This is a genomic window from Streptomyces sp. NBC_00425 (genome assembly GCF_036030735.1).
In the GTDB taxonomy this organism is placed as follows: Bacteria; Actinomycetota; Actinomycetes; order Streptomycetales; family Streptomycetaceae; genus Streptomyces.
This window is the reverse complement of record NZ_CP107928.1, coordinates 2,237,298-2,698,670: the sequence shown is the minus strand read 5'-3', so window position 1 is coordinate 2,698,670 and position 461,373 is coordinate 2,237,298. Positions and strand designations below refer to the sequence as shown.

General features: G+C 71.3%; 377 protein-coding genes, 1 tRNA gene and 13 pseudogenes (2 of these 391 running past the window's edge). 209 read left to right on the top strand and 182 right to left on the bottom strand.

The annotated features are described in order from the left end of the window. Both OHS82_RS11255 and OHS82_RS11250 read left to right on the top strand, forming a co-directional pair. A protein-coding gene (locus tag OHS82_RS11255) for a M14 family zinc carboxypeptidase (protein WP_057576228.1) crosses the window boundary here: on the top strand, positions 1-497 show its 3' end. Its footprint begins 850 nt before the window's first position; only the last 497 of its 1,347 coding nucleotides appear in the window; its start codon lies beyond the left edge, outside the window; its stop codon occupies positions 495-497. After that, positions 494-952 carry an SSI family serine proteinase inhibitor gene (locus tag OHS82_RS11250; protein ID WP_328433801.1) on the top strand — a complete coding sequence of 153 codons (459 nt, stop codon included), beginning with the start codon at positions 494-496 and terminating at the stop codon, positions 950-952. The genes OHS82_RS11255 and OHS82_RS11250 overlap by 4 nt, the downstream gene beginning before the upstream one ends. A gap of 207 nt (positions 953-1,159) precedes the next feature. Here the strand turns inward: OHS82_RS11250 and OHS82_RS11245 are convergent, their stop codons facing one another. From OHS82_RS11245 to glgX, 3 genes are all read right to left on the bottom strand, one after another. Further along, positions 1,160-2,410, bottom strand: coding sequence for a M14 family zinc carboxypeptidase (locus OHS82_RS11245; protein ID WP_328433800.1), 1,251 nt, complete (start codon positions 2,408-2,410; stop codon positions 1,160-1,162). A gap of 284 nt (positions 2,411-2,694) precedes the next feature. Beyond that, positions 2,695-5,046, bottom strand: coding sequence for a malto-oligosyltrehalose synthase (treY, locus tag OHS82_RS11240; protein WP_057575868.1), 2,352 nt, complete (start codon positions 5,044-5,046; stop codon positions 2,695-2,697). A gap of 158 nt (positions 5,047-5,204) precedes the next feature. Next, the gene (gene glgX / locus OHS82_RS11235; RefSeq protein ID WP_057575870.1) at positions 5,205-7,313 is read right to left on the bottom strand and encodes a glycogen debranching protein GlgX; all 2,109 of its coding nucleotides are present in this window, start codon (positions 7,311-7,313) and stop codon (positions 5,205-5,207) included. A 193-nt stretch (positions 7,314-7,506) separates the two neighbouring features. Here glgX and OHS82_RS11230 point away from each other — a divergent pair, with 193 nt between their 5' ends. The 4 genes from OHS82_RS11230 (at position 7,507) to OHS82_RS11215 (ending at position 11,954) form a co-directional block, all read left to right on the top strand. Then, positions 7,507-8,325 carry a Tat pathway signal sequence domain protein gene (locus OHS82_RS11230; RefSeq protein ID WP_328433799.1) on the top strand — a complete coding sequence of 273 codons (819 nt, stop codon included), beginning with the start codon at positions 7,507-7,509 and terminating at the stop codon, positions 8,323-8,325. Between the two features lie 117 nt (positions 8,326-8,442). Beyond that, complete coding sequence (locus tag OHS82_RS11225; protein ID WP_057575874.1) at positions 8,443-9,780, top strand: copper amine oxidase; 1,338 nt, start codon at positions 8,443-8,445, stop codon at positions 9,778-9,780. Between the two features lie 102 nt (positions 9,781-9,882). Further along, positions 9,883-11,121, top strand: a complete 1,239-nt coding sequence (locus OHS82_RS11220; protein WP_328433798.1) for an SAV2148 family HEPN domain-containing protein — start codon at positions 9,883-9,885, stop codon at positions 11,119-11,121. A gap of 107 nt (positions 11,122-11,228) precedes the next feature. Then, on the top strand, positions 11,229-11,954 hold the full coding sequence (locus tag OHS82_RS11215) for a 3'-5' exonuclease (RefSeq protein WP_057575878.1): 726 nt from the start codon (positions 11,229-11,231) through the stop codon (positions 11,952-11,954). 133 nt (positions 11,955-12,087) lie between these two features. On the opposite strand, the gene OHS82_RS11210 is transcribed toward OHS82_RS11215, so the two are convergent. After that, positions 12,088-12,951, bottom strand: coding sequence for a phosphotransferase enzyme family protein (locus tag OHS82_RS11210; RefSeq protein WP_057575880.1), 864 nt, complete (start codon positions 12,949-12,951; stop codon positions 12,088-12,090). A gap of 100 nt (positions 12,952-13,051) precedes the next feature. Between OHS82_RS11210 and OHS82_RS11205 the strand changes: the two are divergent. Next, positions 13,052-13,360 (top strand): annotated as a pseudogene (locus OHS82_RS11205) (glycosyltransferase); the annotation flags it as partial. Positions 13,361-13,469: 109 nt separating this feature from the next. On the opposite strand, the gene OHS82_RS11200 reads toward OHS82_RS11205, so the two are convergent. Further along, positions 13,470-15,737, bottom strand: a complete 2,268-nt coding sequence (locus OHS82_RS11200; RefSeq protein WP_057575884.1) for an MMPL family transporter — start codon at positions 15,735-15,737, stop codon at positions 13,470-13,472. 393 nt (positions 15,738-16,130) lie between these two features. On the opposite strand from OHS82_RS11200, the gene OHS82_RS11195 reads away from it, so the two are divergent. From OHS82_RS11195 to OHS82_RS11185, 3 genes are all read left to right on the top strand, one after another. Beyond that, on the top strand, positions 16,131-16,679 hold the full coding sequence (locus tag OHS82_RS11195) for a DUF1697 domain-containing protein (protein WP_328433797.1): 549 nt from the start codon (positions 16,131-16,133) through the stop codon (positions 16,677-16,679). A gap of 518 nt (positions 16,680-17,197) precedes the next feature. After that, positions 17,198-18,241: a ketopantoate reductase family protein gene (locus OHS82_RS11190; RefSeq protein ID WP_328433796.1), complete on the top strand. Its 1,044-nt coding sequence runs from the start codon at positions 17,198-17,200 to the stop codon at positions 18,239-18,241. 5 nt (positions 18,242-18,246) lie between these two features. Beyond that, positions 18,247-18,846, top strand: coding sequence for a TIGR03086 family metal-binding protein (locus OHS82_RS11185; protein WP_328433795.1), 600 nt, complete (start codon positions 18,247-18,249; stop codon positions 18,844-18,846). Between the two features lie 152 nt (positions 18,847-18,998). Here the strand turns inward: OHS82_RS11185 and OHS82_RS11180 are convergent, their stop codons facing one another. From OHS82_RS11180 to OHS82_RS11115, 15 genes are all read right to left on the bottom strand, one after another. Then, complete coding sequence (locus OHS82_RS11180; protein WP_057575892.1) at positions 18,999-19,748, bottom strand: sirohydrochlorin chelatase; 750 nt, start codon at positions 19,746-19,748, stop codon at positions 18,999-19,001. Positions 19,749-19,754: 6 nt separating this feature from the next. Further along, positions 19,755-20,714: an ABC transporter permease gene (locus OHS82_RS11175; RefSeq protein ID WP_328433794.1), complete on the bottom strand. Its 960-nt coding sequence runs from the start codon at positions 20,712-20,714 to the stop codon at positions 19,755-19,757. After that, a complete protein-coding gene (locus tag OHS82_RS11170) occupies positions 20,701-21,513 on the bottom strand; it encodes an ABC transporter ATP-binding protein (protein ID WP_057575895.1) in 813 nt (270 codons plus the stop codon). Before OHS82_RS11170 ends, OHS82_RS11175 begins: the two co-directional genes overlap by 14 nt. Further along, a complete protein-coding gene (locus OHS82_RS11165; RefSeq protein ID WP_328433793.1) occupies positions 21,510-22,640 on the bottom strand; it encodes an aliphatic sulfonate ABC transporter substrate-binding protein in 1,131 nt (376 codons plus the stop codon). The genes OHS82_RS11170 and OHS82_RS11165 overlap by 4 nt, the downstream gene beginning before the upstream one ends. A gap of 236 nt (positions 22,641-22,876) precedes the next feature. Next, positions 22,877-24,211, bottom strand: a complete 1,335-nt coding sequence (locus OHS82_RS11160) for a sulfate adenylyltransferase subunit 1 (RefSeq protein ID WP_057575901.1) — start codon at positions 24,209-24,211, stop codon at positions 22,877-22,879. Positions 24,212-24,213: 2 nt separating this feature from the next. Continuing rightward, the gene (cysD, locus tag OHS82_RS11155; RefSeq protein ID WP_057575903.1) at positions 24,214-25,152 is read right to left on the bottom strand and encodes a sulfate adenylyltransferase subunit CysD; all 939 of its coding nucleotides are present in this window, start codon (positions 25,150-25,152) and stop codon (positions 24,214-24,216) included. After that, positions 25,149-25,757, bottom strand: coding sequence for an adenylyl-sulfate kinase (cysC, locus tag OHS82_RS11150; protein ID WP_057576232.1), 609 nt, complete (start codon positions 25,755-25,757; stop codon positions 25,149-25,151). Before cysC ends, cysD begins: the two co-directional genes overlap by 4 nt. A gap of 5 nt (positions 25,758-25,762) precedes the next feature. Beyond that, positions 25,763-26,473: a phosphoadenylyl-sulfate reductase gene (locus OHS82_RS11145; RefSeq protein WP_328433792.1), complete on the bottom strand. Its 711-nt coding sequence runs from the start codon at positions 26,471-26,473 to the stop codon at positions 25,763-25,765. Further along, positions 26,470-26,658 (bottom strand): hypothetical protein, encoded by a 189-nt coding sequence (locus OHS82_RS11140; RefSeq protein WP_057575907.1) that lies wholly within the window; start codon positions 26,656-26,658, stop codon positions 26,470-26,472. The genes OHS82_RS11145 and OHS82_RS11140 overlap by 4 nt, the downstream gene beginning before the upstream one ends. Continuing rightward, entirely contained in the window at positions 26,655-28,352 is a 1,698-nt protein-coding gene (locus OHS82_RS11135) for a nitrite/sulfite reductase (RefSeq protein WP_057575909.1), read from the bottom strand. The genes OHS82_RS11140 and OHS82_RS11135 overlap by 4 nt, the downstream gene beginning before the upstream one ends. A gap of 172 nt (positions 28,353-28,524) precedes the next feature. Next, positions 28,525-28,608, bottom strand: a complete 84-nt coding sequence (locus OHS82_RS43505; protein WP_351188065.1) for a putative leader peptide — start codon at positions 28,606-28,608, stop codon at positions 28,525-28,527. Positions 28,609-28,759: 151 nt separating this feature from the next. Then, entirely contained in the window at positions 28,760-29,332 is a 573-nt protein-coding gene (locus OHS82_RS11130; RefSeq protein ID WP_057575912.1) for a GNAT family N-acetyltransferase, read from the bottom strand. Between the two features lie 16 nt (positions 29,333-29,348). Beyond that, positions 29,349-30,686 (bottom strand): hypothetical protein, encoded by a 1,338-nt coding sequence (locus OHS82_RS11125; RefSeq protein WP_328433791.1) that lies wholly within the window; start codon positions 30,684-30,686, stop codon positions 29,349-29,351. A gap of 165 nt (positions 30,687-30,851) precedes the next feature. Further along, positions 30,852-32,138, bottom strand: a complete 1,287-nt coding sequence (locus OHS82_RS11120) for a GAF domain-containing protein (protein WP_328436052.1) — start codon at positions 32,136-32,138, stop codon at positions 30,852-30,854. A 329-nt stretch (positions 32,139-32,467) separates the two neighbouring features. After that, on the bottom strand, positions 32,468-34,117 hold the full coding sequence (locus OHS82_RS11115; RefSeq protein WP_057575916.1) for an acyl-CoA dehydrogenase family protein: 1,650 nt from the start codon (positions 34,115-34,117) through the stop codon (positions 32,468-32,470). Between the two features lie 123 nt (positions 34,118-34,240). Between OHS82_RS11115 and OHS82_RS11110 the strand changes: the two genes are divergently transcribed. Continuing rightward, complete coding sequence (locus OHS82_RS11110) at positions 34,241-35,584, top strand: YihY/virulence factor BrkB family protein (RefSeq protein WP_242433007.1); 1,344 nt, start codon at positions 34,241-34,243, stop codon at positions 35,582-35,584. 37 nt (positions 35,585-35,621) lie between these two features. Here the strand turns inward: OHS82_RS11110 and OHS82_RS11105 are convergent, their stop codons facing one another. Next, the gene (locus OHS82_RS11105) at positions 35,622-36,497 is read right to left on the bottom strand and encodes an NmrA family NAD(P)-binding protein (protein WP_057576235.1); all 876 of its coding nucleotides are present in this window, start codon (positions 36,495-36,497) and stop codon (positions 35,622-35,624) included. A 104-nt stretch (positions 36,498-36,601) separates the two neighbouring features. On the opposite strand from OHS82_RS11105, the gene OHS82_RS11100 reads away from it, so the two are divergent. Both OHS82_RS11100 and OHS82_RS11095 read left to right on the top strand, forming a co-directional pair. Then, positions 36,602-37,570: an AraC family transcriptional regulator gene (locus OHS82_RS11100; protein ID WP_057575918.1), complete on the top strand. Its 969-nt coding sequence runs from the start codon at positions 36,602-36,604 to the stop codon at positions 37,568-37,570. A gap of 42 nt (positions 37,571-37,612) precedes the next feature. Beyond that, entirely contained in the window at positions 37,613-38,389 is a 777-nt protein-coding gene (locus OHS82_RS11095) for a helix-turn-helix domain-containing protein (RefSeq protein ID WP_079041033.1), read from the top strand. Positions 38,390-38,598: 209 nt separating this feature from the next. Here OHS82_RS11095 and OHS82_RS11090 read toward each other — a convergent pair whose 3' ends face one another. Beyond that, complete coding sequence (locus OHS82_RS11090) at positions 38,599-38,994, bottom strand: VOC family protein (RefSeq protein ID WP_057575920.1); 396 nt, start codon at positions 38,992-38,994, stop codon at positions 38,599-38,601. 93 nt (positions 38,995-39,087) lie between these two features. Here OHS82_RS11090 and OHS82_RS11085 point away from each other — a divergent pair, with 93 nt between their 5' ends. Further along, positions 39,088-39,219 (top strand): hypothetical protein, encoded by a 132-nt coding sequence (locus OHS82_RS11085; protein WP_328433790.1) that lies wholly within the window; start codon positions 39,088-39,090, stop codon positions 39,217-39,219. Between the two features lie 92 nt (positions 39,220-39,311). On the opposite strand, the gene OHS82_RS11080 is transcribed toward OHS82_RS11085, so the two are convergent. Further along, positions 39,312-39,848, bottom strand: a complete 537-nt coding sequence (locus OHS82_RS11080) for a nuclear transport factor 2 family protein (RefSeq protein WP_328433789.1) — start codon at positions 39,846-39,848, stop codon at positions 39,312-39,314. A gap of 223 nt (positions 39,849-40,071) precedes the next feature. Between OHS82_RS11080 and OHS82_RS11075 the strand changes: the two genes are divergently transcribed. Beyond that, entirely contained in the window at positions 40,072-40,722 is a 651-nt protein-coding gene (locus OHS82_RS11075; protein ID WP_328433788.1) for a ThuA domain-containing protein, read from the top strand. 208 nt (positions 40,723-40,930) lie between these two features. Next, positions 40,931-41,854, top strand: a complete 924-nt coding sequence (locus OHS82_RS11070) for an isocitrate lyase/PEP mutase family protein (RefSeq protein WP_328433787.1) — start codon at positions 40,931-40,933, stop codon at positions 41,852-41,854. 206 nt (positions 41,855-42,060) lie between these two features. Here the strand turns inward: OHS82_RS11070 and OHS82_RS11065 are convergent, their stop codons facing one another. The 3 genes from OHS82_RS11065 to OHS82_RS11055 form a co-directional block, all read right to left on the bottom strand. Then, on the bottom strand, positions 42,061-43,116 hold the full coding sequence (locus OHS82_RS11065; protein WP_328433786.1) for a LacI family DNA-binding transcriptional regulator: 1,056 nt from the start codon (positions 43,114-43,116) through the stop codon (positions 42,061-42,063). 278 nt (positions 43,117-43,394) lie between these two features. Beyond that, entirely contained in the window at positions 43,395-44,489 is a 1,095-nt protein-coding gene (locus OHS82_RS11060; RefSeq protein WP_328433785.1) for a LacI family DNA-binding transcriptional regulator, read from the bottom strand. 224 nt (positions 44,490-44,713) lie between these two features. Then, the gene (locus tag OHS82_RS11055) at positions 44,714-45,727 is read right to left on the bottom strand and encodes a hydroxyacid dehydrogenase (RefSeq protein WP_328433784.1); all 1,014 of its coding nucleotides are present in this window, start codon (positions 45,725-45,727) and stop codon (positions 44,714-44,716) included. Positions 45,728-46,165: 438 nt separating this feature from the next. Here OHS82_RS11055 and OHS82_RS11050 point away from each other — a divergent pair, with 438 nt between their 5' ends. Then, positions 46,166-47,908, top strand: coding sequence for a carboxylesterase/lipase family protein (locus tag OHS82_RS11050; protein ID WP_328433783.1), 1,743 nt, complete (start codon positions 46,166-46,168; stop codon positions 47,906-47,908). Positions 47,909-48,373: 465 nt separating this feature from the next. Here the strand turns inward: OHS82_RS11050 and mmuM are convergent, their stop codons facing one another. Together mmuM and OHS82_RS11040 are read right to left on the bottom strand one after the other, a co-directional pair. Beyond that, positions 48,374-49,315 (bottom strand): homocysteine S-methyltransferase, encoded by a 942-nt coding sequence (gene mmuM, locus OHS82_RS11045; protein WP_057575933.1) that lies wholly within the window; start codon positions 49,313-49,315, stop codon positions 48,374-48,376. Positions 49,316-49,383: 68 nt separating this feature from the next. Next, positions 49,384-51,585 carry an autotransporter-associated beta strand repeat-containing protein gene (locus OHS82_RS11040; protein ID WP_328433782.1) on the bottom strand — a complete coding sequence of 734 codons (2,202 nt, stop codon included), beginning with the start codon at positions 51,583-51,585 and terminating at the stop codon, positions 49,384-49,386. A 364-nt stretch (positions 51,586-51,949) separates the two neighbouring features. Between OHS82_RS11040 and OHS82_RS11035 the strand changes: the two genes are divergently transcribed. Further along, entirely contained in the window at positions 51,950-53,362 is a 1,413-nt protein-coding gene (locus tag OHS82_RS11035; protein ID WP_057575936.1) for an RICIN domain-containing protein, read from the top strand. Positions 53,363-53,369: 7 nt separating this feature from the next. Here OHS82_RS11035 and OHS82_RS11030 read toward each other — a convergent pair whose 3' ends face one another. Further along, positions 53,370-55,049 carry a rhamnogalacturonan lyase B N-terminal domain-containing protein gene (locus tag OHS82_RS11030; protein ID WP_057575938.1) on the bottom strand — a complete coding sequence of 560 codons (1,680 nt, stop codon included), beginning with the start codon at positions 55,047-55,049 and terminating at the stop codon, positions 53,370-53,372. Positions 55,050-55,239: 190 nt separating this feature from the next. Between OHS82_RS11030 and OHS82_RS11025 the strand changes: the two genes are divergently transcribed. The 3 genes from OHS82_RS11025 to OHS82_RS11015 all read left to right on the top strand — a co-directional run bounded on the left by OHS82_RS11025 (position 55,240) and on the right by OHS82_RS11015 (position 59,155). After that, a complete protein-coding gene (locus OHS82_RS11025) occupies positions 55,240-56,286 on the top strand; it encodes a rhamnogalacturonan acetylesterase (protein WP_328433781.1) in 1,047 nt (348 codons plus the stop codon). A gap of 90 nt (positions 56,287-56,376) precedes the next feature. Then, positions 56,377-58,242, top strand: coding sequence for a DUF2264 domain-containing protein (locus OHS82_RS11020; protein ID WP_328433780.1), 1,866 nt, complete (start codon positions 56,377-56,379; stop codon positions 58,240-58,242). Between the two features lie 406 nt (positions 58,243-58,648). After that, positions 58,649-59,155, top strand: a complete 507-nt coding sequence (locus OHS82_RS11015; protein WP_057575942.1) for a hypothetical protein — start codon at positions 58,649-58,651, stop codon at positions 59,153-59,155. 40 nt (positions 59,156-59,195) lie between these two features. On the opposite strand, the gene OHS82_RS11010 is transcribed toward OHS82_RS11015, so the two are convergent. After that, entirely contained in the window at positions 59,196-59,939 is a 744-nt protein-coding gene (locus OHS82_RS11010; RefSeq protein WP_328433779.1) for an SDR family oxidoreductase, read from the bottom strand. A 103-nt stretch (positions 59,940-60,042) separates the two neighbouring features. Here OHS82_RS11010 and OHS82_RS11005 point away from each other — a divergent pair, with 103 nt between their 5' ends. The 3 genes from OHS82_RS11005 (at position 60,043) to OHS82_RS10995 (ending at position 62,820) form a co-directional block, all read left to right on the top strand. Then, on the top strand, positions 60,043-60,894 hold the full coding sequence (locus tag OHS82_RS11005; RefSeq protein WP_057575944.1) for a LysR family transcriptional regulator: 852 nt from the start codon (positions 60,043-60,045) through the stop codon (positions 60,892-60,894). A 357-nt stretch (positions 60,895-61,251) separates the two neighbouring features. Further along, on the top strand, positions 61,252-61,623 hold the full coding sequence (locus tag OHS82_RS11000; protein ID WP_057575945.1) for a VOC family protein: 372 nt from the start codon (positions 61,252-61,254) through the stop codon (positions 61,621-61,623). 309 nt (positions 61,624-61,932) lie between these two features. Further along, on the top strand, positions 61,933-62,820 hold the full coding sequence (locus OHS82_RS10995) for an isocitrate lyase/PEP mutase family protein (protein ID WP_079041035.1): 888 nt from the start codon (positions 61,933-61,935) through the stop codon (positions 62,818-62,820). 53 nt (positions 62,821-62,873) lie between these two features. On the opposite strand, the gene OHS82_RS10990 is transcribed toward OHS82_RS10995, so the two are convergent. Then, complete coding sequence (locus OHS82_RS10990; RefSeq protein ID WP_328433778.1) at positions 62,874-63,482, bottom strand: TetR/AcrR family transcriptional regulator; 609 nt, start codon at positions 63,480-63,482, stop codon at positions 62,874-62,876. A gap of 891 nt (positions 63,483-64,373) precedes the next feature. Between OHS82_RS10990 and OHS82_RS10985 the strand changes: the two genes are divergently transcribed. Beyond that, a complete protein-coding gene (locus OHS82_RS10985; RefSeq protein WP_328433777.1) occupies positions 64,374-65,507 on the top strand; it encodes a hypothetical protein in 1,134 nt (377 codons plus the stop codon). A 333-nt stretch (positions 65,508-65,840) separates the two neighbouring features. On the opposite strand, the gene OHS82_RS10980 is transcribed toward OHS82_RS10985, so the two are convergent. From OHS82_RS10980 to OHS82_RS10940, 9 genes are all read right to left on the bottom strand, one after another. After that, a complete protein-coding gene (locus OHS82_RS10980; RefSeq protein ID WP_107105135.1) occupies positions 65,841-66,641 on the bottom strand; it encodes an ABC transporter permease in 801 nt (266 codons plus the stop codon). Between the two features lie 5 nt (positions 66,642-66,646). Further along, positions 66,647-67,450 carry an ABC transporter permease gene (locus tag OHS82_RS10975; protein WP_057575954.1) on the bottom strand — a complete coding sequence of 268 codons (804 nt, stop codon included), beginning with the start codon at positions 67,448-67,450 and terminating at the stop codon, positions 66,647-66,649. Then, positions 67,450-68,445 (bottom strand): ABC transporter ATP-binding protein, encoded by a 996-nt coding sequence (locus OHS82_RS10970; protein ID WP_057575957.1) that lies wholly within the window; start codon positions 68,443-68,445, stop codon positions 67,450-67,452. Before OHS82_RS10970 ends, OHS82_RS10975 begins: the two co-directional genes overlap by 1 nt. A gap of 94 nt (positions 68,446-68,539) precedes the next feature. After that, complete coding sequence (locus tag OHS82_RS10965; RefSeq protein WP_057575958.1) at positions 68,540-71,416, bottom strand: glycoside hydrolase family 2 TIM barrel-domain containing protein; 2,877 nt, start codon at positions 71,414-71,416, stop codon at positions 68,540-68,542. A gap of 12 nt (positions 71,417-71,428) precedes the next feature. After that, the gene (locus OHS82_RS10960) at positions 71,429-72,325 is read right to left on the bottom strand and encodes a carbohydrate ABC transporter permease (RefSeq protein ID WP_057575961.1); all 897 of its coding nucleotides are present in this window, start codon (positions 72,323-72,325) and stop codon (positions 71,429-71,431) included. Then, a complete protein-coding gene (locus tag OHS82_RS10955; RefSeq protein ID WP_057575963.1) occupies positions 72,322-73,287 on the bottom strand; it encodes a carbohydrate ABC transporter permease in 966 nt (321 codons plus the stop codon). Before OHS82_RS10955 ends, OHS82_RS10960 begins: the two co-directional genes overlap by 4 nt. Positions 73,288-73,307: 20 nt before the next feature. Beyond that, a complete protein-coding gene (locus OHS82_RS10950) occupies positions 73,308-74,573 on the bottom strand; it encodes an ABC transporter substrate-binding protein (protein ID WP_057575965.1) in 1,266 nt (421 codons plus the stop codon). Positions 74,574-75,448: 875 nt separating this feature from the next. Beyond that, the gene (locus tag OHS82_RS10945) at positions 75,449-76,702 is read right to left on the bottom strand and encodes an ROK family protein (RefSeq protein ID WP_328433776.1); all 1,254 of its coding nucleotides are present in this window, start codon (positions 76,700-76,702) and stop codon (positions 75,449-75,451) included. A 172-nt stretch (positions 76,703-76,874) separates the two neighbouring features. Continuing rightward, positions 76,875-78,119 carry an FAD-binding protein gene (locus tag OHS82_RS10940; RefSeq protein WP_057575970.1) on the bottom strand — a complete coding sequence of 415 codons (1,245 nt, stop codon included), beginning with the start codon at positions 78,117-78,119 and terminating at the stop codon, positions 76,875-76,877. A gap of 149 nt (positions 78,120-78,268) precedes the next feature. Between OHS82_RS10940 and OHS82_RS10935 the strand changes: the two genes are divergently transcribed. From OHS82_RS10935 to OHS82_RS10915, 5 genes are all read left to right on the top strand, one after another. Further along, on the top strand, positions 78,269-79,588 hold the full coding sequence (locus OHS82_RS10935; RefSeq protein ID WP_057575971.1) for a radical SAM protein: 1,320 nt from the start codon (positions 78,269-78,271) through the stop codon (positions 79,586-79,588). A gap of 247 nt (positions 79,589-79,835) precedes the next feature. Next, positions 79,836-81,326 carry a cellulose-binding domain-containing protein gene (locus OHS82_RS10930; RefSeq protein WP_057575973.1) on the top strand — a complete coding sequence of 497 codons (1,491 nt, stop codon included), beginning with the start codon at positions 79,836-79,838 and terminating at the stop codon, positions 81,324-81,326. A 641-nt stretch (positions 81,327-81,967) separates the two neighbouring features. Beyond that, positions 81,968-83,215 carry a ribosome small subunit-dependent GTPase A gene (gene rsgA, locus OHS82_RS10925; protein ID WP_328436051.1) on the top strand — a complete coding sequence of 416 codons (1,248 nt, stop codon included), beginning with the start codon at positions 81,968-81,970 and terminating at the stop codon, positions 83,213-83,215. Positions 83,216-83,561: 346 nt separating this feature from the next. Beyond that, positions 83,562-84,974 carry a DNA-3-methyladenine glycosylase 2 family protein gene (locus OHS82_RS10920; RefSeq protein ID WP_057575980.1) on the top strand — a complete coding sequence of 471 codons (1,413 nt, stop codon included), beginning with the start codon at positions 83,562-83,564 and terminating at the stop codon, positions 84,972-84,974. Positions 84,975-85,258: 284 nt separating this feature from the next. Continuing rightward, positions 85,259-85,783: a methylated-DNA--[protein]-cysteine S-methyltransferase gene (locus tag OHS82_RS10915; protein WP_057575982.1), complete on the top strand. Its 525-nt coding sequence runs from the start codon at positions 85,259-85,261 to the stop codon at positions 85,781-85,783. Between the two features lie 290 nt (positions 85,784-86,073). Here OHS82_RS10915 and OHS82_RS10910 read toward each other — a convergent pair whose 3' ends face one another. Next, entirely contained in the window at positions 86,074-86,556 is a 483-nt protein-coding gene (locus tag OHS82_RS10910) for a DUF456 domain-containing protein (RefSeq protein ID WP_057575983.1), read from the bottom strand. Positions 86,557-86,623: 67 nt separating this feature from the next. Then, positions 86,624-87,607 carry a helix-turn-helix domain-containing protein gene (locus OHS82_RS10905; protein ID WP_328433775.1) on the bottom strand — a complete coding sequence of 328 codons (984 nt, stop codon included), beginning with the start codon at positions 87,605-87,607 and terminating at the stop codon, positions 86,624-86,626. Positions 87,608-89,306: 1,699 nt separating this feature from the next. Between OHS82_RS10905 and OHS82_RS10900 the strand changes: the two genes are divergently transcribed. Continuing rightward, positions 89,307-90,452, top strand: coding sequence for a protein phosphatase 2C domain-containing protein (locus tag OHS82_RS10900; RefSeq protein WP_443041098.1), 1,146 nt, complete (start codon positions 89,307-89,309; stop codon positions 90,450-90,452). Positions 90,453-90,514: 62 nt separating this feature from the next. Then, on the top strand, positions 90,515-92,257 hold the full coding sequence (locus OHS82_RS10895; RefSeq protein ID WP_057575987.1) for a pyruvate dehydrogenase: 1,743 nt from the start codon (positions 90,515-90,517) through the stop codon (positions 92,255-92,257). A 181-nt stretch (positions 92,258-92,438) separates the two neighbouring features. On the opposite strand, the gene OHS82_RS10890 is transcribed toward OHS82_RS10895, so the two are convergent. Both OHS82_RS10890 and OHS82_RS10885 read right to left on the bottom strand, forming a co-directional pair. Further along, the gene (locus tag OHS82_RS10890; RefSeq protein ID WP_328436050.1) at positions 92,439-93,428 is read right to left on the bottom strand and encodes a hypothetical protein; all 990 of its coding nucleotides are present in this window, start codon (positions 93,426-93,428) and stop codon (positions 92,439-92,441) included. 306 nt (positions 93,429-93,734) lie between these two features. Next, a pseudogene (locus OHS82_RS10885) lies at positions 93,735-93,872 on the bottom strand (helix-turn-helix domain-containing protein); the annotation flags it as partial. Positions 93,873-94,210: 338 nt separating this feature from the next. Here OHS82_RS10885 and OHS82_RS10880 point away from each other — a divergent pair. The 3 genes from OHS82_RS10880 (at position 94,211) to OHS82_RS10870 (ending at position 97,064) form a co-directional block, all read left to right on the top strand. After that, positions 94,211-94,843, top strand: a complete 633-nt coding sequence (locus OHS82_RS10880) for a hypothetical protein (protein WP_057575994.1) — start codon at positions 94,211-94,213, stop codon at positions 94,841-94,843. A 293-nt stretch (positions 94,844-95,136) separates the two neighbouring features. Further along, positions 95,137-95,658, top strand: coding sequence for a hypothetical protein (locus tag OHS82_RS10875; protein WP_370444076.1), 522 nt, complete (start codon positions 95,137-95,139; stop codon positions 95,656-95,658). Between the two features lie 890 nt (positions 95,659-96,548). Continuing rightward, positions 96,549-97,064, top strand: a complete 516-nt coding sequence (locus tag OHS82_RS10870; RefSeq protein ID WP_328433773.1) for an ATP-binding protein — start codon at positions 96,549-96,551, stop codon at positions 97,062-97,064. A 142-nt stretch (positions 97,065-97,206) separates the two neighbouring features. Here OHS82_RS10870 and OHS82_RS10865 read toward each other — a convergent pair whose 3' ends face one another. Together OHS82_RS10865 and OHS82_RS10860 are read right to left on the bottom strand one after the other, a co-directional pair. Continuing rightward, positions 97,207-98,271 carry a DUF2637 domain-containing protein gene (locus OHS82_RS10865; RefSeq protein ID WP_057575997.1) on the bottom strand — a complete coding sequence of 355 codons (1,065 nt, stop codon included), beginning with the start codon at positions 98,269-98,271 and terminating at the stop codon, positions 97,207-97,209. 323 nt (positions 98,272-98,594) lie between these two features. Further along, on the bottom strand, positions 98,595-99,443 hold the full coding sequence (locus tag OHS82_RS10860) for a (2Fe-2S)-binding protein (RefSeq protein WP_057575999.1): 849 nt from the start codon (positions 99,441-99,443) through the stop codon (positions 98,595-98,597). Between the two features lie 155 nt (positions 99,444-99,598). On the opposite strand from OHS82_RS10860, the gene OHS82_RS10855 reads away from it, so the two are divergent. Next, on the top strand, positions 99,599-100,636 hold the full coding sequence (locus tag OHS82_RS10855) for a GntR family transcriptional regulator (RefSeq protein ID WP_370444077.1): 1,038 nt from the start codon (positions 99,599-99,601) through the stop codon (positions 100,634-100,636). A 186-nt stretch (positions 100,637-100,822) separates the two neighbouring features. On the opposite strand, the gene OHS82_RS10850 is transcribed toward OHS82_RS10855, so the two are convergent. Continuing rightward, complete coding sequence (locus OHS82_RS10850) at positions 100,823-101,617, bottom strand: hypothetical protein (protein WP_328433772.1); 795 nt, start codon at positions 101,615-101,617, stop codon at positions 100,823-100,825. A gap of 172 nt (positions 101,618-101,789) precedes the next feature. After that, positions 101,790-103,499 (bottom strand): PucR family transcriptional regulator, encoded by a 1,710-nt coding sequence (locus OHS82_RS10845; RefSeq protein WP_057576001.1) that lies wholly within the window; start codon positions 103,497-103,499, stop codon positions 101,790-101,792. Positions 103,500-103,881: 382 nt separating this feature from the next. On the opposite strand from OHS82_RS10845, the gene OHS82_RS10840 reads away from it, so the two are divergent. The 5 genes from OHS82_RS10840 to OHS82_RS10820 all read left to right on the top strand — a co-directional run bounded on the left by OHS82_RS10840 (position 103,882) and on the right by OHS82_RS10820 (position 110,700). Beyond that, a complete protein-coding gene (locus tag OHS82_RS10840) occupies positions 103,882-104,772 on the top strand; it encodes an FAD binding domain-containing protein (protein ID WP_328433771.1) in 891 nt (296 codons plus the stop codon). After that, complete coding sequence (locus OHS82_RS10835) at positions 104,772-105,383, top strand: (2Fe-2S)-binding protein (RefSeq protein ID WP_057576005.1); 612 nt, start codon at positions 104,772-104,774, stop codon at positions 105,381-105,383. The genes OHS82_RS10840 and OHS82_RS10835 overlap by 1 nt, the downstream gene beginning before the upstream one ends. A gap of 1 nt (position 105,384) precedes the next feature. Beyond that, positions 105,385-107,805, top strand: coding sequence for a xanthine dehydrogenase family protein molybdopterin-binding subunit (locus OHS82_RS10830; protein WP_057576007.1), 2,421 nt, complete (start codon positions 105,385-105,387; stop codon positions 107,803-107,805). Positions 107,806-107,987: 182 nt separating this feature from the next. Beyond that, entirely contained in the window at positions 107,988-109,442 is a 1,455-nt protein-coding gene (locus tag OHS82_RS10825) for an NCS2 family permease (RefSeq protein ID WP_328433770.1), read from the top strand. A gap of 67 nt (positions 109,443-109,509) precedes the next feature. After that, positions 109,510-110,700 carry an XdhC family protein gene (locus OHS82_RS10820; protein ID WP_328433769.1) on the top strand — a complete coding sequence of 397 codons (1,191 nt, stop codon included), beginning with the start codon at positions 109,510-109,512 and terminating at the stop codon, positions 110,698-110,700. A gap of 423 nt (positions 110,701-111,123) precedes the next feature. On the opposite strand, the gene OHS82_RS10815 is transcribed toward OHS82_RS10820, so the two are convergent. From OHS82_RS10815 to OHS82_RS10775, 9 genes are all read right to left on the bottom strand, one after another. Continuing rightward, on the bottom strand, positions 111,124-111,564 hold the full coding sequence (locus OHS82_RS10815) for an SRPBCC family protein (RefSeq protein WP_328433768.1): 441 nt from the start codon (positions 111,562-111,564) through the stop codon (positions 111,124-111,126). A 208-nt stretch (positions 111,565-111,772) separates the two neighbouring features. Beyond that, a complete protein-coding gene (locus OHS82_RS10810; RefSeq protein ID WP_242433009.1) occupies positions 111,773-112,561 on the bottom strand; it encodes a polysaccharide deacetylase family protein in 789 nt (262 codons plus the stop codon). 261 nt (positions 112,562-112,822) lie between these two features. Further along, on the bottom strand, positions 112,823-114,271 hold the full coding sequence (locus tag OHS82_RS10805; RefSeq protein ID WP_328433767.1) for a family 43 glycosylhydrolase: 1,449 nt from the start codon (positions 114,269-114,271) through the stop codon (positions 112,823-112,825). Between the two features lie 40 nt (positions 114,272-114,311). Then, on the bottom strand, positions 114,312-115,823 hold the full coding sequence (locus OHS82_RS10800; protein WP_242433010.1) for a family 43 glycosylhydrolase: 1,512 nt from the start codon (positions 115,821-115,823) through the stop codon (positions 114,312-114,314). Between the two features lie 241 nt (positions 115,824-116,064). Beyond that, positions 116,065-118,287: a catalase/peroxidase HPI gene (gene katG / locus OHS82_RS10795; protein WP_057576023.1), complete on the bottom strand. Its 2,223-nt coding sequence runs from the start codon at positions 118,285-118,287 to the stop codon at positions 116,065-116,067. 119 nt (positions 118,288-118,406) lie between these two features. After that, positions 118,407-118,844, bottom strand: a complete 438-nt coding sequence (locus OHS82_RS10790; protein WP_057576024.1) for a Fur family transcriptional regulator — start codon at positions 118,842-118,844, stop codon at positions 118,407-118,409. Between the two features lie 90 nt (positions 118,845-118,934). After that, positions 118,935-120,143: a cysteine desulfurase-like protein gene (locus tag OHS82_RS10785; protein WP_328433766.1), complete on the bottom strand. Its 1,209-nt coding sequence runs from the start codon at positions 120,141-120,143 to the stop codon at positions 118,935-118,937. A gap of 308 nt (positions 120,144-120,451) precedes the next feature. Continuing rightward, the gene (locus tag OHS82_RS10780; protein ID WP_057576027.1) at positions 120,452-121,540 is read right to left on the bottom strand and encodes a maleylacetate reductase; all 1,089 of its coding nucleotides are present in this window, start codon (positions 121,538-121,540) and stop codon (positions 120,452-120,454) included. After that, entirely contained in the window at positions 121,537-122,409 is an 873-nt protein-coding gene (locus OHS82_RS10775) for a dioxygenase family protein (protein WP_057576030.1), read from the bottom strand. The genes OHS82_RS10780 and OHS82_RS10775 overlap by 4 nt, the downstream gene beginning before the upstream one ends. 467 nt (positions 122,410-122,876) lie before the next feature. On the opposite strand from OHS82_RS10775, the gene OHS82_RS10770 reads away from it, so the two are divergent. Both OHS82_RS10770 and OHS82_RS10765 read left to right on the top strand, forming a co-directional pair. Further along, the gene (locus OHS82_RS10770) at positions 122,877-124,016 is read left to right on the top strand and encodes an enoyl-CoA hydratase/isomerase family protein (protein WP_328433765.1); all 1,140 of its coding nucleotides are present in this window, start codon (positions 122,877-122,879) and stop codon (positions 124,014-124,016) included. A gap of 234 nt (positions 124,017-124,250) precedes the next feature. Then, positions 124,251-125,360 carry a winged helix DNA-binding domain-containing protein gene (locus tag OHS82_RS10765; RefSeq protein ID WP_057576031.1) on the top strand — a complete coding sequence of 370 codons (1,110 nt, stop codon included), beginning with the start codon at positions 124,251-124,253 and terminating at the stop codon, positions 125,358-125,360. A gap of 400 nt (positions 125,361-125,760) precedes the next feature. Here OHS82_RS10765 and OHS82_RS10760 read toward each other — a convergent pair whose 3' ends face one another. The 3 genes from OHS82_RS10760 to OHS82_RS10750 form a co-directional block, all read right to left on the bottom strand. After that, positions 125,761-126,552: a S1 family peptidase gene (locus tag OHS82_RS10760; RefSeq protein WP_057576033.1), complete on the bottom strand. Its 792-nt coding sequence runs from the start codon at positions 126,550-126,552 to the stop codon at positions 125,761-125,763. Between the two features lie 261 nt (positions 126,553-126,813). Continuing rightward, complete coding sequence (locus tag OHS82_RS10755; RefSeq protein ID WP_057576035.1) at positions 126,814-129,630, bottom strand: helix-turn-helix transcriptional regulator; 2,817 nt, start codon at positions 129,628-129,630, stop codon at positions 126,814-126,816. Between the two features lie 244 nt (positions 129,631-129,874). After that, on the bottom strand, positions 129,875-130,738 hold the full coding sequence (locus OHS82_RS10750; RefSeq protein ID WP_328433764.1) for a helix-turn-helix transcriptional regulator: 864 nt from the start codon (positions 130,736-130,738) through the stop codon (positions 129,875-129,877). Positions 130,739-130,862: 124 nt separating this feature from the next. On the opposite strand from OHS82_RS10750, the gene OHS82_RS10745 reads away from it, so the two are divergent. Together OHS82_RS10745 and OHS82_RS10740 are read left to right on the top strand one after the other, a co-directional pair. Further along, positions 130,863-132,530 carry an AMP-binding protein gene (locus tag OHS82_RS10745; protein ID WP_057576038.1) on the top strand — a complete coding sequence of 556 codons (1,668 nt, stop codon included), beginning with the start codon at positions 130,863-130,865 and terminating at the stop codon, positions 132,528-132,530. 245 nt (positions 132,531-132,775) lie between these two features. Beyond that, positions 132,776-134,341, top strand: coding sequence for an AMP-binding protein (locus OHS82_RS10740; RefSeq protein ID WP_057576256.1), 1,566 nt, complete (start codon positions 132,776-132,778; stop codon positions 134,339-134,341). A 40-nt stretch (positions 134,342-134,381) separates the two neighbouring features. Here OHS82_RS10740 and OHS82_RS10735 read toward each other — a convergent pair whose 3' ends face one another. Next, positions 134,382-135,248, bottom strand: a complete 867-nt coding sequence (locus OHS82_RS10735; RefSeq protein ID WP_443061775.1) for a hypothetical protein — start codon at positions 135,246-135,248, stop codon at positions 134,382-134,384. A gap of 236 nt (positions 135,249-135,484) precedes the next feature. Between OHS82_RS10735 and gcl the strand changes: the two genes are divergently transcribed. Continuing rightward, positions 135,485-137,269, top strand: coding sequence for a glyoxylate carboligase (gcl, locus tag OHS82_RS10730; RefSeq protein WP_328433762.1), 1,785 nt, complete (start codon positions 135,485-135,487; stop codon positions 137,267-137,269). A gap of 313 nt (positions 137,270-137,582) precedes the next feature. Here the strand turns inward: gcl and OHS82_RS10725 are convergent, their stop codons facing one another. The 3 genes from OHS82_RS10725 to OHS82_RS10715 form a co-directional block, all read right to left on the bottom strand. Continuing rightward, on the bottom strand, positions 137,583-137,822 hold the full coding sequence (locus OHS82_RS10725; protein WP_057576042.1) for a hypothetical protein: 240 nt from the start codon (positions 137,820-137,822) through the stop codon (positions 137,583-137,585). 650 nt (positions 137,823-138,472) lie between these two features. Further along, complete coding sequence (locus tag OHS82_RS10720) at positions 138,473-139,363, bottom strand: 2-hydroxy-3-oxopropionate reductase (protein WP_057576043.1); 891 nt, start codon at positions 139,361-139,363, stop codon at positions 138,473-138,475. A gap of 38 nt (positions 139,364-139,401) precedes the next feature. Continuing rightward, a complete protein-coding gene (locus tag OHS82_RS10715) occupies positions 139,402-140,232 on the bottom strand; it encodes a TIM barrel protein (protein WP_328433761.1) in 831 nt (276 codons plus the stop codon). Between the two features lie 261 nt (positions 140,233-140,493). On the opposite strand from OHS82_RS10715, the gene OHS82_RS10710 reads away from it, so the two are divergent. The 6 genes from OHS82_RS10710 to OHS82_RS10685 all read left to right on the top strand — a co-directional run bounded on the left by OHS82_RS10710 (position 140,494) and on the right by OHS82_RS10685 (position 144,805). Continuing rightward, positions 140,494-140,775: a hypothetical protein gene (locus OHS82_RS10710; protein ID WP_057576047.1), complete on the top strand. Its 282-nt coding sequence runs from the start codon at positions 140,494-140,496 to the stop codon at positions 140,773-140,775. Between the two features lie 56 nt (positions 140,776-140,831). Beyond that, on the top strand, positions 140,832-141,143 hold the full coding sequence (locus tag OHS82_RS10705; protein ID WP_057576260.1) for a helix-turn-helix domain-containing protein: 312 nt from the start codon (positions 140,832-140,834) through the stop codon (positions 141,141-141,143). Between the two features lie 289 nt (positions 141,144-141,432). Beyond that, the gene (gene uraD / locus OHS82_RS10700; protein WP_057576050.1) at positions 141,433-141,942 is read left to right on the top strand and encodes a 2-oxo-4-hydroxy-4-carboxy-5-ureidoimidazoline decarboxylase; all 510 of its coding nucleotides are present in this window, start codon (positions 141,433-141,435) and stop codon (positions 141,940-141,942) included. 8 nt (positions 141,943-141,950) lie between these two features. Beyond that, on the top strand, positions 141,951-142,349 hold the full coding sequence (gene uraH, locus OHS82_RS10695; RefSeq protein ID WP_266726168.1) for a hydroxyisourate hydrolase: 399 nt from the start codon (positions 141,951-141,953) through the stop codon (positions 142,347-142,349). Positions 142,350-142,354: 5 nt separating this feature from the next. Continuing rightward, on the top strand, positions 142,355-143,302 hold the full coding sequence (pucL, locus tag OHS82_RS10690; protein ID WP_057576054.1) for a factor-independent urate hydroxylase: 948 nt from the start codon (positions 142,355-142,357) through the stop codon (positions 143,300-143,302). A gap of 123 nt (positions 143,303-143,425) precedes the next feature. After that, entirely contained in the window at positions 143,426-144,805 is a 1,380-nt protein-coding gene (locus tag OHS82_RS10685) for an 8-oxoguanine deaminase (RefSeq protein ID WP_057576056.1), read from the top strand. 173 nt (positions 144,806-144,978) lie between these two features. Here the strand turns inward: OHS82_RS10685 and OHS82_RS10680 are convergent, their stop codons facing one another. Both OHS82_RS10680 and OHS82_RS10675 read right to left on the bottom strand, forming a co-directional pair. Next, complete coding sequence (locus OHS82_RS10680; protein WP_057576059.1) at positions 144,979-145,581, bottom strand: hypothetical protein; 603 nt, start codon at positions 145,579-145,581, stop codon at positions 144,979-144,981. Between the two features lie 44 nt (positions 145,582-145,625). Then, the gene (locus tag OHS82_RS10675; RefSeq protein WP_242433011.1) at positions 145,626-146,417 is read right to left on the bottom strand and encodes a helix-turn-helix domain-containing protein; all 792 of its coding nucleotides are present in this window, start codon (positions 146,415-146,417) and stop codon (positions 145,626-145,628) included. Positions 146,418-146,513: 96 nt separating this feature from the next. On the opposite strand from OHS82_RS10675, the gene OHS82_RS10670 reads away from it, so the two are divergent. Continuing rightward, positions 146,514-147,365, top strand: a complete 852-nt coding sequence (locus OHS82_RS10670; protein ID WP_057576063.1) for an NAD(P)H-binding protein — start codon at positions 146,514-146,516, stop codon at positions 147,363-147,365. Positions 147,366-147,450: 85 nt separating this feature from the next. Here the strand turns inward: OHS82_RS10670 and OHS82_RS10665 are convergent, their stop codons facing one another. From OHS82_RS10665 to OHS82_RS10655, 3 genes are all read right to left on the bottom strand, one after another. Next, positions 147,451-147,873: an acyl-CoA thioesterase gene (locus OHS82_RS10665; RefSeq protein ID WP_057576066.1), complete on the bottom strand. Its 423-nt coding sequence runs from the start codon at positions 147,871-147,873 to the stop codon at positions 147,451-147,453. A 73-nt stretch (positions 147,874-147,946) separates the two neighbouring features. Beyond that, entirely contained in the window at positions 147,947-148,585 is a 639-nt protein-coding gene (locus OHS82_RS10660; RefSeq protein ID WP_328433760.1) for a hypothetical protein, read from the bottom strand. A gap of 192 nt (positions 148,586-148,777) precedes the next feature. Beyond that, positions 148,778-149,986, bottom strand: a complete 1,209-nt coding sequence (locus OHS82_RS10655) for a pyridoxal phosphate-dependent aminotransferase (protein ID WP_057576074.1) — start codon at positions 149,984-149,986, stop codon at positions 148,778-148,780. Positions 149,987-150,072: 86 nt separating this feature from the next. Between OHS82_RS10655 and OHS82_RS10650 the strand changes: the two genes are divergently transcribed. Beyond that, complete coding sequence (locus OHS82_RS10650) at positions 150,073-150,711, top strand: winged helix-turn-helix transcriptional regulator (protein WP_057576076.1); 639 nt, start codon at positions 150,073-150,075, stop codon at positions 150,709-150,711. Positions 150,712-150,907: 196 nt separating this feature from the next. Here OHS82_RS10650 and OHS82_RS10645 read toward each other — a convergent pair whose 3' ends face one another. Genes OHS82_RS10645 through OHS82_RS10635 form a run of 3 tightly spaced genes read right to left on the bottom strand, consistent with a single transcriptional unit; the run spans position 150,908 to position 154,579 of the window. Beyond that, positions 150,908-151,735 (bottom strand): hypothetical protein, encoded by an 828-nt coding sequence (locus OHS82_RS10645; RefSeq protein WP_057576081.1) that lies wholly within the window; start codon positions 151,733-151,735, stop codon positions 150,908-150,910. Beyond that, a complete protein-coding gene (locus OHS82_RS10640; RefSeq protein ID WP_057576083.1) occupies positions 151,735-152,997 on the bottom strand; it encodes a VWA domain-containing protein in 1,263 nt (420 codons plus the stop codon). The genes OHS82_RS10645 and OHS82_RS10640 overlap by 1 nt, the downstream gene beginning before the upstream one ends. Before the next feature lie 43 nt (positions 152,998-153,040). Beyond that, positions 153,041-154,579: an IucA/IucC family siderophore biosynthesis protein gene (locus OHS82_RS10635; RefSeq protein WP_328433759.1), complete on the bottom strand. Its 1,539-nt coding sequence runs from the start codon at positions 154,577-154,579 to the stop codon at positions 153,041-153,043. Between the two features lie 103 nt (positions 154,580-154,682). Here OHS82_RS10635 and OHS82_RS10630 point away from each other — a divergent pair, with 103 nt between their 5' ends. The 3 genes from OHS82_RS10630 to OHS82_RS10620 are packed head-to-tail and all read left to right on the top strand — an operon-like array spanning position 154,683 to position 157,452. Next, the gene (locus tag OHS82_RS10630) at positions 154,683-156,248 is read left to right on the top strand and encodes an IucA/IucC family protein (protein ID WP_057576087.1); all 1,566 of its coding nucleotides are present in this window, start codon (positions 154,683-154,685) and stop codon (positions 156,246-156,248) included. A 20-nt stretch (positions 156,249-156,268) separates the two neighbouring features. Next, positions 156,269-157,183, top strand: coding sequence for a HipA family kinase (locus OHS82_RS10625; RefSeq protein WP_057576089.1), 915 nt, complete (start codon positions 156,269-156,271; stop codon positions 157,181-157,183). Beyond that, positions 157,180-157,452, top strand: a complete 273-nt coding sequence (locus OHS82_RS10620; protein ID WP_328433758.1) for a SelT/SelW/SelH family protein — start codon at positions 157,180-157,182, stop codon at positions 157,450-157,452. The genes OHS82_RS10625 and OHS82_RS10620 overlap by 4 nt, the downstream gene beginning before the upstream one ends. 1 nt (position 157,453) lies before the next feature. Here the strand turns inward: OHS82_RS10620 and aceB are convergent, their stop codons facing one another. Next, on the bottom strand, positions 157,454-159,079 hold the full coding sequence (aceB, locus tag OHS82_RS10615) for a malate synthase A (RefSeq protein ID WP_057576093.1): 1,626 nt from the start codon (positions 159,077-159,079) through the stop codon (positions 157,454-157,456). Positions 159,080-159,262: 183 nt separating this feature from the next. Next, positions 159,263-159,940 carry a nucleotidyltransferase family protein gene (locus tag OHS82_RS10610; protein ID WP_328433757.1) on the bottom strand — a complete coding sequence of 226 codons (678 nt, stop codon included), beginning with the start codon at positions 159,938-159,940 and terminating at the stop codon, positions 159,263-159,265. Between the two features lie 190 nt (positions 159,941-160,130). On the opposite strand from OHS82_RS10610, the gene OHS82_RS10605 reads away from it, so the two are divergent. Further along, a complete protein-coding gene (locus OHS82_RS10605) occupies positions 160,131-160,445 on the top strand; it encodes a DUF5955 family protein (RefSeq protein WP_057576097.1) in 315 nt (104 codons plus the stop codon). Between the two features lie 26 nt (positions 160,446-160,471). On the opposite strand, the gene OHS82_RS10600 is transcribed toward OHS82_RS10605, so the two are convergent. After that, positions 160,472-161,272 (bottom strand): IclR family transcriptional regulator, encoded by an 801-nt coding sequence (locus OHS82_RS10600; protein ID WP_057576099.1) that lies wholly within the window; start codon positions 161,270-161,272, stop codon positions 160,472-160,474. A gap of 276 nt (positions 161,273-161,548) precedes the next feature. Between OHS82_RS10600 and allB the strand changes: the two genes are divergently transcribed. The 5 genes from allB to OHS82_RS10575 all read left to right on the top strand — a co-directional run bounded on the left by allB (position 161,549) and on the right by OHS82_RS10575 (position 167,258). Beyond that, positions 161,549-162,886, top strand: a complete 1,338-nt coding sequence (allB, locus tag OHS82_RS10595) for an allantoinase AllB (protein WP_057576101.1) — start codon at positions 161,549-161,551, stop codon at positions 162,884-162,886. Positions 162,887-162,977: 91 nt separating this feature from the next. Further along, positions 162,978-164,093 carry an allantoicase gene (gene alc / locus OHS82_RS10590; protein ID WP_057576103.1) on the top strand — a complete coding sequence of 372 codons (1,116 nt, stop codon included), beginning with the start codon at positions 162,978-162,980 and terminating at the stop codon, positions 164,091-164,093. A 71-nt stretch (positions 164,094-164,164) separates the two neighbouring features. Next, complete coding sequence (locus OHS82_RS10585; protein ID WP_079041042.1) at positions 164,165-164,977, top strand: AIM24 family protein; 813 nt, start codon at positions 164,165-164,167, stop codon at positions 164,975-164,977. 162 nt (positions 164,978-165,139) lie between these two features. Then, a complete protein-coding gene (locus OHS82_RS10580; RefSeq protein WP_057576105.1) occupies positions 165,140-166,393 on the top strand; it encodes a sensor histidine kinase in 1,254 nt (417 codons plus the stop codon). Between the two features lie 169 nt (positions 166,394-166,562). After that, a complete protein-coding gene (locus OHS82_RS10575; protein WP_057576107.1) occupies positions 166,563-167,258 on the top strand; it encodes a response regulator in 696 nt (231 codons plus the stop codon). Positions 167,259-167,376: 118 nt separating this feature from the next. Here OHS82_RS10575 and OHS82_RS10570 read toward each other — a convergent pair whose 3' ends face one another. Continuing rightward, complete coding sequence (locus OHS82_RS10570) at positions 167,377-168,393, bottom strand: Gfo/Idh/MocA family protein (protein ID WP_057576109.1); 1,017 nt, start codon at positions 168,391-168,393, stop codon at positions 167,377-167,379. Positions 168,394-168,522: 129 nt separating this feature from the next. Here OHS82_RS10570 and OHS82_RS10565 point away from each other — a divergent pair, with 129 nt between their 5' ends. The 8 genes from OHS82_RS10565 (at position 168,523) to OHS82_RS10530 (ending at position 180,420) form a co-directional block, all read left to right on the top strand. Continuing rightward, entirely contained in the window at positions 168,523-169,260 is a 738-nt protein-coding gene (locus tag OHS82_RS10565) for a GntR family transcriptional regulator (RefSeq protein ID WP_107105136.1), read from the top strand. Positions 169,261-169,595: 335 nt separating this feature from the next. Then, the gene (locus tag OHS82_RS10560) at positions 169,596-170,744 is read left to right on the top strand and encodes an ROK family glucokinase (protein WP_057576113.1); all 1,149 of its coding nucleotides are present in this window, start codon (positions 169,596-169,598) and stop codon (positions 170,742-170,744) included. A gap of 142 nt (positions 170,745-170,886) precedes the next feature. Beyond that, positions 170,887-171,480, top strand: a complete 594-nt coding sequence (locus tag OHS82_RS10555) for a hypothetical protein (protein ID WP_057576115.1) — start codon at positions 170,887-170,889, stop codon at positions 171,478-171,480. Between the two features lie 148 nt (positions 171,481-171,628). Then, a complete protein-coding gene (locus tag OHS82_RS10550) occupies positions 171,629-174,481 on the top strand; it encodes a DEAD/DEAH box helicase (protein WP_328436049.1) in 2,853 nt (950 codons plus the stop codon). Beyond that, positions 174,481-177,204 (top strand): SWIM zinc finger family protein, encoded by a 2,724-nt coding sequence (locus OHS82_RS10545; RefSeq protein ID WP_328433756.1) that lies wholly within the window; start codon positions 174,481-174,483, stop codon positions 177,202-177,204. Before OHS82_RS10550 ends, OHS82_RS10545 begins: the two co-directional genes overlap by 1 nt. 176 nt (positions 177,205-177,380) lie before the next feature. Continuing rightward, on the top strand, positions 177,381-177,632 hold the full coding sequence (locus OHS82_RS10540; protein ID WP_328436048.1) for a hypothetical protein: 252 nt from the start codon (positions 177,381-177,383) through the stop codon (positions 177,630-177,632). After that, positions 177,632-179,899, top strand: a complete 2,268-nt coding sequence (locus OHS82_RS10535) for a heavy metal translocating P-type ATPase (protein WP_057576121.1) — start codon at positions 177,632-177,634, stop codon at positions 179,897-179,899. Before OHS82_RS10540 ends, OHS82_RS10535 begins: the two co-directional genes overlap by 1 nt. Next, positions 179,896-180,420, top strand: coding sequence for a copper chaperone PCu(A)C (locus tag OHS82_RS10530; protein WP_057576124.1), 525 nt, complete (start codon positions 179,896-179,898; stop codon positions 180,418-180,420). Before OHS82_RS10535 ends, OHS82_RS10530 begins: the two co-directional genes overlap by 4 nt. A 141-nt stretch (positions 180,421-180,561) precedes the next feature. Here the strand turns inward: OHS82_RS10530 and OHS82_RS10525 are convergent, their stop codons facing one another. From OHS82_RS10525 to OHS82_RS10510, 4 genes and pseudogenes are all read right to left on the bottom strand, one after another. Further along, the gene (locus OHS82_RS10525) at positions 180,562-181,365 is read right to left on the bottom strand and encodes an ABC transporter ATP-binding protein (protein ID WP_057576126.1); all 804 of its coding nucleotides are present in this window, start codon (positions 181,363-181,365) and stop codon (positions 180,562-180,564) included. Next, positions 181,362-182,327, bottom strand: coding sequence for a FecCD family ABC transporter permease (locus tag OHS82_RS10520; protein ID WP_057576269.1), 966 nt, complete (start codon positions 182,325-182,327; stop codon positions 181,362-181,364). The genes OHS82_RS10525 and OHS82_RS10520 overlap by 4 nt, the downstream gene beginning before the upstream one ends. Positions 182,328-182,392: 65 nt before the next feature. Further along, positions 182,393-183,421 carry an ABC transporter substrate-binding protein gene (locus OHS82_RS10515; protein WP_057576127.1) on the bottom strand — a complete coding sequence of 343 codons (1,029 nt, stop codon included), beginning with the start codon at positions 183,419-183,421 and terminating at the stop codon, positions 182,393-182,395. A gap of 444 nt (positions 183,422-183,865) precedes the next feature. Further along, positions 183,866-184,228, bottom strand: a pseudogene (locus tag OHS82_RS10510) (hypothetical protein); the annotation flags it as partial. Positions 184,229-184,408: 180 nt separating this feature from the next. Between OHS82_RS10510 and OHS82_RS10505 the strand changes: the two are divergent. Further along, positions 184,409-186,343: an ABC transporter ATP-binding protein gene (locus tag OHS82_RS10505; protein ID WP_057576129.1), complete on the top strand. Its 1,935-nt coding sequence runs from the start codon at positions 184,409-184,411 to the stop codon at positions 186,341-186,343. A gap of 226 nt (positions 186,344-186,569) precedes the next feature. Here OHS82_RS10505 and OHS82_RS10500 read toward each other — a convergent pair whose 3' ends face one another. From OHS82_RS10500 to OHS82_RS10490, 3 genes are all read right to left on the bottom strand, one after another. After that, a complete protein-coding gene (locus tag OHS82_RS10500; protein ID WP_107105128.1) occupies positions 186,570-188,882 on the bottom strand; it encodes an ABC transporter permease in 2,313 nt (770 codons plus the stop codon). 101 nt (positions 188,883-188,983) lie between these two features. Further along, positions 188,984-189,676: an ABC transporter ATP-binding protein gene (locus OHS82_RS10495; RefSeq protein ID WP_057576133.1), complete on the bottom strand. Its 693-nt coding sequence runs from the start codon at positions 189,674-189,676 to the stop codon at positions 188,984-188,986. Beyond that, complete coding sequence (locus tag OHS82_RS10490; RefSeq protein WP_328433755.1) at positions 189,673-190,197, bottom strand: PadR family transcriptional regulator; 525 nt, start codon at positions 190,195-190,197, stop codon at positions 189,673-189,675. The genes OHS82_RS10495 and OHS82_RS10490 overlap by 4 nt, the downstream gene beginning before the upstream one ends. Positions 190,198-190,719: 522 nt before the next feature. Between OHS82_RS10490 and OHS82_RS10485 the strand changes: the two genes are divergently transcribed. The 4 genes and pseudogenes from OHS82_RS10485 to OHS82_RS10470 all read left to right on the top strand — a co-directional run bounded on the left by OHS82_RS10485 (position 190,720) and on the right by OHS82_RS10470 (position 194,647). Beyond that, positions 190,720-191,418 carry a tectonin domain-containing protein gene (locus OHS82_RS10485; protein WP_328433754.1) on the top strand — a complete coding sequence of 233 codons (699 nt, stop codon included), beginning with the start codon at positions 190,720-190,722 and terminating at the stop codon, positions 191,416-191,418. Between the two features lie 702 nt (positions 191,419-192,120). Beyond that, positions 192,121-192,615, top strand: a complete 495-nt coding sequence (locus tag OHS82_RS10480) for a GNAT family N-acetyltransferase (protein WP_057576138.1) — start codon at positions 192,121-192,123, stop codon at positions 192,613-192,615. Further along, positions 192,597-192,959 (top strand): annotated as a pseudogene (locus OHS82_RS43500) (AI-2E family transporter); the annotation flags it as partial. The gene OHS82_RS10480 and the pseudogene OHS82_RS43500, both read left to right, overlap by 19 nt. Positions 192,960-193,336: 377 nt before the next feature. Beyond that, on the top strand, positions 193,337-194,647 hold the full coding sequence (locus OHS82_RS10470) for a diacylglycerol/lipid kinase family protein (RefSeq protein WP_328433752.1): 1,311 nt from the start codon (positions 193,337-193,339) through the stop codon (positions 194,645-194,647). Positions 194,648-194,913: 266 nt separating this feature from the next. On the opposite strand, the gene OHS82_RS10465 is transcribed toward OHS82_RS10470, so the two are convergent. Next, on the bottom strand, positions 194,914-195,282 hold the full coding sequence (locus OHS82_RS10465) for an amphi-Trp domain-containing protein (RefSeq protein ID WP_328433751.1): 369 nt from the start codon (positions 195,280-195,282) through the stop codon (positions 194,914-194,916). Between the two features lie 452 nt (positions 195,283-195,734). Further along, positions 195,735-195,944, bottom strand: coding sequence for a potassium channel family protein (locus OHS82_RS10460; protein ID WP_057576145.1), 210 nt, complete (start codon positions 195,942-195,944; stop codon positions 195,735-195,737). A gap of 59 nt (positions 195,945-196,003) precedes the next feature. Between OHS82_RS10460 and OHS82_RS10455 the strand changes: the two genes are divergently transcribed. From OHS82_RS10455 to OHS82_RS10440, 4 genes are all read left to right on the top strand, one after another. After that, the gene (locus OHS82_RS10455) at positions 196,004-196,546 is read left to right on the top strand and encodes a cation:proton antiporter domain-containing protein (RefSeq protein ID WP_107105130.1); all 543 of its coding nucleotides are present in this window, start codon (positions 196,004-196,006) and stop codon (positions 196,544-196,546) included. Positions 196,547-196,754: 208 nt separating this feature from the next. Continuing rightward, positions 196,755-197,081, top strand: coding sequence for a carboxymuconolactone decarboxylase family protein (locus tag OHS82_RS10450; protein WP_057576146.1), 327 nt, complete (start codon positions 196,755-196,757; stop codon positions 197,079-197,081). 132 nt (positions 197,082-197,213) lie between these two features. Further along, entirely contained in the window at positions 197,214-198,650 is a 1,437-nt protein-coding gene (locus OHS82_RS10445) for a DUF2252 domain-containing protein (protein WP_057576147.1), read from the top strand. Between the two features lie 1,183 nt (positions 198,651-199,833). Then, positions 199,834-200,769, top strand: a complete 936-nt coding sequence (locus OHS82_RS10440) for an NADP-dependent oxidoreductase (RefSeq protein ID WP_328433750.1) — start codon at positions 199,834-199,836, stop codon at positions 200,767-200,769. A gap of 154 nt (positions 200,770-200,923) precedes the next feature. Here OHS82_RS10440 and OHS82_RS10435 read toward each other — a convergent pair. The 4 genes and pseudogenes from OHS82_RS10435 to OHS82_RS10420 all read right to left on the bottom strand — a co-directional run. Next, positions 200,924-201,013: pseudogene (locus tag OHS82_RS10435) on the bottom strand (MerR family transcriptional regulator); the annotation flags it as partial. 627 nt (positions 201,014-201,640) lie between these two features. Beyond that, positions 201,641-204,910 carry a S8 family serine peptidase gene (locus OHS82_RS10430; RefSeq protein ID WP_328433749.1) on the bottom strand — a complete coding sequence of 1,090 codons (3,270 nt, stop codon included), beginning with the start codon at positions 204,908-204,910 and terminating at the stop codon, positions 201,641-201,643. Positions 204,911-205,570: 660 nt separating this feature from the next. Further along, positions 205,571-206,023, bottom strand: a complete 453-nt coding sequence (locus tag OHS82_RS10425) for a VOC family protein (RefSeq protein WP_328433748.1) — start codon at positions 206,021-206,023, stop codon at positions 205,571-205,573. Between the two features lie 772 nt (positions 206,024-206,795). Then, positions 206,796-207,569, bottom strand: coding sequence for an SDR family NAD(P)-dependent oxidoreductase (locus OHS82_RS10420; protein ID WP_319097266.1), 774 nt, complete (start codon positions 207,567-207,569; stop codon positions 206,796-206,798). Positions 207,570-207,755: 186 nt separating this feature from the next. Between OHS82_RS10420 and OHS82_RS10415 the strand changes: the two genes are divergently transcribed. Then, positions 207,756-208,385: a TetR/AcrR family transcriptional regulator gene (locus tag OHS82_RS10415; protein ID WP_328433747.1), complete on the top strand. Its 630-nt coding sequence runs from the start codon at positions 207,756-207,758 to the stop codon at positions 208,383-208,385. Positions 208,386-208,588: 203 nt separating this feature from the next. Then, positions 208,589-209,191 carry a HutD/Ves family protein gene (locus OHS82_RS10410; protein WP_328433746.1) on the top strand — a complete coding sequence of 201 codons (603 nt, stop codon included), beginning with the start codon at positions 208,589-208,591 and terminating at the stop codon, positions 209,189-209,191. A gap of 292 nt (positions 209,192-209,483) precedes the next feature. On the opposite strand, the gene OHS82_RS10405 is transcribed toward OHS82_RS10410, so the two are convergent. The 4 genes from OHS82_RS10405 to OHS82_RS10390 form a co-directional block, all read right to left on the bottom strand. Beyond that, complete coding sequence (locus tag OHS82_RS10405) at positions 209,484-209,879, bottom strand: MerR family transcriptional regulator (protein WP_086746773.1); 396 nt, start codon at positions 209,877-209,879, stop codon at positions 209,484-209,486. A gap of 178 nt (positions 209,880-210,057) precedes the next feature. Further along, positions 210,058-211,071, bottom strand: coding sequence for a DJ-1/PfpI family protein (locus tag OHS82_RS10400; RefSeq protein WP_328433745.1), 1,014 nt, complete (start codon positions 211,069-211,071; stop codon positions 210,058-210,060). A gap of 94 nt (positions 211,072-211,165) precedes the next feature. Beyond that, the gene (locus OHS82_RS10395; RefSeq protein WP_328433744.1) at positions 211,166-211,876 is read right to left on the bottom strand and encodes an SDR family oxidoreductase; all 711 of its coding nucleotides are present in this window, start codon (positions 211,874-211,876) and stop codon (positions 211,166-211,168) included. Between the two features lie 194 nt (positions 211,877-212,070). Then, complete coding sequence (locus OHS82_RS10390) at positions 212,071-213,078, bottom strand: LysR family transcriptional regulator (RefSeq protein WP_328433743.1); 1,008 nt, start codon at positions 213,076-213,078, stop codon at positions 212,071-212,073. A gap of 150 nt (positions 213,079-213,228) precedes the next feature. Here OHS82_RS10390 and OHS82_RS10385 point away from each other — a divergent pair, with 150 nt between their 5' ends. Together OHS82_RS10385 and OHS82_RS10380 are read left to right on the top strand one after the other, a co-directional pair. Next, complete coding sequence (locus OHS82_RS10385; protein WP_086746777.1) at positions 213,229-214,164, top strand: NADP-dependent oxidoreductase; 936 nt, start codon at positions 213,229-213,231, stop codon at positions 214,162-214,164. A gap of 5 nt (positions 214,165-214,169) precedes the next feature. Next, positions 214,170-214,613, top strand: a complete 444-nt coding sequence (locus OHS82_RS10380; protein ID WP_179200802.1) for an SRPBCC domain-containing protein — start codon at positions 214,170-214,172, stop codon at positions 214,611-214,613. Positions 214,614-214,923: 310 nt separating this feature from the next. On the opposite strand, the gene OHS82_RS10375 is transcribed toward OHS82_RS10380, so the two are convergent. Further along, the gene (locus OHS82_RS10375) at positions 214,924-215,871 is read right to left on the bottom strand and encodes a helix-turn-helix domain-containing protein (protein ID WP_086746779.1); all 948 of its coding nucleotides are present in this window, start codon (positions 215,869-215,871) and stop codon (positions 214,924-214,926) included. Positions 215,872-216,221: 350 nt separating this feature from the next. On the opposite strand from OHS82_RS10375, the gene OHS82_RS10370 reads away from it, so the two are divergent. From OHS82_RS10370 to OHS82_RS10360, 3 genes are all read left to right on the top strand, one after another. Next, complete coding sequence (locus tag OHS82_RS10370; RefSeq protein WP_328433742.1) at positions 216,222-216,548, top strand: hypothetical protein; 327 nt, start codon at positions 216,222-216,224, stop codon at positions 216,546-216,548. A gap of 140 nt (positions 216,549-216,688) precedes the next feature. Then, positions 216,689-217,711: a zinc-dependent alcohol dehydrogenase family protein gene (locus OHS82_RS10365; RefSeq protein ID WP_218779565.1), complete on the top strand. Its 1,023-nt coding sequence runs from the start codon at positions 216,689-216,691 to the stop codon at positions 217,709-217,711. 375 nt (positions 217,712-218,086) lie between these two features. Beyond that, on the top strand, positions 218,087-218,782 hold the full coding sequence (locus tag OHS82_RS10360; RefSeq protein WP_327723500.1) for a TetR/AcrR family transcriptional regulator: 696 nt from the start codon (positions 218,087-218,089) through the stop codon (positions 218,780-218,782). Between the two features lie 352 nt (positions 218,783-219,134). Here the strand turns inward: OHS82_RS10360 and OHS82_RS10355 are convergent, their stop codons facing one another. From OHS82_RS10355 to OHS82_RS10345, 3 genes are all read right to left on the bottom strand, one after another. After that, on the bottom strand, positions 219,135-219,572 hold the full coding sequence (locus OHS82_RS10355; RefSeq protein ID WP_086746784.1) for a nuclear transport factor 2 family protein: 438 nt from the start codon (positions 219,570-219,572) through the stop codon (positions 219,135-219,137). Further along, the gene (locus tag OHS82_RS10350; protein WP_086746785.1) at positions 219,569-220,456 is read right to left on the bottom strand and encodes a dioxygenase family protein; all 888 of its coding nucleotides are present in this window, start codon (positions 220,454-220,456) and stop codon (positions 219,569-219,571) included. The genes OHS82_RS10355 and OHS82_RS10350 overlap by 4 nt, the downstream gene beginning before the upstream one ends. A 240-nt stretch (positions 220,457-220,696) precedes the next feature. Further along, a complete protein-coding gene (locus OHS82_RS10345; protein ID WP_086746786.1) occupies positions 220,697-221,374 on the bottom strand; it encodes an SDR family NAD(P)-dependent oxidoreductase in 678 nt (225 codons plus the stop codon). Between the two features lie 611 nt (positions 221,375-221,985). On the opposite strand from OHS82_RS10345, the gene OHS82_RS10340 reads away from it, so the two are divergent. Continuing rightward, positions 221,986-222,366, top strand: coding sequence for a hypothetical protein (locus OHS82_RS10340; RefSeq protein WP_328433741.1), 381 nt, complete (start codon positions 221,986-221,988; stop codon positions 222,364-222,366). A gap of 341 nt (positions 222,367-222,707) precedes the next feature. Here the strand turns inward: OHS82_RS10340 and OHS82_RS10330 are convergent. Continuing rightward, a pseudogene (locus tag OHS82_RS10330) lies at positions 222,708-223,623 on the bottom strand (glycosyl hydrolase); the annotation flags it as partial. A 424-nt stretch (positions 223,624-224,047) separates the two neighbouring features. On the opposite strand from OHS82_RS10330, the gene OHS82_RS10325 reads away from it, so the two are divergent. After that, a complete protein-coding gene (locus tag OHS82_RS10325) occupies positions 224,048-225,145 on the top strand; it encodes an IS110 family transposase (RefSeq protein WP_256960205.1) in 1,098 nt (365 codons plus the stop codon). A gap of 127 nt (positions 225,146-225,272) precedes the next feature. Here OHS82_RS10325 and OHS82_RS10320 read toward each other — a convergent pair whose 3' ends face one another. After that, entirely contained in the window at positions 225,273-225,767 is a 495-nt protein-coding gene (locus tag OHS82_RS10320; protein WP_328433740.1) for a hypothetical protein, read from the bottom strand. A gap of 261 nt (positions 225,768-226,028) precedes the next feature. Here OHS82_RS10320 and OHS82_RS10315 point away from each other — a divergent pair, with 261 nt between their 5' ends. The 3 genes from OHS82_RS10315 to OHS82_RS10305 all read left to right on the top strand — a co-directional run bounded on the left by OHS82_RS10315 (position 226,029) and on the right by OHS82_RS10305 (position 230,135). Next, the gene (locus tag OHS82_RS10315) at positions 226,029-226,601 is read left to right on the top strand and encodes a hypothetical protein (protein ID WP_328433739.1); all 573 of its coding nucleotides are present in this window, start codon (positions 226,029-226,031) and stop codon (positions 226,599-226,601) included. Positions 226,602-226,734: 133 nt separating this feature from the next. Beyond that, the gene (locus tag OHS82_RS10310) at positions 226,735-227,184 is read left to right on the top strand and encodes a hypothetical protein (protein ID WP_328433738.1); all 450 of its coding nucleotides are present in this window, start codon (positions 226,735-226,737) and stop codon (positions 227,182-227,184) included. 272 nt (positions 227,185-227,456) lie between these two features. Next, on the top strand, positions 227,457-230,135 hold the full coding sequence (locus OHS82_RS10305; RefSeq protein ID WP_328433737.1) for an ATP-binding protein: 2,679 nt from the start codon (positions 227,457-227,459) through the stop codon (positions 230,133-230,135). A gap of 218 nt (positions 230,136-230,353) precedes the next feature. Here the strand turns inward: OHS82_RS10305 and OHS82_RS10300 are convergent, their stop codons facing one another. Beyond that, positions 230,354-230,758, bottom strand: a complete 405-nt coding sequence (locus tag OHS82_RS10300) for a hypothetical protein (protein ID WP_328433736.1) — start codon at positions 230,756-230,758, stop codon at positions 230,354-230,356. Between the two features lie 480 nt (positions 230,759-231,238). Between OHS82_RS10300 and OHS82_RS10295 the strand changes: the two genes are divergently transcribed. The 5 genes from OHS82_RS10295 (at position 231,239) to OHS82_RS10275 (ending at position 239,013) form a co-directional block, all read left to right on the top strand. After that, on the top strand, positions 231,239-231,733 hold the full coding sequence (locus tag OHS82_RS10295; protein ID WP_328433735.1) for a hypothetical protein: 495 nt from the start codon (positions 231,239-231,241) through the stop codon (positions 231,731-231,733). Positions 231,734-232,306: 573 nt separating this feature from the next. Beyond that, complete coding sequence (locus tag OHS82_RS10290; RefSeq protein WP_328433734.1) at positions 232,307-233,791, top strand: DUF3375 domain-containing protein; 1,485 nt, start codon at positions 232,307-232,309, stop codon at positions 233,789-233,791. Further along, on the top strand, positions 233,788-234,414 hold the full coding sequence (locus OHS82_RS10285) for a DUF4194 domain-containing protein (protein WP_328433733.1): 627 nt from the start codon (positions 233,788-233,790) through the stop codon (positions 234,412-234,414). The genes OHS82_RS10290 and OHS82_RS10285 overlap by 4 nt, the downstream gene beginning before the upstream one ends. Next, positions 234,411-237,827: an ATP-binding protein gene (locus tag OHS82_RS10280; RefSeq protein WP_328433732.1), complete on the top strand. Its 3,417-nt coding sequence runs from the start codon at positions 234,411-234,413 to the stop codon at positions 237,825-237,827. Before OHS82_RS10285 ends, OHS82_RS10280 begins: the two co-directional genes overlap by 4 nt. 1 nt (position 237,828) lies before the next feature. Further along, a complete protein-coding gene (locus tag OHS82_RS10275) occupies positions 237,829-239,013 on the top strand; it encodes a Wadjet anti-phage system protein JetD domain-containing protein (protein ID WP_328433731.1) in 1,185 nt (394 codons plus the stop codon). A gap of 46 nt (positions 239,014-239,059) precedes the next feature. Here OHS82_RS10275 and OHS82_RS10270 read toward each other — a convergent pair. Then, positions 239,060-239,281: pseudogene (locus OHS82_RS10270) on the bottom strand (transposase); the annotation flags it as partial. Positions 239,282-239,448: 167 nt separating this feature from the next. Here OHS82_RS10270 and OHS82_RS10265 point away from each other — a divergent pair. The 5 genes and pseudogenes from OHS82_RS10265 to OHS82_RS43495 form a co-directional block, all read left to right on the top strand. Continuing rightward, positions 239,449-239,853, top strand: a complete 405-nt coding sequence (locus OHS82_RS10265; RefSeq protein WP_143644684.1) for a type II toxin-antitoxin system PemK/MazF family toxin — start codon at positions 239,449-239,451, stop codon at positions 239,851-239,853. Between the two features lie 142 nt (positions 239,854-239,995). Next, positions 239,996-241,261 carry a hypothetical protein gene (locus OHS82_RS10260; RefSeq protein WP_328433730.1) on the top strand — a complete coding sequence of 422 codons (1,266 nt, stop codon included), beginning with the start codon at positions 239,996-239,998 and terminating at the stop codon, positions 241,259-241,261. A 111-nt stretch (positions 241,262-241,372) separates the two neighbouring features. After that, complete coding sequence (locus OHS82_RS10255) at positions 241,373-241,633, top strand: hypothetical protein (protein ID WP_443041893.1); 261 nt, start codon at positions 241,373-241,375, stop codon at positions 241,631-241,633. 312 nt (positions 241,634-241,945) lie between these two features. Further along, positions 241,946-242,614: a hypothetical protein gene (locus tag OHS82_RS10250; RefSeq protein WP_328433729.1), complete on the top strand. Its 669-nt coding sequence runs from the start codon at positions 241,946-241,948 to the stop codon at positions 242,612-242,614. Positions 242,615-242,655: 41 nt separating this feature from the next. Beyond that, positions 242,656-242,809, top strand: a pseudogene (locus tag OHS82_RS43495) (pentapeptide repeat-containing protein); the annotation flags it as partial. A gap of 562 nt (positions 242,810-243,371) precedes the next feature. Here the strand turns inward: OHS82_RS43495 and OHS82_RS10245 are convergent. Next, complete coding sequence (locus tag OHS82_RS10245) at positions 243,372-246,452, bottom strand: hypothetical protein (protein ID WP_328433728.1); 3,081 nt, start codon at positions 246,450-246,452, stop codon at positions 243,372-243,374. A 360-nt stretch (positions 246,453-246,812) separates the two neighbouring features. Between OHS82_RS10245 and OHS82_RS10240 the strand changes: the two genes are divergently transcribed. After that, entirely contained in the window at positions 246,813-246,935 is a 123-nt protein-coding gene (locus tag OHS82_RS10240; RefSeq protein ID WP_319290802.1) for a hypothetical protein, read from the top strand. Positions 246,936-247,342: 407 nt separating this feature from the next. On the opposite strand, the gene OHS82_RS10235 is transcribed toward OHS82_RS10240, so the two are convergent. Both OHS82_RS10235 and OHS82_RS10230 read right to left on the bottom strand, forming a co-directional pair. Beyond that, positions 247,343-247,510: a ferredoxin gene (locus tag OHS82_RS10235; protein ID WP_229878594.1), complete on the bottom strand. Its 168-nt coding sequence runs from the start codon at positions 247,508-247,510 to the stop codon at positions 247,343-247,345. 104 nt (positions 247,511-247,614) lie between these two features. Continuing rightward, entirely contained in the window at positions 247,615-248,262 is a 648-nt protein-coding gene (locus OHS82_RS10230; RefSeq protein WP_319290806.1) for a TetR/AcrR family transcriptional regulator, read from the bottom strand. A gap of 348 nt (positions 248,263-248,610) precedes the next feature. Here OHS82_RS10230 and OHS82_RS10225 point away from each other — a divergent pair, with 348 nt between their 5' ends. The 7 genes from OHS82_RS10225 to OHS82_RS10195 all read left to right on the top strand — a co-directional run bounded on the left by OHS82_RS10225 (position 248,611) and on the right by OHS82_RS10195 (position 253,185). Beyond that, positions 248,611-248,916, top strand: a complete 306-nt coding sequence (locus tag OHS82_RS10225; RefSeq protein ID WP_319290809.1) for a hypothetical protein — start codon at positions 248,611-248,613, stop codon at positions 248,914-248,916. A 278-nt stretch (positions 248,917-249,194) separates the two neighbouring features. Next, the gene (locus tag OHS82_RS10220) at positions 249,195-250,712 is read left to right on the top strand and encodes an MFS transporter (protein WP_319290811.1); all 1,518 of its coding nucleotides are present in this window, start codon (positions 249,195-249,197) and stop codon (positions 250,710-250,712) included. A 117-nt stretch (positions 250,713-250,829) separates the two neighbouring features. Next, positions 250,830-251,222 (top strand): SDR family NAD(P)-dependent oxidoreductase, encoded by a 393-nt coding sequence (locus tag OHS82_RS10215; protein WP_319290814.1) that lies wholly within the window; start codon positions 250,830-250,832, stop codon positions 251,220-251,222. Between the two features lie 195 nt (positions 251,223-251,417). Continuing rightward, positions 251,418-251,561, top strand: coding sequence for a hypothetical protein (locus OHS82_RS10210; protein ID WP_165269958.1), 144 nt, complete (start codon positions 251,418-251,420; stop codon positions 251,559-251,561). Positions 251,562-251,629: 68 nt separating this feature from the next. After that, a complete protein-coding gene (locus tag OHS82_RS10205; protein ID WP_319290819.1) occupies positions 251,630-252,145 on the top strand; it encodes a hypothetical protein in 516 nt (171 codons plus the stop codon). Positions 252,146-252,150: 5 nt separating this feature from the next. Next, entirely contained in the window at positions 252,151-252,384 is a 234-nt protein-coding gene (locus OHS82_RS10200; protein WP_328433727.1) for a hypothetical protein, read from the top strand. Between the two features lie 228 nt (positions 252,385-252,612). Then, on the top strand, positions 252,613-253,185 hold the full coding sequence (locus OHS82_RS10195; RefSeq protein ID WP_069757829.1) for a MarR family winged helix-turn-helix transcriptional regulator: 573 nt from the start codon (positions 252,613-252,615) through the stop codon (positions 253,183-253,185). A 72-nt stretch (positions 253,186-253,257) separates the two neighbouring features. On the opposite strand, the gene OHS82_RS10190 is transcribed toward OHS82_RS10195, so the two are convergent. Together OHS82_RS10190 and OHS82_RS10185 are read right to left on the bottom strand one after the other, a co-directional pair. Next, positions 253,258-255,687, bottom strand: coding sequence for a SpoIIE family protein phosphatase (locus OHS82_RS10190; RefSeq protein ID WP_319290826.1), 2,430 nt, complete (start codon positions 255,685-255,687; stop codon positions 253,258-253,260). Continuing rightward, the gene (locus OHS82_RS10185; protein WP_319290828.1) at positions 255,662-256,345 is read right to left on the bottom strand and encodes a TetR/AcrR family transcriptional regulator; all 684 of its coding nucleotides are present in this window, start codon (positions 256,343-256,345) and stop codon (positions 255,662-255,664) included. Before OHS82_RS10185 ends, OHS82_RS10190 begins: the two co-directional genes overlap by 26 nt. Before the next feature lie 110 nt (positions 256,346-256,455). On the opposite strand from OHS82_RS10185, the gene OHS82_RS10180 reads away from it, so the two are divergent. Genes OHS82_RS10180 through OHS82_RS10170 form a run of 3 tightly spaced genes read left to right on the top strand, consistent with a single transcriptional unit; the run spans position 256,456 to position 259,316 of the window. Continuing rightward, positions 256,456-257,577 (top strand): aminomethyltransferase family protein, encoded by a 1,122-nt coding sequence (locus tag OHS82_RS10180; protein ID WP_319290830.1) that lies wholly within the window; start codon positions 256,456-256,458, stop codon positions 257,575-257,577. Between the two features lie 18 nt (positions 257,578-257,595). After that, entirely contained in the window at positions 257,596-258,441 is an 846-nt protein-coding gene (purU, locus tag OHS82_RS10175) for a formyltetrahydrofolate deformylase (protein WP_319290833.1), read from the top strand. Between the two features lie 26 nt (positions 258,442-258,467). Then, a complete protein-coding gene (locus tag OHS82_RS10170) occupies positions 258,468-259,316 on the top strand; it encodes a bifunctional methylenetetrahydrofolate dehydrogenase/methenyltetrahydrofolate cyclohydrolase (RefSeq protein WP_210582061.1) in 849 nt (282 codons plus the stop codon). Between the two features lie 78 nt (positions 259,317-259,394). Here OHS82_RS10170 and OHS82_RS10165 read toward each other — a convergent pair whose 3' ends face one another. From OHS82_RS10165 to OHS82_RS10095, 15 genes and pseudogenes are all read right to left on the bottom strand, one after another. Next, positions 259,395-260,300: a hypothetical protein gene (locus tag OHS82_RS10165; protein ID WP_319290840.1), complete on the bottom strand. Its 906-nt coding sequence runs from the start codon at positions 260,298-260,300 to the stop codon at positions 259,395-259,397. A 7-nt stretch (positions 260,301-260,307) separates the two neighbouring features. Then, positions 260,308-261,030 (bottom strand): gamma-glutamyl-gamma-aminobutyrate hydrolase family protein, encoded by a 723-nt coding sequence (locus OHS82_RS10160; RefSeq protein ID WP_266928415.1) that lies wholly within the window; start codon positions 261,028-261,030, stop codon positions 260,308-260,310. Beyond that, positions 261,027-262,517 (bottom strand): aldehyde dehydrogenase, encoded by a 1,491-nt coding sequence (locus tag OHS82_RS10155; RefSeq protein ID WP_319290844.1) that lies wholly within the window; start codon positions 262,515-262,517, stop codon positions 261,027-261,029. The genes OHS82_RS10160 and OHS82_RS10155 overlap by 4 nt, the downstream gene beginning before the upstream one ends. Before the next feature lie 116 nt (positions 262,518-262,633). Then, positions 262,634-264,091, bottom strand: a complete 1,458-nt coding sequence (locus OHS82_RS10150) for an APC family permease (protein ID WP_210582057.1) — start codon at positions 264,089-264,091, stop codon at positions 262,634-262,636. A 169-nt stretch (positions 264,092-264,260) separates the two neighbouring features. Next, positions 264,261-265,184: a TIGR03619 family F420-dependent LLM class oxidoreductase gene (locus tag OHS82_RS10145; RefSeq protein ID WP_328436047.1), complete on the bottom strand. Its 924-nt coding sequence runs from the start codon at positions 265,182-265,184 to the stop codon at positions 264,261-264,263. 191 nt (positions 265,185-265,375) lie between these two features. Further along, on the bottom strand, positions 265,376-265,588 hold the full coding sequence (locus OHS82_RS10140) for a ferredoxin (RefSeq protein WP_069757840.1): 213 nt from the start codon (positions 265,586-265,588) through the stop codon (positions 265,376-265,378). A 41-nt stretch (positions 265,589-265,629) separates the two neighbouring features. Next, positions 265,630-266,826 carry a cytochrome P450 gene (locus OHS82_RS10135; RefSeq protein ID WP_319290848.1) on the bottom strand — a complete coding sequence of 399 codons (1,197 nt, stop codon included), beginning with the start codon at positions 266,824-266,826 and terminating at the stop codon, positions 265,630-265,632. A gap of 230 nt (positions 266,827-267,056) precedes the next feature. After that, a complete protein-coding gene (locus OHS82_RS10130) occupies positions 267,057-267,659 on the bottom strand; it encodes a TetR/AcrR family transcriptional regulator (RefSeq protein WP_266529753.1) in 603 nt (200 codons plus the stop codon). 48 nt (positions 267,660-267,707) lie between these two features. Next, entirely contained in the window at positions 267,708-268,553 is an 846-nt protein-coding gene (locus OHS82_RS10125; RefSeq protein WP_069757843.1) for a fumarylacetoacetate hydrolase family protein, read from the bottom strand. Positions 268,554-268,563: 10 nt separating this feature from the next. After that, entirely contained in the window at positions 268,564-269,508 is a 945-nt protein-coding gene (locus tag OHS82_RS10120; protein ID WP_266928318.1) for a 3,4-dihydroxyphenylacetate 2,3-dioxygenase, read from the bottom strand. Next, on the bottom strand, positions 269,501-270,964 hold the full coding sequence (locus OHS82_RS10115) for an aldehyde dehydrogenase (RefSeq protein WP_319290859.1): 1,464 nt from the start codon (positions 270,962-270,964) through the stop codon (positions 269,501-269,503). The genes OHS82_RS10120 and OHS82_RS10115 overlap by 8 nt, the downstream gene beginning before the upstream one ends. A 34-nt stretch (positions 270,965-270,998) precedes the next feature. Continuing rightward, complete coding sequence (locus OHS82_RS10110) at positions 270,999-271,805, bottom strand: acetoacetate decarboxylase family protein (protein WP_319290861.1); 807 nt, start codon at positions 271,803-271,805, stop codon at positions 270,999-271,001. A 2-nt stretch (positions 271,806-271,807) separates the two neighbouring features. Then, positions 271,808-273,037: an NAD(P)/FAD-dependent oxidoreductase gene (locus OHS82_RS10105; RefSeq protein WP_319290863.1), complete on the bottom strand. Its 1,230-nt coding sequence runs from the start codon at positions 273,035-273,037 to the stop codon at positions 271,808-271,810. Between the two features lie 2 nt (positions 273,038-273,039). Continuing rightward, positions 273,040-273,228 carry a ferredoxin gene (locus OHS82_RS10100; RefSeq protein ID WP_319290865.1) on the bottom strand — a complete coding sequence of 63 codons (189 nt, stop codon included), beginning with the start codon at positions 273,226-273,228 and terminating at the stop codon, positions 273,040-273,042. Positions 273,229-273,549: 321 nt separating this feature from the next. Beyond that, a pseudogene (locus OHS82_RS10095) lies at positions 273,550-274,379 on the bottom strand (IS5 family transposase). A 101-nt stretch (positions 274,380-274,480) separates the two neighbouring features. Between OHS82_RS10095 and OHS82_RS10090 the strand changes: the two are divergent. Beyond that, positions 274,481-275,812 carry a glutamine synthetase family protein gene (locus tag OHS82_RS10090; RefSeq protein ID WP_370743250.1) on the top strand — a complete coding sequence of 444 codons (1,332 nt, stop codon included), beginning with the start codon at positions 274,481-274,483 and terminating at the stop codon, positions 275,810-275,812. A gap of 17 nt (positions 275,813-275,829) precedes the next feature. Then, on the top strand, positions 275,830-277,116 hold the full coding sequence (locus OHS82_RS10085; protein WP_319289356.1) for a cytochrome P450: 1,287 nt from the start codon (positions 275,830-275,832) through the stop codon (positions 277,114-277,116). A gap of 73 nt (positions 277,117-277,189) precedes the next feature. On the opposite strand, the gene OHS82_RS10080 is transcribed toward OHS82_RS10085, so the two are convergent. From OHS82_RS10080 to OHS82_RS10060, 5 genes are all read right to left on the bottom strand, one after another. Then, positions 277,190-277,789, bottom strand: coding sequence for a transposase family protein (locus OHS82_RS10080; RefSeq protein ID WP_319289355.1), 600 nt, complete (start codon positions 277,787-277,789; stop codon positions 277,190-277,192). Between the two features lie 665 nt (positions 277,790-278,454). Further along, complete coding sequence (locus OHS82_RS10075) at positions 278,455-278,865, bottom strand: hypothetical protein (RefSeq protein ID WP_069757853.1); 411 nt, start codon at positions 278,863-278,865, stop codon at positions 278,455-278,457. Next, positions 278,862-281,009 (bottom strand): integrase, encoded by a 2,148-nt coding sequence (locus OHS82_RS10070; RefSeq protein WP_328433726.1) that lies wholly within the window; start codon positions 281,007-281,009, stop codon positions 278,862-278,864. Before OHS82_RS10070 ends, OHS82_RS10075 begins: the two co-directional genes overlap by 4 nt. Then, complete coding sequence (locus OHS82_RS10065; RefSeq protein ID WP_328433725.1) at positions 281,006-282,658, bottom strand: hypothetical protein; 1,653 nt, start codon at positions 282,656-282,658, stop codon at positions 281,006-281,008. The genes OHS82_RS10070 and OHS82_RS10065 overlap by 4 nt, the downstream gene beginning before the upstream one ends. 77 nt (positions 282,659-282,735) lie before the next feature. Further along, entirely contained in the window at positions 282,736-284,256 is a 1,521-nt protein-coding gene (locus tag OHS82_RS10060; RefSeq protein WP_319289351.1) for an integrase, read from the bottom strand. 1,173 nt (positions 284,257-285,429) lie between these two features. Between OHS82_RS10060 and OHS82_RS10055 the strand changes: the two genes are divergently transcribed. Both OHS82_RS10055 and OHS82_RS10050 read left to right on the top strand, forming a co-directional pair. Beyond that, positions 285,430-285,870 carry a hypothetical protein gene (locus tag OHS82_RS10055; RefSeq protein ID WP_328433724.1) on the top strand — a complete coding sequence of 147 codons (441 nt, stop codon included), beginning with the start codon at positions 285,430-285,432 and terminating at the stop codon, positions 285,868-285,870. 130 nt (positions 285,871-286,000) lie between these two features. After that, entirely contained in the window at positions 286,001-286,333 is a 333-nt protein-coding gene (locus OHS82_RS10050; RefSeq protein ID WP_328433723.1) for a hypothetical protein, read from the top strand. Between the two features lie 25 nt (positions 286,334-286,358). Here OHS82_RS10050 and OHS82_RS10045 read toward each other — a convergent pair whose 3' ends face one another. From OHS82_RS10045 to OHS82_RS10025, 5 genes and pseudogenes are all read right to left on the bottom strand, one after another. Beyond that, positions 286,359-289,616, bottom strand: a complete 3,258-nt coding sequence (locus OHS82_RS10045) for a tubulin-like doman-containing protein (RefSeq protein ID WP_443042361.1) — start codon at positions 289,614-289,616, stop codon at positions 286,359-286,361. 309 nt (positions 289,617-289,925) lie between these two features. Then, positions 289,926-291,410, bottom strand: a pseudogene (locus OHS82_RS43490) (SAV_2336 N-terminal domain-related protein); the annotation flags it as partial. Positions 291,411-291,439: 29 nt separating this feature from the next. Next, entirely contained in the window at positions 291,440-292,483 is a 1,044-nt protein-coding gene (locus tag OHS82_RS10035; protein WP_443042362.1) for an AAA family ATPase, read from the bottom strand. A 121-nt stretch (positions 292,484-292,604) separates the two neighbouring features. Then, positions 292,605-294,221, bottom strand: coding sequence for a VMAP-C domain-containing protein (locus tag OHS82_RS10030; RefSeq protein WP_328433719.1), 1,617 nt, complete (start codon positions 294,219-294,221; stop codon positions 292,605-292,607). A gap of 89 nt (positions 294,222-294,310) precedes the next feature. Further along, positions 294,311-295,474: an alpha/beta fold hydrolase gene (locus tag OHS82_RS10025; protein WP_328433718.1), complete on the bottom strand. Its 1,164-nt coding sequence runs from the start codon at positions 295,472-295,474 to the stop codon at positions 294,311-294,313. 629 nt (positions 295,475-296,103) lie between these two features. Here OHS82_RS10025 and OHS82_RS10020 point away from each other — a divergent pair. The 6 genes from OHS82_RS10020 (at position 296,104) to OHS82_RS09995 (ending at position 301,422) form a co-directional block, all read left to right on the top strand. Then, positions 296,104-297,201 carry an IS110 family transposase gene (locus OHS82_RS10020; RefSeq protein WP_328433717.1) on the top strand — a complete coding sequence of 366 codons (1,098 nt, stop codon included), beginning with the start codon at positions 296,104-296,106 and terminating at the stop codon, positions 297,199-297,201. 32 nt (positions 297,202-297,233) lie between these two features. Next, positions 297,234-298,553: a bifunctional 3-oxoadipate enol-lactonase/4-carboxymuconolactone decarboxylase PcaDC gene (gene pcaDC / locus OHS82_RS10015; protein ID WP_328433716.1), complete on the top strand. Its 1,320-nt coding sequence runs from the start codon at positions 297,234-297,236 to the stop codon at positions 298,551-298,553. A 42-nt stretch (positions 298,554-298,595) separates the two neighbouring features. Continuing rightward, entirely contained in the window at positions 298,596-299,231 is a 636-nt protein-coding gene (locus OHS82_RS10010) for an MBL fold metallo-hydrolase (RefSeq protein ID WP_057576273.1), read from the top strand. Between the two features lie 30 nt (positions 299,232-299,261). After that, complete coding sequence (locus OHS82_RS10005) at positions 299,262-300,041, top strand: exodeoxyribonuclease III (RefSeq protein WP_057576154.1); 780 nt, start codon at positions 299,262-299,264, stop codon at positions 300,039-300,041. Positions 300,042-300,118: 77 nt separating this feature from the next. After that, the gene (locus OHS82_RS10000) at positions 300,119-300,538 is read left to right on the top strand and encodes a DUF6278 family protein (RefSeq protein ID WP_057576155.1); all 420 of its coding nucleotides are present in this window, start codon (positions 300,119-300,121) and stop codon (positions 300,536-300,538) included. 140 nt (positions 300,539-300,678) lie between these two features. Next, on the top strand, positions 300,679-301,422 hold the full coding sequence (locus OHS82_RS09995; protein ID WP_057576157.1) for an amino acid ABC transporter ATP-binding protein: 744 nt from the start codon (positions 300,679-300,681) through the stop codon (positions 301,420-301,422). 51 nt (positions 301,423-301,473) lie between these two features. Here OHS82_RS09995 and OHS82_RS09990 read toward each other — a convergent pair whose 3' ends face one another. Together OHS82_RS09990 and OHS82_RS09985 are read right to left on the bottom strand one after the other, a co-directional pair. Further along, the gene (locus tag OHS82_RS09990) at positions 301,474-303,042 is read right to left on the bottom strand and encodes an alpha/beta fold hydrolase (protein WP_328433715.1); all 1,569 of its coding nucleotides are present in this window, start codon (positions 303,040-303,042) and stop codon (positions 301,474-301,476) included. A gap of 79 nt (positions 303,043-303,121) precedes the next feature. Then, the gene (locus OHS82_RS09985; RefSeq protein ID WP_199863699.1) at positions 303,122-303,868 is read right to left on the bottom strand and encodes a hypothetical protein; all 747 of its coding nucleotides are present in this window, start codon (positions 303,866-303,868) and stop codon (positions 303,122-303,124) included. A 143-nt stretch (positions 303,869-304,011) separates the two neighbouring features. On the opposite strand from OHS82_RS09985, the gene ggt reads away from it, so the two are divergent. Further along, positions 304,012-305,823 carry a gamma-glutamyltransferase gene (gene ggt / locus OHS82_RS09980; RefSeq protein ID WP_328433714.1) on the top strand — a complete coding sequence of 604 codons (1,812 nt, stop codon included), beginning with the start codon at positions 304,012-304,014 and terminating at the stop codon, positions 305,821-305,823. A 3-nt stretch (positions 305,824-305,826) separates the two neighbouring features. Here the strand turns inward: ggt and OHS82_RS09975 are convergent, their stop codons facing one another. Both OHS82_RS09975 and map read right to left on the bottom strand, forming a co-directional pair. Beyond that, positions 305,827-308,376, bottom strand: coding sequence for an ATP-dependent Clp protease ATP-binding subunit (locus OHS82_RS09975; RefSeq protein ID WP_328433713.1), 2,550 nt, complete (start codon positions 308,374-308,376; stop codon positions 305,827-305,829). Between the two features lie 369 nt (positions 308,377-308,745). Beyond that, positions 308,746-309,516 (bottom strand): type I methionyl aminopeptidase, encoded by a 771-nt coding sequence (map, locus tag OHS82_RS09970; RefSeq protein ID WP_057576165.1) that lies wholly within the window; start codon positions 309,514-309,516, stop codon positions 308,746-308,748. 32 nt (positions 309,517-309,548) lie between these two features. Between map and OHS82_RS09965 the strand changes: the two genes are divergently transcribed. The 9 genes from OHS82_RS09965 (at position 309,549) to OHS82_RS09925 (ending at position 320,695) form a co-directional block, all read left to right on the top strand. Beyond that, positions 309,549-309,800 (top strand): helix-turn-helix domain-containing protein, encoded by a 252-nt coding sequence (locus OHS82_RS09965; RefSeq protein ID WP_266726205.1) that lies wholly within the window; start codon positions 309,549-309,551, stop codon positions 309,798-309,800. A gap of 166 nt (positions 309,801-309,966) precedes the next feature. After that, positions 309,967-311,541 carry a hypothetical protein gene (locus tag OHS82_RS09960; protein ID WP_328433712.1) on the top strand — a complete coding sequence of 525 codons (1,575 nt, stop codon included), beginning with the start codon at positions 309,967-309,969 and terminating at the stop codon, positions 311,539-311,541. A gap of 181 nt (positions 311,542-311,722) precedes the next feature. Further along, positions 311,723-312,565 (top strand): nitrilase-related carbon-nitrogen hydrolase, encoded by an 843-nt coding sequence (locus OHS82_RS09955; RefSeq protein ID WP_328433711.1) that lies wholly within the window; start codon positions 311,723-311,725, stop codon positions 312,563-312,565. Continuing rightward, the gene (locus OHS82_RS09950) at positions 312,562-313,845 is read left to right on the top strand and encodes an aspartate aminotransferase family protein (RefSeq protein ID WP_057576173.1); all 1,284 of its coding nucleotides are present in this window, start codon (positions 312,562-312,564) and stop codon (positions 313,843-313,845) included. The genes OHS82_RS09955 and OHS82_RS09950 overlap by 4 nt, the downstream gene beginning before the upstream one ends. 30 nt (positions 313,846-313,875) lie before the next feature. Beyond that, positions 313,876-315,459, top strand: coding sequence for a PucR family transcriptional regulator (locus OHS82_RS09945; RefSeq protein ID WP_057576175.1), 1,584 nt, complete (start codon positions 313,876-313,878; stop codon positions 315,457-315,459). Between the two features lie 189 nt (positions 315,460-315,648). Then, positions 315,649-316,491 carry a nitrilase-related carbon-nitrogen hydrolase gene (locus tag OHS82_RS09940; protein WP_328433710.1) on the top strand — a complete coding sequence of 281 codons (843 nt, stop codon included), beginning with the start codon at positions 315,649-315,651 and terminating at the stop codon, positions 316,489-316,491. 94 nt (positions 316,492-316,585) lie between these two features. Further along, positions 316,586-317,989, top strand: coding sequence for a dihydropyrimidinase (gene hydA / locus OHS82_RS09935; protein WP_057576177.1), 1,404 nt, complete (start codon positions 316,586-316,588; stop codon positions 317,987-317,989). Between the two features lie 11 nt (positions 317,990-318,000). Beyond that, positions 318,001-319,020 (top strand): TIGR03842 family LLM class F420-dependent oxidoreductase, encoded by a 1,020-nt coding sequence (locus OHS82_RS09930; RefSeq protein WP_057576178.1) that lies wholly within the window; start codon positions 318,001-318,003, stop codon positions 319,018-319,020. A 145-nt stretch (positions 319,021-319,165) separates the two neighbouring features. Next, positions 319,166-320,695, top strand: a complete 1,530-nt coding sequence (locus OHS82_RS09925; RefSeq protein WP_057576179.1) for an NCS1 family nucleobase:cation symporter-1 — start codon at positions 319,166-319,168, stop codon at positions 320,693-320,695. A 79-nt stretch (positions 320,696-320,774) separates the two neighbouring features. Here the strand turns inward: OHS82_RS09925 and OHS82_RS09920 are convergent, their stop codons facing one another. After that, on the bottom strand, positions 320,775-321,443 hold the full coding sequence (locus OHS82_RS09920; RefSeq protein WP_057576180.1) for a hypothetical protein: 669 nt from the start codon (positions 321,441-321,443) through the stop codon (positions 320,775-320,777). 283 nt (positions 321,444-321,726) lie between these two features. Beyond that, positions 321,727-324,279: a GH32 C-terminal domain-containing protein gene (locus OHS82_RS09915; protein WP_328433709.1), complete on the bottom strand. Its 2,553-nt coding sequence runs from the start codon at positions 324,277-324,279 to the stop codon at positions 321,727-321,729. 344 nt (positions 324,280-324,623) lie between these two features. Between OHS82_RS09915 and OHS82_RS09910 the strand changes: the two genes are divergently transcribed. The 6 genes from OHS82_RS09910 (at position 324,624) to OHS82_RS09885 (ending at position 331,821) form a co-directional block, all read left to right on the top strand. Continuing rightward, positions 324,624-325,667 carry a LacI family DNA-binding transcriptional regulator gene (locus OHS82_RS09910; protein ID WP_328433708.1) on the top strand — a complete coding sequence of 348 codons (1,044 nt, stop codon included), beginning with the start codon at positions 324,624-324,626 and terminating at the stop codon, positions 325,665-325,667. Next, on the top strand, positions 325,664-326,146 hold the full coding sequence (locus tag OHS82_RS09905) for a LacI family DNA-binding transcriptional regulator (protein WP_328436046.1): 483 nt from the start codon (positions 325,664-325,666) through the stop codon (positions 326,144-326,146). The genes OHS82_RS09910 and OHS82_RS09905 overlap by 4 nt, the downstream gene beginning before the upstream one ends. 130 nt (positions 326,147-326,276) lie before the next feature. Then, positions 326,277-328,106, top strand: a complete 1,830-nt coding sequence (locus OHS82_RS09900) for a gamma-glutamyltransferase family protein (RefSeq protein WP_328433707.1) — start codon at positions 326,277-326,279, stop codon at positions 328,104-328,106. Between the two features lie 165 nt (positions 328,107-328,271). Beyond that, complete coding sequence (locus tag OHS82_RS09895; protein ID WP_057582249.1) at positions 328,272-329,159, top strand: inositol monophosphatase family protein; 888 nt, start codon at positions 328,272-328,274, stop codon at positions 329,157-329,159. A 705-nt stretch (positions 329,160-329,864) separates the two neighbouring features. Next, positions 329,865-331,277: a phytoene desaturase family protein gene (locus OHS82_RS09890; protein ID WP_057582274.1), complete on the top strand. Its 1,413-nt coding sequence runs from the start codon at positions 329,865-329,867 to the stop codon at positions 331,275-331,277. A 34-nt stretch (positions 331,278-331,311) separates the two neighbouring features. Beyond that, positions 331,312-331,821, top strand: coding sequence for an O-acetyl-ADP-ribose deacetylase (locus OHS82_RS09885; RefSeq protein WP_057582248.1), 510 nt, complete (start codon positions 331,312-331,314; stop codon positions 331,819-331,821). A 567-nt stretch (positions 331,822-332,388) separates the two neighbouring features. Here OHS82_RS09885 and OHS82_RS09880 read toward each other — a convergent pair. Then, positions 332,389-334,335 (bottom strand): M1 family aminopeptidase, encoded by a 1,947-nt coding sequence (locus OHS82_RS09880; RefSeq protein WP_057582247.1) that lies wholly within the window; start codon positions 334,333-334,335, stop codon positions 332,389-332,391. Between the two features lie 644 nt (positions 334,336-334,979). On the opposite strand from OHS82_RS09880, the gene OHS82_RS09875 reads away from it, so the two are divergent. Further along, positions 334,980-339,191, top strand: coding sequence for a molybdopterin-dependent oxidoreductase (locus tag OHS82_RS09875; RefSeq protein WP_242433338.1), 4,212 nt, complete (start codon positions 334,980-334,982; stop codon positions 339,189-339,191). A gap of 178 nt (positions 339,192-339,369) precedes the next feature. After that, positions 339,370-343,317 (top strand): glycoside hydrolase family 2 TIM barrel-domain containing protein, encoded by a 3,948-nt coding sequence (locus tag OHS82_RS09870; RefSeq protein WP_079041502.1) that lies wholly within the window; start codon positions 339,370-339,372, stop codon positions 343,315-343,317. 155 nt (positions 343,318-343,472) lie between these two features. Here the strand turns inward: OHS82_RS09870 and OHS82_RS09865 are convergent, their stop codons facing one another. Then, positions 343,473-343,811 (bottom strand): DUF6980 family protein, encoded by a 339-nt coding sequence (locus OHS82_RS09865; RefSeq protein WP_057582244.1) that lies wholly within the window; start codon positions 343,809-343,811, stop codon positions 343,473-343,475. A 90-nt stretch (positions 343,812-343,901) separates the two neighbouring features. Between OHS82_RS09865 and lpdA the strand changes: the two genes are divergently transcribed. The 5 genes from lpdA (at position 343,902) to OHS82_RS09840 (ending at position 349,265) form a co-directional block, all read left to right on the top strand. Further along, positions 343,902-345,314, top strand: coding sequence for a dihydrolipoyl dehydrogenase (gene lpdA, locus OHS82_RS09860; RefSeq protein ID WP_057582243.1), 1,413 nt, complete (start codon positions 343,902-343,904; stop codon positions 345,312-345,314). A 135-nt stretch (positions 345,315-345,449) separates the two neighbouring features. Further along, the gene (locus OHS82_RS09855; RefSeq protein WP_057582242.1) at positions 345,450-346,736 is read left to right on the top strand and encodes a hypothetical protein; all 1,287 of its coding nucleotides are present in this window, start codon (positions 345,450-345,452) and stop codon (positions 346,734-346,736) included. Beyond that, entirely contained in the window at positions 346,733-347,218 is a 486-nt protein-coding gene (locus OHS82_RS09850) for a DUF7144 family membrane protein (RefSeq protein WP_057582241.1), read from the top strand. The genes OHS82_RS09855 and OHS82_RS09850 overlap by 4 nt, the downstream gene beginning before the upstream one ends. Positions 347,219-347,267: 49 nt before the next feature. Then, positions 347,268-348,758: an AlkA N-terminal domain-containing protein gene (locus OHS82_RS09845; protein ID WP_328433706.1), complete on the top strand. Its 1,491-nt coding sequence runs from the start codon at positions 347,268-347,270 to the stop codon at positions 348,756-348,758. 9 nt (positions 348,759-348,767) lie between these two features. Then, positions 348,768-349,265: a methylated-DNA--[protein]-cysteine S-methyltransferase gene (locus OHS82_RS09840; RefSeq protein ID WP_328433705.1), complete on the top strand. Its 498-nt coding sequence runs from the start codon at positions 348,768-348,770 to the stop codon at positions 349,263-349,265. Positions 349,266-349,295: 30 nt separating this feature from the next. Here the strand turns inward: OHS82_RS09840 and OHS82_RS09835 are convergent, their stop codons facing one another. After that, entirely contained in the window at positions 349,296-350,030 is a 735-nt protein-coding gene (locus OHS82_RS09835) for an SIR2 family NAD-dependent protein deacylase (RefSeq protein ID WP_057582239.1), read from the bottom strand. Positions 350,031-350,112: 82 nt separating this feature from the next. Here OHS82_RS09835 and OHS82_RS09830 point away from each other — a divergent pair, with 82 nt between their 5' ends. Then, positions 350,113-350,313, top strand: a complete 201-nt coding sequence (locus OHS82_RS09830) for a type II toxin-antitoxin system VapB family antitoxin (RefSeq protein ID WP_057582238.1) — start codon at positions 350,113-350,115, stop codon at positions 350,311-350,313. 16 nt (positions 350,314-350,329) lie between these two features. Here the strand turns inward: OHS82_RS09830 and OHS82_RS09825 are convergent, their stop codons facing one another. Continuing rightward, positions 350,330-350,830, bottom strand: a complete 501-nt coding sequence (locus OHS82_RS09825) for an NUDIX domain-containing protein (protein ID WP_057582237.1) — start codon at positions 350,828-350,830, stop codon at positions 350,330-350,332. Between the two features lie 178 nt (positions 350,831-351,008). Between OHS82_RS09825 and OHS82_RS09820 the strand changes: the two genes are divergently transcribed. Then, entirely contained in the window at positions 351,009-352,127 is a 1,119-nt protein-coding gene (locus OHS82_RS09820) for a glycerate kinase (protein ID WP_328436045.1), read from the top strand. Between the two features lie 119 nt (positions 352,128-352,246). On the opposite strand, the gene pssA is transcribed toward OHS82_RS09820, so the two are convergent. The 9 genes from pssA to OHS82_RS09775 form a co-directional block, all read right to left on the bottom strand. Next, the gene (gene pssA, locus OHS82_RS09815) at positions 352,247-353,065 is read right to left on the bottom strand and encodes a CDP-diacylglycerol--serine O-phosphatidyltransferase (RefSeq protein ID WP_057582235.1); all 819 of its coding nucleotides are present in this window, start codon (positions 353,063-353,065) and stop codon (positions 352,247-352,249) included. A 22-nt stretch (positions 353,066-353,087) separates the two neighbouring features. Next, positions 353,088-353,744: a phosphatidylserine decarboxylase gene (locus tag OHS82_RS09810; RefSeq protein ID WP_057582234.1), complete on the bottom strand. Its 657-nt coding sequence runs from the start codon at positions 353,742-353,744 to the stop codon at positions 353,088-353,090. A gap of 170 nt (positions 353,745-353,914) precedes the next feature. After that, positions 353,915-355,120, bottom strand: a complete 1,206-nt coding sequence (locus OHS82_RS09805; RefSeq protein ID WP_057582233.1) for an acyl-CoA dehydrogenase family protein — start codon at positions 355,118-355,120, stop codon at positions 353,915-353,917. 2 nt (positions 355,121-355,122) lie between these two features. Beyond that, entirely contained in the window at positions 355,123-355,635 is a 513-nt protein-coding gene (locus tag OHS82_RS09800; RefSeq protein WP_057582232.1) for a MaoC family dehydratase, read from the bottom strand. Positions 355,636-355,640: 5 nt separating this feature from the next. Then, a complete protein-coding gene (locus tag OHS82_RS09795; protein WP_057582231.1) occupies positions 355,641-356,600 on the bottom strand; it encodes an HpcH/HpaI aldolase/citrate lyase family protein in 960 nt (319 codons plus the stop codon). Next, positions 356,597-358,645 (bottom strand): protein meaA, encoded by a 2,049-nt coding sequence (locus OHS82_RS09790; protein ID WP_328433704.1) that lies wholly within the window; start codon positions 358,643-358,645, stop codon positions 356,597-356,599. The genes OHS82_RS09795 and OHS82_RS09790 overlap by 4 nt, the downstream gene beginning before the upstream one ends. Positions 358,646-358,662: 17 nt before the next feature. After that, the gene (gene ccrA / locus OHS82_RS09785; RefSeq protein ID WP_057582272.1) at positions 358,663-360,000 is read right to left on the bottom strand and encodes a crotonyl-CoA carboxylase/reductase; all 1,338 of its coding nucleotides are present in this window, start codon (positions 359,998-360,000) and stop codon (positions 358,663-358,665) included. A gap of 426 nt (positions 360,001-360,426) precedes the next feature. Next, entirely contained in the window at positions 360,427-361,245 is an 819-nt protein-coding gene (locus tag OHS82_RS09780; RefSeq protein WP_057582271.1) for a TetR family transcriptional regulator, read from the bottom strand. Between the two features lie 136 nt (positions 361,246-361,381). Continuing rightward, positions 361,382-363,187 carry a 3-hydroxyacyl-CoA dehydrogenase family protein gene (locus tag OHS82_RS09775; RefSeq protein WP_328433703.1) on the bottom strand — a complete coding sequence of 602 codons (1,806 nt, stop codon included), beginning with the start codon at positions 363,185-363,187 and terminating at the stop codon, positions 361,382-361,384. A 385-nt stretch (positions 363,188-363,572) separates the two neighbouring features. On the opposite strand from OHS82_RS09775, the gene OHS82_RS09770 reads away from it, so the two are divergent. Next, the gene (locus OHS82_RS09770) at positions 363,573-364,148 is read left to right on the top strand and encodes an adenylosuccinate lyase (protein WP_057582228.1); all 576 of its coding nucleotides are present in this window, start codon (positions 363,573-363,575) and stop codon (positions 364,146-364,148) included. A 43-nt stretch (positions 364,149-364,191) separates the two neighbouring features. Here the strand turns inward: OHS82_RS09770 and OHS82_RS09765 are convergent, their stop codons facing one another. The 3 genes from OHS82_RS09765 to OHS82_RS09755 all read right to left on the bottom strand — a co-directional run bounded on the left by OHS82_RS09765 (position 364,192) and on the right by OHS82_RS09755 (position 367,582). After that, entirely contained in the window at positions 364,192-364,770 is a 579-nt protein-coding gene (locus tag OHS82_RS09765; RefSeq protein ID WP_328433702.1) for a GNAT family N-acetyltransferase, read from the bottom strand. Between the two features lie 55 nt (positions 364,771-364,825). Further along, complete coding sequence (locus OHS82_RS09760; RefSeq protein ID WP_057582226.1) at positions 364,826-366,403, bottom strand: alpha/beta hydrolase; 1,578 nt, start codon at positions 366,401-366,403, stop codon at positions 364,826-364,828. 135 nt (positions 366,404-366,538) lie between these two features. Then, on the bottom strand, positions 366,539-367,582 hold the full coding sequence (locus tag OHS82_RS09755; RefSeq protein ID WP_057582225.1) for an Rv2578c family radical SAM protein: 1,044 nt from the start codon (positions 367,580-367,582) through the stop codon (positions 366,539-366,541). Between the two features lie 200 nt (positions 367,583-367,782). On the opposite strand from OHS82_RS09755, the gene OHS82_RS09750 reads away from it, so the two are divergent. The 4 genes from OHS82_RS09750 (at position 367,783) to OHS82_RS09735 (ending at position 372,569) form a co-directional block, all read left to right on the top strand. After that, positions 367,783-368,226, top strand: coding sequence for an SRPBCC family protein (locus OHS82_RS09750; RefSeq protein WP_057582223.1), 444 nt, complete (start codon positions 367,783-367,785; stop codon positions 368,224-368,226). A gap of 503 nt (positions 368,227-368,729) precedes the next feature. After that, on the top strand, positions 368,730-371,252 hold the full coding sequence (locus tag OHS82_RS09745) for an ATP-binding SpoIIE family protein phosphatase (RefSeq protein ID WP_057582221.1): 2,523 nt from the start codon (positions 368,730-368,732) through the stop codon (positions 371,250-371,252). Positions 371,253-371,399: 147 nt separating this feature from the next. Continuing rightward, positions 371,400-372,125, top strand: a complete 726-nt coding sequence (locus OHS82_RS09740; RefSeq protein WP_057582219.1) for a class I SAM-dependent methyltransferase — start codon at positions 371,400-371,402, stop codon at positions 372,123-372,125. Between the two features lie 102 nt (positions 372,126-372,227). Then, entirely contained in the window at positions 372,228-372,569 is a 342-nt protein-coding gene (locus tag OHS82_RS09735) for a DoxX family protein (RefSeq protein WP_328433701.1), read from the top strand. A gap of 48 nt (positions 372,570-372,617) precedes the next feature. Here OHS82_RS09735 and OHS82_RS09730 read toward each other — a convergent pair whose 3' ends face one another. Continuing rightward, positions 372,618-373,541: a sigma-70 family RNA polymerase sigma factor gene (locus OHS82_RS09730; RefSeq protein WP_328433700.1), complete on the bottom strand. Its 924-nt coding sequence runs from the start codon at positions 373,539-373,541 to the stop codon at positions 372,618-372,620. Positions 373,542-373,831: 290 nt separating this feature from the next. Between OHS82_RS09730 and OHS82_RS09725 the strand changes: the two genes are divergently transcribed. From OHS82_RS09725 to OHS82_RS09700, 6 genes are all read left to right on the top strand, one after another. Continuing rightward, positions 373,832-374,665 carry a M55 family metallopeptidase gene (locus OHS82_RS09725; protein WP_057582213.1) on the top strand — a complete coding sequence of 278 codons (834 nt, stop codon included), beginning with the start codon at positions 373,832-373,834 and terminating at the stop codon, positions 374,663-374,665. Continuing rightward, positions 374,658-375,962 (top strand): M20/M25/M40 family metallo-hydrolase, encoded by a 1,305-nt coding sequence (locus OHS82_RS09720; protein WP_057582211.1) that lies wholly within the window; start codon positions 374,658-374,660, stop codon positions 375,960-375,962. Before OHS82_RS09725 ends, OHS82_RS09720 begins: the two co-directional genes overlap by 8 nt. Further along, on the top strand, positions 375,959-378,025 hold the full coding sequence (locus tag OHS82_RS09715; RefSeq protein WP_328433699.1) for a S9 family peptidase: 2,067 nt from the start codon (positions 375,959-375,961) through the stop codon (positions 378,023-378,025). Before OHS82_RS09720 ends, OHS82_RS09715 begins: the two co-directional genes overlap by 4 nt. Beyond that, positions 378,022-378,945: a S66 peptidase family protein gene (locus OHS82_RS09710; protein WP_057582209.1), complete on the top strand. Its 924-nt coding sequence runs from the start codon at positions 378,022-378,024 to the stop codon at positions 378,943-378,945. The genes OHS82_RS09715 and OHS82_RS09710 overlap by 4 nt, the downstream gene beginning before the upstream one ends. Positions 378,946-379,013: 68 nt before the next feature. Continuing rightward, entirely contained in the window at positions 379,014-379,268 is a 255-nt protein-coding gene (locus OHS82_RS09705; RefSeq protein WP_057582208.1) for a LapA family protein, read from the top strand. 20 nt (positions 379,269-379,288) lie between these two features. Continuing rightward, on the top strand, positions 379,289-379,852 hold the full coding sequence (locus OHS82_RS09700; protein ID WP_057582207.1) for a GNAT family N-acetyltransferase: 564 nt from the start codon (positions 379,289-379,291) through the stop codon (positions 379,850-379,852). Here OHS82_RS09700 and OHS82_RS09695 read toward each other — a convergent pair. Together OHS82_RS09695 and OHS82_RS09690 are read right to left on the bottom strand one after the other, a co-directional pair. Continuing rightward, positions 379,812-380,171 (bottom strand): DUF6204 family protein, encoded by a 360-nt coding sequence (locus OHS82_RS09695; RefSeq protein ID WP_328433698.1) that lies wholly within the window; start codon positions 380,169-380,171, stop codon positions 379,812-379,814. The genes OHS82_RS09700 and OHS82_RS09695 overlap by 41 nt on opposite strands. Positions 380,172-380,275: 104 nt before the next feature. Then, positions 380,276-381,229, bottom strand: a complete 954-nt coding sequence (locus tag OHS82_RS09690) for a TIGR03557 family F420-dependent LLM class oxidoreductase (protein ID WP_328433697.1) — start codon at positions 381,227-381,229, stop codon at positions 380,276-380,278. A 386-nt stretch (positions 381,230-381,615) separates the two neighbouring features. Here OHS82_RS09690 and OHS82_RS09685 point away from each other — a divergent pair, with 386 nt between their 5' ends. The 13 genes from OHS82_RS09685 (at position 381,616) to OHS82_RS09625 (ending at position 390,523) form a co-directional block, all read left to right on the top strand. Beyond that, positions 381,616-382,017 carry a hypothetical protein gene (locus OHS82_RS09685; protein ID WP_328433696.1) on the top strand — a complete coding sequence of 134 codons (402 nt, stop codon included), beginning with the start codon at positions 381,616-381,618 and terminating at the stop codon, positions 382,015-382,017. Between the two features lie 4 nt (positions 382,018-382,021). After that, positions 382,022-383,869, top strand: a complete 1,848-nt coding sequence (locus OHS82_RS09680; RefSeq protein WP_057582203.1) for a transketolase — start codon at positions 382,022-382,024, stop codon at positions 383,867-383,869. Then, positions 383,866-384,798: a non-homologous end-joining DNA ligase gene (ligD, locus tag OHS82_RS09675; RefSeq protein ID WP_199863929.1), complete on the top strand. Its 933-nt coding sequence runs from the start codon at positions 383,866-383,868 to the stop codon at positions 384,796-384,798. Before OHS82_RS09680 ends, ligD begins: the two co-directional genes overlap by 4 nt. 117 nt (positions 384,799-384,915) lie before the next feature. Further along, positions 384,916-385,335, top strand: coding sequence for a gas vesicle protein GvpO (locus tag OHS82_RS09670; protein WP_328436044.1), 420 nt, complete (start codon positions 384,916-384,918; stop codon positions 385,333-385,335). A gap of 139 nt (positions 385,336-385,474) precedes the next feature. Continuing rightward, a complete protein-coding gene (locus tag OHS82_RS09665) occupies positions 385,475-385,915 on the top strand; it encodes a gas vesicle structural protein GvpA (RefSeq protein WP_057582201.1) in 441 nt (146 codons plus the stop codon). Then, the gene (locus tag OHS82_RS09660; RefSeq protein ID WP_057582200.1) at positions 385,912-386,670 is read left to right on the top strand and encodes a GvpL/GvpF family gas vesicle protein; all 759 of its coding nucleotides are present in this window, start codon (positions 385,912-385,914) and stop codon (positions 386,668-386,670) included. The genes OHS82_RS09665 and OHS82_RS09660 overlap by 4 nt, the downstream gene beginning before the upstream one ends. A 7-nt stretch (positions 386,671-386,677) precedes the next feature. After that, positions 386,678-386,941 (top strand): gas vesicle protein GvpG, encoded by a 264-nt coding sequence (locus tag OHS82_RS09655; RefSeq protein WP_057582199.1) that lies wholly within the window; start codon positions 386,678-386,680, stop codon positions 386,939-386,941. Next, positions 386,938-387,636: a DNA primase gene (locus OHS82_RS09650; RefSeq protein ID WP_328433695.1), complete on the top strand. Its 699-nt coding sequence runs from the start codon at positions 386,938-386,940 to the stop codon at positions 387,634-387,636. Before OHS82_RS09655 ends, OHS82_RS09650 begins: the two co-directional genes overlap by 4 nt. Continuing rightward, positions 387,633-388,865, top strand: coding sequence for an SRPBCC family protein (locus tag OHS82_RS09645; RefSeq protein WP_057582197.1), 1,233 nt, complete (start codon positions 387,633-387,635; stop codon positions 388,863-388,865). The genes OHS82_RS09650 and OHS82_RS09645 overlap by 4 nt, the downstream gene beginning before the upstream one ends. After that, a complete protein-coding gene (locus OHS82_RS09640; RefSeq protein WP_057582196.1) occupies positions 388,862-389,272 on the top strand; it encodes a gas vesicle protein in 411 nt (136 codons plus the stop codon). The genes OHS82_RS09645 and OHS82_RS09640 overlap by 4 nt, the downstream gene beginning before the upstream one ends. Beyond that, positions 389,269-390,057, top strand: a complete 789-nt coding sequence (locus tag OHS82_RS09635; protein WP_328433694.1) for a GvpL/GvpF family gas vesicle protein — start codon at positions 389,269-389,271, stop codon at positions 390,055-390,057. The genes OHS82_RS09640 and OHS82_RS09635 overlap by 4 nt, the downstream gene beginning before the upstream one ends. Further along, a complete protein-coding gene (locus tag OHS82_RS09630; RefSeq protein WP_057582194.1) occupies positions 390,054-390,242 on the top strand; it encodes a gas vesicle protein in 189 nt (62 codons plus the stop codon). Before OHS82_RS09635 ends, OHS82_RS09630 begins: the two co-directional genes overlap by 4 nt. Then, positions 390,239-390,523 (top strand): gas vesicle protein K, encoded by a 285-nt coding sequence (locus OHS82_RS09625; protein ID WP_328433693.1) that lies wholly within the window; start codon positions 390,239-390,241, stop codon positions 390,521-390,523. The genes OHS82_RS09630 and OHS82_RS09625 overlap by 4 nt, the downstream gene beginning before the upstream one ends. A gap of 76 nt (positions 390,524-390,599) precedes the next feature. Here the strand turns inward: OHS82_RS09625 and OHS82_RS09620 are convergent, their stop codons facing one another. Then, on the bottom strand, positions 390,600-391,421 hold the full coding sequence (locus OHS82_RS09620) for a class I SAM-dependent methyltransferase (protein ID WP_057582192.1): 822 nt from the start codon (positions 391,419-391,421) through the stop codon (positions 390,600-390,602). 162 nt (positions 391,422-391,583) lie between these two features. Here OHS82_RS09620 and OHS82_RS09615 point away from each other — a divergent pair, with 162 nt between their 5' ends. Next, the gene (locus OHS82_RS09615; protein ID WP_328433692.1) at positions 391,584-393,203 is read left to right on the top strand and encodes an ABC-F family ATP-binding cassette domain-containing protein; all 1,620 of its coding nucleotides are present in this window, start codon (positions 391,584-391,586) and stop codon (positions 393,201-393,203) included. 157 nt (positions 393,204-393,360) lie between these two features. After that, a pseudogene (locus OHS82_RS09610) lies at positions 393,361-393,615 on the top strand (DUF6158 family protein); the annotation flags it as partial. Between the two features lie 245 nt (positions 393,616-393,860). Here the strand turns inward: OHS82_RS09610 and OHS82_RS09605 are convergent. Together OHS82_RS09605 and OHS82_RS09600 are read right to left on the bottom strand one after the other, a co-directional pair. Beyond that, positions 393,861-394,403 (bottom strand): type 1 glutamine amidotransferase domain-containing protein, encoded by a 543-nt coding sequence (locus OHS82_RS09605; protein ID WP_328433691.1) that lies wholly within the window; start codon positions 394,401-394,403, stop codon positions 393,861-393,863. A 135-nt stretch (positions 394,404-394,538) separates the two neighbouring features. After that, positions 394,539-395,405, bottom strand: a complete 867-nt coding sequence (locus OHS82_RS09600) for an NAD(P)-dependent oxidoreductase (RefSeq protein ID WP_443061831.1) — start codon at positions 395,403-395,405, stop codon at positions 394,539-394,541. Positions 395,406-395,616: 211 nt separating this feature from the next. Between OHS82_RS09600 and OHS82_RS09595 the strand changes: the two genes are divergently transcribed. The 5 genes from OHS82_RS09595 to OHS82_RS09575 all read left to right on the top strand — a co-directional run bounded on the left by OHS82_RS09595 (position 395,617) and on the right by OHS82_RS09575 (position 401,117). Continuing rightward, positions 395,617-396,234: a TetR/AcrR family transcriptional regulator gene (locus OHS82_RS09595; protein ID WP_057582189.1), complete on the top strand. Its 618-nt coding sequence runs from the start codon at positions 395,617-395,619 to the stop codon at positions 396,232-396,234. A gap of 295 nt (positions 396,235-396,529) precedes the next feature. Then, entirely contained in the window at positions 396,530-397,132 is a 603-nt protein-coding gene (locus OHS82_RS09590) for a hypothetical protein (RefSeq protein ID WP_057582188.1), read from the top strand. Positions 397,133-397,318: 186 nt separating this feature from the next. After that, positions 397,319-398,413, top strand: a complete 1,095-nt coding sequence (locus OHS82_RS09585) for a GNAT family N-acetyltransferase (protein WP_057582187.1) — start codon at positions 397,319-397,321, stop codon at positions 398,411-398,413. A 293-nt stretch (positions 398,414-398,706) separates the two neighbouring features. Continuing rightward, positions 398,707-400,101: a hemolysin family protein gene (locus OHS82_RS09580; RefSeq protein ID WP_328433689.1), complete on the top strand. Its 1,395-nt coding sequence runs from the start codon at positions 398,707-398,709 to the stop codon at positions 400,099-400,101. Further along, entirely contained in the window at positions 400,098-401,117 is a 1,020-nt protein-coding gene (locus tag OHS82_RS09575) for a hemolysin family protein (protein ID WP_057582185.1), read from the top strand. The genes OHS82_RS09580 and OHS82_RS09575 overlap by 4 nt, the downstream gene beginning before the upstream one ends. A 108-nt stretch (positions 401,118-401,225) precedes the next feature. On the opposite strand, the gene OHS82_RS09570 is transcribed toward OHS82_RS09575, so the two are convergent. Then, positions 401,226-403,130, bottom strand: a complete 1,905-nt coding sequence (locus OHS82_RS09570; RefSeq protein ID WP_328433688.1) for a thiamine pyrophosphate-requiring protein — start codon at positions 403,128-403,130, stop codon at positions 401,226-401,228. A 332-nt stretch (positions 403,131-403,462) separates the two neighbouring features. Between OHS82_RS09570 and OHS82_RS09565 the strand changes: the two genes are divergently transcribed. From OHS82_RS09565 to OHS82_RS09545, 5 genes and pseudogenes are all read left to right on the top strand, one after another. Continuing rightward, on the top strand, positions 403,463-404,260 hold the full coding sequence (locus OHS82_RS09565; protein WP_057582183.1) for an RNA polymerase sigma factor SigF: 798 nt from the start codon (positions 403,463-403,465) through the stop codon (positions 404,258-404,260). A gap of 400 nt (positions 404,261-404,660) precedes the next feature. Then, positions 404,661-405,401: a hypothetical protein gene (locus tag OHS82_RS09560; RefSeq protein ID WP_057582182.1), complete on the top strand. Its 741-nt coding sequence runs from the start codon at positions 404,661-404,663 to the stop codon at positions 405,399-405,401. A 325-nt stretch (positions 405,402-405,726) separates the two neighbouring features. Then, positions 405,727-406,974, top strand: a complete 1,248-nt coding sequence (locus OHS82_RS09555) for an aminotransferase class I/II-fold pyridoxal phosphate-dependent enzyme (protein WP_057582267.1) — start codon at positions 405,727-405,729, stop codon at positions 406,972-406,974. Next, on the top strand, positions 406,971-408,038 hold the full coding sequence (locus OHS82_RS09550; RefSeq protein WP_328433687.1) for an MBL fold metallo-hydrolase: 1,068 nt from the start codon (positions 406,971-406,973) through the stop codon (positions 408,036-408,038). Before OHS82_RS09555 ends, OHS82_RS09550 begins: the two co-directional genes overlap by 4 nt. A gap of 43 nt (positions 408,039-408,081) precedes the next feature. Continuing rightward, positions 408,082-408,955, top strand: a pseudogene (locus tag OHS82_RS09545) (IS5 family transposase). Positions 408,956-408,976: 21 nt separating this feature from the next. On the opposite strand, the gene OHS82_RS09540 reads toward OHS82_RS09545, so the two are convergent. Beyond that, positions 408,977-409,942, bottom strand: coding sequence for an NAD(P)-dependent alcohol dehydrogenase (locus OHS82_RS09540; protein ID WP_057582180.1), 966 nt, complete (start codon positions 409,940-409,942; stop codon positions 408,977-408,979). A 108-nt stretch (positions 409,943-410,050) separates the two neighbouring features. Between OHS82_RS09540 and OHS82_RS09535 the strand changes: the two genes are divergently transcribed. Then, entirely contained in the window at positions 410,051-410,731 is a 681-nt protein-coding gene (locus OHS82_RS09535; protein ID WP_057582266.1) for a TetR/AcrR family transcriptional regulator, read from the top strand. Between the two features lie 123 nt (positions 410,732-410,854). Here the strand turns inward: OHS82_RS09535 and OHS82_RS09530 are convergent, their stop codons facing one another. The 3 genes from OHS82_RS09530 to OHS82_RS09520 all read right to left on the bottom strand — a co-directional run bounded on the left by OHS82_RS09530 (position 410,855) and on the right by OHS82_RS09520 (position 413,142). After that, entirely contained in the window at positions 410,855-411,625 is a 771-nt protein-coding gene (locus OHS82_RS09530) for a transposase family protein (RefSeq protein ID WP_328433686.1), read from the bottom strand. 117 nt (positions 411,626-411,742) lie between these two features. Beyond that, positions 411,743-412,372, bottom strand: coding sequence for a DedA family protein (locus tag OHS82_RS09525; protein ID WP_328433685.1), 630 nt, complete (start codon positions 412,370-412,372; stop codon positions 411,743-411,745). Next, complete coding sequence (locus OHS82_RS09520) at positions 412,369-413,142, bottom strand: MBL fold metallo-hydrolase (protein WP_328433684.1); 774 nt, start codon at positions 413,140-413,142, stop codon at positions 412,369-412,371. Before OHS82_RS09520 ends, OHS82_RS09525 begins: the two co-directional genes overlap by 4 nt. An 84-nt stretch (positions 413,143-413,226) precedes the next feature. Between OHS82_RS09520 and OHS82_RS09515 the strand changes: the two genes are divergently transcribed. The 3 genes from OHS82_RS09515 to OHS82_RS09505 all read left to right on the top strand — a co-directional run bounded on the left by OHS82_RS09515 (position 413,227) and on the right by OHS82_RS09505 (position 416,612). Further along, positions 413,227-413,637, top strand: a complete 411-nt coding sequence (locus OHS82_RS09515) for a hypothetical protein (protein WP_057582176.1) — start codon at positions 413,227-413,229, stop codon at positions 413,635-413,637. A 25-nt stretch (positions 413,638-413,662) separates the two neighbouring features. Continuing rightward, positions 413,663-415,846 carry a phage holin family protein gene (locus OHS82_RS09510; RefSeq protein ID WP_242433330.1) on the top strand — a complete coding sequence of 728 codons (2,184 nt, stop codon included), beginning with the start codon at positions 413,663-413,665 and terminating at the stop codon, positions 415,844-415,846. A 337-nt stretch (positions 415,847-416,183) separates the two neighbouring features. Further along, positions 416,184-416,612, top strand: coding sequence for an OsmC family protein (locus OHS82_RS09505; RefSeq protein WP_057582174.1), 429 nt, complete (start codon positions 416,184-416,186; stop codon positions 416,610-416,612). Between the two features lie 112 nt (positions 416,613-416,724). Here the strand turns inward: OHS82_RS09505 and OHS82_RS09500 are convergent, their stop codons facing one another. The 4 genes from OHS82_RS09500 to OHS82_RS09485 all read right to left on the bottom strand — a co-directional run bounded on the left by OHS82_RS09500 (position 416,725) and on the right by OHS82_RS09485 (position 420,968). Next, entirely contained in the window at positions 416,725-417,171 is a 447-nt protein-coding gene (locus tag OHS82_RS09500; protein WP_328433683.1) for a hypothetical protein, read from the bottom strand. Then, positions 417,168-418,922, bottom strand: a complete 1,755-nt coding sequence (locus OHS82_RS09495) for a right-handed parallel beta-helix repeat-containing protein (RefSeq protein WP_328433682.1) — start codon at positions 418,920-418,922, stop codon at positions 417,168-417,170. The genes OHS82_RS09500 and OHS82_RS09495 overlap by 4 nt, the downstream gene beginning before the upstream one ends. 212 nt (positions 418,923-419,134) lie before the next feature. Continuing rightward, entirely contained in the window at positions 419,135-419,998 is an 864-nt protein-coding gene (locus tag OHS82_RS09490) for a helix-turn-helix domain-containing protein (RefSeq protein WP_057582173.1), read from the bottom strand. Between the two features lie 112 nt (positions 419,999-420,110). Then, positions 420,111-420,968, bottom strand: coding sequence for a helix-turn-helix domain-containing protein (locus tag OHS82_RS09485; protein WP_079041498.1), 858 nt, complete (start codon positions 420,966-420,968; stop codon positions 420,111-420,113). A gap of 244 nt (positions 420,969-421,212) precedes the next feature. Here OHS82_RS09485 and OHS82_RS09480 point away from each other — a divergent pair, with 244 nt between their 5' ends. From OHS82_RS09480 to OHS82_RS09470, 3 genes are all read left to right on the top strand, one after another. After that, entirely contained in the window at positions 421,213-421,515 is a 303-nt protein-coding gene (locus OHS82_RS09480; protein WP_057582172.1) for a 4a-hydroxytetrahydrobiopterin dehydratase, read from the top strand. 29 nt (positions 421,516-421,544) lie between these two features. Then, positions 421,545-422,333, top strand: coding sequence for a class I SAM-dependent methyltransferase (locus tag OHS82_RS09475; protein WP_057582171.1), 789 nt, complete (start codon positions 421,545-421,547; stop codon positions 422,331-422,333). Positions 422,334-422,419: 86 nt separating this feature from the next. Then, positions 422,420-424,411: a rhamnogalacturonan lyase gene (locus tag OHS82_RS09470; RefSeq protein ID WP_370444183.1), complete on the top strand. Its 1,992-nt coding sequence runs from the start codon at positions 422,420-422,422 to the stop codon at positions 424,409-424,411. A 66-nt stretch (positions 424,412-424,477) separates the two neighbouring features. On the opposite strand, the gene OHS82_RS09465 is transcribed toward OHS82_RS09470, so the two are convergent. The 3 genes from OHS82_RS09465 to OHS82_RS09455 all read right to left on the bottom strand — a co-directional run bounded on the left by OHS82_RS09465 (position 424,478) and on the right by OHS82_RS09455 (position 430,985). After that, positions 424,478-424,855 (bottom strand): hypothetical protein, encoded by a 378-nt coding sequence (locus OHS82_RS09465; RefSeq protein WP_328433681.1) that lies wholly within the window; start codon positions 424,853-424,855, stop codon positions 424,478-424,480. A gap of 107 nt (positions 424,856-424,962) precedes the next feature. Beyond that, positions 424,963-427,626, bottom strand: coding sequence for a cellulose binding domain-containing protein (locus tag OHS82_RS09460; RefSeq protein WP_057582169.1), 2,664 nt, complete (start codon positions 427,624-427,626; stop codon positions 424,963-424,965). A 443-nt stretch (positions 427,627-428,069) separates the two neighbouring features. Next, positions 428,070-430,985, bottom strand: a complete 2,916-nt coding sequence (locus OHS82_RS09455) for a glycoside hydrolase family 48 protein (RefSeq protein WP_057582168.1) — start codon at positions 430,983-430,985, stop codon at positions 428,070-428,072. 264 nt (positions 430,986-431,249) lie between these two features. On the opposite strand from OHS82_RS09455, the gene OHS82_RS09450 reads away from it, so the two are divergent. From OHS82_RS09450 to OHS82_RS09435, 4 genes are all read left to right on the top strand, one after another. After that, positions 431,250-432,767, top strand: a complete 1,518-nt coding sequence (locus OHS82_RS09450; RefSeq protein ID WP_328433680.1) for a cellulose binding domain-containing protein — start codon at positions 431,250-431,252, stop codon at positions 432,765-432,767. A 60-nt stretch (positions 432,768-432,827) separates the two neighbouring features. Beyond that, positions 432,828-434,561, top strand: coding sequence for a glycoside hydrolase family 6 protein (locus OHS82_RS09445; RefSeq protein ID WP_328433679.1), 1,734 nt, complete (start codon positions 432,828-432,830; stop codon positions 434,559-434,561). Between the two features lie 460 nt (positions 434,562-435,021). Beyond that, positions 435,022-435,960, top strand: coding sequence for a methyltransferase (locus OHS82_RS09440; RefSeq protein ID WP_328433678.1), 939 nt, complete (start codon positions 435,022-435,024; stop codon positions 435,958-435,960). A gap of 231 nt (positions 435,961-436,191) precedes the next feature. After that, positions 436,192-436,893: an SDR family oxidoreductase gene (locus OHS82_RS09435; RefSeq protein ID WP_328433677.1), complete on the top strand. Its 702-nt coding sequence runs from the start codon at positions 436,192-436,194 to the stop codon at positions 436,891-436,893. A 63-nt stretch (positions 436,894-436,956) separates the two neighbouring features. Here OHS82_RS09435 and OHS82_RS09430 read toward each other — a convergent pair whose 3' ends face one another. From OHS82_RS09430 to OHS82_RS09420, 3 genes are all read right to left on the bottom strand, one after another. After that, positions 436,957-437,793 (bottom strand): aldo/keto reductase, encoded by an 837-nt coding sequence (locus OHS82_RS09430; protein ID WP_057582164.1) that lies wholly within the window; start codon positions 437,791-437,793, stop codon positions 436,957-436,959. Positions 437,794-437,918: 125 nt separating this feature from the next. After that, positions 437,919-439,745, bottom strand: a complete 1,827-nt coding sequence (locus tag OHS82_RS09425) for an AMP-dependent synthetase/ligase (RefSeq protein ID WP_057582261.1) — start codon at positions 439,743-439,745, stop codon at positions 437,919-437,921. Between the two features lie 277 nt (positions 439,746-440,022). After that, positions 440,023-440,961 (bottom strand): LysR substrate-binding domain-containing protein, encoded by a 939-nt coding sequence (locus OHS82_RS09420; RefSeq protein WP_242433328.1) that lies wholly within the window; start codon positions 440,959-440,961, stop codon positions 440,023-440,025. Positions 440,962-441,303: 342 nt separating this feature from the next. Here OHS82_RS09420 and OHS82_RS09415 point away from each other — a divergent pair, with 342 nt between their 5' ends. Next, the gene (locus OHS82_RS09415) at positions 441,304-442,293 is read left to right on the top strand and encodes a bile acid:sodium symporter family protein (RefSeq protein ID WP_328436043.1); all 990 of its coding nucleotides are present in this window, start codon (positions 441,304-441,306) and stop codon (positions 442,291-442,293) included. Positions 442,294-442,322: 29 nt separating this feature from the next. On the opposite strand, the gene OHS82_RS09410 is transcribed toward OHS82_RS09415, so the two are convergent. After that, positions 442,323-443,240 (bottom strand): quinone oxidoreductase family protein, encoded by a 918-nt coding sequence (locus tag OHS82_RS09410; protein WP_057582162.1) that lies wholly within the window; start codon positions 443,238-443,240, stop codon positions 442,323-442,325. A gap of 83 nt (positions 443,241-443,323) precedes the next feature. On the opposite strand from OHS82_RS09410, the gene OHS82_RS09405 reads away from it, so the two are divergent. Together OHS82_RS09405 and OHS82_RS09400 are read left to right on the top strand one after the other, a co-directional pair. Further along, positions 443,324-443,761 carry a MarR family winged helix-turn-helix transcriptional regulator gene (locus OHS82_RS09405; RefSeq protein WP_328433676.1) on the top strand — a complete coding sequence of 146 codons (438 nt, stop codon included), beginning with the start codon at positions 443,324-443,326 and terminating at the stop codon, positions 443,759-443,761. A gap of 19 nt (positions 443,762-443,780) precedes the next feature. Then, a complete protein-coding gene (locus OHS82_RS09400) occupies positions 443,781-444,308 on the top strand; it encodes an isochorismatase family protein (protein WP_057582160.1) in 528 nt (175 codons plus the stop codon). Between the two features lie 484 nt (positions 444,309-444,792). Here the strand turns inward: OHS82_RS09400 and fdhD are convergent, their stop codons facing one another. Both fdhD and OHS82_RS43485 read right to left on the bottom strand, forming a co-directional pair. Then, positions 444,793-445,641, bottom strand: coding sequence for a formate dehydrogenase accessory sulfurtransferase FdhD (gene fdhD / locus OHS82_RS09395; RefSeq protein ID WP_057582159.1), 849 nt, complete (start codon positions 445,639-445,641; stop codon positions 444,793-444,795). A 7-nt stretch (positions 445,642-445,648) separates the two neighbouring features. Then, positions 445,649-445,807, bottom strand: a pseudogene (locus tag OHS82_RS43485) (2Fe-2S iron-sulfur cluster-binding protein); the annotation flags it as partial. 181 nt (positions 445,808-445,988) lie between these two features. On the opposite strand from OHS82_RS43485, the gene OHS82_RS09385 reads away from it, so the two are divergent. From OHS82_RS09385 to OHS82_RS09335, 11 genes are all read left to right on the top strand, one after another. Next, the gene (locus OHS82_RS09385) at positions 445,989-447,323 is read left to right on the top strand and encodes an OFA family MFS transporter (protein WP_328433674.1); all 1,335 of its coding nucleotides are present in this window, start codon (positions 445,989-445,991) and stop codon (positions 447,321-447,323) included. Then, complete coding sequence (locus tag OHS82_RS09380) at positions 447,289-447,426, top strand: MFS transporter small subunit (protein ID WP_173985788.1); 138 nt, start codon at positions 447,289-447,291, stop codon at positions 447,424-447,426. The genes OHS82_RS09385 and OHS82_RS09380 overlap by 35 nt, the downstream gene beginning before the upstream one ends. Before the next feature lie 181 nt (positions 447,427-447,607). Beyond that, positions 447,608-448,555 (top strand): beta-ketoacyl-ACP synthase III, encoded by a 948-nt coding sequence (locus OHS82_RS09375; RefSeq protein WP_057582157.1) that lies wholly within the window; start codon positions 447,608-447,610, stop codon positions 448,553-448,555. A 414-nt stretch (positions 448,556-448,969) separates the two neighbouring features. Continuing rightward, on the top strand, positions 448,970-449,662 hold the full coding sequence (locus tag OHS82_RS09370; RefSeq protein WP_057582156.1) for a GntR family transcriptional regulator: 693 nt from the start codon (positions 448,970-448,972) through the stop codon (positions 449,660-449,662). A gap of 195 nt (positions 449,663-449,857) precedes the next feature. Then, positions 449,858-449,942: transfer RNA gene (locus OHS82_RS09365), tRNA-Leu, on the top strand. Between the two features lie 431 nt (positions 449,943-450,373). Next, positions 450,374-451,543, top strand: coding sequence for an ATP-binding protein (locus OHS82_RS09360; protein WP_057582155.1), 1,170 nt, complete (start codon positions 450,374-450,376; stop codon positions 451,541-451,543). Next, positions 451,540-451,941 (top strand): roadblock/LC7 domain-containing protein, encoded by a 402-nt coding sequence (locus OHS82_RS09355; protein WP_057582154.1) that lies wholly within the window; start codon positions 451,540-451,542, stop codon positions 451,939-451,941. The genes OHS82_RS09360 and OHS82_RS09355 overlap by 4 nt, the downstream gene beginning before the upstream one ends. Then, positions 451,938-452,315 carry a DUF742 domain-containing protein gene (locus OHS82_RS09350; RefSeq protein ID WP_057582153.1) on the top strand — a complete coding sequence of 126 codons (378 nt, stop codon included), beginning with the start codon at positions 451,938-451,940 and terminating at the stop codon, positions 452,313-452,315. The genes OHS82_RS09355 and OHS82_RS09350 overlap by 4 nt, the downstream gene beginning before the upstream one ends. Further along, positions 452,290-452,883, top strand: coding sequence for a GTP-binding protein (locus OHS82_RS09345; protein ID WP_057582152.1), 594 nt, complete (start codon positions 452,290-452,292; stop codon positions 452,881-452,883). Before OHS82_RS09350 ends, OHS82_RS09345 begins: the two co-directional genes overlap by 26 nt. An 8-nt stretch (positions 452,884-452,891) precedes the next feature. Beyond that, positions 452,892-454,238: a cytochrome P450 gene (locus OHS82_RS09340; protein ID WP_328433673.1), complete on the top strand. Its 1,347-nt coding sequence runs from the start codon at positions 452,892-452,894 to the stop codon at positions 454,236-454,238. A 222-nt stretch (positions 454,239-454,460) separates the two neighbouring features. Further along, entirely contained in the window at positions 454,461-455,642 is a 1,182-nt protein-coding gene (locus OHS82_RS09335) for a tryptophan dimethylallyltransferase family protein (RefSeq protein WP_063894315.1), read from the top strand. 162 nt (positions 455,643-455,804) lie between these two features. On the opposite strand, the gene OHS82_RS09330 is transcribed toward OHS82_RS09335, so the two are convergent. From OHS82_RS09330 to OHS82_RS09310, 5 genes are all read right to left on the bottom strand, one after another. Next, the gene (locus tag OHS82_RS09330) at positions 455,805-457,091 is read right to left on the bottom strand and encodes a flavin-containing monooxygenase (RefSeq protein ID WP_057582150.1); all 1,287 of its coding nucleotides are present in this window, start codon (positions 457,089-457,091) and stop codon (positions 455,805-455,807) included. Between the two features lie 186 nt (positions 457,092-457,277). After that, positions 457,278-458,009, bottom strand: coding sequence for a GntR family transcriptional regulator (locus tag OHS82_RS09325; protein ID WP_057582149.1), 732 nt, complete (start codon positions 458,007-458,009; stop codon positions 457,278-457,280). A gap of 136 nt (positions 458,010-458,145) precedes the next feature. Then, entirely contained in the window at positions 458,146-459,147 is a 1,002-nt protein-coding gene (locus OHS82_RS09320) for a proline racemase family protein (protein WP_057582148.1), read from the bottom strand. A gap of 177 nt (positions 459,148-459,324) precedes the next feature. After that, positions 459,325-460,278, bottom strand: coding sequence for a dihydrodipicolinate synthase family protein (locus tag OHS82_RS09315; RefSeq protein WP_079041496.1), 954 nt, complete (start codon positions 460,276-460,278; stop codon positions 459,325-459,327). Between the two features lie 47 nt (positions 460,279-460,325). Then, a protein-coding gene (locus tag OHS82_RS09310; RefSeq protein WP_057582147.1) for an FAD/NAD(P)-dependent oxidoreductase crosses the window boundary here: on the bottom strand, positions 460,326-461,373 show its 3' portion. 359 nt of this gene lie beyond the right edge of the window; the window shows 1,048 of its 1,407 coding nt (coding positions 360-1,407); the start codon falls outside the window, past its right edge; the stop codon is at positions 460,326-460,328.

Here is a 461,373-nt window from a genome sequence, read left to right as displayed (position 1 = left end):
TCAGTCACGCCCTGCGCCGCGACGCGCGGGTGCTGGAAGGCATCCTCGCGCGCGTGCGGCCCCATCTCGAGGGCGTGCCCGACGCGGCCCGTCTGCTCGCCCCGGTCGACGACTACCTGCTGGTCTGCCCCGGTCTCGCGGACGCCTGGGACCCCGACACCGCCGATCCGCTGCGCCCGCTGCCACCGCTGAGCACCGCCCATCTGACGGCCCTGCGGATCGCCGGCGGCCGGATCGCCGTCCGCACGGCCGGCCTGCTCCACCAGCTCGTCACCGGCGCCGGACGCGACCCGGCCGGGGCGCTGCCGGAGCTGGACGCGCTCATCGACGGGTGGTGCGCCGGTTACCGGGACGACTGCGGGGCGCGCTGGATCCCGGTGGCGCGTCAGGCCGAGTACCAGGCACGGGTCGTCCTCGCCGCGTTCCATCTGGCCGGTGCCCGTTCGGGTGAGTCGGACTGGGGTTCCCAGCCCGTCGTGCCGATGCACCGGGAATGAAGCACTTCCTCACCGATCTCCGGCCGGCCCGGGCGGTACGGCGCGTCCTGCCGGCCGCGGCCGCCCTCCTCCTCGCCGCCGGCGCCGCCCCGGCGGCCCTGGCCGCCCCCCACGACGCCCTCCCCGGCAACTGGCTCCAGCTCACCGTCACCCGCGGCGACGCCCGCTCCAGCGACACGCGCGGCACCCTGCTGCTGTGCGACCCGCCGCAGGGGCACGCGCGGGCCGCGGAGGCCTGCGACGCCCTGGCCAGGTCCGGCGGCGACGTCGAGGCCGTCCCGCGCGACACCGGCCGCGTCTGCCCGCTGGTCTACGCCCCGGTGACGGTCCGCGCCCAGGGACGCTGGAACGGCCGCCCGGTCGACTACAGCCACACCTACAGCAACGACTGCGAGCGGGAGGCGCTGACCGGCCCGGTCTTCGCCCTGGACGACGAAGAGGTGCCCGAGGTCTGACCGTCGGCCCGTGTCTGCCGGCTCGGGCTGTGCCTGCCCGGCTCGGCCGTGTCTGCGCGGCTCGGGCCTGTCCGGCCCGCCTCGGCCCGGCCCCGGGAGCCCGCGCTCCCGGGGCCGCCCCGTCCGCGGGCCGCCCGCCGTCGGGACCGCACCGGCCCGCGGGGGGACCGCACCTGCCCTCTCCGGGTCCGGCGGCCGTCCGTGGGGCTACGCCGCGCGGTCCCGGGCGTGCAGGGCCGCCGCGACGACCGTCCGGGACTGGTGCTCGACCTGGTGCTCCAGGGGGACCCAGCGGGCGTGGAAACGGTCGGCGAAAGCGTCGCTCCAGGTCGCGACGAGGTGCTCCAGGCGCGGAGCCGCGTCGTCGTCGTACTCCTGCAGGACCCGCCACAGCATCGCGGCCGCCCGCAGCGGCAGCCGGCGGGCGAACGCGTCCACGCTGCCGACGTACGCCATCGTCGTGTCGGCCGGCGGGGTGTGGGTCCAGTCCGCGGCCAGCCCGGGCACCAGCTCCAGCGCCCATCTGGCCGCCCGCAGCAGCGGCCCGTCGACGCCCTCCAGCCGCGGCAGCACCTCGACGAGCACCCGCTCCACCTCCGTCGCGTCCCGCAGCAGCCGCCGCGCCAGGCGCCGGATGGCCGCGGCCGGGGCGGGATGCGGGGCGGGGTCGTCCACCAGATCGCTCGCCCACATCGGCACCTCCACCACCGCCGTCAGACCGCCGTAGCGGTGGGCGTGGTACCAGGTGCTGTGCCGGGCGTCGTCCGGCATGCTCGGGTAGGCGGCCTCCGCGCCGGCGGCGGGCATCACGTGCACGCCGGGCCCGGACGCCGGCCACCCCGCCGCGTCGGAGGCGCCCGTCTCGACCGGGATGTGCAGCTGTGCGGCGGACTTGGCGAACGGCTCGGCCAGCCCCGGGATGTCCTTCGTCAACTGCACCCAGCTGCCGCCCAGCTCGGTCCCGTGCAGGGTGACCTGGAGGTAGGGGCGCAACTCGTCGATGACCCGGGTCAGCGCGCGCGTCTCGGGCGGCAGCCGGTCCGGCGGCAGGACCGCCGGGGACCACTCCGGCTGCTCCGGGCCCGCCGGACGGAAGAAGCCGAGGTGGTACTCCAGCAGACTGCGGGGCGCGGGGGTGACGTGCAGATTCGCCCCGTCCGGGTCCGCGCACAGCAGGAAGTGCCAGGACGTGCCGTCGCGCAGCTCGCGTTCGTACAGCACCCGTTCGGCGAGCGCCAGCAGCGTGCACCCGCCGGTCGGCTCGTTGGCGTGGGCGCCCGCGACGACCAGCACGGCCCGCCGGGCGTGCCCCACGGACAGCAGGTGCAGCGGCCGGCCCGCACGGGAGACCCCCACCTGTCGCAGCGTGCACGTGCCGGGCTGGCGCGCGGCCAGAGCCCGGACAGAAGAGGTCAATTCGGTCACCGTGGGGTAGCGCAGCTCCGGCAGGAGACTCACCCCCGTATTCGTCCGCCCGGCCTTCGCCTCCGCAGTACCCCACGGTCTCTGAGAACTGTCAAGAACGCCCGCGGGCAGGCTCCAGGGGCGCTCGAAGCGCGTGTCGGCGGAGAGGGGCGGGCCGACGTCACGGCCGTGGGCGCGGGCGTCCGACGCCCGCACGGACGTCCGCGCCGTTCGCCGTCGCCCGGCTCCCGGTTGCGCCGTCGGGCAGCGCGCCCTCCCCGTCCGGCCGCCCGTCGCGAGAGCCGCCCGTGCCTGCGCCGGAGCCCCGGCTCGCCGCGTCAGCCGATCCGTTCCAGCAGCGCCACCGGCAGCCGTTCGAACAGGTCGGCCACGCGCGCGTGGCCGCTGAACTCCCGCTCCCCGGCCAGCGCGTCGACCCAGCGTCCCGGCGGCAGCGCCAGCCGCGTCTCCCGCCAGCCGCCCGCCTCCGCCAGCCGCAGCGACAGCCGGGTGACGGCCGTGACCGCCCGGCCGGAGCGTGCGAACGCGAGGCAGTGCTGCGCCGCCGCCCCTTCGGCGGGCAGCGGCTCGTACGTCGCCGACTCCCCGAAGACCTCCGGACGCCGCCGGCGCAGCCACAGCGCCGCCTCGGTCACGGCCGCCTTGGTGTCGGGGTCCTCGGGCGGGAAGTGCACCGGGCGCCGGTTGTCCGGGTCGACCAGCGTCCGGGACTCGCACTCGGCGCCCTGGTAGACGTCCGGCACGCCCGGCATCGTCAGATGCACCAGCGCCGTGCCGAGCACGTTCGCCCGGATGTGCGGCGCCAGCGCGCGGCGCAGCGCGGCCACCCGCTCGCCGGGCGGCCCGCACGGTCCCGCCGCCGTGAACGCGGCCACCGCGTCCTCGTACGGCGGCTCCTGCTCCGTCCAGCTCGTGTACAGGCCCGCCTCGCGCGCGTGCTTGAGCAGCGCCTCCCGGACGCGCTCCGGTGCCGCCGGGCCGAGCCCGAAGACCGTCTGCCAGGCCGCCCACGCCAGCTGCCCGTCCACCGCGCCCTCGTGCGCGCCGGAGACCTCCTCCAGGACGTCGGACCAGCGCTCCGGGCACTCGGTGAGCACGGCGAGCGCGGCGCGCACGTCGGCGCTGCGCTTGGTGTCGTGCGTCGACACGACCGTCCCGGTGGTCGGCCAGTCGCGCTGCACGCGCGCGCAGTACGCGTGGAAGGCGGCCGGCGACACGCCCGGGGAGCCGGGGTCGCCGCCCACCTCGTTCGCCGCGGGCAGCGGCACGTACCGGTAGAACGCCGTGTCCTCCACCGACTTGGCGCGCAGCGCGGACGACGTCTGCGCGAACCGCGCCCGCAACTCCGCCCCCGCCCCGTCCTCCCCGCCGAGCACCAGCCCCCGCACCACGTCGACGGCGCCCGCCTCCTGCGGCACCGCGAACGTCTGCCGGGCCTCCTGCGCCGCCGCCTCGGTGACGACGGCCGCCGGGTCGCCCGAGGCGTAGGGCCGGTAGACCTCCATACGGACCAGCAGCTCCACCAGCGCCTGGCGCAGCGCCCACGGCGCCCGGTCGCGCAGCGCGGGGTCGCAGGAGGCGGCGCACACCCGGGAGGCCGTCCGCGTCAGCCGGTCCGTCTCGGCCGCCAGCTCGTGCGCGAGCACCTGGTGGGCCGCCCGCCGCACGGTCGCCGCCCAGTCGCCGCCCCGGTCCGTCTGCGGGGCCGCGAAGCGCCGGTAGCGGGTCAGGAGCTCCCCGGCCCCTGCGGGGTCCGTGAACAGGCCGTCGACGCGGCGCAGGGCGTCGTAGCCGGTCGTGCCGGCGACGGGCCAGGAGTCCGGCAGCCGCTCCCCGTCCGCGAGGATCTTCTCGACGACCGTCCACCGGCCGCCGCTCGCCGCGTGCAGCCGCTCCAGGTAGCCGTCCGGGTCGGCGAGGCCGTCCGGATGGTCCACGCGCAGGCCGTCGAGCACGCCCTCGTGCAGCAGCCGCAGGATCGTGCCGTGGGTGGCCTCGAACACCACCGGGTCCTCCACCCGCACCCCGATGAGCTCCGAGATGCTGAAGAAGCGCCGGTAGTTCAGCTCGGTGCGGGCCAGCCGCCACCAGGCGAGGCGGTACCACTGGGCGTCCAGCAACTGCGGCAGCGGCAGCCCGCCGGTGCCCTCGCGCAGCGGGAAGACGTGGTCGTGGTAGCGCAGGACGTCGCCGTCCACCCGCAGGTGCTCCAGCTCCCCGCCGACGGGACCGCCGAGCACCGGCAGCAGGATCCGGCCGTCCTGCGCCTCGCGGTCGACGTCGAACCAGCGCGCGTACGGCGAGCCGGGGCCCTCCCGCAGCACCTCCCACAGGGGGCGGTTGTGGCGCGGCGACATCGCCATGTGGTTCGGCACGATGTCCACGACCAGGCCGAGACCGTGCTCCCGCGCGGTGTGCGCCAGCGCGCGCAGCCCCTCCTCCCCGCCGAGCTCCGCACGCACGCGCGTGGGATCCGTGACGTCGTAGCCGTGCAGGGAGCCCGGCACGGCTTCCAGGACGGGGGAGAGGTGCAGATGCGAGACGCCGAGCGAGGCCAGGTACGGCACGGCCGCCGCCGCGGCCCCGAAGGGGAACCCGGGCTGCAGCTGCAGCCGGTAGGTCGCCGTCGGCGGCACGGGGACGGGGGCGTCACGTCGCTCAGGGGTCATGACACCCTACGTACCCGCCCCGCCGCGTTTCGTGTCACCGCCTTCCCCCGACGGTGCGGATCGGGTCCGTCCTGCCGCCGCCCGGCGCCGCTCCCGTCGCCGGTCCCCATGCCGTCCCCTCGCCGGTCCCGAGCCGTCCCGGGCCGGCCGGGAGCGGCCTACGTCGGCCGCTGCAGCACCGTCATGCTCCGGTCGGGCAGCGTCAGCCGGGCGCCCGCCTGCACCTTCGCGCCCGCTCCCTCGGCCACGGACGCCGGGTCCGCCGTGTCCACGACCACCTGCCACTGCCGTCCGTGGTCGACCGGCACCACGAACTCCAGTGTCTTGGCGGTGGCGTTGAACATCAGCAGGAAGGAGTCGTCGGTGATCCGTTCGCCGCGCGGACCCGGCTCGGAGATCGCGTTGCCGTTGAGGAACACCGACAGCGCGGACGCCTGCGCCCGGTCCCAGTCCCGCTGCGCCATCTCCGTCCCGCCGGGCGTGAACCAGGCGATGTCCGACAGCTCGTCACGGGTGCCCTCCACCGGCCGGCCGTGGAAGAAGCGGCGCCGCCGGAAGACGGGATGCTCCCTGCGCAGCCGGACCAACGCGCGCGTGAAGTCCAGCAGCTCGCTGCCGTCCTGCGGCCACTCGACCCAGGCCAGCTCGCTGTCCTGGCAGTAGGCGTTGTTGTTGCCCTTCTGGGTGCGCCCGAACTCGTCCCCGTGGCTGAGCATCGGCACGCCCTGGGAGAGCATCAGCGTGGCGACGAAGTTGCGCATCTGCCGGGCTCGCAGCGCCAGCACCCCGGGGTCGTCGGTGTCGCCCTCCACGCCGCAGTTCCAGGACCGGTTGTGGCTCTCGCCGTCCCGGTTGTCCTCCCCGTTGGCCTCGTTGTGCTTGTCGTTGTAGGAGACCAGGTCGTGCAGGGTGAACCCGTCGTGGCAGGTCACGAAGTTGATGGAGGCCAGCGGGCGCCGTCCGTCGTCCTGGTAGAGATCGGACGAGCCGGTCAGCCGCGAGGCGAACTCGCCCACCGCGCGCGCCTCGCCCCGCCACACGTCCCGCACGGTGTCGCGGTACTTGCCGTTCCACTCGGTCCACAGCGGCGGGAAGTTCCCCACCTGGTAGCCGCCCTCGCCCACGTCCCACGGCTCCGCGATCAGCTTCACCTGGGACACCACCGGGTCCTGCTGGACCAGGTCGAAGAACGACGACAGCCGGTCCACCTCGTGGAACTGGCGTGCCAGGGTCGCCGCGAGGTCGAAGCGGAACCCGTCGACATGCATCTCCAGGACCCAGTACCGCAACGAGTCCATGATCATCTGCAGCACGTGCGGAGACCGCATGAGCAGCGAGTTCCCGGTGCCGGTGGTGTCCATGTAGTACCGGGGGTCGTCCGCCAGCCGGTAGTAGGACGGGTTGTCGATGCCCCGGAAGGACAGCGTCGGGCCCAGGTGGTTGCCCTCGGCGGTGTGGTTGTAGACCACGTCGAGGATGACCTCGATGCCCGCCTCGTGCAGCGCCCGCACCGCCGACTTGAACTCCAGCACCTGCTGGCCGCGGTCGCCCCAGGAGGCGTACGCGTTGTGCGGGGCGAAGAAGCCGATCGTGTTGTAGCCCCAGTAGTTGTTCAGCCCCATGTCGACGAGCCGGTGGTCGTTGACGAACTGGTGCACCGGCATCAGCTCCAGGGCCGTCACCCCGAGCTCCGTCAGGTGCTCGAGGACCGCCGGGTGGGCCAGCGCCGCATAGGTGCCGCGCAGCTCCTCCGGCAGCCCGGGGTGGCGCATCGTCAGGCCCTTGACGTGGGCCTCGTAGATCACCGTCTGGTGGTAGTCGGTGCGCGGCCTGCGGTCGTCGCCCCAGTCGAAGTACGGGTTGACCACCACCGACGTCATCGTGTGCGGCGCGGAGTCGAGGTCGTTGCGCCGCTCGGGCGCGCCGAAGTGGTAGCCGTACACCTCCTCGCCCCACCGGATCGCGCCGGCGACCGCCTTCGCGTAGGGGTCGAGCAGCAGCTTCGCCGAGTTGCAGCGCTGCCCGCGACCGGGGTCGTAGGGGCCGTGCACCCGGAAGCCGTACCGCTGCCCCGGCATGATGCCCGGCACGTACGCGTGCCGGACGAACGCGTCGCTCTCCCGTAGTTCCACCGCCGTCTCCGAGCCGTCGTCGTGCAGCAGACACAGCTCTACTCGGTCCGCGGCCTCCGTGAAGACCGCGAAGTTCGTGCCGGCGCCGTCGTACGTGGCACCGAGGGGATACGCCTCTCCAGGCCAGACCTGCATGGATACGACTCTTTCAGGTGTGCCGCCGCGGCGGGGTCGCCTTGCCGCCCGAGTCTCCCGGAATCTGAGGGAACCACCCGTGACTTACGCCCCTCTTACCCAATGACCGGTGCATGCGGAGACAAACGAACACCGCATGCCGAACCAGTGGGGCAGACGTACTCCCGGGCAACAGGGGGAGTAGGGGGAGATTGTGCGCACGACGGTGCGCCGCCACCTCGGCAAGGTGGTGGCGGGAACGGCCATAGCGGTGGCCGCGACAGCCGTGATGGTCGGGATCACCCTCCCGGGCACGGCGGGGGCGGACGACACGGGGGGCGGCAAGAACGCACAGAGCGCCGGGCAGGCGGCCGACGGACGGCAGGGGGACACGGCGGCGGTGCGGCCCGGCGTCGTCGAGGAGGCGCCCGCCGAGGGCGCGAAGGGCACCGGGCGCGACCCGCTGACCGACGACGAGATCGCGCGCGTCGAGAAGATCGCCCTCAACCAGCAGCCGCTCACCGCCGCGAAGGACGTGGACGGCGACCGCGGCCCCCAGCGCCTCGGCGTGGACCTCGCCGACCCCGAGGCCGCCGAGGTGGACGACCCCGACGCCCCCCGGCGCGCGGAGGTGTCGTTCTACGACTACGGAACCGACACGCTCGTCACCAAGACCGTCAACCTCGCCACCGGCAAGGTCGAGGCCACCGGCTCCCAGCACGGCGTCCAGCCGCCGCTCGGCACCGCCGAGCAGAACGAGGCGGCCGCCCTGCTGATCGCCGACCCGCTGGGCGCCGGCCTCAAGGCCGACTTCAAGGACGCCACCGGCAAGGCCCTCACCTCCCCCGACCAGCTGCAGCTCGCCGGCATGGTGTACCGGGCGACGCCGGGCGCGGGCCCGGCCGCCCTCGCCAAGTGCGGCGAACACCGCTGCGTACGGCTGCTGTCGAAGGTCAAGAACGGACCGTGGATCGACACCCGCAGCCTGGTGATCGACCTCAGCGCCCGCAAGGTGGCCCGCATCACCGGCTGAGCCGGCCCCGCACCGTCCCGAACCGACGCGTGGGCCTTTGCCGGTCCACGCCCTCCCGTCCGTCCGTTCGTCGCCCCGCCTGCCTCCTGCAGAGGGATGCAAAGGAGTCACGTCGTCATGCGCGTTCCGTTTCTGAAGCGCGGCCCACGGTCGCAGGGCGCCGCCCGCACCGGCGCGGCCGTCGGCCTCTGTGTGGCGACGCTCGCCGCCGGCGCGGTCGCCGGCGCCGGCCCGGCCGCCGCCCGGCCGAAGGCCGCCCCCGCGGCCGCCGCCGACTGCAGCGCCGCCTACCGCATCGAACAGAAGCTCTCCACCGGCACCACCTGGCGCATGTGCTGGCGCTTCGAGGCCAAGTCCGGGCTCGTCCTCGAGAAGGTCTCCTACCAGCCGCCCGGCGAGGCCAAGCCGATCCGCGTCCTCAACAGCGCCAAGATCGCCCAGATCCATGTGCCCTACGACGACGGCAAGAACGAGTACAACGACATCACCGACTACAACTTCGGCTCGGGCCTGGTCAACATGACCCCCGCCGAGTGCCCCGGCGGCACCATCCGCACGGTGAAGGTCCCCGACTCGTTCACCGGGAGCCCCAACGTCAAGGGCCTGTGCACGACGACCCGTTCGCGCGGCCACGCCTACCGCATGCAGGCCGACAACAACAAGGTCTTCCAGGCCCAGGGCAAGGACCTGCTCATCTACACCGTCAACAAGGTGGGCTGGTACGAGTACATCACCGAGTGGCGCTTCTCCGACGACGGCGCGATCAACATGAACGTCGGCGCCACGGGCAGCCTCTCGCCCTTCGACTACGACGCCGGCGACGGCCGCGGCTGGCCCCTGGGCAAGGGTGCCAAGGCTTACGCCACCAGCCACAACCACAACGTGTTCTGGCGGCTCGACTTCGGTCTCGACGGCTCCTCGACCGGCAAGGTGGAACAGTACGACTCGGTGGTCAGTCCGCCCGCCGGCGCACAGCAGGGCCCCACCACCAAGACCACCCGCACCGCCGTCACCAAGGAACTCGCGGGCGACGCGGCGAACCTGCGCTGGTGGCGGGTGGTCAGCGCGACCGGCAAGAACAAGGACGGCCACGCCCGCTCCTACGAGTTCGTCCCCGGCGCCACCTCCAAGTACTCGGGACGCCCGTTCACCCGGCACGACGTCTACTTCACGCAGTACAACAAGTGCGAGCAGTACGCCAGCAACAACGTGCGCGACTGCGGCAGCCCGCTGCACGGGTACTCGGTCGACAAGTGGGTGAACGGCCAGGCCCTCACCCACCCCGTGGCCTGGGTGAACGTGGGCTTCCACCATGTCGCCCGCGACGAGGACCAGCAGCCCATGCCGGTCCACTGGCAGGGCTTCTCGCTCGCCCCGAGGGACGTCACCGCCATGAATCCGCTCACTCCCTCCGCCCTCGCGGGACAGAACGGACAGCCGAACAACGGTAGTTGAGAAACGACCTGTCCATCCGGCTGCACCGCCCGCCGCTCGCGGAGTACCCTTCCTTGATCGTTGGGACGGGGAGTGCTCGGGGGAGCGGAAGGCGGTGCGCGGGTGGGCTCGGGAGGGCTGGAGCTGCCCCCTGGTGACGAGGGTCACGAGGGGGGCTCCGCAGACGTCCCGCCCGGCACGGTGTCCCTGGCCCGGCCGATGGAGACGAACGCCATCGGACCGGAGCTGGACTGGGACACCGAAGCCTGGCGGGAGGTGCGCACCCGAGCCCAGCGGGCCGGGCGGGCCTACATCTGGCTGAACCTCGTCGAGCAGCGGCTGCGCGCCGTCGTGGCCGCCGTGCTGCGCCCCATCTACGAACCCGTCCACGGCGACGAGTGGGTGGTCGCCGCGGCCGGTCCCGCCGGCCAGGAATGGGTGCAGCGCGCCGTCGCGGTACGCGAGGTCAGCCGCCGCAAGGGCTACTTGCTCGACCCGGCCGACGACAACGTGATCTCCTTCCTCACCCTGCCCCAGCTGCGCGAGCTGATGGTGCAGCACTGGCCCTGCTTCGAGCCGTACTTCGACGACCGCCGCGACGTCGAACTCGCCCTGGACGAGCTGGAGGTGACCCGTAACGTCGTCTCCCGCAACCGGGCGCTCTCCGAAGCCGTCCTGAACCAGGCCGAACGGGCCTCCGCGCGCCTGCTGGAGATGCTCGGCACCAGCGGCGACGTGCCCTCCGCGCGCCGGCTGCCCGTCGACGCCGTCGAGGACCTGGTCGGCGACCGGTACGCGGACGTGGTCGCCGTCCACTCCGACCGGGTGCGGCTGCTTCGCCAGTTCCCCGCCGAGGACATCTTCGACGGCTCCCGCCGGATCGACGCCATCGGCATCGGCCTCAACCTGCTCGTGCAGAACTTCTCCGGCCGCCGCCTGGTCCGCCTCGCCGAGGGCGGCGCCCGCATCCGGCTGCTCTTCCTCAATCCCGCCTCCAGCTCCGTCAAGCGCCGCGAACGCGAACTCGGGATGAGACGGGGCGAGTTGAGCCGGTCCGTGGAGATGAACATCCTGCACATGCGCCGCGTCCGGTCCCGGCTGCGCGATCCCGGCGCCTTCCAGATCCAGGTGTACGACGAGACGCCCCGCTTCACCGCCTACCTCGTCGACGGCGACGGCGCCGACGGCATCGCGGTGATCCAGTCCTATCTGCGGCGTATGCGCGGCATGGAGGCGCCGGTGCTGGTGCTGAGGGGCGGCAGCCGGGTGGTCAAGCCGGGCGAGGTGGACGAAGCCGGACTCTTCCCGGCATATCGCGAGGAGTTCGAGCTGGCCTGGGCGGACTCGCGGCCGGTGTCCTGAAACGTCCGGTTCTGCTTCCGGTAAGCGCAGTGCGCTCCTCTGATTGTCAGTGGGGCGTGGGAAGGTGGGGACCACTGGGGGAAGCACCACCGAGAAGGGGGGCCGACATGGCCTGGCACCAGGAGCTGCTGATCGGCTTCGACCTGGAGACCACCGGGACGGACCCGCGTGAGGCGCGCATCGTCACGGCAGCCGTGATCGAGGTCAGGGACGGGCAGGTCCTGGGGCATCGCGAGTGGCTGGCGGACCCGGGCGTCGAGATCCCGGCGGACGCGGTGGCGGTGCACGGGATCAGCAACGAGCGGGCGGCCGCCGACGGCGCTCCGGCCGACCGGGTCGCGGACGCGATAGCCGACGTCCTCGTGGGCTACTGGCGCACCGGGGTCCCGGTCGTCGCCTACAACGCCGCCTTCGACCTCACGCTGCTGTCGGCCGAACTGCGCCGCCACGGGCTGCCCTCGCTGCGCGAACGCCTCGGCGGCCTCGACCCCGCGCCGGTGGTCGACCCGTACACCATCGACCGCTCGGTCGACCGCTACCGGCGCGGCAAGCGCAACCTCGAAGCGGTCTGCGCCGAGTACGGCGTCCGCCTCGACTCCGCGCACGACGCCTCCGCCGACGCCCTCGCCGCCGCCCGGCTGGCCGGGGCGATAGCGGCCCGCCACCCCAAGGTCGCGGGCCTCGGCCCGGCGGAGCTGCACCGCCGTCAGATCGAGTGGTACGCCGAGTGGGCGGCGGACTTCCAGGGTTTCCTGCGCCGCAAGGGCGACGCGGAAGCCGTGGTGGACGGGTCCTGGCCGGTACGGGAGCCGGCCGACAGCCCCAGCGTGTGAGGCGGGGCCGGGCGGGGCCGGTCAGGCCGCGGCCCTCGCCTGGCGTCGGCGCCCCCGGTAGGCCCGGGCGCCCGGTGGCACCGGCGAGGGGAGTATCCCCGGCGGGGCCTCGTTCCCGGTGGTGCTGCCGTCCTCAGAACGGGTACCAGCGCACCGCCTCGTCCCCGTCGCGCAGTGACGCCACCCGGCGCCGGAACTCCGCCGCGGCCGCGGGGTTCGCCGGCGCGTGCTGGGCGACCCAGGCGCAGCTCGCGGTCTCGCGCGCGCCCCGCAGCACCGCACAGCCCTCCCACTCCCGCACGTCCCACCCGTAGGCCTCGGTGAACGCGTCGTAGGCCTCGGAGGGCAGACCGTACCGGTCGCGGGAGAGCGCCATGACGACGAGGTCGTGCTCGCGCAGATCGGCGGAGAAGGTCTCCAGGTCGACCAGGACCGGACCGTCGGGGCCGATGTGCACATTGCGCGCCAGCGCGTCGCCGTGGATCGGGCCGGGCCGCAGCCGCGGGGTGAGAGCGGAGGCGGCCTCGGCGAAGCCGTCGCGCCGCGCGCGCAGAAAGGCCGCGTCCGCCGGGTCGATCGCGTCGCCCGCGAGCCGCAGCCAGCGTTCGACTCCCGACAGCAGATCCCGCGGCGGCAGGGCGAAGGCGGGGGCGGGCAGGGCGTGCACCAGACGCAGCAGTGCGGCCAGGTCGCCCGGCCCGGCCGGCCGCACCGGGTCCGGCAGCCGGTGCCACACCGTCACCGGATGCCCCTCGACCAGCAGGGGTTTCGGCTCGGCCGCCCGCACCGCGGGCACGCCCGCCTCGGCCAGCCAGGCCGCGACGTCGAGCTCGCGCCGGGCCCGGTCGAGGAGCTCGGCGTCCCGGCCGACCTTCACCGCCAGGCAGCCGGCGGCGAACACCGCGTTCTCCCCCAGGGCGAGCAGCCGCGCGTCCTCCGCCGGTCCGGGCAGCACACCCGCCGCGGCCAGTACCTCCCGCGCCCGCGCCTCGTCCATCGTCCGCCTCCCTTTTGTTGCCCGCCCGGCCCGCCGACTGCCTGATCCGGCCGTCCGACGGTCAGCGCCGCATTCGTGCAGTGTCGCATTCGGGCAGCCGGCGGTGCTGCGGCAGGCGGACCTGTTCGTCACCCACGCGGGCGCCGGCGGCAGCCAGGAGGGTCTGGACACGGCCGCGCCGATGATCGCCGTACCGCAGGCCGTGGACCGGTTCGGCACCGCGGACGTCCTCCAGGGGCTCGGCGTGGCCCGGCGGATCGACGGGGCGGACGCCACGGCCGAGACCCTGTGCGAGGCCGCCCTCGCACTCGTCGACGATCTTGGGGTGGCCCGCCGGCTCGAGGAAGTCCAGGCGGAGATGGCGGCGGAAGGCGGCACACCGCGGGCGGCGGACCTCGTCGAGGCGTAACTCGACAGGACACGCCGCTGAACCAGGCACGAGGAAGGGCCCGTCGACTCCCTCGGAAGTCAACGGGCCCTCAGGGCTCACGCCCTGCGGGGACGCCGCAGGGCGTCGGTCAGACCCCCACCGGCCGGCCCTCGTCGTCCCGCGCCACCGGCGCGACCGCCTCCGGCGACTCGTCGTGCGTCATGTCCGGCAGCCAGTGCAGCCACTTCGGCAGATACCAGTTGCGCTCGCCGAGCAGCGCCATCACGGCAGGCAGCAGCACACCGCGGATGATCGTCGCGTCGATCAGGACCGCCGCCGCGAGGCCCACGCCCATCTGCTTCATCGACTGCATGGACAGCGTGCCGAAGATCGCGAACACGGCGACCATGATGACGGCGGCGCTGGTGACCACGCCCGCCGTGGTGACCACGCCGTGCTCGATGGCCTCGTTCGTCGTGCGCCCCCGCAGCCGCGCCTCGCGGATCCGGGAGACGACGAACACGTGGTAGTCCATCGACAGACCGAACAGGATCACGAACAGGAACAGCGGCAGCCAGGTGATGATCGCGCCGACGCCCTCCGCGCCCACCAACGACGCACCCCAGCCGTGCTGGAACACCGCGACGAGGATGCCGTAGGCCGCGCCCACCGACAGCAGGTTGAGCACGATCGAGGTGATCGCGACCGTCAGCGAGCGGAACGACAGCAGCATAAGCAGGAAGGCGAAGACGACGACGAACGCGAAGACCGGGGTGACCGCTCCGGCCAGCTGGTCGTTGAAGTCCTGCGAACCGGCCACCTGTCCGGTGATGGGCGCCTGGACGCCGTCCACCTTGCCGAGCGTGGCGGGACGCACCTCGTCGCGCAGCTTCGTCAGGCTCGCACCCGCCTTGTCCAGGTCGGAGCCGCCGACCAGCGGCACGTACACGTACGCGATGTTCTGCGCGTCGTGCAGCTTGATCTCGACCGGCCCCCGGGAGGCGCCCGAACTCACGGCCTGCTCCTTGAACGCCTGCAGCGCGCCCTTGACGTCGGCGGAGTTGATGTCGTCCGCCTTGACGATCACCTCGGCCGGCTCGGAGCCGCCCGGGAAGGCGTCGTTGACCCGGTTGTACGTCTGCACGATGGGCAGCGAGTCGCCGAACTCCTGGTCCAGGGTGAGGTTCTGGGTCTTCATGCCGACCGCCGGAGCGGCGATCGCGAGCAGCGCGCCGGCCGCGACGACCAGCGAGACGCCGGGCTTGGCGAGGACGACCTTCAGCACCGCGCTCCAGAACCGGCTGCCCTCCGCGGCACGACCGCCCTTGCCGTTCCTGCGGCGCTTGTCGGGGTGCAGGAACGGGATCCGGCCCTTCTCCACCCGATGGCCGAGCAGCGAGAGCAGCGCCGGCAGCACGGTCACCGAACCGACCATGGCGACCGCGACCACCATCAGAGAGGCCAGACCCATCGCCTCGAACGTGGCGAGCCCCGTGAACAGCATGCCCGCCATCGCCACGCACACGGTGACACCGGAGACGATCACGGCACGGCCGCTGGTCGCCGCGGCGATCCTGAGAGCGGTTTCCGGATCACGTCCCGCGGCCCGCTCCTCGCGCTCCCGACGGAGGTAGAACAGGCAGTAGTCGACGCCCACGGCCAGCCCGACCAGCAGCATCACCGAACTCGCGGTGTCGTCCATCGGCTGGAAGTGGCTGACGATGCTCATCAGGCCCATCGTCGCCATGATCGCGGTGACCGCGAGGGCCACCGGCAGCAGCGCCGCCACCAGCGCGCCGAAGGCGATCAGCAGGATGCCCAGCGCCACCGGCACCGCGGAGTACTCGGCCTGCTGGAAGTCGTCGCCGAACGCGTCGTCGAACGTCTTCATCATGCTGGCGCCGCCGATCTCCTCGATCCGCAGCGAGGAGTGCTCCTTCTGCACGCCCGCGACGGCGTCGAGAACCGGCTCGACCCGCTCGCCCGCGGTGTCGGAGTCGCCGCGCATGTCGAACTGCACCAGCGCGCTGCGGCCGTCCTTGGAGATCGTCTGGGTGTCGTAGGGCGAGGTCACGTCGGTGGCCGCACCGGTCTTGCCGACGGCGGCGACGACCGCGGTGACGGCGGCCTTGAACTCCGGGTCGGTGGCCTTGAGCGAGCCGCTCTTCGCCTGGATGAGCACGGTCTCGCTGGCCGGCTCCTCGATCCCGGCGTCCTCGATGATCTTGGCGGCGGTGTGGGTCTCGCCCCCGAGCTGGTCGCTCTCCTTCACCTCGACCGTGCCGGCCGCCGAGCCGATCCCCATGGCCAGGACGACGAACAGCACCCAGATGCCCACAGCGGCCCATCGATGCCGGGCGCTCCAGCCGCCGGCCCGCGCGGCGAAGCCCCGCACCCTTGTATCTCCGTTCCCCATGACGGGCCTGCCCTCTTGAGATGCGGTGGAAGCCCCCTGCCGCCACCTTCCGATTCGAAGGTATGGCCTGGATAAACCCCTCTCGTCGTGCTGCCCGGTGAAGTGCCGGGCACGCGAGTCCTCCCCTCGGACCGCGGCGTCTCACCGCTGAGTAGGACAGTGACCCCTTACACCTATCGGTCTGTCTCGGGGACGGCGATCAGGGTGCGGTCGCCGGTGAAGACCGCAATCGTCGTTTCGAAAGTTTGCTCAACACGTCACAGGCCTGTGGAGAAGTCCGTCAGAGGTTGCCCCGCCGGCCATCGATCGGCAAGAGTTTCGCCCGGCCCCTCGTCCGGGCCGCGACCGCCGTGCCCACCCCCACGGGGCACGGCGGCCGCATAGGCTGAGCGGATGACGACGACGTACGCGGCCCTGCTGCGCGGCATCAACGTGGGCGGCAACCGGAAGCTCCCCATGGCCGACCTGCGCGCCCTGCTCGAGGAGCTCGGCCACGGCGACGTGCGCACCTACCTCCAGAGCGGCCAGGCCGTCTTCTCCAGCACCCGCGGGGACGAGGAGAGCCTCGCCGCGGAGCTCACGACCGCGATCGAGAAGCGCTTCGGCTTCGCCGTGGACGTGCTCGTGCGCGCCCACGCCTATCTGCGGGCCGTCGCCGACGCCTGCCCCTTCCCGGCCGCCGAACTGGAGGCCAAGCAGCTCCACGCCACCTACTTCTCCGGGCCCGTCGACGAGGAGCGCTTCGCCGGCATCGACCGCGCCGCCCACCTTCCCGAGGAATTCCGGCTCGGCGACCGCGTTTTGTACCTGTACACCCCCGTCGGCCTCGGCCGCTCCAGACTCGCCGAGCAGCTCGCGAGGCCCCGCGTGAACAAGGGGCTGATCGCCACCACCCGCAACTGGAACACCGTCCTCAAGCTGGTGGAGATGACACGGCCCTGACCCGGGGGACGGGCGGCAGCCGTGACGCGGGGCCGACGGCGGTCGTGCTCGGACACCGACGGCCGTCGTGACGGGGCACCGACGACTGCCGTGACCGGGCATCGACAGCGGCCGTGGACCGGGCGCGTCAGGGACGGCGGGGGCTCCGCCTTCGTGGCGGCAGGGGCGCACTCGGCCCGCGCGGCCCGCATCCGGCTCGCGCGCGGCTCGCACCCGGCGTGGGCCGGGTCGCCGGTACGGCGGGGACACCGGGCGGTACGGCGTGGACACCGGGCAGCCGGCCGGGTCAGGACGATCGTGGCCGTGCCGTGGCCCTCGGGGTGGCAGTGGCCGTGGCCGTGGCTGGCGTCGTCGGGGGTGGCTACAGGCGTCTGTGGGTGTGCCGCTCGCCGGACCCTGCACCAACAGGCCCCGCACCATCAGGGCTTTCACCATCAGGCCCCTGACCAGCGGGAGTCGGCACACTCCCGTCGGCGAATCCCGCCCGCGCACCTGGACGGCTGTGCGAGGCTCGACCCATGCGCTACGTCATCATCGGGGCAGGGGCGGTCGGGGGCACGATCGCCGGAAGGCTGGCGGAGGCCGGGCAGCAGGTCGTGCTGGTGGCGCGCGGCCCGCACCGGGCGGCGCTCGCGGAGCAAGGACTGCGGCTGCGCGTCCCGGAGGGCCTGCTGACGTTCCGGCTGCCCGTGGTCGAGAGCCCGGCCGACCTCGGCACACTGCGCGCCGACGACGTCCTCGTCCTCGCCGTCAAGACCCAGGACGCCGAGTCCGCCCTGCGGACATGGGGCCCGGCCCCGGTCGAGGGCGGCGCCACCGCGGCCGAGCGACTGCCGCTGTTCTGCGCGCAGAACGGCGTGGAGAGCCCGCGACTGGCACTGCGCCGCTTCCGGCACGTCTACGGCGTGTGCGTCTGGCTGCCGTCCACCCATGTCGACCCCGGCGTCGTCGCCGCCGCGGGCAGCCCGCTCACCGGCATCCTGCACCTCGGCCGCCATCCGCACGGCGTCGACGACACCGTCCGCCGTGTCGCCGCCGACCTGGAGAAGGCGTGCTTCGAGGCGCCCGTCGTACCGGACGTCTCCCGCTGGCAGTACGCCAAACTCCTGTCGAACCTCGCCAACGCCCTGGAAGCGGTGAGCGGGCCGGTCGGCGACCCCCGTGCCGATGCGCTGTACGCGCGCGTGCGGGCCGAGGGCGAGAGCGTGCTGCGCGCCGCCGGCATCCCCTATGCGAGCACCGACGAGGAGCGGGCCGTACGCAGCGACAAGATCACCCTGGTCCCGCTCGACGGCGCCCCACGGGGCGGCGGCTCCTCCTGGCAGTCCCTCAGCCGCGGCACCGGGACCATCGAGGCCGACCACCTCAACGGCGAGATCGTGCTCCTCGGCCGCCTGCACGGCGTGCCCACCCCGCTGAACGAGTTGCTGCAACGGCTTGCGAACGAGTTCGCCCGGGAGCGGCGGGCGCCCGGTTCCCTGCCGCTGCCGGACCTGCTCGCGCTGGTCGACACAGCTGTCGCGTTTCTTCAAGATTCCCAGGGACCCCGCTCCGTAGCGTGAGCGGCATGAAGCACGACGAGACCCACCGGTACCTGTCCGAATGCGCCGCCGAGGCGTCCCGCGTCGCCCGAGGCGTGCCCGCGGAACGGCTGAACGACCCCACGCACTGCCCCGGCTGGACCCTGCGCGCCCTGGTCGACCACTGGGTCCTGTACACCTCCCACGGCCTGGAGCACCGTGCCCTGCGCAAGCCGCTGCCCGACGACCTGACCGGCCGCGACTTCACCGCCGACCCGCACTGGGCGACGGCGTACGCCGAGCAGCTCGACCGGGCCGTCGCCGCGTGGGCGCACCCGGCCGTGTGGGAGGGGGAGATCGACCTCGGGACGGCCGCGATGCCCGCCGCCGAGGTGGCCTCGCTGATCGTCAAGGAGACGGCGGTGCACGGGTGGGACGTGGCGGTCGCCACCGGCCAGGAGTTCCGGCTCTCCGACGACGCGGCCCGGTTCGTCCTCGACGTCGTCGAACGGCACGGCGACCTCTACCGCCGCTACGACGGCTTCGCGCAGGCGGTGCCGGTGGCGCAGGACGCGCCGGTGTTCGAACGGGCGCTCGCGGCGAGCGGCCGCGACCCGCGCCAGGGCACCGTCCGAACGCAAGGCTGACGGCCGGTCCGTCCCGTGGCGTGTGTGGCGGGGGCCTCGCCGAGCGCCAGGGGCCACACGCCCGCCGGCCCATGCAGCCGCCCGTCCGCCGGCTCGGACCGCCGCTTGCCCGTCGGCTGTGGCCGCGGCCCGTCAGCCGCGGCTCCGCCTCCTCACGCCCCCACAGCAGCCAGAGCCGGGGTCCGAGCTGTTTCGTAACGTTCCAGAAGCACCCGGGCCACCTCGGGCGCCGGGCCCAGCACGCCGGCCAGGACGTCCGCCTCGGTCGCTCCGCGCGCGATACGGTCCGGCAGGAACCCGGGGGCCAGGACGTACGGCGCGACGGCGACCCGCGCACACCCCAGCGCCCGCAGTTCGCGGACCGCGTCCTCGGTGCGCGGCAGAGAGGCGGAGGCGAACGCAGGCCGCACGGCACACCAACCGGTGCGCCGCCACTCCCGCGCGATATCTGCGATCACTGCGATCGCCTCCGGGTCGGAGGACCCCGCCGAGGCCAGCACGACCCCGGTCGAGGACTTGTCGGCGGGCGACAGCCCCGCCTCGTACAGCCGCCGGTCCAGCGCGGAGAGGAGCAACGGCGAGGGGCCGAGCACCTCGGCCTGCCTGATCCGCAACTGCGGCGGCGCGTCCCGCAGCACCGCCGGGACGTCCGCCTTCGCATGGAACGCGCGGGTCAGCAGCAGCGGCAGCGCCACGACGTCACGGACGCCGTCCGCCGCCAGCGATTCCAGCACCCCGTGCACGGACGGCACGTTGAAATCGAGGAAACCGGTCTCTACACGCAACCCGGGCCGCAGCGACCGCACCCGCCGCACCAGGGCGTGGACGGTCGCGGCATGCCGTGGATCACGGCTGCCGTGGGCGATGACCACCAGGGCGGGGAGAACCGGCTTCTTGTGCATGGGACGTCAGCTCTTCACCAGCAGGCCGCGGCTGCGCAGCACCCACCGCTCGAGCGGACTGAAGATCAGCAGGTCGATCGCGATGCCGACGAACAGGATGAGCAGGATCGCCTCGAAGACCATCGACATGTCACTGGCGTTGCGCCCGTTCTCCAGCAACTGTCCGAGACCGACGCCGAGGTCGGGGAACGAGGCGATGATCTCCGCCGCCATCAGCGAACGCCACGAGAACGCCCAGCCCTGCTTCAGACCCGCCACATACCCCGGCAACGCGGCCGGCAACGTGATGTACACGGTTCCCTTCAGCCCCGTCGCCCCCATCGTGCGGCCCGCCCGCAGGAACAGCGGCGACACCTGGTCGACCCCGGAGACCAGCCCGTTGGCGATGGACGGCACCGCGCCCAGCAGGATCACCGCGTACATCATCGAGTTGTTCAGACCCAGCCACAGCACCGCCGGCGGCACCCACGCCACCGACGGCAGCGACTGGAGGCCGGACAGGATCGGCCCGATCGCCGCCCGCACGAACTTCACCCGCGCCACCAGCAGACCCAGCGGGGTGCCGATCGTCAGGGCGAACGCGAAGCCGAGCAGTCCGCGGGAGACGCTCGTCCAGATGTAGCCGAGCAGCTCGCCCTGGAGCCATGCCTGGCGGAGCGTGTGCCAGACGTCCAGCGGGGACACCAGCTTGGTCGGGTCGTCGACCGTCTTGAAGGTGATCTGCCAGACGGCCAGCAGCAGCGCCGTCGCGACGACCGGCGGCAGGATCTTGTCGACGAAGGTCCGCCGCAAGGGCGTCCGCGCGGTGGGCGCGACGACGTCCAGCGCGTCGAGACCCGCCTCCACGCCGGCCAGCCCGGTGGCGTTCGCCTCCGTCGCCGTGCCCTCCGACACCGTCGGCCTCGTCCCGGTCGTCCCGCCCACGGTCGTCTTCGTTCCCGTCGTCTTCGTCTCAGTGCTGGCCATGACGGCGGATCTCCCCACGCAGGACTTCGGTGATCTCGAGGGACAGTTCCGCCACCGGGGCGTCCTCGATCCGGCGCGGCTGAGGGATGTCCACCGTCCACTCGCGCGCCACCCGGCCCGGCCGGGAGGACAGCAGGACGACGCGCTGTGCGAGCCGCACCGCCTCCCGCACGTTGTGCGTCACGAACAGGACGGACAGCCCCGTCTCCTCCCAGATCCGGGTGAGCTCGTCGTGCAGCACGTCCCGCGTGATGGCGTCCAGCGCCGCGAACGGCTCGTCCATCAGCAGGAGTTGGCTCTTCTGGGCCAGCGCGCGGGCCATCGCCACCCGCTGCCGCATACCGCCGGAAAGCTCGTGAACACGCTTTCCGTAAGCGCCCTTCAGCCGGACCAGCTCGAGCAGCTCCTCGGCCTTGCCGCGCCGCTCGGGCTTCGCGACCCCTCGCAGCTTCAGGGCGAGTTCGATGTTCTTGCCCGCGGTCAGCCACGGGAACAGCGCGTGCTCCTGGAACATCAGCGCCGGGCGGCCGTTCGTCGTGATGGACCCGACGGTGGGCCGGTCGAGGCCGGCCACCAGGTTCAGCAGGGTGGACTTGCCGCAGCCCGACGCCCCGAGCAGGGTGACGAACTCGCCGGGCGCGACGTCGAGGGTGATGTCGTCCAGGACGAGCTGCTGCCCGCCCGGACCCGCGAAGGACTTCGAGACGTGGTCGAGGCGTGCCGCGTACGTCACGGACTCGGTGGGCTCGGCGGCCTTGGCGAAGGTCGTGGCCATGGTCGTCACCTCCTGGGAACTCATCGGGACTTCGGTCGGTCGACACCCAGACCGGCGTCGTCGACAGCGGACTCGCCCTCGGCCTCGAGGACCTTGTTCAGGATCGTCAGGTCGTAGACGCCCTCGAGGTCGGGCTTTTCCAGCAGACCCGCGTCGACCGCGTGCGCCGCCTCGGCGCCGAGGGTGGCCGCCAGCGGGTCGTCGGTGAACCGGATAGACCGCCACGCCGGGTCCAGCACGTCGGCGGGCAGTGCCTTGCCGGAGTCCGTCTCCAGCTGCCTGTTCGCCGCGGCCTTCGCCTTCGCCGGGTTGGCGCCGATCCACCTGTTGGTCTCCACCGAGCCCTTCAGCACGGCCTCCACCACCTTCGGGTGCCGCTCGAGGAACTTCTGCGACACGATGACGTTCGTGATCACGAACTTCCTGTCGGGCCACAGCGACGCCTCGTCCAGCAGCACCTTGCCGCCCTCGGCGAGCAGCTTCGAGGCGGTCGGCTCCGGCACCCAGGCGCCGTCGACCGACCCCGACCGGAACGCGTCCGGCGTCACCTTGTTGTCGCTGCGGACGACGGTGACGTCACCCTTGCCGCTCTGCGCGTCCACCGTCCAGCCCTGCTTCGCGATCCAGTTCAGAAACGCCACATCCTGCGTGTTTCCGAGCTGAGGCGTCGCGATCCGCTTGCCCTTGACGTCCTCGAGCGAGGCGACCTTGTCCGGGTTCACCACCAGCTTCACCCCGCCGGACGCCGAACCCCCCACGATGCGCAGGCTCTTGCCGTGGGACTTGGCGTACCCGTTGATCGCCGGGGACGGACCGATCCAGCCGATGTCGAGAGAACCGGCGTTCAGCGCCTCGATCTCCGAGGGGCCCGCGTTGAACGTCGCGTACGACGCCTTGGTGGCGCCCAGTGCCTTCTGGAGGATGCCCTGCTCACGGCCGACCAGCGCGGTCGCATGCGTCAGGTTGCCGAAGTAACCGATCCGCACGGAGTCGAGCCCGTCGATCTTCTGCGCCCCGGCGGCGACCCGCTCGTCGGCGTTGCCGTCCTTGGCCTGCGAACCGTAGCCGCAGGCCGCGAGGGCGAGCAGGGGCAGGGCCGCTAGGGCCGCGACGCCGCGGCGAAGCCGTGACGTGGGGAGACTGGCAGGCACCGGGAGGGGTTCCTCTCGTCGGCCCGGCGGTCACGGTCTCTCAGGTCGTGGCCGGGAGCTCGGCAAAGGGTTCTCGTCGTTTCCACGACGGCGGGCGGGGCGGTCGGGCGCGCAGGCGGTGCGCGTACGTCAGCCCGCACATCGCGCGACTCCGCCCTGCCCGCTGCCGAGGGCGCCGCTGCCGATCCGGCCGCCCTCCTTCGCGAACGTCGCGTAGACGTCGGTCGCGGCCACGGTCAGAAGTCCCAGCCGTCGTCGTCGGCGGCGTCCTTGACCGGCTCCGGCGACGCGAACGACTCGCCGACCATGCCCGCGGTGAGCGTCGTGCCGTCGGCGGGGTCGATCAGGATGAACGAGCCGGTACGGCGCGAGTCGGCGTAGGAATCCACCGGCAGCGGTTGTGCCGTGCGGATCTTCACCCGGCCGATGTCGTTGGCGACGAGCTGTCCCGGGTGCGGGTGCAGGGACAGGTCGTCGAGCGTGAGACGGGACGGAATGTCCTTCACGATCGCCTTGACGGTGCGGGTGCCGTGCTTGATCAGCACCCGGTGCCCGACGGTCAGCGGCTGGTCGGCGACATGGCACACGGTCGCCTCGACGTCCTGGGTGGTGGCCGGCGCGTCCTTGGTGGGCACGATCAGGTCGCCGCGCGAGACGTCGACGTCGTCCGCGAGCAGCACGGTCACCGACTGCGTCGTCCACGCCACGTCCACCGGCTCGCCCAGCAGGTCGATGCCGGAGATCGTCGACGTGCGACCGGACGGCAGCACGGTCACCGCCTCGCCGACCCGGAAGGTGCCCGCCGCGATCTGGCCCGCGTAGCCCCGGTAGTCCGGGTGCTCGGCGGTCTGCGGCCGGATCACGTACTGGACGGGCAGCCGGGCGTGGCAGTGCGCGAGGTCGTGACTGACCGGAACCTTTTCCAGGTGTTCCAGGAACGTCGGGCCGCCGTACCAGTCCATGTTGGCCGACGGGTCCACCACGTTGTCGCCGGCCAGCGCCGAGATCGGGATCGCGGTCACCTCGGGCACGCCCAGCTCGCTCGCGTACGCCGTGAACTCCTCGGCGATCGCCGCGAACACCGGCTCCCGGTAGTCGACCAGGTCCATCTTGTTGACGGCGAGCACGACGTGCGGAACCCGGAGCAGGGCCGCGATGGCCGCGTGCCGGCGGGTCTGCTCGACGACGCCGTTGCGGGCGTCGACCAGGATCACCGTCAGCTCCGCAGTGGAGGCGCCCGTCACCATGTTGCGGGTGTACTGCACATGGCCCGGCGTGTCGGCCAGGATGAACCGCCGCCTGGGCGTGGCGAAGTAGCGGTAGGCCACGTCGATGGTGATGCCCTGCTCGCGCTCGGCGCGCAGCCCGTCGGTGAGGAGCGCCAGGTCGGGCGCTTCCTGCCCGCGGCTCGCCGAGGCGCGCTCGACGGCCTCCAGCTGGTCGCTCAGGATCGACTTGGAGTCGTGCAGCAGCCGGCCCACCAGGGTGGACTTGCCGTCGTCGACGGAGCCCGCGGTGGCGAACCGCAACAGGGTCGTGGCCGAGAGTTCCTCGGCGGTGATGGTGCTCATGCTTAGAAGTACCCCTCGCGCTTGCGGTCTTCCATCGCGGCCTCGGACATCTTGTCGTCGGCGCGGGTCGCGCCGCGCTCGGTCAGCCGGGAGGCGGCGATCTCGGCGATGACGTCGTCCAGCGTCACGGCGTCGGAGTCGACGGCACCGGTGCAGGACATGTCACCGACGGTGCGGTAACGCACGAGACGCTTTTCGACGGTTTCCCCGTCCTTGGGGCCGCCCCACTCGCCGGCGGTCAGCCACATGCCGGCCCGCCGGAACACCTCCCGCTCGTGCGCGAAGTAGATCTCCGGCAGTTCGATGCCCTCGCGGGCGATGTACTGCCAGACGTCCAGCTCGGTCCAGTTGGAGAGCGGGAAGACCCGGACGTGCTCGCCGGGGGCGTGGCGGCCGTTATACAGGTTCCACAGCTCGGGCCGCTGGCGGCGCGGGTCCCACTGCGAGAACTCGTCGCGCAGGGAGAACACGCGCTCCTTGGCGCGCGCCTTCTCCTCGTCGCGCCGGCCCCCGCCGAAGACCGCGTCGAACCTCTCGGCCTGGATCTTCTCCGTGAGCGGCAGCGTCTGGAGCGGGTTACGGGTCCCGTCCGGACGCTCCCGGAGCGCTCCGCGGTCGATGTACTCCTGCACGGAGGCCACATGGAGGCGCAGCCCGTGCTCGGCTACCACCCGGTCGCGGTACTCCAGGACCTCGGGGAAGTTGTGCCCGGTGTCCACGTGCAGCAGCGAGAAGGGGACGGCGGCCGGGGCGAACGCCTTCAGCGCCAGGTGCAGCATGACGATGGAGTCCTTGCCGCCGGAGAACAGGATCACCGGCCGCTCGAACTCACCCGCCACCTCACGGAAGATGTGCACCGCCTCGGACTCCAGCGAGTCCAGATGGCTGAGGGTGTACGGGCTGACCGTGCCCTCCTCGGTCTCGGCGACGGTCGTCGTCATGCCAGTCCCCTCTCGCTGAGCAGGGCGTACACCGACGCCGCGGACTCCTGCACGGTCTGGTCCTGGGACTCGATCCGCAGATCGGGCGACTCGGGCGCCTCGTAGGGGTCGTCGACCCCGGTGAGCCCGGTCAGCTCGCCCGCGGCCTGCTTGGCGTACAGGCCCTTCACGTCGCGGACCGAGCACACGTCGACCGGAGTCGCCACGTGCACCTCCAGGTAACCGGTTGCGCTCTCCTGGTGCCGCTTGCGCACGGCCTCACGGCTGTCCGCGTACGGCGCGATCACCGGGACGAGCACCTTGACTCCGTTACGGGCCAGCAGTTCGGCCAGGAAACCGATGCGCTGCACATTGGTGTGCCGGTCCTCACGGCTGAAACCGAGGCCCGCGGAGATGAACTCGCGGATCTCGTCGCCGTCGAGCACCTCTACGAGGTGGCCCTCCTCGCGCAGCCGGCCGGCCAGCTCGTACGCGATGGTGGTCTTGCCGGCACTCGGCAGACCCGTGAGCCAGACGGTGGCTCCGGTCGTCACGTGGTTCTCCCGGTTGGTAGGGGGATGGGGGGCGTTGCCGTGGGCGGCGCTGTTCGTGGAGGTCGCGGTCATGGCGGTCAGCCGTGCAGTCCGCACTCGGTCTTCCCGCGTCCGGCCCAGCGCCCGGCGCGCGCGTCCTCGCCCTCGAGGACCCGGCGGGTGCACGGGGCGCAGCCGACGGACGCGTAGCCGTCCATCAGAAGGGGGTTGGAGAGTACGCCGTGCTCCGTGATGTAGGCGTCGACGTCGGCCTGCGTCCAGCGGGCGATCGGCGAGATCTTGACCTTCTGCCGCTTCTCGTCCCAGCCGACGACCGCGGTGTTCGCCCGGGTCGGCGACTCGTCGCGCCGCAGGCCGGTGGCCCAGGCGCGGTACCCGCGGAGCCCCTCCTCCAACGGCTGCACCTTGCGCAGCTTGCAGCACAGGTCCGGATCGCGGTCGTGCAGCTTCGGCCCGAACTCGGCGTCCTGCTCGGTGACCGTCTGACGCGGGGTGAGCGTGATGACGTTGACGTCCATCACGGCCTCGACCGCGTCCCGGGTGCCGATGGTCTCGGGGAAGTGGTAACCGGTGTCGAGGAACACCACGTCCACGCCCTTGAGGACGCGGGACGCGAGGTGGGCGACCACGGCGTCCTCCATGGAGGAGGTCACACAGAACTGCCGGCCGAAGGTGTCCACCGCCCACTGCAGGATCTCGAGCGCCGAGGCGTCCTCGAGGTCGCGGCCCGCCTGCTCGGCCAGCGCCTTCAACTCGTCGGTGGTACGGCCTTCCTGAAGCGTCGTCATATCCGGTCCCCTCCCGTTTCGGTGCGCTGAACCCCCCGGGACAGCAGCCCGAGGAACTTCAGCTGGAATGCGCGATTGCACGCCGCGCATTCCCAGGCGCCGTGACCGCCCTCCAGGGCCTCGCTCGGACGCAGGTCCTCGTCGCCGCAGTAGGGGCAGTAGAAAGGGGCGGCCCGCTCGCTCATGAAAGGGCCTCCTCGCTGGCGCGCGAGGCCCAGGCGGCGAACCGCTCGCCGTCCTCGCGCTCTTCCTGGAACCGCTTGAGAACGCGTTCCACGTAGTCCGGCAGCTCGTCCGAGGTGACCTTCAGACCGCGGACCTTGCGGCCGAAACCGGCTTCGAGTCCGAGCGCGCCGCCCAGGTGCACCTGGTAGCCCTCGACCTGCTCGCCCCGTTCGTCGAGGACGAGCTGGCCCTTGAGACCGATGTCCGCGACCTGGATGCGGGCGCAGGCGTTCGGGCAGCCGTTGAGATTGATGGTGAGGGGCTCGTCGAAGTCCGGCAGGCGGCGCTCCAGCTCGTCGATCAGCTGGGAGCCGCGCTGCTTGGTCTCGACGATGGCCAGCTTGCAGAACTCGATGCCGGTGCACGCCATGGTGCCGCGCCGGAAGGTCGAGGGTCGGGCGGTCAGGTCCAGCGCCTCCAGGCCCTCGACGAGCGAGGCGACCTGCGCCTCCTCGACATCGAGGACGATCATCTTCTGCTCGACGGTGGTCCGGACGCGGCCCGAGCCGTGCGCCTCCGCGAGCTCCGCGATCTTCGTCAGGGTGGTGCCGTCCACCCGGCCGACACGTGGTGCGAAACCGACGTAGAAACGGCCGTCCTTCTGCCGGTGCACGCCGACGTGGTCGCGCCACCGGCCCACCGGCTGGTCCGGGGCCGGGCCGTCGACCAGCTTGCGCTGCAGGTACTCGTCCTCCAGCACCTGACGGAACTTCTCCGGTCCCCAGTCCGCGACCAGGAACTTCAGCCGGGCGCGGGTGCGCAGCCGCCGGTAACCGTAGTCACGGAAGATCGACAGCACGCCCTCGTAGACGTCCGGGACCTCGTCCAGCGGCACCCAGGCGCCCAGCCGCACGCCCAGCTTGGGGTTGGTGGACAGCCCGCCGCCGACCCACAGGTCGAAGCCCGGCCCGTGCTCGGGGTGGCGGACGCCGACGAACGCGACGTCGTTGATCTCGTGGACCACGTCCAGCACGGGGGAGCCCGAGATCGCCGTCTTGAATTTCCGCGGCAGGTTCGAGTACGCCTTGTTGCCGAGGACGCGGCGCTTGATCTCCTCCAGCGCCGGGGTGCCGTCGATGATCTCGTCCTCGGAGATGCCGGCGACGGGGGAGCCGATCATCACACGGGGGGTGTCGCCGCACGCGGTGACCGTGGACAGGCCCACCGCCTCCAGACGGTTCCAGATCTCGGGCACGTCCTCGATGCGGATCCAGTGGTACTGCACGTTCTGCCGGTCGGTGATGTCGGCGGTGCCTCGCGCGAACTCCTGCGAGATCTCGCCGACGACCCTCAGCTGCTGCGTGGTCAGCGCACCGCCGTCGATGCGCACGCGCAGCATGAAGTACTTGTCGTCCAGCTCCTCCGGCTCCAGGATCGCGGTCTTGCCGCCGTCGATCCCGGGCTTGCGCTGGGTGTACAGACCCCACCAGCGCATCCGGCCGCGAAGATCATTGGGGTCGATCGAGTCGAAGCCCCGCTTGGAGTAGATCGTCTCAATGCGTGTCCGCACATTGAGACCGTCGTCGTCCTTCTTGAACTGCTCGTTGCCGTTGAGCGGGGTGTGGTGCCCCGCGGCCCACTGGCCCTCGCCGCGGTGACGGCTCACCTTGCGGCGGGGAGTCGCGGCTGCAGGCTTCTGCGGGGTGGCGGCCATGGTTGATACGTCCTTCGGGACAGCAGCGGAAGGTGTCGGCGCGCAGCGCCGTCCGGCGGTGGTCGGGTGACGGGCGAGAGGCTCCGACCTGCGCGTACGGGCGCACAGGAGCCGTGCGCCTCGTTGCGCAGGCGGGAGGCTGTACTCAGATGTCGGGCGGAGCTGCGGCTCGTCAGCGCGCCGAACAGATGGCGCTGGACATGCGGCCGAGGTCGACGTGCCGCCGACTCACCAAGGCAATTCCAGTTCCGGACATGACGAAAGCGTGTCACGGCGATCTGGACACAGTCCAGCTTCGTCCGCGATGCGGACACCCTTGTCCCGGAATGCGAGACAAGGGTGTCATCTGTCACACGACGTGCGAGGTCTCTTGTCCGCGCAGGTCACCACGGGTAGGGGAAAGCGGTTCAGACGGGGAACGCGCCCGGCCAGGGGCCCGGCGCCGACACCTCTGCCTGTTCCTCGACCTTCGTGTCGAAAAGCGTGAAACCGCGCCGCTGATAGTTCTCCATCGCGTGCTCGCCGTCCAGGCTGCAGGTGTGCAACCACACCCGCTTGGTCTGCGGCAGCCCCGGCCAGCGGTCGGTCAGATCCCACGCCCGGGCGGCGCCGTACGACAGCAGGTGCCCGCCGATCCGCCGACCACGGAAGGCCGGCAGCAAACCGAAGTACACGATTTCGACGACCCCGTCGTCCTGCGGCTCCAGCTCTGCGTACCCGGCCGGCGTGCCCCGCTCGTAGGCGACCCACGTCTCGACCCCGGGACGCTCCAGGTGCTCCCGCCACTGCGCGTGTGTCCAGCGCAGCCGGTCGATCCAGCGAATGTCCCCGCCGACGGACGCGTACAGGAAACGGCTGAACTCGGGGGAGGGGACCTCGGAGCGGACGATCCGGACGTCGCCCTCGGGCGCGGCGGCCGGGAGGAGGTCGCCGGGATCGGTCTGCTCCAGAGACCAGGTGGTCACGGGGATGTTCGTCATGCCCGTCAGGGAATCATCACTGCGACATTCTGTCGATCGAGGCGAGCGGCAGCGCGAAGAGGGACCGGCCCGACTGCGTCCAGACCTCGCCGGTCGCCGCCCAGTAGGACAGGGACTCCGTCTGCGTGCTCCAACAGCTGTGCCGGTCCGCCGCGCCGCACACCGCTGCGCCCGAGCCGCCGTCCCCGCCGGCCGTGCTGCGTGCGTCGTCCGTCCCGCCGGGGCTCTGCCGCCACAGCGTCCCGTGGTCGTCGTCGTGCGGGCCGGCGGCGCGGGTCACGTACCACTGCGCGTCGTAGGAGAGCACGCCGCGCACCCCCGTGACCTTCGTCGAGTAGGCCTCGGACGCCGTCACCCGCCCGTTCGGACCGGCGGAGAGCAGACCCGCGTGGCCGGCCGCGGTGCTGAACGGGTAGCGCCACAGACGGGCGCCGCGGTCGCCGTCGTCGAGCGTCCACTCCCCGGCGACCAGACTGTCCGGCGCGGTGCTGCGGTCGAGGGACACGGTCGAGGGACGCGGTGCGCCGGGGCCGCCGCTCAGCTCGTAGGAGCCGACGGCCGGCAGCACGAACCCGTACCCGTGCGCCGACCAGCCGCCCGGCACCCGGCCCACCGCGTCGGCGGCGACCGTGGCGCGCTGCACGCGGTTCATGTCGTACACATACAGCGCGGACCGGTCCCCGTCGTCGGCGGTGACCAGCAGCTTGTCCTGGTACCAGACCATGCCGGAGACGTGCGAGACCAGCCCGCGATAGTCCCGGCCGCCGTCCACGGGGACGGCGAGCAGGGCCCAGGTGTAGGAGAGGTGGCCGAGATCGGCGGCGTTCACGAAGCCGACCCGGGCCAGGCCCCGGTCCGCCGCCGCGCCGCCGCTGCGCGACCAGCCGGAGAGGATCACCCGGTTCGAGCCCCACACGCCGTCGTCGTCCGCGTCCCCCGACGTGGTGACCGCGCCCGGCCGCCAGCCGGCCGTGTCGTCGGTGTTCCAGCAGTACGCGCGCGTGGCCGTGGGAGCGACCGGCAGGGCCCGGCGCTCTGCGGGCGAGCAGTCGACGGCGTCCCGCAGGGTGCGGTCGGCGCCGTCCAGCACCGCGCTGACGCCGACCGGGCGGCCCATCCCGGCCGCGAGCCGGTCCAGGGAGGCCTGCGGCACCATGTTCTCCGTCAGCCGCAGCTCAGCGACCTCGGACGCCGCGGAGAGCGGTTTCAGGTCCCCCGGGCCGTCGTGGGTGACCGTCGCCTGGGAAGCACTGATCACGGTGGCGGCAGCGGTGAGGGCGAGAGCGGTTCCGGACAGAAACGCCCGCAGTGCCCTGCCGCGCCTGCGCCGGCGGTGTCGGCCGCGCTGTCTCATTCGCCCTCCCGAGGCGGGCCAACTGCGCCTGATGATCCATACGTTGACAGAGGAGCAGGTGGGGTGACCCGTAGAGGGATGCTACGGCAGTCAGCCGCCCCGGAGGACGAAGTCCGCGCAAATATGCGGAAGGCGCTATCGAAAAAAGCGGATGAGTCATCGTTTTCACGGTGACGGCGTTCTGTTTCTGACCACCGCCGGCGCGGTCGAATGGGGCAACAGCCCCCCGGGTTCCGCAGGCAGAAGCACGTCGACCTCGGCGTCCTCGCAGAAACGATACGGCCGGTGTTCCAGAAACGCCCCCAGGTAACGCCGCACGCGGGACATCTCCGCCCGCACCGTCACCGTGCGGTCCGAGTCGCCGAACATGTCCAGCGCGAGCTCCGCAGCACTGCGCCCACCGCGCTGCGCCGCCAGCAGATACAGCAATTCCGCATGCCGGGGACTGAGTTCGTGCGACCACGAGCCCGCGTCCCCCGACACCGTCACCGACCAGCGCCGAGCTCTGGTCAGGTCCAGCACGATCCGGCTCGCACCGCTCGACGGCCGTCCGGCCGCCTCGTCCACCGACCGCACCAGCCAACCCCCGGCCAGCGGCTCGAGGGTGCACAGACCGAGCGTCGGCAGCCACCGACGCCCCGGGGACGGCGACTTGGCGAGCGCGATCCGGCTCGTGTACGGCATTCCGGTCACCGCGGCCGTCCAGCCCTCGCCGTCCACGGCCGCGGCCCGGCCGCCGATCCGGGCCAGCGCCGGCGCCGCCACCGCGCGCAACCGCTCCAGCGAACCGAGGTGCCTCTCGCGCAGCCTGGACTCGGCGAGCTTCGCCACCGAGTCGACCCACGCCAGGGTGGCCGGGTGCATCGTCTCCAGCGGCCCGCTGACGTCGACGACACCCAGCAGCCGGCCGTTGCGCGGGTCCGTGATCGGCGCGCCCGCGCAGGTCCAGGCGGCGTGCGAGCGGACGAAATGCTCGGCGGCGAACACCTGGACGGGCCGGCGCACCACCGCCGGCGTGCCCACGCCGTTGGTGCCCACCACCGCCTCGCCCCAGTCCGCGCCCAGCTCGAAGCCGAGCCCGTCGGCCTTGCGCAGCACCGGGCCACAGCCCTCGCGCCACAGCACCCGGCCCTCCCCGTCGGCCACCACCATGATGTGGTGAGCGACGTCCGCGACCGACAGCAACCCCTCCCTCAACACCGGCAGCACCTCGCGCAGCGGCGACTCCTCGCGCCGCCGCCGCACCTCGTCGGCGCTGAGCAGCCCCGCCCGGACATCACGCTCCGGATCGACGCCACTGCGCAGCAGGCGTTCCCAGGACTGCTCGATCACCGGACGCGGCGCGACGCGCACCCGCCGGCCGGCCAGCCGGGCGTCACGGACCTGGTTGAGCACCCGCGCCGCCCGCGCGGCGTCGACGGCCGCGAGCTGCGGCACGTTCATCGGTGGCATCGCCACTGGGCCTCCCGGGCTGGACACAGGCTGAGAAACAGATGTCAAGCGCCTGCGCCGACTGTTTCCGGTCTTACTGGGACCCCCATCTTGCCGTCCGCCCGTGACGGAGGGGCACACTCCGGTCACAACCACCGAGAAGTTGCAACCCCCTGCAACCCTGGTGAACGTCCACAGGCTGTTTGAAACTTGAGCCACGTCGTCCCGAGCGGCGATTCTGGCCTCGCAGGGCCATTGCGGCGGGGGTGGTGCCGTGTCGGCGCAGCACCACCCCCGCTTCCTGTTTCCACGGTTTCCTCAAAGGCGCGAGGCCGGGGCAGACCGGGACGTCACTCCCCGGGAGCGGCCCGCTCGACGAGCGCCGCCAGGTCCAGGCTGTGCGGCAACGTCCCGAAGCCGGCGCCCCCGTCCCCGCCCAGCCGCGAGGCGCAGAACGCGTCCGCCACGGCGGGCGGCGCGAAACGCACCAGCAGCGACCCCTGGAGCACCAGAGCGAACCGCTCGGCCAGCCGCCGGGCCCGCCCCTCGACCCCGTCCAGATCGGCCAGGTCCGTCAACAGGTCCTTGATCGCGCCGTCCAGCCGATGGTCGGCCCCCCGCGCCCGGCCCACCTCGTGGAGGTAGGCGTTCAACGCCTGCGGCTCCCGCTGCAGCGCCCGCAGCACGTCCAGCGCCTGGACGTTGCCCGCGCCCTCCCAGATCGCGTTCAGCGGCGACTCCCGCACCAGCCGGGGCATCCCCGACTCCTCTACGTAACCGTTTCCGCCAAGGCATTCCGACGCCTCCACCGCCACCGGAGCGCAGCGCTTGGTCACCCAGTACTTGGCCGCCGGAACGGCGATCCGGAGAAACGCCCGCTCCTGCTCGCTCCCGTCGTCGCAGGCCGCCGCGAGCCGCAGCGCGAGCGTGGTCGCGGCCTCCGACTCCAGCGCCAGATCCGCCAGCACATTGCGCATCAACGGCTTGTCCACGAGCTTTCCGCCGAACGCCGCACGATGCGAACAGTGGTGGACCGCCTGCGCCACCGCCTGCCGCATCAGCCCCGCCGACCCCAGCACACAGTCCAGCCGGGTCGCCGCCACCATGCCGATGATGGTCCGCACCCCGCGCCCCTCCTCGCCGACCCGGCGTGCCCACGTCCCCTCGAACTCGACCTCGGCGGAGGCATTGGACCGGTTGCCCAGTTTGTCCTTCAGTCGCTGGAGGCGAAAAACGTTCCGGGAACCGTCTTCGAGAACGCGCGGAACGAGGAAACACGTCAGCCCGCCGTCGCCGCCGCCGGGGGCCGTCCGCGCCAGCACGAGGAAACCGTCCGACATCGGCGCCGAACAGAACCACTTGTGGCCCGTCAGCTCGTACGCACCGGCCTCGGCGAGTGGAGTGGCGACCGTCGTGATCGCCCGGACGTCGCTGCCGCCCTGTTTCTCCGTCATCCCCATGCCGAACAACGCACCGGCTTTCAACCCGGCCGGCCGCAGCGCGCGGTCGTAGACGGTGGACGTCAGCCGGGGCTCCCACTCGGCGGCCAGCCCCGGATCGGTGCGCAGCGCGGGCACCGCCGCGTGTGTCATGGACAGCGGGCAGCAGTTGCCCGCGTCGACCTGCGTCCACACCAGGAACCCCGCCGCCCGCCGCACATGCCCGCCCGGCCGCCCCCAGGCACCGGTCAGCCCGGCCCCCACACCCTTGCCGAGCAGCCGATGCCACGCCGGGTGAAATTCGACCTCGTCGATCCGGTGCCCGTGACGGTCGTACGCACGAAGTTTCGGAGGATGGACGTCCGCCTGCGCCGCCCATTCCTGCACCTGTGCGGACCCCGCCGCCCGCCCGAGGGCCGACAACTCGCCGCGCACCTCGTCGAGCAGACCCGGATCCAGGTGCCGTTCCACGGCCGCCACCAGCACCTGGTCTGCGCCGTAGACGTCGTATCCGGTCAGGGGCGGGGGCTGGTTGGTCACCGTGTGCGTGCTGCCTGCCATGGCCCGAACCTACCCCCGGGTACCGCGGTCATGACCGTCAGCGGCCCGCGCGCCGCTCCCCGACCCGGTGAAGAGGCCTTGCCGGGGGTGAGTGCAGCCCCGAACGGCGGATACCTTTAGGACGTGCAGCCAGCAAGTCAGTCACCCGAGCAACCCGGGAGCCCCGCAGGGCGTCTCCACCGGGCGCGTGCCCTTTACCGGAACGTCTCCAAGCGGCGGACCGCCTGGCTGCTGTTGAAGGACACCGTCAACTCCTGCATCGAGTACCGCATCCTCGGTCTCGCTGCGGAAGCCGCTTTCTTCACGTTGCTCTCGGTGCCTCCGCTGCTTCTCAGCCTCATCGGCCTGCTCGGCTACGTCGACGACTGGACCGGCACCGACACCATCACCAGCCTGGAGGCCAACCTCCTCGACGCCTCCCGGACGGTCCTGTCGGACAAGGGCGTGCGGCAGATCGCGCAGCCGATCCTCGACGACGTGATGACCGGCGGTCGCCCCGACGTCATCTCCATCGGTTTCCTGTTCGCGCTGTGGTCCGGCTCGCGCGCGGTGAACGTCTTCATCGACACCATCACCGTCATGTACGGCCTCGACGGCGTCCGCGGCATCGTCAAGACCCGGCTGGTCGCCTTTCTGCTGTTCGTCGGAGCCCTGCTGATCGGCTCGGTCGCGCTGCCGCTGATGGTCGCAGGACCGGACGCGGTGGTCCGCATCGTCCCCTGGTCGACGACCGTCGTGCAGGTCCTGTACTGGCCGGTCGTGATCGTCCTGTCCATCGCGTTCCTGACCACGCTGTACCACGTCTCCGTGCCCGTCCGGTCGCCGTGGATCGAGGACGTCCCCGGCGCCCTCGTCGCCCTCGCCATGTGGGTGCTCGGCAGTTTCCTGCTGCGCATCTACCTCACGAGCACCATCGAGGGCGCCACCATCTACGGCTCCCTCGCCGCCGCCGTCGCCGTGCTGCTGTGGATCGGCGTGTCCGCGTTCGCGGTGCTGGTGGGCGCCGCCGTCAACGCCGCCATCGACCGGGTCTGGCCGGCCGCCGCGACCGCCGCCGCCCGCGCAGCCAACGAGCGGCTGCGCCAGGAGGAGGCCGCGGAGTACGTCGCGCGGATGGCCGTGGCCCGCTCCTACGAGGACGACGACCCGGACGATCCCGACATGCCCTCCGAGTTCCCCGAGCGCTGGTCCCGCTTCCTCCCCCCGGAAGACGTGACGGGACGTTTCCGGAGCCACGTGAAGAGCGCCGCGAAGGGAAACGGCGTGAACGGCGTGAACGGCGCGAGCAGGGGAAACGACGGCAACGACGCGGACTGTGCGAGCGGCGGAAACAGCGTGAACACCGGAAACAGCGTGAGCCTCGGAAACAGCGGGAACGCGGGGGACAGCGGCATCCGCGGCAACGACGGAAACAGCGGAGTCAGGGGAACCGGCGGAAACGCTGAGGAACAGCCTCCCGGACGGTGACACCACGAGAAAAAACGGTGACACCAGGAGACAAGCACTACGACTTCCACACGCCTGTTTCTGCCGCCTCCCTCGCGAACTCCGCGAAGTCGCGCGGCTCGCGGCCGAGCACCTCGCGGACGCCCGCCGAGAGGCAGGCGTTGCGTCCGTCCAGCAGCGACTCGAACAGCTCCACCAGGAACGCCGCTTCCCCCGGCGGGACCCCGAAACCGGCCAACCGTTCGCCGTACTGACGCGCGGACACCGGCGTGTACGTGAGCTCGCGTCCGACCGCGCGCCCGACCTCCGCAACCGTTTCCCGAAACGTCAGCAGCCGCGGCCCCGACACCTCCAGCGTTCGCCCCACGTACCGACTGCCTTCCGTAAGCGCCTTCACCACCACATCCGCGACGTCCCGCAGGTCGACGAACGGCTCCTGGACCTCCCCGCCCGGAAACACCAGCTCCCCGCTGTCCCGCAGCCCTTCCACCAGCGGCCCCTCACTGAAGTTCTGCGCGAACCACGCGGCCCGCACGACGGTCCAGTCCGCGCCCGACGTCCGCAGCGCCTCCTCGGTCGGCAGCGCCCGCTCCTCGCCCCGAGACGACAGCAGCACCAGCCGCCGCACCCCCAGCGCGACGGCCTCCCGGGCCAGCCTTCCGACAGCGTCGGCGGCCCCCGGGGCGCCCACGTCCGTCGGGTACACCACATACGCGGCGTCGGCGCCCCGAAGAACGTCCACCCACGTGGAGGCGTCGTACCAGTCGAATCCGTCGGCCCGGGAGGCGGTCCGCACGCCCAACCCCGCCGCCGCGGCGGCCCGCGCCACTCGTCCGCCCGTACGACCGGACGCCCCGGTCACCACCACCGTCATGCTCCGAGCCGTGCTCCCGGCCGCGTTCCCAACCGTGTCGTGTGCCGCGTTCCGGGCCATGTCGTGCGCCGTGTCGTGTGTCATGGCACCAGTCAACCGGCGTGCGTCGCACGGTCCCATCGCTGAACCGCTCGTTCCCATAAGCGCGCGTCTACGCTGGCGGCATGGACGCACTCGCAGGCCTTCTGGAGGGTCCACGCGCGCGTGGCGCACTCATGATCCGCGCGTGCTTCGATCCGCCGTGGAGCGTGCGGGTCGAGGACCGGGCCCCGCTGACGGTGATGCTCATGGTGCGCGGCGACGGCTGGGTCGCGCCGGACGAGGGGGACGCCGTCCGACTGCGCGCCGGCGATCTCGCCATCGCCCGCGGCCCGGCCCCGTACACCTGCGCCGACGCCCCGGACACGCCCCCGCAGGCTCTGATCCTCCCGGGCGGACAGTGCGCCTATCCCGACGGACGCCTCCTCAACGGCTCCATGGACCTGGGCGTGCGCACCTGGGGAGACCGCCTCGACGGCTCCACGGTCGTCCTCATTGGCACCTACCTGATGCAGGGCGAGATCAGTGGCCGGCTGCTCGACGCGCTGCCGCCGCTGCTCTCCCTCACCACCGACGTCTGGCAGTGCCCGCTCACCCCGCTGCTCATGCAGGAGATCACCCGCGACGAACCCGGCCAGGAGGTGGTCCTCGACCGCATGCTGGACCTTCTCGTGATCGCGGCGCTGCGGGCCTGGTTCTCCCGCCCGGAAGCGGCCGCCCCGGCCTGGTACCAGGCGCTGGCCGACCCGGTCGTGGGGCGCGTCCTGCGCCTCGTCCAGGACGACCCCGCCCACCCCTGGACCGTCGCCTCCCTCGCGGCGAAGGCCGGCGTCTCCCGGGCAGCCCTGGCCCGTCGCTTCACCGATCTGGTCGGCGAACCCCCGATGACCTACCTCGCCGGCTGGCGCCTCGCTCTCGCCGCCGACCGACTGCGCGACAGCGAGGACACCATCGGCGCGATCGCCCGCCAGATCGGTTACGGAAGCGCGTTCTCCCTGTCCAGCGCCTTCAAGCGGGTGTACGGCGTCAGTCCTCAGGAACACCGGACGAGGGCGGTCCAGGGGCAGGTCGCAGGGGGAGGCGCGGTCGGGTGACGATGACGAAGCCGGCCCTGCCTGCGGCGTAGGCTGGCAAGCGTGTACGAGGAACGGGCCTCCCGGCTGGCCGGGGCGGTGGTGTGGACCAACACGCCGTCGGCCTCGTCCCCGGCGTTTCCCGTGTTGCCCGACGGCTGCATGGACCTGCTGTACAGCGAGGGCAGGCTGCTGGTCGCAGGACCGGACACCCGGGCGCACATCCCCGACGGCCCACCGGTGCCCTGGTGGGGCATCCGCTTCTTTCCGGGCGCCGCGCCCCCCTTCCTCGGCGTACCGGCTCACGAACTGCGCGACCGGCGTGTGGAGTTGGCAGACCTGTGGCCGATGCCCGAGGTGCGGCGACTGACCGACCGGATCACCACCGCGGACCGACCGGCGACGGCGCTGGAGTCGCTGGCCCTGGAACGGGCGGCTCCGCCCGACCCGGAACTGCGCCGTCTCGTCGCCGTCCTCGCCGCAGGTCGCGCGGTGGCCGCGACTGCCGATGAACTCGGCATCGGAGCACGCCAGTTGCACCGTCGTTCGCTCGCTGCCTTCGGCTATGGGCCCAAGACGCTGGCCCGGATCCTGCGTATGCAACGTGCTCTCGGGCTGGCCCGCGGGGGCACGACCTTCGTGGACACGGCTGCCCGCACCGGATACGCCGACCAAGCCCATCTGGCCCGGGAGGTGAGGGAGTTCACGGGCTCCACGCTGGGAGACCTGCTCCTGCACCGGCGCCCGCCTGTCGCATCGCCGCAGACCGGCCCTGCACCTGCGGAGCATCGGGCACGGTCGGCCGAACCGCTGGGCGACCCATCCGATCGCGCATATTGATCCGGCGGGACGGGTCCCTGGTCCGGCGGGACGGGTCCCTGGTCCGGCAGGACGGGCCCCTGGTCCTGTGGGGCCGACCCTGGGCCGGGGGGCGGGTGCGGTGGATCAGTAGGCGTGGTTCCGGTGGGCCGACAGGGACGGTGCTCTGTGTTCCGGCCCGACGGGTCCGGTGAGTCGCCCGGCGTGGCGGCGCGATCGAGAGTCCGGGACTACTGCTCCAGCGGAGCGAAGAGGTCGACGCCGTTGCCGTCAGGGTCGTGCAGGACGGCATACCGCTGACCCCAGAAGGCGTTCCAGGGCTTCAGCGCGCCCGGGTGACCGGCGGCCACCAGTTCCTCGTACACCGTGTCGACGTCCTCCGGTGTGTCACAGCGCAGCGCGAGCGAGGCCCGGCTGCCGCCTGACGGTGCTCGCCACTCCGGATGGAACGAACGGACCGTGCTTTCTGTGTCCAGCAGCAGCCGCAGCCCACCCGGCAGTTCGGCCTCGGCGTGCGGCTGCTCCTCCGAGCCTTCGGGGAAGAGGAACCCCAGTCGGCGGTAGAAGGTGACGGAGGCGGCCATGTCGGAGACGACCAGGCCGATGGCATCGAATCGTGGACTCATGAGGCCACGGTAGGCACGGTCGCCGCAAGCGGTCTTGAAAGAAACGGACACGACACAGGGGGCCCGTCAGAACAGGAACATCAGAATGGGCACGTGATACGTCTTCGGCAGTTGAGCAAGGGCCAGTTGAGCAAGGGCCAGTTGAGCAAGGGCCAGTTGGGCAAGGGCCAGTTGGGCGGGGTGAGGTGGTCGGCGGCCCTGTTCCAGCCCGCCTCCGCGGTCTGATGTCCCGCCGGGCTTTCTCGCCGGCGTCGGCGAGGGCGTCGATCGGGCGGGAGACCGTCGGGTCGGAAGCGACCGGGGCGAAGACGGCCGGCTCAGCCCGCAGTATCACCCTTGCGCAACGACGCGAGGAGGCGGTCCAGGTCCCCGCGCGCGGTGTAGGTACGGATCGGGTCGATGTAGTCGCGCGACTCGATGATCTGACCGTCCCGCACACGCATGACGAAAATGCAGGGCACCTTGGCCATGGAATCGTCCGGCAACGTGAACTCGTAGGCGAACTCGGCGACGATCACTTCAGGATCGGCGGTCTCGTGAACGACGACATCGACGACACTCCTCTTCGGCCAGGACTCCCGGACTTCCGGCGGCACCGTGAAGTGTTCCCGGAGCGCACGCCGACTGGTCAACGGCTCGGACTCCGGCGTCGCCATCGGATGCCGGACATCGGTGACTTCGCCGTACAAGTCAGGCAGCTCGCTCGAGTTCCCCTCGGCGACCCCATGAACAAGCCGGAGAAACACCTCGCGCGGACTCAGACTCACGAGACCCCCAAGTAATACGCACAGAAGACCAACGATCAGTATCGCCTGCTGCGAGCCGGTACTGCGGACTGTCTCGACCAGCAGCACCCGACCTGTCCGACCCCACCCGTGGCGCTGGACGCGGACATGCGGATACGGGTCAGCACTCTTCCTCTGGAAAATGCCCCTTCGACTTAAGGAATGCTCCTGCGACAGCAACGCGGCAGGACCCACCGCAGGTCTCATCGTGGCGGTTCAGGAGCACTTCTCGCGTCTCCGGGCAAGCGGTCGAAGGCACCGCTCGTGAAAGCCCGAGAATAGGCTCGTCCTCATGAACACCCGTCTGCTCGTCTACAGCCGCACGGCCGCCTACCGCCACGATTCGATCCCGGACGCCGTCGCCGCGGTACGTGATCTGGGGGAGTTCACCGTCGATCACACGGAGGACCCTGGGGCGCTGGAGGCCCCGCTGGACGGGTACGCGGCCGTGGTCTTCCTCTCCACCAGCGGCGAGGTGCTCACTCCGGGCGGGCGAGGCCGGCTCTCCCGGTACATAGAGGCGGGGGGCGGCTTCGTCGGGGTACACGCGGCGGCGTGCACCGAGTACGACTGGCCCTACTACGGCGAACTCCTCGGGGCCCGGTTCGCCAGGCACCCGGAGCATCAGCCCGGCAAGGCGGTGGTGGAGGACCACGGCCACCCCGCCACCCGCCTCCTGCCGACCGTCTGGGACTTCACCGACGAGTGGTACGACTTCCGCGCCAACCCACGCGGGCGGGTGCGCGTCCTCGTCACCGCCGACGAGACGTCGTACGAGGGCGGCGGGATGGGCGCCGACCATCCGCTGGTGTGGTGCCGTGAACAGGGCCGGGGGCGGGTCTTCTACACCGCTCTCGGCCACGCGGCCGAGGCCTACCGCAACCCTGAGTTCCTGGCACACCTGCGAGGTGGACTCCTCTGGGCGGCCGGGCTGCGGAGCTGAGTGCTGGGCCGAACCAGCCGAACCGGGTGTCGGGTACGAGTTTCCAGTGACGTTTCTTCGGTGAACCGCTTGCGCCATCGGGGTGAGTGAGGACGGTACGGAGGACGGAGTTCCGGCCCGACACGGACATCCTCTTGTTTCGGAAATCTGTTCCGGAACGACTTGCGGAGATCGTTCCGGAAAAGGGATGCACAGGAGGAGCCGTACGTTGACTCACGGGACCAAGCTGCGCGACCGGATCGCCGGTCCGGGAACGACTCCGCTGATCGGCGTGTACGACATGTACTCGGCGTCGATCGCGGCGCAGCACTACGACGGGATGTTCGTCTCCGGTTTCGGCTTCGCGGCCTCGTACTACGGGCTGCCGGACATCGGTTTCATCGCCTGGCCGGACATGATGGCGTTCGTACAACGGTTGCGGGGCGCGTTTCCGGCGCACCATCTGCTGGTCGACATCGACGACGGTTACGTCGACCCGGAGGTCGCCTGCCACGTGGTGGAGGGGCTGGAACGGATCGGAGCGTCCGGCGTCATCCTGGAGGACCAGAAACGGCCGCGCCGGTGCGGTCACGCCGACGGCAAGCAGGTGCTGCCGTTGCGCGAGTACCTCGCCAAGCTGGAGATGGTGCTGGCCACCCGTCAGGACCTGGTGGTGGTCGCCCGCACCGATGCCACCGACGAGGTCGACATCCTGCACCGGGCCGCGTCCCTGGCTGCGACGGACGCGGACGTGGTCCTGGTCGACGGTGTCCGCAGTGTGGAGTGGATCCGCCGGATCCGCGCCGTGGTCGGAGACAAGCCGCTGCTGTTCAACCAGATCGCCGGCGGCAAGTCGCCCCGGCTCTCTCTGAGCGAGCTCTCCGACCTCGGTGTGAACGTCGCCATCTACAGCACTCCGTGCCTGTTCGCGGCCCATGAGGCCGTGCACTCCGCCCTCGCCGAACTGAAGCGGACGGATGGCCGACTGCCGGTGCCGGATGCCGTGGACGGCGTGGGCGTGGCAACCGCCACCCGCCTGTTGGAGGGCAACATCGCCCATCGCCGCCCCGCCTCGGAAGAGGCGGTACACAGCCGGGAATCGGCGAGGACGAAGGGTGACCTGAGGGATGAGGCGAACGCGGGGGTGCGATGACAGTGACGGTGCCCGGAAGGGGCACCGGGCCGACCGGTCAGCGGACGCGGATGCGGTGCGGATGTGGATGTGGATGCTGTTGCGCGTGCGAGTGCGCGTGCGCGTGCGAACGTACTGGTTGGGGGCCGGGAAGGCGGGGTGAGGAGGGGAACAGCGCGGACCGGGCGGGCGTCAGGTCGGGAGCAGTAGCCGGGCGGGCGAGTTCGTCAGCCCGGCGGCGGCGCCGTGCTCGCTCTCGGGACGAGCCGCGTCGACAGTTCCGTCCGGGTTCCCTCCGGGTGCTCTCCGTCCATCATCCGCACCAGTAACCGCAGGGCTGTCGCCGCCATTTCCCCCAGTGGCTGTCGAACGGTGGTGAGGGCGGGGGTCGTCCAGCGGGACTCCGGCAGGTCGTCGAAACCGACCACGCTGACGTCGTGCGGAACTCGCAACCCCCGTTCGGCCAGAGCCTGGTAGACCCCGAGAGCCATGCGGTCGGAACAGACGAAGACGGCGGTCGGCGGCATGGGCAGGTCCAGCAGTTCATCCATGCGGCGGCGAGCGACGGACTCGTCGAAGTCGCCGTGGCGAAGAAACTCGGGGCGGTAGGCGACTTGGGCCGACGCCAACGCCGAGCGGTAGCCGGCGACTCTGGCGCTGCTGCACATCCAGCGGCGCGATCCTGCGATCACGGCGATGCGCTCATGCCCGAGCTCCAGGAGGTGTTGGGTCGCCGTCACCCCGCCCTGCCAGTTCGCCGCGCCGACCGAGACCACCTCGGGCGGCGGCTCGACCACCGGGTCGATCATCACGAACGGGACGCGATGCTGCTCCAGCCACGCGTACTGGGACGCCGTCAACTCGGCCAGGTTGAACAGGACTCCGGCGGAACCTCTGGCAGCCAGCTTGTCGAGCCAGGCACGCTGCGGACGGCCGGCACGGGTGCGGGACAGGCCCGCCGAGACGACGACGTCCAGGTCCGCGTCGTACGCCGCCTCCTCCACACCGTGCAGCACCGCGCCCGACCACGAGCTGTCCAACGAGTGCACGACGAGATCGATCAGCCTGGTCGGCTTCGTCGCGTCGAAGCGCGGTCTGCGCACGTAACCGAGGCGGTCCAGCGCTTCGGTGACCCGGCGTCGGGTCTCGGGAGCGACGTCTTCCCTGCCGTTCACCACCTTGGATGCGGTCGGCACCGAGACCCCAGCCTCACGGGCCACGACCGCCAATGTCGGCCCGCCCGGCACGCCAGGACTCGTGCTCGCACCCGCCGTGCGCACCATCGGGAACCACCTCTCCGGCCCGCCCGAGGGCCAGCGAAAGTTCGACCAGCGTCGTTTCGGAGCCGATCCCGAAACAGACGACCCGCAGAAAGCGCTTGCTATACTAGGTGTGGCACAGCACGGCGTGAAGAGACCGGGGAACGCGAGATCATTCCGGGCGCCCTGTCCGGGCCGTCGGGCGGGTGCGGACCTGCGCTTCGGGAACACTGGGGTGCGAAAGGCCCGAAGCGCGAAGGCGCGGGTCACGAGCGATGCCGACGCCCGGCGTCACCACGGGCTCAGCGACCGCGTTTCGGCGGTCGTACCGAGTTCCGTACGACGACGTGGGTGCCCAGTACCAGGTGTTCGACGTCCCCGCCCTTGCGCCGGGCGGATGCTCCGGTCCCCTCCCGCCGATCGGCCACCGCGCGCAGGGCGACCCGGCCCATCTCCTCGTACGGCACGTGCACCGTGGTGAGTTGGGGCGTGAGCTGGGAAGCAAGGGGGGTGTCGTCACAGCCCGTGATCGACACATCGTCCGGCACCCGCAGCCCGGCTGCCCGTACCGCTTGCATGGCGCCTGCGGCGACGATGTCCGTACCGGCGAGCACGGCGGTGAAGCCCGGATTCTCGCGCAGGGCAGCCTCCACCGCCGCGTACCCGTGCTCGTCGTCGTACGGACCGTGCCGCACCGACCCCGGATCGAACCGTGCACCGTAGGCCTCGAAGGCCCGCCGTGCCCCCTTCAACCTGCCCTGCGCGGTGGTCAGTCCGGCGGGGCCCGGCAGGACCAGGACGCGCCTGTGACCGGCCGACAGCAGATGACTGGCCATCGCGTAGGCGCCGGACTCGTTGTCGTAGTCGACCGTCGTCGCCGGCACGTCTCTCTCCAACGGCGGCCTGCCGACCAGGACCAGATGCGAGCCGGCCGCGTCCAGGGACCGTGCGAAGCGGCCCATGCGCAACTGGTACTCGTCGTGGTCGTAGGCGCCGCCGAGCAGGACCACCGCCGCGACGCCCTGCTGGCGCATCATGTTGACCAGGGCGAGCTCGCGTTCGGGATCGTCACCCGTCGTGCCGACGAGCGAGAGCCAGCCACGCAGCGCCGCCGCGCCTTCGACCCCCTTCGCCACATGGGCGAACGCCGCGCCGGTGATGTCGTTCATGAGTATCGCCACTGTCGGAGTTCCGCCCCCGGCCAGGGACCGGGCATGCGCGTTGGTGACGTAGTCCAGGTCGCCGACCACCTGCATCACGCGGCTGCGGATGTCGTTCGAGACCGGGTAGTTGCCGGATAGGACCCGGGAAACGCTTGCTACCGAGACTCCCGCTCGATGTGCGACGTCCCTTATCGTCACCCGGCCGGGTTTCCCGGTCGTCCTGCTCTGACTCATGTTGCCGCTCCTTACCGTCGTGGGCGCCGTGGAGCACGCCGTGGAGGCCTTGGTCGCGGAGACCTGTGTGGCCCCGTCACCGGACGGCTGGGGTACCCGGCCCCCCGGTGGGTGCGGGAACCGTATCCCAACTGTTCTTCCAGGTGGACGGGCCTGTGGATAACCTCGGCGACTCCCGGCGATCACTGGCGACCACCGCACAGGAACAGAAGGAAGACCGGCTGTCAGGCCACTCTGGCCAGGTCTGCACGGTGCACCTCATGGGTGAGCGGAAGCCCCTCGGCCAGCCGTTCCAGCTCCTCGACGACGATGCGGCCGAGTCGCTCCAGCTCGTTACCGAGCGAACCGGCGATATGCGGCGTGAGAAACACGTTCGGCAATCGGTACAACGGGGAGTCGGCGGGCAGCGGCTCGGGTTCGGTCACGTCCAGGACCGCGTAAAGGCGCCCCGCGACCAGTTCGTCGGTGAGGGCGGCATGGTCGACCAGGGCGCCCCGCGACGTGTTGATCAGCACGCCGTGGTCGCGGATCAGAGCGAGCCGGTCGCGGTCTAGCATGTGCCGGGTCTCCGGAATGTCGGGCGCGTGCAGGCTGACGATGTCGCTGCGCCGCAGCAGTTCCTCCAGGGAGAGCAACTGTGCGCCGAGTTCGGCGGCCTCGGCCGCGTCCACGTAGGGGTCGTGCAGGAGAAGGTCGAAATCGTACGGGCGTAGAAGTTCCAGCAGGCGACGTCCCACACGGGAGGCTCCGATGATGCCGACGCGGCGGCCGAGGTTCCCGGTGGCAGCGGTTTCCGCGTGCGTCGGGTGGGCTCGGGTGCGGCGGAAGCGCTCGCGGTGGACAAAGGCGTCCTTACCGGCGAGCAGGATCATCGCGAGGGTGTATTCGGCCACCGGCACGGCGTTTCCGGTGACCGCACTGGACACCGTCACCCCCTGAGCCCACAGGGACCCGCCGACCAGTGAGCGGACCGAGCCCGCGGCGTGCAGGACGGCACGCAGCCGGGGCGTCCCGGCGAGGGCGCATGCATCGAGGCGGGGGCACCCCCAGCCGGTGATCAGGACGTCCGCTTCGGCCAGCAGTGATGCGGCGACGGGATCGCTGAAGTCCCGCACGACCAGCCCGGGGTCGATGTCGGCCGTCCGCTGCAGCCGGGCCAGGAGCGGTGCCGGGAACAGCAGAGGGAGGTGCACCGGGTCCATGGCGAACACGGCCCTGGGCAGCTGCGCGCTGGGCATGACTCTCCCTGGGTGCTTGAGAAACGTTGCTGAAAGCGTTTTCTACCGTAGGTCTGGCGTTGAGACACAGTCAATCGGCTTGTGTGACCCGGACGAATCAGGGTTTGGGCAGCCCTGGTGGTACTGGCGTAGTAACCGCTTCCTGGCTGCTGGAGTGCTCTGTGCAGCGCTCGTCCGGTTCGCGGGCCCCGCCCCTTCCCGGAAACACGTTTCAGTTGTCGCGCCGTCCAGATGTGCTCTCCTGCAGCCCTTGCCTCGAGGGAGGCAGGCACTGCAGGGGGTGCACGGCCGGCTGGCCGGAGGCTGGGACCGGCTCGGCTTCGGCCACCCTGTGTACGCCGAACGGCTCTGCCACCGGCTCGTGCGCCGGAATACCGGGCGCGGTTGTGGTGCTCTGTTCATACCGGTGCGAGCGCGCGGCGAAGGGCTGGTGGGCAGATGGCAGCAGACCGGGCGAACCCTGCGGGCGATGCCGCGGCGGGGCCTCATTCCACCCGCGACTTTGATCCCGGCGACTGTCCCCTCGTCAGTACCCCTTACGGGGCCGTACACGGTAGATACGAGCACGGCGTCGCCGTCTTCCGGGGGATCCCTTACGCGGCGCCACCGTTCGGCGTCCGTCGGTTCAGGCCGCCGGCGCCGCCCGAACCCTGGAACGGCGTGCGCGACGCGGGCTCCTTCGGCCCGACGCCGCCGAAACCGCCGTACTCCGACGCCTTCGCCAAGTATCTGTCCGACCCCGTCGTGCCGGGCGACGACTGCCTCAACCTCAACGTCTGGACTCCCGAGCCCGGCCCCGGCGCACGGCTGCCCATCGTCGTATGGCTGCACGGCGGTGCCCTGACCAGGGGTTCTTCGGCGGCTCCGGTCTATGACGGGCGCCGTTTCGCACGCGACGGAACCGTTTTCGTATCGATCCACTACCGGCTGGGCGTGGAGGGCTACGGGCTCTTCCCCGACGCCCCGGCCAACCTCGGGCTCCGTGACCAGCTCGCCGCACTGGAATGGGTACACCGCTCGATCAGGGCTTTCGGCGGCGACCCCGACAGGGTCACCCTGGCTGGACAGTCCGCCGGAGCCATCAGCGTCGGCGCACTGATCGCGGCACCGCAGGCACAAGGCCTGTTCCGGCGGGCCGTCCTGCAGAGCGGACCGCCGGAGGCGCTCGAGCGGGACAAGGTCCGCCGTATGGTGCGGCGCATGGCCGCCCGGCTGAAGATCCCCGCGACGGCGGAGGCTTTCGCCGCCGTTGACCGGGACCTGCTGCTGCGCACCCAGGCCGAGGTCGGGAGACTCAGCAGCCCGGTCCTCGGAGGTCCCGCGTTCGGCATCGTCGTCGACGGCGATCTCGTCCCGCGTGACCCCCTGTCGGCGCTCCTTGACGGGGACGCCGCGGTCGGCGTCGACCTGCTGATGGGCTGGACGCGCGACGAGTACCGGCTCTGGCTGGTGCCAGGCGGACTCCTCGAGCGCGTCGACCGGCTCGGCGCCGTCGCTCTCGCCGGCGCGATGGCCCGCTGCCACTGCGGGCCCGAGGTACCGCGCGGCTACCGCGCCCTGCACCCCGAGGCCGGCCCGGCAGAGGTGGTCGGACAGATGGTCACCGACAGCCTGTTGCGGCTTCCCCTGCGACGCCTGGCCGACGCCCGCCCCGGGACGTCGTACGTGTACGAGTTCGCCTGGCCCTCGCGCAGGCCCGGCCTCGGCGCCTGCCACGCCCTCGAACTGGGCTTCGTCTTCGACACCGGCGAGACACCGGAGTCCGCGAAACTCGCCGGGGACGGGGCCCCCCAGGAACTCGCCGACGCGATGCACGGGGCGTGGACGCGCTTCGCGGCGACCGGAGATCCCGGGTGGGAGGCGTGGAACGCGGCCCACCCGGTGAGGATCTTCGGTGAGACCGACGGCGGCCATGGGCCGGAGGGGCACGACCGGGTGCTGTCCGGGGCGGACCCGGAGCCGTCCGAGACCGACGGCTGGGCGTACACCGCGCACGGTGTCCGCGACCGTGAGCTGGCGCTGTGGGTGACGCCGTCCCCGCAGGCCGCCCTACCCGAGGAGCCGGACCACGGGATCCCCACGTCGGACCCGTCGCCGGCCGGATTCTCCGCACGCGGCACAGAGCTGAGGTCGGCCGTGCGCCGACTGCGCAGGGCCACCGGGAGGACGCGGGAACGCTGACAGAGAGAGGTAAGGCGGGGGAGGGGAGCAGGGAAGGCGGGGACGTCGGCGGTGGGCGCCGCGGTGGTGGACCGAGGGGCGACGTCGACGCTTCCGGAGGGCTGACCGGGCAGCGGCCGTGCTGCCGTCGCCCGGCGACCGCGTGCTGCGTATGGTCAGGCGGGCCGTCCTTCGACGCGACTGTGGTGAGTGGGCCGGCCGCAGCCCCGGGTGGGCGGAATGTCGTCGTAACCGGTCAGCGAAACATCGCTTGACCATGTCGGGGGCCAGGGTCGTGCAGGCCCGCAGGAGGGCCGGGTCGCTGAGGACCTCCGAGCGCGGGCGACCACGTCCCGAATCGTGTTGTGCGCACGGTTTCCGCAGTTTTCTCGACTTCCCACTCCCTGCCCGCCCGCCTCGGAAACCCGGTAGCCCCGTCCTCCCGAGCGCAGGCCGGCGCCCGCAGGGGCGGGGGCGCCAACAGGTCTAAGCGGAGGCCAGTGTCCGGGCGATGGAGGCGACCGCCTCCGGGCCGACCCGGCAGCAGCCTCCGATCAGCCGGGCCCCGGACTGCTGCCAGGCCAGGACCTGCTCCGGGGCGAAGGTGGAGTGTCCGACCCAGGCGCGTGCCGTGGCGTCCCAGGCCTCGCCGCTGTTCGGATACACGACGACCGGCTTACCCGTCACGCGTGCCGCTGTCGCCACGGCGGAGTCGACGTCCCCGGGGACGCAGCAGTTCACACCGACCGCGATGACCTCCTCCACGTCGGCGGCCGCCGCGAACGCCTCCTCCAACGGCTGCCCGGCCCGCGTACGGTCACCGTCGATGGAGTACGACAGCCAGGCGGGCACGCCGAGCCCGCGCACCCCGCGCAACAGCGCCTCGGCCTCGTCGGCATCGGGAACCGTTTCGAGAGCGAGTACGTCAGGCGCAGCGGCGGCCAGCACCTCCAGGCGCGGCCGGTGGAAACGTTCCAGGTCTGCGACGCTCAGTCCGTAACGGCCTCGGTACTCGGAACCGTCCGCGAGCATCGCGCCGTACGGTCCGACCGAAGCGGCCACCCACAGCGGGTGCGCGACTCCTCGGGCCCGGGCCCTCCGAGCCGCGTCCCGGGCCAGTTCCACGCTCAGTGTGAGCAGTCGGGCCGCTTCCTCGTGGTCGATCCCTCGTTTGGCGAAGCCCTCGAAAGTGGCCTGGTAACTGGAGGTGATCGCCACGTTCGCGCCCGCTGCGAAGTAGGCGAGATGCGCCTCGGTGATCGCCTCGGGGTGCTCCGCCAGGAGTCGCGCCGACCACAGTTCGTCGCTGAGGTCGTGCCCGGCGGACTCCAGCTGGTTCGACATGCCGCCGTCGAGGACGACGGCGCCGGCGGCGAGAGCGGTGGCGAGGGTGGTCTCCGCGTGAGGGGCGGGGGTGTCGCTGGTCATGTCACGACGCTAGTCGAAGAGCCGGCGGAAGGCCCGACGGGTCCAGTCCATGAACAGATCGACCCCCTTCACCGCCCGAGAGCCGAGCGCCGGCCGCCTCGACGGCGTCCTTTGCCTCGCGTGCGCTTGGTCGCCGGGAACAGCAGCGCTCCGAGCAGGCCTGCTGCCAGCACGTACGGCCACCACCCGAACGCGCCGCCCTCGGCGGCCCCGGCGCCGCGTGTGTCGGCCGTCACGACTCCCGACGAGGCTCGGCCGTGCGCACTCGCCGAGGCGCTCGTGGCCGTCGCGACCAGGACGACGTCGTTTCCGTCTCCGCCCTTGTAACTGATCCGGTAAACGGTGTCGCCGAGTTTCACCTCGGCGCCCTCGCGCAGCCCGTCGAACGTGCCTGTGGTCGGTCCGTTGCCGGTGTGCTCCAGGACCCGGATCTCACTCAGAGGCGTTGCACGGGGTGCGGCGGACGACGGCCGGGTATCGCCGTCGATCTGTGGCGAAGGGGATTCGGCGGTGTTCGCCTCGGCGGCTGCTCCCGCGGCCGACAGATCGAGTCCGCCCTGCAGACTCACCGTGCCGCCGGCCTTCAAAGGGGTGCCCGTGAGCACCAGTTGCCCCTTGTCGGTCTGCGTGTAGCCGGCGGTGGCCGTCAGCCCGCCCGTGACGACACCCTCGTTCGTCACAGCCCCCTTCACGGTGCCCGTGCCGCTGAGGGTGCTCGTCACCCGAAGCGGCGAGCCGCCGGTGTCCAGACGCGCCGCAGCCGACGTCAGCCGGACCGCCCTGCTGTTGGCGAGGCTTGCCCCGCTCTTGAGCGCCAGCGTTCCCTGCCTGATCGTCGTCGTCCCTGTGTAGGTCACCGCGGGGCCCGTGAGGGTCGTCGTCGCGGGGCCGGACTGGACGAGTGAGCCGTTGCCACCGATCCGGGACAGCGAGATCGCTTTCTTCGCGTTGCGCACGACGAGCGTGCCGTCGTTCACGATGCGACGCCGGTCCGTGCCGGTGAGGAGTGAGCCGTCCCCCTGCGCCGATCCCAGTCGAAGGACCGCGCCTTTCTGTACGGTCGTCGAACCGTCGTAGTACTGGTCGGCGGCAAAGGTGACGTCGTTTCCCTTCGTTCCCGCGATGACGACGTCACCGGCGCCGGGCGCGGCCAGGGTGTCGTGGTACTTGCCACCGCCGATCGGTGCGCCGAGCGTGACCGGCCCGTCGTAGTCGAACGTCAGCCGGGACCGTCGTCCGCTGGCCTCGTGCAGGTTGATGTACACGGTGTCTTTGGTCCCCGGCATGAAGATCTTGTGCGTCGTGCCGTCGCCCCACTGCACGTTCGCGCCTTCGATGTTGGTGCCGCGCTTGTTCAACTGGTGAGCCACCGGGTGCCAGTTGAGGTCCGGGTCGCTGAGCGAGGGGTTTTCGTCGCCGCCCTGGTCGCTGTAGCTGTACTGCCCGGTGAGGATGACCTTGCTGCCGGGCCGTGTGTGGACGTTGACGTCGCTGCCGTATGCCCGCTGATAGAAGTTCTGACGCAAAGTGATCGTCTGGTCGAGAGGGGTGTCGATGATCCAGGAGCCCTGGTTGACGATCGCTCGGGCGTCGGGCAGCGAGACCGGGAACTCGGGCCGGCCCACCGCCACGCCCGTACCGTTGTCGATGACCCCGGAGAAGGGGTGGGTGCCCGCGAGATCGAGCGTGCCCCACATGTTCCGGGGCTGGGTGACCAGCCCCGACCCGCTGATGGTGCCGATGTTGAACGTTCGGGTCAACGACAGCCGGAGCGTGCCGTCCACGCGGACGTTGAGCTCGTTGAGTCGGTAGCCGGGCGTGTCGTAGGGGAAATGCCCGATCAGGCCCGTGCCTTTGCCGGTCCCGTACTGCAGGGTCGTCCCGCGTGCGACGGTGATCGCCGGCGGGTCGGGGTTGCTGACCGTCGTGTACGGGTGGTTTCCGCCCTGGGTGCGCACCGTCTGTCTGCGGCGGGACGCCGGCAGGGTGAAGTCGCTGTCCCTGGTCAGGACGAGTGTTCCGCCACCCCGTACGGTGAGCGTCCCCTGGCCGCGGAAAGCGCCGTCGTAAGTCGTTGTCCCGGCGGGCACGGTGACCACCGTGTCGCCGGCGAGGTTGACGTCCCGGTTGGCGAGGACGTCGGCGGTGACGTCCCGGGGGCCGGCGGCCACGGCGGGGGGAGCGGTGACCAGGAGGGCCGCGGCCGTCGCCAGGACGCCGAGGGCCGCTGCTGAGGTGGGGAAAGGGCTGCGCACACTTCGGAGACGCATGGGCCCGACGCTGATAACACAAATTTTTCCCTCGGGCCGGACGCAGGTCTCTCCCGCTCCGGGGTGCCGCGGCCCCAACGAGGGAACCTTCCGGAAAGGGCTTTCTAGCAAGTCACGTCAGACCCGTTGACCTGCTCGTAACACGCCCTTACCTTTTCGGCGTTCGCCATTCCACATCTTGTTCGCAGTTCCGAACGTTCCTCTGTCGTCGAGAGGCGCTGCGTGTACCGCAATCCCGTTCTCCCCGCACCGCGCCGACCCGCAGAGTCTGCGGTGTATCCGGTTACCGGCCCCGCGCCGGACCGGGGCGGCACCCCGGCGTTCGGCGTTCCGGTCGCCGCCACCATGAAAGAGAGTCCGTGAGATGAGACGTGCGTACGCGACCCTGCTCGCCCTCTGTCTGGCCCTGGCAGGAGCTCTGGCCTCGGCGGGACCGGCCCAGGCGGCACCCGTGTCGATCGCCAACGGCACGCAGTTCAAGGACGCCTCGGGCGATCCGCTGCATGCTCACGGCGGCGGGGTCCTCAAAGTCGGCTCGTACTACTACTGGTTCGGCGAGGACCGCAACGCCGACAACACGTTCCGGTACGTGGACGCCTACCGTTCCACCGACCTGAAGAACTGGGAGTTCCGCAACCACGTGCTGACCCAGTCGAGCGCGTCCGAGCTGGCCACCGCCAACATCGAACGTCCGAAGGTCGTCTACAACGCCTCCACCGGCAAGTTCGTGATGTGGATGCACAAGGAGAACGGCACGGACTACAGCGAGGCGCGTGCCGCCGTCGCCGTGTCGGACACCGTCGACGGCGACTACGCCTGGCAGGGCAGCTTCCGGCCGCTCGACCAGCACATGTCGCGCGACATCACGGTTTTCGTGGACAGCGACGGCGCCGGGTACATGGTCTCGGCGGCGCGCGAGAACTACGACCTGCAGATCTACCGGCTGACCGCCGACTACACCGGTATCGCAAGCCTTGTCGCCGACCCCTGGCACAACGGCCACCGCGAGGCGCCGGCGCTGTTCAAGCGAAACGGCGTCTACTTCATGCTCACCTCGGGCGCCACCGGCTGGAGCCCCAACCAGCAGCAGTACGCGACGGCCACCTCCCTCGCCGGTCCCTGGACGGCCATGACGAACGTCGGCGACGCGACGACGTACGGCTCGCAGACCGCGTACGTCCTTCCTGTCCAGGGGAGCTCGGGTACCTCCTACCTGTACCTGGGCGACCGCTGGGGCGACTCCTTCGGCGGCACCGTCAACGACTCCCGCTACGTCTGGCTGCCGCTGGCCTTCCCCACGTCCACCTCGATGTCGATGTCATGGACCCCCGAGGTGACGGTCGACACCGTCACCGGGACCGTCGCGGGCACGAGTGCCACCTACAACACGCTCATCGCCCGGCACAGCGGCAAGTGCGCGGACGTCACGAGCCAGTCGCTCTGGGCAGGAGCCCAGATCAAGCAGTACGACTGCAACGGCGGCAACAACCAGAAGTACTGGTTCAAGTCCGTCGGAAGCGGTTACTACCAGTTGGTCGTCCGCAGCAGTTCCCTGTGCGTGCGGGAGAACGCGGGCACGGTGAGCCAGGAGGACTGCAACGCCTCGGTCACCGCTCAGCAGTGGTCGCTGACGACCTCGGGCAGCTACGTGAACATCACCTCGCGCGCGAGCGGAAAGTGCCTGGACGTGAACGGCGCGTCCACCGCCAACTCCGCTGCGATCATCACGTACGCGTGCAACGGAAATGCCAACCAGCAGTGGACACGCGGTTCCTGACCTTGCATCACACAAGCAGGTCGATCGCGTCGATCGATGTGCCGGCGCTCAGGTAGGAAGTCGTCCCGGACCCGCTCACCACGTTGATCTTCAGCACGTTGTACTGGCCGGTGTCCGTGAGCCAGGCGCTCGCGGGGACGCTGTAGGTGAACGTGTGGTTGTTGCCCCGGTAGGACCCGTTCGTCAGGGACCGGGTGCTCGGCTGGGTGGGCGGGGACGGGACGGCGGAGGTCCAGGCGTCGTTCACGACGACCTGCGGCCGGCCGTTGGCATAGGCCGTCGTCACACCGATGCGCAGGGTGTGCGCGGCGGCGGCCTGGGCGGCGGTCAGTTTGAAGTACACGAGCAGGCCGCTGTTGACGTCCTTCCAGATGTAGCAGGGGAACGCCGAGGTCTCGCTGCCGCTGCCGATGACGACGTTGCCGGTCCATGCGGAGGCGCGGACGTCCGACGGGTGCGCGTACGTCATCAGGTCGGCGTTCTTGAAGCCGCCCGGTGTCCCGGTCCAGTCGTTGATCCGCCAGATCGCGCTCGCGTTGCTCGGATCGTTCGAGGACGGGATGGCGAACGAGTTCAGCGTGGTCGTCGTGCCGGCGGTCACCGTCACCTGCATGGTGTACACGGCCAGCTCGCTCTTGTGGACGGTGAGCGTGTACGTCCCGGGGAGCACCCCGGTGATCGAGAAGTAGCCGTCGGACGCTCGCGCCGAACCCCAGTACTGCGCGGTGGAGTTGGCCAGGCCGACGGTGTAGGCGTGGGCGCTGTTCCGCCCCGTGATGCCCACCCCCGCGACCCGGCCGCGGCCGCTCGCGCCGGCGTACCCGGCGATGCCGAGCGAGTCCGCCCATGAGGTGGTCAGCGTTCCCGGGAACAGCGACGGGGAGGGGGCGCCGCCGTCCGTGAAGGCGATCACGTACGGGCCCTGGAGGCCGAAGCGTTGCGCCTCCGTCTGGTTCTGGCCGTAGTAGAGGATCTCGTACAGGCCGCCGCCGTCGGCGCTCTGATGGCGCAGGAGAGAGCGGTAGAAAGGGCCTCCGGAAGCCTTCTCGTGGTTGCTGCGCACGATCCACAGACCGACGCCGCCGGCCGTCCAGCCGATGTAGTCGTAGTCCATGACGCGCAGTCTGGAGTAGTGCTTGGAGCGGGTCTGGCCGTTGGACTTCGCGAAGACGTCGGAGGCCTCGATCGTGCTGGTCGTGTACGTGTACGAGTCCGGCTCGTCGTTGAGGAACAGGCCGGCCTTGACCCGCACGATGTAACGGGTTGCCGAAACGGACGTGTCTGCCTTGTTGGTCCACAGGTAGACGTTGTTCTCGCCGCTGCGGGCCGCGTAGTAGTGCCGGAGCGTGCCGTGCGTGACGGAGACGAGAATCGTCGAGCCGGACCGAGCGATCGTCACGGTGGAGCTGCCGAGGCCCGACTCGATGTGCGAGTTCATGCCGCCGTAGCCCTGATACTCGGTGCCCCGGTAGACCAGCGAGGTCAGGTCGCCGGTGCTCTTGCTGACCTTGAAGACGAGGTCGGCACCGGTGTCGACGACGTAGTGCGAGCCGTCGTCGGTGTAGCCGAACGCCGCTGCGGCGGCCGGGACGGCGAGCGGCCCGGCGAGCGCGGCGGAGCCGGCCGCGGCCGCGGCGCCGAGGACGAAGGTACGGCGTCGGACCGGGTGCTTCGCGGATCCGGACATGGGGGTGCCTCCTTCGGGAGGTGTGGGGGTGCGGGTGTCTGAGAGGGTGACAGTTGAAACGATTTCGCGAAAGGGCTTTCACTGCTGGGAAGTAGACAGTCCTACGAAATCTGCGCCAGGACTAGAAAGCGCTTGCCAGAGGCGGTACGGTCCAGCCGCCAGCCCCTGTGTCACGACGGAGGAGCCGCAAGTGAGACGTTTCAACACCGCCGTGCTGACGGCGCTGACCCTGGCCGCCGGCCTGACGGCCGTGCCGGCCGCCCACGCCCACGGCGGTCGCGCCCCGCTCGGCATCGACAACTGCACGGCCACCGCCTGCCACTTCGACGTCGCACCGGGCGCCTATGACGTCAAGGTCGTCCTCGGCGGCAGCGCCGCGTCCGGCACCAGCGTCACCGCAGAGACCCGGCGAGCCATGCTTCCCGAGATCGCCGTCCCCGCCGGCGAACGTGTCGTCCGCAGCTTCACCGTCGACGTCCGCACCCCCGAGGGGGAGCCCACCGGCCCTGCGGGAACCGCCGGCCTGGACCTGGTCCTCGGCGGATCCGCTCCGGCCCTGGCGGACATCCGGGTCACCCCCGCCCGGCCCGTCCGGCAGATCTTCCTCGTCGGCGACTCCACCGTGTGCGACCAGCCTGCCGAGCCGTACACGGGATGGGGCCAGCAACTGCCGCAATATCTGCGGCAAGGCGTTTCTGTCGCCAACTACGCGGACTCGGGGGAGAGTACGGTCACGTACCTGGGGAACCCGCAGCTCTGGGACACGGTCCGGCCGCTGATCCGCCACGGCGACCTCGTCCTGGTCCAGCTCGCCCACAACGACAAGACGACGGACGAGGCGACGTACCGCGCGAACCTCGAGACACTGGTGGCGGGAGTGAGGGAGAGGGGCGGCCGGCCGGTCCTGGTGACCCCCATCGTGCGCCGCTGGTTCAACGCCGACGGCACGCTGAACAACGGAACCGCTCTGCTGGTCAACGGACTCGGCGTCGACCACCCTGCGGTCATCCGCTCGGTCGCCGCCGCCCGGGGCGTCCCGCTGATCGACCTCACCGCCAAGACCAAGGCGGTGGTGGAGTCCCTCGGCGTCGAGGGTTCCAAGGCGCTGTACCTGTACAACGAGAAAAGGGACAACACGCACACGTCCGTGCACGGGGCCACCGTCTACGCGGGCCTGGTGCGCGACGAACTCCTCGCCCTGCATCTGGTGCCGAAGGGCATCGTGCGGGTGGGATGAACGCCTGGGGGCGTCCCGACCGGAACCGGGACGCCCCCAGGTCCTGACGTCCCCAGGCCCGGACCCGGCCTTGAAGGAAAGAAACAGCGCATGCACCTGCCCCCGCCCGACCTCGCCCGCAGCCCCCGCACGGGATACACCCGTGCCCACTGGGAGGCGGCCGCCGACGCCCTGCTCGCCGCGGTGGAGCCGTACGCCACCGAAGATCGCGCTCTCTACCACTTTCCCGGCAGCAGGGGGAGCTGGTCCGGCCGGCTCTCCGACGGCCTGGAGGGATACGCCCGCACGCTGCTGCTCGCCGCGTTCCGCCGGGACGAATCCGCGCTGGAACGTTACGCGACCGGTCTCTCGGCCGGCGTCCGCGGCGTCTGGCCCCGCATCGAGGACCGCGCGCAGCCCCTCGTCGAGGCCGCGTCCATCGCCCTCGCGCTGCGGCTGACCCGCACGATGCTCTGGGACCGGCTCGACGACGGCACCCGGCAACGCGCGGCGGCCTGGCTCGGCGACGCGCTCACCGCGGAACCCTGGCCGTGCAACTGGGAGCTGTTTCCCGTCACGGTAGGCGGTTTCCTGGAGTCGGTCGGTCATGAGCCGGAGGCTTCCCGCAAGGCGATCGACCGAGGCCTCGAGCGCATCGAGCAGTGGTATGTCGGCGACGGCTGGTACACCGACGGCACCGGCCGGGCCTTCGACTACTACAACGGCTGGGCCATGCACCTCTACCCGGTCCTGCACGCCTGGCTGGCCGACGACACCGACCTGCTGGCCCGCTACGGCGACCGGCTGACGACCCATCTCGCCGACTACGCCCGCCTGTTCGGCGCCGACGGGGCCCCGATGCACCAGGGGCGCTCCCTCACCTACCGCTTCGCGACCACCGCCCCCCTGTGGCTGGGGGCTCTGACCGGCCACACCCCGCTGGCCCCCGGCGAGACCCGCCGCCTCGCCTCGGGGACGCTCAGGTACTTCCTGGAACGGGACGCGGTCGACGCACACGGACTGCTGACCCTCGGCTGGCACGGCCCCGACGAGTCGGTCCTGCAGGGGTATTCGGGCCCGGCTTCCCCGTACTGGGCGAGCAAGGGATTCCTCGGGCTGCTCCTTCCGCCGGATCACGAGGTGTGGACGGCTCAGGAGGAAGCGGGACCGGCCGAACGAGGAAACGCGATCACGCCGCTTGCCGCACCCAACTGGCTCATTCAGTCCACCGGTTCGGACGGGCTGGTCCGCCTGCACAACCACGGCAGTGAGGACGTCCGGTACGACCCTTACTACACGCGTTTCGCGTACTCCACCGTCACCCGGCCACTGGGCTCGCCGCCGGACAACACCGTCTCGGTTGGCGGCGACCCGCACCGGGAGGGGATCGTCCCGCTCGGCACCGGAGAGGGTTGGGCGGCGTCCCGGCACGTCCAAGGATCCGGCGCCGAGGTCACGAGCCTGGTGGTCGCCGACGGCGCCGTGGAGGTGCGCGCCCATCTTGTCGCGGGCGCCGCCCCGGGCACGGAAGTCCTCGTCACGGGCTGGGCCACGACACAGGGCGGGGCGGAGCGGGCCGATCTGCTGCCCGTGCACGGACTCACGGGCCACGACCCGCTGTCGGGCGTGGTGGCCGAGGGCCCCGCGACACTCTTCGTCGCGCTGGCCCGGCTCACCGCGGAGCCCGACCCGCTGCCCCTCCAGGACCTCGTGGCCGTAGAGGTGCACCCGACGCCGGCCGGCGACGACGCTCACGGTGCCTACGACCTGAGCGTCCGGTGGCGGACAGGCCCGGAGCGCCGCTTCCGCTTCCTGGCATCGGCGGCGTCTGCCACCGCGGTGGCAGACGCCGGCGGCGCGGGCGGGCACGTCGCTCCGGACGAGGTCACGACGCCGGGTGAGTCCACGACTTCCGGCGGTCTCACGATTTCCGGCGAGCGATCCGCAGCGCCGTCGTGGTCGGTGAGACCCCGGTGAGTGCCGTCCCGTAGGCCGGCGGCACGAGGGTGTACGCCGAGGTCGGCGATCCGCCCTCGAGGACTGCCATGCCGCCGCTGACACGGGTGCTCGCCGCGTGGTCCGCGCTCCGGAAAGCGCCGTTCCAGTCGACGAGCCTGAGGTGGGCGCCTGTGAAATCACCCCCCGCGCAGGTGCCGTCGGCGCATTTCGCGCTCTTCAGGGACTCAGCGGTGTCACCTGTCCCCCTGTCGAAGCTCCAGGGCAGAGTCCTCGCTGCTCCGCCGCTCTCCCAAAGCGCTGGTCGGCGGTGATGATCCCGGTCATGATGGCGTCGAAGCCGGGCGACGCCACTGGTGACCGGCGTGGTACGACGACAGTGCACACCTCGGATGCGGTCAGAGGAGATAGGGAAGGACGAAGGACGATGGCGGGTGAGATGCGTGACCTCCTGTGCTGGCGGGGTCCGGTCTCGGTGAACGTGTTCGTCCTCGGCTCCGGGAACACCCCATTGTCGGAGGAGGCGTTTCACCTCGTCGGGATGGTCCCTGACGCCTTGCTGCCGTTCCCTCTGCTGGGGCAACCCGAAGCCGTCGAGCGGCTCGGTCTGGTGTCGTACGACATCGATTTCGACGACGTTTCGCTCGATCTGCGCGCGTACACGCGAGCAGTACTGCAGCGTGTCTGTGCAGATACGCGATCAGTGGCCTGGGCAGCTTTCGAGGGGTCGTTCCACTACGACGAACTCCTCACCGACCGGGTGGCCCACCAGGTCTACGGCTATTGCACGACCGGCGTCGAACCTGTGGTCGAGTGGGACACTGCGGCCCTGCGAGGCGAGGACTGGCGTCGCCGAATCGCCGACGCCCGAGCGGCTTTGGACGCCTTGCTGTCCGCTGCAGAGACACGAAGCGGGAAGAGCCGCACAGACTGAGAGGGTGTCTCATGTAGGGGTGGCGCGCACCGGAAGCGCGTCACCAGGGCACTTCTCCCTCGTCGTCGAAGAAGCGACCCGTCGGCCCGTCGGCCGGTACGGTGGCCAGCCGGATCGCGGCGGCTGCGCCCTGCTGGGGGGTGCGCACTCCCCGGAAACCGTTGAGGTCGGTCGCCGTGTAGCCGGGGCAGACGGCGTTGATCAGGATGTGGGTGTCGGCCAGTTCCCTGGCGTACTGCACGGTGACGGCGTTGAGGAACGTCTTCGACGGTGCGTAGGCGATGGCGATGGGGCCCGTCTCGGCGCCAGGCGTGGTCTGGAGTGTGAGGGAGCCGACGCTGCTGGATACGTTCACGATCCGCGGCGACGGCGAGCGGCGCAGCAGAGGGAGCAGTGCGTTGGTGACGCGAATGACGCCGATCACGTTGGTCTCCACGGCCGCCCGTACCCGGTTCACGTCGACAGTGGTGGGCTCCTGCGGTCCGCCGCCGGTGATCCCCGCATTGTTTATGAGCGCGTCGAGCCGGCCGACCCGTTCCTCCATCAGCCGAGCCGCCGCTGTCACGCCGGCGTCGTCGGTCACATCCAGCGGCACGCCGAACGCGTCGGTTCCGGCCGCGCGCAGCCTGTCCACCGCGGCCTCGCGCCGCTCCTGGTTCCGCGCGCCGACTCCGACGGACCAGCCGAGGGCGCCGAGCCCGGCGGCGATCTCGTACCCGATGCCCTTGTTGGCCCCGGTCACCAGCGCGACCTTGGGGTGGTTCACAGTGTTCGTCTCACTCATGACATCGATACTTCTCCCCGTCGAGCAGGGCGTCCAAGACCGACTGGGTGGACGGCGATACCGCACGGGTATCGCTCCAGGCCGTCCCGGTTAGGCTGGCGGGGTGGAGACACGTGAGCTGCGGTACTTCGTCGCGGTCGCCGAAGAGCTGCACTTCGGCCGGGCCGCGCAGCGGCTCGGGATCGCCCAGCCCCCGCTGTCGCGGGCGATCGGCGGGCTCGAACGGCGCCTGGGCACCCTCCTGTTGGAGCGCGGCAGCCGGGGTGTCGCCGCCCTGACCGGGGCAGGGGCGGTGCTGCTGCGGGAGGCGCGGACGGCGCTGGACGCCGTCGAGGCCGCCGAACGGCGGACCCGCCGGGCCGCCCTCGCGGCGACCGGCCGCCCCGCCGTGGTCCTGGCCGCGAAGGCGGGCGCCTCCGGTGAACTGCTGGCGAAACTCCTCGACGCCTACGCCGCCGAGCCCGGCGCCGTCGCCGTGGACGTCGCGCTGTGCGGGCCGGGCGAGCAGGCACGGTTGCTGCACGACGGCCGGGCCGACGTAGCCCTGCTGCATCGGCCGTTCGACGACACGGCCGGCTTCGACACCGAGGACCTGCACTCCGAGGGCCAGGTCGCGATCCTCCCGGTGGGCCACCCTCTCAGCGGCCGCCCTCACGTGCGGCTCGCTGAGGTCACCGGCCTTCCCGACCTGCCCCTGCCCCGCTGGCCTCGCCCGGACGGCACCTTCCCGGACGGCCCCGGACCGCAGGTGCGCGACCACACGCAACTCACCCAGCTCATCGCCCTAGGCCGCGCCTGCGCCGTCGTGCCGGAGTCGGGCCGCACCGGCCTGCGCGAGGACCTCACCGCCGTACCGGTCCCCGACGCCCCCCACGTCACCACGGTCATCGCCTGGCCCCCGCACAGCCGCTCAACGGCGGTCGCGGGGCTGGTCCGCGCCGCTACTTCCCTGTGACCGACGACGGTGAACGCCGGTACACCGAGCCGCGCCTCTGCGTCGCGCCGCCGCAGGTCAAGCGCGTCAAGCCTGCAGCAAGCCCTGGACGCCCCGAGCTTCCCGAGCTGAGGGCTCGGCCGCACAGCGGTCGAGCCCGTGAAGTCTCCCTGGAGGTGCAGGAGATGTCAGCGCCTGCGATTGCGTGTACGCGACGCTGCCGTCCGCCCCTGAGCGGTGAAGACGCAGTTCACTGAGATCCCCGGCAAGGCACGGAGGTCACCGTGACCGGGCAGAAGGTCGCCGAAGTGGTGACATGTTCACCAGTCCGTGGAAAATGCGTTGCTGTGCGTAAGCGGTATTGAGAAGAATCCGCGCATGACTTCTGCGATACGACATGTGACGATCGCCTGTTCCGACGCCTACGCCCTCGGCAGCTTCTGGTCCGAGGTACTGGGCCAGCCGCTCCACGAGGACGACGAGCCCGGCGACGAAGAGCTGCTCATCGAAGGGGCGGGCCTGCTGTTCGTCACCGTCCCGGAGACCAAGAACCAGCGCAACCGCATCCACCTCGACCTTCAGCCGCAGGACCGCACCCGCGATGAGGAAGTGGAGCGCCTGCTCAAGCTCGGCGCCACCCTGTTCGACGACCGTCGCATGCCCGACGGCAAGGGGTGGGCCGTCCTCAGGGACCCGGAGGGCAACGAGTTCTGCGTGGAGCGCAGCGCGCGGGAGCGCGAGGCCGACTGACACCTCGGTCGGCACCGTCAAGAGCGGCGCAGTGCCGGCCGGGCGGAGGCGCAGCACGGGGGATCGCTGCGGCTGCTGAATCCGCTGCGACCAGTGAACCCGTGCGGCTGGGAGGTCCTGCGGCTGTCCGGACGGGCGCCGAGGGGGGACGTCGCGCGGGCCGGACCGGCGAGCGCCGCCACGCTCGCACACGTGGTGCGCACTCGCGCGCGGTGCCATGTGTGCGGCAACAGCCGTCGGACGGCCGCCTGCCGCCGGGCCGCGACACTTCGGCGGTGGCCGATGCGACCCGCCCCTAGCGTGAGTCGTATGCCTGTACCCCGAGCGACCTCCACGTCGGCCGCCTTCGCGGACCTTCATCGCCCCGGCGCTCCCCTCCTTCTGCCCAACGCCTGGGACCACGCCTCCGCGACCGCCATGGCGGGGCGGGGCTTCCGGGCGATCGGCACGACGAGTCTGGCCGTGGCCGCGGCGGTGGGACTGCCCGACGGCGCATCCGCGACCCGCGACGAGACACTCCGACTCGCGCTGACACTGGGTTCACAACCGTTTCTCCTGTCCGTCGACGCCGAAAGCGGTTTCAGCGACGATCCGGACGAGGTGGCGGAGCTGGCGCGCCAGCTTGCGGCTGTGGGGGCGGTGGGCATCAACCTGGAGGACGGTCTGGGTCCGGCGGCCCTGCACACGGCGAAGATCGCCGCCGTCAAGTCGGCCGTGCCCGGCCTGTTCGTCAACGCCCGCACGGACACGTACTGGCTCGGCGAGCGCAGCACGACCGAGACGCTGGCCCGCCTCGACGCCTACCGACAGGCCGGCGCCGACGGCGTGTTCGTCCCCGGGCTGACCGATCCGGGAGAGATCGCCGTGCTCGTCCAGCGAGTCGACCTGCCCCTCAACATCCTCTACTCACCGGCCGGTCCCACCGTCCTGCAGCTCAGCGAGCTCGGTGTGAGCCGCATCAGTCTCGGCTCGTTCCTGTACCGGCGCGCTCTGGGCGCGGCGCTGGAGGCCGTCGACGAAGTCTGTGGAGGACGTTCTCCCGGCGGCCGCACACCGACCTACCAGGAGGTGGCGAGCCTCGGCACCGGGCCGGGCGCCCTGTTCGACACGGCGGCTTCGCCCGGCCGTCCGTGGATCGACGCCATCGGCACACGCGTGTCGACCCACTCGACGAGTGCGGCGCGTCGACAGGTGTGATGCGTCGAGGGACGCCCTCGACGGCAGTCGTCCTGCTGCGTCGTCAGGCGTCGTCAGGCGCCGTCGTCTCCGACCGTCACCGTCTCCCGCGGCCAGTGAGTGAGGGCCTCGTGCAGGGCGTCGACCGCCTTGTCCCACGACTGCTGCACGTCCCGGGGCGCGCCGAAGCCGCCACCGGCCTCCAGCATGCAGTACCCGTGAAAAGTGCTGCGCAACAGGCGGACGGCGTCGGTGAGGTCGGGTTCCTCGAGACCGTACCCCCGGAGCATCCCGTAGGTGATCTCGGCGGTGCGGCGCATGGCGGGCGAGGCCGCGGTCAGTTCCCGGTCCCGCTCCCGGTCGATACGGATCTGGGTGGCGGCGTACCTGCCCGGGTGCCGCAGCGCGTACTCCCGGTAGGCCCCCGCGAAGGCGACCAGTGCGTCCCTGCCCGCGAGTCCGACGACGGCCGCGCCGATCCCGTCGATCATCTCGCCGCCGACGAACAGGGCGAGTCTGGTGCGCAGTTCCCCGAGACTCCTGACGTGCGAGTACAGACTCGCGTCCTTCACGCCGAAGCGTCGGGCCAGCGCCGAGATGCTGACGTGGTCGAAACCGACTTCGTCGGCCAGTTCGGCGGCGGCTTCGACGAGACGGTCCGTGGTGAGGCCGACTCTTGGCATGGGCAACCGCCTTGTGCGCGCTCGGAACCGGGGGTGTCGCCGAAATCCTAGGTGCTCTGCAGGCAGAGGGCCGGAGCGCGGCGGACGGGGCGGACGACCCGCATCTGCACCGCAGCCGCCGCCGGGCACTCTGATAGTGTGCCGCGACGCATGCAGGGGGGCCGGTGTGCAGCAGGGCGCGGCGGATGACGGGCTGCGGAAACCGGATTCGCAACGATAGGCAGCTTTCGGTGCCTTGAGCTTCACCACTCTCGAACTCGACCACCCCTGATGCCGAGAACTCGGAAAATCCGGACAACCGTTTCCAGGGGTGGGGATGTTGCGTGCGTCGCCGGCGTCGGCGTGGGTGACCGTGTTGTTGTCTGTCGGGTGCGCGTCCGGATGCCCGCTCGGGGGCGACGAGGGTTCCGGCTCCGACGCGAACGTGGGGGGAACGCCGTCCTCGGCACGTTCCTCGGCCCGTTCTTCGACGCATTCCCGCCCCCGCACGCCCGGTGCGCATCCTTCGCCGGACGCCACCGCGAGTGCTTCAGCGTCCCGTCCACCCTCCGCGTCCACGGCCGTGTCGCCCACGGCGTCGAGCCGCACGACCGCGCGCCACCGCACAGGGCCGACCCCTGAGGAAGGGCGCGGCAGCGGGAGGAACGGCGATGACAGCGGTTCCGAAACCGGGAGGCGGACCCGTAAGGGCGACGACAGGCCGGGCGCGTCGGACTCCGTCCCGCAGAATCCCAACCGAGGGCCGCACCCCCCGCCGGCTCCCCCGAGACCTGTCCCCACTCCGGAGTGGAGTTCCGCCGAATGGCGGCCCGGCGACCCCGTCGGGGCGGCGCACGCGGCAGGTTCCTGAAACCACTCGAAGGCAGAAGAAGGAAAGAAGGTACGCACCCCGTGGTCGGCAAACCCTCTGATGAGGCGGGAGACAACTCGTCCATATCCGACGAGGAATGGCAGGCCTTCCTCCAGGACAGCGAGCTCGGCGCCACCGCCGCTCCGAAGGAACCCTCCGCCCGGGCCCGCATGGTCACCGAACGGTTGCGGCACCAGGGCGAGCCGGAGGGCTGGCGGACCGGCCCGACCCCGCGGGACGCGAACGGCAAGGCGAGGCGACGGCGGCAGGTGTGGTCGGTGCTCGGCGTGGCTCTGGCTCTCGGTGTGGTCGCGGTCGCGCTCAGACCCTCCCTGCTGCCCGGTGACCCTCTCGGAACGGGCGAGCCCAAGAAGGCCGCCGCCGTGTCTCCCCTGCCCGCCGAGACCGCCGCCCCCACCGCCGCACCGGGGGCCGCACCCGACCAGGTGCCGACCATCGACCGGCCGTTCGCCGGTTCTCCGGCCCTCGCCTGGGCCGACGGCGAGGCCGGCATCGTCCTGCCGGCCGCCGAAGCAGTCGGGTCGGCGTCGAAGGAACGCGTGTCGAAAGCGCTGGAACTGACCAGGAATCTGCTCGTCGGCGCGAACCTGGAACCGAAGACGCTGCGCGGCGAACGTCCGACCGCCGCTCTCTCGGTGCTCGATCCCAAGCAGCCGGATCTACTCGACGACCTCGACGGCTTCCTTCGCTCTCCGGACAGGACGCACGACCCGCTGACCCTGTTCAGCCGGTTCGACCCCGACGAAGTCAGGGTCGTCGGCGACGTGGTCAAGACGCGTGGGCGCATGACGTACAAGAAGGGCAAGCACGACGGTGTGACCGTGCACGCCGACTACACCTTCGTCTATCCGGTCCGCCCCGCGGAGGGCCCGCCCGAGGTCACCCGGACGATCGTGCGGCGCGTCATCGACGTCGAGATCCCCGACCCCGCGCACTACGACGTGACGCCGGGGCGGTTGCTCCTCGTCCGGTACGACGAGGAGCTCTTCAACTCGGCCTGTGACGTCCACGACGGGTTCCTGCACCCTCGGTTCAGGTCGGCGGAGTCGACGGCCCCGACGCAGACCGGCCCGACCGTGGACCCGTACGACCGGAGCAAGGGCGTCGGCGGAGGCAGCACGCCCGACAGTTGCGGAACCGTTTCCCGAGTCTGAGCGGATAGGAGAAACGAGTTACTGTCCGGGACGGGCGCGTGAGGCTCGCCGTTCACCGCCCCCGTCCCGGGGGCGGTGAACGGACGAGCAGCCCCCAGACCGCATCTCTGACGCCGCGGCCCCGAGGCAGCGGCCGGCGTGGACGCGGCAGGCTTCGGTGTGCCGGCCGCCCCGTCCGTCCGTCCGGCGTGAGGACCGGAGGATCCCGTAGTGAGGACCGGAGGCTCCGGCGTGCGGACCGGAGGCCTTCCGCCGGGCGAACCGCGTCGCAGCGCCGGTCCTGAGACGTCCTGTCCCGACTCGCCTCGGACAGGTGATCCGCTCACCTGCGAGTCATCCGTTCACCCCCGTGTAGTGCCCGAGGCTCCACCGCCACAGCAGCCGTGAGCCGAGGTACGCCAGCAGGCCCAGCAGCGGGGATACGGCCGCCAGCCAGTAGGGGACGCCCGTGCCCTGAGCATGGCCGGTCAGGACGGCGGCGGGGAAGTACGCGACGAAGGCGAGCGGGAGGCCGTACGTCAGGAAGCCGCCCACCGCCTTGGGCAGCACGTTGAGCGGGTAGCTTCCGAACGTGCCGAGAAGTTCCTCCAGCCAGCGGCCCCAGTAGTCGGCGGCCGGGAAGCGCAGCGCCGCGGAGGCCACCGCCGTGAAAAGCGCCGCCTCCAGGAGCATGCCGCCGAGAACGGCCGCGATCAGATACGACGTCCGGCCCGCCGTCCAGTCGAGTTCGCTGCGGCTGAGCGCGCCCGCCATCAGTCCGACGGCGACCGTCAGATCACCGATCGCGTTCGTCGGGAACACGCGCAGCTGCACCTGAAGGTGTACGGACATCGGTCGCACCAGACAGACGTCGATCTTGCCTTCCTGGATGAAGTAACCGATTCCATGCATGCGTCCAAGGAACAGCACGAACAGACCGTGGGCGAGCATCCGGGTCGCCGGGATGAGCAGGACGTCCGAGCTGTCCCAGCCGCCCATTCCGCTGAATCGGGTCAGCAGCACGGTGGCGAAAACGATCACCGACACCTGCCAGACGGCGCCGATCGCGACCATCATCAGAAACTCGGAACGGTATTCCAACTGCGCGCGGAAGTTGAGACGCGTGATCCGCCACGCCAGGCGCACGGTCTTCAGTGGAATCAGCCTCCCTGCGAGATGACCCGCCGGGCGGCGAGTCGCCACACCAGCCGGGTGAACAGGGCCAGCACCGTCACCCAGACGGCCTGAACCAGCAGCGCGGGGCCGGCGTCCGACAGCGGGATGCGGCCGACGTAGAGCGACAACGGCACGCTCAGCGTGGCCTGGAACGGCAGGAAGGAGCTCAGCGTGACGAACCAGTCCGGGAAGAACCACAAGGGTGCGTACACCCCGGAGAGCAGGTTCTGCGCGAAGACGAGGATGAGCATCGCGGCGCTGTTGCGCAGGGTGAAGAAGCAGAGCTGGTCGATGGCCAGCATGACGTAGTACAGGATCCACTGGCCGAGCAGCAGGCTCAGCGCGAACACCCCCGCCACGGCCGCGGAACCGGGGGGTCTCACCGCGCCGGTCCACAGACAGACGGCGTATCCGGCCACCGCCCATGCCAGACCGTACAGTTGCTCGCCGAGCGCCCGCAGGGCGTAGTAGCGCTGTGGCGACAGGGGCCGCAGGTACCAGTAGACGATGGTGCCGAAGTGCATGTGCTGGATGACGGTGTCCCGGCCCGCGTACTGGTCCAACGACCGTAGCCGGGACGCGAGTACGGCCAGCACCGCGTAGGTGACCGCCTGGTCGCGGGTGAGCCCGGCGGTGGTGCCCGTACGGGCGTACAGGCCGTGCCACAGGGACGCCACCAGCACCACCTGCACGGCGAGCCGCAACAGGGCGGCGGTCATCCGGGGCGGGGTGTGCAGCTCGCCGAGCGGGGTGACCCGGGCGGCGCGCCAGGCGGGCAGGACCACCATCACACGGTCCCGGCCTGGGCGTACGCGGCCCGCATCACGTCCTCCAACTCCGCCTCGTCCAGGGCGATGTCCGTCACCTCGTACCGCTCGATGACGGCCTTCAGCGCCTGATGGACCGTGGGCGCGCCCGCACCGTCCGGCCCGAACACCACCCGTGCGCCCTCGCGACGCAGGACCGTGATCCCCGGCGGCGCCACGACCCCGGCGTGCGGGTCGGCGAGGGTGGCCCGCACCTGCCAGGTGGAGCCGAAGGTGCGGCGGATCTCGTCGAGGGTGCCGTCCAGCACCAGCCGGCCGTGGTTGATCAGCACCACGCGCTCGGCGAGCCGTTCGACCTCCGTCATGTCGTGCGTGGTCAACAGGACGGTGCGGCCGCGCTGTTCGACCTGATGGCGCAGGAACTCGCGGACCTGCTCCTTCACCACCACGTCCATCCCGATGGTGGGTTCGTCGAGGAAGACCACGGGCGGGTCGTGCAGCAGCGCCGCCGCGAGATCGCAGCGCACGCGCTGGCCGAGTGACAGGTGACGCACCCGGGTGTCCCAGAACGAGGAGAGGTCGAGGAGATCGTCGAACTCCCGCAGCCGCAGCGCGTGTTCGGCACGGGGCACCTCGTAGATGTCGCGCAGGATCGCGAACGACTCGCGCACCGGAAGGTCCCACCACAGCTGCGTGCGCTGCCCGAAGACGGCCCCGATGTTGCGGGCGTTGCGTTCCCTCTCCCGGTACGGGACGACGCCCGCGACGCGCGCCTCACCGGACGTCGGGGTGAGGATGCCGGTGAGCATCTTGATGGCGGTGGACTTGCCGGCCCCGTTCGGGCCGAGCAGGGCGAGGAGTTCGCCCGGGGCCACGTCGAAGGTGACGTCGCGGACGGCGTGCTTGGCGACCCGCTCCGGGTCGACCAGGGAGCGCAGACCGCCGATGAGGCCGGGGCGGCGGACGGTGGTGTGGAAGGTGCGGGACAGGCCGCGCACCTCGATGCTGCCGATCACTGTTCAACCTCCACTGCGGCGCGGCCGGCCGGGGGACCGGCCGGCCACGCGAGACGTCGTCGGCTGTCGGGACGCCGATGAGACGGCCGGCCGGTCAGTCGGTCTCGGAGAACACGAAGGAGAACTCGACGGGTTCGGCGTTCAGAAAGTACCGCGGGAGTGGGCCGGGACCGCAGGACTGGGAGCCGATGCCGTGCTGACCGTGGTCGAGGTTGACCCAGACCGTGTCGCCGGGCGTCAGGTCGGTCGGGTGCCGCGCCGCGTCCAGCTGCTCGGTCGTCCACCGTCGCGCGGAGAACCAGAACGCCGGGTCGCCCTCGATCCGCAGTCCGCCGAGCTCCGCCCAGCGGACGTCGGCCCTGGCGCCGTTCTCCTGCGGGCGCACGTACGGGGTCTGCAGCTCCTCGATGCTCGCGTCCCACCAGCCGAGCATGGACGCGGCCCTGGTGTCCGGATACGCCTCGCCGGGACCGCCGCCGAACCACTGCGCGTGTCCCGCGGACGCCGCCGCCAGCCCGAAACGGATGCCGATCCTGGGCAGCGGCATCGTCCAGTCGCCCTCGGGGACCACGGAGACGGTCAGCTTCAGCCGTGTCCCGTCGGACGTCCAGCGGTACACGGTGCGCAGGCCCGCCTCGCGACCCGCCGGCGCGACCCGGGTCCGTACGGTCAGCGCGTCCTCATCCGTCTCGACGCCGTCCAGGCGGTGCCGCATGCGGTGCAGGCCGTACGCACGCCACAGCAGGCCGTAGCGCGTGTCGTCCTGCCATGACGCGCCGTCGTCGTTGTCGGTCGTCGCCCGCCACACGTCCAGGCGCAGCTCCGTCACGTCGACGCCGCCGATCGTCTTCGGCGCGCCGCTGCGGGCGTCGAAGACGCCGGGACCCAGCGTGAGCAGCCGCCCGTCGGGGACGGGTCGCCGCGAGGCGGCGACGGTCACGGGCGCCCGGGTGACGACGGTCTCCTGGCCCCACGCCACCGGGTGGTCCCTGGGCGCCCACGCGGTGTCCTCGGCGAGCAGCGCGCGCACCGTCCACTGGACCTCGTCGCCCCCACCGTCGGGTCCCGCCGGCAGCTTCACCTCGGCCGACTCCCCGGGTGCGAGGGGCCCGACCGTGAGAGCCTTCGCGCCGGTGGGGGAGCCGTCCACCTGGTGGGAGAACTCGAACCTCAGGTGGGACAGGTCCGAGAAGTCGTACCCGTTGGTGATCCGCACCGTCCCGCCGGTGCCGTCGCCCTCGATGCGGACCGGTTCGATCACCTTCTTGAACTCGGCCAGGCCGGGGGAGGGGGTGCGGTCCGGGAAGAGCAGGCCGTCGCAGACGAAGTTGCCGTCGTGCAGCTCCTCGCCGAAGTCGCCGCCGTAGGCGTATCCCAGCTCCGGGTGCCGGATGCCGTGGTCGATCCACTCCCAGACGAACGCGCCCTGGAGCCGGTCGTGCGTCTCGAAGAGCCTCTGGTAGTCGGCGAGTCCGCCGGGGCCGTTGCCCATCGCGTGGGCGTACTCGCAGAGGATGAAGGGGAGTTCGCGTCGCCTGTGGGTGCCGCCGTCCAGTCCCCGGCCGATCCGCTCGACCTCCTCGTGGGAGGCGTACATGCGCGAATAGACGTCCGTGTCACGGCAGTTGACGTCGCCCTCGTAGTGCACGAGGCGTGAGGCGTCACGGCCGTGGATCCACTCGGCCATCGCGGTCAGTCCGCGTCCGGTGCCCGCCTCGTTGCCGAGGGACCAGATGACGACCGACGGATGGTTCTTGTCCCGTTCGACCATGCGGGCGGCGCGGTCGAGCAGGGCGGGGGTCCAGCGTTCGTCGTCGACGGGGTTGTCCCGCCAGTCCTGCTCGACGAACCCGTGGGTCTCCAGGTCGCACTCGTCGATGACCCACAGGCCGTACTCGTCGCACAGGTCGAGGAAGGCGGGGTGCGGCGGGTAGTGCGAGGTGCGGACGGCGTTGACGTTGTGCCGCTTCATCAGCAGCACGTCCGCGCGCATCGTCTCCAGGTCGAGGGCGCGGCCCGTCTCCGGGTGCCACTCGTGCCGGTTGACGCCCTTGAAGAGGATCGGCCGGCCGTTGACCTTGATCAGACCGTCCGCCAGCTCGACGGTACGGAAACCGATGCGCAACGGCACCCGCTCGCCCTCGGTCACCAGCTCGCCGTCGTACAGCGTGGGCGTCTCCGCCGTCCACGGCCGGACCGGAGTCGTGACGGTCTCCCCGGTCGCGACGTCGATCCCCAGGGCGGGGACGACCACCCGCCCGTCGACGTCGGAGTCGACGCGCAGGGCGCCCTCGCCCGTGACGTGGTCGTAGGAGGCGTGCACGAAGAAGTCGAGCACACCGCCCGCCGGCCGGTGCAGCAGGGTGACGTCACGGAAGATGCCCGGCAGCCACCACTGGTCCTGGTCCTCCAGGTACGAACCCGCCGACCACTGGTGGACGCGGACCGCGAGGACGTTGTCGCGCGGCTTGAGCAGATGCCCCACCGCGAACTCGTGCGGCAGTCGGGAGCCCTTGAACTCGCCGAGGTCCGTCCCGTTCAGCCAGAGTCGGGCGCAGGACTCCACCCCGTCGAAACGGAGAACGAAACCGCCTTCGGAAAGCTCCGGCCATTCCTCGGGCAGGTCGAAGACCCGTCGATGGTCGCCGGTCGGGTTCTCGGTGGGAACCCGGGGCGGATCCACCGGGAAGGGGTAGAGATGGTTGGTGTAGACGGGTGAGCCGAAGACCCCGTCGCCCTGCAGGACCCAGTGCCCCGGAACCGTGACCTCGGCCCAGTCCTTCGCGTCGTAACCCTCCTCGGCGAACGCGTCGTCCTCGGCGTCGGCCGTGGCCGACACCCGCAGCCGCCACCGTCCGTTGAGTGAAAGGGATTTCGCGTCGGACGACGCGTACCAGGCGCGGGGCGGCAGTGCTCCGCTGCCGGGCGAGACGCTCTCGACGTAGTCGACGGCCGGGGTGCGGGGGGACATGGGTCTCCTAGGTCAGCCCTTGATGCCGGTCTGTGCGATCCCCTGCACCAGCCAGCGCTGGAGGAAGAGGAACACGAACACCAGGGGCAGGATGGAAAAGGCGGTGGCCATGAAGATCAGGTGGAAGACGACGGTCTGGTTGGTCATGTAGTTGGAGAGCGCGACCTGGACCGTCCACGAACCCGGGTCCTGTCCGATGACCAGCGGCCACAGGAAGGAGTTCCAGCCGTTGATGAAGGTGATGGTCGCCATCGCAGCGAAGAAGTTCAGCGAGTTGGGCACCACGATGCGCCAGTACGCACCCCAGTAGCCCAGTCCGTCCACGCGCGCCGCCTCCTCCAGCTCCTTGGGGAATCCCAGGAAGTACTGCCGGAACAGGAAGCAGGTGAAACCGCTGAACAGGCCCGGGATGATCAGACCCCGGTAGGTGTCCACCCAGCCGAGCGACGACACCAGGACGAAGCTCGGGACGAAGGTGACCGCCGTCGGGACCATCAGGGTGCCCAGGACGGCGTAGAAGACCTTGTTGGCGTGCCGGTACGGGATGCGGGCGAGTCCGTACCCCGCGAGCGAACACACCAGCAGGACTCCGGCGGTGTGCAGAGTGGCCACCACCGCAGAGTTCCAGAGCGACTGGGCGAAGGGCACCGTCCCGTCCGTGAACAGTTCCTTGACATTGCCCCACTGGATGTCCGTGGGGAAGAACTTCCAGTTCTCTCCGGTGATGTCGGTGTCGGTGGAGAGGGCGTTGCGGACGAGCAGGTAGAAGGGGACGAGGAAGAAGAAGCCGGCGATGCCGGTGGCGAGGTAGAGGCCGGTGGAGCTCATCACCCCGCCGCCGCGCCCGCCCCGGCGGGGCTTGGGTGACGGCGGTGCGCTCTCGCGTACCTCGGGCGTCGTGGTGGTCACTTGGACTCGTCCCCCCTTCCGAAGCCCATGAACTTGCCCTGGAGCAGGGTCACGGCACAGATCAACACGGTCAGGATGACCGCGCCGGCGCTGCCCGCGCCGTAGTCCTGGCTCTCGCCGAGGGCCTTGTAGTACAGCTCGACGAGAGGCGGGCGGCCCCACGTGGTCTTCGACAGCAGGTTGAAGAACTCGTCGAACGCCTGGTAGGCGGCGATGAGCAGCAGCAGGATCACCGCGGTGGAGGTGGCGCGCAGCTGGGGCAGGGTGATGTAGCGGAAGGTCTGCCAGCCCGGCTTGGCGCCGTCGATGGCGGCCGCCTCGTACAGCTCGCCCGGGATGTTCTGCAGCGCGGCCAGGAACAGGATCATGTAGAAGCCGGACTGCAGCCACAGGCGCGCGGTGACGATGACGAGCCAGTACCAGGGCGGGTTGGGGTCGACGAGCCAGGCGATGTTGTCGATCCCGAACCAGGCGAGCACCGTGTTCATCAGGCCGAAGCGGACCCCGCTGAAGATCGACATCTTCCAGATCAGCGCGGCGGCGACATAACTGCACGCGGTCGGCAGGAAGAAGACCGAACGGAAGAACGCCCGCATGAAGCGGAGCCGGTTCACCAGCAGGGCCAGACTCAGCGACAGCGCCCACGTGGTGGGCACGATGAACGCGGCGAAGACGGTGAAGGTGACGAGGGAGCCGACGAAGTCGTCGTTCGTCAGCATGTACGTGTAGTTCTCGAAGCCGATGAACTTGTCCGGCGTGACGGTGAAGCGGGCCTCGAAGAAGCTGAGCCAGATGCTCCACACGATCGGCGCGTAGACGAAGATCGCCAGACCGATGAGGAACGGCCCCGTGAAGAGCCAGAAGTTGAAGGTGGGGCTGCCCCGCAGACCCCGCCGCGGCTTGGCCGGTGAGGCCTTCGCCGGGGCGGGGCGCGCGAGGTCGCGCGTCTTGGTCGTCGACATCTCGAGGTCCGTCCCGCGGCCTATCCGAACAGCTTCTTGAGCTCGCGCTCCACGGCCGCGTCGGCCTTGTCCAGCGCGGCCTCCGGGTCCATGTCCTTGCGGACGGAGTTGGCGAAGACGTCCTCGAGCGCGGTGATCATGGCCTGCGTCCAGCCGATGTTGTCGAAGTGCCCGAACTCGTTGAAGAGCCGCACGCCCTCAGCGGCGTTGCCCGACTTGAGCTTGGTGGCGGACTGGGCGATCGAGGTGCGCGGCGGGATGTGGAAGCCGTAGGAGGTGGCCCAGTCCTCCTGGTACTCCTTCTGGTCGATCCACAGCCACTTGACGTACTCCTTGGCCGCGTCGACGTTCTTGCCCTTGGCGTTGACGAACATCGACCAGCCGCCGTTGTAGACGGACTGCTTGCCGGAGTCGATGGTCTTCGGGAAGGGGAAGACGCCCCAGTCGTCGCCGAGCGCCTTCTGGATCCCCGGCATCGCCCACATGCCGCAGAACTGGATGGCGCACAGGCCCTGGTTGAGCGAGGAGGGGTCCCAGGACGCGGTCGGGGCGCCGAGCAGAAGGTGGCCGCTGGTGAACAGCTTGCGCATCTTCTTGATGCCCTCGATGACGCCCGGGGTGTGGTAGGCGATCTGGTTCTTCTCGTCGAGGGTGTCGGCGCCCGCCGACCAGATCATCGGGTTGATGACGCTGTGCAGGTCGTCGCCCATGTACAGGCCCTTGACCTTGCCCGTGGTGAGCTTGGCGGCGGCCTCCATCAGCTCGTCGAGGGTGGTCGGCACCTCGACCTTGGCCTTCTCCAGCATCGACTTGCGGTAGAAGAAGAACTGCGGGTCGTCGATCATGCGGACGCCGTATATCTTCCCGTCGACCGTGTGGGACTTGATGTCGGCCGGGTTGAAGTCGCTCTTGACCGGATCGATGATGTCGGTCAGATCCGCCACCTGACCGCTCTTGACCATCTGGATCTGCGGGTGGAACTCGAAGAGGTCGGGCGCGTTCTTGGTGAGCAGGGTGGCGAACAGCTTGCTCTCGAAGTCGGCGCTGGTGATCCACTGCGTGGTCACGTCGGCCTTGTCGTAGGCCTTCGCGTACTTCTTGATCGCCTGCTCGGTGCCCGCCTCGCCGTACGCGTGGAAGTACTGCGTCAGGTCGACGCCCGAACCGGCTCCGCCGCTGCGGCCGTTGTTGCCGCCGCAGGCCGCGAGGCTGCCGGCGGCGGCCATCCCCGCGGCGGCCCGGAAGAGGGACCTGCGGGACCAGTTGCTGTTGCTCAGTGCCGACATGGTGACGTCCTTGTCTCGGAGTACGGCTGGGGCTCTTCCCTCGGCGCAGGCGGCTCAATTCCTGTCGCGGAGCCGGACGTTAACCTTCGGCTAAGGCTTCGGCAAGGGGTTGGACGAAGTCTGTTCGAAGCGTTGTGATCGGTTCGGGATCGCGAACGGCGGTGGTGTGGGCATTGTTCGAAAGCGCTTGCGAAAGCGGTTGTGCAAGCGCTTTCACGACGGGCGTGAAGGGCTGGGGAAAAGAAGGTGAGGACCGCCGGTGTCAGGGCCGGCGGCCCTCGGTCTCATGGGACGGCCGGGCCGTGTCCGTCATACCGACACGACGGCTTCGGCAACGCCGTCGAGGGGGCGCGGGACCGCCCGCGCACCCGTCGATCGGCGTCAGGGACGCGCTCGCCGGGTGGAGTGCGTCTGTGGCTGAGGTGGGGGCGGTGGTTGTGGGGGCGGTGGTTGTGGCGGTGGTTGTGGTTGCGGTTACGGGAGTCCGGGGCGCCGGGATTCAGGTACGCGGGTGTGTGCCTCGTGGGCGACATCTCGGCTCCGGCACCGGCCCGGGCTCCGGCCCGGGCTCCGGCCCGGGTGCCGGTCCGGGTTCCGACTCCGGCCCTGGTTCCCGCACTGGGCCCGACGTCGGCTCCGGCCCACGGCCAGGCCCCCTCTCCCGCCCAGGGCCCGGCTCCGGCCCAGGCCCCGGCTCCGGCCCAGGGCTCGAATCCCGCCCAGGCTCCGGCTCGGGGCCCGGTGCGGTGAGCGCGTGGGGCCGGGGGAGCGGTGATGCCGGTGCGTGCAGTGCGTGCAGTGCGTGCAGTGTGTGCAGTGCTTGCGGTCAGGGCCGCCTCCCCTCGGTCGTCGTGCGGTCGGTGCGGTGTGCCGGGTCAGGGAGCCGGTGCGATGCGGGTTCTCACGCGTGCCGGCGCGGTGCGCTTGAGGCTCCGTTGTCCGACCGACTGCAATGCCCCTTCGAGTGCGAACGTCGCCGCGCCCAGACACGCCGGGTCGGTGGGGATGGGAGACAGGACGATTCTGCTGGCGGTCAGGGGACGCTGCAGCGCATGGCGGGCGACGGCCTCGCGCACCTCCTTCAGGAGGGGCTCGCCGAGCCGGGCGGCCACCCAGCTGCTCAGTACGACCACCTCGGGATTGAGGAGGTTGACCAGGTTGGCGATGCCGGCGCCGAGGTAACGGGCGGTCTCCCGGACCGCCTCGACGGCGTCGGGGTCGTGCGCGGCGATCCCGGCGGCCAGTGCGTCGATGGTGGCGGTCTGGTCCTGGGGGTGCAACAGCGGGCTGTTCGGGCTGAGTTCACGCAGGTTCTGCATGATGCCGGGTGCGCCGACATACGTCTCGACGCAGCCGTGGTTGCCGCAGCGGCACAGCCGGCCGTCGAGCACGAGTGTCGTGTGCCCCCACTCGCCGGCGCTGTTGCTGACCCCGCGGTGCAGCCCGCCGCCCAGCACCAGACCGGCGCCCACGCCGGTCCCCAGGTTGACCACCACGGCGTTCGCGTGTCCGCGCGCCGCTCCGAACCACAGCTCGGCGACCGCGCCCGCGCGCAGCGGATTGTCCAGGTACAACGGATACGCGATGTGTTCGGAGAGCAGGTCGAGCAACGGAACGTCGTGCCAGTCCCAGTTGGGCGCGTATGCGGAGACGCCGGTGGCGCGGTCCACCTGTCCCGGCACGCTCACCCCGACGCCGAGCACCCGGGCGGCCTCGACGCCGGCCTGGGCGACCACCGAGCCGGCGGCGGCGGCGACGTGGCCGACCACCTGCTCGGGGCGGCTCTCGCCGGGGCGCATGTCCTCCGCGGCGCGGGCGAGCACGTTCAGGGCCAGGTCGAAGAGCTCGACATGGACGTAGGTCTCCGCGATGTCCACGCCGATCAACGCGCCCCCCGACGCGTTGACGGCCACGAGGCCCCGGGGGCGGCCGCCCGCCGAGTCCTCGAACCCGACCTCCGTGATCATGCTGAGGTCGAGCAGCTCGCCGACGAGCGTGGCGACGGTGGCGAGCGAGAGACCGGTGGCGGCGGCGAGCTCCTGCCGGGAGGTGGGTGAGGCGGCGATGATCTGGCGCAGCACCTCGTAGCGGTTCGCGGTGCGGATGTCACGTGACGTGCCGCGCTTCATGGAGCGTGCCCCCTCTTCCCTTCCGTCCTTCCCGTTCCCTCCGGGCCGTGCGGGTCCGCCCGGCGACGGCACCGACGACGGCACCGGCGCCGCGCCAGGTTATGGGGTGCCCCAGCGTTCGACAAGGGGTTAGGAAAGGGGCTTTATAAAGTCGGCCGGTAACCGCGTGACATCAGTTTCCCAGGACGTCCCGCACGAAGTCGTTGGCGAACTTCCCCGCCGGATCCAGCTCGCGTGCCAGCGCCGTGAAGTCGTCCATCCGGGGATAGCGTCCGCGCACCGCGGCGGCGGGAGCCTCGAACACCTTGCCCCAGTGGGGGCGCGGCTCGAACGGCTCGAGCGCCGCCTCGACGGCGCGCACCACGGGCAGCACGGACGCGGTGTCCTCGATCCAGGTGAAGTGGAGGGCCACGGTGTCCCGACCGTAGGAGGGGCTCAGCCACTGCTCGTCGGCGGCCACCGTGCGCACTTCGCAGATCTGCAGGACAGGGGAGACCGTCCGCCGGATCCCGTCGATCGCCCGCAGCGCCTGCACGGCGTGCCGGCGTGGCAGCAGGTACTCGCTCTGCAGCTCGTTCCCACTGCTGGGGGTGAACTCCGCCCTGAAGTGCGGCAGCCGCTCGTGCCAGGGCCCGGGCACGCCCAGCTGCTCGGTGCAGTTGACGGCCGGCATCCCCGGCACCGGGTGCAATGCCCGCACGGCCGGGACGGCCCACGGGAAGTCGGCAAGCGGTTCGTCCGTGCGTCGCTTCAGCCACACCTGCCGGAACCCGGGCGCATCCCAGTCCGTGAACAGGCTCACGCTGTACGCGGCGCCGGCCACCGTCTCGAAGTCCAGTCCCTCCAGCGGGAGTTCGGTGAACAGATGCTGTTCGACCCGGAAGGCCGGCTCCAGGTCCAGGACCAGCGCGGTCACCACGCCGAGGGCGCCCAGCGAGGTGACGGCCCCGCCGAACCGCTCGTCGCCGCGCTCCAGGACGACCGTGGAGCCGTCCGCGGTGACGATCTCCACGCCCCGTACCGACGAGGCGAGCGAGCCGTTGCCGACCCCCGAGCCGTGTGTGCCGGTCGCCACCGACCCGGCGACCGAGATGTGCGGCAGGGAAGCCATGTTCGCGAGCGCGAGCCCGTGCTCGTGGACGCGGCGCGCCAGCTCGGCGTACCGGACCCCGCCCCCGACCCGCACGGTCCGCGCCGCCGTGTCCACCTCGACCTCGCCTGACAGGGCGCTCAGCGACAGCAGCACCCCGTCGCCGCCCGGCTCGGCGATCCGGTTGAACGAGTGCCCGCTGCCCAGCACCCGCACCCGTCCGGCGGCCGCCACGAGCGACCTGAGCGCGTCGAGCGAGTGCGGACGGTGCAGCTCCTTCGCGGCGAAGGTGATGTTGCCGGCCCAGTTCGTAACGGTTTCGGTCATACGGCGTTCGCCCCTTTGAGGAGATCGAGAATCCGGGATTCCCCAGGTGGAACCTACCCTGCCCGCAACACGAGACCCCCCGCCCCCACCTCCGCGCCGGCCGGGGCATACCGTGAGGAGTCGTACGCCTGAGCCGGGAGGAGAGACGGATGGGCAGCCGTACCGCGCTGGTCGAGGATCTGATGGAGCGGTTTCCGCATGTTCCGCGGGAGGCCGTGTTCAAGGAGGACCTGCTGCGCGGAGGCGTGGCCTTCGACCCTTCGGCGCTCAGCGACAACGAGTCGGGAGAGGTCAAGCCGAAGTCCTACTTCATCTTCTCCTTCGACCACAGCACCCTGCCCGAGCTCGGCGAGGCCGCGCTGCGTCGCCCGCCGGAGGAGATCATCCTCACCGGCGGTCCTTACGACCTGCGGCGCACGGTCGTCTCGGTCCGCGTGAACCCGTCCTCGCCCTATCGCGTCGCCGCGGACGACGAGGGACTGCTCGGGCTCTACCTCGACGGCGGCCGCATCGCCGACGTCGGAGTGCCGCCGATGCCGGAGTACTACCGGCACAAGCTCTCCAACGGGAAGTCCGTCATGGAGGTCGCCCCCACCATCCAGTGGGGCTATCTCATCTATCTGACCGTTTTCCGGGTGTGTCAGTACTTCGGCGCCAAGGAGGAGTGCCAGTACTGCGACATCAACCACAACTGGCGCCAGCACAAGGCGGCCGGCCGCCCCTACACGGGCGTCAAGGACGTCGACGAGGTCCTCGAAGCGCTGGAGATCATCGACCGCTACGACACCCAGAAGGCCTCCACCGCCTACACGCTCACCGGCGGCGCCATCACGAAGACCGTCGGCGGGCGCGACGAGGCCGACTTCTACGGCCGCTACGCCAAGGCCATCGAGGAGCATTTCCCCGGCCGCTGGATCGGCAAGGTCGTCGCCCAGGCGCTGCCCCGCGACGACGTACAGCGCTTCAAGGACTACGGGGTGCAGATCTACCACCCCAACTACGAGGTGTGGGACCGCCGCCTGTTCGAGCTGTACTGCCCGGGCAAGGAGCGCTACGTCGGCCGCGACGAGTGGCACAGGCGGATCCTCGACTCGGCGGAGGTCTTCGGCGCGCGCAACGTCATCCCCAACTTCGTCGCGGGGGTCGAGATGGCCGAGCCGTTCGGCTTCACGACCGTCGACGAGGCCATCGCCTCCACGACGGAGGGGCTGCGCTTCTTCATGTCGCACGGCATCACGCCCCGCTTCACCACCTGGTGCCCGGAGCCCACCACGCCGCTCGGCAAGGCCAACCCGCAGGGTGCGCCGCTGGAGTACCACATCCGGTTGCTGCAGGCTTACCGTGCCGCCATGGACGAGTTCGGGCTCTCCTCGCCGCCCGGCTACGGCCCGCCGGGACCCGGCCGGGCGGTGTTCTCCGTGAGTTCCTTCATGGACAGCCTTCCGGCGCAGGACGCGGCGACCGTATAGTCCCCGCAGTCGATGAAGAAACCTGGCATCGACGTTGAACGCAGGGCGGCCCGCGCCCGTACCACTGACCGGAGTAACGGGCGCGGCCGCTTTCCTTCCTCCCTGTCCTGCTGTCTATACATGACATCTGAACAGGGCGCTTGTCAGTTGTGTCGGTAACGTGAAAAGCTCTGCCCCTGCCGCGAGGTTCCCCCCAACTCCATTGCCGTCATGGTGAGTTGACCTTGCTTGTGGATGCAGGAGACCCATGCCCGACCTGCCGACCCCGAAGGACGCCGCTGAGGCCGCGCTGTTCTCCGAGTGCTGGGACGCCGTCCTGTCGTACGCGGACCTGTGCACGTCCGGCTCGACCGCGGCGAACCAACTGGCCCGTGAGGCGTTCGCACTCGGCATACGCGAGGCCCGCGCCGCCGAGTCCGGCACCGCGCGAGGCGCCGGCCGCCGCTCCTCCCGGCTGCCCAGAATCCCCCTGCTGCTGACCGCCGTGCGCGCCACGGCGGCCGCCTGGGAGGCTCAGGGACACGGTCACAAACTCGACCCCGACCTGCGCCTGTGGCTCAACTCGGACAAGGCCGCACGGTACGTCGGGCCGCCGCTGAGCCGTCCCATCGCCCTGCGCGGCCTGCGCGACATGCAGGAAGCCGACGCCGCGCTGCTGTGGCTGGCGGAGGTGGAGGCGCTGCCGCTGCAGGCCGTCGTCCGCCGTCAGGGCCTGGACCAGTCCGCCGCGGTGGAGGAGCTCAACGAGGTCCGCGGTCTGTTTCGAGACCGCTGTCACCGTAACCATCTCGACACTCCGATGGACGCGGAGTGCCGCAGCTACGTCCGGCTCCTGGACGCCGTCACCCGCTCACCCGCCGCCGACACGCCCCCCGACCTCTCCCGGCACCTCGCCACCTGCGTGGAGTGCGCGGAGGCCGCGGCCTGTCTGCGGCTGCACGGCGGGGGACTGCCCGCCGCTCTCGCCCAGGGCGTGATCGGCTGGGGCGGCCTCGCCTACCTGGAGCGCCGCCGCCGCGCTGCCGAAGTGCGCCTCGGCGGCGGCAGCCCCGCCGCGCCGGACCCCGGGAGCGCGGCCGCGCAGGCCGCCGCCAACAAGGCGCGGGTGCGGCGCAACGGACTTCTCGTCACCGCCGTCCTCGTCTCCGGACTCGCGCTCGCCGTGTCGATGATGCCCGGCGACAGCGGCGGCGACAGCCTCGCCAAGGCAGGCCCCACGGACAGCAGCCCGGTGGCCGGCCCCGGTGCGCGACTGCCCTCCGCCGCGCCCGCCAGCTCCGCCGCGCCGTCCTCGTCCGCCCCGAGGCGGTCGGCCGACGCCGGCGCCTCGCCGACGAAGGGGACGGGCGACGACACCAAGCCCGACCCCGAGCCGCAGGGCACCTCCTCGGCCACCGCCGGAGCCGGGGACGGCACGCAGGACGCGGCCTGCGAGGTCCAGTACGACCTGGTCAACCAGTGGCCGGACGGCTTCCAGGCCACCGTCACCGTCACCACCGACCACGCTCTCGACGCCTGGCGGGTGGCCTGGTCCTTCCGCGACGGCCAGCGGGTCGACCAGATGTGGGACGCGAGCCTCGCCCAGGACGGCTCCCGCGTCACCGCCACCGCGGCCGACTACAACCGGACGGTCGCGGCGAACGGCACCCTCACCTTCGGGTTCCTCGCCTCGTGGCACGGAAAGAACACCGCGCCGTACGCGTTCGCCCTCAACGGGCAGGCGTGCGCGGGGAAGTGAGCGGAGGGCCGGTGCGGAAGCGCCGGCCCGCGCTCGGCCGCGGTGATCGCTCCGGTCACGAGGCGATCCGCGGTCGCCGGGAGTGACCGGGGCGGCTGCGGCCGACCGGGGGTGACCGGGCTGGCTGCCGGGTGACTGGGGGTGACCGGGCTGGTTGCGGGGCGACCGGGGTGACCAGGGTGTCTGGGGGAATCCGGGGCGGGCACAGCCCGGTGGGGCCACCCCGGTCGGAGGGGCGACGGCCGAACTGTGTGCCCCGCCCGGGCCGGTGAGACGGGAGCGGGGTGACCGAGGGGGCAACCGCGGGAACGGCACTCGTCGAATGTCGCGGGAAATCCAGTGGCGTTCGGCTGGAGGGTGTCCCTATCCTGAGTGAGTCTTGCGCGGGGCCGACGGCCGCCGCTGCCCCTCGGACGCGAAACGGAGGTGTGACCCATGACTGTCGCCTTGAAGGACGCTGTCCGCAGCGACCAGACGATCGTTCACACCACCTCCGCGGTCTCCGGCTGACCTCCTTCCTCTTCGCTTCGTGCGGGTAAGCGTTTTCGCGCCGCCGAACACTGCCGGGATCGCCCTGTGAAGGGTTTTCCTTGTCTTTCCCCATTTCTTCGGATTCCTCCGCGTCGGCCTCCGGCTCCGCGGTGTTCCATACGTCGGTTTCCGCATCTCCGGATTCCGTACCCTCCGCCGCCGGTACGGGGGTAACCGGTTCCTCGGTAACCGCTTCCTCGGTATCCGGCACTTCGGGACCTGTTGCTGTCCCGACGGCTTGCGTTCCGCAAGCGGGTTCCCGGCATCCGCTCACCCCGTACGGCTGGGACGAGGACTGGGCGGCCGCGTTCGCTCCTCATGCCGCACAGGGGCTCCTGCCGGGTCGTGTCGTACGGGTCGACCGCGGCCTGTGCGACGTCGTCACCGAAACCGGCGTCGTCCGCGCCGACACCGAGTTCGTCGTCCCTCACGATCCGATGAAGGTCGTCTGCACGGGGGACTGGGCCGCCGTCGATCCCGAGGGCAGGGACCCGCGTTACGTACGGACGCTCCTCCCGCGTCGTACCGCCTTCGTGCGCTCCACCTCCTCCAAGCGGTCCGAGGGCCAGATCCTCGCGGCCAACGTCGACCACGCCGTCGTCGCGATGTCGCTCGCCGTCGAACTCGACCTCGGCCGGATCGAACGATTCCTGGCGCTGGCCTGGGAGTCGGGCGCCCAGCCCGTCGTGGTGCTCACCAAGTCCGACCTGGTGCCCGACCCGGTCGCGCTGTCCCACCTGGTAGAGGATGTCGTGGCCGGCGCGCCCGGAGTGCCCGTGCTCACCGTCTGCGCCCGCGCCGGCGAGGGCGTCGAGGAACTGGCCGACATCCTGGGACGCGGCACCTCCGTGCTGCTCGGGGCGTCCGGCGCGGGCAAGTCGACGCTCGCGAACGCCCTGGTGGGTGCCGACGTGATGGGCGTCCAGGCCATCCGCGACCAGGACGGCAAGGGACGTCACACCACCACCACCCGCAATCTGCTGCCGCTGCCCGGCGGGGGCGTCCTCATCGACACACCCGGCCTGCGCGGCGTCGGCCTCTTCGACGCCGGCGCCGGGGTCGGACGGGTCTTCTCGGAGATCGAGGAGTTCGCACGGGGCTGCCGCTTCCACGACTGCGCGCACGAGTCCGAGCCGGGATGCGCGGTGCGGACGGCCGTCGACGAGGGGGAGCTGTCCCACAGGCGGCTCGAGAGTTACCGCAAACTCGTCCGGGAGAATCAGTGGATCGTCGCCAAGTCCGATGCCCGGCTGCGCGCCGACGTCCGACAGGACTGGAAGCGCAGGCAGGCCGAGGGCCGGGCGGCCGCGGAGGCCAAGCGCGGCCGCGGCCCGTGGCGGCCCGCTCCTCCGCGGTGATGCCGGACAGCAGGTCAGTCGCCGGTCGCCGGTCGCCGGTCGCCGGACGCCTGACATTCGGCGGTGGGGGCCGGACGGTTGACGCCTGACGGCTGGGCGCGAGTACGACGACCGGAGGTCGGATGTGAGACGGCAGTAACGGGTTCCGGAGCTCGGATGTGAGACGGCAGTAACGCGTTTCGGAGGCCGGAACAGGTTGGCCTTCTCGTGGCGAGACGTTTCTCCGCGTCGGCCGACCGGTCGGCCGGTAACTCTGGCCGGTAACTGTTTCCCTCGTTTTCTGTCCTTCAGCGTCACGTCCGATTTCCGCTAGCAGGGTCGCCGTCACGGGCGAAGACTGGGACCCATGACGGACCAGGAAAACCGTTACGAGGCGGTTCGCAGCAGGGACGCACGGTTCGACGGCGAGTTCTTCTTCGCCGTCGAGACCACCGGCATCTACTGCCGGCCCAGCTGCCCCGCAGTGACACCGAAACGCCGTAACGTGCGTTTCTTCGCGACGGCCGCCGCCGCGCAGGGCTCCGGATTCCGGGCCTGCCGGCGGTGTCGGCCGGACGCCGTCCCGGGATCGGCGGACTGGAACGCGCGCGCCGACGTCGTCGGCCGGGCCATGCGGCTGATCGGCGACGGAGTCGTCGACCGGGAAGGCGTCACCGGGCTCGCCGTGCGGCTCGGCTACAGCGCACGTCAGATCCAGCGCCAGCTCACCGCCGAACTGGGCGCGGGACCGGTCGCCCTCGCCCGGGCGCAGCGCGCGCACACCGCGCGGGTCCTGCTCCAGACGACCGGCCTGCCCGTCACGGAGATCGCCTTCGCTTCCGGCTTCGCCAGTGTGCGCCAGTTCAACGACACCGTTCGGGCCGTGTACGCGTCCACTCCGACCGAACTGCGGACCGCGGGGCGCACGACCGGCCGCACCGCCACCCCGCCCGCCGCCGTCCCTTCCGCCGGGATTCCGCTGCGGCTCGCCCACCGCGGCCCGTACCACAGCGCCGCCGTGTTCGACCTGCTGCACCGGCAGGCGGTGGCCGGAGTGGAGGAGGTGAGCGGGCCGTCCGGCCGTCGCACCTACCGCCGTACGCTGCGGCTGCCGTACGGCACCGGGATCGCCGCCGTGAGCGAGTACGCGAGCGGACGCGCGGGACGCCCGGGCAGGGCGCCTGCCGTACACCCCGGGGGCTGGCTCGACGCCCGGCTGCACCTCACCGACCCCCGCGATCTCACCACCGCAGTCCAGCGGCTGCGCCGGTTGTTCGATCTGGACGCAGACCCCTACGCCGTCGACGAGCGGCTGAGCGCGGATCCACGACTCGCACCGCTGGTCACCGCGCGGCCCGGGCTGCGCGCGCCAGGGGCGGCCGACCCGGAGGAGTACGCGATGCGGGCGCTCGTGGGACGAGCGGAGGCCGAAAGGCTCGTACGCGCTTACGGCAAGGTTCTCGACGCACCCTGTGGGTCCCTCACCCGCCTCTTTCCCGAGCCCGCCGTCCTGGCAGAGGCCGAGCCCGGGAGCCCTTCCGGCCCGCTCGCCGCGGCCCTCGCCGACGGCGCCGTACGCCTGGACGTCGGCGCCGATCGGGACGACGCCCAGGAGGCTCTGCTCGCCCTGCCCGGCCTGGACGTCGGCACCGTCGCGGAGATCCGTGCCCGCGCCCTCGGCGACCCCGACGTCGCGCCACCCGGAGTGGACGCGCCCGACACCTGGCGCCCCTGGCGCACGTACGCCGCGCACCACCTGCGCATTGCGGAGGAACGATGACCGAACCGGCCGTCCCGACCGAACTGACACACTCGACGCAGCCGACGCAGCCGACGCAGCCGACGCAGCCGACCCAGCCGACCCAGCCGACCCAGCCGACCCAGCCGACCCAGCCGACCCAGCCGACCCAGCCGACCCAGCCTATGAACTCGTCGTCTTCGATGCCTCCGACGCGATCCGGACGTCCAATGGAAACCGCAGAAACGGCAGCCGCAGTGGAAACCGCAGAGAACGTAGAAACCGCAGAAAGCGTAGAAACCGTGCCACCGGCCCGCCTGGCAGGCTTGGCGGGTCCGGTAGGTCCGACGGCGAACGGCTCGACGTACTGGGCTCATGTGGAGAGCCCGCTCGGCCCGCTGCTGCTCACTGCGGACCCCGACGGAGCGCTGACCAGCCTCTCCATGCCCGGACAGAAGGGTGGACGAACCGTCCAGGAGTACTGGCGGCACGATCGCGGGCCCTTCCGCTCGGCCGAGGAGCAGCTTGCCGCCTACTTCGCCGCAGAACTGAAAGAGTTCCGGCTGCCGCTGCGCAGTGAGGGCACCGCGTTCCGCGAGCGGGTGTGGGCCGCCCTTGACTCCGTCCCGTACGGCGCGACCACGACGTACGGCGAGGTCGCCGCCCGGCTCGGGGTGTCGCGGATGGCGGTACGGGCCGTCGGAGGGGCGGTCGGGGCGAACCCGCTGCTCATCGTGCGCCCCTGTCACCGGATCATCGGCGCCGACGGCTCCCTGACCGGGTATGCGGCAGGCCTCGACCGCAAGGTGCGCCTGCTGACGCTGGAGGGATCGCTCCGGTCGCAGCTCTGACCCGGCCGGTCCCGTCCTGTCGTGCCGTTTCGGCGACGCCGCCGAGGTGCGTCCGGGCCCGTGCCCACAGTGCCGGCGACGCGAGCCCGTGCCCCATCGTGCCGGTGTGTGAGCCGGTATCCACCATGCTGTGCGCAGAAACTGGGGGACATCGAGGCTCAAGGCCGTCCGGGGGCTCCGCCGTCGGACGGCGCGGCCGTACTTCCGCACGGCGCGGCCGTACTTCCGCACGGCGCTGCCGTACTCCCCACGCTGCGGCCGCACGCACCGGCGGGCGCTGTGGCGGGACGTCACCCCCACAGCACCGCACCCAGCCACGCGCCCATGATCAGCAGGCAGGTGAACAGTTCCGCGAGGACGCTGGAGCCGCCCGAGCGCATCGCTCTGCGCAGGGCGGCCCGCGCTTCGCCGTGGCGGCCCAGGCGAAGGCGTTCTGAGAGATAGACGCCGCCCATGAACCCGGGGATGGCGCCGAGCACGGGGATCAGGAAGAAGCCGAGGAACGCGCCGAGTCCGGCGTACACCGCCATCCGGGGGGTCGCGCCGCTCGCGCGAAGCCGGCGGGGCGGCAGGGACCAGCGCACCACCTGCGACACGAACAAGGCCGCCGTGGCGCCCACCAGCACGACCCAGGCCACCGGCTGCGGATCCTCCAGCGCCCACCACAGGATCGCGGCCCACACCAGCCACGACCCCGGCACGCCGGGCACCAGCACTCCGCACAGGCCGAGTAGAACAACCAGTCCGACCAGCAGGAGTTCCCACACTCCCATCTGCCCAGGGTGCCCGAGCCGGAAAGAACGCGCAGGTCAAGAGGTGGTGCCGGGAGCGTTCCCGCGGTCAGCGCTCGCGGGTCACCCAGCCGCGCTCGTACGCGTGCCAGCCCAGCTGCAGCCGCGTGGACGCCCCTGTCAGTTCCATCAGCCTCTTCACCCGACGTTGCACGGTCCGCAGTCCCAGATCGAGCTGCTTGGCCACGCTGGCATCGGTCATCCCGGCGAGGAGCAGGGAGAGGATCTCCAGGTCGGCGGTGTCGGGACCGTCCGGCCCCTGCTCGGCGACACCGACCACGCCGCAGCGCAGTGGCAACGCCACCTGCCAGACCGACTCGAACAGGCTGGACAGCAGCTCCAGCAGGCCGCTGGCGTGGACCACCAGCGCGGCAGGCTCGGCGGAGCCGGCGTTCAACGGCACGAGCGCGAGCGAGCGGTCGGCGACCACCAGCTTCGTCGGCACCTGGTCCACCACCCGCACCTGCTCGTCCCGGCCCAACGCGGCAGTCACCTCCGTCATGCCGTTGGGCTGGTCGAGCACGGCACGCTCCAGGACGACGCGGTAGCGCACCCCACGGGCAGTCGCCTGTTTCTCCGCGTCGTTCTCGCTGCCGGTCACGGCCACCGTGGTGCCGGTGACCAGGGCGCACACCTCGTGGCTCGCCCCGAGCTGGATCTGCAGGAAGCGCTGGGCGACGGCGGCGGCGCCCGTCACGACCTCGACCAGATCGTGCACCGCCGGCTCGGTCGAGGTCGCCCGGTATTCCTCCGCGAGCTGCGCCGCCGTCAGCTCGGCCTTCTCCAGTTCGTGACGCTGCTGGGTGAGCAGGGCGCCCAGGGCGACGCCCGGAGGAGCGGCGACCCAGCGTCCGGGACGGCCCGAGGACTGGGCGGCCAGACCGTGGCGCTCCAGTCGGCGCAGGGCGCGCTCCGTGTCGTGCTCGCCGAGGGTCAGCCGGCGTGCGAGGTGGGGCACGTCTGCCGCACCCACGGACACCAGCTCCCGGTATGCCGACTCGTGCGTCTCGTCGAGCCCTATCGCTCTCAGCATCAGGCGCCGGCCCTCCCTCTCGTTTCCCACGTTTCATGAGTGTTTCTGGCGGTCGCTGTGCGATGTGACGTCCCCGTAACTGGCGGGAAACAGCCACGGCGTAAACCCGCCGCCGTACATCATCGCCGTACCGCCAGTCACTCTGCCAAGGTGTGGGCGACGGCGGAAACCCGTGATCATCCACTGAAATCCACAGAGGATCTCCGGAAACGCCGTGCAGGCCCGGAACGGTCGGTCACCATGTCGTCCTCCGAGGTCTCGACGAACGTGATCCGGACTCTTGACGCGCGCAGGGGCGCACAGGGGATATGAGACCGGGTCACCCATGTCGCCGGACGGTTCTCCCGTGGGGGGTGGAACCGTCCGGCGACTCTTGACCCCTCTGGTCGCACTGGTGTGCAGAACTTCGCTCAGCTTGCCGCCCGATGCGATCAGCCAGGACGGATTTTGCGGACGCCCCGTTTTCATACGGCCCGTGCGGTGGACAATCAGGGGCATGAGTCAGCAGGGGGGAAGGCCCACCGGTCACGAGGACGACTGGTGGGGGCAGTTGTACGACGACGCCACCGAGGACACGGGACCCGTACCCGCCGCCGACTCCCTGGACGATCGCTTCGCCTCGGCCGCGGGAGCGGTGCGCCCCGCGGGCGCGGCGGAGGGAGCGGACAGGGGGGAGGACGGCGGCACGGGCGGCGTGAGCTCCGTGCCGGCCCCGCGCGACGGGCGCAGCGTTCCTGGTGGGGGCGTCGACTGGTGGACCTCGCCGGACGACGGCGCGACGGCGGGAACGCCGTCGGCAACCGGTTCCCCGGTGCCGCTGCCGGTGCCGCCGCCGCGAGGTCGACCCGTCGCCCGACCCGTTGCGGGATCGTTCTCTGACCCCGTTCCCGAACCAGGTCGACAACCTTTTTCTGAGCCCGTTTCTCAGCCTGGTGGGAATCTCGTTCCTGCGCCCGGTTGCGAACCGGGCTTTCCGTCGGGTGCCGAAACCGTTTCCGGGCCCGATGTCCCGGCTGTTGCGGGGCCGGCAGCCGGGTGTGGCGCTGCCGAGGGGGACGGCGGGGGCGACGCAGGCCGAAACCCGCGGAACCTGCAGGCGCGGGGAAGCGCTGTCGAAACAGGTTCGAACGTCGAGACCGCGGAAAGGCCTTTCGAAGCGCGTACGGCGCCTGGTGCGGAAACACTCTCTGCCGCATCACGCCGCGCGAAATCGGTTGCCGACGCAGGTGCAGCCCCTGCTGGGGACGCAGCCGGCACCGCCCCGGGAACCGCTTCGCAGGGCCGGCATCGCGCTCCCTGGGAACCGCCGTCCGACACCCCATCCAGTCCCTCGAACTTTCCCTCCCGCCCCCTGCCGCCGGGGTTCGCCGAGCGGCCGTACCCAGCCCCCGGGCTGTCCTCCGACCCCGGGCCGTCCTCCGACCCCGGGCCGTCCGCGACCAGTCCCCCCGGGTCGGCGGAGACGGAGTCCGCCGCGGCCGGACCGCCGGCGCCGGTCGTGCCGCCCGTGCCAGCCGGCCCGCCCCCGACACCGGCCTCCGCCGCCGAACCGCTCAGCGCATCCGGCGCCCTCGGAGCCCCGCCGCCGCCCAGTGTGCCGCCCCGTCCGGCACACGTCCCGCCGCCTCCGACCGCCCCCACTGTCCATGCCGGCGGCACTGCGGCACCCCTGACGGTCACCGACTCCCCGGCCGCCCCCGTGGCCGCGGCCGCTCCGAGCGCTCCGGCCGCCACCTCCTCACGGGCGCTTCCGGCACCCGAGCGCGCGCCCGGCGTCGGCGGCCCTCCCGATCCCCGCAGCGATCCCGGGCCCGAGCCCGGTCATCCGCCCACGGTTCCCGCGTTCCCTGCCCTGCCTCCCGACCCCACCCGCGGCCTCGCCCTCAAGGACTACGTCGGCTCCGGGCCGCCCACATACGACCCCGAGCCGACCGCTCTGCCGCCCGCCGATCCGGACGAACTGGACGATCTGGTCGCCGACACCGTCATGGACGGAGCCCGGTACGGAGCGTGCGCCTTGCGTGCGGCGTCCGTGCGGGGGGATTCCGCCCGCTACCGGGGCGAGCCGCGCCGTGACTCGCTCCTCACCGCCCGCTTCGGCACGGGTGAGCACGCGCTGATCCTCGTCGCGATGGCGACCGGCGCGAGGGCGACGCCGGGGGCGCACCGGGCGGCCGCCGAAGTGTGTCAGTGGATCGGTCGCGCCGTGGGGCGCAGTCACGTCCGACTGGCGGAGGACATCCGCGCGGCCCGGCGCGGCGACCTGAAGTCGGGCCTGCACCGCCTCACCGACCGCAGCCTCGGCCGGCTCCGCGCCGGCGCCGCCGAGCAGGGCCTCGAGCCGGAGGAGTACGCGGCCACGCTGCGCTGCCTCCTTCTGCCCGCCGACCCCGACTGCCGCACGCGCGTGTTCTTCGGCGTCGGAGGCGGCGGACTCTTCCGGCTGCGCGGCGGCGTGTGGCGGGACATCGAGCCACGGGTCGGCGAGGTCGCGGGCGCGCCCGTGGTCGGATTCGGTTCGCTGCCCGCCGAGACGCCCGAGGGAGACCGGCTCACCATGGACCTGGGCGTCGCGACGCCCCCGAGCCCCTACGACCCGGCCCCTGAGCCGCCACGGGAACCGTTCCGCTTCCGTGCCTCGGTAGCCCGCCCGGGGGACACGCTCCTGATGTGCACCGCGGGCTTCGCCGACCCCCTGCGCGGCGAGCCGGACCTGTCCGCCTATCTGACGGGACGCTGGTCGGGCCCCACTCCGCCCGGCCTGGCCGCCTTCCTCGCCGACACCCAGGTGAGGGTGAAGGGCTACGCCGACGACCGGACCGCGGCTGCCGTCTGGGAGGCGTGAGCGGGCGGTCGCGGCCACTGTGGAGGGAAGAACCCGGCAGCGACCGAAGGGTGCGTCGATCCATGGCCAAGCAGAACGTCGCCGAGCAGTTCGTGGACATCCTCGCCCGCGCGGGCGTGCGACGCCTCTACGGCGTGGTGGGCGACAGCCTCAACCCCGTGGTGGACGCCGTGCGCCGCAACCCCGCCATGGACTGGGTTCACGTCCGCCACGAGGAGACGGCCGCCTTCGCCGCCGGCGCGGAAGCGCAGATCACCGGGAGGCTGGCCGCATGCGCGGGCTCCTGCGGGCCCGGCAACCTCCACCTCATCAACGGTCTCTACGACGCCCACCGCTCGATGGCACCCGTCCTCGCCCTCGCCTCGCACATCCCCTCCAGCGAGATCGGACTCGGCTACTTCCAGGAAACCCATCCGGACCAGTTGTTCCGCGAATGCAGCCACTACAGCGAGCTGATCTCCAGTCCGAAACAGATGCCCCGGCTGTTGCACACCGCCATTCAGAACGCGGTCGGCCGCAGCGGCGTCAGCGTGGTGTCGCTTCCCGGTGACATCGCCGATCAGCCCGCCCCGGAGAAGACGGTCGAAACCGCTCTCGTCACCTCCCGCCCCACGGTCCGGCCAGGCGACGCCGAGATCGACGCGCTCGTCGAGATGATCGACGCAGCCGACAAGGTGACCCTTTTCTGCGGAAGCGGGACGGCCGGCGCGCACACCGAGGTCATGGAGTTCGCCGGAAAGGTCAAGTCCCCGGTGGGACACGCCCTGCGCGGCAAGGAGTGGATCCAGTACGACAACCCTTACGACGTGGGCATGAGCGGTCTCCTCGGCTACGGCGCCGCATACGAAGCCACGCACGAGTGCGACCTCCTGATCCTGCTCGGAACCGATTTCCCGTACAACGCCTTCCTCCCCGACGACGTGCAGATCGCGCAGGTCGACGTACGGCCCGAACATCTCGGCCGCCGCTCCAAACTGGACCTCGCGGTCTGGGGTGACGTACGCGAGACGCTGCGCTGCCTGATTCCGCGCGTGCGGGCAAAGGAGAGCCGCCGCTTCCTCGACCGGATGCTGAAGAAACATGCCGATGCGCTGGAGGGGGTGGTGAAGGCGTACACACGGAAAGTGGAGAAACACGTTCCCATCCACCCCGAGTACGTTGCCGCCGTCCTCGACGAAATCGCCGACGAGAACGCCGTGTTCACGGTCGACACCGGCATGTGCAACGTCTGGGCGGCGCGTTACCTCACGCCCAACGGCCGCCGTAGGGTCATCGGCTCCTTCACCCACGGCTCGATGGCGAACGCCTTGCCGATGGCGATCGGCGCACAGTTCACCGACCGTCGCCGCCAGGTGGTCGCGATGTCCGGGGACGGCGGCTTCTCCATGCTCATGGGCGACTTCCTGACCCTCGTCCAGTACGACCTGCCCGTGAAGGTCGTCCTCTTCAACAACTCCTCGCTGGGCATGGTGGAGTTGGAGATGCTGGTCGCCGGTCTGCCCTCGTACGGCACCGCCAACAAGAACCCCGACTTCGCGGCCGTGGCGCGCGCGTGCGGGGCCCACGGCGTGCGGGTCGAGAAGCCCAAACAGTTGGCCGGAGCGCTGCGGGACGCATTGCGGCACAAGGGCCCGGCTCTCGTCGACGTCGTCACCGACCCCAACGCGCTGTCCATCCCGCCGAAGATCAGCGCCGACATGGTGACCGGGTTCGCCCTGTCCGCCTCGAAGATCGTCCTCGACGGCGGAGTGGGCCGGATGCTGCAGATGGCCCGCTCCAACCTGCGCAACGTACCGCGCCTTTGACGGCTCACTCGGGCAGGCGAGCCGCCGGTACGGTGGGCCGTCTGCCACGGGGCCTTCGGCTTTGCGGCCTTCGACCACACGACCTGTCGGCTACACCGGTCCTGGACCACACCGCCATTCGGCAACACGGACTGTCGGCCCGGTGGGCCGTCGCGGCGGGCGGTGGCGTCGCCGGCAGGGGTCAGTCGACCGCCGGGACCCATCGGCGCTCGCCTTCGTCCGAGCCGTACCAGTAACGCGGCAGCCCCTTGATGCCGCTCGTGCGGAACGGGCGGCCGTGGTCGTCGATGCGTACGGTGCCGGTACGGCCCTGCGAAGACCAGTCCAGCTCGAGGTACCAGTTGCAGTCGCAGTTCTCGGTCCGCGCCGTGACGAGCAGGACCTCCGGGTCCTTGCTCGACACGCGGTAGGGCAGGCTCACCGCCGGGATCGGCGTGCCCGCGTCGTCGCCGGCGACCGAGTGCGCCACGGGACGGTCCTTGTCCAGGTCGACCGCGAAGTAACGCTTGCTGAGCGAGCCGCCGCAGCCCCGGTCCATGGCGTACACAGTGCCCGGCGTGGGTGCGGCGCGGCCGGCCACCCGGACGCGCAGCGCCGTCAGCACGACGGCCGTGGAGCTGCGGCCCTGCACCGAGATCTCCACGTTGGTCTCCCGTCCGTGCACCGCGCCCTGTGCCGTCGCCCAGGGGCCGGCGTCCTGTTCCGTGGGAGGCGGGGGAACCTGCGCGGGAGGCTTGTCGATGACGTAGTCATGACCGCAGCCGAGCGCCCAGACCTGGGAGTCGGCTGTCCAGGCGAGAGGCGCGCCGGTGTGCGCGGCCGCGTTCCCGTCGCCGGTCGGAGCGGCGCCGCGTGAGGGACGGGCGCTGCCGGATCCGGAGACGGGCGAGATCGCGCCGGGCGTGGGCGAGGCGAGGGCAGGGGCGGTGGGAGTGGGGGAGCGGTGTGGACCGGCAGTCCCGGTCGGCGCGACGGAGACCGGTGCGGTGGAGCGGGACGCGTCGACGGAAGCCGGGTGGCGGCCGCCGTCCGGCAGTGCGGAGAGCGTGCCCAGAGCAGCGAGAAGCGCGCAGGCGACGCCTACGAGGACCGAGGCGCGCCGGCTGCGATACCAGCGCCGGGAAGGCGTTTGTTGCTCGCGTTGCTCACCCTGCTTCCGGATCTGCACCACCGGTGAGGCCGGGGCGGGCGCTTGTGATCGGGTTTCCGCGCTTCCCGCCGTGACAGCCGTCTCCGAGGTTTCCAGCGCCTCGCCTGTGCCAGAGGTTTCCTCTGTTTCCGGGAGGGCCCGGGCTGTTCGGATTTCCGGTGCTACCTCGGTTGCCTGGGCATCCAGGGTTTCCGGCGTTTCCCTTGTGTCCGCCACTGCGCCCCGGGCTCGCTGTCGTGCCGCTACCGCTCGCAGCCACCGTCGGTGCAGTTCGAGGCGTTCCTCCTGCGTCGCCCCGCAGAACTCCGCAAGCCGCTCGACGGGAGCGAAATCCTGTGGAACCGCTTCCCCCGCGCAGTAGCGGTGCAGAGTCGAAGTGTTCATGCCCAACCTGCGGGCGAGGGAGCCGTAGCTGCGCTCCGTGCGCCCCTTCAGCTCGGTCAGGAGCGCCGCGAACGCGGTCACTTCGCCTGCGCTGTCGTCGGTCGACACTGTTCCCCCGTGCTCGTCCGGCCCGGGCGGTCATCCCAGGCACCCGTATACCTGCACGTCAGATGGGCTGGGATGGTTCCACCACGGCCGATCGGGCGAAGACCGTTGCAGTCGGCCGGGGAGACGGCCGATGCTCTTGGTGTCGCACCGACCAGGGCCGAACCGACCGATCGGCCTCGCAGCGACACCGCACCACCCATGCACCACCCACGCATCACGACTCGACGCGTACACCTCCACGTACTCGTCGATCGCGTACTCGCCGAGCCACGGCATTCATCGACACAGGCACTCACCCACGGGGGACATCCATGGCCAAGCGCACCCGAGCGAAGACGCTCACCGGTTTCGCCGCACTGTCCGCAGCCGGCCTCGCTCTCGGCGCCGTGCTCGCCGCACCGGCGAACGCAGCCGCCCCGAAGCCGCCCGGCTTCCTCTCCGCCGCGAACCTTCCGCCGCACCCCAGCTCCACGTGGACGGCGGGCAGGATCACCGCCGGCGTGTCGCCCGAGGGCGAGCTGGACCGCTGCCTGAGCGCGGCCCTGGGCAACGGCCGGAACTCCTGGTACCGGAACTTTCGGACCGACCTCGACGCGAGTGCCCGTCAGATCAGCGTCGAGCACGCCACCGTCAGTGCGGCCAAGAGCCGGTACGCGCGCATCAACAAGGACATCAAGTCCTGCCCCGTCCGTATCGAGCGGGCCGACCCGGAGGTCGAGGCCGCCCTCAGGGACTACGGAAAGCTCAACGTCGAGGAGGGCGCCCACGTCTACGGCCTGCACACCGAGACGTCCTGGGGCGCGACCGACATCCGCCTCATCTCCGTGGGCCGGGACGGCAGCACGGTCACGGTCGTCGACTGGGGTCAGATGGGCGACTTCGACGACGCCCCGGTGAAGGCCTTCAAGAAGACGACCGTCACGGCCGTCAACAAGCTGCACTGACCGCGTGCCGCTGGCCCTTGACCCCTGACCCCTGAGAACGCCGGGGGCGCCGCCGCTCCCGCCACGGGGGTCGGGAGCGGCGGCGGCCCCGCGCGACATTCAGCCGCCAGGCGCACCGCAGGGAGCCACCGGAATGACCGTCCGGTCTGCGCACCCGAGACACAAGACACATGCGACACACACGTCACACGCGTCACACGCGTCACACGCGTCACACGCGTCACACGCGTCACACGCGTCACACGCGTCACACGCGACAGACGCAACATACGAGACATACGGGGAACGCGAAAATGAGCACCGAGACCGACAAGACCGTTCAGACCGTCCAGACCGCCGCGGGGGTCAAGAGCTCGACCCGGCTGCGCACCACCCGCCGGACGGCCGTTGCCGCCGGGCTCGCCCTGGCCCTGGGGCTCGGGGTGACGGCACAGGCGTCCGCCGGCGGCCCGCGCAGCGTCAGCGGGAAGCCGTCCGACAACATCACGCGCATCGCGAACTTCTACGGCACCTACATCGACGCGGTGATCGACGAGGACGGCAAGCTCGCGGACGATCTCCGCAAGCACTACCTCACTCCCGCATTCCAGAAGGAGTTGAAGGCCTGGGAGGAGAGTAACCACGCCAACGGCGTCCTTCAGGCTCAGAACGTCCCCCTCGCGTGGAAGGTCACCGACAACGGCACGGCGAACTACACGGAGGCCGTCGTCACGCTCACCTGGGGCGGCAACAACACCACCAAGCTCATCGTCGACATGACCCGCGACAGTCACAAGATCTTCCACATCGGTACGACGGGGGTCGAGGTCGGCTAGGTCCGGGCGGACGCAACCCACCGGGACTCCCGCGGACCCTTCGGGACCCACCAGGTTCAGGCCAACCTGGCGCACGGTCCCAACCGTCACTCCCCTTCCCCGACTACGGCCAGGTCGGCAGAGGTGTGTGGGCCTGCGTGCCGAGGGCCGGCGGTCAGCCGTCCCCGAGGCGCGTAGGCCTGATGCGGGGGACGACGGCCGGCGGGTGGTCGTCCGGAAGAGCAGACGGGCCGGCAGGACGCCGGTCGTGCGGGTGCGCTCCCTCAAGGGAACGCACCCGCAGTGTCGTTCGGCGTTCCTCGGCCGCAACTCGCAGCCTTCCGTCGCTCGTTCCGAGGGCGACGGGCACGGTCGACCCGGTACCGCACACGAGCCCGGAACCGTCTTCGCGCCAACCGGAACGGCCGCCCGGTCGACAGGAACCGGCAGTTTGACCAGGTGCGTTGGTGTACGACGCCGCTTTCGAACGGTACGTCCGCCGACGGCCGTTCGGATCCGGGGGCGCGGCGCGACCGGCCGCACCGGTCGGACGGTGCGCGTTCGTCCGGCGCGCGCGGGTCCGGCGACGGGCGGCGTCCCCGCCTCGAGTGCCGTGCGAACACGGGGCCCCTTGGAGCGCGCGGCCGCGGCTTCTCGCGGCGCACGGCCTCGAGATGTCCGATCCCGGGGGCGGGTTGCCTGCCCGGCAGGTACCCCGGAGGCTCGGGCCGGCTCGTCGTTCCGGCCGCCGCGCCCGGAATCCCGCCGGAACCCCCGTCCCGTCGCCCGAACATGGCCGAACACCCGGGTGTTGACAATTCGACATGACTGGCCTGGTGTCGATCGGGCATGGATCCCCGTGAACGTGTTCGAGCAGGAGGGGAACCGACATCGACACGCGGGCGGGGGCCATGGAAAGGCAGGCACGGGGTAGCGGTCGGGCAACGATCGCGGGCACCTCGAGGACGAGAGGGGCGGGGGAGGCGGAGAACGCCGGGGAGACCGGCCAGGACCCTGTCGAGACCACGGCGGAACCGGGCTGCAGCTCGCAGCTCAGGCGCCGTCTCGGACGGGCCGACCTGCGGGCGGTGCCCGAGGCGCGCCGGGCGGTGCGGGAACTGTTGCGGGGCTGGGGGAAGCCCGGCCGTTCCGAGACCGCGGAACTGCTCACCAGCGAACTCGTCACCAACGCGCTCGTGCACACCGACGACGACGCGGTGCTGACGGCCACTGTGTCGCCGTCCGGCCTGCGTGTGGAGGTCCGGGACGGCGCGGCCGGCCGGCCCCGTCCGAGTGCGCCGACGCCCGACGAGGGGACGCACGGGCGTGGACTGATCCTGGTGGAGTCCCTCGCGGACACCTGGGGCGTCCGGGCGCAGGGCGGCGGCAAGGTCGTCTGGTTCGAGCTGGCAGCCGGAGCTGCCTGAAACGCCGAGTCCCAGGAAGAGGGACGAGCCTCGGGAAAGGGAACCTGCGGGGCACAGGCGGCGGCGAGGCGCAGGCCGTACGTCATGGGAAGGGGGCGCGACCGCCGCGGTCGCGCCCCCTTCCCATGATTCTGACTGTTCGTCAGCCGAACTGCTGCTCCAGGTCCTTGAGCTTGCGCTCCAGGGAGTCGAGACGCGGCAGGGCCATGGTGTCGTCCTCCGCGGTGAGGTCGACGGTGGCCGACGCCTCAGAACCGTGACGGACGGGCTGCAGAGAGGGACGTGAGCGCAAGGGCAGCTGCTCCGCCGAGTTCGCTATGGCAGGCTCCGCGGCGACCCGCTCGGCAGTGGCCCGCTCCAGAGCGGCCTGTGCCTCGACCTGACGGCCGCCGCCACCACCGCCGCGGCCGGGGAAACGGCCGTGACCCCGGCTGATCGCCTTGAGCTGCGCCCGCTCGACCCGCTGCTGCTCACGGCGGCGCAGCTTGGTCTCCTCCTTGCGGGCCTTGTCCTCACGGACCTCCTCGACGGCCTCGTCCAGGCTGCGCACGCCTTCGAGGAGCATCAGCGACCAGGCCCTGTACGTCTCACGGGGAGCGCGCACCCAGCGCACGACGCGGATCTGCGGCAGCGGTCGGGGCACCAGACCCTGCTCGCGCAGCGCCGCCCGGCGGGTCTGCTTCAGCGCCCGGTCGAAGAGCACGGCCGCCGACAGGGACATGCCGGAGAAGAACTGCGGGGCTCCGTCGTGGCCCAGGCCGCGGGGCGCGTGCACCCAGTTGAACCAGGCCGCGGCGCCGGCGAACGTCCACACGAGTATCCGGGAGCCGAGCGCCGCGTCACCGTGGCTGGCCTCGCGCACCGCGAGCACGGAGCAGAACATGGCGGCGCCGTCCAGGCCGAACGGAACCAGGTATTCCCAGCCGTTGGTGAGGCCGAGGTTCTGCTGGCCGAAGCCGACCAGTCCGTGGAAGGAGAGCGCGGCGGCGACGGCCGCACAGCAGAACAGAAGGACGTAGGAGGCGGTGCCGTATATGGCTTCCTTGCGCCTGCGGCGCTCCTCGGTACGCTCCCACGAATCGTCCGCGCTCGCGCTTGCCCCCGAGGAGCGCTTGCCGCGCGCGAGTACCGCAACCGCCGCCAGCATGCCCAGGAGCAGTACGGCGCCCGGAAGCAACCAGTTCAGCGATATGTCGGTCAGTCTCATCTGGGGTCCCTTGCATTGGGATAGGGCGTAACGCCCGCCATAGTGGCCCAATCCCGCCGTCCCTCAGGGGGTTTCGGGGCAAGAGGCCGCCAAGGAGGTGCAAGGGAATGCCCAGGGCGACGTTCTGCTCGAACTGCCGCTTGAGGGGCGGGAGTTGAGTTCGAATAAGACTACCCGTACGGGTGGTTCAACGGAAAGTTCCCGTGGCGAGTGAGAAAATTGTGAATCGCTCGTAACCGTAGGGCGGTCTCGTCCGGGTGATCTTACGGGACGTCATACGGCGCCTCGTCGGCGGGGCGTCCTCGCGGGTGTCTGAGGGGTGCTCAACCGGCGGCGGCAGCGGTGAGCTTGGTGACGCGGTCCGCGTCGCAGGTGCGCGGGCAGGTGGCACAGGTGTCCGCGGGGCGCACCGTGTAGAACAGGCAGCAGCTCGCCCGGTCACGGGTCGGCAGGGTCGCGCCGTCCGGGCCGGCCAGGTCGCGGAAGGCCGCCGAGCCGACATAGGGGCGGGTGGCGCCCGGGAGCAGGAGTTCCAGTTCCCGTCTCGCGCGCTCGTGCTCGTCGGGGCCGAGCAGCCGGGCGACGTACCAGAGGCCCTCGACGATCTCGTCCGTCACCATGCCCCACAGGGCCCGGCCGCGGCGCCGCGCGCGGGGCCCGAAGCCGGCGAGCACCGGCTCGTGGTGCTCTGCTATCGCCTCCCGCACCTCGGTCCGCAGCGCCTCCTCGTCCCGGACGACCCGGGCGCCCGGCAGCAGTGCCGCCGGGTCGCCCGGCAGGCAGGCGAAGGAGGTCGGTGGGCGGACGGCCATCCGCATGCCGCCGTCGGTGCGGTCGTACGAGACGTGCGTCACGGGGAAACGCGGTACTCGGCGGTGCAGGAACCAGGGGGCGGTGATCAGCAGGCAGGCGGGCCAGGAGTACCGGTGCAGTCCGAAACTCGCGATCACGTCCGGACGAGCCCGGTGACCGTAGTCACGCACGACCTGCTCGTCGTCCCAGGAGAGAAAGGCCTCCAGCGCCGGTCCGCCCTCCGCCAGCTGCGCCGCGCGCACCCACCCGGCACCGTCGGGAAACGGTTCCGCGTGCCCGAGCTCCGTGACGCTCAGCTCCGGCAGCGCCTCCGCGAGACGGGCGTAGGCCGCGGCCGTGACCGACGAAGCTGGAGGCATGGCGGACCGCCGTTTCGAAAGCGATTGCAGGTAAGCCTAACCTAAATCACTGTCGTTGGGATTTGAACTGACGGCCAGTGCGCCTAAGGTGCTTGACGGACGAGTAACAACCACCCGTAATGACCGCAAGTACCGACAACGCCGGAGGAGGCCCAGTGGAGCACAGTGCGCAGGGCTCCACGGAAACGGGGATACCGGTTTCGCCACAGGGCGACGACCGTGCCCGGGTGCCGGTGCAGTCGCGCGCCGGGTCTGTCGGGCCTGCCGGGCCCGGCCCCGTCGGGTCTGCCGGGGCCGCGAGGTCTGCCGGACCCCTCGGGTCTGCCGAGTACGGCGCGAGGGGAGAACGCGAGCGGTGCGGTCCGGCGGACGCCGTCCGCGGGGAGCACACGCACGGTGAGACCTCCGCCCCCGGCTCCGCCGCAGCCGCCGTGCCGGCCTCGGCGCCCGTTTCCCAGCCGGCCCCCGTGCAGGCCCCCGTGCAGGCCCCAGTCCCGGATCCGCTGCCCGCCGCCGTTCTCGGTTTCGGTCGGGAGGGGGGGCCCGATGCGCAGCAGCCCCGGCCGGTCGTCCAGCGCGCCTCGGTGCGCGGCCAGATCCTCGACGCCCTGCGCACCGCGCTCGTCACGGGGGAGCTGCTGCCGGGCGAGGTCTACTCGGCGCCGGTGCTCGGCGAACGCTTCGGGGTGTCCGCGACGCCGGTGCGCGAAGCGATGCAGCAACTGGCGCTGGAGGGCGCCGTCGAGGTGGTGCCGAACCGGGGCTTCCGGGTCATCGTGCGGGGAGCCCGTGAACTGGCCGAGCTGGCGGAGGTGCGGGCGCTGCTCGAGGTGCCCGTGCTGATGCGGCTCGCCCGGACCGTGCCCGCCGAGCGGTGGGCCGAGCTGAGGCCCCTCGCGGAGGCGGGCGTGCGGGCGGCGGCCACCGGTTGCCGGGCGACGTACGCGGAGGCCGACCGCCGCTTCCACCGCGCGGTGCTCGCGCTGTCGGGCAACGAGCAGCTGGTCGGCATCGCCGAGGACCTGCACCGGCGGTCGCAGTGGCCGTTGGCCGACGGGCCGGCGGGGCGGGGCCGGGCTGCTCTCGTCGCCGACGCGGCCGAGCACGTGTCGTTGCTCGAGGCGCTGACGGCGGGCGAGCCGGATGTGGTGCAGGCGTTGATGCGGGAGCACTTCGTCGGTGCGGGTGGGTGAGAAGCGGTTCGTTGTGTGACCGCTTTCTGCGTTTCCGGCCCGCGCTCCACGGGGGCTGCCGCCCCCAGACCCCCGCTTCGGCCCTGAAGGGGGCCTCGTCCTCAAACGCCGGACGGGCTGACATGCTCCGGCCGGGAGTAGCTGCCCCTCGTGGTGTGTCGTTCCGGCTGCCGGTCGGGCCTTGGTTCAGGCGCCGGACGGGCTGGGCGCCGCCGGGGACGTCGGAGGGGTCAACTGGCGTGCCAGCCAGGTCGGTACGCCTCCCAGGAGCCGGAACAGGCGGCGGGCCTCCTCCCGCAGGCGGGCGGCCTCCGGTTCGGTCTCCGCGTCGGCGAGTGAGGCCAGTGCCGGGGCGGTGCCCACGAGGTAGCCCAACTCCTCGCGGATGCGCAGGGATTCCGTGAATCCGTGCCGGGCCTCGGCCAACTCGCCGTCGCGCAGAGCCAGTCCGGCGAGGTGGCGCCAGGTGAAGGACAGCAGCAGCGAGTCCGAGTGTGCGGCGGCGGCGGTGTGGGCGCGTCGGTACGCCGCCCTCGCGGCCTGCGGGGAACGGGCGATGTTCTCCGCGAGCAGGCCCCGGCGGAAGTCCAGCAGCGCCCGTGCAGGGGCGTCCGGCGGGATAAGCGCCGCCGCCCGTCCGAGCGCGGCCCGGGCCTCGTCCACCCGGTCGCGCACCTTGTGCACCGTGGCCGCGTAGGCAAGGTGCCCGCGTTCACAAGCGGCCGCGCCCCGTTCCTCGTCGTCGTGGGCCAGTGCCTCCGCCGTGCGCAGCGCGTCCTCGGCGTCCTGCCAGCCCTGCTCCGTGTACAGGCACCGCTCCACCATCAGCGAGGCCCGCTGGATCGCGCCCGTGGCCGTGTCGGGTGGCAGCAGGGCCGCGGCGTCCGCCCAGCAGGCGCGTGAACGCAGCCGCCATACCGCGGTCTGGACAGGATCGTCACCTGAGGTCGTTCCGGTACCAGACATGGCGGAATGCGCCACGTTGCCCTCCCCGAGCGCGCCGTCGAGCTGTGAGTGGTGGGCGCATCTCAGCACGAATGGAGGCACCGGGCCAAGGGGGCGGGTGAAAGATTTCACAAAGTCGTGGGACGTTTCCGCCTCCCGGGTTTCACCCGGCGGCGGCCGACGGTCGGCCGCAGGCGCCGGTCCGGGCTCAGCTCATGCGCAGGGCCAGGAAGAAGTCCAGTTTGTCCTCCAGTCGCGACAGGTCACGACCCGTCAACTGCTCGATACGCCCGACCCGGTAGCGCAGTGTGTTGACGTGCAGGTGCAGACGGGAGGCGCACCGGGTCCACGAGCCGTCGCAGTCGAGGAACGCTTCCAGCGTGGGGATCAGCTCGGCGCGGTGCCGCCGGTCGTAGTCGCGCAGAGGGTCCAGCAGGCGGGCGGTGAACGCCCGGCGCACGTCGTCCGGGACGAACGGCAGCAGGAGCACGTGCGAGGCCAGCTCCTGATGTCCCGCGGCGCAGACCCGGCCGGGCCGGGCGGCCGCCACCCGCCGGGCGTGCCGGGCCTCCTCCAGCGCCCCGCGCAGCCCCTCCGCCGAGTGCACGGCCGCGCTGACCCCCAGCGTGAGCCGTCCGTCGCCGTCGAGGCCGGCCGACAGGGGCTCGCGCACGGCCGCCAGCAGCGCGTCGGCGAGGACGCCGGTCTCGGAGCCGTCGTGCTCGCTCGACACCGCCGGCAGCGGGACCAGGGCGACGGCCTCGTCCCCCGTGTGGGCGACGGCGATGCGGTCGAAGGGCTCGGAGCCGCCGGCCTGCGGGTCGACCAGGATCTCCTCGAGAAGGGACTGGGCCACCGGACCGGCCTCCAGGCCGCTGTCGGCCCACTCGACGCGGGCCACGACCACCTGCCAGTGCGGGGCGGCCCCCAGACCCGGCAGCAGCACCGGCGCGGCCACCCGCAGGCGGGCCGCGATCTCCGCGGGGGCCGCTCCCGCCTGCACCAGCTCCAGCACCTCCTGTGCGAGCCGCCGGCGGACCGTGCGCGCCGCGTCCCGGCGCTCCCGCTCGACGGCGATCAGCTGGGTGACGCCCTGGAGCAGGTCGAGGCGCTCGTCCGCCCATTCGCCGGCGTCTGCCTCGACGACCAGCAGCCAGTCCGACAGGACGCTCTCCCGCACGTCCCGCACGTCCCGCACGTCCCGCACGGCCTGGGAGGCCTGAGGGACCTGCGGGGCGCGCCCGCCGCCCCGGATCGGGAACAGCGAGTACGACACCGCGCCCAGGTTCACCCGGTGCGGTCCGCGCCGGGCTGTACGCACGGCGGCCAGGTGCTCCGCCGCGAGCTTCGCGCACACCTCGGCCGGCAGGCCCGGGCCCGCCGCCTTCGGACCCGCGACGAGCCGGCCGGTGGGGGAAAGGACCCATGCGCGCAGGTCCAGGTCGGATCCGAGCAGGTCCAGGACGACGTCCGGGCCGCCGCCGGCCGGGCCCGAGGTCATCATCCGACGGTGCCGGTCGACGACGGCCGCCAGGTCGCCCGCGCGCTCGCCGGACACCTGCCGCACGACGTGCTCGGTGATCGTCGCGAAAGCCACCGACTCGTGCACCGCGAAGAGCGGCAGCCGGTGCCGGGCACAGGCCGCGGCCAGGTCTTCCGGGACGTCGCCGAGCTCCGCCTCGCCGGCCGCGAGGGCGGCCACGCCGGCCTGCACCAAGAGCCGCACGAACGGCTCGGAGTCCGCCGCGTCCCGGCGCCAGGCCAGACCCGTCAGCACCAGTTCGCCGCCGGAGAGGTACCGGCTGGGGTCCCTCAGGTCGGTGGTCATGACGCCCCGCACCGAGCGGTCCAGTTCGTCCTCGCCGCCGAGGAGCCTGAGGCCCAGCGCATCGGTGTCCACAAGTGCGCGCAGCCGCATCTCGTCGCCGCCGTTCTCTGTCTCGAAATCTACGATGGATCCTGAAGGGTGTGCGGGTGGGTGGCCGCCCGCCTCGCCTCCGCCTCGCGGGCCCGACGCCGCGACGTCCGGTCACCAGCCGCATTCTTCGGTCGCCAGGCTGTTTCCCACGTTTCCACAGGAAAACGAGGAGGTTACCGAGGGCCTGCGTTCATACGAATCTACAAGATGCCCCTACCGACCAGCCAACTCCTTCATGGTTTCCGTGACTGACCCGGTCGGAGCAAGGCCCTGTGTACTGGGCTCATTCCGCGTGAACAGCACCAGAACGAGCCGGGCCCGCCGCACCCGATTCTGGCTCGAACCGAACGACTCACGAGACAGACGAAGAAGAGAGCCGGTCATGGACTTCCTTCGCCCCGCCAGCTGGGAGGAGGCGCTCGCCGCCAAGGCCGAGCACCCCACCGCTGTGCCGATTGCGGGTGGCACCGACGTGATGGTCGAGATCAACTTCGACCACCGGAGGCCGGAGTACCTGCTCGACCTCAACCGTGTCGGTGACCTCTACGAGTGGGAGACCGGTGAGGACAGCGTGCGACTCGGCGCCTCCGTACCGTACGCCAGGATCATGGAGAGCCTGCGCGCCGAGCTGCCCGGCCTCGCGCTCGCCTCGCACACGGTGGCCTCCCCGCAGATCCGCAACCGCGGCGGCGTCGGCGGCAACCTCGGCACCGCCTCCCCGGCCGGCGACGCCCACCCCGCGCTGCTCGCCGCGGGCGCCGAGGTCGAGGTCGAGTCGGTGCGCGGCGTGCGCCGGATCCCGATCGACGCCTTCTACACCGGCGTGAAGCGCAACGCGCTCGCCCCCGACGAACTCATCCGTGCCGTCCACGTCAAGAAGGCCGACGGCCCCCAGCAGTACTCCAAGGTCGGCACCCGCAACGCCATGGTCATCGCCGTCTGCGCGTTCGGTCTCGCACTGCACCCCGGGGCCCGGACCGTGCGCACCGGCATCGGCTCCGCCGCACCGACCCCCGTCCGGGCGAAGACCGCCGAGGACTTCCTGAACGCCGCGCTCGAAGAAGGCGGTTTCTGGGACAACGGAAAAATCATCGCACCGTCCGTGGCCAAGCAGTTCGCCCAGCTGTGCGCGGCCGCCTGCAACCCCATCGACGACGTCCGGGGCACCGCGAGCTACCGCCGCCACGCGGTCGGCGTCATGGCCCGCCGGACACTCACCTGGACGTGGGAGTCGTACCGCGGCGCCCGCCGCCTCTCGGAGGGAGCTGCGTAATGCGCGTCAACTTCACGGTCAACGGACGCCCCCAGGAAGCCGACGACGTGTGGGAGGGCGAGAGCCTGCTGTACGTGCTGCGCGAGCGGCTCGGACTGCCCGGTTCGAAGAACGCCTGCGAGCAGGGCGAGTGCGGCTCGTGCACGGTCCGGCTGGACGGCGTGCCGGTCTGCTCGTGCCTGGTCGCCGCCGGTCAGGTGGAAGGCCGCGACGTCGTCACCGTCGAGGGACTCGCCGACCACGCCAGAGCGCGCGCGGCCCACAGCGGTTGCGGAACCGGTTCCTGCGGCACGTCACCCCAGAGCGCGCAGCAGGGGGCGCCCCGCGACGGCACCCGGGGGAGCGATGCCGGGCCGGGCGACTCGCAGACCGGCGGGGGCGCCGAACTCGCCCCCATCCAGCAGGCGTTCATCGACGCCGGAGCCGTGCAGTGCGGCTTCTGCACCCCGGGTCTGCTGGTCGCCGCCGACGAGATGCTCGAGCGCAACCCGAACCCGACCGACGCGGACATCCGCGAGGCCCTGTCGGGCAATCTGTGCCGCTGCACCGGCTACGAGAAAATCATGGACGCGGTCCGCCTGGCGGCCGCCCGACAGGGAGAGGCGGTCTGACATGCCCTTCCCCACGCACGGCTCCGCCCGAGCGGAGGGCGCCCCCGTCGGCACCCCCACCAAGATCACCCAGGGTTCCGGGACCAGGGGCGGCATCGGCGAGTCCACGCTGCGTCCCGACGGCACCCTGAAAGTCACCGGCGAGTTCGCCTACTCGTCCGACATGTGGCACGAGGACATGCTGTGGGGCCAGATCCTGCGCTCCCCGGTCGCCCACGCCGAGATCGTCTCCATCGACGTCTCCGAGGCCCTCGCGACGGCGGGCGTCCACGCCGTGATGACCTACGACGACCTGCCGACCGGCGTGCGCAACTACGGCCTGGAGATCCAGGACACCCCGGTCCTCGCCCACGGCAGGGTCCGCCACCACGGCGAGCCGGTCGCGATCGTGGCCGCCGACCACCCCGAGACGGCCCGCCGAGCGGCCGCCAAGATCAAGGTCGAGTACCGCGAGCTGCCCGTCATCACCGACGAGGCGTCCGCGACCGCCCCGGACGCGCTCCTGCTCCACGAGGGCCGCGACGACCACCACAGCGGTCACGTCGCGCACCCCAACATCGTGCACCGCCAGCCGATCGTCCGCGGCGACGCCGAAGGGGCCGCCGCGCGGGCCGACTTCGTCGTCAAGGGCGAGTACACCTTCGGCATGCAGGACCAGGCCTTCCTCGGCCCCGAGTCGGGACTCGCCGTGCCGGAGGAGGACGGCGGCGTCCACCTCTACATCGCCACCCAGTGGCTCCACTCCGACCTGCGCCAGATCGCCCCCGTCCTCGGCCTGCCCGAGAGCAAGGTGCGGATGACGCTGTCGGGCGTCGGCGGCGCGTTCGGCGGCCGCGAGGACCTGTCCATGCAGATCCACGCCTGCCTGCTGGCCCTGCGCACCGGAAAACCCGTCAAAATCGTTTACAACCGTTTCGAGTCCTTCTTCGGACACGTCCACCGTCACCCCGCCAGGCTCACCTACGAACACGGCGCCACCAAGGACGGCAGGCTCACCCATGTGAAGTGCCGCATCGTCCTGGACGGCGGCGCGTACGCCTCCGCCTCCCCCGCGGTCGTCGGCAACGCCGCCTCACTGTCGATCGGCCCCTACGTGGTCGACGACGTCGACATCGAGGCCATCGCCCTCTACACCAACAACCCGCCGTGCGGCGCCATGCGCGGCTTCGGCGCGGTCCAGGCGTGCTTCGCCTACGAGGCGCAGATGGACAAGCTCGCCGACGCGGTGGGCATGGACCGAGTGGAGTTCCGCCGGCTCAACGCCATGGAGCAGGGCACGATCATGCCCACCGGCCAGCCGGTCGACTCCCCGGCCCCGGTCGCCGAACTCCTGCGCCGCGTCAAGGCGATGCCACTGCCACCGGAGCGCCAGTGGGAGAGCAGCGAGGGCGCGGACGTACGGCAGCTGCCCGGCGGTCTGTCCAACACCACGCACGGCGAGAGCGTCGTACGAGGAATCGGTTACGCGGTCGGCATCAAGAACGTCGGCTTCTCCGAGGGCTTCGACGACTACTCGACCGCCAGGGTCCGCATGGAGGTGATCGCCGGCGAGCCCGTCGCGACCGTCCACACGGCGATGGCGGAGGTCGGCCAGGGCGGTGTCACCGTCCACGCCCAGATCGCCCGCACGGAGCTGGGCGTCGCGCAGGTGACCATCCAGCCGGCGGACACCCGGGTGGGCAGCGCCGGCTCCACCTCGGCCTCCCGGCAGACGTACGTCACCGGCGGCGCCGTCAAGAACTCCTGTGAGCTCGTCCGGGAGAAGGTCCTGGAGATGGGACGCCGCAGGTTCGGCTCCTACCATCCCGCCTGGGCCACCGCCGAGCTGCTCCTGGAGGGCGGCAAGGTCGTCACCGACGGAGGCGAGGTCCTCGCCGACCTGGTCGACGTGCTCGAGGACGAGGCCGTCGAGGTCGAAGCGGAGTGGCGGCACCGGCCGACCGAGCCCTTCGACCTGCGCACCGGACAGGGTTTCGGGCACGTCCAGTATTCCTTCGCCGCGCACCGCGCCGTCGTCGAGGTGGACACCGAGCTCGGCCTGGTGAAGGTCATCGAGCTGGCCTGCGCCCAGGACGTCGGAAAAGCGCTGAATCCGCTTTCCGTCATCGGTCAGATCCAGGGCGGCTCCGTCCAGGGTCTGGGCGTCGCGGTCATGGAGGAGATCATCGTCGACCCGAAGACCGCGAAGGTCAGGAACCCTTCCTTCACGGACTATCTGATCCCCACGATTCTCGACACGCCGACCATCCCCGTCGACGTGCTCGAACTCGCCGACGACCACGCGCCGTACGGGCTGCGCGGCGTCGGCGAGGCGCCCACCTTGTCGTCGACCCCGGCCGTCCTCGCGGCGATCCGGAGCGCGACCGGGCTGGAGCTCAACCGCACGCCGGTCCGTCCGGAGCATCTGACCGGCACGGCGTGACAGTCCCTCCGGGCGGCGCACGGAACGTCACACCCTCCGCGCCGCCCGGAGCCGGCAGATCGTTCGTCTCGGGCCGTCCCCCGGGTCGTGCGGCCGACGCACCTTCCCAAATCCCGCAAACGCAGTGAGCGTCGCGGAGCGCGGCGCGCGGGTGCCCCTTTGAACCTTGGGAGCAGGCCCACATGACCCAGTCACTCGAACCGAAGACCGTCCCGGACGACGCGGACACGGGAACCCGCGTCCCCGCCGGACGCTCCCGGCTCGACCGCTACTTCCACATATCCCGGCGAGGATCCACGGTCGCGCGCGAAGTGCGCGGCGGCGTCACCACGTTCATGGCGATGGCGTACATCCTCCTGCTCAACCCGCTGATCCTGTCCGGCAAGGACGCGGCCGGGGGCACTCTCGGCCAGCAGGCCCTGATCACCGCGACCGCTTTCGCAGCCGCTTTCACCACGTTGCTGATGGGCTTCCTCGGCAAGGTGCCTCTCGCGCTCGCCGCCGGACTGTCCGTCTCCGGCGTGCTGTCCTCCCAGGTCGCGCCTCAGATGACCTGGCCGCAGGCGATGGGCATGTGCGTGATGTACGGCGTCGTCATCATGCTGCTGGTCGTCACCGGCCTCCGCGAAATGATCATGAACGCCATTCCGCTCGCCCTCAAGCACGCCATCACCATGGGCATCGGCCTGTTCATCGCCCTCATCGGGTTCTACAAGTCCGGCTTCGTGCACCAGGGCGAGGCGACCCCGGTGACCCTCGGACCGGCGGGCGAACTGGCGGGCTGGCCGGTGCTGTTGTTCGCCGGCACCCTGCTGCTGATCTTCATGCTCCAGGCCCGCAACGTCCCCGGCGCCATCCTCATCGGCATCGTCGGCGGCACGGCCGTCGCAGCTATCCTCAACGCCGCCGGGGTCGTCGACCCGAAGCAGTGGGCGGCCGGCGCTCCCGAACTGCACGGCAGCGCCGTCTCGATGCCCGACTTCTCGCTCTTCGGGGACGTGGAGTTCGGCGGCTGGGGCCAGGTCGGCGCGATGACCGTCGGGATGATCGTCTTCACACTGGTCCTCGCCGGGTTCTTCGACGCGATGGCCACCGTCATCGGCGTCGGCACAGAGGCGGGCCTCGCCGACGACAAGGGCAGAATGCCGGGCCTGTCCAAGGCGCTGTTCATCGACGGGGCCGGCGGGGCGATCGGCGGGGTGGCGGGAGGCTCCGGCCAGACCGTGTTCATCGAGTCGGCGACGGGCGTCGGCGAGGGCGCCCGCACGGGTCTCGCCTCGGTCGTCACCGGTCTGTTCTTCGCAGCCTGCCTGTTCTTCACCCCGCTCACCGCGATCGTTCCGCAGGAGGTGGCGTCCGCGGCCCTGGTGGTCATCGGCGCGATGATGCTGATGAACGCCCGGCACGTCGACTGGGCGGACCGGGCAACCGCTGTCCCGGCGTTTCTGACCGTCGTGCTGATGCCGTTCACGTACACCATCACCGCCGGTGTCGCCGCGGGCGTCATCTCCTACGTCGCCATCAAGGCCGCGCAGGGCAGGGCACGCGAGATCGGCGCCTTCATGTGGGGGCTGACGGCGATCTTCCTCGTCTACTTCTCCCTCAACCCGATCGAGAGCTGGCTGGGCGTGCACTAGCCGCCCCACGACCGCCCCTCGCCGGGCACACCGTCCCTCACATCACCCCAGTCAAGGAGACCGAGAGATGCTGGACATCGCCGACGAGCTCAACCGGTGGGTCGAGCAGGGCCGTGACTTCGCCGTCGCCACCGTGGTGGCCGTCGGCGGCAGCGCGCCCCGCCAGCCCGGCGCCGCCCTCGCGGTGGACACCGACGGCACGGCCATCGGCTCGGTCTCCGGCGGCTGCGTGGAGGGCGCGGTGTACGAGCTCTGCCGCCAGGCGCTGGAGGACGGGCAGCCGGTCCGCGAACGCTTCGGCTACAGCGACGACGACGCCTTCGCCGTGGGGCTCACCTGCGGGGGAACCATCGACGTGCTGGTCACCCCGGTGCGGGTCGGCGATCCGGTCCGCCCGGTGATCGCGGCCGGCCTCCGGGCCGCGGCCGCCGGGGAGGCGGCGGCGCTGGCGCGGATCGTGAACGGGCCCGCCGACCTCGTCGGCCGCGCGCTGCTGGTGCACGCGGACGGCGGAGTCGGCGGCGACGCCGCCTCCGCCCGCCGCGCCGCCGCCCATCAGGGCGGTTTCGGCGCTCACCCCGAGCTCGACCGCACCGTCGCGGCCGAGGCCGCCGCGCTGTTGGACGCCGGGCGCACCGGCACGGTGGAGATCGGCGAGCAGGGCGCACGCTGCGGGGCGCCGCTCACGGTCCTCGTGGAGTCGTCGGTGCCCCCGCCCCGGATGATCGTGTTCGGGGCGATCGACTTCGCGTCGGCGCTGGTCCGGGTCGGCAAGTTCCTGAACTACCACGTGACGGTCTGCGACGCCCGCCCCGTCTTCGCGACCGCGGCCCGTTTCCCCGAGGCCGACGAGATCGTCGTCGAGTGGCCGCACCGGTACCTCGGGCGCACGCAGGTGGACGCGCGGACCGTCCTGTGCGTCCTCACCCACGACGCCAAGTTCGATGTACCGCTGCTCCGGCTGGCGTTGCGGCTGCCGGTCGCCTATGTCGGCGCGATGGGATCCCGGCGCACCCACCTCGACCGCAACGCCCGGCTGCGCGAAGTAGGCATAACGGAAATGGAGTTGGCGCGACTGCGGTCACCCATCGGCCTCGACCTGGGGGCCCGGACGCCCGAGGAGACGGCGCTGTCGATCGCGGCGGAGATCGTGGCCGGACGGCGCGGCGGCAGCGGGCTCTCGCTCACCGGGGCGCACACGCCGATCCATCACGACGTGACGTCGCCGCCGGCCGGTCGGTTCGGTTCGGTGGCCTGAGCCGTCGCCCCGGCCCGGCCCGACCCGGCCCAACTCGGCCTGACCCGAACCAACTCGACCCGGCCCAACTCGGCCCGACCGGCCCGACCCGGCGGCGACCGGTCGCCGCGTGGATGCGTGGATGCGTGTATGCGTGGACGTGGATGTGTGTCGTCGAGACCCGGCGGCCAGCACCCCGGGCCACGCCGGCCATGGGTCACGTCCGCAGAGCTGCCGCGGGACCACGCCAGCCGGGGCGCCACGGGGCTCCCCCGCCGGGTTGCCTCGCGTGGCGATGCCTGCGGAGCTGCCTCGAGTCGCGCGCGGGGCGGCTTCGAGCGACGGCTGAGAGGTGCCGCGGGGCACGCAGGACGGTGGTCACGCGTCACGCCTGCAGAGCTGCCGGGCGCAGCCGGCCTGTGCCGCCTCGGAGGGCGCTCGTCCTCAGGGTGTGCGCAGGAGGCGGTCGGCAGCGCGTCCGAAGACCGAGCCCGCCGAGGCTTTCACCAGGGGGTCGAAGAAGGACGGGAGGAAGCGCACCCGCAACTCCTCGCGCCAGACCACCCGGGTCCGGCCGCCGGGGCACGGCCGCACCTCGATCTCGGCCCAGCCGAGGACGACCCGGCCGCGCTTCTCCAGCCGGCACCGGCCCGGCTCTCCGGCGGTGGGCGGCCGCCATCCGGTGACCTCCATCCGGTCGTCGAAGGCGAGCGGGCCGCACCCCGAACGTGCCACGAAGACCGTGCCCTCGCGGGTCGGCGGGGGAGTGAGTACGAGGACGCGCGTGAAGGGCACCACGTCGCCGTGCCGGGACCACTGCGTCAGACGCCGCCAGGCGTCCTCCGCGGACAGCGGGACCGTGCGTTCCACCTGGAAGATGACCACGTTCTCGATCGTAGGGACACCGGCCCGTTCCGCGGGGTATCACCCGCCGGTTCGCCGGTTCGCCGGTTCGCCGGTTCGCCGGTTCGCCGGTCCGCGGGTCCGCGGGTCCGCCGGTTCGCCGGTTCGCCGGTCCGCGGGTCCGCCGGTCCGCCGGTTCGCCGGTTCGCGGTCCGGGCCACGGGGGTGGGACGGGTGGGGGTGTCTCGGGTCAGCGGTAGACCTTCCCCGGCTCGGCCGCGCCGGGCGCCAGCAGTTGAGGAACCGTCACGAAAACGTATCCGCGCTCTTTCAGCGCGTCGATGATCCCCGGTACCGCCGGTACCGTCCCGTCGTAGATGTCGTGCAGCAGGATGATGCCGTCCCGGTCGGCCTGCGCGAGGACCCGGCGTTGGATCAGCGCGGGGTCGGTCGTCGTGTAGTCCTTGGCGGTCACCGTCCACAGCACCTCGGCGAGTCCCAGCTCGCGGCAGATCTCGTGCACCGTCTCGTCGGTGCGGCCCTGCGGCGGACGCATCAGGGTGGGGCGACGGCCGGTGAGGCGCTCTATCTCGTCGTTGGGTCGCTGGAGTTCCTCGCGTATCTTCTCCGGCTCGATCCGCGTAAGGATCTTGTGGTCCCAGGTGTGGCTGGCCACCTCGTGCCCCTCGGCGGCCATGCGTCTGACGAGTTCGGGGTGTCGGTCGATGTGTCCCTTGCCCAACAGGAAGAACGTCGCCGGGACCTGTCTCTCCTTGAGTATGTCGAGCAACCGGGCGGAGTTCTCGCTCGGTCCGGCGTCGAAGGTGAGGGCGATGCACTTCGCCACACGGCAGTCGACGGGTCCGAAGCGGGCGGCCTGCGCGGTGGCCGAGGGCAGGGCCCGGACGGCGCTCGGACGGGTGGTGTCGAGGCCGCCGCAGCCGGTGAGCGTGACCGTCAGGCACGCGGCCGCCACCGAGATGGCGGCACCGCGCAACCCGGGCCGGGTGAACTTCGTCTTCCTCGTCAGCGAACGCATGCCGAGACTATACATAACGCGTATACACGCAACGTATAGTCTCTCACCTGCGCGTTGTCGCAGTCCTGTCGTCCGTTGTCTCCGAGCTCTGGAGTCTCCGAGCTCCGTCGTATCCGGTTTCGGAAACGGCGTCGCCGGACACGGGGCGCGGTCGGCCTGTCGGCGGAAATGGGGCGGCGCTCCGACGGCCCCGCTGTCCGCGGGCTGTCGGAGCGCCGTCGTCATCTCGAAGCGAGTGTCACGAGGCGGTCGACGGGAGTGTCACTGGGCGTAGAACGTCGCGTCTCCCCGGTCGGTCGCCGTGCTCGGCGTCTGCACGTACAGCAGGTAGTTGTAGTGGCGGATGTAGCGCCCGGCGTTGTTGTACGACTCGTAGCTGACGCCTGCCGAGTCGGCGAGCCCCGCCCGGCGGTAGAAGGTGGCGTCGGAGGCGAACGTCGACGAGCCGTCGTTCTTCTCCAGCCACACCTCGAAGTTCTTGTGCCGCAGGTAGTAGCCCGGGAAGTTCGCGGCCTCCAGCGAGACCGTGCCGGTTCCGGCCAGTCCGGGCACCACGCGGAACTGCGAGTCGGCGAGCGGGCTGACGTTCGCCTCGATCCTGGCGCGGTACTCCCAGTGGCGGATGAACCGGTCGGCGTAGTTGTACGAGGAGAAGCGCTGCGGGGTGACGCCGTCGGCCACCGGGATGCCGAAGTCGGGCGTGCCGTCGGCCTTCCAGTACACCTTCTGCACGCGGGTGCGGCGGTTGGGGTCGTTCAGGGGGTCGCCGGAGATGTCCTTGTAGCTGCGGTCGTGGTAGACGATGACGTCGGACCTGCCGTCCTCGGAGACCGTGAACGAGTTGTGGCCCGGGCCGTACTGCGAGGTCGAGGCGTTGGTGGTGAAGACGGGCTGTGACCCCTTGGTCCAGGACGCCGGGTCGGTGAGGTCGGCCGTCGCGGAGGCGGTCAGCATGCCCAGGCAGTAGTTGGCGTCGGTGGCGCTCGCCGAGTAGGTCATGAAGACCTTGCCGCCGTGCTGGATGAGCGCGGGTCCCTCGTTGACCTTGAAGCCGACCGTCTCCCAGGACAGGGTCGGCTGGGAGATCTCCGTGGGCGTGCCGGTGATCGTCCAGGGGTTGGCCATCTTCGCGATGAACAGGCTGGTGTTGTTGTTCTCCGCCGGGTTGCGCTGGGCCCAGGCGAGATAGCGGACGCCGTTCACGACGAAGGTCGTCGAGTCGAGCGAGAAGCTCTCCCACGTGGTCTTGATCTGGCCCTTCTCGGTCCAGGTCGCGGTGAGCGGGTTGGCGCCGGCGCCCTCCAGGACGTACATCCGGATCGCCCAGATGTCGGACGTCGCCCCGGCCGCGAAGTACACGTACCACTTGCCGTCGATGAAGTGGATCTCCGGAGCCCAGATGTGCGCGCCCATGACCCCGCCGGCGTGCTTGGTCCAGATGGTGACCTCCTGGGCCGTCGACAGGCCCTGGATGGTCGTCGCCCGGCGCAGCACGATGCGGTCGTACTCGGGGACCGTGGCGGTGAAGTAGTAGTAGCCGTCGGTGTGCTTGAAGATGTGCGGGTCGGCGCGCTTCTCGGCGATCGGGTTGGTGTACGTCACGGCGGGGGAGTCGGGCGCGGCGGCCTGTGCGGGGGTGCCCAGGCCGGTGAGGGCGGTCGCGAGGGCGACGAGGACGGCCAGGAGCAGCCGAACGACGTTGTGTCTCAAGAGGGTTCTCCGAATGGGGGGTGGCTGTGGCGGGCGGGGGTCAGGCGGCGGGCACGAGGCGCCACTGCTGGCAGTTGTTGTTCAGCCAGGTCCACTGCCGTACGTCGGCGCCGTTCACGGTCTGGCAGTTCGCGACGTCGGCGACCTTGCCGCTGTTCTCGTTGACGATCCGGACGTAGTCACCGGTCGCGGTGAAGACGAGCCGGAAGCGCTGGCACTTGTTGTTGAGCCAGGACCACTGACGCAGGTCCGCGCCGTCGGCGGCGGAGCAGTCGGCGGTGTCCATCACCCCGCCGGTGGCGGCGTTGACCAGCCGGCTGGTGTCGTCGCCCTGGTCCTCGACGCGCCACTTCTGGTTGGCCCCGCCGTTGCAGGTCCACTGGAGGATGTTCGTGCCGTTGGCGCCGGAACCGCCGTCGAGGTCCAGGCACTTGCCGCTGTTGCGGTTGACGAGGGTGTACGCCGTGGGCGTCGTCGCCGTCTCGCCGGACGGGCCGGGGAGCGACGTGCCGAGCGCGACCGGGGCGCCGAAGTCCGGTGTGCCGTCGGCGTTCCAGGTGAACTTCTGGGCGCGGGTCGTCCGGCCGTTTCCGCAGCCCCCGTCGGAGGCGCTGTTGGCGTGGTAGACGATCCAGTTCTCGGTGCCGTCCGGTGAGCTGAAGAAGCCGTTGTGCCCGGGACCGTACACGCCGTTCGCATCGCTGCGCTGGAACACCGGAGTCTGCTTCTTGGTCCAGGACGCCGGGCTGAGCGGGTCGGAGCCGGTCAGCTCCAGCAGGCCCAGTTTGTAGTCCGGGGTCTGGCAGTAACTCGCAGAAAACGTCAGAAACGTTCGGCCGTCGTGGTAGAGCGGTTCAGGCCCCTCGTTGACCGGTGCGCCCGAGGTCTCCCAGCTCAGCGTGGGGCTGGAAATGACGGTGAACGTGTTACTGGACAGCGTGTACGGGTTGCTCATCGGCGCGATGACGAGGCTCTGCTTGCTGCCGTTCACGAAACCGCTTCCCACGAGAAACAGTTTTCCGTTCGCCTGCAACACGCTCGCGTCGATCAGCCAGCCGCCCGGAGTGAGGTTGGAGCCGGTGAGGGAGCCCTTGTAGGTGTACGGGCCCAGCGGGTCGGTGCCGGCGCTCTCCAGCACATGGGTGCGCTGCGAGTCGCAGCAGGCGACGCCGCCCTGGCCGGCCGAGTAGTAGAGGTACCAGTGACCGTTGAACTGGTGGAGCTCGGGCGCCCAGATGTTGGTGTTGCGGGTCGAGGTGGTGTCCGACCACACCTGCACGGTGGGCGCGGTGGCGATGCCGGCCAGCGTCGGCGACTTGCGGATGCCGAGGACGCCCGTGAACGTCGTCGTGACCAGGTAGTAGTTGCCGTCGTGGTACTCCAGCCAGGGATCGGCGCCCTTGGTCGGCTTCAGCGGGTTGGTGTACGGGCGGCCGTCGGCCGCGGACACCGGTCGGGTCGCCGCCACCAGGGCGACGAGGAGCGCCAGCACGCAGACGAGCAGGGGCCTGCGGCGGTACATCCGGGGCATACGGGACCGTCCCTTGTCCATGAAGCAGACTGTTCGATATGTCGAACGAAGTTCGTAACTTCGGCCAGAAGATAGAGGCCGCACATGTCCGCGTCAATGGTTTGGACAGCCCCACCGCCCTCGTGGGTCGACCGGAGTCACCGGTGAAACACCTGTCACCGCACCGCCGGTTCGGGGCGGAACGCGCCGGGGCGCCCGGCCCGGCCGCTGAGGGCCGGGCCGGACGCCCCGGTGGTGCCGTTCTTCCGGAGAGCCGGGTCCGTCAGACCAGGTCGAACCGGTCGAGGTCGGAGACCTTGGCCCACGCCGCGACGAAGTCCGTCACGAACTTCTCCTTCGCGTCGTCGCTCGCGTAGACCTCGGCGACCGCGCGCAGCTCGGAGTTCGAGCCGAACACCAGGTCGGCACGGGTGCCGGTCCACTTCACCTGGCCGGTGGCGGCGTCACGGCCCTCGAAGAGGGACTGGTCCGAGGACGTCGACGACCAGGTCGTGCCCAGGTCGAGGAGGTTGACGAAGAAGTCGTTCGTCAGCGTGCCGGGGGCGTCGGTGAGGACGCCGTGCGAGGACTGCCCGTGGTTGGCGCCCAGGACGCGCAGGCCGCCGACGAGGACCGTCAGCTCCGGAGCGCTCAGGTTGAGCAGGTTCGCCCGGTCGAGGAGCAGGTACTCGGCCGGCAGGCGGTTGCCCTTGCCGAGGTAGTTGCGGAACCCGTCGGCGGTCGGCTCCAGCGCGGCGAACGACTCGACGTCCGTCTGCTCCTGCGAGGCGTCCACCCGGCCCGGCGTGAACGGGACCTGCACGTCGTGTCCGGCGTCCTTGGCGGCCTTCTCCACGGCGGCGGCGCCGCCGAGGACGATCAGGTCGGCCAGCGAGACCTTCTTCGCGCCGGAGTTGAACTCCGCCTGGACGCCCTCGAGGACGCGCAGCACCTGCGCCAGCTCGTCGGGCTCGTTGACCTCCCAGCCGCGCTGCGGCTCGAGGCGGATGCGGGCGCCGTTGGCGCCGCCGCGCTTGTCGCTGCCGCGGAAGGTGGAGGCGGAGGCCCACGCGGTGGACACCAGCTGCGAGACGGTCAGGCCGGAGGCGAGGAGCTTGGCCTTGAGGGCCGCGACGTCCTCGGCGCCGATGACCTCGCCGTCGGCCGCCGGCAGCGGGTCCTGCCACAGCAGGGTCTCCGCGGGGACCTCCGGGCCGAGGTACAGGGACTTCGGGCCCATGTCGCGGTGGGTGAGCTTGTACCAGGCGCGGGCGAAGGCGTCCGCGAACTGGTCGGGGTTCTCGTGGAAGCGGCGCGAGATCGGACCGTAGATCGGGTCGAAGCGCAGCGACAGGTCCGTCGTCAGCATCGTCGGGGCGTGGCGCTTGGACGGGTCGTGCGCGTCCGGGACGGTGCCCGCGCCCGCGCCGTCCTTGGCCACCCACTGCTTCGCGCCGGCCGGGCTCTCCGTCAGCTCCCACTCGAAGCCGAAGAGGTTGTCGAAGAAGCCGTTGCTCCACCGGGTCGGCGTGGAGGTCCAGGTGACCTCCAGGCCGCTGGTGATGGTGTCGCCGCCCTTGCCGGTGCCGTAGCTGCTCTTCCAGCCGAGGCCCTGCTCGGCCAGCGGGGCGGCCTCGGGGTCGGCGCCGACGCTGTCCGCCGGGCCCGCGCCGTGGGTCTTGCCGAAGGTGTGACCGCCCGCGATCAGGGCGACCGTCTCCTCGTCGTTCATCGCCATCCGGCGGAACGTCTCACGGATGTCGCGGGCCGCGGCCAGCGGGTCCGGGTTGCCGTTCGGGCCCTCGGGGTTGACGTAGATGAGGCCCATCTGGACGGCGCCGAGCGGGTTCTCCAGCTCGCGGTCGCCGGTGTAGCGCTGGTCGTCGAGCCAGGTGGTCTCGGGGCCCCAGTAGACGTCCTCCTCCGCCTCCCAGACGTCCTCGCGGCCGCCGGCGAAGCCGAAGGTCGTGAAGCCCATCTGCTCGAGCGCGACGTTGCCGGTGAGGATCATCAGGTCGGCCCAGGAGATGGACTGGCCGTACTTCTTCTTGACCGGCCACAGCAGGCGGCGGGCCTTGTCCAGGTTGGCGTTGTCCGGCCAGCTGTTGAGCGGGGCGAACCGCTGCTGACCGGCGCCGGCGCCGCCGCGGCCGTCGCTGATGCGGTAGGTGCCCGCACTGTGCCAGGCCATGCGGATCATCAGCGGCCCGTAGTTGCCGAAGTCGGCCGGCCACCAGTCCTGCGAGGTGGTGAGCACCTCGGCGATGTCCTGCTTGACGGCCGCGAGGTCGAGGGCCTGGAACGCCTCGGCGTAGTCGAAGCCCTCGCCGAGCGGGTTCGCCACGGCGGGGTTCTTCGCGAGGATCCGCACGTTGAGCCGCTCCGGCCACCACTGGCGGTTGCCGCCGCCCTGGGTCGGGTGTGCGGCACGGTCGTGCGCGACCGGGCAGCCACCTGCCTCCGCCGCCTTCGAGTCGGTCACGATCGCGTCATGGTTCTCGGTCATGGGGGAATCCTTCTGGGCTGGTCGGATCACATGCTCAGGTGCCGCAGGGTTTCGGGTGATCGGGTCTCGGGTCCTGCGGAGGCGCGGGGGTTCTGCGGATGCTCGTGTGCTGCGGATGCTCAGGTGCTGCGAACGGTCGAACAGTCGGGGCACAGGCCCCAGTAGATGACCTCGGCCTCGTCTATGGAGAAGCCGCGGTCGTCGGAGGCGGTCAGACAGGGAGCATGGCCCACGGCGCAGTCGACGTCGACGACGGCGCCGCACGACCGGCACACCAGGTGGTGGTGGTTGTCGCCGACGCGTCCCTCGAACCGGGCGGGACTGCCGGGCGGCTCGATGCGGCGCACCAGCCCGGCCGTGGTCAGCGCGTGCAGGGCGTCGTAGACGGCCTGCAGCGAGATGTGCCCGACGCGGTCGCGCACCCCGGAGGCGATGGCCTCGACGCCGAGGTGGTCGCCCGCCCGGACGGTCTGGAGCAGCGCGACCCGGGCGGCCGTCACCCGCAGGCCGGCACCGCGCAGCTCCTCGGCGGTGGTCGGTGTACCGGGTGCTGTCATGCGTGCGAACCTACGGCATAAACACGAACGATTCAAGAAAACGAGCTGTACAAGTCTGAAAGTCGCGGGTGGCTCGGCGGCCCGGGCGGCTCAGAGGAAGGTCGCGAGCCCGTCGAGCAGCCGGCCGACGTCCTCCTCGTCGTTGTAGGGGGCGAGCCCCACCCGCAGCGCGGGATCGTCGAGCCGCAGCGCGGCGAAGGCCTCATGGGCGTAGAAGGAGCCCGCCGGGGCCACCACACCCCGCGCCGCAAGGTGCGCCTGCGCCTCGCGCGCGTCCCGGCCCCGCAGGGTCATGAGGACGGTCGGCGTGCGCTGAGCGGCCTTCGCGTGGACGGTGACGGCGTCGCCCAGCGCGCGCAGTCCGGTCGCCAGCCGGGAGCGCAGCGCGTTCTCGTGCTCGTGCAGGGACCGCAGCGAACGCGCCAGCCGCTGCCTGCGCGACTCGCCCGCGGGGCCCGCCGCGCTGTCCATCCGGGCGAGGAAGTCCACGGCGGCGGTGGCGCCCGCGAGAAGCTCGTAGGGCAGCGTCCCGAACTCGAACCGTTCGGGCACGGCGTTCGTGGACGGCAGCAGCTTGTCCGGCGCGAGGGCTTCGAGGGTCCCGGGCGCAGCGGCGAGCACCGCGCAGTGCGGCCCGAGGAACTTGTACGGCGAGCAGACGAACAGGTCGGCGCCGAGCGCGGGCACGTCCACCAGGTGGTGTGCGGCGTAGTGCACACCGTCCACGTAGACCAGGGCGCCCACGGCGTGGGCAAGGTCGGCGATGCGGCGCACCGGCGGCACGGTGCCGAGCACGTTCGAGGCCGCGGTCACCGCCACCAGCCGTGTGCGGGGCGACAGCGCCCGTTCGTACGAGCCGAGGTCGAGTTCCGTGGTGGCCGGGTCGATCCCGATCCAGCGGACGGTGACGCCGGCGCGCCCGGCCGCCTGGATCCAGGGGCGCACGTTGGCGTCGTGGTCGAGTCTGCTGAGGACGATCTCGTCGCCGGCCCGCCAGTCCTTGGCCAGGTGCCGCGAGAAGTCGTAGGTGAGCTGGGTGGCGCTGCGCCCGTGCACGATGCCGTTCGGGGGCACGGCCAGGAGGTCGGCGTAGGCGGCGCGGAAGTCGGCGACGGCCTGCTCGGCGTTGCGCTCGGAGGGGCTGACGAGCCCCCGGTTGGACAGCGGGCCGGTCATCGTCCGGGCCACGGCCTCGGCCACCTGTACGGGGGTCTGGGTCCCGCCGGGGCCGTCGAAGAAGGCGAAGCCCTGTGCGAGGGCCGGAAAACGGGTGCGCAGCGCGGCGACGTCCAGAGCCATGCCCCGACTCTGGCACCCGGCCCGAGCCGCCACCACCGGGTCGGGGGAGCCGGTGGTGGCGGATGCGGGACGGGGCACGGAGGCGTGGGCCGTGGGGCGTGCGGCATGGAGACGGGGGGCGCGGGAGCTTCGTCCCCGGCCCCCGGCGGGTGCGGCCGAGCCGGGGCCGAGCGGGGGCCTGGCCGGGGCGTCACCGGTGGCGACGACGGCGACCCGGTACGGCGGGTGCCGGCGCGACGGTGACGCCGGTCCGTCACGGCGGCGACGGTCGGCCCCCTCGCCGCGACGGCCGGCCCCCTCGCGGTGGCCTACGACGGCCGGTCGCCGGGTGGCGGCGCACCGTCGAACGCCGCTTGCAGGACCGCCCGCAGCTCCCCGGCGGAGGCGCTTCGGGGATTGGCGTACGGCGCTCGGAGCGTGGCGTCGACGGCACGGTCCAGGTCGGCGGAGGACAGGCCGAGGGCGGCGAGCGACCGCGGGACGCCCAGCCGCCCGCCCAGCTCGTACAGCTCTCGGGCCGGGTCCGCGACCTCGAGCGCACGGCGCAGCGAGGCCGTCGCGGAGGGCGCCGACGGAGCGTTGAACGCCAGCACATGCGGCAGGACGACGGCGTGCGTCTCGGCGTGCGGCAGGTTGAAGGCGCCGCCGAGCACGTGGCAGAGCCGGTGATGCAGGCCCATCGAGGTCGCGCCGAGGCAGGCGCCGCACAGCCAGGCCCCGTACAGTGCGCTGCCGCGGGCAGCCGGCCCGGTGGGATCGGCGACGACGTCGGGCAGGGCGCGCGCCAGAGCCCGTACACCGTCCCGCGCCATCAGCGCGACGACCGGCGAGGCGTCCGGGGCGTAGAGCGCCTCGACGGCGTGGGCCATGGCGTTCATCCCGCTCGCGGCGGACTGCGCGGACGGCATCGTGAGCGTCAGCAGCGGGTCGTACACGACACTGCGCGGCAGGACCCGCGGATCGCGCCCCGTGCGTTTCACCCCGTCCACGGTCTCGCCCCAGACCGGCGTCATCTCCGACCCCGCATACGTCGTGGGGACGGCCACGACCGGCAGGCCGGTGCGCCGGGCGACGGCCTTGGCCAGTCCGATCGCGGAGCCGCCGCCCACCGCGGCGCAGCCGTCGGCCCCGACCTCGCGGGCCGCCTCGACGGCCCGCTCGGCGGTCGGGGCCGGTACGTGCATGCGCGCGCCCGCGTGCACTCCCGCGCACTCGTCGCCGATCGCGGCGGCGACGGCGCGGGCCGTGTCCTGACCGCGCTCGCCGCACACGACGAGGACACGGCGCAGGCCGAGCCGCCCGGTCTCCGCGGCCACCGCGTGCGGCACGGCGCCCGGCCGGAACACGACGCGCATCGGCTGGGACTGGTAGGTGAAGTCCAGGGCCGGCCCGGTCATGCCGTCACCGGCTGCAGCACGATGTCGAAGAGGGCCAGGCGGAACGGGTTGGCCAGACCGGACGCCGCCGCCCGCGCCGGGTCGTCCACCTCGGTGAACTCCTGTACGAGGCTCTTCCGGACGGCGAAGACGGCGTCCGACTCCAGGTAGTCGCTGCCCGCCACGAAGATGTGCGTCGTCACGGGCAGGTGGCCGGGGGCGCTCACGATGAAGTGGATGTGGGCGGGCCGGTAGGGGTGGCGGCCGGTCGCCTCGAGCAGCGTCCCGACCGGCCCGTCCGTGGGGATCGGATACGGGCTCGGCACGCACGAACGGAACCGGAAGCGGCCCTCGGCGTCCGCGGTGAACAGGCCGCGGCCGTTGCCCGGCGGCTGTTCCCGGGGCTGCTGGACGTCGTAGAAGCCCCGGTCGTCGGCCTGCCACACGTCCAGCGTCGCGCCGGGCAGCGCGGTGCCGTCGACGGACACGACCCGGCCGCTGATGAGGCAGGGCTCACCGGCGCCGACCAGGTCGATGGTGTCCCCGAGCGCCCGTGCGGGGGACTCGACCATGTGGAACGGGCCGAGGACGGTGGAGTCGGTGGCGGCCGGCTCCTTGTGGTCGTTGATCGCCTCGACGAGCATCGACACGCCCAGGACGTCCGAGAGCAGGATGAACTCCTGCCGGGTGTCGTCGCACCGGTGCCCGGCGTCGGTGAGGAATGCGATCGCCCGCTCCCATTCGGCCCGGGTCGGCTCGACTTCCCGCACGAAGCCGTGCAGATGCCGTACGAGGCTGGTCAGCAGCTCCCGCAACCGGGGGTCCGGGGTGTGGGCGAAACTGTCCACAACCGCTTTCGTCGCGGTCTCGGCGGTGAAGTCCATGGCCATGGCGGTCTCCTGCTCGGCCTCGGCGGTTCGGCTCCGCCGAGTATCCGTCGTGGACCGTCGCGGGGAGCAGAAATCCGCCCCGGGGCGCGGTCGGCGGCGTGGGGCGGGCAGGGCGCAGGCGGGCAGGGCGGGCTGCGACCGCGGTCGTGCCGGGACGCCGGCGGACCCGGACGGCCAGCCCGGCGAGGGCTCGCACCGGGGCGCGGCCGGGTCGGCCCACCCACCTGAGAAGATCGTTCGTGAACCGCGTCCACCGGACCCCGGAAGGGGATCGACGAGATCATGAGTGTCACCGTGTCCAGCGGCCCGACGGAAACCCGTTCCCTGACGGAAACCCGTTCCCGCACGGAAGCCTGTGTCCCGCCGGAAACGGGTTCCCGCACGGAATCCCGTTTCTGCGCGGAAACCCGTTTTCGTACGGAAACGCGTTCCGGCAAGGAAGCCAGTTCCGGGGCGGGGGTCCGCGGATGACCGGCGTCGAAGACCCCGTCCTGCTGCAGGCCGTCGGCCGGGTCGCCCGCCTCGTCCTCAACCGCCCACGCGCCCTCAACGCCCTGAACCATGCGATGGTGCGCCGCATCGACGACGCGCTGACCGCGTGGGAGCACGACCCGGCCGTCGAGACCGTCGTGCTCACCGGAGCGGGGGAGCGCGGCCTGTGTGCGGGCGGCGACATCCGCGCCGTCCACGACGACGCCCGCGACGGCGACGGGAGGGCCTCGGCTGCCTTCTGGCGGGACGAGTACCGGCTCAACGCCCGTATCGCCCGCTACCCCAAGCCGTACGTCGCCGTCATGGACGGCATCGTCATGGGCGGCGGCGTCGGCGTCTCGGCGCACGGCGGCGTGCGGATCGTCACCGAGCGCTCCCGGATCGCCATGCCCGAGACCGGCATCGGATTCGTGCCCGACGTCGGCGGAACACACCTGCTCGGCCGCGCGCCGGGTGAGCTCGGAGTCCACCTCGCCCTGACGGGCGCGCAGATCGGTGCGGGGGACGCCGTGCTGTGCGGACTCGCCGACCACTATGTGCCGTCCGCCTCGCTTCCGACGTTTCTCGCCGAACTCGCCGACCTGCCGGTGCGCGAGGCCCTCGCCCGGCACCAGCAGCCGCCGCCGCAAGGGGAGTTGGCCGCCGCGCGCGGATGGATCGACGCGTGTTACGCCGCAGGCACGGTCGAGGAGATCGTCCGGCGCCTGCTCGCCCACGGCGACCCGGCCGCCGCGGAGGCCGCGGAGACCCTGCTCACGCGGTCGCCCACCGCGCTGAAGGTCACCCTGACCGCCCTGCACCGTGCCCGGCGGCTCGGCTCGCTGGAGGAGGTGCTGGACCAGGAGTACCGGGTCTCCTGCGCCGCCCTGGCCTGCCCCGACCTCGTCGAGGGCGTCCGCGCCCAGATCATCGACAAGGACCGCACCCCGCGCTGGTCGCCGGCCACGCTCGCCGAGGTCGCCGCCACCGACGTGGAACGTTTCTTCACCCCGCTGGGCACCCGGGAACTGGGTCTCGTCGGGCCGTCGTCCCCGCAACCCGCCCATCAGCCCCGCGCGGCCGCTCGGCTTCACCCCGCCCGTGAACCCGGCGCCACCTCCCGGCCCCAGCCGTAGCCGGGCCCGGCCGTCACGGACGAACGCCGACGGCCTCGCGAACCCGGCATGGTCGGCGCACCGGTCATGCCGGGCACGGGACCGCCGGGCGCAAGGATTGCGCTGACAGGGTGAGCCCGATGGCGATGCCGAGGCTGCCTCGCTCCGCCTCGCCTCGCTCCGCCTCGCCTCGCTCCGCCTCGGCCCGTCGCGTTGCGGACAGGGGCTGTCCGCGAGTCCGGCTAGCTTGCTCGTATGACGAAGACGACGTCCCCGGCGGGCCCCGTGCTCGACGCCCGGTCACTCAACCGCGCCACCCTCGCCCGGCAACTGCTGCTGAGCCCGGCCGAGTTGTCCGCCCAGGCCGCGGTGGAGCATCTGCTCGGACTGCAGGCGCAGAACGTCAAGCCGCCGTACTACGCGCTCGCCGCCCGCCTCGACGGTTTCGCCCCGGAGCACCTGTCGGCGCTGATGGCCGACCGAGAGGTCGTCCGCATCGTCACCATGCGCTCCACCATCCACACCCACACCGCGGACGACTGCCTGACCCTCCGGCCGCTCGTCCAGCCCGCCCGTGACCGGGAGCTGACGAACTTCCGCAAGGGGCTCGTCGGGGTCGACCTCGACCGGCTCGCCGTCCTCGCCCGCGACCTGGTCGAGGACGAGCCGCGCACCATGGGGCAACTGCGCGAGGCGCTCACCAAGGAGTGGCCGGACGCCGACCCGCAGTCCCTCGCCGTGGCCGCCCGCTGCCGGCTGCCCCTGGTCCAGGTCACTCCGCGCGGGTTGTGGGGCCGGAGCGGACAGGTCGCCCTCACCACCGCCGAGCACTGGCTCGGCCGCCCCGCACAGCCGGCGCCCGCCGTGGACGCCGTCGTCCTGCGCTATCTGGCGGCCTTCGGCCCGGCCTGCGTCAAGGACATGCAGACGTGGGCCGGCCTGACCCGGCTGCGCGAGGCCTTCGAACGTCTGCGCCCGCAGCTGTCCACCTTCCGGGACGAGCACGGCGTCGAACTGTTCGACCTGCCCGACGCTCCGCGCCCCGACCCCGCAACCCCGGCCCCGCCGCGGTTCCTTCCCGAGTTCGACAACCTCCTCCTCTCCCACGCCGAGCGCGGCCGCGTCGTCCCGCCCGAGCACTGGGGGCGTTCCTGGCAGGGCAACCAGGCGTACTGCACTCTCCTGGTCGACGGCTTCCTGGCGGGAGTGTGGAGACTGGAGCGGGACGCCCTGGTCGTCGAGCCGTTCGATCGCCTCACCGGCGCGCAGAAACGGGACGTGCTCGCCGAGGCCGAGCGCATGCTGGCCGTGATGCACCCCGGGGAGGCCCACGACATCCGTTTCGGAACGGTCCTCCGACCCTGACGCGGGTAGTGCGGGTAGTGCGGGTAGTGCGGGTAGTGCGGGTAGTGCGGGTATCGCGGGTATCGCGGGTATCGCGGGTAACGCCGGTCACGCCGGTAACGCCGGTAACGCCGGTCACGCCGGTAACGCGGGTAACGCCGGCAAGGCCGGCAACGGCGGCAACGGCAGAAACGGGCAGAAGACGCAGAAACAGCCGCAACCGCGGAAACCGCAGGAAAGCCGCAGCCGCGAAACAGTCGCAACAGCCGCAACGGCGACAATCGCGGAACGCCCCCACCGGTGACCGGTGGGGGCGTGGACGGTTGGACAGGGGGCGCTGCGGGCCGCTCGTGGAGGCTCGCAGCGCCCCCTGGTCGTTCCCTGAGGGATGCTCAGGAGTTTCTCGGGGGCTACCCGGTGACTACGAGTTGACCTGTGCGGTCACCAGGCTGGAGAAGGTGGTCAGCCGGGTGTACACACCCGGGTAACCGGCTTCCGCGCAGCCCTCGCCCCAAGAAGTGATGCCTGCCAGGACGCCCCCGATGAGCAGGGGACCGCCGCTGTCGCCCTGGCAGGTGTCTGTGCCGCCGGTGGTGTATCCGGCGCAAACCATGTCGGTCTGGACGAAGTCCGAACCGTAGGAGCTCTTGCAGCTGGAGTCGGACACGATCGGGACGGTCGCGGTCCGCAGCTGGTTGGAGGAGCTGCCGTTCTCCGAGGTGGTGCCCCAGCCGATGATGCGGGCGGTGGTGCCGGCCGCGTACACCCCGGTCTGGGACGAGGAGACGTATGACGCCTTGGTGTACGGCATCGACGTCGACAGGGTCAGGACGGCCACGTCGTCGCCGTTGGTGGCGTCCGTGTAGCCCGGGTTGATCCAGATCTTGCTCACCCGGCTGACCGTGCCGTTGGTGCCGTTCAGGTAGGTGCGGCCGCCGACGACGCGCACGCTGCTCGTGGTCTCGCCGACCATGCAGTGCGCGGCGGTGACCACCTTGGTGGCCGAGACGAGGGTGCCGCCGCAGAACTGGTTCTGCGAGGCGTCCGTGATCTGCATCATGAACGGATACGCCGTGGTCGTGGTCGTCGTGCCGCCGACGATCGGCTGCGGGGCTGCGACGGCGGTGGGGGCGCCGAGCAGTACGGTCGCCGCCGTGGCGGCGGTCGCCGCGACGACGGCGGCGGTTCTCTTCACGCGGTTGAGCCCGAACATGGAACTCCTCGAGGGGTTGCCGGTGGGGGGTCGCGCGGGTGTGGGGTGTGCACGGGGGTCGCGGGACCGACCCCCGTGTGCCCGGGCGAGCGGCACGTCCCTTACGCTAGGACCCGGTGCCCGTAGTCCCCAATGAGGGAACCCCCTAAGGGAGTTGGGGCAGGGAAAACCCTCGGTCCGGCAGCGCCGCCGCAGCACCCTCGCTCCGGGGGACGTCCTGCGCGCGGGTCGCCCCCGAGGGGCAGTTAACCCGCGCGATCCTCACTTCGCGTGACGCCCCGCCGCCAACCGGACGATGTCCACCCGCGAGCGGATCCCCAGCTTGCGGTAGACCCGGGTCAGGGTCGCCTCGACCGTCTTCACGCTGATGAACAGCCGCGCGGCGATCTCCCGGTTGGTCGCCCCCTCCATGACGAGGGCCGCGACCTGACGCTCCATCGCGGCCAGTCCGGCCAGCGCGTCGGAGGGCGGGGTCTGCGCGGTGACGGAGGACGGCTCGCCCGCGCCCCGGGCGGCGGCTTCGTCGACCTGGCGCAGCCAGGGCAGCGCCCGGCACCGCCGGAACAGCCGTGCCGCCTCGTCGTACGACGTCGGCCCGGGCCGCCCGGTGCGCAGCCGGGCCAGCGCGAACGCCGCCCGCGCCTCCTCCAGCCCGTAGCCGAGCTTGGCGAGCCGGTCCTGAACGGACGTCAGCCGGGACAGCGCCCCCTCGTGGTCGCCGAGCGCCGCCCGCACGAGGGCCTCCGCCCGGTCCAGCACGGCCAGCACGCTCTCCCGGTTCAGCCGCAGCGCGTGTTCACGCGTCACGGCGATGACGTCCTGCGCCTCGCCCGGCTCCCCGACCCGGACCAGCGCCTCGGCCAGGTCGCCCTGCCAGCGGCCGCGCGCCGGGTCGGTGATGCCCAGGCCCTGCTCCAGCTCGCGCACCCGGCGCAGCGAGCCGACCGCGCCCGCCGCGTCGCCGGCCACGAACTGGGCGTGGCCCAGCGCGGCCAGGGCGCGCGAGAGGTACATCTGGTCGCCGTCCTCGTCGGCACGCCCCGCAGCCTCCCGCGCCAGCGCCAGCGCCTGTCCGACGTCGCCGCCCGAGGCCTCGGCGAGGGAGGCCAGCATCGCGGAGGCGCCGAGGCCGATGCCCGAGTCACGGGCCAGCCTGAGGCTTTCGCGGGCCAGGTCGAGGGCCCGTCCGCAGTGCCCGGAACGCAGCTCGGTCTCGGCGAGGAAACGCTGGAAGTGCACCTCGCTCTCGACCATGCCGCGCCGCCGGACCTCGCGCAGCAGCGCCGTGATGGTCGACCGGGCCTCGGGCAGCTGGTCGCTCATCATCAGCCAGCGGAACCTCGCCGCGCCGACGCCGTTGTGGTGGCAGGCCACGTAGGGGTCCTGAGGCTCCCTCATGGCCTGCTTGATCGTCGCCGGGGCGTTCGGATGGCCCATCAGGGTCTCGGTGGACGACTGGAACGACAGCGCCATCAGCTCGGTGCGCCGGTCGCCGCCGCGCGCCGCCAGCTCCGCCGCGTGCGCGGCCTCCTGCCGGGCCTCGGAGAAGTCGCCCTCGACGATCAGCTTGCGCCAGGCGAGGTGGTAGTGGACCAGGGCGAGCAGCCGGGGGTCGTCGCCGGCGTCGGCGAGGGCCTGCGGGAAGACGGCGTCGACGTCGCCGAGGGCCTGCCCGGCCGCCTCGATGACGACCTCCCAGGCACGGATCCGGTCGGCGGGCACGGTCGCCCGGGTCAGCACCTCGCGCGCGATGTCCCGCGCCAGGTCCACCTCGCCGGCGGTGATGGCGTCCTCGGCGGCGCACAGCCGGTGTTCGTCCGGGCCGGGCGTGCCGTCCGGCGGGGTGTGCCGGGCGGCGAGCAGTCCGAGCGAGGCGGCCACCGACGGCGCGCCCCGGTCGCGGGCCAGGGCCGCGGCCTCGGCCAGCCGGGCGGCGACCTCCGGGTCGGTTCCGGTGGTGGCCATGGCGAGGTTGCGGGCCCGCTCGATCGGGTCGGAGGCGGCGGTGGACAGCGCGGCGTGCGCGGCCCGGCGTTCCTGAGCGGGCGCCTCCGCGTACAGCGCGGCGGAGATCAGCGGATGCGCGAACCGGACGGCCGGGCCCTCGGGCTCGGTCGCCAGCAGTCCGAGGGCCGCCGCCTGCGCGGTCTCCGCCTCGGCGTTCTCCCGGCCGGCCGCGTGCAGCAGGGCCAGCGTGGGGCGGGCGCCGGCGCTGGCCACCAGCAGGGTGCGCCGGGCCTCGTCCGAGAGCATGTCCAGGCGGCTGAGGACCAGAGCGCGCAGCGAGGTCGGCACCGGCAGCGGCTCGCCCGGGCGGGGCGGCGTCGGGTTCTCGCCGAGGGCGCGGCCGAGTTCCAGCGCGAACAGGGGGTTGCCGCCGCTGGTGCGGTGGATCTCCCGGACCGTGGAGCGGGGCAGGTCGGTGTAGCCGCGGTGGTCGAGCAGCGCGGAGACCTGGTTGCGGGAGAGCGGGTTGAGGCGGACGGCGAGGGTGTCGGGCGGGGACGCGCGTAGATGCCGGTCGTACTCCTGTCCCTCCGTGCGCACCGCGCACAGCAGCTGGACGGGGGTGTCGCCGAGCCGGCGGGCGGCGAAGCCGAGGAGCTCGGCGCTGGCCGAGTCCAGCCACTGCAGGTCGTCGGCGACGAGCAGCACGGGGCCCGCGGCGGCGAGGACGCGCAGCGCGGACAGGACGGCCAGCCGCAGGGCGAGTCCGTCGCGCTGCAGCGTCGACTCGCCGCGGCCGGTGAGCGCCGACTCCAGGGCGGTGCGCTGCGCGGCGGGCAACTTGTCCGAGATCTCGTCCAGGACGAGGCCGAAGAGGTCCGCCAGGGCCAGGAAGGGGAGGTGGGATTCGGACTCGGTCGCCGAGCAGCGCAGCACGGTGCGCGCCGCCTCGCCGTAATCCGCGGCCAATGCCCGCAGCACGGTCGACTTTCCTATTCCGGCCGGGCCGTGCAGCAGCACACTGCCGCCGCGCGTCAGCTGGTCACGGGCGGCCGTGACCAGCTCCTCCCTGCCGATGACCAGGTCGGGGCGGCATCTGGCAGGCTCCTTGAAGTCCCGTCGCACGGTCACCGCTCCCCTCCGAGTGTCGTGTCCGGGCCAAATTCTAGGCAACGACTCTTTGAAATTCGGAGGCGGATCGTGGTGAGGGATATAACAACGTGACGCATAGGGAAATTCATCGCAACGGTGAGTGAATGGTTCCGTGTCGTGAGGGGCCTCCTTGGCCGGATGTGATCGCTGCCTCCGCCGTGCTCCGACCGCCGCGCCCGGACGTCTCCCGCGCCCCGGCCGAGGAGCGCGGCGGCCGCTCGCGCTACGGCAGCAGACCCGCCCTGCGGGCCGCGACCACCGCCTCTCCCCGGGTGTGCGCGCCCAGTCTGCGCATCGCCGATCTCAGGTAGCCCTTGACCGTCTCCACCCGCAGCCCGAGCCGCTCGGCGGTCGCCCCGTTCGTCGCCCCCGCCGCCACGCACGCCAGCACGTCCAGCTCACGCGGGGCCAGGACGACCGGCTGCCCCGCCGGCTCCTGCGGCGCCCCCGGGGCCAGCAGCCCGCAGGCGTCGAGGAGGTCGGCGCGCAGCGTGGGGTCGGTGATCCGCGGGGCCAGGGCCCGCAGCGCCGCGTGCGCCTCGCGCACCTGCTCCCAGCCGGCCGCCCCGCCCGGGCCCGCGGCGGCCCCCTCGCCCGGGACGACGCCCCGCCCGGCCGCCGTCAGCAGCCCCCGCACCTCGTCCGCGACGACCAGCGCCTGCTCCACGTCCCGTGCCGCCTGCGCCGCCGCGGTCAGCGTGCGGTCGCCGAGCGGCTGCGCCGTGCGCAGTGCCCCGTACAGCACCCCGCGCACCCGACGCCGGACCACCACCGGGATCGCCAGCACCGAACGCAGCCCCTCCTCGGCGACGGCCGCGTCGTACTCGTGACTGATCTGCCGGGAGAGCGAGTAGTCGGTCACCGCGCACGGCCGGGCCAGCGCGACCGCCCTGCCGCCGAGCCCGTTGCCCGCCGTGACGGCCAGCCCGCGCAGCGCGAGACCGGCCGCGCCGCTGAACTCGCTGATCCGCATCCGCTGCCGTCCGGGTTCCACCAGACCGCCGAAGGCGACCGGCAGCCCGGTCTCCCGGCGCAGCCGCACCAGCGCACCGTGAATCTCCACCGTTCCGGCTGCGTCTGCTGCCACGTTCTCGCCCTTTCCGCGCGGCGTGGTGCCGCACACCCCCGTTCGGGGGTAGTGAGACCTGCATCACGGATTACACGATGTCGGAGAGCCGCCCGGCAATGGTCCGGCACCGAGGAGGACACAGATGACGGCGACGGAGCTCTTCCGCAGAGCCCGCGACTTCCTGCTGGAACACCGCGAGGACTACACAACCGCTTACGAGCGTTTCGAGTGGCCCCGCCCCGAACGGTTCAACTGGGCCCTCGACTGGTTCGACGCCATCGCCGTCGGCAACGAGCGCACCGCCCTGCACATCGTGGAGGAAGACGGTTCCGAAACGCGCCGCACCTTCGCCGAGCTGTCGGAGCGCTCCGACCGGATCGCGAACTGGCTGCGCGACCGCGGTGTGGTCGCCGAGGACCGCATCCTCGTCATGCTCGGCAACCAGGCCGAACTCTGGGAGACGGCGCTGGCCGCCATGAAACTGCGCGCCGTCGTCATCCCGGCGACGCCGCTGCTCGGCCCCGCCGACCTGGCCGACCGTGTGGAACGCGGCCGGGTCAGGCACGTCGTCACCCGGTCCGCGGACGCCGTCAAGTTCGACGAGGTCCCCGGCGCCTACACCCGTATCGCGGTCGGCGGCGCGCCCGAGGGCTGGCAGCGGTACGAGGAGGCGTACGACGCCCCGGCCGGTTTCACGCCGGACGGCCCGACCCTCGCCGACGACCCGCTGATGCTCTACTTCACCTCCGGCACGACCGCCCGGCCCAAGCTCGTGGAGCACACCCACACCTCGTACCCGGTCGGCCACCTGTCGACGATGTACTGGATCGGGCTGCGGCCCGGTGACGTCCACCTCAACATCTCCTCGCCCGGCTGGGCCAAGCACGCGTGGTCCAATCTCTTCGCACCGTGGAACGCGGAAGCAACCGTTTTCATCCACAATTACACGCGTTTCGCCCCGGCCCGGCTGATGGCGGAGATGGACCGCGCGGGCGTGACCACGTTCTGCGCTCCGCCCACCGTCTGGCGGATGCTCATCCAGGCCGACCTCACCCAGCTGCGCACCCCGCCCCGCGAGGCGGTGGCCGCGGGCGAGCCCCTCAACCCCGAGGTCGTCGAGCAGGTCCGCCGCGCCTGGGGAGTCACCGTGCGGGACGGCTTCGGCCAGACCGAGACCGCCGTGCAGATCGCCAACAGCCCCGGCCAGGAACTGAAGACCGGCTCGATGGGCAGGCCCGCCCCCGGATACCGGGTGGAGCTGCTCGACCCGGTGTCGGGCGCGCCGGGCGCGACGGAGGGCGAGATCGCCCTCGACCTGTCCGAACGGCCGGTGGGCCTGATGACCGGCTACCACGGAGACGCCGACCGCACCGCCGAGGCGATGGCCGGCGGCTACTACCGCACCGGGGACGTCGGAAGCCGCGACGAGAACGGTTACCTCACCTACGTGGGACGCTCCGACGACGTCTTCAAGGCGTCCGACTACAAGATCAGCCCCTTCGAGCTGGAGAGCGCGCTGCTGGAGCACGCGGCGGTGGCGGAGGCCGCCGTGGTCCCCGCCCCGGACGAGCTGCGTCTCGCGGTCCCCAAGGCGTACGTCGTCCTCGCCGAAGGCTGGGAGCCCGGCCCCGACACCGCGAAGGTGCTCTTCGAGCACTCCCGCGAGGTGCTCGCCGCCTACAAGCGGATCCGCCGTCTGGAGTTCGCGCCGCTGCCCAAGACCGTCAGCGGCAAGATCCGCCGCATCGAGCTGCGCGAGGCGACGGCGGCCGGCTCGGCGGACGAGTACCGCGAGGAGGACTTCCGGTGAGCGAGGTGGACGGGGTGAACAGGGCGAGCGGCCCGCTGCCCACGCCGGAGAGCGGCTTCGAAACGGCTTCCGTGTCTGTTTCGCCGGCCACGCCGGAAGCCGGTGTCGAAACCGCTTCCGCACCCGTTTCGCCGGCCACGCCGGAAGCCGGTGTCGAAACGGCTTTCGCGCCCGCCTCGCCGGCCACGCCGGAGAGCGGCTCCGGGACCGTCTCCTCGTACGCTCACGGGACGAGCACGACCGCGCTGCTCGGGGACACCATCGGCCAGAACCTGGACCGGGCCGTGGCGGCCTGGCCGGACCGCGAGGCACTGGTCGACGTGCCGTCCGGCCGGCGCTGGACCTACGCCCGGTTCGGCGCGGACGTCGACCGGCTGGCGTACGCGCTGCTCGCGAGCGGGGTCGCCAAGGGCGACCGGGTGGGCATCTGGGCGGTCAACTGCGCGGAGTGGGTGCTGGTCCAGTACGCCACCGCCCGGGTCGGCGCGATCATGGTGAACGTCAACCCGGCCTATCGCACGCACGAGGTCGAGTACGTCCTGCAGCAGGCCGGGATCTCCCTGCTGTTCGCCTCCCTCACCCACCGCACGAGCGACTACCGGGCGATGGTCGAGCAGGTGCGCGGCCGATGCCCGCAACTGCGGGAGACCGTGTACATCGGTGACCCGAGCTGGGCGGCGTTCCTCGGGCGCGGCACCCCGGAGCGGCGCGGCGAACTGGCCGTCCGGGAGGGCGAGCTGTCCTGCGACGACCCCGTCAACATCCAGTACACCTCGGGCACGACGGGCTTCCCCAAGGGCGCCACCCTCTCCCACCACAACATTCTCAACAACGGTTACTCCGTGGGGGAGGCCATCGCCTACAGCGAGCAGGACCGGATCTGCGTTCCGGTGCCCTTCTACCACTGCTTCGGCATGGTGATGGGCAACCTCGCGGCCACCTCGCACGGCGCGTGCATCGTCGTCCCGGCGGCGGCCTTCGACCCGAAGGCCACCCTGGAGGCGGTCCAGCAGGAGCGGTGCACCTCCCTGTACGGCGTGCCGACCATGTTCATCGCGGAGCTGAACCTGCCCGACTTCGCGGCGTACGACCTGTCGACGCTGCGCACCGGCATCATGGCCGGCTCGCCGTGCCCGGCGGAGGTGATGAAGAGGGTGGTCGCCGAGATGAACATGGCGCAGGTGTCGATCTGTTACGGCATGACCGAGACCTCGCCCGTCTCCACCCAGACCCACCGGGACGACGATCTGGAACACCGCACCGGCACCGTCGGCCGTGCCCTGCCGCACATCGAGGTGAAGGTCGTCGACCCCGTGGACGGAGTGACCCGTCCGCGCGGCGTCCCCGGTGAACTCTGCACCCGCGGATACAGCGTGATGCTCGGTTACTGGAACGAGCCCGAGAAGACCGCCGAGGTGATCGACGCGGGACGCTGGATGCACACCGGGGACCTGGCGGTGATGCGGGAAGACGGTTACGTGGAGATCGTCGGCCGCATCAAGGACATGATCATTCGAGGTGGGGAGAACATCTACCCGCGCGAGATCGAGGAGTTCCTGTACGGCCACCCCGGGATCAGGGACGTCCAGGTCGTCGGCGTCCCGCACGAGAGGTACGGCGAGGAGGTCCTCGCCTGCGTGATCCCGGCGGACCCGGCGTCCCCCCTGACGCTGGAGGAGCTGCGCGCGTACTGCGAGGGCCGGTTGGCGCACTACAAGATCCCGAGCAGGCTGCAGATCCTGGACGCCTTTCCCATGACCGTGTCGGGGAAGGTGCGCAAGATCGAGCTGCGCGAGAAGTACGCCCTCTAGGCCGTCGGCCGCGCACGTCGGCCACTTCGGCCGCGCCGCGTCAGCCGCCTCGGGCGTCGAGGGCGCCGGCCGTCGCGTTGACCGGCTGCGGGGTGCCGGTGAGGTCCAGCACGAACAGCGGAACGCGCAGCTGGTCGGCCCGGGCGCGGGCGTCGTCCGCGTATCCGGCGAGGGAGAAGTAGACGCACTCCGCGGACTCCGTCATGGCCGTCAGCCACAGGCACTCCACGTCCCGCAGCGAGGCGGGCCGCGCGCTCGGGTCCACCTGGGCCAGGAGCCCTCGGGAGGCGAGGCCGATGCCGGAGGTGGGGCGCTGGTCGGCCCGCCGGACGTCCTGGTGCCCGAGCCAGTGCAGATAGAGCGCCGCCGAGGTGACCGCGTCGCGCGCGGTGCGGATGGCGACGGGACGGAAGGCGCTCCGCTGCGTGGCCGGCGTCCGCGAGGTCGCAGAATGCGATGTCGATGTCGATGTCGATGTCGATGTCGGTTCGGGGCCGGGCGGTGCGGGCGTCGATGACGAGGGCGACGACGAGGGCGGCGGCGAGGACGCCGGCTCCGGGCTCGGTTCCACGGCGGGGCCAGCGCCGGCGTGGCCCGCGCAGGGGGCTGCGGGCGGCTCGGCGTGCGCGTCCGCGGACGGGTCGGTCACGGGGAGGCGCAGCGCCGTTCCGCAGGCGCACCCCAGTTCGGGGTGCGGCCACTGGCCTTGGCGCCCGCACGCGGGACATCGCAGGGCGATCCACTCGTCGTCCCACGACCGGTGCGCGACGGCGCTCGGGGCCGTCCGCCGGTCGAGCACCGGAGTGACGGGGGCGCCGCACGCGCACGGATAGGACGGCGCGGTGAAGCGGTGCTCCCGCCGACAGGCCGGGCAGCGCACCGGCACGCTCTCGGACATGACCCCCATCGTCCTCCTTCGTCGCCCGCCTGTCCGTCTCTTGACGACCTTCGCGCCCCCGCCTACATTGCTTCCAGATAGTAGAAAAGTTTTTCCGCATTATGGAATAAAGGTCGAAGAGCTGCGGGAAGCGGCGGAAACAAGCAGAAGCAAGCAGAAACACAGGGAAGGGCTCACCGCGGGGCGCGACGGGAGAGCGAATCCGACAGCTGAACCATCTGAAGCAGTCGAAGCAGGAGTACTCCATGGCTCGTATGACCGCTGCCCGTGCGGCAGTCGAGATCCTCAAGCTCGAGGGCGTCACCAGCGCGTTCGGTGTCCCCGGCGCGGCGATCAATCCCTTCTACGCGGCGCTCAGGGCCGCCGGGGGCGTCGAGCACACGCTGGCCCGCCACGTCGAGGGCGCTTCGCACATGGCCGAGGGCTACACCCGCGCCCACCCGGGCAACATCGGGGTCTGCGTCGGCACGTCGGGCCCGGCCGGCACCGACATGATCACCGGGCTGTACTCCGCCATCGGCGACTCGATCCCGATCCTGTGCATCACGGGCCAGGCGCCGACCGCCGTGATCCACAAGGAGGACTTCCAGGCCGTCGACATCGCGGCCATCGCCGCCCCGGTGACCAAGATGGCGGTCACCGTCCTGGAGGCCGCCCAGGTTCCGGGCGTCTTCCAGCAGGCGTTCCACCTCATGCGCTCCGGCCGGCCGGGGCCGGTCCTGATCGACCTGCCCGTCGACGTCCAGCGGACGGAGATCGAGTTCGACCCGGACACGTACGCGCCGCTGCCCGTGTACAAGCCGGCCGCGACCCGCCCGCAGATCGAGAAGGCCCTGCGGATGCTGAACGCCTCCGAGCGGCCGCTGATCATTGCGGGCGGTGGTGTCATCACGGCCGACGCCACCGAACTCCTGCTGGAATTCGCCGAGTTGACGGGCGTTCCGGTCGTCCCGACCCTGATGGGCTGGGGTGCGATCCCCGACGACCACGAGCTGAACGCCGGCATGGTCGGCCTGCAGACCTCGCACCGTTTCGGCAACGCGACGTTCCTGGAGTCCGACTTCGTCCTCGGCGTCGGCAACCGCTGGGCCAACCGCCACACCGGCCGCATCGACGTCTACACGGCCGGCCGCACCTTCGTGCACGTCGACGTGGAGCCCACCCAGATCGGCAGGATCTTCGCCCCGGACTACGGGATCGCGTCGGACGCGAAAGCGGCGCTCGCGCTCTTCGTCGAGGCGGCGCGGGAGTCGAGGGCGGCGGGCACGCTGCCCGACCGTTCCGCGTGGGCGGCCGCCGCGCAGCACAAGCGGGCGACCCTCCAGCGCCGTACGCACTTCGACGACATCCCGATCAAGCCGCAGCGCGTCTACGAGGAGATGAACAAGGCCTTCGGGCCCGAGACGCGGTACGTCAGCACCATCGGTCTGTCACAGATCGCGGGCGCCCAGATGCTGCACGTCCACCGGCCACGGCACTGGATCAACTGCGGCCAGGCGGGGCCCCTCGGCTGGACGATCCCGGCGGCACTCGGCGTCGCCAAGGCCGATCCGCAGGCGCAGGTCGTCGCGCTGTCCGGGGACTACGACTTCCAGTTCATGATCGAGGAGCTGGCGGTGGGCGCCCAGCACCGGATCCCGTACGTCCATGTGCTGGTCAACAACGCCTACCTGGGGCTGATCCGGCAGGCGCAGCGGGCGTTCGACATCGACTTCCAGGTCAAGCTGGAGTTCGAGAACGTCAACGCGCCGGAACTGGGCGTCTACGGCGTCGACCATGTGAAGGTCGCCGAGGGGCTGGGCTGCAAGGCGATCCGGGTGACGGACCCGGCCGAGCTGGGGGCCGCCTTCGAGCAGGCGAAGAAGCTCGCGGCCGAGTTCCGGGTGCCGGTCGTCGTCGAGGCGATCCTGGAGCGCGTCACCGACATCGCGATGAGCGTCACCAACGACATCGGCGAGGTCGTGGAGTTCGAGGAACTCGCCACCGAGCCCGGGCACGCGCCCACCGCGATCAGGACGCTGAAGGTCTGAGGTCTGATGGTCTGAACGTCGCAAGGTCCGGCCGGTCGCACGGTGCGGAGAATCCGACCGGTCGCACGGCGCGGAGAAGGGGCGGCCCGTCCTCAGGACGGGCCGCCCCTTCCGTGTCCGTCCCCCTCGGACGCGCGGGGTCCGCCGCCCCCGTGCCGGCGGACCCCGCATGCCCACAATGTGCCCTGTCCGAGGGGAGGTTGAAGCCTGCTGAACAACGTTCAGAGGTTGATTTGAGGTTGGGGGCCCGGGCCGCCCCTCGACGACTGGCCGCAACCGCCCCTGCGACGGCCCCTCGGACCATCGCCCGGGACTACTCCTCGTGCTGCTCCTGCGACAGCCCCGGCCAGTAGTCGGGGCCGCCGCCCTGCCATGCGACGAGGTCGTCGCGCTCGACCGCGGTCCGATCGAGGTCGGCCAGGCGCAGGAGCTCGACGACGTCGTCGAAGTGCGAGGCGACCCCGAGCACGGCGTCGTCCGAGGTGACCCGGCGCGACCCGTCCAGCGCCGGCGGATGAACCACGATGTGCGGATGTCGCGTCGGATCGCCCATGCCTTCAGCGTCCTGCGTCGGAGCCCGATCCGCATGTCGGCGGCGGCACGGCTCGACACGACACGGCACAGGACGACACGGCACAGGACGAGACGGCACAGCACGAGACGGCACAGCACGACACGGCGCAGCACGGCACGACACGGCACGGCACGGGTCGACGCGGGCACGGGCAAGAGGCGGCGCAGTGCGGCCAGGGGCGGCCACGGCACACGACGTGCGGCGCTCCCCGTCCGGCGTGGGGCCGGCGGGGAGCGCTGGGCTGTGCTTGGCCGTCCGGCGGCGCGATGCCGGGCGCGACAGGACGTTCGCGCCGCCGGACGGGGCTCGGTGACGATTCGGGACCGCGGCGGGTGTGACGGAACCGGTCGGCCTTCCCTCAGGTCGGGAAGGGCGGGCCGGTCCTTCACCACCGCACTGGCTCGCACGCCGCCGCGGTCCCGGCTCTGCCCGCACGATGCCGGCCGGTCACCCCTCATCCGGGCCGGTCGGCCGGTGCGGGCCGCTCGAGTGCTCGCCGGCGATGACGTCCGCCGCCGGTGAGCCGGTGTCGACAGTGGTTCGGTGGTTTCCGGGCGGCGCCGCCGCCTGGGCGCGACAGGACAGATGTCGGCGGCGGCGTCGCCCGGAAGCAGAGGGGGCCGGAAGGATCAGACCGGCGCGCCGGACAGGCGCTCCACCGCCCGCAGCAGGGCGGAGTGGTCCAGTCCGCCGTCGCCCTGCGCCCGCAGGCTCGCGACCAGCTGGGCGACCACGGCGCCCACGGGCAGGGCGGCGCCCACGTTGCGGGCGGCGTCGGTGACGATGCCCATGTCCTTGTGGTGCAGGTCGATCCGGAAGCCCGGCCTGAAGTCGCGGCCGAGGAAGTTGTCCTTCTTGCGCGTCAGGACGGTCGAGCCGGCCAGGCCGCCGCCCAGGACGTCGAGGGCCGCAGCGAGGTCCACGCCCGACTTCTCCAGGAAGACCACGGCCTCCGCGCACGCCTGGATGTTGACGGCGACGATCAGCTGGTTGGCGGCCTTCACGGTCTGGCCCGAGCCGTGCGGGCCGCACAGCACGACGGTCCTGCCGAGGGCCTCGAAGACCGGCCCGGCCTCGTCGAAGTCTGCCTGCTCGCCGCCGACCATGATGGACAGCACCGCCTCGACCGCGCCGGCCTCGCCGCCGGACACCGGGGCGTCGAGCACGCGGATGCCCTTGCCGGCGGCGGCCTTCGCCAGGTCGACGGAGGTCTGCGGGGTGATCGAGGACATGTCGATCAGGAGCGCGCCGGACCGCGCGTTCTCGAGGATGCCGTCCGGGCCGTAGGCGATGGCCTCGACCTGAGGCGAGGCGGGCACCATCGTGATGATCACGTCGGCGTCCCGCACGGCCTCGGCGAGGGACCCGGCCGCGGTGCCGCCGGCGCCCGCCAGGCGGTCCAGTTTGTCCTGTTCCAACGTGAAGCCCGTGACGTCGTAACCCGCCTTGAGCAGGTTCTCGGACATGGGGGAGCCCATGATGCCGAGGCCGATCCAGGCGATCTTGGGGAGGGTGGTCATGCGGGTGCCTCTCTGACTGCGGTGCGACGGCGGGACGTTCAGCGCGCTGCGCGCGGGAGCCACTCGAAGGCCTCGGAACTCGGCCTGTCGCCCGGCTTGTACTCGAGGCCGGTCCAGCCGTCGTAGCCGGCCTTGCGCAGCCGGCCGAGGAGCTCCTCCAGCGGGAGCGCACCGGTGCCCGGCGCGCCGCGGCCCGGAACGTCGGCGATCTGCACATGCCCGGTCGCCGAGGCGTACCGCTCGATCACCGACGGCAGGTCCTCGCCGTTCATGGACAGGTGGTAGAGGTCCATCAGGAATTTCGCGTTGGCCAGTCCGCTCGCCTCGTTGACCCGGTCGACGACGCCGACCGCGGCTGATGCGCTCACCAGCGGATAGCGCGGTGACTCGGGCCTGTTCAGCGCCTCGATCAGCAGGATCGCGCCGATCCGGTGGGCCGCCCGGGCCGCGAGCACCAGGTTCTCCAGCGCGAGCGCGTCCTGCTCGGCCGGGTCCACGCCGTCGACCCGGTTGCCGTACAGCGCGTTGAGCGCCGTGCAGCCGAGCGAGCCGGCGAAGTCGGCGGCCACGTCGACGTTGGCGCGGAACCGGTCCGATTCCGTGCCGGGGATCGACAGTGCGCCGCGGTCCGGGCCCGGGAGCCGGCCGGCGTAGAAGTTGAGGCCCGCGAGCCGGACGCCCGCGTCCTCGATCGCCTTCCCGAGTGCGTCGAGCTCGGACCGGCCGGGGGCGGGGGAGTCGATCCAGGGCCACCACAGCTCGACCGCGGTGAAGCCGGCCGCGGCGGCGGCCGCGGGGCGCTCCAGGAGCGGGAGTTCCGTGAACAGGATCGACAGGTTGACGTTGAAGCGCTGTTCTTCGAAGCCCATGGGGTTCCGCGCTCCCTTCCGTGTGGAGTAATTCCGTAATGCGGAAGTTAGTTTCTGCTTAATGGAAGATTGCCGTCGGGCGGCGAGGCTTGTCAAGGGGGTGAGGGCGCGGAGCCCGCCCTTCCGTCGGGTGGCGGCGTTCCCGTCGGCGGTCGGACCGGCGGGCGACTGCCGGACTCCCGGGTGAGTGTCGGCCGGGTCCGTTAGGGTCGGGGTCCGGGCGCCGTCGGCCCGGTCCCGTTCGGAGAGGTGTGGGGCGCGATGCGACTGAAAGTGGAGTTCACCACCGAGCCCTTCGATCTCGACGAGCCGCCGGCGCACGCGCTGGCCGCCCGCGCGGTGATCGAGGCGGCCGCCCTGGACGCGGTGGACGTCGGCCCCTTCGGCAACACCGCGGAGGGCGCCGCCGAGGCCGTGCTCGCCGCCGTGGGCGACCTGCTGCGCACGTCCCTCGGTGCGGGCGCCACCCGGATCTCGCTGCAGGTCAACGTCGTCGGGGACGCTCCGGGGGCGACCGGCGACGTCATCGGGGCGGGCCGGTGAGCGCCGCCGACGGCGACGACGCCTTCATCGCGGCCGTGAAGCCGCTGGTCGACGCGATGGGCGGCGAGATGCTCCCGCCCGACGAGGCCGAGGTCGAGGACGTCGTCCTGACCTGGCAGGGCGTCGAGGTCGTCGCCGTGCGTCTGCCGCAGCTCGCCGACTCCCTCGACCACATCCTGGCCGCCATGGAGCGCAGGAAGGGCAAGCCGCTCGCCGACCTGGACCGCAAGGCCAAGCAGGAGGTGGTGCGGATACTCGAGGCGCGCGGCGCCTTCTCCGTGCGGCACGGCGTGGAGACGGTGGCGAGCGCGCTCGGGGTGAGCCGCTTCACCGTCTACAACTACCTCAACCGGGACAAGGGCGCCTGACCGGCCCGCGGGCGGACGCCTCGGCTCTGCTGCCCGCTGCCCGCTGCTCGCTGTCCACTGCCGCAGCCGCCCCGCTCCCCCGGCATGGCATGGCACGGCGCGGCGCGGGGCGGGGCGGGCGGGTGAGGGTCTGTCAGGGGGCGAAGGCGGTCGCGCGGGCCGAAGGTGGACGCGGAGGGTTCGTTACCCGGAATTTTCAACAAAGTGTTGACGTGGCGTCGCCGGGGGGCGTTAGCTGGCGGCAGCCCGCTCAGCACGAAGGCCGCCGCCCGCGGCCAAGGAGGCTTCCGTGACGTCGACTTCCCCGTCCCCGGGCCTGGCCCGGTTCAACGCCCTCGAGGAGTCGGCGGCCCTCGCCGCGCTCCACGAGGCGTGCGCCTCGACGGCGTGGGCGAACCGACTGCTCGCGGCCCGCCCCTACACCGCCGCCGACCACCTCTACGCGGTGAGCGACGCCGCCACGGCCGATCTGACCGACGCCGACCTGGCGGAGGCGATGGCCGGGCACCCGCCGATCGGCCGGCCCCTGCCGGGTGATGCCACGTCGGCCCGCGAACAGCGCGGCATGGCCTCGGCTCCCGAGGAGCTCAGGGCGGAGATGCTCGAACTCAACCTGGCGTACCAGGAGAGGTTCGGCCATGTCTTCCTGATCTGCGCCACCGGTCGAACGGGCGAGCAGATGCGCGACGCGGTCAGGGAGCGCCTCGGCAACGCGCCGGAGCGGGAGCGCGAGATCGTCCGCACCGAACTGGGCAGGATCAACCGCATCCGCCTCGCCCGACTCGTCGAAGAGGACTGAGACCCGCCATGAGCACCAGCACCACCGCCTCGGTGTCCACCCACATCCTGGACACCTCCGCAGGCCGCCCTGCCGAGGGCGTCGCCGTCCGGCTCCTCGCCCGCCCGGGCCGGGACGCCGACTGGCAGGCGCTCGGCGGCTCCGCGACCGACGCGGACGGACGGTGCAAGGACCTGCCGGCGCTGCCGGAAGGAACCGCCCACGTACGGCTCGACTTCGCCGTGGAGCCGTACTTCGAGAACAAGCGAGCCGATCCGCAGCAGGACGCCCCCGCGCATCGGGACAGCGGCGCCCCGGCGGTGTTCTTCCCGGAGGTGGCGATCACGTTCGCCGTCGTGCCGGGCGAGCACTACCACGTGCCGCTGCTGCTCAACCCGTTCGGCTACTCCGTATACCGAGGGAGCTAGCAGACATGGCAGACCACCCCCGCCCGGGCCGCCCCGTGCTTCTGGGACAGAACCAGTACGGCAAGGCCGAGAACCGGGTCGTGAAGATCACGCGGGACGGCGCCACCCATCACATCAAGGACCTCGGCGTCTCCGTGGCGCTGAGCGGCGACATGGACGAGGTCCACTACTCCGGCTCGAACGCCAACGTCCTGCCGACGGACACCACCAAGAACACGGTGTACGCGTTCGCCAAGGAGCACGGCATCGAGTCCGCCGAGCAGTTCGGCATCCATCTCGCCCGGCACTTCGTGACCTCGCAGGAACCCATAGGGAAGGCCCGGATCCGCGTCGAGGAGTACGCTTGGGAGCGGATCGACGCCTCCGGCACGGCCTCCGGACTCCCCGGCGCGGACGACCCCAGGCACTCCTTCGTCCGCAAGGGCCAGGAGACCCGGCTCACCCAGATCACCTACGACGGCTCGTCGTGGGAGGTCGTCTCCGGCCTCAAGGACCTGGTCGTGATGAACTCGACGGACTCCGAGTTCTGGGGTTACGTCAAGGACAAGTACACGACGCTGCCCGAGGCCCACGACCGCATCCTGGCCACCCAGGTCTCCGCCCGCTGGCGTTTTCGCTGGTCGGACGACGAGCAGCCGGCGCCGGACTGGGAGACGTCCTACGAGCAGGTGAGGAAGCACATGCTGCAGGCCTTCGCCGAGACGTACTCGCTGTCGCTCCAGCAGACTCTGTACGAGATGGGGTCGAGGATCATCGACCGGCGCGACGAGATCGACGAGGTCCGCTTCTCGCTTCCGAACAAGCACCACTTCCTCGTCGATCTGCAGCCGTTCGGGCTGAAGAACGACAACGAGGTGTACTACGCGGCCGACCGGCCCTACGGCCTGATCGAAGCCACGGTCCTGCGGGACGGCTGTGCGGCGAGGATCCCGGTGGACCTCACCAACCTCTGACCGTCCCCCACCTTTTCGGCACCCGCGGCCGGGGGAACCCGCCCTCGCCCGGCCGCGGCACTCAAAGCTCCCGGGTCCTGCCGTGCCCCCTCCCCACAGTCCGTTGAGCGAAAAGGACGAACCATGGCAGCAGTCCAGCGCATCGTCATCGAGAACGCCGCGATCGCGACCGTAGACGCCCAGGACACCGAGCACGCGGACGGCCATGTCGTCCTGGCCGGCAACCGCATCGAGTCGGTCGGCGCGGGCCGGGCCCCCGAGGGCCTGGAGAACGTCGTACGCCGCATCGACGCGTCAGGGCACCTGGTCACGCCCGGCCTGGTCAACACCCACCACCACTTCTACCAGTGGATCACCCGGGGACTGGCCACCGACCACAACCTCTTCGACTGGCTCGTCGCGCTCTACCCCACGTGGGCGCGCATCGACGAGCGGATGGTCCGCGCGGCCGCCCAGGGCTCCCTGGCGATGATGGCCCGCGGCGGCGTCACCACCGCCATGGACCACCACTACGTCTTCCCACGGGGCTCCGGCGACCTCTCCGGCGCGATCATCGGCGCCGCGCGGGACATGGGCGTCCGGTTCACCCTCGCCCGCGGCTCCATGGACCGCAGCGAGAAGGACGGCGGCCTGCCCCCGGACTTCGCGGTGGAGACGCTGGACGGCGCCCTGACCGCCACCGAGGAGACCGTCGCCGAGCACCACGACGCCTCGTTCGACGCGATGACCCAGATCGCCGTCGCCCCGTGTTCGCCCTTCTCCGTCTCCACCGAACTGATGCGTCAGGGGGCTCAGTTGGCCCGCCGGCTCGGTGTGCGCCTGCACACCCACGGCTCGGAGACGGTCGAGGAGGAGAAGTTCTGCCACGAGCTGTTCGGGATGGGCCCGACCGACTACTTCGAGTCCACAGGCTGGCTCGGCGAGGACGTGTGGATGGCGCACTGCGTTCACATGAACGACTCCGACATCGACGCCTTCGCCCGCACGAGGACCGGCGTCGCCCACTGCCCGTCGTCCAACGCCCGCCTTGCGGCCGGCATCGCCCGCGTCCCCGACATGCTGGCGGCCGGCGTCCCGGTGGGCCTCGGCGTCGACGGCACCGCGTCCAACGAGTCCGGCGAACTGCACACCGAACTGCGCAACGCCCTGCTCATCAACCGCCTCGGAGCGCACCGCCAGGCCGCGCTGAACGCCCGTCAGGCGCTGCGCCTCGGCACCTTCGGCGGAGCCCAGGTGCTGGGCCGCGCGACGCAGATCGGCTCGCTGGAGCCGGGCAAGCTCGCCGACCTCGTCCTGTGGAAGCTGGACACCCTCGCGCACGCCTCCATCGCCGACCCGGTGACCGCGCTGGTCTTCGGCGCGGCGGCCCCGGTCACCGCCTCCTTCGTGAACGGCCGTCAGATCGTCGAGAACGGACGGCTGTCGACCGTGGACGAGGACGCCGTCGCCCGCTCGACCCGGGAAGAGGCCCGGCGGCTGGCAGGGATCGCCGCGCAGGCCTGACCCGCCGAGACTCCGGCCGAGGGGGACGGCCCTCGGCCGGATGCCGTGGACCCGCGTGGTGCACGGCGGCCGCGACCGGGGCGCGCGCGGGACGCGTGCGCCCCGGAACGGTCGTGGCCGCCCTCGCCCCCGTGGGCGGCCGCCCGCCCCGTCTCCCGGGCAGGCCGGGGGGATCACCCGGTCGACCGGGGCCCCTGCCAGGCCATGAGGTTCGCGAGGAGCTCGGCCTGCTCGACCGCGTCGTCCAGCGCGTGGTGCGTGTGGGGGCGCCGGGGCAGCAGCTCGGCCGGCATCGTCCGCTTGGCCACCGCCCGCAGCGGCACCCCCGCCTTGACGGCGTACAGCGTCTTCATGTCGAGGCAGCCGGAATGCCCGAACGGACTCTCCCCGGTGAAGCGGATCAGGTACCAGTACAGGAACGTCCAGTCGTACGAGGCCGGGTAGCCGCACATCACCGGCTGCGCCCCCGCGCCGACCTCCCGCACCCAGCCGCTGAACTCGGCGAGCGCCCGGGCGGGATCGCGCCCCTCCCGGAGCAGCCGGCCACGGTCGAGTCCGCTCACGGCCAGCGCCTCGGGGACGAACCGGTCGCTGATCGGGCGCAGTTCACGGTAGAACGTCCGACGGGCGGGGTCGGCCGCGGTGAACCCGTCGGCGTCCTGCCGGCCCGCGACCGCGGCGCCCAGGCTCAGCAGCGAGTACGGTCCCGGGATCGGCCCGTCCGCTTCGACGTCCACCGAGATGTAGAGACTGGCTTTCACTCGTCGTGCGGTCATGGAGCCGGATCATCGCAGGCCGACAGGGCCCCCGGCATCCGGATTCAGCGCGGTCGCGGCGCCCTGCAGGGAGTGGCCCGGGGCAGCCGGCCGGAGAAGAACGCCGTGGGCGGGACGCCCATCAGGGTGCGGAAGTCGGCGGTCATGTGCGACTGGTCGTAGAAGCCGGCGTCGGCGGCGAGTTGCGCCCACGGCGTGGAGGCCGCGTGCGTGAGGAGGTGACGGACGCGGTCGATGCGGGCGTAGTGCTTGGGGGAGACCCCGACGCCGACGGCGAACAGGTTGCGCAACTGGCGTTCGCTGACGGCGAGTTCGCGCGCGACGTCGTGTACGGCGGCGGGGGCGTGGTCCGGGCGGGTGGACAGCGCGTCGACGGCGGCCCGCAGCAGACGTTCGCGCGAGCCGTCCACGGGCGGCGGCAGCAGGTCGGCGAGGCGAGCGGTGATCTCCTGCGGTTCCCCGGCGGCCAGTTCGCGGGCCAGGCGGCGGGCGGCCGGGCCCGGCAGGTCGGCGGCGGGCACCGCCCGGCCCACGAGGTCCCCGGCAGGCACCCCGAGCAGCGGCCCCACCGCCCCCGGCGCCAGCCGCAGTTGCGTGCACGACACCAGGCGCTCGTCAGGATCCGCGTGGTACGTCGCCCGCGTGCGCGGTCCGACGACCAGCGTGTCGTGCCGGCCGTTCTGCGCGACACGGACGACGACCTTGGTCGCCGTGTCCGGCAGGTGCGTGTAGGCGTCCTCGGGCGCGCGGTCGACGGCGACGTCACCGATGCCGGCGATCCAGGAGCGCAGCGCGGTGGGGACGGGCAGGGGCGGCTCGGCGAGGGCGTTCGTCACGCCTCCACCGTAAGCGCGCGGCGGCCGCATGCGGGCGGCCGAAGCGTGCCGGAATCTCCTAGAGCCGGGAGGGCCGCGGGCGCCACCGTGGTGCCCATGATTCTTGTGACCGGTGCTACGGGCACCATCGGCGGCGCACTCGTACGGCACCTCGCGGCGCGCGGCGAGAAGGTGCGCGCCCTGACCCGAGACCCCGCCGGGGCCAGGATGCCCGCGGGCGTCGAGGTGGCGCGTGGGGACTACCTCGACCCCGCTTCCCTGGAGGCCGCGATGTCCGGGGCGACGGCCGCCTTCCTGGTGGGGCTGCCGGGGCCGTCCGCGCAGCACGACGGGCCGCTGGTGGCGGCGGCCCGCGCGGCCGGCGTGGGCCGGCTGGTCAAACTGTCCGCGATCGGCACCGGCGACCCCGGGGTGGGGCCCACCGGGGAGTGGCACGTGGAGGGAGAGCGAGCGGTCCGGGAGAGCGGCGCCGAGTGGGTCGTCCTGCGGCCCTCGTCCTTCGCCTCGAACACGCTGAGCTGGGCGGAGGCCGTCCGGGCGGGCGAACCGGCGCCGAACATGAGCGGTGACGGAGCCCAGGGGGTCGTCGATCCGCGCGACGTCGCCGAGGCGGCCGCCGTCGCCCTCCTCGACGAGCGCCGGGCGGGCCGGACGTACACGCTGACCGGGCCGGAGACGATCAGCGTGCCCGGCCAGGCCGCCGTGCTCGCCGAACTTCTGGGACGGCCGGTGACGACGCGTGACCTCGCCCAGGACGAGGTGCGCGCGTACGTCCTTGACTGGTGGGGGGACGAGGCCGTCGCCGACGGCGTCGCGGTGAGTGCCGCGTACGTCCGCCGGGGAGGCAACGCGGTCGTCACCGAGGACGTGCCCCTGCTGTTGGGCCGGCCGGCGCGAACGTACCGTGCGTGGGCGGGGGATCACCTGGAGGCGTTCGGGGCGCGGTGACGGGGCGGGCGGCGGCCGGTGCTCCGGCGGCCGGCGGGCGCCGCGGGGAGCGGGAGATCCCGGAGCCCGCACACGGCGGGAAATGCTAGAGCCCGAACAGGGCCGGTTCGGTGGCCAGTTCCTTGAAGTAGTCCTGCGGGTTCGCGACCATCCGGCGCTCCTTGAGGTCCAGCAGGCCGCCGACCGCGCTCAGTTCCGCGGCGACCGTGCCGTCCGCCCTGGTGATGGTCTGCTCGATGCGGAACGTCTTGCCGCCGCCCCACTCGAAGACGCAGGACACGTCGACCTCGTCCCCGGCGAGCAGTTCGCGCCGGTAGCGGATGGTGGTCTCCAGGGCGACCGGGCCCACGCCCCTGCCGATCAGGCCGGCCTGGCTGACGCCCGCCGCCTGCAGCAACGACCAGCGAGCGTGTTCCGCGTAGTTGATGTACACGCTCTGGTTGAGGTGTCCCTGCACGTCGGTCTCGTATCCGCGGACGGTGACCCGGACGGAAAACGGCTCGCTCACTGCTTCCCCTTCTCGTCGACGAGCATGCGATGCCCTGTTCACGATGCACTGAGCACCGATCTTGGCATGTCCCTCACATCCGGCGGGGGGAAGCCAGCAGATAGCGCGTTCTCGTGCGGGGATCGGTGTGCTCGCCGGCCTGCCAGCCCGCCTCCTCCAGTGTCGCCGCGCAGGCTCGCAGCGTCGCGTCGTCGGGCCCGTGCACGGCGACCGCCTCCGGCTGCGGGGTGGCCCGCACCCGGTAGCCGTCCTTTCCCCCGGGACCGGCGGGGCGGTGCCCGGCCGCCTCCAGGGCCAGCGCGGCCGCGCGCACCAGATGCGCGCGCTCCCAGCCGCAGGGGCGATCCGTGCCGCCGTCCGGGTTGGTCATCCGGCGCAGCTCCAGCAGTCCCTGCCAGGCGCTGTGCACCTCGCGGACCCGCGCCGGTCCCGCCGTGCCGCCGGCCGTCTCCTCGCCGCCGACGCGCGCGGCGAACACCTCCGCGCCGCTGTCCGTCTTCGGCGGGAGGGCCGCCGGCGGTTCGGGCACGGCCTCCCGGACACGGTGGCCGGCCGGGGTGAGGAAGCAGTCGTGCGGCGGCCGCGGGTGCCGGAACGCCAGCCCGTGCCGCACCAGGGCCGCCAACTGCGCCTGGGTGCCCCGCAGTCGCCCGGTGACGGGCTCGGCGGCGTCGATCACCCGCCGCTGGGCCGCGGTCGGCGGTCGTGTCACTGCCTGCTCCCTCCTGGCGACGGGCCACGGGTCCCCCGTGGGTCCCCTCGCGTCTGCGTGCGTCCTCTTCGGTCTTCTTGAGTCTTCTTGCGTCTCCCCTGGTGCGTCCGAGGCTACGACGGAGGTCTGACATTCCGGTCGGATCCACCGGGCTGCGTTCACCGGTCGGCGTTCACCGGGCGCCCTGCGCCGTCACTGCCGGTATCCGCCGAGGAAGCGTCCGATCCGGCCGATGGCGGCCTCCAGGTCGTCCGCGTGGGGGAGGGTGAGGATGCGGAAGTGGTCGGGGGCCGGCCAGTTGAAGCCGGTGCCCTGGACGACCTGGATCTTCTCCCGCAGCAGCAGGTCCAGGACGAACTTCTCGTCGTCGTGGATCTTGTGCACCTTGGGGTCCAGACGGGGGAACGCGTACAGCGACCCCTTGGGCTTCACGCAGGACACGCCGGGGATCTCGTTGAGCTTCTCCCAGGCCACGGTGCGCTGCTCGTGCAGGCGGCCGCCGGGCGCGGTCAGCTCGTGGATGGACTGGCGGCCGCCGAGCGCGGCCTGGATGGCGTACTGGGCGGGCGCGTTGGCGCACAGCCGCATGGACGCCAGCATGGTCAGGCCCTCCAGATAGTTCCTGGCGTGCTGTTTCGGGCCGGTGACCACCAGCCAGCCCGACCGGAAGCCGGCCACCCGGTAGGTCTTCGACAGCCCGCAGAAGGTCAGCACGACCAGGTCGGGGGCGAGCGCGGCGACCGAGTGGTGCACGGCGTCGTCGTACAGGATCTGGTCGTAGATCTCGTCGGCGAAGACCATCAGGCCGTGCCGGCGGGCGAGGTCGAGGATGCCCTCGATGATCTCCTTCGGGTAGACCGCGCCGGTGGGGTTGTTGGGGTTGATGATGACGACGGCCTTGGTGCGGGCGGTGATCTTCGAGGCCATGTCGTCCAGGTCCGGGTACCAGTCGGCCTGTTCGTCGCAGAGGTAGTGGACGGCCTTGCCGCCGGCGAGGGTGGTGACGGCCGTCCAGAGGGGGAAGTCGGGGGCCGGGATGAGGATCTCGTCGCCGTCCTCCACCAGCGCCTGCACGGCCATGGAGATCAGCTCGGAGATGCCGTTGCCGAGGAAGACGTCGTCGACGCCGACCTCCAGGCCCAGCGTCTGGTAGCGCCCCGCCACCGCGCGGCGGGCCGACAGGACGCCGCGCGAGTCGGTGTAGCCGTGCGCCCGGGGGAGCATCCGGATCATGTCCTGGAGGATCTCCTCCGGGGCCTCGAACCCGAAGAGCGCGGGGTTGCCGGTGTTCAGGCGCAGGACGCTGTGGCCCGCCGCCTCCAGTGCGTCGGCGTGCTCGATCACCGGGCCGCGGATCTCGTAACAGACCTCGCTCAACTTGTTCGACTGCCGGAACTCCATGCGCGCTCGCCCCTCCGGTTGATGTGTTGCTTGGTTTTACCAAGTTCCCGCTTGGAAAGTCCAACGACATGTCTAGACTGCGTGCCATGTCACCTCGCCGAAGCTACGACCAGTACTGTTCCGCCGCGCGCGCCCTCGACGTCGTCGGCGACCGCTGGACCCTGCTGATCGTCCGGGAGCTGCTCGCCGGCCCGCGCCGCTACACCGACCTGCACGCCGACCTGCCGGGTGTCAGCACGGACGTACTCGCCTCACGGCTGAAGGACATGGAGCGGGACGGGCTGACCACCCGGCGCAGGCTGCCCCCGCCGGGAGCGGCTTACGTCTACGAACTCACCGACCGCGGCGAGGAGTTGCTGCCGGTGCTGCAGGCCCTGGGGGCGTGGGGGGAGGGTGAGCTCGGTGAGCGGCGGCCCACCGACGCCCTGCGGGCCCACTGGTTCGCGCTGCCGCTGCTGCGCGGCCTGCGGCATGCCGGGGTGGACGAGGGGCTGGTCGAAGTACGCCTGGAGGAAGGCGCGTTCCACCTCCACGTCGGGGACGTGCGCGGGCCGGTCTACGGCGACGGCCGCGCCCCCCGGGAGCCCGACGCCCTGCTCACCCTGGACGCCGGCGCCGCCGCGGCCGTCGCCCGGGGGGAGCTGGGCGTCCTGGACGCCGTGCGCACCGGCCGGATCGAGGTGGCCGGCGAGGGCCCCCCGGCGAAGGCGCTGCGGGCTGCGTGAGACGAGGCCCGTCCGCTGGGGCGCTGCGGGTGGCGTGAGACGAGGCCCGTCCGCTGGGGCGCTGCGGGTGGCGTGGGGCGGGGTCCGTCGGCCAGGGCGCTGCGGACTGCATGGGACGAGGCCCGTCGGCCAGGGCGTTGCGGGCGGGCATGGGACAGGGCCCACCGCGGCGCGCGGTGGGCCCTGTGCGGAGGCGTCAGGCGCCCGGGGGCGCCTGACGGGGGCGTCCCGAGCCGCGGGTCAGCGTGTATCCGCCGATCCCGGCGAGGGCGGCGAGCACCGCGCCTGTCGCGGTCCACACCCACCGGTCGGACCACCAGCCGGACGCCCAGCCGTCGTCCGGCTCGATGCTCGACAGCACGGCCGAGGCCGAGGAGTCGTCCTTCTCGGTCTCGGACCTCACCGCGATGCCCGGCACGAGCGGCTTCGCCAGCGAACCGTCGACGGCCGCGGAGCCGCCGATGTCCTTGGAGTCCACCCGCAGTTCCGCGCCCACCGGCAGGCCCAGATCGGCCGCCGCCAGCCCGAGGACCGTCAGCCGGACGTAGTACGTGCCCGGCAGCGGGTCGTCGGCCCACGGCTCCGACCAGGCGCGCACCGTGCGCAGCACGCAGGCCAGTTCGACGGAGCTCGCGCCGGCCGCGGCGGTCCGCGTCTGCGCGCCGTACTGGCAGGCCTGACGGCGCCGCAGACCGTCGTACACGTCGACCTGCCAGGTCTGCGCCGCATGGGTCCCGGGGAGCTTCACCGTCGCCTTGACGGTGGGGCGCTGACCGGTGTCCGCCGGGAACGACCAGTACAGGTAGTCGCCCGCGGAACCGTTCGCCGTCGCCTTCTGACCCTGTTCGATCTCCGTCGCCGTACGGAACGAGGTGCCCGCCTCGGTCGGCGCGGAGCTGCCGCCGGACGGACTCGCCGACGGTGTGGAGTCGGCCGCGGCCGGTGCGGCCGCGGGACCGAGCGCCAGCCCCGCCACCGGCCCGAGCACCAGCAGGACGCTGCTCAGCACACGTGTGATCCGCATCAGTTGGTCCTCCAGACCGCTACCCGCCAGCGAGACGCCCAGCCCCACAGCACACCCGCGAGGAAGCCGACCAGCACCAGGACGCCCAGCAGCCACCAGCCCCGGCCGAGGCCGAAGGCGGCCACGTCGCTCGCCGGCGACGGGCCGTCCACGACGTCCACCGTCAGCTCCAGCGGCATGCCCGGCGTGGTCTTCACGCCGGCCGCCGCCGAGTAGGAGTTGGTGACCTGGACGCACACCGTCTCGGCCGGCGCGTCGTCGTCGTCGCTCTCCGCCTTCGGGTAGCGCAGACCCGTCGAGATGACGTCGGTCCGGCCGTTGCCCGCGGCCTCGCCGCGCACGATCTCCCGCTCGTGCACGGTGACCGCCCGCAGCAGCACCCCGTAGTCGGGGTTCACGGCCCGGTCCGCCGACACGCTCACCGAGGCGCGCAGCTCCTGGCCCGGCTCGACGTCGACCCGGTACCAGCGCTCCTGGCCGAACTCCTCGCGGTCGGTGTACAGACCCGACTTCAGCGTGGGCGCCTTGGCGCAGGAGGCCGCCCCCTCGGCGGCCACCGGAGTGACCACGGGGTCCGCGGCGCGGTCGACCAACTGGTTGACGCGGTCGGTGAGTTCGTCGGTGTGCTCCACCGAGGTGTAGGTGCCGCCGGTCGCCTCCGCGATGCAGCTGAGCTGCCGGCGCATCTTGACGTTGGGCACCAGGCCGAGGGTGTCGATGGTCAGGCCGATGCCCTTGGCCGCGATCTCGCGGGCGACCTCGCACGGGTCGAGCGGAGGACAGGTGTCCTCACCGTCGCTGATCAGCACGATGCGCTTGGAGCCGGTGCCGCCGTCGAGGTCGCCGGCCGCCTTCAGCAGGGCGGGACCGATCGGCGTCCAGCCGGTCGGCGACAGCGTCGCCACCGCCGTCTTCGCCTCGGTCCGGTCCAGCGGGCCGACCGGGTAGAGCTGCGCGGTGTCCTTGCAGCCCGTCTTGCGGTCGTCGCCCGGGTAGTTGGCGCCGAGGGTGCGGATGCCGAGCAGGACGTTCTCCGGGGTCGCGTCCAGCACCTCGTTGAACGCCTGCTTGGCCGCGGCCATCCGCGTCCCGCCGTCCATGTCCTTCGTCCGCATCGAACCGCTGACGTCGAGGACCAGGTCGACCTTGGGTGCGGCGGCGGTGGTCTCGTCGGCTACCGCCCCGGCCGGGAACGCGATCCCGGCCGCGAGCGCGGCGAGCAGGGCGCAGACGCCCGCCGCCAGCCGTTGTGTTCTGATCATCGGCGGATCCTATTGATCAGAGGCGGCCCGCCACAAAACGGGGTCAGTCCGCCTGCCACCGCAACGGGTTGGGCAGTTCGGCCCACTGGTCGCCGGGCGTCCCCGGCGACAGCCGCATCAGCGTCAGCGCCTTCGCGGGCAGCGGTTCCTCGCACAGCGCCACGAGGTCCGGGGTGCGCGGCAGATCCCGTACGGCGGCCTCCAGAGCCGCCCCCAGGGCCCGGCCGCCGCCGGCCGTCCCCGCCAGCGCGCCCGCCACCAGCGAGCCGAACAGCTTGCGCCGCAGCACCGTCACGTCGTCCGTGACGATCCGTGCGGGCAGGCCGTCGGGCAACGGGACGCCGTGCCGGGCCAGCCGCGCCGGACTGACCCGGATGTCGGCCAGGTCGCGGTAGACCAGCCGCAGCGGCTCGCCCGTCGGCGACAGCACCACCAGCAGGTTCTGGCCGTGCGCCTCCAGCGCCACGCCCAGTTCCAGCATGCGCAGTCCGACGGTGAGCCCGAGCCGCGCCAGCCGGCCCAGCCAGGCACTGTCGCGGGGCAGTCCGGTGGCTGCGAGGGCGGCCACCGGGACGACGTGCTCGCCCGGCCCCCCGTATTCCCGCGGCGACTCGCGCAGCACGGCCGCCAGGTCCGGCGAACAGGCGGTCGCGGCGCCCAGCGTCCGGGTCATGTGCAGCAGGCCGTGCGCGTGCGGCGCCAGGGTCTGCGCGAACGCCGACAGGACCGCGGAGGCGGCCACCGAGCCGACGGAGATGTCCCGCACCGAGGAGGTGAGCCGGGTGCTCAACGCCGTCTTGACGTGCAGGCCGTCCGCCAGGGCGAGCGTGCGCAGCGACATCAGCGGATGTGCCGCCGTCCCCTCCCGACCGGTCCGGCCGAGCACATGCGCCGCCTGCCACGGATGCACCGGGATCAACAGCCGTGCGCCGTCCCGCAGTCGCTCCGGCCACTCGCCCGACACCAGGCAGTCGGCGGCGGGCGCCGGCAGCAGCTCCAGCCGGACCGACGGCCGGTGCTCGGGACCGTACGCCAGCTGCTCGGCCACCGAGAACCCGGGCCGTGCACGGCAGTTGGGGTGAAACGGATGCCCGTCGACGACCCGCTGCTCCCACTCCCAGTCCTGCGCCGGCCACTTCTCGGCATGCGTCAGGCCGGTGTCGTCCGGGTCCTGATCTGCCCGGGACAAGGCCAACGACGCGACGCTGTGGCCGAGTTCGGCGGCGAAGTCCGCGCCGTGCGGGACCGCCAGCGCCGCCAGGAGCCGGGCGGGGTCGTCGTACGCCGTCGCGTCCAGGCGCACCTCCGTCACGCCGTCGGCGGTCGTGTAGGGGTCCGCGGGCGGGCCGAGCAGACGGCGGCCGTCCCGCAGTCGCAGCAGCAGCCCCTCCCGGCCCCGCGGACCGTGCCCCTCGCGGTGCGCCACCCAGGACAGCGGCTCGTGGGCGAGCGCCCGCCACAGCCGGGTCAGCACGGCCGCCCGGGCCCCGGGCAGCGCGGCCGCGAACCGGGGGCCGAGGGCGGGACGCACGGCGGCCAGTTCTTCGGCCAGGTCGGTCTCGGCGCTGGGGGGACGGTGCACGGGGGAGCTCCTGGGGGTACGGGTACGGCGTCGCGGACGGCTCGTGACGACAGCGATACTTGATCGTCTCCGCCCAGCAGAACCGTAGGGAACCAGGGAACCAGTGGATCGCGTGGACCTCATCCCCCCGCCCCCCGAGCCGACGCCGCCCCCCGGGGCTCCGGCCCGGGGCGACGGCGTCGCCGGGCGTGCCGACGCCTATGCCGCCGCCCCGCTGCTGAACTGTCTGCTGCGGGAGCTCGCCGAGCCGCTGCCCCGCGCGCCGGGCGACGACGGCCGGCCGGTCCACCGGCTGCCCGGCGGCCGCCTGCTGCGCGTGCGCGGCGACCGCCGGCCGGCCGGCCCGGAGGTGTACGAGGCGGGCGCCTGGCGGCCGCTGGACCACTTCGGGCTCGTCGCCCTGACCGCGCAGGCGCTGCGCCTGCGCACCGGAGCGGACAACCCCGACCTGCCCGCCGAGATGATCGACAGCAGGGACGTGGTGGCGGCGCTGCTGACCGCACGCGCGCGTGCCACCCCGCCGGCAGGCCGCTACCTGCGCTCCGAACAGTCCCTGATCACCGGCCACCCCCACCACCCCGCCCCCAAGGCGCGCGGCGGCGGCCCCGCGGCCGGCTGGCTGCCGTACGCCCCCGAGGCGCACGCCCGCTTCCCGCTCGTCCTGCTCGGGCTGCGCGAGGACGCCGTCGTCGAGGAGGGCGACACCGGCGCGCTGGACGCCCTCGGCGAGGCCCCGTCCGGGTACCGGCTGCTGCCCGCCCACCCCTGGCAGCTCGACCTCGCGGCCCGCGAGCTCGCGCCCGCCTTCGCCGACGGCCGGCTGGTCCGGCTGGGCACGACCGCCTTCGACGTCTGGCCGACGGCCGCCGTGCGCACGGTGTACGCACCCGAGCGGGACCTGTGCCTGAAGTTCAGCCTCGACGTGCGCATCACCAACGACGTCCGCCGGCTGTGGCGACACGACCTGCTGAAACTGCGCCGGACCGACGCCGCGGCGGCCCGCGCCTTCGCGACCTGGGACGGCCCGGCGGCCTGGCTCAGCGACCGCGGCTACCGCACCGCCGCCTTCGCCTTCGAGGCGCTCGCCGTCCTGGTCCGCGACGGACTGGCCGCTCCGGTGCTGCCCGGCGCGACCCCGCTGCTCGCCGCGGGCCTCGTGGAGGGCTTCGACGGCAGCCCGCTGGCGGCGGCGAAGGACCCGGCGAGGTGGTGGGAGGCGTACCTGGCGGCCGTCGTCCCGCCGGCCCTGGAGGCGTTCGCCGGTCACGGCGTCGTCCTCGAGGCGCATCTGCAGAACACGCTCGTCGCCGTCGACGCCGAAGGTCTTCCGGTGCAGGCCCTGTTCCGGGACGCCGAGGGCGTGAAACTCCTGCCGGACGTGGAGCGGTCGGCCGGCTGGGAGCGGCTGGTGTACTGCCTGGTCGTGAACCACCTGTGGGAGGTCGCCGCGGCCCTCGTCGCACACCACCGAGGGTTCGACCCGTGGCCCGCGGCACGCCGCGCACTGGCCCGCCACGATCTCCCCGAGACGGCGGCGCTGCTCACGGCGCCCACCCTGCCGGGCAAGACGAACCTGCTGCTGCGCTGGACGGGGGCGGACGGCGCGGACGCCCGCTATCTGCCGCTGCCCAACCCGCTCGCCGACGGGGCCGACGCCCGCCGCACATGATCTGAATTACGCTGACCGGTGTGCTGCGCGAAGTGAGTGCCGTCCGATACGTGAACCCGCTGAGGTCGGGCGGCTCCGTGCCCGGCGTCGTGGAGGCCGACGACCTCGGCACCTATGTCGTGAAGTTCACCGGCTCGGCGCAGGGCCGCAAGGCGCTGGTCGCCGAGGTGATCGTGGGCGAGCTGGCACGCGCGCTCGGACTGCGCTTCCCCGAACTGGTCCTGGTGCACTTCGACCCGGCGCTCGCGGCGCACGAACCGCACCAGGAGGTGCGCGACCTCCTCGACGCCAGCCACGGCGTCAACCTCGGCATGGACCTGCTGCCGGGAGCGCGGGACTTCACCCCGCAGGTCGCCGAGTCCTTCGCCGTGGACCCGCGGGAGGCCGGCCGGATCGTCTGGCTCGACGCCCTGACCGTCAACGTCGACCGGACGGTCCACAGCTCCAACCTGATGGTCTGGCCCACCTTCGGGACCGTTGCGCCGCGGCTGTGGCTGATCGACCACGGGGCCGCCCTCGTCTTCCACCATCGCTGGGACGCCTCCGCACCGGACCGCGCCTACGACTTCCGCCACCACGCCCTGGGCCGCTACGCCCCCGACACCCGCGCGGCCGACGCGGAGCTGGCCCCCCGGGTCACCGAGGAGCTGCTGCGCGCGATCGTGGCGGAGGTCCCGGACGCCTGGCTGGCCGGCGAGGACGGCTTCGCGACGCCGGACGCCGTCCGGGAGGCGTACGTGCGTTACCTCCGCGCGCGCGTGAGGGCCTCCGCGGCCTGGCTGCCCACCGGCTTCCCCACCCGGGAGGAACTCGCCGCCGAGGAGGCCCGGAGGGCGGCGAAGACCCGTCAGGGCCGTCCGAGCTGGCTCAAACAGGTCCCCGACCTGCACGGCGAGCCGGCGGCGGAACAGGATTGGTCGGTGCACCTCGGATGAGTCACACCGTACAGATCGAGTACTGCACCCAGTGCCGCTGGCTGCCCCGCGCGGCGTGGCTGGCGCAGGAGTTGCTGACGACCTTCGAGACGGAGCTCGCGGAGCTGTCGCTGAAGCCCGGCACAGGCGGCGTGTTCGTCGTCCGGGTCGACGGCGAGGTCGTCTGGGACCGCCGTGCGCAGGGCTTCCCGGAGCCCACGGCGGTGAAGCGGCTGGTACGCGACCGAGTGGCCCCGGGGCGGACCCTGGGCCACTCGGACCGTCCGTAGGTCAGCCCCTGAGCTGCTCGTAGGCCGGCAGGGTGAGGAAGTCCGCGTAGTCCTCGTCGAGGGCGACCGTCAGCAGCAGGTCGTGCGCCTGCTGCCAGTGGCCGGCCGCGAACGCCTCCTCGCCGATCTCGTCGCGGATCGCGGCGAGTTCCCCGGCGGCGACCTTGCGGGCCAGCTCGGGGGTGGCCTTCTCGCCGTTCTCGAACTCCACCCCGGCGTTGATCCACTGCCAGATCTGCGAGCGGGAGATCTCGGCGGTCGCGGCGTCCTCCATGAGGTTGAAGATGGCGACCGCGCCCATTCCGCGCAGCCACGCCTCGATGTAACGGATGCCCACCTGCACGGCGTTGACCAACCCCGGGTAGGTGGGCCTGGCCTCGAGCGAGTCGACGGCGATCAGGTCGGCGGCCTCGACGTGAACGTCCTCGCGCAGCCGGTCCTTCTGGTTCGGCCGGTCGCCGAGGACCCTGTCGAAGGACTCCATGGCGATCGGCACCAGGTCGGGGTGGGCCACCCACGAGCCGTCGAACCCGTCGTTGGCCTCGCGGTCCTTGTCGGCCTTGACCTTCTCGAACGCGACCTTGTTGACCTCGGCGTCGCGACGGGAGGGGATGAACGCGGCCATGCCGCCGATGGCGTGCGCGCCGCGCCGGTGGCAGGTGCGCACGAGCAGTTCGGTGTAGGCGCGCATGAACGGGGCGGTCATCGTCACGGCGTTGCGGTCCGGCAGGACGAACCTGGGCCCGCCGTCACGGAAGTTCTTGACGATGGAGAACAGGTAGTCCCAGCGGCCCGCGTTCAACCCCGAGGCATGGTCGCGGAGTTCGTAGAGGATCTCCTCCATCTCGTAGGCGGCCGTGATCGTCTCGATGAGCACGGTGGCGCGCACCGTGCCCTGCGGGATGCCGACGTGGTCCTGCGCGAAGACGAACACGTCGTTCCAGAGGCGGGCCTCCAGGTGCGACTCCGTCTTCGGGAGGTAGAAGTACGGGCCCTTGCCGAGGTCGAGGAGACGCCGGGCGTTGTGGAAGAAGTAGAGGCCGAAGTCGACGAGGGCGCCGGGCACGGCGCGGCCGTCGGCGTCGACGAGGTGACGCTCGTCGAGGTGCCAGCCGCGCGGCCGCATCACGACGGTGGCGAGTTCGCCGTTCTCCTTCAGCGTGTACGACTTGCCGGACGCCGGGTCGGTGAAGTCGATGGAGCGGGTGTAGGCGTCGGCCAGGTTGACCTGACCGAGGACGACGTTCTCCCAGGTCGGCGCGGACGCGTCCTCGAAGTCGGCGAGCCAGACCCGGGCCCCGGAGTTGAGGGCGTTGATCGTCATCTTGCGGTCGGTGGGTCCGGTGATCTCGACCCGGCGGTCGTCCAGGGCCGCGGGGGAGGGCGCCACCCGCCAGGAGTCGTCGGCGCGGATCGCGGCGGTCTCCGGGAGGAAGTCGAGCGTGCAGGTGCGGGCGATCTCGGCGCGCCGCTCCGCGCGGCGGGCGAGGAGTTCGTCGCGGCGCGGGGTGAACCGCCGGTGGAGTTCGGCCACGAAGGCGAGCGCCGGCTCGGTCAGGACCTCCTCCTGCCGCGGCAGGGGCTCGGCGTCGACGATGGCCAGCGGGGACGGCGCTGGTGCGGACATGAGCGGTCACTTCCTTCAGCGGTGGCACCGGGTGCCAGTCGTACCGGGTACGGCGAGCGAGGCTCCGGACGGGCCCAGCCCTTCTGAACAGTGGATACTAGTTTCCTCATCGTGGAAGTTCAATGGTTTGTTGACGTCGAGAATCTCCGGGTCGAGGCAAGGTGGCGCTCGGTGCCAGGGGGCTCACTCGAGGTGAGCGAGATCCTCCGGTGTGTCGATGTCGAACGGCCGGGCCACGTCACCGCACTCGACGAGGGTGAGCGCCTCCCGGTGCGCGCTCAGATAGGCGCGCGCCCCCCGGTCGCCGGTCGCGGTCGCGGCGACGCCCGTCCAGTGACGGGAGCCGAACAGGACCGGATGGCCGCGCTCGCCGTCGTAGGCCGCCGACACGAGCGAGGACTCGCCCTCGTAGGCCGCGAGCACCCGCGCCACCGCCTGCGGGCCGATGCCGGGCTGGTCGACGAGGAGGACCAGCGCCGCCCGCGCGCCGCCCTCCCCGGCCTGCGAGGGGCCCTCCCCGGCGTGCGCGCCGGCGGGTGGGGCGGGGCGGGGCAGCGAGGCGAGCCCGGCGCGCAGTGACGTGCCCATCCCCTGCGCCCAGTCGGGGTTGTCCACCAGCACGCACCCGTCGAGCCGGGCCCGCTCCCGCACGGCGTCCGCGGCGGCCCCCACCACCACGTGCACGCGGCTGCAGCCGGCCGTGCGCAGCGTGCGTACCGCGTGCTCCACGAGCGGGCGTCCCCGGTGTTCGAGCAGCGCCTTGGGCCGCCCCCCGAGCCTGCGCCCCCCGCCCGCCGCGAGGATCAGCCCCACGACCTGGTCCTCGGCGCCGGTCGGGCTGTCGTCTTCGGTGTGCGTCATGGGTCCTGCATACCTGACGCGGCGTCGGACACATGGTCTCCGGAGGCTGAATTTCGGTCCGCGCTGTGGCGCACCCGGCAGGGGGTGGCGTTTACTGACCCGCGCGTCCCCCGGCGTACGACCGGCGCCATGGGGAGGCGGGGCGGGACGGCGCGTACTCGTGCCCGGCGGGGTGCGAGGGGGGAGAGCTGTGTTGCGGAGCTTGGGGCAGAGGGCAGTGACCGGCAGCGACGAGGATCCGAGGGTGGCGGAACTGCGGACCGCGGTGTCCCGGCTGCGCCGCGAACTCGCCGCGCACCCCGCGGAGTTCCCGGACCGGGTCATCGCCGAGGACGAACTCGCCGCGCTCGCCGCGATGGCGACCCACGGCACCCCGGAGGTGCCGCGGTTACGCCGTTCCCTGCTGCTGGTCGCCGGCGCCATCGGCTCGGTGAGCGCGCTGGCCCGCAGTCTGTCCGACGTGCGCAGCGCCGTGGAGCTCTTCGGGCAGAGCCCGCGCCGCTGACCCGCGGCCCGCAGCGCGTGAGCAGGTCAGCCGGTTCCGTTGCCCGGGTTGGTCAGGGCCTGCGACAGCTCCGCCGCCACCTGCTGGAGCACCGGCACGATCTTCTCCGTGGCCTCCTCCGTGACGCGGCCCGCCGGGCCGGAGATGGAGACGGCCGCGGCGGTGGGGGAGTCGGGCACGGACACCGCGAGGCAGCGGACGCCGATCTCCTGTTCGTTGTCGTCGACGGCGAACCCGGCCCGCCGGACGTCCGCCAGCGCCGCCAGGAAGCCCTCCGGCGTGGTGATCGTCTTGTCCGTCGCGGCGGGCATGCCGGTGCGGGCGAGCAGGGCGCGCACCTCGTCGTCGGGGAAGCCGGCCAGCAGGGCCTTGCCGACGCCGGTGGAGTGCGGCAGGACCCGGCGCCCGACCTCGGTGAACATTCGCATCGAGTGCTTGGACGGCACCTGCGCCACGTACACGATCTCGTCGCCGTCGAGCAGCGCCATGTTCGCCGTCTCGCCGGTCTCCTCGACGAGACGGGCCAGGTGGGGGCGGGCCCAGGTGCCCAGCAGCCGGGAGGCCGACTCGCCCAGCCGGATCAGCCGGGGGCCCAGCGCATAGCGGCGGTTGGCCTGCTGGCGGACGTAACCGCAGGCCACCAGGGTGCGCATGAGGCGGTGGATGGTGGGCAGCGGGAGCCCGCTGCTCGCGGACAGCTCGCTCAGGCCGACCTCGCCTCCCGCGTCCGCCATCCGCTCGAGCAGATCGAAGGCGCGCTCGAGTGACTGGACCCCTCCGCCGGCGGACCTGGCGGATTCGGGGGTGCTGGCGCTCGACGTCGGCACGGCGCGTCCTTTCGCTGCGGGCGGGCGGGGCTGAAGCCTACCCGCCGGTCGGTTGACTCCCGGCTTGTGCGTAGCTACGTTCTGCTGTACGGAATTGTCATTCCACTTTGTGGAAACATCCAGATCGGCGGCGAGAGGCGCACTGTGGGGGAGTGTGCCCTTGACGGCGCGAGAGCGGGAGTGAAGACTCCTTCAACAGAACGTTGAATTTTGTGACGTGAACGTTGCCGGACGTTTCCGGCAGATGACCGCAGTGCACGGGAGAGAGGGGTCCGGGTGTCCGAGGCCGAACTGTTGCTGCGCTCGACGCGCGTCATCACCGCCGAGGGGACGCGCCCCGCGGCGGTCGCCGTGGCCGACGGGACCATCACGGCCGTCCTGCCGTACGACGCCCCCGTCCCCGAGGGAGCCCGACTTGAGGACTTCGGCGACGACGTCCTGATGCCCGGCCTGGTCGACACGCACGTGCATGTCAACGACCCCGGCCGCACCCACTGGGAGGGCTTCTGGACCGCCACCCGCGCGGCGGCGGCCGGCGGCATCACCACCCTCGTCGACATGCCCCTGAACTCCCTGCCGCCGACCACGACGGTCGAGCACCTGCGCGTCAAGCGGGAGGTCGCCGTGGACAAGGCGCACATCGACGTCGGCTTCTGGGGCGGCGCCCTGCCCGACAACGTCAAGGACCTGCGGCCCCTGCACGACAGCGGGGTCTTCGGCTTCAAGGCGTTCCTCTCCCCGTCGGGCGTGGACGAGTTCCCGCACCTCGACCAGGACGGTCTTGCCCGCTCGCTGGCCGAGATCGCCGGCTTCGACGGCCTGCTGATCGTGCACGCGGAGGACCCGCACCACCTGGACGCGGCCCCGCAGCAGGGCGGCCCCCGGTACGCGGACTTCCTCGCCAGCCGCCCGCGCGGCGCCGAGGACACCGCCGTGGCGCACCTCGTCGCCCAGGCCCGTCGGCTCCACGCGCGCGTGCACGTCCTGCACCTCTCCTCCAGCGACGCGCTCCCGCTGATCGCCGCCGCCAAGGCCGAGGGCGTCCGGATCACCGCCGAGACCTGCCCGCACTATCTGACCCTGACCGCCGAGGAAGTGCCCGACGGGGCCAGCGAGTTCAAGTGCTGCCCGCCCATCCGTGAAGCCGCCAACCAGGACCTGCTGTGGCAGGCCCTCGCCGACGGCACGATCGACTGCGTGGTCACCGACCACTCGCCGTCCACCGCCGACCTGAAGACCGGCGACTTCGCGACCGCGTGGGGCGGCATCTCCGGCCTCCAGCTCAGCCTCTCGGCGGTCTGGACCGAGGCGCGCAGACGGGGGCACGGCCTCGAGGACGTCGCGCGGTGGATGTCCACGCGCACGGCCGCCCTCGTGGGCCTCGACCGCAAGGGCGCGATCGAGGCGGGCCGCGACGCCGACTTCGCCGTCCTCGCCCCCGACGAGACCTTCACCGTCGACCCGGCGGCACTCCAGCACCGCAACCGCGTCACCGCGTACGCCGGGAGAACCCTGCACGGCGTCGTGAAGTCCACCTGGCTGCGGGGCGAACGCATCGTCGCCGACGGCGAGTTCACCGGGCCGAAGGGCCGGCTGCTCACCCGCGGCGCCTGACGCCGACGCCGCTGGACGCCCCCATCCGCACCGCGACCCCCGCACCCGCGACCCCGCCGCGGCCGACTCCCGAAAGGCAGATCTGATCACCGTGACGGCGACGACGAGTTTCACCGGCGACGCGAACCCCTACGCAGGCGGCGACCCGTACGCGGACTACCGCACCGCCGACTTCCCCTTCACCCGGCACGTCGACCTCGCCGACCGGCGGCTCGGCGGCGCGGTCGTCGCCGCCAACGACGAGTTCTTCGCCCAGCGCGAGAACCTTCTGCTGCCCGGGCCGGCCGAGTTCGACCCGGAGCACTTCGGGCACAAGGGCAAGATCATGGACGGCTGGGAGACCCGTCGCCGCCGCGGCGCCTTTGCCGGCCACCCGTGGCCGACCGCCGACGACCACGACTGGGCGCTCGTCCGTCTCGGCGCGCCCGGCGTGATCCGGGGCATCGTCGTCGACACGGCCCACTTCCGCGGCAACCACCCGCAGGCGGTGTCCGTCGAGGGCGCGTCGGTGGCGGGCTCGCCGTCGCCCGAGGAGCTCCTCGGGGACGACGTGAAGTGGACCGTGCTGGTCCCGCGCACACCGGTCGGCGGCCACGCGGCGAACGGTTTCTCCGTGGCGACGGAGCAGCGCTTCACGCATCTGCGGGTCAACCAGCACCCCGACGGCGGCATCGCCCGCCTGCGCGTGTACGGCGAGGTCGTCCCCGATCCCGGGTGGCTGGCGGTGCTCGGCGCCTTCGACGTGGTCGCCCTGGAGAACGGCGGCCTGGTCGAGGACGCCTCCGACCTCTTCTACTCGCCCGCCTCCCACACCATCCAGCCGGGCCGCTCCCGCAAGATGGACGACGGCTGGGAGACCCGCCGCCGCCGCGACCGGGGCAACGACTGGATCCGCTACCGGCTGGCCGCCCAGGCGCGGATCCGCGCGCTGGAGATCGACACCGCGTACCTGAAGGGCAACAGCGCCGGCTGGGCCTCGGTGTCGGTCAAGGACGGCGACGACGGCGGGTGGACGGAGATTCTGCCGCGTACCCGCCTGCAGCCCGACGCCAACCACCGCTTCGTCCTGCCGGAGCCCGTGGTGGGGACGCACGCGCGCGTGGACATCTATCCGGACGGCGGCATCTCCCGCCTGCGCCTGTTCGGCTCGCTGACGGAGGAGGGCGCGAGCCGCCTCACGGCCCGCCACCAGGAGCTGGGCGGCTGACCGGGCCCGTCCTGAGCAGATGTTCCCGGACAAACCGGAACACTTTCCTCCGGCTTCCGCGTTCTCCTGGTGTGACCCTTCAGCAAGAGATCGTCGGCAGCGCCATGCAGATGGCGGTCGTCACCCTGCAGCCCGGCCAGAGCGTGTACTGCGAGGCTGGGAAGTTCCTCTTCAAGACGACCGACGTGACCATGGAGACCCGCCTGGGCGGCCCGTCCGGCGGCGGCCGGCAGCCGCAGGGCGGCGGGGGCGGCATGGGCGGCATGCTGCGCCAGGCGATGGGCACCGCCATGCAGGTCGGCCAGCGCGCGCTCGCGGGCGAGTCACTGGCCTTCCAGTACTTCGGCGCCCGGGGCGGCGAGGGCACCGTCGGCTTCGCCGGCGTGCTCCCCGGTGAGATGCGCGCCCTGGAGCTGGACGGCACGCGCGCGTGGTTCGCCGAGAAGGACGCCTTCGTGGCCGCCGAGTCCACCGTCGACTTCGGCATCGCCTTCCAGGGCGGCCGCACCGGCATGAAGGGCGGCGAGGGCTTCGTCCTCGAGAAGTTCACCGGCCGCGGGACGGTGATCATCGCGGGCGCCGGCAACTTCATCGACCTCGATCCGGCCGACTTCGGGGGCCGCATCGAGGTGGACACCGGCTGCCTGGTGGCCTTCGAGGACGGCATCCGCTACGGCGTCCAGCGCGTCGGCGGCCTCGACCGCCAGGGGATGATGAACGCGGTGTTCGGCGGCGAGGGCCTCTCCCTGGCCACGCTGGAGGGCAGCGGCCGCGTCATCCTGCAGTCCCTCACCATCGAGAGCCTCGCGAACGCCCTCCGCAAGGCCCAGGGCGGCGACAAACAGGGGCCGTCGGGCGGACTGTTCTCGACGGACGCGGGCTGACCCGGGGGCGGCGCCCGCGCGACGGGAGGCGCGCGACCGGCGGGCCGGCCGCCGCCAGAAGCAGGCGGCGGTGCGACTTAGGTCGATGGTCGTCGTCCTTCGGTAGCCGATCGCCGTCTGCGGGGAGGTGTTCGGGCCCCTGCCTGCGTAGATTCGTGGCCCATGAGGGCAGACGACGACAGCGCGCCGGCGGCGCCCGGCTTCACGGGCCCCCGATGGCTGTGGCCGTCCGCGGTGGTCGCCGAGCTCGACCCCGACGCCGAGCGCCGGGGGTCGCGGCACCGGCGTACCGCACGCGACTGGATCGTCGACCTCTCCTGCTTCCTCCTGGCCGTCCTGATCGGTCTGGTGGTCGCGGACGCGTTGCCCGGCGAACGCGACCTGCCGCCCGCCGTCGCGGAGGCCGACCAGCTTCTGGGCGCCCTCGCCTGCGCGGCGGTGTGGCTGCGCCGCCGGTGGCCGCTCGCCCTGGCCGTCGTGCTGGTCCCGCTCGGATTCCTGTCGACCTCCTCCTCCGGCGCGCTCACCGTCGCCCTCTTCACACTCGCCGTGCACCGGCCGTTCCGGTACGCGGCCTGGGTGGGCGGCGCCGAGCTCGCACTGATCCCGCTGCTCGTCCGGGTGCGACCGGACCCTCAGCTGGCGTACGGGCCGGCGGTGGTGTGGAGCGTGCTGATCACCGTCACGATCCTCGGCTGGGGCATGTTCGTGCGGTCGAAGCGGCAGCTGATGCTGAGCCTGCGCGACCGGGCACGGCGCGCCGAGACGGAGGCCCGGCTGCGCGCCGAGCAGGCGCAGCGGCTCGCCCGCGAGGCCATCGCCCGCGAGATGCACGACGTGCTCGCCCATCGGCTCACCCTGCTCAGCGTGCACGCGGGCGGCCTGGAGTTCCGCCCCGACGCACCCCGTGAGGAGATCGCCCGGGCGGCCGGCGTCATCCGGGAGAGCGCCCACGAGGCCCTCCAGGACCTGCGGGAGATCATCGGCGTCCTGCGGGCCGGGGAGCCCGACGACGGGGGCCGGCCCCAGCCCACGCTCGCCGGGCTGGACACACTGGTCGCCGAGTCGCGCGAGGCCGGCATGAAGGTGGCCCTCGACCAGCGGGTCGCCGAGGCCGCCGCGGTCCCCGCCTCCGTCGGCCGCACCGCCTACCGCATCGTCCAGGAGGGGCTGACCAACGCCCGCAAGCACGCCCCGGGCGCGGAGGTCGCGGTCACCGTCTCCGGCGGCCCCGGCGAGGGCGTCGCCGTGAGCGTGCGCAACCCCGCGCCGGAGGGCGACGCCCCGCCCGTCCCCGGTTCCGGCCAGGGCCTGATCGGCCTGACCGAACGGGCGACGCTGGCCGGCGGACGTCTGGAGCACGGGGCCCGGGGCGAGGGCGGCTTCGAGGTGCGGGCGTGGCTGCCCTGGGGGTGAGCGCGGCGGACGGGGGCGGACCCTGCCCGCGCGGCGATGCGCCCGCCAGGGACGTGGGCGTGGGCGTTCCCGCGCGGGGCGCCGGCGTGCACTCGCGGGGCGTGAGTGTTCCCGCGGTGAATCGTCGCACCGTCCAACTCGTGGGCTCCCACCGTGATTACGTGGGCCCATGACTGCGATCAGACTCCTCCTCGTCGACGACGACCCCCTGGTGCGGGCCGGTCTGTCCTTCATGATGGGAGGCGCCGACGACATCGAGATCGTCGGTGAGGCCGCGGACGGCGGCGAGGCCGAGGAACTGGTGGCGCGCACCCGCCCCGACGTCGTCCTGATGGACATCCGGATGCCCGCGGTGGACGGACTGACCGCCACCGAACGGCTGCGCGCCCGCGAGGACGCCCCGCAGGTGGTCGTGCTCACCACCTTCCACGCCGACGAGCAGGTGCTGCGGGCGCTGCGCGCGGGGGCCGCCGGGTTCGTCCTCAAGGACACCCCGCCCGCCGAGATCCTCGACGCCGTGCGCAAGGTGGCGGCCGGCGACCCGGTCCTGTCGCCCACGGTCACCCGGCAGTTGATGGACCACGCGGCCGGCGCCTCGGCCGACACCCGGCGCGCCCACGCGCGCGGGCGGCTCGCGGCCCTCGGCGAACGCGAACGCGAGGTGGCCGTCGCGGTCGGCCGCGGGCTGTCCAACGCGGACATCGCCGCCGGGCTGTTCATGAGCGTGGCCACCGTCAAGGCCCACGTCTCCCGCATCCTCGCCCGACTCGGGCTCAACAACCGTGTGCAGATCGCCCTGCTGGCCCACGAGGCGGACCTGCCGGACGGCGGACCGGACACGGCGGGACGGAAGAAGACGATCTAGGCGAGGGCTCCGGGCGACGCTGACGCGGGACCGGTTTCGGCGACGGTCGGGAACCGTGCTTCCTCGCCGCGGCGGCGGCCTCCGTCCGGCGCCTGCCGTGCGGGGGTCCCCGCCTCGCTCACGCCGTCCCGAGGGTCGCCGGGATCTCCGCGAGCCGTACCGCCCGGCGTTCCCGGCGGGACACCTCGCAGGCCTCGGCGATGCGCAGGGCCTGCAGGGCCTCGCGGCCGTCGCACGGGTTGGCGCGGCCCCCGCGGACGACGTCCACGAAGGCGTTCAGTTCCGCCGTGTAAGCGGGTTCGAAACGTTCCAGGAAACCCGTCCACGGCTTGTCCGCGGCCGGCGGACCGGTGGGCTCGGTGGACGCGATCGGCGTGCGGTCGTCCAGGCCCACCACGATCTGGTCCAGCTCCCCGGCCAGCTCCATGCGGACGTCGTAGCCCGCCCCGTTCAGCCGTGTCGCCGTAGCGGTGGCGAGGGTGCCGTCGTCGAGGGTGAGGACCGCGGCCGCCGTGTCCACGTCTCCCGCCTCGCGGAACATCGCGGGACCGGCGTCCGACCCGGCCGCGTACACGTCCGCCACCTCGCGCCCGGTCACCCAGCGCAGGCAGTCGAAGTCGTGGATGAGCGCGTCCCGGTAGATCCCGCCGGACACCGGCAGCCAGGCGGCAGGCGGCGCCGACTCGTCGGAGGTCAGCGCCCGCACCGTGTGCAGCCGTCCGAGCCGTCCCGAGCGCACCGCCTCCCGGGCCCCCGTGTACCCCGCGTCGAAGCGGCGCTGGAAGCCCATCTGGAGGATCGTTCCGGCGTTCTCGACCTCGGCTATCGCCTGTAAGGTCCCGGCCAGATCCAGGGCGATCGGCTTCTCGCAGAAGACCGGGAGCCCGGAGCGTGCTGCCCGACCGATCAGTTCGGCGTGGGCCGAGGTGGCCGTCGTGATGACCACGGCGTCCACGCCCCAGCGGAAGATCTCGTCCACCCCGGGGGCGGCCGTCTCCCCGAGCCGCAGCGCGAGCTCCTGGGCCCGCCCGTGGTCGGCGTCCGTCAGGATGAGGGATCCGACCTCGCGGTGACGGCTGAGTGTGTTCGCATGAATGGTGCCTATGCGGCCCGTCCCGATGACCCCGATGCGCATGAAACCAAAGTGACGTCGCAGGCAGCACCCTGTCAATGCGCATGTCCGGACAATCGAACTACACAACTTCCCGTCAACCGGTCGCGGAGCTACGCTCGGGCCGTGCCGAAACCAGGAGTGGACCCGACCGTGCAGCTGGAACTACGTGTGGACCGCAGTTCCCCGGTGCCGTTGTACTTCCAGCTCGCCCAGCAGCTGGAGGCCGCGATCGAGCACGGCTCGCTCACCCCCGGGAGCCTGCTGGGCAACGAGATCGAGCTCGCCGCACGGCTCGGCCTGTCCCGGCCGACCGTCCGCCAGGCGATCCAGTCGCTCGTCGACAAGGGGCTCCTGGTGCGCCGCCGGGGCGTCGGCACGCAGGTGGTGCACAGCCAGGTCAAGCGCCCCCTGGAGCTCAGCAGCCTCTACGACGACCTGGAGGCGGCCGGGCAGCGTCCGGCGACGACGGTCCTGGCCAACACCGTGCTGCCGGCGTCCGCGGAAGTGGCGGCCGCGCTCGGGGTGGCCGAGGGCAGCGACGTCCACCGCGTGGAACGGCTGCGGCTGGCGCACGGCGAGCCGATGGCGTACCTGTGCAACCACCTGCCCTCCGGTCTGCTCGACCTCGACACCGCACAGCTCCAGGCCACCGGCCTGTACCGCCTGATGCGGTCCGCCGGGATCACCCTGCACAGCGCCCGCCAGTCCATCGGCGCCCGCGCCGCCACCGCGGACGAGGCCGAGCGGCTCGCCGAGGACCGCGGCGCCCCGCTGCTGACCATGCAGCGCACCACCTTCGACGACACCGGGCGAGCGGTGGAGTTCGGCGACCACATCTACCGCCCGACCCGCTACTCCTTCGAGTTCCAGTTGCTCGTGCGCCCCTGAGCGCCTCTGAGCGCCCCGTGCGCCCCGGGCGCGGACAGCGGCCGTGACCGCCGGCGCCGCCGTGAGCCGGTGAGGTGACACGGGCGAAGCACGTGACGTCCGCGACGTCCGCGACGTCCGTGACGTCCGTGACGTTGTGACCCCCGTCACCCCGGCGTGCCGACGGCAGGGACGTCGGCCAGGACCGCCCGACGACCCCCGCCACGAGCTGCGGCGTCGCGCGCCGGCCCGTCGCCGCGCCCCCGCGGTCGCCGGGCGTCCGCCGTCGGCGAAGGCCACGCGCCGTCGTCGCCCGGCTCGGCACCCGAGGTGAGGGTGAGGCAGAATCGGCGACGATGAGCACCTACGGCAACTTCAGCGCCCCCATCGGCTCCCGCCGCGCCCCCGCACTCCGCACGGTGGGCACCAGGGAGCGCCGCTCGCACCTCACCGCGCCACGGGTGCCCACCGTGGGCATCGACATCGGCGGCACCAAGGTGATGGCGGGCGTCGTCGACGCCGACGGCAACATCCTGGAGAAGGTCCGCACCGAGACGCCGGACAAGTCGAAGAGCCCGAAGGTCGTGGAGGACACGATCGTCGAACTGGTCCTGGACCTGTCCGACCGCCACGACGTGCACGCCGTCGGCGTGGGCGCGGCGGGCTGGGTCGACGCCGACCGCAACCGTGTGCTGTTCGCGCCCCATCTGTCCTGGCGCAACGAACCCCTCAGGGACCGCCTCTCCGGTCGCCTCGCGGTGCCCGTCCTCGTCGACAACGACGCCAACACCGCCGCCTGGGCGGAGTGGCGCTTCGGCGCGGGCCGCGGCGAGGACCACCTCGTCATGATCACCCTCGGCACCGGCATCGGTGGCGCGATCCTCGAGGACGGCCAGGTCAAGCGCGGCAAGTACGGCGTCGCCGGCGAGTTCGGCCATATGCAGGTCGTGCCCGGCGGCCACCGCTGCCCCTGCGGCAACCGCGGCTGCTGGGAGCAGTACAGCTCGGGCAACGCCCTGGTCAGGGAGGCCAAGGAGCTGGCCGCCGCCGACTCGCCGGTGGCCTACGGGATCATCGAGCACGTCAAGGGGCAGATCGGGGACATCAGCGGCCCCATGATCACCGAGCTGGCCCGCGAGGGCGACGCCATGTGCATCGAGCTGCTCCAGGACATCGGCCAGTGGCTGGGCGTCGGCATCGCCAACCTCGCCGCCGCCCTGGACCCGTCCTGCTTCGTGATCGGCGGCGGCGTCTCGGCCGCCGACGACCTGCTGATCAGCCCCGCGCGCGACGCGTTCAAGCGCCAGCTCACCGGCCGCGGCTACCGCCCCGAGGCCCGGATCGTGCGCGCCCAGCTCGGCCCCGAGGCCGGCATGGTCGGCGCCGCGGACCTGGCCCGTCTGGTGGCCCGCCGCTTCCGGCGCGCCAAGCGCCGCCGCGTGGAGCGCTACGAGCGCTTCGAACGGTTCACGGAGGCGGCCCGCCGCACCCAGGACACGGCCTGACGGCACTGTCGCCCTCCGCCCGGGACACGGCCCGACGGCTGTGTCGCCCTCCGCCCGAGCCACGGCCCGACGGCTGTGTCGCCCTTCGCCCAGGACATCGCATGACCCCGGTACCGCCGCCCCGCACGACCTCGGACCCCGCATGACAGCGCCGCTGCCCCGCCAGGCCGCGTCCCCCGGCGAGCCGCCCCGCCCGCCGGAGGACCGCCGGCACATGATCCGCCGCCGGGCGCTCACCCTGCTGATCATCGTGCTGCTCATCGGCGTCCCGGCCGGCTACCTGGTGATCTCCGCCGACCAGAGCCGCAGCAGCGGCAAGGACAAGGAGGCGAAGTACTCGGCGACCGGCCTGACCGAGGGCTGGCCCTCGAAGGTGCAGCGCCGCCTGTACCAGGTGCCGGTCCCGCACCCCGCCAACAAGGTCGCCTACTACGAGACGAACAACTGGAAGACCAGCCGGCTCTACGTGCAGTTCCAGACCACGCAAGCCGGCCTCGACCAGTTCCTCGCGGAGATCGGCGTCGGCCGGGACGACCTGAAGAAGGGCGACATCGCCATCAGCGCCCGCGACCAGGAGATCACCGGCTGGAAGTTCAGCGGACCCGGCTCGCGTCCGGGGGACGACTTCGGCATCGTCCTCGAGCGCAAGAACCCGCAGCCGACGCTGGACATCGTCGTGAACACCGGAAACGCGGTCTTCCCGTTCGTGTACGTCGTCTCCCGCACGGTTCCCTGACCCGGCTCCCGGGTCCCGCCCGGCGCCCCGGCCGGACCCGACGGGGTGACCGGCCGGCCGCCCGGGGCCGATTGTCAGACCCCGCCCGTAGAGTCGAAGACGACTGATCCGACAGGCGGGCGGGAGGTGGACACCCGGCATGAGCGTCATGGCCGACGGGACGGCTGCTGCCGAGCCCGGTTCCCTCTCCGTCTCCGTGCGGCTCGCCGCCGTCTTCCTGCCCGCCCCCCTCCCGCGCGAGGGCCGCGTCGCCTTCTGGGACCCGGCGGGCGACGCGCTGCCCGCCGCGGCGGAGGCGGAACACACGGAGCTCACCGTCGTCCGGCGGCATGGCGCGACGATCCGCCGCCGGCAGACCCCCGCCCTGTCGCTGCCGGTCGACGCCGCGCTCCCGCTGCTCGTGCGCGCCCGCCACGACCCCGCCGCCCACCCGGCGACCGCCTGCTGGGGCGCGGCCGCCCTGCACGCGCTGCGGCTCGCCGCCCGCGGCCGCCTCCTGCCCGGCCTGACGCCCGCCGGACACGACGCCTGGCGCGCGGGCCCGCTGGACCCGGAGGACATCGCGCACCTGCGCGCGGTCGCCGCCGCCCTCCCGCACGAGGGCCACGCCGTGCCGCTCCCCGGCTCCGGCCCGCTCCTGCTGCCCCGGCCCGAGGCCCTGATGCGCTCCTTCCTCGACGCGGTGGCGGACACCCTGCCCCGCACCCCGGCCGCGCCGCACGCCTGCGGCAGGCCCTTCGCGGACCGCCGGCCCCAGCGGCTGCCCGGCGCCCACGACTGGGCCGCGGAAGTCGCCGCAGGCATGGACGCGGGCGTGCGGATCTCGCTGCGCCTCGACCTGTCGGCGTACGACATGTTCGACGCGCCCGGCGGCGACGGCCACGGCGGGGCGCGGGTGCGCAGCGCCGGCGCGGCGATCGTCCAGGTGCACAACCTCGCAGACCCGACCCTGGTGACGGACGCGGCCGCGCTGTGGGCGGGCGAGGCCGACGCGGCCTTCGGGGCACGCGCACGCGTGGACGCGGCCCTCGCCGTGCGGCGCGCGGCCCGCGTGTGGCCGCCGCTCGCCCGGCTCGCCGAACAGGACGCGCCGGACGTCCTGGCCCTCTCGGAGGACGAGCTGGGCGACCTGCTCGGCGTGGCCGCCACCCGGCTCGCCGCGGCCGGGGTCGCCGTGCACTGGCCCCGGGACCTGGCACAGGACCTCAGCGCGTCCGCCGTGGTGCGCCCGGCGCCCGGCTCCGCGACCGACGGCGGGGGATTCTTCGAGGGCGAGGAACTGCTGCAGTTCCGATGGCAGCTGGCGCTCGGCGGCGACCCGCTCAGCGACGCGGAGATGGACGCGCTGGCGGAGGCCCACCGCCCGGTGGTGCGTCTGCGCGACCAGTGGGTGCTGGTCGACCCGGCGCTGGTGCGCAAGGCCCGCAAACGCGAACTGGGCCTGCTCGACCCGGTCGACGCCCTGTCCGTCGCCCTCTCCGGCGTGGCCGAGGTCGACGGCGAGACCGTCGAGGCGGTCCCGGTCGGCGCCCTGGCAGCCCTGCGCGACCGCCTCACCGCCGGGGTGCTGCCCGCCGAGCCGCCCGCCGGTCTGCACGCCGTCCTGCGCGACTACCAGCTGCGCGGCCTGGCCTGGCTGGACCTGATGACCTCCCTCGGCCTCGGCGGCTGTCTCGCCGACGACATGGGCCTCGGCAAGACGATCACCGTCATCGCCCTGCACCTGAAGCGGGCCCGCACCGAGCCCACCCTGGTGGTGTGCCCGGCCTCCCTGCTGGGCAACTGGCAGCGCGAGATCAACCGCTTCGCGCCCGGGGTGCCCGTCCGCCGCTTCCACGGCCCCGACCGCAGCCTGGACGAGCTGTCCGGCGGCTTCGTCCTCACCACGTACGGCACGATGCGGTCGGCGGCCCCGGCGCTGGCCGGGCAGCCCTGGGGCATGGTCGTCGCGGACGAGGCGCAGCACGTGAAGAACCCCTACTCGGCGACGGCGAAGGCGCTGCGCACGATCCCGACGCCCGCGCGCGTGGCCCTGACCGGCACCCCCGTCGAGAACAACCTGTCCGAGCTCTGGGCGCTGCTCGACTGGACGACACCCGGACTCCTCGGCCCCCTGAAGTCCTTCCGCGCCCGGCACGCGCGCGCGGTGGAGAACGGCGAGGACGACCAGGCGGTGGAGCGCCTCGCCCGGCTGGTCCGCCCGTTCCTCCTGCGCCGCAAGAAGTCCGACCCCGGCATCGTGCCCGAGCTGCCGCCCAAGACGGAGACCGACCACCCGGTCCCGCTCACCCGCGAACAGGCCGCCCTCTACGAGGCGGTGGTCCGCGAGTCCCTGCTGGCCATCGAGACGGCGGACGGCATCGCCCGCCGCGGCCTGGTGCTGAAACTCCTCGGCGCGCTGAAGCAGATCTGCGACCACCCGGCCCTGTACCTCAAGGAGACCGGCGCCGCCGTCGGGGACGCCCTCGCCGCCCGCTCCGGCAAACTCGCCCTGCTGGACGAGCTGTTGGACACCCTCCTCGCGGAGGACGGCTCGGCCCTCGTCTTCACCCAGTACGTCGGCATGGCCCGTCTGATCACCGCCCACCTCACCGCCCGCGCCGTCCCCGTCGACCTGCTGCACGGCGGGACTCCGGTGCCGGAGCGGGAACGGATGGTGGACCGCTTCCAGAGCGGCGCGACCCCGGTCCTCGTGCTGTCCCTGAAGGCCGCCGGCACCGGCCTCAACCTGACGCGCGCGGGGCACGTCGTGCACTTCGACCGCTGGTGGAACCCTGCGGTGGAGGAACAGGCCACGGACCGCGCCTACCGCATCGGCCAGACCCAGCCGGTCCAGGTGCACCGCCTCATCACCGAGGGCACGGTCGAGGACCGCATCGCCGAGATGCTCCAGGTCAAGCGCGCTCTGGCCGACGCGATCCTCGGCTCCGGGGAGTCGGCCCTTACCGAACTCACGGACCGTGAACTCACCGACCTGGTCAGGCTGCGGAGGCAGGCGTGATGAGCGAACCGCGCCAGAGCACCGGGCCGGCCGACGAGGCGCGCCGGGCGCTGCGGGAGGCCCGGGAGCGGCAGCAGGAGCAGAGCGCGCAGCAGCACGCCGAGCGAGGCACGGACCGGCCCGACCGCCCCGCGGCCCCCGCCGCGCCCCGGCCTGCCGACGCCGCCCGCGCGGCCCTGCGCCGGACCCCGCAGCCCGCCCCCACCCCGGCCGACCAGGGTTCCGAGGCCGCCCCCGACCCCGTCGACGCCTCAGGTCCCGCGACCGACACCGTCCCGGTGACCGACCCCGAGCCGGCCGCCGAGCCGGCCGTCGACTCGGCGCCCGGAACGGGGCGCGCCCCCGGCGCCGGCCTGGAGGCCGCCGCTCGTCCGACCGCCGGCCCGCGCCTCGCGTCCGGCTCGGGCGCCGCGTCCGGCAGCGGTTCTGTGGGCGGCTCCGCACCGGTGGGCGACGTCGCCGCCGGTGCCGCGGGGGAGGCGGGTTCCACCGGCGGTCGCCTGGAGGCCGCACCCGGTCTGCGGCTCGCGTCCGGCTCGGGTTCCGCCGGCGGCTGCCCCGAGGCCGCGCCCGGTCCGACCGCCGGCCCGGACGCCGTCCCCGTGACCGGTTCCCGGCCTGCGGCGCCCGACGTGCCGCCTGCGCCCGCAGGGCCGGCCGCCGTGGACCGGGCGGGGGCCGGGAGCCCGGCGGCGTCCTCCCCCCGCCTCACGGCCGGCCGGGACACCATGCCCCCACCCGCCGACCCCGTCCCGGACGTCACGACCGCTCCGCCCGTGACGACGGGCCCACGTCCGGGGGACGTCGCCCGTGAGGCCCTGCGCGCGGCCCGGGCACAGGCGCGCCGCGGCCCGTCCGCAGCCGAGCCTCGGACTGTCGCCGAGACGCCCGCCCGGCCGGCTCGTGAGACGGCCTCCGGCCGTGGGCGGCACCGCCCCGGCCCGAGCCCCGAGACGCGTTCCGCCGCGCCGCCCGCCGGGCGCTCGGCCGATGACCGGCGAGCGGACCGCACCCGCGACCGGCTCGCCGAGGAACGCGCCCGCGCGGTCAGGGAGTTGCTCGCCGACTCCTTCCGCATGCCCTCGGACGACGCCGCCGAGCACGCACCCGATCCCGAGGCCCGTACCGATGCCGACACCGCCTTCGCATCCGAGCCCGCGCCCGGCCCCCGCTCCGCTCCCGTGTCCGTCCCCGAGCCCGAGCCTGCGCCCGAGCCCCGCTTCGCTCCTGCATCCGTCCCCGAGCCCGCGCCCGCGCCCGGCCCCGGCTTCGCTCCCGGGTCCGTCCCCGAGGCCGAGTCCCGCTACGGACCTGGACCCGGGCGCGGACCCGGACCGGAGCCCGTCCGAGGGGTCCGCCGGGATCATGGGGAGAACGGCCCGGACGGCCTCGACGGTCCTCACGGGCGCGAGGCCCGTGCCTTCTCGCCGGTGCTCGACGACGTCCCGCCCCACACCCCCCGTTCCATGGCCGCCCCCTCCCGGGACGGCGATCACCGCCGCACCTTCCCGGCCTTCCCCCCGCGCACCGGCGGAGCCTTCGCCGGGACCTGGTGGGGGAACGCCTGGGTCGCCGCGCTCGAGGAGGGCGCCCTCGACCCCAAGCGCGTGGTCCGCGGGCGCGGTTACGCCGAGCAGGGGAACGTGGACGCGATCACCGTCACGCCGGGACACGTCCTCGCCTATGTGCAGGGCAGCCGCCCCCGCCCGTACCGCGTCCAGGTCCGGCTGCGCACCCTCGGCCAGGAGGACTGGGAGCGTTTCCTGGCCGCCGCCGTCGAGCACCCCGGGCACATCGCCGCACTGCTCGACAAGGAGATGCCGGAGTCGCTCGCCGAGTGCGGGGTGCCGCTGCTGCCCGGCCCCGGCGACCTGGAACCGCACTGCAGCTGTCCCGACCGCGGTCACCCCTGCAAGCACGCGGCCGCCCTCTGCTACCAGACCGCGCGACTGCTCGACGCCGATCCGTTCGTGCTGCTCCTGCTGCGCGGCCGGGGCGAGCGCGAACTGCTGGACGCGCTGTCCCGACGCAACGCCGCGCGAGCGGCCCGCGCCGCACAGGAGCGGCAACCGCGTCCCCTGCCCGGCGTGCGGGCCGCGGAGGCCCTCGCCGAGCGCCGGCTGCCGCCCCTCCCGGCCCCTCTGCCCGCGCCCGCGCACCCCGAGCAGCCTCCGGTGTACCCGTCCGCGCCGAACGGTCCGGACTCCTTCGCGCTGGACCACCTCGCGACCGACGCGGCCGCCCGCGCCCACGCCCTGCTGACCACCGGCCACGACGAGATCGGCGCGCTGACCCTCTGGCAGGACGCCGTACGGCTCGCCGCGTCCCGTCCCGGCTCCGGGCTCACCGTCGCCACCCGGGCCCTCTACGCCTCGCTGGCCTCCGCGGCCGGCCGCACCCCGTCCGAACTGGCGCGGGCGGTGGCCGCCTGGCGGCAGGGCGGACCGGACGGGCTCGCCGTCCTGGAGGAGTCCTGGGACCCGCCGGCCGGCCGCTTCGACCGGGCCCGCCCCCTCCTCCTGGCCGCCGACCTGCCCGCCTTCCGCCCCCGTCGCAACCACCTCACCCACCCCCGCGGCCATGTCCAACTCCGCTTCGGCCGGGACGGGTTGTGGTACGCCTACGAGTCCGAACCCGGCCATGACGACTGGTGGCCGCGCGGCACGCCCGACCCGGACCCGGTGGGCGCGCTCACGGGGCTGGGCGGCGCGGGCGAGTTCTGACGGCGCCACCGGTGCGCGCCGGTCCGCCGAGTCGGCGAGGCCGTGCCGCGTCCTGCGTCGTCCCTGTGACGCGCACCATGCGGGCGACCGGAACTCGACGGGTGTCCGCCCCGACCACTACAGGGGTACGGCGCGATTCCCGTGACGCCGTGCGACGTGACCAGGAGACGCGGTTGATGGACGAGTTCCGGCGAATTCCCCTGCGCGGCGCGGGAGCGGTCCTGCGGAGAGCGGCCCCTGTGCCCGCACTCTGCGGGTTCCTCGTGCTGCTTGTCCTGATCTTCACGGCGTCCTACGCGGTGGGTGACGGCGTCGGCCCCGTCGCCCCCGGCATGCACGGCACGGGCACCGGCACCGGCACAGGCACCGGTGGCGGTCGGGGCGACGACATGGGCGACATGGACGACATGCCGGGGGGACACGGCTGATGGGCGCCCGGCCGGGAACCGTCCTGGTGACGACCGACCTGACCGTCGGCGGCATGACCTGCGCCGCGTGCGTGAGCCGTGTCGAGAAGAAGCTCGGCAAGCTGAACGGGGTGACGGCGACCGTCAACCTGGCCACCGGGACGGCTCGCGTACGCCATCCGGCGGGCGTGGGCCCCCACGAACTCGTCGCGACCGTCGAGAAAGCCGGCTACACGGCCGCCCTGCCCGCGCCGCTCCACCGGCGGGAGCCCGCGGCCGAGGGCGGCGACGAGGGGGAGGAGACCCGGCGGGAGCGGCACCGGCTGGTGGTCACGGCCGTCCTCGCGCTGCCCGTTCTGGTGCTGTCGATGGCGCCGGGCCTGCAGTTCCGGAACTGGCAGTGGCTGTGTTTCGTGCTCGCCGCGCCCGTCGCCGTGTGGGGCGCCTGGCCCTTCCACGTGCGGGCGGTCCGTGGGCTGCGGCACGCCGCCGCGACCATGGACACGCTCGTCTCGCTGGGCGTGGCGGCGTCCTTCGCGTGGTCGTCGTACGCGCTCTTCCTCGGGGGCGCCGGCGATCCGGGGATGCGGATGCCGTTCACGCTCCTGCCGACCGCGCCGGACGGCGTCGCGCACATCTACCTCGAAGCGGCCGTCGGCGTCACGCTGTTCGTGCTCGCCGGGCGGTTCCTGGAGGCGCGGGCGCGGCACGGCACCGGGCAGGCACTGCGATCGCCGGCCCGGCCGGCGACCGGAGAGGTGTCGGTCCGTGACGAGGACGGCTCCGAACGGCTCGTCCCCGTGGAGGAGCTGACGGTGGGACAGGTCTTCCTCGTCAGACCGGGCGAGCGGGTCGCCACCGACGGGCAGGTGATGCAGGGCAGTTCGGCCGTGGACCTGTCGCTGGTCACCAGGGAGAGCGAACCCGTCGAGGTCGGACCGGGATCGGTCGTGGTCGGCGGGGCCGTCAACGCCGGCGGGCTGCTGCTCGTGCGGGCGACGGCCGTCGGCGCGGACACACAACTCGCCCGGATCACGAAGCTGGTGGAAGAGGCTCAGGCGGGGAAGGCGCGGGCGCAGCGGCCGGCGGACTCGGTGGCCGGCGCCTTCGTGCCGGTCGTGCTCGCGCTGGCGGTCAGCGCGCTCGGGTTCTGGCTGGGCGCGGGGGCCGCACCGCAGGCGGCGGTCACCGCGTGCGTCGCGGTCCTGGTCGTGGCCTGCCCGTGCGCGCTGGGCCTCGCCACCCCGACCGCGCTGATGGCCGCCACCGGCCGCGGCGCCCGACTCGGCGTCCTGGTCACCGGACCGCAGGCGCTGGAGGGGCTGCAGCACGTCGACGTCGTCGTCCTGGACAAGACCGGCACGCTCACCAGCGGCCACATGAACGTCGTCCGGGTCACCGCCGTACCGGACGGGCTCGGCGCAGACGCGGTGCTGCGGCTCGCGGCGGCCGTGGAACAGGGGTCGGAGCATCCGCTCGGACGCGCCGTCCTCGCCTGCGCCCGGCGGGAGTCGGGCGGGCGCGGGCTGCCGGAGGCGACCGGGTTCGGCGCGTTGCCGGGGCGGGGCGTGCGGGGGCGCGTCGAGGGGCGGTTGGTGGAGGTCCTCGCGCCCGACGACGATCTGCCCGACGCGCTCGCGGACGCTCTTCACAGGGCCGGGTCCGAGGCGCTCACGCCCGTGCTGGTGCGGGTGGACGGCGCGGCCGAGGCTCTGCTCGAGATCGGGGACGTCGTCCGGCCCGGCAGCTACCGTGCGGTGGAGCGGCTGCGGCGCCTGGGCGTACGGCCGGTGCTCGCCACCGGAGACCGTGAGGAGCCGGCCCGGGCCGTGGCGGAGGCGCTCGGCATCGCGGAGGTGCGGGCACGCTGCACACCCGAGGACAAGGCCGCCCTCGTACGGGAGTTGCAGGAGCAGGGGCACCGCGTCGCGGTCGTCGGCGACGGGGTGAACGACGCCGCGGCGCCGGCGGGCGCCGACCTGGGGATCGCCATGGGCGGCGGCACGGACGCGGCCGTCGGCGCCGCCGAGGTGAGTCTCGTCCGCGGCGACATGGAGGCCCTCGCCGACGCGGTCCTGCTCGCCCGGCGCACCCTGCGCACGATCCGCGTCAACCTGGTGTGGGCGTTCGGGTACAACGTCGTCACCGTCCCGCCGGCCATGGTCGGCCTGCTCACCCCGATGGCGGCGGCGGCCGCCATGTCGGCGAGCTCGGTGCTGGTCGTCGCCAACAGCCTGCGCCTGCGTACCTGGCAACCGTCGCCGCGCGTCCGGAGGAATGTTCGATGACCGGTCGGAACCCGTGGCGGCCGACCGGCCGCCGTCTCACCGACGCGCTGCTCGGCGCGCTCGCGCCGGTCGCCGCGTGCGGCCTCGCGCTCGGCGGGCTGAGCGCGTGGGCCGCCTCCGGAAACGCCGGCAGTCCGGCGCTGATCGAGGTCACCGACGGCAAGGTGCTGGTGCCCTTCGGGGCCACCCCGGTCACGGCGGCCTTCTTCCGGATCACCAACAGCGGGGGCTCCTCGGACCGTCTGCTGAAGGTGACGACGCGGGAGGCCGGCGAAGGCACACCCGTCCTGAGCCGCCATGTCATGGCCGAGGACAACTCGGCGTCCGACCGGACGGTGCACTCCGTCGCCGTCCCGGCCGGGCGGAGCCTCGCCATGTCGCCTGGCGGAGTCGACGTGATACTGCCGGCGAAGAAGGGCTGGCAGTCCGGCGACCTGGTCGCCTTCACGCTGCACTTCGAACACAGCGGGGCGGTGAGGGCCCTCGCCGTGCTGGTCCGTCCGGGCCGGGACGGCCTGTAACGCCGTGCGTGACACCGTCCGGGGCCTGTCGCTCTCCGCGGGACGAGCGGCAGGCCCCGGACGTGTGCGGGCCCGGCTGCGGCGGGCCGAGCCCGCAGCCCGCCGGCGCGGTGCGCGACGACGAGCGGTACGACCGGCCCGTCAGCCGATCGCCGTCCCCGGCAGCAGGTCCAGGGCGAGCGGCTCGGCCCCGTAGGTGACGCGCACGACGCCGTCCGGGTGGCGGTCCGCCGTGGCCGTCACCCCGAAGACGTCACGCAGCAGCGCGGGAGTCAGGACGTCCAGGACGGGCCCCGCCGCGACCACCCGGCCGCAGTGGAGCGCGACGAGGTGGTCGCACAGCCGGGCCGCCAGGTCCAGATCGTGGAGGACGGCGAGGGTGGTGATGCCGGTGGAGCGGATCAGCTCGAGGAGTTCGAAGCGGGCCCGGATGTCGAGGTGGTTGGTGAGCTCGTCGAGGACCAGGACCCTCGGGCGCTGGGCCAGGGCGCGGGCGAGCAGGACGCGCTGGCGTTCGCCGCCGGACAGGGACGCGAAGTCCCGCTCGGCCAGCGGGCGGGCGCCGCACCGGTCGAGCGCCTCCTCTACGGCCGCGCGGTCGTCGCCGCCGTCGCGGCCGAGGAGGCCGTGGTGCGGCGTACGGCCGAGGGCGACGATCTCCGAGACGCACATCCCGGCCGGACCGCCGCCGGAGTCCTGGAGGACGGCGGCCGTGCGGCGGGCGGCGTCGCGCGGCGAGAGGGTCCACACGTCGTCGCCGTCGACGCGCACCACGCCGTGCTGGGGGCGCAGGGAGCGGTAGACGGTGCGCAGCAGCGTGGACTTGCCGCTGCCGTTGGGCCCGACGAGTCCGACGACGTCGCCCGGCCGGGCCTCCAGGGCCACGTCATGGAGGATCGGGTGCCGGTCCAGGGTGATGTGGAGCTGTTCCACGGTGAGTTTCATGCGGTGTCCAGGCTCTTGTTGCGGCGCAGCAGCCACAGGAAGAAGGGTGCGCCGAACAGTGCGGTGAGGATGCCGAGGGGAAGCTCGTCGGGGCGGTCGACCGTACGGGAGAGCAGGTCGACGACCACCAGGTAGAGGGCGCCGACCAGGGCGGCCCGGGGCAGCAGCCGGCGGTGGTCGGCGCCGGTGACGAGGCGTACCAGGTGGGGGATCATCAGGCCGACGAAGCCGATGCCGCCGGCCACGGCGATGACCGTCCCGGTGAGCAGGGAGGCAAGGGCCAGCAGCAGGGCGCGCAGCCGGTGCACGTCGACACCGAGCGCGACGGCCGACTCCTCGCCGGCGAGCAGCGCGTTCAGCCGGCGTCCGAACAGCGACAGGGCCACCGTGGTGGTGACGACGACGGTCCCCACGACGGGCAGTTGACCCCACTGGGCGCCGGCCACGCTGCCCAGCATCCAGAACATGACGGTGCGCAGTTCGGTGGGCGTGGCCTGCAGCTGGAGGTAGCTGGTGGCCGCCAGGAACAGGTACCCGACGGCGACGCCCGACAGGACCAGCCGGGTGGGGGCGAGCCGCCCGCCGCGTCGTCCCAGCAGGAAGACCAGCACGACCGCGCCGACGGCGCCCACGAACGCGGCCGCCGACACGCCGAGTCCCCCGAGGGCGCCGCTGGTGAGCGTGATGACGAGGACCGCGCCGAGGGAGGCGCCGGAGGAGACGCCCAGCACGTACGGGTCGGCGAGCGGATTGGCCACGACGGCCTGCAGCACCACGCCGGAGACCGCCAGGCCCGCGCCGACCAGTGCCGCGAGGACGACGCGCGGGGTGCGGAAGTTCCAGACGATCTGGTCCACGGCCGGGTCACCGCTCGCCCCGCCGCCCCCCAGGTGGTGGAGCACGATCCGCCACACGTCGCCCAGCGGCACGCCGACCGCGCCGATGCTGATCGCCGTCATCATGACGAGGACGAGCACGACCAGCAGGGCGACCAGGACCAGCGTGGGGCTCAGCCGCGCCCGGCGTTTCAGAACGCGTCGGGATGGAGCATCCTGGCGATCTTGTCCACCGCCAGGTCGTTGCTGGGGCCGAGGTAGATCGAGTCGGACAGCACCGTGTAACGGTCGTTCTTCGCGGCCGGCCACTGGGGGAACTCCTTGAGCAGAGTGCGGGCGTACGCCGCGGGGTTGGGGTCGTTGTAGCTGATGACCACGAGCGCGTCGACCGGCTCGGCGGCGACCTTCTCCTTGCTGAGGTCGGCGAAGGAGGCGGTGGACGCGGAGGCGAAGGCGTTGCGGCCGCCGGCCTTGGCGAGGACGTCGTTCCAGATGCCGTTGGCCGCGATGGAACTGAAGTCGTTGCCGCCCATGGCCATGTTGGAGAACACCACCATGACGCCGGGCGTCTTCTCGCCCCTGACCCCGGCCGATATGGCGCCGATGCGCTTCTTCGACGCGGCGATGAGCTTCTCGGCCCGGTCGCCGACATGGAAGATCTTTCCCAGGTCGCGCAGCAGCGTGTAGCTGTCCTCGACCGTCATGCGGGAGGTGTCCTGGTCGCAGCCCTGCGGGGAGACGTAGGTGCGGGCGTCGACGGCCTTCAGGTCCTCGCGGGTCGCGAAGCCGTTCTTCGCGTCGAAGCCGTACGACGTGGTCGACAGGACGAGGTCGGGGCGCAGGCCCAGCATCGCCTCGCGGGGGATGTCGTAGGCGTCGTTCAGCTTGATGCCCCCGGTGGGCAGCGCCTTGATGGCCTTGGCCCGGCCGGCCACCTCGGACATCCCGTAGGACTGCCCGTTGACGACGATGCGGTCGCCGAGACCGAGCGCCAGCAGCGCGGAGACCTCGGCGACGGAGGCGCCGTTCATGACGACCACCCGGCTCGGCGCCCGCGTGTACGTCGTGCTCTGCCCGCAGTTCTCGATGGTCACCGGGTATCCGGCGGCAGGCGTCCCGGCGGCGGTCTGCGTCGTCGGGGAGGACGAGGCTCCGCAGGCCGCGGTGGCGAGGCAGAGAACGCCGGCCAGGCCGACGGCGACGGGCCGTTTCGTCAACATGGGTCTCCTCGGAGGGTAGGGCGGACTGCGCTTCAGTAGTCGTGGCGAAGTCCGCCCCGGTTCCCGGGAGTCAGCTCCCCGTTGCGGACGGGCAGCGTCCCGGTCTTGACGCAGTGGTCCAGGTAGCGGAACACCAGGGCGTGGTCGGCCGGCGGGCAGACGATGCCGCTGCCTTCCAGGCCGCTCCCGGGGCGAACCGCGCCGCGTCCGGGGCCGGCCGCCGCGGTAGCCGGGGGCCGGCGCGTCTCCGACGAGGTAGAGGTGCTCGCCGAGGACGACGGCCCGCATGCCGGGCAGCGCAACCCCGATCGGCACGTCGCCCGGGGAGAGCGCCGGGTCGTGCGGCGCGGCCACGGCGGCGACCACCGTCGCCTCGGTCGGACAGATCTCCACGCCCTTGGGCCGGCCGGTGGACCCCGACGTGTGGATGACGTACGCCGGATCGCCCATGGTCGCGGCGGCCGCGACCGGCGACCGGACCGCGGTGTCCGGGGCGTCGAGCAGCAGGACGGCGCGGTCCGCGAACCGGGCGGCCTGCGCGCCGGTGGTGAGGACCAGGGCGGGCTCCGCGTCCGCCAGGAGCGCCGCCGTACGGGTGTCGGGCGCGCCCGGGTCGAGGGGACAGCACGCGGCTCCGGACAGCAGGACGCCCAGGATCGCGGTGACGGCGTCGATGCCGCGCGTCTGTCCAACCCCCTGCTCCCGCCGCCGAGTCCGCGGCCTTCCGTGACTGCCGCCGACGCCCCGGAAGGGCGGCCAGCGCCGCTCGCCCTGTCCCGGCCGGCGCCCCGTGGTCCGGGGGCCCACCGTGCACCGGCGCCTGACCTGGGGCGACGCGGAAGCAGACCTCGCCCGCTGGCCGTCGGACACGTCCACTGCGTACGGGGAAGGGCGGCAGTGTCCGGTTATCGCCGTTCCGCAGTAAATGCCTGGACTGTGGACCTCCGTGGACGGGACACTTCCGGCTTCCGAACCACCGGGAGCGTGATGGGAACGACAGATACACGAGGGTCGACGCCGGGCAGGAGCGCGGTCGTTCTGGCGCTGCGCCGCTACGGCCTGGAACTGCTGCGACTACGACGGGTGGCCCTGCCCGCGCTGCTGCTGCCCGCCGTGGGCAACATCGGCATCCGCTACATCGCCCCCCTGCTGATCGCCAAACTGGCAGGGCAGGCTGCCGACGACAGCGGTCTCACCCTTGGCTCGGCACTGCCGTACGTGCTGGGCTTCGGCGCGACGCTGCTGCTCGCCGAGGCCGTGTGGCGCGTCGGCCAGCACTGCCTGAACCGTGTGGACGCCCTCGGCATGGAACACCTGTACGTCAGCGGCATGGACGAACTCCTCGCCAAGGACGCGGCGTTCTTCCACGACAACTTCGCCGGCTCCCTGACCAAACGGGTGCTGAGCTTCGGCAAGCGCTTCGAGGACTTCGTCGACACCGTCACGTACCGGATCGTGGGCAGTCTCGTCCCGCTGGTGTTCGGCGCCGTGGTGCTGTGGAGCTACGAACCGATGCTCGTCGTCGGGCTCCTCGTGATGATCGCGCTGACCGTGGCGGCCGCGACACCGCTGATCCGTCGCCGGCAGATGCTCGTCCACGACCGTGAGGCGGCGATCGCCCGGGTCTCCGGACACGTCGCCGACAGTCTCGTCAACATGGAGACCATCCGGGCGTTCGCGGCCGAGCGGCGGGAGGCCGACGAACACCGCAGCCGCGTCGCGGACTCCCGGCGTCTGACGCTGCGGTCGTGGGACTACGGAAATCTGCGCGTCGACACCCTGATCGCCCCCATGTCCGTGCTCACCAACGTGCTGGGCCTGGTGGTCGCGATCGCCTTCGGCGGCTCGGGTCAGGGAGTGGAGGAGGTCGTCGTCGCGTTCACCTACTACTCCAACGCGACCCAGATCATGTTCGAGTTCAACCAGATCTACCGGCGTCTGGAAAGCTCGATGACCGAGGCCGCGCAGTTCACCGAACTGCTGCTGGATCCGCCCACCGTGCTCGACCCGACGGAACCCGAACCGCTCGCGGCGCGGGACACCGGCGTCCGCTTCGAGGCGGTGACCTTCGCCCACGCGGGCGCGAAGCCGATCTTCCGGAAACTCGAACTGGACGTGCCCGCAGGCGCGCGGATCGGTCTGGTCGGCAGGTCCGGCGGCGGCAAGACCACACTGACCCGGCTTCTGCTGCGGATGTCGGACATCGACGGCGGACGCATCCTGATCGGAGGTCAGGACATCAGCCGGCTGCGCCAGAGCGACCTGCGCTCCCTGATCGCGTACGTTCCGCAGGAACCCGCCATGTTCCACCGCAGTCTGCGGGACAACATCGCCTTCGCCCGGCCCGGCGCCACCGACGAGGCGATCCGCGCCGCGGCCGAGGCCGCACACGTGACGGAGTTCGCCGACCAACTCCCCGAGGGGTTCGGGACCTTGGTGGGGGAGCGGGGGGTGAAACTCTCGGGCGGCCAGCGTCAGCGCGTCGCCCTCGCCAGGGCCATCCTGCGCGACGCCCCCATCCTGCTGCTCGACGAGGCGACCAGCGCGCTGGACTCGGAGAGCGAACTCCTCGTCCAGGACGCCCTGTGGCGGCTGATGGACGGACGCACCGCTCTGGTGGTCGCCCACCGTCTGAGCACCGTCGCCGGCATGGACCGGCTCGTCGTCCTCGACCGCGGAAGCGTCGTCGAGGAGGGATCCCACGAGGAGCTGCTCGCGGCGAACGGCGCCTACGCCAAGCTGTGGCAGCACCAGTCGGGCGGATTCCTCGGCGAGAGCACCGAGCCGGCCCCGGGGGACCCGGCCCCGGAAGATCCGGTCCCGGCGTCCGGCCCCGGCGGGCTTCCCGGACCTGCCGGTCCGACGCCGGACGAGGACCACAGGCCGTCGTCGCACGTGCGGACGGGCACCGGGTCCACGTGACCGGGTGCGGCGGGCGCCCTCCCGAGGCGGCGCCCGGCCCCGGAGACCTCTGACCCGGCAGGGAAGGGCGCGACGGGTTTGTCCCGCCCGACTGCTGCCCGACTGCTGCCCGACGGGCGACGACGCCGTCCGGCACGCCACGTCCGGACGTGCCCGCATGCGGGACCCGCATGCGGGAGTGGGCTCCTCCCGGCCGGGAGGAGCCCACTCCGCCGCAGGGTGCGGCCTATTCCGTGCGCAGGCCCGCAGGGCGCATCATGCGCAGCAGCGGCGGCAGGCTCAGCAGCGTGACCACGCCGACCACGGCCGCGCCCACGCCGGCCATGGCGAGCACGCTCGTCCAGTCCATCGTCACCGGTGTACGGGTCATCTTCAGCAGGACGACGCCGAGGGTCACCCCCACCGTCGTGGCCAGGACGAGGCCGAGTCCGACCGGGAGGGCCGTCTGCCACAGCACCGACATGCTCAGCGTGCGGCGCCGGGTGCCGAAGGCGACCAGCGCGGACAGCAGCTTCCGGCGCTCGCGCAGCTGCTCCAGCTGGGAGACCAGCAGACTCGCGCCGATCAGCGCCAGCACGAAGGCGGAGCCGATGAACAGACCGGTGCGGATGGAGGTGTACAGGCCGTTCTCCTGGGCCGCCGTCCACCCGAAGGTCTGTGCCAGGGGGTCGATGCGGGCGGCGACGTTGCGCACGTACTCGCGTGAGTCCGGCACCGAGGGGTCCAGGCGCAAGTAGACGCCGTCCGAGAACACCGCGGGCGCGGCCGCGGCGGGCAGGGCGGCGGGGGTGACCAGCAGACTGGTGTAGTTCAGCAGTGAGTCCTTGCGCGCGTCCACCACCCGGATGTTCGCCGGAACGGTCCAGGGCACCTCGCGGCCCCGTTCGGCGCCGTCGTACGTCGGGTCGATGTAGAGCTGCCTGCCGGACTTCAGCAGGGCGATCTGGGATGCGTTGCTGGGGTCCTCGTAGCCGGTCCGCGTTCTCGTGACGAACACGTCACCGTCCTTGCAGGAGGGCAGTGCGGCGAGTTCGCGCAGGGCGGCGCAGTCGCCGACGGTCAGGCCTTCGCTGTTCTCCGGGTTGCGACGGGAGTCCCCGTACTGGGAGCGGGCCAGGGCCACCGCGGTCCTGACGCCCTTGGCGCCGGCGAATTCGCGCTCGACGCCGGAAAGCTGCCTGGGGCCGCTGAAGTTGACCTGCATCTGGACCCGGGCGGGGTCCTGGCCGGTGTTCTCGGTGTACTGGTCCTGCGTGCCCGTGAAGAGCATCTGCAGCGCGATGGCCCCGGCCACCGCCACGGCGATGCCGTTGACCATGCGGGCGGCGGTGCCGCTGCTCAGCTGCAGCCGTCGCACGGCCAGCTGCCAGGACAGCGGGCCCCTGCCGAGCCGGACGACGACCGCCTCCACGACCCAGGGCAGCAGGGCGGTGATGCCGATCAGCAGCATCAGGACGCCGCCGATGACGAGGTACTGGTTGAAGTTCCCGTTCGTGTGGCCCTGGCCGATCATCGGGTAGAGCATCGCGAGGCCGGCCAGCGGCGGCAGCAGCCGCCACCACAGCCGGCGGCGGCGCTGCTTGGCCGCGCGCACCACACCGAGGGGTTCGACGACCACGCCGCGCATCGCGAGCAGCGTGACCAGCACCGCGGCGACCGGCACCGCCACCACGACCAGCGCGGCGAGCGCGGGAGCGGGGTCGAGGTAGCTGGGCCAGACGCTCACGCCCAGCAACTCGCTGGTGCCCAGTTTCTGCCGGCCCAGCAGGAAGAGGCCGGTGCCCACGGCCAGGCCCAGCAGGGATCCGGCCAGCGCCTCTCCCGCCGCGATCCGCCGGGTCATGCCCCGGTCGGAGCCGACCAGGCGCAGCGCGGCGAGGCGGCGGTCGCGGCGTTCGCCGCCGAAGCGGACGGCGGCCGCGATGAACACGGCGACCGGCGTCAGCAGTACGACGAACACGACCGCGATCATGAGCAGCAGCACCGGGTCGGTCTTCTCGGCCGTCGCGTCCGGTCTGCCGAACTCGGTCAGCCGCGTGACCCGGGCGGTGTCCGACAGCGTCAGCCCCGAGGCTCCCGCGTAGTAGACCAGTTCGTGCGAGCCGATCAGCCCGCGCTCGCCGATCGTGCCGGTGATCCGGTACGGCAGGCGCTCGCGCAGCAGTTGCGCGTCGTCCGAGTCGAGCAGTTTCTCGAGCGCGGGGGAGACCACCATCTCGCCCTTGCCCGGGAAGCGGTCGACCCCCGGGGGCAGCGGCGCCCGCGTGCCCTCGGGCTCGAGGAACCGGCCCCGGACGTCGTCGTCGTGCCAGGTGGTGTCGGCGTCGGCGATCAGCAGGGTGTTGTCGGCCCTGGGCGGAACATCGGGGGAGTACAAGTCGGCGTAGCGGGCGTCCTCCACGCTGCTGCGGGAGGCCATCACGTTGGGCACCGCGGTGCAGAGCAGGAGCAGGAGCACACCGAGGCCGACGCCGACCGCCGTCAGCGTCGTCCGGACCCAGCCCTCGCGGCCGCCGGTGACGGCGAACCGGGCTCCCATGGCGAGGTCTGCCGACCTGCCCCACGGCCGGCCTCCCCCCGGCTTCCCGCTCCGCCCGAGCGAAGTGACCCCCATGCGTGCGAGGCGCCCCTTGAGCGGACTCATACGGCGCGCTCCATGTCCCGGGACTTGCCGTCGCGTACGACGACCTCGCGGTCCGAGTAGGCGGCCACCCGTGCCTCGTGCGTGACGAGGACGACGGCGGCGTTGGTGGACCGGGCCGCCTCGGTGAGCAGGTCCATCACCCGTTCGCCGTTGGAGGAGTCGAGCGCGCCGGTCGGTTCGTCGGCGAACAGCACCCGGGGGCCGGTGACCAGCGCGCGTGCCACGGCGACGCGCTGGCCCTGGCCGCCGGAGACCTCGCCGGGCCGTTTGCCCAACAGGTCGTCGACCTCCAGGCGTTCCATCCAGCCGAGCGCCGCCCGCTCGGCCTCCTTGCGGGAGGTGCCGTTCAGCCTGAGCGGCAGGGCGACGTTCTCCACGCAGGTCAGTTCCGGGACGAGTTGCCCGAACTGGAACACGAAGCCGAACTCGGAGCGGCGCAGTGCGCTGCGCCCGGCGTCGCTCATCGTCGTCACCTCGCGGCCGTTGTAGGCGATCGACCCGGAGTCGGGCGGCAGGATGCCCGCGAGGCAGTGCAGCAGCGTCGACTTGCCCGAGCCGGAGGGGCCCATGACGGCGACGACCTCGCCGGGGTGGATGGAGAACGCGGCGCCGTCGAGGGCGTGGGTGGGCCCGTAGGTCTTGCGCAGGTCCCGCGCGGTGAGCAGGGAACCGGGGGGAGACGTCGTCATCGGGCTACAGCCTCACGGAGTTTGTCGAGTCGGGTGGCGGTCAGCTCCAGCCAGCGCAGGTCCGCCTCGAGGTGGAAGAGGGCGTGGTCGCAGATCAGTTGGTCCGCCAGATCGCCCTTGCGCTTGCGGTCCGTCAGGATGCGCATGCTGCGCAGGTGCTCGGAGCGCTGGGCGTCGAGGATGTCGGCGGCGTCCCGGTGGGTGAGCAGCGCGAGGACGACCTTGGTGTAGAGCGCCGACTGGAGGTACTCCTCCGGCTTCTGCGGGGTCGCGAGCCACCGCGCCACGTCGGTGATGCCGGCGTCGGTGATCGCGTAGCGCTTGCGCTCCGGGCCGGACCCGGCCTCCACGCCGTCGACCTCGACGAGGCCGTTCTTCAGCAACCGGGACATCGTCGAGTAGACCTGGCCGTAGTGCAGCGGCCGGTCGTGACCGAACGTCTCGTCGAAGGCCCGCTTCAGGTCGTAACCGTGGCGCGGGCCGGACTCCAGGAGCCCCAAAAGGGTGTGACCGATGGACATGAGACTCACTCTACACACGGTGTATACGCCGCATGTATACCTCGCGTGTATACGCGGAGTGCGCCGCGCATGACGGGGCGTACGACTCCGCAGGTGAGAGAGGTGGGCCTTCGCTCGTCACGATCCGGAAACGGACCCCGATCCCGAACCCCCCACCTCTGCACGGCCGTTGTCGGCAGACGACGGGGCATCGGGGTGATGGCAGTGTGGTCGCCCACCCGTCTTCACCCGACCGAGTGTGCCCCGGGCACGGGCGAAGGCGGGGGCTGGTCGGCGGTGACCTCAGGCTTGCCGTGGACGCCTGAAGGACAGGAGGACTTGGTGCCTCCATGTGGGTTACGGCGCTTTTGGTCTTCGGAAACTGGCAAGGGCTGCCTGGGTGCCGTGCGTCCTGGGAGCGAGGCCGCATCAAACATCGATTTCTGGATGTTTTAACAGGTCAATCAGTATATGGGGCTGTTTGGGTGTCCTAGTCGCGCCGCATGTACCGGGTGCAAGGTGCGACGCGAAAGGGGCACAGGCGTGGCTGACTGGAAGCAGATCTCTGGTGGTCTGACGACGATCTCGGTGGGGTCGCGTACTCATGTGTGGGGGGTGAACTCGCTGGGGCAGATCTACCGGTACACCGGGCACGACGCGAACCCGTGGATCGGTATCCCGGGTCGTGCGGTGGACATCGGTGTGGCCGCGGACGGAACGGTGTGGCACGTGAACTCCGCCGGTGGGATTTTCCGTTACACCGGGGACCAGGGCTCCACCGACTGGGTGGGCGTATCCGGCGGGTTGACCCGCATCTCGGTGGGGTCGCGTACTCATGTGTGGGGGGTGAACTCGCTGGGGCAGATCTACCGGTACACCGGGCACGACGCGAACCCGTGGATCGGTATCCCGGGTCGTGCGGTGGACATCGGTGTGGCCGCGGACGGAACGGTGTGGCACGTGAACTCCGCGGGCGCGATTTTCCGTTACACCGGGGACCAGGGCTCCACCGACTGGGTGGGCATCTCCGGCGGCCTGTCCCGGATCTCCGTCGGCTCCCGGACGAACGTCTGGGGCGTCAACTCCTCCGACCAGATCTACCGCTACACCGGCCACGACGCCAACCCCTGGACCGGCATCCCCGGCGCCGCGGTCGACGTCGGCGCGGCTGCCGACGGCACCGTCTGGGTCGTGAACTCCGCCGGCGGTATCTTCCGCTACACCGGAGACCAGCCGAGCTGACCTGCGTGAGTAAGTCGTGCGGGGTCCCAGTCCGCAGCGACCGGGACCCCGCACGGCGAGTGCGGTGACGGCGAACCTCGACGCCCTCCCCGGCAGCGCGGCCGCGACCTCCACTGCAACCAGGCCCGGTGCTGCTGCCGACCGGCGGGGGGAAACCGGTCGGCGGCTAGCGGGAGGCGTCGGCGGTCTTCTGCTCGTGGTGGTGCTTGAGCGCGTCACGGGCCGCGGCGACGTCGGCCGCGGCGAAGCCGCTCCAGAACGCATGGGCGACGATCAGCCCCGCGAGTTCGAGTTACCTCGCCCGCAGCGGGCGATCTCCGCCGCGTCCTCGGGATCCCAGCCAAAGGACGCGGGCCGGGACGACGGCCGCCAGGCGTTCTCGTGCGTCTCCCACGCGTCCAGCGGTTCGGCCGATCGTCCGATGTCTTGAAACGCTACGCCGCCCGCGAGGTGTTCCACCTGGTCAGGCCCACACAGTCATGACCCGCGTCATAGGGGCAGTGAGGCCCGCCAGAAACCGTTCCGACGGGGGCCTCCGTGCGGAGCGGTGAGACGCCGAAGCCGCACCGGAGCGCTCCGGCGCGGCTTCGGCGTGAGATCGGTTGCGCTCGCAGGAGTGGTTCCCGGGAGGGGTGCAGGAACGCCTGCCCGAGCAGCCGACCCGCCGCAGGAGGGCACTCCCCGGTGCGAAATACTCTCCCGATGAGTTCACGCACTTCCCCGATCAGCCAGCCGATCACGATACGGAGGGCCGTCGCGCGGGATGCCAAACGGCTCACGCGGCTCGTGCGTGGCTCAGGCGCCTACGAGGGTAAGTACGCAGCGGCAGTGGCGGGCTACCGGGTCGGTCCTGATTACATCGAGGCCCACCGCGCCTTTGTGGCCGTCGGCGCCGACGAGCATGGAGGCCGGGTCCTCGGGTTCTACTCGCTCGTCCTCGCGCCACCGGAGCTCGACCTGTTGTTCGTCGCCGACGAAGTGCAAGGACGGGGTATTGGGCGGCTGCTCGTGGCGCACATGCAGTCCGAGGCCCGTGCCGCCGGGCTCGACCGTGTCAAGGTCGTGTCGCATGTTCCCGCCGAGGACTTCTACCACCGCGTGGGTGCGGTGCGGACCGGGACCGCGTTTGCGAACCCGCCCGCGGTGCCGTGGGACCGTCCCGAATTCGAGTTCCGCATTCCACACTCATCGCGCTGATCGACGGCCTGCTCTTCTTCGTCGGGCTGGTGATCCTCGGCGTTCCCGAGGCCGCCGGACTGGGCGCCCTCGTCTTCATGGGCGCCTACATCCCCTTCGTGGGTGCGTTCCTGTCCGGCCTGGTGGCCGTACTGGTCGCCCTGGCCCAGGGCGGGACATCCACGGCGCTGTGGGCGCTCCTTGTCGTCTTGGCAGTACAGGCCGTTGAGGGGAACCTCCTGCAACCGGCCGTCCAGAGCCGCACGGTGTCCCTGCACCCGGCCACCGTGATGCTGTCCGTGGCCGCCGGCGCCGGCATCGCCGGCGTGCTCGGGGCGCTCCTGGCTGTCCCACTCTCCGCCGCGTTGAAGTGTCGATCGATTCGGGCGGGGGATCACCGCTCTGCATCGTGCCGCGTCGGTGGTGGTGAACATGCGGCGTACACCGCCGGGTGGTGCAATGGACATGGTGGCGGGGGCGCCCTTGCGCGGAACTGCACCGCAGCGAGTCCGGCCTCGTCGCAGCCGTCCCCGGTCGCGGCCGTCGGCAGACCGAACCGCTGCCAAGGCGCCTCCCCGTGGGTAGCGAACGAGGTGGACGCCCGAATCGCGGCCCCGGGGCAGGCTCGGCTACCGGGCTCGTTCGCCGTTGACCCGCTGCGCTCGGACAACGGTTGGGATCGCCACTGGACGCGGTGCCCCGCACAGTCGCGTCGGCCGTGCCCCGACCAGCAGGAGGCTCCATGCACAGGGACTCCGGGGCGCGCGGTAGCCCCGTCCAGCGTTGGTCCGCACGGCTTGCCCTCGTGGCCGGGCTCGCTGCCGTAGTGATCCTGCTCGTGTTCGCCGGCTTCAAGAGCATCGCGCTCCTGGGCGCCGGGGTGGCCGGGCTGGCCATAACAGGAGCGAGCCTGTGGTGGGCACTGACCCTGCGTGGCATCGGCAGGCTGCTCGCCTTCGCCCTGGCCGTCGTCGCCCCGCTCGCGGTGCTGGCGCTCTACGCATGGGCGGAGCTGCTGTGGGTCGTACTCGTCTCCCTTGCCCTGTGGGCCCTCGCGGTCTCCGTCGGCGTAGCGGCACTCAGCAGGGACATCGAGCCGGCCGGGCCCCCGGAGACGCGGACCGCTCCTCCCAAGCGCCCCTTCCTCATCATGAATCCACGATCAGGCGGTGGAAAGGTGGGGAAGTTCCACCTCAAGGAGAAGGCCGAGGCGCTCGACGCCGACGTCCTCCTGCTGGACACAGCTCATCAGCAGGACGTGGTCGCGCTCGCCGACAAGGCAGTCGAGGACGGCGCCGACCTTCTCGGAGTCGCGGGCGGTGACGGCACACAGGCCCTGGTCGCCGGAGTCGCTGCCAGGCACGGCATTCCCTTCATGGTGATCTCGGCCGGAACCCGCAACCACTTCGCCCTCGACCTCGGTCTGGACCGGGACGACCCGTCGACCTGCCTGGACGCGCTCACCGACGGCGTCGAACTCCGCGTCGACCTCGGTTTCATCGGTGATCGAGCCTTTGTCAACAACGCGTCCTTCGGCACCTACGCGGCCGTGGTGCAGAGTCCCGCCTACCGCGACGACAAGGTCCGCACCATCCTCCAGACGCTTCCCGACCTGCTGACCCACCGACGCGGTCCCCGTCTGGCCGTCCGCACCGCTGACATGGCCATCGGCGGACCCCAGGCCGTGCTCGTCAGCAACAACCCCTACCGGACGGGCGACCTCGCCGGCCTCGGACGCCGTGAGGTCCTGGATTCAGGCGCCCTCGGCGTCCTGGGCGTCAATGTCGACAACGCAGCGCAGGCAGCCGAGTTGCTCGCGGGGAGGAACGCACCGGGCCTCACCAGCCTGACCGCCCAGGAGGTCGTCATCGATGCGGACGAGCCCGAGATCGAGGCCGGGGTCGACGGTGAGGCACTGACCCTGCCGACGCCCGTACGATGCACGATCCACCCCCGGGCCCTGCACGTACGGGTACCACGCCACCGCCCTGGCGTGCCCCGGACGAGGGCACCCATGGACTGGCGGCGGCTACGGAAGCTGGCCCTGAGCTGAGACTGGGTCTGAGAGGCCGTCGTCCTTCCGGACGTCATCGATGGGTTTTCACCGGCCAGGCGTGAATTTGCGTGTGCGTGGTGTCCAGCACGAGTCGATCGGTCGATCCACCTGTTGGGGATGACGCGGAGGTGGTCGATGGATCGAAGGTAGAGAAACCTGTCATAGGCCCGTCTGCCAACGCTCCCGGCTGACCGGCCTACAACGAGGTCGGCGGCTGCGCGCCGAACAGGAGGTGGTGGTCAGCCCGAGGTCCCCGGCACGACTCAGGGCGTTTTCGTAGCGGACCGCTTCGCGCTCTTGCTCCTGCTGGTGCCCGCGCTGCTCCGACCGGGCTTGGCTGGCGCGTTCTTCCGCCCCGTGGCTTTGCCGGTGCCTGCGACCGTCCGCGATGGCGCTGTCCGGGTCGATGCGGTCGGCCACTTGAACTCGATCTCCAGCTCGATCTCCCCATCGCCGATCTCGACCTCTATCTCGCTGCGAAGGTCGTCGGGGATCCGCAGCCTCAGCGTTCCGGGGCTGAGTTCCAGTTCGGCATCCCCACCCTCCCGCAGCGCTGCTGCGAGTGCCATGAGCTGGTCAGCCGCCTCAAGGCGTGACAGCGAGCGCTTCTGCTCAAACTTGAGGTCCTTCATGGGTGTCTCCGATCCGCCGGAAAGAGTGGATAACACCCATTCTGGTGTCACGGACGGTATGGGACATCCTCACGGCCGGGCGAAGAGCCGGAACGCCCTACGACGTAGACCTCGTTCGCAAGCTCGAAGGGCAGGCCCGAACGGGGGGCAGGTTCATCGAACGAGACGCCCGTCTCCTCGTCGGTCGTGTGATCTCCCGGCGAGAGGGCGTGGGGACACGGCATCCCGCACGTCTCGCTTCCGAGCGTCAGGAGGCTTGACCGCCTGCCACAGCCTCCGCAAGACCTTCCGACACGCCGGGGCCCGCCCTGGCCGGCCGACCAACTGGGTCTCCCCAATCTGCTCGCGGGCCCTACCTGCCGGACGCTGATGACAAGTGCTGGTGGGCGACGGCGATCGATCCACCGTTCGCGGCCGACGGTGGGTCGCTTGCTCGTTACTCACCCGTGTTCCTAGCGGTGGATCTCCTCGGGGGGCTGTGCGCCGGAGGCGCCTCCCGGTTGTCGGCGCCGGCTGACAGCACCCATGATGATCTTGATCGCGAGCCCGAGGATGACGAGATCAGCGATCATCTGCCCGGTGACCACGAGCCGAGCCGCCTCGCTCTTGGCCGTGACGTCGCCGAACCCGACCGTCGCGAAGACGGTGACGGCGAAGTACAACCCGTCGGTGTGCGTCAGCGGCCCGCCGCCGCCCGGCCTCGACGCCGGTGTCGGCTCCGATGGTGTTCACCGGCTTCGGCGTGCTCATCGGGCCCATCGGGCTGGACGTTCTCGACCTGGGCCATGACGCAGCCCCGGTCCTGACGTTGATCGAGGCCGCCCTGGCCCTCCTGCTCTTCACCGACTCGATGACGGTGCGGCGACGCGACCTGCGCACGGGCGGCTTCCTGCCCCTGCGTCTGCTGGCGATCGGCCTGCCGCTGAGCATCGGATTGGGGTGGCTGCTGGCGTGGCCCCTGCTTCCGGGCCTGACCCTCTGGGAATTCGCGCTGCTCGGCGCGCTTCTCGCCCCCACCGATGCGGCGCTCGGCAAGACCGCCAGGTCCAGCCCGCGTGTCCCGCCTCTCGTGCGCAACGGGCGGGTCGTCGCGGCCACCATCGGCCTCAGCATTCTGCTGCACGGCATGTCGGCCCCGTATTTCGCCGACCTCTACGGGAACTGGTACGACGCCGCGAAGACCACCACCCCCGACCTGCGCGAGGCCCAGGACACGTCGGAAGGCTTCGGCAAACAGCACGGCGGCTCACGACGCCTGCGCTGACCGGGCGGGATCTGTCGGCGCGGTTCGCCACCGGCAACCCGGGTCGGCCCGGTCCTGCGTCCGGCCGGACTACCACCGGCCTGCCCGCCCTCAGGCGCCAGGCCCGGATGAGTTCTAGGGTTGAGGGAGATCCCGGGGGCGCGGAAATCCGTTTCCTCCGCCTGCCTCCCCCACTCGGGCCCTGAAACAGACCAGGAGGGCATGCGACATGTCCACTGCATCGGAAACCCCTGTCCTGGACACCCTCGCCGCCATGACCGTCGACTCGATCGAGCGATGCGGGCTGACCCCGGACATGCTCCTGCTCACGCGCATCGCGGCACTCGCCGCCTCGGACGCCCCGCCGATCTCCTACGCGGCCCATATCGACCCCGCCCTCAAGACCGGTATGACCGCCGACCAGCTGCAGGACGTCCTGGTCGCCATCGCACCCATCGTGGGCACCGCCCGCGTCATGACCGCGGCAGGCAACATCGCCGCGGCACTCGGCATCGCCATCGCAGTCGCCGACGCCGAGATCGAGGCCCAGGGCTGAGAGCGGACGCCCGCCCGGCATCGATGATCCACGCGGCAGACCTCGGGCAGAAGGCGACAGAGCTGCCCTTCCGCCCGAGGTTTTCCGTGCCGGGGCTCCAAGCGGCCGCAGGACCAGGCAGGAGGGCCTTGGATGACCCAGAACGCGACCACGGCGATGCGCGCGGCACCCCACACCACGCCCCAGGAACGCGCTGCTCTCGGCAAGGAGGCACGGCGCCGCTCACCGCGCTCGGGACATGCCGAGTACAAACCGTCCCCCGACCGGCCGGACCCGCTGGCAATCCTTCAGGCGCAGTCCGCAGCGCGGGTGCCCGAACTCGTCCCGATCCGCTACGGCCGGATGATGGAGGCCCCGTTCCGCTTCTACCGGGGCGCCGCCGCGATCATGGCGTCCGACCTGGCCGACAGCCCGACCTCGGGACTCACGGCCCAACTGTGCGGGGACGCACACATGCTGAACTTCCGTCTGCTCGCATCACCGGAGCGACAGTTGATGTTCGACATCAACGACTTCGACGAGACACTGCCGGGCCCCTGGGAGTGGGACGTCAAACGGCTCTCGGCAAGTCTCGTGATCGCGGGCCGGGCGAACGGCTTCGACGACGACGAGCGCGCCCGCATCGTGAGCTCCACGGTCCGCTCCTACCGCGAGGCGATGATCCGCTTCGCCGGCACGGGCAACCTGGACGTCTGGTACGCGAAGATCGACGCGGACCTCCTGGAGACCCTGGCCACGGGCCGACTCCACGGAACGAAGCGCGGCCAGAAGAACCTGGCCCGCGCCATGGCGAAGGCCCGTACCCGCGACAGCCTGCAGGCCTTCGACAAGCTCACCGAGACGGTCGACGGCGAGCCGAGGATCGCGGCGGATCCCCCGCTGCTCATCCCGGTCGGCGACCTGCTGCCGGACGTCGAACGCAGTTCCCTGGAGCGCCAGTTCCGCGGCCTCATCGAACGGTACGGCCGCACGCTCGCCTCCGACCGGCGCACCCTCCTGGAGGACTACCGCCTCGCGGACGTCGCCCGCAAGGTGGTCGGCGTCGGCAGCGTCGGCACCCGATGCTGGATCTTCCTCCTGCTCGGCCGGAGCGACCAGGACCCGCTCTTCCTCCAGGCCAAGGAGGCCGACACCTCCGTACTGGCCGCACACGTCGGCACGAGCCGCTACCGCAACCAGGGCGAACGGGTCGTCTCGGGCCAACGGCTGATGCAGGCCGCGAGCGACATCTTCCTCGGCTGGGAACGGGTGGACGGCATCGACGGCAAACAGCGCGACTTCTACGTCCGCCAGCTGCGGGACTGGAAGGGCATCGCCATGCCGGAGAGGATGGGGCCGAAGGACATGCAGGCGTTCGGCGAGCTGTGCGGAGTCACCCTGGCTCGCGCGCACGCCCGGTCCGGCGATCGCATCGCGATCGCCGCCTACCTGGGCAGCGGCGACTCCTTCGACCGCGCACTCGCCACCTTCGCCGAGGCATACGCCGACCAGAACGAGCGCGACCACCAAGCCCTGGTCGACGCCGTGCACGCAGGCCGGCTCCCCGCGGAGGAACTGCCGGCCGCCTGACCCGGGAGAGGACGCCCACCTTGCTCGGCTGCTCGTCGGAGATCCGGGAAATCCTGATGCCGTGCAGCCTGCGGCCGGGGCGGCGGGCGGCGCTGCCGCTGGGCCACCCACTGCGTATCCACCCGAATGCCCGCACGTTGGTGCCCTGCCTCGTGGCGCACGCAGCCGTGGAGAAGCCGCACCGGTCGTGGAGCAACCTGAACGAAGGTGTCGGTCTGTGTGCCGTATGACGATCGGCCGGAGTCGGATCCGGGATGTCCCTAGGACTGGGACTGAACATGCTCAGTGTTTGTGGGTGGGGATGCTGTGACGGGCGGGAGGATGGGTGGGTGCTGTCCCGGGTCCGCGGTCTGACTCATGATTCGCCTGACCAGAGTGTCTGAGTCACACAGTGTCGGCCGTTGGCCGGGGATGGTGCGTTGCCGGTGCCGGGCCGGCGGGGCGTGTCCCGACAGGGGCCTGCCGATCAGTTGTGGCGTCCTCACGATTCTGACCGCCCGACGCGGCCCGGTGCCGGCAACGCGACGCGCTATCGGACCGGAAAGGGGACGGGTGTGTCCAGTTCGACTCCGTCCAGTACGCCGCCTGCTCCGCAGACCCGTAGCGCCGTCGCCCTGCGGGGGAGGCGGTGCTGGGAGCGGATACGCGATCGGGCCAGGAAGTGGGGAGCCGTGAGGCGGCCAGGGAGGTCTTCCACCTGGTCAAACAGCCACAGCCAGGACCCCGCTCATAGGGGCTGTCGTGACAGATGAGAGGCTCAGGCGGGTGAGCGAGACACCGATGAACACCCTGCAATACCGCTTTGACGGGCCAGAAGACGCTCCGGTTCTGATCCTGGGTCCCTCACTGGGCACCACATGGCACAGGTTGGAAATGCCGTCCATGCCGGTCCAGTGAGAGCATGCGGGTCCACGAAAGGCCAGGTCAGAGCGTAGAGGATCGATGGTGGCGATCCAGTCCGTGACACATTTGTGAGACGCGAAGGCAAGAGGGGCACGGTTCGCGGCGACCGGCTGCGTCTGGGCTTCGGACCGGTACCCCCACCCCGACTTGCATCTGACGTTGGCGTCAGGTTTTAGCGTGGCTGCTGTTGGCGTTCCGCAGCTCCCTGCGGACATCCCCCTTGCCACCAAAGATCTTCCGTGCCTGCTGTGAGCGGGTGCGACCGACAGCAGGAGTACTCATGCGCGCAGCCGTTTACCGTTCGCTCGGCGGCCCGGACGTGGTCGAGGTCGCCGAGGTCGCCAAGCCTGTTCCCGGCTTGAGTGAGGTTCGTATCAAGGTTCAGGCGGCCGCGCTCAACCCGGCCGATGCGGCGGCCTGGGTCGGGGGCTATTACCCGGCTCCGCCGGAGGGGGTCGCCTATGGCCTCGGCTGGGATGTAGCCGGCGTTGTCGACGCCGTCGGCCCGGGTACCCCCTGGACGCCCGGGCAGCCTGCCATCGCGTTCAGTTACGGCTTGCCCCTGGGGCTGAACCGGGGGCAGGCCGAGTACATCGTGGTTCCTGCCCATGCGATCGCGGCGGCGCCGGGGGGTGTCGACCCCGTCCACGCCTCCACCATCCCCCTCAACGGGCTGACCGCTGCCCAGTCCGTCGAACTGCTCGGTATCCAGGCCGGCCAGAGCGTGCTCATCACCGGCGCGGAGGGGGCGGTCGGCGGTTACGCGGTGCAGCTCGCGAAGCGACGGGGAGCGGTGGTCATCGCGACCGACCTCTCGCCCGACGGCGAGTTCGCGAGCAAGGTGGCGGGTGCCGACGTGTACGTGTCGGCGTCGCAGCCGCTGGTCGAGACGGTCCGCACGGTTCGTCCCGAGGGAGTCGATGCCGTTCTGGACACGGCCAGGCTGGGGCAGGCAGTCATCGGGGCGGTGGCGGACGGCGGCAGGTTCGTGACCACACGGCTCGACGCCCTGCCCCAGGCCGAGCGGGGCATCCGGGTGCTGCTGACGCAGGTCGGCCCGGACGGAGCGATGCTTTCGACACTGTCCGACCTGGCCGCGGCGGGAGACCTGGCGTTGCGCGTGGCGGAGACGTACCCTCTGGAGGAGGTCGCGAAGGCTTACGCGCACATGATCAGGGGTGGGTTCCAGGGGCGTGTGGTCCTCACCATGGAGTGAGCGCGAGGCCCTTTCGTACGGCTGGGACATGGCCGGCCGGGGCGGGCCCGTTCGGTGATGAGGTTCTCGGTGAACCGGAGGGCGCGTCGCCCTCGTTCATGCATCGTGGCAGGACCTCCCGGACGAGCCTGCTCGACGGGCCGGCGGCGTACAGTTACTGGATCATCCTGACCCGCTGGACCGAGCCGTCCTGGTACTCTCGCTGCCCGCCGCCGGTACGCGTGGGGCCGAGCAGGCGCTGCTCCTCATGCTCACGGCGTTACGCACGGCCTCGACTACTTGCCCGGCCAGTGCCGGGGGATACGGGGGCCCGCCGTATCCGGGCATGGGCAGGATGCAGCAGAATCGTGAACCGGGTGCTCCGCGCGACCACCCCTGTATCGGCAGCCAGTCGTGGAAGACGGTGTGCACGCATACGTCGTTGCCTCATCTCAGCAACGCCTGAGCCGCCGCGCTGGATCCCCAACGGAACTCATGAGTGTCCAGCAACAGCCTCCGGCCCGGAAGGTGCTTCAGGCCGCGCCGACGAGAAGGTGCTGGCCAAAACCATCGCGCACTACGGCCGCGTCGACCGTCTCTGGAGTGACGAGTTCGGCTATGTGGAGCACAACGCTGCATCCGCGGTCACCGCGGCCATCGTCCGCGCCTTGTCCCGTCGCACCACTCATGCCTTCTCCTGCTGCAACTTCCCTACCAGAGCTGCCACTTGTAGGGCAGAGCGGAGGCCGGCCGGGAACGAGGGGCACCTGCCGGGCCATCGGGGGCACCGGAGCGGGTCAGGGTTCGGGCCGACGCGATCCGCCCGCGCACTCGGGGAGTGCGCGGGCGGATCGCTCACCGATGGTTCGCACCAACGGCTACCGAGGCGCGGCTACGGCGTGGCTGTCAACGCCGTGTGTCCGAGGGTGGTCGACCCGTCGCCGTACTCGACGGCGCCGACGTACTGTTGGCCGCGTTTCGCGTCCGGCCACGACACCGTGACCTCCGGACGGTCGCCCGCCGAGACATTCTGCTCGCTCGGGGTGACCGTGGGTGTCACGGCCGGGGTGCCCTGGCCGACCTTCCAGCTCCGCAGGGTGTACTGCTGGCTGGTGGTGCCTGTCGGCAGTTCTGACTGGCGGACGTAGACGTCGTAGTCGCCGGGCGGCAGATCGACGTGTTCGTCGGAGCCGGGGCCGGCCCAGTCGCCGATGTGGTTGCCGTTGGTGTCGAAGGCGTAGAGGTCGAGGTTGCTGCCGGGGACGTGGTCCGCGGAGGTGATGGCGAACCGGGTGAAGGGGGTGCCTGCGGGGACGTGGACGTGGTGTTTGACGACGGCGTCGTTGGTGCCCTGACTCATGGTGAAGTCCGCCTGGTCGGTGCCGGTGAGGGTGCCGGTGGTCTTCTCGCCGGTGTAGAGGGACGCCTTCGCGGTCAGCTCGCCGTTCCAGTCGACTGCGGGCCTCAGCGTCGCGGAGTCACCACCGGTGACCACGGCCTCTTTCGGGGCGGACAACGCTACGGAGCGCAGGGCGACCGGGCTGGTGACCTCGTGGTGGCTGTGCGCGTCGCTCCACGTCAGGGAGCCGAAGGACCAGGCGTTGTGGGCCGCACTCGTACGCTCGAAGGTCACCTTGTACGACGCCGACGCGCCCGGCGTGACCGTCAGCCGCTTCGGGGTGACCTCGGCGCGGAAGCCCGGCGGGGTCTGGAGATTCGCCCTGTACGTGGCGGTGCGCGCCGAGACGTTGGTGACCGTGCGCGTCACCGTCTGACCGGCCAGCAGGTCACCGACTGCGATCGACGGATAGTTGAGGTCGCTGGGGTCGGTCTTCGTGGCCGTGGCGCAGGCATCGGTGCCGTCCTCGGTGGTCGGCTTCTGGCCGATCGCGCAGAGGTAGGCGGTCCAGTCGGCGGAGGTGGAGTCGTAGACCAGGCCGGGGTCGGTGGCCCGGGTGACTCGGGGCAGGCCCGCGCCGTAGTCGAGGGGCGAGGCGGAGTCGGCCAGTTCGCGGCCGATGGGGTCGCCGTTCTCGTCGGTGGGCGTGGCCGTCGTCATCAGCGCCGACTTGATCTCCATCGGTGACCAGTCGGAGTGCAGTTGCCGCAGCAGGGCGGCGAGGCCGGCGATGTGCGGGGACGCCATCGAGGTGCCGTCGGAGAAGCTGAACCGGCCGGGGTAATAGCTGGTGCTGCCGGGCACCACGCCCGCCGGGATGGTCTGACCGAAGGAGGCGATGTCCGGCTTGAGCAGGTCGCCGTCGCTGAAGTGGTCCGGGCCGCTGGAGGAGAAGGAGGCGATCTCCCGGGTGGCCCGGTGGCTGCTCTGGGTGGGCGTGAACCGGGCGGTCGCGCCGGCCTGGGAGGCGTATGCGTGGACTGCCTTCGCGTCGTCGAGGTCGAGTTGGATCAGGGGCACCGAGAAGACGTACGGGGGCAGGAACTCGTCGTAGGCCGGGGTGTCGGTGAGTACGAGACCCTTGCCGCCGACCGCCAGGACCTCGTCCGACTTGTCGTCCTCCCAGATGCCGGCACCGCCTCGGTCGCAGACGATGATCTTGCCCTTCGCCTGGGCCGGATCGAGCGTGCCTGGCGCGCACAGCGCAGCCCGGCCGGCGTCCGAGCCGTCCTTGCGTACGGCGGCTGCCTCGACCAGCGGGGCAGAGCCGGCACCCGGGTTCAGGCCGACGCGGGTGTAGCGGCGGCCGTCGCCGAGGACCAGGGAGGTGGTGTACTGGGTGTCGTGCGACGACGCGGCGACCGTCGTGACCCACGGGCCGGTGTGGTGCACCGAGTCCGGGCCGCCGTTGTTGGCGGCCGCGGCGACGAACACGCCCGCCTTGGCCGCGTTGAACATGGCCTCCATGTCGGGCTGCTCGGTGAGTGTGCCGGTGATGGAGAAGTTGATGACGTCGACGCCGTCCGCCACGGCCCTGTCGATCGCGGCCGTGAGGTCCACGGTCGGGCAGCCGAAGCCCGGCCAGCACGCCTTGTAGAAGGCGAGGCGGGCAGCCGGGGCGACACCACTGAGCCTGCCCTCGGCGTTGCTGCCGGGTACCGACGCGGCGACGCCGTGGTTCCCGGCGGCCGTGCTGCCGGTGTGGGTGCCGTGGCTGCTGGTGTCCAACGGCGAGGGGGCGTCTTCGCGGTCCGCGGGGACGCCCGCACCGAACCACTGTGCGCCGATCACCTTGTTGTTGCAGGTCACCTTGTGCGTGGGGTCGTCGCCCGGGTCACAGTCGCCGTGCCACTTCCTGGCGATGGCCCCGGCGTCGGGGCGCGGATTCGGCAGTGCGGCGAACATCGGGTTCGAGGGGTCGAACCCGGTGTCCACGATCCCGACGATCACGCCTTCTCCGGCGTGCTCGGGGCCGCCCGCCTTCGCCCACAGGCCCTTGGCGCCGGAGAGGCCGAGAAGTCGGGGGGTGTCGGGGAACTGGGCGTGGCGGGCCGTCCGGGGCGCCTGGGAGCCCGGGGTGTGCGGTGTTCGGACTTCTGCGGGTCCGGTGAGTGCTGATCGCGCGGTGCCCCGCGCCCCTGAAAGACCTTGGCCCTGGGGGCCGCTCACCCCGCCGGAAGGGGTCGGCTGCTGGGCCGCAGAAGCCGTGACCTTGCCCTCGGTCCCGTCCCGGCCATCGGCCACGGTCCGGATGTAGGTTTCCGCCCGGCCGTCCGCCCTCGGCCCATCGTCGGGCCCCGTCGACGTCAGCTGAGCGACCGTGTTCCGGGTCACCGAGACGACACCAGGCGTCGAGGCCAGCTTCGCGGCCTGCCGGCCGGTCAGTTCGGCGGCGAATCCGCTGAACGTGTAGGAGTAGTCGTAGAGCGTCTCGACACCGGGCACGGCGTCGAGGACCCGCTCCCGACGGTCGTCCAGGTGCGCCACGTACTTCTCGACCGTGGCGGAGTCGGCGTCGAGCCGCTTCCCCGCCGTGGGCGCAGTCCGCTGCAGTCGGGGCAGCCCGCCCTCGTACGCGGCGACGGGTGGGTCGGCGAGCTTGACGATGTAGGTGTCGTCGCCGTAACTGCCTTTGCCCCCAGTGGAGTTGGTGTCGGAAGCGGTGGAGGTGGGAGCGATGACCGCCATGAGGGTCAGGGCTCCGGCGAGGAGGGGCGCGAGAGTGGTGATGGCCGCTCTCGGGCGTATGGGTGTGCGTGTCACTTGTGATCCATATCGATCGGGTGCCGCGGAAGAGCCGGGCGCCAGGTGTCCGGGCGCCATCCGCCTCTGCGGCTGTGGGGGTGTGCGGGGGCTACGGTGGGACTGTCGAAACCGTGCGCCCGAGGGGGCTCGAACCGTCGCCGTGTTCGACGAGGCAGAGGTACCGCGTGGCCTGGAAAGCAGGCCAGATCACTTTGAGTCAGAGCCCTCGCCCGCGGCCACCGCCGGGGTGACAGTGGTGGGGGTGTCGGGTTCGCCCTGGCCGAGATTCCGGCTCCAGAGCATGTACTGCGAGGTCTCCCCGGCCGGGCGGTGGCGCACCCTTGCGTGGATCCCGCGGGTCCAACACCTCGGTCAGCCGCGCCGGCAGGCCCGGGATCTCCTCGGAAACGACGTCGGAACACTCACGGAGTTGGCCAAGGGCAATCGGGATCAGCGATGACGCATCGGCAGGCACGGTCACTGTCACACTCCGGCCCCGCTGAACTGACAGATCGCCACGAACTGGGGGCGTCACGCGACAACGCCAAAGCCTTGACCCCGAAGAAGCTCATCGAGTGCCTGCAACCAGCAAGCTGACTCCGTCAGAGCCAGAGCACATCACAGCCTTCGCCAGCCCCGGAGCGGTTCAACGGGCGAGAGCGTCGGGCAGCGCTTCACCTATGTGGTGTGGTCCTCAACGGCCTGGATGAGCGCGCCGTCGGGGTCGTAGAACAGGAAGGATCGGATTCCGGGCAAGGGGGACCGGACGTAGTCGGTCTGAACCTCGATACCAGCGGCCTCGACGCGCTTAAAAAGGTCATCGATGTCGGACAATTTGAGCCCCAGCTCCGTGATGCCGGTCGCGCCGTAGCGCAGGTACTTGTCCGGAGCCTTGGTGGTGAACGGGTTGGCCCCCTGTTGCAGTTCCAGCGTCGCGCCGGAGTCGTCGGAGACGAGCACGATCCGGGTCGCCGCGCTCTTCACGCCGAGGATGTCGTCGAGCGTCGAGGTGTCGAACCACTCGCCGGGCTGTGTGACGTCGTACAGCGTGTTCTTGAATCCCAGGAGGTCCTGGTAGAAGGGCAGCGATCGCTCCAGGTCGCTCACCATGCAGATGTGATGGAAGGGCACGATTCTCCTCTGTGGGGTGAGGGAGGGGTAGCCGCGGGCACATTGGCCAGGTGGCAGTGACCCAGACCCGTCGACGGCCAACTACCGGCGCTGTTCTGTAACTTCAGCCGCAACGCTAGAACCTGACGCTAGTGTCAGGTGCAAGTCTTTCGGGTGAGACCCCCGCGAGGCGATGGACAGAGACGGCGGTCGGCTCGGCAAAGGATCGCCCGCCACTGAGGTGAGAAGGTCCGTCAGAACCGCCGATCTGTGACGGTCTGCAACTGACGGACCGGTCAGTGGAGTTGTGCGGACGGCCGGAAGGAACGGAGCGCCGCGAGCCGAAATTGCGACTCGAGTTGGTGGCGTTGACTCGTTGGTTGGTGATGTTGGCGGTGTGGGGCGGAGCCGGGGTTGCGTCGCCGGGCCGGGGTTCCGAAGCCGGCGCAAGGACGCCGACTCTTCGGCCCGCGCCGGGTGGTGCGCCGTGGCTCCCACGGTGGAGATGATCGGGAAGGTCACGCGGAGTCGTTGCCACGGGCTGGTGGCCGATTCTCTGGACCTGGTGGAGGAGGACGCCCGCTGTCGGCAGGACCAGGAGCCGGCCGGTGGCCACGGGCTGCGGCAGCCCGGCAGGCACCTTGCAGTAACCGCGGCACATCGACGCCCCCTGCCGCAGCTGCTTCGGCAGCAGCGGCGAGGCCGTCCGCCACCACCAGCGTCCGGTCCGCGTCGTGCCCCGCGCCGACAGCTGGTCGTGCCATGCGCTCGGGCAGCAGGTCGGGGACGATCGTCATTCGCGCAGAAGTGCGCCGCCGTTGATCGACCAGACCTGGCCGTTGATCCACTCCGCGTCGTCGGAGAGCAGGAACGCCACCACTCCGGCCAGGTCGCCGGGCCGGCCGAACCGGGGGCTGGGGATGGTCATTCGCGCGAATTCCAGCGCCTGAGGGGTCAGGGCCATCTTCTCCGCGGACTCGGTCATCACCACCCCGGGCGACACGCAGTTGCAGCGGATGCCCTCCTTGCCCCAGCGGGAGGCGACATGGCGGGTGAGCGCGTTGATCCCGGCCTTGCTGGTCTGGTACGCCGCGCGTTGGTGGTCGCCCACGTGCGCGGACGCCGAGGAGGTGTTGACGATCGCTCCACCGCCCTTTGCCAGCAGCAGGGGAAGGGCCGCGCGGCAGGTGAGCGCGAAGCCGATCAGGTTCACCTCGAGGGTGCGCCGCCATACGGCCGGGTCCATGTCCAGCAGGTCGCCGTCCCGGCCCAGCACGTCCGCCGAGGCGTCGGCGGCGACGTTGTAGAGCCCGTCGACTCCGCCGAGCTGGTCGACGGTGGTATCGAACAGGGCGCGTACCGACCGCTCGTCGGCGAGGTCGAACTCGACGGCGAGGGCGGCTCCGCCGACGTCGCTGATGCGCTTGGCGGTGGCCTGCGCCGCGTCCACGTCGATGTCGCCGATCACGACCGTGGCGCCCTCGGCGGCGAGGCGCTCGGCGGTGCCCGCGCCTATCCCGTTACCGCCTCCGGCGATGACGATGCGCTGTCCGGTGAGTCCCCTCATGGCATGGCTCCTGTTCCTGACTGATGCGGAGTGACCGGGTTCTTGGGTGGGGTGGCGTGCTGGCACGCACGACCGGCGGCTCCTTGCACGGTTCACGTCGGCCGGACAGCGCCACCACCTCCATGAAGCACGTTAACCGACAGTCGTAGGAAAACCAACAGACGTCGGTTAGGTATCGTGTCAGCCATGACCACGACCCGACAGAACCCGCCGGTAGCCGACCGGCGCGTACGTCGCACTCACGCGGCCCTGCAGGGCGCGCTGATCAAGCTCGTCGAGGAGCAGGAGCTGGGGCAGATCAGCGTCGCGGACGTGGCCGAACAGGCCGGTGTGAACCGCACGACCTTTTACGACCACTACCGGGACGTGCACGAACTGGCCGAGGCCGCCTGTACCTCGACGATCGACACCCTGATCGAGTCACTCCCCGTCCTCGACCCCTCACCGGCGGACCCGGACGCGGAACCCGCCCGGTCACTCGTCGCGTTCTTCGAGAACCTCGCCGAGCACGCCGGCCTCTACCGCAGCCTCCTGGGGCCGCAGGGCAGCGCCCGCGTCATCGACCACATCCGCAGCCGCATGACCGCCAGCGTCCATGTCACCGTGCGCCTGAACGCCGGCGCCGCGCCGGACAGTGCCTCGGCGGCCGACATCCCTCACGACGTACCCGCCGCGTTCATCGCCGGCGCGCTCCTCGGCGTGGCCACCGACTGGCTCCAACGCGACAGCCCCCGCACACCGACCGAGATGGCCGAACTGACCTGGCCACTTCTTGTCGCCCAGTACCCCGCCGACACACAGCACGCCAGAACATGAGGTGATCCTCCGGCTCACGAGTCTCGGGGCTCGGCCTGCCCGGTCAAGCGCCCCACCGTGCGCGCGTGGTCGGCACGTACGCTGGCCGCTCGGTCGATGATCATGGCCTGGGCGCTCCCGCCGTCCGACAACCGAGTGGCCGGTGGCCCGGGTTCACCGGTGTGGGCAGCCGACCGGATGGCAGGGGAAGGAAGCGGTGTCGGATGGGCGAAGATGCTCTGCGCTGGAGCCGGTACCGCGGCATGCCGTGGAAGAACGGCGGCGGTGTGACCCGGGAGGTCGCGTCGGGCGCCGTGCAGGCGCCCCTGGCCTCGGTGGAGAGCACGGACGGCTTCGACTGGCGGGTGAGTGTCGCGGACGTGGACGCGGGAGGCTCCTTCTCCGCCTTTCCCGGTATCGACCGTGTGATCACCCCCGTCGAGGGCGAGGGCATGGTGCTGACGGTGGACGGGACAGCGCATCCGGTCGGGCCGCTGAGCCCCTTCGCCTTCTCCGGCGACGCGGCGACGGACTGTCGGCTGGAGGCGGGCGCGGTCCGCAACCTGAATGTGATGACCCGCAGGAGCCGTGCGACGGCACAGGTGCGGATCATCACCGTCGCCGCCGCACGGGTGACGGAGTTGGCCTGCGCCGCGGGCGAGACCCTGCTCGTCATGGCCGTCACCGAGGGGATCACCATCGACGGACCTGACGGCCAAGAGATCACGCTCGGCCGTCTCGACTGCGTGCGCCACGAAGGCCCGGCGGCGCTGACGCTACGGGGCGACGGCGTGGTGGCCGGGATCACGATCACCGCGGTGCGCTGAAAGCGGGAAACCAGCGGCCACCCGGTCGTCTCGGTGGCGGTAGCGGCGATGCGCTGACCCTGTGCGACCTGCGGTGACTGTGTCATCTGCATGGTCGCCGCGATGTCACCGGTGCCGCGGAACCGGATCCGATCTGGGCATTGACGAAGTGCAGAGCAAGGGGCAGTGCCTCGTTCTTGTCCATGCGAACGCCGAGCCGCCGCTCGATGATGCCCAGAGCGGCCTGAGGTCACGGTGAGGTCCGTCGCTGAACCGGCCTGCCGCACACCACCTTGTGGGTGGGCAGGCCGGTTCAGGCGGTACTGGCGGCGGCGCCGCGTACGGGGTGGCTGTGGTGCGGGTGGCTCGGGTCCGTCGCCACCGCGATGATCTCGTCGAGGCGGGCGCGCACTGCCGTCAGGTCGCCGATCTGGCGGTCGATGCGGGCCCGTTCGGTGATGAGGCTGTCGGTGAAACCGATGGGCGAGGGGCCCTCGTTCATGCACCGCGGCAGGACCTCGCGGACGAGCCTGCTCGCCAGGCCGGCGGCGTACAGCTGCTGGATCATCCTGACCCGGGCGACCGCGCCCTCCGGGTACTGCCGCTGCCCGCCGCCGGTACGGGTGGCGCCGAGCAGCCCCTGCTCCTCGTAGTACCGCAGTGCCCGGACGCTGACCCCCGCCTGTTCGGCGACCTCTCCGATCCGCATCGCTCCTCCTTGCCGGTCCAATGTCATGTCAGAGGTGCCTCTGACGTCAGTGGGAGGTTTCAGCGTAGCCGATGTCGTCATCACGGGCCTTTCGTCTGGCCCCGGCCGGCCACAACGTGCCGGATCACGGTGAACCAGGTGCACACATGGCGACCTGGCGGTGCCGGGAGGCGGGGGGTCAGTGGCGGGGCAGGAGGGTGCGCAGGCGGGCGGTGTGCTCGTCGATGGCCTGGGGGCCGTTGCTGGTGAGCAGGCGGACGCCTTCCTCCCAGATGACCTTGATGGCGGTCGGGTTGGTGGTCGTCCGTACCTCGTAGCCGGCGTTCCTGAGGGCTTCGTCGATGAAGTAGCCCATGCGTACCTTCTTGCCGGGGATCTTGAGGTAGCCGTTGCTGAGGACGAAGAGTTCGGCGGATTTGGCGACCGTGGTCACGCTGACGCCGTTGAAGGCGTGCTGGGTGTCGGTGACGACGGTGCCGTCGGGGCTCACCCGGTACTTGGCCGAGGCCATGGCGACGGGGGCGTGGCAGATCAGCGAGATCAGCACCTGGTTCTCCCGCGCGGTGTGCAGGAGTTCGCCGAGCCAGGGGTTGTCGACGAAGTCGACCATGGGGGCGTGGCCGCCGGGCATGTGCACGAAGTCGAACGCGCCCAGGTCGAAGGCGTCCTCGGGGTCGCGGTGTCTGAGCACGAGCTGCTCGATGGACTGGTAGGTGTGCTCCGGAAGGTCCTGCATCGACTTGACCAGGTCGTCACGCAGCACCACGACCTCCTTGTCACTGCCCGGCAGCGACTCGGAGACCGGCAGGCGGCCCAGGTAGCGGCGGGCGAGGGCGAGTTCGCTGTCCCGGCGGGCGACGAGTCCTGGCCGTTTGGCACGGAAGGTGTCGACATCGAAGCGGAACGCCTGCGCCGCGGTGGCCGAGACCGTTGCGGAGCTGAACTTGTCCGCGGCGTGCATCGACAGGGCCAGGCCGTTGATCTCCAGCTGCGGGACGAGCCCGCCGGGGGTGGCGAAGGTGAACTCGTACTCGTTGCCGAACTCCTTGAGGATCTGCGCCAGCTCGACCAGGTAGAACCCGGTCGAGACAGCGGGGTGGTCCGCCGGTTCGGTGAGCGGCAGGACAGCGGCCGACGGGACGACGATCAGCGCCTTGGGCTTGGACGAGTGGGTGGGGGCGGGGGTGTCCATGGCATGCCTTCTTTCGGTGTACGAGCAAGGAAGAAACGGACGGGGCGCTTCCCGGTTACGACGTGTCGCGCCCCGTGGCGCGTGATGGTGGTGGTCAGGCGGTGGCTGCGGCCGGTGCGTAGACCGTGGCTGGGTCGAGGGCCAGGTTCGCCTTGGCCTGCGCGGACATCGGGTCGGCGATGACCTCGGCCTGCTTCGCCTCGACCCCGTCGAGCGCGGCCCTGACGACGTCGGCCGGATCGTTCTTCTCGAACGGCAGTCCCTTGGCCAGGTCGGTGTCGGTGGGTCCCAGATACACGCCGGTGACCAGGGTGTTCTGTGCGGAGAGTTCGAGGCGGACGCTGTTGGTCAGGCTCCACGCGGCGGCCTTGGCCGCGTGGTAGGCGCCCCAGTGCTCGGACGGGACCCAGGAGGCGACCGACAGGACGTTGACGATGGCCCCGCCGCCACCCGCCTTCAGGATCGGGGCGAAGGCCCGGATCATGCGCAACGGGCCGTAGTAGGCGGTGTCCATCTCCAGTTCGATCTGCTCCAGGTCGCCGTTGACCAGGCCGTTGACGGTGTTGATGCCGGCGTTGTTGACCAGCAGCGTCACGTCCGAGGCGACTTCCGCCACGGCGGCGACGGAGGCCGGGTCGGTGATGTCGAGCCGGAGCACCTCCGCTCCGGGCAGATCGACGCTCTCGGGGTTGCGCGCGGTGGCGTACACCTTGGACGCTCCCCGCTCAAGCAGTTGGGTGGCGAAGTGTCGGCCGAGGCCGCGGCCCGCACCGGTGACGAGGGCGACAGAGTTGGCGATGTCCATGGGAGAGGTCCTTCACGTAGGAGTGCGGCGTCGGACGCACCGTGGGCGGGGCCGACACCAGCTACGCTAAAACCTCTCGCTAACGTCAGGTGCAAGTCCTTTCAGGGTGGGAGCTCCGCGAGGAGGCGTCGTGGCTCGCCGGCGAGCTGCTGGCGGCGACTCATGGGTCATGGCACAGACCATGTACGAGGGGATCAGGTGGCGGTTCGGTCGGAGTCGACGAGTGCCGCCGGATCGACGCGCTGAATCTCGGTGCTCCGCTCTGCCGCCATGACCTGGGCCCCCAGAGCTCGGGCAGCTGCCGCCCGCTGTGCATCCTGCTGACTGCCGTCCGCGAACGGCCGGGTTCCGGTTCCGCTGAGATCGGTGCCTTCCAGGACCTGCGGTAGCCGCGTGCGCCGGTCCAGCACGGCGTGGGCGGTCGCGGTGAGACGGGACGCGGCCGGGCGCGCGTCGGGGAGCCAGGCCAGCACCAGCTGGGTGGGCGGGTATCCGTAGACGGGCACTGCTCGTACGGATCCGCCGAGGCGGTCCCGGACGCTGTCGCCGACGACGACCACGAGCCGGCCGAGTGCGACGCGGTCGACCATGGTGTCCAGCGCCTCGTGGGGCAGTTCCGCCTCGTAGCCCGGCAGTGCTTCCACCTCTGCGAGGGTCAAAAACGGGCGGTCGGCCAGAGGGTGGCCCGCCGGGAGCAGGACGACCGGCTCCTCAAGGCCGAGCTCCATCACCTCGAGACCAGAGCCGGGGGTGGCGACCGACTGGCACATCAGGGCGACGTCCGCGGTGCCGTCCCGAAGAGCGCCGATCTCGTCGTAGGTGAAAACCACCTCGGTGAGCACGCCGTCCGGGCCCCGTGCGCCGACGGCGAGGAGATCGGGCAGGATACCCGGGCCCGCGGCGGGGCGTGCCGCGACGGTGACCCGTTGCGGTACGGCGGCCTTGCGCGCCTTGCGCACGGCGGTGTCCAGCGCCGCGAGGATCGTGCGGCACTCGGCCAGGAAGACCTCGCCCGCGGCTGTCAGCGTCACCTGACGTGTGGTGCGTTTCAGCAGGGGGACTCCCACGCGCCTCTCCAGTTGGGCGATGGCGCGGGACAGGGGCGGCTGGGTGATGCCGAGGCGTTCCGCGGCCTGGCCGAAGTGCAGGGTCTCGGCCACGGTCACGAAGTAGGCGAGTTCCCGGGTCTCCAACTGATTCATGCTTCCAAGGTATTACCTGTTGCCCAGACAGTCATTGCTCCGCCGCTGACGCCCTGGTCAGCTTGGTCGTGCGCCTCCCAGGCCCCGGCCGGTCGAGGTGCTCGTGCCGTGCCGACCCCGCACGCATCACACATCACGAGAGGCAGAGCTGTGAAATCCGTTCAGTACCAGAGCTTCGGCGGTCCCGAGGTCCTTGAAGTCGTCGACGTTCCGGATCCGAAGATGTTCGCCGATCTCGTGCTGGTGAGAATCGAGGCAGCCGCGCTCAATCCGGCGGACCTGGCCTTCCAGGCCGGATACGCGGATCCTCTCGTGGACTCCCTCTTCCCGGTGACACCCGGATGGGACCTGGCCGGGGTCATCGAGCAGGCCGGACCCGCGACGACGGGATTCAGGCCGGGCGACGAGGTGATCGGCTTCGTCCGTGACAAGGCCATGCACTACGGCACCTACGCGGAGAAGATCTCGGCCGAACCGCGCCAACTGGTGCGCAAGCCGAGGAACCTGAGCTGGGCCCAGGCCGCCGGACTGCCGGTCGCCGGGCTGACCGCCTACCAGGCGATCGTGCACAGCCTTGAGGTGACCGCCGGAGACGCCGTCCTGGTCCACGGGGCGGCGGGAGGCGTCGGACACCTCGCCGTCCAGATCGCCGTGGCACGGGGCGCCCGGGTGATCGGGACGGGCTCCGAGGCCAGCCAGGCGTTCATCGAGTCCCTGGGAGCGACGCCCGTGCGCTACGGCGACGAACTCGTCGAGCAGGTACGCAAGATCGCCCCGGACGGGATCGACGCCATCCTCGACACCGCCGGGCGTGGCTCCCTGTCCACGACCCAGGAGATCGCCGCCCTCGGTGCGCGGGTCGCCTCCATCACGCGGTCCGCCGCCGAGTACGCGGGGGCCATCGACGTCTACCTCCACCTCGACGGCGACGACCTGACCCGGCTGGTGGAGCTCGCCGAGGAGGGCAAGCTCACGGTGCACGTCGAGCGGGCATTCCCGCTCGAAGAAGCGGCGCAGGCCCAGCAGTTGCTGGCCGGCGGCCACGTCCGAGGCAAGATCGTCCTGGAAAACCGCAGGGAGGCATGAGGACCATGCAGGACAGTCCCGTCATCACCGCGGTCACCGACATCGCCTCTCCCCCGGCGGAGGTGTGGAAGGTGCTGACCGACTTCGCCGGATACGCCAAGTGGCACCCCGCGCTGCGTTTCATCGATGCTCCCACCGAAATACTCCCCGGAACCCAGCTACGGGCCCAGGTGACGCTGGGGACCGAGAGCGACGGGGAGTACAGATTCACGGTCGCCCACTACGAGGCACCTCGGCGGCTCGTCTGGGAGGGCGGCATTCCCGACGTCCTCATGGGGCGGCACTCCTTCGTCCTCAAGCCCCGTGACGGCGGAACACGCTTCACGGAATCCGAGGAGTTCACGGGCACGGCCGCCGTGGAAACCGTGGAGCCCGCCCGGTCCCAGATGGAAGAGAGCTACGCGAGGTACGGCAGGGCCCTGAAAGAACGACTCCTTTCCGGGCACTGACCACCCGCGCAACCCACACACCGGAGACGTCCGCGCCCGAAGACCGCAACTCCCCATGGTCTTCGGGCGCGGGTACACCCGAAGACGCAGACCCAGCACCACGCGGTAAAGCAACGAACGGCAGGTTCGGCATCGTCGGCGTCGCGGTGCACGCATGGCCGTCAAGGCGGGGATCGACGTGCCGCTCAGCAACCCGCACGGTCTCCAGACCCTCGAACCCTCACCGGCCGCCTCGCCTCGGGCGCACGCTCGCTCCGGCTCAGGGCGCGCGGGCACCTCGGTGAACGTCCCGTATGCCTCGGCCTGCTCATCAGTCAGCTCGGCCGTGGGTGTCGGCGCCCTTCTCCTGGCGGCCGGCGTGGGTGGCGGGTGCACCCTGGTGCAGAGCAGGGGTGGCCGCCCAGCTGGCGAGGAGCTTGAGCCGGTCTTCGTGGGGGGTGCCCGGCTCGGCGGTGTAGATGGTCAGGGAGTGCGCTTCGCGGGCGGACACGGGCAGGTCCAGCGGCTGGTAGGTGAGTTCGAGGAGGCCGGCGTCGGGGTGGTGGAAGCGTTTGACGCCGCCGTGGTGGATGCGCACGTTGTGAGCGGCCCATTGGGCGCGGAATTCGGTGCTGACCGTGGACAGTTCACCGACGAGCGCGCGCAGGGACTTGTCGCCTGGGTAGCGGCCGGCTTCCGCGCGCAGCAGCGCGACGGTGATGTCGGCGGCGCCGTCCCAGTCGTGGACGAAGTCGTGGGAGGCGTCGTCGAGGAAGTAGTACCGGGCGAAGTTGGGGCGACTGCGTTCGTCGGTGGTGCTGCTGTCGAACATCGGCGCGAACAGGGCGCGGGCGAGTGCGTTGGTGGCCACGATGTCCAGGCGGCCGTTGGTGACGAACGCCGCGGACAGGGTCATTGAGTCCAGAAGCCACTGGACGCGGGGCGGGACGTCGACGGGCTTGCGGCGGCGCCGGGTGGCGGGGCTGGGCTGGGCGGCTTTGGCCAGGTCGAAGAGGTAGGTGCGTTCGTCCTCGTCGAGTTGCAGGGTGCGTGCCACCGCTTCGAGGACATCGTCGGACACGCCGCTGATATGGCCTTTCTCCAGCCGCGTGTACCACTCGGTGCTCACCCCGGCGAGGACGGCGACCTCCTCGCGGCGCAGCCCGGGTACCCGGCGCCGGCCGCTGGTGGGCAGGCCGACCTGCTCGGGGGTGAGCTGGGCGCGGCGGCGGGCGAGAAAGTCACGGATGTCGGCGCGGTTGTCCAGGCGGCGTTCCATGCTCTCAACGCTACGGTCCACAACCGTGGGGAGGGGGGTCGAGCGTGTACCCCCGACAAACGCAGCCTCCCGCGCTCGCGGTGGAGGCTGTTTCGTGGGATGCGAACCACGTTCTCGATCCCTGCGGAGATGATGTATGACCACGCGAGGAGGTACCCTCCACGCCCCTGCCGGTGTACGCGTCGACGACGGCGAGCGTCCACCCACCCGGCTTCCGCTCGTCGTCTACGTGCTGACTCTCGGCACTTTTTGATGGGCACGACCGAGTTCGTGGTGGCCGGGCTGCTGATCACTGTCTTCGCGGTCGGGATGATCGTCGGCGCGCCGCTGACGGCGGCAGGCGTCCGCACATGACGAGGACCGTGGCCCCCGCGGTGACCACGGTCCTGCTGCCGGCGCTCTGCCTGCTGTCCGGCCACGCCGCGCCCACGGTTGCGCTCATCGCCCTGCTGGGGCTGTTCGGGCTGGGCGCGAACCCGGTGCTCATCTTCCTGGGGGTGAGTTTCGCGGGTCAGGCGCTCCCTCTGGGGTCCGCGCTGACCGAGTCCCCTTTGAGGGCCACGGGCCCGGCGGCTGTCGGCACCGGCATCGCCGCGCTGACCCTGATCCCCGCGATCACCATCGCCCTCATCCAGCGTCGCCGTCCTATGGCGCGCATCCAGGCCGCTACGGCGTGACGCCCGCCCGGGGCCGGTTGCGCCCCTTCCAGCAGGGGCAGGCGCGAAATGCGCATACCGAAGAGAGTGCGGAGATCCCGTACCTCCCTGAAATCCATCGGCGCCACAGGCGCCGACGCACAGAAAAAGGAGACTCACCCATGCGCGGAGTAGTCATGCACACAGCCGGTGACGTTCGGGTCGAGGAGCGCGAGGATCCAAAGATCGTCGAACCCACTGACGCGATCGTGAAGCTGACCGCGACCTGTATCTGCGGCTCCGACCTGTGGCCGTATCGCGGCATCGAGCCCGCCGACCACACGCTCATGGGCCATGAGTACGTGGGAGTGGTGGAGGAAGTCGGCTCGGATGTGACGACCGTCCGCCCCGGGGACTTCGTGGTCGGATCGTTCGTCATCTCGGACAACACCTGCGAGATCTGCCGGGCCGGGTTCCAGTCCAAGTGTGTGCACGCCGAGTTCGTCCACGGGGGGATCGGCACCCAGGCCGAGAAGGCGCGCATCCCGCACGCCGACGGCACGCTGGTCGCCACCCCGGGACAGCCCGATCCCGAGTTGATCCCCGCACTGCTGGCCGCCTCCGACGTGCTCGGCACCGGCTGGTACGCCGCCGTCGCCGCCGAGGCCGGACCCGGCAAGACCGTCGCGGTCGTCGGCGACGGCGCGGTCGGCCTCATGGCTGTCCTCGCCGCCAAACAACTGGGCGCGGAACGCATCATCGCCATGTCCCGGCACCCCGAGCGGCAGAAGCTGGCCCGCTACTACGGGGCCACCGACATCGTCGAAGAACGCGGCGACGAGGGCATAGCGAAGATCAAGGAACTCACCGGCGGGCTCGGCGCGCACTCGGTCATCGAGGCGGTCGGAACCCAGGAGTCGTTCATGCAGGCCGTCGGCGCCACCCGCGGCGGCGGACACCTGGGGTACGTGGGCGTGAACTACGACGTGTCCATCCCCGGGATCGAGCTGTTCTTCGCCGGGATCCACACCCTCGGCGGCCCGGCCCCGGTGCGCCGGTTCCTGCCCGACCTGATCCAGCTCATCTGGGACCGCAAGATCGACCCCGGCAAGGTCTTCGACCTCACCCTGCCCCTCGACCAGGCCCCGGAGGGCTACAAGGCCATGGACGAGCGGCGCGCCACCAAGGTCCTGCTCACCCTCTGACACACCAGCTCACGCCGCCTCCCGGCCGAAGCGCGGGCCGTGGGCCGGTCCTCGGCGGCGTCGATCACGCCGATCGGTCACCGGTGGTCCACTCGCGTGAACACCGATTCCGTCCTCTCGTCGCGCCGTGGCGCAACGAGAGGACGGCAGGACCTTCGAGCTTCTGGCGCTTTCGCGAGTATCAGGGCGACACTGAAGTCGTTCGAGCCGAAGGTGCGGGCGATGACCAGGCCCACCAGGGGCCGACACCGACGATGGAAATACTGGTCACGGAGTCACCTGTATGTTCCTGAATTGGGATAGCGCCCTCCGGTTCGCTGTGGCAAGCGCAGCACGAAAAATGGATAGGTCAATCCGATTGCTAGACTGGCTGGTATGACCCCTGGCGCTCAGCACCCCGACGGTCCCGCCGTTCAGCCTCTGCGCAGTGACGCCGAGCGAAACCGGGAGCGGATCATCGCCGCAGCGCGCACGGTGTTCGCGCGGGACGGCCTGAGCGCCTCCATGGCTTCCGTGGCCCGCGAGGCGGGCGTGGGGATCGCCACCATGTTCCGCCGCTTCCCCACGAAGGAGGAACTGGTCGACGCCGTCTTCTCCGACCGCATGGGTGCCTACGCCGACGTGGTCACCGGTGCCCTGGAGGACCCCGACCCGTGGAACGGTTTCGTCGGCTACATCGAATCCGCCTGCGCGATGCAGGCCGCCGACAACGGCTTCGCCGATGTCCTGACCATGACCTTCCCTACCGCCAAGGTGTTGGAGCAACGCCGTAACGAGGCGTACGAAGCCATGCTGCGCCTCATCGACCGCGCCAAGGCCACCGGCCGCCTGCGCGAGGACTTCGACCCCTCGGACCTCGTACTGATCCACATGGCCAACGCCGGCGTCGTCAACGCCACCGGCGACGCCGCCCCGGACGCCTGGCGGCGCGTCGTCGCCCTGTTCATCCAGTCTCTTGAGGCCCCGGCCCGCGGCCCGCTGCCCGGCTCGCCCGGGCACGACGCGCTCTACAGGGCCATGCTCCGCGTCGGCCAGGGCACCACCAGACCGGTGCCGGGCAAGGGCGGCTGACTTCAGGACCGGAGCACCCGTGCCAGGGCGCGGCACGGGTGCGGCATGTCGGGCAAGAGCGCTGGCACATGGCGGTGGCGGGCACTCGCAGTTGTGGAGATGTACCCGCGCTCGCGAGGCAGTTGGCGTGGCGACGCGACACCCAGGTCGGTGACGGTCGCGACGCACTCGATGAATGCACATGCGAACGCCGTGAGTCGTTCTCTCGCCGGTGCCCCTATGCCGAGGGGAGGCGGACCCGACCTGCACGCGTCCTGAAACTCGGCCTCGGCGAAGAGAGCCAGGAGAAGACTGCTCCGGTCGGTGAACCGGCGGATCAGACCCGAACCCCGGCGCTCCCCTGTGGGGATCGTCAGTCGGGGATCGGGGTGAGGATCTGGTGGAGTGTGCGGTGGGTGATCTTCCAGTGCCCGTCGTCGAGGCGGTAGTGGTCGGCCTGTTCGAAGATGTGTCCGCCGGTGGCCACAGTGTAGGGGGCGGGTCCGGATTCGGTGGGTGGGCGGCCGCCGTACCCGAGCAGGGTGACGGTTCCCTGAGCGGTGGTGTCGCCGATGGTGTGGAAGTGCGTGGCCCCCATTATGTGGCGGGCGGTCAGCTCCTCGGGCCCTGGACGGGCGTTGAGCAGGTCCAGGATCTCGCCATGGCCACGTATCTTCTGTCCGAGCCGCTCGTAGAGGGCGTCGGGGGCGAAGAATTCAAGCACCGCGTCGTACTCGCGGCGGTCGTAGTGGTGGTAAAAAGCAGTGTTGAGCCGGGCCAGCGCCCAGGCGGTCGCGTCCTCGTCGGTCATGCCGTCGTTCCGTTTGGGGTGATGCTGTCCGGGCTGGTGCGGGTCTTGAGGACGAAGTCGAACTCCATCGAACGGTAGGGGCCCTGGAAGCCTGCGGCTGCTGTGTCCTTGGGGTCCTCGTGCAGGACGGTGTCGGCCTGCAGCGCGGGAGGGGCCAGGGTTCCGCCGACGAAGTCGACGGGGATGACCGGGTCTCCCTTGAAATAGACCTCACCCCGCCAGGGAGTGATCAGGTCGGAGTGGTGGACCTCGTAGTGGATGTGGGCCGGACGGTAGAGGCTGCGCCCGAGGGCTGCGACGGCTTGGACGACCCCGTCGACCTTCCTGATATGGGAGTCGGCGTAGGCGACCGGGGCGACGGTGGTGAAGGTGTAGCGGCCGTCGGCGTCCGTGAACAGGTGGCCGCGCAGGTTGTACGTGGGCACTCCGTCGTCGTACAGCGCGGAGTAGTCGCCGTTGTTGGCCGCGTGGTAGATATCCAGCTTGGCGCCCTCGAGCGGCCGACCATGGCCGTCCAGAACGCGGCCGGACACGACGAGCGGAGTGCCGGGTTCGTCCGGTCGCATCGGCAGGACGCCGGGATTGTCGATGCGTGGGGAGCCTGCGATGTACGTGGGGCTGTTGACCTCTTCGGAGGGGGTGTAGCCGTCCCGGCCGCCCTGGAAGACTTCGCTGAACAGCGGCATGGCGACCAGTGCCAGCGGGGCGCCCGTGGCCGCCTGGGCCTTCTGCAGCAGGCCGGTGACCGCATTGAGGTCGTCGAAGGTCAGTCCCTCCTCGTCCCGCATGCGGGCCAGAGCGTCCTTGAACGCCTTGACGAGACGGACTGCGCGGGGGTTGATCAGTGCCGGGTCGACGTAGGACGGATCGGTGGTCGTGGTCATGCCGGTCTACTCCTCTAAATGCGGTGGGGGGATTGGCTGATGGCAGGCATCAGCAGGCCGCGGGTGTGAGGGATTAACTGCTCGCTGGACTCGGTGGTCCCCATCACGCCCGAGGCCGCGAACGGCGCGGTCGGCAGTATCCGTCGCAGCCGAGCCCTTCTCCTTGACCGCGCCGCGGCCCGGAACGCCGCGGCGCGATCAAGGTTGGACGAAGGACGGATGACGCAAGCCGGTCCGGTGTCAGAGGCTGAAGACGAGCTCGGCCTGGTCGCGCTTGGTGGTGTGCAGCTCCCAGTAGACGGGGGAGATCTCCTCGGGCTGGGCCGTCGGGAAACCGGGGACGGCCGGCGTGCCGATCGACACGTCGATGCCGACGTGGGCGGCCTGGATGCCGGTGCCGTCCAGTTCCTTGTGCAGGTTGACCGCCCAGTTACGCAGGGCCGCGGCGGCGGCGTTGACGTTGCCGACCTGCGGCACGGGGTCGATGGAGCCGGCGCCGGTCGTGTAGAGCAGGGTGCCCGCACCGGCCTCGCGCATCGCGGGCAGTACCGCCTTGGTGGCGGCGATCGCCCCGTACAGCTGGAACTCGATCTCGTGCTGCACGTGGGACGGTTCGGTGTCGGCCGGGGTGGTCATAGCCGTGGAGCCGAAGGTCCCCACCGGGGAGTACTCCAGGACGTCGATGCTGCCGAACTTCGCGGCGGCGTCCTTGAGTGCCTGGGTGAGCGCGTCACGGTCGAGCACGTCCGCGGGAAACGCGGCGGCGGTGATGTCCTCGCCGGTCAGGGTGCCGACGAGACTGTCGAGCTTCTCGCGGTTGCGGGAGATCAGGGCGACGTCGAAGCCCTGGGAGCCGAAGGTGCGGGCGATGGCCAGGCCCAGCTGGGGGCCGGCTCCGATGATGGCGATGCTGGTCACGGCAAAGTCCCTTTCAGGAAGATATGGCACCGGAAGACAGAGATCTGGATAGGTTTATCCGATTCGTGATCCGGATAGCTCTTTCCGGTTCACTGTCGCCACGGTATCACGGAAATGGATAGGGTGATCCGATTGTCTGTCGCGTGATGTGAGCCCTGGCGCCCGGGGGGCGGGAGAAGCTGATCGGCGTGCTCAAGGCGACGCGGCGTGCGGTCACTCGGGCGGCTCCCTCACCGGACTCCTGCGCGGGCTCGCACCAAACATCCAGCGGGCCTGACGTGCTCAATCGAGCCCGGGCGCACGGTTCGCGGCCGTAGCGTCCAGGGTGGCGGTCGGTGCGGGCCCGCAGTGCTGTGACGTCACAAGCCCCGACCGGTCACGCGTCGAGCGGCACCGCCCTACAGTCCGACGATTGTCGGCGATCGCGATTTTCCCCGTCTAGGGTGTTTTAGTTACTTCGTTATTCTTCATCCTGAATTCTCCTGATTGGCAATGAGTGCGGCGGAGTTCGGGATCGAGGGACCTGGTCATCGCGGAGTTCGCGTGAGCGGTCTTCGGCCTGTGGGTGGGAAGGCCGATGGGCAGCCCGGATGGCGAGGAGAACGTTCGTCGTGGTCGATGTCACGGGCGGCCCGCCGATGAGCGAGGCCGACTGGGCCGGACTGTTCAAGAGCTGGTTCCTGGAACTGGCCAACTTCCGACTGAGGCAGATCACTTGGGCGGACATCGACCAGCACCGTGACTACATCGAGAGCCTGCTGGGAACGGTGACGGCCACCACGATCCACCAGCGGCTGCGCGACGAGCACAAGCTTCAGGTGCCGATCTCCGCGTTCCGCCGCTGGGCGCACGCCACGCTGCCCGACAAAGTGAAGAGGTCGCAGGTCTGCATCCGGAGGCAGTTGGCTTCGCCGGCCACTACGACATCGACATCGACGTCCTGGCCGCCTACCGGCCCACCGGCAAGGACCGGGTCGAGCGCCAAGTCCTGATCGTCCGCGACCACGTGCTCGCCGGACGGGCCTTCTCCTCCACTGAGGAGATGGACGCCGCCTTCATGGCCTGGGTGCCGCAGCGACGCGCCCGCACCCACGCAACGCACCACGAGGTCATCGGACTCGGGCCGCCCGCGATCACGCGGCCCTCAAGCCGCTGCCGCCCCGCGCCGTTCGTCCTGGCCCGCTGGTCGACCGCGACGGTCGGGCCGGTGGCGCCCTCCGGATGTGAGGGGGGCGCGTCGCGCGTTGCGTTCACGCTGTACGTGAGTGTGGTGCCGTATGCGAAGGAGGGATGACCAGGCGATCGGCCCGGCCACCCCTCCTCGTCGTCACCGTCAGCCGAAGTCGCGCACCTTGATCGAGTAGATGCCGCGGCCGTGCGTGGCCGCGTGCAGGGTGCGGCCGTCAAGGCCCAGCTTCAGCTGGAGCACGGCGACGGCCGGGAGGTCGCCGACGCGCTGCCAGGTGCTTCGGCCCGGGCGCGGTAGACGACACCGAGGTCGGTGCCGACGGCGAGGCCGCCCTACGGTGTGACGACGGCGGAGTCGGCCGGCACGTCAGGGAAGTTCCTGGAGATGTCCTTCCAGGTGGTGCCGCCGTCCTTGGACTCGAAGACATGGCCGACACCCGCACCCGGGCCCGGGCCCTCGGTCCACTGCCCGGAGAAGCCGTTGACCGTGATGACCACGTGGCCGGCGTTCTTCGGGTCGACGGCGAAGCCGCAGAGGTAGCGGTTGGGTACGGTCCCGTCGACCGGGAGCGTGATGTCGTGCCAGCCGGTGCCTCCCCCAGACTCCGTCCGGGAGGTGCCCCCAGAGTTGCCGACGGAGATGCCGCGGGCGGAGCCCTGGTTGTTGCAGGGGCCGCACCAGGCCGCGTAGACCTTGCCGCCGGAGGCCGCGACGGCCGTCGCGGTGTGGTCGGCTCCGAGGTCGTCACGCTGGCCCACTCGTCGCCGCTGCGGATGGCGTACCCGTGAGTCTGCACCCACACGTGACGGCCGCCCGCGATCCACGTCGAGGGGCTCTCCGCGTCGGCCGCGAGCGGGGCGCTGAAGCGGGTCTCGCCGGTGGCGTTGTCGGCCGGGGCGACGTCGTAGGACGTGACCTTGGAGGCGTCGTCGATCCAACTGCCGTCGTTGACAGCGCAGTTCTGGGTCACCTGGATGGAGGGATAGGCGTACTCCTGAGCGATGTTGCACTCGTTGGCCGGGTCGGTGAGGGTGCCGCCGCCGTCGCCCCCGAAGTCGGCTTCGTTCAGCCCGTTCGTGCCATGGCCGACGACGGACTCCCGGTAAGGTGGGCCACACGGCTGGCCGTCAATGCCGGTCATGGGTGGACGAGAAGTCAACTCACTGTCAGCCCGTCCAGGCCAGGTTGAGCACCGGTTCGGACGAACCTATCCGGCAGTGATCGGATCATGCCTTTGTGCCGGTCCTGGTGGGACTGTTGCGTGGTGCTGTCCCGGGCGGGGGTCTGACTCATGAGATCTATGACCGAAGTGTCCAGTCACAGGCTTGTCGACTGTCGTTGCGGGATGGTGTCTGCTGCCACCGAGCCACAGGGCGTGTCCCAATAGGGGCCTTGCCGAAGTTCAGGCGCCATCACGGTTCAGACCGCCCGAGCAGGCCGGTGCCAGCCACCCAGTACGTCACCACGCGGGAGGCGAACCAATCATGACGACCCGACAGCGCAGTACCTCCTCGAGCACGGATCCGCCCGTTCGGCGCGAGGTCGTTCTGGGCGTGGACACGCACGGTGAGGTGCATGTTGCCGCCGCGGTCTCCCCGCTCGGGAAGATCCTGGGTACCGAGTCCTTTCCGGCCACGGCGGCCGGCTACCGACAGCTGCTCGTCTGGGCCCGCAAGCGGGGGACGGTGCGCCGGGCCGGCGTGGAGGGCACGGGCACCTTCGGCGCGGGCCTGTCCCGCTACCTGCTGGCTCAGCGTGTCGAGGTGTTCGAAGTGAACCGGCCCGACCGCACGGCTCGTCGTCTGCTCGGGAAGTCGGACCCGCTCGATGCGCAGGCTGCTGCGCGGGCTGTGCTCAGCGGTCGCGCCCGGGCGCGGGCCAAAACCGGCGACGGTCCGGTGCACAGCGCCCGGATGTACAAGCTCGCCAAGGACTCCGCGGTTAAGGCCCGCACCCAGGCGATCAACCAGCTCAAAGCCGTCCTGGTCATAGCCGACCCCGCCTTGCGGGAACGGCTGTCGAACCTCGGCAATGCCGAGCTGTTCCGCACCTGCGCGCGCTTCAGCCCGTGCGACGGTGGGGGAGACGAGGACGCGGTGACCCAGGCCACCCACATGACGCTGCGCTTGCTCGCCGAGCGCATCGAACAACTCACCGGGCAGATCGATGAGCTGAACCGGCGCCTGACCCGGCTCGTCGAACACCACGCCCCGCAGCTGCTCGTACCGGTGGGCATCGGCCCGGACAGTGCCGTCACTCTACTGATCACCATGGGAGACAACCCCGAGCGGCTGAACACCGAGGCATCCTTTGCCGCCCTTTGCGGAGTCAGCCCCGTCGAGTACTCCTCGGGCCGGCGGAGCACGCGCCGGCTCAACCACGGCGGCGACCGCCAGGCGAACGCCGCCCTGCACCGCATCGTGTTCACTCGGCTGCGCCACGACCCGCGCACCCAGGCGTACTACGAACGCCGCACGCAGGAGGGCAAGACCCGACGTGAGATCATCCGATGCCTCAAGCGGTATGCCGCCCGAGAGGTCTTCAACCTGGTCAGACCGGTTTCCCGCACCCCCGGGTTATAGGGGCGTCTGTGAGACGCGGAGGCAAGAGGGGCACGGTTCGCGGGGCCGTGCTCTCGCCGTCTGTATCTCGTTTGGGCGGCGGCTGGGTCACCCGTCGCCGGCACCGGGAGTCTGGCGGCGTGGGTGCTCAGGTGGGTCCGTAGGGGCTCCAGCCGTGCATGAACGGCTGGAGGTCTTCGGTGCGGGGCTCGGGGATTTCGGGTAGCAATGGTGAACCGTTGAGCGGGTTCAGGCGTTGGACGTGGCTCTCGGTCCACGCGATCCATGCCTCGGCTTCCTCCCTGGCCGGCCCGGGAGGAAGACTTTCTGCGTGAAGGCGGAGTGCGCCGACGTACTCGACGAGGCCCGCTGTACGCTGCCACGCCGCGTGCTGTGCTTCGAGGTGGCGGACACGGTATGCCTCTGCGTATTCGGTCCTGGCCTGGCGCTTGGCGGCTTCCCATCGCAGGCGCTTGTGCTGTGCTTCTTCCAGGTCGTCCAGACGCTTGCGTTCGGCTGCCTGGCCGCGAAGGCCGATCTCCTGCACGATTTCGGCGCGCTGGTCCTCGAGAGGGCGTGCGGCCGTGTCGGCCCACTCGCTCAGGGCGTCGGCGTAGTCGTCGGGCGTCCGTTTCGTGATCACGTGAGCTGAAGGAGGGCGAGCGGACGGTTCCCTGCTCACGTGACGTACGCCTCGGAGCTGCTGCGTCTGCCAGCACCGTTAGGTGGAGCGAGCCGACTGTGCTGAGGGATGATCTCCTGCGTGGCTGAAGAGGCAGGTACTGGTGCGGACGACGCTTGTCTATGGGATGAGCGACTGAGCTGGGCGTGCGGACTGATAGCGGATGATCCGGCTGCGAGGACCGCAGCGCTTGCCCATCTGGCTGAGGCACGGTGGCAGGTCGTGGACGCGCTCGGTCGGTTCAACGAGATGTGGCGGCTGACGCGGCTCCTGGAAGCGGACGAGCAGTACCGGGAGCCGGCCTTTCTCAAGGCGCGTCGGAGGTACCAGCAGGCGCAGAGACGTTCGCTGCCCGACGGGCTGTGGGATCGCCCTGCGAGCGAGGATCTGGCCACTTGGCCGGGGTTGCCCTACGCGTTGCTCTTCCTGGAGTGGGAAGCGAGATTCCCCCAGGACTGGACGCAGCATGCGAAGGCGTGGGGTACGAAGGAGAGCCTGATCCGGGAGGTGGCCCGTGCTCGCCAGGAGGAGGCCGTCAAGGCGAAGCTCACCGACCTGGTAGAGATCGTCGTCCACCGTGCGTATCGCTGCAAGGACCGCGAGTACGTGCGGGTTGCCCGGGCTGTCGACAGCGCTGACCTGCGCGGCAGGCTCGATCGGGCAGCCGATTCCGACAGTCCGTGGGCCCGGTGCCATGCAGGGTATGTGCTCTGGCTCCTTGACCGCCCTGACCTGCCGAACACCCGTCATGTCTGGCAGACCTGGGTGGCAGGCAAGGCTGCGGCGTTGATGTGACCTGAGGACGATGCCGGCAAGGTCCCGTGATCATGGAGTGCTCTACGCCCTCGTGACCTGACTGGAAGACCGTGCCTGCCGATGCATCATCCGCGATCCCGCTCGCCCTTGACCGGCTCCGCGTTGTCTGGCTGTGCTTGTTCTGCTTCTTGTATGCGTCATCGGGCTTTGGATCCGGGTGGTTACGGCGGATGACCGCGCCGAGGGAGAGGCCCGCGCTGATATGCGGAGTGGTGCTGAGACTCGGCAGGAAAAGCTCGTCGGGGCGGCGGCCGACGGTGTGCTGGACGACAGCGAGATCGCTCGGGTTTTCCCTCAGGGAAAGCCGGCTCAGGGCCTGGTCAGGATCGAGCGCCACGGTCCCGATGTCATAGTGACGGCAGAGCTATTGGGCGTCGGGCCGGGGGTCCTCCTCACCAGCGAGACATATATGACAGGGTGCTTCACCTTCACCGTCACACCGGACGGGCGCGGCCATCGGAGGTCCGAGGTCACCATCAGGGAACTGGCCGTAGAGAACGAGCCGCAGTCCGCGTGTACGACGGCAGGGGTGCCGTCTCCCAGCGTCTTCCCGAGCCACTGAATGAGGGATGCGGCTGGGGCGATCAGCCGAAGCGTTGACCCGGCAAACCACCGTGATCAGCAACGATCCATGCCGAGGGAGCTGGAGAAGAGCAACACCCGTGCAATTTCAGCTGCCACAGCCGTACTGCGCGATCCGCGCTGCTGGTTGAACTGCACCGGGATCGGTGGAGGGGGTGCCGTTTAGCGGCGTTCTGGGCATGACTGCTGTCGGGGCGGCGGCAGTGCGTTGTGGGACGGCGCGGTTGTTGCAGCTCCGGATGGGGGCGGTCGATGACGGTTGAGGAGCTCGTGGCGGCAGTTGTCGCTTTGGCGATCGTGTCTGCGAAGAGGCTGGGCGCTGGTCTGGCGGATCGTGCGGTGGAGGGTGTGGAGCAGTCGGTGGCCGACCGGCTGGGGCGGCTGTACCGGTGGATCGTCGGACGGTTGCCTGGTGAGGAGGGTGCGGCCCTGGTCGAGGAGGCGGGTCGTTCTTCTGCTGCACAGGCTCAGCTGAGACGGCGGCTGGTACTGGCTCTGGGTGAGGATCCCGTAGGCGTTGAGGAATTGCGGATGCTGCTATCGCCGCACGCGCTGGCTCTTCTTTCGGAATCGTTCGGTATCCCGCGTCAGTTGCCGCCGGCGCTGGCGGATTTCACTGGGCGCGGCCAGGAGGTGGCGCGGCTGGTGGAGGCTGCTGAGCGTCCTGGCGGGTGCAGGGTGTGTCTGGTGCACGGGCCGGGTGGGATCGGCAAGACATCTGTCGTGGTGCAGGCTTCTCACCAGCTGATGCAGTTTTTCCCCGACGGTCAGCTCTTCGTCGATCTGAACGGGGCGGAGGAACGTGCTGCTGCTGTGGGCGAGGTCCTTGGCGACTTCCTAGCGGCTCTGGGGACACCGCGCGGAAGAATCCCCGATGATGTGGCCGGGCGGACACGGCAGTTCCGTACGGAGTTGGCCGATCGGCGTGTCCTGATCGTCCTGGACAACGCGGCCAGTGAACAGCAGGTAGGTGCGCTGATTCCGGGTGGGTCTTCGTGCGTTGTCCTGATCACCAGCCGACAGGCCCTTGCCACGCTGGCCGTTGATGAGCGCGTCGCTTTGCCGGGGTTGGACGAGGGCGCCGCCTGGGACTTGTTGAGACGGATCAGCGGCCCGGACCGGGTGGACGAGGACCCTGAAGCAGGCCGCGCTGTGGTCGGTCTGTGCAGCGGGCTCCCGCTGGCCCTTCGTATCGCGGGAGCGCGGCTGGCCACCTTTCCCGCGCGTACCTTGGACTCGTTCGCCCGCGATCTGGCCGACGACCACCGGAGGCTGGATGTGCTGAGCCTGGGCGAGCGCAGCGTACGGGCGGTCTTCCGCGTCGGTTATGAGGCGCTACCGTCGTTGCAGCGGCGTGCGTTCCGGCTGTTGTCGGCCCTGGACACTCCCGACCTGCCGACGTGGGCGCTGTCGCCTCTACTGGACGTGGACGCCGATGCGGCCGACGCGTGCCTGGAGGGACTCCTGCTGGCTCATCTCGTGCAGGCTCGCCGCGGCGGGACAGGCGGCCAGCGCCTCGTGCTGCATGATCTCGCGCGTGGGTTTTCCAAGGAGATGGCGGCCGAGCAGTCGGTGGGCGAGGCCGACAGCGCCGTGCGGCGTCTGCTCGGTGCCCTCCTCAGCGCGGCCGACGCAGCCGATGCGCAGTTACGGCCGGCAGGTGCCCGGCACAGCGGCCGTGACGGGGCAGTCCGTCGTTCCCCGCCGGAGGACGCCGTGGCAGGTGACGTGTGGGAGGCCGTCCATTGGTTTGAAGCCGAGCGTGCCGTTCTGGTGGCAGCCGTCACCCACGCTCACGCTCGCGGGTGGTGGGAGCTGTGCTGGGAGATCACCGACGCGATGAGCATCGCTCTTGAGCATCAATGGCGCTGGGACATCAGCGGTCAGGTCCACGGGCTCGCTTTGGACGCGGCCGACCGGCTGAGGGATGGCCAGGCCCGTGCCGCGCTGCTGCGCAACCTCGGCGAAGCCCTGCGCGACGGCGGCGATGACCTGGACAGGGCCGCAGAGTGCTTCAGCGAAGCGATCGCTCTCTTCCGCAGCTCAGGCGACGCACACGGCGAAAGCGACGCCCTGGGCAACCTGGGAATCCTGCAGCGCCAGCAAGGCGCACTGCGGGAAGCCGAGCGAACCCTCACCGCGGCCGAGCTGCGCTTCCGGGCCCTGCCACTGGAGCGCGGGCTGGCCTGGACCCTGCGGGAAAAGGCGGTGATCAGCCGGCACCACGCTCGATACACCCAAGCCCTCGCTCAACTCGACGAAGCCCAGGCTCTGTTCGCTGCCAACGAGGAAATCCGTGGCGTCGGCTGGATCCTGCGCACCCGCGCCGATACCGAGAAGGAGAGCACGACGGGCGGCTGCCCGCTCCCTCGCCGCTGGTATGGAGGCCCTTGGCCCGGATGCCCCGCCACGAGTCGTCCTGCACAGGATCCGCGATGGGCCGCGGCCCGCACCCACTACGAGGACGCTGCCCAAATCCTGCACGCCGTCCGGGACCACCGCGGGCACACCTGGGTCACTTTGGGGCTGGCAGACATGGCCCTCTATGAAGGCGACCACACCGCCGCAGAACTGATCAGGCGTGCGCTCCAGGAGACCGACGCCTGCGGCGACCATCGAGGCCACAGCAGGGCATTGACCCTCCAAGCTCTGCTGCTCGCCGAGGCAAACCGCCTCAGCGACGCCATCACGCTGGCAGAACAGGCCCTCGCCACTTTCCGCGACCACGCCGGCGCCGCTCAGGCCAGCTTCCGCCTGGCCCGCCTCTACGGCGCCGCCGGCCGGCACCAAGACGTCCTCCGCACACTGCAGCAGTCCCGCACCCATCACCACGCCGCCGGCATACCTTTTCCCGCCCTTGCCGACCCCGAACTCGCCAAGAGCCTCACCCACCCCGTGCCCCGCGCCCGGCGCTTCCGCCGGCCTCAGTGAGTTGAATACACAGATCCGCGAGGCCATCAGGAAACCAGCTCACACGTAGCTGGCAAGACCGCTCCCGTATCCGGAGACCCGTCCGGGGCACCTTGGCGCGGTCCCGACCTGAGACGCATCCGCTTTTCGATAACAGGACTGGCCTGGAGAAACTCGTCCCGGACGCTCAGCGACGGTGAGGGACGGCTCGCGTCGGTGAAGCTCTCTGCGGTGGCCGGTCAGTGTCTGCGTAGGCCGGCGCCTCGGTGTCGCCGGGCCGCGTAAGCAGCTGCCGCAGCGAGGGAGGTGCAGGCCAGGGCCGTGCCCAGGGTCCGCTCGAAGTCGGCGGGGCCGGTGCTGCCGCCGATGCCGCCCTGGACGCCGCGGGTGGGCAAAGGCGTGGGCGTCGTCGTGCTGGTGGTGCTTCTGCGGGGCAGGACCTCGCAGGCGATGCCGTCGTCCGGCCCTTGGTCCTCGTCCAGCCGGTGGGGGTCGCTGGGGTCTCGGTTCAGCTCTGCCTGGGCGTCTTCCTGGAAGGCGAAGTCGCGGCAGTCCAGATCGGGTTGGGCATGGGCCAGGCCCGCCAAGGGGCCGGCGGCGAGGGCAACCGTCACTGCGGCGACGAACGCGGCGCGTATCCGCATCGGTCATTCCTTTCGGTCCAGTGGCCTGCACGACCGTCACAGCGACCTTATGGAGATGACGCTGGCCCGGCGCGTGGTGCTGGGCCGAACGGACACGGATCGGCGTTCGCCCAGGACGGAGCCGGGGCGGCTGCCAGCCGGTGGCCGATCGGGGACGATGCCGTACTGACTGAGAAGACGACGATCCGCTTGGAAGCAGTTGCTGCTCCTGACTCCTGGTGCGGGCCCTGTTTCAGAGGCCGGCGAGCTGGCGGTCCTGGTGTCTGCGTGGGCTGACCACGGCCTCCAGTTGGGGTAGCTCCCCTGTCGCAGCGCAGTTGTGCTGTCGAATTTCGGCCAAGTTGCGGTGAACGTGTGCGGACGTAGGCGGACGTCCACGGACTGACGCGAACACAGTGAGAACTACTGAGACTGAATGGGACTGGCTAGGTTCAATCCACGATGGGTTACCTGCTTCGTTTCGCGGGCCACACTGCATCCATGACGAGCTTTCAGCAACGGAAAGCAATAGGTGACGCGCATGAGCGGCACGTCGCCGAGCAGCTCACCGAGCGAGGGTGGCAAGTCGACTTCTGGGGCCAAGGGCAGCTGAGCCGGGCGCTTCAATGCGCGCTCCGGGAGACCGACAGTTCCATCCGCTGGTTCCCGGATCTCATTGCGGCGAAGGCCGAAGACCTCGTACTGATCGACTGCAAGGGCGGCGTGACCAGCAGGCGAACGGGCCGACATGCTGTCGAACGCGCCGCCGTGCTGGCGCATTTGCAGCTCGTTGCCTGGACGCAGTTGCCGGTCTACTACGTGTTCGATGGCCTCGATGCGTGGTCGCCGTACGACGTGCTTGCCGCAGGACAGAAAGGGCCGCACAGCATTGCGGGATCGGGCGCCCCGTACTTTCTGATCTCTGCCCAGGGAGCCCGTCGCTTCGATGACCTGTTCGGTACGCCGGACGTCGCCCAGGTGGGTATTGCCTCGTAGTCCTGGTCGCTCCTCGCTCGGCCGCCTTCAAGTCGGCGATGCGGGACAGCAGCGTCACGCCGGCCGCAGCCAACCGGCTCAGGGATCTTTCTGATCTTGCTGTGTCCTGCCGTGCTTTCAGGTGTCTCGGCGTATGGATGGCACCCTCCGCCCAGCTCCGACCGGGCACGATCGAGATTCGATGAGGTGGCCTTGCGTCCGGCAGATGGCATGTGCCCAAGACCCGATGACGCAGGACGCTGGCAGGTCGGTCGGCGGGCCAGAGTCTTCGGGTTGGGATTCGAAATTTCGTTCGGAAAGGGCTGCGGGGATGAGGATCGGAAAAGTTCTGGAATCAGGTTAGGTAGGCCCTCCTGCCTGCTGTCTTCCTTCCCTGAGTCCGCGTGTGACCCATCCGGCTGCCTTTCCTGCGCAGCTCCGTTGTCAGTGGTGGCCTCTACGGTTCTTTTGTGGCCGCCACGGAATGTCCGTGCACGGCTTGTGCGGGCGTGGGCGTCGGCCGTGTGGGGCGTGCGTTTTCGACGCTGGCGAGAAATACCGTCGTGCGCGGTGGGGTAGTGAGGGGCAGGATGCATGGAGTTGGACTACGACCGTCTGGTCGCGTTGCGGAAGCAGAGCTCCGCGTGGCGGCTGCTGACGGCCGGTAACGCGGCGCTGATGTTGAGCTTCTTCAACAAGGTGTTCGTCGAGCAGGGGGCGCGCTCGATTGCCGGTGCGGAGCTTGTTGAACGGCTGGACGACGAGTTGTTCGCGCTCAATGAGCGGCTGGGGCGGAGCACGTTTCCCCAGTCTGCGAAGGCGTATCTGGATGTCTGGTCGGCGCCGGAAAACGGCTGGCTGCGCAAGTACTATCCGCCGGATTCGGACGAGCCGCACTTTGACGCCACGGCTGCGGTGGAGAAGGCCATCTCGTGGATCCGGTCGCTGGAGGAGCGCTCGTTCGTCGGTACCGAGTCGCGCTTGAACACGATCTTCGATCTGCTGCGGCAGATGACGTTCGGGGCCGAGACCGACCCCGATGCGCGACTGGCCGAGCTCACCCGGCGTCGGCACGAGATCGACCAGGAGATCGAGCGGGTTGAGGCCGGCGAGGTAGATGTGCTGGACAGCGCGGGGCTGCGGGACCGATATCAGCAGATGACTGCGACCGCGTACGGGTTGCTGGCCGACTTCCGCGAGGTCGAGGCGAACTTCCGGGACTTGGACCGCGACCTGCGGAGCAAGATCGCCGCGTGGGACGGGGCCAAGGCCGGACTCCTCGATGAGGTGCTGGGCAGTCGCGAGAGCATCGCCGAGTCGGACCAGGGCCGGACCTTCCAGGCGTTCTACGACTTCCTGCTCGCCCCAAGCCGACAGGACGAACTCAAGACGCTGCTGGCCGAGGTCGAGACCATGGAGGCCATCGGCGAGCCCGACCCGAGGATGCGGCGCATGCCCCGGGATTGGCTGGAGGCCGCCGAACGCACCCAGGGCACGGTGCGGCAGCTCTCGGACCAGCTGCGCCGCTTCCTGGATGACCAGGTGCGTTCGGAGGACCGCCGCGTCCTGCAGTTGGTGCGCGGGATCGAGTCCCGGGCCCTGGCCCTGCGCGACGTTCCCGGTGTGGATCTGATAGCTGAGCTCGACGCGACGGCACCGGCCATCGTGCTGCCGATGGAACGGCCCCTGTACACGCCGGTGGTCAAGGCGCCGATCGACAGTACCGGTATCCAGGCGGGCGACGAGGAGTTCGCCGCTGACGTCCTGTTCGAGGCGGTGTACGTGGATCCCGCCCGGCTCACGGTCGCGGTCCACCGCGCTCTTGGCACCCGCACCCAGGTCTCCCTTGCCGAGACGCTGCGCGAGCACCCGCTCGAGCAGGGACTGGCCGAACTCGTCGCCTACTTCGCCCTCCCGGACGACGGGTTCACCACAGTCTTCGACGACCACCGCCAAGAAGAGATCACCTGGATCGGCGGGGACGACATCCGGCAGGTCGCCACCGTGCCCGTGGTCACCTTCGCCCGCACCAGCCCCGGTGTCGCCTGGGCCACCAGCCAGAAGAAGGAGGGGCGATGACCACGCCTTCCAACCCCACCGCGCAGCCATCCCACACCCTCTCCTTGCCGGTCAACCAGCTGCTCAAGGGGCCGATCTTCCGCGACCAGCACGAGCGGGCCTGGGACGCGCTGCTGCACATGAGTGCCCGCGTCAAGGACTACGTCGAGGTCATGGGCCTGCGCGTGGTGATCGACGAGGTGGAGGGCTACGCCTTCCTCCAGTCGAAGCCCGACGCCGAAGACGAAGTTCACGATCCGCGTACGAGGCCGCCGCGGCTGATGCCCCGCCGGTCGCTGTCCTACCCGGTCAGCCTGTTGGTCGTGCTGCTGCGCAAGCGGCTCGCCGAGTTCGACGCGGGCGCCGACGGCACCCGGCTCATGATCACCAGGGACGAAATTGTCGAGATGATCCGCACGTTCCTCCCGGCCGGCACCAACGAGGCGCGCCTGGTCGACCAGATCGACGGCCACATCAACAAGGTGGTCGACCTGCAGTTCCTGCGGCGTGCCCGCGGCCAGGAGCAGCTGTTCGAGGTGCAGCGGATCATCAAAGCCTTCGTCGACGGGCAGTGGCTCGCCGACTTCGAAACGAACCTGGCCCAGTACGCGGGCTCCCACACCCCGCAGGAGAAGCAGCAGTGATTCCCGCTCAGTCCGGCCCCGTCGGCACGGCCACCTCCACCGACCTTGCCGCGGCCGGGTTCCGGCTGGAGCGCCTGGAGGTCTACAACTGGGGCACGTTCGACAAACACGTGTGGTCGTTCGGCCTCGGCGGCGCCAACGCACTGCTGACCGGAGACATCGGCTCTGGCAAGTCCACCCTGGTGGATGCGATCACCACCCTGTTCATGCCCGCCCACAAGATCGCCTACAACCGGGCGGCCGGCGCGGAGAGCCGCGAGCGCAGCCTGCGCTCCTACGTCCTGGGCCACTACAAGTCCGAACGCAACGAAGAGACCGGTACCACCAAGCCGGTGGCCTTGCGCAAGCCCGGGAACTACTCGGTCATCCTGGGGGTGTTCCGCAACCCGGCGCTGGAGTCGACCGTCACGCTGGGACAGGTGTTCTGGCTGGCCGACGCCAACGCCACCAGTCCGGAGCGGCTGTTCCTCGTCGCAGACCGGGCTCTGTCCGTCGCCGGCGACTTCGCCGATTTCGGCACCGAAGTGCGGGCCCTGAAGAAGCGCCTCGACGCCGACGACGTCCGCGTGCACAAGACGTTCCCACCCTACAGCAAGGACTTCCGGCGCCGCATGGGCATCGAGTCCGAGCAGGCCCTGGATCTCTTCCACCAGACGGTGTCGATGAAGTCGGTGGGCAGCCTGGACGACTTCGTGCGCAGCCACATGCTCGAACCATTCGACGCGGCCGCCATGACCGACAACATCGTCAGCCACTTCGACGCCCTGACCACCACTTACAAATCCGTTCAGCGGGCCCGCGCCCAGATCGAGGCCCTCACCCCGCTGCTCAGGGACTGCCACACCTACGAGGGCCTGGCCGCGCGGATCGAGGAGGCCGAGGCCCAGCAGGCCGCCCTGCGGTACTTCATCGCCGAGCGCACCTCGGTCCTGCACGAGGCCGAGCGCACCGACCTGGAACGGTCGCTGGCCCGCCTGGACAGTCAGATGAAGGCAGCGAAGGACGAGCTGGAGCGGCTGCGGGGCCAGGAGCGCCGGTGGGAACTGCAGCGTGAGGGGCTGGGCGGTGGGCGCCTGGGTGAACTGGAGCGCCAGATCGAGGAGACGGAGCGCCTGCGCACGACACGGGACAGGCGCGCCCGCGAGCACGCCCTCCTGCTGGAACAGGCCGAGTTGGCCCCGGTCACTGATCAGGCCCAGTTCACCGACCGCCTGGAGGAGATCTCCCGGGCCCAGCACGACGTCGCCGCGGGCAAGCAGGAGTCGCTCACGGCCCTGGAGACGCTCGCGGTCGACGCCGATCGACTGCACCAGCAGGCAGAGGACCTCAACAAGGATCTGGTCAGCCTGCGCTCGCGCCGCAGCAACGTCCCTCGCCGGCAGCTGGAGGTACGCGCCCGCCTGTGCCGCGAACTCGGCATCGAGGAGAGCGCCTTGCCGTTTTCCGGCGAACTCGTCCAGGTGCGCGACGGGGAACAAGCCTGGGCCGGCGCCGCCGAGCGGCTGCTGCGCGGCTTCGCCCTGTCCCTCCTCGTCCCTGGCGATCAGTACGCCCGCGTCTCCGAGTGGATCAACAATCACCACCTGGGGACGAAGCTGGTCTACTTCCGCGTCCCCGGCAAGCTCCCGCCCCGGCGCCCCCAGGCAGCCCCTTCGGCCGCACTGTTCGCCAAACTCGAAGTACGCGACGACTCATCCTTCGCCCCGTGGGTGGCCGGTGAGCTCGAACGCCGTGCGTCGCACACCTGCGTGCTCACCATGGAGGACTTCCGGCATGCCGAACTGGCCGTCACCGCACAGGGACTGATCAAGGGAGCGCGGGGCCGCCACGAGAAGAACGACAGCACCCGCATCGACGACCGCAGCACCTACGTTCTGGGCTGGACGAACCAGGCGAAGATCGATGCCCTCGTGGACCAGGCGGGCCGGGTCCACGCCGCCCAGCGCGAGCTGGCCGGCAAGAAGCGCGGCCTGGAAGCCGCCCACGAGGACTCCATCAGCCGCGACAAGGTCCTCGACCGGCTGGCGGCGATGCGCGACTACAGCGAGATCGACTGGACCTCGGCTGTGCGGCACATCACCGAGCTGGCCAAGGAGAAGCAGCGCCTTCAGACCGACTCCAAGGACCTGGACGAACTCACCCGCCACCTGGAGGAGATCGCCGTCGAGATCGGCGAGCAGGAAGCCGCCTACGAGAAGGCGAACCAGAACTGGGGGAAGGTGTCGGGCGAGCGGGACACGACCATCCACGCCCGCGATGCGGCCCGCGCCGTACTCGATGAACCGGCCGCCGCCGATGCACAGGCCCACTTTCCGGCCCTCGAACAGCGCCTGACCACCGCCCGGTTGACGTGCCGTACCGCGCAGGAGTGCGGCCAGACCGAGACCCGGCTGCGCGAGGAGCTGACAGCTCAGAAGAACCGATGGGGCAAAGAGCAGACCCGCCTCGCCCAGACGATCGCCTCCCAGATGGGCGCCTTCCGCACCAACTACCCGGCCGAGACCAACGAGCTCGACGACTCCGTCGCCTCCGCCGGTGGCTACCGCGCCCTGCACCAACGGCTCGTCGCCGACGACCTGCCGCGCTTTGAGGATCAGTTCCGCACGTATCTGAAGACCAACGTGATCCGCGAAGTCGCAGGATTCCATGCACAGTTGAACATCTGGGCCGATGAGATCGGCGACCGCATCGCCACCATCAACGAGTCGCTGGCCGGCATCGACTACAACCCGGGCCGCTACATCATGCTCAAGCCCGAGCAGACCCCGAACACCGAGATCCGCGAGTTCACCGCGGAACTGCGAGCCTGCACCGACGACGTCCTGTCCGGCGACGATTCCGACCTGTACTCCGAAGAGAAGTTCCACCAGGTCCAGCGCCTGATCGAACGCTTCAAGGGCCGCGAGGGACACACGGATGCGGACCGCGCCTGGACCAAGCGCGTCACCGACGTGCGCTACTGGTTCGTCTTCAGCGCCAGCGAACGACGCCGCGAGGACAACTCCGAATACGAGGTGTACTCCGACTCCGGCGGCAAGTCCGGCGGGCAGAAGGAGAAGCTCGCCTACACCATCCTGGCCGCCTCCCTCGCCTACCAGTTCAAGCTCGACACCACCAGCAACAGGAGCCGCACGTTCCGGTTCGTTGTCATCGACGAAGCCTTCGGCCGCGGCTCGGAGGAATCCGCCCGCTTCGCCCTGGACCTCTTCAAGCGCCTCGGCCTGCAACTCCTCATCGTCACGCCCCTGCAGAAGATTCACGTCATCGAGCCCTACGTATCCGCCGTCGGCTTCGTCGACAACCCCACCGGACACCACTCCCGCCTACGCACCCTGACCATCGCCCAGTACCGCCAAGAACGCCTCGCACACACCCTGTCCGCCTTGCAGCCCGTATCCGGACAGGTGAGCTGACATGGCAACCACCAGCACCCTGAACTGGACCACGCCCCGCGACGTCGCCGCTCGCCTGCGCAAGCGCTGGGATCGCGGCGAGTTCCTCAGCCAGGTCGCCGACGGCAGCGACTGGGAACCCCTCGCCGTCCCCCTGCGCGGTCCGAAGGCCGGCGACATCACCCGGCACTACGACGACGTCCTCGCCTGGGCAACGTCCTGGGCTCCCGCAGCACACCGACACCTGCGCATCGAATACCGGCGGCTCGGCGGACGCCTCGCCGGCGTGAACAACGCCCCCGCCCGGGTCTGGATCGAGCGCCGCGACGACCTGTTCAAACTCCTCGGCGTCACCGGCACGGTCAACCGCTACGCGTCCCTCCTCGCCGCCGCAAACGAGACCCTGCCCCCACTGGCCACGTGGATGGCCGAGAACCCGATGAAAGTTGTCCAACGGGAAGCCGACTGGTCACGCCTCCAAGCCACCATCCGCTGGATCACCGACTACCGCGGTCCGGCTGTCTACCTGCGCCAGCTCGACGTACCCGGCGTGGACACCAAGTTCATCGAACAGCACAGAGCCATCCTGACCACCCTGCTCGAGCACTGCCTTCCCGAAGACCGCATCGAGGCCGAGGCCGCGCGCACCGACTTCGCCGCCCGCTTCCGCTTCCTGCGCAAACCCGCCTACCTGCGGTTCCGGCTGCTCGGCGGCGAGTCGCTGGCGGGCTTCAGTGAACTCACGGTGCGCGCGGACGAGTTCACCGCGCCACCGCCCGCCATCACGACTGTCTATGTCGTCGAGAACGAAACCACCTACCTCGCCTTTCCCGACCAGCCCCACAGCATCGTGATCCACGGCGGCGGCTACGCCGTCACCCAACTGTCCGCCCTGACCTGGCTGCACGACGTACGCCTGGTCTACTGGGGCGATGTGGACACCCACGGCTTCACCATCCTTGACCGGCTGCGCCGGACCTTCGCGCACACGCAGTCGATCCTGATGAACCGGCCCACCCTCCTGGAACACCGCGGGCAGTGGGTGAAGGAAGATGCGCCCACCCACCGGCCACTCGGCACGCTCACACCCGACGAAGCCGATGTCTACGACAGCCTCGTGGACGGCGAGTTCGGCCCGAACGTGCGACTCGAACAAGAACGCGTGCGGTTCCACCTGCTTGAGGACGTCCTCAACGAGCTTCGCTAGGTGTTGAGCAGCCATCAGCCGGGCTGTCAGTGTGAAAAGGGGAACAGAGGTGCTCCACCACGTAGCCGCACCGGTCGTCGCGGACCTGATCGGCATCCCACTTGGCCCTGCCCAGCAGGTGCTGCATGCCGTCCGGGGTGGTCTCGCCGGCCCACTCGGCGATAGTCCATCAGTTCTTGCGCGGCAGGTCGGCCAATAGACCGAGCACCAACCACGCCGCCCTGCGCCGGGGTTCGACCCGGGAGCAGTGCCCCGCGATCCGGCCCATCAGGCCCTCGAATGCGTCCCGCCAAAGGGCGGGTTCTATGCTGTGACCTGCGGCCACCGTCTCTTCGTCAGTCCACACAACTCACGATGATCAACGGTGGCCGCACCCGTCTCCACAACGCGTCAGGGTCGCGCAGTTCCGCCTGCCGTCCTGAGTCAGGAGGACATGTGCAACGTGGCGAAGTCTGGTGGGTGGAGTTCGACGAGCGGCGGCTGGTCGTACTGCTGGCGGCAGACGACGCGTCCAGGATCCGGGCGATGCAGGTCGTCACTCCTGCGGGCGTCGACATCAGCGGTCTGGGCGTCGAAGTGCAAGTAGGCGCGATGGAAGGACTGCCCTTTGAAGGCGTGCTGCGGTTCGCATTCCCGCGCCCGGGCTTTACCCCCTGTACGTGGCTGACCACCGTGTCCCGGGACGACCTGATCGAGCGGGCGGGCGTCCTGTCCTCCGCGAAGCTCAGCGAGATTGAGGACGCCCTCCGTCTCGGCGAACAGGTAAAGGAACGGACCCCAGCGACAACCGCGAAGCTCAGCGAGATAAGGGACGCCCTCCGTCTCGGTGAACTCGGGTAGGCGGAGAGGCGCCACTCACCATCGAGATCACGATCTACGGCTGGAGTATAAGCGGTCGGCTTCTAGGCCGCGCCAGAGGTCGCCAGGAGATTTGATCCGTTCGGCCTACCCTCGTCGTTGCAGCCCGGTACCCTCTGGACGAATGGCTGCTGTTGTGGCCCAGGTTGGTGCAGGGGGTTGGGAGTTCACTATGCCTGGAATCTCGTTCGCTGAATTCGAGAAGACAGCTAAGGCCGCAATCGACAAGCACTTTGTAGATATTCGGAGGCTGGTCGCCGATCGCAAGTACCGACCCACTGAGGGAGAGACGTTCCTTTTCCCTAGTACGTTGCTTTTCACGCAGACAGACACTCACTACGCTCTGGAGTTGATCGGGGCCATGAGGAAGCAGCAGCTACTGCAAGTGAAGGAGCAGCGAGTTGCGTCACTGAACCAAGTCGTCAACAATTTCCCGTTGGACGAAGAGGCTTTTTACCTGTTCGGCATGGAAGATGATCGCCCGACCAATGTTTTGACGCGCTTCACTAGCCTCAATCTGACCTGCGATTACCCTGACGACGCTTTGGAACACCGCTTCCCAGGGGTGCGTGCCATCTTCGACAGCAAGCCCTCCCTTCTTGGAATGAGTGACCGAGCAACCCATCTGCCGCTCAACGCTGAACGGCTTCGCAGCGTCATGCTCGATAATTGCATGCTGTCGGGTCGGAGCGGCAACCTTGTTCGTCCCAAATTCGTCAACTTCTTCTATGCCTGCTCGGTCGAGGCCGATGCTGTCAAGGTGGCTTCGGATCTCGCACAGATCGCGCCAGTTCATAACGACCGTGTTATTGGGGTGCAAATCGCATCACCCGAGCATTCTGAGGCAATGTGTACCGCTGCCGGTTTCGCCACGCTGTATCTCCAGGGTGCACGCGAAACAACAGTGACGGCTTTCATTGAAAAGCACAGTGAAATCATCGAGAAGGTCTTCGGCGCGGATAAGGTTTACTATCAGGTGGAGCTCCCCTGGAAGGAGGGAAACCCGGATCCAAAGGAAGTCTCGATCCAGCCTGATGTCTTGCTCCGAACCAAGGGTGGCGACTGGAAAATCGTCGAGTTCAAGCTGCCGCTACTCGATAAGAAGTCGCTCACGGCAAGCGACCATGCCCGACGGCGGCTCACTCTGTCTGTTGGTGACGGGGTGGCCCAGCTCGGTAACTACGAGGAATATTTCACCTTCCCGCAGAACCTAGCCGCAGCCCAAGAGGCACTGAAGGTGATGCTAGGCGTACCTGAACTCGTGCTCGTTGTGGGAAGCGACGAAAACTATAAAGCTGATGAAATCAGGGAAGCTACCCGGATGAGCCGCACCTTCGACCTCATCGACTACGACACCTTGATGCGACTCTATCTAGCGGCCGCCACCTGATCCCTCGGCTACCGGTAGTTCGTTAAATCCGCAGGCAGAGGTCAACGCCGTGTCCGGTGGTGACCGCGTCAATCGGGTGTGTCAATTTAGATTTACACTCCCCCGCCCGGCGTGGCGACCGGCGCCCAGCTCGCCACCTGGATCAGAGGACATTGGAAGATCGAAAATCTTCTGCACCACGTCCGCGACCGAACGGTCCGCGAGGACGACTCCAAGATCCATATCGGTCGTCTCCCGCGTCTCATGGCCAGCCTGCGCAACCTCGCCATCGGCGTCCACCGCCAGGGCGACCACATCAACATCGCCGCCGCCCTACGCCACACCGCCCACGACTGCCGCAGACCCTTGACTGCGCTCGGCCTCGCCGGATGAACCCGGACAGAAAGCGATCATGCAAGGGACCCTGCTACCAGTACCAGTCATCGCGTTCGGTGAGCCTTCTGATAGACCGGCTCACTATCGAATACAAGCTCCCCGTCCGAACGCAACTCCAAGATTCAGCACGTATCATCTGATGGGAGTCTCCACTTTCGCGTTGAAGGGCTTGACCAGTTCATCGCCCCACTGTGTACCTGTGTCGTAACAAACGAGGGTCTGTGGAGTGAAGGCAGCCTTCGCAGGCCAGTATTAGCACGTGAGGGCGGCAACGTCACCTGGACTGCCTTACGAACCGTGGAGATGTGCATGTCCGAGGAAGAGCAGGCAATAGCGATTTCCCGACAATCACTCGATGAACAGCGCCGTTCGAACAAACTCCAACGAAGGTCTTTAATTATAGCGAGCAGTGCTGCAGTGATCGCAGCGCTCGCTCTCGGCCTGGGAGTTTGGAACCGAGTAAGCCAGGACGCGGCGACGGTAAAGACGACACGTCAGGCGCAGGAAGACAGGAAGGCTGCGCAGCAGGCCACTCTCAGAGTGGAGGCCGAGCACGTGAATGTGGCCAAGGGAATCAACGGCGATATGGCGACGATTCACAATTGGAATCCGACATCGCTCGATGACGTCGTCCTGAGGATCGTGCTCAAGAACGGAGAAGATCGATACGCGCGGATCGAGACACTGAAGCCTTGTACGACATGGCAGATCACGGACAAGAGGCTCAGGGAGGAACATTTGCGCCCGGTGCCGGAATCAGAAGGCTTCATTGAGGGCAGTGAAAAGATTCAGGTGTGGTTCACCGACTGGCGTGGAGGGACATGGACGAAAGAGCCAGGGCAGGATTTGACTGCGGGAGCATACCGAAACACTCGGGCGAACAAGAACATGCCGTCCCAGCAGTTTCTCAAAAATTCCAAAGAAGTCGCGGAGAGGTCCTTTATTCCGATCAAGGATTGCTCCGGTGGTCTGCGGTAAGTCTGCAGCTCGCCATCCACAGGCTAAGCTTGAGAGAGCCCTTCGAGAAGGCTTTGAATATCACGCTCAACTCGGTGGTGTTCCGTTCCTCCGGCCGGGACCTGACCACGACTGGGCGCCTAGATCGAGATGGCGTCTCGTGTCACCGAGCCCATCCTTCTGGGCCTTGCCGTCCGCAACCACGTCAAACGCTGACCCAGCACTCCCACCACCAGGGGCCGCCGCAGCCACCGAACGCTGAAGCAACCGGTGCGCTCGAACCCACCGTGCGAGACGATCACCGTCAATCGCTGACCACGGTGGCTGTATTCTCCGGTACCGCGTCCCCTGTCGGTCCCGGAGCCATCGCACTCTACTTGCGATCCCGCTACGCAGAAGAGCGGAGCCATTTTTTAAGCGTGGTCACCCAACGAAGCGATCGCTGATCCGTAGGCCCGATCGATACGCATGGGGCACAGCGTAGTAAATACAGCCACACAGGCGGCGGCTATAAGTAGCCGTCTCGTTGTTGGCCGCGTTGCTGCAGACCGACCCACAACTATGCAGGTCAACAAGTCACTTCAGGAGAGCCGCACCCAAACAGAATCCGCATCCAGAGCGCGCGTCCTCACCTGGACAAACCTCGATCCACGGATACTGGAATCAGCCGCCACAGCACAGTCGTGGCGGACCGTTGCAGTGAGCCGGGGCCGGCGCCCGCGACGGAGTTGAACGGCGGACCGGCTGTGCCCGGACGCCGTTCGCTGAGTGCGGCAGGTCAGAGGTGGCGCCAGGTTTGGCGCAGGCGCAGGACTTCGGTGGCCCAGTGGGCGGGAAGGTCTGGTTCGGGTATGCGTTCGCGGCCGAGGCTGAAGCGGACGTGGCGGTAGAGCCAGTGCAGCGAGGCGTCCGAGCTCGCGACGAGTGTGGACAGCAGTGGTTCACCGACCGGTGTCTCCCGGTCGACGGCGACCAGGAGTTCACCTTGGTCGTCCGGGTGCAGGTGCGGCAGCCCGCCCGCCATCCGCAGCCGCAGGTCACCCCACGTCAGAAGTGAGCCGCCGCTGCGCGCCGCGTCCTTGAGGACGTCCCGGGCGATGGCGGCCAGCTTGTCGATGGTCTCGATCGGCAGACGGTCCGGGGGAGACGGTGCGGTGGCCTTGGGACCGGGGACGGCCTTGACCGGGTCCGCCGCGCGCGGTGCGGCACGACGTGGCGCGCTCGAGGTGCGGGCCTTGAGCTGGCGCTTCCACCGCTTGACGTGAACCTCTTCGAGCACCGGTAGGCGCCGGTCCAACTGACGGCTCAGCGAGCTGATCTCGTCGAGGAATGCGGCGAGTTGCTCGGTGGCCAGGCCGTTGCCGGCACGGCCGAGTTCGGCGAGGACTTGACGGATACGGCGCAGGATCGGGTCCGTGTTCGGATCCTGTTCCTGGCACCACGTCTTCACCTCGCGCATCAACGGCGTGTAGGTGGCACGGTCTTCGGGCGACAGGCGCCGGCCGTAGATGGGTCCGGCCAAGTGGCGCGCGGTCTGGACCGCAGCCAGGTCGCCGGCCTCCTGCGCGGCGCGGATCTCCTGCACGAGCCAGGCGAACTCCGCTCGGGCCTCTGCGAAAGCGGCAGACTCGGAAGGTGGCGCGCCGCCGGGTGACGAGTGGGTCGCCGACAGGGGGGCTCCGTCGTCTGGAGTCACCGATTCGCCGTTGACCTGGGCTTCCAGGCGGGTGAGCGCCGTGTGGAGGTCCTGCGGCAGGGGGCCGGGGCAGCGTCGTTTGAGAATCTTCGAGTGGGCCAGGGCACTGCGCAGGGCGAGAGGCGTGGCGGCGGGGCCGGCCGTCGCGAGGTCGGCGAACAAGGTGCGCAGCGCCGCGTGGGCGACTGCTGCATCACGGCTGTTGATCCAGGTCTGCAGGTCAGTGCGGAGCAGTAGGAGGTTCTGCCGTGGCTCACCGGACAGGCGTTCCGTGGCGATCTGTGAGACTTCCTTGTGGATCTGTCTGGCCTCGTTCAGGTCGTCGGCATCACGGGCCTGCTTGAACAGCTGCGTCAGACGGGCGATGTCTGCTGTCGCCTGCGCCTGGAACGTGCGCTGGTCCTGCCCCGGCGAGACAGGGCTCTTCACGGTGGCGGGCGGAACGGCGGGCGTGCTCTTCTTCGAGGGAGCAGACGCCGCCAGAGGGTGGCCAATGAGGCGGTCGAGGTCGTCCAGGAGCCGCTCGCCCTCGCGTTGCCACGCGCGCAGCTCCTGCCTGCGTTGCCGGACAGTCTCGTAGAGCCGTTGGTGCTGTTCGCCGTCCTTGACCGTGGTGGTCAGGCGGGCGGCGCGACGGCCGGTGGCGTGGGGCAACGTGGCACGGCCCACGGCCAACTGGGCCTTGAGGAGGGTCAGTTGTTCCTGGGCGGCCCGCGCTTCCGCAGGACGGGGCGCCTCCGCAATGGCAGCCGATGCCGGTAGGGGAGGAGCAGGGTGGCCGTACGCCGTATGCGCAGCGCGGATCTGCTCGTCGCTCCACCGGTACAGCGCGGACTCCGAGGCCGGGGCGGGGACTTGGAGCAGGCGCAGCACGGTGGCGAGATAGGACAGGGGACGGCCGGAGGGCGCGCGGACCAGGACGCACAACAGCGGCCGGTTCCGATCTCGCGGCTTGTCGACCTCCACGAGGAGGTCCCGGCGCTTGGGATCGGGCAGGTGCGCGAGATCCAGGCCGATCCGCTCGGCCAGCAGTTTCCACGTGGTGGTGGCCCCCTCCCGCGCCACGTCTTCGAGAGCCCGCCGCAACAGTATGGCGGTGCGGCTGCCCTGGGACTGGACCGGAACGGTGGGGGCCGGGGCGGGCCGCGTGGCGGGCTTCGGCGCGGGCAGGGGCTCGTCCAGGGCGACGGAGGGACGCCACAGGCCGGTACGTTCCGCGTCCAGGCCCTTGAGCCGGATGAGGCTGTCCGCGCGCACCGCCCAGCCGGTGTTCTCACCTGGCCGGTCGGCTTCGGTGACCAGCAGGCGCACCGCGCCCGCCAGCCGGTACACGTACTGCTCGGTGGGGCGGGGTGTGTCGTGGGGCAAGGAGAGCTGGGCCTTGAGGATCCGGTGTCCGGCCGGTTTGATGAAGCCGGATATCAGGTACCGGCCGCTCTCCATGAGGGGTGAGTCGGTGTCCGGCCGGGCCTCGCCATCGATCGCGAAGACGATCTCGGCGCCGCGCAGCGGCAGGCTGCCGGCCGCGGCGTCGTGGCGCGCGGCGCCCTCGCGGATCAGCCCGCGGTTACGCAGTTCGTCGAGGTCGGGGGTGATAAGGCCGTCGCCGGTCATCCGGCACTGCTCGAGCGGGGACCAGACGACGGGGCGGTTGTCGGTGACGGTGCCGATCAGAACCCGGCGGCTGTTGCCGTCGGTTTCGCACCGCACCCGCAGGGCATAGCCGTAGCGGGCCGTCATATCCCGGGTGATGGCGCTCTCCAGCCCGAAGACCCACTCGACATGCCCTTCCTTGGCGGCCAGGCTGTCCGCCGTTCCACGCCAGCTGCGGTAATCGTTGGGCCGCAGCTCGAAGCGCAGGCGTTGATCCGTGGCACGCAGCACGAAGTCCACGGCATCCCCGGGGCCGTGCCCGAGGCTGCACAACTCGGCCTGCGCAGCGTGCCCCTGGCCCGCCAGCCACTGCGTCACGTGCGCCTTGACGTTCCCAGTCAAGTGCTTGTGTTCAGTTGGGCGGGTTGACATGGCCGCTTCCTCCCTCTCTTGGGTTGGTACCGCAGCCCTCATGGGGCACACCGACTCGCAGACCGCGGCAACGTCTTCGCACTGCGTCCGCGCGCTACGTAAGGGCAAATACCCGCTCAAGAACACGGCGGCCGACACAGCCCCAGGTTGGTTGTCCGCCTGGAAGGCCTCGTTCCCCCGCTCGGCCGATGGAGAGGAAAGCGAGCGCTGACAGCACTGCCCAGCCTTTGGCGCGGTGAACCGCCGCTTTCGTGGTCATGCCGTAAGCGCTGAGGAGGAACCTGTCGGCTGCGCCCTGGCAGATCCTGCCGCGCCGATCATTGACGCGGATGCCTTGTCAGGTTCGGCGCGGCGGTCGGGCAGCTGCGGTTTGGTGGTGGGGTGTGACCACGCCGAGCGAGCCCCTCTCGCGCGACGCGATCACCGGGGTCCAGCTATCGCGGTGCTGGAGGAATTGGTTTGAGGGCGGCGAAGGCCTCGTCGAGGAGGTCGACGAGGTTGAGGGCGCCGTCGGAGGTGGTCCAGTGGAAGCTGAACTTCCACGGGCGCTACCCGAACGTCCGCAGCCACGGCGACGGGGCCCTTAGGGCGCTGCGGGATCCGAACGCCACCGAGGAATAGACGCAAGCGGCCCCGGTGCCGCCCCACGGAGGGAGGGGCGGCACCAAGGCCGTGCGTCTCTGAACCCGGGGTGGTGGGCGCCATGCCCACGAGCACGAAGGTCGGGAGCGGCCTGCCCGGCGGGATGCGCCCGCTGCGGGACAAGGACACCACCGACGACGAGTAGGGCGGTCACCGGACCGTCGTGGTCGCCACCACCTTGACCAAGGCGTCCGCGCTGGCCAGAGCCCCGGAAGGGGGAGACGGGAGCCGTCACATCGGCCGGGGCCGTTACGGCTTCGCGGACCCGCTCGGCGGAGGTGGGGCCGTCACCGATAACGGTGACGGCCCCGTCGAAGCCTGGCGGCGCAGGGCCTCGGCGGTCGCCGGTCCGCCCGCGGAGGCACCGACGACCACGACACGTGCGGTCACTTCTCCTCCAGCCGGATGGCCGCGGCGGGGCAGACGGCGGCGGACTCGCGTACCCCGTCGTGGAGTTCGGGCGCGGGGTGCTCGCCGAGGAGGACGGCCATGCCGTCCTCGTCCCGCTGGTCGAAGACCTCCGGAGCGATCAGGACACACTGACCCGAGGCCACACACTTAGGCGCCCTTGGCCTCCAGGGCCTTGGCCGTCGAAAAGTCGGCGTCAACAGGTCAGCGCACCGTGCGCCGCTGGATGGCCGCATCCAACGTCCGGCGGTCAGTCGGACGGCGGCAGCAGTCTCCTCATCAACGCCTCCTCAAGCTCGCGCAGGATGGTGTCGTCATCGACAAAGGAATGCGGCAGGGTGTGCCAGAGGGCGAACTGACCGTGCAGGCCGGTCCACAGCAGGACCCCCAGCGTGTCGGCCTCCTCGCGTTGCTCGGGACAGGCTGCGGCGAGGTACTGGTCAACGGCATCGGTCCACGCGATCAGCACCCGGTCGAGCGGATGCCCGGTGGCGCGCCGGTCCTCCGCCGAAGTCTGCTGCTCCAGGCTGAACATGAGCCGATAGCGGCGGGGATTGTCGACGGCGAACCCGCGGTAGGTGCCCACGATGGCGCGCAGGACACCCCATGCGCCGGCACCGGCCTCGGCGGCCGCGCTTCCGGCCTCGCGCATGGTCGACGCCAGCGCGGCGTACCGGGCATCGAGCACCGTCCGCACCAGGTCGGTCTTGTCGTTGAAGTGCAGGTAGATACTGGGCGCGGCGATGCCCAGCTCGCGGGCGATGCCACGCAGAGACAGGGCGTCCTCGCGACCGGACTCCTCCAGGATGCGGGTCGCCGTGTCCAGAATGTCCTGCCGGAGGCGCTCCCCTTCACCCTGCCGGTAGGGCACACGCCGCTTCTGGGCTGCCGAGTCCACGCTTCCTCCTCCGTACCCCGCCGGTTGCGATCGGGCTTTCATCATCGGCCATCCACGGCTTGCCACCCGTCTGGAACGGGCCTCGCCAAAACCACCTAACGGCGTTAGGCTCACCTCGACAACCACCTAACGGCGTTAGTCACCCTAACGCCGTTAGGTCGATGAGAGGAGCCCTCGTGCCCCCTGGCCCCACGCCCGAATTCGTCCTCGCCCGGCCGAGGACCGCACCCCTCGATCCGCCTCCCGCTTACTCCCGCCTGTGTGAGGAGGCACCGATCAGCCGCGTCACCATCTGGGACGGCCGGCGCGGCGCCTGGCTGGTGACCCGCTTGGGAGGACGCCCGTGCGGTGCTCGGCCACCCCGCCTTCAGCAGCGACCCCTCACAGCCCGGCTACCCGGACGTGCAGCCGGATCAGCCGCCCCAGCCGCCCGGCTTCTTCGCCAACGTCGACGCACCCGTCCACACCACGATGCGGCGCACGCTCACCCGCGAGTTCATGGTCAAGAAGATCGACGCACTGCGTCCCACCATCACCGGCATCACGGGACAGCTGCTGGACGAGATGCCCGGTCACAGGGGCCGGTGGACCTCGTGGAGCGTTTCGCCCTGCCGCTGCCCTCGCACCCCGCTGAGCGGGGGGACTCGGCAGTAACCGATTGGCCCGGGACCGCCTTGAGCGGAGGCGGTCCCGACGCGCCGAATCCGTGGGGACGGGATCGGCGCGAGGTCCCAGGTCCGGCGGTGGACCTTCCCCCAGTCCGCCGCCGGATCCGAGGACGCCACCGCGCTCTCTGAGGGTCCTGTCCGACATGCGGCCTACCCGACAGACTGCAGCCCATCGGACCGCCAGCCGCCGAGCCTCACCTTTCGTAGTCCTGTCCGCTTTTCCGCGTCCCGAAATTCCGTTGCCAGTTCCGAAGGGGCACCCCTATGTCCGAAACAGCCCGCAAGGCACCCAGCGTTCCCGACCCCAACCGCTGGCGAGCCCTCGCATTCATCTCGATCGCCCAGCTGATGGTCATCCTCGACGCGACCATCGTGAACATCGCCTTGCCCTCCGCTCAACAGGACCTGGGCATCTCGGACGGCAACCGCCAGTGGGTCATCACCGCCTACGCCCTCGCCTTCGGCGGTCTCCTCCTGTTCGGCGGCCGGATCGCCGACCTCTGGGGCCGCAAGCGCGCCTTCGTCATCGGTCTGGTGGGCTTCGGCGCGGCCTCCGCACTGGGCGGCGCCGCCACCAACGAGGCGATGATGTACAGCTCCCGTGCCCTGCAGGGCGTCTTCGGCGCCCTCCTCGCCCCCGCCGCTCTCTCCCTGCTCTCCGTGACGTTCACCGACGCCAAGGAGCGCGCCAGGGCGTTCGGCGTCTACAGCGCGATCTCCGGTGCCGGCGGCGCCGTCGGCCTGATCCTCGGCGGCGTCCTGACCGAATACCTGGACTGGCGCTGGACGTTCTTCGTGAACATCCCATTCGCCGCGATCGCCGCAGCCGGTGCGTACTTCGTCATCAGCGAGCCGGAAGGCGGGCGCAACCGCTCGCCGCTCGACATCCCCGGAGTGATCCTGTCCGCCCTTGGTCTGGTCGCGCTGGTCTACGGCTTCACCCGCGCCGAGTCCGACGGCTGGAGTGACTCCACGACCCTCGGCCTGTTCGTCGCCTCCGCGGTCCTGCTGCTCGCCTTCGTCATCACCGAGGCCAAGGTCAAGGCCCCGCTGCTGCCCCTGCGCGTGGTCACCGAACGCAACCGCGGCGGCGCCTTCCTCTCGTTCGGCCTCGCGAACATCGCGATCTACGGCCTGTTCCTCTTCCTCACCTACTACCTGCAGATCGTCAAGGGCTACTCGCCGATCAAGACCGGCTTCGCCTTCCTGCCGTTGGTTGTCGGCACGATGATCGGCGCGACCCAGATCGGCACCCGCCTGACGCCCCGCGTGCCGGCGCGGCTGCTGATGGGTCCCGGCTTCCTGGTCGCCGCGGCCGGCATGTTCCTGCTGACCCAACTGGAGGTCGGCTCCTCGTACGCCGGTCTCCTCCTGCCGACCCTACTGATCGTCGGCATCGGCCTGGGTACCGCGTTCATGCCCGCCATGTCCGTGGCCACGCACGGGGTGGAGTCGCGCGACGCCGGTGCCGCCTCCGCCATGGTCAACACCTCGCAGCAGCTGGGCGGCGCAATCGGCACGGCCTTGCTGAACACCATCGCCGCCTCCGCCATGGCCTCGTACATCACAGACCACATCGCCACGGCCGCGACGAAGCCCCAGCAGCAACTGGTCCAGCTCCAGGGCATGGTGCACGGCTACGCCAACGCCGCCTGGGTCGCCGTCGGCATCGTGGCCGGCGCCGCCGTGATAGCGCTGGCTCTCATCAACGTCGGCCGCCCGAAGGCCGATTCGAGCACCGGCGAGGGACCCGAAGCCCAGGTACCGGTGATCGCACACTGACAATGCCCCTCCCGAGCGGGCCCATGGTCCGCTCCGGCTCCTCCGCATCCGGAGCCGGGGCGGGCCTTCTTCGGTCCCGACGGCCGACAGCAGAGGGCGCTGGTGCCCGGCCTCACCATGGCCACCCCGAGCGAGTCCACGGTGGAAAACCTGCAGCCGCAGATCGAGTACAACTTCTACGGCGCCGTCACCGCCGCCCGCGCCGTATTGCCCGCCATGCGGGAGGCCGGAGCCGGGGCCCTGCTGTTCACCACCGGCGGCGGCTCCATCAACCCCGTCCCCATGCTCGGCAACGTCAACGCCGCGGCCGGAGCACTGCGCAACTGGGTGCTCAACCTGCACAACGAACTGGCGGGTAGCGGCGTGTACGCCGCGCACGTGGCGATCAGCACCTGGATCGGTGACGACGGCCCCGAAGGCATCCCCGCAGCCACCCCCGACCAGATCGCACCCTTGTACTGGGACCTGCACGAGCGCCGCGACCAACCCGAGGCCGTCTTCACCGGCTGACTCACGCCGGCACTCCGTCCGCTGCCCACGGGCGGCGGACGTCGTTCTCGCGGTCGGCCCGAAGCTGCCGGTATGGGCTCGATATCCCAAGTCGGCGATGGTGGGCGGTTCGTGACGGTCGGAGGATACGCCTGCCGGCACGACTTCCGGTGATCATGGAGTGTCGAGTTCGCTGATCACCACAAACGGAAGACCGTGCCTGCTGCGCAGCGCAACGCGTCGGCCCCGCCCTACGGGCCGTACGACCCGCCGCCCGCCGGTTCAGCCCAGACCGTCGGCGCCGACCGGGACGGCGGATTCGTCGAGCAGGGCGTCGGTGACGGTACGGCGCAGTCATAGACCGTATCTCGCTCGCCGAGGTCGCCCGCCGCATCCAGGACGGTGTCCCGCCGTCCCTGCGCGGCCGGGTGTTCGCGGCGACCGCCGACCTGGCGGCGCTCGCGGGGTGGGTCAGCCACGACTGCGGCCGGTACCCCATCGCCCAACGCTTCTGGAGTTACGGCACGTACGCGGCCAGGGAAGCGGGGCGGCGCGACCGCGGGGTGGAGATCGTCACCCGCATGTCGCACCAGATGATCTACCTCGGCCACCCGCAGGACGCCCTCGGTCTCCTCGGCGTCGCCGCGAAGAAGGCCACCCTGCCCGCGACGAGAGCGCTGGTCGCCTCGCAGACCGGCCGGGTGCACGCGGCCCTCGGCGACGAGCGGGAGGCCGACCGGTACCTCGGCGACGCCGACGGCCTCCTGGCGGACGGACTCGGCGACGACGTCCCCGAGTGGGTGAGCTACTTCGACGCGGCCGAGCATGTCGGCGCCCGCGCGGTCTCCGCCCGCGACCTCGCCGGACTCCACCGCGGCCGCCGAGTGGCGAGCGGCCATTTCGAGGACGCCCTGAAGCTGCGCAAGCCCGGCTCGACCGCGTGAAGGTCATGGACCGCGTCGGGCTCGCAGCCGCGCTGCTCGACGAGGGCGAGGCGGAGCGGGGAGCCGCCGCGGCGCACCAGACGCTCGACGACGCGGCCCGCGTCGACTCCACCCTCGTGGCCTCCCGCCTCAACATGCTGCTGGAGGCGGCCCGGCCGTACGAGACCGCCGCGGTGCAGGACGTACGTACCAGGGCTCGGGATCTCGTCACCGCCCGTCCGACCACCATCGCGGCCTGAGACCATCGAGCGCATGGGTAAGCACTCCCGGCGCCTCCTTCGACGTAAGGAGTGCACCACGATCGCGGACAGACCGCACCGCCCGCTCTGGACCTGCTGATGCGCGATTGATGGCGCCACGCGAACCGAGCGAATACGGCCGAGGGCAACGAGGCAGGCACCATACAATTTGGACGCGAACGATTGCGTTGCCCCATGCCTTCACAGGCGGCCCGAAGGAGTGTGCCCGTGCCCGGCCATCGTTCCATCACCGAAGCCGAGAAACTGGCAGAGGCCAAGCTTGGCGGTATCCCCCTACGGCATGACCAGATGGCCGTCGTCGCCAACATCTATCGCGCCGCCTCGGCGGTGCGGCAGCACCTTGAGAATTCCGTGTTGCGCGGCGTCGACCTGACGTGGACTGCCTTCGTGGTTCTCTGGGTCATCTGGGTCTGGGGTGAGCCGGAAACGCGGCACGTTGCAGAAGAGGCCGGGATCTCCAAGGGCACGCTCACGGGGGTTGCCCGGACGCTGGAAAGGCGTGGGCTTGTACAGAGAGCCGATCACCCCACCGACGGCAGGCTGGTGCTGCTCAGCCTGACTGATCAAGGTGAGGAGCTGATGCGGCGCGTCTTTCCGGCGTTCAATGAGGAGGAAGCCTTCGTCACGGGGCAGCTCAGCGATGAGCAGTGCGGCATCGTCGCTGCCGGGCTGCGTCAGGTGGTGCTGCAGGTGGAGGAGAACGGTGAGACACGCCGCCAGGCTCTTCTGGGCGGTGCGGCCCCCGCGCCACGTCGTAGCGGCCGCCGCCGCAAGGCGTGAGCCCACACAGTCCCGGACCACCGCTCCCATAGGGGGTGCGCGGACGGAGAACCGACCGGCCAGTAGCCCCCGTCACAGCTCGAATCGCTCGCCCGGGAAGGTTCCCGGCAGTTTGGCAGGCGACAGCGGCACCTCGGTCCAGATGGTCTTGCCTGTTGACGTGTACCGGGTTCCCCAGCGTTGTGTCAGTTGCGCGACCAGGAACAGACCTCGGCCGCCCTCGTCTTCCATCGCCGCCCGCCGAAGGTGGGGCGAGGTGTGGCCGCCGTCGGAGACCTCGACGATGAGGCCGCGCTCCTGGATCAGCCGCAGACACACCGGAGCGTTGCCATAGCGGATCGCGTTGGTGACCAGCTCGCTGACGACGAGCTCGACGACGAACGACGCGGCTTCGTCGACTCCCCACGCGGCCAGCTGGTCGAGGGCCAGCGACCGGGCTCTTGCCACTTCTGCGGCGTCGCAGGCCATGTCCCACGTCGCCACCAGACTCTCAGCCAGGGCGTGGACGCGGAGCAGCAGCAGTGCGGCGTCGTCCTCGGGGGCTTGGGGCAGGAGCCTGGTGATGACCCTGTCGCAGATCCTGTCCAGTTGGCCGTTCCCGGGCCCGGAGAGTGCGGTGCAGAGAGATCGGATCCCTGCGTCGATGTCTGTCTGACGGTTTTCCACGAGTCCGTCGGTGTACAGAGCGAGCATGGCGCCTTCCTGCAGCTCGATGTCGGCGCATTCGAACGGCAGGCCGCCCAGGCCGAGGGGCGGTCCGGCGGGAAGGTCCACAAGCTCGGTGTGCCCGTCGGGGGTGACAAGTACGGGCGGCAGATGGCCCGCCCGGGCCATGACGCAGTGCCGGGAGACCGGATCGTAGATCGCGTACAGGCAGGTGACGCCCAGTGCCTGGTCCTCGGTCTCGGCCTCGGCGGCACCGGAAGTCGGAATACCGGTCCGCGCCACGAGGTCGTCGAGACGGGCGAGCAGTTCGTCCGGCGCGAGGTCGAGCGCCGCCAGCGCCGCGACGGTGGTGCGCACCCGGCCCATGGTGGCGGCCGCGCCCATGCCGTGTCCGGCGACATCCCCCACCACCAGCCCGACGCGTGCCCCGGAGAGGGGGATGACGTCGTACCAGTCCCCGCCGACGCCAGCGTGTCCGGCCGCGGGCAGATAGCGGTGGGCGACTTCCACGCCCGGTTGTTCGGGCAGGGCGCGAGGGAGAAGATCACGCTGGAGCATGAGTGCGGTCGCATGTTCTCGGGTGTAGCGGCGGGCGTTGTCCAGGCAGACCGCGGTGCGGGAGACAAGTTCTTCGGCGAGCTGGATCTCCTCATGCTCGAAGGGGTCGGCGTGTTGGGGGCGCGCGAAGGCCGCCACGCCCAGGGTGGTGCCGCGGGCCTTGAGGGGAAGGGCGAGCACGTGGGTGGCCGCGTCGGTAGCCGGCGCGTTCTCGGCCAGGCACCGCAGGCTGACGGTGTCCAGTTCGTCGTACGCGGTGTCCTTGGCCGCGGTGTGATCGGTGCGGTGAGCTACCCGGCAGAGGGTGGGGTGGGTGCCGAAGTGTTGTGGTTCCTCCCCGCCCAGGACGGGTTCGAAGATGTCCACGATGACGGCCTCGGCGAATTCGGGGACCACGAGTTCCGCCAGTTCGCCGGCCGTATGCCGGATGTCCAGGGTTCTTCCGATACTGCCGCTCGCCCGGCTGAGCAGAGCGAGACGCTGCCGTGCCACATAGCGGTCGGTGATGTCGAGGCCGGCCTCACAGACTCCGATCGGCCGGCCTTCCTCGTCCTGAAGCCGGAAGTAGGAGCACGACCAGACGCGTTCATGATGGGGGGCCAGGAAAGTGGCGCTCCGGTACCGCACGTCGACCACGGGTGAGCCGGTGCGGGCCACGCGCTGGACAATTTCCTCGACACTTATGACCGGCCGGTCAGCCTCCTCCAGCACCTCGCCCTGCGGCAGAATGTCCTTCAGGAACCTTCCGGCTACCTCCTTGAGCGAGATTCCGAACTGCTTCTCGATCGCGGCGTTGACCCAGCGCACCCGGGCGTCCGTGTCGTAGATCACCAGCTGGACGGGCGATTCCCGGTCGAGTCCGTCAAGCATGGCCCGGCCGAGGGCCTCCCAGTGCGCCAGCTCGGAATCCACTGCCACCAGCAGCCACCCGGTCGCGCCCACCCCGAGGGCGAGCGGGGTGAGAGACAAGGACACGGGCACCGGGCGGCCGTCACCCCGGCGGACCGGCCGGGGGCCGAGCGACCATGCCGTACCACCGTCACCAGCGGCTGAGGAGATGCCGGCTCCCGTTTCGGTATCGGCCAGGACCGCGTCGGCGGACCGGCCGAGGACCTCCTCGGACGCCAGACCGAACAGCTCCTCGGCTTCCCTGCTCCACCCGGTGAACCGCAGGTGCCGGTCCAGCACTGCGGTCGCGCCGCCGGGCGTCGGCATGCCCGAGGAAGGCGTGCCGTGCGGCCGGACTCTCTGGTCATGCCCTGTGAAAATGCTCGTCATCGCCGCTCCTGAGGTTGGTGCAGGAGAACTTCGGCTCATTCAATGTACCGTCGGACGCCCCCGGTGACGCCTGCGCGCGATAGGCCGTGAGAAGTCGGCGCAGGGCGTCGACACTCTCCTCGGTGCGGCCTGGTGCGCCGGACGTGACCTGGTGGAATACCAGGCCGTCCAGGGCCGCGAAGACGATCTCCGCCATGTCCTGCGACACGTCGAAGCAGGCCAGTGCCTCGCGGACGGCGTCGCGGTATGCGTCGTAGAGCACGTCTACGTGGTGCCGCAGCTCCGGCCGCCTGCTCGCTTCGAGCTTCAGTTCGTACTGGAACGCCTGGACGTCGGGGTCGGCCGCGATGAAGTCGGCCAGGGTCGCGGCGAAGTCCTCCAGTCTTCCGCTGGCGGGCACCAGCGAGGACGTCTCGATGCTGCGTGTGACGCACCACCGCAGCGCCTCTTCGAGGAGGGCGTCGCGCGAACCGAAGTGGTGGGCGACCAGCCCGTGCGTGACGCCGGCTTCGGCGGCGACGGCACGGTAGGTCAGCTTCCGCAGGCCGCCCCGGGCCACCACCCTGACGGCCGCTTCCAGGAGCGCCTCCCGCCCTTCGCCGTAACCGGGCCGGGTGTCCTGGCCGGTCTCGCCGTCTGTCTCTGCCGCGGCGTTCACTCGCCCCTCCTTCTGTCTGCCGTCCCCGAAACTCAATCTATCCTATTGACAAGTTATCCAGGTGGATAGATTCTCGCTGCAGCGCACGCCCTCTATCCACTGGAGTCCCCATGGCCATCCCCGAAGGATTGAGCACCACGCCGTTCGCTCCCCGCTACGCGGACCGGGTCGAGGAGTGGATCGACGTCTACGGCAACGCCGTACCGCTGGCCATCGGTGATCCGGCCGAGGAGTACGAGGCCATCCGCACCGCCGTCGGGGCCTCCGAGTACTCGATGCTCTACAAGTGGCATGTCGAAGGTGAGAATGCCGTCGCCACCGTCGACGCCGTCTTCTCGCGCGGCGTCAAGGGGCTGGGCGCCGGACGCATCGCCTACGGGGTCGTGGTCGACGCCGACGGGATGATGCTGGACGACGTGACCGTGGCCGTCCTCGCGCCCGACCACGTCGTCGTCACCGGCGGCAACCCCGCCACCCTGCAGTCGCTGGCCGCTCACGCACCCGCCGGGACCACGGTCACCGAACGCCGCGACGAGTCCGCCGTCCTGACCCTGCAGGGCCCGCGCAGCCGCGACGTCCTCCAGCGCCTCACCCACGTCGACGTGTCAGGTGCCGCCTTCCCCTACTACACCTTCCTGCGCGACGCCCTCGTCGCGGGCATCCCCGCACAGGTGAGCCGGCTCGGTTTCACCGCCGAGCTCGGCTACGAGATCCAGGTCCCGCGGGTGCAGGCGCTCGCGCTGTGGGACGCGGTCTTCGAGGCGGGCACGGATCTGGGGATCAAGGCCTTCGGCGCGATCGCCCTGCTGACCTGCCGCACCGAGGCCGGGATGATCATGGGGGAGCTGGAGTACGACCACACGGTCACCCCGTTCGAGTGCCGGATGGGCTGGGCGCTGGACTTCGACAAGGGCCCCTTCCAGGGCCGGGACGCGCTGCTGGCCAAGAAGGACAGCGTGACCGGCCGCGTCGTCAGCGTCGTCGTGGATACCGCGCCGGATACCGCCGAGGGCGCCCGGCTGGAACTGGAAGGCCGTGACATCGGCTACGTGACGATGGCGCTGCCCTCCCCCGTCCTCGACGGCGCCACCCTCGGTCTGGCCCGGGTGCACCGCGACGCCGTGAAGTCCGGCACCGCGCTGACCGCCGTCGCCGCCGACGGCTCGACGGCCGACGCCACGGTCAGGCCCACACCCGTGTACGACCCCGAGCGCGCCCGCGTGCGGGCCTGACCCGACGGAGATCCCGACGTGCAACGCTACATTCTCACGCTCCACTGCCCCGACCAGCCGGGCATCGTCCACGCACTCGCCGCGGGCGTCGCGGAGGCCAAGGGCAACATCCTGGAGAGCGCCCAGTTCTCCGATCCCGGCACCGGCATCTTCACCATCCGTGTGAGCCTGGAGACACCCGACGCCGACACCGAGAGCCTGCGGGACGAACTCACCCTGCGGCTGGCCCGTTTCGACCCGGTTCTGACCGTCCGGCCCGAGGAGCAGCGCCGCCGGGTGCTGCTGATGGTGTCGAAGTTCGACCACTGCCTGGTCGACCTGCTCTACCGCTGGGGTTTGGGTGAACTGCCCGTCGACATCCCGCTGATCGTCTCCAACCACCCCGACCTGGCGCCGGTCGCGAAGCGGTACGGCATCCCCTTCGTCCACGTCCCCGTCACCCGCGACACCAAGCCCGAAGCGGAGGCCGAGCTGCTGCGGCTGGTGGCCGAGCACCGGGTCGACTTCGTGGTGCTCGCCCGTTACATGCAGGTCCTCTCCGACGACCTGTGCGGCAAGCTGTCCGGCCGGATCATCAACATCCATCACTCGTTCCTGCCAGGCTTCAAGGGCGCCAAGCCCTACCACCAGGCCCACGAGCGGGGCGTCAAACTCATCGGCGCCACCGCCCACCTCGTCACCGCCGACCTGGACGAGGGCCCGATCATCGAGCAGGACGTCGTCCGCGTCGGGCACCGCCACACCGCGCCCGAACTGGTCGCGATCGGCCGGGACGTCGAGCGGATCGTGCTGGCCCGCGCGGTCCGGCTGCACGCGGAGGACCGCGTCGTCCTCACCGGCTCCCGCACCGTCGTCTTCTGCTGACAGCCGCACCGAGAGGCTTGTGTGACATGACCACCGCGACGCTGCTCGACGGGAAGGCCGCGGCAGCCGAGACCAAACGTGAACTCGCCGAGCGGGTGAAGGCGCTGAAGAGCCGGGGCATCGCCCCCGGGCTGGGCACCATCCTGGTCGGCGACGACCCGGCCAGCCGCTCCTACGTCGGCGGCAAACACCGCGACTGCGCCCAGGTCGGCATCGCGTCGATCCGGGTGGAGCTGCCCGCCACGGCGACCCACGCCGAGGTCGAGGCCGCCGTGCTCAAGCTCAACGCCGATCCGGCCTGCACCGGCTTCATCGTCCAGCTGCCGCTGCCGGCCCACATCGACACCCACGCCGTGCTGGAGCTCATCGACCCGGCCAAGGACGCCGACGGACTCCACCCCGCCAACCTGGGCCGACTCGTGCTGGGCATACCGGGACCGCTGCCCTGCACCCCGCGCGGCATCATCGACCTGCTGCGGCGCAACCGCGTGCCCATCACCGGACAACAGTTCTGCGTCATCGGCTGCGGTATCACCGTGGGCCGCCCGCTCGGCCTGATGCTCACCCGCAGCACCGAGCACGCCACGGTGACCCTGTGCCACGAGGCCACCCAGGACACCGCTGCCCACACTCGCGTCGCCGACGTGGTGGTGGCCGCGGCCGGCGTGGCCCATCTGGTCAAGCCCGACTGGATCAAGCCGGGCGCCACCGTCCTGTCCGTGGGCATCACCCGGACCGTCGAGGGCATCCTCGGCGACGTCCACCCCGACGTCGACCAGGTCGCGGGCTCCCTCGCACCGCCGGTCGGCGGAGTGGGACCGATGACCCGCGCCATGCTGCTGACCAACATCGTCGAGGCGGCGGAGCTCGGCTGACCTCGCGTAGGGGGGAGGGCTGGACCGCAAGGCCCTGCCCCCACGCCGTTACGTGCGGCTGGAGAGCCTCACGCACGCCTACACGCGACCGGAGTAGTCGGTGTAACACTCCACCGGGTCCCCCTCGTAGCTCCACGGCCAAGGCATCACCAGTCCGCCGACCGCGGAGAAGACCGGGCCGGCACCGCCGCTGCGGCCCGCCCGGATCAGGGCGTAGGCGAGCATTCCCAGGTCCGCGACGGCGGCCGCGTGACGCAGGTGACCAGGTTGCGGCCAGTGGGCCATGCCCTGGTCCAGCAGCCGTGCGGTGTGCGGCTGCGACCAGTACTGGCTCACGCCCAGCGCCTGGATTCCTCCGCTGCTCCTTTCGCGGTGGTGCTGGCGCACAGCCGCGGTCAGGGGCAGGCATGCCGTCGGCGCGTCCCACGGCATGACCGCGATGGCGTCGTCGAGGAAGTCCCGCAGCGCGGCCTGGCTGCCCTGCTCCTCCGGGGAGAGGTAGCCCAGGATCTGCAGGTGCGCCTCCCGGTGCCATGGATCACGCGCGTGTATCTCGTGCCAGACGAACGAGAGTTCGGAGCTCGGCCGCTTCAGAAGCCGCAGCGCCGCCAGCGCACCCACCCACGGGGTCGGATCGGCCGGGCGGGCATCGGCGGCGACGCGGCAGAGCGCCATGGCTCCACGCGGATCGGTCGCCAGTTCAGCCCAGGTGGCCAGCAGCAGGGCATCCGGGTCGCGGGGCCGGCGTTCGCGCCAGCCCCGGGCCAGCGCGGGTGCGGCCTGCGCGAGGACGCCGACACGGTGGCAGCGGCGGTCCCAGTCGTCACCGGTGGCCCGCAGGAGCCGCTCCACCTGGGCGATGGCGAGGTCCTGCGGTCCGGGGCCGCGGGCGGCGGTGATGCCTTTCAGTACCCGGCCCAGCACAACGTCGTCGAGTTCGGGGGCGAGGCGGGGTACCTGTCGTTTGTGGCCGAAGAGAGCCATGTCTTTTTCAGTGTCTGTTGTGGGCGGCCTGGACCAGCGCGTCGAACAGGCCTTGCTGGGCCGGGTCCTGGTCCGCGGTGTCCTCGGGGTGCCACTGCACTGCCGTGAACCACCCCGGGTGTCCAGGCAGTTCGAGCCCCTCCACCGTGCCGTCGGCGGCCCGCGCGGTGACCTTGAGCCCGGCACCGACGCGGTCGACGCGCTGGTGGTGGTAGCAGGAGGCCTCCGTCTTCTCGGCGCCGGTGGCCCGTTCGAGCAGGGTGCCTCGCTGGATCGCGACCGGGTGCACGATGTGCCGGTGTTCGCGGTCCGCGCCGCCCATGTCCTGTTCCAGGCTGCCGCCGAGGGCGACGTTCACCACCTGCAGCCCACGGCAGATCGCGAGCATGGGCAGGACCGAGTCCAGGGCCCGCCGGGCGACTTCGAGGTCGAACACGTCCTGGAGGTCGTCGACGTCGTAGACGCTGCCATGGGTGTCGGCGGCTCCGTAGCGGTGCGGGGCCAGGTCTCCGCCGCCCGGGAGCAACACGCCGTCGAAGCGGGCGAGCCGCTCGGCCACGTCGGCTCCGGCCGGGTCGGCGGGGTGGAGGCTCACCGGCTCGCCCCCGGCCCGCCACACGGCCTCGACCAGCGCGCGGGCGTTCACCTCGGCGGCGTAGCGCAGCGCGGACGTGGTGGCGGCGAACCGGGCCGGAATCGCGATCAGGGGGCGCGTGTGCGTACGGGTCACAGCTGGATCCAGGTGGTCTTCAGCTCGGTGTACTTCTCCATGGCGTGCGCGGACTTGTCGCGGCCGTTGCCCGACTGCTTCATGCCGCCGAAGGGGACGGTCAGGTCGCCCTCCTCGTAGCAGTTGACCCAGACCGTGCCGGCCTTCAGTGCGCGGGAGACCTTGTGGGCGGTGGACAGGTCGGAGGTCCACAGCCCTGCGGCGAGGCCGTACTCGGTGGCGTTGGCCAGCCGTACCGCCTCGTCCACGTCGTCGAAGGCGAGGACGGACAGGACGGGGCCGAAGATCTCTTCGCGGGCCAGCCGCATGCCGGGGTCAACCCGGTCGAACACGGTGGGCCGCAGGTAGCTGCCGCCGGTCTCGGCCAGGGCCCGGCCCCCGCCCACACGCAGCCTGGCACCCTCGTCCAGGCCGGAGGCGACATGCTCCAGGACCCTGCCGAGGTGGCTGTCGCCGACCAGTGCGCCCATCTCGGTGGCCGGATCGAGCGGGTCGCCCACCCGCAGCTCGCGCGCCCTCGCCACGACGGCCTCCGTGACCTGTTCGGCGATGGACGAGTGGACCAGCAGCCGGGAGGGCGCAGTGCACATCTCACCCTGGTTGAAGAAGATGCCCCAGGCCGCGGTTGCCGCCGCCTTCTCCAGGTCAGGGGCGTCGGGCAGCACGATGTTCGGTGACTTGCCGCCGAGTTCGAGCCAGACGCGCTTGAGGTTGGAGTCGGCGGCGTAGCGCAGGAAGTGGCGGCCGACGGCGGTGGAGCCGGTGAAGGCCAGGACGTCGACGTCGGGGTGGAGGCCGAGCGCCCGGCCGGCCACCGGCCCGTCACCGGTGACGACGTTGAGGACGCCCGGCGGCAGTCCGGCGTCGGTGGCGACGCGGCCGAGCAGGAGGGCGGACAGCGGAGAGGACTCCGACGGCTTCAGGACGACCGTGCAGCCGGCGGCGAGCGCGGGAGCGACTTTCCAACTCGCCAACGTGAGCGGGAAGTTCCACGGCACGACGGCGCCGACGACACCTATCGGCTCCCGGGTGACCAGGGCGAGCGAGTCCGGTGCGGTGTGGGGAGACTCGTCGGTGAGTTTGTCGGCGAGCTGCCCGTACCAGCGGAAGGTGTTGATTGCGGCGCGCAGCTCGATGGCGTACGCGTCCGTGATCGGTTTGCCCATCTCCAGGCTCACGGTCAGTGCCAGTTCCTCGCGCCGCTCTTCCAGCAGTTCAGCGATCCGCAGCAGAACCCGGCCGCGCTCGGCGGGCGCCAGGTGCGGCCACGGCCCTGTGTCGAAGGCGCGGCGCGCCGCCGCGACGGCGAGATCGACCTCTGCCTCCCGCGCGTCGGCGACCCGGACCAGGGTCTGGCCGTCGCGAGGGGAGATCACGGCGAACGATGCACCGTCACCGGCTTCGTCCTTGCCGTCGATGTGGTGCTGCGTGGGCAGGCCGAGTTCCTTGGCGCGGCGCAGCAGTTCTTCATGGGTGGCGTTCAGCACGCGTTCTCCATCTCCGTTTCATCCACGTCATTCGATGACAGACGACTCACGTGTTCGACAAAGGCCCGATACGGCCGGGGCGCGGGCTCCGGCCGTATCGGTGAGGATCGCGGTGTTCAGTCGCTGGTCTCTGCCCTGGGCCGCGTCAGCCTGGCGGCGACGACGCCGAGGATCAGCACCACCGGAACGGTGGCCTGGAGCCATAGGGCCGTGGTCCGGTCGCCGCCGATGAGCGTCGTGAAGTTGGCGATGATGAGCCAGATGGCACCCGCGATGCCGAGCGCGCCCAGTACGGGGGCGATCAGGGTGTTCCAGAGGCGGGTGTCGGCGCCGGAGCGGCGGAAGTACACGATGACCGAGACCGAGGTCAGGAAGTACAGCAGCATGATGCCCAGGACCGCGACTCCGCTGAACCAGGAGAAGAGGGTCAGCACCGGGTCCTTGCCCAGGACCGCGAAGGGCACCACGAGCAGCACCGCGATCACGGTCTGCACGGTGCCCGCCACCCAGGGCGAGTGACGCCGGTTGATGGCGGTCAGGCCCTGCGGCAGGAGCCCTTCACGGCCGAGAGAGAACAGGTAGCGGTTGGCGGAGTTGTGGAAGGCCAGGAGGCCGGCGAACAGGGACGTGGCCAGCAGGATCGGCAGCACGTCGTTGACCCAGCCGCCGAACTGGGCGGCGATCGGCGCGAAGACGAAGGCCGCGGCGTCACCGCTCTCCAGGGCCTTGCCCGCCTCGGCCGTGGCCTGGGACGCACCGTGCGCGGAGATGAGCATCCACGAGGTGAAGGCGAAGAAGCCGGTGATCACCACGACGGACAGGTAGGTGGCCCGGGGAACGGTCTTGCGAGGTTCACGGGCCTCCTCGCCGTAGATGGCGGTGGCCTCGAAGCCGAACATCGACGCCACGGCGAACATCAGCGCCACGCCGGGAGCACCCTGGAGCGCGACGGACGGCGAAAAGCTGTCCGTGAGGCCGAGCCCCTCGGGGCCGCCGCCCTGGAAGAGCGTCACGAGGGCGAAGACGATCAGGACGCTGAACTCCGCCAGCACGAAGACAGCGAGGATCTTCGCGCCCATCTCGATGCCCGAGGCGCCGAGCACCTGGACGATCACCATGGTGACCAGGGCCCAGACCCACCACGCCACGTGGGCACCGGTGTGGTGCTCGACAAGGCCGCTCATGATGCTTCCGTACAGCCCGTACATGCAGGCCTGCACGGCACAGTAGGAGAAGAGCGCGACCGCGGCGCTGCCGGAGCCGGCCGAGCGGCCGAGTCCCTTGCCGATGTAGGTGTAGAAGGCGCCGGCGTCCACGACGTGGCGGCCCATGGCCACGAAGCCGACCGAAAACAGCAGGACGATGACGCCGGCCGCGAGATAGGCGGCCGGAGCGCCTGCACCATTGCCGATGGCGATGGCGATCGGCACAGCGCCGGCGATGCCGGTCAGTGGCGCCTGGGCGGAGAGAACGAAGAAGAGGATGCCGAGGACACCGAGAGAGTTGGGCTTGAGTCTGCCTGCCATGGATGCATCATCAGCAGTCTGCGTGACGACCGCGGTCTGACTGTCCACTCGAATCACCTGCCGGGGACGGGGAGGGGCGGAGTTTGTTTTGGGCCAAACGAGTTGCCCCATGGTGGGCCGGAACTATCCGTTTGGCAAGGGGTGTGGGGAGATCCTTTGCGCGGCGGCGGAGTTCCTACACGGTGGAAACCGGGGGACTCGCGGCACGTGCGACGGATTACGCGGTCACCCTCTCCACGCGCCGCATGACGTCCCGGCAGAAGGTTCCGATGCCGTTGGGGTCGTCGATGAACTGGTTCGGCTTGATGCAGAAGGTGGTGAAGCCGAGCTCCAGCTGCTCGGGAATGGAGGCAAGGGCGGTGCCGAGGTCGGCCGGTGAGCGGTCGTCGGGGAACACGGCCTGGGTGCCGCCGATCATCTCCAGGTCGGCGATGTCGCGTCCTGCCCCGGTCAAGGCGTCCCCGAGCTCCCGCATGTCTTCGGGTGCGGGTCGTCCGAGCGGGTGGAAGCCGTGGCCGTACCGCACGAGCCGCCGCAGCAGCGGGCCGTGCATGCCCTGTCCTCCGAACCACAGCCGCGGGCCGTCAGGACGGTAGGCCTTGGGCTCGAAGTAGACGTCCTGGAAGGGATAGTGCTCGCCGTCGTGGGAGACCGGGGACGGTCCCCAGGCCTTCGCACAGATCTGAAGGTGCTCGTCCAGCAGCCGCCCGCGCTTTCCGAACGGCACGCCCAGGGCCGCGTACTCGTCCCTGCTCCAGCTCACCGTGGGCTGCACCACGAGGCGGCCCTCGCTGAGCAGGTCCAGGGTGCCGAGTTCGCGGGCGAGCAGCAGGGGGTGGCGCAGCGGTGCGAGGACGGCCGCGGCGGCCAGCCGGAGGCGGGAGGTGACGGAGGCGATGGAGGCGAGCAGGAGCAGGGAGTTCGGCCAGGGGGTGTAGGGGTCCTGGTTGCCCGGGAGGGCGTAGTCGCGGGGGTTTCCCATGACACCGGCGGCCCCGGCGTCCGGTCCGAGCACGATGTGTTCGCTGACCATGACCGCGTCGAAGCCGGCGTCCTCGGCCTCGCAGGCCCACCGTACGGCGGTGGGCAGGTCCGCCCGGCCGCCGGTCAGCGTCCAGTTCTCGCTCAGGACGAGCAGCATGCGGGGAGGGGTGGGTGCGGGCACGGGTGGATGTCCTTCACTCGCGGGGATTGCGTCGAGGCTGCGTGCGGCTGGATGACGGCAAAGATGCCCGCCGCGTACTCCTGTGGCGGGCCCACGACGGCCGGACCGCTGTCGCCGGGGCCGTTCTCCGGTGGCCCGGCGCCATCGGTGACATGCCGCGTTTCCGTCTACTCGTGCACCGTGATGGCCTGGAGCGGACATACCTCGGCGGCCTCGTGCAGTTCCTCGGCGCTGTCCTCGTCCACGTCGGCCACGTAGACGTCGGTCGCCCTCGACCGCAGGGACAGGCGTCCGTCGTCGTCCAGCGCGAACAGGCCGGGGGCCGCGTACACGCACTGGCCGTGGTCCTGGCACTTCTTGAGGTCGACTTCGACCTTCATGACGGCTCCTGTCTCTCTCGGTTCTCGCAGGGGTCGGGGGATCAGAGGAAACGGACGGGGAGGCGGGTGATCGTGCGCAGGAACTCGGTGTGGGCGTAGGCGGGTTCACCGGCCAGCTCGACACCGGAGAAACGGTTGACGATCGAGCTGAAGACGATGTCGGCCTCGGCGCGGGCCAGGATCTGGCCGGCGCAGCCGTGCATGCCGGAGCCGAAGGCCAGGTGCTGGCCGGCGGCGACCGGCCGGGTGTGGTCGAAGGTGTCGGGGTCGGCGAAGACCTCCGGGTCGCGGTTGGCCGAGGCGATGAGCAGGGCCAGCGCCTCTCCGGCCGGTACCGTGGTGTCGCCGATGGCCGTGTCCTGCGTGGTCAGGCGCACCACCATCGACTCGGGCGTGTCGATCCGCAGGATCTCGTTGATGATGCCCGGCCGTGCTTCCGGCTCGTCCCGGTAGTCGGTGAACAGCCCGGGCTGCTGCGTCATCAGCCAGATGCCGTGGTTGATCAGGTGCTTGACGTCGAGGTGGCCCACGGCGAAGAACAGCAGGATGGTGTAGACGACTTCTTCCTCGGTCATCCTGCCCTCGTCCTGCGCGGCGATGAAGGCGTCGATCAGGCCCTCGCCGGGATGGGCTCGTTTGTCGGCCACGAGCCGGCGGATGTGCTCGGCGTACCAGGCGAACGCCTCCGTGGTGGCGCGGGCCTCGTCGTCGTTGCAGCCGGGGCCGAGGCTCAGCCCGATCTCGTAGGTCTTGCGCTGGATGGTGTCCATCTCGGTCGGCTCGATGCCGAAGATGTGACAGGTGGTGTCGAAGGTGCACTTCAGGGAGAGGCCGTCGGCCGCGTCCAGGGTGCCGTCGCCCTTCTCCGCCTCGTCGAGCACAGCCTCCACGGCGGCACGCATCACCTTGGACCACTCCTCGACCGCCTTGGGTGTGAACCAGCGGTTGGTGATCCGCCGCAGCCGCGTGTGGTCGGGGGCGTCCTTGCCGAGCATGGTGTGGTGGATCGGGGTGGCCGGCCCGAAGTCGAGCTGTTGCGCGCTCAGGGTGGGGTTGCGGATCAGCCGGGCGACGTCCTCGTAGCGGGAGACGACGTACAGGCCGACCGGATGCCTGTAGACAGGGTGCTCCTGCCGCAGCCGCGCGTAGTACGGGTACGGGTCCGCACGGAAGCCTGGGTCACGGAAGGGCAGCAGATCCTCGGTGGCGGACGCGGGTCCGGCCGTGGTGACGGTCATGTCGTGACACTCCTCGTATCGGGCGCGAGGCGGAGGGAGCTGGGGAGGAGAAGAGGAAGGGCGACCAGTGGGGCCCTTCACCACCGAGAATTATCCACACGGATAATTTCGTCAATGCTTCGCGCGCACGTAATCAACTCTTTATGCCGCCGGAAACAGGCGAGTCCCCGTCGCTGGGCGACGGGGACTCGTCCTGACCTGCCGTTATGGCAGGGATTACGACATGGCGGCTACTCTGCGCCTCCACGCTGCCGGGTCAGCAGTGACCGCAGCTCCTTCAGCGCGGCCTCGGTGACGTCCGGCTCGTCGAGGACCAGCTGGTGCAGTACGAGACCCTCCAGAGCGGCGAACACGAGCCGGGTCAGGGCAGGGCTGGTGCCGTCGGGCAGGCTGCGGGACAGCTCCCTCTCCGTGGCCTCGAAGTACTCCTCGTACAGCGCGCGGATCTGCGGCAGCAGCTCGGGCCTGCGCCGGGACTCGAGCATCAGCTCGTACTGGAACATCTGCATGGCCGGCTCGCGGGTGACCATGTCCGCCAGTCCCGCCGCGAAGTCCGCGATGTCGCCCGTGCCGGGTTCCAGGGAGCTCGTGCGCGCGCTGGTGCGTACCGCGTGCTCGAGGGCCGCCTCGATCAGTGCGTCCCGCGAACCGAAGTGGTGCACCACGAGCCCGTGCGTGACACCCGCCTCCTCCGCGACGGCACGATAGGTGAGCTTCCGCAGCCCTCCCCGGGCCACCACGCGCACGGCCGCGTTGAGCAGGGCCTCACGGCCGGTCCCGTAGTCCACGCGCTTGCGGGGCCTGGCGGGGGGCTTCTCGGAGGAATCACTCATGAACGCGACCCTACCCGCGCGTCGCGACCGGCAGACCGCCCAGGGGCGTCATCGCTTCGGCGGACGGATGCCGCGGAACTCCCAGTCGCCGCCGAGCGCGGTGGACAGCACCTCCTCCGATTCGGTGGGCTGGGCGCCGACGTCGGTACGGATGGAGGTGGGGCCGGTGACGATGTGGTTGGTGAGGCGGCCCAGGCCCTCGACCTCGACCTCGACGACGTCGCCCGGCTGTACGGGGCGGGAGTTGGCGGGGGTGCCAGACAGCAGGACGTCGCCGGGGTACAGGGTGATGGTGCGGGCGATGTCGGCGACGAGATAGTGCATGTCCCACTTCATCTCGTCGGTCGAACCGTCCTGGACCACCTTTCCATTGACGTAGGTGCGCAGGCTCTTGCCGTGGAAGTCCCAGTCGGTGACCAGGCCGGGGCCGAGCGGGCAGAGCGTGTCGGAGCCCTTGACCCGGAGCATGGAGCCGGCGTCGGTGTCGCGGAAGTCGTGCAATCCGTAGTCGTTGGCGATCGTGTATCCGGCGATGTACTCGCCCGCTTCGGCCGGGGAGATGTTGCGCGCGGTCTTTCCGATGACGATGGCCACCTCGCCCTCGTAGTTGAGCCACTTGCAGCCCTCGGGGCGGACGATGGCACCCTTGTGCGAGTTGAGGGCCGAGGTCGGCTTGTGGAAGTAGGTGGGCGTGTCGGGGAGGTCGATATCGAACTCGTCGACACGGCTGCGGTGGTTGAGATGGACCGCGATGACCTTGGAGGGGACGACCGGGGGGAGGTGCTGGGCGTCCTCGGTCTTGACGCGGCGGCCGTCCGCGGCGACGAGTTCGTCACCGTCGACGGTGACCTGGACGGCGGCGCCGTCGAGGAGGATGCGGCGGTATTCGGGCATGGCAGTACTCCTAGATACGGCTGTGAGGGTTGTGCGCGGAGGGGGCGGCGGGCAGGCCGGCGCCGGTCCAGCCGTCGGCCGGGCGGTCGAACCAGAGGTGGACCTGGCCGGTGCCGATGGAGTTCTCGTACTCGCCGTACTGGCGGGCCTTGGCGACGCAGGCCTGTTCCCCGAGGGCACCGGCCATCATCAGGTAGTGGAAGAACTTCGCCTCGGGCCTGTACTTCGAGAACTCCGGCATGGTGTCGAGGACCTTGTCGTGGCGGCCCTCCTTGAACCAGGCGATCCGCTCGTAGTCGGCCTCGCGCGCCTCGGGCGTGAAGATGTGCACCGGGTCGCTCGACTCGTGGTCGCGCAGCTCGCGCAGCGGCCAGAAGGTGTGCGACAGCGCACCGGAGGCGATGACCAGGACCCGGCGGCCCGGGGTGGCGGCGATCCCGTCGGCCAGCGCCCGGCCCAGCCGCAGGTGGTCCTCCATGTCCCCGGTCTGACAGACCCCGATGGTCACCCACCGCTTGTCCGGCAGCCCCTCCCCCAGGAACTTCCAGAGGTTGGTGGTGGCGTAGTAGATCGGCAGGTACTCGTCCTCGATCGCGGTGATCCAGGTCCCGTGCTTGTCGGCGAACTTCTCGATGTTGTGGGCCAGTTCAGGATCACCGGGGAAGTCGTACGGCATCCGGCACATGCCGCGCGGTAGCTCCTCGGAGGTGAACAGACCGGCGCGGCGCTGCTGGGCTGTGACGACGAACTCGACGGTGGTCGCCCAGTGGGAGTCCAGGACGACGACGGTGTCGTATTCGTTGGCGGTGTCGCGCTCGAAGACGTCCTTGCGGAGCTGGTGCAGGCCGGTGACGAGGGTGATCTCCTTGCCCCCGTTCAGCTCCAGCCGGGTCTCCTCGGGCAGCACGATGGTGGGGACGTGGGCGAGGAGGCCCGCCCCGACGATCTCACCCATGGTTGTTCCATCCGTTCGGCGAGGTCACGGTGTTCTTGAGGTCGCAGTAGAAGTCGAAGCTCCAGGTGCCGCCCTCGCGGCCGACGCCCGAGTGGCGGGAGCCGCCGAACGGCGCCTGCAGGTCGCGGACGAAGAAGCAGTTGGTCCAGACCGTGCCTGCGACAAGCTGGGCGGTGACGCGTTCGGCGCGCTCGGGGTCACCGGTGGCGAGCGTGGCAGCCAGCCCGAAGCGGGTGTCGTTGGCGAGGCGGACGGCTTCGTCTTCGGTGGCGAAGGTCTGCAGGGTCAGGACCGGGCCGAAGACCTCCTCCTGCACGATCTCCGAGTCCTGGGCGACGGCGGTCAGGAGGGTCGGCGCGTAGTACTGGCCGTCCTTGCGGTGGCCGCCGATGACCGCGCGGGCACCGGCCGCCACGGCACGCTGCACGAAGCCGTCGATCTTCTCCAGCTGGAGCGGGTGGATGTTCGGCCCGATGTCGGTAGCCTCGCCGCGCGGGTCGCCCTGGGTGAGCTGCCCGGCCTTCTCGACGAAGCGGCGGGTGAACTCCTCGGCGACCGACTCCTCGACCAGGAAGCGCGTCGCAGCCAGGCACACCTGGCCGGCGTTGTCGTACTGCTCCACCGCCAGGTCGACGGCCAGGTCCAGGTCCGCGTCGGCGAACACCAACAGCGGCGACTTGCCCCCCAGTTCGAGACTCAAGGGCGTGAGGTTCGCGGCCGCCGACTCCGCGATCCGCTTGGCCGTGGGCACGGAGCCGGTGAAGCTGATCCGGCGCACGTCGGGATGCGAGGTCAGCGCGTCGCCGATCTCGGAGCCGTAGCCCTGGACGACGTTGAGCACACCTGCCGGGAGCCCGGCCTCGGTGGCGATGTCGGCCAGCAGGGAGGCAGTCAGCGGGGTCCACTCGGCGGGCTTGAGGATCACCGTGTTGCCGGCCGCGAGAGCCGGGGCGACCTTCCAAGTGGCCAGCATCAACGGGGCGTTCCACGGTGTGATCAGCACGGAGGGGCCCGCTGGGTCCCAGCTGACGTGGTTGGTGTGCCCGCGCGTCTCGAAGTCCTCGTGCTCCAGTTTCAGCAGCCAGTCCGCGAAGAAGCGGAAGTTGTGGGCGACGCGGGGCATGACGCCCCGGCGGTGGGAGCGCAGAAGGGCTCCGTTGTCGGTGGTCTCGACGATGGAGAGCTCTTCGATCCGCTTCTCGACCCCGTCGGCGATGGCGTGCAGGATGCGTGCGCGTTCCGCGCGGGAGGTGGCCGCCCAGGCGGGGAACGCGGCCTTCGCGGCGGCCACGGCGGCGGCTGCCTCCATGGCCGTGCCCCGGGAGATGCCGCCGATCGTGCTGCCGTCGATGGGCGAGACGTCCGGGAACGTCTGTGCCGAGGCGACGCGCTCGCCGCCGATCCAGTGCCGGGTGTCGACGGCGACCCCGGCAACGGTGATGGTGTGTTCGCTCATGCTCTGCTCCTCCGGTCTCACGAGGTGGTGGGGTCTACTCGGCGCCGGAGGTGCCGGATTCCAGCAGTCGGCCGCCGTCCCAGACGACGCCGACCTGGCGGTAGTAGGCGGCGATCGGCTCGCGGATCTCCAGGCGGGCCAGTTCTTCGGTGGGCGCCTCGAACAGCTCCAGCTCGGCGTCGCCGCGCCAGGCCTGTCCCGCCTCGAAGGACGCGGCGCCCGACTCGATCAGCTCGTCCAGAGCGAGGCCCTTGCCCTTCTCGATGGAGGGCAGCCAGCGGTGGTGGGCCATCGGGTGGGCGTTGACGAAGCCGTTCGTCTGCGACGGCTCGCGCAGGGTGACCGTGGTCTGGGCCAGGCGCCGGTCGGCGGCGGCGAGCGTGGCGCCGAAACGGGCCCCCGCCTCGATGCGCGGCGCGGGGCCGTACGGGTGCGGGCGGGTCTGGTGGATCGAGCCGAGCTTCTTCGGGTAGCCCTGGTGCAGGCCGCGGGCGATGGCGAAGTCCTTGTCGACCCAGATGTAGACGCATCGCGAGTACGTCTGGCCCCGGTACTTGCAGCGGACGACCGCGAACGCCTCCTTGTACTGGGAGAGCACGGGATCGAGCAGTTCCTCGCCGGACGCCGAGCAGGACTGCCAGTCGGCCCAGATCAGCGCCACCGCGCCCGGGTCCTCGTCGGCGAGCTCCAGTGGCTCGGGAAGCAGTTCACGCACGCGCGCCGGGTCGGTGCGGTACTCGACGGTGAGCAGGTCCCCGGAGTACAGCCAGGGCGGTGAGGGGACCAGCGACGAGGCACCGCTCGCCGTCTTGGGGAAGAAGAATCCACGGACGGTGTTCATGATCAGCGAAGTCCTTTGGCGGTGAGGGCGGGCTGCTCGAGCAGTTCGGCGCGGTATCGGGAGGCGGCGGCCACCGCGGCCGGACCGCCGAGGGCGACGACACCGGCCAGTCGGCCGCCGGCGTGGTAGCCGACGACGACATCTCCGTCGAGGTCGCCGTCCAGGACGCGTACGTCCTCCTTGCCGAGTACCGGTGCGCCGAAGGACTGCAGGCGGAAGTCGTGCTGGTCGCTCCAGAAAGTGGGCAGCGGCGCGAACGGGGACAGGCCGTGGCTGGTGCCGGCCAGCTGGGCGACGAGGGTCTTCGCGGCGTGCTTGGCGGTGTCCGTGGGGATGCACCAGTGCTCCACACGGCGTGGTACGCCGTCGTAGCGGGCGTTGGGGAAGCGGGCGACGTCGCCGACGGCCACCACGTCGGGCCGTCCGCCGGCGCGCAGGTGCTCGTCGGTGAGCACGCCGTCGCTCAGGTCGAGGCCGTTGCCGTCCAGCCACTCGGTGTTGGCGACCGACCCGACCGACTCGACCACCACGTCGGCGGGAAGGACGGTGCCGTCGCCGAGGGCAACGCCGGTGACGTGGTCGTCGCCGGTGAAGCCGGTCACGCCCGTGCCGAGGGCGAAGCGCACGCCGCGCTCCTCGTGGCGCTTCAGCAGGACCCTGGCGAGGAGCTCGCCGAGGGGGCCGACCATCGGCAGGGGCAGCGGGTCGACGACCGTCACCTCCCGGGCGCCCAGAGCGAGGGCGGTGGCGGCGACCTCGCAGCCGATGAAGCCGCCTCCGACGACGACCACGCGGGCTCCGGGCCTGGTCAGGGCCTGCCGCAGACCCTGCGCGTCGTCGATGGTGCGGACCGTGTGCCGGCCCGCGAGCGGGCCGGGGCAGCGCAGGCGCCGGGGCCGCATTCCGGTGGCGACGACCAGACCGTCGTAGGAGAGTGCCTCGCCGTCGTCGAACTCGACGATGTTCTCCGCGAGCCGGGTGGCGACGATCTTGACGCCCAGCCGCCATTCCGCGTCGGCCACACTCGCCCGCGGGCGGAAGGCGAGTGACTCGAAGGGTGCCTTGCCGGCCAGGACCTCCTTGGACAGGGGCGGCCGGTTGTAGGGCATGTGCGGCTCGTCACCGACGAGGGTGATGGCTTCGGTCCAGCCGGCGGCCCGCAGCTGCTCGGCCGCGCGCAGGCCGGCCATGGAGGCGCCGGCCACGACGATGCGTGCACTCCGCGAAGTCATGGTCAGCCCTCGATACGGATGGCCTGGAGCGGACACACGTCGGCGGCTTCCTCGACCTCTTCGCGCAGCGCGTCGTCGGGGTCGGGGACGTAGGCCAGGTGGCCGCTGTCGTCCATGGAGAAGACATCGGGTGCGGCGAAGACGCACTGGCCGTGGTCCTGGCACTTGTTCATGTCGACGACGACCTTCATGGCCGGTCCTCCTGAATGTGAGGGCGTCGGGGCGGGGACGAGCGGAGGAAGAGGGGCCCGACCGGCGTCGGCCGGGCCCCGGCCAAAGGTCCGGCAACTGACCGAACCCTTACTCATTTGGCTTCAAACAACATAGGAAGCCGCCCGACCCTGGTCAATACCTATCCATGCGGATAATTTTTTTCCTGCCGCCCCTTGCGGGGTACTCGAAGTCCTCATACCGTTTGGCATCAAACAAGCTATTCCATGTGCCGCGCCCCCACCCGTACCGGCCCTCTGAATCCCCTCACCATCCACACGCCTAGGAGTTGTCTTCAAATGTCACGCCCACATCAGGAGCGATGCGAGGGTGACGGCGGCTTGGTAGGACTCGGCGGTCTTGTCGTAGCGAGTAGCGATGCCGCGCCACTGTTTCAAGCGGTTGAAGCACCGTTCCACCACGTTGCGTCGTCTGTAGAGCTGCTTGTCGAAGACCGGCGGGCGCCCGCCTCGGCTGCCGCGTCGGAGCCGGTTGCGGATCTGATCGGCCCGCTCGGGGATGGTGTGGCTGATGCCGTGCCGTCGCAGCCAGGTGCGGATGGCCCGGGAGCTGTAGCCCTTGTCGCCCAGGACATGGGCGGGCCGTGTGCGGGGCCGGCCCGGGCTGATGCGGGGCACCCGGATGGCTTCCATCACGGCGGTGAACTGGGTGCAGTCGTTGGTGTTGCCGCCCGTGAGTGTGAAGGCGAGCGGGCGGCCGACGCTGTCGCAGGCCAGGTGGATTTTGCTGGTCAGACCGCCTCGGGAGCGTCCGAGGCCGGGACTGCGGGCCCCCCTTTTCGGGCCCCGGCGGCGTGCTGGTGGGCGCGGACGACGGTGGAGTCGACCGACACCAGCCAGTCGATGTCTCCGGCCGCGTCCGCCCTGGCCTGGGCGGCGCGGAGCATCCGGTCGAAGGTGCCGTCCAGAGCCCACCGGCGAAAGCGGGTGTGCAGTGTGGCCCACGGGCCGTACCGCTCGGGCACGTCCCGCCAGGCCGTCCCGGTACGGAACTTCCACACGATCCCGTTGAGCACCGTGCGGTCGTCCAACCGCTTCCGGCCCCGCAGCGACACCGGCAGCAGTGGCCCGACGAACTCCCACTCGGCATCGGACAGTTCATGGCGACGTATCACCCCACCATGATCCACTACTCAAGATCTTTTGAAGACACCGCCTAGCGCCCGAGGAGACATCGGTGAGCGCAGACCCAACCCCCAGCCTCCGTCAGCACATGCAGCGACTCGCCGCCGACGGCATCGACGTGGTGCGCGTGACCTATCCCGACCTGATCGGCACCGACCGAGCGCGCGACGTGCTGTTGGACCACCTGCCGTCGGCCTGCGACCACGGCCTGGCCTTCTGCCGGGCCGTGTACCACACCAGCCCCCAGGGCCACGTGGTGCCCGTCTCCGGCGGTCTCGACGCCGGCCTGCCCGACATCACCGTGCGACCGGACCTGGACACCCTGGTCCCCCTCCCCTGGGAACCCGGCGTCGCCTCCTGCCTCGCCGACGTCACCGACCCGGCCACCGGCCTGCCCGCGCCCGAGTCACCCCGCGATCTGCTGCGCACCGTCCTCGACCGATGTGCCGAACACGGCCTGCGTCCGGTGGTCGGCCCCGAGCTCGAGTACTTCCTCTGCGCCGAGGACCCGGCCTCCCCGAGCGGCTGGAAGCGTTACTCGAGTGCCACCGGCGTCGTCTACACCGCCGGTCTGCGCGCCGACGGCGACAATCACCTGCTCCGCACGCTGCGTCTGCTGCGGGACATGAACATCGGCGTGACCAGCGGAAACCACGAGTTCGACGGCAGCCAGTTCGAGATCAACCTCACCCACTCCGACGCCCTGTCCGCCGCGGACCGCGCCTTCCGCTTCAAGTCCGCGATCAAGGAACTGGCCCGGCAGGAGGGCAAACTCGCCACCTTCATGGCCAAGCCGTTCAACGACGCCGGAGGCTCCGGTTTCCACCTCCACCTGTCCTGCGACAGCTCCTCCGACGAGGAAGGCGCCGGTAACTCCTTCGACGATCCCGCCGGGCCGTACGGACTGTCCGCCACCGCACGCCACGCCGTCGCCGGCATCCTCGCCCACGCCCCGGCCCTGGCCGCACTGGCCAACCCGACCGTGAACTCCTACCGGCGTTTCGGCCCGGACACCCTCGCTCCCTGGCTGATCGACTGGGGCCTGGACAACCGCAGCGCCATGATCCGCATTCCGCCCGAGCGCGGCTCCGGCGCCCGGTTCGAACTGCGCCTCGGTGACGCCAGCGCCAACCCGTATCTGCTGATCGCGGGCACGGTCGCCGCCGCACTGCTCGGGGTTCTGACCGGCGAGGAACCCCCCGCCCCGCTGGAGGGGTACGGCTACGACACTGCCAAGGCAGCCATGCTGCCCATGAACCTGCCGGCCGCGCTCGACGCCCTGGAAGCGGACACGGAGCTGACCGACATCCTCGGCAAGGACTTCACCGCCTCGTTCCTCTCCTACAAGCGCAACGAAATCGAACGCTTCCAACGGCACGTCACCGACTGGGAGTTCACCGAGTACGCCTACCACCTGTGACGACTGGGAGCCATGCGATGACGACCGAGACACCGACCGCCGCCGTGAACGAACCGATGCCACTGGCAGACGTCAACCTCGCCGATCTGGACAACTTCACCGACGGCATCACCCCATGGCGCATGTTCCACACCCTGCGCCACCAGGACCCGGTGCACTGGCAGCCCGAGGAGGCCCCCAACTCCGGCTTCTGGGCCGTGACCCGCCACGCCGACATCGCCCGCGTCGACCGTGACGCCGAGACCTTCACCTCCACGAAGTTTGTCAACCTCGAAGAAGTCGACGAGGACCAGATCAAGACCCGCGCCTCCATCCTGGAGCTGGACGGTGTCCGCCACCGCGCGCTGCGCAGTCTGCTTCAGCGCCAGTTCGGCGCGAGCGTCATCAACAGCTACACCGACTTCCTGCGTGGCCTGACCGCCACCACGCTGGACGCGGCGCTGGCCAAGGGGACCTTCGACTTCGTCAAAGAGATCTCCGCCGACTTCCCCATCAACGTCCTCGCCCGCCTCCTCGACGTACCGCCGGAGGACAACCAGCAGCTCATCGACTGGGGCAACCGGATCATCGGCAACACCGACCCCGACTACGCCGATGTCCTGCTGGACAGCGCGGAGAGCGAGCAGTACCGGCACCTGCCCTTCCGCTCCCCCGCCTCGCTGGAGGTCTTCGAGTACGGCCGTGAGCTGGCCCGGCAGCGGCGCGGCGGCGACGGCACCGACCTGGTGTCGAAGCTGGTGAACACCATCCCGAAGGACGGTGTGCCGCTCTCGTCACAGGACTTCGACAACTACTTCCTGCTCCTCGTCGTGGCCGGCAACGAGACCACCCGCCACACCATCACCCACTCCATGCTGGCCCTCCTCCAGCACCCCGACCAGCTGGCCCGCCTCAAGGACGACCCGTCCCTGATCCCGGGCGCGGTCGAGGAGTTCCTGCGCTGGGCCTCCCCCGTCTACCACTTCCGCCGCACCGCCACCCAGGACGTCGAACTCGGCGGCAAGCGGATCAAGGAGGGCGACAAGGTCGTCATGTGGTACGCCTCCGGCAACCGTGACGAGGCGGCCTTCGGCAACCCGTACGACTTGGATGTCACCCGCGCCGACAACGACCACGTCACCTTCGGCAAGGGCAGCCCCCACCTGTGCCTGGGCAACCTGCTCGCCCGCACCGAGATCCGCATCATGTTCGAGGAGCTGATCCCCAGGATCGCCGACATCCGCCTCGTCGGCGATGTCCCGCGCGTCCGCTCCAACTTCGTCAACGGCATCAAGAAACTACCCGTCGAAGTCACCCTCGCCTGATCGCAGCGGCCCATCCGCACGGCGGCTCACGAAGGTGGGCACGAGCCCAAGGGCCAGCCCCTCATGTTTGTTGTCAAGCGAACTCCGTCTCGAGGATTGCAACGATGACCGATTTCAGGTTGGCGAAGCCGTGCTCGACGGCGGCGCGTTCGCGGTTGAGCAGGCGGTTCGCTTCTCTCTCCGCGTCGGTGAGCTGGTGGTTGCGGGTGGCCTTGCGGCCGGTGATGATCACCGGGTGGTCGTCGGGGTCGTCGTCCAGGCCGACGAGTCCGAGATCGGCCAGGGCTCCGAGACCGGCCTCGCGCAGGTGTCCGATGATCTTGTTGTGGCGGGCGGTGGTGATCTCGCTGGACCGGCCCGGCTTCGCCGCCGGGATCCAGATCACGTTGCCTTGCTCGTCGGTCAGCGCGAGAAACAGCAGGCCATGGGACTTGTGTTTGCCGCTGTAGTTCTTCCGGTTGTCCTTCCCGGTGCGGCGCCGGGTGCGGATGAGGGTGCCGCCCAGCAGGACCACGACCCCGCCGGCACGGGCGATCTTCTTCAGCGCGCGGTCCAGGCGCGGGGCGCGGGCGAACAGCAGGCGGATCACTTCCATCACCCAGCGGCGCACGGTGGAGGCGGAGACCGCGTTGCCGCCGGCCATGTCGGCAAGACGCTGGTCGTGACGGAGCACGGCGAGCACGATGACCGCCTGGGTCCCGGAACTGACCTTGCGCCAGCGGGTTTGCGCAGCTGGCCACGGACCGGCTCGACCTTGCCCGGCGTGAGCTCCCGACCCAGCATCCCAGCGACGTCCTTGGCCATCACCGGACCCTCCGCCCCGGCCACGATCTCCATGATCCGCCGATACTCCGGGGTCAGGGACTCCACCCCCATCCCCTCGGACCGGTCCGGCACCAGACGCATCCCGCCCGCACCCGGCTCCGGCTCCGGCTCCGGCTCCGGCTCCGGCTCCGGCTCCGGCTCCGGCTCCGGCTCCGGCTCCACAATGCCCGACGACCGACGTCCACCATCGGTTGCCTCGGCCCACTGCCCGAACACCACCTCGGCTGCTTCCAGCCGGGCCAACTGCGACTCGATCCCGGACAGTTCCTTGCGGAGCAGCTCAGCCCGTCCTTCCAGCTCAAGCCGTTGCTGGACCGTCCATGTCAGCACATCCGTCATACACACCTCCCACCAGGAGGCTATGCAGCGGCCCGCTGCCCCGGCCCCGGGAATCCCAGAGGCCGCCCGTGACGGACGATCACGTGCTAACGATCTCTCGCCCGACCAGCACGAGAACCCCGCGGAGACCTCACACCAGCCCTGCTGACCAGCGGAAATCAGGATGGCAGATCTTCATTGCTCCGACGGACGGAAGGCAACGACGTTGTCTGGGACCTGCGAGCGGGGCGCCGACTGGCTTTGCTGGTCGGTCAGGACCGCGGCGGCGAGGGTGAGACGGGTGACTAGCTCTCGCAGTTCCTTGATCTCCCTTCGCTGGTTCGAGACGGTCTCTTTGAGCTTGACCACGGACTCGCGCAGTCGGCGCTCCGCCTCGGGGACTTGCTGCGCTTCGGTGCGTACCCGTTCGTAGAATTCGTTCTTCAAATCCGCGTGCCGCTTCATCAGCGCCATGCGGTGGACGTCTGCCTCGACGGCGAGGGCCGCGATGGTGAGACTCCCATTGGAAGCGGTGGCCTGCCCGGCCAGGAGGCGGTCCATCGCCTCGCGGATGCGCGTGCGCTCGTCGGTGGGTTGCTCGGTCATCTCAGGACCTCGGCGGTCTCGGCAGCGGCGGCGTGGGTAACGGCGGCCTGGCGGAGTCGGGCGGCGTGGGCCTGCAGCCGGTTGCCGATGTGCATGGGTGCATGCGCGGCGAGCTGGTCGATCTCGTCGGCACGATCACGCAGTTGACTGGCATGAGTGTCGGTGCGGGCCATGTTTCCGCAGCCCGCCCGGCAGTCGACCACATTCGGCGAGGTCGCGTTCGCTGCCGGTTCACACAATGCCGTCTCGCGCTTGAATGCGCAGATCAGGAGGGCGTCGGAGTTGTCGAACAGGACAATGCCGTCCCGGGCGAGATAGGCGGCCGCCTTCCTCGCGAACGTGGAGGGGACGATGCGGCCCTCGAAGTGCGGGGCTTGGGTCGCGCCGGTGACAGCGCGACGGGCCGCCGGTCCCGAGATCTTCTCACCGGCGGCCATGCGGTCACGAAGACGCGCGGCGGTGTCGGCCGCGGCAAGGGCTGTCTCGACATCGAGCACCCCGTGGATGCCCCGGCGGCCGAGGGCTCCGTAGCCGGTGGATGTGCGTGCATCCAGGACGGTGCGCATGTGGCCGTACTGGATGGCGAGGGCGATCAGCCCGCCCGGGCGGCGGGCGATGTGCCAGGCCAGCGTACGTCTGAACCGGGCCATGCCGAGCTCACCGTGCGGGTCCTGGGGGATGGCCTGTTCCGGAAGGCCCTGGGCGACGGCTTCGCGGTTGGCCCAGGCGACGAAGCTGCCGATGCGGCGGTTCAGAGTCCCGTTCTTCAGCGCCCCCTGGTGGGCTTTGACCCCCTGGAAGTCGTGATGGGCGGCGCTGAAAAGGAGCTCCCCTTCGGGGACGATGCGCTCAAGGATGCGAATCGAGCGGACGACAGGGGCGATGGCGACCCAGGGGACCTCCCGCTCGACGCCGGCGGAGATGTGGTGGCCGTTGTCGTTGGTGACCTCCTTGTAGTGATGGCTGCGGATGAGGTGGCGTCCAGGGGTGCCGTCGGGTCGGGGCGCCGGGTCAGGGCAACACCCGGAGCGCAAGCCTTGCGCTTCCTGCGGCCGCATGCCGGTCAGATAGAGGATGATGATCATGGCGGCCGTGCCGAGGTGCTTCATCAGGTCGGCGGCCTCATTGAAGTCGAGGCTCTGGCGCCAGGGGCGTCCGGCGACCTGGCCGGTAACCGGAACGTCCAGTGGGCATGGGCCGGGCCGGTACGCGGCCAGGTTGGTCAACCCGTGCTGCTTCTTGAAGCGATCGACCTGGCCGAGGCTGGCACCGGTGGTTGCGGCGATGAAAGCGCGGGCCAGGGTGTGGCCACCGTCGCATCCTGTGCTGGGTATCGGGGCTCCGGAGGTGATGAGGGGCAGCAGGGTCTCCTCAATTCGGGCGCGTCCCGCGGGGGTGGCGGTGCTGGCGGAAGCGATGCTGAGCAGCCGGCGCCGTTCGGTCCAGGCGGCCAGGATGTCCTCGGCGAGGTCGTCGACCATGCGGCCGGCCCAGACCAGCAGTGGGCCGATGACCTGCGGGTCCAAGGGTTCGGTGGTGTTCTCACGGCCGCCTTCACCGGTGGCGGAGGGCAGGTAGTCGTCGACGCCCTCGGTGTCCCAGGGAGGTCGGGGGATCCCCGAGGGGTGGGCAGCGAGTTGGTCGTAGGCCCATAGGTCGGTCAGCCGGGCGAGGACCTTCTCGGAGTAAGCGCGTGTGATGCCGCTCTGCCAGCGCTCCGTGGTGTATGCGCTCCACCACTCGTCGGTAAAAGCTCCGAGGTCGGACATGCCGCGCTCGTGCGCCCAGTGGGCAAGGCGGATCCACTCACGGCATGTCTCCAGGATGTCGTCGGCGGAGCCGCGGGTCCGTGCGCGGTGTCCGCGGGTCTGGACAACGGTGGGTCGCAGCTCGCCGTTGATCATGATCCAGGCTGGCAGCTTCAACTGGCCGCGCAGCCCGATCGGGCACCTGCTCCAATGGATTTTGGAGAGTGTGGCGCCCGGATTGTCGATGAGTGGCGCCAAGGGCCAGACCGCATCAGCGTAGCGGCCGTTGGGGTGCCGGTTGCCGGCGCTGATCCACCGGTCCATCACGACGGGGGAATCCGGCGTCGGCATGGGCAGCACGTACGGGTCGACTTCATCGACGAGGGCGGAGGTCACGAGGCCAGCTCTCCCTTCAGTAGGAGCGCGACGACCGTGCGGTCCCGGTCGCTGACCCGGCCCAGCGCGGCATTCCAGGCGGCTGGGCCCACTCTGTCGCGCATGTCGTTCAGGCGTAGCAGGTGGTCGTGCCAGCGCGCCGTCCAGGTGTGATCGGGGAGCACCGAGCGAAGGCTCATCAGTTGCTGATGCAGATGGGCGAGGCGGGGATGGTGACCGGGGTGGACATGGGCGTTGCCGCAGGCCAGGCAGAGTAGGAAGTCCGCTGCGCAGCCCCCGTCCGGGGCGGGCCAGGGGCTGGTGGTGTCGTCCTCGCAATCGGCCGTCGCGGTCTCGTGATGCGCGGGGTTCGGCTCACGTGCGAGGTGTCCGCCGAAGACGGTTGCCTGCGCTTGCTGGAGTGCTTCGTGGGCGCCGGCTTCGAAGACTGCTTGGGATGCTCGCTGGACTCGCTGGTCGGGCAGCACGTAGACGCTCTCGTGGGTGCCCTGGGTGTGCTGCATGGGTCTGCCCTCGCGGGTGACCGTCGTGCGCCTGGTGCGTTGGAACGGCGATCCGCTCAGCCCGTGGCTTCGAGCCCAGCTGGTGGCGTCGACACGGGAGACACCGAAGACCAGCGGGCCGATGCGCGGTGGGCGATCCAGATCGCGGCGCTCGCGCCCGACTTGTTGCAGGCGTGCGGTCATCAGCAGGTCGGTGCCGGGGGCCAGCTTCGCGGCGAGCGCGCGGCCGTGTGCGGTGGCGTCCAGGGCCTGTGTGATCAGACGTCCCGGGGAGGCGGCTCCCGAGTCGGTGATGTTCTCCGTGCTGAACCACCGGCCCGCCCCGGGTCGCCGCTTCTCCACCTGCACCAGGTATGTCACCGTCGTCCTCTCACCAACCGACGGCGCCCGGGTGGGCGCGGGCATGCGGTCGTAGACGGACAGATTCCAGGCAAAGCGGTCGGTCAGCAGCACGGCCAGGGCAGTCAGCTCGTGCCGGGTCAAGAACAGCCGGCCCCACGTTCGTTCGACGCTGCCCCCGCCGAGGAGACCACGGTGCCTCAGGTTGGTCAGGCCATCGCTCCGCCGTGCGCGGGGCACGTCTCCGGTGCACGCCATCACGTCGAGGATCTGGCCGAGCTGCGCTTCACGGCTGCCTTCGGGCAGTTGCCCGAGCCGCCAGCGCTCCAGCACGATGGTGTTGTCCCGGATGCGCATCCAAGCGGCGCGGAACTGGCGCTGCGCGGTGAGTAGCACTTGCTCGCGTTCCGCATCCTCGTACGACTGCTTGCTCGGCGTTCCCTGTGGCACCCGGCGGGCGAGCTCTTCGGCCACTTGGCCGGTGCGCAGCCTCGGGTCCGCGCGCAGCAGGACCCGAATGGTGGCCAGCGTGATCCTGCCCGTGTTGGTCTTGATGTTCCGCTCGCGCCAGCGTTTCAGGGCGGCGGCGGTCAGGCCGTCGAGATCCTCAGGCGGGTTGTCCAGGCGGGAAAGGAAGCGCACGAAGACCAGCAGTTGGTTCCAGTAGTGGTCGGCGGAGGAGTGGCTCGTCCACCGACGGGACTGGGCAGCAAAGAGCGCGGCCAGCGAGTGCCGCATACGCTCTGGGGCGGGCAGCTTCGCGAAGTCGAACTCCTTCTTCTCGCCGGCCTTGTTGCCTACCGTCACTACCAGTCCGTCCCGGGGACGCGGCGGTCCGGTGCGATAGCCGGCCGGCGGCAACACGGCCCTCCGTCCCCGCCCGCTCATCCACTCACCCCGAGCAGCGTGTCGACGTCCTGGATGCCGGCCGTCTCCCGAGCCAGCCGGGTGAACACGTCGTCGATGCCCTCGCCTCCCACCGCGCCCTGGCCGTCGGTGATCTCAGCAGTGGCGAGGATGGACTCCAGCTGCAGGTGCGCGACGGGCGCGAGGTAGTGGCGCTTGGTCACCTCCACGTCCGCGTGCCCGAGGAGGGTCTTCACCAACCACCAGGGGTCACCGAACAGCAGCGCGAAGTCCCGCCGGTCGGCCGCGGTGAGCCCGTAGCGTGTCTCCATGAGCTGGTTCAGCACGATGAGCATGTAGAGCGCGAATGAGTGCCGCGCGGCGTGAGGGGTCGCGTAGGGACTCTTCCCGCGGACCTCTGCCAGCCGCAGCTCCCGCTTGACCACCCGCTCCACCGGCGCGAGCAGCACCTCGTCGCAACGCAGATTCGCGCTCCTGAACACGCCGTTCCACCGGCCCGGGAGCATCGGCAGCCCTTGCTCGGTCAGCCACAACCAGGCCGGCTCGGGCCCTTCCGGCCCATCCAGGAAGAGCCACTGACGCTCCCGCCAGCCCAACAGACCAAGCTCGCGGCCCCCAGCGACGCCGTCCCGGTCTACCCACTCGACCTTCGGCTTCGGGCCACGGGTCACTTTCGTGAGCAGCCGAATCTCAGGCAGCCGCTCGTAGCGGCCCGCGGCCTGAGCGCGCCTTACTGCCCAGGCCCGCTCGGACGCCACATACGCTTCGACCTGACCGACCGCATCGACCGAGGCGTAGAAGACTCGCCCGCACTTCGACCTGGTGACGGCGCCCGCGACACGGCCGTGGCAGTACCGGCCGGAGCGAAGCCGCTGGGTCGGAACCTCGAACGTCAGCAGCGACCCGCCCTCCTGCCGGCGAAGTCCGGAACTAAGGAGCAGTTGCACGAAACTGGTGTTCCGCAGCTCCGTCCGCGCATCCCAACCCGGTGCAGCGCCCCCGCCAGCCGCGTGACCGCGCAGTCCGATGTCCGACCACAGGGCCCAGGTCCGCGGCGTCAGCCACGACACCCGTGCGCTGACCGAGTCCGGGGCCCGGTCCTCCCGGCGGGAGAGGTCGACCGGCAGCGGAGAGACCTTCGCCCAGCGGAACAGCTTGGTGAACGCGGCGCCCTCCCGGTTCCACTTCGTACCGCCGATTCGCCCCGGATTTGCCGGCGCCGAGCAACGCCAGTCTCGGTAATCGGCCAGGTCCCGTTCACTCGCCTGGCACCACGGCACTCCGCGGGAGGACAGAAACTCGAGCAACAGACGGATGTCGGTGGCGTAGTTGCGCTTTGATTCCGGCTCCAGATTTCGGAACTCCTTGGAGCGAACGAAGTCCAACAAGCCCGCATCGATCATGCCGTCCGGACCCACGAAGACCGGATCCCCCGGACGAAGCCCGATTCGGGCGACCGCCTCCGGCAAGTCCCCGACGCCGAGAACCCCCTCCGGGGGCATCGTCCCCCACCGCCCCGAGTCCGGGACCCTGACCATGTACCACGCCCTCAACAGACACCTCCCCTGATGCTTGAACTCGCCCAATCATCAGGGAATTCACAAACAGGTGATCGGCGCTGTCGACGCCGTTGGCCGTGCGATGACAAGCCGCCCGGCTTCCGTCGCGGTCCGGGAAATGGGAGAAGTGACAGACCTTCGTTTCGTAGCGCTTGGTCATCAGCCGCTCGCCGCAGCCACCGAGCAGCGTCCCGCACCAGAAGTCGTCCTTGCCGAACTGGCGCCGGAACTCATCCAGATTGTGGGGCTCCTCGGGCAGGATGACCGGCTGGTCCGAATCCTGGCCTCCCATGACCGCCGTCTGGACGAGACGGAAGTCGATCTGCGCCACCAGCAGTTCCTCCGAAAACAGTCAGCACCCATCCACCCAAGGAGGCACACACCCGGCGCGGATACCGAGCCCCGGAGCACCCCTGGAGCCTGCGAAGTCACACACGTCCCGAAGGTGCAGCGACGTCTTGGGCCACCCGATGAGATTATCTCTCGCGTCGGACAATGCGTCAGGTGTGGTGTGCATGGCCTCCCGGAAATTCCTTGGCGGGCTCCGGTGAGTTGTCTTGCGCGGCGCGTCGGCCTACCGGCTTCGATTCCGTATCGAGCACCCAACCTGGTGGAGGAACTGGAGGAAGCCGACGAGGGAACTCGCTTAGTAGTTCTGGGACTTGCGGCTGGCAGTTTACCCAGGATGAGGGTTCGAGGCCGCCCGTGCGATGGCCGGTGAGGGGCCGCTGCCAGGGCGGGCCACTGGACTGTCCGCAAATGCCGGTCACGGGTGGACGAGGAGTGGGCCTGATCCGCTTTGCCGGACATTTGGGATCCGGATTCTGCCTCGGAAAGATGTCCAAATGGGAGGCATGGGGAAGCAGAAGCTTCGGCCTCGCCGTTCGTTCATGCCGGAGTTCATGTGCGAGATCGTCGAGCTGCGCTGGCGCAGTGGCCGCTCCGTCGGGCAGGTCGCCAAGGACTTCGACTGCCCGACACCCCTCTCGTGCCTCACTTGGGTCCTTGATGTCGCACTCCGTCTCCGTGAGTGCGGTCGTGTCACCCGCGACGCGGCTGCCTAGCACGTCGGGCTCGGCGATGGCGTCGCCGTTGCGGCGGACCTTCTTGAGGACGATGCTGTGGCCTGTGCGGTCGCCGTACGGCGGGGCCGTGGTGAAGTCGATCGTGCCGGTGGCCATGTCCGGGATCTCTCGTCGCCCTGGCGCGGCTGCGCACCGTCGTATGCGTGACCTGCTCGGCGATCTGCGGCGCTTGGCCGACCGGTTGCCCGAGCGTGAGGTCAACCGGATGATCGGCCAGCTGAAGAAGACCGCCGATGAGGCTGGCGACCACGTCACCGCGCTGCAGCGCGAAGAGGTTGACTCCTGGGTGACGGCCACCCACGCGCTCCACCCGGCCGCCTCGGGACTCACCCCCTACGTCAGCCCGGCCTGGGCCGCCCAGTATCGCGTCGGCAGGGCCCTTCAGTATCTGAGCCGCTTGTCCGACCGGCCACTCACCCGCGAAACCCGGCGGCGAGGTGACGTGGGCGCAGCGGCGCCAGGCCGACGGGTGGATTGCGCGCCTGCGTACGCCGCGGCCCCGCCCTAAGCGGAGCCCTGCCCAGGCGGCGGGGCCCCGAAGCCCGAGCCAGCCACGTGACGCCATCGGCGGGACCAAAGGACGGGACGGCACAAGGAGCCCGGAACGGGAGCGGCTGACCGAGGAGAAGGTCACCGAGGTGGCAGCCGCGGTGCGCGGCGCGCTGAAGAAGGCCGCCCGCGAGCGCTCCACGACGTCCTGGCCGCAGCTGCGCCGCCAACTCGGCTCCGCCCTGCCCCGTCACCTTCACCCGGACGACCAGGTGGACGTCCTCACCCAGGTCGACACTAATACGCCGACCGGTGAACCCCTCCTGACAGCGCTTCTGGCCGCCACCGACACGAACTCGCCACGCCGCTATGAGCGGGCGGCGAACCGGCTGGGCCGGTACATGCTCGGCGAGGCCCAGGCCGCGTACGCGCAATGGCAGACCGACGCTCTCCACCTGCACCAGCTCTACCGCTACAAGTGACCACACTTGGCCAGCCAGCGCCCGACTACCTGCCGCTCTCGTCGGCGCCAGTAGTGCGTAGCGTCGTGTCCCAGTCGTCCTCGTCGCCGACCGGGTGTCGGGGAGCTTCCTGTTCCGGGTGGAGGCGTGGGGTGGAGGTGTCTCCGCGGGCGTGTTCCAGGAGGGTGCGCAGGGTGGGCTGGACCGCTCGTTGGTCGCCGAACTCGGTGTCCAGGGCGGCCGGGAGGGTTTCTGCCCAGAACTCCCAGAGGGGGCGGACCCAGCCCTCGACGCGTTCGCCGTCGCGTTCGCGGCGCTCCGTGAGCAGGTCCAGCTGGCGCGGGGCGATCTTCTCGACGAGTTCGACGAACAGGGGGTGCGGGTCGCTGCCGCTTCTGGTCAGGCCCGTCGGCTGGGCGCCCATCAGTTCGCGGCAGTAGTCCTCGACCGTGCGCTCGTCGTCGAGGACGGTCCAGCGTTCGTAGGAGCGGAGTAGTTCCGCCCAGCTCGACACCCCGCCGGGGAAGTCGCCCAACCGCAGCCGTACGCCTGGTACTTGGGGTCCCGTCTCGGGGTGCAGGCGCAGCCGGACGCGGTCCGGGGACGCCGTCTGGCCGTCGACGACGTCGACCTGGCCGTTCCACATGCAGCACAGCAGCCGGTGCAGGATGACGCGGCGGTCCTCCTCGCCGCTGACCATCCAGTCGTCCTTGTAGCCGAGGCGCTGGCGCCAGCGCAGGACGTCCTGGGCCTGCTCGTTGTCCTTGGCCCCGGCCCACTGGCGCAGCACCTTGCGGGCCTCGGGGACCTGGGTGAGGCTCATCTCGCTGCGGAAGAGGACGACGGTGACCGAGTCACTCCCGACTCCCCGGTACTCGACGGAGTTCCGGGCGTCTGAGGGGAGGCGGAGTGCCTTGCCGAGGTACTGCTCGACCTCGTCGACGGCCTCCATGCGCGGGTAGGTGACCAGCACGCGCAGGGGGCCGGTGCCTTCCGGGGCGAAGCCGGCCGGCAGCAGGCCGGCGAGTTTGCGGCCGAACAGGTCGATGGCCTCCTTGCTGACCTGGTCGGTGGCGTCGGAGTCGCCAGCCGCGGCGGCCAGCAGGGTGCCCACGGACTGCAACAGCGGCTGCTCTTCCAGATGCGCCTCGTTCTCGGCGAAGAGACGCCAGATGAGACCTTGCAGTTGCGTCTTGACGTTCGCCACCGCGTCGTCCGGGTTGCGGTGGCTGAGTGTGTGGACCTGGCGCCAGGTTTCGCCGTCGATCAGCGTGAGGAGCAGTTCCGACGCGGCGTCCGTCTCGCGCAGTCCCTCGCGGCGGATCAGCCTCGTCACCACATCCTCGTAGAAGTGGTTGAGGGTACGCTGCGGTGGCAGGAGGTACGAGATGCCGGTGCGCTCCTCGTACAGTTCCATGCCCTTCCGCGCGGAGACCTTGCGCTCCTGATCGCTGTGCGCGCGGAAGGCGTTGACGAGCCGGGCGAGGTCGGCGCCTGCCGTGTCGGCGGGGGCCCGCCAATGCTCCTGCTGTTTGCGCCATGCCTCGTGCCAGATGGTCCGGCAGCGCCACTGGTACCAGGCGTCCTGTTCCCGGAGCACGGCCTGTACGTCGTCGTCGCCCCAGCGGGGCCGTGAGACGCCGGCCAGTTTGCCCTTGATACGGGGGATCTTGGGCGGCTGGTCGGTCATGCCAGCGGGGCGTTGCGGGGCGCGGGAGCGGTTGTCCAGCATGCCCAGGAAGCCCAGCCTGGCGATCGGGTCGTCGTTCTCTGGCATGCCCCGCACGATCCGGTCGGCGAGGAAGGGGTCCACATTCTGCAGGAGACTGTCGATGGCGGGGCCTGGGTCGAACCGGTCGGCCATCACGGCGGCGGAGCGTTCGGCGACGGACCGCAGGTCGGCGAGCAGCCGCTGTATGTCGGAGATCCGTTCGCCGAGCGCCGTCTCGACGGCCTTGTCGCCGCGCGGCAGCGGGTCGGGGTCCTGGACGGGCAACTGCTTGCGTTCCCACAGCTCTTCGAGGTGGGAGTCGGCGAACAGCTGCCGGATCATGGGCACCGTGGTCTCGCGCAGCGAGGTCCGGGGCCGTTGCAGGAGGTCGGTGACCGCCTCCCGCAGCAGCCGGTCGGCCACCAGGTCGGCGAGCTGGTCCATGGGGACGGTCATCGACGCGACGAGGCTGGTGGAGACGCCCTGGCGGCCGATGCCGGTGGGGGAGAGGGCGCTGCGGTGCACGCCCCGGTTGATGAAACTGGCGGCGAAGGTCTGGAAGTCGTCGTCGCCGACCGTGGTCCGGCCCCGGCTGCTGGAGTCGCCCAGTCTGGTGCCGATCAGCGACATCACCAGGGAGACGATTGAACGGCGCAGGTCGTCGGCGCGGATGCCGGCGGTCGGGCTGAACAGGAACGACGTGGGCAGGATGCCGGTGCGCAGTCGGATCGGCTGGTTGCCGGGGTAGCGGACGCCGAGTCCGGCGTTCTGGTCGAGGTCGCCGATCTCGGCGCCCTCGGTCGGCGCGTTCTGCCCGTCCACCAGCCGGAACAGGTCGACGAGGGCGCGGGCCGCGTTGAGGTCGGCCTCGCGTCCGCCGCCGGTGGCCGAGGAGAACGACGACGGCATGACGACCAGCGGGTAGATCTTCACGCCGTTGAACCGGCGCAGCTGGAAAGCGTGGTTGATGAGGTGGAGGTAGTCGAGGAAGATCCCGGCGCCGGTGCCGCCGGCCACCGAGAAGGCGACGAACACATCGCAGCCGGTGACCTTTCCGCCGCCCAGCTCGGCCAGTTCGCCGCCGGAACTGGCCATCGCGTCGATCGCCTGGAGCAGCGGTGTCAGGACCGGGCCCAGGCCGTGCCGGAGCGTGGCGAACAGGGCGGCGCGGCCGACCGTGGGCAGCTGGCCCGCGCCGTTGTGGAGCGGGGTGACCCGCGGTTCGTCGGTGCGCGGCGGCAGCCAGTCGGCGACCTCCTCGCGCATGCTGGCCCGGAGCATCCTCGTGACCTCGGGCGAGCTGTCGAAGTTCGGCAGCAGGTCTTGGGTGACCCGTGAGGTACGGGAGTAGGCGGCCCGCAGCGACGGGTCCACGTTGAACTGCGGCAGCCGCATCAGGTCCGACTCGCTGTAGTCCGCGTACACGAACTGCAGGCAGTCGGGTAACTGGTAGGGCGCGTTGCCACTGAGCCGCCTCAGTGCCGAGCCGTCCGGGCCGTACAGCTCGGCGCGCAGTCTGCGCTCCAGTTCGGCGCCGACCAGGCCACCGGTGCCGCCTAGGCCGACGAAGAGCATCGGCTGGCTGACGACCAGCCCTGAGCCTGACGGGGAGTGGGTTGCCCGCGGGGCCCGCCGCGGCTTGCGTTCAGGGCGAGGGCGGTCGCCGGAATCAACGGTGATCTCGTCGGCGAGGGCCGTCGCGGTCGCGCGGTGTTCGCCGCCGAGGCCGGCAAGGACCGAGGCGGCGACCTGTGCGAAGGGACGGCTTCCCTTTGGAAGGCGCCAAGTGTCTTTGTCACCGGTCGCGGGGATCAGCGCACGGAAGTCGAGGCTGCCTCCAAGGCGTTGGGCGACCCTTCCCGACACCTGTCCGACTACATCCAGGGTGCGCAGGGACTCCTGCCGAGTCAGCGTGTTGAGCAGTACGTCGCGAACACCGGGCCGGAAATCATACAGTCGCAGGTCGGGGTCCTCGCCGGGGTCTACGGCGGCGCCATCGGGCGGCGTCAACAGCCCGGACAGGAAGACCTCCGCGAGGTGCGCCGGTTTTGAACGCGGCATCATGGTTCGCTGGACCAGCCGCATGACAGGCAGGACCATTGGAGTGGCTGCGAGGTAACCGGCCAGCTCGAAAGCGCTCGGTGAAGCTTCACTTCGGAATCGTTCGACGAGAGCCGCCGGGTCAAGGCTGGTCAGCGCTTCGTCGTACTCATCGGGTGCCGCGCCGATGTCCTCCTCAGGGCCGCCGGTGGGGACAGCCAGCATGGGTGTCCAGCCTGCAGCGCGCCCCGCGACTACCCGGGCCCAGGGCGCGATCCAGTCCGCGTCCAGCTCCAGCACCGGCACCCAGCGGTCGTACTGGGCCTTGAGCGGCGTGCCTGGCACTGCGGTGTCGGTTCGGAATAGTGGAGTCGCGTGGCCGGGTGGCCCGGGCCGGGCTAGTACAGGCACAGGGGCTAGCGCAGTGCGGTGCCACATGCTGCGGGGAAGCACCTGGAGGACGGCCACCGGTCGCTTGCGGGACCATTGGCACAGCGCCGTGTTCATACCGCCGCGGTGCCAGAGGGGCCCGACACCGTCGGTGAGTAGCAGTAAGACGCGTCGGCCGGTGGGATCCGCCAGTTGTTCCAGGGGCATGGTCCGCTTCGGTCCCGGACCTTGCCTGCGGCGGAACGGGGAGAGCCGCGGCTCGTCTCCGCTGCTGTCGAGTGCCCAGGTGCGCACCGTGCGAAAGGCCCCGTGTCCTTCGAGCAAGGTGCGCAGCTCTGCGGCCAGCTGACGCCACATCACCATGGAGGGTCCCGTGTCCACGATCAAGTCGACCGAGAGCCATCGCTCGGTGCGAGGAAGCCAAGCAGGCATGAGCATGGACGCTTCACAGGTCGCCCTCGCCGTTGCCGCCTCGTCCAGCGTTTGAATGCCAGGGGCCCGCACGTGCCTCTTCAACGGGCGAAGGGCCCGTGAGATCGACAAGGACTCGCTCAGCGCCGGTTCGCGTTGCACCCGTACCACGGCGCCCGGCACATCAGACGCCTCGCCAGGCGATTGAGCCATCCCCCTGCCCATGCTCGCCGACACCGGATACAGCGGAATGGCTGGCGGAGTGGGAGTAAAGGGCCGGTCGGCGTCTGTCGTGCGGTTTCGACGGGCACTGAACGGGTGACGTAGCCGGGACAGCCATCTCCCTGCAGTCCTCGAGTCCTGGTCGTTTCCAGGCAGGTCGTGAGCCGGAGTCTCTGCGTCCGCCTCTGTAGTGACGGCGCGGGTGGGGTCTCCGTCCTGAACTGCGTCGTTCGAGGCACTGCGGCCTATGACCTGGGCTACCCACAGCGCGTCCGCGATCTCCTCGACTGACGGGGCGTCCGTCCCGGCCAGCAGCCGGGCCATACCGCGTGCCAGGCTGTCGTCCATGGAGCTCACCCTTCATTCAGTGGCCGCATCAGGTGGTCCCTGATGAGATCGCGCTCTTCGGGGTCGTTCCAGATCTGCTGCGCCACCCGCACCGCGTTGAGCAGTTGGTCATTGGCGAGTTCCGCCCCGTCGTCGTCCTGCTTTCGCAGGAACTCGGAGATGAGCTCCTCGCGTACGGACGGCGGCGGCCCTTCGGACGCTGGCAGGTGAGCGGCCAGCAGCCGCGCCAGTTTGGCCCGGTCCGGTGGGCGGATTTCGAGACGGATACAGCGCCGCAGGAAGGCTGAGGGAAATTCCCGTTCATCGTTGCTGGTCAGCACCACGATTGGGAACTCGTGGCAGCGGACCTGGCCTTGCCGCAGCTCCGCCCAGCCGCCATCGTCAGCCGTCATGACCTGGGCCGTCGGCTGGCTGAGGCGGGCGAGTTCGGGGATGGCGAACTCGCCTTCCTCGAAGACGTGCAGCAGGTCGTTGGGGAAATCTACGTCACTCTTGTCGATTTCGTCGACGAGCAGGACCCGCGGAATGCGCCACGGGAGCAGCGCCGTGCCCAGTGGTCCGAGCCGCAGGTACCGGCCGATGTCCGGTGGCTGCACCTCCCTTGGAGTGCCCTCCTCGGACCGTGTCGACTGTTCGGCAGTCCGTTCCCGCAGACCGACGTCCTGGAGTCGGCCGATCGCGTCGTAGTGGTACTGGCCGTCCTGCAGTGTCGAGCGACTGGTAATGGGCCAACGCAGAACGGGCCCGAGCCGCAGTTCGTGGGCAATGCTGTATGCCAGGGTGGACTTTCCGACCCCGGGTCGTCCGGTGACCAGCAGCGGGCGGCGCAGGAGCAGGGCCATGTTCACCAGGTGGATCTCCTCGCGGTCCGCCTGATACGTGGTCGCCCGCAGGTGGCGGCCCAGACGGCGCTGCTCAGCCGCCCCCGCTGGCAAAGGTGGTGGATCGAGGATCTCCTCGGGCTCGATCAAATGGGCGAAGGAACGCCACGGTGGTGCGACGGGCAGCCGGTTGATGCCGTCGTGCGGTTCGGAAGCACAGCGGTACATCCACCAGTCCGGCTCCGGACTGGTCGTCAGAGTGTCGCCTGCGCCCGCCGGCGTCACTGGACCGGGGTGATTGCCGCCGGTGTCTGCCTCGTTCATACCGGCCCTCCTTCGCTCGGTGGCGTCATGACTTCTGTGGATGGGTCGGCGCGGTCAAAACCGTCTCCTGGCGAACGCATTCGGGATCATCCCAAAGGAGAGTCAGATGGTTGTGCATGTCTCCGGTGTTGTCCCTGGCGGCTGTCCGGCGCCAGCGCCGCATATGGTCGGGGAGTTCGGAGAACTTGGCGGCGACGATCTCGCTCGCGCGCCGGGCGAGTTCCACCGGGTCGCCGCCGTCCCGGCGCCACACGATGAGAGGGACTCCCTCGCACACAGCCTCCTGAAGGCAGAGCGCGCGCTTCGGGCTCTGCGGGTCGTAGGCGAAGGCGAGCCCGAGCCCGAGAGCGGTGGTCTGAGGGCGCTCGTCTAGCCAGGCCCGCACTTCTCCGTCGCGTCCTCGGACGTGGAGTACTTCGCCGTCCAGTCCGCTCTGCGGCGGGGTGTCGAGGGCCAGCCAGGCGATTCCATCGCACGATGGCCACATGGCCGCGTGCTGGAGGGCTCTCCACCGACGAGTCCAGTCCCGGCGCCACGACGGCCTCTCCAACCGATCCAGGGAACGCACGACCACCGGGTACTTGTGCCCCAGCAGATATTCGTGTCCATCCGTCAGCCAGTGCTCGACGGGATGGCCCAGCAGTGACCAGGGGAGCAGGAACTCCACGCGGACCCAGTCGGCCTCGTCAAGCGACATGACCAGGTCGGACCATTCGGTAAGACACGTACGACCGAATTCCTTGAGTTCACTGGTGCTAAGGGGCCGCTGCGTCTCCCGCTTGCGGGGGCGACACAGACCGGTCGCTGTCAAGTCGAACAGTGCGGCGTCGACGGTGTACTTCTGTTTACCAGGTACGGTCTCTCGGAGACGGATCTGCAGGACCCGGCGTTCGTCTGGGGGCACCAACCGTCGACCGCGGCCGGAGAGTTCGGCCTCTACGCTGGCCGGAAGCCCGAGTTCGCTCACCGCCAGGCTAATTTGACTGCGCAACAGCAACTGTTCCGTCTCGGACAACGCGCCGGTGAGTTCTGACAGGAAGCGCAGCACCAAAGGCGCGTGAGGCGCAGCCTGCGCGGTGACAGTGGTGAAGTCACGCGCATCGTTGAGCCGTTTGACCATCCCGGTGACAGTCTCGTTGCCCCGTAGCCCGGACGGTTCCCCGGGGAGGAGCGCTCTTCGCAGCGCTTCATCGGCGAAAGGCAGCGGCACGGGATCTTTCAGGGCGTCGAGCTGGGCGACAACCGCTCTGAGTCTTGACCCGGTAAGCCTTCCTGCGGGGGCCAGTTCGTCCACGATCCTGGCCAGGCGCACCGTGGCGGCTTCTTCGCTCCGCAGGAAATGGAGCACCTTGGAGAGCGCCCGTAAGACTCTGCCGGGATCGTGGTGACGGTCCATGACGTGCACCAGAGCCGCCACCTGACTGCGGGCATGGGCGTGGTAAGGGACCACAAAAGGGGAGTTCCCCTCTCCGAGCTCCGTCCCCATGGAGTCCAGGACCTGCTTGAAGAACTCAGGGTTGTGCTGCATGTCGTAGAAACCCAAAAGGGCGTGGCAGAGTTCATCGACGTGTTCAGCGGACCAGCCGCTGTGGTACGGCCGTTGCCCTCCCGCCACCGATGTCGATACCGCTGCTGACTCCACGGGTACCGGCTCGTATCTACGCCGTTGGCTGAGCCTGGACCAAAACGAGCTGCGTCGGCTGCCCAGAGGTGCGGGATCTTCGAAGGCTGTCACTCAGGGTCCCTGATCATCTCGCACAACTCGGCGGTAGCCGAATCGTCGGGGCGCAGGACCCTGACGGCGTCCCGAAAGGCAGCCAGCGCAGCACCACGCATGCGGTGTGACTGGCAGCGCTCGACGATCTCCAACAAGTGATCACGTGGATGTGCCCTGAACGCAGGGGAGAACCCCGCCTGCGGCGCTAACGCCTGCCGCATCAGGCTGATCACCTGCCGCCGAAAATCGGCATCATCCATGTCTGGGATGCGTTCGGCCACCCGCACCACAGTGACGGAATCGGGAAAGGTCCCGATCGTGACGGCGCTGATTGCGGGACTCTCTGAGACGACGTCCGAGGGTTCGGATGCGACGCGCGTGCTGGACATCGCGGAGTCCTGAGCCGTCAGGACGGCAGGAAGATGACCTGCTTGTGTCGCCCTACTGGTGTCGGAGGGGTCGGTTTCAGTGGCGGTGAGGATTAGCCGTCTGAGGGTGGAGTAGGAGCGGTGTGCGCGTGAGGCGGGCCGCACAATGCCGGAATGATCTCCGGGCAGGACGGCTGCGTCGGGGAAGACACTGCGTGCCGAGGCGGGAGTGACGATGTTGTCGGTCTCGCCGGCATAGACCGAGAACGGAATGGGACAGGTCCGCGCGGTAACTTCCTGTGCGTTGACGATGTCGCGGAGGACAGCCCGTTGAGTGTCGGTGATCTGTTGGTCCAGCGGCCGTAGTTGGCGTTCCTGGGGATTGCGCCGCAGCACCCCGCGACGCAGTGCCAGAGCGAACTGCGAGCCGTTGTTCGGGCAGGCAAAAAGCACGACCCGCCGGATGCGGGCCAAATCCTGACCGCGCCCCTCGACAAGCATCCGAGCGAGGCAGCGCTGGACGATCAGCCCGCCTTGGCTGTGGCAGACCAACATCAGCCGATCGAAGCCCCCGGCTTCAGTGTCCAGGAACTCCTTCAAACTGTCAGCCACCGTGTCGAATTCGGGAACCCCGCGCAGCGGACTGGGCTGCCACAACCGCGTGTCGTAGGAGAAGGGAAGCGGCCTGACGAAGTCCAAGTCCTCGTCCTGGTCGATCAACGACGTGAACGGTTCCCACATCGCTGCCGACGAGTTGAAGCCATGGACGAATACCGCACCCAGCCGTCGGTGGCCCCCTACCGATCCCATCCCTGCCCTCCCAAAACGTTCGGTGGCAAACCTACCCAAGAAGTCGGCCAGCTGGGCCTCCTTGGAGGAAGCCGTACAGAAGCCTGTCCCCCCGGTTCGGGGTTGGTGGGGCCTCCCAGGAGAGCTAGCCGGTGCTACCTCTGGAAGCGGAGGCTGGCGGGTATGTGGACTTCGTCCAGCCCGTTCGTGTCATGGTCGACGACAGACTGCCGGTAAGGCGGGCCAGGAGGCTGTCGTCGACGGGTGGGATGCAACCGCCACCGGCACTGTTCGTCAATGCCGGTCATGGGTGGACGGGAAGTCAACTCATTGTCAGCCCATCCAGGCCAGGTTGAGTACAGGTTCGGACGAACCCATCCGGCAGTGATCGGATCATGCCGTTGTGCCGGTGCTGGTGGGACTGTTGGGTGGTGCTGTCCCGGGCGGGGTCTGACTCATGAGATCTATGACCGAAGTGTCCAGTCACAGGCTTGTCGACTGTCGTTGCGGGATGGTGTCTGCTGTCACCGAGCCACAGGGCGTGTCCCAATAGGGGCCTTGCCGCAAGTCAGGCGCCATCACGGTTCAGACCGCCCGTCCAGGCCGGTGCCAGCCACCCAGCACGTCACCACGCGGGAGGCGAACCACTCATGACGACCAGACAGCACAGCACCTCCTCGAGCACGGATCCGCCCGTTCGGCGCGAGGTCGTTCTGGGCGTGGACACGCACGGCGAGGTTCATGTCGCCGCCGTGCTCTCCCCGCTCGGGCAAATCCTGGGCACCGAGTCCTTTCCGGCCACGGCAGCCGGCTACCGACAACTGCTCGTCTGGGCCCGCAAGCGGGGGACGGTGCGCCGGGCCGGTGTGGAGGGCACGGGCACCTTTGGAGCGGGCCTGTCCCGCTATCTGCTGGCTCAGGACGTCCAGGTGTATGAAGTGAACCGGCCCGATCGCTCGGCCCGCCGTCTGCTCGGGAAGTCGGACCCGCTCGATGCGCAGGCTGCTGCGCGGGCTGTGCTCAGTGGTCGGGCCCGGGCGCGGGCCAAATCCGGCGACGGTCCGGTGCAGAGCGCCCGGATGTTCAAACTCGCCAAGGTCTCCGCGGTCAAGGCCCGCACCCAGGCGATCAACCAGCTCAAGGCCGTCCTGGTCATAGCTGACCCCGCCTTGCGGGAGCGGTTGTCGAGCCTGGGCAATGCCGAGCTGTTCCGCACCTGCGCGCGCCTCGGCCTGTGCGACGGCGGGGGCGACGAGGACGCCGTGGCCCAGGCCACTCATATGACCCTGAGTATGCTCGCCGAGCGCATCGAGCAGCTCACCGGGCAGATCGATGAGCTGAACCGGCGCCTGACCCTGCTTGTCGAGCGCCACGCCCCGCAGCTGCTCGTACCGGTGGGCATCGGCCCGGACAGTGCCGTCACTCTCCTGATCACCATGGGAGACAACCCCGAGCGGCTGAACACCGAGGCGTCCTTTGCTGCCCTTTGCGGAGTCAGCCCCGTCGAGTACTCCTCGGGCCGTCGGAGCACGCGCCGGCTCAACCACGGCGGCGACCGGCAGGCCAACGCCGCCCTGCACCGCATCGTGTTCACCCGGCTGCGCCACGACCCGCGCACCCAGGCGTACTACGAACGCCGCACCCAGGAGGGCAAGACCCGACGTGAGATCATCCGATGCCTCAAGCGATATGCCGCCCGCGAGGTCTTCAACCTGGTCAGACCGGTTTCCCGCACCCCCGCGTTATAGGGGCGTCCGTGAGACGTGAGAGGGTCTGGGGCGTGAGTGAGACACCCCCGAACACCCTGCAATACCGCTTTGACGGGCCAGAAGACGCTCCGGTCCTGATCTTGGGTCCCTCACTGGGTACCACATGGCACATGTGGGACCGGCAGGTTCCCGAACTGGCCCAGCAGTGGCGGGTGTTCCGCTTCGACCTGCCGGGCCACGGCGGCGCACCCGCCCACCCGGCGGGCTCGGTCCCGGACCTCGCCGAACGGCTGCTCGTCACGCTGGACGGGCTCGGGGTGCAGCGCTTCGGCTACGCGGGCTGCGCCTTCGGCGGCGCGGTGGGCGTGGAGCTCGCGCTGCGCCACCCCGAGCGCGTCGCCTCGCTCGCGCTGATCGCGGCGTCGCCTCGGTTCGGCACGGCCGACGAGTTCCGCCAGCGCGGCGTGATCGTGCGCACGAACGGCCTCGACCCCATCGCCCGGACTTCGCCCGACCGCTGGTTCACCGGCGGATTCGCGGCCGCGCAGCCCGCGATCACCGAGTGGGCCGTGCAGATGGTGCGCACCACCGACCCCGGTTGCTACATAGCCGCCTGCGAGGCGCTCGCCGCGTTCGACGTACGGGCCGAGATCGGCCTCGTCGGCGTCCCGACGCTGGTCCTCGCCGGCTCGGACGACCAGGTCACCGGCCCCGCCGAGGCCCGCACCCTGGTCGCCGGCATCCCGGACGCCCGTCTCGCGGTCGTGCCGGGCGCCTCACACCTCGTCCCGGTGGAGCAGCCGGCCGCCGTCACCGACCTGCTGGTCCACCACTTCTCCACCGCGTGGCAGCCCGCCTACGACTCGGTCACCGGGCAGACGGCCGTCCCGGGCATCCCGGTCCGGGCGGTGCCGACCATGCCGCCGCAGCCCCTGCAGTCCCAGCAGCCGGTGGCCCTCGCGGAGATCGCGCCCGCCCCGGTTCTCCAGCCGCCGCAGGTCATGGGCCGCCCCGACCCGTACGACTCCGGACTGAAGGTGCGCCGGGAGGTCCTCGGCGACGCCCACGTGGACCGCGCGCTGTCGCAGGCCGACGACTTCGGGGGGCACTTCCAGGAGTTCGTCACCCGCTACGCCTGGGGCGAGGTCTGGGACCGTCCGGGCCTCGACCGACGCACCCGCTCCTGCATCACGCTCACCGCGCTGGTCGCCGGCGGTCACCTCGAGGAGCTCGCCGTGCACACCCGGGCCGCGCTGCGCAACGGCCTCACCCCGGACGAGATCAGGGAGGTGCTGCTCCAGGCGGCCGTCTACTGCGGCCTGCCGGCGGCGAACGGCGCGTTCAGGGTGGCGCAGCAGGTCGTCCTCGAGGAGACCACCCCCACCGAGTGAGCCCGGCGGCCGGCACGGGGCAGGATGGGACGTATGACGGCACTGAAGCTCACGAAGAAGTCGCACGCGTGCGTGCGCCTGGAGAAGGACGGGCGCACGCTCGTCGTCGACCCGGGCGGGTTCAGCGAGGCGGACGCCGCACTCGGCGCGGACGCGATCCTCGTCACCCACGAGCACCCCGACCACTTCGACGAGGGACGGCTGCGCACCGCCCTGGAGGCCGACCCGGCGACCGAGGTCTGGACCCTGCGGTCGGTGGCCGAGAAGATCTCCGCGGCCTTCCCGGGCCGCGTCCACACCGTCGGCCACGGCGACACGTTCACCGCGGCGGGCTTCGACGTCCAGGTGCACGGCGAGCTGCACGCCGTCATCCACCCCGACATCCCGCGCATCACCAACGTCGGTTATCTGATCGACGGCGGCCGGGTCTTCCACCCCGGCGACGCGCTCACCGTCCCCGGCCGCCCCGTACAGACGCTGATGCTTCCCGTGATGGCTCCCTGGAGCAAGATCTCCGAGGTCATCGACTACGTCCGCGAGGTGCGCCCGCAGCGTGCCTACGACGTCCACGACGCCCTGCTGACCGACCTGGCCCGGCCGATCTACGACCGGCAGATCGGCGCCCTCGGGGGCGCGGAGCACCTGCGGCTGGAGCCGGGGGAGAGCGCGGCACTGTGAGTGTCGGTGGCGCCCGGTAGGTTGTGGGACATGCGTATCGCGACCTGGAACGTGAACTCGATCACCGCCCGCCTGCCGAGGCTCCTGGCGTGGCTGGAGAGCAGCGGCACCGACGTGCTGTGCCTGCAGGAGGCCAAGGTCGCCGAGGAGCAGTTCCCGTTCGAGCCGTTGCGCGAGCTGGGCTACGAGTCGGCGGTCCACGCCACCGGCCGGTGGAACGGCGTGGCCGTCGTCTCCCGCGTCGGCCTGGCGGACGTCGTGAAGGGCCTGCCGGGCGACCCCGGCTACGACGGCGCGCCGGAGCCGCGCGCGGTCTCGGCGACCTGCGGTCCGGTCCGCGTGTGGTCGGTGTACGTGCCGAACGGCCGCGAGGTCGACCACCCGCACTACGCCTACAAGCTCCAGTGGTTCGAGGCCCTCAAGGCGGCCGTCGCCGGGGACGCGGCGGGGGGCAGGCCCTTCGCGGTGATGGGCGACTACAACGTGGCGCCGACCGACGACGACGTGTACGACCTGGCCGCCTTCGAGGGCCTCACTCATGTCACCCCGGCCGAGCGGGCCGCCCTGGCGTCGCTGCGCGAGGCCGGGCTGTCGGACGTCGTCCCGCGCCCCCTGAAGTACGAGCACCCGTTCACGTACTGGGACTACCGTCAGCTCGCCTTCCCCAAGAACCGCGGCATGCGCATCGACCTGGTGTACGGCAACGAGCCGTTCGCCAAGGCGGTCAAGGACTCCTACGTCGACCGCGAGGAGCGCAAGGGCAAGGGCGCCTCGGACCACGCGCCCGTCGTCGTCGACCTCGAGGTGTAGGGCCCGTCCGGCCGCCGGGGCGCGCGGGCCAGCGCGCCCTGTGGTGTGCATGCCGGTGCGAATGTCACGCTGGGTCTATGAACATCCCTTTCCTGGGCAACAGGAGCAAGAAGTACCGTGCGGCGGTCCTGGCCGAGGACCCCGAAGGGATCGCCGAACTCCTCGCCGAGTGTGAGCTGTTGCGCTCGCACGCGGCCCGGCAGGGGATCGGACTGGACGACACGGCGGGCTCGCTGGAGGCGCTCGACCAGCTGCCGCCCCGCTGGCGCGACGACGAGGAGAACCTGCCCTGGTTCGGCCACGACGCGGGGCTCTACCTGGGGACGGTCGTCGTGCGCTCCGTGCCCGGCGCGGCCTGGGCGATCCGGCCCGGCGGGGAGGCGGTCGTCCGGCTGTCGTCGGGCCGGGAGGTCGACGTGGTCGCGGCCGGCCGGGAGTGGGCCGTGAGCGGGACGCCCGAGCTGTCCCAGCTGTACGCAGAGGTGGCCGAGGACTGACCGCGCCGGCGAGCCGCGCACGGGCGGCGGGCGATGTAAATACGGCTAATGCCCGGAAGGTGCGTGTCGCTTCTTCCCCCCGCCCTTCTGTGGATAGTTTGCGGCGACCACGACACAGCTGAGAGTGAGTAGGGCTGCGCATGGCCGTCGATCCGTTGATCGAGCTGCGTGACGTCAACAAGTACTTCGGGGAGCTGCATGTCCTGCAGGACGTCAACCTCACGGTCGGCAGGGGGGAGGTGGTCGTGGTGATCGGCCCTTCGGGGTCGGGGAAGTCGACACTGTGCCGCGCGATCAACCGGCTGGAGCCGATCCGGTCGGGCTCGATCACGCTCGACGGTCAGCCGCTGCCCGAGGAGGGCAAGGGGCTGGCCCGCCTGCGTTCCGAGGTCGGCATGGTGTTCCAGTCGTTCAACCTCTTCGCCCACAAGACGGTCCTGCAGAACATCTCGCTGGGTCAGGTGAAGGTCCGCCGCCGCAAGAAGGACGACGCCGACCGGCGCTCGCGCGAACTGCTCGACCGCGTGGGCCTCGCCGACCAGGCCGACAAGTTCCCGGCGCAGCTCTCCGGCGGCCAGCAGCAGCGCGTGGCCATCGCCCGCGCCCTGGCCATGGACCCCAAGGCGCTCCTGTTCGACGAGCCCACCTCCGCCCTCGACCCCGAGATGATCAACGAGGTCCTCGAGGTGATGCGGCAACTGGCGCACGAGGGGATGACCATGGTCGTCGTCACCCACGAGATGGGCTTCGCGCGCTCGGCCGCCAACCGCGTGGTCTTCATGGCGGACGGCCGCATCGTGGAGGACCGCACTCCGGAGGAGTTCTTCACCGCCCCGCGCAGCGACCGCGCCAAGGACTTCCTCTCCAAGATCCTCAAGCACTGAGTCCGGACGGCGGCAGCCACCGAGCGCACCCGTCCCGGCAGCGGCCGGAGATCACTGCTCGCGCAGCGGGACCGACAGGTACGACGGGTCGTCCGCCGGTGAGGAGAAGGTCAGCCGTGCGCCGGACGGGTTGTGCTCCATGTAGAGCGGGTCGACGGTGTCGACGACCAGGGCGAGCCGGTGTCCTGCCGGGACGTCGTAGGCCGTGGAGCCCAGCTCCAGGTCGAGGCCGAACGGCTTGCCGGGCGTGCGCCCATGGAAGGTGTACGGCGCGTTGCCGACCAGTTTGCCGAGGCCGAGCGGCCCCACGTCGTACAGGTAGGCGACGAGGGTGCCGCTCTGCGCGGTCGGGGTCACCGTGGTGTGCAGCAGGGCCGTACCGCGCACCCGCTGCGTCGTGGCGTACTTCTCCGACTGCCACACGGCGGCCCAGCGGCGGGGGAGCAGGGGGATCGAGGCCACCGGGGGCAGCTGTGCGACCTGGTCGAGGATGCTGGAGAGGAAGACGATCCCGCCGTCCGCGCCGGAGTCCACGTTCGTGTGGATGGTGGTGGATCCGGCCAGGGCCGTCTTCCTGCGCGTCGCGTTCACCGACTGCCAGTCCGGGTAGCCCTCGTAGCCGCCCCCGGTGCGGGACTTGAGCCGCACGGGCTGTTCCCGGTCGACGCCGTTGTCCGCACCCCGGAGGTAGTGGTCGAACCAGCGCCGGGTGTCCGTCCACACGTCGTTGGGCAGTCCGAACAGACCGGGGAGCTCGGCGGTGGCATGGTCGCCCGGGCGGAACTCCAACCGCTTGGGGCCGGTCAGCTTCTCGTAGAGGGCGGCGGACTGGTTGGGCGGGAAGACGGTGTCGCCCCAGGAGCCGGCCAGCATCACCGCGGTGCCGTTGCGGTTGAGCTGGTCGGCATGGGTCGAGGGTGAACGTTTCTTCCCCCAGGCGACGAGGTCCTTCTCCTTCGACAGGTCGCCGGAGTAGAAGGCCGAGAAGACCTCCCGTGACTCGGCGCTCTGCCGGCCGGTCACCGTGCCCACGGTGTCCAGCACGGCGGCGGCCTGAAGGTGCTGGGTGCGGCCGGAGTAGATCGAGTCGATCAGGTCGCCCCAGCCGCTGAGTGAGGCCACGGCCTTCACGCGGGGGTCGTGGGCGGCCGCCAGGACGCTGATCCCGGCGCCGTAGGAGACGCCCGCCATGCCGATGTGCGCGGCGTCTGCCGGGGTGTTGGCGAGCGCCCAGTCGATGACCTCGCAGGCGTCGGCGACGTCGCGGGGGCCCGCCACGTCGATGTCCCCGCCGGACTGCCAGAAGCCCCGCACGTTGTAACTGAGCACGACGTAACCGGAGTCGGCGAGCCGCTGCGCCTGGGCCAGGTACTCGACCTGCGGGAAACCCCAGCTCGTGGGGAGCACGATCAGCGGGTAGCGGCGCGTGCCGTCCGCACCGGCGGGGGTGACGACGTTGGCCTTGAGGACGGTTCCGCCGTCCCCCGCGATGTCGACGTACCGGACGGCGCTCCCGGCCGCCTGCGCGGAGGGGGCCAGGGCGAGGACGGCGCCGGCCGCCAGCGAAACGGAGACGGCGCCCACGGCGGTCGTGCGCAGGGCCCTGCGGTGCTGTCCCACGGTTCACTCCTCAACTTGCCGCATTGCAAAGTGACCCGACGGTAACCGCATCTCCTACCGGAGGTAACCCGCCGGTAAGTTACGTGGCAGTAACGATTGTCGCCTCCGGCAGGGGAGCCTGGGCCTGGCGGGTCACGTCGTCCACCAGCTCGACCACGTCGGGCCCGTACGCGTGGGAGCTGACGACCTTCAGCAGCAGGACGAAGGAGCCGTCCCCGTACTTGCGGGCCAGTCGTTCGTGATGGCGGACGAGATAGCGGGTGGCGGCCTGGTTGTTGATGGCCCGTTGGCCGCAGAACAGGAACACCGGCCGGGCCCCGCGCCGCCGCCCCGCGGTGAGCCGCGCCAGCAGGACGAACTCGGTGACCCCCGACTCCATCCGGTAGTGCTCGGCGCCGATCTGGAACGCCAGCCGGTCCGGGCCCGGTTCGCGGTCGGTGTTGATCCGCACCCCCGGCAGCATGGCCTGGACATGGGCCGCCGTACGCCGGTTCGAGCCCGGGCCGCCGACGCAGAACTCCGTTCGCTCTCCGAAACCCTGCCGGGCCGCGTCCTGTGTGACCACCTCGGCGCCCGCGCCGCAGTCCTTGATCAGTGCAGCGAGTTCCAGGAGCGCGAACACGTCGTGCCGGTGCACCGCGAGGTCGGCGCTGCCCGCGTCGCGGTTGACGACGAGCAGGCACTCCGAGTTCTCGGGCAGCCCGAAGAACGCCTGCTTGCGCCGGAGTCTGCGGCGCCACAGATAGGTGCGGGTGACCCAGCCGAGCGCGGCGCTGACGCCCGCCGCGATGACGCCCAGGACGATGTTGCGCACGTCGTCGTTCATGGGCGCGCATGGTAGCGGGCCGACACGCCCGAGGCGTACCCGTGTTCGAGGTGTGGCAGTCGTATGACAGTGCCCTGAAGGCGCCTGTCCGGGCACCGCGAATGTGGTTACGCTGCGCGGACGGTCCCGCACTGGAGGTACGGATGCGTCGCCCTGTCGCGCGGAAACTGTCGGTCCTGGCGGTCTCGGCCGCCGTGGTCACGGTGGGGGCCGCCGCGCCACCCGCCCCCCAGAGAGCCCCCGTCGCCAAGGTCCCGGTCGCCGTCGGCTACGGCGGAGCCGTCGCCAGCGTGGACGCGGACGCCTCGGCGGCCGGTATCGAGGTGCTGCGGCGGGGCGGCAACGCCGTCGACGCGGCCGTCGCCACCGCCGCCGCCCTCGGCGTCACCGAGCCCTACTCGTCCGGTGTCGGCGGAGGCGGCTACTTCGTCTACTACGACGCCAAGTCCCGTACCGTGCAGACCATCGACGGCCGCGAGACGGCGCCGCTGACCGCGGACTCCGGCCTCTTCCTGGAGAACGGCAAACCGCTCGCCTTCGCAGACGCCGTCACCAGCGGCCTCGGCGTCGGCACGCCGGGCACGCCCGCCACCTGGGCGACCGCCCTGTCCCGCTGGGGCAGCGAGCGGCTCGGCACGGTCCTCAAGCCCGCCGAGCGCCTGGCCCGCGACGGCTTCACCGTCGACGACACCTTCCGCACCCAGACCGCGGCGAACGAGGCGCGCTTCCGCTACTTCCCGGACACCGCGGAGCTGTTCCTGCCCGGCGGACGGCTGCCGGTCGTCGGCTCGACGTTCAAGAACCCCGATCTCGCGCGCACCTACCAGGAGTTGGGCAGGAAGGGCGTCGACGCGATCTACCGCGGCGATCTCGGCGAGGACATCGTCTCCACGGTGAACCACCCGCCCGTGGACCCGGCCTCCGGCTGGAACGCACGGCCGGGCGGCCTGTCCGCCAGGGACCTCGCGGCCTACCGGGCCAAGCTGCAGGCGCCCACCAGGACGTCGTACCGCGGCCTCGGCGTCTACTCCATCGCCCCCTCCTCCTCGGGCGGCACGACCGTCGGCGAGGCCCTCAACATCCTCGAGCGGACGAACCTGTCGAAGGCGAGCGAGGCGCAGTACCTGCACCACTTCATCGAGGCGAGCAGGATCGCGTTCGCGGACCGCGGGCGCTGGGTCGGCGACCCCGCCTTCGAGGACGTCCCGACGAAGCAGCTGCTGTCGCAGCGGTACGCCGACTCGCGCGCCTGCCTCATCAAGGACGACGCCGTCCTCATCAGCCCCCTCGCGCCCGGCGACCCGCGCAAGCCCGCCGCCTGCGCCACCGGCGGCACGGCGGCCCCGACGACGTACGAGGGCGAGAACACCACCCACCTCACCGTCGCCGACAAGTGGGGCAACGTCGTCTCCTACACGCTCACCATCGAGCAGACCGGCGGCAGCGGCATCACCGTGCCCGGCCGCGGCTTCCTCCTCAACAACGAGCTGACCGACTTCTCCTTCGCCCCGGCCAACCCGGCCGTGCACGACCCGAACCTGCCCGGTCCCGGCAAGCGGCCGCGTTCGTCGATCTCGCCGACGATCGTCCTGGACAAGCACGACAGGCCCGTCGTGGCACTGGGGTCGCCCGGCGGCGCGACCATCATCACCACCGTGCTGCAGACCCTGACCGAGTTCCTCGACCGCCGGCTGCCGCTCGTCGACGCGATCGCGGCGCCGCGCGCCAGCCAGCGCAACGCCGCCCAGACGGAGCTGGAGCCCGCCCTCTACGGCGACACCTCCCCGGGCGGCCTGCGGGCCCGGCTCGAGGCCATCGGCCACTCGTTCAAGCTCAACCCCGAGATCGGGGCGGCGACAGCCGTGCAGCGGCTGCCCGACGGCAGGTGGCTGGCCGCCGCCGAGACCGTGCGGCGCGGCGGCGGGTCGGCCCAGGTGGTGCACCCCGCACGGTAGGGATCACGACTCGGCGGCCGGGACGGGCGGTGGGGTGCGGAACGCCAGCCGCCCGTCCTCGACCTCCACCCGCACCCGGTCGCCCTGCCCGACCCGGCCGTCGAGCAGCAGCCGCGAGAGCTGGTTGTCGACCTCGCGCTGGATGGTGCGGCGCAGCGGGCGGGCGCCGTACTCGGGCTGGTAGCCGCGCTCGGCGAGCCAGTCGACGGCCCCGGCGGCGAACTCGACCGTGACGCCCTGAGCCCGCGCCAGCCGGCGCGTGCCCTCCAGCAGCAGATCGGTGATCTGCCGCAGTTGCCCGTCGGTGAGCTGCCGGAAGACGACGACCTCGTCGATCCGGTTCAGGAACTCCGGCCGGAAGTGCTCGCGCAGCGGCCGCAGGATCCGCTCCCGCCGCACCTCCTCGTCCGCCTCGCCGCCGCCCGGCCCGAAGCCGATGCCGGCGCCCCGGCGGGTGATCTCCTCCGAGCCCAGGTTGCTGGTCATCACGACGACGGTGTGGGTGAAGTCGACCGTGCGGCCCTGGGAGTCGGTGAGGCGGCCGTCGTCCAGGACCTGCAGCAGCACGTTGAAGACGTCCGGGTGGGCCTTCTCCACCTCGTCCAGCAGCAGCAGGGAGTACGGGTGCCGGCGCACCACCTCGGTCAGCTGCCCGGCCTCCTCATGGCCGACGTAGCCGGGCGGGGCGCCCACCAGTCGGCTCACGGTGTGCCGTTCCTGGTACTCGCTCATGTCGAGCCGGACCATCCGCTCCTCGCTGCCGAACAGCGCCTCGGCGAGCGCCCGGGCCAGCTCCGTCTTGCCGACGCCGGTGGGTCCGAGGAACAGGAAGCTGCCGATCGGCCGGGCGGGGCTCGCGAGACCGGCGCGCGAGCGCAGCACCGCGTCGGAGACGACCCGCACGGCCTCCTCCTGGCCGACCACCCGTTCGTGCAGATGCTCCTCGAGGGCGAGCAGCCGGTCCTTCTCCTCCTGGGTGAGGCGGGAGACGGGGATGCCGGTCTGCCGGGACACGACCTCGGCGACGGCCTCCGCGGTGACCTCCAGATGCCGGCCGTCGTCGGAGGCGTCCTCGCCGCCGGTGTCCGCGACGCGCTGCCGCAGCTCGACGATGCGGTCCCGCAGGCGGGTGGCCTCCTCGTACTGTTCGTCCGCGACCGCCCGCTCCTTGTCGCGGGCGAGATCCTCGATCTCGCGCTCCATCGCCCGCACGTCGGTGCCCTTGGCACGGGAGCCGAGCCGCACCCGGGCGCCGGCCTGGTCGATGAGATCGATGGCCTTGTCGGGGAGCCGCCGGTCGCTGAGGTGGCGGTCGGACAGCTCCACGGCCGCCACCAGCGCCTCGTCGGCGTACCGGACCTGGTGGTGGGCCTCGTAGCGGTCGCGCAGCCCGCGCAGGATCTCCAGCGCGTCCGCGACGGACGGCTCCGGGACGAGGATCGGCTGGAAGCGGCGGGCGAGCGCCGCGTCCTTCTCGACGCGCCGGAACTCCTCCAGCGTCGTCGCGCCCACGATGTGCAGCTCGCCGCGGGCCAGGGGCGGCTTGAGGATGTTGGCGGCGTCCATCGCCCCGCTCTCGCCGCCCCCGCCCGCGCCGACGACGGTGTGCAGCTCGTCGATGAAGACGATCAGCCGGTCGGAGTGCGCGCGGATCTCGTCGACGATCGTGTTCAGCCGCTCCTCGAAGTCGCCGCGGAAGCGGGTGCCCGCGACCACGCCGGTCAGGTCGAGGGCGACCACGCGCCGGGAGGCGAGCACGTCCGGCACGTCCCCCTCGGCGATCCGCTGGGCGAGTCCCTCCACCACGGCGGTCTTGCCGACGCCGGCGTCGCCGATCAGCACCGGGTTGTTCTTGCCGCGCCGGGAGAGGACCTCGATGGTCTGCTCTATCTCGTCGTCCCGGCCGATCACCGGGTCGATGCGCCCCTGCCGGGCCAGCTCGGTGAGGTCGCGGCCGTACTTGTCCAGGGTGGGCGTGGCCGTGGGCCGCTGCCCGTCCGCGGCGTGGGCGGGCCCGCCGGCGTCCATGGCGTCGGACGGCAGACCGGCGGCGGCGAAGCGGGCCGCGTTGAGGATGTGCCCGGCCGCCGAGTCCGGGTTGGCGGCGAGGGCGCTCAGCACGTGCTCCGGACCGATGTGGCCCGCGCCGCGGCTGCGGGCCAGATCGTGCGCGTCCAGCAGGGCGCGCTTGGCGGCGGGCGTCAGGGACAGCGAGGTGGGCGGGGGCACCTCGCCCGGCGGATGCTGCACCGGTCCCGACCGCTCGTCGATCTGTGTCGCGAGGGAGTCGGGGTCGGCGCCCGCCCGGCTGAGCAGCGAGCGCGTGGGCTCCGCGGACAGGGCCGCCCGCAGCAGGTGTTCGGTGTCCAGGTCGCGGCTGCCGTGCTCGGCGGCGTACTGGGCGGCGCCGCGGACGAGCTCGCGTGCGGGCCTGCTGAGGAGCTGGCCGATGTTGATCTGGCGGGGGCCGGGGCGAGGCCCGCCGAAGAAGCGGGCCAGGAACTCGCCGAAGGGGTCGCCGTAGCCCTCCGGGCCGTTGAAGCCGCTGCTCATGGCGTTCCGTTCGATCGACGTGCGATGCGGTGCCGGGTGCCCTCGGCTGGGGCCGTACCCCCACCTTCGCACGCCCGCCCACCGCGGGCACGCGCAGGAATCACGCGCCGACACCACCCCACGGCACCAACCCGCCCGACTCCGCCCCCGCGTCCGCGCCACGAACCGGAGCGCCCGCGCCTCCGCGTTCGAGCCGCGGGTCGGTTGTGCCCGCGACTCGCGTCCGGGCCACGGACGGGCGTGCCTGTGATCCACAGCCGGGCCCACCCGCTCCACGGCGCGGGCGCGGAGGCACCGGCGCGGTCGGCCCGCGGCCCAGCCCCGAGAACACGGACACAACCGGCCGTGGCCGCGACGCCGCCGGTGCGGCTATCGGCGTTCGGTCAGTACCCTCGGTCCGCCGGCCGTGATCGCCACCGTGTGCTCCGCGTGGGCCGCGCGCGAGCCGTCGTTCGTGCGCAGGGTCCAGCCGTCGGGGGCCGCGTGGTAGCCGTCCGTGCCGCCCCCGATCAGCATCGGCTCGATGGCGATGACCATGCCGTGGCGGAGCGGCAGACCGCGGCCGGGGCGGCCCTCGTTGGGGACCGCCGGGTCCTCGTGCATGTGGCGGCCGATCCCGTGGCCGCCGAAGCCGTCCGGGATGCCGTAGCCCGCCGCCCGGCACACCGTGCCGATGGCGTGCGCGATGTCGCCGATGCGGTTGCCGACGACCGCCGCCTCGATGCCCGCCGCCAGGGCCCGCTCGGCCGTCTCGATCAGCCGGACGTCCGCCGGGCGCGCCCTGCCCACGGTGAAGCTGACGGCCGAGTCGCCCGCCCAGCCGTCCAGCTGCGCGCCGAAGTCGAGCGAGACCAGGTCGCCGTCGCGCAGCCGGTAGCGGGTGGGGATGCCGTGCACGATCGCCTCGTTCACCGACGCGCAGAGCACCGCCGGGAACGGCGTGGGCGCGAACTCCGGGCGGTAGCCGAGGAACGGCGACGTGGCGCCCGCGGCCCGCAGCACGTCGTGGGCCAGCTCGTCCAGCTCCAGCAGGGAGACGCCCACGTCGGCGGCCTCCCGCACGGCTGTCAGGGCCCGGGCGACCACCTGGCCCGCCTCGTGCATGGCGTCGATCGATGTGTCCGTCTTCAGTTCCACCATGCCAATTACTATACCGGTATTAGAATGGCGGCATGGTGCGTACCCCCCTCACCCCGGAAGAGCGCGAGCGCGGCGAACGGCTCGGCCGGCTGCTGCGCGAGGCGCGTGGCGGCCGGAGCATGGCCGAGATCGCGGCGAGCGCCGGAATCTCCGCCGAGACCCTCCGTAAGATCGAGACCGGCCGCGCGCCCACCCCGGCGTTCTTCACCGTCGCCGCGCTCGCCCGCGTGCTCGGGCTGTCGATGGACGAGCTGGCGGGGCTGTGCTCGCCGGCGGCCGTGTGATCCGCGGGGGCCGTCGCGGGGCCCCACCCGGTCCGCACCCGAGACCCGGGGTCAAGATTGCGCCATGTCGCCGCCGCGTCCGCTTTGAAAACTGGTCGTAGCCGCGCTGTAACACGGCTGGTGTTTTCTACGAGCCGGAGTGTTCCGGTCGGGCGGGAGACGAACGATGGCTGTGGAACAACTCCCGGGCAGGGTGCGGGAGTTCGCGAGCTACCTGAACGCGCTGCTGGCGCGCCTCGACCAGGGCGCCGGCTGGTGCGCGGTCTTCTGGCAGCGCGACCCCGACGGCATGCGCGCCTGCCTCGACGGCCACGAGGTGCCGCCCTGGGACGTCGTGGAGGCGGTGCTCCAGGACCTCGCCGCCGCCTACGGCGCCGCGGCCGCCGGGCAGGAGACGTCACGGGCCCGGTCCCTGCACGCCGCCGCGCTCGCCGCCCACGACTCCCGTCCCGGTGGCCGTGACGCCCTCGGGGACCGGCTCGACGTCATGCTCCGCGAACAGCGCTACGCCGCCGAACGCCAGGCCGACCTGGGACGTCGGCTCGCCTCGGCGAACACCCGGGAGCAGGCCGACGCCGTCCGGCTGGACCTAGCCTGGGCCCACGACGACCATGAGCGGGCCACCGCCCGGTGCGCCGAACTCCGTCACCGGATGGCCGAGGCGGACCGCCTCCCGGCAGCCGGCGCGCCCCCACGCCGGGCCGGTCCCCCGGCCGACGCGCACGACACCCGGCACCCGCACGGGGCGGGCCACGGGCACGAGGCGGGTCACGGACACGACACGGGCCACGGGCACGCGGCGGGCCTCGCGGACGACGCACGGATCGCATACGACGCGCGGGCGGCATACGGGACGCGGACGGCGTACGAGACGCGCGCCGCCGGAGCGTCCGAGGCGCGAGTCACGTCCGACCCGGCCCCCGAGCCGGAGCCCGCACCTGACTCCGCCCCCGCTCCCGCCCCCGCCCCCGCTCCCGACCCTGCCCCCGTGCCCAAGCAGCGCAAGCGCCGCCGCGGCAGCGCCCGGTTCGCCGGCATGGCCGAGGAGGCCGACGTCGCCCCCCTCGCCGTCCCGCCCGTTTCCGCCCCCGCCCCCGGGCCGGCCGAGCCCGCCGCGCCCGCCCGTCGCAGCCTGCGCGGCGCCCGCTTCGCAGGAGCGGCCGAGGCGCCGGCCGCACGGTCGGCCGAGCCGCAGCGCGAGCCGCTGGACGCGACGGCCCGGCAGGAGACCGTCGACGCGGTCCGGCATCTGGTGCGACTGCGTGCGGAAGGACGCAGCGGCGAGGCGCACGCCCTGCTCGTCGAGCTCGCCGCGCTGCCCGCCGCGCGCATTCCGCTGCTCGCCGCCGAGCTCCAGCGCGCCGGGCTCACCGCCGACTGGACGACTCTGCTCTGGGAGGCCGCCTCCCTCCCCGCCGACCGGCTGGTCGCCGCGGCCGACGCGCTCGTCGCGGTGGGGCGCACGGCCGACGGGCAGCAGATCCTGCGGCAGGGGGTGGCCCGGCCGGCCGAGGAGATCGGGCAGGGCGTCCTCGGCCTGGTCCGGGAGGGCCGGCGGCGCGAGGCCCGCGCGCTGCTCGACGCCTACGTCCGGGTCCGCACCCCCGAGGAGGCCGCCCGCAGCGCCGCCCCGGACCCGCAGACCCTCGTCCCGCTGCTGCTCGCGGCCGCCCGGACCGCCTCGGAGGAACGCCACTGGGACCTGGTGCACGCCCTGCGGGTGGCCGGGTTCACCGCCTGACCGGCGCCGCGCCCGTTGCGCCGGACGCACCGCGACTCACCCACAGGGGTGTGAAACGCGATCGACTCCGCGGGTTGACGACGATGGTCTTGGCAAGCCCGTCCAGGAGGCTTACGTTCGTCCCTCTACGACCTTCGTCTACGGGCGTAGAGGCTCTGACGTCCCGTCGAAGGAGCAGCTCATGGCCAACGTCGTACGTGCCGCACTGGTCCAGGCCACCTGGACCGGCGACACCGAGTCCATGGTGGCGAAACACGAGGAGCACGCCCGGGAGGCGGCCCGCCGGGGCGCGAAGATCATCGGGTTCCAGGAGGTGTTCAACGCTCCCTACTTCTGTCAGGTCCAGGAGCCGGAGCACTACCGCTGGGCGGAGCCGGTCCCGGACGGGCCGACCGTGCGCCGTATGCAGGACCTCGCCCGCGAGACCGGCATGGTGATCGTCGTGCCGGTCTTCGAGGTCGAGCAGTCCGGCTTCTACTACAACACCGCCGCCGTGATCGACGCCGACGGCTCCTACCTCGGCAAGTACCGCAAGCACCACATCCCCCAGGTGAAGGGGTTCTGGGAGAAGTACTACTTCCGGCCGGGAAACATCGGCTGGCCGGTGTTCGACACGGCCGTCGGCCGGGTCGGCGTGTACATCTGCTATGACCGCCACTTCCCCGAGGGCTGGCGCCAGCTGGGTCTCCAGGGCGCCCAGCTGGTCTACAACCCGTCGGCCACCCACCGCGGCCTCTCCGCCCACCTGTGGCAGCTGGAGCAGCCCGCGGCCGCCGTCGCCAACGAGTACTTCGTCGCCGCGATCAACCGGGTGGGCGTCGAGGAGTACGGCGACAACGACTTCTACGGGACGTCGTACTTCGTCGATCCGCGCGGCAAGTTCGTCGGCGACGTCGCGAGCGACCGGGACGAGGAACTCGTCGTCCGCGACCTCGACTTCGACCTCGTCGAGGAGGTCCGGCAGCAGTGGGCCTTCTACCGCGACCGCCGCCCCGACGCCTACGAAGGGCTGGTGCAGCCGTGAGCGACCTCCACGCCCGGCACCGGGGCGTCCTGCCGGACTGGCTCGCCCTCTACTACGAGGAGCCGCTCGAGATCACCCACGGCGAGGGCCGGCACGTCTGGGACTCCGAGGGGAACAAGTACCTCGACTTCTTCGGCGGCATCCTCACCACCATGACCGCGCACGCGCTGCCCGAGGTCACCAAGGCGGTCGCCGAGCAGGCCGGGCGGATCGTCCACTCCTCGACGCTCTACCTCAACCGGCCCATGGTCGAGCTCGCCGAGCGCATCGCCCACATCAGCGGCATCCCCGACGCCCGGGTCTTCTTCACCACCTCGGGCACCGAGGCCAACGACACCGCGCTGCTGCTCGCCACCACGCACCGGCGCAGCAACACCGTGCTGGCGATGCGCAACAGTTACCACGGCCGTTCCTTCAGCGCGGTCGGCATCACCGGCAACCGCGGCTGGTCCCCGACCTCGTTGTCACCGCTGCAGACGCTGTACGTGCACGGAGGGGTCCGCGGCCGAGGACCGTTCGCCGGCCTCGACGACGCCGCCTTCGTCGACGCCTGCGTCGCCGACCTGAAGGACCTGCTCGGCCACACCCGCGCGCCCGCCGCCCTGATCGCCGAGCCCATCCAGGGGGTCGGCGGGTTCACCTCGCCGCCCGACGGCCTGTACGCGGCCTTCCGCGAGGTGCTGGACGAACACGGCATCCTGTGGATCGCCGACGAGGTGCAGACCGGCTGGGGCCGCACCGGCGAGCACTTCTGGGGCTGGCAGGCACACGGCCGAGGCGGTCCGCCGGACATCGTCACCTTCGCCAAGGGCATCGGCAACGGCATGTCCGTCGGCGGTGTCATCGCCCGCTCCGAGATCATGAACTGCCTGGACGCCAACAGCATCTCCACCTTCGGCGGCACCCAGATCACCATGGCGGCCGCTCTCGCCAACCTCTCCTACCTGCTGGAACACGACCTCCAGGGCAACGCCCGGCGGGTCGGCGGCATGCTCATCGAGCGGCTGCGGGCCGCCGCCGCCCAGGATCCGGGCGTGCGGGAGGTGCGCGGACGCGGCCTCATGATCGGCGTCGAGCTGACCCGGCCCGGCACCGGTCTGGCCGACCCGGACCGGGCGTCCGCCGTGCTGGAGGCGGCCCGCGCCGACGGGCTGCTGATCGGCAAGGGCGGCGGCCACGACACCAGCGCCCTGCGCGTCGCCCCGCCGCTGTCCCTGACCGTGGCGGAGGCCGAAGAGGGCGCCGCGATCCTCGAAAGCGCGCTGAGGAGCACGCGATAGCGCAGGCCTGAGCCAAGGGAACACATCGCCATGACCATTGCCCTGGAGCCCTGGGGGCCCGTGGAGCCGCTGGAGCCCGCCCTGTCGGTCCGTCAGGTCCTGGCCCTGGAAAGGGTCCTGGCCGGAGAACCCGAAGTGGTGGCGGGCGCCGGCCGGCTCGACCGGCCGGTGCGCTGGGTGCACGTCGCCGAGGCCGCCGACGTCGGCGTGATGCTGACCGGCGGCGAAATGGTCCTCACCACCGGGGTGCTGCTCGCCGGCGACGAGAGCGCGCAGACCGAGTACGTCCACTCCCTGCACCGCGCCGAGGCCGCGGCCGTGGTGCTGGGCCTCGGGCGGGCGTTCCCGACCACGCCCGACGCGATGCGGCGGGCCGCCGAACGGTGCGGGCTGCCGATGATCGTGCTTCATCGCCCCTTCCCCTTCGCCGAGTTGACGGAGGAGGTGCAGTCCCGGCTGGTGCGGCGCAAGTTCGCCGCCGTCAGCCTCTCGGAGGCCGTGCGGACCGCGCTCACCGCGCTGATCACGGCGGGAGCCCCGCTGCAGCTGCTGCTCGACGAGATCGCCCAGCACGCCGCCTGTCCCGTCGTCGTCACCAACCTCGCCCACCGGGTGCTGGCCACGGCGGGGGAGCGGTCGGCGGTCGACGACGTGCTGCGGGACTGGGAACGCATCGCCCGCCAGGCCGGCGGCACCGAGGGAGACGGCTGGATCCGCGCCGAACTCGGCGGCCGCGGCGAACGCTGGGGGCAGATCATGCTCTGCGGGCACCGCGGCGACACCGCGGGCGGACGGCTGCTCGCCGACCGGGCCGCCGAGGCGCTCGTGCTGCACCGCATGCTCGGCGGCTCCTCCGCCCATACCTGGGAGGAGCAGTCCGCGCAGAGCCTGCTCACGGATCTGATCTCCGGCGTCGTCCCGGCACGCCAGCTGCTGCCCCGGGCCCGGGCGGCCGGCCTCCCGGTCAACCGGCGCACCTTCGTGCCGCTCGTCGTGCGGGACGTCGCCCTCGACCGGCTCGAACGGGTACTGCGGTTGCTGGGGCTCGCGGGACTGGTCGCGGAACTCGCGGACGGGGCGACGGCGGTGCTGCTCAGCCTCGCCCGCGACCAGGACGCCGAGGCGCTCGCCGCCCACTTCGCGACCCGGCTGCGCACCGAGTCGGGCCAGGCCCGCACGGTCGTCGCGGCGGCCGACCCGCGGACCGTCTGGGACGAGGTGCCCGCCGGGCTGCGCGAGGCCCAGCACGTGGCGGACGCCGTGGCCGACTCGGCCGCCGTCCTCGACCTGCCGCTCGTCGTCCGCCTCAAGGACGTCCACCTGCGCGGGCTGATCCGGCTCCTGCGGGACGACCCGCACGTGCAGTCGTTCGCCGAGCGGGAGCTGGACGGACTGCTGTGCGCGGCCGGCGACGACCTGCTCGCCGTCCTGCGGACGTATCTGGCCACCGGCCGCAACAAGTCCCGCACCGCCCAGCTCCACCACGTCTCCCGGCCCGCGCTGTACCGCCGCCTGGAGGCGATAGAGGGCCGGCTGGGCGTGGACCTCGACGACTTCGAACAGGCCGCCTCGGTGCACATCGCGCTTCTCGCGCACGACGCGCAGCAGAGCTGACCGCGCGCGGCCGGGGCACGGGAAACAGCTGAGAAACATGGAACGACCTGGGAAAACGGTGGTGAAACATGGGTCCGGGAAGACGTGACACGGTGACACGCCGGACGTGCGCAGGCGTGACACCGTGCAACTCAAAGCAGGCCGATCGGCTTCCTAGGCTCCTCGTACACCGAGCGACCGGAGGTCCCGATGAGCAGAGTGATCCGTGCCGCCGTCTTCCAGACGGCCTGGACCGGCGACAAGGAATCGATGATCCAGGTGCACGAGCAGGCGGTCCGCGACGCGGCCGCGCAGGGCGCCCAGGTCCTGTGTTTCCAGGAGCTGTTCTACGGACCGTACTTCTGCCAGGTCCAGGACCCGCAGTTCTACGAGTACGCCGAGCAGATCCCGGACGGCCCGATCGTCCAGCGCTTCCAGGCGCTGGCCAGGGAGCACGGCATCGTCCTGGTGCTGCCGATGTACGAGGAGGAGCAGCCCGGCGTCCTCTACAACACCGCCGCCGTGATCGACGCGGACGGTTCCTACCTCGGCAAGTACCGCAAGCACCACATCCCGCAGGTGAAGGGCTTCTGGGAGAAGTTCTACTTCCGCCCCGGGAACGTCGGCTGGCCGGTCTTCGAGACGGCCGTCGGGAAGATCGGCGTGTACATCTGCTACGACCGCCACTTCCCCGAGGGCTGGCGCGCACTGGGACTCGAGGGCGCCGAGATCGTCTTCAACCCGTCGGCGACCTCCCGCGGTCTGTCCGCGTACCTGTGGCAGCTGGAACAGCCGGCGGCCGCCGTCGCCAACGAGTACTTCGTCGGCGCGATCAACCGGGTCGGCGTCGAGGAACTCGGCGACAACGACTTCTACGGGACCTCGTACTTCGTGGACCCGGAGGCCCAGTTCGTCGGGGAGGTGGCCAGCGACAAGGAGCCCGAACTCGTCGTCCGCGACCTCGACATGGCGAAGCTGCGCGCGGTCCGCGACCGCTGGCAGTTCTACCGGGACCGCCGTCCGGAGGCCTACGGTCCGCTGACCGCACCGTAGTCGGCCGCGGCCGCCGCCGGTCCGGAGCACGGGGGCCGGACCGGCGGCAACCCTCGGACACGACAACAGTGTTGAACACGGCAGGAGAGGGAGCATGAGCAGCCGAACCGTCATCCGGGGTGGTCTCGTCATCACCGCGTCCGACGAGATCCACGCCGACGTCCTGATCGAGGACGGCCGTATCGCCGCCCTCGCCGCCTCCGGCACCCCGGCCGCCGAGGCCTGGACCGCCGAGAGGGTCATCGACGCCACCGGGAAGTACGTGATCCCGGGCGGGGTGGACGTCCACACCCACATGGAGCTGCCGTTCGGCGGCACCTCGGCCTCCGACACCTTCGAGACCGGCACCCGGGCAGCCGCCTGGGGCGGCACGACGACCATCGTCGACTTCGCGGTGCAGAGCGTCGGGCACAGCCTGCGCGAAGGCCTCGACGCCTGGCATGCGAAGGCCGAGGGCAACTGCGCGATCGACTACGGCTTCCACATGATCGTCTCTGACGTGAACCAGGACACGCTCAAGGAGATGGACCGGCTGGTGGAGGAGGGCGTCACCTCCTTCAAGCAGTTCATGGCGTATCCCGGCGTCTTCTACAGCGACGACGGCCAGATCCTGCGCGCCATGCAGCGCTCCGCCGAGAACGGCGGACTGATCATGATGCACGCGGAGAACGGCATCGCCATCGACGTCCTGGTCGAACAGGCGCTGGCGCGCGGCGAGACGGACCCGAGGTACCACGGCGAGGTGCGCAAGGCCCTCCTGGAGGCCGAGGCCACCCATCGCGCGATCAAGCTCGCGCAGGTCGCCGGGGCACCGCTGTACGTGGTGCACGTATCGGCGATGGAAGCGGTTGCGGAACTGGCCAGGGCGCGCGACGAGGGGCTGAACGTCTTCGGCGAGACGTGTCCGCAGTACCTGTTCCTGTCGACCGACAACCTCGCCGAACCGGGCTTCGAGGGCTCGAAGTACGTGTGCAGCACCCCGCTGCGGCCGAGAGAGCACCAGGCCAAGCTGTGGCAGGGGCTGCGGACCAACGACCTCCAGGTCGTCTCCACCGACCACTGCCCCTTCTGCTTCGAGGGCCAGAAGGAGCTCGGCCGGGGCGACTTCTCGAAGATCCCCAACGGCCTGCCGGGCGTCGAGAACCGTATGGACCTGCTCCACCAGGCCGTCGTCGACGGGCACATCAGCCGCCGCCGCTGGATCGAGATCGCCTGCGCCACCCCGGCCCGCATGTTCGGCATGTACCCCAAGAAGGGCACCATCGCCCCGGGCGCCGACGCCGACGTCGTGATCTACGACCCGCAGGCCGAGCAGACCGTCTCCGCCGAGACCCACCACATGAACGTCGACTACTCGGCCTACGAGGGCAAGCGGATCACCGGCCGCGTCGAGACGGTGCTGTCGCGGGGCGAGCCCGTCATCACCGAGCGGGAGTACACCGGACACGCCGGGCACGGCGTCTACACCCCGCGCTCCACCTGTCAGTACCTCAACTAGGAGCAGCGCACATGGACTTCGGACTCGTCCTGCAGACCGACCCGCCGGCCTCCAAGGTCGTCAGCCTGATGCAGCGCGCCGAACGGAACGGCTTCACCTACGGCTGGACCTTCGACTCGGCCGTGCTCTGGCAGGAACCGTTCGTGATCTACAGTCAGATCCTCGCGAACACCGACAGGCTGACCGTCGGCCCCATGGTGACCAACCCCGGCACCCGCACCTGGGAGGTCACCGCCTCCACCTTCGCCACCCTCAACGACATGTTCGGCAACCGCACCGTCTGCGGCATCGGCCGCGGCGACTCCGCGATGCGCGTCGCCGGCCGCGCACCCAACACCCTCGCCCGGATCAGCGAGGCCATGAAGGTCATCCGCGCGCTCGGCTCGGGCCAGGAGGCGGACCTCGGCGGGACGGTCGTGAGGTTCCCCTGGATCAAGGACGACGCCCGGCTGCCCGTCTGGATGGCCGCGTACGGCCCGAAGGCGCTGAAGATGACCGGCGAGGAGGCCGACGGCTTCATCCTCCAGCTCGCCGACCTGTACCTCACCGAGTACATGGTGAAGGCGGTGAAGGACGCGGCGGCCGCCGCCGGACGCGACCCGGGCGAGGTCAGGATCTGCGTCGCCGCCCCCGCGTACGTCACCGACGACGACTCCCCGCAGGCCCTGGCCCACGCCCGCGAGCAGTGCCGGTGGTTCGGCGGCATGGTCGGCAACCACGTGGCCGACCTGGTGTCGAAGTACGGCGAGCACTCCTCCCAGGTACCCGAGGAGCTCACCGACTACATCAAGGCCCGGCAGGGGTACGACTACTCGCACCACGGACGCAGCGACAACCCCGACACCGCGTTCGTGCCCGACGAGATCGTCGACCGGTTCTGCCTCATCGGACCGGTCGAGAAGCACATCGAGAAGCTGAACGCCCTGCGCGACCTCGGCGTCGACCAGTTCGCCGTCTACGACATGCACGACGCGCAGGAGAAGGTCATCGACGCCTACGGCACGACGGTGATCCCGGCGGTCAACGGCTGACCCCTCCCCTCCCGCGCGCGGCTCCCCACCGCTCCCCTCCCCATCCCCCCACTCCAGTTCTCCCCTCCTCCACCGTCCGGGGAGGAGGGGGCCGGAGACCCCGCACGGCCTTTCCGGATCCACCCCTCGTTTGATTGGCCTGCCCATGACCGACACCGCTCCCACGGCCATACCGCCGACCGCCCAAGTCACCCTCGCCGACGGCCGGGTGGAGATCGCTCCTGGTTCGCCGCAGCCCAGCGGCCCCTACGCCAACGAGGACCTGCTCCCGGTCCCTGTCGAGAAGCGCACCTGGACCACGTACAACTTCTCCGCGCTGTGGGTCGGCATGGCCCACAACACGGCGTCGTGGACGCTGGCCTCCGGTCTGATCGCCGTCGGCATGGACTGGAAGCAGGCGGTGTTCACCATCGCCCTGGCCAATGTGATCGTGCTGGTGCCGATGCTGCTCACCGGGCACGCGGGACCCAAGTACGGCATTCCCTTCCCGGTCTTCGCCCGCGCCTCCTTCGGTATCCGCGGCGCCAACCTCCCCGCCGTGGTGCGGGCGTTGGTGGCCTGCGGCTGGTTCGGCATCCAGACCTGGATCGGCGGTGAGGCGATCTACTTCCTCGCCGGCAAGCTGATCGGCGGCGGCTGGAGCGACGCCGGGAAGATCGGCGGCTACGCCTGGACCATGTGGCTGTCGTTCGCGATCTTCTGGGTGATCCAGGTCGCGATCATCTACCGGGGCATGGAGACGATCCGCCGCTTCGAGAACTGGGCGGCTCCCTTCGTCCTCGTCGGCGCGCTCGTGATGCTGATCTGGATGAGCAACAAAGCAGGCGGTTTCGGCCCGTTGCTGGACCAGCCCTCCAAGCTCGGCTGGGGCGGCGACTTCTGGAAGCTCTTCTGGCCGTCCCTCATGGGCATGATCGGCTTCTGGTCGACGCTGTCGCTGAACATCCCCGACTTCACCCGGTACGGGAAGTCGCAGAAGGCGCAGACCTGGGGACAGGCTCTCGGTCTGCCCACGACCATGACGCTGTTCGCGCTGCTGTCGGTGATGGTCACCTCCGGCTCGCAGGCCGTGTACGGCGAGACGATCTGGGACCCGGTACAGCTCGCCGCCAAGACGGACAACGCCGTCGGGCTGCTCTTCGCGCTGGTGACCGTGCTGGTGGCGACCCTGTCGGTGAACATCGCGGCCAACCTGGTGTCGCCGGCCTTCGACTTCTCCAACGTCGCGCCCCGGAAGGTCAGTTTCCGCACCGGCGCCCTCGCCACCTGCGTGCTCGGCGTGCTGATCTTCCCCTGGAAGCTGTACTCCGACCCGCAGGGTTACATCTTCACCTGGCTCGGTCTGGTCGGCGGTCTGCTGGGCACGGTCGCCGGCATCCTCATCGCCGACTACTGGATCCTGCGCCGCGGCAGACTCGACCTGACCGACCTGTACCGGGCCGGCGGGCGCTACTGGTACGACGGCGGCTGGAACTGGCGGGCCGTGGCCGCGTTCGTGACGGGCGGTGTCCTCGCGATCGGCGGCGCCAGCTTCAAGCCGCTGTTCGACGGCCGTCCGATCCCGGCACTGGAACCTCTCGCGGACTACGGCTGGGCCGTCGGCCTGGGCACCTCGATCGTGGTGTACCTGGCCCTGATGCTGCCGCGCGGCCGACGGGAGGAAAGCGCCGTATGAGACGGGCGCCCGCGGCACGCACGTACGCATCCCGCGTGCGTGCCGCGGGCGCCGGTCCGCCGGCCGGAATGCGGAGAACTCAGGTCTTGCTGCCGCTCTGCAGGGCGGCCACCGCTTCCTTCGCGGCCTTGATCGCGCCCTTGTTGATCTCGTCGGTGGCGGGCGCCTTCTTCGTCTCGAAGTCGCTGCCGTTGTAGTTGACGATCACCAGCGCGTTGGCCACCCGGGCGATGACGACGCCCTCGCGGGTCTGCTGCTTGTCCTCGGTCGTGAGGTTCACCACCGAGTAGCCCTCGTCGCCGAGTCCCGGCACCGCCCCGCCGCCGCTCTTCTCCTTGGTGCGCTCCTTGTACGAGCTCTGCGCCGCCTCGTCGGAGTCCGCGATCTCGAAGGAGATGTCGAGCCAGCGGTAGTCGTAGCCCTTGAGCGCGTTCCAGGAGCAGGTGCGGCGCAGCGCGGTGTCCGTGGAGGGGATCTCCTTGCCCGCCGTCTTGGCGCCCGGCACGAGCGCGGTGACCGTCTTCACGGTCACACCGGTGCAGGGGGCGGGCGCGGCGGCGTACGTCTTGGAGACAGCGGTGGAGGACGGCCCGGACGACTTGTCGGACTGCGTCTTCTGCGTGTCCTTGCTCGCCGTGTCCTGCGGTTCGTCGGACGGGCCGGACGACATCGCCCAGCCGGCACAGGCGAGTACGACCACCGGGGTCAGACGCGCGGTGAGGGCGAGCGGCAGTGGGAGAGAGCGCACGGAGCACTTTCGTGGGGGACGGTGTGGACGGGGTCCGCAGTGCGGACAGCAGACGCCAGTGTCACACGACTCCCTGTGGGGCGGAAGTGTGAACTCGCTCCGTGGCCGCGCGATGACGAAGGGGCCCGGATCTACCGGGACATCACTGCCTTTCACGGCGCATAGGGGGCGGCCCCCGTACCGGTGCCGCCCGACCCCGCCTGCGCGTCCGGCCGGGCCCGGCGCGGGGGCGGGTGCACGCCGGACGCCGCCGGGGGCGTCCGGCGCACGGTCCCGGGGCGTGTCACGGCCAGATGGACTTCAGCTGCCACGCCTGCATGTGGTCGAGGGTGGCGGTGCCGCCTTCGGCGAAGGCGTCGACGCCGGTGCTGGAGGGGTCGGGGAAGACCTGGTCGGTGAGGGTGACCTGTTCGCCACGACTGTTCTGGGCGTAGACCTCTACGGAGGATGCGTCGACAAGGATGTGCAGGCTCAGCCGGCCGCCGTCGAGGGCGAGGGGGGCGTGCTGGACGCCGGAGAAGGCGGGGTCGAAGTCGGTCGCGCCGGAGGCGGTGCGGTCGATGTAGACCTCGCCGGTGGTGGTGTCGTAGCCGATGCGGGTGCGTTGCCCGCCGCCGGCATGGACGTCCAGGCCGAAGCGGTCGGCGGTGCCGGCGGTGAGGTCGGCCTGGAGTTCCTGGGTGCTGCCGTGCACGGCGAGCCGGGTGGTGGTGTTCGCGACGCGTGTGCTGGGCACCCGGGTGCCGGCGCCGTGCAGACCGGTCAGTTCGCGGACCGGCTGTTGGATCAGCTGGACCTTGCCGTTCACGGTCTGCAGGGAGAGCTGGCGGGGGAAGGTGTCGGCGCTGCGCCACGGGCTGGTGGGGATGGCCTGCCCGTAGTTCCAGTTGTTCATCCAGGCGATCATGACGCGGCGGCCGCCGGGTGCGTCGGTCCACGTGTTGGCGGCGTAGAAGTCCGCGCCGTAGTCGAGCCAGTGGGCGCGCTGGGTGGAGTTCAGGGCGGGCTTGTCGGCGGCGGTGAACTGGTCGGCGAGGATGTGTCCCCAGCCGCCGGAGTTGGCGTCGGCGATCTGGAGCTGGACCTTCTTGCCTTTGTAGGCGGTGGTGTTGAAGGAGGCCCAGTCGAGGTTCTCGGAGTCGGCGCCGGTGACGCTCTGGACGACCTTGCCGTCGACGAGCAGGTTGACGCCGGTCTCGGTGGAGGGGGGCTTCGCCTGGGTGTCGGAGAGGACGACCTGGTCGAGGTCGATGTGGCCCCAGCCGCCGGTGTTGTCGTCCACGACCTTGATCCGGGCCTGCTTGCCCTGCAGGTCGGACAGGTCCCAGGAGGCCCAGTTCAGGGCTTCGCCGTTGGATCCGGTGGCGGAGCGCACCACCTTGCCGTCCACGATGAGTTCGACGGCGGTGGGGGCGTCGGAGCTCGCGGGGTGGGCGCCGCCGCCGATGAGGAAGTCCAGGTACTTCTTGTCGACGGTGAAGGCCGGGGAGGTGAGGGTGCCGGTGGAGGCGTCGCCGTTGAGGAAGGTGTTGACGAGTCCGTTGCCGAGGTAGCCGGTGACCTGCTGCTGGTTGGGGAGGGTGCCCTGGGCCGGGCCGGTGCCGAAGGCGTCGCCGGTGGTGGTCCAGTCGCCGATGGGGCTGGTGTAGGTGCTGCCTTCGAAGTCGGCGAGGGTTTCACCGGTGGGTGTCGGCGCGTCGCCCAGGACGGCGTCGGGGTCGTGCGGGTGGTTGCCGCCGCCGACCTTGAAGTTGATGTGGTTGCTGGTCACGGTGAAGGGGGGCGAGGTCAGCGTGCCGGTGGAGGCGTCGCCGCCGTGGAAGCTGTCAGCGAAAGCCTTGCCCTCGAAGCCGGTTACCTGTGACTGGCCGTCCACCGCACCGGTCGCGGGCGCGCTGCCGAACGCGCTCCCGGTGGCCGTCCAGTCGCCGAACGAGCCGGACTCGAAGTCCTGCGTGACGGTGCCGCTCGGCGGGGTGTACGTGGTGCCGGGGTCGTCGGAGGTGAACTTCTTGCCGTCGAAGTCGCCGACGAAGTACTGGGCGCCGGAGCCGCCCGCGATGCCGCCGGGGTTGAGGTTGACGGCCAGCACCCACTTCGTCTTCTGCGGGTCGCCGTCGACCTGGAGCGGGAACAGGTCCGGGCACTCCCACACCCCGCCGGTGGCGCCCGCCGGGCCGAAGTCGCTCTGGTGGGTCCAGTGCTTGAGGTCGGCCGAGCTGTAGAAGGAGATCTTGTGCTGGTCGGCGAGGGCGACCGCCATCAGCCAGCGGCGCGTGGGGGCGTACCAGAAGACCTTGGGGTCGCGGAAGTTGTCCGAGCCGATGTCGAGCACCGGGTTGTCGTAGTACTTGGTCCAGGTGGTGCCGCCGTCGGTGCTGTAGGCAAGGGCCTGCTGCTGCTTGCCCGAGACCTTCTGCGCGCTGGTGTAGACGGCGACGAGCGGAGGGTTCTTCCTGGTCCCGAAGCCGGTGGTGTTGTCCTTGTCCAGCACCACGCTGCCGGAGAAGATCATCTCCTGGTCGTCCTGGGGGATGGCCACCGGGAGCTGCTTCCAGTGCACGAGGTCGGTGCTGACCGCGTGGCCCCAGGACATGTTGCCCCAGCTGTTGCCGGCCGGGTTGTACTGGAAGAACAGGTGGTACTTGCCCTTGTGGTAGACGAGGCCGTTGGGGTCGTTCATCCAGTTCTGGGCCGGGGTGAAGTGGAACTGGGGGCGGTACTGCTCGTGGTAGAGCGGGACGGCCGTGGCGGGGGAGGCGGCGACCAGGCCGAGCCCGGACAGGACGGCCAGTGCGGCCAGGAGTCTGCGGCGCGGACGGACGGTTCTGGACATGGCGCTCCTTGCAGGCAGGCGGGCACGGCTCAGCCGTAGACATCTGGCGGGTGCGGGTGCGGGTGCGGGTGCGGGTGACGCTTCGCGCGTGCCGGGTGGTGGCGGCGCTTCACGCGTGTCGGTGCGGGCGGCGGCTCGCCCTCGGCCTCGTCCAAGGCCAGGGCGAGCCAGGCTGTGCGGGCAGCGGCGTCGGCGGCTCCAGTCAACCGCTGGAAACGTTTCGCTGAACGTAGGGGCAACCTGTCGCCGAAGTCCAGACCCTGTGCAGGAAAACTGCTGGGTGCGAGGATCGGAACGGCTGTACGGGTGCCCTTCGCTCAGCCACCGAGATCGGGGAGAGAACGTTGCCCAGCCAGCAGGACGACACGGGTCGGCGGCCCGCCACCATGCGCGACGTCGCGACCATGGCCGGGGTGGGGATCGCCACCGTCTCACGGGTCATCAACGGCAAGCCCGTCACCCCCGACCTGGCGGAACGGGTGACGCGCGCCGCCGAGCTGCTCGGCTACCGCCACGATCTGACGGCCAGCAGCCTGCGCCGGGCCGACCGCCGCACCAGCACCCTCGGCCTGGTCCTGGAGGACGCGGCCAACCCCTTCTCCGCCGCGCTGCACCGTGCGGTGGAGGACGCCGCCGCCGAGCGCGGCCTGCTGCTCCTGGCCGGATCCACCGACGAGGACCCGGTCCGGGAACGCGGCCTGCTGAAGACGCTCACCGCCCGCCGGGTCGACGGCCTCATCGTGGTGCCCACCGGCCAGAACGACACCGACCTCGACGCTGCCCGCCGCGCCGGCACACCCGTCGTCTGCGTGGACCGCCGCACCACGGCGCCGCAGGTGGACACCGTGACCGTGGACAACCGCGCGGGCGTGCGGGCGGCGGTGAAAAGACTGCACGAGGCAGGCCACCGGCGCATCGCCTTCCTCGGGGATCTCCGCTCGATCTGGACCGCCGAAGAGCGTTACGCCGGGTTCGTGGAGGGGCTCGCCGAAGCGGGATGCGTCCTGCACCCCTCCCTCGTCAGGCGCGGCCTGCACGGCGCGGAAGCCGCCCGCGCGGCCACCCGCGCACTTCTGGCCCTCGCCCACGCGCCCACCGCGCTCGTCTCCGGCCAGAACCTCCTGACCGTCGGGGCCCGCATGACCCTGCAGGAGCTTCAGCTACAGCGCCGCGTGGCCCTGATCGGATTCGACGACCTGCCCCTCGCCGACCTGCTCGAACCCGGCATCTCGGTGATCGCCCAGGACCACGCCGCCATCGGCCGGGAGGCCGCGAGCCTGCTGTTCGACCGGCTCGAGGGCGAGGGCGGACCCGCCCGTCACCGCGTGCTGCCCACCCGCTACCTCGCCCGCGGCTCCGGCGAACTCCCCGCTCCCGAAGACGGCTGACGACATCCCCGGAACGGGGTTGTTTCCAGTCGTTCGGCTGCACCCGTGAACGGCGGGACGGATTCATCGAGGTCAACGCGGAAGTCGGGATCGAGATCGACCGACGCCGCATCGTCTGCGGCGACTTCCGGTTCGACTGCTGCCGGAGCGCGATCGCGCTCGCCGTCGCGGACGGCCTGGAGTTCGACTCGGTCTTCGCACACAACGACCACAGTGCGGCCGCCGTGCTGGGCGCACTGAACGAAGCCGGTCTGTGGGTTCCGCAGGACGTCGCCGTGGTGGGCTTCGACGATGTCGAGATGGCGTCGTACACCTGTCCCGCACTGACCACCGTCCGCCAGCCGATGCGGGAGACGGGCGAGGCGGCGGCGCGTCTGCTGCTGGACCACGTGCGCGGATCGCCGGAGGCGGCCTCCTCGTGCATCGTTCCCACCAGCCTCGTCGTCCGCGGCTCGACGTCACGGCCGGCCCCGGACTGACGCCGGCTCGAGGTCGGGGACAACGGCTGCGCGCGGCGGAACCGGCCTCGCACTCGTTCTCCCCGCATTCTCCCCACGACCCGCCTTAGGTTGGGCAGTCGACCGACGCACCCGGACACCGAGGTGAGAGATGCAGTTCACCACCCGCCCCACCCTCCAGGGCACCTTCGGCATGGTCTCCTCCACGCACTGGCTGGCCTCTCAGTCGGCGATGGCCGTGCTGGAGAACGGCGGCAACGCCTATGACGCCGCCGTGGCCGGGGCGTTCGTGCTGCACGTCGTCGAGCCCCACCTGAACGGGCCCGCCGGCGAGGTCCCGATCCTCCTCGCCCCGGCCGACGGCGAGGTGCGCGTGCTCTGCGGGCAGGGTGTGGCGCCGGCCGGGGCGACGGTCGCGCACTACCGCGGTCTCGGCCTGGATCTCGTGCCCGGCACGGGACCCCTCGCCGCCGCGGTCCCCGGCGCGGTCGACGCCTGGCTCCTCCTCCTGCGGGACCACGGCACCAAGTCCCTCGACGACGTGCTGAAGTACGCGATCGGGTACGCCGAGCACGGACACGCGCCCGTGGAGAACGTCGGCGCGACCGTCGAGACGGTACGGGAGCTGTTCGAGACGGAGTGGACCTCGTCGGCGGAGGTGTATCTGCCCGGCGGGCGGCCGCCGCGCACCGGTGAGCTGCTGCGCAACCCGGCGCTCGCGGCCACGTGGCGGCGGCTGCTCGCCGAGACCGCCTCGGCGGGCGACCGGGAGGCCCGGATCGAGGCCGCGCGGGAGGTGTGGCGGTCCGGGTTCGTCGCCGAGGCGCTCGTGCGGCAGTCCGCCCGCCCCACCCTGGACACCAGCGGCGAGCGCCACGCCGGCACGCTCACCGCCGCCGACCTGGCCGGCTGGTCCGCGTCCTACGAGACGCCGTCGACGTACGACTGGAACGGCTGGACCGTGTGCAAGGCCGGCCCCTGGAGCCAGGGTCCGGCCCTCCTGCAGCAGCTCGCGCTGCTCCCGCCCGAACTGCCCGCGTACGGGTCCGCCGCCTACGTCCATCTCGTGGTGGAGGGCTGCAAACTCGCCATGGCCGACCGCGAGGCCTGGTACGGCGACGCGGCCGAGGTCCCGCTGGACGCGTTGCTCGCGCCCGGCTACAACGCGGAGCGGCGACGGCTGATCGGCTACGAGGCGTCGTACGGGCTGCGGCCCGGCAGCCCCGGCCGGCGCACCCCGCGGCTGAGCGCGCACGCGCACGTGATCGCCGCCGACGACCCCGCCCCAGGCCCCCTGGGCGTCGGCGAGCCGACCGTCGCCAAGGGGCCGGCGTCGCCCGTGCCCGGCGAGCCGGAGGTAGCCGTGGACGGGGCCGTCCGCGGCGACACCTGCCACCTCGACGTCGTCGACCGCTGGGGCAACATGATCGCGGCGACGCCCAGCGGCGGCTGGCTGCAGTCCAACCCCGTCGTGCCCGAGTTGGGCTTCCCGCTCGGCACGCGGCTGCAGATGACCTGGCTGGAGGAGGGCCTGCCGAACTCCCTCACGCCGGGGCGCCGCCCGCGCACCACCCTCACGCCGTCGCTCGCGCTGCGCGACGGGGTCCCGGTCATGGCGTTCGGCACGCCCGGCGGCGACCAGCAGGACCAGTGGCAGCTGCACTTCCTGCTGGGGGTCGCCCTGCGCGCGCGGGTGCGCGGCGGACTCGACCTGCAGGGCGCGATCGACGCGCCCAACTGGCACACCGACGGCTTCCCCGGCTCCTTCTTCCCGCGCGGCATGCGGCCGGGCAGCCTCACCGTGGAGTCCCGGATGCCGGCGGCGGTGGTGGAGGAGCTGCGGCGGCGCGGTCACCGGGTGACCGTCGGCCACGCCTGGTCCGAGGGCCGGCTCTGCGCGGTCGCCCGCGATCCAGCTACCGGGATCCTGTCGGCGGCCGCGAACCCGCGCGGGATGCAGGGGTACGCCGTGGGCCGCTGACGTACCGCTGACGTACCGCTGACGTAGCGCTGACGGGTTGGCCCGGGTTTGTGGCGCCGTGCCCGCCCGGCCGCCGGACGTGCGGGCTCCCGTTCTTCATCCCGATTCCACCCGTGCTGCACCGGGCGGGCGGGGATTGTCAGTGGGGCGTGCTCTCATGGAGGCATGATCGAAGACACGGAAACCATCGACGAGTTTCTCGCCCGCCACTCGGCCGACGTGGAGGAGGCGGTCCGCCGGGCCGCCGCAGCCGAGATCATGCCGCGCTTCCGGCAGCTCGCCGCGCACGAGGTCGACCAGAAGAACGGCCCCCACGACCTGGTGACGGACGCCGACCGCAACGCGGAGCTGTACCTCACCAAGGCGCTGGGCGCCCTTCTGCCGGGTTCGGTCGTCGTCGGCGAGGAGGCGGTGCACGCCGACCCGGCGACGTACGAGGCGATACAGGGCGGGACCCCCGTCTGGATCGTCGACCCCGTCGACGGCACACGGCAGTTCGTACACGGGGACGACGGCTTCTGCACCCTGGTCGCCCTCGTCCGCCACGGTGTCCTGCACGCTTCCTGGACCTACGCTCCGGCCCGTGGCCAGCTGGCCACGGCGGTCCGCGGCGGCGGCGCCTTCCTCGACGGTGAGCGGCTTTTCGCCGGTCCGCCCGAGCCCGGCCGCGATCTGACGGTGGCCACCTCGCACCCCGACTACACGACCGACGAGCAAAAGCGCGCCCTGCTGGGGCTGTGGGCGGACGGTGTCGCGCCGCGCCCCTGCGGTTCGGCCGGCCTCGAGTATCTCGCCATCGCCCGGGGCGAGTTGGATGCCACGGCCTTCTCCTGGGAAGCGGCCTGGGACCACGCGGCGGGGCTGCTCCTGGTCGAGGAGGCGGGCGGCGCCCATCTCACGCTCACGGGCGAGCCGTTCAGTGTCAGGGGCGGCAACTCCCTGCCGTTCACGGCAGCCAGGGACGCGGCCACGGCCCGTCGCGTGGCGGCGCTGCTCGCGGCCGGCGAACCGCGTCAGCTGTCCGGCGCGGAACCGCACCGCCGCACCGCCTGATCCCGCGGGCGTCCAGCCCCGGCACGCGGCGCGGGACCCGGGCGCCCGGCGGCGTGCTGCCCGGCCCCGTCTTTCCTGAGCGCTGCGGGCGTCTCGTCGCGCCGGCGGAGACGGGGTTTTCGTGGCCGGAGGCGTGCTGCCTGCGTGGCGCGCCTGCGCTGTGGGCGGTCCTGCGCCGACCGGGGCGTGAGGCCCGAGCGGCCGGAGTCGGCCGGGACGTGAGGCCCGAGCAGCTGGAGGTGTGCTGCCCTGCGTCTGGCCCCGGCCGCGTTGTTCGGCCCCGGGGCAGCCGACGGCGAGCGGGCCCGGGGCGAGCCGGGGGCGTACCGGCCGCGGCCAGTCAGGCACCGGCAGCCGGGCCCGGCACGGACAACCCGGCCCGGGCCTGACTGTCCGAGCCAGGCCCGGCTCGGCTCGGACAGTCAGGCCCGGAGGGCTCGGCTCGGCTCGGGCGGCGGTGGGGCGTCCCGTCGGCCGCACCCGGCCCGGTTGTCGAGGTGAACCCCGGGCGGGGGCGCCGGCGCCGCCGCGTCCGTCGCCCGACGCCCGTCACGCCGGCGCTCCGCGCGCGTGGCCTGCGCCTCTGCGTTCCGGCCGGTTTCGTGCCCCCGCGCCGCGGGTCTCGCGCCACCCCCGGCATATCCTGATTGCGGGGGCCACCGATGTCGGAGGTCACCGGCTGACGAAGGGGTCGAAGTGCCGTCGATGCTCGATGCGGTCGTGGTGGGAGCGGGGCCCAACGGGCTGACCGCTGCGGTGGAGCTGGCCAGGCGCGGCTTCTCCGTGGCGCTCTTCGAGGCGCGGGACACCGTGGGCGGGGGCGCCCGCACCGAGGAACTCACCCTGCCGGGCTTCCGCCACGACCCGTGCTCCGCCGCCCACCCGCTCGGCATCAACTCGCCCGCCTTCCGCGCCCTGCCCCTGGAACGCTACGGCCTGGAGTGGCTGCACCCCGAACTGCCCATGGCCCATCCCTTCCTCGACGGCGGCGCCGCCGTGCTGTCCCGGTCGGTGGCGGAGACGGCCGCATCCTTCGGACCGCGCGACGCGGGCCCCTACCGCCGCCTCGTCGAACCCTTCCTGCCCAAGTGGGACACCCTGGTCAGCGACTTCATGTCGCTGCCGCTGACCGCCCTTCCGCGCGACCCGCTCACCCTGGCCCGTTTCGGGCTGGTCGGCCTGCCCCCGTCCAGCTGGCTCACCCGCCGCTTCCACGACGAGCGGGCCAAGACCCTGTTCGCCGGCCTCGTCGCCCATGTCATGGCCCCGCTCAGCGGATTCGCCACCAGTGCCATCGGCCTGGTCTTCGCCCTCGCCGCACACGCCCGCGGCTGGCCGGTGGTCCGCGGCGGCTCCCAGTCCCTCTCCGACGCCCTTGCCGCGTACCTCGAGGATCTCGGCGGCAGCGTCCACACGGACTACGAGGTCAAGCGCCTCGACGACCTGCCGCCCGCGCGCGCGTACGTCTTCGACACCTCGCCCACCGCCCTCGGCCGCATCGCCGGCTTCGGCGACTACTACGCGGGGTACAAGTACGGTCCCGGCGTCTTCAAGATCGACTACGCCCTCGACGGTCCCGTCCCCTGGACCGCGGAGGAAGCCCGGAGGGCGGGCACCGTGCAGATCGGCGCGGACAGCGCGGAGATCGGCGCCGCGCTGCGAGCGCCCTCCCGGGAGGGCCGCGCGCCCGACCGGCCCTTCCTGATCACCGTGCAGCCCGGCGTCGTCGACCCGACCCGCGCCCCGGAGGGCAAGCACGTGTTCTGGGCGTACGGCCATGTGCCCAACGGCTGGACCGGCGACCTCACCGACGCCATGGAACGCCAACTGGAGCGCTTCGCACCGGGATTCCGCGACCGGGTCCTGGCCCGGGCCACCGCAGGACCCGCCGAACTCGCCGCCCGCAACGCCAACTACGTCGGCGGGGACATCGCCGCCGGAGCCGTCTCCGGGCTCCAGATCCTGCTGCGCCCCAAACTGACGGCGTTCCCGTACGCCACCCCGCACCCGGCCGTCTTCCTGTGCTCCTCGGCCACCCCGCCCGGCCCGGGCGTGCACGGCATGTCGGGCCACAACGCGGCCAAGGCCGTCTGGCGGAGGCTGCGGCAGAACGGGTGAGCGGGCGACGGCGCGCGTTGGTATACACACAGGCATGACCACGATCACACTCGTCCAGGGCGACATCACCCGGCAGTCCGTGGACGCAGTCGTCAACGCCGCCAACTCCTCGCTGTTCGGCGGGGGCGGCGTCGACGGAGCGGTCCACCGCCGTGGCGGCCCCGAGATCCTCGCCGACTGCCGCCGTCTGCGCGCCTCGCATTACGGCAGAGGCCTGCCCACCGGGCAAGCGGTCGCCACCACCGCGGGCGACCTGGACGCGCGCTGGGTGATCCACACCGTGGGCCCCGTCCACAGCGCCACCGAGGACCGCTCGGACCTGCTGGCCTCCTGCTACCGGGAGTCGCTGCGGGTCGCGGACGAGCTGGGCGCCCGCACGGTGGCCTTCCCGGCGGTCTCCGCGGGCGTCTACGGCTGGCCGATGGACGACGCTGCCCGCATCGCCGTGGAGACGGTGCGGGCGGCGCGCACGACCGTGGCCGAGGTGCGATTCGTGCTCTTCGACGAGCGGGCGTACGCCGCCTTCGCCGCCCAGGTCGGCTGACACCCGCCACGCGGCGCGGCCGGCGCACGTTCTTCAGATCGGGGACCCCGGCCTCTGACTCCTCGACAGGGCGCACGTGGCCCGCATGAACCCGGCCCTGGCCCTGGCCCCGGCCCTGGCCCTGGCCCCGGCCCTGGCCCTGGCCCCTGCCCCCTGCCCCTGCCCTGGCCCCGGCCCCGGCCGCGGCAAGCGTCGCCGGGGCCTGGGTACGACGGCGTCGAGGCGGGCGTCCGGGAGGTAGCTGCCGACGACCTCCCGCAGGCCGTCGAGGCGGTGATGTCCGGCCAACCGGACTTGCGGTCCAGGTTGTTGCCGGTCCGAGGTCGTCGGCCCTGCCCGGCCGGACGCCTGACCGCAGGCCTCACCGACCGCCTGACCGCCCGGCCGGACGCCCGGCCGCCCGCCCCCACCGGTCCGGACTCCGGCCGAGGTGCGGGTCGGCCGGAGCCCGGACCGGGCCGGGTGGAGTCCGTGGGCGGCGACCGACGCCGGACCAGGTCGGCCGCCGCCGCTTCTGCCTGCGTCCGCCGCCTCCGCCGCCGCCCGGCCGCCGGTCCGGCCGCTGTCTCAGCCGTCGATCCGGTGCGTGGTCCAGAACGACGTGAGGTCGGTGGTCGTGGCGGCCTGAGCGGCCGCCTTGAACTCGGCCGTGGTCGAGACGCCGTACCAGTGCGAAGCGGCGTAGTCCTTCAGCAACGTGGCCATCGCCGAGTCGCCGATCAGCCGCCGCAGGTCGTGCAGCGCGCACTTGCCGTATCCGTAGACGACGGTGGAGTACCGCGAGGAGTGGGCGTCCCAGTAGGCCATCGAGTTGGTGATCTTCTCCGCCGACGAGGCCCAGGACACGCTGCTCCAGCAGCCGCTGCCGGTCTTGCCCAGCGCCAGGTCGGTGGCGTAGTCGGTGAACGACTCGTCCAGCCACGGGCTGTTGTACTCGTCGTCGCCGACGATCCCGTACCACCACTGGTGGCCGATCTCATGGGTCAGCGCCGTGGTGCTGACCAGGTCGAGGACGAAGCCCGGGTACTCCATGCCGCCGAACCAGAAGCTGTTGTCGATGACGGCGTCCAACTCGCCGTAGGGGTAGGCGCCGAAGCGGGACGAGTGGGCGTCCACCGCGGTCTTCGCGGTGGTGAGCATCGACTGGGCGTTGGCCGAGCTGATGCCGGAGACCGAATAGACGTTGATCGGGGTGCCGGCCGCAGAGGTGCCGGAGATCTTGCTGAACGGGCCGGCCGCCCAGGCGAAGTCCCGCACCTTGGAAGCGGTCGCCGTGGTGACGGTGCGACCGCTGGATCCCGCGGTGTCGACGGAGGCGCCGGTGGCGGGCACGAGCAGGGTGGTCGGGTGGTCGAGGGTCACCCGGAAGTCGGCGGCCAGGGAGTAGAATGACTCGCCGTTGTTCGTGTACGGGTCCAGATGCCAGCCCGCCCCGTCCTTCACCGCCAGCACGGGCAGCGCGTTGCCGATGAAGCTGAAGGCACCGTCATGGCCGAACCGGTCGGCGCCGCTGGGCACCGTGATGCCGAGGTCGAAGCCGATCGTGGCGCTCTGCCCCTGGGTCAGGGGCGTGGCGAGGGTGATCTGAAGGGCCGTGCAGCCGACCGAGAGGGCGCCCGCGGTGCCGCCGGTGACGTTGCCGACCGTGATCGGCATCGCGGCGCAGGTGCCGTGGTAGTTGTCCCAGAGCCGCAGGTACACCTCGGTGAGCGCGGTCGCCGAGGCGTTGGTGAAGGTCGCGCTCTCGTGTCCGGTCCACACCGTGCCGGCGGTGTCGCTGGTGAGGCTGACGGTGTACGACGGGGCCGCCGGGGTGCGGGCGGAGTCGGCGGGCGGCGCGGTGTCGCCGGAGGTGTCGAGCGCGATGTCGTCGAGGACGAAGTTCGACTTGAGACTGGAGTCCTCGGTGCCGGTGAAGGCGAGACTCACGGTCTGGCCCACGAACGCGGACACGTCGAACGACTTCCGGACGTAGCCGGTGTTCTTGTCGAGGTTGGAGTACGTGGCCAGGGTCGTCGTGCCGATCTTGGCGGTCAGCTTGTCGTACGCCGTCGACGAGGTCGTCTCGGTCGTGTCGATGTGCAGCCAGAACGTAAGGGTGGCGGAGGCGCACCCGGAGGGGATCGTGACGCTCTGCGTGAGGGTGTCGGTGTGCGTGCTGCCGACCCCGCCCAGCCAGGCGAAGGCGGCGCCGCCGTGGGCGGTCTGCCCGGTACGGCTGGTGATCACGCTGGTCGAGGACTGGGTCCACGAGGACGCGCCGCTCTCGAAGCCGCCGTTGACGACGGCCTGGGCCGGTGTGCAGACGGCGGCCGCCGAGGCCGCGCCGTCGGCCGCGGCGCGGGTGGACACGCCCGGTGCGGACGCGGCGCCCCGCGACGCGGCGCCGGCGCCCGCGGGCGCGGCCCGGTCCGGCGCGGCGGCTGCCGGGGATGCGGCGGGGAGCGAGACGGCGGCCAGGGCGGCGAGGGCGAGCGCGCCTGCGGCGAGCGTCTTGCGGGGGGTGGGTCTCACGCGTTGCTCCTTTGCGACGGCCGGGTTTCCGGCCTGCTCGGTGGCTGTCCCCGACGGCGTGGGTGTGCCGCGGGGCGGTGCGCGACGGTTGCCGGAAGCGTGACAGATCTGACGCGGGCATGCCATCTGTGGCGGGCAAAGGGTCGGTACCGGAAGCGGACGCGGCGCCCCCGCTCATCGGCCGGGCCCATATCCTCGAACGGGTCCGCCGCCTGCGCGGACACGGCCTTCCCTCCGCCCGCCTTCCGCCCATCCGTCTGCCGCGGCGTTTCGCGCACGCCCCTGTCCGCCGTCCGCGGTCCGCCCTCCGCCGTCCCCCACGTCTTCGTCCGCCGTCCGCCGATCGCTGTCCGCCGTCCGCTGTCCGCTCGTGCCCCGCTCGCTGCCGCCCCCGTCCGCTGCCGTCCGCCGTTCGCTCACATCCGTCCGCCCTGCGCTGTGCGCCGGGCTTAACTCCCGGTGGCCGGTCCGGGAGACACCTGCGTAATGCACGGTTCGTACCGTCGCTAAGGCTTGGAGAGGCTCTCGCCAGGCCGATCGTCACAAGGAAGGGGGCGCCCGTGGCCGTGCCGGACCCGCGGACCGACAGCGCGACCGAGACGAAGGTGCGCACGGTCTGCTCGTACTGCGGCGTCGGCTGCGGCATGGTCCTCGACATCGGTTTCGGGCCGGACGGACGCCGTACGGTGCTGAAGGCCTCGGGCGACAAGCGGCACCCGGCGAACTCCGGACGGCTGTGCACCAAGGGCGCGACCACCGCCGACATGCTCGCCGCGCCCGGCCGGCTCACCACCGCCCTCGTCCGCCAGGACCGCGGCGAGGAGCCGGAGCCCGCCCCCGTGGACGCGGCGGTCGCCGAGACGGCACGGCGGCTGCGGGCCGTCGTCGACGAGCACGGCCCCGACGCGGTCGCCCTCTATGTCTCCGGCCAGATGAGCCTCGAAGCGCAGTACCTGGCCAACAAACTTGCCAAGGGTTTCCTGCGGACCAACCAGATCGAGTCCAACTCCCGGTTGTGCATGGCAAGCGCGGGAACCGGTTACAAGCTGTCTCTGGGCGCCGACGGGCCGCCCGGCTCCTACGACGACCTCGACCGCGCGGACGTCTTCCTCGTCATCGGCTCCAACATGGCCGACTGCCACCCCATCCTCTTCCTGCGGATGATGGAACGGGTGAAAGCGGGTGCGAAACTGATCGTCGTCGACCCGCGGCGCACCGCCACCGCCGCGAAGGCCGACCTGTTCCTCCAGGTCAGGCCGGGCACCGACCTCGCCCTCCTCAACGGACTGCTGCACCTCCTGCACGAGAACGGCCACACCGACCCCGAGTTCGTCGCCGCGTTCACCGAGGGCTGGGAGGCGATGCCCCGGTTCCTCGCCGACTACCCGCCCGCGACCGTCGCACGGATCACCGGCATCCCGGAGGCCGACCTGCGCGAGGCGGCCCGGACGATCGGCGAGGCGGGGGAGTGGACCAGCTGCTGGACCATGGGCCTCAACCAGTCCACGCACGGCACCTGGAACACCAACGCGCTCATCAACCTCCACCTCGCCACCGGCGCGATCTGCCGGCCGGGCAGCGGCCCCTTCTCCCTCACCGGCCAGCCCAACGCCATGGGCGGGCGCGAGATGGGCTACATGGGGCCGGGGCTGCCCGGCCAACGGTCCGTCCTCGTCGACGCCGACCGGGCCTTCGCCGAGGAGCTGTGGGGTCTGCCGGCGGGCACCGTCCGGGCGGACGGCGTCGGCAAGGGCACCGTGGAGATGTTCCGGAAGATGGCCGACGGCGAGATCAAGGCCTGCTGGATCATCTGCACCAACCCCGTCGCCTCCGTGGCCAACCGCAAGACGGTCATCGAGGGTCTGGAGGCGGCCGAGTTCGTCGTCGCGCAGGACGTCTTCGCCGACACCGAGACCAACGCGTACGCCGACGTCGTCCTGCCCGGCGCCCTGTGGACCGAGACCGAGGGCGTGCTCATCAACAGCGAGCGCAACCTCACCCTCGCCCGTCCCGCCGCCGACCCGCCAGGTGAGGCGACGGCCGACTGGCGGCTCATCGCGGCCGTCGCCCGTGCCATGGGTTACGAGAGCGGTTTCTCCTACGACAGCGCCGAGGAGGTCTTCGAGGAGATCAAGCAGGCGTACAACCCGGCAACCGGTTACGACCTGCGTGGAGTGACGTACGAGCGGCTGCGCGCCGCCCCGGTCCAGTGGCCCGCCGGCGCCGTCGACGGATCCGACCGCAACCCGATCCGGTACGTGAACGACGACGGCACGCTCACCTTCCCGACGGCTTCCGGCCGTGCCGTCTTCCATCCGCGCCCGCACGTCCCGCCCGCCGAGATGCCCGACGACGACTATCCGTTCGTCCTCAACACCGGCCGTCTGCAGCACCAGTGGCACACCCTGACGAAGACCGCCAGGGTGGCCAAGCTCAACAAGCTCGACCCCGGCCCGTTCGTCGAGGTGCACCCCGAGGACGCGGTCGCGCTCGGCCTCGCCGACGGCGACTCCGTGGAGGTCGCCTCACGGCGCGGCCGGGCCGTGCTGCCGGCCGTCGTCACCGACCGGGTGCTGCCCGGATCCTGTTTCGCCCCGTTCCACTGGAACGACCTGTTCGGCGAGTACCTCAGCGTCAACGCGGTCACCAGTGACGCCGTCGACCCGCTGTCCTTCCAACCCGAGCTCAAGGTGTGTGCGGTCTCGCTGACGAAGGTCTCGACACCGGTTACCGTGCTTTCTCCGTCGATCGGGGCCCCTGACGCCCGGGCAGCGGAACCCGCCGCCCTCACACCCGCCGCACCCCCGGCCTTGGCCGCGGCCTCCGTGACCGGCGGGCCGGCGACCCCTCCCGCCGCTCTCGTCCCCACCGCGGTCCAGCCCGCCGCGGCCGCCGTCTTCGGCCTCGATCCCGCGCCGCCGCCGGTGCTGACCGAGCACGAAAGGCGCTACCTGGTCGGTTTCCTCGCCGGCATCCCGGCCGGCGCCCCGGGCGTGCCGGTCCTGCCGCCCGACGCCCCCTTCAGCCCCGAGCACGCGCTGTGGGTCAACGGCACCCTCGCGGGCATGTACTCCCGCACCGTCGCCGGCGCCGTCCCGGCCTCGGCGGCCCCGCCCGCGGGCCCGGCGCGACGCGTGGTGATCCTGTGGGCCTCCCAGACGGGCACCGCCGAGGACTTCGCCGCCGCCACCGCCGCGCGGCTCTCCGCCGGCGGCCACCCGGCAGCCCTGGTCGCCATGGACGAGGCCGACCCCGCCGCGCTGCCCTCCGACGCCGACCTGCTGCTGATCACCAGCACCTTCGGCGACGGCGACGCGCCCGACAACGGCGCCGGCTTCTGGGACGGCCTGGACGCACTGGACACCGGACGACTGGAGGGCCGCCGCTACGCCGTCCTCGCCTTCGGGGACTCCTCCTACGACGACTTCTGCGGGCACGGCCGGCGCCTGGACCGTCGTATGGACGAACTCGGCGCGGTCCGGCTGACCCCGCGCGCCGACTGCGAACCGGACTACGAGACGGAGGCGGAGCTCTGGCTGGACCAGGTGCTCACCGCCCTGAAGGACGCGACGGAACTCCAGCCCGCGCCCTCCGACAGGGCACACCCGCCGGCTCCCGCCCCCACACGCTTCCCCGCCGACACGGGTGCGCCGCACGCCGCCCCAGCCGTCACCGCGGGGCCCGCGTCCCCGTCCGTCGTCGCGCCGCCGTCCGCCGCGCCCGCCCGCTCCAGGCGTCCCGCACCCGTCGCCGCCCGGCTCACCGGCAACCGGCTGCTGAGCCTGCCCGGTTCCGGCAAGGAGGTCCGGCGCTTCACCTTCGACACGCGCGACAGCGAGACCCCGCTCGTCTACGAGGCCGGCGACGCGCTCGGCGTCCGGCCGCTCAACTCACCCGACCTGGTGGCGGAGTGGCTCGCCGTCACCGGACTCGACGCGCACGCGCGCGTGCAGGTGAACGGGGTCGGGGAGACGGCGCTCGGCGAGGCACTGCTGCGCCACCTCGACATCACCCGGATCACCCCGGCCCTGCTGCGCTTCACGGCCGACCGCACCCGAGACCCGCGCGAGCTGCGCAAACTGCTGCGCCCGGACAACAAGGACGAGCTGGCGAAGTGGTCCTGGGGCCGGCAGGCCGTCGACCTGGCGGCCGAGTCCGGCGTCCGCGCCGGCGCCCAGGAGTGGACGGACGTCCTGGGGCGGCTGCAACCGCGCCTGTACTCCATCTCGTCCAGCCCGCTGACCGACCCCCACCTCGTCTCGCTCACCGTCTCCGTCGTGCGCTACGAGAACCTGGCAGGCCGGCCCCGCCAGGGCGTCTGCTCGCCCTTCCTCGCCGACGCCGCACCCGGCGCCGAGGTCCCGGTCCACGTGCAGCGCTCGCCGCACTTCCGGCCGCCCGCGGACGCCGCGACGCCGATGGTGATGGTCGGTCCGGGCACGGGAGTGGCGCCGTTCGTCGGATTCCTCGAGGAGCGCCGGGCGCGCGGCCACCGGGCGCCCAACTGGCTCTTCTTCGGTGAGCAGCACCGGGCGACGGACTTCTACTACGAGGAGGAGCTGACCGCGCTGCGCGCCGACGGCGTCCTCACCCGCCTGGACACCGCCTTCTCCCGCGACCAGCGGGCCAAGGTGTACGTCCAGGACCGGATTCGCGAGCACGGCTCCCACCTGTGGTCCTGGCTCCGTGACGGCGCGCACTTCTACGTCTGCGGCGACGCCTCCCGGATGGCCAAGGACGTCGACCAGGCCCTGCGCGACGTCGCGGTCGTGCACGGCGGTCTGAGCGAGCCGGAGGCGGCGGCCTATGTGAAGCAGCTCGCCACCGACAAGCGGTACGTGCGCGACGTCTATTGACGCAAGTCACCAGAAGAGCGCGAGTGTCGCGCGTGCACCAAGTGACGTTGCGCCGAAGAGAGTTGAAATTCAGCCATCGCGGCGCGCCTATGTTCGTTTAATCAACAGGATTGGACACGATCTGACACACCTCGGTCCGTGCACAGCCGCACGGATCGCCCCGAGGAAGGTCGTGGTCATGTCACACCCGCACGTGTCGCCCATGGACCGGCCGGACCGCCCCCACCGGGCGGAGCCGGACCACCGCCCGCGGACGGCCGTCAGCCGTCGCCGGCTGCTCGAGGGATCGGCCGCCGTTCTCGGCGCACTCGCCCTGTCCGGGCCCACCGCCGCCCGCGCGGCCGTGGCGTCCGACGGGACGGGAGCGGCCGACGGCGCCCCCGAATGGAACGGCCGCATCGACGTCTTCCGGCTGGGCGCCGAGGCCCCGCACACCACCCTGATGCCGTACGCGGACCTCACCCAGGCCCTGGCGGCCGACCGTACGCGCTCGCCGTACCGGCTGAGTCTCGACGGCGTCTGGAAGTTCGCCCATGCCGAACGCCCCGACGACCGCGACGCCGACTTCCACCGGACCGACCTGGACGACCGAGGCTGGGACACCCTTCCCGTGCCCTCCGCCTGGCAGCTGCACGGCTACGACCGCCCGATCTACATCAACATCACCTACCCCTGGTGGGGCCCCAACGGCCTGGGCGAGGAGGCTCAGCCGCCCGCCGCACCCACCCGCTACAACCCCGTCGGCCAGTACCGCCGCACCTTCACCGTCCCGCGCGGCTGGTCCGGACGGCGGACCTTCCTCCACTTCGAGGGCGTCAAGTCCGCCCACTACGTGTGGATCAACGGGGCGCTCGTCGGCTACCACGAGGACTCCTACGACCCGGCCGAGTACGACATCACCGCGCACCTGAAGGAGGGCGTCAACCAGATCGCCGTGGAGGTGTACCGCTACTCCGACGGCGACTGGCTGGAGGACCAGGACATGATCCGGCTGAGCGGCATCTTCCGCTCGGTCTACCTCTACTCCACACCCGCCGTCCATCTGCGCGACTTCCGGCTGGACACCCCGCTGAGCGACGACTACCGGGCGGCCGAGCTGTCGGTCACCGCGAGCGTGCGGGACTACGGCGGCGAGGGCGCCGGCCGGTACGCCGTCGAGACCCAGCTGTACGACGCGAAGGGCCACCCGGTGTGGCCCAGACCGCTGGTCCAGGCCGTCGCCCTCGCCGCCGGGGAGGAGAGCACCGTACAGGCCGCGAAGCCCGTGCCCGCGCCCCGCCTGTGGTCGGCCGAACAGCCGGACCTCTACACCGCCGTGCTCCGCCTGCGCGACCCGGCCGGCAAGGTGATCGAAACCCTTTCCCACCGCGTCGGCTTCCGCGAGTTCGCGCTCCGGGACGGCCTGATGCGCATCAACGGCCGGCCCGTCTCGTTCCGGGGCACCAACCGGCACGAGATGCATCCCCGGCACGGCTCGGCGCTCACCCGCGCCGACATGGTCGAGGACATCGGGATCATCAAACGGCTGAACATCAACAGCGTCCGCACCTCGCACTACCCGAACAACCCGCAGTGGCTCGAACTCGCCGACGAGTACGGCCTGTACCTCGTCGACGAGACCAACCTCGAGACCCACGGCATCCGCGGCCAGTACCCCGGCAACCACGCCGAGTGGACGGCGGCCTGCGTGGCCCGCGCGCAGAACATGGTCCACCGCGACAAGAACCACGCCTCGGTCGTCATCTGGTCGCTCGGCAACGAGGCCGGCGGCGGCACCACGTTCAACGCCATGCACGACTGGATCCGCTCGTACGACACCACGCGCGTCATCCAGTACGAGGGCGACGACCGCCCGGGGATCAGCGACATCCGCTCCGAGATGTACGACAGCCCCTCCCGCGTCGAGGCCAGGGCGAAGGACACCGCCGACACCCGGCCGTACGTGATGATCGAGTACTCCCACGCGATGGGCAACTCCAGCGGAAACTTCAAGAAGTACTGGGACCTCGTGCGCCGCCACGACGTGCTGCAGGGCGGCTGGATCTGGGACTTCGTCGATCAGGCCCTGGACTGGCCCACCCCCGCCCGCAAGCTGTTCACCGAGGCCGGTCCCGCCGCGCTGCGCGGTGAGGTCATCGCCCCCAGCGGCGGCTTCAGCCGCGACAAGGGCGTCTTCGGCGGCACCGTCTTCGCCCGCGACGCAGGGCTCGACCTCACCGGCTCACTCACCCTGGAGGCCTGGGCAACGCCGCATGTGACCGGTTACCACCAGCCCATTCTCGCCAAGGGCGACACCCACTACGCACTGAAACAGACCGACAGGACAGTGGAGTTCTTCATCTACGGCAGCGGCCAGTGGGCCGCCGTGAGCTGGGCGCTGCCGGCCGGCTGGACGGGCGCCGAGCACCACGTCGCGGGCGTCTTCGACGCGGCGGCGGGCACCCTGACGCTGTACGTCGACGGCGTGGTCCGGGCCACCCGGACCACCTCGGTGCGTCCCGCCGTCAACACCGCGCCGCTGTCCCTGGCCACCGACGTCGACAACCCCACCCGGGAGTTCAGCGGCACCGTGCGGCGGGCCCGGGTGTACGCCCGGGCGCTGAGCGCCGCCGAGCTGGCCTCCGAGAGCCGTGGGCCCGGCGACGACGGGGTGCGCTTCTGGTTCGACGCCGCCACCGTCGGCCTCGACGAGAAGCGGCCCCGCCACAGGACGTTCTACGCCTACGGCGGCGACTGGGGCGACAACCCCAACGACGGCGCGTTCTCCGGCGACGGGATCGTCACCGCCGACCGCGGGCTCACCGGCAAGTCCGCCGAGGTCAAGCGGATCTACCAGGCGATCGGCGCGGCCCCCGTCACCGGCGCCCGGCTCGCCCCGGGAGCGGCGCTCACCCTCACCAACGAGAACCTCTTCACCGACCTCCGTGAGTACGACGGACGGTGGGAGCTGGTGGCGGACGGCACGGTGGTGCAACGGGGACGGCTGAGCCGCGCCCAGCTGGACGTGGCGCCGCTGTCGAGCAAGGAGATCACCGTGCCGTTCCGGCTGCCGGCCCGGCCGGCGGCGGGCGCGGAGTACTTCCTGCAGCTGTCGTTCACCACCAGCCGGAGCACCAAGTGGGCGAAGGCCGGATTCGAGGCGGCCCGCGTGCAGATCGCCGTGGACGCGGGCAGCCCCGCGGTCACCCCCGTGCCGCTGGGCTCCGTCCCGGCACTCGCCCATGAGGACGGCGCCGCGTCGGTCACCGTCACGGGGCGGGGCTTCTCGGTCGTCGTCGACAAGAAGAGCGGCCTGATCAGCTCCTACCGGGCCGGCGGCGTCCGGCTGCTGACCTCGGGCCCGGCCCCCAACTTCTGGCGGGCGCCCACCGACAACGACCGCGGCAACGGCCAGCACACCCGCAACCAGACCTGGCGCGACGCCGGCGCCCGTCGCCGGGTGACCGGTGTGAGCGTGCGGGCACTGCGCGACCGGGCCGTCGAGATCAAGGTCGCCGGCACCCTGCCCACCACCACGGAGTCGACGTACACCACCACCTACACCGTTTTCGGAAACGGCGAGATCAAGGTCGACAACACCCTGCACCCGGGCGCGGCCTCGCTGCCCTACATCCCCGAGGTCGGCACCCTGCTCCTGCTGCCCGGCAGCCTGGAGAACCTGCACTACTACGGCCGCGGTCCCGAGGAGAACCACTGGGACCGCAACGACGCCACCGACGTCGGCCTGTACTCCGGCACCGTCACCGGGCAGTGGACCTCCTATCTGCGGCCGCAGGAGAACGGAAACAGGACGGACGTCCGCTGGGTGGCCCTCACCGACGATGACGGCAACGGCCTGCTGGTCTGCGGCGAGCCGCTCCTGGAGGTCAACGCCTCGCACTTCACCCCGGAGGACCTGTCGGTCGGCGCTCGGCACGACTACCAGCTCACCCCGCGCAAGGAGGTCGTCCTGCGCCTGGCGCACCGGCAGATGGGCGTCGGAGGGGACAACAGCTGGGGCGCGCACACCCACGACGAGTACAAGCTGTTCGCCGACCGCGACTACGCGTACACCTACCGGCTGCGGCCACTGAGGGACGTCACCGAGGCGACGAAGGCCTCGCGACGGCCCACGGCAACGTCGTAGCAATCGGTTTCAGCACCACCGGCACCCCGGTACGGGCCGGAAACACAGGCAAGGCCCGGAAACACCGGCAACGCCCGAAAGCACCGGCAACGGACGGAGCAGCAGTGTGGGCACGGTCACCGCGCATCGGGCGGTGACCGTGCCCACCGGCGCGCTCACCCGGCTGTCGCGCCGGCCGCAGTGCCCCCGCCGTCCGCCCGCAGCCACCGTTCGTCCTCGAACTCCGGAGGAACCTCGTCCTCCCACGGGTCGATCCCCCGTGCCTCCAGCTCGTCGAACCACCGGTCCCGCTGCGAAGCGGGCAGACGGGCCCCGCACCACGGGCAGTGGGCGATCCCGCTCGTCGCGGCGCCCCCGTCATGGATGATCAGTCCGTACTCCCGGAACTTGGGCACGAACCGCACCAGCGCGTCCGGACACGCGAAGGGGTCGGGGTGCACCTCGCACCGCTGATTCACCTGAGTGTTCATCTCGTCACAACAGTGTTCGATCACTCACGCATTCTCCCCGGCGACACGGAAGAATCGGACGGGAACGACGCACCACGCATCACCCGTCACGCATTCACGGAAAAGGAACCTCCCATGGCCGAGCAGGACGAACGCTTCGACGTCGTGGTCCTCGGCGCCGGCCCCGGCGGCTACGTCGCCGCGGTCCGCGCCGCCCAACTGGGCAAGCGCGTCGCCGTAGTCGAGGAGAAGTACTGGGGCGGCGTCTGTCTCAACGTGGGCTGCATCCCCACCAAGGCCCTCCTGCGCAACGCCGAACTCGCCCACATCTTCACGCGCGAGGCGAAGACCTTCGGCATCAAGGTCGACGGACAGGTCTCCTTCGACTACGGCGAGGCCTACCGGCGCAGCCGCAAGGTCGCCGACGGCCGGGTCAAGGGCGTCCACTACCTGATGAAGAAGAACAAGATCACCGAGTTCGACGGTCGCGGCACGTTCGTGGACGACCACACCCTCACGGTGACCGGTGGCGACGGGGAAACCCGCACCATCGGTTTCGACACGTGCATCATCGCCACCGGAGCCACCCCCAGACTGCTCCCCGGCACCAGGCGCACCGCCCGCGTGGTGACGTACGAGGAGCAGATCCTCGCCGACGACCTCCCGCAGTCGATCGTCGTCGCGGGCGCCGGGGCGATCGGCATCGAGTTCGCGTACGTCCTGCACAACTACGGCGTGAAGGTCACGATCGTCGAGTTCCTGGACCGTATGGCGCCGCTGGAGGACGCCGAGGTCTCCGCCGAGCTCGCCCGCCAGTACCGCAAGCTGGGCATCGACGTGCTCACGTCGACGCGCGTCGAGTCCATCGACGAGTCCGGTCCGCGGGTGCGGGTCACCGTCACCGGCAAGGACGGCGCCCAGCAGGTCCTGGAGGCCGACAAGGTCCTCCAGGCGATCGGCTTCGCCCCGAACGTCACCGGTTTCGGCCTGGAGAACACCGGGGTCGCGGTCACCGAACGCGGCGCGATCGACGTCGACGGACGCTGCCGCACCTCGGTCCCGCACATCTACGCCATCGGTGACGTCACCGCGAAGCTCATGCTCGCGCACACCGCCGAGGCGATGGGCGTCGTCGCCGCCGAGACCCTCGCCGGCGCGGAGACCATGGAACTGGACTACGCCATGATCCCGCGCGCCACCTACTGCCAGCCGCAGATCGCCAGCTTCGGGTACACCGAGGCCCAGGCCCGGGAGCGGGGCCACGACGTCAAGGTGGCGAAGTTCCCGTTCACCGCGAACGGCAAGGCGCACGGTCTCGGCGACGTGACGGGCTTCGTGAAGCTGATCAGCGACGCCCGGTACGGCGAGCTGCTCGGCGGCCACCTCATCGGCCCCGACGTCACCGAGCTCCTGCCCGAGCTGACGCTGGCCCAGCAGTGGGACCTCACCGTCCATGAGGTCGCCCGCAACGTCCACGCCCACCCGACGCTGGGCGAGGCCGTCAAGGAGGCGGTGCACGGACTGGCCGGACACATGATCAACATGTAGTCGGCGCGAGCCGGGCGGCCGGGGTGGTTCACCCGGACGGCCCGGCCGCGCTCGCCGTCGTCGCCCGGCCGGGGTGTGCTGGCACCGACCGGACCCACCCGGGTCCGGGCGGAGCCGACGGCGAGGGAGTGCGGCATGCCGGAGAGCGGTGTTCCCGCCGACGCGGAGCTGGAGACCCTCCGGGCCCGCGTCGCGGCGCTGGAGGCGGAGCGCAGCCGTCCGCCCGCCCACCACCGGGTCCGCTCGGTGTTCGCGGTCGTCTTCATCGTCCTCGGCTGCGTCCTGGCCCCGCTCGGTCTGGTGGCGGCGTGGACGTCCAGCATCGTGGGCGACACGGACCGCTACGTCGACACCGTGCGCCCGCTGGCCGCCGACAAGGACATCCAGAACGCGGCCGCCAACCGCGTCACGGACGCCCTGATGGAACACATCGACCTCACCGCGCTCCTCCAGGAAGCCGCACCCGCCCAGCGGCCCCTGCTGGAGAAGGCCCTCGGCAAGCTCGGCCCCTCGCTCGAGGACGCCGTCCGCAGCTTCGTGCACGACAAGGCGCAGGCGATCGTCGCCTCCGACGCCTTCCAGAAGATCTGGACCGACGCCAACCGCAGGATCCACAGCTCCGTCGAGAAGGCGCTCACGGGCAGCGGCGGCGGCGCGGTGAAGATCCGGAACGACACGGTGACGCTCGACCTCGCACCGGTCGTCGACCAGGTCAAGCAACGTCTCGTCGACTCCGGCATGACGGTCGTGGGGAAGATCCCGGAGATCCACACCGACTTCACGCTCGTCAGGTCCGAGGACATCGGCAAGGTCAAGACCTATTTCCGGGTGCTGCAACTGGTGGGATTCTGGCTGCCCGTCGTCGCCGTCCTGCTGGTCGCGGCCGGCGTCCTGCTGGCGACGCACCGCCGCCGCGTCCTGATCGTCGCCGCGCTCTGCTTCGCCTTCGCCACGCTCCTGTTGGGCGTCGCGCTGACCGTCTTCCGGGTCGTCTACCTGGACGCCCTGCCGGCCGGCGTCTCCCAGCCGGCCGCCGGGTCCGTGTACGACACGCTCGTCCGGTTCCTGCGCACCTCCGTGCGGTCGGCGGTAGCCCTCGGCGTGGTGGTCGCCCTCGCCGCCTGGCTGACCGGGCCCGGCCGGCACGCCGCTCTGGTGCGGCGGCTGTGGCACTCGGGCATCGGCGCCGTGCGCTCGACCGCCGACCACGCCGGACTGCGCACCGGCCCCGTCGGGCCGTTCGTGGACCGCTACCGCACCTGGATCACGTGGATCCTGGCCGCGGGAGCCGTCCTCGCCTTCCTCCTGTGGCCCTACCCGACGGGCTGGGTCGTCGTCGGACTGGCCCTCGCCCTGCTCTTCGCGCTCGCGATCGTCGACTTCCTGGCCGTCCGGCCCCGCGGAAAGGACCTCCCCGTATGAGCGCGCACCCCCCGGCCGGCGACCCGCACGGCGAGATCGGCACCGCCTGGTCCGCTCCGCGCGGCGGGCCGCGCCCGCCCGACCCGGGTCACGGACGCCTCGGCGACGGCATCGTCTTCGCCGGCGTCCTGATGCTCTGCGGCGGCGTGCTCGCCGTCCTCCAGGGCATCGCGGCCATCGCCGAGGACGACGTCTACGCCCGTATCGGCTCCTACGTCTACGAGCTCAGCCTCACCGGCTGGGGCTGGATCCACCTCGCGCTCGGCGTCCTCGCCGCCGCCACCGGCGCGGCCCTGCTCAGGGGGATGGCCTGGGCCCGCTTCACCGGCGTCTTCCTCGCCGCCCTGAGCCTGGTCCTGCAGTTCCTGTTCCTGCCGTACGAGCCGCTCTGGTCGGTCGTCGTCATGGCGATCGACGCCTTCGTGATCTGGTCGCTGGTCTCCTGGCAGGAGCGTGGAGCGGCCCGGGGCACCCGACGTTGATGTCGGATTCTCGCCAGCGCCGGCCCGCTCCCCGGACGATGCTGGACCCATGCAGAACGGGATGCACACCGACCGCGAACGCTGTGTGCGCGCCGTCCGGTCCAAGGACGCGCGCTTCGACGGCTGGTTCTTCACGGCGGTCCTGACCACCGGAATCTACTGCCGGCCGAGCTGCCCCGCGGTACCGCCCAAGCCGGAGAACATGGTGTTCCGGCCGAGCGCCGCCGCCTGCCAGCAGGCGGGCTTCCGCGCCTGCAAGCGCTGCCGGCCCGACACCAGCCCCGGCTCCCCGGAGTGGAACCGGCGGGCCGACCTGGTCGCGCGGGCCATGCGGCTGATCGCGGACGGCGTCGTCGACCGCGAGGGCGTCCCCGGACTCGCCGCCCGGCTGGGATACAGCACCCGCCAGATCGAACGTCAACTCGTCGGCGAACTCGGCGCGGGACCGCTGGCGTTGGCCCGCGCCCAGCGCGCCCAGACCGCCCGCCTCCTCATCGAGACCACCGGACTCCCCATGGCGGACGTCGCGTTCGCCGCCGGCTTCGCCTCCGTGCGCACCTTCAACGACACCGTGCGCGAGGTCTTCGCCCTCGCGCCGAGCGAACTGCGCGCCCGCGTCCCGCGCAAGGACGCCCCGGCCCGCCCGGCGGCGCCCGGAACGCTCGCCCTGCGCCTTCCCTTCCGCGCCCCCCTCAACCCCGACAACCTGTTCGGGCATCTCGCCGCGACCGGCGTCCCCGGCGTCGAGGAGTGGCGGGACGGGGCGTTCCGGCGCACGCTGCGGCTGCCGTACGGGCACGGCGTCGTGGCGCTCACCCCGAACCCCGACCACATCGGCTGCCGTCTCACCCTCAGCGACCTGCGCGATCTCACCGTGGCCATCAGCCGCTGCCGGCGGATGCTGGACCTGGACGCCGACCCGGTCGCCGTCGACGACCAGCTGCGCACCGATCCGCTGCTCGCGCCCCTGGTGGACAAGGCGCCCGGCCGGCGGGTGCCGCGCACGGTCGACGAGGCGGAGTCCGCCGTCCGTGCCGTCCTCGGCCAGCAGGTGTCCACCGCGGCCGCCCGCACCCACGCCGCCCGCCTGGTCACCGCCCACGGCGACCCGGTGGACGATCCCGAAGGCGGCCTCACCCACCTCTTCCCGACCCCCGAGGCCCTGGCCGAGCTCGATCCCGGGTCCCTTGCCATGCCGCGCACCCGCCGCGCCACCTTCACCACCCTGGTACGCGAACTCGCCGCCGGCACCCTGCGCCTCGGCGCGGAGAGCGACTGGGCCGAGGCCCGCGCAAGGCTCCTCGCGCTGCCCGGATTCGGTCCCTGGACCACCGACGTCATCGCGATGCGCGCCCTGGGCGACCCCGACGCCTTCCTGCCCACCGACCTCGGAATCCGGCGCGCCGCCGAGGAGATGGGCCTGCCCTCGACCCCGGCGGCGCTCACCGCGCGGGCGGCCGGCTGGCGTCCCTGGCGCGCGTACGCCGTCCAGTACCTCTGGGCGACCGACAGTCACCCGATCAACTTCCTTCCGGTATAAGGACGTTCCGTGAAGCAGCACACGATCATCGACAGTCCGTACGGCCCGCTCACCCTCGTCGCCGACGACGGCGTCCTGTGCGGCCTCTACATGACCGACCAGCGGCACCGGCCGCCCGAGGAGGACTTCGGCTCCCGGGACGACACGCGTTTCGGCGCCGCCGAGGAGCAGTTGACGGCCTATTTCGCAGGCGAGTTGACGGAGTTCACTCTCGAACTGCGCCTGCACGGAACCCCGTTCCAGCGCAGCGTCTGGGCCGGACTGCGCACGATCCCTTACGGCGAGACCCGCAGTTACGGCGAACTCGCCGAAGCCCTCGGCAGTCCGGGCGCCTCCCGTGCGGTGGGACTCGCCAACGGCCGGAACCCCGTCGGCATCATCGTGCCGTGCCACCGCGTGATCGGCGCCGGCGGCGGCCTCACCGGCTACGGCGGCGGCCTGCACCGCAAACGCCGTCTGCTGGAGTTCGAGAGCGGCTCCGCCGCGGCCGGGCGGACCCTGTTCTAGGGCGTGCCGTACGGTCCGCCCGGAAGGGCCCTACGCGCTCTCCTTCACCAGGTCGCGCAGGAGCTGAGGCAACGCGGCCCCGATGGGCTCGCGGATCACCTCGTCGGCGATGTCGTCGTACGGGGTCGGCTCGGCGTTGACGATGACCAGGCGGGCTCCGTGGTCGGCGGCGACGCCGGCGAGTCCGGCGGCGGGCTGCACACGCAGGCTGGTGCCGACGGCGATGAACACCGAGCAGGCCTTGCTGATCGCGAGCGCCTCGCCGAGGACGACCGGGTCGAGCCGCTCGCCGAACATGACGGTCGCCGACTTGAGGATGCCGCCGCACTCCGGGCAGGGCGGGTCCTCCTCGCCGGCCTCCAGGCGGGCGAGGGCGTCCTCCATCGGCCCGCGGGCGCGGCAGCTCGTGCACACGACGCTGCGGGCGGTGCCGTGCAGCTCCAGGACCTTGCGGCCGGACAGACCGGCGAGCTGATGGAGCCCGTCCACGTTCTGGGTGATCACCCGCACGGGGACCCCGGACTTCTCCAGCTCGGCGACGGCGAGGTGCGCGGCGTTCGGACGGGCCTTCAGCGCCTGGCTCGTGCGCCGCATCTGCCACGAGCGCCTCCGGATCTCCGGGACGCCCATGTAGTACTCGTAGGTGACGAGCTTCTCCGCCTCCGGATCCCGCCGCCACAGCCCGTTCGGACCCCGATAGTCAGGGATGCCGGAATCGGTGGAGATGCCCGCACCGCTGAGGATGGCGACAAGAGGCTTGTTCATGTGTTCGAGCGTAGAGCGGGCCTTCGGGGGCCGCGAGCGTATTACCCCTCCGGGGCGGGGTGCACGGTGCTACTTTCCCGGCATGGCCAAGGTATCCGTCTCGCTCGACGCCGAACTCGTCGTCGAGGTCATGGTGCTCACCGGTGTGGGCAGCCCCCAGGACGCCGTCGAGCTGGTCGTGCGCGACTACATCGCACGCGGTCACCGCACGGAGGCCCGCACCGCCGCCCGCGACGAGGCGCTGCGGGACGTGGACGGCAGGCAGCGCGAAGTGGAGGGGTGAGCGGCGCCGCCGACGGTCAACGCGCGGGACGGCCGTTCTCCAGCTCGGCCGTCACCGAGCCGTCGGCCAGGGCGTCCAGCGCGGCCAGCACCCGGTGGCCCAGTGCGCCGAGCAGGTGGTCGGTGAGCTCCTCGCGCGGCACCAGCCGCCAGGACAGCAGCTCCGTCTCCTGCAGCCGGATCGCCCCGAGGTCGTCCTCGTCGAGGACTCCGCCGTCGTACACGTACGCCACCAGCGGCGGACGGTCCGCCCCGAGCACCCAGTCCACCGCGAGCAGCCGGCCGAGCTCGCGGTCGAGCCCGATCTCCTCGAGCGTCTCGCGCCGCGCGCCCTGCCGCGGGCTCTCGCCCTCGTCGGACTCGATGGTGCCGCCCGGAAGGGCCCAGCCGGCCCGGTAGTTCGGCTCGACGAGGAGGACCCGCCCCTGCGCGTCGCGGAACAACGCGGCCGCGCCGGCCAGGACACGGGGCAGGGAGGCGACGTACGCGGCGAAGCCGGGCGTGCTGGAGGCAGTCATCAGGGAAGCGTACGCGGCGGGGCCGCGCCGGGGGCGGGTCCAGGGGCCGGGCACCGCATGACGCCGCGGGCCCGCGGCGGTTAAGGTCACAACGGCGCGACTGGCCCTGACGTGCGCGGGGCCCGGAGAGCAAGGGGATGGCAAGGTGGCGGACGCTGCACGGCAGGGCACCCGACGGGTGCTCGTGGCCGCGGACAAGTTCAAGGGCTCGCTGACGGCCGTGGAGGTCGCCGAGCGGGTGACGGCCGGGCTGCGCCGGGCCGTGCCGGACGTCGAGGTGGAGGCCCTGCCCGTGGCGGACGGCGGCGACGGGACGGTGGCGGCGGCGGTCGCGGCCGGGTTCGCCCGCAGGGAGGTGCGGGTCGCCGGGCCGCTCGGCCAGGAGGTGACGGCCGCGTTCGCGGTGCGCGGCGACACCGCGGTGGTGGAGATGGCGGAGGCGAGCGGACTGCAACGGCTCCCGGCCGGCGTCCTCGCCCCGCTCACGGCGTCGACGTACGGCTCGGGCGAGCTGCTGAGGGCCGCGCTCGACGCCGGCGCGGCGACGATCGTGTTCGGCGTCGGCGGCAGCGCGACCACGGACGGCGGCGCGGGCATGCTCTCGGCGCTCGGTGCGCGGTTCCTCGACGAGGACGGCGAGCCGGTGGCGCCGGGCGGCGGCGGCCTCGCGCGGCTGGCCCGCGCGGACCTCTCGGCGCTGGACCCCCGCCTCGCCGCCGTGGAACTGGTGCTGGCGAGCGACGTGGACAACCCGCTGACCGGACCCAAGGGCGCGCCGGCGGTGTACGGGCCGCAGAAGGGCGCCTCGCCGCACGACGTCGAGTCGCTGGACGCGGCGCTCACGCACTACGCGCGCGTGCTCGAGGCGTCGGTCGGGCCGCAGGCCGCCAGGTACGCCGACGCGCCGGGCGCCGGCGCCGCGGGCGGCATCGGCTACGGGGCGCTGCTGGTCGGCGCCCGCTTCCGCGCGGGCATCGAGGTCATGCTCGACGTGCTGGGCTTCGCGCCGGCGCTCGAGCGGGCCGAGCTGGTGATCACCGGTGAGGGCTCGCTGGACGAGCAGACCCTGCACGGCAAGGCGCCCGCGGGCGTCGCCGCCGCCGCCCGGGCCGCCGGCAAGGAGGTCGTCGCCGTCTGCGGCCGCCTCGCGCTGCCGCCGGCGGAGCTGGGACGGGCCGGGATCCGCCGGGCGTACCCGCTGACCGACGTCGAGCCGGACGTCGCCAGATGCATCGCGGAGGCCGGCCCGATCCTGGAACGCGTCGCCGAACGGATCGGCCGCGATTTCCTGAGCTGACCGGCGAGGCCACACGCAACGGCAGAGCGCAGCGCAGACGGCAGAGCGCAACGGCAGAAAAGGCGAAGGGCCCGAACCGTCAGGTTCGGGCCCTTCGCCTTCGTACGACCGCGTGTGCGCTACGGCAGCTGTCCCGCGCGGGCCTCGCGACGGTTGTCGCGGAAGTTGTTCACCCGGCGGGCCGTGGCGAACAGCGGGATGACCGCACCCATGACCAGCTGCAGCGCGCAGCCCGTCTGGAGCAGGAGCTGACCGCTCGGGGCGTCGAACGCCCAGGCCGCCAGCAGACCCATCGACAGCACGATCCAGATGAGCACCGCACCGGCGAGGCGGCCCCGCGGCTTGGGGTACTCGACCCGGCTCACCATCAGCCACGCGGTGCCCAGGATGGCCATCAGGGTCGCCTCGAACGGCAGGCCGAGCAGCACGATCGAGACCACCGTGAGCGCGCCGAACGGCGACGGCATGCCCTGGAAGGTGCCGTCCTTGACGGTGACGCACGAGAATCTCGCGAGCCTGAGCACCACCGCCAGCAGGACCACGATCGCGCCGACCGCCGCAACCCGCTGATGGGCGTCGTCGGCGACCATGCCGTAGACCAGGACGAAGTACGCCGGCGCCAGACCGAAGCTGATCAGGTCCGACAGGTTGTCCAGCTCCGCGCCCATCGGCGAGGAGCGCAGCTTGCGCGCGACCAGACCGTCGAAGAGGTCGAAGATCGCCGCACAGAGCATCAGGATGACCGCCGTGGCCGCGCTGTGGCGGGCCATGCCGGATTCCTGGCTGCCGGTGAGGTGCGGGATCAGGATGCCGGTGGTGGTGAAGTACACCGCCATGAAGCCGCACGTCGCGTTGCCGAGGGTGAGCGTGTCCGCTATCGACAGACGCAGGGAGAGCGGCATCTCCTCCTCGTCGTCCACCTCGTCGGCTTCGGGCACCCAGCCCGCCTGGGTCTCCGGGTCAATCACGGTCAATGCGAGTCACCCCTGCCACGGTCTTCTGCCCCACCTCGACCGCGACGTCCACGCCCTCGGGCAGGTAGATGTCGACGCGCGAGCCGAAGCGGATCAGGCCGATCCGCTCGCCCTGCTCGACCTTCGTGCCCTCGGGGATGTAGGGGACGATGCGGCGGGCCACGGCTCCGGCGATCTGGATCATCTCGATGTCACCGAGCTCGGTGTCGAAGTGCCAGACGACGCGCTCGTTGTTCTCGCTCTCCTTGTTGAACGCCGGCACGAATCCGCCGGGGATGTGCTCGACCGACGTCACGGTGCCGGCCAGCGGCGCGCGGTTGACGTGGACGTTGAGCGGGCTCATGAAGATCGCGACCCGGGTGCGCCCGTCCTTCCACGGCATGATGCTCTGCACCACACCGTCGGCGGGGGAGATGACCCGGCCCTCCGCGATCTCTCGCTCGGGGTCGCGGAAGAACCACAGCATGCCCGCCGCGAGAGCGGTGGCGGGCACGGCGACGGCCTTGGCGGCGCCCGAGCGGCGGGCGCGCAGAAGGCTGACGGCTGCGGTGGCGACGGTCGGCAGAAGCCACGGCGATGCTCCGCGCGCGAGGCGTGCGCCTACCAGGCTGTCGCGGTGTGCAGAGGTTTGGCTGTGGGGCATGGATGACCTTCGTAGCGGATGATGCCGCGCTTCGACGGGGGGACGGCGGCTTTCCGCGATCGTAGCGGTTCGGGGCCACAACTGGGTAAGTCAAGAAGCCGAGTCGACGGCACAGGGAAGTTGACAGGGTGTGATCTTCTTCTCGAAGAAAACACCCCCAACCCGGACAATCAGCCCTGGAACCGATACTCCTCGAGCAACCGGCGCCCGATGATCATTTTCTGGATTTCGGCGGTGCCTTCACCGATCAGCAACATCGGGGCCTCGCGGTAGAGGCGCTCGATCTCGTACTCCTTGGAGAAGCCGTAGCCACCGTGGATCCGGAAGGAGTCCTCCACGACCTCCTTGCAGTACTCGGAGGCGAGGTACTTCGCCATCCCTGCCTCGAGGTCGTTTCGTTCTCCGGAGTCCTTTTTGCGTGCGGCGTTCACCATCATCGCATGCGCGGCCTCGACCTTGGTAGCCATCTCGGCCAGCTTGAACTGGATGGCCTGGTGCTGGGCGATCGGCTTGCCGAAGGTGTGGCGCTGCTGGGCGTACCGGACGCCCAGCTCGAAGGCACGCTGAGCGACGCCGCAGCCACGCGCCGCGACGTTCACGCGACCCACCTCGACGCCGTCCATCATTTGGTAAAAACCTCGGCCGGTGGCCCCGCCGAGCACGCTGTCGGGGGAAAGCCGCAGGCCGTCCATGATGAGCTCGGTGGTGTCGACCCCCTTGTAGCCCATCTTGTCGATCTTCCCCGGGATGGTCAGGCCGGGGCGGACCTCCCCGAAGCCGGGCTCCTTCTCGATGAGGAAGGTGGTCATCGACTTGTGGGGGGCCGTCCCCTCGGGGTGTCCTTCGTCACTTCGCACGAGAACGGCCACCAGGGACGACGTTCCGCCGTTCGTCAGCCACATCTTCTGGCCGTTGAGGACGTACTCCTCACCGTCCTTCACCGCCTTCGACGTGATCGCCGACACGTCCGAGCCGAGACCCGGCTCCGACATCGAGAACGCGCCCCGGACGTCGCCGGCCGCCATGCGCGGCAGGTAGTGGTCCTTCTGCTCCTGCGTGCCGTGCTGCTTGAGCATGTACGCCACGATGAAGTGGGTGTTGATGATGCCGGAGACCGACATCCAGCCGCGGGCGATCTCCTCGACGCACAGGGCGTAGGTGAGGAGCGACTCGCCCAGACCGCCGTACTCCTCGGGGATCATCAGACCGAACAGGCCCAACTCCTTGAGGCCGTCGACGATCGCTTGCGGGTACTCGTCGCGGTGCTCCAGCTCGGTGGCCACCGGGATGATCTCCTTGTCCACGAAGTCGCGGACGGTGGAGAGGATCTCCTGCTGGATGTCGGTCAGACCGGCGGTCTGGGCGAGTCGCGCCATGGCTACTTCTCCTGCTCCCTGAGCTCGGGGCGGCCGGGCTGCTCGCCGCCGCGCTCCTTGATGTACGTCTCGGTCGGCACCATCACCTTGCGGCGGAACACGCAGACCAGCGTGCCGTCCTGCTTGTAGCCCTTGGTCTCGACGTGGACGATGCCGCGGTCGTCCTTCGACTTCGACGGCCACTTGTCCAGCACGGTCGTCTGGCCGTACAGCGTGTCGCCGTGGAAGGTCGGCGCCACGTGCCGCAGCGACTCGATCTCCAGGTTGGCGATCGCCTTGCCGGAGACGTCGGGCACGGACATGCCGAGCAGCAGCGAGTAGATGTAGTTGCCCACGACCACGTTCTTGCCGAAGTCGGTCGTCTTCTCGGCGTAGTTCGTGTCCATGTGGAGCGGGTGGTGGTTCATGGTGAGGAGACAGAACAGGTGGTCGTCGTACTCGGTGACCGTCTTGCCCGGCCAGTGCTTGTACGTCGCCCCGACCTCGAACTCCTCGTAGGTGCGTCCGAACTGCATGGCGCTCAGCCCTCCGGGATCTCGAACTTGCCGGTGCGCTGCATGCCGGCCGCACGGCCCTTGCCGGAGATGACCAGCGCCATCTTGCGGCTGGCCTCGTCGATCATCTCGTCGCCGAGCATCGCCGAGCCCTTCTTGCCGCCCGCCTCGGACGTGTAGTAGTCGTACGCGTCCAGGATCAGCTCGGCGTGGTCGAAGTCCTCCTGCGACGGCGAGAAGATCTCGTTGGACGCCTCGACCTGGCCGGGGTGCAGCACCCACTTGCCGTCGAAGCCGAGGGCCGCGGCGCGACCCGCGACCTCGCGGTAGCCCTCCACGTTGCGGATCTGCAGGTAGGGGCCGTCGATCGCCTGGAGGTCGTTGGCGCGGGCCGCCATCAGGATCTTCATCAGGATGTAGTGGTAGGCGTCCGCCGGGTAGCCGGGCGGCTGCTCGCCCACGACCAGCGACTTCATGTTGATGGACGCCATGAAGTCGGCCGGGCCGAAGATGATGGTCTCGACGCGCGAGGAGGCCTGCGCGATCTCGTTGACGTTGTTCAGGCCCTGGGCGTTCTCGATCTGCGCCTCGATGCCGATACGGCCGACCTCGAAGCCCATGGTCTTCTCGATCTGCGTCAGCAGCAGGTCGAGGGCGACGATCTGCTGGGCGTTCTGCACCTTCGGCAGCATGATGCAGTCGAGGTTGGGCCCGGCCCCCTCGACCACGGTCACGACGTCGCGGTACGTCCACTCGGTCGTCCAGTCGTTGACGCGCACGACCCTGGTCTTGCCGGTCCAGTCGCCCTCGTTGAGGAACTTGACGATGGTGTGGCGCGCCTCGGGCTTGGCGAGCGGCGCGCACGCGTCCTCGAGGTCGAGGAAGACCTGGTCCGCCGGCAGACCCTGCGCCTTCTCCAGGAAGCGGGGGTTGCTGCCCGGGACCGCGAGACACGAGCGGCGCGGACGCAGACGGTTGACGGTCATGCGGGGACCTCCAGGGGGTCGAGCTTGTTCGCTTTGCGGATCTCGTCGACGATGCGGCCGATGATTCCGGTGATGTCGAAGTCCTTCGGGGTGAAGACCGCGGCCACGCCCGCAGCCCTGAGCAGCTCGGCGTCGCCATTCGGGATGATGCCACCGGCGATCACCGGGATGTCTGTGGCACCGGCCACACGCAGCCGTTCGAGGACGTCCGGCACCAGTTGGGCGTGCGATCCGGAGAGGATGGACAGGCCCACGGCGTGCACGTCCTCCTCGAGCGCCGCGTCCACGATCTGCTCGGGCGTCAGCCGGATGCCCTGGTAGACCACCTCGAAGCCGGCGTCGCGGGCCCGCACGGCGATCTGCTCGGCGCCGTTGGAGTGCCCGTCCAGGCCCGGCTTGCCGACCAGGAAGCGCAGCTTGCCGACGCCCATGTCCTTCGCGGTCAGGTCGACCCTGCGGCGGACGTCGGCCATGGCCGAGCCCTCCTCCGCCGGGACCGCCACCGGCGCCGAGGACACGCCGGTCGGCGCGCGGAACTCGCCGAACACCTCGCGCAGCGCCCCCGCCCACTCGCCGGTCGTGACGCCGGCGCGAGCGCACTCCAGGGTCGCCTCCATGAGGTTGGCGGTGCCCTTCGCGGCCTCCTTCAGCTTCTCCAGCGCCTTGCACGGACGCGGGTGGTTGAAGGGCGGCTGGTACCGCGTGTCGCGCCAGTTCTCCAGGGAGGAGATGACACGGGCCTCGACCGCCGGGTCGACCGTCTGGATCGCGGTGTCGAGATCGGCGGTCAGCGGGTTGGGCTCGGTCGTCTCGAAGACGTTGACGCCGATGATCTTGTCCTCGCCCGACTCGATGCGGGCGCGCCGCTCCGCGTGCGAGGAGACCAGCTGCGACTTGAGGTAGCCCGACTCGACGGCGGCCATCGCGCCGCCCATCTCCTGGATCCGCTCGATCTCCGCGAGGGACGCCTCGACCAGCTCGGTGACCTTCGCCTCGACGACGTGCGAGCCCGCGAAGATGTCCTCGTACTCCAGCAGGTCGCTCTCCAGGGCGAGGACCTGCTGGATGCGCAGGCTCCACTGCTGGTCCCAGGGCCGGGGGAGACCCAGGGCCTCGTTCCAGGCCGGCAGCTGCACGGCACGCGCGCGTGCGTCCTTCGACAGCGTCACGGCGAGCATCTCCAGCACGATCCGCTGGACGTTGTTCTCCGGCTGCGCCTCCGTCAGGCCCAGGGAGTTGACCTGGACGCCGTAGCGGAAGCGGCGCTGCTTGGGGTTCTCGATGCCGTAGCGATCGCGGGTGACCTGGTCCCAGATGCGGCCGAAGGCGCGCATCTTGCACATCTCCTCGATGAAGCGGACGCCCGCGTTCACGAAGAAGGAGATACGGGCGACGACGTCGCCGAACCTGTCGGCCGGCACCTGCCCGGAGTCGCGGACGGCGTCCAGCACGGCGATAGCCGTGGACATCGCGTACGCGATCTCCTGCACCGGCGTGGCCCCGGCCTCCTGCAGGTGGTAGCTGCAGATGTTGATGGGGTTCCACTTCGGCATGTGGGAGACCGTGTACGCGATCATGTCCGTCGTCAGGCGCAGGCTCGGCCCCGGCGGGAAGACGTGCGTCCCCCGGGACAGGTACTCCTTGACGATGTCGTTCTGGGTCGTGCCCTGGAGCCGGGTGACGTCCGCGCCCTGCTCCTCGGCGACGACCTGGTAGAGCGCCAGCAGCCACATGGCGGTGGCGTTGATCGTCATCGAGGTGTTCATCTGCTCCAGGGGGATGTCCTGGAACAGCCTGCGCATGTCGCCGAGATGGGCCACCGGCACGCCGACCCGGCCGACCTCGCCGCGGGCGAGGATGTGGTCGGAGTCGTAGCCGGTCTGGGTGGGCAGGTCGAACGCGACCGACAGACCCGTCTGACCCTTGGCGAGGTTGCGCCGGTACAGCTCGTTGGACGCCTCGGCCGTGGAGTGACCGGCGTACGTGCGCATGAGCCACGGCCGGTCCTTCTCCCGCTGACCTGCGGCGGGCTGACGCTCAGTCATCTATGACCCCGGGTGTCTCAGATGTTGCGGAAGCGGTTGATGGCGTCGATGTGCTGGGCGCGCTTGGCCTCGTCGCGCACGCCCAGCCCCTCCTCGGGCGCCAGCGCGAGGACGCCGACCTTGCCCTGGTGGAGGTTGCGGTGCACGTCGTAGGCGGCCTGCCCGGTCTCCTCCAGGGAGTAGACCTTCGACAGCGTCGGGTGGATCTTGCCCTTCGCGACCAGCCGGTTGGCCTCCCAGGCCTCGCGGTAGTTGGCGAAGTGCGAGCCGATGATCCGCTTCAGGGACATCCACAGGTAGCGGTTGTCGTACTGGTGCATGTAGCCCGAGGTCGAGGCACAGGTGGTGATGGTGCCGCCCTTGCGGGTGACGTAGACGGAGGCGCCGAAGGTCTCGCGTCCCGGGTGCTCGAAGACGATGTCGATGTCCTCGCCGCCGGTCAGCTCGCGGATGCGCTTGCCGAAGCGCTTCCACTCCTTGGGGTCCTGGGTGTTCTCGTCCTTCCAGAACCGGTAGTCCTCGGCGGTGCGGTCGATGATCGCCTCGGCGCCCATGGCCCGGCAGATCTCCGCCTTCTGCGGTGAGGAGACGACGCAGATCGGGTTGGCGCCGCCGGCCAGCGCGAACTGCGTGGCGTAGCTGCCCAGTCCGCCGCTGGCGCCCCAGATCAGGACGTTGTCGCCCTGCTTCATGCCGGCGCCGTTGCGGGAGACCAGCTGCCGGTAGGCGGTGGAGTTGACGAGGCCGGGGGCCGCCGCCTCCTCCCACGACAGGTGGTCCGGCTTCGGCATCAGCTGGTTGGACTTGACCAGGGCGATCTCCGCCAGCCCGCCGAAGTTGGTCTCGAAGCCCCAGATGCGCTGCTCGGGGTCGAGCATCGTGTCGTTGTGGCCGTCCGAGGACTCCAGCTCGACGGAGAGGCAGTGCGCGACGACCTCGTCGCCCGGCCTCCAGGCGTTGACGCCCGGGCCGGTGCGCAGCACGACGCCCGCGAGGTCGGAGCCGATGACGTGGTACGGCAGGTCGTGCCGCTTGGTGAGCTCGCTGAGGCGGCCGTAGCGCTCCAGGAAGGAGAACGTGGAGACCGGCTCGAAGATCGAGGTCCACACGGAGTTGTAGTTGACCGAGGAGGCCATGACGGCCACCAGGGCCTCGCCCGGTCCGAGCTCGGGCAGGGCCACCTCGTCCAGGTGGATCGACTTGCGCGGGTCCTTGTCGCGGGTCTCCAGGCCCGCGAACATCTCCGTCTCGTCCTTGTGCACGGTGATCGCGCGGTAGGACTCGGGGAGCGGCAGAGCGGCGAAGTCGTCCGGCGTGGACTCCGGCGACTGGATCGCGTCCAGGATCTTGTTCATGGTCACGGTGTTGCCTCCGGCGGTGAGCGCCCTGAGGGAGGGGCGCTGGGGTTTGCGTCGGTGCTGCTGAGGGTTCGGGGAAGTGCCGTCGGTTCGGCGGGTGTGGTTCGGCAGCGCTTTGTGGCGCGGGAGGTTGCCTGTGACGCAGGCGTCCGGGCGCGCAATCCATGGGGTTGCGGGGACAGCCGGCGTACGTGTGGTCTCTGCACGCCGGCCGCCCGGACACCTTCAACGTATGACACCGCGTGTCACCTCGCAAGGCACTGAGTGCCAGAACTTCCTCTCGGCTGAAATCTTTACGTAACAAATGAGCGATGATCGATCGAACGGGGATGGAATTCCGCGCGAAAAGGTGCTCTGACATGCCAAAACGGCCACCCCGAGGGGTGGCCGTCATCACAGCGCGAAGGGGACCGCGGAGGCCTCTCAGCGCTCCTTGAGCGCCTGCTCGATGGTGCGCATGACCTCGTCCAGCGAGGCGTCGGTCCGGGCGACGGTGACCAGCACCTCGCCCTGGGCGGAGGAGACCGCCGCCGCGACCGGCTGCGGGGCGCCGGCGCTGCCGCGGCCGGCTCCGATGCCCGTCCCGAACGTCTTGCGCACGATCGCGAAGGCGTGGTCGAGCTGGCTCTCGACGTCTCCCTGGCCGCCGGCCCGCAGCCAGCGCCGCAGGACGTGGTTGTGGGCGGTGACCACCGCGGAGGCCGCGACCTCGGCGAGCAACGGGTCGTCGTTGGCGTCGTCGTCGTGCGCGTGCTCGTCGAAGTGGCCGAGGAGATAGCGGGTGAACAGCCGCTCGTAGCGGGCCACCGACGCGATCTCGGCCTCGCGCAGGGTGGGCACCTCGCGCGTGAGCTGGTAGCGGGCGACCGAGATCTCCGGCCGCGCCGCGTACATCCGCATGACCTCCTTGATGCCCCGGCACACCGTGTCCAGCGGATGCTCGTGCGCGGGGGCCGCGTTCAGCACGGCCTCCGCCCGGATCAGGGTGTCGTCGTGGTCGGGGAAGATCGCCTCTTCCTTCGAGCGGAAGTGACGGAAGAAGGTGCGGCGGGCGACGCCGGCCGCCGCGGCGATCTCGTCGACGGTGGTCGCCTCGTACCCCTTGGTCGAGAACAGCTCCATGGCCGCAGCCGCCAGTTCTCGGCGCATCTTGAGCCGCTGGGCGGCCGCGCGGCTGCCTGCGGCGCTCTCCGGCGCGTCGGGCGTGGCTGGTGTACGTGAGGACCTGGCGGGCTGGGACATGACCCGAACGTACTGCATGTGCGCAGCTCGGTGCGCGTGTCCGGGGTTCCCGCCGCCCTCGGCGAACGGGGGCGGGCCCGCCGGCTCGAGCAGGCCGCCCCAGTCCTCCGTCGCCTGCGACCGGTCGCCGGCGCCGTCAGCGGCGGGCATATTCGCGGAAGCCGCGGCCGGTCTTGCGGCCGAGGCAGCCCGCGGCCACCAGGTGCTCCAGCAGCGGCGCCGGGGCCAGTCCCGGGTCGCGGAACTCGCGGTGCAGGACCTTCTCGATGGCCAGGGAGACGTCGAGACCGACCACGTCCAGCAGTTCGAAGGGCCCCATCGGGTAGCCGCCGCCCAGCTTCATCGCGGCGTCGATGTCGTCCAGGGTCGCGTAGTGCTCCTGCACCATCTTGATCGCGTTGTTGAGGTACGGGAAGAGCAGCGCGTTCACGATGAAGCCCGCGCGGTCGCCGCAGTCGACGGCGTGCTTCTTGATCCGCGCGCACACCTCGCGGACCGTCGCGTGGACGTCCTCGGCCGTCAGCACCGTGCGCACGACCTCGACCAGCTTCATCGCGGGCGCCGGGTTGAAGAAGTGCATCCCGATCACGTCCTGCGGGCGCGAGGTGGCGCGGGCGCAGGCGACGACCGGCAGCGAGGAGGTCGTCGTGGCGAGGACCGCGCCGGGCTTGCACACCTTGTCCAGCGTCGCGAAGAGCTGCTGCTTGACCTCGAGGTCCTCGGCGACCGCCTCCAGCGCCAGGTCGACGTCGGCGAACGCGTCGTAGGAGCCGGCCGGGGTGATCCGGCCCAGGATCTGGGCGGCGGCCTCGGCGGTCAGCCGGCCCTTGTCGACGGAGCGAGACAGCGACTTGCCGATCCGCGCCTTGGCGGTCTGCGCCTTCTCCTCGCTGCGGGCGGCGAGGACGACGTCGTAACCGGCCTTGGCGAAGACCTCGGCGATGCCGGAGGCCATGGTGCCGGAGCCGGCGACGCCGACCGAGGCGACCGTACGGCCCACGGCCCCGTCCCCGCCCGACAGCGGCGTCAGCGCGTCCGGGACGACCGTCGCGCTGCCCGGGGCCTCGTAGGTGTAGAAGCCGCGGCCCGACTTACGGCCCGTCAGGCCGGCCTCGCTGAGCTGCCCCAGGATCGGCGCGGGGGCGTGCAGACGGTCGTGGGACTCGGCGTACATGGCCTCCAGGACCGTACGGGCGGTGTCGACGCCGATCAGGTCCAGCAGGGCCAGCGGGCCCATCGGCAGGCCGCAGCCCAGCCGCATCGCCGCGTCGATGTCCTCGCGGGAGGCGTACCGGGCCTCGTACATCGCGGCGGCCTGGTTGAGGTAGCCGAACAGCAGCCCGTCGGCGACGAAGCCGGGACGGTCGCCGACCGCGACGGGCTCCTTGCCCAGGTCGAGCGCGAGGTCGGTGACGGCGCTGACGGCGGCCGGGGCGGTCAGCACCGAGGAGACGACCTCGACGAGCTTCATGGCCGGCGCCGGGTTGAAGAAGTGCAGGCCCAGCACCCGCTCCGGGTGGGCCGAGTCGGCGGCCAGGCGGGTCACGGAGAGCGCGTTGGTGCCGGTGGCGAGGATGGTCCCGGGACGCACGATCCCGTCCAGCTCGCGGAAGATCTGCTGCTTGACCTCGTACGACTCCGGCGCCACCTCGATCACGAGGTCGGCGTCGGCCGCGGCGCGCAGGTCGGTGGAGACGCGGACCCGGGCCAGGACGTCCGTGCGCTGCTGCTCGGTGAGCCGCCCACGCTGCACGGAGCGGGCGGTGGAGGACTCCAGCGCGGCGACGGCACGCGCGGTCTGGGCCTCGCTGATGTCGACGCCGATCACGTCGCGGCCGGCCGTGGCCAGGACCTCGGCGATGCCGGAGCCCATGGTGCCGAGGCCGATGACGGCGATCGTCTGGAGCGGGGACAGAGGGGTGTCGGACAGGGGAGCGGCCATCGCGGGACTCCAGGAATGAGGTGACGACTGGGAACGCCCCCCGGTGCGCCGGGACCTCGAGGAGGCCGGGCGCACCGGGTGCGGAGAAAAGGAGTGCGGGTGTGGTGCCGGGCTGCATGCGCACACGCCCGGTGTCGTCAGCGCGGGCGTGCACACGCCCCATGACGAACGAGAGTTCCGACCGGCCCTGTCCCGTGGCCGGGTCGTACAGCGGTACACGCGGTACCGAACCGACGTCTCGCGGCGACTGCGTCACCAGGCCGCCACGAGGAGGTACTGCGAGTGGGTGACTCGCTCGAATGAGCTTAACCGGTGGGTAACGAGCGCGCCAGCCCTTTGGCTGTGATGCACCTCCCTTCCGGGACGAACACCTAGGCTCAGCGGCATGGACGAAGAGTTGCGATCGCTCACGGAGCGCTTACGGCGGGAGTCGGGAGGCACGGCACTCTACGAGCGGCTCACCGCCACCGCCGACCGCGACGCGCTGGCGGGGGTGCTCACCGAGCCGGGACAGCCGCTGTGGGCCCGCGAACTGGCCGCGTTCCGGCTGGGGGTGGCCGGGGACCGTCGCGCCTTCGAGGCGCTCGTCCTGCTGCTCAACCACCGGGACCCGCCGCGCTGCGCCTCCGCCGCCCGTGCGCTGGCCCGCCTCGACGACCCGCGCACCGCCCGCGCCGCCGCCGCCCTGGCCACCAACGAACTGCGGGTGGCCTACGCCCTGCAGCCCGTTCGGCTGCTGGTGGAACTGCGCGCGCCCGAGTCCGTGCCCGCGCTGATCACGACGCTGCGGCGGCGGCTGCGGCCGCACGACCCCCACCGGCGGGTGGCGCTCGCCTGTGTGGAGGGGCTCGGCGCCCTGGGCGACGGCCGCGCCCGGCCGGTGCTGAACGACGCGCTCGCCCACCCGGTCCTCGCGGAGGCGGCCGTGCACGCGCTGGCGCGGATCCCCCGGCAGCGGTGAGCACACGGAACCGGACGCGGCGGGATCCGGCGGCGCGGGCGGGTCAGCCGCGGCCGGGGCCGGCCGGGAGGTCCGCGCGGTAGCGCACCTCGGGCGCCGCGACCCCGTCCACCTCGAAGGCCTCCTCGGCGCCGTCCGCCCCGAACCCCGCGCGCTCGTAGAAGCGGCGGGCCGCGACGTTCCCCTTGAGCACCCAGAGGTACATACGGGGGTGCCCGAGGGCGCCGGCCCGTCGTACCGACTCCTGGAGCAGGGCGCGCCCGACGCCCCTGCCGAGGTGTTCCGGGTGCACGTAGATCGCGTACAACTCCGCGTCGGCCGTGCGCACTTCGCCGTCGCGGCAGGGGCCGTGGGCGGCCCAGCCGACCACCGCTCCGCCCTGTTCGGCGACCAGGTTCACCACCGCGGGGCCGCTCCGCGCGAAGAGGGCGCGGCGCTGCCCGGCGTCCTCGGTGACGCTCAGCCCGTCCAGGTGGGAGTCGGGGAGCAGCCCCCGGTAGGCGCTCTGCCAGCCGCGCACCCGGATCTCGGAGACCCGGTCGATGTCGCCGGCCCCCATGTCCCGTACGGCGACCGGGAAGAGGGCCGCGTCGGGGGCGGGCGTCCGCATCGGTTCGCTCATGCGTCCATGGTGGACCACGGGTCGGACGACGCCCCCGACGGGTCGGGCGGACCGCTCAGCCGCGGAAGCCCAGCAGCCCGTGCAGGGTGGAGCCGCGGGCCGAGGACTGCGTGACCTTCGAGCCCAGCGGCTCGGGGTCGGGCTGCGCCGCGCAGACCGCGTCGGCCTCGCCGCTCCCGCGCGGCACCGTGCCGTCGGTCAGGTACGCCGCGAGGTGCTTGTCCAGGCAGGCGTTGCCGCTCAGCGTGATGCCGTGGTTCTGACCGCCGTCCTCGACCACCAGGCTGGAGCCGCGCAGCAGCGCGTGGACCGTCGCGCCGCCCTCGAACGGGGTGGCCGCGTCGTCCGTCGCCTGGAACAGCAGGACCGGCGGCAGTGAGCCGTTGGTCACGTTCACCGGGCCGCGCGCCCGGGTCGGCCAGAACGCGCACGGGGCGTTGTACCAGGCGTTGTTCCACGTCATGAAGGGCGCCTTGGCGTACGCCGACCAGTTGTCCGAGCGCCACCGGTCCCAGTCGCCCGGCCAGGAGGCGTCACGGCACTGCACCGAGGTGTAGACGCTGTAGCCGTTGTCCCCGGCGCTGTCGACCGCCGCGAGGTTCTTGTACGCCTTGACCAGCGGCCCGGTCTTCCCGCCGTTCGCGTAGGCGGCGAACGCCTCGGCCAGGTGCGGCCAGTAGCCGTTGTAGTAGCCGCCGGGCAGGAAGGTGTCCTCCAGCTCCGAGGCGCCGACCGTGCCGTCGGCCGGCTTCTTCCCGAGGGCCGCCCGCATCGCGTACCACTTCGTCTCGACCTCGGCGGGGTCGGAGCCCAGCCGGTAGGTCGTGTCGTGCCTGGCGATCCAGGCCATCAGGGCGCGATGGCGGTCGTTGAAGGCGAGGTCCTGCGTGAGGTTGTCCTCGTACCAGACGCCGGTGGGGTCCACGATCGAGTCCAGGACCAGCCGCCGCACCCGCTCCGGGTACAGCCTGGCGTACACCGCGCCGAGGTAGGTGCCGTACGAGTAGCCGAAGTAGTTCAGCTGCGGCGCGCCCACCGCCGCGCGGATCGCGTCCATGTCCTGTACCGCGCCGAGTGTGTCGATGTACGGCAGGACGTCGGCGTACTTCGCGGCGCAGGCCTCGGCGAAGGACCGGGCGCGCGTCAGGTTGGCCTGCTCGATCGCCTCGGTGAGCGGCACCGAGTCCGGCCGGACGGGGGCGAAGTGGCCCGGTCGGCAGTTCAGCGCCGGCGTGCTCCTGCCCACCCCGCGCGGGTCGAAGCCGATGACGTCGTACTGCGCCGACACCGCCTTCGGCAGCGCCGAGGCGACGAATCCGGCGAGGCTCAGTCCTCGGCCGCCGGGGCCGCCCGGGTTGACCAGCAGCGGCCCCTGGTACGTCTTCGCGGTGTGCGGGACGCGGGACAGCGCCAGGGTGATCTGTTTCCCGCCGGGCCGTGCGTGGTCGAGCGGCACCTGCAGCGAGGCGCACTGGAGCCGGGGCTGGTCGGTGGTGGCGCAGCCCTTCCAGGCGAGCTTCGCCGCCGGCGCGGACGCAGAGGGGTGCGACGGGCTCGCGCCGGCGGGCGCGGCCGTGAGGGTCGCGGCCACGACGGCGACGGCGGCGCACAGCGCGGCTGCGCGTGGGTTCATGGAGTGCTCCCAGGACGGAGGTGGTCGGACCGCGCAGGTCACGGCCCCTGCCGGATCGTCCCGGAAAGTCCGCCTCGGTGAACCTGTTCCGGCGTCGGCCCACCCGTTCGGGTCGCCGGATGCGCTCGAACGCGCTCAGATCAGGGTCAGTTGGGTGGGGCCCGGCCCGGTGGGCTCCTCGGCCGGTGCGGGCTGCGGGATCCGTCGGGGCATCCCCGCGCGCGTGGGTCCGATCCCGTACTCCTCGGCCAGCTCGTGGACCTGGCGGGTGATCCGCCGCTGGTACCACTTCGGGGCGTAGGCGCCGTCCGCGTACAGCCGTTCGTAGCGGCGCACCAGGTGGGGGTGGTGCTGCCCGAGCCAGGCCATGAACCACTCGCGGGCGCCGGGGCGCAGATGCAGGGCGAGCGGGGTGACGGAGGTGGCCCCGGAGGCGGCGATCGCGCGCACGGTGGCGCGCAGTTGGGCCGGTTCGTCGCTGAGGAACGGGATCACGGGCGCCATCAGCACTCCGCAGCCGATGCCGTGCTCGGTGAGGGTGCGCACCACGTCCAGACGCCGTCCCGGCGCCGGTGTGCCCGGCTCGACCGTGCGCCACAGCTCGGTGTCGGTGAAGCCGACCGAGACCGAGACGCCGACCTCGGTGACCTCGGCGGACTGCCGGAGCAGGTCCAGGTCGCGCAGGATCAGGGTGCCCTTGGTCAGGATCGAGTAGGGGTTCGCCCGGTCGCGCAGGGCGGCGAGGATGCCCGGCATCAGCCGGTAGCGGCCCTCCGCGCGCTGGTAACAGTCGACGTTCGTGCCCATCGCCACGTGCTCGCCCTGCCAGCGGGGCGAGGCCAGCTGACGGCGCAGCAGCTCCGGAGCGTTGACCTTGACGACGATCTGGGTGTCGAAGTCGATCCCGGAGTCGAGGTCGAGATAGCCGTGCGTCTTGCGGGCGAAGCAGTACACGCACGCGTGGGTGCAGCCCCGGTAGGGGTTCACCGTCCACTCGAAGGGCATCCGGGAGGCGCCCGGCACCCGGTTGAGGATCGAGCGGGCCCGGATCTCGTGGAAGGTGATGCCGGCGAACTCGGGCGTGTCGAACGTCCTGGTCGTGACCGCGTCCGCCCCGAACAGCGCGGCGTCGGCCGGCCGGTCGTGACGGGTTTCCGCAGTGAGGTTCTCCCAGCGCATGACGCCTCCTCGGTAGCACTGCCCCCACAATAGAACATGTGTTCCCATGATCGTGCGAGGGGCGTTCGGCGGTCCTTTTCGATCGCCCCGCGATCGCTGCCGGACCCCCGATTTGGGCGGCCGAGGACCGGGGTGGTTGGCTTGCCCCGAAGTCGAGGAACCCTGAGCACCCTTGAGCAACACGGACCTGGAGGAACCCCATGGCGCAGGTCGAGGCCACCACCGAGCGGGTCGTCGCGGCAGACCCGGAGAAGGTGTTCGACACGATCGCCGACTACAGCGGCACGCGCGCGAAGCTGCTGCCCGAGCACTTCAGCGAGTACGAGGTCCGCGAGGGCGGCGACGGCGAGGGCACCCTCGTGCACTGGAAGCTCCAGGCCACCAGCAAGCGCGTGCGCGACTGCCTCCTGGAGGTCGCCGAACCGACCGACGGCGAACTCGTCGAGAAGGACCGCAACTCCTCGATGGTCACCGTCTGGCGCGTCACCCCGGCCGGCGAGGGCAGGTCCCGCGTCGTGGTCACCACCACCTGGGACGGCGCCGGCGGCATCGGCGGCTTCTTCGAGCGGACCTTCGCCCCCAAGGGCCTCGGCCGCATCTACGACGCGATCCTCGCCAACCTCGCCGCAGAGGTCGAGAAGTAGCCCGGCACGCGTGCGCCCCCTGCACGGTGACGACGGTCGCCGGTTCGCGTGGTTCTCCCCCGTGACCGGGACGGCGCCGTGACCGGTCGCGTCTGTCCGTGGTCGTCGCTCCACGCGGCGACCGTGCGGCAGGCGCGACGAGGGGAGCGGGCGCGTGACCCTGCCGGACGCGCGGCCGGGAACGTCGTGGACACGCTCACCACGCGGGGCGACGGCTCGTTTCCGCCTCGCCGGCCTCTCCTGCGGCGCGTGCGCGGTCGACGCCGCCGCTGACCCGCCCCGCCACCCCTCTCCCGGCGGCCGGCGGCGGCCGCCGGGAGACGTGATCCGCGGCTCGGCCACGAGGACCGAGACCCGCCCCCATCGGCCGTGCGACCTGCGGTGTACCCCGGCGTGCCCGGGGGAAACCAATTCCGTCATTGCCGCACATGCCCACCGGCGTGGCCGTACGGTGGTGCTGCGGGACAGATCTTGCACAGCTCTGGGGAGAGAGGGCCTGGGCCATGGACCGTGGCGCCGAGAGGGACGCGCCTTTCAGCCGCGGAGCCGGCGGTGAGGCGGCGGACCGCGCGGGGCGTGCGCCCGCGTGGGCGAAGAGCGACCCGCCCGTCGACGCCGGGCGCGTCCCGCTGGCCGTGGTCGTGGTGGACCGCGAGGGTCTCGTCTCCCACTGGAGCACCGGCGCACGCCGGCTCTTCGGCGTCGGCAAGGACGAGGCGATCGGCCGTCCGGCGATCGATCTGCTGCCCGTCGCCGGCGCGCTCCCCGAACCCGACGACGACCTCCCCTACGACGACTTCCCGGGCGGCGCCTACAGCGAGTACGGCGCCTACGACGGCCTCGGGCCCGGACTGGACTCCTCCCTGGACCGCGGACTCGGCTACCCGGCGGCCGGCCGGGCCCGGCTGACCGTGCCGGAGCGGGACCGCGTCGACGTGCTCTGGTGGGCCTACCCGCTGGTCGGACCGGGGACGGAACGGCTGCTGGTGCTGGCCGCCGACGCGACGGCCCTGCGCCAGGAGGAACCGGCGGACGCCCTGGCCGTGGAACGCGTCGCGCCCGGCTTCGCCGTGCACACCGACTTCCCCGGCGCGCAGGAACTCGCCCGCCGGCTGCCCGAGATCCTGCCCAGCATGAGCGTCGGCGAGAGTGCCCGCATCGTCGGTCAGATCCTCGAACTCGGCTATCCCGTACTGGAGTTCAGCCACAACGACCGGGTGCCCGTGACCCCCGACTGGGGCGTGGCCCGGCGCGTCGAGCGCAGGGAGCGGCGCGAGCACGCCGCCCGCGCCGCCGCCGAGGGACTGCCCTTACCCGAGCACCTCGCCGACGACGGCGACGACCTCGAGTACGTCGCCGTCCGTGAGCGCCTGGAGTTCCTCAACGAGGTCAGCGGGCGGATCGGCACCTCCCTCGACCTCTCCCGCACCGTCGTCGAGGTCAGCAGAGCCGTGGTGCCGCGCTTCACCGACGTGGCCGGCACCTATCTGCGCGAACAGGTCGTGGCCGGCGAGGGCTTCCCCGACGGCGTGCCGGACACGACCACCATGTGGCACCGGGTCGCCCTCGAGCACACGGACGAACCCGGCCGCTGGGACGACGTCGTGCCCGTCGGCGAGGCCATGCCGTTCCCCGCGCACACCCCGTTCTTCCAGTGCATGACCACGGGCGAGCCGGTCCTCGTGCCGCGGATCGGCGAGCAGCTGGGCCACGCCATCGCCTCGCAGTTCGACAAGCGCGACATCCGGCCCCTCATCACCGGCCGCTCCATGCTGGTCGTCCCGCTGAAGGCCCGAGGCGTCGTCCTCGGTTTCATGATCCTGCTGCGCCACCCCGAGCGCGTCGAGTTCAACGACATGGACCGGGTCACCGGCGCCGAACTCGCCGCCCGCGCGGGCCTCGTGCTCGACAACGCCCGCATGTACACCTACCAGGAGTCCGTCGCCGAGACCCTCCAGGACAGCATGCTGCCGCACATCCCGCGCCGGATGGCGGGCTGTGACATCGCCACCCGCTATCTGCCGGGCACCCTGCTGGGGCGGGTCGGCGGCGACTGGTTCGACTCGGTGAAGCTGCACGGCGCCCGCACCGCCCTCGTCGTCGGCGACGTCATGGGCCACGGCCTCAACTCGGCCGCCATGATGGGTCAGTTGCGCACCGCCGTACAGACCATGGCCGCCCTGGACCTGCCGCCCGCGCAACTGCTGCGCAACCTCGACGACCTGGCCCAGCGGCTGGGCGACGGCTATCTGGCGACCTGCCTGTACGCGGTGTACGACCCGATCGCCGGCGAACTGCACCTCGCGAACGCGGGTCACATCCCGCCCGTGCTGGTGCGCGCCGCCGACGGCCGCAGCGAACTCCTCGAACTCCCCACCGGCGCGCCCATCGGCGTCGGCGGCGTGCCCTTCGAGGCGGTCCGGGTGCCCGTGGCGCCGGGCGACCGGCTGGTGATGTGCACCGACGGGCTCGTGGAGATGCGGGGCGAGGACATCGGCGTCGGTCTGGCGACCCTGTGCGAGTCCGCGGCCCATCCGGCCGCCTCGATGGACGACGCCTGCGACACCATCATCCGCGCCCTCAACACCCGGGGCGGCCGCAAGGACGACGTCGCCCTGCTGATGGCCCGGCTGGGCGGCATCGCGCCGCGGGACGTCGCCGAACGGCGCTTCCCCCTGGACCCGGCGGAGGTCGGCCGGGCGCGGGCTGCGGTCCGCGAGCAGCTGCACGACTGGGGGCTCGGCGAGTCGGCCGGCCCCGCCGAGCTGATGGTGAGCGAGCTCGTCACCAACGCCCTACGGCACTCCCGGCGCGAACCCGTGGCCGTGCGCCTGATCCGCGGCGACACCCTGCTGTGCGAGGTCGACGACGACGATCACGAGCTGCCCACCCTGCTGAGCGCCGGTCCCGGCGACGAGGTCGGGCGGGGACTGCGCGTGGTGAGCACGCTGGCCCGCGAGTGGGGCGCCAGCCGTACGCGCACGGGCAAGTCCGTGTGGTTCGAGCTGGCGCTGCCGCGGCGCTGAACACCCCACCGCCTCGCGCCGCGCATCGTGGATCGCGAACGCGGCGTGAAGGAACGCGCACCGTGCTTGTCGCGGCGGCCGCAGGACGGTAGACCGTACTCGCCCGTCGCTCACGGCGGATCGGCTGTGCACCCAGGGGAGTTGGGCATGAGCGTGGCGAGTCGGTACCGGCAGGCGTGGGAGGGTTTCTGGCGGGAGGCCCCGGACGAGCCGGGCGGTGTGTTCTGGGACGCGGACCCGAAGGTCACCGCCGCGCTCCACCTCGCCCTCTTCGAGCCCCATCTCGTCGACGCAGAACTGGCGTTGGTGGACCTCGGCTGCGGCAACGGCACCCAGACCAGGTACTTCGCGGACCGTTTCCCGCGGGTGATCGGCGCCGACCTGTCCGCGGCCGCCCTCGACCACGCCCGGCGCGCCGACCCCGCCCAACGGGCCGGGTACCGGGAGCTGGACGCGGCCGAGAAGGGCGCGGCCGAGGCGCTGCACGCCGAACTCGGGGACGCCAACGTCTATGTGCGGGGCGTCCTGCACAGTTGCGAGCCCGCCGACCGGCAGCCCCTGGTGAACGGCATCGCCGCGCTGGCGGGGGAGCGCGGCCGGGTCTTCCTCGTCGAGCTGTCGGAGGCCGCGCGTCCCGTCCTCGGCGCGCTGGCGCAGAGTCCGTCCGGTCCGCCGCCGAAGCTCGCGCCCGTCTTCCGGCACGGCATCGCCCCCGGCGAGGTCGCCGACGACGCGGTGCCCGTCCATCTGCGGGACGCCGGGCTCATGGTGCTGGCGTCGGGCGAACTGCCCCTCATCACCACCGAGTTCACGGACGAAGGCGCCAGGATCGAGCTGCCGTCCAGGTGGCTGGTGGCCGCCCGGAGCATGTGACCGCCTTCACATGGCAACGGCCTCTCGTGCTGTCACATCCCCGCCGTGGGCGGTGTCAGGGGGGTGAGGAGCACACGGAAACCCCCAAGAGGAGCTGTTGAAATGTCCACTGCCTATGTCGTCGTCACCGCCGTCGCCGCAGCCATGGCCGGCTTCTCGGCCGCCTCGGTCCTCCTGGGCGCCGAGTGGGTCGTGAAGCCGCTGGCCGACTACGGAGTGCCGCGCGCCTGGGGGCCGTGGCTCGGCGCGGCCAAGGCCGCCGGAGCGGTCGGTCTGCTGGCCGGACTGTTCGTGCCCGTGGTCGGCGTGGCCGCCGCGATCGGCCTCGTTCTGTACTTTCTCGGGGCGGCGGTCACCGTGCTGCGGGCCCGCTGGTTCTCGCACGTGCCGTTCCCGCTGCTGTACGCGGCGCCGGCGGCGGCCTCGCTGATCCTGGCGTTCTGACCGCGCGAGGGGGCGGCCGCAGGACACGGCCGCCCCCTCGCCCGTGCGTCAGTCGTCGAGTCCGGCGGTCTCGCCCGACGGGGCGTCGGGCACCGCCACCTCGATCCCGGCCAGCCGCTCCCGGTCCGCCACGACGTCGATCGCGGTGATGCCGTCTTCCGCGAACGTGAAGACGAGCACGAGCCGCAGCCTTCCGTGCGGCGCCATGACGAGGCCCACCGTGCCGTCCAGCAGGGCGGGACCGGTGAACCGGGCCCGGCCGGTCGCCGCCATCGCGCCCTCGGCCACCGGGCGGGCGCCGCTCACGGCGACCGGCCCGGGCGTCGGGATCACGAAACGGTCGGCGGTGAGCACCACGTCGGGGTGCAGCAGCGCCAGGAGCGCCTCGAAGTCGCCGCCGCGGGTGGCGGCGAGGAAGGCGTCGACGACCTCGCGCTGTCTGGCCCGGTCGACGGCGGGAGCACCGCCGCCCCGGACGCGGCGGCGGGCCCGCCCGGTCAGCTGGCGGGTGGCGGCCGGTGTCCGCTCGATCAGCGGGGCGATGTCGTCGAACGGCACGGAGAACAGGTCGTGCAGGACGAACGCCAGCCGCTCGGCCGGGGAAAGCGTGTCCAGGACGACGAGGAGCGCCACCCCGACCGCGTCGGCGAGGAGCGCCTCCTCCTCGGGGTCGCCGGCCTCCGCCGGGGCGGCGGCGAACCCGACGGCGTCGGCGGTCTCGGCGTCGAGCGGCGTCTCCGGCCGCCTCCCGCGGGAGCGCAGCATGTTCAGGCACACCCGGCCCGCCACCGTGGTCAGCCACCCGCTGAGGTTCGCCACGTCGCCGACGTCGGCCCGGCTCGCCCGCAGCCACGTCTCCTGCACGGCGTCGTCCGCCTCGCTGAGCGAGCCGAGCATCCGGTGGGCGACGGCGCGCAGCCGCGGCCGGTCGGCCTCGAAACGCTCCGCCGCCAGCGTGGTGTGTGCGGTCATGGCCGGATCCCCCTCGTGGTCACCGCGGCGCGGACGCGCGGTCACCGCGGTGTGGACGTGTACGCGGAGATCACAGCACGCCGGTGTGCGGTGGTGCCAACGGCCGCACCCCGGCGGGGCCTCGTCGCGTGGACGCCCTCCCGCGCCTCGCGGCCGCCCGGCGCCGCACCGCGCTCACCGGCACCGCACGCCCCGTCACCGGCGCCGACGGGTGTCGCGGCCTTTCTCCGGCGTGATCGACCGGAGAGGTCCTAGGCTCGGACTTCCTGGACCGGACGGGGGCCGCGGACGTGAAGATCCTGATCAGTGCCGACATGGAGGGCGCCACCGGCGTCACCTGGCCCGCCGACGTGCTGCCGGGGACCGCGCAGTGGGAGCGGTGCCGGACGATGTTCACGTCCGACGTCAACGCCGCCGTGCTGGGGTTCTTCACCGGCGGAGCCGACGAGGTCCTGATCAACGAGGCCCACTGGACCATGCGCAACCTGCTCCTGGAGCAGCTCGACGAGCGGGCGCAGATGCTCACCGGGCGGCACAAGTCGCTGTCCATGGTGGAGGGCGTCCAGCACGGGGACGTCGACGGCATCGCGTTCGTGGGCTACCACGCGGGCGCCGGGATGGAGGGCGTCCTCGCCCACACCTACCTCGCCAACTCCATCACCGGCGTCTGGCTCGACGACGTGCGGGCCAGTGAGGGGCTGCTCAACGCACGGGTGGCCGCCGAGTACGGCGTGCCGGTCGTCCTCGTCACCGGCGACGACGTGGCCTGCGAGGACGCGCTCGGCTACGCGCCCGAGGCGCTGAAGGTCGCGGTCAAGGACCATGTCTCACGCTATGCGGCCGTGTGCCGCACCCCGGCCCGCACCGCGGCCGACATCCGGGCGGCGGCGAAGGAGGCAGCCGCTCTGGCGGTCCGTCAGGAGCCGGTGCGCGCCGGCCCGTTCACCGTCGCCGTGGAGTTCGACGCCGAGCACCTGGCGATGGCGGCCACCGTCGTGCCCGGCGTCGCCCGCACCGGCGAGCGCAGGGTCGCGTACACCAGCGGCACCATGTACGAGGGCATCCGCACCTTCAAGGCGGTCACCACGATCGTCTCGGCCGCGATCGAGGAGCAGTATGGCTGACGCACATGCGCTGGACGAGGTCGTCCGCCTCACCTGCGACCTCATCCGCTTCGACACCGGCAACCGGGGCGGCGGCGACTGCCGGGAACGGCCCGCCGCCGAGTACGCGGCCGCGCTGCTCGCCGACACGGGCGTCGAGCCGGCACTGCTCGAACGCACGCCGGGCCGCACCAACGTGGTGGCCCGGATCGAGGGCTCCGACCCTCACGCGGACGCCCTGCTCGTCCACGGCCACCTGGACGTCGTCCCGGCCGAGGCCGCCGACTGGAGTGTGCACCCCTTCTCCGGCGAGGTGCGCGACGGCGTCGTGTGGGGCCGCGGCGCGGTCGACATGAAGAACATGGACGCGATGATCCTCGCCGTGCTGCGGGCCTGGTCCCGGCAGGGCGTGCGGCCCCGGCGCGACCTGGTCGTCGCCTTCACCGCCGACGAGGAGGCCAGCGCCGTGGACGGCTCCGGGTTCCTCGCCGACCGGCATCCGGAGCTGTTCGAGGGCTGCACCGAGGCCATCGGCGAATCCGGGGCGTTCACCTTCCACGACGGCGCCGGACGCCAGATCTACCCCGTCGGCGCGGGCGAGCGCGGCACCGGCTGGCTGAAGCTCACCGCGCACGGGCGCGCCGGACACGGCTCCAAGGTCAACCGGGAGAACGCGGTGACCCGGCTGGCCGCTGCCGTCACCCGGATCGGCGAGCACGCGTGGCCGCTGCGGCTCACCCCCACGGTCCGCGCGGCGCTCACCGAACTCGCCGCGCTGTACGGCATCGAGACCGACCTGAGCGATGTCGACGGCCTGCTGGAGAAGCTCGGCCCGGCCGCCGCACTCGTCGAGGCCACGGTGCGCAACAGCGCCAACCCGACGATGCTGGACGCCGGTTACAAGCTCAACGTGATCCCGGGGACGGCCGTCGGGTACGTCGACGGACGGTATCTCCCCGGCGGCGAGGAGGAGTTCCGGGCGACGCTCGACGCCCTCACCGGACCCGACGTCGACTGGGAGTTCGCGCACCGCGAAGTCGCCCTCCAGGCACCGGTGGACGCGCCGCTCTTCGCCCGGATGCGGGCCGCGGTCGAGGAGTTCGCGCCCGAGGGGCACGTGGTGCCGTACTGCATGTCCGGCGGCACGGACGCCAAGCAGTTCTCGCGGCTCGGCATCACCGGCTACGGCTTCGCCCCGCTGAAGCTGCCGCCCGGGTTCGACTACCAGGCCCTCTTCCACGGCGTCGACGAACGGGTCCCGGTCGACGCGCTGCACTTCGGCGTCCGCGTCCTCGACCGGCTCCTGCGGACGGCGTGAACCGCGTCGTGGGCGCCACGGAGGGCGAGGCGCGGGTCCTGCCCTACGGTTCCTGGCCGTCGCCCGTCGACGCGGCCCTCGCCGCCGCACACGACGGCCGCCCCGAGTACGTGGGCTTCGTCGGCGACGAGGTGTGGTGGACCGCGCCCCGGCCGGCCGAGAACGGCCGCCGCACCCTCGTGCGGCGACGCGCGGACGGCGCGCAGGAGTCGGTGCTGCCCCCGCCCTGGAACGTGCGCAGCCGGGTCGTCGAGTACGGCGGCCTGCCGTGGGCGGCCGCGGTGCGCGACGGCGAGGTCCTGGTGGTGTTCACGCACTTCGCCGACCAGCGGCTGTACGCGCACGAGCCCGGATCGGGCGGCGCGCCGAGGCCGCTCACCCCCGTCTCCACGGTGGGCGGCGGACTGCGCTGGGCGGAGCCGCAGTTGCTGCTCGGTCGGGACGAGGTCTGGTGCGTGCTCGAGGAGTTCACCGGCGAGGGGCCCGGCGACGTGCGCCGGGTGCTCGCGGCCGTGCCGCTGGACGGCTCGGCCGCCGACGACCGCGCCGCGGTGCGCGAACTCACCGACGAAAGACACCGGTTCGTCACCGGCCCGCGCCTGACCCGGGACGGCCGCCGGGCCGCCTGGCTGGCCTGGGACCATCCACGGATGCCGTGGGAGGGCACGGAGGTCCTGGTCGCCGACGTCACACCGGACGGCGCCCTGAGCGCGGCGCGGGTCGTGGCGGGCGGCCCGCGCGAGTCCGTCGCACAGGTCGACTGGGCGCCGGCGGCGGCGGCCGCGGCGGCGGCGACGGCGGCGGGCGGACCCGCGGGGACGGCCGGCGAGGGCGTACCGCCGGCGGACGATCGTCTGCTGTACGTCAGCGACCGCAGCGGCTGGTGGAACCTGTACCGCGACCACGAGCCGCTCTGCCCGCGGCAGGAGGAGTTCGGCGGGGCCCTGTGGAAGCTCGGACTGCGCTGGTTCGCGCCGCTCGACGACGGGCTCGTGGCCGTCGTCCACGGCCGGGGGACCACCGCTCTCGGGATCCTCGACCCGCAGACCGGCGAGGTCGCCGACGCGGCCGGCCCGTGGACGGAGTTCGCCCCCACCCTCGCGGTGCGCGGTGACCGCGTCGTGGCCGTCGCCGCGAGCCCGCACAGCGGGTACGAGGTGGTGGAGACCGACGCCCGCACCGGCCGGACCGCAGTCGTGGGCGCCGCGCACCACGACCCGGTGGACCCCGCCCACTGTCCGGAGCCCCGGGTGCGGACGTTCGCCGGGCCCGGCGGGCGCGACGTCCACGCGTACGTCCACCCGCCCCGCCACCCCGGCGTCGTCGGCCCCGACGACGAACTGCCGCCGTACGTGGTGTGGGCGCACGGCGGGCCGACCGACCGCACCCCGCTCGTGCTGGATCTGGAGATCGCCTACTTCACCTCCCGCGGCATCGGGGTCGCCGAGGTCGACTACGGAGGCTCCACCGGGTACGGGCGGGAGTACCGGGAGCGGCTGCGCGAGCAGTGGGGCGTGGTCGACGTCGAGGACTGCGCGGCCGTCGCCCTGGCCCTCGCCGACGAGGGCCTCGCGGACCGGACACGGCTGGCGATCCGCGGCGGCAGCGCGGGCGGCTGGACCGCCGCCGTGTCGCTGATCCGCGGCGGCGTCTACGCCTGCGGCACCATCCGCTACCCCGTGCTGGACCTCGTCGAGTGGGCGACGGGCGGGACCCACGACTTCGAGTCGCACTACCTGGACTCCCTCGTCGGACCGCTCGACGAGACGCCCGCCCGGTACGCGGAGCGCTCGCCCGTCGAGCACGCCGACCGGATCACCGTGCCGTTCCTGCTGATGCAGGGCCTGGACGACGTGATCTGCCCGCCCGCCCAGTGCGAGCGGTTCCTGCACAGGCTGGCGGAGCGGCCCGTGCCGCACGCGTACCTCACGTTCGCCGGCGAGGGGCACGGGTTCCGGCAGGCCGCCACGACGGTGCGCGCCCTGGAGGCCGAGCTCTCGCTGTACGCTCAGGTGTTCGGGCTGCACCCGCCCGGCGTCCCCAGGCTGGAGCTCGCACCGTGAAGGAACTCGTACGGCCTCCCCGTCTCGCCCCCGGCGCCCGGGTCGCGGTCGTCGCACCCAGCGGGCCGGTGGCGGAGGAACGGCTGCAGGCCGGTCTCGACCTGCTGCGCGGCTGGGACCTCGACCCCGTCGTCGCCCCGCACGTGCTGGACCGGCACCGCGCCCTGCCGCACCTCGCGGGCACCGACGCCGACCGGGCCGCCGACCTCCAGCAAGCCTGGTGCGATCCCTCCGTCGACGCGGTGCTGTGCGCACGCGGCGGCTACGGCGCCCAGCGCGTCGTCGACCTGCTGGACTGGGACGCGATGCGGGCCGCCGGCCCGAAGGTGTTCGTCGGCTTCAGCGACAGCACCACCCTGCACGAGGCGTTCGCCGTCCGGCTGGGCCTGGTCACGCTGTACGGGCCGGTGGCCGCGGGCATCGACTTCATCAAGAACGCCCGGACGCAGGACCATCTGCGGGCCACCCTGTTCGCCCCCGAGACCGTCCGGGTCGTCGGCGCCGCCGGCTCCGCCCTCGCCCCCGGGCGGGCGCGGGGCATCACCCTGGGCGGCTGTCTGATGCTGCTCGCCACCGGGTACGGCACCCCGCACACCCGGGCCGGCGCCCGCGGCGGGCTGCTCCTGCTCGAGGACGTGGGCGAGCCGCCGTACAGCGTCGACCGGGCCCTCACCCAACTGCTGCGCACCGGATGGCTGGACGGCGTCGCGGGCGTCGCCCTCGGCTCCTGGGACCGGTGCGGCCCCTACCAGGAACTGCGTCCGGTCCTCGCCGACCGGCTCGGCGGCCTGGGCGTCCCCGTCGTCGAGGAACTCGGGTTCGGGCACTGCGAGGGAGCGCTGACCGTGCCCTTCGGCGTGAGCGCCGAGCTCGACGCCGACGAGGGCACGCTCACCCTCGACGCGCCCGCCCTGCGCTGACCTCGCCGCGTCACCCGAAGAGCAGCCCTCACCGCGCGTGAGCCGGCCGCCGGGCCGACGCTGGTCCCATGAGCCCGAAGACCTCGCAGAGCGCCACGACCTCCGGGAGCCGGGGGAGGACGACCATGACGCCGGGCCGGATCGCCGTCCTGGTGCTCGGCGTCCTCGCCCTGGTCTTCATCTTCGAGAACACCCAGGCGACGGAGATCCGGCTGCTGGTCCCCGTGGTGACGATGCCGCTGTGGGCGGCCCTGCTGGCGACAGCGGTCGTCGGCGCGCTGTGCGGGTCGTACTTCGCCTACTCCCGGACCCGGCGGAGGTGACCCGGTCGTAGGCTGGTCCGATGCCGCACACCGCATCGCGCTACCTCGCCGAGGGCCCCCGCGTGGGGATACGCCACTTCACCTACGAGGACGGACCGGAGTTCACCTCCCGCGCGCGGGAGAGCAAGGATCTGCACCACCCGTGGCTTTTCCCGCCCGCCACCCCCGACGCCTACACGGCCTACGCGGGCCGGCTCATCGAGGATCCGACCAAGGCCGGCTTCCTGGTGTGCACCCGGGAGGACGACGCCATCGCCGGGTTCGTCAACGTCAACAACATCGTCGAAGGCGCGTTCCAGAGCGGCGCACTGGGCTACGGCGCCTTCGCGCACGCGGCCGGACGGGGGCTGATGCGCGAGGCGCTCGGCCTCGTGGTGCGCCACGCGTTCGGACCGCTGCGGCTGCACCGGCTGGAGATCAACGTGCAGCCCGGAAACGCCGCCTCGATCGCCCTCGCCCGCGCCTGCGGCTTCCGCCTGGAGGGATTCTCCCCGGAGATGATCCACATCGACGGGGAGTGGCGCGATCACGAGCGGTGGGCGATCACCGCCGGGCCGCGGACCGGGCCGCGGACTTCTGGTTGATCTTCATGGTGTCGAGGTCCGTGACCGTCGACCGCAGCCCGGTGAAGCCGTAACCGAGCTCCCGCAGCGCCGTCTCCGCGCGCTCCTCGGCGAGCGCGCCCGCCATCTCGTCGCCGTCCGCCGCGTCCGACACCACGACGTAGCGCATCGAGAAGTGCTTCAGCGGCGACGGCTCGTACGTCAGCGTGCCCTCCTCGGTGAACCGCATGCTCGTCAGCCCGTGGTCCGCCGCCTCGGCGAGCAGCCGCGCGCGGTCCTCCTCACGCAGGCCGTCCCACGTGCCCCGGACGATCACCCGGTAGGTGTGCTGCTCACTCACTGCCGCTCCTCGCTCCTTCACGTATGCCGTCGACGCCGTCGACGCCGTCGAAGGAGCGACTCTACGGGCGCGGGGCCGCCGCCCACCCGGAATTTCCGGGCCGGTCACGGCAGACTCGGAAGCACCTTGGTGCGGTAGAAGTCGAAGAAGCCGCGCTGGTCGGGGCCGATCTGGCCGACGTAGACGCGGTCGAAGCCGGCGTCGGAGAAGGCCGTGAGGGCGGCGAGGTGCTCGTCGGGGTCGTCGCCGCACACCGTGTTCTCGGCGACCATCTCCTCGCTGACCAGCGGATCCAGCTGCTCGAAGTGGCTCGGTGTGGGCAGGATCTGGGCCATCTCGCCGGGCAGCAGCTGGTTCGACCACAGCCGGCGCACCGTGCGGACGGCTTCGGCGCGATCCGCGCCGTAACAGACCTTCGTGCCGCCGCTGACGAGCCCCGCGCCCCCGCCGCCCTTGCGGAACTGCTCGACCATGGGCTCGTCCGGCATCATCGTGATGTAGCCGTCGCCCACCCGGGACGCGAGGGAGGTCGCCTTCGGGCCGAACCCGGAGACGTCGATGGGGACCGGCTCGTCGGGGACCGTGTACAGACGGGCGTTCTCCACCGTGTAGTGGGGGCCGTAGTGGCTGACCTCCTCGCCGGTGAACAGCCGGCGCATCACCTGGATCGCCTCCTCCAGCATGTCCAGGCGCACGTTCGCGGGCGGCCAGGCGTCGCCGAGGATGTGCTCGTTCAGCGCCTCGCCCGAGCCGACGCCGAGACGGAAGCGGCCGTTCGTCATCACCGCGGCCGTGGCGGCGGCCTGCGCCACCACCGCCGGATGCATCCGGACCGTCGGACAGGTCACGGCCGTCTCGATCGGCAGCGACACCGCCTCCGAGAGCGCGCCGATCACCGACCAGACGAACGGGCTCTGGCCCTGCGCGCCGTTCCACGGGTGGTAGTGGTCGGAGATCCACAGCGCCTGGAATCCGGCCTGCTCGGCCATGCGCGCCTGCTCGACGAGGTCCGCCGGGGCGAACTCCTCGCAGGCCAGGAAGTAGCCGTACTCGGCCATGGGGGTACCTCCGCGACTGGGTCCATCCGCTGTCGCCGCCCGGGTACCCGGAGCCCGGACGGGAAACCGGAGCACGTTTGACCGCCCCTGCCCGGGGGACGCGGAGACCCTCGGACGACACCCGCCCGGACACCGTCGGAGGTCCCCGTGAGCCGAGCTCGCATCGAGATCGCCTCCGTCGGCTCCGCCGGGGCCGGACGGTCCCGGCGCCGTGCCAGGTCACCGGGTGCGGTCCGCGCCGGCCCCGGTGGGCGCCGTACGGCAGGCCGGACCCGGCAGACCGCGTCCGACCCGGGGCGGCGACCGGCGACGAGGTGCCACACCCGGGACGCCGGCACCGTCCGGGACGGGGCGGGCGACCCGACGACAACGATGAGGGGAACGACGTGAACGACCAGAATCAGGCGACCACCGAGTCCGGCGAACCGCATCCCTCCCCGGAGGACGGCTCCCAGTCGATCAGCGCGCCCACGCCCGAGGTGGGACGGCACGGGGGCGGCGACGCCGGATCCGCCCGGGAACGGTCGTCGCCGGAGGACGGCTCCCGGTCGATCGACGCGCCGACGCCCGAGGTGGGACAGCACAGTTCCGGACCGGCGAGGACGTCGCACGACGGCCGCGACGGCGAGTCCGCCGAGGAGCCCGCGAGGAACCAGCCGGGCGGCGAGCCCGCGAGGAACCAGCCGGGCGGCGAGCCCGCGAGGAACCAGCCCGGCGGGGAGCCCGCGAGGAACCGGCCCGTCCCCGGGGCCGCCCAGCGCGACGACCGCGCGGAAGGAGACCGCTGACCCGATGGACACCGCCGAACTCGTCGAACTCGGACAGCAGTTGAGGGTGGACAGTGTGCGCGCGTCCGCCGCCGCGGGCTCCGGGCACCCGACGTCCTCGATGTCGGCCGCGGACCTGATGGCCGTCCTCCTCGCCCACCACCTCCGTTACGACTTCGACCGCCCGGCCCATCCCGGCAACGACCGCTTCGTCCTCTCCAAGGGCCACGCCTCCCCGCTGCTGTACTCCGCCTACAAGGCCGCCGGGGCAGTCGACGACGAGGAACTGCTGACCTTCCGCAAACTCGGCAGCCGGCTCGAGGGACACCCCACCCCGCAGCGACTGCCATGGGTGGAGACGGCCACCGGATCGCTCGGCCAGGGCCTGCCGGTCGGCGTCGGCATCGCGCTCGCCGGGAAGCGGCTCGAGCGCACCGGCTACCGCGTCTGGGTGCTGTGCGGGGACAGCGAGCTTGCCGAGGGCTCGGTGTGGGAGGCCGCCGAGCACGCGGGCCACGAGCACCTGGACAACCTCACCGCGATCGTGGACGTGAACCGGCTCGGCCAGCGCGGCCCCACCCGGCACGGCCACGACCTGGACGCCTACGCCCGCCGCTTCCAGGCATTCGGCTGGCACACGGTCGAGGTCGACGGACACGACGTGGACGCGATCGACCGCGCGTACGGCGAGGCGGTCTCCACCAGCGGGCAGCCCACGGTGATCCTCGCGCGCACCCTCAAGGGCAGCGGCGTGGCCGCCGTCGAGGACCGTGAGGGTCTGCACGGCAAGCCGCTGCCGGACGCCGACGAGGCGATCGAGGAGCTGGGCGGCGTCCGTGACCTGCGGGTCCGCGTGCACGAGCCGGCCGACGCCCGGATGCTGCACTCCGTCCCCTCGGGACAGCCGGACCCGCCCACCTGGCAGGTGGGCGAGGAGGCGGCGACCCGGGACGCCTTCGGCAAGGCCCTCGCCGCCCTCGGCACCGCCCGCGAGGACGTCGTCGCCCTCGACGGCGAGGTCGGCGACTCCACCCGCGCCGAGGCCTTCGCCAAGGAACATCCCGACCGCTACTTCGAGTGCTACATCGCCGAACAGCAGCTGGTCGCCGCCGCGGTCGGACTCTCGGCGCGCGGCTGGACGCCGTACGCCTCCACGTTCGCGGCCTTCCTGAGCCGCGCCCACGACTTCATCCGCATGGCGGCCGTCAGCGGCGCCGGCGTCAACCTGGTCGGCTCCCACGCGGGGGTCGCCATCGGGCAGGACGGCCCCTCGCAGATGGGCCTGGAGGACCTGGCGATGCTGCGGGCGGTGCACGGTTCCACCGTGCTGTACCCGTGCGACGCCAACCAGACCGCCCGGCTCGTCGCCACCATGGCGGGCCTGGACGGCGTGCGCTACCTGCGCACCTCGCGCGGGGCCGCGCCGGTCCTCTACGGGCCGGACGAGGAGTTCCCGGTCGGCGGCAGCAAGGTGCTGCGCTCCTCGGAGCACGACCGCATGACGATCGTCGCGGCCGGCGTCACCGTGCACGAGGCGCTGAAGGCCGCCGACGCGCTCGACGGCGAGGGCATCGCGGTCCGGGTCGTCGACCTGTACTCCGTCAAACCCGTCGACCGGGCCACACTGCGGCGCGCCGCCGAGGAGACCGGCTGCCTGCTGACCGTGGAGGACCACCACCCGGAGGGCGGCCTCGGGGACGCGGTCCTCGACGCCTTCCTCGACGGCCGTCCGGTGCCCCGCCTGGTGCGTCTCGCCGTCCGGACGATGCCCGGTTCGGCGAGCCCGGCGGAGCAGCTGCACGCCGCCGGCATCGACGCCGAGTCGATCGCCGCGTCCGCACGGCTGCTGGTGGAGCAGGCGATCACGCCGTGAGCGGCGACCCGGTGCACACGGTGCGCGCCGGCCGCCGGACCCTGGAGGTGCACCGGCCGGACAAGGTGCTCTTCCCCGGCGGCGGGGACGCGAAGGAGTACACGAAGGCCGACCTCGTCGCCTACTACCGGGACGTCGCCCCGTTCATGCTGCCGCAGCTGCGCGGCCGCCCCCTGATGCTGGAACGGCATCCGGACGGCGTCGACGGGCCGCGGTTCATGCAGAAGAACACACCGGAGCACTACCCCGAGTGGATCACGCGGGTGGAGCTGGCGAAGGAGGGCGGCACGGTCTGTCACACCGTGTGCGACGACGCCGCCACGCTGGCGTTCCTCGCCGACCAGGCGTGTGTCACTCTGCACCGCTGGCTGTCCCGGTCCGACCGGGCCGACCGCCCCGATCTGATGGTCTTCGACCTCGATCCGGCGGACGGCTCCCGCTTCGCCGCCGTTCGCGAGACGGCCGGGTGGCTGCGCGAACTCCTCGGCGAGCTGCGCCTGCCCGCCGACCTGATGACGACCGGCTCGCGCGGGCTGCACGTCGTGGTCCCGGTCGACGGGCAGGACGACTTCGACGAGGTCCGCGCGTTCGCCCGGGACGTCGCCGCAACTCTCGCCGCCGAGCATCCCGACCGGCTGACCACGGCGGCCCGCAAGAAGGACCGCGGGGAGCGGCTCTACCTGGACGTCCAGCGCAACGGGTACGCGCAGACCGCCGTCGCCCCCTACACGGTGCGCGCGCTGCCGGGGGCGCCCGTCGCCACGCCGATCAGCTGGGCGCAGCTCGACGATCCCGATCTCGGCCCGCGCCGCTGGACCATCGCCGACGCCGTCGCCCAGGCCCGCACGCGGCCCTGGTCAGGGACGTCGGGACGGGGGCGCGCGCTGGGCCCGGCCCGACGCCGGCTCGACGCACTACGGGGCTCGTGAAGGTTTGGTCAAGGGAGTTCCGGCCACCCGAAGGGAGAGGTGGCCACGATGAACACGAAAAGCACTTCACACACACATCGATCCCGCGATCCCGACGGTTCGCGCGATCGGGACGACATTGACTCCCCAGACCATTCCGACCGCTCGAGCAGTTCCCACCGTTCGAGCACTTCTGACAGTTCTGACAGTGCCGACGATTCGAGGAATCCGGACAGACGACGGAGCCCTCGGCGCGGGAGAGGCGGAGACGACGTGGCAGACGACCGGCCGGGCCCCATGGACGTGCTGCGCCAGGCGCGCGCCCAGCTCGCGGAGCTGACCGGCATGAGCGCCGAGAGCGTCTCGTCCTTCGAGCAGACCGAGGACGGCTGGTCCCTGGAGATCGAGGTCATGGAGCTGGCCCGGGTGCCGGACACGATGAGCCTGATGGCGAGCTATCAGGTCGACCTCGATTCCGGCGGTCAGCTGACCGGCTACCGGCGTGTCCGCCGCTACGAGCGCGGGCGGGCCGACGCACATCGGCAGGGCGGCCGCTAGGCCGCCGGCCCGTACAGGTTCCCGACCATCCACTTCAAGAACTTCAAGAACTTCAAGAACTCCAAGAACTTCAAGAACTTCAAGAACTCCAAGAACTCCAAGAACTCCAAGAACTCCAAGACAAGGAGGCGCGGTAGACATGACCGTTGTCCCGGCACAACAGACCGGCGGGGGAGGCGGCTCCAGCGGCCTCTACGACGTGCTGGAGCTCGTCCTCGACAGGGGTCTCGTCATCGACGCGTTCGTGCGGGTGTCCCTGGTCGGCATCGAGATCCTCAAGATCGACGTCAGGGTCGTGGTGGCCAGCGTCGACACCTATCTGCGCTTCGCCGAGGCGTGCAACCGGCTCGACCTGGAGGCAGGACCGCGCAAGGACCCCGGCCTGCCCGACCTCGTCGGCGAGATGACCGAGTCCGGCGCCCGCGGCAAGTCCAAGGGAGCACTGTCGGGCGCGGCGGAGACCATCTCCGACGCGTTCAAGCAGGCCCGTGGCGACGACTCCTCCGAGGAGCGGGAACGCGAGGCCAGGCCCCGGGCCCGTAAGAGCACATCCGCGCGCCGGAAGGAGGAGCAGGAGTGAGCACGTACGTGTACGGCATCGTCGCGCGGTCGCACCCCGCCCTTCCCGACGGCCTGGCCGGTGTCGGCGAGCCGCCGCTGCCGGTGCGCGTCCTGACGGAGGGCGAGCTGGCGGCGATCGTCAGCGACGCCCCCGAGGGGCTGCGGCCCAAGCGCAGGGAGCTGCTCGCCCACCAGACCGTGCTCGCCGAGGCGGGCGCCGGCGGCTGTGTGCTGCCCATGCGGTTCGGCAGCGTCGCACCCGACGACAGCTCCGTCACCGGAGTCCTCGCCGAGCGCGCCGGGCACTACAAGGAGCGTCTGGACGTCCTCGAGGGCCGGGTGGAGTACAACGTCAAGGCCTCGCACGTCGAAGAGGCCGTGCTGCACCAGGTGATGGCCGAGAGCCCCGAACTGCGCGGTCTGGCCGAGGCCAACCGTCAGTCGGGCGGCGGCAGTTACGAGCAGCGTCTGCAGCTCGGCGAGATGGTGGCCGCAGCGGTCAAGGCCAAGGAGGCCGAGGACGCGGCGGATGTGCGGCAGCAGCTCGAGCCGCTCGCCGCGCACGTCAGCGTGGGCCCCGAGTCCACGGGCTGGCTGGTCAACCTGTCCTTCCTGGTGGACCGCGACTCGGCGGCCGGGTTCCTGGAGGCCGCGGAGGAGCTCCGCAAGGGCCGCCCGCATCTCGAGGTGCGGGTCAACGGCCCGCTGCCGCCGTACAGCTTCGTGGAGCCCGGTCCGGCCGAACCCGAACCCGCCGGCACGACCCGGGAGTAGGCGTGTCATGGGACTCATCTCAGAGGTCCTTCTTCTGCCGTTCGCCCCGGTCCGCGGCAGCGGCTGGGTGATGGGCCAGGTACTGAAGGAGGCAGAGCGGATCTATTACGACCCGAGCACCATTCGGGCCGAACTCGCCCGGCTGGAGGAGCAGTTGGACGCCGGTGAGATCACGGAGGAGGAGTTCGACCGCCAGGAGGACGAACTCCTCGACCGGATGGAGAGCGCGACGCGCAGGAGCGCGGGAACGGACGACGGGTGGGCAGGATGAACCGAATGGGATTGGGCCTCGCGGTAGGGGCCGGGTACCTCCTCGGACGTACCAGGAAGCTGAAGCTCGCTCTGGCCGTGGGCTCGATGGTCGCGGGCAAGAAGCTGAACCTCACGCCCAAGGGCATCGCCGACCTGGTCTCCCAGCAGCTGCGGGACAACCCGCAGTTCAAGGAGATCGGCGACCAGCTGCGCACCGACCTGCGCGGCGTCGGCAAGGCGGCCTCCGGGGCGATGGTCGAGCGGCAGATCGAGGCGCTGGCCGACCGTCTGCACGGCCGCACCGCGGAGGTGCGCGACCAGCTCGAGGGCGTCGTGCCGGGCAAGGACACGGACGGCGACGCGGACGACGAGGCGGACGAGGAGTACGACGAGCCTCAGGACGCCCATGCGGACGAGGACGAGGACGCTCAGGACAGCGCCGACGAGGCCGAGGACGCCGACGACGAACCGGACGACGAACAGGACGACGAGGAGGAGGCGCCGCCGAGGAGGACCGCGGCGAAGAAGGCGCCGGCCAAGAAGTCGGCGAAGAAGGCGCCCGCGAAGAAGGCGCCCGCCAGGAAGTCCCCGGCCCGCACGCCGGCCGCCAAGAAGACCGCGTCGGCCGGGAAGACGGGCGCGAGGACCGCAGCGAAGACCGCCTCGGGCACCACGTCCCGGTCCCGGCGGCCGAAGGGAGGCGGAGACCGATGACCGAGACACTCGGATCCGCCAAGTCCGCGACCTCCGCGGCTTCCGGCGCCGCGGGCGAGGCGGCCGGCGGCAACGGCGGCCCGCTCTCCGGCATCGCTCACAGCGAGGCCGCCGACCGGCTCAAGGAAGAGGTGCAGGAGTACCTCGCCGCCCAGGCCACGCGCCTGCTGACCGGCGTCGGTCACAAGCTCGGCGACACCACGTCCAAGCTCAACGACATCGCCGAGGGCAACAGCCCCGGCTTCGCCAAACTCGCCCTCGACGGCGGTAAGAAGCTCGCCGAGGGCAAGGGGCCGTTGCGCTCCGCGCTGGAACTCGGCGCCTCACGGGCCAAGGACAAGGTGACCGGCGCCTTCAAGAGCCTCGGTGGCGGCAAGGGCGGCAAGGGCAAGAAGAGCGCGGGCAAGAAGCCGACCGTGATCATGGAGACGATCGATGTCGGTGTGCCGCTGCGCACCGCCTACGACCAGTGGACGCAGTACCAGGACTTCAGCACCTTCGCCAAGGGCGTCAAGAGCGCGAACCGCGCCGACGACACCACGAGCGACTGGCAGGCGAAGGTCTTCTGGTCCAACCGCAGCTGGAAGGCGAAGACCACCGAACAGGTGCCGGACGACCGGATCGCCTGGACGTCGGAGGGCGCCAAGGGCACCACGAAGGGTGTCGTCTCCTTCCACGAGCTCGCCGAGAACCTCACCCGGATTCTGCTGATCATCGAGTACTACCCCACGGGCCTGTTCGAGAAGACCGGCAACATCTGGCGTGCCCAGGGCCGCCGTGCGCGTCTCGACCTGAAGAACTTCGCCCGCTTCATCACGATCAAGGGGGAGGCCGAGGACAGCTGGCGCGGCGAGATCCGCGACGGCGAGGTCGTCACCTCCCACGAGGACGCGATGGCCGAGGAGGAGGAGAACCGGGACGACGACGAGAACGAGGACGCCGAGGCCCGGGCCGACGACGGCGACCTCGAGGACGACGACGAGCCGCGGGATGCCGAGGACGGCCGCCTGGAGGACGATGAGGAGGACGACGAGGACGCCCCGTACGCCGAGGACGAGTACGAGGACGCCGACGAGGCCGAGGACGAGGCGTACGACGACGAGGAGCAGCCCGAAGCCGAAGAGGGCGGCGAGCCGGCGGACGCCGAGGCCGAGGACGAGTACGAGGAGTACGACGAGGAGGAGCCCGAGGACGAGGACGTGGACGACAAGCACAGGAGTCGTCGATGACCATGGCGAGCCGGATGCCGGAGCCGTACGGCCAGGGCGGCGGAGCCAACCTGGCCGACATCCTCGAGCGTGTCCTGGACAAGGGCATCGTGATCGCGGGCGACATCCGGATCAACCTGCTCGACATCGAACTGCTCACCATCAAGCTACGGCTCATCGTGGCCTCCGTCGACAAGGCCAAGGAGATGGGGATCGACTGGTGGGAGGACGACCCGGCGCTGTCCTCCGGCGCCCGCCGCAAGGAGCTCGCGCGGGAGAACGCCGAGCTGCGCGAGCGGCTGGCCCGGCTGGAGGAGCTGGCCGACCCGGAGGAGCTGGAGGAGCTGGAGCCGGCCCGTCCCCGGCAGAAACCCCGGCGGGACGCTCCGCGTGAGGCCCGTGCGAACGCCCGGAAGGAGTCCTCGTGACCGGACTGCGCTACGTGTACGCCGTCTGCCGCCCCCTCGGCGCGCCCCTGCAGACGGCCCTGTCGGGCGTTGCGGGGGATCCGCCCCGGCTGCTGGCTCACCACGGCCTGATCGCCGTGGTGAGCCATGTCCCCGAGCGTGACTTCGCGGAGGGGCCGCTCCACCGCCGGCTGGAGGACCTGGACTGGCTCACCGAGACCGCCAGGGCCCACCAGCAGGTCATCGACGCGCTGACGGCCGTCACCACGCCCCTGCCGCTGCGCCTGGCCACCGTCTTCCGGGACGACAGCGCGGTCCGCGTGATGATGGAGAAGCACGAGCAGGACTTCCTGCGCACCCTGGACCGGCTCGACGGGCGGGTCGAGTGGGGCGTGAAGGTGTACGTCGAGCCCGGGACGCGGGAGCCCGAGCCGGCAGCGGCCAAGCCCGTCTCCGGCCGTGACTACCTCCGGCAGCGGCGTACGCGGGCCCGGGCCCAGGAGGACACCTGGCAGCGGGCCGAGGAGTTCGCCGGGCGGCTGCACACGACGCTGTCCGCGCGCGCCGAGGACGCCCGGCTCCACCCGCCGCAGAACTCCGCGCTCTCCGAGGCCTCCGGGCAGAACGTGCTGAACGCCGCCTATCTGGTGCCGCGCGCACAGTCCGAGGAGTTCGTGGAGATCGTGGACCGCACGAAGGACGAGGAGCCCGGGATACGGGTGGAGCTCACCGGGCCGTGGGCGGCCTACTCCTTCGTGGACATGACCGAGGACGTCGGGGCCGGCGGGCCGGGGGAGGACGCATGACCGTCGTGGAGCGCCGCGAAGTCGCCCTCGTCGACCTGCTCGACCGGCTGCTGGCCGGCGGGGTCGTCATCACGGGCGACATCACCCTGCGCATCGCGGACGTCGATCTCGTCCGCATCGACCTCAACGCGCTGATCAGCTCAGTGAACGAGAACGTTCCGTCGCCCTGGGGGGATCTGCTGTGACGGACCGTCGCCACCGTGTCGACCTCGAGCCCGACACCGTCGAGCGCGACCTGGTCAAGCTCGTCCTGACCGTCGTGGAGCTGCTGCGCCAGCTGATGGAACGGCAGGCGGTGCGCCGCTTCGACACGGGGGACCTGAGCGAGGAGCAGGAGGAGCGCATCGGGCTCACGCTGATGCTGCTCGACGAGCGCATGACCGAACTGCGCGAGCGCTACGGACTGCAGCCCGAGGACCTCAATCTGGACCTCGGGCCGCTGGGACCGCTGCTTCCCCGGGAATGAGGGCCTGCGACCGCCGCCTCCCGGGAACGGGCGGCCGGAGGTTCAGGCGGCCCTGCGGGAACGAGCAGCCGCAGGCTCAGGCGGCCTTGCGGCAGAGGATCTCCCCGTGCAGCACGCTGAACCAGCCGTCCTCCCGCCGCCCCCACTCCCGCCAGGCCTGTGACACGGCCGCCAGCTGTTCCGCCGTGGCGTGCCCGCCGCCCGTGGCACGCTCCGCGTACGCCGAGGCGACCGTGCGGTCGGCCCACAGACCGCTCCACCAGGCCCGTTCCTCCGGCGTGCTGAAGGTCCAGGTGGCCGAGGTGGCCGTGACGTCGGCGAACCCGGCCGCCAGCGCCCAGGACTTCAGCCGGCGACCGGCGTCCGGTTCGCCGCCGTTTGCCCGGGCCACCCGGTGGTACAGGTCCAGCCAGTCGTCCATGCCGGACGAGGCCGGATACCAGGTCATCGCCGCGTAGTCCGAGTCGCGGACCGCGACGAAGCCGCCCGGCCCGGTCACGCGCAGCATCTCGCGCAGCGCCTGCACGGGGTCGCCGACGTGCTGGAGCACCTGGTGGGCGTGGACGACGCAGAACGAGTCGTCCGGGTAGGGCAGCGCGTGCACGTCGGCGACCGCGAAGTCCACGTTGGCGAGGCCCCGCCCGGCCGCCGCGGCGCGGGCCTGCTCCAGGACGCCGGGCGCGCGGTCGACGCCGGTGACGTGCCCCTCGGGGACCAGGGCGGCCAGGTCGGCGGTGATGGTGCCCGGGCCGCAGCCGATGTCGAGGATCTTCATGTGCGGCTTCAGCGAGCCGAGCAGGTAGGCGGCGGAGTTGGCCGCGGTCCGCCAGGTGTGCGACCGCAGCACCGACTCGTGGTGTCCGTGCGTGTAGACGGCGGTCTCCTGCGCTTTCGGCATGGCTGTACCCCTTCTCGACTGCTCGGCGAACCGGGTGCCCGGCATCGCCACCGTACGCCGCTGCTCGTATGGTGAGACAGCTCGTTCCACTATGTGGACGCGATGACAGGCATGGATATTCGGTTTGCCGCGGGCCGGGGGCGGCCCGCAGAATGCCTCACCATGGGACACCTGGAAGCCGCGCACCTCGAGTACTACCTCCCCGACGGGAGGGCGTTGCTCGGCGACGTGTCGTTCCGGGTGGGCGAAGGGGCCGTGGTGGCCCTGGTCGGGCCCAACGGCGCCGGCAAGACGACGCTGCTGCGGCTGATCTCGGGTGAGCTGAAACCGCACGGAGGCACGGTCACCGTCTCGGGCGGTCTGGGCGTGATGCGCCAGTTCGTGGGCTCCGTACGGGACGAGACGACCGTGCGCGACCTGCTGGTGTCCGTCGCCCCGCCCCGTATCCGCGAGGTGGCGGGCGCCGTCGACAAGGCCGAGCACGCGATCATGACCGTCGACGACGAGGCCGCTCAGCTCCAGTACGCGCAGGCTCTCTCCGACTGGGCCGAGGTGCGCGGGTACGAGGCCGAGACGCTGTGGGACATGTGCACCACGGCCGCGCTCGGCATCCCCTACGACAAGGCCCAGTTCCGTCTGGTGCGGACGCTCTCCGGGGGCGAGCAGAAGCGGCTCGTGCTGGAGGCGCTGCTGCGCGGCGGCGACGAGGTGCTGCTGCTCGACGAGCCCGACAACTACCTGGACGTGCCCGGCAAGCGGTGGCTGGAGGAACGGCTGAAGGAGACCCGCAAGACGGTCCTCTTCGTCTCCCACGACCGTGAACTCCTCTCCCGCGCCGCCGAGAAGATCGTCTCCGTCGAGCCGGGGCCGGCCGGCGCCGACGCCTGGGTGCACGGCGGCGGCTTCACCACGTACCACGAAGCCCGCCGCGAACGCTTCGCCCGCTTCGAGGAACTGCGCCGCCGGTGGGACGAGAAGCACGCCCAGCTGAAGAAGCTGGTGCTGAACCTCCGTCAGGCCGCGTCCATCAGCCATGAGTTGGCGTCCCGCTACCAGGCGGCGCAGACCCGGCTGCGCAAGTTCGAGGAGGCGGGACCGCCGCCCGAGCCGCCGCGCGAGCAGGACATCACGATGCGCCTCAAGGGCGGCCGCACCGGGGTACGGGCCGTCACCTGCAAGGGGCTCGAGCTCACCGGCCTGATGAAACCCTTCGACCTGGAGGTGTTCTACGGCGAGCGGGTCGCCGTCCTCGGCTCCAACGGCTCGGGCAAGTCGCACTTCCTGCGACTGCTCGCCGGTGACGCCGTCGCGCACACGGGGGAGTGGAAGCTCGGCGCGCGGGTGGTGCCCGGGCACTTCGCCCAGACGCACGCCCATCCCGAGCTGCTGGGCCGCACCCTCCTCGACATCCTGTGGAGCGAACACTCCCAGGACCGGGGCGCGGCCATGTCGCGGCTGCGGCGCTACGAGCTCACACAGCAGGCCGAACAGGCGTTCGACCGGCTTTCCGGCGGACAGCAGGCCCGCTTCCAGATCCTGCTGCTCGAACTGCAGGGCGTCACGGCCCTGCTCCTCGACGAGCCGACGGACAACCTCGACCTGGAGTCCGCGGAGGCCCTCCAGGAGGGTTTGGAGGCCTTCGAGGGGACCGTCCTCTCCGTCACCCACGACCGGTGGTTCGCCCGCTCCTTCGACCGGTACCTGGTCTTCGGCAGCGACGGCCGGGTCCGGGAGACCGCGGAGCCGGTGTGGGACGAACGGCGCGTGGAGCGCGCCCGGTAGTCGGCGCCGTCCCCGTGCGGCGGGGCGTGGACGTGCACGCAGGCCCGGGCGCCGGAATGTTCGTACAGTGGAGGCAGAGACACGAGCTCCCCGGTTCCCTCCCGGGTCCCGTCGCGAGGGAGTGCTGACACCACTCCCGAGCGGGTACCCGGACCGCATGGACGAACACGACGAGCGGGGCACCACGATGACCGGAGTCGACCCGGACCGGCTGGACGACCAGCAGCTGATGAAAGAGCTGGAGACGATCCACCGCACGCGCCACGACACCCTGCTGCACGGCTCGAACGACGCCCTGCGGGCCCACAACGACCGCATGGCCCAGCTGGAGGGCGAGTATCTGCGTCGCAACCCGCGCCGGTTCGTCTCCCCGGGGCGCACCCGCGACGGGGCCCGGGAACGTGGCGCCGGTGCGAACGGCGGCGCCCGTCAGACCTCGGCCGGGATCAGGGCCACCGGGGAGCCCGGCCCCGCGACCGCACCCGTCGGCAAGTGGGGCCCGGGCACGGGCAGCCCGGGCGCGAGGGGATCGGGCGAGCGGGGCGGCCCCGGCGGGGCGTGAGCCCGTACCGGGGCCGCGATCCGGGGCGGGCCCGGGGGCGTCCTGCGGGGGTGTCGCGACGTCCTGCCGGGGTCTCGCGAGGGTGTCCGGCTCGCTCAGGCCGCCTCCTGCGCGAAGACGCGCAGGTACGTCTCACAGAACGCCTCGAGGTCGTCCGGCTTGCGGCTGGTGACCAGCTTGCCGGGGCCGTTGTCGCAGATCTTCACCTGCTCGTCCACCCAGGTGCCGCCCGCGTTGCGGATGTCCGTCCGCAGGCTCGGCCACGAGGTGAGCACACGGCCCCGCACGACGTCCGCCTCGACGAGGGTCCACGGCGCGTGGCAGATCGCGGCGACCGGCCGGCCCTGGTCGAAGAAGTCCTTGACGAACGCCACGGCCCTGTCGTCGGAGCGCAGGACGTCGGGGTTCGCGACGCCGCCGGGCAGGACCAGCCCGTCGAAGGAGTCCGCGGACGCCTCGCCGACGACCTCGTCCACGCCGAACGTGTCCGCCTTGTCGAGATGGTGGAACGCCTGGACCTTGCCGGGCTCGGTCGACACCAGGACGGGCTCGTGCCCCGCGTCGACCGCGGCCTGCCAGGGATCGGTGAGCTCGACCTGCTCGACGCCCTCGGGCGCCGTCAGAAACGCGATGCGCATGGTTTCCCACGTCCTTTCCGTGTCCTTGCGGTGTGACCCTTGTTCCTCGGGTGACCACCGCGTACCCGGCGACGGGAGGCCGACACGGCCCCGCTGGGAGCCGGCTCCTCCTCCCCGCCCGCGCTCCCGGCCGGCTCACCCCCCGTGGGCGGTTGCGACGCCGGAGGCGGTCCGGGTCTCGAGCGCGTGCAGCACGGCCGCCATGTCCTCGCCGCCGTGCCCCTGCTCGACGGCCTCGCCGAACAGGGCGTGGCAGACGTCGAGGAGCGGTGAGGCCAGCCGGGTCCTTCGGGCGGCCTCGGCGATCAGCCGGTTGTTCTTCAGGACGTCGGCCGCGGCGGCCTGGACGCTGAAGTCGCGGCTCAGCAGCTTGGCCGCCTTGGTCCGGGAGACGGCGCTGGCCATCGGGCCCGCGTCCAGGACGTCCCGGAGCAGGCGTCGGTCGAGCCCGTGCCGGTCGGCGAAGTGGAACGCCTCCGTGAGGCCGGTGACCAGGGTGATCAGGAACAGGTTCACCGAGAACTTCATCAGCAGCGCCTTTGGCACCGCCCCGCAGGCGAAGGTCTCCCGGCACAGCGGGCCGAGCAGCGGCCGCACGGCCGCCACGGCGTCCGCGTCGCCCGCCAGCATCCCCACCAGTTCCCCCTGCTCGGCGGGGACGCGGGAGCCGGAGACCGGGGCCTCGACATAGCGGCCGCCCGCCGCCCGGACGTCGGCTTGCAGGCCGTCCGAGTACTCGGCCGAGGTCGTGCCCATGTGCACGACGGTGCGCCCGGTGACGCGCGCGGCGAAGTCCGCCGTCCCGCGTGCGAGCACGGCGTCGACCGCGGCCTCGTCCGCCAGCATGAGGATCACGGTCCGGGCCCGGGCGAAGACCTCGCCGGGACCCGTCGCGACCTCGGCGCCGGCGGCGCGCAGGGGGTCGCACCGGCCCGGGGTGCGGTTCCACACCACGAGAGGGGTCCCGGCGCGGGCGAGGTTGAGCGCCATGGGCTGCCCCATGACTCCGAGGCCGATGAAGCCGGCCGGACCGGCCGATCCGTCGTCGTCCACGATGCACCGCGCTTTCGGCCGGGCGGCCGGCGGACCGCTGCCGCAGGGCGCGCCGCCGCTGTAGCCGCTGACTATGACAGCGGTCATAGTAGCCGGTTCTATGACGCCGGTCATAGGGTGGAGCCGAAGCGAGTGCCGATCATGGTGTGGGAGGCGGGCGATGGCGGTGTCCGGGCGAGGACCGCGCGAGCGGATGGTCTTCAGCGCCGCCCAGCTGATCCGGCGCGACGGCGTCGCCGCGACCGGCATGCGCGAGGTCGCCGCGCACGCGGGGGCGCCCCGCGGATCGCTCCAGCACTACTTTCCCGGCGGCAAGGAGCAGCTCGTCAACGAGGCGGTGGGCTGGGCGGGCCGGTACGCGGGCAACCGGGTCGCCCGCTTCCTCGCCGCGCTGCCCGAGCCGACGCCCGGCGCCCTGTTCGCCGAGATGGTGCGGCAGTGGACGGACGAGTACGCGTCCGCCGGCTTCGGGGGAGGCTGCCCGGTGGCGGCGGCCACCGTGGACTGCGCGAGGACCGCGGCGTCCAGCCGGGACGCCGCGGCCGCCGCGTTCGCCGCCTGGACGGAGCCGGTGGCCCGCGCGCTGACGGACATGGGCGTGCCCGAACAGCGGTCCGGCGCGCTCGCCACCCTCATGATCAGCGCCCTGGAGGGCGCGCTCCTCATCGCCCGCGCCGAACAGGACGTACGGGCCCTGGAGGCCGTGACCCGAGAACTGCGCCCCCTCCTGGACGCGGCGGCCGGTCAGGGCAGGGCGACGACGCGGCACGACGACTGACGGTCGGCCGCGGGACTGCAGGGCTGGGGTTTCGGCGGGTCCGCGGGTCCGCGGGTCCGCGGGTCCGCGGGTCTGACGGGGTCCGTGTCTCTGCGGGTCCGGCGGGCTGGCAGGACGTCTGCCGGTCTGCCCGGTCTGCCCGGTCTGCCGGGCGAGGGGAGGAGTCACCTCGCCCGCCCGCACCGCTCACCTGCGGGTTCACCCGCAGACGTGACCGGTCGCCCGAACGTTCGCACCTGGCGGTTTCGCCGTTCCGGACCGCCGGCACGCGTGTCTCCTCGACCATGGACGGGACATGACCGTGCACCCGCTCCCTCTCGCCTGCCGCGGCCTTCCGCGCGCCGACGGCGTGGCCGCCACCGGAGCGCTGTCCGCCGTCGGCCTGGCCGCGACCACGACGGCCCTGGCCGCCGCCGGCTATCACCTGGTCTTCGCGCGCACGGTCTCGCTCGCCGCCTGTCCGGCGGTGGCACTGGTCTTCTTCATGTGCGCCCTGCTGCGCTCGCGTGTCTCCGGGTCCGGCGCCCTGCTGCCCGACCTCGGCGCCATGGTGTCGGCGCAGATCGCGGCCTGCTGCTGGTTCTCTTTCGCCGCCGTCGGCCCCGGCCCCGCCGGAGGGACGCTCCACGAAGCCGCGGGCGGCGCGATCCATCTGGCGATGACCCTGGTCACGGTATGCGCGCTGCGCGCCGTGGCCCGCTCGCGGTTCCCGCTCTCGGGCATGGTCCAGTCGGGTCTGCGGAGCCTCTTCCGCCGTCTGTGCGCTCTGCTGTCGGCGCGGACGTCCACGGTGCCGGCCGTGGACCCGAGCCGCTTCCCAGGCGCCCGTCCCGCCGACGAACGGTGCCTCTGCGAGGTGCTGCTCACCGGCGCGTCCGGTCGACGGGGCCCTCCCTGACGCTGCCGGACCGCCCACGCCTGCCCGCACGCCACGCGTCACCGCACGCCGTCGCGCCGTACGCCTCACCCTTGTCCCCCCCCGCAGGTCCGACCCGTCTGTCCCCCCACAGGTCCGAACGTCGCGCACCTCGCGAGGCCCCGGCGGACGACCCTCTTGCCTCGAACCAGGAACCCAGGGACCCCCATGACCACTCCACGCATCGACATCGTGCCCGCCGGCGACCTCACGCCGGGCGACCTCGCCCTCTGGAACGAACTCCGACACGCCACGGCCGGCGCACCCGCCAACCCCTTCATGAGCGCCGAGTTCACCCAGGCCATCGGCCGGGTACGCCGCGACGCCCGGGTGGCGGTGCTGCGTCGCAAGCGGCAAGCGGTCGGCTACTTCCCCTACCAGCGGGGCCGATGGGGCCACGGCCGCGCGGTCGGCCTGGGGGTGTCCGACTGCCAGGGCGCCGTCCTGCACCCCGACGACACCCACCTCGACCCGCACCACCTCATGCGCGCCTGCTCCCTGAACGCCTGGGAGTTCAACCACCTCGAGAACGGCCAGGACCTCTTCCTGCCGTACGCGACAGGCGGGTTCGCGTCCCCCGTCGTCGACCTCGCCCACGGATACGCGGCATACGAGACCCACCTGCGCGCCCACTCGCGGAGCCTGCTGAAAACGACCCGGGCCCAGGAGCGCCGGCTGGCCCGGCACCTCGGCCCGCTGCGGTTCGTCCACGGCGAACGCGACCCGGCGGCGCTGCGGACCCTCCTCGGCTGGAAGTCCGCGCACTACCGGCGCACCGGCCGCCGCGACCCCTTCACCCAGCCGTGGATCGCCCAACTCATCGCCCTGCTCGCCGACTCGGACGCACCCCACTGCTCCGGCGACCTCTCGGTGCTCTACGCAGGTGACAGGCCCGTCGCCGCCCACTTCGGCCTGCGCTCCCGCACGGTCCTCTCCTGCTGGTTCCCCTCCTACGACCGAAGCGTCGCCACCTTCTCGCCCGGCCGGATCCTCTACCTGCGCATGATCGAGGCGGCCGCCGCGTCCGGCATCCGTCTCGTCGACTTCGGCAGGGGCGAGGCCGCCTACAAGAACTCCTTCAAGACAGGCGACCTCATGGTCCACGAAGGAGCACTGCGCACGTCCGGCCCGGGCGCCGCCCTGCACTGGCTCCGCCGCGAGCCGCTGCGGGCAGCCCACCGGCTGGTGCGCGAACACCCCGCCCTCAAGGACGCGGCGGTGCGCACGCTGCGGGCCGTCGGCACGGTCCGGGGCTCCGCCTAGCGTCCTGCGGCAGCCCGGACACGACCGTACGAGCCTCGCCCGGCGCCCTGCCGCAGCCCGGACACGACCGTACGAGCCTCGTCCGGCGCCCTGCCGCAGTCGGGACACGACCGCGCGAGCCGCCTCGTCGGGCGCCGGGAACCCGCACGTGGTCACAATCGTTCCTCCAGTCACACCGCTACTTCAGGAGAGCAACGCTTGTCCGCCACGTCGACGGACCCCTCGGGGCGCGATCCCCGGCCGTCCCGCCATGCCCCGCCCGCGCACGGCGCACGGCAGGGCGGTGAATCACCGTGAGCGTCATGAGCGCCGTACTGGGCCTGCTGGCGGTGCTCGTGCTGACCGCCGGCACCGGCTATTTCGTCGCCCAGGAATTCGCCTACGTCTCCGCCGACCGGCTCGCCCTCGCCCGTGAGGCGCAGGCGGGGGACAGGAGGGCCGCCCGTGCGCTGACGGTGCTCGAGCGGCTGTCGTTCATGTTGTCGGGCGCGCAACTCGGCATCACCGTGACGGGCCTGGTCGTCGGCTTCATCGCCGAACCGTCCGTCTCCGCGCTCCTGGAGCCCGCGCTGTCCGGCCTGGCCCTGCCCGACGCCGCCGTCTCCGCCGTCTCCGTCGTGATCGCCTTCGTCGGCGCGACGGTCGTGCAGATGGTGCTGGGCGAGCTGGCCCCGAAGAACCTCGCGATCGCCGTGCCCGAGCGGCTGGCGAAGTCCCTCGCCGGTTCCACGATCGCGTACCTGAAGGCCGTCGGCCCGGTGGTACGCGTCTTCGACGGCGCGGCGAACAGGCTGCTGCGCGGGGTCGGCATCGAGCCCGTCGAGGAGCTGCACCACGGCGCCACCCTGGAGGAACTCGGCCACCTCATCGGCGAGTCCCACGAGCAGGGAGAACTGCCGGGGGACACGGCCGCGCTCCTCGACCACGCGCTGGACTTCTCCGAGCGCACCCTGGACGAGGTGATGGTGCCGCGCGCCGACGCCGTCTTCGTCCGCAAGGACGCCGACGCCGCCGAGGCGATCGACCTGATCGGCAGGCACGGGCACTCCAACTACCCCGTCCTCGGCGACCACCCGGACGACGTCACCGGCGTGCTGGGCGTGCGCGAGCTGACGCGTCTGCCGGCCGGCCTGCTCACCGTCGCCACCGCCGGCGCGCTCGCCCGCCGCCCGCTTCTGCTGCCCGACACCCTGCCGCTCCCGAACGCGGTCGAACAGATGCGCGACCAGGGTGACGAGTTCGCGGTCGTCCTCGACGAGCACGGCGGAGTGGCAGGCATCGTCACCTACGAGGACATCGCTGAGGAGCTGGTCGGCGACATCGCCGACGAGTCCGACACGGTCACCGAACTCGCCCTCGCCGACGGGAAGGGCTGGCTGGTGGACGCGGGCCGCCGGCTCGACGAGGTGGCCGACGCCACCGGCGTCGAACTGCCCGAGGAGGAGGACTACGACACCGTCTCCGGTCTGATCGTGGACCGGCTGGGCCGCTTCCCGACGATCGGCGACCGCGTCACCGTCGAGCTGCCGGACGGCGGCCGCGCCGTGATCGACGTGCACACGCTGAACCGGCACGTGCCCGAGCGTGTACGGATCGAGCGATCGGACGAGTCGGCGAACGAACAGGTGAACGAACAGACGGACGAGCGTGCGGACGAGCGCGCGGACCAGAGGGAGGACCAGGTATGAGTTTCCCGATGGCGCTCTTCGTCACCGTGCTGCTGCTGATCGGCAGCGGGTTCTTCGTCGCCGCCGAGTTCGCGCTGGTCGCCGCCAGACGGCACCGCGTGGAGAAGGCCGCGGCCGAGGGGCGGCGCGGCGCCGGGGCCGCGCTGGCCGGGATGCGCGAGCTGTCCCTGATGCTGGCCGGCGCCCAGCTCGGCATCACCGTGTGCACCCTGGGCCTCGGCTCGGTCTCCAAGCCCGCGATCTCCCACGAACTCGACCCCCTGCTGCACGAGCTGGGTCTGCCCAGCTCGCTGAGCTACGCGATCGCGTTCGCCGTGGCGATGATCGTGGTCGTCTTCCTGCACATGGTGGTCGGCGAGATGGCCCCCAAGTCCTGGGCCATCGCGCACCCGGAGCGCTCGGCGATGCTGCTCTCGCCGGCCTTCCGCGGCGTGGTGAAGGTCGTGCGACCGGTCATCGGGCTGCTGAACAAGGTGAGCAACGCGCTGGTACGCCTGTGCCGGGTGACGCCACGCGACGAGCTGGCCGCCGTCCACAACCGCGAACAGCTCACCCATCTCATCGAGGAGTCGGAGCGGCTCGGTCTGATCAGCGAGACGGACTCCGAGCTCCTCACCAGCTCCCTCACCGAGCCGCACAACCCGGTGAGCGACCTCCAGGTGCCCGCCGCGCAGATCACCGCGGTGCCGGCACAGGCGGACGTGGACGAGATCCTCGCCCTGGCCGCCGAGCACGACCGCAACCGTCTGCTGGTGCGCGACGGGGACCGCGTCGTCGGCTCGGTGCACGCGCGTGACGCGCTCATCGCCCGAGCCCGCGGACGGGCGGCCACGGCCCGCGACCTGGCCCGTCCGCTGCCGGAACTGACGGAGCAGGACACGATCAGCCACGCCATCGAGCAACTGCGCCGGCGCCGCGCCTCGCTCGCCGTCGTCCGCGACGACGCCGGCCGGTTCACCGGCATCGTCACCCTCGACGACCTGCTCGGCCGGCTGATGCACCCGCAGACGGCGTAGCGGCAGCCCTCCGGCGGCGGTCGCGTGCGCCGGGTGCATGCGGTGCGTCGGGTGCGTGGGGTGCCTCCGGTTGGTCCGGTGGGCCCGGTGCGTCCGTCTGAATCCTCGTCAATCCGGGGTGTCCGCGCCCGGCTCCCGCCCCGGCAGGAACTCCTGGACCTTCGCCTTGAAGCCCTGCCGGATCACCGCGCCCCGGTCGGCGTCGCCCGCGAGGATGGACGCGGCGGTGGCCTCCAGCCGCTCCCAGGTGGTGTGCGGCGGGAGCGGCGGCACGGCCGGGTCGGTGAGGAACTCCACGAGGGCGGGACCGTCCGCCTCCAGGGCCACCCGCCAGCCCTCCTCCACGTCCTCGGGCCGTTCCACGCGCAGCGCGGTCAGGCCCAGCGAGCGGGCGAACTGCGCGTACGGCACGTCCGGCAGCTCCTGCGAGGGCAGGAAGGACGGAGCGCCCTCCATGGCGCGCATCTCCCAGGTGCCCTGATTGAGGTCGCGGTTGTTCCAGACGGCGACGACCAGCCGCGGATCCCGCCACCGGTCGCGGTACCTGGCCGCGGTGATCAGCTCCGCGAGCCCGTTCATCTGCATGGCGCCGTCCCCGACCAGGGCGATCGCGGGCCGGTCCGGATGGGCGAACTTCGCACCGATGGCGTACGGCACCGCGCAGCCCATCGTCGCGAGCGTGCCGGAGAGGGACGCGCGCATGCCCGGCCGCAGCCTGAGGCAGCGGGCGTACCAGGTCGTCACCGAGCCCGAGTCGCAGGCGACGATCGCGTCGGGCGGCAGCAACGGGTCCAGGACCCGGGCCACGTACTCGGGGTTGATCGGATCGGCCGACAGCCCGGCCCGGCGCTCGGACACCTCGTCCCAGCGCCGGACGTTCGCGCACACCGTGTCGAACCACTCCCGGCCGCGCTCCGCGCCCCGGATCATCGGGATCAGCCGGCGCAGGGTCTCCTTCGCGTCGCCGACCAGGTTCACCTCGTAGGGGTGACGTGTCTCGTCCCTCCGCGGGTCGACGTCGATCCGCACGCCGCGCGCCCTGTCCGCGTCCGGCAGGTACTGCGCGTAAGGGAAGGACGAGCCGATGGTCAGCAGCGTGTCGCAGTCGCGCATCAGCTCGTAGGAGGGCCGGGTGCCCGACGGGCCGACCGCCCCCGTCACATAGGGGAGTTCGTCGCTCAGGACGTCCTTGCCGAGCAGCGCCTTCGCCACACCCGCTCCGAGCAGCTCGGCGATCCGCTCCACCTCGGCGCGGGCCCCGGCAGCACCCTGACCGGCCAGGATCGCCACCTTGTCACCGGAGTTGAGGATCTCCGCGGCCTTCCGCAGGGACTCGTCCGACGGAACGACCGCCGGGACGTCCGGCGGAACGGTCGACGGAACGGTCGAAGGGTCGCCGTGGTCCGGGTCGGGCGCCGTCGTCAACTCGTCCTCGGGGGAGGCGGACACGAGATCCTGGACGTCCGCGGGGATGACGACCACGACCGGGCAGCGGCGGGCGTACGCCGTGCGGATCGCCCGGTCCAGGACGTCCCGCAGCTGCTCGGGTGAGGTCACCGTCGCCATGAACTCCGAGGCGACGTCCGCGAACAGCGCGTCCAGGTCCACCTGCCGCCGGTGCGTGCCGCTCATCGCCGTCGCGTCCGCCGTCGCGTCCACCGATCCGGCCGAGGTCCCGTCCGTGGCGCCGTCCGTCACCGGGTCCGTCGTGCCGACGATCGCCAGGACCGGGACGCGGTCGAGCTTCGCGTCGTACAGACCGTTCAGGAGATGGACCGCGCCCGGACCCGAAGACGCCGCGCAGACCCCCAGCCAGCCGCTGAACTTGGCGTAGCCGACCGCCTGGAGCGCGGACGTCTCCTCGTGCCGCGCCTGCACGAACCGTGGCTCGTCCCCGGCCCGCCCCCACGCCGCGAGCAGGCCGCGCAGGCCGCTGCCGGGGTACCCGAAGACATGCTCGACCCCCCATGCGCGCAACCGTCGCAGGACGTGGTCGGAGACTCTGACGCTCATGGAAGGGGCCTCCCGCGGCCGGAGCACCACGCCCACCGGATGTGGGGGTGGGCGTGGACAGGAACGTGGGGCAGGGACACGGCTCGTGCCCCGGTCCGACGCGTGACGGGTGACCCGGACTCCGGCGGGAAAACCTGGGCGGTGTCCGGACGCTGCCCGGGGCGGTGTTTGGAGGCGGGCGTCGCGGGCAGGCGCAGCAACAGTGCTTCGGACCGGAGGCACCTCCGTGGGAACGCCGCGCCGCGCGGCCCCCGGCAGGCCCGGTCGGGCTGCTGTCGCTCCCCCGGTGACCCGGTCAATCCCGAGCACTTCCAAGGGAGTTGCTGTACCCCATGCCGAACCGAGCGAACACGAAGCGCCACCCGCACGACGACGCCCCTGACACCGCCGACGCCTTCCGTGAACTGGCCGCCCTGCCCGCGGGGCCCCGGCGCGACGCGCTGCGGGCCCGCATCGTCGAGGCGTGGCTGCCCATGGCCGACCGTCTCGCCGGACGGTTCCGCAACCGCGGCGAGAACCACGAGGACCTGCGTCAGGTCGCCGCCCTCGGTCTGGTCAAGGCCGTGGACCGCTACGACCCCGCGCGCGGGAACGCCTTCGAGAGCTACGCCGTCCCTACCGTGACCGGCGAGATCAAGCGGCACTTCCGCGACCACATGTGGACCCTGCACGTGCCGCGCCGGGTCCAGGACCTGCGCAACCGCGTACGCATCGCCGGCCAGGACCTCTCCCAGACCGTCTCCGGACGCCGTCCCACCGTCGCCGAGATCGCCGAACGCGCGCAGCTCAGCGAGGAGGACGTCCGCACCGGTCTGGAGGCGCTCGACAGCTTCTCCGCGCTGTCGCTGGACGCGGAACTGTCCGGCAGCGAGGGCGGGTACTCGCTGAGCGACGTGCTGGGCACGGCAGACCCGGCGCTGGCCACCGTCGTCGACCGGGAGGCGGTCAGGCCCCGGCTCGCCGCCCTGCCCGAGCGCGAGCGGGCGATTCTTTACATGAGGTTCTTCCGGGACATGACGCAGAGCCGGATCGCGGAACAGCTGGGCATCTCGCAGATGCACGTCTCCCGCCTCATCAGCCGTTGCTGCGACAGGTTGCGGGAACAGGTACTGCAGGAACCGCCGGAGTAGCCCCCTCAGAAACCGCTGCAGCAACCCCTTCAGAAGCAGCTGCGGAAAAGGCTGCGGAACCCTGCTGCGGCAACCCCTTGGAAACCGCTGCCGAAGCGGCTGCGGAAACCTGCTGCGGCAACCCTTGGAAACCGCTGCCGAAACGGCTGCGGAAACCGGTGCAGCAACCCCCTTGGAAACGGTTGCGGAAACCCGCTGCCGCAACCCCTTCAGAAACCGCTACAGAAAGCCGCCGCAGAAACCGCTTCGGCAACGGCAAGGGGTGGGACGGCGTCACCCGCTTGGGGGCCGCCGTCCCGCCAATGGCGTCCGGCCGCGCGCGGCCGGCGATCCCTCGGGCTGTGATGGCAGTGGGGCAGGAACGCCCCGCCCCGCTGTCACCGGCCGAAGGAGCCGTCCCATGGGTCGCACCGCCCACTTCCTCTCCGCCCTCGCCGTGGCCGGTGCCGTGCTGGTCGCCGCCGGACCGGCCGCGGCGGCCGACCCGTCGGCGGAGGTCAGCCCCGGCAGCGTCGCCCCGGGCGGCAGCGTCACCGTGTCCGTCTCGTGCGGCGCCCTCGGAGTCGCCGCGCCCGACAGCCTCGAGGCCACGTCGCAGGCCTTCGCCGACGGCGCCGTCAAACTGACCAAGGTCCCCGGCGGCGACGCGCAGGCGGACGCCGCCTACCGGGGCACCGCCCTCGTCGCCCCGGCCGCCGAGCTCGAGGTGAGCCCCGACGCGGTCGGACCGGACGCCGCGTGGACCGTCGACGGCACCTGCCCGGCCGCGCCCGGCGGACCGGGGAAGCCGTGGAGCGCGACCCTGGACGTCGCACGCACGCCGGCCCCGCCGTGCTCACCGGCCGCCGGAGCGTCCTGCCCCACCGCCAGGCCCTGCCCGCAGCCCCTGACCACCGTGCAGCCGCACCCCGCCGGCTGCCACACCGCACCACCCTGCGCCCGGCCCGAAGCGCAGCCCCGCGGCACCGCGTCGCCCGCCGCCTGCCCGCCCGCGACCGTCGACCACGGAGTGCAGGCCGGCACGGGCGGCGCCTTCACCGACTCCGTCCCCGCGCTGGCCGCCGGCGGCCTGCTGATCGCCGGCGCACTCGGCGCCGCCGTGCACCGGCTGCGCCGCCGCGGCCCCGCCGGCGACGCCTGACGCGGCACGCCGGCCCGCCGGACCGTGCTGTGACCGGCGCGACGCGCGAAGCCGGTCATGACACGCGGCCTCACCGGGTATCAGGAACCCCGGGGGCACGAACCGTCCCGTACGCGACGTCACGTCCCGTACGAGCGCCGGGCCCCCGCACAAGACGTCACACAACGTCAGGCCCCACGACCCCCACGGCCCACGACGACGTCCGACGACCGCAGACGGCAGTCGGCAGGCCGCAGTCGGCAGGTGGCACAGCGTCCGGTGGCCGCGGTCGGCGTCGGGCACACGGCACGGCACGGCACGAGGCATGGACTGCACGGAGGGCCACATGCGGCGGACGGAACCGGAGGACCACGGCCCCGTCCGCTACGGCCCGCCGCTCCCCCCGGACGGCCTGCCGGTGCTGCCCGAACTGGCCTCGGTGCTCGCCGGGGCCGCCGACCGCGCCGACGGCGAGCCGGTCGGCGGCGGCCGCGCCCTCCTCGACGCCGCCCAGGGCTACTGGGCCCGGCGCGGCAGCCCCGCCGAGCCGGGCCGGGCGGTCGCCGGACCCGGCGCCCCCGCCCTGCTGCTCGCGCTGACCGCCGCCCTCGGCGGCGACGTCCTGGTGCCGCGGCCCTGTGCGGCCTGGTGGGCGCCGTACGCCCGGCTGCTGGGCAGGTCCGTGTTCCACGTCGCGACGCCCGCGGAGTGCGGCGGCGTCCCGGACCCCTACGCCCTGCTGGAAACCGTGCGGCGGGTGCGCGCCGAGGGCGGCGACCCGCGCCTGCTGGTGCTGTCCGTCGCCGACGACCCGACCGCCACCGTGGCGCCACCGGAAGTGCTGCACGAGGCGGTGGAGGCCGCCGCGGGGGAGGGCCTGCACCTGGTCAGCGACGAGACCTGGCGCGACACCCTGCACACCCCGCAGGACACCGTGCTGGTCAGCCCCGCCGAGATGCTGCCCGGGGAGGTCACCGTCGTCAGCGACCTGGCCGGGGCCCTGCTGCCCGTCGGCTGGCCGGCGGCCGTCGCCCGGTTCCCCGCCTCGGCCGCCGGTGACGCCCTGCACGCGCGCGTGCTCGACGTGCTGACGGCCCTCGACGCCCGGGTGGCCGCGCCGGTCGCCGCCGCCGCCGCGTACGCCCTGACCGAGCCGGAGCCGGTCACCGCGCGCGCGGCCGCCGCCGTCCGCCTGCACGCGCACGTGGCGCAGGAGATGCACGCCGCCGTGGTCGCCGCGGGCGGCCTGGCCCTGCCGCCCCGGGCAGGCCGCCACCTCTACGCGGACCTCGGCCCGCTGCGGGACGCGCTGGCCGCCCACGGCGTCGGCGACGCCCAGGAACTGGAGGACTTCCTCTCCGCTCGGCTCGGCATGCCCGCGCCGGGCGGACACCGCTTCGGGGACGACCTCAGCGCCCTGCACGTCCGGTTCTCCACCGGCATGCTGCTCAATGGCGCGGACGCCCGGCGCACGGAACGCCTCACCTCGCCCACCCCGTGGGAACTGCCCCACGTGCAACGTGCGTTGACGCACATGAGGTCGGTCTTCGACGATCTCCGTGACGAAGCTCAGCGATGGGAGCCTCCTCGATGACGCAGCAGTCCGAGTCGACCACCACCAGCACGGTGACCGGCGGGAGCGTCGGCGCCGCGCCGTCCCTGTCCCCCCTCGCGCCGGCGCCCGCCGTCCCGCCGCTCGCCGAACCCCGGCCGCCGGGCGAACGCCGGGTGTGGCCGCGGACCTTCCACGACCGGCTCACCTCGCCGCTGCCCGGCCTCAAGGCCATCGCCCGGTTCGCCCGCGAAGGCTCCGTGCGCCCCGGCCGGGAGGGCCTCGCCGACATTCCCCGGCTGCCCTACGCGCCCGCCCCGCTGCCCCGGGTGGACGCCCGCACCCTCGCCGTCAGCTGGGCGGGGCACGCCAGCTGGGTGGTGAGCATCGGCGGCCTGACCGTCCTGACCGACCCGGTGTGGTCCCGTCGGATTCTCGGCACCCCGGCCAGGATCACCCCCGTGGGAGTCCCCTGGAGCGCGCTGCCGCGCGTCGACGCCGTCGTCATCAGCCACAACCACTACGACCACCTGGACGCCCCCACGCTGCGCCGACTCCCGCGCGACACACCGGTGTTCGTGCCGGCCGGGCTCGGACGCTGGTTCCTGCGCCGCCGGTTCACCCGGGTCACCGAGCTGGACTGGTGGGAGGCGGCCGAACTGTCCGGCGTGCGCTTCGACTTCGTGCCCTCGCACCACTGGTCCAAGCGCAGCCTCACCGACACCTGCCACTCCCTCTGGGGCGGTTGGGTGCTCACCGCCCCCGACGGCCGGCGCGTCTACTTCGCCGGGGACACCGGCTACGGCCACTGGTTCTCCCGTATCGGCCGACGCCACCCCGGCATCGACCTGGCACTGCTGCCGATCGGCGCCTACGACCCCCGCTGGTGGCTCCGCGACGTGCACTGCGACCCGGAGGAGGCGGTCCGCGCCGCCGTCGACCTCGGGGCACGGCGCATGGCCCCCATGCACTGGGGCACCTTCGTGCTCTCCGCCGAGCCCGTCCTCGAACCCCTCACCCGCGTGCGCGCCGCCTGGCAGAACGCGGGCCTGGCCCGCGACGACCTCTGGGACCTGCCGGTGGGAGGCTCGCGGATCTTGGACTAGGGTCTGTGCGAAAGTGGATCTTGATCGTGGATGATCACGCCCTGTGGGGCGTGGTGATCTGGCGAATGGACAGTGGGCCCGGCTTGAGCCGTTGTTGCCGCAGGGCATCAAGCCGGGCCGTCCGCTGGTGTGGACGCGACGGCAGCTGATAGACGGCATCCGGTGGCGGACCGTACCGGTGCTCCCTGGCGTGATGTGCCGGAACGCTACGGGCCCTGGGAACGGGTCTACGACCTGTTCCGGCGCTGGCAGCGCGATGGCACCTGGGCCAGGTTCGTCACTCAGCTCCAAGCTCAGGCGGACGCGAAGGGCCTGATCACCTGGGACGTGAATATCGACTCCACCGTCTGCCGGGCCCACCAGCACGCCGCCGGGGCCTCGAAAAAGGGGATCTGCAAAAGGAACCGCCCGGCGGCATTGTCGTTGAGCCGGCCGACCATGGTCTCGGACGTTCCCGAGGCGGCCTGACCACCAAGATCCACCTTGCCGTCGAGCAGGGGCAGAAGCCGCTGAGCGTCGTGATCACAGCCGGCCAGCGGGGTGACTCGCCGCAATGCGAGCCGGTCCTGGAAGCCATCCGGGTACCTCGCCTTGGTCCGGGCAGGCCCCGCAGGCGGCCGGACCGGGTGCGGGCCGACAAAGCGTACGACTCCCGCCGCAACCGGGCCTACCTGCGCAGACGCGGGATCAAGGCGACCATCCCGGTCCCCGCCGACCGGGTCCGCAACTGCCAGAAGCTCGGCTCCCGAGGCGGTCGGCCGCCGAAGTTCGACAGAACCGACCACCGCGAGCGGCATGCCGTCGAGTGCGGGATCAGCCGCCTCAAGCGCCACCGGGCCGTGGCCACGAGATACGACAAGCTCGCCGTCCGCTACGAGGCGACCGTGTTGGTCGCAGTCCTCAACGAGTGGCTGTGACCAGCACCTTCCCAACAAACCCTAGTCGACCCTGACCACGTACTTGCCCCGCACCCCGCCCGCCTCCAGCGCCCGGTGTGCGGCCGCTGTCTCTTCCAGCGGGAAGACCGTGTCCACCGCCGGTCGCAGCTTCCCCTCTGTCACCTGGCGGGCGAGGTCGTCGAAGAGCGCACGTTCGGGGTTGCCGCTGAAGAAGCGCACCCGGCCGCGTCCGTGGACGGCGCTGGCTGCGATGTAGCCCAGCGAGGCGGCGGGCCGCGTCAGGTCGAAGGCGATGGTGACCATGCGTCCGCCTGGCTTCAGCATCCGCCGTACGGTACGCAGGTCGGTGCCCGCCGTGTCGAGGACCACGTCGAACAGCCCCAGTTCCGCAGGGGACACGTTCCGGTGGTCGACGGCGTGGTGGGCACCGAGCGTACGGACGAAGTCGAGGTTGGCAGCGCGGGCCAGGGCCGTGACCTCGGCGCCGTACGCCTGTCCAAGCTGGACGGCGGCGTTGCCGACGCCGCCCGCCGCGCCCCGTACGAGCAGCCGTTCGCCGGGGCTCAGTGCGGCCTTGTCGCGGAGAGCCGTGACGGCCGTGGTGGCCACTGGCAGTGCGGCGGCGGCCACGAGGTCCAGCCCGTCCGGGACCCGGCCGAGCCGCTCGGGCCGTACCGTCACGTACTCGGCGGCGCTGCCGAATCCGGAGTTGCGGCCCAGGGCGCCCCACACCCGGTCGCCGACCGCTACGCCAGTCGCGCCGGTGCCGAGTGCGGCGATTTCGCCAGTGAAGTCCAGCCCGATGCGCTGCGGGAATTTTCGGCCGGTGATGAGGCGGAGCCGACCGGAACGGGCGGCCAGTTCGGCGCCGTTCACGCTGAACGCGTGCACGCGTACGAGGACCTCGCCGGGTGCCGGTCCGGGGCGTGGCACCCGGCCCACGTACAGCACCTCGGGGCCGCCGAAGCGGTCGAACAGTACGGCTCTCATCGTGCGGTCGTCCATCGTTGTGTTCTCACCTTCGCCACAGTGGCCGTGCGGGGGGATCGTGGCGCCGAGCGTAGGCTGGCAAGCGGACGAGATCGTCCAGTTGACCGGAGGTGAGAGACAGTGGTGGGGGAATCCTCTCGGATCGCGGGGCAGGACAGTCTGCGGGCGGACGCCCGGCGCAACCGGCGGCGCATCCTCTCGGCTGCCCGCGTGGTTTTCGCCGAGCACGGCATCGACGCGCCCATGGCGACCGTGGCCCGGCGGGCGGGGGTCGGCGTGGCGACGCTGTACCGGCGTTTCCCGACGCGGGACGCCCTGGTGCGGGCCACGTTCGCGCACCAGACGGACACCTGTGCTCAGGCGCTCACCGAGGCGCTGGCCGACCCCGATCCGTGGCAGGGCTTCCAGCGGCTGGTCGAGACGGTCTGCGAACTACAACGGGAGGAACGGGGCTTCCCGGCCGCGTTCGTCTCGGCCTTTCCGGACACCACGCGAGAACACGCGCGAGTATGTGAACAGGCCGAGCGGGACTTCATGGCCCTGGTCCGCAGGGCTCAGGCGGCGGGCGCGCTGCGGGCCGACTTCCACCCCTCCGACCTTGCCGTGGCCCTGTTGTCCCACTGCGGTCTGGTCACCGCATTGCCGGGTGACCGTGCGGCGTCCCGGCGTCTGGTGGCGTACTTGCTCCAGTCGTTCCGCGCCGAGGCGGCCCACGGAGCGCTGCCAGCGCCGAGCGCACTGTCGCTGCGCAGTCTTCCGCTCGCGGCCCACGGCTCCCAGGGCCAGCGGTCCTCCGGAGCCTGATACGAAGCGGCGCCTGCCGCGTGGCCGCCCTTCGAGCGACCGCGCCACTTTCGCAACAGACCCTAAAGCGTGTTGCAGAAGGTCGTGTCCGGGCAGGTCAGGCCCGCTCTGGGAGCGGTCTGATCACGCTGCGAGTGCGAGGTTGTGCATGTGGGCGACGGCTTGCACTGCGTGGTGGAGGCCGTCGCCGCGCTGGCGGCAGTCGCGGAGGATCTTGTAGTGCTTCATGCGGGCGAAGGCGTGCTCAACGCGGGCTCGGACTTTGCGGTGCTCTGCGTTGTCCTCCTCTTCGCCGGGCAGCAGGGCCCGTCCGGGGCGTTTGCGGTGCGGGACGACGAGCCCGGTATTGATGTACGCGCCGTCGCCGAGGACGGTCACGCCTTCGCAGTGCTGGGCCGATCCGGAGTCGCGCCAGGCCTTCGCGTCAGCGGTGTTGCCGGGCGCCGGGCGGGCCGCGGCGACGACCAGCTTGGTGTCGGCATCGATGATGACCTGCACGTTCGCCGAGAACCGGTAGTTGCGTGAAGACGCCCCGGTCGTCCGGTCACGGACCGGGATGAGGGTGCCGTCCACGATCCACAACCGTTCTACCGCGTCTGCCGGAGCCGCTGCCGGCTCGATGGCCAGCAGCGGCCGCAGCCGCTGGATGACCCGGCACACCGTCGCAGGCGAGCATCCGAACAGCGGGGCGAGCTGGCGCATGGTCAGGTTCGTGCGGTAGTACACGGCGACCGGCAGCACGCGGTCGGCCAGCGGCAGGCACCACGGACGGCCGCCACCGGGCCCGTTCCCGCCCCGTTCACGGACCACCTTCAGCAGCCGCTCGAACTGCCGCATTCGCAGTCCCGTAAACGTCTCCACCCACAACGGCTCAGCCCTCAACACCCCACGCATACAGGGGAAATGCCCTCTTCGCCGCCTTCCGCAACACGCTTTAGTCCGCCCGGCGGGCCGGTGGACGGGGTCGCGTCGCAGGGACGGGCGGGGGCGGGGGCCGGGGGCTCGGGGGTTTCAGGCCGGGCGGGTGCCCCTGAGCCGGCGCCACAGGCTGGGGGCCGCGCCGACCAGTACGGTCAGGGCGATCGCGGCGACCACGCCCTCCCACGGCTCGGGGAACAGCGAGCCGCCGAGGATGCCGATCAGCTGGTAGGTCACCGCCCAGGCGAGACAGGCGGGAAGGTTGCCGCGCGAGAAGCGGCGCAGCGGCCACTTCGCCATCAGACAGGCCAGCATCACCGGGATGCGTCCGGCCGGCACCAGCCGGGACAGCACCAGCACCGTCGTGCCGTGGTCGGCGAGCTTGCCCTGTGCCTGCGCCAGCCGCTCCTCGGGAGCCCGCGAGCGGATCGCCTCCAGCCAGCGCGAGCCGTTCTTCGACCGCATCCCGCGCCGCCCCAGCCAGTACAGGGCCGCGTCCCCGCAGAACGCGGCCAGCGACGCCGTCACGAACACCAGGAGCAGCGAGAACGGCGCCTTCTGGTGGAACGCGACCACGGCCGCCGTGCTCACCAGCGCCCCCGTCGGCACCACCGGCACCAGCGCGCCGATCAGCACCAGCAGGAACAGCGACGGATAGCCGAGCGCCTGCTGCGTGGCCTCGGTCGGTATGACCGTGGTGACCGCGGTGGCCGACAGGGTCACCGCGCCTCCTCCAGGCGCACGCTCTCCCCGTGCCCCAGCCGGTGCACGGCGACGCCCGGCGCACGCTCCGCCGCGAGCCGCACGAACTCCTCGCCGGGCGCGTGGAACTCGTGCGGCCGCACCGCGTCCATGCCGATCGGCCAGTACGTGCCGTAGTGCACCGGCACCGCGCTGCGCGGCCCCAGCCGGGCCAGCGCCTCGGCCGCCCGTCCCGCGTCCAGGTGCCCCTCGCCGAGATGCGGTCCCCAGCCGCCCACCGGCAGCAGCGCCACGTCGACCGGCCCGACCTCCCCGGCCATGTCCTCGAACAGGCCGGTGTCCCCGGCGAAGTACGTGCGTGCCTCGCCCTCGACGACGTACCCGAGCGCGGGGGAGGAGCGTCTGCCGACCGGCAGCCGCCGTCCGTCGTGCCGCGCGGGCACCGCCCGTACCCGCACGCCGCCCACGGACGTCTCGTCACCCGGCTCCATCTCGCTCAGCCGCAGATGCCGCAGCCGCCGCAGCCCGGGCACGGCGCGCGGCGCGCCCCGGGGCACCAGCAGGCGCGTGCCCGGCGCGAGGCGCGCCAGCGACGGCACGTGCAGATGGTCGGCGTGCAGGTGGGAGACGAGCGCGACGTCGGCTTTCCAGGCCCCGGGCGGGGGCAGCGCGCCGCGACGGCGGCGCAGATGCGCGAGCCGGCGTGCGAACAAGGGGTCGGTGAGCACACGCACGTCCGAATCCTCGACCGTGCAGGTCGCGTGACCCCACCACGTGATCTCCACCGGCACCTCTTTGCCTCCTTCGCGCGACTCCCCCGAAGCCTACGGGCAGGAGTAGGGTCGGCGACTGAACCCGGAGGTGAGGGGGACGCCATGGGACCGCTGCGCGTCATGCGGGTCACCGCGATCGCGAGTCTGACGCCGCTCGAGGAACTGGACGCCGATCCCTTCCTGGTGGACTCCCGCAGCCAGCACGCGATGTGCGCCCGCTGGGCCGCGGAGCGCGGACACGTCGTCAGCCGGGAACTGCTGGTGCGCGGACTGCGCGCCGACCACAGCGTGCTGTGGGACGGGGTGGTGCCCGGCGTCGATCTCTTCGTCGCGCCGAGCCGCCGGGTGCTGGAGAGCGCGCTGTCGTCCGTCGAGGAGTTCACCGCCGAGTGCGCGCGGCGCGGGGTGCGCGTGGAGACCGTCGGCAGCGCCGAACCCGCCTACGACGCGCAGATGAAGGCCCGGGTGCACCGCAGGCTGTCCATGCCGACGGCCGGCTACGACGGACGGTAGTCCCCGGGGTGCCCTCCGCCGCGGTATGGCAGGGTGGAAGACGGCTCCCACGGGCGTCGGGGCCGGAACGCGAGGTGTGCGGGGCGTGCGTGGGGTGCGATGGCGGCGGGCCGTCAGTCAGGCCGGGCGGAGCGTCGCGGTGTGGGCCGTCTCCACGCTGACGATGCTCGTGCTGGCGGGGATCCTGCCGGACTTCCGGCTGCAGTCGCCCGACGGCGACAGCGCCACCACCATCGCCATGACCGCCGCCGTCGGCGCGGGCGTCTTCGGCGTGCTGTCCGCGCTGGTCTGGCCTCTGCTCGTCCGCCTCCTGCTGCTCGTGCCGGCGCTGGTCCTCGGCCTGCTGGTGTTCTTCCTCAACGGCTCGCTCCTCCTCCTCGCCCTGCGGCTGAACCCCTCCGGGCAGAGCGAGGCGGCCCCCGAGACCGCCGTCATCGTCGCCGCCGTGATGTCCGCCGTCGCCTCCGCGACGGGCGCAGCGCTGGCCGTCCGCGACGACGACGCCTACCGCCGCCGCCTGTACCGCCTCGCCGACCGCCGGCGCAGGGGCGGCCCCGTCTGCCCCGCCACCCACGGCACGGTCTTCCTGCAGTTCGACGGCGTGGGCCACGACGTGCTGGTCGCGGCCGCGGGCAAGGGGCTGATGCCGACCGTCGCCCGGTGGCTGGGCGACGCGCCCGCCGAAGGCGGCCCCGGCGTACCGGGGAGCGCCGCGCGGGCCACGCACCGCCTCACCCTGTGGCGCACCGACTGGTCCAGCCAGACCGGCGCCAGCCAGCTCGGCATCCTGCACGGCAGCAACCACGACGTGCCCGCCTTCCGCTGGTACGAGAAGGACACCGGGGAGGTGATGGTCTGCAACCGTCCGACCAGCGCCGCGGAGCTCCAGCGTCGCGCGGTCGAACGCACCGGTGACGGCGGACTGCTGTCGGCCGACGGCGCCAGCCGCGGCAACCTGTTCAGCGGCGGCGCCGACGAGCAGGCGCTCGTGCTGTCCATAGCCACCCGCCGGCGCAGCCGCGAGACCCGCTCGCGGGCCGGGTACTTCGCCTACTTCAGCGACCCGGCCAACGCCGTGCGCACCGCCCTGTCGTTCGTCGCCGAGGTCGTCCGCGAGATCGGCCAGTCCACCCGCGCCCGGCTGCGCGGCGACCGCCCGCGCGTCGGCCGCGGCGGCCTCTACCCCCTCGTCCGCGCCTTCGCGACCGTCGTCGAACGCGACGTCGTGGTGGCCGCCGTGATGGGCGACATGCTCGCCGGGCGCACCGCCGTCTACGCCGACCTGGTGGCGTACGACGAGGTCGCGCACCACTCCGGGCCGCTCGGCCGGGACACCGAGCAGGTCCTCGGCCGGCTCGACCGGGCGCTCGCGCTGATCGAGACCGTCGCCGAGCACGCCCCCCGCCCCTACCGGATCGTCGTCCTCTCCGACCACGGCCAGAGCCCCGGCGAGACGTTTCACACCCGCTACGGCCTCACCCTCGCCGACCTGGTGCGGGCCGGCTGCGGACTGCCCGTGCCGCGCAGGGCGGAACGCACCCACAGCGGCGCCGAGGCCCGCGCGGCCGTCCGCGCGGCGCTGCGGCGCCCCGTGGAGAAGACGGCCGGGGACCGCGAGCCGGCCGGCCGCCGTTCGGAGCCGGTCGTGCTGGCCTCCGGCAACCTCGGCCTGATCTCCTTCCCCGACGTCCCGCACCGGATGAGCAAGGAGGAGATCGACGCCCGTCACCCCGCGTTGCTGTCCACCCTCGCCGACCATCCCGGCGTCGGCTTCCTGCTGGTGCGCAGCGAGGAGCACGGCGGCGTCGTCCTCGGCGCGCACGGCGCGCAGATCCCCCTCGACCGGCTCGACGAGAACCCCGGTCCGCTGGCCGCGTTCGGGCCCGGCGCGGCCGACGCCGTGCGCCGCACCCACACCTTCCCGCACACCGCCGACATCATGGTCAACTCCAGCCACGACCCGGCCGACGGCGAGGTCCTCGCCTTCGAGGAGCAGATCGGCTCGCACGGCGGCCTCGGCGGCGCCCAGGCCCGGCCGTTCCTGCTGTCCCCGCTGGCGCTGTCCGCGCCGGCCGTGGACGGCGCGGAACTCGTCGGCGCGGAACACGTGCACCGCGTCCTGCGCCGCTGGCTGCGCGAGTCCGACGGCCCCCAGGTCCCGCTGAAGACGGCGCCCGAGGAGCCCGCCCGGGAGGAACGCGCCGCCTGAGAACCGGCTGCGCAGGCGAGCGCGCGGGATCACACCGTGCGTGCGGGGCCGTTCGCCGTCCCGCCCACCCGCGCATCCCTCGCTTCCCCGCGGGGACCGGAATGTCCTCACCGCCCCCGGGGAGTTCGCCGCCCTCCCGGCGCGCCCCTGACGGTGGTCTCCGGCGGCTGCCGCGACGTCCTGCGGGTGCGGCGCGAGCACGCCTCCCCCGTGCCGCCGGGCCGACGGCCGCCGTTCAGGGCGCGAGGGCGGATGTTCCGGGTGCGGTGCGGCGGAGTGTGATCGGATGGGGGTACGCAATCCCGTCCACCGGGATCCCCATGCGAAAGGAAGAACCGTGGCCACCACGCGCTCCGCACACACCGTCTGGGAAGGCAACCTGCTCGAGGGCAACGGGGTCGTGACCTTCGACTCCTCCGGCGCCATCGACCAGCAGCCCGTGACGTGGGCCGCCCGTACCCAGGAGGCGAACGGCAAGACCAGCCCCGAGGAGCTGATCGCGGCAGCCCACTCCAGCTGCTTCTCCATGGCCTTCTCGCACGCTCTGGCCGGTGCGGGCACGCCGCCCGCCAAGCTCGTCACCTCGGCCGACGTGACCTTCCAGCCGGGTGAGGGCATCACCGGCATCCACCTGACCGTGGAGGGCACGGTGCCCGGCCTCGACGAGGACGGCTTCCTCGCCGCCGCCGAGCAGGCCAAGGTCAACTGCCCCGTCAGCCAGGCCCTGAAGGCCGTCCCGATCACGCTGTCGGCCAAGCTCGCCTGACCGGCCGCCCTCGCCGGGCACGCCGGGCCGCTCCCGACGGACGGTCCGCGCGCCCGGCCCGGGCGGACCCACTCGCCTCGCCGTTCGGACGCGGCCGTTCGGACCAGGCCGGTCAGACGAGGCCGGTCAGACCCCTGATCGCCGACTGGGCCCACTCCTGCGCTCCCACCGCCGTTCCCGCCGCCAGACCGGTCGCCACCGGGGCCAGAGCGCCCTTGAGCATGGTGACCGCACGGCGGACGCGGCCGGGCTCGGGGGAGTCCGAGCCGGTGATCTCCGCGATGACCTCCTCGGCCGCCGTCGCGGCGTCCGCACGATCGCGGTCGGCGAGGCCCGACCCGGGCAGCTGGCGGAGCAGATCGGTCACCAGCGCCGCGAGCGCCTCGTAACCCGGCGCGACCGAGCCGTCGTTGATCTGCTGGTTCTGGGTGACCGTCCCGTTGTTCCAGGCCAACTGGGCGTTCGAGACACCCTTGTTGAACACCGGTCCTTCGTAATGGTTCACCTGCTGCGGATCGTTCGCATCGTTCGACACGTTCGGCACGTTCGGGTCGTTCACCGGCTGGCTCCGTCCGGGTCGGTGGGATCGGGGGGTACGGGGGTCGAGGTGGGGGACGCCGGGGCGTGTGTCTGCTGCTGGACGACGTTGGTGTTGCCCCACGCCAACTGGGCACTGTGGACTGCCTCCACGAACACGGGGCCGTGGTAGTTGTTCACGATCGTCGGCGGCGGGGCGGGCTCGGTGATCTCCTTGACCGGCAGCGTCGTGCGCAACGAGACCAGCTGGACGAGCCCGTTGTGCTGCACCGCCGTCCTCGACGTCCCGGTCACGGAACAGTCCACCAGCCGGCCGCCGCACTCCTCGTCGCAGCGCACGCCCGCGGCCGCACAGTCCTCGAAGCGGCTGCCGGCGACGTCCAGATACGCGGAGCCCGTCCCGCACAGCCCGAACGACTGCGCACCCTTCACCGTGAGGTTGCGGGCGACGAGCCGCGCCGTGCCGAACACCAGGGCCCCACCGCTCTCCACCCCGGTGACGGTGCAGTCGTGCAGGTGCAGTTGGGCCTCCTCGCCCGCGCCGAAGCCCAGCAGTCCGCGCTCGGCCGTGGCCCCCCTGAGCGTCACCCGGGACTGGCCGACGGCGGCCACGGCGATCATGTCGAAGTCACCGAAGGACACGCCGGTGAGCTCGGCCGTGGTGCCGCCGTTGCCCTTGGTGTCCAGACCGAACGGGCAGCGCTCGACACGGACGTCCTCGAACACGGCCTTGCTCTCGTCCCACACCCGCAGTCCGACGCCGGTCAGATCCTGCACATGGCAGCCGGTGAACCGGCCTCGGGCGCGGTCGGTGACGGCGATGCCCACATTGCCGCCCGAGACGCGGCAGCCGCTCACCCGCGGAGCGCCGCCGTGCGTCGACAGCACGGCGACGTTGCCCGCGTCGACGACCTCGCAGTCCTCGAAGGCGCCACGGCCCGCGTCCTGGACGTGGATGCCCGTGTCGCGGCACCCGGTGAACACACAGCCCCGCACCTGAGGGTCGGCGCCGCTCGCCACCACGATCCCGTTCTCGGCGTCGACGACCCGGGTGTCCAGGACGGCGCCCCGGGACTGCTCGACGAACTCGAGCGCAGCCCCGTGCACACCCTCGATCCGGCAGCCCTGGACGGTCAACTCCGCCTGCGCGTCGGCGATCACCGCCGTCCGCGCGGTGCCGGTGATCTCGCACCCGGTGAGCTGCGCCCAGGAGTCGCTGACGCGCACGCCGTGGATCCCGGCGCCGTCGATCCGGCTGTCCCGGAGGGTGAGCCGGGCGCTCTCGACCGCCGCGACCGCGTTGTCGGCCGCGTCGGCGAACCGGCACCGCTCGACGAGTCCGGTGCCGCCGGCGAACACGGTCCGGCCGAACCGGAACGCGCTGTCCGTCAGGGTCGCGGAGGCCCCCGGCGACACGTGCACGCACACCCCGTGGTGCGCCCGCACCTGCGCCCGGTCGAGGGTGAGGAAACCGGTTCCGCAGTGGACGACTCCGGCGTCGGCGTCCCGGCCGGTCAGCACGAGGCCGCGGACCACGACCGACCCGAGGGCGGTGAGCACGGTGCCTCGCGGCCGGCCCACCAGCACGGAGCCGGGTTCGCCGGCCGCCACCAGCTCGACCTCGCCGTGGACCGTGAGCTGCTCCTCGTACCGGCCGGGCGCGATCTCGATCCGCGCGGCGCGCCCGCGTGCGGCCGCCGCCCGCAGAGCGGACCCGATGTCGGGATGCGCGCCGCGGCCGCCGCCCGGGGAGACGACGTACTTCCTGACCATGTCCGCCTCCCCCGAAGCGCCTGTCCGCACATCACCGTCGACCGCCCGCGCGGCACTGTCGACTGCCCGTCGCCGATGCTACCCGAGCGGGACTGCCGTGCCGGGTGTGCGCCGAGAGGCCTTCACGGAACCTGTCGCAACGCCCCGCCCCCGGCCGGATTCCGCTGCCGTCCGGGGCCGGCGCGCAGGTCGGCGTGGGGCTCCGGCCGGGGTCAGACGCCGTCGCGGGCGTCCCGCAGGATCTGCTTGGTGTGCTCCGCGGACGCGGCGTGCGTCGTCATGTGGTCGAGGACCTCCAGGTGGGCGGAGACCTCCTTGCGGACGTCGAGGTAGAGCGCGCCGGTCAGATACTCGGTGACGACCATGTCGGGCAGCTCGGGCTCGCCGAAACGGAACAGCGAGAACGGCGCGGACGTCCCGGGGTGCGGACCCGCCGCGAACTCGGAGACCTGCAGAGTGACCCGGTCCCGCTCGGCGAACTCCACCAGCTTGTCCAGCTGTTCGGTCATCACGGCGGCGTCGACGCTCACCGGCCGGCGCAGCACCGTCTCGTCCATCACCACCCACAGGCGGGGCGGGTCGGCGCTCTCCAGCAGCCGCTGGCGCGCCATGCGCAGGGCCACGTGCCGTTCGAGGGAGTCCGGCGTGGTGCGCCCGACGGTCCCCGCCTCCAGCACCGCCGTCGCGTAGGCCTCCGTCTGCAGCAGCCCGGGCACGAAGTGCGGCTCGTACGTGCGGATCAGCCGTGCGGCGCCCTCCAGGCTCACGTACAGGCTGAACCACTCCGGCAGGACGTCGTGGTAGCGCTGCCACCAGCCGGGCCGGTTCGCCTCCTCGGTGAGCGAGACGAACCCCTCCGCCTCGTCCCGGGGGACCCCGTACGCCTCCAGGAGGACCTGCACGTACGGCACCTTCAGCGCGACGTCGGCCGTCTCCATGCGCCGTACGGTCGCCGGGGCGACGCGCAGGGCACGGGCGGCCTCGTCGCGGCTGAGGCCGGCCGCCTCGCGCAGTTCCTGCAGCCGTCTGCCGAGTACCACCTGGCCCACCGTGGGCGCGGGCCGTCTCTCACTCACCCCACGTCTCCCCTGCGTGTCGAGGCACGCGGGCCAGTGTGTCACGTCCCGGCCCCGATCTCACGGACAGCGGAGCGGTGCATTCACCCGGTCCGCCCCGGCCGACCTGACGTCAGCCGGTCAGGTCACGCAGGTACTTGGCTGTCGCGGGGTCGGCCGGCAGGAACGTCTCGATGGCGAGTTCGGCGACCGTCACGTCCATGGGGGTGTTGAAGGTGGCGACCGACGAGATGAAGGAGAGGACCCGCCCCTCGTGCTCGATCCGCATCGGCAGCGCGAAGTACGGGACGGGCTCGCTCGGTTCGCCGGCCGGCCCGGTGTGCGCGACCGGATAGGCGGCCACCTCCTCGTACAGCTCCCGCAGCGGATTCGAGCGGTACAGGGCGATCTGGCGTTCCATCTGCGCGAGCAGGTGACCGCGCCACTCGGGCAGATTGCGGATGCGAGGTGCGAGACCCTGCGGGTGGAGGGTGAGCCGCATCGCGTTGAGCGGCGGCGTCAGCAGGGATTCCGGGACGCCCTCCAGCAGCATCGTGATGCCCCGATTGGCCGCCACCACGTCGTAGCGGGCGTCCATGACCAGCGCCGGGTACGGCTCGTAGCCCTGGAGCAGCCGCTCCAGGCCCGAGCGCAGCGCGTCCAGCGTCGGGTCGTCGAGCGGGGTCTGCGGGAACCGCGGTGCGTAACCGGCCGCCAGGAGAAGGGCGTTGCGCTCGCGCACGGGCACGTCGAGCCGCTCGGCGAGCCGCAGCACCATGTCCTCGCTCGGCCGCGAGCGACCCGTCTCGACGAAGCTGACGTGCCGGGCCGAGGAGTCGGCGCGCAGCGCCAGCTCCAGCTGACTCATCCGCCGCCGTTCCCGCCAGGCCCGCAGCAGCGGGCCCACGCCCAGGTCGCCGGGATCGGAGGGGGTGGCGGGTCCGGAGGGTCCGGCGGGGGCGGATTCCGTGCCCATCGCTACAACGGTCATGCCTACGACCGTAGTTCACTCAGCCCCGAGGCAGTCGCGCGCCGGGTGGTCACGCATCCGTCCGTTGTCCGACAGCGCCCCGACCGCACCGAGGCCGGTGCCTGACGGCGGGCGGTGAGCCGGCCCGGGGCGGCGAGGGCCTCCCCGGATCGTCGTACGCACCGCACGGCCCTGCTGACCAGGGCCGTCCCGGCGTTCCTGTGGCACGCTGGACGGGTAGCGACACCCACGAAGGGAGCCGGTCATGGCCGAACCGCTGTCGCGGAGCGAGATCGAGGAGCGTCTGGGCGAGCTGCCCGGCTGGTCCCTGGACGGCGGCCGCCTCACCCGCGCCTACCGGCTCGACTCGCACTTCGCCGCGACCTCCCTGGTCATCCATGTCGCGCAGATCCAGGAGGAGCTCAACCACCACTCCGAGCTCACCCTCGGCTACAACACCGTGTCGCTCAGCGTGCACACCCACAGCGCGGGCGGCGCCGTCACCGGTCTGGACGTCGAGCTCGCCCGCCGTGTGGAGGCCGTGGCCCCCGCGCACGGGGCGCGCTGACCCGCGCGGCGGGCGAGGGGGGACGGGCGGTGCTGGACTACGACGAGGAAGCCGAACGCTACGACACCCTGCGCGGCGGCGAGCCCCGGGCCGCCGCGGCGGCGGACGCCGTCCTCGGGCTGGTGCCGGGTGGGGCGCGCAGCCTGCTGGACGTCGCGTGCGGCACCGGCATCGTCACCCGGCGGCTCGCCGACGGACGGGCCGGCCTGCGCGTGACGGGCGTGGACCGGGCCCCGGCCATGGCGGGCCACGCCGCCGCCCGGCTGCCGGAGGCGGTGGTACTCGCCGACGCCCGCCGCCTCCCCTTCGGCGCGGGACGGTTCGACGCCGTCAGCAGCGTCTGGCTGCTGCACCTGGTGGAGGACGCGGCGGACGCGCGGCGGATCGTGGCCGAGTGTGCCCGGGTGCTGCGTCCGGGCGGGGTCTACGTCACCACGGTCGACAAGGGCGCGTCGCACAACGTGGGCAGCGACATCGATGTCGTGCTGGCCTCGCGCCCCCGCCGGCCGGCCTCGGACGCCGCCGCGCTCGTGGAGTCGTACGCCGTCGAGGCCGGCCTGGTCCCCGCGGGGCAGGCCTGCTTCGCCGGCCGGGGGCAGGGCCGCAGCCCGCGCCGGGCCATCGCCGACCTGCGCCGCGGCTGGTTCGTCACGCTGCCGCCCGGCCATCCGCTGGCCGACGGTTTCGCCGCTCGCCTTGCGGCCCTGCCCGACCAGGACCGGCCTCGCCCGGATCCCGTGTTCGCCCTGAAAGCGTTCCAGAAGCCGCTTCCCGGCCGGTTGCCGCAGGGGCGCCGCCCGGGCCCGCGGGACGCCTGAACCCGGCCGCCCGACCCGGCAACCGGGTTGTCCGCGGCGGCGACTGAGAGAGCGGATCCCCCCGTCCCGCTCAGGAGGTACGTCTCGTGCAGCAGCCGCACCCGCACCCCCCTCGGCAGTCGCGACCACCGCGGACAGCGCAGTCGCCGCGGTCGCGTCCGCGCAACCACCGCAGACGAAGGGTCGTCCTCACCGCGCTGGCCTGCGTCGCAGTCCTGCTGGGCGCCGGACCGACCGCCCTCGGCACCGGACCGACCGCCCTCGGCGGTGACGGGTTCCCGGCACTCGGGCTCACGCGCGGGGGAGCAGCCCCGACGGCCGCCACCGCCCGCCAGGTCGAGGCCCTCGACCGGGGCGTCGTGAGCGTGCACACCGACAGCGGCAACCTGGTCAGCTGGCGCTGGCTCGGAACCGATTCCGACACTGTTTCCTTCAATGTGTACCGGGCCGGCACGAAGGTGAACCCGACACCGGTCACCGGCGCCACGAACTACCTCCACTCCGGCGCCCCGGCGCAGGCCGACTACACGGTGCGCGCGATCGTCGGCGGTGTGGAACAGGCCGACTCCGTCCACGCGGTGCAGTTGCGCACCGGCTACAAGGACGTTCCGCTCACGCCGCCGGCCGGCGGCACGACCCCCGACGGTGTGGCCTACACCTACGAGGCCAACGACGCCTCCGTCGGCGACCTGGACGGCGACGGCGCGCTGGACTTCGTCCTGAAGTGGCAGCCGACGAACGCCAAGGACAACTCACAGTCGGGCTACACCGGAAACACGTTCCTCGACGGTCTCACGCTCGACGGGACCCGGCTGTGGCGGATCGACCTGGGCCGCAACATCCGTTCCGGGGCCCACTACACGCAGTTCCAGGTCTACGACTACGACGGCGACGGCCGGGCGGAGGTCGCCGTGAAGACGGCCGACGCCACGGTGGACGGCGGCGGCACGGTGATCGGCAGCCCCTCCGCCGACCACCGCAACTCCAGCGGGTACGTCCTGTCTGGCCCCGAGTACCTGACCATGTTCAACGGCCGGACCGGCCGGGCGATGCAGTCCGTCGACTACGTCCCGGCGCGCGGCACGGTCTCGTCCTGGGGCGACTCCTACGGAAACCGCGTCGACCGTTTCCTTGCCGGAACCGCTTACCTGGACGGTTCCCGTCCGTCGCTGGTCATGGCACGCGGTTACTACACGCGTACGGTGATCGCGGCCTGGGACTGGCGCGGGGGCGCCTTCACCCGCCGCTGGACCTTCGACACCAACTCCTCGTCCAACACCGGCAAGGGCTACGACGGCCAGGGCTCCCACAGCCTCTCCGTCGGGGACGTCGACGGCGACGGCAGGGACGAGATCGTCTACGGCGCGATGGCGGTCGACGACAACGGCAGCGGTCTGTGGACGACGAAGACCGGGCACGGCGACGCCCAGCACCTCGGCGACCTCGACCCCTCGCACCCGGGCCTGGAGTACTTCAAGGTCTCGGAGTCGGCCGGTCAGCCCGCCGAGCTGTACATCGACCCGGCGAACGGCACCGTGAACTGGAAGCTGGCGGCCTGCTGCGACAACGGCCGCGGAGTCGCCGGCGACATCTGGGCGGGCAACGCCGGCGCCGAGCTCTGGTCGGCGTCGGACAGCTCGATCCGCGACGAGGCGGGCGCGACCAAGGGCCGGGAGCCGTCCTCCGTCAACTTCCTCTCGTGGTGGGACGCCGACCCCGTGCGCGAACTCCTCGACGGCACCCACATCGACAAGTACGGGCCCTCCTCGGACACCCGGCTGCTGACCGGCGCCGGCGTCCACTCCGGCAACGGCACCAAGGCGACCCCGTCGCTGTCCGGGGACATCCTCGGCGACTGGCGCGAGGAGGTCGTGTGGCCGACCGGCGACAACCGGGCCCTGCGCATCTACTCGACGCCGTACGAGACGGGCACGCGGATCACGACGCTGCTGCACGACACGATGTACCGCACCGGTCTGGCCTGGCAGAACACCGCCTACAACCAGCCGCCGCACCCGAGTTTCTTCCTCGGTGACGGCATGGCCACCGCACCCAGGCCGGCGGTGTACACGCCCTGACGGAAGTGACGAGGGGGCTCCGCCCGGTCCGGGCGGAGCCCCCTCCTCACGCGCGCGTGCGGCAGGTCAGTTCAGCGCCTTGGGCACGTCCCCGTAGAACTTGATGGTGGGCCAGCCCCGCGAGGTGAGCAGCTCGTTGATCGCTCCCGCGACGTCGAGGGCGGTGACCTTCTGCATCGTCGGCGAGGGCATCTGGTCGATGCTGAAGGTCATGGTGATGTACCCCTCCTCCGGACCCGGCGGGGTGGTGCCGTGGAACTGCGTGTTTCCGCCCCACTCCTCGTCCGCGTCGGCGGTCTCCCCGGTGACGCCGGCCTGCTGGGCCGTGGTGGTCCGGTCGGTCACGTCGGCCTCCTCGGCCCGGGCCGACCCGGCGGACGTGAGCACCGCGCCCGCCGCGGCCGTACTCGAGTACCCCAACAGGGCACGTCTGGACACTCCCATGGTTCCGCTCCCCGCTCTCATGCCCCCGGGTCGGAGGCGGGATCGATCGTATGAGCGAAAAGGGGGCCATGGTGCTGAACGAGTTCGTCCGGTTGGCGCCGCGCGTCTCACCCCACCGTGCAGCTCTGGTCGCCGAGTCTGAACGCCGTCGGTCTGGCGTTCGTGCCCGACCAGACGCCCGTGAAGCCGAAGCCGACGGACGAGCCGGCCGCCACGTTGCCGTTCCAGGCGATGTTCTTCGCCGTCACCGTCGAACCCGACTGGGTGTAGTCGGCGTTCCAGAGCTGGGAGACGCTCTGCCCGCCTGTGAACGCCCAGTTGAGGCTCCAGCCGGACCACGCGCTCGTGCCGGTGTTGGTGAGCTTGACGTCCGCCTGGAAGCCGCCCGACCACTGGTTGGTGATCGTGTACGTCACCGCGCAGGCGCCCGTCGGGGTGGGCGTCGGGTCCGTGCCGCCACCCCCGCCCCCGCCGCCGGTGTCGGAGGTGTCTCCGTAGATCACACCCCGGCCGTTCGTCGAGACGTACACGCGTCCGTACACCCGGGGGTCACCGGTGATCGCCCCGCCCGTCCAACCCCACTGGTGGGCGTCGTCGTTGATGCGGGTCCAGGTGACACCCTTGTCCGTCGAGCGGAAGACGCCCCGGACCCCGGCGATCTTCGCGCTGGTGTAGAGCGTCTGGTACGAAGCCCCTGCGGCCGCCTTGCCGAATCCGATCGTGTCGGCCTGCTCCACGGACGACAGCTTGCTGAAGGTGGCTCCGGAGTCGGTGGAGTGCCACAGCCCGTACGCCCCGTCGCTCGCCCCGCCGGCCAGCCAGACGTCGCCCTTGACGCCGGGCAGCGCCTTGAACCGCACGCTGTCGCCGCTGGGCAGACCGCTCGCGGCGGACGCGGTGAACGTCGCGCCGCCGTCCGAACTCACATAGAACTTGCCGGACTTGAAACCGTAGAAGGTCCTGGCGTCGACGCGGTCGGATTCGACGACCGCGCCGGCCGGGATGCCGCTCGACGCCGACCACGAGGTGCCGAACCCGGTGGTGTACTGCACGCCCGCGCCCGCCGGACTCCACACGAAGCGACCGCCGTCAGCGGACGCGGCGACCGTGCCGCCGCCGCTGACGCCCGAAGGGTCGGTTCCCGCGAACCAGTTGGCCCCGTTGTCCGTGGAGAACGCCACATGCGGCCCCGAGTCGAGATCGCCGACCCGCACCACGGTGTCGGGCTTCGTCTCGGCGTAGTCCAGGCTCGTCGTCGTCGTGAAGTTCGGGGAGGCGAACATCATCGACGGCACTTTGGTCAGGTCCGTGTGGCGGAAGCCGCCGACGTCACCGAGGGCGCTCAGCAGCGGGGCGCCGGCCGGGGGAGAGGCGAGATCGTTGACCGCCGTCTCCTCCAGCCCCTGCACCATCGGCCGGACGGTGAACTGGCCGCCGCTGTCCCAGTTGGCGAGGTTCTCCGTGCCGTAGATCGTCGCGCCCGTCCCGTACATCATGCGACTGGAGTTGAACGGGTCGATCTCCAGCGCCTCGGTCATCCAGCCGAGTTTGGGCGCCTGCTCCGGCGGCGACGGATTCGCGCCCCACGTCAGCCACGGCGACGAGGAGACGTCCATCGTGAACCGGTTGGAGCGGTTGGGATACGAGGTGTAGTCCCAGGCCTTCGTCCAGGCCCCGCCGCTGTTGGTGGAACGGAAGATCTGGGTGTCCGGCCACCAGGCGCTGTAGGCGGTGGCCATGACGGTGCCCGGCTTCTGCCGGTCGATCGTCAGCCCGCTGAAGCCGTAGTAGGTGTCGGCCTCCGCCACCGGCGAGATGTCCGTCCAGGTCCCGGTGGCCGTCGCGTAGCGCCACAGCCGGCCCTTGCCCCCGTCGTAGGGCCCGCCCTTGTCGCTGTAGGCCAGGTACAGATAGCCGTTGACGGCGTCCAGCACGCCCTTGTGCGCCAGATAGCCCGTCGGCTGCCCGGCCAGCCGGGACCAGGTCGCGCCGGCGTCCGTCGAGCGGTACACCGCGTTGTCCTTGTCCGCCACTCCGACGTAGATCGTCTTCGTGGCGGCGCCGGACGTGCCCGTGGACTCGTCGAAGGTGACCCACACGATGCCCTGGTTGTCGGACGCGTACCCGCTCGTGTCGGTCGGATCCTGCTGGTAGTTGCCGACGTTGGGGAAGTTCGCCACCTGCGCCCAGGTGACGCCCGAGTCCGTCGACCGCCACAGGCCCCTGCCGCTCGGCGCGCCCAGGTACAGCACGCTGTCGCGGTTCGGGTCGACCGCGAGCCGCTCGCCCATGCCCCGGCCCGGCATGTTCCCGCCCAGCTTGAAGGGCAGGTCGGTCTTCTGCCAGCTCGCGCCTCGGTCGCCGGAGCGCAGCACCGCCCCGTTCCCCGGGTCCCAGCTGTTCGTGTACGTGCCGACCGCCGCGTACACCTTGTTCGGGTCGACGGAGTCGGAGGCCAGGCTCACCACGCCGGTGTGTCCCCAGTCCGCCCAGCCGACCGAGTCCAGCAACGGCGTCCACGTCCTGCTCGACTCCTGCCACCGGTACGCGCCGCCGATGTCGGTGCGCGCGTAGGCGAGGTTCTTCTCCTTGCGGTTGAAGACGATGCCGGGGACGAAGCCGCCGCCGTCGATCCGGGCGTTCTTCCAGGTGTACGACTCGGCGGCCACTGTCGTCCGCGGGTTGCCGGACGCGGCCAGTACGGGCGGACTGCCCGCGATGAGGCCGGCGGCGAGCGCCAGTACGGCCGTGAGGATGCGGGTTCTTCGCACGGTGGGGGTCCTTCCTCGCGAAAAGCCATGGGGAGGAGACGGGGTGCGCAGGGAGGGGGATGCGCGACGTTCAGGAGGTTCAGGACGTTCGGGATGTGCGGGACGTGCAGAACATGCGGGATGTGCGGGACGGGCGAGGTGTGCGGGGAGTTCGGCCGCCGTGGGTGTGCGTTGCCGGGCGTGGGAGGACGCGAAACGGCGTGAACCGAGATGGCGTGACGTGCGACTGCCGGGCGGCCCCCTGTGCGGGTGGGGGCCGCCCGGCTGGACCCCGTCGTCAGGTGACGGGGCCACGTACGCGGAACCTCGAGCGCTCCGCCGGGGGGCGGCGCCACCCCGTGTCCCCCGGCCCCGAAGGGCGGGAGGGCGCGGGGAACCGCGCGGCCGGCCGCATCCGGCCCGCGGCAGGACACCGCTCGGCCGGCGAAGCGCTCAGCGGGGGCTTATTCGAGAAGCTCCGCGTACGAGCCCATGGCCATGGCGATGTCCGCCTGGGCCCAGAAGCGGTGGTACGTGAACACGGGCGCGGCGCCGCCCGCGAGATAGCTCTCGATCTTCGACCAGGCCGGGTCGCTCTTGTAGAAGGACCGCAGCGAGGCGAAGGTCGAGGAGGAGTTGACCGTGTCGCCGTTCGGCATCTTGCCGCTGAAGCCGCTCGGGACGTACACGCCGTCGTCGAAGCGGTTGTAGTCGGCGCGGGTCTCCGGGACCGCGATGCCGAGGGCGTCCTGGTTGTGGGTCCACATGCCGTCCAGGAGTGCCTTGGCCGTCGTCTTCGCCTCCGTGTCACCGGACTTGGCGGCGTAGTACGTCAGGGTCTTGGCGTACGCGGCGGCCACTCCGACGTCGTCGGTGTAGTCGGCCACGGTGACGTGAAGGCCGGTGTTCGCGCCGGGACTCGAGGCGTTCCAGGTGTCGGGCTGGCCCGACCACTGGAGGGTGGAGGGGATCCGGAAGGTGCCGTCCGGGTTGATCGTGGTCTTGGACAGCGCCCAGTCGACCCACTTGTCGAGGACCGCCTTCGCGGCGGCGTTCCCCGTCTGCTGGTAGTACTCGGCCACCCGCTCCATCGACCACGCCTGGAAGCCGAACCACTGGTTGGACGGCGGGTCGTGGTAGACGGGCTGCTGGTCGTAGTACATGCCGTAGAAGGTCGACGTGCCGGCCGGGGGAGTCGCGTAGCGGCCCGCCCAGCTGTTCGTCGCGCCGCCGGCGATGGCGCCCTCGCTGGACTGCAGCCAGCGGTAGAACTCCAGTTGCCGGGTGAGCGACTTCGCCCAGTCCGCCTGGCCCGTCGCCGACTTCGGCTTCAGGTCCGCGTAGCTGCTGAGCGCGTAGGCGGCCAGGGGGTTCTGGTAGCCGCCGTGGGTGTGGCTCGAGCCGATGCGCCACGCCCAGCCGGCGCTGGTGTCGGTGGCGCCGCCCCAGGCGTAGTACCAGGACAGCAGGTAGTGCGAGGCGTCCTTGCCGGTGCCGGCCGGGCAGGCGGTCGGGCCGACGCAGTTGCCGATCTTCTTGAAGTACTTGTCGTACATCGCGTACCGCAGGTAGTCGCCCATCTTCGCGGCCTTGCCGACGGCCGCGGAGACGTCGCCGCCCTTGCCCTGGGCCTTGGCCCAGATGTCCGCCCAGTACGCGGCCTGTACGACGCGTGCGTCGGCGTCCGGGGCGTTGGTGAACTTCCACTGCTTGGCGTAGGAGGCGTCACCGGTGAAGAGGTCCAGGTAACCGTTCTTGCCGCCGTACTTGAAGGCGTCGCAGGTGGGTTGCGGAACCGTTTCCCACACCGATTCCTGGGCGCCGCGCTGGAAGGTGTTGATGTACGAGGGGCCGGTGTCGGCCGGGCCGGCCTCGCACTTGCCGGGCGCGTTGCCGTAGCCGTAGGTGTTGTCCACGTCCTGCAGCCAGTGCATGCCGTAGACGTCGTCCGTGCCGTAGGCGGACTTCAGTTCACCGGCGATCGGGTCCGAGCCCACGGACACCCCGGTGTCCAGTTTCGCCGGGTACTCGTTCGGCGTGTCCAGCTCGGGCGCGTAGGTGGCCGGCTTGGACGCGTTGTAGAAGGAGTTCGTCGGCTGGTCGGCGTGCGTGGGGATCATGTACTTCTCCATGATGTCCCAGGCGCCGTTGAACTTGGTCCAGTCGCCGGTGATCTTCCCGTACATCGCCTGCAGCCACAGGAGGTAGCTGTAGGCCTCGGACGTGGTCTCGTGGCCCTGGTCCGGAGCCTCGACGATCAGTGTCTCCACCGAGTGGTACGGAATGCCCTCGGGGGAGAAGTAGCCGTTCGCCGGGTTGGTGATCTTGCCGTAGAGGTCGAGGAAGCGGGCGTCGTACGCCTTGGTCCCGGCGATCTCGGTGGCGGTGACCGTCGCCTTCGCGTGCCCGGTGGCCGTCGACTCGAAGGTCGCGGCGCCCGTGCCGGCGGCGTTGGCGGTGATGGTCACGTTCTGGGCGGTGTTCCAGTTCGACGGAGTGAAGGTGAGGCTCGCGCCGCCGGTCACCGTCAGGCCCGTGTTGCCGGCGGTGCGCGCGGTCGTGACGGTCACGTTGGCCGAGGGCTGGGTCGACAGCTTCAGCGTGAACGTGCCCGTCTTGCCCTGCTGCACGGCCAGTTGGGTGGCGGAGGCGACCACGGCAGGCCCCGAGGCGACCGTGATGCCGACCGGTGTGGACGACGCCGACGCGCCGAGGCTGTCGTAGGCCTTGGCCACCAGGGAGTGGTTGCCCACGGACAGCCCCGAGGCGGACAGGGTGTACGGCGCGCTCGTGTCCGTGCCCAGCAGGGTCGTGTCGTCGTAGAACTCCATCTTGGTGATGGTCGCGTTGTCGGCGGCCGCGGCGGTCGCCGCGAGCGGCACCGCACTGCCCTGGGTGTAGACGGCGCCCGCGGCCGGGCTGGTCAGCACCGTCACCGGCGGCTGGTGTGCGCCGACGCAGGGCGTGCCGTTGACCGAGAAGCTCGTGGGAGCGGCGTTCGTGCCGCTGTAGGTGAACTGCGCGCCCGTGCCGACCGCCGCGCCGGGGGCGATCGTCCCGTTGTAGGAGGCGTTGTTCACCGTGATCTGCTGACCGGACTGCGACCAGCTGCCGTTCCAGCCGTTCGACAGCTTCTGGTTGCCCGCGTAGGAGTACGTCAGGGCCCAGCCGCTGATCGGGTCGGTGCCCCGGTTGGTGAGGGTGAGGTCCGCGGTGAACCCGGAGCCCCAGTCGTTGGTCTTGTAGTCGACGCTGCACGCGAGCGCGGCCGCCTGAGCGGGTGTCGTGCTCGTGCTGAGCATGGCGAGAGGGAGCGCCAGGGCCGCCAGGGCGGCGGTCCACAGGCGCCGCGCCCCGCGACGTCTGCGTGAGGGTTTCATGGTGCTGGTTCCTCCTTGCGGCTCGGGGAGTGGGGGAGGAGCAACAAGCCTTGAACCAGTGGGAGCGCTCCCATAGTGGGGATGCGGGCGAACGGGGTCAAGATGCTTGAAGAGTCGAAAAGATTCGACGGCGGGAGTTGAGTAAAAGTCAGTTACTCCCACTGTTCTTTGCCAGCACGTGGCGCTAGCTTCGAGACACCAGTGGGAGCGGTTCCATCAGTCGACGCGCCTGTCACGGCGCGCCTGAGCTGCAAGGAGTCGCTCATGCGTCACCCCCCGCGTTCAGTACTTTTAGCCGTCGCCGGCACGGTCGCCCTCGTCGCGGGCGCCCTGCTGCCGGTCGTCACGGCGCAAGGAGCGGCGCCTGCCTGCACGGTGGAGTACTCGGTCACCAGCCAGTGGGACACCGGCTTTCAGGGCGCGGTGAAGATCACCAACAATGCGGCGGCCGTGAGCAGTTGGAGTCTCGCCTTCGACTTCACGGGCGGCCAGAAGGTCACCCAGGGCTGGAACGCCAAGTGGTCCCAGTCCGGGGCGGCCGTCACGGCCGTGAACGAGAGCTGGAACGGCTCCCTGGGCACCGGCGCGAGCGTCAGCGCGGGGTTCATCGCCTCGAAGGCGGGGGTCAACGCCGTACCGACCGCCTTCCGGCTCAACGGCACGACCTGCAACGCCGGCACCGATCCCACGCCCACGCCCACCCCGACCCCCACGTCCACGCCGACCCCCACCGCACCGCCCACGACCGACCCGCCCGGCACCGGTGACGAGCCGCCCGCCCTGCACGTCTCGGGCAACAAGCTCGTGGACGCCGCCGGCAACACCCGCCGGCTGCTCGGCGTGAACCGCTCGGGCGGCGAGTTCATGTGCGTGCAGGGGCGCGGCATCTGGGACGGACCGGTCGACGACGCCGCCGTCGCGGCGATCGCCGCCTGGCACGTCGACACCGTCCGCATCCCGCTCAACGAGGAGTGCTGGCTGGGACTTTCGAACATCGATCCCGCCTACCGCGGCGCCATCTACGTCAACGCCGTGAAGGACCTGGTCGCCCGCGTCAAGGCGCACGGCATGACCCCGATCGTCGAACTGCACTGGACGTACGGCCAGTACACGGGCAACTCGGCCGGCTGTTCCGACGTGCACGCCAGTTGCCAGAAGCCGATGCCCGACATGCAGTACACGCCGTCGTTCTGGACGTCGGTCGCCAATGCCTTCAAGAACGACCAGAGCGTGGTGTTCGACCTGTTCAACGAGCCCTATCCGGACCGTGCCACCGCCACGACCGCCCAGGCGTGGCAGTGCTGGCGGGACGGCGGGACCTGCCCCGGCATCGGCTACGAGGTCGCCGGCATGCAGGACCTCGTCGAGTCCGTACGGGCGACCGGCGCCAGGAACGTGATCCTGGCCGGCGGGCTCGCCTACTCCAACGACCTCGGTCAGTGGCTGACCCACAAGCCCACCGACCCCACCGGGAATCTCGCCGCCGCGTACCACGTCTACAACTTCAACTCCTGTGCCAGCGAAAGCTGTTGGAACTCCACACTCGCCCCCGTGGCCGCCCAGGTCCCGCTGGTGGCCGGGGAGATCGGCGAGAACACCTGCTCACACGGTTTCGTCGACCGCGTCATGAAGTGGTTCGACGATCGCGGCCTGTCGTACCTGGGCTGGACCTGGAACGCCTGGGACTGCTCCACCGGTCCGTCCCTCATCTCCGCCTACGACGGGACGCCCACGGCGTACGGCATAGGACTGCGCGACCATCTGCGCGCACTCGACGGATAGGCGCCACCCGGCAAGCAGCAGAACGGACAACACCCTCGACCACGAAGGAAACCCGCACTCATGAGCCGTAGCAGAACAGCGGTACTCGCCGCGCTGGCGCTGGTCGCCGGCGCCTCGGGGACGGCACTCGCCGTCGTCCCCGGTGACTCGGGGCTCGCCGCCGTCCCGTGCAGCGTCGACTACAAGGTGCAGAACGACTGGGGCAGCGGCTTCACAGCCGCCGTCACCGTCACCAACAACTCGGCCGCCAAGACGAGTTGGTCGGTGAAGTGGGCGTACGCCGGCAGCCAGAAGGTCACCAACGCCTGGAACGCGAAGGTCACCCAGTCCGGCACGGCCGTCACCGCCAACAACGAGACCTACAACGGGACGCTGGCGACCGGCGGTTCGGTCAGCTTCGGGTTCCAGGGAACCTACAGCGGCAGCAACGCCGTACCCACGGCGTTCACCCTCGACGGGGTCACCTGCAACGTGGACGGCGGGACCGGACCCACCGATCCGGGCCCCACCGACCCGGGACCCACCGGCCCCGGCACCCCGTCCACCAGGGTCGACAACCCCTATGCCGGGGCCAAGGTGTACGTGAACCCCGAATGGTCGGCGAACGCCGCCGCCGAGCCCGGCGGCAGCCGCGTCTCCAACCAGCCCACCGGGATCTGGCTGGACCGCATCGCCGCCATCAACGGCGCCGGCGGTCACATGGGGCTGCGCGCCCACCTGGACGCGGCCCTCGCCCAGAAGGGCAGCGGCGAGGAAGTCGTCCAGCTGGTCATATACGACCTCCCCGGGCGTGACTGCTCCGCCCTCGCCTCCAACGGCGAGCTCGGCCCGACGGAGATCGACAAGTACAAGACGCAGTTCATCGACCCGATCGCGGCGATCCTGTCCGACAGCAAGTACGCCGGCCTGCGGATCGTCACCAGCGTCGAGATCGACTCGCTGCCCAACCTCGTCACCAACACGGGCAGCCGGGCGACCGCCACTCCCGCCTGCGACACCATGAAGGCCAACGGCAACTACGTGAAGGGCGTCGGCTACGCGCTGAAGAAGCTCGGCGCCGTCCCCAACGTCTACAACTACATCGACGCCGGTCACCACGGCTGGCTCGGCTGGGACGACAACTTCGTCCCCTCCGCCCAGATCCTCTTCCAGGCCGCGACCGCCGAGGGCGCGACCGTCGACGACGTGCACGGCTTCATCACCAACACGGCGAACTACAGCGCCCTGAAGGAGAACAACTTCACCATCAACGACTCGGTGGCCGGCAAGTCGGTCCGTGAGTCCAAGTGGGTGGACTGGAACCGGTACGTCGATGAGCTGTCCTACGCCCAGGCGTTCCGCAACCAGCTGGTCACGACCGGCTTCCGGTCGAACATCGGCATGCTGATCGACACCTCCCGCAACGGCTGGGGCGGCTCCGCCCGGCCCGCCGGTCCGGGCGCCACGACCAGCGTGGACACCTATGTGAACGGCGGACGCTACGACCGTCGGATCCACGTCGGCAACTGGTGCAACCAGTCCGGCGCCGGACTCGGCGAGCGCCCGAAGGCCGCTCCGGCCGCCGGGATCGACGCGTACGTCTGGATGAAGCCGCCGGGTGAGTCCGACGGCGCCAGCTCCGCCATCGCCAACGACGAGGGCAAGGGCTTCGACCGGATGTGCGACCCGACGTACACGGGCAACCCCCGCAACGGCAACAGCATGTCGGGCTCCCTGGCGAACGCACCGTTGTCGGGGCACTGGTTCTCGGCCCAGTTCCAGCAGTTGATGCAGAACGCGTACCCGGCGCTGTAGCCGGTGAGCGGATCCGCCCGGCCGTGAAACCGGGCTCGGTGTGATCCGCCGGGCGGCCGGCCCTCCCGGGCCGGGCCCCGGCGGATCGCCGACTCGACGACGGCCGGACTCGACGACGGCCGGGAGGGTCCTGTCCAGCCGCTCCGGTCCCTCCAGCCCTCGTGTCGCTCCGTTCATCCGGGGACGTCGTCCGGCGCAGCGGCGGCTGCGCCGGACGCGGAAACGGACCGGAAAACGGACCGGAAAACGGACCGGAAAACGGACCGGAAAACGGACCGGAAAACGGACCGGAAAACGGACCGGAAAACGGACCGGAAAACGGACCGGGGAACGGACGGGAAAACGGGTGCGGAACGGCTTGCCGTCCGCACCCGTCTTTTTGCCGCCCCGGCAACAGAAGTGGCCCTCGACCGGTGCGTCGGCACACGCTGACGGCACACCGGACGAGAGGCTGACCGCCATGGCGCACCACCCGCACGCATCCCACACCGACCAGAACACGCACGGCCAAGGCCACCCGCACGGTCACGGCCACCCGCACGGTCACGGCCATCACACCGACATCGACTGGGCCGAGATGGCGCCGCATCTGGAGGCGCAGGCCGAACTCTTCACCCCCCTCTATGAGCGGGCCCTGTCCTGGCTCGGGAAGGAGGTGACGGAGCCAGGGCTGATCGTGGACGCGGGCAGCGGTCCCGGGGTCGTCTCCTGTCTTTTCGCGGAGACCTTCCCCGGTGCGCGCGTCATGGCGGTCGACGGCTCAGAGCCGCTGCTCCGGCGGGCCGGGGAACGAGCCGCCCGGCTCGGGTACGCCGACCGGTTCGGCACCCTGGCCGGTGAACTGCCCGGCGTGCTCGATGAGTTGGACTACCCGGCCGACCTGCTGTGGGCCGGGCGCAGCCTGCATCACCTGGGTGACCAGCGCGCCGCCCTGGCCGCCTTCGCGCAGCGTCTGGGACCCGGCGGAACGCTGGCCATCATGGAGGGCGGACTGCCCACCCGGTTCCTGCCGCGCGACCCGGGCTTCGGGCGGCCGGGCCTCGAGGCGCGGCTGGACGCGCTGGAGGCGGGGTGGTTCGCCCGGATGCGGGCCGACCTGCCGGGCTCCGTCGCCGAGACGGAGGACTGGGCGGCGCTGCTCGGCGCCGCGGGACTGAAGCACAGCCGTAGCCGCAGCTTCCTGCTCGACCTGCCCGCGCCCGCCTCCGACCGGGCCCGCGCCTACGTCGCCGCGAACCTGTCCCGGCTGCGCGAGGCCTTCGGCGAGGAGCTCGACGCCGACGACCGTGCCACCGTCGACCGCCTCCTCGACCCGGACGACGAGGCGAGCGTGCATCGCCGGTCCGATGTCTACGTGCTCGCCGCCCACACCGTGCACACCGCCGTACGGGCGGGCTGACGGCGTGATCCGGTGCCCGGTGCCCGGTGCCCGGTGAGCGGCCGGTGGTCAGGGGGCGGCGAGCGATTCTGCGGGTGTCGGCGGTCTCGGCGTGACGCAGGTGCGCCGCTGCTTCTCCGCCGCCTACTGCCCTACCTGTGAAGGCACTTGACTTCGAGAGCGCTCCAGCTGATGGACTCCCCGCGGTACACCGAACACCGAGCACCGAACAGCGGGACACAGGGGGAAACCATGACCGACTCTCCGGTCGCACTGATCACCGGCGGCGGAAGCGGCATCGGCGCCGCCGTCGCACGGCAACTGCTGGACCTCGGACACCGGGTCGCCGTCACCGGCCGGGGCGAGGAGCGGCTGCGCGCCTTCGCCGCCGGCCTCGGCGACCCGAAGGCGCTGTCGACGTTCGCCGGGAACGCCGCCGACTACGACAGCGTACGGTCGGCGGTCGACCGTACCCTCGACGCCTACGGCAGACTGGACACGGTCGTCGCCAACGCGGGGACCGCCACCCACGACTCGGTGGCCGAGGGCGACCCGGCCGGGTGGACCGACATGGTGCTGACCAACGTCCTCGGCCCCGCGCTCCTCATCCGGGCGTCGATCGACGCGCTGAAGGAGACCCGGGGCCGGATCGTGCTGGTCGGGAGCGTCGCCGGCTTCGTGCCCACCCCGGGCAACCTCTACGGGGCGACCAAGTACGCGGTCACCGGACTCGCGGAGAACACCCGCCGCCAGGTCACCGAGTGGGGCGTAGGAGTGACGCTGATCGCGCCCGGCCGGGTGGAGACCCCGTTCTGGGACAGCTACGGCAGCCTGCCGCCCGGTCAGCTGCTGACCGCCGACCAGATCGCCGACTCCGTCGTGTGGGCCGTCCGGCAGCCCGCCGGGGTCGACGTCAACACCGTCGTCGTCCGGCCGATCGGGCAGCCCAACTGACCAGCCCCGCGACGTGCCGGGGGCGCCCCCGAACGGGAGCGCCCCCGGCACGGGTGGGGACCGTCAGCCGACGTCGAACGTGGCCGGGTCCGGACCGATGCGACGGTCCTCGTTCAGGGCGCTGATCGCCGCGAGGTCCTCGGTGTCCAGGCTGAAGTCGAACACGTCGATGTTCTCCTTGATCCGCGACGGCGTCACGGACTTCGGGATGACCACGTTGCCGAGCTGGAGGTGCCAGCGCAGCACCACCTGGGCGGGGGAGCGGTCGTGCTTGCGGGCGATGGCCACGACCGCCGGGACCTCGAGCAGCCCCTTGCCCTGGCCGAGCGGGGACCAGGCCTCGGTGGCGATGCCCCGCTCCGCGTGGAACGCACGGGACTCCTGCTGCTGCAGATGCGGGTGCAGCTCGATCTGGTTGACCGCCGGCACGACCGACGTCTCGTCGATCAGCCGCTCGAGGTGCTCCGGCAGGAAGTTCGACACGCCGATCGCCTTGACGCGGCCGTCGGCGAGCAGCTTCTCGAAGGCCTTGTACGTGTCGACGTACTTGCCGCGGGCCGGCCTCGGCCAGTGGATCAGGTACAGGTCGACGTACTCCAGGCCGAGCTTCTCCAGGGAGGCGTCGAAGGCGCGCAGCGTCGCGTCGTGTCCCTGGTCTGAGTTCCAGAGCTTGGTGGTGACGAAGAGGTCCTGGCGGGGTACGCCGGAGGCGGCGAGGGCCTTGCCGGTGCCCTCCTCGTTGCCGTAGATCGCCGCTGTGTCGATGCTGCGGTACCCGGCCTCCAGTGCGGTGGTGACCGCCTGCTCCGCCTCGTCGTCCGGCACCTGCCAGACCCCGAAGCCCAGCTGGGGCATCTCGACGCCGTTGTTGAGGATGATCGGGGGGACCTTGCTGCTCACGAGCTCTTGATCCTTCGGTTGTCCGTCAAGGGGTACTCCCATCGTCAACGATCACGACGGTCGATGCATTCCTCCCTCTCCGGTACCCGCTCCCCGCCCGTCCAAGACCTGGGGCCGCTTCCGGCTCAGGAGCGGTACAGCGCCTCGACCTCGTTTGCGTAAGCGTTCTCGATCGCCTTGCGCTTCAGTTTCAGCGACGGGGTCAGCAGCCCGTGCTCCTCGCTGAAGGGCTGGCCGAGGATGCGGAAGGTGCGGATCGACTCCGCCTTCGAGACCAGCGTGTTGGCGGCCACCACCGCCCGGCGCACCTCCGCCTCCAGATCGGCGTCGCGCACCAGCTCCGCGGGCGTCATCTGCGGCTTGCCGCGCATCTGCAGCCAGTGTTCGACGGCCTCGTGGTCGAGCGTGACCAGGGCGGCCACGAACGGCCGGTCGTTGCCCACCAGCAGACACTGGTGGACCAGGGGGTGGTCGCGCACCCGCTCCTCCAGCAGCCCCGGCGCGACGCTCTTGCCCCCTGAGGTGACCAGGATCTCCTTCTTGCGGCCGGTGATGGTGAGGTACCCGTCCTCGTCCAGGGCGCCGAGGTCGCCGGTGGCCAGCCAGCCGTCGTGCAGGGTCTCGTCGGTGGCCTTGGGGTTGTTGAGGTACCCCTGGAAGACGTTGTCGCCGCGCAGCCAGATCTCGCCGTCGTCCGCGATGTGCACGGTCATGCCGGGGATGGCCTGACCGACGGTGCCGTACCGGGTGCGCCCGGGCGGGTTCGCGGTCGCCGCCGCCGTCGTCTCCGTCAGGCCGTAGCCCTCGTAGATCTGCACGCCCGCGCCGGCGAAGAACAGGCCGAGCCTGCGGTCCATGGCCGAGCCGCCGGACATCGCCTGCCGCACCCGGCCGCCCATGGCCGCGCGCAGCTTGCCGTAGACGAGCTTCTCGAACAGCTGGTGCTGCATGCGCAGCCCGGCCGAGGGGCCCGGTCCGGTGCCCCACGCCTTCGCCTCGACCGCCTCGGCGTACTGCACGGCCACGTCCACGGCCTTCTCGAACGGCCCCGCCCTGCCTTCACGCTCCGCCTTGCGCCGGGCCGCGCCGTACACCTTCTCGAAGATGTACGGCACCGCCAGGAAGAACGTCGGACGGAACGCCTGGAGGTCGGGGAGGAGCGCGGAGGCGTGCAGCTGGGGCTGGTGGCCGAAGCGGACCTTGCCGCGGATCGCGGCGATCTGCACCATCCGTCCGAAGACGTGCGCCAGCGGCAGGAACAGCAGGGTCGCCGCCTCGTCGCCCTTGCGGGAGTGGAACACCGGTTCCCAGCGCTCGATGACGGTGTCCGCCTCGAACATGAAGTTGCCGTGCGAGACGACGCAGCCCTTGGGCCGGCCGGTGGTCCCCGAGGTGTAGATGATCGTCGCGGTCGAGTCGGGGGTGACCGCCTCGCGGTGCCGGTGGACGACCTCGTCCTCGATGGCCGCGCCGGCGTCGTACAGCTCCTGCACGCAGCCCGAGTCGAGCTGCCACAGCCGGCGCAACTGGGGGAGGCGGTCGATGACGGTGGCGATCGTCATCGCGTGGTCCTCGTGCTCGACGACGGCGGCCGTGCACTCGGCGTCGTAGAGCATCCAGAAGCACTGCTCGGCGGACGAGGTGGGGTAGACCGGCACCACCTGGGCGCCGATGGTCCACAGGGCGTAGTCGAACAGGGTCCACTCGTAGCGGGTGCGGGACATGATCGCTACGCGGTCGCCGAACCGGATGCCCTGGGCGAGGAGGCCCTTGGCCAGGGCGAGGACCTCGTCGCGGAACTCGGCCGAGGTGACGTCCCGCCATTCGCCGTGCTCGTCCTTGCGGCCGAGCGCGACGTAGTGCGGGTCGTCCTGGGCGTGCTGGAAGACGACGTCGGCCAGACCGCCGACCGGCGGTGGCAGCGCCAACGCAGGGTTGGTGAACTCGCGCAAACTTCCCACCCCGCTTCCGTACCCCGCTTTCCCATGGCCGCACAGCGCCGTGAAAGCTACCCCACCCGGCGTCGGGGCGGGAGGGGCGCGCAGGCGGGCGACGTTCCAGTCCACGCTGGTCAGGGCGGGAAAAAGGGCTCACATGGGGAAGGGTCGGACACAATGCTGACGGTTGAGTAAGTTTCGGCACCGTAATCTCCACCGAATCCCCCCGTACCGCTTACGCCGCCCGCCCCTCCCGCTGGCGGTCTGTACGGCACGGCGGGTTTCCTCGGGGTCAGCCCGGGGCGGTGGGCGGGTGCGGGGCCTGTCGCGGGGCGGCCGGCGGCGGGGCTGCGGGTCGCGGGGCTGCGGGGTGCCGGTGCAGCTGGTCGCCGCCTGCCAGGATCGCCTCCGCCAGGGCGCCGGCGGCACTCTCGGCCGACGTCCGCCTGCGCCCGTGCACCAGCACGAAGTCGACCCCGCCCAGCTCGGGCAGCCCGGCCCGGGCCGGGATCCGCACCAGGCCGGGCGGGATCAGGCCCCGGGAGTGGGCCATCACGCCCAGGCCCGCGCGAGCCGCGGCGATGAGACCGTTGAGGCTTCCGCTCGTGCACACGATCCGCCAGGACCGCCCCTGGCGTTCCAGCGCCTCCAGCGCCAGGGCGCGGGTGATGCCCGGCGGCGGGAACACGATCAGCGGGACCGGCCGCCCCGGGTCCAGACGCAGCCGTTCCGCGCCGATCCAGACCAGCTCGTCGTGCCACACCGGCTCACCGCGCGGATCCTCGGGGCGTCGTTTGGCCAGCACCAGGTCCAGCTTTCCCGCGGCGAGCCGCTCGTGCAGGGTGCCGGACAACTCCACCGTCAGCTCCAGGTCCACCTCGGGGTGATCGGAGCGGAAACTCTCCAGAATCTCCGGCAACCGGGTCAGCACGAAGTCCTCGGACGCGCCGAAGCGCAGTCGGCCGCGCAGCCGGGTGCCGGTGAAGAACGCGGTGGCCTGCTCGTGGACGTCCAGGATCCGGTGCGCGAAACCGAGCATGGCCTCACCGTCCTCGGTCAGTTCCACCGAGTGCGTGTCCCGGGTGAACAGGGCGCGTCCGGTCGCGTCCTCCAGCCGCCGCACGTGCTGACTGACGGTGGACTGGCGCAGCCCGAGCCGCCGCGCCGCCTGCGTGAAACTGAGCGCCCGGGCCACGGCGAGGAAGGTGCGCAGATGGGAGGGGTCGTACACGCTTCCCACCCTAATCCGTGTCATCGCGATCCGTGATGACAGTGAGAGCGGTGTGCGGGATTCCCGATCACGGACCGGAGGGGGACGATGGAGAGGGCTCTCGCGGGTCCCGGCCCCGCCCGCCCGGAGCGACGGACCCAGAAGTGACGGACCCAGAAGTGACGGACCCAGGAGCGATGGACCTCTGGAGCGGCGGACCTCAGGAGCGACGGGGCTCAGGAACGACGGACCTCAGGCGCGTGCCGGCGGTCGCGCGGGCAACGGGTCGCAAGCCTTTCAGGAACAAGCACACCTTCGAACAGCACGTGGAGCACCGTGAAACGCCTGCAGTGGCCGAGCCGGATGCCGGTCGACCCCTACATCCTGCTGTTGCTCGCGACCGTCGGGATCGCCGCCCTGTTTCCGGCGCACGGCACCGCCGCCGACGTGGCCTCCGGGGCCTCGACCGCGGCCATCGCCTTCCTCTTCTTCCTGTACGGCGCCCGCCTGTCCACCCGCGAGGCGCTGGACGGGCTGAAGCACTGGCGACTGCACGTGACGGTGCTGGCCTGCACCTTCGTGGTCTTTCCGCTGCTCGGCCTGGCCGCCCGCGGGCTCGTCCCGGTCTTCCTCACCCACCCGCTCTACCAGGGACTGCTGTTCCTCACCCTCGTGCCGTCGACCGTCCAGTCGTCGATCGCCTTCACCTCGATCGCCCGCGGCAACGTCCCCGCGGCGATCTGCGCGGGCTCCTTCTCCTCCCTGGTCGGCATCGTCGTCACCCCGCTGCTCGCGGCGGCCCTGCTCGGCAGCAGCGGCGGCGGCTTCTCCGCGGACTCGCTCGTCGAGATCGTGCTGCAACTGCTCGTGCCGTTCCTCGCGGGACAGGTGCTGCGGCGCTGGATCGGCGGCTTCGTCACCCGGCACAAGAAGGTGCTCTCACTCGTCGACCGCGGTTCGATTCTCCTCGTCGTCTACACGGCCTTCAGCGAGGGCATGGTCCAGGGCATATGGCACCAGGTGAGCGCGGCGCGGCTGGGTGGACTGCTCGTGGTCGAGGCCGCGCTGCTCGCGGTGATGCTCACCCTGACCTGGTACGGCGGCAGGGCGCTGCGGTTCGGCCGTGCGGACCGGATCGCCCTGCAGTTCGCCGGCTCCAAGAAGTCCCTCGCCTCCGGACTGCCCATGGCGAGCGTTCTGTTCGGCGCGCACGCCTCCCTGGCGGTGCTGCCCCTGATGCTCTTCCACCAGATGCAGCTCATGGTCTGCGCGGTCATCGCCAAGCGCCGGGCTCGTGATCTGCTGGAGCCGCCGCGCCAACGCGCCGACGAGCGGACTGCGGCAACGGCGTGAGCCGGTCGCCGAGCCGGGAGAGAAACCCGTTACGGCACCAGAACCACCTTGCCGAGGTTGCGACGTGACGCGATCGCCGCGTGTGCCTCGGCGGCGTCCTCGAGAGCGAACACACCGTGCACGGCAGGCCTCAGCTCACCCTGCGCGACCATCCGCCACAGCTCCCGTCGCCGGCGCTCGCACGTCTGCGGCTCGTCACGCGCGACGCGGGCCATCTGGAAGCCGATCACGGACCTGGCGCCCGCGAGCAGGTCGTACGCCTGGATCGTCCCGCCGCCCGAGCTGTACGCCACCAGCCGCCCGCCGGGCGCGAGGGACGCGAGTGCGGGGGTGAGCAGCTCGCCGCCGACCGCGTCGAGGACGTAGTCGACGGGTGGGCCCCAGTCGCTCTGCCCGTAGACGACGACCTCGTCGGCGCCGAGGGCGCTCACGAAGGCGGACTTCGCCGGATCGGACACGGCGGCCACGACTCGCGACGCGCCGTGCGCCCGGGCGAGCTGTACGGCGAGGTGGCCGACCCCGCTCGCTGCGGCGGTGACGAGCGCCGCCTCGCCCGGTCCTGGGCGCGCGGCCGCCAGCGCGCCCAGGGCGACCTGCCCGCTGCGGACCAGGGCGACCGCCGCGACGGCCTCCGCGCCCTCCGGCACCGGTGAGGCCATCGTCTCGTGCAGGACGGCGAAGTCGGCGTAGCCGTGACCGAAGCACAGCCCCGTCACGCGTTCGCCGATCCGGAACCCGGTGACCCCCTCCCCGACGGCGGTGACGTCGCCGGCGACCTCACCGCCGAGCGGGATCGGCTCGGCGGCCTCGGTGACCTTGCGGACGACGGGCAGGGTGACGCCGATCGCCTCGCAGCGCAAAAGCAGTTCGCCGGGGCCCGGTGAGGGAACCGGGACCTCCTCGAGGAACAGGGGGCCGCCGGGGGAGTCGTACCGGACACGACGCATCGGACCTCCAGAAAACGTTGGGAGTCCCAACGGTATCCCCGTTGTGGTGGGGAAGCCCAACGACTTCTGGCTAGAGTGCGACCATGCCCGAAGCGCCTCTCCCCGCCATCCGCGCCCTGCCCAGCTGGCTTCTCGGCCGGGCCGCCGCGCGCGGCCGCGCCCTGGTCGCCGAAGCTCTGGCCGCAGAGGGGCTCAAAATGTGGCACCACGTCGTGCTCTCCGCGGTGCGTGATCTCGCCCCTGTGGCCCAGGCCGAACTCGGCCGCAGCGTCGGACTCGATCCGAAGGACGTCGTCGGCGTCCTCGACGACCTGCAGTCGGCCGGTCTCGCCGTGCGCGCACCGGACCCCGAGGACCGCAGGAAGAACGCCGTGTCGCTCACCGAGGAGGGGCGACGGGTCCTCCTGCGCTGCGAGAAGGCCGCCCTGGAGGCGAACGAGATGCTGCTCGCGCCCCTCGGCGCCCGCGAACGGGAGCAGTTCACGCGCTTGTTGATCCGGATCTCCGGCACGGACGGCTGACGGGGGATAACGTTCCGTCATGACCGTCCCCCTCGCGCTCGATCCCGCGCGCACCGCACTGGTCCTCGTCGATCTGATGGACCGCATCGTCGCTCTCCCCCTGGCGCCCCGCAAAGGCGCCGAAGTGCTGGTGACGGCACAGGAGTTGGCGGGCTCCTTCCGTTCGGCGGGAGCCCTCGTCGTGCTCGTCCGCGTCGAGCGTCCGGGGGTCGCCGAGCAGCCGTCGGGCAGCGGACTGGTCCAGGGGCTGTCGCGGGACGGCGATGTGGAGATCGTCAAACGGACGATCGGCGCCTTCCAGGGGACGGGCCTGGACGACCGTCTCCGCGAACGCGGCGTCACCACCATCGTGTTCGCGGGCATCGCGACGAATCTCGGCGTCGAGTCCACCGCCCGCGCCGCCGGCGACCTCGGTTACGACCTGGTCTTCGTCGAGGACGCGATGGCCGCTCTCACCGGGCCCGAACACGAGGCGTCCGTGAAGCTCGATTTTCCCCGGCTCGGCACCGTGGTCCGCGCGGCCGACGTGCGTTTCACGCGCGGCTGAGCCGACGGGGCCGGCCCAGGAGGAGCGGCGGGCCGAGGGCGACCCGAAGGCGCCCGCACGTCTCCAGCCGCGCCCGTCGAGGCCCGGCCGGCCGCCGGGCGGCACCGGCCCGACGGTGGAACCGGAGCGCCGCGGCACCGGGCGGAACCGGAGGCCCGACGGCGGAACCTGAGCGCCGCGGCACCGGGCCGAACCGGAGGCCCGACAACGGAACCGGAGCGCCGCGGCACCGGGCGGAACCGGCGGCCCGACGGCGGAACCGGAGCGCAGCGCAACCGGAGTGTGGCGGAACCCGAGCGCGGCGCAACGGGCGGCCCGGCAGCGTGAGGTCCGGTAGGGGCTCGGTCGGGAAGAGGTGCGGTTCCGGGGGCTGGGCGGGCGCGCGAGTGGGCGGGCGGGGCGCGTCGGAGTGGGGACCCTGCGGCGCGGGGGGAGCTCCCCGCCGGTCGGCGCCGGGTCCCGCCGCCGCGCCCCGGGGTACCGGTCAGTCCTGGGCGGCCGAGGCCTTCAGGGCTATGCGGTCCTCACCCGTGTACACGTTCATGGAGCTGCCTCGCAGGAAGCCCACCAGGGTCAGTCCGGTCTCCGCGGCCAGGTCGACCGCGAGCGAGGAGGGCGCGGAGACCGCGGCGAGCACCGGGAGGCCCGCCATCACGGCTTTCTGCGCCAGCTCGAACGAGGCCCTGCCCGAGACCAGCAGGATCGCCCGCGACAGGGGCAGCTGCCCGTTCTGCAGGGCGCGTCCGACCAGCTTGTCCACCGCGTTGTGCCGGCCCACGTCCTCCCGGACGTCGAGCAGTTCGCCGTCCTCCGAGAACAGGGCCGCTCCATGGAGTCCGCCGGTCCGGTCGAACACCCGCTGGGCCGCGCGCAGTCGGTCGGGGAGGACGGCGAGCAGCTCGGGCTCGATCCGGAGCGGGGGGGTGTCGGCGACGGGCCAGCGGGTCGTCGTGCGGACGGCGTCCAGGCTCGCCTTGCCGCACAGGCCGCAGGAGGAGGTGGTGTAGACGTTGCGCTCGAGGGTGATGTCGGGGATCGCCACCCCGGGCGCGGTGCGCACGTCCACGACGTTGTAGGTGTTGCTCCCGTCGGCTGTCGCTCCCGCGCAGTAGACGATGTTCTGGAGGTCGTCCTGCTCGGCCAGCACGCCCTCGCTGACCAGGAACCCGGCGGCCAGCGCGAAGTCGTCACCGGGGGTGCGCATCGTGATCGCCAGGGGCTTGCCGTTGAGGCGGATCTCCAGTGGCTCCTCGGCGACCAGGGTGTCCGCGCGGGCGGAGACCACGCCGTCCCTGATGCGGACCACTTTGCGTCGTTCGGTGACTCGTCCCATGTCGTGATCAGCCCCGGTTCTGTACGTGCTGGTAGCCGAAGCGGCCCTTGCTGCAGAGGTTGCCGTGGGTCACCGGGTCGTCGTGCGGTGACGTGACCTTCACGATCTCATTGTCCTGCACGTGGAGCGTGAGCCGGCAGCCCACCCCGCAGCTGACGCCCACGGTCGGGACCGGACGCCCTCGACGCGTCGCGGGCCGCGGGCCGCAGCACGTCGGGTGCGGATCAGGTCGCCCGGTCGGGGAAACGGCCCGTCCGACCGTTCGGCGCATCCCGCATACCGCTCACCGCAATCGGTCGGCGCTCCCCTTCTCAGCGTCGGAAACGGGTTTCTACCGTTCAGGTTTCATGAGTCCCCCCATCGCGCCGCCCGGCTGGAGCCGCTGGCTCGTCCCCCCGGCCGCCCTCTCGGTCCACCTCTCCATCGGCCAGGCCTACGCATGGTCCGTGTTCAAACCGCCGCTGGAGTCGGCGCTCGGCCTCAGCGGCACGCAGAGCGCGCTCCCGTTCCAGCTCGCCATCGTGATGCTCGGCCTGTCCGCGGCCTTCGGCGGCACCCTGGTGGAGCACAACGGGCCGCGCTGGGCGATGACCGTGGCCCTGGTCTGCTTCTCGTCCGGCTTTCTGATCTCCGCGCTCGGCGCGGCCGTCGAGCAGTACTGGCTGATCGTCCTCGGCTATGGCTTCGTCGGCGGAATCGGCCTCGGAATCGGTTACATCTCGCCCGTCTCCACACTGATCAAGTGGTTCCCGGACCGCCCCGGCATGGCCACCGGAATCGCCATCATGGGCTTCGGGGGCGGCGCGCTCATCGCCTCCCCCTGGTCGGCGCAGATGCTCGAGTCGTTCGGCTCCGACAGCTCGGGCATCGCCCTCGCCTTCCTCGTGCACGGTCTGTCGTACGCGGTCTTCATGACGCTGGGCGTCCTGCTGGTGCGGGTGCCACGCGGTGAGCGGCCGGTCGCCGGTACGCCGAGCGACGTCGAGGGCGTGCAGGTGTCGGCGCGCAGCGCGGTGCGCACCCCGCAGTTCTGGTGCCTGTGGGTCGTGCTCTGCATGAACGTGACCGCAGGCATCGGCATCCTCGAGAAGGCCGCGCCCATGATCAAGGACTTCTTCGCCGACACCTCCACCCCGGTCTCGGCCTCCGCGGCCGCCGGCTTCGTCGCCCTGCTGTCCGCGGCCAACATGGCCGGCCGGATCGGCTGGTCGTCGACCTCCGACCTGGTCGGGCGCAAGAACGTCTACCGTCTGTACCTGGGCGTCGGCGCCCTGATGTACGCCCTCATCGCCCTGATCGGCGACTCGTCGAAACCCCTGTTCGTCCTGTGCGCGCTGGTGATCCTCTCCTTCTACGGAGGGGGCTTCGCGACCGTTCCCGCCTACCTCAAGGACCTGTTCGGGGCCTATCAGGTGGGCGCGATCCACGGCCGGCTGCTCACCGCCTGGTCGACGGCCGGCGTGCTGGGCCCGCTGATCGTGAACTGGATCGCCGACCGCCAGGAGGAGGCCGGCAAGCACGGTTCCTCGCTGTACACCCTGTCCCTGTTCATCATGATCGGGCTGCTGGCCGTCGGCTTCGTCGCCAACGAGCTCGTCCGTCCCGTCCACGTCCGCCACCATGTACCCGCTCAGAGGAAGGCAGCCGATGCCGAACGACAGCAGCCCGAGTCCGCAGCCTGACCGGCGGCCGTTGACCGCCTTCGCCTGGCTGTGGGTGGGGGCGCCGCTCGTCTACGGGCTGTACGAGCTCGTGCAGAAGGCCACGCAGCTCTTCACCGGGTAGCGGTGAACCCGGGGCGCGTGTTCGGCGGTCGGGCGTTCGACAGGTGATCGGGCGTCCGAGAGCTATGGGGAAGCCGACAACCGGGGAACCGGTTTCCTGTCGCTTCACGCGCCCTCGTACCCGTGAGTCACTGATCAGACTGGTGGATCCCGCAACCCACGGCAACGAGGGGACCCCCCGAATGAACGGCTCGCGCATCACCGCCGTCGGCCACTACCAGCCCGCCAGGGTGCTCACCAACGCGGACCTGGCGGAACTGGTGGACACCAATGACGAGTGGATCAGGAGCCGGGTGGGCATCCGCACCCGTCACATCGCCGGCCCCGACGAGCCGGTGGACGAGCTCGCGGCGCACGCCGCGGCCAAGGCGCTCGCCACGGCGGGCCTCGCGCCGGACGAGATCGACCTGGTGCTCGTCGCCACCTCCACGGCCGTCGACCGCTCGCCCAACATGGCCGCGAGGGTCGCCGCCCGCCTCGGCATCCCGCAACCGGCCGCGATGGACGTCAACGTCGTCTGCGCCGGCTTCACGCATGCGCTGGCCACCGCCGACCACACCGTCCGCGCCGGCGCCGCCACCCGCGCCCTGGTCATCGGCGCCGACAAGATGTCCGAGGTGACGGACTGGAGCGACCGCACCACCTGCGTGCTGGTCGGCGACGGCGCCGGCGCCGCCGTGGTCGAGGGCTGTCCCGACGGCGTCGAGCCCGGGATCGGTCCCGTGCTGTGGGGCTCGGTGCCCGAGATGGGGCACGCGGTGCGCATCGAGGGTCAGCCGGCCCGGTTCGCCCAGGAGGGGCAGAGCGTCTACCGCTGGGCCACCACCCGGCTGCCGCCGCTCGCCCGGCAGGCCTGCGAGCGGGCGGGATTCAAGCCCGAGGACCTGGCCGCCGTCGTCCTGCACCAGGCGAACCTGCGCATCATCGAGCCCCTCGCGGCGAAGATCGGAGCCGTCAACGCGGTCGTCGCGCGCGACGTCACCGAGTCGGGCAACACCTCCGCCGCCAGCATCCCGCTCGCCTTCTCCAAGCTCGTCGAGCAGGGCGCCGTCTCCACGGGCGACCCGGTGCTGCTGTTCGGCTTCGGCGGCAACCTGTCGTACGCCGGACAGGTCGTGCGCTGCCCCTGACCGACTGCCCCTGACCGACTGCCCCTGACCGACGGCCGTGACCGCGCGTGACGGGTGACGTGCAACGGGGGCGACGGGCGTGCGGGACGTACGACGCAGTGCGCGTCCGGCGGGACGCGGCGCGTGTGAAGCGTGTGAAGCGTTCGCCGGTGTCCGTGTCCGGCAGCCGTACGCCGTGGACTGTTGACGAAAGACAATCGATACTCGGCTGCAGACAGTTGCCCTGCCGAACGCGCCGTCCGAACGCACGGGCTGTTCGCACCGGCCGTGCGCACGCGCTGTTCGCGCGTCCACTGTCCCCGACCGTCCGCCTCCGTGCGCTCGGGTGTCCGTGGTCGTCCGGGACGGCGTGCGGCATGCGGCACTTGCCTTGCGGCCGCGGCCGACCGGTGTTCGCCCAGGAGGGACCGACCGATGTCGTCGACAGGACTGCCCCTGGGCGCGGTGCCGGGACTCGAACGGCCCGGCCCGCTGCGCGACCGTGTCCACGAGGCGCTGCTCGAACTCATCACGACCCGCGCGCTGCAGCCCGGCCGGCACCTCGTCGAGAGCGAGCTCGCAGGTCGCCTCGGGGTCTCACGGCAGCCGGTGCGCGAGGCGCTGCAGCGGCTCAGCACCGAGGGCTGGGTCGATCTCCGGCCCGCGCAGGGCGCGTTCGTGCATGAGCCGACCGAGGAAGAGGCGGACCAACTCCTCACCGTGCGGACCCTGTTGGAGGCCGAAGCCGCACGCCTCGCGGCCGCGCACGCGGACGAGTCCGGCATCGCGGCGTTGAACGAGATCGTGGCGCGGGGCGTGCTGGCCGTCACCGAGGACGACATGGACGCCGCGGTCGCCCTGAACGCCCGCTTCCACGCCAAGGTCATCGAGCTCGCGGGCAACGCGGTCCTCGCCGAGCTGGCGGCCCAGGTCGCCCGCCGGGTGCGCTGGTACTACACGCCGATCGCCCGGCAGCGCGGCCACCGGTCGTGGGTCGAGCACCGCGACCTGATCGCGGCCATCGCCGCCCACGACGAACAGCGGGCCACCCGGCTGATGCGCCAGCACACCGAGCACGCCCGGAGTTCGTACCGCGCCACGTCCGGGTCTTCCCGGAGCGCCGGCTGATGCCCTGACCCGGGACTGTCGGGTGGCGGGGCGCCCTGGTGGGCAGGCGGTGAGCGGCGAGCGCCCGGGGAGGGGCGCGGTGAAGGCTCCGTCACCCTGCGCGGCCAGCGGATATGCAGGTGAGACGCACGCTGAAAGCTTGGTATTGTTGTCCGTGTCGCCGCGGGGATCACCTCGCGCGGCGGCAGACACCTGGTCCGGGTGGCGGAATGGCAGACGCGCTAGCTTGAGGTGCTAGTGCCCTTTATCGGGCGTGGGGGTTCAAGTCCCCCCTCGGACACTCTTACTCTCCGTGTCGAGCGGATTTCGCTCGGTGAATCTGCACATGACCCGTATTCGGCGTTCCGCCGGATGCGGGTTTTGTTGTTTTCGGTATCCATTACCTCCGGAATGTCGCGGAAGGCCACTTATCGGTTGTCCTGTCGCGTCGTGCGGAGCGGTCGTCGCGAAGGCGGTTACCGGGCCGTTTCGCGGTCGTCCGTCAGTACGGCTGACGGTTCGTCAATGTTCATCTCGGTGGGCATATTGGCGGTCTGTGGTGCCTTCTTGTGGTGATACGATCACGCTCGCTTGTGGGCGGGCGGATGGGTGCAAGACGACATCTCCGGCTACGGGGGACGGTCCGGGGTCATCCCCGTGCGGGCGGTCCGCCGGTCCACCCGTGTCGACGGGAATTCAGCAACTGGCCGTCAGTCGCCTGAAGAGAGTCTTATGACTGATTACATACGGAACCCGGTACTCTGGGCTCTCCTCGCCGCCGTACTCATCGCAGTCGCCCTCATTGTTCGCCAGCGCAGGGCGGCGCGTGCCTTGAGGCAGGAGATCGTGGGGCTCAGATCCCACTACTCCGCCTTGGAGAACGAGTACGCGCAATCTGTCGAGGCCGCTCAGGAAAGAGCCGAAGAGGCTACGAAAACGGTCCTCAAGTCCGCGATGCGGACCCTTCAGGGCCTTGCCGCGGAACAGCAGTTGATCGTCTCCCGGCTGCAGAACAAATATGGCGAGTCGGTCATCCTCCAGGACCTCCTGGAGATCGACCACACGAACTCGCAGTTCGGCCGGCGTGCCCAGTCCATCGCCGTGCTCTGCGACGGCTGGCTGGGACGCGCACGCGATGTCGCGTCCGTCTACGACGTGGTGCGCAGCGCCCAGGGCAGGGTGCGCCACTACCGGCGGGTGGAGATCCTCTCCCAGGTCGACTTCGGCATCACGAGCCGTGCCGTCGAGCCCGTCGCACTGGCCCTCGCCGAGCTGCTCGACAACGCCACGAGCTATTCCAGCCCGGACACCGTCGTCGAAATCAACATCCGCACCGTGCCCAAGGGCATCTGCATCGTCGTCGACGACGCCGGTGTCGGTATGAACGACGAGGAGCGCGCCCGCGCGGACAAACTCCTGTCGAGCGAGCGGGTGTCGGGCGTCTCCGGCCTCGGCAACCCCCCGCAGTTCGGCTTCGCGGTGATCGGCGTGCTCAGCGAGCGCTTCGGCTTCGAGGTGTCCGTGGACTCCACCTCCCCCTACGGCGGGGTCCGGGCAGTGCTCCTCCTGCCGCACGACCTGCTCACCAACGCACCCGAGCAGAAGGAACCGGCTCCGGTCGTTCCCGCTGCCTCGACCGCCCCCGTGGGCGGCGGCCCCGAGACCGCGTTGACCACGGCCACCACGTCCGACGGCCTGCCGAAGCGGCGCCGCAAGCGGCCGATGGCCATCGTGCCCGGCAGCGCGTCGAACGCCTCCGGCGCCTCCCGGACGGGAGCGGAGACGGCGGCGATCATGGGCGCTTTCCAGCGCGGCACCCGGTCGGGCCGGGCCGTGCAGACGGACCCGGCGGAACAGTCGAGCACCCGTGGTGCAAGCAGCGAAGGGCATGAGTTCTCGTGAATGACGATCTGTCATGGATGCTTGACAGCGCCCTGGAGATTCCCGGGGCCCTGCACGCCGTCCTGATCTCCGCCGACGGCCTGCTGATGGCGCGGACGCAGGACTTCGACAAGGACGACGCGGACCGGGTGGCCGCCGCGATGAGCGGTGTGCAGTCGCTCAGCCGCTCGCTCGCCTTCTTCTGCGAGGACCCGCAGATGCGCTGGCGGCAGACGCTGGTCGAGTTCGACGGTGGCTGGGTCTTCCTGATCTCCGCCGGCGAGGGCGCCTACCTCGGCGTCTCCGCCTCCCCGGACGTCGACATGGCGGACATCACCTTCCGGATGCAGCAGCTCGTCGGCCAGCTCGGCAAGGCGCTCACCACGCCGCCGCGCGAGAACCTCGGCGTGCGGTCATGACGGGCTACGGCGAACTCGAGCCGCAGACGCCGGAGTTAGTACGTCCGTACGTCATCACCAAGGGACGCGGGCTGCCCGACGAAGGGCAGCTGTCGCTCATCACGCTGGTCACGGCGGCGGCCGACCACGAGCAGCGGCCCACCAGGCTGTCCCCCGAGGAACAGAAGCTGCTGGACCTGTGCGCGGCCGGCTACCTCTCGGTCGCCGAGATCGCCGGTCACACCCAACTGCCCCTGGGAGTGGTGAAGATACTCCTGGCCGCACTCACCGAGGGCGGCTATCTCATCACCCGTCCGCCCGTCCAGCGGGCTCCGCTCGCCGACCGGGACATCCTGGAGGAGGTGCTGAATGGTCTCAGGGCCAAGTTTGGATGAGCAGGCCTACGTCCGCCGCGGCGAGACGCAGACGGCCGTCAAGATCCTCGTCGTGGGACACTTCGCGGTCGGCAAGACCACGTTCATCGGGGCCATCTCGGAGATCGAGCCGCTGTCCACCGAGGAGACGATGACCCGGGCGGCCGAGGCGGTCGACGACCTCAAGGGCGTCCAGGGCAAGACCACCACCACGGTCGCCATGGACTTCGGCCGGCTGACCATCAGCGATCGTGTCGTGCTGTACCTGTTCGGAACGCCGGGCCAGCAGCGCTTCGTTCAGATGTGGGAGGACATGGCGCGCGGCGCGCTCGGTGCGCTGGTGCTGGTCGATCCCGAGCGGCTCGCGGACTCCTTCGCCGTGATCGACCTGATCGAGCACTACGGGCTCGACTACGCCATCGCCGTCAACCACTTCGACGGCGCCCCGCCGCGGGACGAGAACGCTCTGCGCGAAGCACTCGACCTGCTCGACGACACCCCCGTCGTCACCTGCGACGCGCGAGACGAGCGGTCCTCGGCCGACGCGCTGATCACCCTCGTCCGCCATCTGCAGGAACGTGCACACTAGGAGCACACATGGAACAACCCACCGCACCCGTGCCCCCGCCCGGGTGCCCGGCGCACCAGGCCGACGGCAGGGTGCCGTTGTACGGGCCGGAGTTCGCGGCCGACCCCCAGGCCTACTACACCTACCTGCGCCACTACGGTCCGACCGCGCCCGTCGAGCTGGCGCCGGGGGTCGAGGCCACCCTCGTCACGGACTACTCCTTCGCACTCCAACTGCTCCAGGACTCCGGCTCCTTCCGCAAGGACGCGCGCCGCTGGCGGGACCTCAACGAAGGCCGCATCCCTGCGGACAGCCCGGTCGCACCGCTGCTGGCCTACCGGCCCAACGCCATGTTCAGCGACGGCGCGGAGCACCACAGGCTGCGCCAGGCGATCACGGACAGCATGGGGCGCGTCGACGCGCGCAAGCTGAGCCAGACCACCGAGCAGGTCTCCAACTACCTGATCTCGCAGTTCGGTTCACGCGGATCGGCCGACCTGCTCGGCGACTACGCCAAGCAGCTGCCGCTGTTCGTGTTCAACGAGCTGTTCGGCTGCACCGCCGACATCGGAGACCGCGTCGTCTTCGGCATCACCGGCATGTTCGACGGCGTGAACGCCGAGCAGGCGGTCGGGGTGATGTTCGGGGCCATCGGTGAACTCGTCGCGCTCAAGCGGGCCAAGCCCGGCGACGACGTCCCCTCGTGGCTGATGCAGCACCCTGCCAAGCTCACCGACGAGGAGATGGTCCACCAGATCGCCCTGCTGCTGGTGGCGGGCAACGAGCCGCTGCGCAACCTCATCGGCAACACGCTGCACCGCCTGCTCACCAACGACGCGTACGCCCACCAGGGCGGGCTGATCGACGAGGCGATCGACGACACGCTGTGGGAGAACCCGCCCATGCAGAACCTCGGCGCCCACTACCCAACGTCCGACATGGAGTTCGCCGGACAGAAACTGCACGCCGGCGACCTCGTCCTGGTCAGCTATGCCGCGGCCAACACCGGTCCGGCGCTGACGGCGGCACGCCAGGCGGGCAGCAACCGTGCCCACCTCGCCTGGAGCGCGGGCCCGCACGCCTGCCCGTCCAAGGAGCCCGCCCGGCAGATCACCGTGACGGCCATCGAGAACCTGCTGAACAAGCTGCCCGACGTCGAGCTGGCGGTGCCCACCGACAGCCTGACCTGGCGGCCGGGGCCCTTCAACCGCGGACTCACGGTGCTGCCCGCCAAGTTCACCCCGGTCCAGGTCGTCCAGCGGCCCGCGCCGGCCCCCAGGGAGGCCCCGGTGCGTCCGCAGTACACCGCCCCGGCGAGCGGCAGGAACGAACGCGGAGGCATGTGGAGCCAGTTCCTCAACTGGCTGACGAGGTGATGCACACAACACCCGTCAACTCCGCATCACTGCATGACGATTCAACCGCAGGGGTAGTGAGGAACGCGATATTCCGTGTTCCTCACGAGTAAGAGGAGATGTCGTGGACCTCAGATCCGACGGCGCCGATTTCATACGACACCCCATCGTCGTGCACCCCCTGATACCCGCCTCCCCGGGCGGGTATCTTCTTGTCCGCCCCGTTCCCGAGGGCGAAGGCCGATGACCACCCCGCGCCCCGACGCCCCGGGCGAGCCGGTGGCCGGCACGCTCGGCGGCCACGCGGCCCGTCAGTTACTGCGACTGAGCGAGACCGCGGGTCTGTGCGCCGCCGACTCGGCGGACTACGCGCGCACACTCCTCGACGTGCTGGGCCCTCTCGCGCAGCGACCGCTGGAGCTGCCCCCGCCCAGCCGCAGCTTCCTCTCTGACGACCACACCCCCGTGGAGTTCTCCCTCTCCTGCGAACCGGGCGCACCGCCGACCCTGCGGGTGCTCCTCGAGCCAGGGGCGGGCGCCAGCGACCTGACGGACAACGGCAACATCGGACTGCGGGTGATACGCGACATGGGCCGGCGCTGGGGCTTCGGCACCGACCCGCTCGACGAACTGGAAGACCTGTTCTTCCCGCCGTCGCCTCAGGGTCCGCTGGCGCTCTGGTGTGCGCTGGAACTGCGTGCGGGCGGGGTCCCCAGGGTCAAGGCCTATCTGAATCCCGCGGCCTCGGGAGAGGAGCGGGCCGCCAAGACCGTACGGCAGGCGCTGAAACGACTCGGTCACCGTAAGGCCTTCCAGGCGCTGCCCGACGGTGACCGCCATCTGTTCTTCGCACTGGACCTCGGTGACTGGGCGGAACCACGGGTGAAGGTCTATCTGGCGCACGACGACCTGTCGGCTGCGGAGGCGGGCGCCCTGTCTCGTACGGGCGACGGCCCCGACAGCGCCGAGATCGAGGAGTTCTTCCGCATCGTGGCGGGGAAGGAGCACAAACCGCAGCTCGACCGTCGTCCCGTCCAGACGTGCCATGCCTTCACCGAGACGGGGTCGGGCCTGCCGAGCGGCTTCACCGTCTACATCCCGGTCCGCGACTACGCCCGCCACGACGGCGTGGCCCTGGACCGGGCCGCCGCACTGCACGCCCGCTACGGCATCGACCCGGTCACGGTGCGGCGTGCCTCGGTCGCCGTCACCTCGCGGCAGCCGGAGGACGGCGTGGGCCTCGTCGCCTATCTGGGGCTGGCTCACCAACGGGGCCGTCCGCCACGGGTGATGACGTACATCTCCTCGGAGGCGTACGAAATCCGGCCGCCCACGGTCCTGTCGCCGGCCGACTTGCCGGCCGCCGCGCCGCTCGACGTGCCGGCCGTCGTCCCGCCCCCGGCCCCCGTGCCCGCCGAGGCCTGAGCGCGGGGTGACCCGCACCCCCGGGGTCGAGGACGCCGAGGGGGCCGTGCGTCGACGCCGTCGAACCGATTCCCTCGCAGGCACGGGTCGCGAAGCCGCGGGGGAGCCCCTGGTGGACGGACGCGCACGGCTCGGACTCCGCCGACGCCGGGTGAGGCGGCGTCACTCGGCCCGCAGCTCCTCCAGATAGGGCGCGACGTTCACCTGGATCGACGCGCCCTGCACCTGGCCGTACTGACCGGCGATGCCGCCCAGGTAGTCGGCGATCTCCTTGTACATGACCTCCCGCTCCGGCAACGTCGCCTTGCCCGCCGCGATCCGTGCCACCCAGCGGGACTGGGCCTCCACCAGACGGGTGACGGAGCCGTGCGGGCGGACCAGGCCGACGAAGTGCAGACCGGGGTGGTCGGGCGCGACGACCCGCTTGTACAGCTCGACGGAACCCTGCGGACCGATCGGGCAGCCCTGCGGCAGGAACGGGTACGCCATGCGGTACCCGGTGCAGTGGACCACCACGTCGGCGGGCACGGAGGTGCCGTCGGTGAAGACCACGCGGTCGGCGTCGAGGCGCTCGATCGCGGGCTTGGGGACGACCCCGCCGTGCCGGATGCGGGTGAGGATCTCGTCGGACACGGTCACGGCCGAGGCGAAGATCGGATGGTCCGGCTCGGGCAGCCCGTAGTCCGAGAGCTTGCCGCGCGCGACGAGCAGCGCCTGCTCGATGAAGCGGCGCTGCTCCTCGAGGGTCATGGTCGTCCACCACGGCGCCTCGGCGACGTCGTCCAACGGCATGCCGAAGAGCTGCTTGGGCACGATGTGCAGTCCCCGGCGCACGGACAGGGCGGTCTGCGCGGCGTACCGGGAGAGGTCGGCGGCGATGTCCACCGCCGAGGCGCCCAGCCCCACCACGACGACCCGCCGGCCGGTGAAGTCACTGCCGTCGCGGTAGTCCAGAGCGTGGAGAACGGCCCCTTCGAAGGTGTCGGAACCCGGGAGCGGAGCGGGCAGGACGGGTTCGGTGTTGTGCCCCGAGGCGACGACGACCTGGCTGAAGTCGCGTGTCGTGCGCCGCCCCCGGGTGTCGTGGCCGACCACCGTCCAGGAACCGCCGGCGCTCCGGGTGACGGACTCGACCGTCGTCCCCAACTCGATGTGGTCCGACACACCGGCCCACTCGGCGAAGGCACGCAGGTAGGCGGCGACGTCACCGTGGCGCGGGTAGACGGGGTAGGAGTCGGGCATCGGGTAGTCGGCGTAACCGGTGAGCCGTTTGTTGGTGTTGAGGTGCAGCGAGAGGTAGCCCGGTCCGCGTTCGCCGGCCTGTGGCTGCCGCCAGAGTCCGCCGACCTCGGGCGCCCGCTCCAGGACGACGAAGTCGACGCCCTCGGACTTCAGGGCGTGCGCAGCCGCCAGACCGGACAGACCCGCACCGATCACACACAGGCTCACACGTTCCCCCACAGAAAAGACACCGATCGTTCCAGCACGGGCAGTTGCATGCCCGTTCGGCACACTCACCACGCTTCGCACAACCGCGACAAGGATCACAGACGTGGCCGGCGGTCCGGGGTGGCGCGGGGAGGGGCGGGGGCAGGACTGACTTCGTGGGGCGAGCCGCCCGCTTCGGGCGGACGGCTACGCGCGAGCGGTGGCCCACAGACCCCGGACATGCCCCAGGTGCCGGGTCATGACCTCGCGCACGGCCCGCTCGTCGCGGGCCGACAGGGCGTCCAGGAGCTCCAGGTGTTCCTCGGCGGAAGCCAGCAGACGCCCCGACGCGGACAGGGCGGTCAGCCCGTACAACCGGGCGCGACCGCGCAACTCGCGGACCACCTCGACGAGATGGGCGTTGCCGGCGAGGGCCAGCAGGCCCAGGTGGAAGCGGGTGTCGGCCTCGACATAGGCGATGAGGTCGCCCGCGACCGCGGCGGCGACGATCTCGCGGGCCGCCGGACGCAACGCCTCCAGGGACACCGGGTCGGCAGTGGTCGCCAGTGCGGCCACCGTGGGGATCTCGATGAGCGCGCGGACGTGCGTGTACTCGTCGAGCTGCCGGTCGGAGACGTCGGTGACCCGGAATCCCTTGTTCGGGACGGCGTCGACCAGGCCCTCCTTCGCGAGGTCGAGCATCGCCTCGCGCACCGGGGTCGCCGAGACGCCGAAGCGGGCGGCGAGGGCCGGCGCCGAGTACACCTCGCCGGGCAGCAGCTCACCCGCGATCAGTGCGGCCCGCAGGGCGTCGGCGACCCGCTCGCGGTAACTGCTCCGGCGGCCGCCGAGCACCGGCAGGGCGGGCGCGGGCACCGGCGCCGATGCGGGCGCCGGTGAGGCGGGTGTCCGGCTGCTGGTGCGCGGGGCGGCGGCCATGGGGTCTCCTCGGAACGCTGTGCCATGTCACGTGCCACCAGTATCTACGGAGCCGGCCGCCCGTCACCGTCCCCGTCCCCGTCCCCGTCACACCCTTTCCGTCACCGAGGCGGGCGAGGGCGCGCCCTGCACGGGGTCAGAGGACGAAACCGGCAGGGAAGGGGTCCGTGGGGTCCAGCAGGTACTGGGCGGTGCCGGTGATCCAGGCGCGGCCGGTGAAGCTGGGCAGCACCGCCGGACGGCCGGCGACCTCCGTCCGCCCGAGGAGCCGGCCCGTGAAGCGGGTGCCGATGAAGGACTCGTTGACGAACTCGGTGTGCAGCGGCAGCTCCCCTCGCGCGTGCAGTTGGGCCATGCGCGCGCTGGTCCCGGTGCCGCACGGCGAGCGGTCGAACCAGCCGGGGTGGATGGCCATCGCGTGCCGGGAGTGCCGCGCGGTGGCGCCGGGCGCGTACAGGTGCACGTGGTGGCAGCCGCGGATGGACGGGTCCTCCGGATGGACCGGCTCCTCCTCGGAGTTGATCGCCTCCATCAGCGCCAGCCCGGCGTGCAGGATGTCGTCCTTGCGGGCGCGGTCGAAGGGCAGCCCGAACTCCTCCAGCGGCAGGATCGCGTAGAAGTTGCCGCCGTACGCCAGGTCGTAGGTCACCGTGCGGCCGTCGGGCAGTACCGCCTTGCGGTCCAGCGCGACCGCGAAGGAGGGGACGTTCCGCAGTGTGACGGACGTGGCCGCCCCGTCCTCGACCGCGACTTCGGCGACGACGATCCCGGCGGGGGTGTCCAGCCGGATCGTGGTGACCGGTTCGACGACCTCGACCATGCCCGTCTCGACGAGGACGGTCGCCACCCCGATCGTGCCGTGGCCGCACATCGGGAGATAGCCGGAGACCTCGATGTAGAGGACGCCCCAGTCGCAGTCCGGCCGGGTGGGCGGCTGGAGGATCGCGCCGCTCATCGCGGAGTGCCCGCGCGGCTCGTTCATCAGCAACTGCTTGACGTCGTCCCGGTGTTCGCGGAACCACAGCCGCCGCTCGTTCATCGTCGCGCCGGGGACGACGCCGATGCCGCCCGTGATCACCCGGGTCGGCATGCCCTCGGTGTGCGAGTCGACGGCGTGCAGGACGAGCTTGCTGCGCATGAAGTCCCTTTCCGTGCCGTGCGGGCGACCGCCGGGCGGTGGTCGTACGCCGCGGGGAGATGCGACCGGCGGCCGGCCGCCGTGCTCTTCTTCCGTGGTCCTTCCGTGGTCCTCTGCGGTGGCCGTCCGCCGTGGCCCGTGCGACGCGCGCGCCGCGGGCCGGGCGGGCGGGGCGCGTCACGCGAGGCCGGCGGCGACGGCCTTCTCGGTGGCCGCGCGGACGGCCGCCTCCTGGTCCGGCAGCAGCGGGACCCGGGGCGGACGGCAGCGGCCGCCCTGCCGGCCCACCACGTCCATCGAGAGCTTGATGGCCTGGACGAACTCGACGCGTGAGTCCCAGCGCAGCAGCGGATGCAGCCGGCGGTAGAGGGGGAGCGCGGTGGTGAGGTCACCGGCCACGGCCGCCCGGTACAGCTCCGCCGAGGCCCTCGGCAGCGCGTTGGGGTAGCCGGCCACCCAGCCTTTGGCGCCGGCCACGGCAAGCTCCAGCAGTACGTCGTCCGCGCCCGCCAACAGATCGAGTTCGGGGGCGTGTTCGGCGATGCGGTAGGCGCGGCGCACATCGCCGGAGAACTCCTTGACGGCGTGGATGTGACCCTCGCCGTGCAGTCGCGCCAGCAGTTCCGGCACGAGGTCGACCTTGGTGTCGATCGGGTTGTTGTACGCCACGACCGGAAGGCCCGTCCGGGCCACCTCCGCGTAGTGCGCGACGACGGCACGCTCGTCGGCGCGATAGGCGTTGGGCGGCAGCAGCATCACCGCCGAGCAGCCCGCTCCGGCCGCCTGCTCGGCCCAGCGGCGGGCCTCGGCCGAGCCGTACGCGGCGACCCCGGGCATGACGCGCGCCCCGCCCACGGCGGCGACCGCCGTCTCCACCACCCTGGCGCGCTCCTCGGGAGTGAGCACCTGGTACTCGCCCAGCGAGCCGTTGGGCACGACGCCGTCACAGCCGTTCGCCACCAGCCAGGCGCAGTGCTCGGCGTACCGGTCGTGGTCGACGCGCAGGTCGTCGTCGAACGGCAGCGCGGTGGCGACGAGGACACCGTGCCAGGGTCGTCGCCGGGAGGCGCTGGGAGCCGGGGCGGCGGCAGGGGGACGGGCGGGTGCGGGCGGGGTGGCGGGGGTGGTCATGCACGGGTCCCTTCACGAGAGGTGACTCGGGGGTGAGGTGTGACATGTCACGGGGCTGCCGGGGGTTCGGCCGGATCGGCCAGGACGCCGAGCGGCACCGGGCGGGCCAGCAGCCGTCGTGCCGGAATGAGCGCGCAGCCCGCCACGCCGGCCACCCCGGGTTCGCACATCCGGCCCTGACACCAGCCCATGCCGGCTCTGGTCAGCAGTTTCACGGTGCGCAGGTCACCGGCGCCGAGTGCGCCGACGGCATCGCGGACGGCGCCGGCGGGCACCTCCTCGCAGCGGCACACGACCGTCTCGTCGGTCACCTGCTCGGCCCACCGGACGGGCTGCGCGGCGTACGCGGCGTCCAGTGCGGTGAAGAACGTCCGCAGCCGGTCCCGGGCCCGGGCGGCCGGAGCCCAGCCGTCCGGGTCGGGGACCCGTCCCGTCAGTCGCGCCGCCGCCGAGCGTCCGGCGATGTGACCCTCCGCCAGCGACAGCGTCGCGCCGCCCACGCCCGTGGTCTCGCCCGCGGCCCAGACACCGGGCACGTCGGTGCGCTGCTCGGCGTCGACCCACACGCCCGGTCCGTCGAGGCGGCAGCCGAGCCCGTCCGCGAGATCCGTGTGCGGCAGCAGACCGTGACCGACGGCGAGGGTGTCGCAGGAGAGCTGTCGCCGGCTGCCGGGCGCGGGACGGCCGGCGCCGTCCAGCGCGGCCACGGTGACCGACTCCAGCCGGTCGACGCCATGGGCCTCCAGCACGACCTGACGGGCCATCACCGGCACGCGCCGGAGCGCCAGTCGGGCCGCGAGCTCCGCTCCCTCGGCGAGCTTCGCGGGGGCCGCGGCCCAGGCGCGGGCGCTGCGTGCGAGGCTCTTGGGGCCGGCCGACTCCACCAGGGCGACGACCCGGGCGCCGGCCGCCGCGAGACCGGTCGCCACGGGAAGCAGCAGCGGGCCGGTGCCGGCGACGACGGCCGTACCGCCGGACAGCGCCAGCCCTCCCTTGAGCAGGGCCTGCGCGCCGCCCGCGGTGACCACTCCGGGCAGGGTCCAGCCGGGGAACGGCAGGACCTTCTCGTACGCGCCGGTCGCCAGCAGTACCGCG

What these genes read in the sequence shown, in the direction of transcription:
- OHS82_RS10670 (WP_057576063.1), top strand. Translation starts at nt 146,514, where the DNA reads ATGATTCTTGTGACCGGTGCTACGGGCACCATCGGCGGCGCACTCGTA.
- OHS82_RS10775 (WP_057576030.1), bottom strand. Translation starts at nt 122,409, where the DNA reads ATGGCCATGGACTTCACCGCCGAGACCGCGACGAAAGCGGTTGTGGAC.
- OHS82_RS09565 (WP_057582183.1), top strand. Translation starts at nt 403,463, where the DNA reads ATGCCGAACCGAGCGAACACGAAGCGCCACCCGCACGACGACGCCCCT.
- fdhD (WP_057582159.1), bottom strand. Translation starts at nt 445,641, where the DNA reads ATGGGACGAGTCACCGAACGACGCAAAGTGGTCCGCATCAGGGACGGC.
- OHS82_RS10400 (WP_328433745.1), bottom strand. Translation starts at nt 211,071, where the DNA reads ATGGACACCCCCGCCCCCACCCACTCGTCCAAGCCCAAGGCGCTGATC.
- OHS82_RS10110 (WP_319290861.1), bottom strand. Translation starts at nt 271,805, where the DNA reads ATGAACACCGTCCGTGGATTCTTCTTCCCCAAGACGGCGAGCGGTGCC.
- OHS82_RS09770 (WP_057582228.1), top strand. Translation starts at nt 363,573, where the DNA reads ATGGACGAAGAGTTGCGATCGCTCACGGAGCGCTTACGGCGGGAGTCG.
- OHS82_RS09340 (WP_328433673.1), top strand. Translation starts at nt 452,892, where the DNA reads ATGGAACAACCCACCGCACCCGTGCCCCCGCCCGGGTGCCCGGCGCAC.
- OHS82_RS10715 (WP_328433761.1), bottom strand. Translation starts at nt 140,232, where the DNA reads ATGGGCTTCGAAGAACAGCGCTTCAACGTCAACCTGTCGATCCTGTTC.
- OHS82_RS10170 (WP_210582061.1), top strand. Translation starts at nt 258,468, where the DNA reads ATGACCACCGCGACGCTGCTCGACGGGAAGGCCGCGGCAGCCGAGACC.
- OHS82_RS10085 (WP_319289356.1), top strand. Translation starts at nt 275,830, where the DNA reads ATGACGACCGAGACACCGACCGCCGCCGTGAACGAACCGATGCCACTG.
- OHS82_RS10950 (WP_057575965.1), bottom strand. Translation starts at nt 74,573, where the DNA reads ATGTCGGCACTGAGCAACAGCAACTGGTCCCGCAGGTCCCTCTTCCGG.
- OHS82_RS09745 (WP_057582221.1), top strand. Translation starts at nt 368,730, where the DNA reads ATGGACCGTGGCGCCGAGAGGGACGCGCCTTTCAGCCGCGGAGCCGGC.
- OHS82_RS10140 (WP_069757840.1), bottom strand. Translation starts at nt 265,588, where the DNA reads ATGAAGGTCGAAGTCGACCTCAAGAAGTGCCAGGACCACGGCCAGTGC.
- OHS82_RS10395 (WP_328433744.1), bottom strand. Translation starts at nt 211,876, where the DNA reads ATGGACATCGCCAACTCTGTCGCCCTCGTCACCGGTGCGGGCCGCGGC.
- OHS82_RS10725 (WP_057576042.1), bottom strand. Translation starts at nt 137,822, where the DNA reads ATGGGCGATCCGACGCGACATCCGCACATCGTGGTTCATCCGCCGGCG.
- OHS82_RS10720 (WP_057576043.1), bottom strand. Translation starts at nt 139,363, where the DNA reads ATGACCACCCTCCCCAAGATCGCCTGGATCGGCCTCGGCATCATGGGC.
- OHS82_RS11145 (WP_328433792.1), bottom strand. Translation starts at nt 26,473, where the DNA reads ATGACGACGCTTCAGGAAGGCCGTACCACCGACGAGTTGAAGGCGCTG.
- OHS82_RS10790 (WP_057576024.1), bottom strand. Translation starts at nt 118,844, where the DNA reads ATGACAGCACCCGGTACACCGACCACCGCCGAGGAGCTGCGCGGTGCC.
- OHS82_RS10415 (WP_328433747.1), top strand. Translation starts at nt 207,756, where the DNA reads ATGACCACGACCCGACAGAACCCGCCGGTAGCCGACCGGCGCGTACGT.
- OHS82_RS09570 (WP_328433688.1), bottom strand. Translation starts at nt 403,130, where the DNA reads ATGAGCGTCAGAGTCTCCGACCACGTCCTGCGACGGTTGCGCGCATGG.
- OHS82_RS09940 (WP_328433710.1), top strand. Translation starts at nt 315,649, where the DNA reads ATGAGCAGAGTGATCCGTGCCGCCGTCTTCCAGACGGCCTGGACCGGC.
- OHS82_RS09540 (WP_057582180.1), bottom strand. Translation starts at nt 409,942, where the DNA reads ATGGACGACCGCACGATGAGAGCCGTACTGTTCGACCGCTTCGGCGGC.
- OHS82_RS10820 (WP_328433769.1), top strand. Translation starts at nt 109,510, where the DNA reads ATGCTGGACATCGCCGACGAGCTCAACCGGTGGGTCGAGCAGGGCCGT.
- OHS82_RS09435 (WP_328433677.1), top strand. Translation starts at nt 436,192, where the DNA reads ATGACCGACTCTCCGGTCGCACTGATCACCGGCGGCGGAAGCGGCATC.
- OHS82_RS09450 (WP_328433680.1), top strand. Translation starts at nt 431,250, where the DNA reads ATGCGTCACCCCCCGCGTTCAGTACTTTTAGCCGTCGCCGGCACGGTC.
- OHS82_RS10490 (WP_328433755.1), bottom strand. Translation starts at nt 190,197, where the DNA reads ATGTCCATCGGTCACACCCTTTTGGGGCTCCTGGAGTCCGGCCCGCGC.
- OHS82_RS09955 (WP_328433711.1), top strand. Translation starts at nt 311,723, where the DNA reads ATGGCCAACGTCGTACGTGCCGCACTGGTCCAGGCCACCTGGACCGGC.
- OHS82_RS10780 (WP_057576027.1), bottom strand. Translation starts at nt 121,540, where the DNA reads ATGACCGGGCCGGCCCTGGACTTCACCTACCAGTCCCAGCCGATGCGC.
- OHS82_RS10940 (WP_057575970.1), bottom strand. Translation starts at nt 78,119, where the DNA reads ATGACCGAAACCGTTACGAACTGGGCCGGCAACATCACCTTCGCCGCG.
- OHS82_RS09400 (WP_057582160.1), top strand. Translation starts at nt 443,781, where the DNA reads ATGACCGTCCCCCTCGCGCTCGATCCCGCGCGCACCGCACTGGTCCTC.
- OHS82_RS09760 (WP_057582226.1), bottom strand. Translation starts at nt 366,403, where the DNA reads ATGAACCCACGCGCAGCCGCGCTGTGCGCCGCCGTCGCCGTCGTGGCC.
- OHS82_RS10275 (WP_328433731.1), top strand. Translation starts at nt 237,829, where the DNA reads ATGGCAACCACCAGCACCCTGAACTGGACCACGCCCCGCGACGTCGCC.
- OHS82_RS11105 (WP_057576235.1), bottom strand. Translation starts at nt 36,497, where the DNA reads ATGGCCCGGAACGCGGCACACGACACGGTTGGGAACGCGGCCGGGAGC.
- hydA (WP_057576177.1), top strand. Translation starts at nt 316,586, where the DNA reads ATGAGCAGCCGAACCGTCATCCGGGGTGGTCTCGTCATCACCGCGTCC.
- OHS82_RS09320 (WP_057582148.1), bottom strand. Translation starts at nt 459,147, where the DNA reads ATGCGCAGCAAGCTCGTCCTGCACGCCGTCGACTCGCACACCGAGGGC.
- OHS82_RS10650 (WP_057576076.1), top strand. Translation starts at nt 150,073, where the DNA reads ATGTCACCTCGCCGAAGCTACGACCAGTACTGTTCCGCCGCGCGCGCC.
- OHS82_RS11210 (WP_057575880.1), bottom strand. Translation starts at nt 12,951, where the DNA reads ATGGACGAGGCGCGGGCGCGGGAGGTACTGGCCGCGGCGGGTGTGCTG.
- OHS82_RS10620 (WP_328433758.1), top strand. Translation starts at nt 157,180, where the DNA reads ATGAGTCACACCGTACAGATCGAGTACTGCACCCAGTGCCGCTGGCTG.
- OHS82_RS11190 (WP_328433796.1), top strand. Translation starts at nt 17,198, where the DNA reads ATGCGCTACGTCATCATCGGGGCAGGGGCGGTCGGGGGCACGATCGCC.
- OHS82_RS09455 (WP_057582168.1), bottom strand. Translation starts at nt 430,985, where the DNA reads ATGAAACCCTCACGCAGACGTCGCGGGGCGCGGCGCCTGTGGACCGCC.
- OHS82_RS10810 (WP_242433009.1), bottom strand. Translation starts at nt 112,561, where the DNA reads ATGCGTTCGCTGACGAGGAAGACGAAGTTCACCCGGCCCGGGTTGCGC.
- OHS82_RS09360 (WP_057582155.1), top strand. Translation starts at nt 450,374, where the DNA reads ATGACTGATTACATACGGAACCCGGTACTCTGGGCTCTCCTCGCCGCC.
- OHS82_RS10350 (WP_086746785.1), bottom strand. Translation starts at nt 220,456, where the DNA reads ATGACCACGACCACCGATCCGTCCTACGTCGACCCGGCACTGATCAAC.
- OHS82_RS10470 (WP_328433752.1), top strand. Translation starts at nt 193,337, where the DNA reads ATGCACAGGGACTCCGGGGCGCGCGGTAGCCCCGTCCAGCGTTGGTCC.
- OHS82_RS09915 (WP_328433709.1), bottom strand. Translation starts at nt 324,279, where the DNA reads ATGTCCAGAACCGTCCGTCCGCGCCGCAGACTCCTGGCCGCACTGGCC.
- OHS82_RS09995 (WP_057576157.1), top strand. Translation starts at nt 300,679, where the DNA reads ATGGCCGTCGATCCGTTGATCGAGCTGCGTGACGTCAACAAGTACTTC.
- OHS82_RS09655 (WP_057582199.1), top strand. Translation starts at nt 386,678, where the DNA reads ATGGGACTCATCTCAGAGGTCCTTCTTCTGCCGTTCGCCCCGGTCCGC.
- OHS82_RS10555 (WP_057576115.1), top strand. Translation starts at nt 170,887, where the DNA reads ATGACAGCGCCGCTGCCCCGCCAGGCCGCGTCCCCCGGCGAGCCGCCC.
- OHS82_RS09550 (WP_328433687.1), top strand. Translation starts at nt 406,971, where the DNA reads ATGACGCAGCAGTCCGAGTCGACCACCACCAGCACGGTGACCGGCGGG.
- OHS82_RS11225 (WP_057575874.1), top strand. Translation starts at nt 8,443, where the DNA reads ATGCGCGTTCCGTTTCTGAAGCGCGGCCCACGGTCGCAGGGCGCCGCC.
- treY (WP_057575868.1), bottom strand. Translation starts at nt 5,046, where the DNA reads ATGACCCCTGAGCGACGTGACGCCCCCGTCCCCGTGCCGCCGACGGCG.
- OHS82_RS09480 (WP_057582172.1), top strand. Translation starts at nt 421,213, where the DNA reads ATGGCCGAACCGCTGTCGCGGAGCGAGATCGAGGAGCGTCTGGGCGAG.
- OHS82_RS10570 (WP_057576109.1), bottom strand. Translation starts at nt 168,393, where the DNA reads ATGCGCATCGGGGTCATCGGGACGGGCCGCATAGGCACCATTCATGCG.
- OHS82_RS10975 (WP_057575954.1), bottom strand. Translation starts at nt 67,450, where the DNA reads ATGGTGGTCCTGCCCGCCTGGCGCGCCGCCCGGGTCACCCCGCTCGGC.
- OHS82_RS10895 (WP_057575987.1), top strand. Translation starts at nt 90,515, where the DNA reads ATGGCCAAGCAGAACGTCGCCGAGCAGTTCGTGGACATCCTCGCCCGC.
- OHS82_RS10200 (WP_328433727.1), top strand. Translation starts at nt 252,151, where the DNA reads ATGGACCGCGTCGGGCTCGCAGCCGCGCTGCTCGACGAGGGCGAGGCG.
- OHS82_RS09730 (WP_328433700.1), bottom strand. Translation starts at nt 373,541, where the DNA reads ATGACCGCACACACCACGCTGGCGGCGGAGCGTTTCGAGGCCGACCGG.
- OHS82_RS10800 (WP_242433010.1), bottom strand. Translation starts at nt 115,823, where the DNA reads ATGGACAAGGGACGGTCCCGTATGCCCCGGATGTACCGCCGCAGGCCC.
- OHS82_RS10945 (WP_328433776.1), bottom strand. Translation starts at nt 76,702, where the DNA reads ATGAAGCGCGGCACGTCACGTGACATCCGCACCGCGAACCGCTACGAG.
- OHS82_RS09350 (WP_057582153.1), top strand. Translation starts at nt 451,938, where the DNA reads ATGACGGGCTACGGCGAACTCGAGCCGCAGACGCCGGAGTTAGTACGT.
- glgX (WP_057575870.1), bottom strand. Translation starts at nt 7,313, where the DNA reads ATGCAGGTCTGGCCTGGAGAGGCGTATCCCCTCGGTGCCACGTACGAC.
- OHS82_RS09650 (WP_328433695.1), top strand. Translation starts at nt 386,938, where the DNA reads ATGAACCGAATGGGATTGGGCCTCGCGGTAGGGGCCGGGTACCTCCTC.
- OHS82_RS11170 (WP_057575895.1), bottom strand. Translation starts at nt 21,513, where the DNA reads ATGAGTTCCCAGGAGGTGACGACCATGGCCACGACCTTCGCCAAGGCC.
- OHS82_RS10440 (WP_328433750.1), top strand. Translation starts at nt 199,834, where the DNA reads ATGCGCGCAGCCGTTTACCGTTCGCTCGGCGGCCCGGACGTGGTCGAG.
- OHS82_RS11010 (WP_328433779.1), bottom strand. Translation starts at nt 59,939, where the DNA reads ATGAGTGAGACGAACACTGTGAACCACCCCAAGGTCGCGCTGGTGACC.
- OHS82_RS10765 (WP_057576031.1), top strand. Translation starts at nt 124,251, where the DNA reads ATGACGAAGACGACGTCCCCGGCGGGCCCCGTGCTCGACGCCCGGTCA.
- OHS82_RS10860 (WP_057575999.1), bottom strand. Translation starts at nt 99,443, where the DNA reads ATGCCTCCAGCTTCGTCGGTCACGGCCGCGGCCTACGCCCGTCTCGCG.
- OHS82_RS10640 (WP_057576083.1), bottom strand. Translation starts at nt 152,997, where the DNA reads ATGATCAGAACACAACGGCTGGCGGCGGGCGTCTGCGCCCTGCTCGCC.
- OHS82_RS10105 (WP_319290863.1), bottom strand. Translation starts at nt 273,037, where the DNA reads ATGACTTCGCGGAGTGCACGCATCGTCGTGGCCGGCGCCTCCATGGCC.
- OHS82_RS09585 (WP_057582187.1), top strand. Translation starts at nt 397,319, where the DNA reads ATGACCACTCCACGCATCGACATCGTGCCCGCCGGCGACCTCACGCCG.
- OHS82_RS09325 (WP_057582149.1), bottom strand. Translation starts at nt 458,009, where the DNA reads ATGGCCGCCGCCCCGCGCACCAGCAGCCGGACACCCGCCTCACCGGCG.
- OHS82_RS09630 (WP_057582194.1), top strand. Translation starts at nt 390,054, where the DNA reads ATGACCGTCGTGGAGCGCCGCGAAGTCGCCCTCGTCGACCTGCTCGAC.
- OHS82_RS10845 (WP_057576001.1), bottom strand. Translation starts at nt 103,499, where the DNA reads ATGCGGCTGCGCGCACTTGTGGACACCGATGCGCTGGGCCTCAGGCTC.
- OHS82_RS10835 (WP_057576005.1), top strand. Translation starts at nt 104,772, where the DNA reads ATGCGCGTCAACTTCACGGTCAACGGACGCCCCCAGGAAGCCGACGAC.
- OHS82_RS09825 (WP_057582237.1), bottom strand. Translation starts at nt 350,830, where the DNA reads ATGACTGCCTCCAGCACGCCCGGCTTCGCCGCGTACGTCGCCTCCCTG.
- pucL (WP_057576054.1), top strand. Translation starts at nt 142,355, where the DNA reads ATGGCAGACCACCCCCGCCCGGGCCGCCCCGTGCTTCTGGGACAGAAC.
- OHS82_RS09890 (WP_057582274.1), top strand. Translation starts at nt 329,865, where the DNA reads ATGCTCGATGCGGTCGTGGTGGGAGCGGGGCCCAACGGGCTGACCGCT.
- OHS82_RS10090 (WP_370743250.1), top strand. Translation starts at nt 274,481, where the DNA reads ATGCAGCGACTCGCCGCCGACGGCATCGACGTGGTGCGCGTGACCTAT.
- map (WP_057576165.1), bottom strand. Translation starts at nt 309,516, where the DNA reads ATGGTGGAACTGAAGACGGACACATCGATCGACGCCATGCACGAGGCG.
- OHS82_RS10405 (WP_086746773.1), bottom strand. Translation starts at nt 209,879, where the DNA reads ATGCGGATCGGAGAGGTCGCCGAACAGGCGGGGGTCAGCGTCCGGGCA.
- OHS82_RS10920 (WP_057575980.1), top strand. Translation starts at nt 83,562, where the DNA reads ATGACGGACCAGGAAAACCGTTACGAGGCGGTTCGCAGCAGGGACGCA.
- OHS82_RS09410 (WP_057582162.1), bottom strand. Translation starts at nt 443,240, where the DNA reads ATGCGTCGTGTCCGGTACGACTCCCCCGGCGGCCCCCTGTTCCTCGAG.
- OHS82_RS10575 (WP_057576107.1), top strand. Translation starts at nt 166,563, where the DNA reads ATGACTGCGATCAGACTCCTCCTCGTCGACGACGACCCCCTGGTGCGG.
- OHS82_RS11180 (WP_057575892.1), bottom strand. Translation starts at nt 19,748, where the DNA reads ATGCACAAGAAGCCGGTTCTCCCCGCCCTGGTGGTCATCGCCCACGGC.
- OHS82_RS10100 (WP_319290865.1), bottom strand. Translation starts at nt 273,228, where the DNA reads ATGAAGGTCGTCGTCGACATGAACAAGTGCCAGGACCACGGCCAGTGC.
- OHS82_RS09445 (WP_328433679.1), top strand. Translation starts at nt 432,828, where the DNA reads ATGAGCCGTAGCAGAACAGCGGTACTCGCCGCGCTGGCGCTGGTCGCC.
- gcl (WP_328433762.1), top strand. Translation starts at nt 135,485, where the DNA reads ATGGCTCGTATGACCGCTGCCCGTGCGGCAGTCGAGATCCTCAAGCTC.
- OHS82_RS10455 (WP_107105130.1), top strand. Translation starts at nt 196,004, where the DNA reads ATGGTGTTCACCGGCTTCGGCGTGCTCATCGGGCCCATCGGGCTGGAC.
- OHS82_RS10305 (WP_328433737.1), top strand. Translation starts at nt 227,457, where the DNA reads ATGACGGTTGAGGAGCTCGTGGCGGCAGTTGTCGCTTTGGCGATCGTG.
- OHS82_RS09720 (WP_057582211.1), top strand. Translation starts at nt 374,658, where the DNA reads ATGGCTGACGCACATGCGCTGGACGAGGTCGTCCGCCTCACCTGCGAC.
- OHS82_RS11030 (WP_057575938.1), bottom strand. Translation starts at nt 55,049, where the DNA reads ATGTCCGGATCCGCGAAGCACCCGGTCCGACGCCGTACCTTCGTCCTC.
- OHS82_RS10545 (WP_328433756.1), top strand. Translation starts at nt 174,481, where the DNA reads ATGAGCGAACCGCGCCAGAGCACCGGGCCGGCCGACGAGGCGCGCCGG.
- OHS82_RS09900 (WP_328433707.1), top strand. Translation starts at nt 326,277, where the DNA reads ATGCAGTTCACCACCCGCCCCACCCTCCAGGGCACCTTCGGCATGGTC.
- OHS82_RS10290 (WP_328433734.1), top strand. Translation starts at nt 232,307, where the DNA reads ATGGAGTTGGACTACGACCGTCTGGTCGCGTTGCGGAAGCAGAGCTCC.
- OHS82_RS09830 (WP_057582238.1), top strand. Translation starts at nt 350,113, where the DNA reads ATGGCCAAGGTATCCGTCTCGCTCGACGCCGAACTCGTCGTCGAGGTC.
- OHS82_RS11175 (WP_328433794.1), bottom strand. Translation starts at nt 20,714, where the DNA reads ATGGCCAGCACTGAGACGAAGACGACGGGAACGAAGACGACCGTGGGC.
- OHS82_RS09595 (WP_057582189.1), top strand. Translation starts at nt 395,617, where the DNA reads ATGGCGGTGTCCGGGCGAGGACCGCGCGAGCGGATGGTCTTCAGCGCC.
- OHS82_RS09370 (WP_057582156.1), top strand. Translation starts at nt 448,970, where the DNA reads ATGTCGTCGACAGGACTGCCCCTGGGCGCGGTGCCGGGACTCGAACGG.
- OHS82_RS09315 (WP_079041496.1), bottom strand. Translation starts at nt 460,278, where the DNA reads ATGACCACCCCCGCCACCCCGCCCGCACCCGCCCGTCCCCCTGCCGCC.
- OHS82_RS11250 (WP_328433801.1), top strand. Translation starts at nt 494, where the DNA reads ATGAAGCACTTCCTCACCGATCTCCGGCCGGCCCGGGCGGTACGGCGC.
- OHS82_RS10930 (WP_057575973.1), top strand. Translation starts at nt 79,836, where the DNA reads ATGCCCGACCTGCCGACCCCGAAGGACGCCGCTGAGGCCGCGCTGTTC.
- OHS82_RS09850 (WP_057582241.1), top strand. Translation starts at nt 346,733, where the DNA reads ATGAGCGCGCACCCCCCGGCCGGCGACCCGCACGGCGAGATCGGCACC.
- OHS82_RS10910 (WP_057575983.1), bottom strand. Translation starts at nt 86,556, where the DNA reads ATGGGAGTGTGGGAACTCCTGCTGGTCGGACTGGTTGTTCTACTCGGC.
- OHS82_RS10165 (WP_319290840.1), bottom strand. Translation starts at nt 260,300, where the DNA reads ATGGCTCTCTTCGGCCACAAACGACAGGTACCCCGCCTCGCCCCCGAA.
- OHS82_RS10865 (WP_057575997.1), bottom strand. Translation starts at nt 98,271, where the DNA reads ATGAGACTGACCGACATATCGCTGAACTGGTTGCTTCCGGGCGCCGTA.
- OHS82_RS10480 (WP_057576138.1), top strand. Translation starts at nt 192,121, where the DNA reads ATGAGTTCACGCACTTCCCCGATCAGCCAGCCGATCACGATACGGAGG.
- OHS82_RS09985 (WP_199863699.1), bottom strand. Translation starts at nt 303,868, where the DNA reads ATGAACGACGACGTGCGCAACATCGTCCTGGGCGTCATCGCGGCGGGC.
- OHS82_RS09790 (WP_328433704.1), bottom strand. Translation starts at nt 358,645, where the DNA reads ATGACTGAGCGTCAGCCCGCCGCAGGTCAGCGGGAGAAGGACCGGCCG.
- OHS82_RS10115 (WP_319290859.1), bottom strand. Translation starts at nt 270,964, where the DNA reads ATGAGCGAACACACCATCACCGTTGCCGGGGTCGCCGTCGACACCCGG.
- OHS82_RS09835 (WP_057582239.1), bottom strand. Translation starts at nt 350,030, where the DNA reads ATGAACAAGCCTCTTGTCGCCATCCTCAGCGGTGCGGGCATCTCCACC.
- OHS82_RS09560 (WP_057582182.1), top strand. Translation starts at nt 404,661, where the DNA reads ATGGGTCGCACCGCCCACTTCCTCTCCGCCCTCGCCGTGGCCGGTGCC.
- OHS82_RS10120 (WP_266928318.1), bottom strand. Translation starts at nt 269,508, where the DNA reads ATGGGTGAGATCGTCGGGGCGGGCCTCCTCGCCCACGTCCCCACCATC.
- OHS82_RS11125 (WP_328433791.1), bottom strand. Translation starts at nt 30,686, where the DNA reads ATGAGACAGCGCGGCCGACACCGCCGGCGCAGGCGCGGCAGGGCACTG.
- OHS82_RS11055 (WP_328433784.1), bottom strand. Translation starts at nt 45,727, where the DNA reads ATGCCCAGCGCGCAGCTGCCCAGGGCCGTGTTCGCCATGGACCCGGTG.
- OHS82_RS09965 (WP_266726205.1), top strand. Translation starts at nt 309,549, where the DNA reads ATGGTGCGTACCCCCCTCACCCCGGAAGAGCGCGAGCGCGGCGAACGG.
- OHS82_RS10655 (WP_057576074.1), bottom strand. Translation starts at nt 149,986, where the DNA reads ATGGAGTTCCGGCAGTCGAACAAGTTGAGCGAGGTCTGTTACGAGATC.
- OHS82_RS09925 (WP_057576179.1), top strand. Translation starts at nt 319,166, where the DNA reads ATGACCGACACCGCTCCCACGGCCATACCGCCGACCGCCCAAGTCACC.
- OHS82_RS09810 (WP_057582234.1), bottom strand. Translation starts at nt 353,744, where the DNA reads ATGCCCCACAGCCAAACCTCTGCACACCGCGACAGCCTGGTAGGCGCA.
- OHS82_RS10515 (WP_057576127.1), bottom strand. Translation starts at nt 183,421, where the DNA reads ATGTTGACGAAACGGCCCGTCGCCGTCGGCCTGGCCGGCGTTCTCTGC.
- OHS82_RS10745 (WP_057576038.1), top strand. Translation starts at nt 130,863, where the DNA reads ATGACGGCGACGGAGCTCTTCCGCAGAGCCCGCGACTTCCTGCTGGAA.
- OHS82_RS09645 (WP_057582197.1), top strand. Translation starts at nt 387,633, where the DNA reads ATGACCGAGACACTCGGATCCGCCAAGTCCGCGACCTCCGCGGCTTCC.
- OHS82_RS09600 (WP_443061831.1), bottom strand. Translation starts at nt 395,405, where the DNA reads ATGGGGCAGCCCATGGCGCTCAACCTCGCCCGCGCCGGGACCCCTCTC.
- OHS82_RS09555 (WP_057582267.1), top strand. Translation starts at nt 405,727, where the DNA reads ATGCGGCGGACGGAACCGGAGGACCACGGCCCCGTCCGCTACGGCCCG.
- OHS82_RS09705 (WP_057582208.1), top strand. Translation starts at nt 379,014, where the DNA reads ATGAGCCCGAAGACCTCGCAGAGCGCCACGACCTCCGGGAGCCGGGGG.
- OHS82_RS11090 (WP_057575920.1), bottom strand. Translation starts at nt 38,994, where the DNA reads ATGAGTCCACGATTCGATGCCATCGGCCTGGTCGTCTCCGACATGGCC.
- OHS82_RS09485 (WP_079041498.1), bottom strand. Translation starts at nt 420,968, where the DNA reads ATGACCGTTGTAGCGATGGGCACGGAATCCGCCCCCGCCGGACCCTCC.
- OHS82_RS09575 (WP_057582185.1), top strand. Translation starts at nt 400,098, where the DNA reads ATGAGTTTCCCGATGGCGCTCTTCGTCACCGTGCTGCTGCTGATCGGC.
- OHS82_RS10540 (WP_328436048.1), top strand. Translation starts at nt 177,381, where the DNA reads ATGGACGAGTTCCGGCGAATTCCCCTGCGCGGCGCGGGAGCGGTCCTG.
- OHS82_RS10295 (WP_328433735.1), top strand. Translation starts at nt 231,239, where the DNA reads ATGACGAGCTTTCAGCAACGGAAAGCAATAGGTGACGCGCATGAGCGG.
- OHS82_RS09870 (WP_079041502.1), top strand. Translation starts at nt 339,370, where the DNA reads ATGTCACACCCGCACGTGTCGCCCATGGACCGGCCGGACCGCCCCCAC.
- OHS82_RS10705 (WP_057576260.1), top strand. Translation starts at nt 140,832, where the DNA reads ATGGGCGGCGAGATGCTCCCGCCCGACGAGGCCGAGGTCGAGGACGTC.
- OHS82_RS10260 (WP_328433730.1), top strand. Translation starts at nt 239,996, where the DNA reads ATGGCTGCTGTTGTGGCCCAGGTTGGTGCAGGGGGTTGGGAGTTCACT.
- OHS82_RS10380 (WP_179200802.1), top strand. Translation starts at nt 214,170, where the DNA reads ATGCAGGACAGTCCCGTCATCACCGCGGTCACCGACATCGCCTCTCCC.
- OHS82_RS09895 (WP_057582249.1), top strand. Translation starts at nt 328,272, where the DNA reads ATGATCGAAGACACGGAAACCATCGACGAGTTTCTCGCCCGCCACTCG.
- OHS82_RS09665 (WP_057582201.1), top strand. Translation starts at nt 385,475, where the DNA reads ATGACCGTTGTCCCGGCACAACAGACCGGCGGGGGAGGCGGCTCCAGC.
- OHS82_RS10355 (WP_086746784.1), bottom strand. Translation starts at nt 219,572, where the DNA reads ATGACCGACGAGGACGCGACCGCCTGGGCGCTGGCCCGGCTCAACACT.
- OHS82_RS10360 (WP_327723500.1), top strand. Translation starts at nt 218,087, where the DNA reads ATGACCCCTGGCGCTCAGCACCCCGACGGTCCCGCCGTTCAGCCTCTG.
- OHS82_RS09855 (WP_057582242.1), top strand. Translation starts at nt 345,450, where the DNA reads ATGCCGGAGAGCGGTGTTCCCGCCGACGCGGAGCTGGAGACCCTCCGG.
- OHS82_RS10525 (WP_057576126.1), bottom strand. Translation starts at nt 181,365, where the DNA reads ATGAAACTCACCGTGGAACAGCTCCACATCACCCTGGACCGGCACCCG.
- OHS82_RS09515 (WP_057582176.1), top strand. Translation starts at nt 413,227, where the DNA reads ATGGGACCGCTGCGCGTCATGCGGGTCACCGCGATCGCGAGTCTGACG.
- OHS82_RS11185 (WP_328433795.1), top strand. Translation starts at nt 18,247, where the DNA reads ATGAAGCACGACGAGACCCACCGGTACCTGTCCGAATGCGCCGCCGAG.
- OHS82_RS10465 (WP_328433751.1), bottom strand. Translation starts at nt 195,282, where the DNA reads ATGAAGGACCTCAAGTTTGAGCAGAAGCGCTCGCTGTCACGCCTTGAG.
- OHS82_RS09885 (WP_057582248.1), top strand. Translation starts at nt 331,312, where the DNA reads ATGACCACGATCACACTCGTCCAGGGCGACATCACCCGGCAGTCCGTG.
- OHS82_RS10220 (WP_319290811.1), top strand. Translation starts at nt 249,195, where the DNA reads ATGTCCGAAACAGCCCGCAAGGCACCCAGCGTTCCCGACCCCAACCGC.
- OHS82_RS10445 (WP_057576147.1), top strand. Translation starts at nt 197,214, where the DNA reads ATGACCCAGAACGCGACCACGGCGATGCGCGCGGCACCCCACACCACG.
- OHS82_RS10285 (WP_328433733.1), top strand. Translation starts at nt 233,788, where the DNA reads ATGACCACGCCTTCCAACCCCACCGCGCAGCCATCCCACACCCTCTCC.
- OHS82_RS10870 (WP_328433773.1), top strand. Translation starts at nt 96,549, where the DNA reads ATGGAAAGGCAGGCACGGGGTAGCGGTCGGGCAACGATCGCGGGCACC.
- OHS82_RS10450 (WP_057576146.1), top strand. Translation starts at nt 196,755, where the DNA reads ATGTCCACTGCATCGGAAACCCCTGTCCTGGACACCCTCGCCGCCATG.
- OHS82_RS09700 (WP_057582207.1), top strand. Translation starts at nt 379,289, where the DNA reads ATGCCGCACACCGCATCGCGCTACCTCGCCGAGGGCCCCCGCGTGGGG.
- OHS82_RS09375 (WP_057582157.1), top strand. Translation starts at nt 447,608, where the DNA reads ATGAACGGCTCGCGCATCACCGCCGTCGGCCACTACCAGCCCGCCAGG.
- OHS82_RS09775 (WP_328433703.1), bottom strand. Translation starts at nt 363,187, where the DNA reads ATGGCCGCTCCCCTGTCCGACACCCCTCTGTCCCCGCTCCAGACGATC.
- OHS82_RS10880 (WP_057575994.1), top strand. Translation starts at nt 94,211, where the DNA reads ATGGCCAAGCGCACCCGAGCGAAGACGCTCACCGGTTTCGCCGCACTG.
- OHS82_RS09415 (WP_328436043.1), top strand. Translation starts at nt 441,304, where the DNA reads ATGCCGGTCGACCCCTACATCCTGCTGTTGCTCGCGACCGTCGGGATC.
- ccrA (WP_057582272.1), bottom strand. Translation starts at nt 360,000, where the DNA reads ATGAACAAGATCCTGGACGCGATCCAGTCGCCGGAGTCCACGCCGGAC.
- OHS82_RS10420 (WP_319097266.1), bottom strand. Translation starts at nt 207,569, where the DNA reads ATGAGGGGACTCACCGGACAGCGCATCGTCATCGCCGGAGGCGGTAAC.
- OHS82_RS11200 (WP_057575884.1), bottom strand. Translation starts at nt 15,737, where the DNA reads ATGGGGAACGGAGATACAAGGGTGCGGGGCTTCGCCGCGCGGGCCGGC.
- OHS82_RS09605 (WP_328433691.1), bottom strand. Translation starts at nt 394,403, where the DNA reads ATGCGCATCGCGTTTCTGACGGCGCCCGAGGGCGTCGAGCAGGTCGAG.
- OHS82_RS09755 (WP_057582225.1), bottom strand. Translation starts at nt 367,582, where the DNA reads ATGCGCTGGGAGAACCTCACTGCGGAAACCCGTCACGACCGGCCGGCC.
- OHS82_RS10125 (WP_069757843.1), bottom strand. Translation starts at nt 268,553, where the DNA reads ATGCCCGAATACCGCCGCATCCTCCTCGACGGCGCCGCCGTCCAGGTC.
- OHS82_RS10535 (WP_057576121.1), top strand. Translation starts at nt 177,632, where the DNA reads ATGGGCGCCCGGCCGGGAACCGTCCTGGTGACGACCGACCTGACCGTC.
- OHS82_RS10760 (WP_057576033.1), bottom strand. Translation starts at nt 126,552, where the DNA reads ATGTTCGGGCTCAACCGCGTGAAGAGAACCGCCGCCGTCGTCGCGGCG.
- OHS82_RS11195 (WP_328433797.1), top strand. Translation starts at nt 16,131, where the DNA reads ATGACGACGACGTACGCGGCCCTGCTGCGCGGCATCAACGTGGGCGGC.
- OHS82_RS10370 (WP_328433742.1), top strand. Translation starts at nt 216,222, where the DNA reads ATGACGAGGACCGTGGCCCCCGCGGTGACCACGGTCCTGCTGCCGGCG.
- OHS82_RS11060 (WP_328433785.1), bottom strand. Translation starts at nt 44,489, where the DNA reads ATGAGTCAGAGCAGGACGACCGGGAAACCCGGCCGGGTGACGATAAGG.
- OHS82_RS09640 (WP_057582196.1), top strand. Translation starts at nt 388,862, where the DNA reads ATGACCATGGCGAGCCGGATGCCGGAGCCGTACGGCCAGGGCGGCGGA.
- OHS82_RS10005 (WP_057576154.1), top strand. Translation starts at nt 299,262, where the DNA reads ATGCGTATCGCGACCTGGAACGTGAACTCGATCACCGCCCGCCTGCCG.
- ggt (WP_328433714.1), top strand. Translation starts at nt 304,012, where the DNA reads ATGCGTCGCCCTGTCGCGCGGAAACTGTCGGTCCTGGCGGTCTCGGCC.
- OHS82_RS10500 (WP_107105128.1), bottom strand. Translation starts at nt 188,882, where the DNA reads ATGGGAGCCCGGTTCGCCGTCACCGGCGGCCGCGAGGGCTGGGTCCGG.
- OHS82_RS09495 (WP_328433682.1), bottom strand. Translation starts at nt 418,922, where the DNA reads ATGGTCAGGAAGTACGTCGTCTCCCCGGGCGGCGGCCGCGGCGCGCAT.
- OHS82_RS10520 (WP_057576269.1), bottom strand. Translation starts at nt 182,327, where the DNA reads ATGATGACGGCGATCAGCATCGGCGCGGTCGGCGTGCCGCTGGGCGAC.
- OHS82_RS11120 (WP_328436052.1), bottom strand. Translation starts at nt 32,138, where the DNA reads ATGCCACCGATGAACGTGCCGCAGCTCGCGGCCGTCGACGCCGCGCGG.
- OHS82_RS10000 (WP_057576155.1), top strand. Translation starts at nt 300,119, where the DNA reads ATGAACATCCCTTTCCTGGGCAACAGGAGCAAGAAGTACCGTGCGGCG.
- lpdA (WP_057582243.1), top strand. Translation starts at nt 343,902, where the DNA reads ATGGCCGAGCAGGACGAACGCTTCGACGTCGTGGTCCTCGGCGCCGGC.
- OHS82_RS10020 (WP_328433717.1), top strand. Translation starts at nt 296,104, where the DNA reads ATGACGACCAGACAGCACAGCACCTCCTCGAGCACGGATCCGCCCGTT.
- OHS82_RS10075 (WP_069757853.1), bottom strand. Translation starts at nt 278,865, where the DNA reads ATGACCGAGCAACCCACCGACGAGCGCACGCGCATCCGCGAGGCGATG.
- OHS82_RS10710 (WP_057576047.1), top strand. Translation starts at nt 140,494, where the DNA reads ATGCGACTGAAAGTGGAGTTCACCACCGAGCCCTTCGATCTCGACGAG.
- OHS82_RS11140 (WP_057575907.1), bottom strand. Translation starts at nt 26,658, where the DNA reads ATGAGCGAGCGGGCCGCCCCTTTCTACTGCCCCTACTGCGGCGACGAG.
- OHS82_RS10875 (WP_370444076.1), top strand. Translation starts at nt 95,137, where the DNA reads ATGAGCACCGAGACCGACAAGACCGTTCAGACCGTCCAGACCGCCGCG.
- OHS82_RS09975 (WP_328433713.1), bottom strand. Translation starts at nt 308,376, where the DNA reads ATGAGCAGCGGCTTCAACGGCCCGGAGGGCTACGGCGACCCCTTCGGC.
- OHS82_RS10685 (WP_057576056.1), top strand. Translation starts at nt 143,426, where the DNA reads ATGGCAGCAGTCCAGCGCATCGTCATCGAGAACGCCGCGATCGCGACC.
- OHS82_RS09385 (WP_328433674.1), top strand. Translation starts at nt 445,989, where the DNA reads ATGAGTCCCCCCATCGCGCCGCCCGGCTGGAGCCGCTGGCTCGTCCCC.
- OHS82_RS09620 (WP_057582192.1), bottom strand. Translation starts at nt 391,421, where the DNA reads ATGCCGAAAGCGCAGGAGACCGCCGTCTACACGCACGGACACCACGAG.
- OHS82_RS10645 (WP_057576081.1), bottom strand. Translation starts at nt 151,735, where the DNA reads ATGCGGATCACACGTGTGCTGAGCAGCGTCCTGCTGGTGCTCGGGCCG.
- cysD (WP_057575903.1), bottom strand. Translation starts at nt 25,152, where the DNA reads ATGACGACGACCGTCGCCGAGACCGAGGAGGGCACGGTCAGCCCGTAC.
- OHS82_RS09780 (WP_057582271.1), bottom strand. Translation starts at nt 361,245, where the DNA reads ATGTCCCAGCCCGCCAGGTCCTCACGTACACCAGCCACGCCCGACGCG.
- OHS82_RS09795 (WP_057582231.1), bottom strand. Translation starts at nt 356,600, where the DNA reads ATGACCGTCAACCGTCTGCGTCCGCGCCGCTCGTGTCTCGCGGTCCCG.
- katG (WP_057576023.1), bottom strand. Translation starts at nt 118,287, where the DNA reads ATGACCGAGAACCATGACGCGATCGTGACCGACTCGAAGGCGGCGGAG.
- OHS82_RS10180 (WP_319290830.1), top strand. Translation starts at nt 256,456, where the DNA reads ATGGCCATCCCCGAAGGATTGAGCACCACGCCGTTCGCTCCCCGCTAC.
- OHS82_RS11050 (WP_328433783.1), top strand. Translation starts at nt 46,166, where the DNA reads ATGGCAGCAGACCGGGCGAACCCTGCGGGCGATGCCGCGGCGGGGCCT.
- OHS82_RS09750 (WP_057582223.1), top strand. Translation starts at nt 367,783, where the DNA reads ATGGCGCAGGTCGAGGCCACCACCGAGCGGGTCGTCGCGGCAGACCCG.
- aceB (WP_057576093.1), bottom strand. Translation starts at nt 159,079, where the DNA reads ATGTCCGCACCAGCGCCGTCCCCGCTGGCCATCGTCGACGCCGAGCCC.
- OHS82_RS09335 (WP_063894315.1), top strand. Translation starts at nt 454,461, where the DNA reads ATGACCACCCCGCGCCCCGACGCCCCGGGCGAGCCGGTGGCCGGCACG.
- OHS82_RS09465 (WP_328433681.1), bottom strand. Translation starts at nt 424,855, where the DNA reads ATGGGAGTGTCCAGACGTGCCCTGTTGGGGTACTCGAGTACGGCCGCG.
- OHS82_RS10215 (WP_319290814.1), top strand. Translation starts at nt 250,830, where the DNA reads ATGGCCACCCCGAGCGAGTCCACGGTGGAAAACCTGCAGCCGCAGATC.
- OHS82_RS10735 (WP_443061775.1), bottom strand. Translation starts at nt 135,248, where the DNA reads ATGGGGGTCATGTCCGAGAGCGTGCCGGTGCGCTGCCCGGCCTGTCGG.
- OHS82_RS09740 (WP_057582219.1), top strand. Translation starts at nt 371,400, where the DNA reads ATGAGCGTGGCGAGTCGGTACCGGCAGGCGTGGGAGGGTTTCTGGCGG.
- OHS82_RS10300 (WP_328433736.1), bottom strand. Translation starts at nt 230,758, where the DNA reads ATGCGGATACGCGCCGCGTTCGTCGCCGCAGTGACGGTTGCCCTCGCC.
- OHS82_RS10610 (WP_328433757.1), bottom strand. Translation starts at nt 159,940, where the DNA reads ATGACGCACACCGAAGACGACAGCCCGACCGGCGCCGAGGACCAGGTC.
- OHS82_RS11020 (WP_328433780.1), top strand. Translation starts at nt 56,377, where the DNA reads ATGCACCTGCCCCCGCCCGACCTCGCCCGCAGCCCCCGCACGGGATAC.
- OHS82_RS09530 (WP_328433686.1), bottom strand. Translation starts at nt 411,625, where the DNA reads ATGCGTGGGGTGTTGAGGGCTGAGCCGTTGTGGGTGGAGACGTTTACG.
- OHS82_RS09800 (WP_057582232.1), bottom strand. Translation starts at nt 355,635, where the DNA reads ATGCAGTTCGGACGCACCTACGAGGAGTTCGAGGTCGGGGCGACGTAC.
- mmuM (WP_057575933.1), bottom strand. Translation starts at nt 49,315, where the DNA reads ATGACCAGCGACACCCCCGCCCCTCACGCGGAGACCACCCTCGCCACC.
- OHS82_RS10375 (WP_086746779.1), bottom strand. Translation starts at nt 215,871, where the DNA reads ATGGAACGCCGCCTGGACAACCGCGCCGACATCCGTGACTTTCTCGCC.
- OHS82_RS10770 (WP_328433765.1), top strand. Translation starts at nt 122,877, where the DNA reads ATGACCGGCGTCGAAGACCCCGTCCTGCTGCAGGCCGTCGGCCGGGTC.
- OHS82_RS11000 (WP_057575945.1), top strand. Translation starts at nt 61,252, where the DNA reads ATGACTTCTGCGATACGACATGTGACGATCGCCTGTTCCGACGCCTAC.
- OHS82_RS09590 (WP_057582188.1), top strand. Translation starts at nt 396,530, where the DNA reads ATGACCGTGCACCCGCTCCCTCTCGCCTGCCGCGGCCTTCCGCGCGCC.
- OHS82_RS10325 (WP_256960205.1), top strand. Translation starts at nt 224,048, where the DNA reads ATGACGACCCGACAGCGCAGTACCTCCTCGAGCACGGATCCGCCCGTT.
- OHS82_RS09945 (WP_057576175.1), top strand. Translation starts at nt 313,876, where the DNA reads ATGACCATTGCCCTGGAGCCCTGGGGGCCCGTGGAGCCGCTGGAGCCC.
- OHS82_RS10680 (WP_057576059.1), bottom strand. Translation starts at nt 145,581, where the DNA reads ATGACCGCACGACGAGTGAAAGCCAGTCTCTACATCTCGGTGGACGTC.
- OHS82_RS09845 (WP_328433706.1), top strand. Translation starts at nt 347,268, where the DNA reads ATGCAGAACGGGATGCACACCGACCGCGAACGCTGTGTGCGCGCCGTC.
- OHS82_RS10135 (WP_319290848.1), bottom strand. Translation starts at nt 266,826, where the DNA reads ATGACCGTCACCACGGCCGGACCCGCGTCCGCCACCGAGGATCTGCTG.
- OHS82_RS09765 (WP_328433702.1), bottom strand. Translation starts at nt 364,770, where the DNA reads ATGAGCGAACCGATGCGGACGCCCGCCCCCGACGCGGCCCTCTTCCCG.
- OHS82_RS10250 (WP_328433729.1), top strand. Translation starts at nt 241,946, where the DNA reads ATGTCCGAGGAAGAGCAGGCAATAGCGATTTCCCGACAATCACTCGAT.
- OHS82_RS09510 (WP_242433330.1), top strand. Translation starts at nt 413,663, where the DNA reads ATGGCAGGGTGGAAGACGGCTCCCACGGGCGTCGGGGCCGGAACGCGA.
- OHS82_RS10550 (WP_328436049.1), top strand. Translation starts at nt 171,629, where the DNA reads ATGGCCGACGGGACGGCTGCTGCCGAGCCCGGTTCCCTCTCCGTCTCC.
- OHS82_RS10495 (WP_057576133.1), bottom strand. Translation starts at nt 189,676, where the DNA reads ATGACGACGTCTCCCCCCGGTTCCCTGCTCACCGCGCGGGACCTGCGC.
- OHS82_RS11075 (WP_328433788.1), top strand. Translation starts at nt 40,072, where the DNA reads ATGAACACCCGTCTGCTCGTCTACAGCCGCACGGCCGCCTACCGCCAC.
- OHS82_RS10840 (WP_328433771.1), top strand. Translation starts at nt 103,882, where the DNA reads ATGGACTTCCTTCGCCCCGCCAGCTGGGAGGAGGCGCTCGCCGCCAAG.
- OHS82_RS10965 (WP_057575958.1), bottom strand. Translation starts at nt 71,416, where the DNA reads ATGTCCCCCCGCACCCCGGCCGTCGACTACGTCGAGAGCGTCTCGCCC.
- OHS82_RS09380 (WP_173985788.1), top strand. Translation starts at nt 447,289, where the DNA reads ATGCCGAACGACAGCAGCCCGAGTCCGCAGCCTGACCGGCGGCCGTTG.
- OHS82_RS10560 (WP_057576113.1), top strand. Translation starts at nt 169,596, where the DNA reads ATGAGCACCTACGGCAACTTCAGCGCCCCCATCGGCTCCCGCCGCGCC.
- OHS82_RS10060 (WP_319289351.1), bottom strand. Translation starts at nt 284,256, where the DNA reads ATGGTCAGGGTCCCGGACTCGGGGCGGTGGGGGACGATGCCCCCGGAG.
- OHS82_RS10190 (WP_319290826.1), bottom strand. Translation starts at nt 255,687, where the DNA reads ATGACGAGCATTTTCACAGGGCATGACCAGAGAGTCCGGCCGCACGGC.
- OHS82_RS10935 (WP_057575971.1), top strand. Translation starts at nt 78,269, where the DNA reads ATGGGCAGCCGTACCGCGCTGGTCGAGGATCTGATGGAGCGGTTTCCG.
- uraH (WP_266726168.1), top strand. Translation starts at nt 141,951, where the DNA reads ATGAGCACCAGCACCACCGCCTCGGTGTCCACCCACATCCTGGACACC.
- OHS82_RS10995 (WP_079041035.1), top strand. Translation starts at nt 61,933, where the DNA reads ATGCCTGTACCCCGAGCGACCTCCACGTCGGCCGCCTTCGCGGACCTT.
- OHS82_RS11130 (WP_057575912.1), bottom strand. Translation starts at nt 29,332, where the DNA reads ATGACGAACATCCCCGTGACCACCTGGTCTCTGGAGCAGACCGATCCC.
- OHS82_RS11040 (WP_328433782.1), bottom strand. Translation starts at nt 51,585, where the DNA reads ATGCGTCTCCGAAGTGTGCGCAGCCCTTTCCCCACCTCAGCAGCGGCC.
- cysC (WP_057576232.1), bottom strand. Translation starts at nt 25,757, where the DNA reads ATGACCGCGACCTCCACGAACAGCGCCGCCCACGGCAACGCCCCCCAT.
- OHS82_RS09405 (WP_328433676.1), top strand. Translation starts at nt 443,324, where the DNA reads ATGCCCGAAGCGCCTCTCCCCGCCATCCGCGCCCTGCCCAGCTGGCTT.
- OHS82_RS10365 (WP_218779565.1), top strand. Translation starts at nt 216,689, where the DNA reads ATGCGCGGAGTAGTCATGCACACAGCCGGTGACGTTCGGGTCGAGGAG.
- OHS82_RS11160 (WP_057575901.1), bottom strand. Translation starts at nt 24,211, where the DNA reads ATGAGCACCATCACCGCCGAGGAACTCTCGGCCACGACCCTGTTGCGG.
- OHS82_RS10145 (WP_328436047.1), bottom strand. Translation starts at nt 265,184, where the DNA reads ATGCTGCTCGTCCTGAGCGAGAACTGGACGCTGACCGGCGGCCGGGCG.
- OHS82_RS11065 (WP_328433786.1), bottom strand. Translation starts at nt 43,116, where the DNA reads ATGGTGCGCACGGCGGGTGCGAGCACGAGTCCTGGCGTGCCGGGCGGG.
- OHS82_RS10825 (WP_328433770.1), top strand. Translation starts at nt 107,988, where the DNA reads ATGACCCAGTCACTCGAACCGAAGACCGTCCCGGACGACGCGGACACG.
- OHS82_RS11135 (WP_057575909.1), bottom strand. Translation starts at nt 28,352, where the DNA reads ATGGCCGCCACCCCGCAGAAGCCTGCAGCCGCGACTCCCCGCCGCAAG.
- OHS82_RS11115 (WP_057575916.1), bottom strand. Translation starts at nt 34,117, where the DNA reads ATGGCAGGCAGCACGCACACGGTGACCAACCAGCCCCCGCCCCTGACC.
- OHS82_RS10955 (WP_057575963.1), bottom strand. Translation starts at nt 73,287, where the DNA reads ATGTCGACGACCAAGACGCGCGACCTCGCGCGCCCCGCCCCGGCGAAG.
- OHS82_RS10990 (WP_328433778.1), bottom strand. Translation starts at nt 63,482, where the DNA reads ATGCCAAGAGTCGGCCTCACCACGGACCGTCTCGTCGAAGCCGCCGCC.
- OHS82_RS11215 (WP_057575878.1), top strand. Translation starts at nt 11,229, where the DNA reads ATGGCCTGGCACCAGGAGCTGCTGATCGGCTTCGACCTGGAGACCACC.
- OHS82_RS09930 (WP_057576178.1), top strand. Translation starts at nt 318,001, where the DNA reads ATGGACTTCGGACTCGTCCTGCAGACCGACCCGCCGGCCTCCAAGGTC.
- OHS82_RS10580 (WP_057576105.1), top strand. Translation starts at nt 165,140, where the DNA reads ATGAGGGCAGACGACGACAGCGCGCCGGCGGCGCCCGGCTTCACGGGC.
- OHS82_RS09960 (WP_328433712.1), top strand. Translation starts at nt 309,967, where the DNA reads ATGGCTGTGGAACAACTCCCGGGCAGGGTGCGGGAGTTCGCGAGCTAC.
- OHS82_RS09440 (WP_328433678.1), top strand. Translation starts at nt 435,022, where the DNA reads ATGGCGCACCACCCGCACGCATCCCACACCGACCAGAACACGCACGGC.
- OHS82_RS10035 (WP_443042362.1), bottom strand. Translation starts at nt 292,483, where the DNA reads ATGTACCGCTGTGCTTCCGAACCGCACGACGGCATCAACCGGCTGCCC.
- OHS82_RS10410 (WP_328433746.1), top strand. Translation starts at nt 208,589, where the DNA reads ATGGGCGAAGATGCTCTGCGCTGGAGCCGGTACCGCGGCATGCCGTGG.
- OHS82_RS10785 (WP_328433766.1), bottom strand. Translation starts at nt 120,143, where the DNA reads ATGGCTCTGGACGTCGCCGCGCTGCGCACCCGTTTTCCGGCCCTCGCA.
- OHS82_RS11015 (WP_057575942.1), top strand. Translation starts at nt 58,649, where the DNA reads ATGGCGGGTGAGATGCGTGACCTCCTGTGCTGGCGGGGTCCGGTCTCG.
- OHS82_RS10905 (WP_328433775.1), bottom strand. Translation starts at nt 87,607, where the DNA reads ATGCTGAGAGCGATAGGGCTCGACGAGACGCACGAGTCGGCATACCGG.
- OHS82_RS10390 (WP_328433743.1), bottom strand. Translation starts at nt 213,078, where the DNA reads ATGAATCAGTTGGAGACCCGGGAACTCGCCTACTTCGTGACCGTGGCC.
- OHS82_RS09735 (WP_328433701.1), top strand. Translation starts at nt 372,228, where the DNA reads ATGTCCACTGCCTATGTCGTCGTCACCGCCGTCGCCGCAGCCATGGCC.
- OHS82_RS10025 (WP_328433718.1), bottom strand. Translation starts at nt 295,474, where the DNA reads ATGGGATCGGTAGGGGGCCACCGACGGCTGGGTGCGGTATTCGTCCAT.
- OHS82_RS10530 (WP_057576124.1), top strand. Translation starts at nt 179,896, where the DNA reads ATGACCGGTCGGAACCCGTGGCGGCCGACCGGCCGCCGTCTCACCGAC.
- OHS82_RS10505 (WP_057576129.1), top strand. Translation starts at nt 184,409, where the DNA reads ATGGGAACGACAGATACACGAGGGTCGACGCCGGGCAGGAGCGCGGTC.
- OHS82_RS09680 (WP_057582203.1), top strand. Translation starts at nt 382,022, where the DNA reads ATGGACACCGCCGAACTCGTCGAACTCGGACAGCAGTTGAGGGTGGAC.
- OHS82_RS09615 (WP_328433692.1), top strand. Translation starts at nt 391,584, where the DNA reads ATGGGACACCTGGAAGCCGCGCACCTCGAGTACTACCTCCCCGACGGG.
- OHS82_RS43505 (WP_351188065.1), bottom strand. Translation starts at nt 28,608, where the DNA reads ATGTCCGGAACTGGAATTGCCTTGGTGAGTCGGCGGCACGTCGACCTC.
- OHS82_RS09345 (WP_057582152.1), top strand. Translation starts at nt 452,290, where the DNA reads ATGGTCTCAGGGCCAAGTTTGGATGAGCAGGCCTACGTCCGCCGCGGC.
- OHS82_RS11035 (WP_057575936.1), top strand. Translation starts at nt 51,950, where the DNA reads ATGAGACGTGCGTACGCGACCCTGCTCGCCCTCTGTCTGGCCCTGGCA.
- OHS82_RS10830 (WP_057576007.1), top strand. Translation starts at nt 105,385, where the DNA reads ATGCCCTTCCCCACGCACGGCTCCGCCCGAGCGGAGGGCGCCCCCGTC.
- OHS82_RS11100 (WP_057575918.1), top strand. Translation starts at nt 36,602, where the DNA reads ATGGACGCACTCGCAGGCCTTCTGGAGGGTCCACGCGCGCGTGGCGCA.
- OHS82_RS09875 (WP_242433338.1), top strand. Translation starts at nt 334,980, where the DNA reads ATGGTCCTCGACATCGGTTTCGGGCCGGACGGACGCCGTACGGTGCTG.
- OHS82_RS10130 (WP_266529753.1), bottom strand. Translation starts at nt 267,659, where the DNA reads ATGAGTGATTCCTCCGAGAAGCCCCCCGCCAGGCCCCGCAAGCGCGTG.
- OHS82_RS09690 (WP_328433697.1), bottom strand. Translation starts at nt 381,229, where the DNA reads ATGGCCGAGTACGGCTACTTCCTGGCCTGCGAGGAGTTCGCCCCGGCG.
- OHS82_RS09805 (WP_057582233.1), bottom strand. Translation starts at nt 355,120, where the DNA reads ATGGCGCGACTCGCCCAGACCGCCGGTCTGACCGACATCCAGCAGGAG.